This window comes from Pseudomonas sp. SK3(2021) (assembly GCF_016772375.1).
Lineage (GTDB): Bacteria > Pseudomonadota > Gammaproteobacteria > Pseudomonadales > Pseudomonadaceae > Aquipseudomonas > Aquipseudomonas chlororaphis_I.
In genome coordinates this window covers 2,768,206-3,229,578 of the sequence record NZ_CP061943.1, presented here as the reverse complement: position 1 = coordinate 3,229,578, position 461,373 = coordinate 2,768,206, and the positions used below count along the sequence as shown (strand labels likewise).

Sequence of the window (461,373 nt, the reverse complement as noted above, 5' to 3'; positions counted from 1 at the left end):
TGATATCAGGCACTTTAAATCTTGACCCTAAAGCCACTTCAGGCTTGAGCATTCCCCCACCCAAAGGGTTGAAGCTATTTACCAGCGGCGACTTCCTGGGTTTTATGGCTGGTCCAACAACAACTTCATATCCAGCGCCATTGAAATCGTTTTAATGATCAAGAGGTCACTTTTCCATGCGCATTCTGGTTGTCGAAGATGAGCGTAAAACTGCCGATTACTTGCATCAGGGGTTGACCGAAAGCGGTTATGTGGTCGACCGCGCCGCCACCGGTGTCGACGGGCTTTACCTGATCGAACAGCAAAGCTACGAACTGGTGATTCTGGACGTCAATCTGCCGGAAAAGGACGGCTGGCAGGTGCTGGAAGACATGCGCAAGGACAGCAGCACCCGGGTGATGATGCTCTCGGCACGCGGGCGCCTGGCCGACAAGGTCAGGGGGCTGGACCTGGGCGCCGACGATTACCTGGTCAAGCCATTCGAGTTCCCCGAGCTGCTGGCGCGGGTGCGCACCCTACTGCGGCGCAGCGAGAACCTGCCGGCGACCGACACCCTGCGGGTCGCCGACCTCGAGCTCGACCCGCGCCGGCACCGGGCCTATCGCGGTACGCGGCGCATCGACCTGACCACCAAGGAATTCACCCTGTTGCACGTGCTGATGCGCCAGTCGGGCGAGGTGTTGACCCGGACCCAGATCATTTCCCTGGTCTGGGACATGAACTTCGACTGCGACACCAACGTGGTGGAGGTCTCCATCAGTCGCCTGCGGGCGAAGATCGACGATGCCAGCGAGATCAAGCTGATCCACACCATCCGTGGCGTCGGCTATGTCCTGGAAGTGCGCCAATGAAAGCCTCGCCACAACGCACCGCCAGCAGCCTGTCCATGCGCCTGGGCCTGACCGTCAGCCTGATGGGCGCCGGCCTGGTGCTGCTGCTCGCCACCCTGGCCTACCTGGCCCTCAGCCATGAACTGGGTGGCCTGGCGAGAAAGAGCCTGGACAGCAAGCTCGAACAGATCCGCCACACCCTGACCAGCGACCTGAAGACCGGCGACATCGCCGCCCGTCCGCATTCGCTGCTGGACCTGGTGATGGGCCACGACAACCTGCACCTGAGCATTTTTGGCGCCGATCCCAAGGCCGAAGCGCTGTTGAACATCGGCAACCGCAACCTGGGGCCGCTGCCCGAAACCTTGACCCAGCCGGAAAGCCCGGTATTGCTCGACTGGCTCGACAGCACCGGCAACCGGCTGCTCAGCACCTCCAGCCTGATCGGCCTGCGCAATGGCGAACAGGTGCGGGTGGTGCTGTCCCTGGACCGGGCCAACGACCAGGCGTTGCTCAGTGCCTACCTGCGTTCCACGGTGATCGCCCTGCCCTTGCTGCTGATGCTGATCGGCATCGGCGCCTGGTGGGTGGTGCAGCGTGGCCTGGCGCCCTTACAGCAGTTCAGCCGGGTGGCCGCCAAGGTCACGACCCAGGACCTGACCCATCGCCTGTCGCCGGACAACCTGCCGCGGGAACTGGCCGAGCTGGCCCACAGCATCAATTTCATGCTGCACCGGCTCGACGGCGGCGTGCAGCAGCTCTCGCAATTCTCCGACGACCTGGCCCACGAGCTGCGCTCGCCCATCACCAACCTGATGGGCAAGGCCCAGGTCACCCTGTCCCGGGAACGCCCGCCCCACGAATACAAGGCGGTGCTGGAGTCGAGCACCGAAGAGCTGGAGCGCCTGACCCGGATCGTCAGCGACATGCTGTTCCTCGCCCAGGTCAGCCATCCGGCCTCCCAGGTGGCGTTCGAAACCGTCTCGCTGGGCGAGGAAGCGCGGCGGGTCATGGAACTGTTCGCCCTGAGCGCCGAGGAAAAGCACCTGGGCATCAGCCTGTCCGGCGATGGCCTGGTGTACGGCGACCGCCTGATGATCCAGCGGGCGATCTCCAACCTGCTGTCCAACGCCATTCGCCACAGCCCCCGGGCGTCGAGCATTTCGATCCTGGTGGAGGACCACGATTCGAGCGTGTCGCTGTCGGTGGGCAACCCCGGCGCCGGTATCCCGGAGCAGCACCTGGAGCACCTGTTCGAGCGCTTCTACCGGGTCGACAGCAGCCGCTCGCGCGCCGAAGGCGGTACGGGGCTGGGTTTGGCGATCGTGCGCTCGATCATGAACCTGCACCAGGGACGGACCGAGGTCAGCAGCGTACCGGGCAGCTTCACCCTGTTCCGCCTGGTGTTTGCCCGGCTCAATCATCCGCCGCGGGCGTAAGGCCCCTGGACGAACCTGGTACGCCATGCATCCAGGGGCGTGGATTAATCGGCTGGCGGCTCCAGGGGCTTACAGCGCTTTGTTCCAGAACAGCATCCGGCCATGGCTCGGGTCGAGCCTGGCGTCGTCGAAGCCGAACTTGCGGTAGGACGCCTGGGCCACCGCGTTGCCCTCCAGCACTTCCAGGGTGATCTTGCAGCAACCGCGCTGGCGGGCGATTTCCTCGACCTTCTGCAGCATCTTCTGGCTCAGGCCCAGGCCGCGGAATTTATCGATCACCGACACGTCGTGCACATTGACCAGCGGCCGCCCGGCAAAGGTGGAAAAGCCCTCGAAGCAATTCACCAGCCCGGCCGGTTCGCCGCCGACAAAAGCCAGCACGCTGAAGGCATGGGGGCGCTTGGCCAGTTCCCCGGGCAATTGCCGCAACAGATCGGCGTCCAGCGGCTGGCCGCCGCCCATCGGGTCCTGGGCATAGTGGTTGAGCACCAGGGCGATCGCCTCGGCGTGTACCGGGTTGGTGTAGCTGGCCTGGAGTACCAATACGTCTGCAACGTCCATGTCTGTCCTCAACGGTTCGATTGATCCGGGCGGGTCCCCGGGAGAGCGATTGTAAACACCGGCACATGACCAAACGAGCGGCTAGCGCGTCAAGCGCTACCGTTCTTTTCCCCGACCGCCTCGGCGCCCCAGATCTGCGCCTCGCTCCAGCCCAGCTCGGCAAAGTCCTCGGCGCGCAGGGCCGCCTCGCCCGCGCAGAAGAACTCGTCCAGCTGCGGCGGCGCCACCCGGGTGCCGCTGAGCATGGCGTGCACCTGGCCACGGTGGTGCAGCTGGTGCTCGAACAGGTGCGAAAGCATGCGCAACCGGGTATCGCGCTGGGGTTTTTCCCGGGCGATGGTGACGATGCGTGCAAGGTCCGCATCCCGCTGCTGCTCGCAGTAGGCGATCAGCCGGCGGTCCACCAGGGCCTGCTCGCGCCGCAGGTCGGCGGCCTGGTCGAAGGGCTCCTCGTTGTCGAAAAACACATAGCAGTCGGCCCGTGGCGGCTCGCCGCGCAGCTCCCGCTCCAGCGCGTCGACGTAGAACCAGTCGCAGGTGAGGATGTGGTTGAGGGTGGCTTTCAGGCTGGGAAAGAAACTCACTCGTGGCGCCGCCAGCTCGCTCGGGGTGAGTATTGCCCAGGCCTTGCCCAGGCGGTGGTTGGCCCAGGCGTTCTGGTAAGCCATGGTCAGCAGATGATGGGACAGGGGCTGGTTCACGGTCAGGTCTCCCTTGTGATGGTCAGGCGTGTTCAGCCGAAACGCTGCAGCTGCATCTCCTGCAGACGACTGAGGGTACGGCGGAATGGAAACTCCAGGTAGCCCTCGGTGTACAGCGCCTCCATCGGCACCCGCGCTTCGAGGTACAGCGGCACCTTGCGGTCGTAGCACTCGTCCACCAGGGCGATGAACCGCCGCACGCTGTCATCGTGCACCGACAATTGCGGCAACTCGCGATCGCCGGCCACGACTCGCTCGGCGCCGTCCTCGGTGCCCCGGGCAATCCGTCCCGGGCGCTGTTGCGCGCTGAGCTCGGGCACTTCGCCGAGCAGGATCGCACTGAAGCGGTCGCACAGGGCCATGAAGTCCATGGCGGCGAACGGCTGCTCGCACAGGTCGGCGAAACGGCACCAGAGCACCCGCTCGCTGGCCTTGATCACCTGGACCTCGCGATAGCCCACCGGCAACACCGCGCTGGACGCCGCCTGCCCCGCCGCCAACTGTTCGAATGCCGGGCCCAGGGCGCTCGGTTGGCCGTCCGCGGTCAGCCAATAACGCTGGGTGGCAGCCCCCGGGTGCAGACGATGGTCCTGGGCCCCGTCCACCGCCACCACCTGCATGTGCGCCTCGATCGCGGCAATCGCCGGCAGGAAACGCCCGCGGTTGAAACCGTCGGCATACAGCTGTTGCGGCGGCTGGTTGGAGGTGCAGACCATCACCACGCCCTGTTCGAACATCACCTGGAACAGGCGCCCGAGAATGATCGCGTCGCCGATGTCGTTGACGAACAGTTCGTCGAAACACAGCACCCGCACCTCTTCGCTCAGCTCGCGGGCCAGGGCCTGCAGCGGGTCGGCGGTGCCGGTCAGCTGGAACGAGCGCTGGTGGACCCAGCCCATGAAGTGGTGGAAGTGCTGACGCCGCGCCGGCACCTCGAGGCTTTGATAGAACTGGTCCATCAGCCAGGTCTTGCCCCGGCCCACGGGGCCCCACAGATAGACCCCGGTGCTCGGCTTGCGCCCTTCATGCAGGGCGACATGGCACTGCTGCAAGGCCAGCATCCCCCGCTCCTGGGCCGCGTCGGCGACAAAACCGCGCTCCTGGAGAGCGTACTGATAGGCGCTGAGGGGAGAATCGAAAGGCATGGGATCCACGCATCCGCAAATGGGCCGCGCAGTATGCCATGCCTCACCCGGCGACCGCTGCGTCGGGATGCCGCCCAAGTCGATCGCAGCCTCGCTGTCGCTCCGCAGCGGCTACAAGGAACACGACGCCTGTGTAGCCGCTGCCGAGCAGCGCAAGGCTGCGATCGGCAACGCAGTTGCCGCAAACCTGGGCACGCGGTGTGTCAGGCAGAACGCGCACGGCAACTGCGTTGCCGATCGCAGGCTTCGCCAGCGGCTACAGCGAGCGCGGGCGCGACGGCTACAGCGAGATATCCAGCCGGGCGATCTTGCCCTGCTCGTCGAGCCGGAACACGTAGCGCAACGCCAGCGGGCTGCCGGGGAAGCTGCCGGAAATCAGGTTGTCCACCAGCACCTTGCCGGTGCGCTGCTGGACCTTGAGCACCTCGAGCCGGGGCTGGTAACGGCGGGCGGTGTCTTCCATCCATTGGGCGATGGCGCGGGTGCCGGTCTGATGCTGGCCCTCATCGAACACCTGGGCGTCTTCGGCGAAGAAACTGGCGACCGCCGAACTGTCCCGACCATTGGTGGCTGCGAGGTAGGCGGCGATGGCCGGTGCGAGAGAAGTGGCTGTGCTGGACATGGTACTGCGGCTCCTTGTTTATCGTGGCTGGAGCCATGCTAAAACGCCGTCGCGTCAGTTCTTGTCAGGAGTGAAACGCCCGGCATCATCCAGTTGCATGCGCTGGCGCCAGGTGCGCAACAGGTCGCTGCGGCGCCCCGGATAGCGCTGGCCCTGCTCGCTCGCGGCAGCGATTCGGTCGGTGCGAAAGGTGCGGAAATCGTCGCGCAGCTCACACCAGGCGACTATCACCCGCGCCTCGTTCATGAAGCCCAGGGCCAGCGGCCAGATCAGGCGCTGGCTGGGGGTCTTGTTCACATCGGCGTAATCGATGTGCAGCTTGGCCTGCTCGCGGATCGCCTGGCGAAATACGTTCAGCGGCACCACGTTTTCCGGGTAGCAGTAAGCCGGCGGACCGGGCAGCACCGTCGGGTTGTGCAAGGCTTCCTGGGCTGCCGGGGCCAGCACCGCGGCGATCTTCGCCAGGGCATCGGCGGCGGCCTTGCCCAGCACCTCGTCGCCACGCTGGTCGACATAACGCAGGCCGAGGACGATGGCTTCGGTCTCGTCGGCGTTGAGCATCAGCGGCGGCAGGAACAGGCCGCTGCGCAGCACATAGCCGATCCCGGCCTCGCCGTGGATCGGCGCGCCCAGCGCCGTCAGCTCGGCGATGTCGCGGTACAGGGTGCGCTCGGACACCTCCAGCTCGGCCGCCAGCGCCGCGGCGGTCACCGGGCAGCGCTTGCCGCGCAGTACTTGCAACAGGGTCAACAAACGAGTGGTGCGCGACACGTCATCGGACTCGGCAGGGAAAGATCGGCGCAGCTTAGCAGAGCCCCCTGTCAGGATCTGTCAGTAGCGAACTCTGGCCCTCGCTGGAGAAACCCGGTGCCTGGTTTGGCGAGCGCTTTGTCGGAATCTCGCCCAGCTCGATCGCAGCCTCGCTGACGCTCGGCAGCGGCTACGGACGCAGTGCCTTTGTAGCCGCTGCCGAGCCCGCGAGGCTGCGATCGGCAACGCAGTTGCCGCAAAACCTGAGTCCGCGGTGGATCAGGAGGAACGCGCGGCCTGTCGTGCGTTGTGGCGCGGCGTTAAATCAACCCTTCTGGCCCCGACGCCTTTCTGGCATCCTGCGCCTCCATTTTTCTGACCGGGTTCGCAGATTTTGCCTAACGTCCTCCGACAGCCCGCGTCGTGCCCCTTTTCTTCACGTGTTTCATGCCCTATCGACACGTCATTGGCAGGCTTTTCCCATGACCGCACCTGATCGCTCCACGCCGCGCTACAAGTCCGACCTGATCTATGGCCTGGAGGACCGCCCGCATTTCAGCGCGGCGATCTTCGCCGCGCTGCAACATGTGCTGGCGAGCTTTGTCGGCATCATCTCCCCGACCCTGATCTTCGGCGGCGTACTGGGCCTGCAGAACGAAACGCCCTACCTGATCAGCATGGCGCTGTTCGTCTCGGGCCTGGGCACCTTCGTCCAGGCCCGGCGCCTGGGGCCGATCGGTTCCGGGCTGCTGTGCGTGCAGGGCACCAGCTTTTCCTTTATCAGCGTGCTGCTCAGCGCCGGGTTGATGGTCAAGGGCCGTGGCGGCAGCAACGAGGAAATCCTCTCGACCATCTTCGGCATCTGCTTCTGCGCGGCCTTTATCGAGATGTTCCTCAGCCAGTTCATCGGCAAGCTGCGCAAGCTGATCACCCCGGTGGTCACCGGCACCATCATCACCCTGATGGGCCTGTCGCTGATCAAGGTGGCGGTCACCGACATGGCCGGCGGCTTCGGCGCCCCGGACCTGGGCGCCGCCAGCAACCTCGGCCTGGCCGCCCTGGTGCTGCTGAGCATCGTGATACTCAACCGCTTCAGCCACCCGATGCTGCGCCTGGGCTCGATCGTCATCGGCCTGACCCTGGGCTTCGTGGTCGCCTGGCTGCTGGGCCGGGTCGATTTGGCGACGATGCCGCAAGTGCCGATGGTCAGCGTGCCGGTGCCGTTCAAGTACGGCTTCTCCTTCGACTTGATCGCCTTCATCCCGCTGGCGGTGATTTTCCTGATCTCGCCCCTGGAAGCGGCCGGCGACCTGACCGCCAACTCGATGATTTCCCAACAGCCGGTCAAGGGCCCGCTGTACATCAAGCGCATCAAGTCCGGCCTGCTGGCCGACGGTTTCAACTCGATGGTGGCGGCGGTGTTCAACAGCCTGCCGATGGTCACCTTCGCCCAGAACAACGGGGTGATTCAGCTGACCGGCGTGGCCAGCCGCTACGTGGCGTATTTCATTGCCGGCCTGCTGGTGCTGCTGGGGCTGTTCCCGGTGATCGGCGCGGTGCTGCAACTGATGCCCAAGCCGGTGCTGGGCGGCGCGACCCTGATCATGTTCGGCACCGTGGCCGTGGCCGGGATCAAGATCCTCGCCGAAGCCGGGCTGCATCGACGCAACGTGCTGATCGTCGCCATTTCCCTGGGGATGGGCCTGGGCGTGGCGGCGGTGCCGGAAGTCCTGCGCGAACTGCCCAAGGCGCTGCACAACATCTTCGAATCGCCGATCACCGTGGGCGCGATGTGCGCGATCCTGCTGAACATCTTCCTGCCGGAAGAATTCATCGAACTGGAAGAAGACGAGTTCGACCCGGAAGCGGCGACCCTCAAGGTCATGCAGGACCCGGATGTCAGCGCCAAAGCCAGCGCCTGACTTCCCTTGCAGGAGCGAGCTTGCTCGCGATGGACTTCAGAGCGCTGTGTTTATCCGGACGATACGCAGAATCGTTAACGTCCATCGCGAGCAAGCTCGCTCCTACGGGTATCCATGAGGGGCATTTGCGGCCTACGGTTTGTAGCAGCGGCCGGCTCGCGCTAGATTCGCTACTGCCTCCTTTCCCGCAGAGAGCTTCCAATGCGCAGATTCCTCGGTCTCACCCTTTCCTTGCTGTTACTCAGCCTGAGCGCCTGCGCCCTGTTTCCCCAGCACGATCCGCTGAATATCAATGTGGTCGGTATCGAGCCCCTGCCCAGCCAGGACCTGGAAGTGCGCTTCGCGATCAAGCTGCGCCTGCAGAACCCCAACGAAACCGCGATCCACTACAACGGCGTGGCCCTGGACCTGGAGGTCAACGGCCGGCCGCTGGCCTCCGGGGTCAGCGACCAGAGCGGCAGCATCGGGCGTTTCTCCGAGGGTGTACTGGTGGTGCCGGTCAGCGTCTCGGCCTTCGCCGTGCTGCGCCAGACCCTGGGCCTGAGCCAGACGCAAAGCCTCGACAACCTGCCCTATGTGCTGCGCGGCAAGCTCGCCGGTGGCCCGTTCGGCACCCTGCGGTTCGTCGACAAAGGCCAGCTGAGCCTGCCGAAGACCGCCAACTTCACCTGGTAATCGGGCGCTTCCCTGTAGTCGCTGGCGCAGCCTGCGATCGGCGGCGCAGCCGTCGCCAAGCCTGCCAACGGGTTATCCAGGCAGACCGCGGACTCAGGCTTTGCGGTCGCTACGTCGGAATGCCGCCCAAACCGAGCGCAGCCTCGCAGGCTCGGCAGCGGCTACACAAGCACCGCGTTCCTGTAGCCGCTGGCGCAGCCTGCGATCGGCGGCGCAGCCGTCGCCAAGCCTGCCAACGGGTTATCCAGGCAGATCGCGGACTCAGGCTTTGCGGTTGCTACGTCGGAATGCCGCCCAAACCGAGCGCAGCCTCGCAGGCTCGGCAGCGGCTACACAAGCACCGCATTCCTGTAGCCGCTGGCGCAGCCTGCGATCGGGTGCGCAGCACCCGCAACCGGCCGCAATGCTCCCGCCGCCCTTAGAACACCGACCAGCCGATGCGCTGGCTCAGCAACTCCAGCGCCGCCATGCCCACCAGGGAATTGCCCGCCGCGTTCAACTCCGGCGACCACACGCACACCGTGAACTGCCCCGGCACCACCGCGACGATGCCGCCGCCCACGCCGCTCTTGCCCGGCAGGCCGACGCGGTAGGCGAAATTGCCGGCTTCGTCGTACAGGCCGCTGGTGGCCATGATCGAGTTGACCTGCTGGGTCTGGCGCGCCGTGAGGATCTGCTCGCCGCTGTGCTTGCAGAAACCATCGTTGGCCAGGAAGCAGAAGGCCCGCGCCAGGTCGACGCAACTCATGCGCAGCGCACAGTGGCTGAAGTAGCTGCGCAGCACCGCCTCGACGTCGTTGTGGAAGTTGCCGAAGGACTGCATCAGGTAGGCCATGGCCGCATTGCGCGCGCGGTGCTGGTATTCCGAATCGGCGACGCGGCCGTCCACCAGCACCTGCATATTGCCGGACAGGCGCCGCACGAAATCGCGCATGGACAGCGCCGGCGCGGCGAAGCGCGACTGGTTGATGTCGCAGATCACCAGCGCCCCGGCGTTGATGAACGGGTTGCGCGGACGGCCACGCTCGAACTCCAGCTGCACCAGGGAATTGAAGGGTTGCCCGGAAGGCTCATGCCCCAGGCGCTGCCAGATCGCCTCGCCGGAATGCCCGATGGCCTGCACCAGGCTGAACACCTTGGAAATACTCTGCACCGAGAACGGCGTATCGGCATCGCCGGCGCTGAATACCTGGCCATCGTTGCCATACACGGCAATCCCCAGCTGGTTGGCCGGCACGTCGGCCAGCGCCGGAATGTAGCTGGCCACTTTGCCCTGGCCAATCAAGGGACGGACCTCGTCGAGGATCTCGTTCAACAATGCTTGCATGTTCAGACTCGCACTTCGTGCCTCGCACCGCCGCGAAGCTACCGCTGCTAGACGCACCCCGCCGCGTCGAGAACACAGTTGTCGTGGCGATCCCTCGCACGGCTCCTTGCACGGCCCCCGCGCGCGAACAACCGGCGCTGCTTTTTTGATCGGGCAGAGCCGCAACTGATAGGCTTTCCCCTACATTCGACAGGGAGCGCTCATGGATCTCAACGCCGCCAGGATGTTTGTCAGCGTGGTCCAATGCGGCAGCATTTCGTCCGCCGCCAACCTGCTGCAACTACCGCTGGCCACCATCCGCCGAGGCATTCGTGAACTGGAACGCAGCCTCGACGTGCAACTGCTGGAACGCTCCGCCCGCGGCACCCGGTTGACCGCCGCCGGCAGCCAGCTCTACGAGCACGCCAGCCGCGGTATCGAGGCCCTGGCCGAGGGCGAACAGGCTGTCAGAAATGATCGAGTGCGCTTGCAAGGCCGCCTGAGTGTGTCGGTGCCTGCGGCATTCGAGAGCTGGTGGAAGCTGCTGGCGGAGTTCCAGCGGCGCCATCCCGGAGTCCAGGTCGCGGTCTACACCAGTGAGCGGGAAAGCGACCAGGCAGAGGACGGGGTCGATGTCGCCCTGCGCGCCGGGCCGCTGTTCGACGAGGATCGCCCGGCGCGCCTGCTCGGCAGCTACCGCCACCTGCTGGTCGCCAGCCCGCTGCTGCTGGAGCGCCTCGGCACCCCGCAAACCCCTGCCGACCTTCGCGGCTTTCCCTGTGCCGTCTGGTCGCGCCATGCCGATGCCCGGGAACGGTGGCAACTGGGCGACCAATGCTACAGCCCCGATCCGCTGTTCGCCGCCAACGATTACCTGCACCTGCGCCAACTGGCGCTGACCGCCAAGGTGGTCACCGAGCTGCCGGCCTTTCTTGCCGCCGAAGCGCTGCGCGACGGTCGTCTGCAAGCCCTGCTGCCCCGCCTGCCGATGCCGGAACAACAGCTGCACCTGCTTTATCGGAACCCGCGCCCGCCCTCGAACATCGTCCGCGCCTACCTGGATTTCGCCCAGGCCTGGCTGGTGGAAAACCCCTTGCCCGACCCACACTGAGCAGGCGCTGATGCAAATCAGCCCGGGCTCGACGCTCTGCCGGTAAAATGCGCCCTCACCCTGGCTGCCCTCACCGGCCCGCAGCCCGCGCCCCACCCTATGCGCCGACACTGGCGCCCTCTTTCTGGAGGTGTCCCCCTTGAAAACCTGGTACTCGGTGGTCGGCGTCCTGCTGATCACCACCCTCACCGTGCTGCTGGAAATCCCCAGCGATACCTGGCTGACCTCCGCCACCCTGAGCCTGGTCCTCGGCGCCACCGCGCTGGCCTATATGGCCCTGTCCTGCCTGCTGGCCAGCCGCTGGCGCTGGGTCGAGCGGCTGTTCGGCGGCCTCGACCGGGTCTATGAAACCCACAAGTGGCTGGGCATCTGGGCGCTGGTCTTCGCCAGCTATCACCTGGTGTTCAAGGCCAACCTGGATCTCTGGCAAAGCGTGCCGATCATCGAGCTGTCCAAGTACTGGACCCGCATGGTGCGCCAGCTGAGCTACGTCGCCCTCGGCCTGATCGTGCTGCTGGCGCTGAACCGCAACATTCCCTACGGCCAGTGGCGCTGGTGGCACAAGCTGTCCGGGCCGCTGTTCGCGATCGTCATCCTGCACTGGCTGAGCTTCAAGTCGCCGATTGCCCTGGATAACCCCTCGGGCATCTGGCTCACCGCACTCTGCGGCCTGGGCCTGCTCGGCGCCCTGTACAAGCTGCTGCTCTATCCGTTGCTGGCCAAGGCCGGCGAATACCGGGTCAGCGCCGTGACCCTGGAGAAAAACTCCCTGTACCTGGAACTGACCCCGTTGCACCGCGGTTTTGCGTTCAAGGCCGGGCAGTTCGCCTTTCTCGCCATGCGCGAAAAAGGCCTGCGCGAGCCGCACCCCTTCACTATCGCCAGCGCCCACGCCAGCGACGGCCGTATCGAGTTCGTGATCCGCGCCCTGGGCGACTACACCCAGAAGCTGCGCCAGCAGGTCAAGGTCGGCATGCTCGCCGACCTCTACGCGCCCTATGGCCGCTTCAAGCGCCGGCTCGATGCCGGCCGGGAAATCTGGATCGGCGGTGGTGTCGGTATCTCGCCCTTTATCTCGTGGCTGCAGGATGCCACCGCCGGGCGCTTCGACCAGGCGACCCTGGTCTACTGCTGCAACCCGTCACGGGCTTTCCCCAGCATCGAAACCCTGCAGGGCCTGGCCGAGGAACGCGGGGTGGATTTCATCGGCCACACCGACGGCGCCGACCGCCTGGGGGAAACCCTGAAACGGCTGGCCAGCGAAACCGATCCACAGCAGATCCAGATCAGTTTCTGCGGGCCCAAGGGCTTGCTCGCGCGGGTCAAGACGTTGATGCGCGAATACGCGATTCCCGAGTGCAACCTGCACTACGAGTTCTTCGAGTTTCGTTGAACGCCCTCAAGTCCGGCGCGGCTCATGCAGCATCAGCCGCACCACCAGCGCCGCGACCAGGGTGATGGCGATCAGCGCATGCAACAGCCAGCCGAAGGCCTTGGCGTAGAGCCCGAGCAACAGGTCCCGGCCCAGCTCGGGCAACAAGGCCGCGCTGGCCTGCAGGTTGCCGTTGGCCAACTGCTGGGCCGCCAGCGGCAGCTGCGGATGCTCCGGCAGCGCCGCGGCCATGGACAGTTGCAGCAAACCGGCCAGCAGGGCCGCCACCAGGGCCAGGGCAATGCCCTCGCCCGCCACCCGGGTAGTGCTGAAGATGCCGGTGGCCATCCCCGCCCGTTCCTTGGGCACCACACTGACCGACAGCCCGTCCATCAGGCCCCAGGGCAAACCGGCACCGAGGCCGATCAGCAGCATGGGCAAGACATTGGCCGCCGGCGCCTGCCCGGGGGCGATCCGGCTGAGCAGATAGAGCCCGCCCGCGGCAATCGCCAGGCCGACGCTGGACAAGCTCCCGGCGCCGAACCAGCGGGTCAGCCACGCCGCCAGCAACGGCACCACCACCATCGGCGCGGACAGGGCGATCATCATCAGCCCGGCATCGATCTCGCTGTAGCCTTCCACGCCGATAAAGCGGATCGGCAACAGGATCAGCAACACCACGAAGCAATAGCAGGTGGCGATCGGCAGCAGCTGCACGCCGACAAAGCGCGGGTAACGAAACAGCGACAGGTCGAGCATCGGCCGCTTGACCCGCAGTTCCACGACAATGAACAGCAACAACGCCAGCAGCGCCACCAACAGCAGGCCCCAGACCAACGGGCTGCCCCAGCCGCTTTGCGGCGCCTGCAAGATGCCCCAGGTCAGCGCCACCAGCGCCGCGGTGAAACTCAAGGTGCCGGGCCAGTCGACACCCGCCGCGTCCGGGTCGCGGGACTCCTGCATGCGCGGCACACCGAACAACAGCGACAGGCCGCCGATCAAGGTCCCGGAGACGAAGATCGAACGCCAGCCGTAGGCTTCGATCAGCACCCCGGCGAGGATCGGCCCGAATGCCAGGCCGACGCCGAAGGTGGTGCCCAGCAGGCTGAAGGCGCGGGTCCGCGCCGGGCCCTCGAACGCCTGGGCCAGGGCCGCCGAGCCGCCCGCCAACGCCGCCGCGCCGGCCAGCCCCTGCACCGCCCGCAACAGGTCGAGCCAGAGCAGCGAAGGCGCGAAGGCCAGGGCCAGCGAGGTCAGGGCGAACAGGCCGACGCCGAGGCTGAACACGCGCTTGCGCCCGTACTCGTCGGCCAGGGTGCCGGCGGCCATCAGCACGCTGCCGAAACTCAGCATGAAGGCATTGGTGATCCAGCTCAGGGCCAGGGGGCCGCCGCCCAGCTCGCGGCCGATGGCCGGGGTCGCCACCGCCACGCCGACAAAGGTCAGCGGCAGGATCAACGCCGCCAGGCACACCGCGGCCAGTACCGCGTAGGAAGGACCGCCCGCGACAGCGTCATCGAACGCGGCAGGCACATCGGTTGGCGAATTCATCGGCACCTCAGGGGGGAACGTTAGCGTGCGATCAATGGTAGATTCGCGGCAATCATCCACAAACAGGGCTCAAGTCCGTTCTTTACGGACATAAACGCTCCAATCGAGATTCCCATGGACAACCTCAGTGGCATGCTGGCCTTTGTGCGCACGGTGCAGGCCGGCAGTTTTGTCGGCGCGGCGCAACGCCTGGGCATCTCCGCCTCGGCGGTGGGTAAAAGCCTGGCCCGCCTGGAAGAACGGCTCGGCGTGCGCTTGCTCAATCGCAGTACCCGGCGCATCGGCCTGACCGAGGAAGGCACGCTGTTCTTCGAGCGCTGCCAGCGCATCGTCGGCGAGGTGGAAGACGCCGAGGCCGAGCTCGCGCGCATCAGCGACAAGCCCCGCGGCAAGCTGCGGGTCAGCCTGCCCGCCATCGGCTATCGCATGCTGTTGCCGATCCTCCCGGAGTTCGCCGAACGCTACCCGGACATCGAGTTGGACCTGGACTTCAACGACCGGCTGATCGACGTGATCGCCGAAGGCGTCGACGCAGTGATCCGCAGCGGCGAGCTGGCGGACTCCCAGCTCAAATCCCGCACCCTGGGGCCATTCCGCTTCGTGCTGGTCAGCGCCCCTCACTACTTCGCTCGCCAGGGTGTGCCCGAGAGTCCCCGGGACCTGGAGCGGCATGCCTGCCTGCGCTACAAGTTTCCCGGCACCGTGCAATTGCAGGAGTGGAAACTGCGCTTGCCCGCCGATGCGCCGCCGCTGGTGCTGCGCAGCGCCTTGACCAGCAATAATCTGGAGTCACTGATCTTCGCCGCCACCCAGGGCCTGGGCCTCGCCTTCGTGCCGGATTTCGTGGTGCGCACGGCGCTGGCCGACGGCTCGCTGGTGTCGGTGCTGGACGACTACCAGATCGACAGTGGCAAGTTCTCGGTGCTCTGGCCCGGCAGTCGACATCTGCTGCCGAAACTGCGAGTGTTCGTCGACTTTCTCAGCGAGCGCCTGGTGCTGGGCGCACGCTGAAAAACCACACCGGATCCACACAAGGAATGTGCGCGGGCATGACACCGATCCTCACCCTGTACACCGAACGCCTGATCCTGCGGCCACTGGAACTGGCCGATGCCGAGGCCATCCAGCAGCAGTTTGCGCACTGGGAAGTGGTGCGTTATCTCAATGCGCAGGTGCCCTGGCCCTATCCCGCCGATGGCGCCCTGAGTTATCTGCGCGACCTGGCGCTGCCGGCCATCGAACGCGGTGAGCAATGGCACTGGTCGATCCGCCTGAAAAGCGCGCCGGAGCAACTGATCGGCAATGTCAGCCTGATGGACCAGACCGACAACAACCGCGGCTTCTGGCTGGCGCCGGCGTGGCAGGGCCAGGGTTATATGAGCGAGGCCAGCGCGGCGGTCACCGAATACTGGTTCGAGGTGCTGGGGCACGAGGCGATGCGGGTGCCCAAGGCCGCGCCGAACCTGGCCTCGCGGCGGATTTCCGAACGCGCCGGCATGCGCTTGATCCGCAGTGACGAAGACGACTTCGTCTGCGGCCGATTGCCCCGCGATATCTGGGAAATCACCCGCGAACAATGGCGTCGCCTCAGATGAAACGCACGCCGGTCTTGGCCCGTTCGTCCACCGTCAGCTCGAACACATCCGGGCGCGCATAGTGGCCGACCACATCGTAGTCGTAGCGCGCCCGCACCAGTTCGGCGGTGTCGATCTGCGCCGTCAGCAGCCCGGCACGGCCCACCAGCGGCCCGGCCAGTACTTCGCCCATGGGCCCGACAATCACGCTGCCGCCGGCAATCAGCGGACGCTCGGCCGGCCAGTTGGCGATCTCCAGCCCCAACTCCTGGGGTGACGCCTGGACCTGACAGGCGCTGACCACAAAGCAGCGGCCTTCCTGGGCGATGTGGCGCATGCTGACCTGCCACATCTCGCGCTCGTCCACGGTCGGTGCGCACCAGACTTCCACGCCCTTGGCGTACATCGCGGTGCGCAGCAACGGCATCATGTTTTCCCAGCAGATCACCGCGCCGACCCGGCCGACCTGGGTGTCCAGCACCGGCAGGGTCGAACCGTCGCCCTTGCCCCAGATCAGCCGCTCGGTGCCGGTGGGCATCAGCTTGCGATGCTTACCCACCAGGCCATGTTGCGGGTCGAAATACAGCGCCGTGCAATACAGGGTGCTGCCGGCGCGCTCGATCACCCCCAGCACCAGGTTGGCCCCGGTGCGCGCCGCCAGGCCGGCCAGGGCCTCGGTCTCCGCGCCCGGCACCTCGACGGCGTTGGCGAAATAGCGGGCAAAGGCCTCGCGGCCTTCCGGCAGGCGATAGCCGAGCTGGGTGCCGAAGCCCTCGCCCTTGGGGTAGCCACCGAGCAAGGCTTCAGGCATCACCACCAACTGCGCGCCGGCCTCGATGATGGCGGCTTCAAAGGACAGGATCTGCTCCAGGGTATCGGCCTTGCCCCCTGGCAGGGAGCCGATCTGCAATGCGGCGACAACGGACTTGGACATCGGGAAAACTCCTATGGCGATGAAGTGTTGCCCATTGTCCGGCCCTCGCCGATCATGCGCAAAGCCCCTCCTGATACTGAATGATATGAACCAGATGAATATCGCCCAGGTCGATCTCAACCTGCTCAAGGCCTTCGAAGCCCTGCACGACGAATCCAGCGCCAGTCGCGCCGCCCTGCGCCTGGGCGTCACCCAGTCGGCCATGAGCGCGGCGCTGCGGCGCCTGCGCGAGCTGTACGGCGATCAGTTGTTCGTGCGCACCGGGCGCGGCCTGGCGCCGACCCTGCGGGCCAACCAGCTCAAGCCGGTGGTCAGCGAGGCGCTGAACAAATGCCGGCAGAGCCTGGCCATGGTCGATCCCCATGCCAGCCATTACCAGGGCCGCTCGGTGGCGATCGGGCTGTCGGACGATTTCGAGATTGCCTACGGCCGGCGCCTGATCGAGGAAGTCGCCCGGCGGGCGCCGAAGCTGCGCCTGATCTTTCGCCAGAGCCACAGCCAGATCGTCGGCGAAGCGCTGTTGCAGCGCAGCATCGACCTGGCCATCAGCGCCGGCGGTTTCGCCGAACGCCTGCTCAGCCGCCAGGTATTGGGGGAAGGTGGTTATCTGTGCCTGGCGGACCCGGCGAGCCTGAGGCCCGGACAGCAGGCCATCGACCTCGACGAGTTCGTCGCCCGCGAGCATCTGCTGGTGTCGTCGCAAGGGTTTATCGGGATTACCGACGAGGGTCTGGCGGCCCTGGGGCTGAGTCGCCAGGTCTGCGCCTCGACCACGCATTTTGCCGCGCTGCCCCATCTGCTCAAGGGCAGCCAGGCGGTGGCGACCATTCCGGCCCATGCCGCGCGAAGCATCGCCGAACTGACCGGGCTGGCGTTGCTGCCCTGCCCGCTGGACCTGCCGCGTTACCCGATCGAACTGGGCTGGCGCACCAGCGCGCAGATCGATCCGCTGGTGCTGAAAGTGCGCGAGGCGATAGTCGCCAGCTTCGCAGCTACTTGTTCGCCGCCATCAGGCGATTGACTTCACTGCGCACCATGTTGGCGTATTCCGGCGGCGACATGCCGTCAAGCTCGGCACGCACCCATTCGGCCCATTTGCCCTTGCGCTTGCCGCGCTCGCCGAACAACCGCGCGGCTTCGCCCTTGGCCTTGCCCAGGTTGCTCTGCCACAGCTCGAACAGGCGGGACTTTTCATCTTCGATCTCTGCGCGCTCGGCGAGAGTCTTGTTGGCCAGATTGAAGCTCATGGGAATTTCCTGCTGCGTAAAATAGCCGACATCTTACACTGTGACGGCTGGGGTTTTCCCGCTGGCATGGAGCGGGTGGAGAAAATATCTGCAACTTTTCGCCAGCCCCGCGACTCCATTGTTCATTGCATCACTGACCCGCAAGGAGTAACTCAATGGCTCGTAAAACTGCCACGCAAGCGGCTGACGAACAAATCAAGGACCAGGAATTCAGCGAGCTTCAGGCGTTGATCGAAGAATCGGAAAAGCTTCTGAAAAGCAGCGCGTCCTTGGTCGGTGAGGAAGGCGAGAACCTGCGCCAGCAGGTCGGGTTGAAACTCAAGCAGGCGCTGGACTCGGTGTCCAGCGTGCGCGAGCGCAGCAAGCCGGTGGTGGACGCTACCGAGCACTATATCGGCGGCCATCCGTGGCAGGCCGTGGCCATCTCCGCCGGCGTCGGCCTGGTGGTGGGCCTGTTGCTGGGGCGTCGTTCGTAACAGGCTTGTTGTAACGACCAGCGCTACCCGCAACCGCTGAAAAAAGGACCAGGCCAGCAGCATGCTCGCCTGGTCCTTGCGTTTTGAAAGCGTGCTTTAAAGCCCGGCCAGCTCCCGCAGCTGCTTGAGTTCCGCGGCGTCCAGGGCAATCCCCTGTTGCCGGGACTTTTCCCGCTGACGATGCCGCCGATCCCCCGGCAGGCGCTTGAGCCCTACGCCATGCATCTGCCGGATCAACTCCTGGCTGCGTTCGGCGAAATTCTGCCCGGCGCCCTTGCTCGGATCGATGACGATCAGCAACTGGCCGGTCCAGGGCGTTTTCGCGCCGGGATGGTTGGACCAGTCGAACTCGAACGAGAAATGGCCACCGGTCAGCGCCGCCGCCAGCAGCTCGACCATCATCGACAGCGCCGACCCCTTGTGCCCGCCGAACGGCAGCAGCGCGCCGCCTTCGAGAATGGCTTTCGGGTCGTCGGTGGGCTGGCCGAGGCCGTCCACGCCCATGCCCGGCGGCAGGCGTTCGCCCTTGCGCGCGGCGATCTGCACGTCGCCATGGGCAATGGCGCTGGTGGCCAGGTCGAAGACGATCGGATCGCCAGCGGCCTGGGGCGCGGCAAAGGCAATCGGGTTGGTGCCGAACAACGGCCGATCGGCGCCGTGGGGCACCACGCAGGTCATGCTGTTGACCACGCTCAGGGCCACCAGCCCCTCCTCGGCGAATGGCTCGACGTCCGGCCACAACGCGGCGAAGTGATGGGAGTTGCGAATGGCCAGAATGGCGATCCCGGCGTGGCGCGCTTTCTCCACCAGCAACGCGCGCGCCGCCGCCAGCGCCGGTTGGGCGAAACCGTTAGCCGCATCGACCCGGACAAAGGCCGGGGCCACGTCTTCGACCACCGGCACGGCCTTGCCGTTGACCCAGCCGCTGTTGAGGGTCGACACGTAACCGGGAATGCGGAACACGCCGTGACTGTGGGCACCGTCGCGCTCGGCAGCGGCACAGTTCCGCGCCAGGCTGCGCGCCACTTCGGCGCTGGTGCCATGGCGCAGGAAGATCGTTTCCAGCAACGTCGCCAGTGCCTCGAACGACAGGTGTTCCTGCGGTGTTTCAACAGCCGGGGGCGATACAGACATCTGGAGCTCCGGATTAGTTATTGGAATGGGCTACAGCGCATGAGGAGGCACCCAGGTGAGTGCGCCCGACGATTAAACAACGCTTTGCGCGCGCCCTGTCAACCTCGGCCATGGCCTAGTGGCCTGTGTGGCTAATTCGTGCACTCGACTTCGGCGCCAGTACTCGCCAGGCTGCGTTGCCATTCCTCGCCGTAGCGGGCTACGACTGGTCATGGCGCCTTGCCTGGCAAGCCCTGGCACTCGAATTTGAGTCGCCGAATTAACCGTACAGGCCACTAGCACAGGCAATGCCAGGAAGGGACAGAGTAGCCGCGAACGGGCCGTCAACCGAGGATGGCGAGCAAAGGTGGCAGTAGCGATGACAGCGGCCCGGGTGTTTTTTGATCATTTTTTCACTCCCGCCGTGGATACTGCTGGCGAAAGCCCTGTGTTGCAGGGGCTTCGAGGCAAAAATAAGTTCCACTTTTGATAGGCATCAGCCATGACGGCGGTTCTCCAAGCCTGGCTGCGAAGGGTAGAATGCGCGAAACCAGGAAGAGCCAATGAGCGAACAGCACCTCACAGAAGCCGAATACGACGCCATCACCGATGCCGCCGCGCAGTGGTGCATGCGTCTGCATGCCGCGGACTGTACGGCCGCCGAACGCCAGGCCTTCGAGCAATGGCGCGACGCCCACCCGCTGCATGCCTTCGAATACCAAGCGATGCAGGACATCTGGGAAGTCGCCGACCATCTGCCACGTCCGCCAGCCACCACCGTCCTGCCCCTGGCGCCACGCAAACCCTGGCGCGCCTACGGCATGGCCGCGGCGATCAGCGCCCTGGCCCTGCCCCTGGCCGCCTACAGCGGCTGGAGCCTGGGCTGGCTGCCCTCCTCCTACGAGCATTTCCAGGCCGACGGCGGCATGCGCCAGGTGACCCTGGCCGACGGCAGCCAGGTCGAACTCAACCTGGGCACCGAGCTGACCTACAGCAACTACAAGGACCAGCGCCGGGTCACCCTGAAAAAAGGCGAAGCCTTCTTCAAGGTCAGCCACGACAGCAGCCACCCGTTCGTGGTCAAGGCCGCCAGCGGCGAGGTCCGGGTCACTGGCACCCAGTTCAACGTCTGGATGTACGAGGATCAGGTGCGGGTCACCCTGCTCGAAGGTTCGGTGCTGGTGAACAGCGACAACAGCCACCCCGGTGGCGGCTTGCGTCTCGATCCGGGCATGCAGGCGCGTTATCGCCAGGGCGATCACCAGCCGCAGCTCAACCAGGCCGATGCCAACGACAGCTCGCTGGCCTGGCGCCAGGGCAAGCTGGTGCTGGACAACCTGGCGCTCGGCGAGGCCCTGCCGCTGATCAACCGCTACCTCAGCACACCGGTGATGCTGGCCGACAGCGCCACGGGCAACATTCGGGTCGGCGGCATCTACGACGTCACCGCGGTCAAGAGCCTGGTGACCACGCTGCCCAAGGTGTTGCCGGTGTACCTGACCCGCAACCAGGACGGCAACCCGGTCATCAATTCGCTGCCAGGCGCCGCGCCAAAAAGCTGAAGGCCGCTACCCTCGCGGGTGCGGCCTGCGCTTGACGCCAGGTTGAGCGCGCTTACTGGGTCGCGACTTTGCGCAGCCGATCGTCCACTTCGTGAATCACCTGCAAGCGATATTGCGGGTCCGCCTGGATCTGCTGCTCGGTGAACGGCAACACACTCCACTGCTTCTTCGAGAACGCCTCGGTCTGGTCCCGCGAGTGCGGCGACGCCGGGTCGCTGGACAGGGAGAACGCCAGCAGGCCCTGGGCATGCGGGCCCTGGTCATCGAAGGTCACCACTTGCAGGTAACTGGTGCCGCTGACCACCTCACGCTTGCCGTCGGCCGCCGGGACGCTCTGGATCGCGTTGTACACGCCCAGGCTGGCCGGGCCGCCGTGAATCGGCGTCTGCCGGCCGCCGCTGCTGACCACCTGGATATCGCCCCAACGGCTGTCGGCCTTCAGGCCCGACTCGGCCACCTGTTGCACCGAGGCCAGCATCGCCTCGCGCAGCGCCTTGGCCACGGGCGGTCGGTCGATCGCCAGGCCACGTGGTGTGTGCTGCGGGTCCCGGGCATCGAAGGCCACGCGCCAGCGCTCGTCGACCGCCTCCAGCTGCTCCATGACGTTCTGGAAGTGCACCAGGCCCAACCCGCTGTGCAGGTTGGCGCTGCGGTCCCAGGCCTTGAGGCTGGCACACAACGGCGCCAGGGCCCGGGCATCGCTGCCCAGGTCGCCGGCACAGAACTGCAACAGGTCCGGCATCACCTGTCCGGCCTGGTACACCTGGTCGTCCATCACCATGTGCTTGAGGTCGGCGGCGCTCAGCGGCTCGGCCTTGCCCGTGCCGATCAGGCGATTCAGGGCAAAACGCGCGCGCTGCCCCAGCGGCAGGTCCTGCTGGCTGACCAGCGGCGAGAAGCCTTGCAGCGGCGCGGCCGGGTTGACCATCCACGCCGAGTCGTTGGAGTTCTGCAGGTAATCGTTGCGCAGCAGTTGCGGCAGTTGGCTGGCCGGGTAGATGCCCTGTTGCGCGGCGGTCGGGTCGATGTCCCAGGCACAGGCCGCGCGCGAACCGTCGAGAATGATCAGCTGGGTGCCGATCCGCGGGTCGCTGCAGCGCGCGAGTTTTTCCGCGCTGACGTTGGGCACCACCGACTGGTTCATGTACAGGGCCTGGCCCTGGTCATCCACGGCCAGGGTATTGACCCAGGGAATGCCCTGCAGCTGGTGCACCGACGCTTGCAGTTCCTTGAGGCTGCGGGCCTGGTTCATCGCGTACCACTGTTGCAGCACCCGGTCGTTTTCCAGGTTGGCGTCGCGCAGGCTATAGGCGAAGCGGTTGTCCCAATCCAGCTTGCCGGGCCACTGCACCAGCGGGCCGAACTGTGAGCTGTAGACACTGTGGCTGACGGTCGTGAGCAGGCCGTCCTCGCCCTTCACCTTGACGCTGAGCGTCTGTTTGTCCAGCGGCAGGGACTTGCCGTCGAGCAGGTAGCGGGTCGGATCCTTGGGGTCCAGTTGCAGGCGGTACAGGGTGAAGTGCTTGGAGGTGTCCACCGTGTGGGTCCAGGCCAGGTGCCGGCTGAAGCCGATATTGATCATCGGCAGGCCGGGCAAGGCAGCGCCCATGACATCCAGCTTGCCGGGAATGGTCAGGTGCATCTGGTAGAAGCGCATGCCCCCCACCCACGGAAAATGCGGATTGGCCAGCAGCATGCCGCGGCCATTGAACGAGCGCTCGCGCCCCACGGCCACCGCGTTGCTGCCCCGGTCCAGGGCGAAACGCTGGCCGCGGGCATCCGCCTGGGCGAAGACCCGGGCCGATGGCTTCAACTGCGCCGTGGCGGATGGCGGTGTCGCGCCCACCAGGGCTTCGGCGAACTGGCCGACACCGCCTTCCACCAACAGCCGGCGGGTCAGCTTGACCAGGTCCAGGGCGGTCAACGACCGTACCCAGTCCCCCTGGCACTGCTCGGGCAGGCCCTGGGCCCGGCGCTCGGCCAGGGAACGGTTATAGCCGGCGACATACCCTTCGATCAGTTGCCGCACCTGCGGCGTCTGCGCCTGCCAGAAGCCGAACACCGCCTGGGGCGTGTTCAGCCAGTTGAAGAACAGGTCGCTGGTGAGATTTTCCCGTTGCTCGACGGTCTGTTGCTGCGGGCCGAAATACTTCGAACGCTCGCCATTGACCGTCAGCACTTCGTTGGCCAGCAGGCACAGGTTGTCCTGGGCGTAGGCATAGCCGATGCCGTAACCCAGCCCGCGTTCGTCGGCGGCGCGAATATGCGGGACGCCAAAACCGGTACGGCGAATATCGGCACTCGCCTCGCCGCTCCGCACCTCGTGCCCCTGAGCCGCCAGGCTCAACCCGAGAAACACACCCGCAAGGCAAAACCTGGGCAACTGGCTGGAAATAATCACGCCGACTCCTGATCGAAAAAAGATGCACAACCCAGGCTGGCGCGGCATGCGATGAGCGCACGGGGGACACGGATTCCAGCCTGGAAAGAACGGCCCGACCCGAGAGCAACCAAGGCCCGCCTGCCCTTACAGACGAAACCGCCACGGAAAATTTAGCGGCTCGGCGCCAGGCCCGGATCGCCCGCCCACCTGGTAACGACCAAGGCCTGACAAATTTTCTACATCCGATTCCTCATGATTTGCGCGGCTCGTTCGTCTAGTTAGGTGAGAGCACCCGTCATCTTCCTGATCAGGCTCTGAAAAGGAGTTTTTGCATGTACGACCCGCAACTGCCAACGGATGGCCACACCGCACAACCGGCGTCCTCCCTGAACGCCGGCGCCGGTGTCTTCGGCAAGCAAGCCGAGCGCAACCGCAACGAACGCATCAGGCACCTGCTCAAGAGCTTCGGCCTGCGTACCAGCCTGATTCGCCTGAAAGTCATCGATGCCTTGCTGCAGGCAGCCGAAAGCCAGCGCGCCCTGGGGGTGCGTGGCATTCACAGTCATTTGCTGGAGCTGGATATCCCGCTGTCGTTCCTCAGCGTGCGCGAGGTGTTGAAGCGGCTGTGCAGCGAAGGCGTGATCACCCTCAATGCAGACAAGAGCTTCAGCCTGCATCAACAGGCTGAAGCCATACTCGACGGCCGCGACTGAGGCCGTCGGGGGTGTCTCTCAAGGCTTGACCTTGCGCCGCATCACGCCATTGATCACGACCACGGTCACCGCCACGCCAATGGCGATGTACTGGAACATTTTCTCGGTGATCATTCCGGCGTTCTGCAGGTAAGAAAGGCCAAGCATGATTCCCAGTACCACCAGGGAAATCACAATCGAATAGATCAAGCGTTGCTTCTGGGTCATTGCGGGTTCCTGAACCTGTAAAGGTGCGGCCTGAAAATGCCGCCTGTAAATGTATCGATTCGGTATCGAAACAGATGCCAAACGCCTACCGAGAATCGGGGATGGGCGCGGGCAAACGGGGTCTCATGTTACAGCCGCCGAAGAGTTTTCGCTGCATCGCGGCGGTTTTAACCCCGAGAGCCCTTTGAGGACTGCGCAATGTTCCATCGAATCACCCGGCTGATTCCCCTGCTGGCGATGCTGGCCCTGTCCGGCTGCATCATCTTCCCTCACGACGGCGGGCATCGCCGCCATTACGACGGCGGCCCCGGCTACTACCATCGCTGAGTCAGCCCGCCCACGGGTACTTCCCTTTGCGTAATCCCTGCGCGAAATTGCCCGACGCCCGCCTCGCCGCGGGCGTCTGTCTTTACTCTCGAGCTATGCCAGCCGGGTGTTGTGAGTCCCCGGCTGGGCGAATAGCGCCACCAGCCAGTCGACGAACACCCTGACCCGCGTCGACAGGTGCCGATGCGGCGGATACAGCGCGCTCAACGGCAGCCGGGGCGGCGGGATGTGCCTGAGCACCTCGATCAGCCGGCCTTCGGCCAACTGCTGGGCGACATGGTAATAAGGCGTCTGCACCAGCCCGTAGCCGGCCTCGCAGGCGGCCAGGTAGCCATCGGCGCTGTTGACCGAGACCTGCTTGGGCAGCTCCGGCAACAGCACCTGGCCCTGCACCTCGAACTCCAGGCCATAACGCTTGCCGCTGACGCTGGAGAAATACTCGATCATCTGATGCCCGGCCAGCTCGTCCAGGCTCTGCGGCACACCGCGCTGGCGCAGATAAGCCGGGCTGGCGCAGGTCACCTGCTCCATCAGCAGCAACGGCCGGGCCACCAGCGAGTCGTCGAGGCACAGGCCGCCGCGCAACACGCAGTCCACCCCTTCGCGGATCAGGTCCACCGGCCGGTCGTTGAGGCCGATTTCCAGGTCGATCGACGGGTAGCGCTCGGAGAATGCCGGCAACGCCGGGATCACCAGCAGCCGCCCGATCCCCGCCGGCATGTCGATGCGCAAGGTGCCGCGCGGGTTGTGGCGCGTGGCGGAAAACACCGCTTCGGTTTCCTCGAGGTCGGCCAGCAGCCGCACGCAACGCTGGTAATAAGCTGCGCCGTCCAGGGTCGGCGTGACCTGGCGGGTGGTGCGCAACAGCAGCTGCACGCCCAGATGCGCCTCCAGCTGCTTGATCAACACCGTCACCGAGGCCCGCGGCATCTGCAGGCTGTCGGCGGCCTTGGCGAAACCGCCGAGGTCGACAATGCGAGTGAACACACGCATGGCATTAAAACGGTCCATTGGCTTGGCCTGAGGCTGATTATTTAGAAATAACGAATAGTGATAGCGTTTTTAGCCGGTTTATCTTGTTTTTGTCGAGGGGAACAATGGCCGCCACGCCATCCACCGGAGCTTCTCCTATGCAAACCCGTCAACTGGGCAAGAACGGCCCGCAGGTATCCGCCATCGGCCTTGGCTGCATGGGCATGACCGATTTCTACACCACCGGCACCGATACCAGGGAGGCGACCGCCACCTTGCATCGCGCCCTGGAACTGGGGATCAACCTGCTGGACACCGCCGACATGTACGGGCCCCACAGCAACGAAATCCTGATCGGCCAGGCAATCCGCGGCAAACGCGAGCAGGTGTTCCTGGCCAGCAAGTTCGGTATCGTCCGCAACCCCGACGACCCGGCGGCACGCGGGGTGAACGGCCGCCCCGACTACATTCGCCAGGCGATCGAAGGCACCTTGCAGCGCCTGGGCGTGGAAACCCTGGACCTGTATTACCAGCACCGCATCGACCCGGACGTGGCCATCGAGGAAACCGTCGGCGCCATGGCCGAGCTGGTACAGGCCGGCAAGGTCCGCTACCTGGGGCTCAGCGAAGCCTCGGCGGCGACGCTGGAGCGGGCCCACAAGGTGCACCCGATCAGCGCCCTGCAAAGCGAATATTCGTTGTGGAGCCGCGACCAGGAAGACAACGGCTGCCTCGCGGCCTGCCAACGCCTGGGCATCGCCTTTGTGCCCTACAGCCCGCTGGGGCGTGGTTTTCTCACCGGTGCCCTGAAGAGCCCGGAGGATTTCGCCGCCGACGACTACCGGCGTTTCAGCCCACGCTTCCAGGGCGAGAATTTCACCAAGAACCTGCTGCTGGTGGAACAGGTCAAGCAACTCGCGGCCGCCAAGGGCATCACCACCGGGCAACTGGCCCTGGCCTGGGTGCTGGCGCAGGGCGATTACCTGATCCCGATTCCGGGCACCAAGCAACGCAAGTACCTGGAGGAAAACGTCGCCGCGCTGCAGGTCCGTCTCGACGCTGACGAACTGCAGGCCCTGGAACGGATCTTCAGCCCCGACGCCACCGCCGGCGAGCGTTACCCGCAAGCGGTGATGGCCTTGCTCGACCGGTAAACGGCCGGCCACAAAAATCTATGGTCACCCCCGTTTTTGCAATACTGATTAATGGGTGAAGTGGTTGGCTTGCTTAAATCTATCCGGCGTCTGTTTGGGGACATGCCCCGCGCCACGATGAGAGTCGCGCCTGACGATCCTGAAAAATGCCGCGGCTTCTGAAGCCGATTTTTGTGCCAGGTTCTTCGTCAGGCCGGTGGGCCGTTCACGTCATCCGTTGTTCAGCTATCGCAAAACCTGAAGGGTGCTTCGTGGTGCTGCAACAACCGCAGGGTCAGGCGCTCAGCGCGCCTGGCCCTGCTTCATACTGCGTATGGTGGGCCGCTAGCGCCCACGCGATCCGCGCCAGCTTGTTAGCCAAAGCACAGGCCACCACGTTCGAGTGGCGTCGCGTCAGCATTGAGCGTACCCAGTCGGCCAAACGGCCGCGCTGGTAGTCCAGCCTTTGCAGGTAGACCCGCGCACACTGCACCAGTAATTGCCGCAGGTGCTTGTCACCGCGCTTGCTGATGCCGAGCAAATTCGCCTTGCCACCGGTGCTGTACTGTCTGGGCACCAGACCCACAGATGCTGCGAAGTCGCGACTGCACTTGTACTGCTGGCCGTCGCCCATTTCCACCGCCAGCAGGCTGGCGGTGATCGGCCCGACACACGGCAGGCTCAGCAGGCGACTGCCCAGATCATCGGCGGCCAGCTGGCCTGCCAGCTCTTTATCCAGTTCCTTGACCTGCTCATCCAGGTAAGCGAAGTGATCGTGCAGGCGTTGCAACTGCCCGGTGAGCCGAACCGGCAACTCATGCTCGGCCAAGATACTCGCCAAACGTTTCATGATCGCCAGACCTTTGGGCAGGCTGATACCAAACTCCAGCAGGAAACCGTGCATCTGATTGGCGGCTTTGGTGCGGTCGTGCACCAGCGATTCGCGCAGGCGGTGCAGAACGGAAAGGGTCTGCTGCGCCTCGGTTTTAGGCGTAACAAAGCGCATCGATGGGCGCGAGGCCGCTTCGCAAATGGCCTCGGCGTCGACGAAGTCGTTTTTGTTGCCCTTGACGAAGGGCCGGACGAACTGCGGAGAAATCAGTTTGGCCTGATGCCCCATGGCGATCAGCTGACGAGCGACAAAATGCGCGCCGGCACATGCCTCCATCACCACGGTGCAAGCCGGCAGATTGCCGAAGAACTGCATCATCTGTGGACGCGAGAGCTTCTTGTGAAACACCTCTCGGCCCGCAGTGTCCTGGCCGTGCAGGTGGAAACTGTGCTTGCCGAGATCGATTCCGATCAGCGCTGACTCGCTCATGAGGATGGCCTCCGAAAACAAAACACCCTGCGAAAGCGTAGCCCTCGCAGGGTGTGGGGGTGACCATCTCATTAAGGCCCTCGACCGGTTTATCGGTCGAGGGCCCTTGGGGTTGCGTCACACCTTGGTGGAACGATTCTTGTCGGTCACCGTGGTGCCGTTGCCCTTGCCGTAGCTTTGCAGGTTCTGCAGCACGTAGATGGCTTTCTTGTACTCGGGGATCAGGTAGCTGGCGTACTTGTTGCCCTTGAGGTTGTTGGTCTGGATGTTGTCCAGCTGGATCGCGAAGTACTCCAGAGCGTTGAACTTGGCATCCGGGTCGGCCTGCACGCCGAAGCGGTCGAACTTGTCGCCGGCGTTGAGCAGGGTCATCGCCGTCACGTCGCTGATCAGGCCCTTCTGCTTGAGGAAGGTGCTCATATTGCCCAGCTGCTTGGCGCTGACGTTCTCCGGATCGAACCCCTTGATCTGCTTGTGCAGCTTCATTTCGTCCATCTTGAACACGTTCAGCGCCAGCGGGTTCTGGCCGACCAGGGCGAGCATCTGCTTGACCTTGACGCTCTGGCTGACCGGCTTGCCCCGGGTACCAGTGTCCTGCACCAGCAGACCGGCTTTGCTGGTCCAGCCGCCGACATATCCAATTGTCATAAAAGACTCCTGTGTACGGGCTTTTCCATAGCCTTATATCCACTTGCACAGCCAACTAGAGAGTTGCGCAAGTTCAACTAATAAGCGTCTGAAAAGCCTGATTGAGGGAAACGATGCCCGTGAGTATCGGCGCGCCAGAGCACCTCTCCAATAAATATTTCGGCTTTTTACAATTTTTGTACATTTCCGATACAAATGCCTGGAAGCCACGGTTTTGCTAGCTGAAACAATTGCTTAACAATCGAATCCGCGATAACTAAGCGATAACTTATGACCATTAATGTACCGAATGGTTAGTTGCGACCAGGTGTTCTTAAGAGCATTCATGACGCCATCTTGCGGGGATCTTCCACGACATGGCTGCGCGGCGACCCGACTGTGCATGTCGTCCTTTATTTTGCAACGGGAAAAGGCTTGCACACGCTCTTGACGAGGTGCCTCGAAGTCCGCCGAACGGCCGATTTGCACTCCTCCATGGCACGCGCGCGGGCAACTATATTTGATCCTCCTACTGCAAGGAGGTGCATCATGGAACAACGTCAGCAGCACCTTTTGGACGAGCTCATCTTTCATGAGCTCTACATCGACGCGCCGATCGATACCGTCTACTACTACGTGACTCAGCCGGATCGCTGGCACGAGTGGCATCCCGCTTCCCTGCGCGCCGACACCGGCCTGGCTGGCTCGTTGCCGGCGGGGCACCGCTTCAGCAAAACCATCGACCTGCTCGGCCTGCAGATCCACATGAGCTGCCGGGTGCTGGTCGCAGTGTTTCCCAAGGAGTTCAAGATCGTCTTCAGTTCTCCACCGGCAGACGGCTCGATCCACTATCAGTTGTGCAAATATGGGGACGGAACCCTGTTCAAGCGCACCCTTCACTACTGCTCCGACCTCAATCTGGTCAGTCTGCGCCCGCGCATCGAGCACTTGTCCCAACTGGCCATGGCCAACCTCAAGCGCAACCTGGAAGAGATCGCCCACTGATCCGACAACGGGCGGCGTCGCGCTGGCTGACAAATCTGTAATCTTGACCTCAGTTTTCTGACAGGCCGGGGCGTTTAAGGTCGCCTCATACCTGACACAGCAGGATCGAGGGAGCCTTTGGGCATGCACGTAAAACCCACACGACGCAGTTTTATCAAGGGCCTGGCCGCCGGTGGCGTACTGGCCGGCACCGGGCTGTGGCAACAGCCGCTCTGGGCACGCAGCGAGGACGGCCAGCTGCCTGCCCTCAGCGGCCAGCAGTTCGACCTGTTCATCGGTGAATCCCAGGTCAACTACAGCGGCACGCCACGTACCGCGATGACCATCAACGGTGGCCTGCCCGGCCCGCTGCTGCGCTGGCGCGAGGGCGACACCGTGACCATCCGGGTGCGCAACCGCCTCGAGGAGGACACCTCGATCCACTGGCACGGCCTGATCCTGCCGGCCAACATGGACGGCGTGCCAGGCCTGAGCTTCCACGGCATCGCCCCCGGCGGCCTCTACGAATACCGCTTCAAGGTCCAGCAGAACGGCACCTACTGGTATCACAGCCACTCGGGGCTGCAGGAGCAGGCCGGGGTCTACGGGCCACTGGTGATCGAGGCCCGCGAACCGGAACCCTTCCAGTACGACCGCGACTATGTGGTGATGCTCAGCGACTGGAGCGACGAGGCGCCCGAACGGCTGATGCACATCCTGAAAAAGCAGCCCGGCTACTACAACTTCCACAAGCGCACCGTCGGTGACTTTATCGAGGACGTCAGCCGCGACGGCTGGGCGGCCACCCTCGCCGATCGCAAGATGTGGGCGCAGATGAAAATGACCCCCACCGACCTGGCGGACGTCAGCGGCTATACCTACACCTACCTGATCAACGGCCAGAGCCCGGGCGGCAACTGGACCGGGCTGTTCAAACCCGGCGAGAAGCTGCGCCTGCGCCTGATCAACGGCTCGGCCATGAGCTACTTCGACCTGCGCATTCCCGGCCTGAAGATGACCGTGGTCGCCGCCGACGGCCAGTATGTGCAGCCGGTCAGCGTCGATGAACTGCGCATCGCCGTGGCGGAAACCTACGACGTGCTGGTCGAGCCCGGCTCGCAGGAGGCCTACACCTTGTTCGCCCAGGCCATGGACCGCAGCGGCTACGCCCGCGGCACCCTGAGCCAGCGGCCGGGGCTGAGCGCGACCGTCCCGCCACTCGACCCGCGGCCGCTGATCGGCATGGCCGACATGGGCATGGATCACGGCAGCATGGCTGGCATGGGCGACATGCCCGGCATGGATCATGGCCAGATGCAGGGCATGGACCACAGCCAGATGCAGGGGATGGACCAGGGCAACATGGCCGGCATGGATCACAGCGGCATGGCCGGCATGGACCACGGCAACATGGGCGGCGCCATGCAAAGCCACCCGGCCTCGGAAGACGGCAACCCGCTGGTGGACATGCAGACCATGAGCCCGACGCCGAAGCTCGCCGACCCGGGCATCGGCCTGCGCAACAACGGGCGCCGGGTGCTGACCTACGCCGACCTGCGCAGCACCTTCGAAGACCCCGACGGGCGCGAACCGAGCCGCACCATCGAACTGCACCTGACCGGGCACATGGAGAAATTCTCCTGGTCGTTCGATGGCATCAAGTTCAGCGACGCCGAGCCCCTGCGCCTGACCTACGGCGAACGGGTGCGCATCACCCTGGTCAACGACACCATGATGACCCACCCCATCCACCTGCACGGCATGTGGAGCGACCTGGAAGACGAACAGGGGCGCTTCCTGGTACGCAAGCACACGATCGACATGCCGCCGGGCAGCAAGCGCAGTTACCGGGTGACCGCCGATGCCCTGGGGCGCTGGGCCTATCACTGCCACCTGCTGTTCCACATGGAGATGGGCATGTTTCGCGAAGTACGAGTGGATGAAGCCGGGAGCGCCGCATGATGCAAAAAAACGCCTTGACCCTGTGCGCCACCCTGCTCGGCCTCAGCGCCGGCACCCTGCAGGCCGCCGAAAGCATGGATCACTCCAGCATGGATCATTCGTCCATGCCGGCCTCCTCCATGCAAGGCAACCCGATGCCGGGCATGGACCACAGCCAGATGACCGGCATGGATGGCGAACCCTTGCAGACCATGGAGCCCGCGGCGCCCACCCGCAGCCGCACGCCGATCCCGGTGCTCACCGACGCCGACCGCCGCGCCGCCTTCCCGCCGGTGTCCGGCCATGGCGTGCACGACAAGGCAATCAACTCGCTGTGGCTGGTCGATCGCCTGGAATACCAGGACGCCGATGACGGCAGTGCCCTGGCCTGGGAAATGAACGGCTGGGTCGGTGGCGACATCGACCGGCTGTGGCTGCGCAGCGAAGGCGAGCGCACCAACGGCCGGACCGAAAACGCCCAGGTCGAAGCGCTCTGGGGCCATGCCATCGGCCCCTGGTGGGATGTGGTCGGCGGCGTGCGCCAGGACTTCAAGCCCGGCGCGCCACAGACCTGGGCCGCCCTCGGGCTGCAAGGCATGGCCCTGTACAATTTCGAAAGCCAGGCCACCGCCTACCTGGGCGAAGGCGGCCAGAGTGCCCTGGGGCTCCAGGCCGAATACGACATCCTGCTGACCAACCGCCTGATCCTGCAGCCCAACGCGGAGGTCAGCCTGTACGGCAAGAACGACCCGCAACGGGGCATCGGCTCGGGGCTCTCCTCGCTGGAAGCCGGCCTGCGCCTGCGCTACGAGCTGCACCGCCAGTTCGCGCCCTACATCGGCGTGACCTGGAACCGCAGCTACGGCAAGACCGCGGACTACGCCCGTGAAGAAGGCGAAGACAGCAGCGAAGCCCGCCTGGTGCTCGGTGTACGCCTGTGGTTCTGACTTCCATTCAATAGACAACTAAAACATCACGCGGCCAATGCCGCCCGGAGCCTTGCATGTCCTACCTCAAGCATTTCGCCATCGCCGTCACTTTCGGTGCCGGCCTGACCCTCGCCGGCGTCGTCCAGGCGCACCCCAAACTGCTGGCCTCGACCCCGGCCGAAGGTGCCAAGGGCGCGGCACCGGCGAAGATCGAGCTGCAATTCTCGGAACCCCTCACCACCAAGTTTTCCGGGGCCCGCTTGCTGATGACCGGCATGCCCGGGATGAGCCACGCGCCGATGCCGGTCAAGGCCAGCGTGGCCGGCGGCAGCGATCCGAAAAGCATGATCATCAGCCCCGCCGCCCCGCTACCCAAGGGCAGCTACAAAGTCGAGTGGCGGGCGGTGTCCGCCGACACCCATCCGATCACAGGCAACCTGACCTTCGAAGTCAACTGAGCCATGGGCGAACTCATCAACGTCGCCCTGCGTTTTGCCCTGTACCTCGACCTGATGCTGCTGTTCGGCCTGGCACTGTTCAGCCTTTACGGGCTGCGTGGCGCGCAGAGCCGCTGGCGCTTTCGCCAGCCTCTGGCGGCCACCCTGGCGCTGGGCGTGCTGCTGTCGGGCGCCGCGCTGCTGCAGCTGGCGCTGTCGATGAGTGGCGCAACCAGCCTGGCCGAACTGGACCCGGCACTGGTGCCCGTGCTGGTGCTGGAAACCGATGTCGGCCAAAGCTGGTTGCTGCGCCTGGCGGCATTACTGCTGGCGGGCGTGCTGCTTCTGCTCAGCAGTGGCTGGCCAAGGTTCACGCTCTACGGCCTGATTCTGTGCACGGCGGCAGCCCTGGCCAGCCTGGCCTGGAGCGGCCACGGGGCGATGAGCGAAGGTGGCCGGCGTTACCTGCACCTGGGCAGCGACATCCTGCATTTGCTGGGCGCTGGCGCCTGGCTGGGGGCGCTGGCGGCTTTCGCCCTGCTGCTGCGCCGTGGCGCCTGCGAAGGCGAACAGCAGGCAGGCCACCTGCTCGATGCCCTGAAGGGTTTTGCCAGCCTGGGCACGCTGATCGTGGTCAGCCTGAGCCTCAGCGGGGTCCTCAATTACCTGCTGATCGTCGGCCCGGACCTGGCAACGTTGAGCGCCAGCACCTACGGCCTCCTCCTCAGCCTGAAGGTGGCGGTGTTCGCCAGCATGCTGGTGTTCGCCGCGTTGAACCGCTTCCATCTGATTCCGCAGCTGGAACAGGTGCTGCACCGGGACACGCCCGGGGTAGCCCTGGCCGCCTTGCGCCGCAGCATGTTCCTCGAGCTGGCGGCGGCCCTGCTGATTCTCGGCCTGGTGGCCACCCTCGGCATCCTGAGCCCGGCTCCCGAATGAACACGGAAATGATGCGACCGCTATCGCGGGCAAGCCTCGCTCCTACGAAGCATGCACATGCTTGTGTAGGAGCGCAGCTTGCTCGCGATGAACGATAACGCGGTATGGCAGGCCCACCGCGCTGCTTGGATCGCGAGCAAGCTCGCTCCTACAGGATGGGGTTGCACCTGGGTCTTTTCGATAAACCGGAGGCCTGCAAGGAGGCTTGGTATAACGTTGAAACACAAGCGCCGCGCCGCGCTCGAGAAAAGTAGCAAAATACGCCACCCTGACAGCCCAAGACCGCGCCCCCGAGGCGCACTGATGATCAAGAGAGGCCCTATGAACAACACGCTGCGCCTGGCAGCCCTGTCTGCCCTGCTCGTCGGCTCCCTGGCCCAGGCCGCCGACCTGGTCCCGATCGATGTGCACCGCGACGCCAACTGCGGCTGCTGCAAGAAATGGATCGAGCATTTGCAAGCCAACGGCTTCAAGGTCAACGACCATGTCGAAAGCAACATGAGCGAGGTCAAGCAGCGCCTGGGCGTGGCCCCGCGCCTGGCGTCCTGCCACACCGCGGTGATCAACGGCAAATTCGTCGAAGGCCATGTGCCGGCGGACCAGGTGCTGGCCCTGGGCAAACGCGACGACCTGCTCGGCGTCGCCGCCCCCGGCATGCCCATGGGCTCGCCCGGCATGGAAATGGACGGCATGCCCGCCGACGCCTACCAGGTCATAGGCCTGACCAGGGACGGCAAGGACGTAGTGGTCGCGGACTACCCGGCCCATTGATCCTCACCGCCTGCCTCGGCCTGTTCCTGGCGGCCTTCGGCGCCGCCACCCTGCTGCCGCTGCAATCCGAAGCCGTGCTGGTGGGCCTGCTGTTCAACGGCCAGTTCAACCTGTGGTTGCTGCTGGCCGTGGCCACCCTCGGCAATGTCCTCGGCTCCCTGGTGAACTGGTGGCTGGGCCAGCGCCTGGAACACTACAAGGACCGCCGCTGGTTCCCCGTCGGCCCACGCCACCTGCAAACCGCCCGTAACCATTACCAGCGCTACGGCCATTGGTCCCTGCTGCTGAGCTGGCTGCCGATCATCGGCGACCCGCTGACCCTGGTGGCCGGGATCATGGGCGAACCGCTCAAACGCTTCCTGCTGGTCGTCACCCTGGCCAAGGGCGCGCGCTATGGCGTGCTGGCCTGGATGACCCTCGGCTGGGTCGGTTGAGCTGACGGGGCGCGCCTCCGGCCTCACAAGCATGACCACGCAGGGAACGTTTCGCCCTGGCGATGGCCTCTGCTTATTAATGTCGCGCTAATCGCGCCGCTCCAGGATCGACCCATTTCTCTCGGAGGTCATGTATGCCCCCTAGCCTCGCCCGCTGGAACCTCACCCGCTGGTTGCCCGGCCTGCTGCTGACCGCCACCCTGCCCGCCCTCGCCGCCGAAGGCCCGGCCTACGGTCCCGAGCTGCAAGGCTTCGACTATCCCTACCCGCTGCAGCACTTCGCCTTCGAGTCCCAGGGCCAGGCCTTGCAGATGGGCTATATGGATGTGCCGGCCAAGGGCACGCCCAATGGCCGCAGCGTGTTGCTGATGCACGGCAAGAATTTCTGCGGCGCGACCTGGGACAGCTCGATCAAGGCCTTGAGCGACGCCGGCTACCGGGTCATAGCCGCGGACCAGGTCGGTTTCTGCACCTCCAGCAAGCCCGAGCACTATCAATACAGCTTCCAGCAACTGGCGCAGAACACCCGGCAGTTGCTGGACCGGCTGGGCGTCCAGCAGGTCAGCCTGCTGGGCCATTCCACCGGCGGCATGCTGGCTACCCGCTATGCCCTGCAGTACCCCGGGCAGGTGCAGCAACTGGCGCTGGTCAACCCGATCGGCCTGGAAGACTGGAAGGCCCTCGGCGTGCCCTACCGCAGCGTCGACCAGTGGTACGCCCGCGAACTCAAGCTGTCGGCCGAGGGCATCCGCAACTATGAGCGCAACACCTATTACGGCGGCCGCTGGAAGCCGGAATTCGAGCGCTGGGTGGACATGCTCGCCGGCCTCAACCAGGGGCCCGGGCACACGCGGGTGGCGTGGAACTCAGCGCTGATTTACGACATGATCTTCACCCAGCCGGTGTACTACGAGTTCAAGGACCTGAAGATGCCGACCCTGCTGCTGATCGGCACCGCCGACACCACGGCGATCGGCAGCGACATCGCGCCGCCGGCGGTCAAGGCGCGGATCGGCAACTACCAGGTGTTGGGCAAGCAGGTGGCCGGGCTCATCCCGCACTCGACCCTGATCGAGTTCCCGGGCCAGGGCCACGCCCCGCAGATGGAAGAACCGGCACAATTCCACCAGGCCCTGCTGGGCTGGCTGGCGTCACATTGATGCATTTTTCCTGGAGCCTTCATGAGTGTGCAGATCGCGGTAATCGACGACTGGCAGGACGTTGCCCGTAACGTCGTGGACTGGTCGGTGCTGTCGGGCATCGGCCAGGTCAGCTTTATCCATGACTACCCCAGCGACACCGCCACCATGAGCGAGCGCCTGGCGCCGTTCGAGGTGATCTGCGTGATGCGCGAGCGCAGCCGTTTCGACGCGGCCCTGCTGCGCAGCCTGCCGCGGCTCAAGCTGTTGCTCACCGGCGGCATGCGCAACGCCGCCATCGATCTTGCCGCCGCGGCCAGCCTGGGCATCCAGGTGTGCGGTACCGACAGTTACAAGCACGCGGCGCCGGAGTTGACCTGGGCACTGATCATGGCCCAGACCCGCAACCTGCTCAGCGAAGCCAGCGCCCTGCGCGCCGGCCTCTGGCAACAGGGGCTGGGCGGCGACCTGCACGGCAAGACCCTGGGCATTCTCGGCCTGGGCAGCATCGGCCAGCGGGTGGCGCAGTTCGGCCAGGTGTTCGGCATGCGGGTGATCGCCTGGAGCGAGAACCTCACCGCCGAGCGGGCCGCGGCGACCGGCGTGACCTACGTGAACAAACAGCAGCTGTTCGAACAGGCCGACGTGCTCTCGGTGCACCTGGTGCTCAGCGAACGCAGCCGCGGCCTGGTGGACGCCCAGGCACTGGCCTGGATGAAACCCTCGGCGCTGCTGGTCAATACCGCCCGCGGGCCGATCGTCGATGAAGCGGCGCTGATCAGCGCCCTCGAACGCGGGCGCCTGGCCGGTGCGGCACTGGATGTGTTCGAACAGGAACCGCTGCCCCTCGATCATCCGTTGCGCCGCCTGCCCAATGTGCTGGCCACGCCCCATGTCGGTTATGTCAGCCAGCAGAACTATCGGCAGTTCTTCACCCAGATGATCGAGGACATCCAGGCCTGGGCCGCCGGCCAGCCGCTCCGTCCACTGGGCTGAAGCCACCTCGGGGCATTGCGCCAGCACCGCCCTGCACCATCATCGGGCGCGGGCGGTTTTTCCCCGCACCGCCTTCTCGCACCCCCTCACCGTTTTCGCGCCAGTGCCAGGAAACCTCGCCCCCGGCCGGTGCGCGAAACTGCCTTTCGTCGGCTTTATTCCGGGGCAGCGCAACCTTCGCCCCGAGAAAACCTAATCGTCACGCCCGCGCTCTAACTTCTGTCCTAGACTGGAATTCGAAAAGTGACCGGACAGTCACCCCCGAGGAAATAAAGTCGAAACTTTTGGCTCTCGCCTTGGGTCAGGTTAAAGGTAGGGCCTTCGCGACTGGTGCAATCCTTGCAATGGCCCCTTCACCCTCTTTGCGTCGACGCATGAGGCTGCGTTCGGCTTTTGCATGCGCAACGCTTTTGTGCCCGGCCACAGGATTGGCCTTTTGACACCGCCGGCAGATGCCGGGAACAGATCAATAAAACGGGAGAAACAGATGACCAGTGCCGTATTGCAAACCCAGGGAAAGCACCCTCTGCCGCTGGCCGGTGAAACGGCCTCCCCATCGGTTCTCGCCCCAGGTGGCAAGACGTCACTGCCCTTGATCCGCCACAACCCCAATCGCAAGAAAGTCCTGTTCGTCACTTCGGAAATCGCCGACCTGGTCAAGACCGGCGGCCTGGGCGACGTGTCGGCCGCCTTGCCCCGCGCCATGGCGCAACTGCACGATGTACGCCTGCTGATCCCCGGCTACCGGCAGGTGATGCACAGCGAAAACCCGATTCATATCATTGGCGAGCTGGGCGGCCACGCGGCCCTGCCGGCCTGCAAGATCGGGCGCATGGACATGCCCGACGGCCTGGTGATCTATGTGCTGATCTGCCCTGAACTCTACGAGCGCGAAGGCACGCCCTACGGCGCCAACAACGGCCGCGACTGGCCGGACAACCATATCCGCTTCGCCCGCCTGGGCCTGGCCGCCGCCGACATCGCCGCCAACCTGGCGCAGATCCACTGGTGCCCGGACCTGGTGCACGCCCATGACTGGCCCGCCGGGCTGGCGCCGGCCTATATGCACTGGCGTGGGCAGCGCACGCCGACCCTGTTCACCATCCACAACCTGGCGTACCAGGGCGTGGTCAGCCTGGCCTGCTGTCCGGAGCTGGGCATCCCCGAACACGCCCTGCAACAGGAAGGCATGGAGTTCTACGGCAAGCTGTCGTTCCTCAAGGCGGGCATGGCCTACTCCAGCCACATCACCACCGTCAGCGCCACCTATGCCCAGGAAATCACCACCCCGGCCTTCGGTTGCGGGCTCGACGGTTTCCTCGCCAGCAAGACCCAGCAAGGCCTGCTCAGCGGCATCCCCAACGGCATCGACGAAAGCTGGGACGCCGCCACCGACCCGCACCTGCCCACCCCCTTCGCCATCGGCGACTGGCAAGGCAAGGCCGCCAATGCCACCCATGTACGGCAGATGTTCGGCCTCGAGCCCAGCGACGGCCCGCTGTTCGCCGTGGTCTCGCGCCTGGTCTACCAGAAAGGCCTGGACCTCACCGAAGGCGTGGCCGAGTACATCGTCAAGTCTGGCGGCCAGATCGCCATCATCGGTCGCGGCGAGCCAGAGGAAGAACAGGCCATGCGCGCCCTGGCCGCGCGTTTCCCCGGACGCATCGGGGTGAATATCGGCTTCAACGAAACCGACGCCCGCCGCATGTTCGCCGGCAGCGACTTCCTGCTGATGCCTTCGCGCTACGAGCCCTGCGGCCTGAGCCAGATGTACGCCCAGCGCTTCGGTTCGTTGCCGGTGGCGCGCAATACCGGCGGCCTGGCCGACACCATCGAGAACGGCGTCACCGGGTTTCTGTTCGACGAGTCCACCGTGGCCAGCTACGAAGAGGCCCTGAGCCGCGCCTTCAAGGTGTTCGCCTATCCGCCGCTGCTCAATGCCATGCGCTGCCGGGCCATGGCCGCGCCCTTCAACTGGTGCAAGGCGGTGGAACCCTACGCCGAACTCTATGAACAGCTGGTGGCCAAGGCCTTGGGAAAATCGGCGAAACCCTGAGAGGGCCCCCCAAGATGCCGTCAAGGACACTGGAAACCTGGCCCCACGGCACAATGGCGCTCGATACCGAGCGCACCCGCTTCACCCTCTGGGCGCCGGATGCACAGCACGTCAGCGTCGAACTCGAACACGGCGTGTCGCTGCCCATGCAGCCCCAGGCCAACGGCTGGTTCATGGTCGTCGGCCATTGTCCGCCCGGCACCCGCTACCGCTTCAACATCGATGACCGGATCCGCGTCCCCGACCCGGCGTCCCGGGCCCAGGATGGCGATATCGACGGCCCCAGCCTGGTGGTCGATCCCCGGGCCTATCGCTGGCAGCACCCGCATTGGCAAGGCCGGCCGTGGCACCAGGCGGTGATCTATGAGCTGCATGTGGGCGTGCTCGGCGGTTACCGCGAAGTGGAAAAACACCTGCCGCGCCTGGCCCAGCTGGGCATCACCGCCATCGAGCTGATGCCCCTGGCGGAGTTTCCCGGCGATCGCAACTGGGGCTACGACGGCGTCCTGCCTTATGCGCCGGAAGCCTCCTACGGCTCGCCCGACGACCTCAGGCACCTGATCGACTGCGCCCACGGCCTGAATCTCGCGGTGATGCTCGACGTGGTCTACAACCACTTCGGCCCCGACGGCAACTACCTGCACCACTACGCCAAGGCCTTCTTCAGGGAAGACCGGCACACCCCCTGGGGCGCGGCCATCGATTTTCGCCGCCAGCCCGTGCGCGACTTCTTTATCGACAATGCCCTGATGTGGCTGCTGGAGTACCGCTTCGACGGCCTGCGCCTGGACGCCGTGCATGCCATCGACGACCCGGGCTTCCTGCGTGAACTGGCGCAGCGGGTGCGCCAACGGATCGACCCGGCGCGGCATATCTGGCTGACCCTGGAAAACGAGCACAACCAGGCCAGCCTGCTGGGGCAGCACTTCGACGCGCAGTGGAACGACGACGGCCATAATGCCCTGCATGTGTTGCTCACCGGGGAAACCGAGGCCTATTACGCCGACTTCGCCGAACGCCCCACCGAGAAGCTGGCCCGCTGCCTGAGCCAGGGCTTCGCCTACCAGGGCCATGTCACTCGCCACGGCACCGCTCGCGGCGAACCCAGCGGCCATCTGCCGCCCAGTGCCTTCGTGCTGTTTTTGCAGAACCACGACCAGATCGGCAACCGGGCCTTCGGCGAGCGCCTGGTGCGCCTGGCCGAGCCGCAGGCGTTGCGGGCGGCCACGGTGCTGTTGCTGCTGTCGCCGATGATCCCGCTGCTGTTCATGGGCGACGAACTGGCGGCGCCGCAGCCCTTCCTGTTTTTCACCAGCCACCGCGGCGAACTGGCGGACGCGGTGCGCGAAGGCCGACGCGACGAATTCGCCGCCTTCAGCGCCTTCGCCGACCCGCACAAACGCGAGCGGATTCCCGATCCGAACGCGCCGGCCACCTTCCTCGCGTCGAGGCCGCAGGCGGACCCGGCCCAGGGCGAACAGACCCTGGCCCTGTATCGCCAACTGTTGCAACTGCGCCGCGAACACATCGTGCCCTACCTGCCCGGCGCCGAAGCCCTGGGCGCCGAGGTGCTGGCCGAGGGTGCGCTGTGTGCCCGCTGGCGCCTGGGCAATGGCCAGGAACTGCGGATCGACCTCAACCTGAGCCCGCACAACGTCGAGCAGCGGCCATCGAACGCCGCGCAGCGCCTGTTCGAATACCCGGCCGAGGCGTTCTGGCGGTTGCAGCAAGGCCATCTTGCCCCCTATAGCGCACTGGTCAGCCTCGGTGCGGGCGCCCCATTGCCAGACCTTGACGGAGAACGCCCATGAGCGACGCGCAACTGGAAATCCTCGCCAGCCGGGCTGGCCTGGCCGTCGACTGGATCGACGCCAACGGCCGCCCGCAACGGGTCGAGCCGCGGGTACTGCGAGCCGTGCTGGCCAGCCTCGGCCATCCGGCCGACAACGACCAGCAGATCGAAGCCAGCCTGCGCCAGCTGCTACAGGTGCAACAGAGCCGGCAACTGCCACCGCTGCTGACCGCCGATGCCGGCCAGGGCCTGGACCTGGGGCATTACTTCGCCCCGGACACGCCCTGTGAAATCCGCCTGGAGGACGGCAGCGTGCTCAACCTCAAGCTGGACGCCAACGCCATGCTGCCGGGCCTGGTCCCGGTGGGTTACCAGGAGGTGAACATCGCCGGCCAGCACTTCACCCTGGCCGTGGCGCCCGAGCGTTGCTACAGCGTCGCCGACGCCGTGGACCAGGCCACGCCCCGCGCCTGGGGCCTGAGCGTGCAGCTGTATTCGCTGCGGCGCAGCGGCGACGGCGGTTTTGGCGATACCCAGGCCCTGGAAGACCTGGTCCGCGTGGCCGGCGAACGGGGCGCCGAGGCCATGGCCATCAGTCCGTTGCATGCCATGTTCAGCAGCGACACCGGGCGCTACAGCCCCTACTCGCCGTCCAGCCGGTTGTTTCTCAACAGCCTGTACGCCGCGCCCGGGACCATTCTCGGCGAGCGCGCCTGGCGCAGCGCCATCGATGCCAGCGGCCTGGGGTCGCAACTGCAACAGCTGGAACAACAGCCGATGGTCGACTGGCCGGTGGCGGCCCAGGCCCGGCAGACAGTCCTGCGCGCGCTTTATGAAGGCTTCTGCCAGGGCGAGCATCCGTTGCATCAGGATTTCGCCAGTTTCCGCCACGCCAGCGGCGAAGCCCTGGAAAACCACTGCCGCTTCGAAGCCATCCAGGCCCAGCGCGCGGCCCGCGGCGAAAGCCTCGACTGGCGCGAATGGCCCGATGCCTGGCGTACCCCACGCAGCCCGGCGCTGGCACAGTTCGCCGAGGAGCACGCTGGCGACATCGGCTTCTATGCCTTCTGCCAATGGCTGATCGCCCGTTGCCTGGAGCGGGCGCAGACCACCGCCCGCAGCAGCGGCATGGGCATTGGCCTGATCGCCGACCTGGCGGTGGGCGCCGACGGCGGCGGCAGCCAGGCCTGGAGCCGCCAGGACGAATTGCTGGCGGCGCTGACCGTCGGCGCGCCGCCGGACATTCTCAATCGCCAGGGCCAGGGCTGGGGCATTTCCGCCTTCTCTCCGGAAGGTTTGGTGCGCAATGGCTTCCACGCCTTTATCGAAATGCTCCGGGCCAACTTCGCCCATGCCGGCGGCCTGCGCATCGACCATGTGATGGGCCTGCAGCGGTTGTGGGTGATCCCCCTCGGCGCCCCGCCCTGCGACGGCGCCTACCTGTATTACCCGGTGGACGACCTGCTGCGCCTGCTGACCCTTGAGTCGCACCGGCACCAGGCGATCGTCCTCGGCGAAGACCTCGGCACGGTGCCCGACGGCCTGCGGGAGAAACTCAGTGCGCGGGCCATGCTCGGCATGCGCGTGCTGCTGTTCGAGCAGGAGCATGGTACGCATTTCCGGCCGATCCTCGACTGGCCGGACAATGCCCTGGCGACTACCAGCACCCACGACCTGCCGACCCTCAACGGCTGGTGGCAGGGCCGCGACATCGACTGGAGCGCGCGCCTGGGCCTGGTGGACAAAAACGGCGAAACCCATTGGCGCGAACATCGCCAGCGTGAGCGCGAAGGCCTGCGCCACGCCCTGAGCCGCGACCCGCAGAATTTTCGCGAGGACACCCACGAAGCCGACCAGGTGGTGGACGCCAGCGTGCGCTTCCTCGGCCATACCCGCGCGCCGCTGGTACTGCTGCCCCTGGAGGACGCCCTGGGTATCGACGAACAGGCCAACCTGCCCGGCACCCTCGACAGCCATCCCAACTGGCGCCGACGCCTGGCCGGCAACAGCGCGACCTTGCTCGACGACCCGGACGCCGCACGCCGCCTGGAGCTGCTGGCCTGCGCCCGGTTGCAGGCCCACGAGCGCGACCGATGAGCAACGCCACGGTCCACAGCCAGCCCGTGCGGGCCACCCTGCGCCTGCAGTTTCATCGCGGCTTCGCCCTCGACGACGCGGTGCCGCTGGTGCCCTATTTCGCCCGCCTGGGCATCAGCCACCTGTATGCGTCGCCGCTGCTGTGCGCCCGTGCCGGCTCGATGCACGGCTACGACGTGGTCGACCCGACCCGGGTCAACCCCGAGCTGGGTGGCGAGGCCGCCCTGGAGCGCCTGGTCCGCAGCCTGCGCCAGCACGACATGGGCCTGCTGCTGGATATCGTCTCCAACCACATGGCGGTCGGCGGTGCGGACAATCCCTGGTGGCAGGACCTGCTGCGCTGGGGTCGCCTGAGCCCCTACGGCGAGTTCTTCGATATCCAGTGGCACTCCCCCGACCCCTTGATGGAAGGCCAGTTGCTGCTGCCGTTCCTCGGCAGCGACTACGGCGTGGCCCTGCAGGAAGGCGCGCTGCGGCTGTGCTTCGATGCCGAACGGGGCGAGTTCCATGTCGAGCACTACCAGCATCACTTCCCGATCTGCCCCAGCGACTACGGCGAGCTGCTGCGGGTCCAGGGCGAGTTCGACGCCGAGTCGGCCGAGCGCCTCAAGCCTCTGGCCGATACCTTCAGCACCCTGCGCTACCAGCCCGACGCCCACACCCAGGCCGCCCCCTTGCAACGGCAATTGCAGGACGCCGCCCATGACCCACGGGTCCGCGCGGCCATCGAGCAGCAGTTGGCGTTGTATGACGCGCGCCAGCCGCAGGGCTTCGCCCGCCTGCACGCCCTGCTGGAGCAACAGAGTTATCGCCTGGCCAGCTGGCGCACTGCGGCGGACGACATCAACTGGCGGCGCTTCTTCGACATCAACGAACTGGGCGGGCTGCGGGTCGAGCGCCCGGCGGTGTTCGAGGCCACCCACGGGAAAATCTTCCAGTTGATCGCCGCCGGCCTGGTGGACGGGCTGCGCATCGACCATATCGACGGCCTGGCCGATCCGCGCGGCTACTGCCGCAAACTGCGGCGCCGGATCGACGCCCTGCGCCCCGGCCAGCACCTGCCGATCTACGTGGAAAAGATCCTCGGCGCCGGCGAAACCCTGCGCCGCGACTGGTGCGTGGACGGCAGCACCGGCTATGAATTCATGAACCAGCTGTCGCTGCTGCAACACGACCCGCAAGGCGCCGAGCCGCTGGCCGAACTCTGGAGCCGGCACAGCGAACGCCCGGCGGCCTTTCTCGAAGAAGCCCGGCTGGCGCGCCAGCAGTTGCTCAACGGCTCGCTGGCCAGCGATTTCGAAAGCGTGGCCCAGGCCCTGCTGCAAGTGGCGCGCAACGACGTGATGAGCCGCGACCTGACCCTGGGCGCCATTCGCCGTGCCTTGCAGGAACTGATCGTGCATTTCCCGGTGTACCGCACCTACATCGGCGCCTGCGGGCGTTCGGCGGCGGACGAGGTGTTTTTCCAGCAGGCCCTGCAAGGCGCCCGCGACACCCTGGGCGAAGCCGACTGGCCGGTGCTGGCCTACCTGCAACAGTGGCTCGGCGGTCGCGGCTGGCGCCAGCTGCCACCGGGGCACCAGCGCAAGGTGCTCAAGCATGCCTGCGTGCGCTTCCAGCAACTGACCTCGCCGACGGCGGCCAAGGCAGTGGAAGACACCGCGCTCTATCGCTCGGCGGTGCTGCTGTCGCGCAACGACGTGGGGTTTTCCACCGAGCAGTTCTGCGCCCCGGTGCAAGCATTCCATGCCGCCTGCCGCGAGCGCCTGGCGACGTTCCCCGACAACCTGCTGGCCAGCGCCACCCACGACCACAAGCGCGGCGAAGATGCCCGCGCGCGCCTGGCGGTGCTCAGCGAACTCAGCCCCTGGTACGTCGAGCAGGTCGAACACTGGCGCAGCCTGGCCCAGGCCCTGCGCAGCGATCCCCAGGCGCCCGGCGCCGGCGATGAGCTGATTCTCTATCAGGCCCTGCTCGGCAGCTGGCCGCTGGAGCTGCACAGCGACGACAGCCCGGGCCTGCGGCACTACGCCCAGCGCCTCTGGCAATGGCAGGAAAAAGCCCTGCGCGAAGCCAAGCTGCACAGCAGTTGGGCGGCGGCCAACGAGGCCTATGAAAGTGCCGTGCACGCGTTCATCGAGCGGCTGTTGCTCAGCCCCGAGGGCCTGCCGTTGCGCAGCGCCATAGGCACGGCCGTCCAGCGCATCGCACCCGCCGGCGCCCTCAACGGCCTGGCTCAATCCTTGCTGCGCATGACCGTGCCCGGCGTGCCGGACCTGTATCAGGGCAACGAGTTCTGGGACTTCAGCCTGGTGGACCCGGACAACCGCCGCCCGGTGGACTTCGCCAGCCGACAGCAGGCTCTGGACCCCTGCGGCGAAACCATGGAACTGTTGGCCCACTGGCGCGACGGGCGCATCAAGCAGGCCCTGATCGCCACCGCGCTGGCCCGCCGTGGCGAGTACCCGGAGCTGTTTCGCCGGGGCACTTACCAGCCACTGCCGGTACAGGGCCGACACGCCGACAAGGTGCTGGCCTTCATGCGCGAACACCAGGGCCAGCGCGCCGTGGTGATAGTGCCCAGGCTGGTCGCCGGGCTGCTGGAAAGCGGCGCGCAACCCCGGGTCGACGCGCCGGATTGGGGCGATACGCGAGTGCATCTGCCATTCGCCGCGCCAGGACAAAACCTGAAGGGACTTTTTTCCACGGGGGCAGTCACACCCCACAAGGATCTGATGATCAGCAGCGCATTGCGGGATTTCCCGGTCAACCTCTTCATCCAAACTTGAGTTCAGTTCAGGAGCATTGCGATGAGTACCGACGACAAACGCATTCGTGAGTTCGCCTATCAAATCTGGGAATCGGAAGGCCGGCCCGACGGGCAGGAACACCGGCATTGGGAAATGGCTTGCAAGCTGGCCGAAGCCGAGGCCCTGGCCCCGAGCAAACCACCCAGGGCGACCCGCGCCGCCAGCGCCAAGCCTGGCAAGCCCGCGACAAGGCCCAAGGCTGTCGCCAAACCCGCGGCTGTGGCCCCCGTGGTATCTCCTGGAGAAAAGGTGCCTGCCGCAGAGAAAGGATTGCCGCCCGGGGGCAAAAGCAGCGCGGCGAAAAAGCCGCGAGCACCGCGCAAGCCCGCGGCCAGCTGACGACCTTTCGCCAAGGCGCTCGCGCTACCCTCCACTGCCGACCTTGCCCATGTGCGTGGCGCGCCCGTGCGCCACAGGGAGCCTGTTCGCCCATCTGATTTGCAGGAGCACCCATGACCCCGTCCAGATCCAAGACAGCCGCCACGCCGAAAACCCCGCAAGCCACCGAGCCCTCGCGCATCCGCGAAGGCCTGCCCTTCCCGCTCGGCGCGACCTGGGACGGCCTGGGAGTCAACTTCGCCCTGTTCTCGGCCAATGCCACCAAGGTCGAGCTGTGCCTGTTCGATGCCACGGGCGAAATCGAACTGGAACGCATCGAACTGCCGGAATACACCGACGAGATCTTCCACGGCTACCTGCCCGACGCCCATCCCGGGCTGATCTACGGCTACCGGGTGCACGGCCCCTACGACCCGGCCAACGGTCATCGCTTCAACCCCAACAAACTCTTGATCGACCCCTATGCCAAGCAACTGGTGGGCGAGCTGAAATGGTCCGAGGCGCTGTTCGGCTACACCATCGGGCACCCCGACGCCGACCTCAGTTTCGACGAGCGCGACAGTGCGCCCTTTGTGCCGAAGAGCAAAGTGATCGACCCGGCCCACACCTGGGGCCACGATCACCGGGTCAGCGTACCCTGGGACAAAACGATCATTTATGAGACTCACGTGCGCGGCTTCACCATGCGCCACCCCTCGGTGCCGGAGGCGGTACGCGGCACCTTCGCCGGGCTGATGATCGACGATGTGCTGGAGCACATCCGCAAGCTCGGGGTGTCCTCGGTGGAGCTGTTGCCGATCCATGCCTTCGTCAACGACCAGCACCTGCTGCACAAGGGCATGACCAATTACTGGGGCTACAACAGCATCGCCTTCTTCGCCCCCGACCCACGCTACCTGGCCAATGGCAAGATCGCCGAATTCAAGGAAATGGTCGCGCACCTGCACGAAGCCGGGCTCGAACTGATACTCGACGTGGTCTACAACCACACTGCCGAAGGCAACGAGCAAGGTCCGACCCTGTCCATGCGCGGCATCGACAATGCCTCCTACTACCGCCTGATGCCCGACGACAAACGCTTCTATATCAATGACTCCGGGACTGGCAACACCCTCGACCTGAGCCACCCCTGCGTGCTGCAGATGGTCACCGATTCGCTGCGCTACTGGGCCACGGAAATGCACGTGGACGGTTTCCGCTTCGACCTGGCGACCATTCTCGGGCGGTATCACGATGGCTTCGACGAACGCCACAGCTTCCTCGTGGCCTGCCGCCAGGACCCGGTGCTGCGCCAGGTGAAGCTGATCGCCGAGCCGTGGGACATCGGCCCCGGTGGTTATCAGGTGGGCGGGTTCCCACCGGGCTGGGTGGAATGGAACGACAAGTTCCGCGACACCGTGCGCGCCTTCTGGAAAGGCGACGACGGCCAGCTCGCCGACTTCGCCGCCCGCATGACCGCCTCCGGCGAGATGTTCAACCAGCGCGGCCGGCGGCCTTATACCTCTGTCAATTTCGTGACCGCCCACGACGGCTTTACCCTGCATGACCTGGTGTCGTACAACAACAAGCACAACGAAGCCAACGACGAGGACAACCAGGACGGCAGCAACCACAACCTGTCGTGGAACCACGGCGTCGAAGGCCCCACCGACGACCCGCAGATCAATGCGCTGCGCCTGCGCCAGATGCGCAATTTCTTCGCCACCCTGCTGCTGGCCCAAGGCACGCCGATGCTCGTCGCCGGCGACGAGTTCGCCCGCACCCAGCACGGCAACAACAATGCCTATTGCCAGGACAGCGAAATCGGCTGGGTCAACTGGGACCTGGACGAAGACGGCAAGTCGCTGCTGAAGTTCGTCAAGCGCCTGGTCAAGCTGCGCATGACCTATCCGATCCTGCGCCGCGGACGCTTCCTGGTGGGCAACTACAACGAGGACATCGGGGTCAAGGACGTCACCTGGCTCGCCCCGGACGCCAGCGAGATGACCATCGAGCAATGGCAGGACAGCCACGGCCGCTGCCTGGGCATGCTGCTCGACGGCCGCGCCCAGGAAACCGGGATACGCCGCCCCGGCGCCGACGCGACCCTGCTGCTGGTGGTCAACGCCCATCACGACATCGTCAACTTCTGCCTGCCGGAAGTGCCCGACGGCGGCTTCTGGACCTGCATGGTCGACACCAACCAACCCTCGGTGAAAGGCCAGGAGCGCTTCGAGTTCGGCCATCCGTACTCGGTGACCGGCCGTTCGTTGCTGCTGTTCGAGTTGCAGCGCGAGGGCGAGGACTGACTACGAAACGGATCCTGCAAGATTTGCAAATAACCTCGATTTGCTCCTTCTGAAGCCGGCCCCTTATAGTCCCCGCTCGCCCATATGGCGACCGGGTTTGGCGACCTGGAAAAGAAATTTTGGAAAAGCACCTCAGTGCCTTTAGCCTTCTGCGAAGCTATGCCTTCGCAAAAGCTCAATGGTGGCTGTGCGTGGGAGACCTTCGGGTCTGCCGGTTCTTTCCTTGAGTTTCACCGGTTCGCCAACCCGCGCACAGCTGCCACCCACATTTGTTTGGCGACGGATACCGGGCGGCTTCTTGAAAACAAGGAGAGTGACCCATGAACAAGCAATACATCCCCCTCACCGGCATCGACTGCACTATCCCCTGCCTGCTGATCGACAGAAACACCCCGCTCGACGTCCTCCACGCCAACAGCAGCACCCGCCTGCTCGCCGTCACCCAGTTGATGGAAAGCCTCGCACGGGTAGAACTGAAGGATGCCGACGGCGTGGACCTGCAGCACCTGGCCAACGCCAGCGCCATCCTGCTTCGCGACAGTTGCGACCTGATGGACGTGATGGGCTGGAAGGTTAGAGCTTAATCACAACCTCTGGGGAGAACTCGAAGTGCCCCTGTTTGCGGGGCACTTTCATTCAAGACGCGGGCGACATGAGATGTTGTTTAAGCGCGGTATTCAGTCTGGAATCAGGTCAGGCATCTGTCCGAAGAGGCTTCTCAACGCATACGTAATGCCTTTTTACTTCTCACCTGACCAATACCAAAGCGTATCGCCCCAGTTGGAGCCACTAAAGCTCGGCATGAGCTCACCCTGGTTGAAATAGCGTCGAGAGTTGGCTTTAGCGGGAGTGAACCAGTATCCCGCTACGCTGCAGGGCTGGCCGGCTTCAGGGCGTTTGGGCGTTTGGGCGTTTGGGCGTTTGGGCGTTTGGGCGTTTGGGTTGAGTCTCTTCCTGATCAAACCGCGCATACCAGAAAGCGGTACTGGCTTCATCGAAACCATCGCCATACGGCGAATAGGGATGTAATTGATCGGGGTTCGGAATGCGGATCCGTCTAATAACGTTGTTTACTGCCACATAAGCTGAGGGTGGACCATCGAGCTGTTGTCCGAGGCACGGATAGTCACCGGCCCGGACAATCAGACCGTTGCTGTAGTTAAGGACTCCAACATCGCCACGACCACTGAAGGCGTGACGGAGCGATGACTCGCCGCCTAGACGATCCACAAGATCCATATCTAAAACAGTGAACCAATTGACACCTTTAATGACATCAAGCAGCTCGATGGATGAAGCATGTGGCATGGAGTCGACTTCCAACCCCAGATATTGCTGAGCCAGTTGATACTCGGCAGGAAGGTAGCTGTGATAGTCATAGGGCAAAATGCTCGATAAACCACCGTATCCGTGCTGAGCGTTAACCTGATCACACAAATAAATTGCCCATGCCTCGAACCTGGAACGCCCGTCCGGTTCTTTCAGAATGCTCCATGGCATAACCAGCTTTATATAAGAACGCAGTTTGTCGCCGTGTATCTCAAAAGAATTCATAACAGAGAGAGAATATTCGCCAGCTTCAGCCTCATTACTTGCACTGCCCAGAAACAAACTGAATTCGTCATTGCCAGCACTTTTGGATATCGCTTGCTGAGCTTTTTTAAAATTGTCCGCCGTCAGTTTTTGATGGCGCCCGTAGACCAAGAGTTTGAGTCGGGACTTATGTTCCTCATAAAAACGACGGAAACACTCCAGGGTCTTTGCTTTGGTCTCGCTTGTGTAGCCTTGCTTGAAGTAAAGCGTGAGGATCAACCCCAAGCGTACGACAGGCTTACCGTCCGGTAGCTCGAAGGTCAAATCGGGGGCTTGTTGTTCTAGCTTTTCCAATGCGTTCATATGTTCTCGCATTTATCCAGCAATGGTTGTGGCGGTCACTGCTGTACCCCCATTGGCTTGTAGAACTCCCAACTCTACTTCTCACCTGACCAATACCAAAGCGTATCGCCCCAGTTGGAGCCACTAAAGCTCGGCATGATCTCACCCTGATTGAAATAGCGCCGAGAATTGGATTGAGCAGGGGTAAACCAATAACCTGATTTGCTGCAGGGCTTGCCTGATTCAATACGACTAACTTGAGGCGAGCTCAGCGCCTTAAAGCTTCTAGCATACTCAGTCAAGTCTTTTGGATAAACCATGTGATCAACTTGACTATCGTCAATATCATACAAAAAGGCTACCGCCGCGGCTTCAAAAGCCCAGTAGCCGACATAGCTGCCTTCGTCACCCTGTAAGTGAGAGTCATGCCAAGGCGCCTGCTCAAATCCAGAATACCAATCCTTACAATAATTCCTTAATAGTTCAGATGCTTCACTTCGGCTACTTGCATAAATTGCACGAATCAAAAGAGTGTATGAGTCATGGTACCACTGGTCCACATCCACTCTTTCTGGAAGGACTTTTCTAAGTAGATCCTCGTATAACGTATCGTCGCCTGCATAACCTGCTTGATCGATCAAGATTACAAAACGCTTCAATAAGTCCTTGCGGCGCAGCAAGATACAAAGAGAAATGACCTGAACGCATTCTTCATATTGGTAAGGCCAGTCATCAATTGCAAGAGGTGAAATATTGGTAACCCCCTCGTGCAAGGCCAGTGCCTGCTGCCACGTCTCATACCCTTCAATTACTTCTTCCAATAGCGGCAAAAGAGCATCTATTGGCTGGCCTGCGGTATAGGTAATAAATAATCTATCAAGAACCAAGCGTTGAAAATGCCTTGCTCTGAGGGACTTTTCTTCTTCGTCGGTTTCAGACTTGAAACGATTGGATTCGAAGAACCTGATTACCTCATCGGACTCCTTCAGAAAAATTTCATACTGACTATCACTTAGAAATTTTTGTCTTTTGGTCATTTGCTTTAAGTCTCAATTTTTAAGCATTTTCAATGCTCCATATTTTTTATTAGCGATTTCGTGAACTTATTGACAAATGACTTTCATTTCACTTTTGCCATCGTGAAGTGTTTCATGTTTGCGCGAGCACTTTAACTAGGGTTTTCGTCTAGTTTTATTTTTCGCCTGACCAATACCAAAGCGTATCGCCCCAGTTGGAGCCACTAAAGCTCGGCATGAGTTCACCCTGGTTGAAATAGCGTCGGGAATTGGATTGAGCTGGGGTAAACCAATAACCTGATTTACTGCAGGGCTTGCCTGATTCAATACGCCCCACGAGCCCCCCAGGTTGTGCCTTGTAGTTTCTAGCGTATTCAACCAAATCCCTTGGATAGACCATATGCTCGACTTCGCGATCATCGATCCCATATAGAAAAGCAACAGCAGCAGCTTCAAATGCCCAATAGCCAAAGTAGCTACCTTCTTCTCCATCTAGATGGCTGTCGTGCCACGGGGCCTGCTCGAACGCGGGGTACCACTCATTGCAGTACTGTTTCAAAAGTTGTGAAGCTTCGCTTTTATTTTCGCTATAAATCGCTCGAATCAGAGGGGTATAGACCGCGTGATACCACTCATCGACGTCATGACGGTCAGGCAGGCAGGGACGGAGCAGGTCTTCGTAAAGAGTATCTTCGCCCGCATAGCCAGCCTGATCAAAAAGCCTGACAAAGCGGGGGAGCAAGTCATTTCTGTGCAGCAATATGCATAAGCTGACAATTTGGGCGAATTCTTCGAATTGATAGGGATAGTCTTCGATGTTCAGAGGCGAAATGTTTGCGATGTTTTCGTAGGTTGCCAGGGTCGATTGATAATACTCATAACTGCTGATCACCTTCTCCAGTTGCGGCCTGAGGGAGTCGATGGCTTCGCCGGCGGTGTACTGAATAATCAGGGCGGCCAGTGTTGAACGCTGAATACGCCGTGCCTTGAGTACATTCTCCTGCTCAGGCGAGTCAGCTTCCATGGCATGGTTCTGCCAGTAACTTTCTTCTTCCGTAAAGTAGGCCAAGGTATCTTTATACTGATTTTCAGTAATGAAACGTTGTCTTCTTTCCATATTTAAGCCTCTGCCCTCAGCGACCGCTGTGCGCCATATTTGTTCGTCAGGCTCTTTTTGCGCTTATTGACGGCTTTTTTAACTTCACTCTCACCATAATGGAAGGCCGCATGCTTTTCATGCTTTCCATCCTGCCCCTTCAGTTGGGCCTCAGCATGTTCTTTAGGGCTCAAACTTGGGTGATAAAGTGGGGAGTAGAATAAGTGCCGACTATATGAACTCAAGACCGCCCTTGTATAGGCCTTGGAAACAGCTTTATCGATGTTTTCCTCGATCCACTCGGCGCTCATCTGTACCAGAATCGGTTTGGGAGGTCGTGCCTTCTGCTTCGAAGCTGATGGCTGCGCGGGAGCACCGCCGGCCTTTCCACTCTGCTTGGCCCGACCAGATTGTTTACCTCCCGTAGCCTGAGTCATCGGTTCTTCGATAGGCTCCAGAAGCTCGCTGGCATCCGTCAATCCCGATACGCCTAGGGTCGAAGTCACTGAAGGCTTGCGGGCATTGTTCGGCTTACGCAAAAATTTTGGAGCGTCCTCGTTTTTACTAGCCTTTGCTTCCACAACTGCAAATTTCTTACCTTCATTTGTAGCCGGATCAGCACGCCAAACCGAATCAATGCCTGTCCCGTTGGCCGGGTCGGTCAGTTTGTACAATACGTGAGCCGCTTTTGGGGTTCCACCCTTGGACAACTTGCCCAATTTGCTGGCGTTGGGCGTTCCTTCCAGCCATTTCCCGTCCACTCCTTTGTCATGCCCATCCCAGTCTTTTCCCCAACGAAATTCTTTGGCGCAGATGTAATCAGCAATATGTTCACCACTTACCCCGAGGCCTTCATTCGTAATACTGGCAAGAGCCTGCTGGCCCAAGCTTGACGCTTCGACTCTGTTTGAATGGGTGCTGCTTGCCCCATCTTTACCAGTACTGGCCACTGCGGAGTCTCTGTTTGCCGGCTTCTTCTTTTCAGCAGGACGACCGGTGCCTGAAGAGCTCGCTGAACTGTTGCGCTGCATGCCTTTCCATTTTTTCAATCGTTTCTCGACGACTCCAATCATGACAGGCATGTTGTCGCGCGATGCTGCAAGTACCGTGACTACCGTAGTTTTAGTCCAGTTGGGCAGACTCTTGAACGCGCTGGAATCTTTGACACCAGTGATGATTGAGTCAATTTGTGCTGTTAGTTTCCCTGCATTGAACATTTGTTCAAGCAATGCTTCAGGACTGGTTTTGACACCGCACTCTTCAAGCACAAAACGCAATAGATCGAATAACACCGGGGCAAATCGTTGTGGGTTGCGATTCACAATGCGCAAACTCTTTTTCAGTCCATCTCCAGCACCTGGTACCCATCCGACAATCGCCAGCAGCAAGTCAAACTGAGCATCTTCTTTCGCAGATTCGCTATCGGAGTTGTACAACATTACGCAGGATTCTACGGTGTCGTAGGTGTCAATGGCCTGTCCTAAAAAAGGCACCGCTCCCAACGCGATGCCCTTGGCCAGTTCGACAGCTGCCTCCTTGTATGCCTGACTATGATCGCCACTCCTTGAAACACTTGTGACTTTGCTCATACGAATCTCCCTGAAGCCTGCTCAATCAATGTCTGCAAATCCACTTGGCCAGGATCAAGTCCTAATTTGCGCAAGTCCTCGTTGATTTTGTCATCGGTGCTTTCAACGATTTTCACTGCTTGGGGATCATAAGGTCGTGGATCCTCCCCGTAGTAAACTTTGGCGGGACCTTTGGGAACATCTTCCAGACGTGCAAAACCATCTGCATCCAAAACACCTTCACGAGTAGAACCATCGGCAAACTCGACGCGATAGGACGCACCAGGAACAGGCTCGAGGTTTTTATAGTGCAGGTTCAGTTCGAGCCAGGTCGGATTGGCCTTGGCGCTTTCCATCAAGTTACCGGCACTGTCTACAGCGACTGCGCCGGGAATGAGCGGTAAGAGAGAAGCAATACCTGTCCCCACCCCCGGCGCCCCACCGGAATTGATCTTCACATCGGCCCCGCTGATGGTCACGCCGCCGCCATCGAGCTTCACAAAGCTGCCGCCAGCCTTGGCGGTCAGCTCCGAGCCGGCTTCGACCACGACCTTGGTCCCGGCCTTGTAGTGGATCTCCTGGCCGGCCTCGACGAATTGCGCGGTGCCGAGCTTGGCGTGCTGGGTGACGGCCACGGTGAGGTGGTCGTTGGCGCGGATTTCGCTCTTGCGGTCGAGGTGGGTGGTGCGGTGTTCTTCGGCCTTGAGTTCGGTGAGGCTGTTGGCTTCGACCGTGTCGTGGCGTTCGTTGCCGACGCGGATGCGCTGGTCGTGCTCGACGTTCTCGTCCCAGTCGCGCTGGGCGTGCAGGTAGATCTGTTCGGCGCCTTTCTTGTCTTCGATGCGCAGTTCGTTGTAGCCCTTGCCGCCCGGCGAGCTGAGGGTCTTGAAGGTGCTGCGGGTCTTGTGCGCCGGCAGGTCGTAGGGGACCACGTTTTCCTTGTGGTACAGGCAGCCGGTGACCAGGGGCTGGTCGGGATCGCCTTCGAGGAAGGTCACCAGCACTTCCATGCCGATCCGCGGGATGGCGATGCCGCCGTAGGCCTTGCCGGCCCAGCCGCTGGCGACGCGGACCCAGCAGGAGGTGTCGTCGTCGGCCTGGCCATCGCGGTCCCAGTGGAACTGCACCTTGATCCGCCCGTACTCATCGCAATGGATTTCTTCGCCCTTGGGCCCGGTGACCACGGCGGTCTGGCTGCCCAGGGACTTGGGCTTAGGGTGTTCCAGCGGCGGGCGGTAGTGGGCGTCCCAGGGCGTGGCGAGGAAGCGGTTGCGGTAGCCCTGGTGGAAGTCGTCCTTGTTACTGGTGACGTCGCTGGTGATGTTCTCGCCCAGCACCTGCGGTTGCTTGCCCTCGTGGATCACTTCCAGCAGCAGCCACAAGTCATTCCACTCGCTGCGCGGGTGGGCGGCCAGGGTCAGGAAGTGGCCGCTGGCCAGGCTCGGCTCGTCGCCATTGCCTTCGGCCAGCCGGTAGTCGCTGCGGTGGCGTTCCAGGGCGCGGGTCGCCCGTTGCTTGCCGCGGGCCTGCTGGGTGAACCGGCCGGGGTAGTCGTAGTCTTCCAGGTCCGGCATGGCCCCGGACTTGGCCGCGCCCTCGGGCAGCAGGCGCGGTTTCTCGAAGTCGTAGTCGCGGCGGCTGACGCGGCTGGTGCGGGTTTCCAGGCGCAGGTTGAAGCGCTTGATCACTGGCTGTTCGGCGGCCATGCCCGAATCCTGCTGGTAGTTCACCGCCGGCAGCTTGCGGAACACCGTCTGGTCGTCGCCGAACACCAGCGTGTGGCCGCTGGCCGAATGCTGGAAGTGGAAATGGATGCCTTCTTCTTCGCACAGGCGCTGGATGAAGTGCAGGTCGGATTCGTCGTACTGGGTGCAGTAGACGCGCTCCGGGTAGGTGGCGCCGAGCTGGAAACGGTAGGCGTCGGCGAGGATGCCGCGGGCCTCGAGGACCTGGGCGATGATCTTCGGCACGCTGAGGTGCTGGTAGATCTTCTGGTTGAAGCTGTGGCGCAGGTAGTTGAGCTGCGGGGTCAGGCTGATGCTGTAGCGGGTCAGCTTGCGCCCGGAATCGCCCTGGGCGATGCGGTACACCAGGCCATGGATCAGGCCTTTTCCAGTACTGCCAAAGGTCAGGCAGGCGGGTTTGTGCAGCAGTTCCTCGAGCTTGAGGTCGGGCCGTGCGCTGACCAGTTCGATATCGAAGCAGAAGGGTTGATTGAGGGCTTCGCGGCCAACGAAACCGAGGACCTGAAGGTCGACCGAGGCGCCTTCGATCGTCAGGGAAATATGGGTAGCGTTAGCATCCAGCATGCCGTGAAATCCATCCATTGAATAAGCAGGGGCGGATGGTGGCAGATGCCTTTCCCCAAACTCAATACTGGCCAACTCCGATCACGCTTAAAGAACAGAAAATCAGACGGTTCCTACATCTCCCAGACTCCTCCGCTGACAAAATCGCGGTGGTTATGTCTTTCACCTCCGAGCACAAGCCCGCCCTTGCCTGAAGCGATATCTCGTTAATAGCCAGCCCATCAGACAAATGTACGATGGTGCCAAACGTCCATTCCCCGCTATCTTGAACACTTGAGCGTCGCCATCAGAAAAAAACCGCTGGCCCCTGCGACGTCGGCCAACGGCTGTGTATGATTGAACGCTCCAGCAGGACGGCAATCCAAGGTATGGAGCGCCGGCGCCCGGACCGACACCGGGTGCGAACCCAAGCGGCCCGGTTCACCGTGCGTCGACTGCCCCGGAACAAGGATGTGACCCCCATGAAACCCATACCCCTGAGCGACAACTGGCCGGAGCAGGTCTGGAACGGCGCCCGCCAACGGCTCGACATCCCCCCCATCAACCTTGCCAACCTGGTGCCGCCCGGATTTCGCGCGGTGGTCATCGCCCCGCACCCCGGCGACGAAGTGCTGACCTGCGGCGGCCTGCTGCAGGTACTGGCCCACCACGGCCATCCGTTGCAACTGATTTCCGTCACCGACGGCAGCGCCAGCCACCCCGGCTCCGAGCTGTGGTCCGAGCGGCGCCTGAGCGTGTTCCGCCCCCAGGAAAGTGTCGAGGCCCTGCGCCGCCTGGGGTTGCCCCTGCACAGCCTGCAGTGGATTCGCGGCGGTTTTGCCGACAATGCGCTGCAGGAACACGAGCACCATCTGAGCCAGTTCATCGGCCGCTACCTGCGCCCCGATGACGTGGTGTTCAGCACCTGGCGCGAAGACGGCAACGACGACCACGACGCCGTCGGCCGCGCCAGCGCCAAGGCCGCGGCCCAGGCCGGCGTGGCATTCCACGAAGTGCCGGTGTGGGCCTGGCACTGGCCGGCGCGCGATGAACACCTGCTGCCCTGGCACCGCGCCCGCAAGCTGCGCCTCGACACCTGGACCGTGGCCCGCAAGCGCCATGCGGCGCATGCCTATGCCAGCCAGTTGCAGGGCGATCCGGGCATCGGCCTGGCCCCGACGCTGACACCGGTGGTGCTGGAGCGGCTGCGCCAGTCCTACGAAATCATTTTCATGTAGGGCTGCCCGCTGCAAGCAGGCCGGGAAAAACCCTGAACTGACCGACAAAGTGTCAGTCGCATGAGTAACCGCCCTGATTACGAGGAGTGAGCGTGAGCACCGATTCAACCAGGCGTCCGGTCACCTCGGCAGCGCCAGACAAAACCCCGGCGATCCATCGCCTGCGCATCCTGACCGTCAACACCCACAAGGGCTTCACCGCCCTGAATCGCCGTTTCATTCTCCCGGAGCTGCGTGACGCGGTCCGCAGCACCCAGGCCGACCTGGTGTTTCTCCAGGAAGTGCTGGGCGAGCACGACCGCCACGCCAGCCGCTACGGCAACTGGCCCCAGCAGTCGCAATACGAGTTTCTCGCCGACAGCATGTGGAGCGACTTCGCCTACGGGCGCAACGCGGTCTATCCCGATGGTCATCACGGCAACGCCCTGTTGTCGAAATACCCGATCCGCCAGTACCGCAACCTCGATGTCTCGATCACCGGCCCGGAACGCCGCGGGCTGTTGCATTGCGTGCTGGATGTACCGGGACATGCCGAAGTGCACGCGATCTGCGTGCACCTGAGCCTGCTGGAAAGCCATCGCCAGCTGCAACTGGCGCTGTTGTGCCAGTTGCTCGAGTCGCTGCCGGACGATGCGCCGGTGATCATCGCCGGCGACTTCAACGACTGGCAGTTGCATGGCAACGCCACCCTCGCCCGTCGCGACGACCTGCACGAAGCCTTCGAACGCCACCATGGCAGCCCGGCCAAGACCTACCCGGCACGCTGGCCGCTGCTGCGCCTGGACCGCATCTACCTGCGCAATGCCAGCAGCCACGCGCCGAAGATCCTCGGGCACAAGCCCTGGACTCACCTGTCGGATCACCTGCCGCTGGCGGTAGAAGTGCACCTCTGAATATCCGCCCGAAGAGTCGCCGTACACGGCCGGCGATTGCCATCCATACTCGACCACTCTCATTCCGACGCCGCCCGCAGCGTCGGGGCATCGCCGCCCTCGCCTTCCGGCCAGCGAGCTGGCCGAGGATTGATGCGGTACCTGTAGCAGGAAAATGACCGACTCGTCCGCCAAGGGCGAGTCGGTAGTTGGCTACCGGAAATCGCTTTTCCTCGCCTTCCTTGACGTTTTTCCGCACAAACAAGAACTTAGAGAAGCGCTTTTTTTCAGTCGGTTACAACACCTAAATCTCCTACGCCACTGGTCGGTCATTTTCTTGACGGCAGCCCTGTCGTCTCCTTAGCTACAGCTTACTACCCCCGGAAATACAACCAGGGGCACGCCTCGGATACCTGCTCTAGAGCGGGTCGCCGAGCCTTGCCTCAACGAACTCGGTCGCCCCTCATTCGGGGTAGGAGAGACGCCACAGCGAGACACGGCATGCGATTGCAAGGTAGCCCTCCATGAAAACTTCACTCACCCCACAAGAGATCAAGATCATTCTGTGCGCAGTTTCCGCTTCGGTATTGCTGTGCTCTTCCATGGAGGTACAAGCGTCCCCTGCCGAGGACGAGGCGCAGCTCTGGTATCGCCAGGACCTGCCCCTGAACCGTCTGTTGACACCCGCGCCATCCGCAACACCCATGCCAGCCAGCCAGCCCCCGGGCAACAGCCTGGGCATCGTGCAAGGCAGCCCGCAAGCCTGGGACCCGCTGTACGGGCCCGCGGCGCGGAAGACCGAAATCGGCTACCTCGGTTCGCGTTTTGCCAGCAGCATCAACGGCACGCCCGACGGCCCGGTGCTCTACACCCTGGAAAGCAGCAACGGGCATACCCAGCGCATCGGCCTGTTGGGCGGCCAGAGTCAGTTCCAGGCCAACGGCCAGGGCGTGCCCGGCGGTTTCAGCGACCCGCGTAACGACAGTTTCAATGTCCAGGGTCAAAGTCTTGGCGCGTTCTGGAGCCTGACCGGTCCGCAGGGCTGGCACGTCGATCTGTCGGCCAGCGGCGCCCGGGTCAGCGGCTTCAGCCGCACCGAGCAAGGCCAGCGGCAAGCCGCCGAAGGCAGCGCGGTGACCCTGTCGGTGCAAGGCGGGATTCCCATCGGCATCAGCGACAACTGGGTGGTCGAACCCCAGGCGCAATTGATCAACCAGCGTGTCAGCCTGGACAACCCGAATGCCGACAGCAGCACCCGCTCCGCCGGCAACCTGAACGCCTGGAGCGGCCGCGTCGGTGCCCACTTGCAAGGGCGTTATGACATCGCCGGGCACTCGGTGGAACCCTATGTGCGCACCAGCTTGTGGCACACGGTGTACAGCGGCGACGTGCTGACCCTGGACAAGGTCGACAAGATCAGCAGCAGCCGCAAGTCCTCCACGGTCGAGGTCGGCCTGGGCCTGGTGGCCAGGCTTACCCCCGTCGTCAGCCTGTATGTGAGTGCCGACTACAGCAGCGATGTGGACGATAACGACCTCAACGGGCTGATCGGCAGCCTGGGTGTGCGGATGCGCTGGTAAAAAACCTGCGTAGCCGCTGCCACAGGCTGCGATCGACGGCGCAGCCGACACAAAGGAGGCATCGGCAATACGCGTCGTCCGGTCGCGGGCTCGGCGAGCCCGATCGCAGCCTGCGGCAGCGGCTACGAGGATTGGATGTTCAGGGACAACCTGATGGTGTCTGGGCGGATGTCATCGCGAGCAAGCTCGCTACAGGATATATACCGCCCTTGTAGGAGCGAGCTTGCTCGCGATCCGCTGCGCGCAGCGGTCAGCCCTCGGGTTGCAGGATCAGCACCGCCAGCGGCGGCAGGTTCAACACCAGCGACAACGCCTGGCCGTGGCTCGGCTCATCCTCGGTGAAGGCCCCGCCACCGTTGCCATAGTTGGAACCGGCGTAGGTGCCGGAGTCGCTGTTGAGCAACTCGCCCCAACGCCCGGCGAACGGCACGCCGACCCGATAGGCCTGGCGCGGCACCGGGGTGAAGTTGGCCACCACCAGCAGCGGCTTGCCCTCCTTGCTCCAGCGCAGCCAGGCGTAGACGCTGTTGATCGCGTCGTCGCCGATCAGCCACTGGAAGCCCTGGGGCGCGTCGTCCTGGTCGTGCAGCGCCGGATGCTCGCGGTACAGCCGGTTGAGGTCGCCCACCAGTTTCTGCACGCCGCGGTGCTCGGGGTATTGCAGCAGGTACCAGTCCAGTTGCTGATCGTGATTCCATTCGCGCCACTGGCCGAACTCGCAGCCCATGAACAGCAGCTTCTTGCCCGGGTGGGTCCACATGAAACTCAGGTAGGCCCGCAGGTTGGCGAACTTCTGCCAGCGATCGCCGGGCATCTTGTCGATCAGCGAGCGTTTGCCGTGCACCACCTCGTCATGGGAGATCGGCAGGATGAAGCGCTCGGACCAGGCGTACACCAGGCCGAAACTCAGTTCGTTGTGATGATGGGCGCGGTACACCGGGTCCTGCTGGATGTAATGCAGCGAGTCGTGCATCCAGCCCATGTTCCATTTATAGGCGAACCCCAGGCCGCCCTGCTGGGTGCTCTGGCTGACGCCCGGCCAGGCCGTGGACTCCTCGGCGATCACCAGGGCGCCCGGCGCCTCGAGGGCCACCACGTCATTGAGGTGGCGTAAAAAGTCGATGGCTTCGAGGTTCTCGCGCCCACCATGGCGATTGGGCACCCACTCCCCGGCGTTGCGCGAATAGTCGCGATAGAGCATCGAGGCCACGGCATCCACCCGCAGGCCGTCGACATGGAAATGCTTGAGCCAGTGCAGCGCCGACGCCAGCATGAAACCGTGGACCTCGGTGCGCCCCAGGTTGTAGATCAGGGTGTCCCAGTCCTGGTGGAAACCTTCCAGCGGGTTGCCGTATTCGTACAGTGCGGTGCCGTCGAACTGCGCCAGGCCGTGGGCGTCGGTGGGAAAGTGCGCCGGCACCCAGTCGAGGATCACGCCGATGCCCGCCAGGTGGCAGGCGTTGACGAACGCCGCGAAATCGTCGGCGCTGCCGTAGCGGGCGCTCGGGGCGAACTGCGACAGCGGCTGATAGCCCCAGGAGCCGCCGAAGGGATGCTCCATGATCGGCATCAGCTCGATATGGGTGAACCCCAGGTTCTGCACATAGGGGATCAGGCGCTCGGCCAGTTCATGCCAGTCGTACTGGCGCGCCACCTCGCCCAGGTCGTCCACCTCGCATTGCCAGGAACCGGCATGCAGCTCGTAGATCGACAAGGGCGCATCCGCGCGCTGGCGTTCGCCACGGGCCTGCATCCAGTCGAGGTCCTGCCAGTCGATGCTCAGCGGGCTGGCGACTTTCGAGGCGGTATCCGGCGGCAGCTGGGTGGCCAGCGCCACCGGGTCGGACTTCAGCGGCAGGATGCCGTGGGCGCCGAGGATTTCATATTTGTAGGCTTCGCCCGGGCCCAGGCGCGGAACGAACAGTTCCCAGACCCCGGACGGATGACGCAGGCGCATCGGGTGCCGCCGCCCGTCCCAGACGTTGAAGTCGCCGACCACCGAGACCCGCCGGGCATTCGGCGCCCAGACCGCGAAGCGCACGCCATCGACGCCATCCACGGTTTGCAGCTGCGCGCCGAGGCAGCTACCGAGGTCGCGGTGGTTGCCCTCGGCGAACAGGTACAGGTCCATCTCCCCGAGCAACGGGCCAAAGCTGTAAGGGTCTTCGCCGATGTGCTCGCCACCGGCCCATTGCGTGCGCAGCAGATAGGGCTGGGCCTGGGCAAAATGCCCGACGAACAGCCCCGGCACCTCGGTGCCCTCCAGGTTGCCCAGCAGCGTCACGCCATCGCGGGCCAGCACCTGCACACTCAGGGCGCCCGGCAGGAAGGCCCGAATGAATTGGCCACCGGCGTCGTCGCCATGGGGGCCGAGTACGGCAAAGGGATCCTGGTGCTCGGCGCGCACCAGCGCCTCGACATCCCGGGCGTCGGGCATTGCCTGTTTGACCTCACCCTGTTCCTTGTTCGAGAAACTCATGACTGCTCTCCAGCACTTTTTGTATCGGAAAAGGGTTTCACATCACTCGACCTTCATATCGCTTAGCAGCGCATCCAGCCCCCGCAGCGGCACCGCGAGCCAGGCCGGACGGTTTTCCGCTTCATACGCCACTTCGTAGGCTGCTTTCTCCAGGCTGAACAAGGCCAGCGCGGCGTCCTCGCCGTTTTTTTCCTGCCAGGCATGAGCAAGACTAGCTGCCGCCAGCCGGTACGCCTGGACAAACGACTCGCGGGCTTCGTGCAGATAGCGCTCGGCGACCCGCTGCCGGGCCGCCAGGGTGTGGGCCGAGGCGTCGAGGCTCTGGCCGCTGAGGGCCAGCGCCGCGGCATAGTCGAAGGAGCGCAGCACGCCGCTGACGTCCTTGTACGGGCTGTGCTTGCCTCGGCGCTCGTCCAGCGGCCGCGCCGGTTCGCCCTCGAAATCGATCAGGTAGGCATCGCCCTTGATCACCAGCACCTGGCCCAGGTGCAGGTCGCCGTGGACCCGCATGCGCAGACCGCCGACCGCCTGTTTCGCCAGGCCCTGGATATGCGCCAGGATCGCCTTCTTGTGCCGGGTCCATGACGCCACGCGCTGTTGATCCTCGGCCGCCAGCCCGGACTGATGCTGCTTGAGCACGTGCAAGGCCCGTTCCAGCTGGGCGCCGATCTGCTTTGCCCAAGCCTGGGCATCCTTGTCCGTGCTCGGCCGCGCGCGGAAATCCGGGTTGGCGGTCGGCGCCGCGAGGACCTGGTGCATTTCCCCCAGGCGCTGGCCGAGCATGCCGGCAAAGTCGCGCAGCTCGCCCAGGGCGTTGTAATGCTGGTCCTGCTCGGACATGGCGTCGGCCAGTTCGTCGCGGATCGCCCGCTCCAGGTTGTTCTGGGTCCACTCCCAGGCGTCGCCCTGGTTGCTCAGGTAACCCTGGGCGATCATCAGCAGGCTGTCCTCGCCCCGCCCGTCCCGGCGAATCACCGAACCGAGCAAGGGTGAAATGTGCTGGAAGCCGGCGGCGGTCAGGTAAGCGCCCATCTCCAGTTCCGGATGCACGCCGCTGGCCACCTTGCGGATCAGCTTGAGCACCAGGCTGGCGCCGATCACCACCGAGCTGTTGGACTGCTCGGCGGACAGGTAGCGCACCTCGGATTCCGCGCCCAGGCCGAGCGCGGCCAGTTGCTCCGTGGCCTCGAAGCGGATCTCGCCCTCGCCACAGGGCAGCACGGTGTGCGCCTGGATTGCCTGCAGGACATTGAGCACAAAACTTTCCAGGGCGAAGGCGTCGGTGATCAGCCCCACCTGGCGACCACGGCGGACCCGGGCCAGGGCCAGTTGCTGCGGCAGCGCGGCGCCGATCTGCTCTTCGGCGAGCAGGCCGAACGGCAGTTGGTAGCGCCCGCTCTGGCCGCCGCCGCTGACCTCCAGCTCACTGAGCAACACCGGATGCTGCGGATCGCCGAAGCGCACGCCGTAGGCGATATGCACCTGTTCGATGGTGCTGTCCTTGCCGGCGAACCAGCGGCGCTTGGGCAGCCAGGTCGGCAGCGAGCTCTGCTCCAGGATGGTGCGCGATGGCGCTTCGAGCAATTCCTCGAGGCGTTTTTTCAATACCAGGGTGGTGAAGTCCGGCATGCTCTGGGCCGGCTCCACATGCCAGCTCGGCATCTGGTTTTCCGCCGCCAGGACGAACCAGTAGAAACCGTAGGGCGCCAGGGTCAGGAGGAAATTCAACTGGCCGATCGGTGGGAAGGCGTTCCCGCCGAGCATCTCCACCGGCACCATGCCGGCGAACACCGACAGGTCCAGCTCCGCCGCCTGGGCGCTGCGCGACACGTTGGCCACGCAGAGGATGATTTCGTGCTTGCCGTCGGGCCCGGTGTATTCACGGGTGTAGGCCAGGATCCGGCGGTTGCTCGGCGACAGCATCTTCAGGCTGCCGCGGCCGAAGGCCTTGGACTGTTTGCGGATCGCCAGCATGCGTCGGGTCCAGTTGAGCAGCGAATGGGGGTCGCCGGCCTGGGTCTCGACATTCACCGACTGGTAGCCGTACAGCGGGTCCATGATCGGCGGCAACACCAGGCTCGCCGGGTCGGCCCGGGAGAAGCCGCCGTTGCGGTCGATGGACCATTGCATCGGCGTGCGCACGCCATCGCGGTCGCCCAGGTAGATGTTGTCGCCCATGCCGATCTCGTCGCCGTAATACAGGGTCGGCGTGCCGGGCATCGACAGCAGCAGGCTGTTGAGCAGTTCCACGCGGCGCCGGTCGCGCTCCATCAGCGGCGCCAGGCGCCGGCGAATCCCCAGGTTGATCCGCGCGCGACGGTCGGCGGCGTAGTAGTTCCACAGGTAGTCGCGCTCGCGGTCGGTGACCATCTCCAGGGTCAGCTCATCGTGGTTGCGCAGGAAGATCGCCCACTGGCAGTTGGCGGGAATCTCCGGGGTCTGGCGCAGGATGTCGGTGATCGGGAAGCGGTCTTCCTGGGCCAGCGCCATGTACATGCGCGGCATCAGCGGAAAGTGGAAGGCCATGTGGCACTCGTCGCCGTCATTGCCCTTCACATCACCAAAGTACAGCTGAGTGTCTTCCGGCCACTGGTTGGCCTCGGCCAGCAGCATGCGGTCCGGGTAGTTGGCATCGATCTCGGCGCGGATCCGCTTGAGCACAGCGTGGGTCTCGGGCAGGTTCTCGTTGTGGGTGCCGTCGCGCTCGATCAGGTAGGGAATGGCGTCCAGGCGCAGGCCGTCGATGCCCATGTCCAGCCAATAGCGCATCACCGACAGCACCGCCTTCATCACCTGCGGGTTGTCGAAGTTGAGGTCCGGCTGGTGGGAATAGAAGCGGTGCCAGAAGTACTGGCCGGCCACCGGGTCCCAGGTCCAGTTGGATTTCTCGGTATCGAGAAAGATGATCCGCGTGCCGCCGTACTTCTGATCGTCATCGGACCACACATAAAAATCCCGCGCCTTGGAGCCGGCCTTGGCCTTGCGCGCCCGCTGGAACCAGGGGTGCTGGTCCGAGGTGTGGTTGATGACCAGTTCGGTGATCACCCGCAGCCCACGCTTGTGGGCCTCGGCGATAAACCACCGGGCATCGGCCAGGGTCCCGTAGTCCGGACTGACGCCGCGGTATTCGGCGATGTCGTAGCCGTCGTCGCGGCGCGGCGAGGGATAGAACGGCAGCAGCCAGATGGTGTTCACACCCAGGTCGGCGATGTAGTCGAGCTTGGCGATCAACCCGGGAAAATCGCCGATCCCGTCGTTGTTGGAGTCGAAATAGGATTTGACGTGAACCTGATAGATCACCGCGTCCTTGTACCAGAGCGGGTCCTTGATGAAGGTGGCTGACCTGGTTTTCTTCGCCATGGGTAACTCCTGAAAATTCATTGGTCCGTGGCTGTGTCACTGCCCTGTAGCCGCTGCCGAGCCTGCGAGGCTGCGCCAAGGCCCGCAGGGTCTTCGACGGCCCCAAGAGCGCGTCCCGTTCCGGGCCGATCGCAGCCTGCGGCAGCGGCTACACCGATCGCACCTGTAGCCGCTGCCGAGCCCGCGAGGCTGCGCCAAGGCCCGCAGGGCCTTCAACGGCCCCAAGAGCGCGTCCCGTTCCGGGCCGATCGCAGCCTGCGGCAGCGGCTACACCGATCGCACTTGTAGCCGCTGCCGGGCCTGCGAGGCTGCGCCAAGGCCCGCTGGGTCTTACGGCCCCAAGAGCGCGTCCCGTTCCGGGCCGATCGCAGCCTGCGGCAGCGGCTACACCGATCGCACCTGTAGCCGCTGCCGAGCCTGCGAGGCTGCGCCAAGGCCCGCAGGGTCTTCAACGGCCCCAAGAGCGCGTCCCGTTCCGGGCCGATCGCAGCCTGCGGCAGCGGCTACACCGATCGCACTTGTAGCCGCTGCCGGGCCCGCGAGGCTGCGATAAGGCCCGCAGGGCCTTCGAGGCCGCCCGGAACACGTCCCGTTGCGGGCCGTCCGCAAAATCAGGCAACGCTGATGCGCCAGATGCCGAACGGTTGCTGCCAGGGTTCGATCCGCATGAACTGGGTCTTGCCGTACCAGGTCCAGCGGTGGCCGTTCATCAGGTCCTCGCCCTGGGTCTGCGCATCGTCGGGCAGGCCCAGTTCCCACAGCGGCAATTCGAAATGCGCCTCCTGGGCATTGAACGGGTCGAGGCTGACCGCCACCAGGATGAAGTTGCTGAGGTCGGCGGTGCGCTTGCCGAAATACAGGATGTTGTCGTTCCAGGCGTTGTAGACCTGCAGGCCCAGGTGGGTATGCAGCGCCGGGTTCTGCCGGCGGATGCGGTTGAGCTGGGCGATCTCGGCAATGATGTTGCCGGGGGCGCTGAAGTCCCGGGGGCGGATCTCGTACTTCTCCGAATCGAGGTATTCCTCCCGCCCCGGGACCGGCGCCGCCTCGCACAGTTCGAACCCCGAATACATGCCCCACAGGCCCGAGCCCATGGCGGCCAGCGCGGCGCGGATGAGAAACCCCGGGCGCCCCGAGTCATGGAGAAAGAACGGGTTGATGTCCGGCGTGTTGACGAAAAAGTTCGGCCGGTAGCACTCGCGCCACGGCGACTGGTTGAGTTCGGTGAAGTAAGTCGCCAGTTCGCGCTTGGTGTTGCGCCAGGTGAAGTAGGTGTAGCTCTGGGAATAACCGACCTTGCCCAGGCGCGCCATCATCGCCGGCGTGGTGAAGGCCTCGGCGAGGAAGATCACCTCCGGGTACCGCGCCCGCACATCGGCGATCAGCCACTGCCAGAACGGCAGTGGCTTGGTATGGGGGTTGTCCACGCGAAAGATCTTCACCCCCTCCTCGACCCAGCCGACCACGATGTCGCGCAGCTCCAGCCACAGGCTGGGGATGGCCTCGATGGCATAGAAGTCGACGTTGACGATGTCCTGGTATTTCTTCGGCGGGTTCTCGGCGTATTTGATGCTGCCGTCCGGGCGCCAGTTGAACCAGCCCGGATGCTGCTTGAGCCAGGGATGGTCCTGGGAACACTGGATGGCGAAATCCAGGGCGATCTCCAGGCCGTGCTCGGCGGCAGCCGCCACCAGGCGGCGGAAATCCTCGCGGCTGCCGAGCTGCGGGTGGATCGCCTCGTGGCCGCCCTCTTCGCTGCCGATCGCATAGGGGCTGCCCGGCTCGTCGGGGCCGGCGGTCAGTGAGTTGTTGCGGCCCTTGCGGAAGCTGCGGCCGATGGGATGGATCGGCGGGAAGTACAGCACGTCGAAGCCCATGTCATGGATCATCGCCAGGCGCGAATGCACATCGTCGAAAGTGCCGTGCCGGGCTGGATCGTCGGTGATCGAGCGGGGAAACAGCTCGTACCAGCTGGCGAACTGCGCGCGTTCGCGTTCCACGTCCAGCGGGTATTCCGGGCTCAGGCTCAGGTAGGGACGGTGGTCGGCCTCGGCCATCAGCCGTGCACTGCGTTCGTGCAGGAACAGCGCCACCTGCTCGGCTTCGAGCAGCGTCGCCAGCTCATGGTGCAGCGCCAGCAACTGTTCGCGCAGCGGCCCTTCGCTGCGCTCGGCGGCTTGCAGCACATGGCTGCGGCCCTCCTGCAATTCGAGGCTGACCGCGATGCCGGCCTGGTGTTTCTTCTGCAGGTCGTAGCAGAAGCTGGCGAACTGATCGATCCAGGCTTCGATGCAATACAGGTAGCGCCCCTGGCTGGGCACGCTGAACCGGCCTTCCCAGCCGTTGTTGCCGACATCCTCCATGGTTTCGCTGTGCCAGTAGCCGTCGGCTTCGGCGCACCAGCGGACGCGCACGGCCAGCTTGTCGTGGCCATCGACGAACACCTTGCTGCTGACGTTCACCACCTGCCCCACCACCGCCTTGACCGCGAACTGGCCACCGTCGATCAGCGGCCGGGTGTCCTCGATGACGATACGGGGCAGCAGCAAGGCCTGCGACAGGGGCAGGTTCGGGTTGTATTGCAGTTCGGTCGGTCTTTTTTCGGCAGTCATCGAGCATCACCCCTCACGCCCCATGGACGCTCTGTTGCTGGTCTATTCCGGCGCGGCGCCCACCCTTGGGAGCGGCCCCCCTGGGCCGGCAACGGCCCGCGCGGATCAGCGAAGCACTTAGGTTCCGAGACACCAGGGCCGGGAAAGTTCACCCGGATGTGCCTCCCTTCGCGCCGGGAATCAAATCGCAGGATCGCGGGTCCACCTTGGGAGACGGCGTAAAACCAAGCACAAAGGAGGCCATGCCGATGGGTATCCCGATCCCTGCGCAAACACCCGATCCGAACATCGATCGCCCGATCTTGCCACCGGTCTTGCCACCAACAGGGCCGCAACCGGTGCCCGAAGAAGAGCCACCAGAAACAACCCCGCCGCCCAAGGAGGACCCGCCGAGCGATCCGGCGCCGGTCATCGCTTCGAGTCACAGCATTACGCCCAAACCATGACAAGCGTAGACAATCGATTGTCCGTCGACGCCGTCGCCACCCCGCGGCGGGCATTCCGTCGTTGCTGGCGGCGGGCGTGCCCGTGACGCCTTCAGGGCGCTCCTCCGGGCGGATCCTCGTCGCCTTCCAGCTTGCGCACTATCCAGGGCATCACGCTGAAGACCGCCAGCGCCAGCAAGGTGCTGAGCACCGCCGTGGCTTCGCGGCCAACGCCCACCGAAACGCCGATTGCCGCGGTCATCCAGAGTCCCGCTGCGGTGGTCAGGCCCTTGACGTGCCCCTCCTCGTCCTGCTTGCCCTTGAGGATGGTGCCCGCGCCGAGAAAACCGATACCGGCGATCACCCCCTGCACCACCCGGCTCATGGCATCGGCCTGGGAACCGGACATCTGCGGCACCAGCACGAACAGCGCCGCCCCCAGCGCCACCAGCATATGGGTGCGCACCCCGGCGGCCTTGCCCTTGTGCTCACGCTCGAAACCGAGAATGCCGCCCAGCAGCGCGGCGATCAGCAGGCGCACGGTGATCTGGGTGAGTTGCCGGGCATCGCCGATGTCGGCGAACTCCGCTTGCAGGGTGACCCAGACTTCATTCCACCAGGCGTTCATGCGCAGATCCTTTTCCGTTCGGCTTCTTGTTGACGGGCGGGCGACGAGCTTGGCGAGGCGGCCCTCGTTAATGAGAGGACAGCGGCGCCAGGCAAAAGGTGCGATCTGCCGGCGGACGACCATTGATCGGTCGGGCAGAACCCCGGGCGGCAGCCGGGCCCTAAAGACCCTACCCACCGCATAACAGGATTCGACCATGAGCCTGCGCATCGAAAACCAGACCTGCCACTTCGACACCGAAACCCTTCACGCCCGCCTGCCGGCCAGCGCCGTGACCGTGGTCACCGACGCGGCCAAGTCGATGTCGGCGGTCGACCTCGAAGGACAACGCATCTACCTCACCGAAGCAGAAGCCGACGCATTGACCGTAGCAGGCGCCATCGACGGCCGGCGCCATCTGCACGCCACCGACAGTGATTCGGTGATTTGACTGATCTGCATCACAGCGCCCGGCGCAGGCCTGTGCCAAGCGCCGCTGGCGCCGGAGACCGGGCGCTTTACCGGGTATGGCAAGTTGTCGCAGGGCGGCCCTGCGCGGCCATCTGATCTGCTTTTTATTGCGATACCTGAGCCTGTTATGCAAACAGATCGCTGGGCATAGTTCACCGGCCTGATGGAGGCTGATGAGCGAACGACCATGAGCGAAAGAATCCCCGTCCGATTAGTAGAAACATTCGAGCCTGCGCGCCCTGCGACGAAGGCCAAGTCCAGCGACAACCTGATCCACACCCGTAGCTTCACCGGCTTGTTCCGCACCCTGCGCATGAGCGGCGCGGGGTTCCTGTTCCTGCTGTTCTTCGGCACCGTGTGGCTGAACTGGGGCGGCCGCCAGGCGGTGCTCTGGGACCTGGCGCAGAGCAAGTTCCATATCTTCGGCGCCACCTTCTGGCCGCAGGATTTCATCCTGCTCTCGGCCCTGCTGATCATCTGCGCCTTCGGCCTGTTCGCCATCACCGTGTTCGCCGGCCGCGTCTGGTGCGGCTACACCTGCCCGCAGAGCTCCTGGACCTGGCTGTTCATGTGGTGCGAGAAAATCACCGAGGGCGAACGCAACCAGCGTATCAAGCTGCAAGCCGCGCCCTGGAACCTGAACAAGCTGATCCGCCGTTCGGCCAAGCACACCCTGTGGCTGGCCATCAGCCTGCTCACCGGGCTGACCTTCGTCGGTTACTTCACCCCGATCCGGCCGCTGGCCGAGGAGCTGCTGACCCTGCAGATCGGCGGCGTCAGCCTGTTCTGGGTGCTGTTCTTCACTGGCGCCACCTACCTCAACGCCGGCTGGCTGCGCGAGGCGGTGTGCATGCACATGTGCCCTTATGCGCGGTTCCAGAGCGTGATGTTCGACAAGGACACCCTGACCATCTCCTACGATCCGGCCCGCGGCGAAATCCGCGGCCCGCGCAAACGCGGCGTGAAACCGGCCGATATCGGCCTCGGCGACTGCATCGACTGCCAGCTGTGCGTGCAGGTCTGCCCGACCGGCATCGACATCCGCGACGGCCTGCAGATGGAATGCATTGGCTGCGCCGCCTGCATCGACGCCTGCGATTCGATCATGGACAAGATGGGTTATGCCCGGGGCCTGATCAGCTACACCTCGGAGCACCAGTTGCAGGGTGGCAAGACCCACCTGCTGCGCCCGCGCCTGATCGGCTACAGCACGGTGCTGCTGGTGATGATCGGCGCCCTGGCCCTGGCGCTGGTGGAGCGGCCGATGGTGTCGCTGGACGTCAGCAAGGACCGTGGCCTGTTCCGCGAAAACAGCCTGGGCCAGATCGAGAACATCTACAGCCTGAAGATCATCAACAAGACCCAGCAACGCCAGGATTACCGCCTGCAACTGGTGGACGGCGACGGCTTCGAGCTGCAGGGCAAGCGTGAAATCAGCCTGGCCGCAGGCGAGATCGTCGACCTGCCGGTGTCAGTGGCGATGATCGCCGACCAGCCGCAGAGCAGTTCCCAGGAGCTGAGTTTCAAGGTGGTCGACGCCGACCAGCCACAGATCTACAGCGTGGCCAAAAGCCGGTTTGTTGCACCCTTGAACCGTTGATCCCTTAGACTGGGCGCCGCTTTGCGGCTATCGCGAGCACGCTCGCGCCTACAGGCGCGCATGGGTCCTTGTAGGAGCGAGCGTGCTCGCGATGCATCGCTCAGCCACCGCAGCCTCCAACCCGAGCCGCCCCATGAAACGCTACGAAAAATTCGCCGACGACATCGCAGAACTGATCCGCTCCGGGGTACTCGGCCCCGGCCAGCGCGTACCTTCGGTACGTTATGCCAGCCAGACCTATGGGGTCAGCCCGTCCACGGTATTCCAGGCCTATTACCTGCTGGAACGGCGCGGCCTGATCCGCGCCCGGCCGCGCTCCGGCTACTTCGTCAACACCCATGCGCCCAGCCCGTTCTCGGAGCCGGTGATCAGCAGCCAGGTCAACGAGTCCACCGAGGTCGATGTCAGCGAACTGGTGTTCTCGGTGCTGGACTCGATCAAGGACCCGACCACCGTGCCGTTCGGCTCGGCCTTTCCCAGCCCGACCCTGTTCCCGCTGCAACGCCTGTCGCGCTCCCTGGCCAGCGCCAGCCGCGAGATGGACCCGCGCGTGGTGGTCACCGACATGTCGCCGGGCAACCCGCAACTGCGCCGGCAGATCGCCCTGCGCTACATGGTCGGCGGGCTGATGCTGCCCATGGAGGAACTGCTGATCACCAACGGCGCCCTGGAAGCCCTGAACCTGTGCCTGCAGGCGGTGACCGAACCGGGCGACCTGGTGGCCATCGAGGCCCCGGCCTTCTACGCCAGCCTGCAAGTGCTGGAGCGCCTGAAACTCAAGGCGGTGGAAATCCCCGTGCACCCGCGGGACGGCATCGACCTGGGGGTGCTGGCGCAGACCCTGGAACGGCACCCGATCAAGGCCTGCTGGTGCATGACCAGCTTCCAGAACCCCATGGGCGCGACCATGCCCGAGGCGAAGAAGCAGGAACTGGTGGAATTGTTGCGCAGCCATCAGGTGCCGCTGATCGAGGACGACGTCTACGCCGAGCTGTATTACGGCCAGCAGGCGCCGAAACCGGCCAAGGCCTTCGACACCGAGGGCCTGGTGATGCATTGCGGTTCGTTCGCCAAGAGCCTGGCCCCGGGTTATCGCATTGGCTGGGTCGCCGCCGGGCGTTACGCGCAGAAGATCGAACGGCTGAAACTGATGACCTCGCTGTGCGCCTCGATGCCGGCCCAGGCGGCCATCGCCGACTACCTGCAACACGGCGGCTACGACCGCCACCTGCGCAAACTGCGCTACGCCCTGGAAGAACAGCAAAGCGCCATGCTCGCCGCCATCGCCCGCTATTTCCCGGCGCAGACCCGGGTCAGCCAGCCGGCCGGCGGCTACTTCCTGTGGCTGGAACTGCCGGCGCAGATGGACTCGTTGAAGCTGTTCCAGATGGCCCTGGCTCAGGGCATCAGCATCGCCCCGGGACCGATCTTCTCGCCGACCCAGCGCTTTCGAAACTGCATCCGCCTCAACTACGGCAGCCCGTGGAACGAAGCGGCGGAAAAGGCCATGGAAACCCTGGGCAGGATCGTGCGGTCGTTCTGAAGCCGGGCCGGTGTGGAACCTGTAGCCGCTGCCGAGCGCAGCGAGGCTGCGATCGGCAGCGCAGCGGCCGTAAACCCTGAGTCCGCGATCTGCCTGGATAAACGCGCCAGCTGCCTTTGCGACTGCTACGCAGTCGATCGCAGCCTCGCAGGCTCGGCAGCGGCTACAGGGCTACAGGATCAGCGGCCACCGCCCAGGTCGATAAAGGTCCCGGTGGAATACGAGGCCTTGTCCGACAGCAACCAGATGATCGCTTCCGCCACTTCGTCCGGGCGGCCGCCGCGGCCCATGGGGATGGCGGATTCCAGCTTGCTGACGCGGTCGGCGTCGCCGCTCAGGGCGTGGAAGTCGGTGTAGATATAGCCCGGGCGCACCCCGTTGACGCGGATGCCTTCGCCGGCGACTTCCTTGGACAGGCCGATGGTGAAGGTGTCCAGCGCCCCTTTGGAGGCGGCGTAGTCGATGTACTCGCCGGGTGCGCCCAGGCGGGCAGCGACCGAGGACACGTTGACGATGCTGCCGCCCTGCCCGCCATGCCTTGGCGACATGCGCAGCACCGCATGCTTGGCGCAGAGGATCGGCCCGAGCACGTTGGTCTTGATGATTTTCAGAATGCGGAATTCGGACATTTCGTCGAGTCGCGACTTCGGCCCGACAGTCCCGGCGTTGTTCACCAGCGCGGTGACCCGCCCCAGTTCGGCGTCGACCCGGTGGTACAGGGCGATCACTTCGTCCTCGATGCTGACATCGGCCCGCACGGCAATCGCCTGGGCACCCAGGCCCCGCACCTGCTCCAGCACCTGGAAGGCCGCCTGCTCGTCGGCCTGGTAGTTGATGCAGATGCGATAACCCTGTTGCGCGGCCAGCAGCGCGGTGGCCGCGCCAATACCGCGACCGCCACCGGTGATGAGGATGACTTTGTCCATGCTGCCAACTCCCTCGCTGATCGTTGAACGCCAGCAATTAAACACCCTCGGGCCAGCGTTGCAAACCTTCTCGGGGCCGTCATTCGTCCCGTGGCGGATCGCCGGTCGGCGTGTCTATCCAGGCAGGTCGCAGGCTTGGAGTTTGCGGTCGCTGCGTCGGAATGCCGCCCAAACCGATCGCAGCCTCGCGGGCTCGGCAGCGGCTACAGGGCCAGTTGTTCGGCCTGATGGATGTTCTGCATGAAGCGCGCGGCCGGCAGCGGATGGCCGAGGAAATAACCTTGCAGCGAATCGCAGCCCAGCTGGGTCAGGAAGCTTTGCTGCACATCGGTTTCCACGCCCTCGGCGACGATGCGCAGGCCCAGGGCCTGGCCCAGGGCGACGATGGCCGAGACAATCGCCGCGTCGTCGCTGTCGTGCTCCAGGTCGCGGACAAAACCGCGGTCGATCTTCAATTCGTTGGCCGGCAGGCGCTTGAGGTACATCAGGCTCGAATAGCCGGTACCGAAGTCGTCGATGGACAGGTCCACGCCCATTTCCGCCAGTTGCTTGAGCACGGTCATACTGGCATCGGCATCGCTCATGGCCGTGGTCTCGGTAATCTCCAGGGTCAGGTTGTTGGCCGGCAACTGGTGGCGGCTCAATGCCCTGGCCACGCTGTCGACCAGCCCGGCATGGCAGAACTGCAGCGCGGAGATGTTCACCGCGATCCGCCAGCCTTCATAACCTTCGCTGTACCACTCGCGCATCTGCCGGCAGGCCTCGTTGAGCACCCACTCGCCGATGGGGATGATCAGCCCGGTCTTTTCCGCCAGGTCGATGAACTTGTCCGGCAGCAGCAAGCCCAGTTGCGGGTGATCCCAGCGCAGCAACGCTTCGGCGCCCACTGGCAGGCCGTTGGCAGCGTCGAACTTGGGCTGGTAATACAGCCTGAACTGGCCGTGCTCGACGGCATGGCGCAGGTCCTGCAGCAGTTGCAGCTGCCGGCGCGCATCGCTGTTCATCGAGGCGTCGAAGAAGCTGTAGCCGTTCTTGCCGGTGCCCTTGGCGTGATACATCGCCGCATCGGCATTCATCAGCAGTTCCTGGGGCGTCAGGCCGTTACCCGGGTACACCGCGATGCCGACGCTGGCGGAGATCTGCAACTCATGCTCGGCCACCCGGAACGCCTGGCCGATCAGGCCCACCTGGCGCGCGGCCAGGCGCAAGGCATCGTCCGCCTCGTTCAGTTGTACCAGCAGCACGAACTCGTCGCCGCCGATCCGCGCCAGGGTGTCCTGGCTGCGCAGGTCTTCGCGCAGGCGCACCGCCACCTCGCGCAACAACTGGTCGCCCATGTGATGGCCAAAGGCGTCGTTGACCGGCTTGAAGCCGTCCAGGTCGATGAACATCAGGGCAAAACAACCGCCCTGCTCTGTCACCCGCTGCATCGCCTGGTCGATACGGTCGGCCAGCAGCGTGCGGTTCGGCAGGCCGGTCAGGGTGTCGTGCAGCGCCAGCTGGGTCAGCTCGCGGTTGGCCACGGTCAGCGACTCGGCGAGCACCGCGGTGCGGGCTTCCAGGCGGGCGTCGAGTACCGAGGTCAGCAAGGCAATGACCAGCACCGCCAGGGTGGTGATCAGTACCAGGTTGTCCAGGCCCTTGCCGCTCAGGCCATCCGCCGCCGCGCCACAGAAACTGCCGTCGGCGAAACGCGCCGCGGCCATGCCGGTGTAGTGCATGCCGACAATGGCGATGCCCATCACCATCGCGGCCCCGCAACGGGCCAGGCGCACATAAGGGGTGTTGCGGCGCAGGCGGAAGGCGATCCACAGCGCCGCGGCCGAGGCGCCGACGGCAATCAGCAGCGAGGCGCCGAACAGGCTCGGGTCATAGTCGATGCCCGGCTGCATGCGCAGCGCCGCCATGCCGGTGTAATGCATGGCGCTGATCCCGGCGCCCATGACCAGCGCGCCGCAGGCCAGTTGCCAGAGCGGCAGGCTCTGCTGGCTCACCAGCCACAGGGCGAAACCGCAGGACAGCACGGAGATCAGCAGTGACAGCGCGGTGATGCCGGTGTCGTAGCCCAGGTCGATGGGCAGGCTGAAGGCGAGCATGCCGATAAAGTGCATCGACCACACCCCGATGCCCATGGCCAGGGCGCCGCCGGCCATCCACAGCAACGCCGCTCGACCACGCGTGGTGGCGATGCGACCGGTCAGGTCGAGCGCGGTGTAAGAGGCGAGAATCGCCACAAACAGGGAAATCAGAACCAGGGCGGGAGAGTAGGTACCGGTGAGCATGAACGTCTCGTGGCGTTAGCCGGAAGCGTCCATGCCCGGCGGTAAAAGGCGCAATTGTACTGATTGCGTGTGGAAACACACTCACAAAGTAAGCAAAAAGCCATCATACAGATGAAAATAGCCGCCTGATAAAACAAATCGGTTACAGCGACTCGACGCCTGACAACGGCTACATAACGCCAGGCACGCCGCCATCTGGGTCGCCGCAGGCAAAGCGGCACTCCGACGCAGCGCTCGTAACGCCAGGCAGCGCATTGATGGCAGGCCGCGGGGTCAGGACTGCGCTCGGGTCAGGCAGCGGTCGTAAACCCGGCGACGCGATTGTCCGGGCGGATCGCGGATTCAGCCTGTTACTCCTTGCTGGCCTGAAGCTGGCCGTCCCAGCCCCCGCCGAGGGCGGCGATCAGTTGCACGCTGGTGACCAGCCGGCTTTGCAGCAGGCTCAACACGCTGCGTTCGTTGCTCAACGCCGTGGCCTGCACCGCCACCACGTCCAGGTAGGCGATCACCCCGGCCCGGTACTGGTTCTCGGTCAGGCGCAGGGACTCGCGCGCCGCGTCCAGGGCCTGCTGGCGCACCGCGGCTTCGTCTTCCAGGACCTTGAGCTGCACCAGGTAGTTCTCCACCTCGCGGAAGCCGTCGAGCACGGTCTGGCGGTACTTGGCCACGGTCTGGTCGTAGGCCGCCTCGGTGCGGTCGACTTCCGCCGAGCGCTGGCCGCCGTCGAACAGGGTCATAGCCAGTTTCGGTCCCACCGACCAGAAGCGGTTCGGCAGGCTGATCCAGTCGGCATAGGTACTGCTGCTGTAGCCGCCGGCCAGGCTCAGGGTCAGGTCCGGGTAATAGGCGGCCTTGGCCACGCCGATATTGGCGTTGGCGGCGATCACCGAACGCTCGGCCGAGGCGATGTCCGGGCGCCGTTCCAGCAATTGCGACGGCAGGCTCAAGGGCACCTGGGGCAAGGCCGGGATGTCCTGGGTCTCGGCCAGGCTGAACTCGGCCGGCGGCAAGCCGATCAGCACCGCGATAGCGTTTTCCAGCTGGGCGCGCTGCCAGATCAGGTCGATCAGGTCGGCCTGGGTAGTTTTCAGCTGGGTTTGTGCCTGGGCCACCGCGTCCTTGCCGGAGACGCCGGCGCGGTACTGGTTCTCGGTCATGGTCAGCGAGCGCTGGTAGGCCGCCACCGTGGCTTCGAGCAGGCGCTTCTGCTGGTCCATGACCCGCAGTTGCAGGTAGTTCTGCACCAGCTCCGACTGCTGGCTCAGGCGCATCGCCGCGAGGTCGGCGAAGCTCGCCTCGGCGCTGGCTTCGTTGGCTTCCAGGCCACGGCGCAGCTTGCCCCAGACATCCGCCTCCCAGCTCACCCCGAGCTGGGTGTTGTAGGTGTCGCGAATGCCGCTGGAGGAACTGCTCAGGGCCGAACTGCTGCTGCCGGTGCCCTGGCTGGCGCGGGTTTTCCCGGCGCTCAGGTCGACCGTGGGGAACAGCGAGCCACGGGCGCTGCGCACCAGCGCCTGGGCCTGGCGGTACTGGGCCTCGGACTGTGCCACGGTCTGGTTGGCGCTGTTGAGCTTGTCGATCAGGTCGTTGAGCTGGCGGTCGCTGTACAGCTCCCACCAGGCGCCACGGGCCAGGGAATCGCTGGGGCTGGCCTGGCGCCAGCCCGCCGCCTCCTTGTATTGCGCAGGCTCGGCGACGGTCGGGCGCTGATAGTCCGGGCCGATGGCGCAGGCGCTGAGCAGCGCCAGGCTCAAGCCCAGGCTCGACAACCGCGAGCCACGGGCCAGGGCCAGGCACTGAGGAAGGTTGCGGGGCGAACAGTCAGTCATAGCGGCGTTTCCAGAGCGGCATCGGTACGAACCCCACGCCAGTGGTTGAACTTATGGCGCAGGCGATCGAGATAGAGGTAGACCACCGGGGTGGTGTAGAGGGTCAGGATCTGGCTGAAGACCAGGCCGCCGATGATGGTCAGGCCCAGGGGCTGGCGCATTTCCGCGCCTTCGGCGTTGCCGAGCAGCAACGGCAAGGCGCCGAGGATCGCCGCCAGGGTGGTCATCAGGATCGGCCGCAGGCGCAGCAGGCAGGCACTGCGGATCGAGTCCAGCGGGCCCAGGCCCTGGTGGCGCTCCAGCTGCAACGCCAGGTCGATCATCAGGATGGCGTTTTTCTTCACCACGCCGATCAGCAGGAACAGCCCCAGCAGCGAGATCAGGCTGAACTCGCCGCCCAGCACATAGATCGACAGCAAGGCGCCGACCCCGGCCGACGGCAGCGTGGAGAGAATGGTCAACGGGTGAATGTAGCTTTCATAGAGCACACCCAGCACCAGGTACACCGCCAGCAGCGCGCCAAGGATCATGAACGGCTGGCTCTTCTGGGTCGCGGCGAAGGCGTCGGCGGTGCCGGCCATCTTGGCGATCACGTCTTCGGGCATGCCGACCTTGGCGATCGCCCGCTCGATGGCCGCCGTGCCCTGCTCCACCGTCACCCCTTCGGCCATGTCGAAGGCAATGCTGTCCGAGGCGAACTGGCCTTCGTGGCTGACCCGGTCGTCTTCCAGGCTGTTCTCGTAATGGGCGATGGTCGACAGCGGCACCCGCGCGCCGTCGGCGGTGATCACCTGCACCTGGTTGAGGGTGACCGGGTCCTGGGCGTACTTCGGGTTGACCTCCATCACCACCTGATACTGGTTGAGGCTGTCGTAGATGGTGGAAATCTGCCGCTGGCTGTAGGCGTTGTTGAGCACCGCGGTGACCATGTTCATGTCGATCCCCAGGCGCTTGGCCTGGTCGCGGTCGACCACCAGGGTCACCTGCTGGGCGCCCCGCCCTTCGCGGGCGTCGATGGCGGTGAGCTCCGGCAAGGCACGCAGCGCGGTCACCACTTTCGGGTACCACTCGCGCAACGCCCCCAGGTCGCCGCTCTGAATGATGTAGGAATACTGCGAGGTGGTCTGTTCGCGGCCGCCACCGAATTGCAGGTCCTGGTCGGCCATCAGCATCAGTTGGGCGCCGGGCACCTTGGGCATTTCCTTGCGCAGGCGCTCGATGACCTTCTGCGCGGAAATGTTGCGCTCCTTGATCGGCTTGAGGCGCACCAGCATGAAGGCATTGTTGGTGCCGTTGCTGCCACCGATGAAGCCGGCCACGCTCTCCACCGCCGGGTCCTTGAGCACTTCGCGGCGGAAGATTTCCATCTTCGGCTGCATCACGGTGAACGACAGGCCGTCGTCGCCCCGCACGAAACCGATCAACTGGCCGGTGTCCTGCTGCGGCATGAAGGTCTTGGGCACCACCACGTACAGCGCGATGTTGACACCGATGGTCACGAACAGGCTGAGCAGGGTCAGGCGCTTGTGGCGCAGCACCCAGTCCAGGCTGCTGGCGTATTTCGCCACCATCCAGTCGTTGCCGCGCTGGCTCCAGCGCTGCAGGCCGTTCTCCTGGCCCGGCACGTGGGGCTTGAGCCAGCGGGCGCAGAGCATCGGGGTCAGGGTCAGGGACACCACCAGGGACACGACAATGGCCGCCGCCAGGGTGATGGAAAACTCACGGAACAGGCTTTCGATGATCCCGCCCATGAACAGGATCGACAGGAACACCGCCACCAGCGAGACGTTCATCGACAACAGGGTGAAACCGACCTCCTTGGCCCCCAGGTAAGCCGCCTTCAGCGGCGCGATGCCTTCGTCGATGTGCCGGGAAATGTTCTCCAGCACCACGATGGCGTCGTCCACCACCAGCCCGGTGGCGAGAATCAGCGCCATCAGCGACAGGTTGTTCAGGGAAAAACCGTACAGGTACATCACCGCGAAGGTGCCCACCAGCGACACCGGCACCGCCAGGGTCGGGATCAGCGAGGCGCGCAGATTGCCGAGGAACAGGTAGACCACCAGGATCACCAGGGCCACGGCGATCAGCAGGGTCATCTCGGCTTCATGCAGGGTGGCCTTGATCACCGGCGAGCGGTCCATCGCCAGGTTGAGCTTGACGCTGGCCGGCAATACCGCCTGCAACGCCGGCAACTGCGCCTTGATCTCGTTGACCGTCTCGATGATGTTGGCCCCGGCCTGGCGGTTGATCACCAGCAGCACCGCCGCGTCGTCGTTGAAGAAGCCGCTGTTGTAGCGGTCCTCGACGCCGTCGCTGACCCTGGCCACGTCTTTCAGGCGCAGGGCCGCGCCGTCCTTGTAATGGATGATCAGCGGCTCGTAGTCACGGGCCTTCTCCAACTGGTCGTTGGCCTGCACCTGCCACATCTGCTCGCTGTTCTCCACCGAGCCCTTGGGTCGGCGCACGTTGGCTTCGGCGATGGTCTTGCGCACATCGTCGAGGGCCACGCCGTACTGGTTGAGCAACTGCGGCTCGAGCTCGATGCGCACCGCCGGCAGCGAACTGCCGCCGATCTGCACCTCGCCCACCCCGGGCACCTGGGACAGGCTCTGGGACAGGATGGTCGAGGCCAGGTCGTACAGCTGGCCCTTCTCCAGCACATCGGAGGTCAGCGACAGCACCATGATCGGCGCCTGGGACGGGTTGACCTTCTTGTAGGTGGGCATGCTGCGCATGCCGCTGGGCAGCAGGTTGCGCGAGGCGTTGATCGCCGCCTGCACTTCCCGCGCCGCGCCGTTGATGTCGCGGTCCAGGTCGAATTGCAGGATGACCCGGGTCGACCCCTGGCTGGAACGGCTGCTCATGGTGTTGACCCCGGCGATCGCGCCGAAGGAACGCTCCAGGGGCGTGGCCACGGTCGACGCCATCACCTCGGGGCTGGCCCCCGGCAGGCTGGCCTGGACCACGATCACCGGGAAGTCCATCTGCGGCAGCGGCGACACCGGCAGCAGGCCGAAGCTGACGCCGCCCAGCAGCATGATCGCCAGGCTCAGCAGCATGGTGGCCACCGGCCGGCGGATAAAGGGTCCGGACAGGTTCATGGCTGCTCTACCGGCTCCGCGGGCTCAGGCGCCGAACGCCAGCGCCGGCCCAGGCGGTCGAAGTACAGGTAGATCACCGGCGTGGTGAACAGCGTCAGGATCTGGCTCAGCAACAGGCCGCCGACCATCACCAGGCCCAAGGGCTGGCGCAGTTCGGCGCCGGAGCCGGTAGCGAGCATCAGCGGCACGGCGCCGAACAGCGCGGCCAGGGTGGTCATCAGGATGGGCCGGAAACGCAGGAGCGCCGCCTGGTAGATCGCCTGCTCCGGGGCCATGCCCTGGTTGCGTTCGGCGTCGAGGGCGAAGTCGATCATCATGATCGCGTTCTTCTTGACGATGCCGATCAGCAGGATGATGCCGATGATCGCGATCATGCCCAGGTCGTTGCCGCTGAGGATCAGCGCCAGCAAGGCGCCCACCGCCGCCGACGGCAGCGTGGACAGGATGGTGATCGGGTGGATGTAGCTCTCGTAGAGCACCCCCAGCACGATGTACATGGTCACCACCGCCGCCAGGATCAGCAGCAAGGTGCTCGACAGCGAAGCCTGGAACGCCTGGGCCGCGCCCTGGAACCGGGTCTGCACGCCCACCGGCATGCCGATGTCCCGCTGCACCTGCTCGATGATGTCCACCGCCTGCCCCAGGGCCACGCCGGGCGCCAGGTTGAACGACATCATCACCGCCGGGAACTGGCCGATATGGGCGATGGCCAGTTGCGCCTGGCGCTCCTCGACCCGGGCCAGGCTCGACAGCCGCACCTGGCCGCCGTCGGCGGCCTTCACATGGATCTGTTCCAGCGCCTGCGGGCCGATGTTTTCCCCGGCCTGGGCCTGCAACACCACGCGGTATTGGCTGGCCTGGGTGTAGATGGTGGAAATCTGCCGCTGGCCGAAGGCGTCGTACAGCGCGTCGGTGATGTTCGACACCGAGACACCGATGCGCGAAGCGGCGTCGCGGTCGATCACCAGGTACACCTGCAACCCCTTGTCCTGCAGGTCGCTGGCGACGTCGGTGAGTTCTGGCCGGTGAGCCAAGGCATCCACCAGGCGCCCGGTCCACAGGGCCAGCAGGTCGGCATCCGGCGACGACAGGCTGAACTGGTACTGGGTGCGGCTGACCCGGTCCTCGATGGTCAGGTCCTGCACCGGCTGCATGAACAGGCGGATGCCCACCAACTGGTCGACCTGCGGCTGGATGCGTGCAATCACTTCGGCGGCGCTGAGGTCGCGCTCGCGGTGCGGCTTGAGGTTGATCAGCAACCGGCCGCTGTTGAGGGTGGCGTTGTCGCCATCGACCCCGATATAGGACGACAGGCTTTCCACCGCCGGGTCGGCCAGGATGATTTTCGCCAGGTCCTGCTGGCGCTGGCTCATGGCAGCGAAGGACACCGACTGCGGCGCTTCGGAAATGCCCTGGATCACCCCGGTGTCCTGCACCGGGAAGAAGCCCTTGGGCACCACCATATAAAGGAACACGGTCAACGCCAGGGTGCCGACGGCCACCAGCAGGGTCAGCGGCTGATGCTTGAGCACCCACTGCAGCCAGCGACCGTAGCTGGCGATCAGCCAGTCGATCCAGGCACCGCTGGCACGGTAGAAGCGGCCCTGTGCTTCTGCCTTGGGCTCACGCTTGAGCAGGCGCGCGCACATCATCGGCGTCAGGGTCAGGGACACCACCAGGGAAATCAGGATCGCCACTGCCAGGGTGATGGCGAACTCGCGGAACAGCCGCCCGACCACATCGGCCATGAACAGCAGCGGAATCAGGACGGCGATCAGCGACAGGGTCAGCGACACCAGGGTGAAGCCGATCTGCCTGGCGCCCTTGAGCGCGGCCTGCATCGGGCTGTCGCCCTCCTCGATGAAGCGCGAGATGTTCTCCAGCATCACGATGGCGTCGTCGACCACGAAGCCGGTGGCGATGGTCAGGGCCATCAGGGTCAGGTTGTTGACCGAGAAACCCGCCAGGTACATCACGCCGAAGGTACCGATCAGCGACAGCGGCACGGCTATCGACGGGATCACCGTGGCGCTGGCCCGGCGCAGGAACAGGAAGGTCACCATCACCACCAGGGCGATGGCGATCAGCAGTTCGTGCTGCACGTCGGTGACCGAGGCACGGATGGTCTGGGTGCGGTCGGTGAGCACGGTGACGTCAAGGCCGGCCGGCAGGTTGTCGGTGATGCTCGGCAGCAGCGCCTTGATCCGGTCCACCACCTCGATCACGTTGGCCCCGGGCTGACGCTGGATATTGAGCAGCACCGCCTGGTTTTCATTGGCCCAGGCCGCCAGGCGTTCGTTCTCGGCGCCGCCGGCGATCTGCGCGACGTCCTTCAGGCGCAGCGGCGCGCCATTCTTGTAGGCCAGGATCAGCTCGGCGTAATCCTTGGGCGAGGTCAGCTGGTCGTTGGCGTCGAGCATCGACACCCGGGTCGGGCCGTCGAAGTTGCCCTTGGGCTGGTTGACGTTGGAGGCGCCGATCAGGGTACGCACGTCCGCCAGGTTGAGGCCGTTGGCCGCCAGGGCCTGCGGGTTGACCTTGATCCGCACCGCCTGGCGCTGGCCGCCGGCGATGCTGACCATGCCGACGCCGCTGATCTGCGCGATCTTCTGCGCCATGCGGGTATCGACCAGGTCGTTGAGCTTGGGCAGCAGCATGGTCTTGGAGGTGATGGCCAGGGTCAGCACCGGGGTGTCCGCCGGGTTGACCTTGTTGTACACCGGCGGCGCCGGCAGATCCGTGGGCAGCAGGTTGGTCGCGGCATTGATCGCCGCCTGCACCTGCTGCTCGGCGACATCCATATTGATGTCGAGGTTGAAGCGCAGGGTCAGCACCGAGGCGCCGCCGGAGCTGGTGGAGGCCATCTGGGTCAGGCCGGGCATCTGCCCGAACTGGCGCTCCAGGGGCGCGGTGACCGCGCTGGTCATCACGTCGGGGCTGGCGCCGGGGTACAGGGTCATCACCCGGATGGTCGGGTAATCGACCTGGGGCAACGCCGAGACCGGCAGCAGGCGATAGGCGATCAGGCCGGCCAGGACAATGGCCAGCATGCTCAGGGTGGTGGCTACCGGACGGAGGATGAACAGCCGCGAGAGGTTCATGCGCCGACCTTGCTCGCCGGGGCGTCAGCGGCCGGGGCCGGCGTGGTCGCCGAGCTGGCCGGCTTGCCCTGCAGGTGCTGGGTCGGGGTGGCCGGGACTTCCTCGGCGGTGTTGACCACCTCCACTTCGCTGCCGTCCTTCAGGCGGTCGGTGCCTTCCAGCACCACGCGATCGCCGGCTTCCAGGCCGGCCTTGACCACGGTGGAATCGCCGTTGCTGTCGCCAACCTGCAACGGGCGGATCTTGACCTTGTTGTCGCCGTCCAGGGCGTAGACGAAGGTGCCGTTGGTGCCGAACTGGATCGCCGCCGACGGCGCCAGCACCACGTTCTTCAGGGTATCGGCGAGCACGCGCACGTTGACGAACTGGTTGGGAAACAGCACCTGGTCGCGGTTCTCGTAACGCGCCTTGAACTTCAGGGTGCCGGTGGTGGTGTCGATCTGGTTGTCGAGGCTTTGCAGCACGCCGCTGGCCTGCAGCGCCTGGTCGCCGCGGTCCCAGGCTTCCACCGGCAGCCTGGCGCCGCTGCGATAACGCTCCAGCACCGTGCTCAGGTTATTCTCCGGCAGGGTGAAGGCGACGCTGATCGGCTGGGTCTGGGTGATGACCGCCAGCGCGGTGGTGTCGTTGGCCGCCACCAGGTTGCCGACGTCCAGTTGGCGCAGGCCGACGCGGCCGGTGATCGGCGCGCGGATCTTGGTGAATTCGAGATTGAGCTTGGCGTCGTTGACCGCCGCCTGGTTGGTCTTGACCGTGCCCTGGTACTGGCCGACCAGCGCCGCGGCGGTGTCCAGGGTCTGCTTGGCGATGCTGTCCTGGGCATACAGGCCGCGATAACGCTCGTAGTCGACCTGGGCGTTCTTCAACTGGGCCTGGTTCTGCAACAGCGTGCCTTCGGCCTGGAGCAAGGCGTTCTGGTAAGGCCGTGGGTCGATTTCCGCGAGCAGGTCGCCGGCCTTGACCATCTGCCCTTCCTCGAAGGCCACCTTGACCAGCTCACCGGCCACCCGGCTGCGCACATTGATGGTGTTCAGCGCGGTGACGGTGCCCAGCGCCTTGTAATACAGCGGGAAGTCCCCGCGCGTGGCCGGCGCCACCCGCACCGGGATCGGCCCGGTCGCGCCACCGAATCCCGGCCGCATCGACCCGCTACGCCCGGTGTGTCCGGCAGCGGCCTTTTGCCCGGCGGCATCCTTGTGGGTGGTCGAGGCCGGCCAGAACTTCCAGCACAGGCCGACGATGGCCAACAGGACAAGCAGGCCGAACAGCCAGCGACGGGAGTTGCGGGAAACGGAGGATTGCATGGAATGATCAACCATTGGGCGCGAGGGGATCTTTTTCAGAAGGCTGAAAGATAAGCACTGGCCGGTGTTTAGCAAAGCGCCTTTACCGGCAATTTACCTTGGGCCTACGTTTGCAAGTGTCTGCTAAGCCACTGAAGCACAAATAAAAACGGCCTGGACAGGGCCAGGCCGTGAATAATTGTAAAACCTGTTACTTCAGAACGGCCAAGGCCGCGTCGTAGTTGGGTTCTTCAGCGATTTCCTTGACCAGCTCGCTGTGCAGCACGGTGTCGTTCTCGTCCAGCACCACCACTGCACGGGCGGTCAGGCCGGCCAGCGGGCCGTCGGCAATGGCCACGCCGTAGTTCTCGATGAACTCGCGGCCACGCAGGGTCGACAGGTTCTGCACGTTATCCAGGCCTTCGGCGCCGCAGAAACGGGCCTGGGCGAACGGCAGGTCAGCCGAGATGCACAGCACTACGGTGTTGTTCAGGCCGCTGGCCTGGGCGTTGAACTTGCGCACGGAGGTGGCGCAGGTCGGGGTGTCGACGCTCGGGAAAATGTTCAGCACTTTGCGCTTGCCGGCAAAGCTGCTCAGGGTGATGTCGGCCAGGCCGGCGCCCACCAGGGAAAACGCTGGCGCCTTGGAGCCGGTTTGTGGCAGTTGGCCGTTGACTTGAACCGGGTTGCCTTTAAGGGTGACTTGAGCCATGAACGGAGTCCTTATAAACGATTGTCATTGAACAGCTGTAAAGAACATCGAGAGGCCGGAAGTTAAACATGAAACGCCCCGGGCCACCTATGCCCGGGATACAAATTGTCGCCCTTTTGCGCCCTTGACTGGATACAGGGAGCGAGGCCGCACGACGACCATCAGTTCAGCAAGCGCAGCATATTGCGATGCCGGGCCTCGAAAATGCGCGCCATGTAGGCATTGACCATCAGCCATTCCAAAAGTGCGCCACCCAGAGCCCGATAAGTCACCCGGTCGGTATACAGGGTACCCCCGTCGCAGGCCTCGACCCGGTGTTCATGACGGAAGGCGCGCAGCGGTCCCTTGAGCATCTCGTCGACGAAATGGCGATCGCCGACTTCACGTATAACCACCGTCCATGTCGCCGGTATGACACCCCACATCCAGTGCCGAAAGCTGAACTGGCGCCCGGCGCTGATCCGCAGGTCATGGATATCCACGCCCTGCAAGGGGGTGATGCGCTCGGGAAAGATCTTCGGGAAGTTGGCGCCTTCAAGACAGAAATCCAGCACCTGGGCCGGGCTGCGACCGGCAATGAAAGTCGTGCGTTCAACCACCGGCATGCCAGGGAAAACTCCTTGAGTTCGTCAATAAAACATAATGTAAAACATCATATATACTTTGTATCTATATGTTTTTATTGAATTTATTAACATTGATAAATCACATTAACTTAACCACTATAAAAACATGGAAATAATCACAATTCACATGAAGGATAAAGCAGGCCTTGAAGCTCCGCCACCGCTCGATCCTGGAGCAGGCAGCCAGGGTGCGGACGCTGTAATCCTGTCCCGGGCGATGCCGCCGTGGGCCTTGCTCCCTCGCCTCGCCAGCGAAACCTGTGCTCTTCATTGGCTGCCGGACCTGCTCGATGAAGGGGTCAGGCACCCGTCCTGACCCCGACGCAGTTGGCAAAAAGACGCTCGGAAGATGCGCCAGGCGTTACTGTTTTTTCAGCTTGTTAAAGGACTGATGCAGGTCGGAGGCCCAGCCGTCGATGACGTTTTTCACGTCCGCAGGCTGCATGACCTGGGTCTCGTTCTGCAGCGGCTTGCCACTGCCCTTGCGCACCACCTGGGCGATCACCTTGTTGTTGCCGCCGTCGATGAACTGCGCCTCGGTACCCAGGGTGGTTTCCTGGTCGCGGATCCCGCTGGCCGTGCTCACCGCCGCCGCCACCAGGGCGATGGGAATGATTTCGTAAGGCTTCAGGCCTTCGGTCTTGCTGCTCACGGCGGTGATCGCCGCGCGCACCACAATCACGCCCGGCCCCGGTGCGGTGGCTAGCGGCAAGTCCTTGCCGATCTCGCGCTTGAGCGCCTCGTCGTAATAGCGGTTGATGCCGTACAAGGTGTTCTGCGGGATCTTCACCGTCGGTTGCGGCTTGGGATAGAACTGGGTGGGCTCGATATAGACGCTGCTGTACTGCTTCAGGTCCAGCTTGGGATCGACCCAACGCATCACTTCGACGCCCGATGGCGACTTGGCCTCCTTGAGCTGGCTGTAGTCGCCAAGGAAACCGGAATATTCGTCTGGCTGGGTGATGTTGCTGGAACAGCCCACCAACCCTAGGGTGGCCAGGCACAGCGTGCTCATCATCGATGCGAGCTTCATGGGGTAACTCCTGTCAGAAATCCGGAAGCGCTACTGGTTTGAGGAAGTGTAGGTATAGCCAATAGCGAGCAAATCAGCACAACAAAAGCGGATTAATCGGCAAAGCAGGCCAGAGATTTCTTAGCGAATCGGACAGATACGGGCGCAGCGTCAACGCTGCACCCCACCCCCTTACCAGGTGGTTCCGCGCCTTGCCGCCGCCTCGCGCCGAGCGTCGATGCGCATGGCCTTGAGCAGGGAGAAGGTCCCGGCCAGGACGATCACGGCGCCAAACACGAAGTCGATGCCGTACAGCTGGTAGTCCTGCAGCGGCCCGACCAGGAATACCCGGACCGCCGCCACGCCCAGCAGCGTGGCGAGAAAGTCGAGGGTCGGCTCGTCGCGGTACAGCACCATCAGCAGCGGCAGGCACAGCACCAGCGACAACAGCAGCACGATGATCTTGAACGAGCCTTTGCGCTCGATGCTGAAGGCGCACTCGCTGGCGCCATAGGCCGGATAGTCGCCGGGCTGGACCAGGCTGTTCTGCTCGGCGATGTAGTCCGCCGGGTTGTACAGCCGGGTCGGGGTGAAGGTATTGGACAGGTTCATCTGCGTGGTGATGCGCTTGAACGGCAGGTCGACCTGCTCGTTGCCCTTGAGGATGTACAGCACCGGCTTGTAGCCGTAACGGTAGACCTCGAAGGGAAACCGGCTGGACTCGCCATTGACCCGGATCGGCCGGCTTTCCAGGTCCGCGTAGGCATTCTTGTACGGCGAGTTGAAATTGCGGTTCAAGGGCTTGACCTTGACCTCTTCAAAGAACAACGGCGGCAGGCTGTAGCTGGACTGCAAGGGTTCCAGGCGCAATTTCAGCGGGTAGCGGCCCAGTTCATAGCGGTTGTAGGTGCGCTCGGAAACGTTGACCTCCCCCGAGACCCTGAACTCGCCCTGGGTGCCGTTGCTGACCCTGAGCAGCAGATAGTCGCGCTTGAAGGAATGCGGCGCATCCGTGGCCGGGCCACACCAGCCGTAGCTGTCGAGGGGGTCGCCGAGGCGACCGCTGCGGGCATCCTGGTACACATAGAAATAGCCGACCCACAGGGTCAGGATCAGCAACAACGAAAACAACCCGAGTATCTTTTTAGCAACGCTCACAGCCGCGACTCTCTTCCATGGATGGCCCATGCCAGGCACGCCTGCGACTGATCGCCGGACGCCGATCCCTGGCTCCTTCATAAAGGCTGGGACTCTACCAAAGTGCCATCAGCGACCCAAGGACAAATGCCCCTGTCAGCCAGACAATGGCCGTTGCCCGCCCTGTTCATGGGCGACTGTGAGCATTGACCGGCGTGCCGACCTGTGCCGGCGCCCCTCTTCAGCGCCTCCGGAACAGCGGCCGTGGCTCGATCGCCGAGCGCCCGTAAAGCACGCTCATGCCCGCCAGCCCCTTGAGGGCGTCGTCGGCGCATTTGTCTTCGCGGATGGCAAAGCTGTCGAAACCGCATTGGCGCATATGGCTGAGCTGGTCGCGCAGCACATCGCCCACCGCCCGCAGTTCGCCCATCCAGCCCAGGCGGGTGCGCAGCAGGTAGGCCTGGCTGTAGGCGCGGCCGTCACGCAAGCTGGGGAAGTCCAGGGCGATCAGCGGGATCAGCTTGAGCCAGGGCCTGAGGCCTTCCACCTCGTCGTCCGGGCCGAGCCAGACCCCGTCCCGCGCCGGCACATGCTCGATGCGGCGGATCAGCCAGCGGGCCAGGGGCAAGATCAGCGGCCCCGCGGGCAGCGGGCCGTCCACCTCACGCACCAGGTTCCAGGGATCGTCCTCGACCCGCCCGGCCTGGCCATCCTGCAAGCGCAACAGATTGTTCATGGTTTTAGTCTCTCGCTCACGGCTGTAATTTCTCGCTCACGGCTGTGCTTTCTGTTGCACGGTCGCATTGCTGGCTCATGGCTGCGCCTCCAGCACTTTCGGATAGACCCGCTCCTTGAACGGCTCCAGGCCGATGCGTTGCACGGTATCGACGAACGGCTCCTCGCTTTCCCGGTAACGCACGAAGGTGGCGATGATGCGCTCGATCACCCCGGGCACTTCCTCGGCGCTGAACGACGGGCCTATGACCTTGCCCAGCGCGCTGTGCTTGCCCTGGGCGCCGCCGAGGGTGACCTGGTACCACTCGCTGCCGTTCTTATCGACGCCGAGGATGCCGATATTGCCGATGTGGTGATGGCCGCAGGCGTTCATGCAGCCGGAGATGTTCAGGCTGATGTCACCCAGGTCATGCAGGTAATCCAGATCATCGAAACGCGCCTGGATCGCCTGGGCGATGGGGATCGACTTGGCGTTGGCCAGGGCGCAGAAGTCGCCGCCGGGACAGGCGATGATGTCGGTCAGCAGGCCGACGTTGGCGCTGCCCAGGCCCTGTTCGCCCGCCAGCCGCCACAGCTCATGCAGCGCGGCCTTGGGCACGTCCGGCAGGACGATGTTCTGTTCGTGGGCGATGCGGATCTCGCCGAAACCGAAGGCCTCGGACCACTCGGCCACCGCCTCCATCTGCGCCGCCGTCACGTCTCCGGGCGGCGAGGCGCTGCCGGGCTTGGTCGACAGCACCACGCTGGCGTAGCCCGGCACCTTGTGCGGCTGGACGTTGTGCGCCACCCAGCGCTCGAAGGCCGGTTCCTCGGCCAGGCGGCTGCCGTAATCGAGATCGGTGGCTGGCTGGTGCTCGTAGAGCGGCGGGATAAAGGCACTGGCGACCCGCTGGTATTCGGCCTCGGTCAGCTGCGCCGGGCCGTCCTTGAGGTGCTGCCACTCCTCCTCCACTTCCTTGGCGAAGGCCTCGATGCCCAGGGCCTTGACCAGGATCTTGATCCGCGCCTTGTACTTGTTGTCGCGCCGGCCGTGGCGGTTATAGACCCGCAGCACCGCCTCGACATAGGACAGCAGGTGCTGCCACGGCAGGCCGTCGCGGATCTGCTGGCTGAGGATCGGCGTGCGCCCCAGGCCGCCGCCGACCATCACCCGCAGCAGCATCTGCCCGCGCCAGTCGCGGTACAGGTACAGGCCGATGTCATGCATCATGATCGCCGCCCGGTCCTCGCGGGCCGAGCAGATGGCGATCTTGAACTTGCGCGGCAGGAACAGGAATTCCGGGTTGATGGTCGACCACTGGCGCAGGATCTCCGCCAGGGGCCGCGGGTCCATCAGCTCGTCGGCGGCCACCCCGGCGAAGGCTTCGGTGGTGATGTTGCGCACGCAGTTGCCGGAGGTCTGGATCGCGTGCATCTCGACGCCGGCCAGGCGTTCGAGGATGTCCGGCACCTGGGCCAGTTCGATCCAGTTGAACTGCATGTTCTGCCGGGTGGTGAAGTGACCGTAGCCGCGATCGTAGTCGCGGGCGATGCTGGCCAGGGTGCGCATCTGCCGCGCACTGAGGGTGCCGTAGGGAATGGCCACCCGCAGCATGTAGGCGTGTTTCTGCATGTACAGGCCGTTCTGCAGGCGCAGCGGCAGGAACTCTTCTTCGCTCAGCTCGCCAGCCATGAAGCGTTCGACCTGATCGCGAAACTGCGCCACCCGTTCAAAGACCAGGGCCCGGTCGTACTCGTCATAGTGATACATGTCACGGCCTCATCAGTGCTGACCCGCTTCCGCCCCTGGCGCTGAAGCCGCTGTAATCCTGTAGCCGCTGCCGAGCAACGCGGGGCTGCGATCGAGTTGGGCGGCATCCCGGCGTAGCGCTCGCAATCCAGGCTATGCGGTCTGGCGGACAGAACGCATGTGCCGGTCCTGCGGCTGCTTTGCAGCCGATCGCAGCCTCGCTGCGCTCGGCAGCGGCTACAGGGCCACAGTGGCCACGGGGTTATGGCATTCCAGGGGGGATCCGGGGGTTTTGGTGTGGCGGTGACTATGCCCTTGCGGCTCAGGACGTTACAGATTCAGGTAAAAACTAAAAAACCGTATCAGCCGCCACCCGGCCTGCACAGGCAGGCGGGCAAATCTGATCCGTATTAATGGTTTTTTTCTGAGACTGTTTTGTTTCGCCGCTGCTTTCTACAGTGCGTCGCATGCCAGGCCGGGTGGCCTGGCAAGCCTTTGCAACCGTGGAAGCATTGACCATGAGCACAGCAACAATGGAACCGGCCTACAACTACAAGGTGGTGCGCCAATTCGTCATCGCCACCGTGGCCTGGGGCGTGATCGGCATGGCCATGGGGGTATGGATCGCCTCCCAGCTGGTCTGGCCGCAAATGAACCTCGACCTGCCCTGGACCAGCTTCGGCCGCCTGCGCCCGCTGCACACCAGCCTGGTGATCTTCGGCTTCGCCGGCAGCGCCCAGTTCGCCGCCAGTTACTACGCGGTACAGCGTACCTGCCAGGTGCGGCTGTACTCCGACAAGCTCGCCGCCTTCACCTTCTGGGGCTGGCAGTCGGTGATCCTGATCATGCTGGTCACCCTGCCGCTGGGCTACACCACCACCAAGGAATACGCGGAAATCGAATTCTCCGGCGCGGTGTGGATGGCCGTGGTCTGGGTGGTCTACGGCATTGTGTTCTTCACCACCGTGGTGCAGCGCAAGACCAGGCACATCTACGTCGGCAACTGGTTCTTCGGCGCCTTTATCCTGGTGATCGCCATGCTGCACGTGGTCAATCACCTGTCGATCCCGGTGGACTGGTTCAAGTCCTACCCGGTGTACTCCGGCGCCACCGACGCCATGGTCCAGTGGTGGTACGGCCACAACGCCGTGGGCTTCTTCCTGACCACCGGTTTCCTGGGGATGATGTACTACTTCGTGCCCAAGCAGGTCGGGCGCCCGGTGTATTCCTATCGCCTGTCCATCGTGCACTTCTGGGCACTGATCACCCTGTACATCTGGGCCGGCCCGCACCACCTGCACTACACCGCCCTGCCGGACTGGGCGCAATCGCTGGGCATGGCCATGTCGATCATCCTGCTGGCGCCAAGCTGGGGCGGCATGATCAACGGCATGATGACCCTCTCGGGCGCCTGGCATAAGTTGCGCAGCGACCCGATCCTGCGCTTCCTGGTGCTGTCCCTGGCGTTCTACGGCATGTCGACCTTCGAGGGGCCGATGATGGCGATCAAGACGGTCAACGCCCTCTCCCACTACACCGACTGGACCATCGGCCACGTCCACGCCGGCGCCCTGGGCTGGGTGGCGATGATCACCTTCGGCGCCATCTACCACATGGTGCCCAAGGTCTTCGGCCGTGAGCAGATGCACAGCGTGCCGCTGATCAACCTGCACTTCTGGCTGGCGACCATCGGCACCGTGCTCTACATCGCCTCGATGTGGGTCAACGGCATCACCCAGGGCCTGATGTGGCGCGCGGTCAACGACGACGGCACCCTCACCTACTCCTTCGTCGAGGCCCTGCAGGCCAGCCACCCGGGCTTTGTCGTGCGCTTCGCCGGGGGCGTGTTCTTCCTCAGCGGCATGCTGCTGATGGCCTACAACACCTGGCGCACCGTGCGCGTGGCCGACCCGCGCCTGGCCCTCGGCGACGCCCAGATCGCCTGATCGCCCAAGAACACGACGCGGGCCACACCCGGCCCGCGTCGCTCATTCCCTCCTGCAGCCCAGCGAGCCCCCGATGATCGAATTCGCCCTTGACCTGCTCGGCGTGACCTTCCTTTACCTCAGCATCGGCTACTGCCTGCGCCAGCAATCGGCCAAGAGCCTCGACGATGCCAGCCTGATCCCCTTCGCCGACGACCCGGACGTGGCGCGCCGGGTGGAACGGGCCACCGGCAAGAAAATCGACGCCGTGGCGCCGGAACCGACCGAAGCCAGGCCCGGCTGGGGCAACCTGGAGGTATGAAACCCGCCGTGGTGAAGTATCGCGGTGTTCTGAAGTACGCTGCGCCCGTTCCGGGCGATCGCAGCCTGCGGCAGCGGCTACAGGGACCGAGCCGCGCCTTGATCGGTTGGCAGAGGCAAAACCCGTAGCCGCTGCCGAGCGATAGCGAGGCTGCGATCGCCCGAACGGGCGCAGCGATTTCAAGATCGCTGAGATCGCGGCTACAGGCGCGCGCGGTACTGGCTGGGGGTCAGGCCGAGGATCTTGCGAAAGGCGCTGCCCATATGGGACTGGTGGGCGAAGCCGGTTTCCAGGGCGATGGCGGCGAGCGACAGGTCGCTGCGCTCGATCAGCCGCCGCGCCGCCTGGACCCGCACTTCGACCAGCCAGGCATGGGGCGTCAGGCCGATGGCGCGGGTGAAGTCGCGCAGGAAACGCAGTTCGTTGCGCCCGGTGCAGGCCGCCAGTTCACTGAGCGACAGGGGCTCGGCGAACTGCTGGTCGATCAGCGTCAGCACCCGGCTGAACTCGGCGCGCCTGGCGGTCTTGGCGGGTGGTGGGTCGAAGGCCGCCAGGCCGGCGAACTGCAAGGCGCATTGCTCCAGGGCCAACTGATCGCCGATGGGCTCCAGCAACAGCCGCCGCGCCTGCCGTCCCAGCGCCAGGGCCCTCGCCTGTCCTGGCAGTTGCAGGCGCCGCGAACCGCTGGCGATATCCAGCCCCTGTGGTTCGGCCAGCCAGCGCAGCAGCAGGTATTCACCGCCGTGGGGCGACTCGGAAAACACCTCGACCCCGGCCGGGGTCAAGGCCAGGGTCCCCGGCCAGTTGTCGAAATCCTCGCGCCGGTCGCTGCCGATGGCATGCACGCCCCGCTGGCGTTCCAGGCTCACGCCGAGGCTTTGCCACTGCAGCGGATCGCGCGCACTGTAGGCCGCGCGCGGCAGCAATTGCAGGTCGAGCGCGCCGCCCAGCAGCTCGCGGTTCAGCATCTTGCGGCTCGGCATGGCGGGCCTATGAAATTTCTTGATAGATCGCGGGGCTGTGCCACGGGACACTCTCGACACTCAGGTTTATCAGCAACAGGAGCTGTGTATGCGCACCATCGGCCTTATCGGCGGCATGAGCTGGGAGTCCAGCGCCGAGTATTACCGCCTGATCAACCAGCAGGTACGGGACCGTCTCGGCCCGCTGCGCTCGGCGCGGTTGCTAATGTACAGCGTCGACTTCGGGCCTGTCGAACAGGCCCAGCACGCCGGGCGCTGGGACCTCGCGGCAGAGATCCTGGTGGATGCGGCGCGCCGCCTGGAAGCCGGTGGCGCCGAGTGCGTGGTGCTCTGTACCAACACCATGCACAAGGTCGCCGAGCAGATCCGGGCCGTGCTGTCGGTGCCCTTCCTGCACATCGCCGACCCGACCGCCGAAGCCGCCCTCGAGGCTGGCACCCTCAGCGTGGGCCTGCTGGGCACGGCCTTCACCATGGAACAGGATTTTCTCAAGCAGCGCCTGGTCGATCGCGGCCTCAAGGTGCTGGTGCCGGACGCCGTGGACCGCCAGGCCGTGCACCGGATCATCTACGACGAGCTGTGCGTGGGCGTCATCAGCGAGACCTCGCGCCAGCGCTACCAGCAGGTGATCCAGGCCCTGATGGAGCGCGGCGCCCAGGCCATCATCCTCGGCTGCACCGAGATCGGCCTGCTGCTCAAACCGGAACACAGCCCCCTGCCGCTGCTGGACACCACCGGGTTGCATGCGCGGGCGGCAGTGGCGTTTGCCCTGGACAGAGAGACGGCCTGACCTCATCGCCCCCCACAAAACCTGTAGCCGCTGCCGAGCGCCAGCGAGGCTGCGATCGCCCGGAACGGGCGCGGCGTACTTCAGATCGCTGAGGTCCTTCGGATCTCCTATTGAGGTCCTTCGGACCTATCGCAGCCTCGCTGGTGCTCGGCAGCGGCTACAGGGGCGAGTCAGGCCTGGGGCGTGCGGCGCAGGCGCGCCATGCTCAGGACGTCGACGTACTGGCCGTCGCGCACGGCGTAATCACGCAGCAGACCTTCGTGCTCGAAGCCGAATTTGCGGTACAGGCCCAGGGCGGCTTCGTTGTCGGCGAATACGCTCAGCTCTACCCGATGCAGGTTCATCCAGTTGTCCGCCACGTCCAGCACCGCCGCCAACAAGCGGCTGCCGACGCCCTGGCCCTGCCATTCCACCGCCACGCCCATGCCGACGCCGCCGCAATGGGCGCGGCGGATGCGCGAGTACTGCTCGATGCTGCAACTGCCGATCACCGCGCCCTGGTGCAGCGCCACCAGCGATACCAGCCGTTCGTTGTTCGGCGCCAGGCGATTGCGCCAGACCTCCGAAGGTTGAAACGGCATTTGCAGGGTCTGACAGGCGACCGCAGGGTCGTTGTACAGCGCGGTGATGCCCTGCACATGGGCTTCGCTGAAACGTTCGATGACGATGGCTGGGTTCGCGGCGGGCATAAGTCTTCCTTGGTTATGCGATACGGCCGTCGAGTGTAGATCGCCGGCGATGCCGGTGGCGATAGGCAGAGCGGCCGCGTTGCGGCCTGTCGCGAGCAAGCTTCGCTCCTGCAGAAAAAAGGCAGCTACTGGAAAAACCACTCGCCGCGCTCGTCGAAGGTGTTGAGGATCAGCTCCACCAGCATCCGCACCGCGGCGTCGTGCTCCGCTTCGGCGTTCACCGCCATCCACACCTGGCGCGGCATGGCCTCGTCGAACAGGCCGGGCAGTGCCATCAGGCCGCGGTCGAAGCGGCTCATGTAATGGGGCAACAGGCCGATGCAGGCGCTGCAGCGGATCATCTCCAGCATCAGCGCGTAGGAATGCACCTGCACCACCCCCGCCAGGCGCTGCTCCAGCAACTGGTTCCACGGCCGCAACGGTTCGACCTGACGGTCCTGCTGCCATTGCACCAGCATGTAGTCGGCCAGGTCGTCGAGGCTGTCGGGGCGCGCGGCGACCCGCGAGTAACGCTTGGCGATATGCGGCAGGTAGTCCAGGCGCACCAGCGGCTGCGGCGGGCTGGTAATGAAGCTCGGGCCCGGTGCCGGCGAATCCACCCCGCCCAGCCACACCACCACGTCGGCGCTCAGGGCCCGCAGCGACAGCTCGCTGTCGATGGAGATGATCTCCAGGCGCACGCTGGCGTTGCGCCGCAACAGGGCAATCAGGTCGCGGCCGAGGATGTCGTGCAGGATCGATTCGGCCACCGCCAGGCGCAGCAGCGGCTGTTCGAGCACCGGCAGCGTGCGTTCGTGGGCCAGGGCGATCAGTTGCGCCTTGAGTTGCTGGCCCTCGCGGCTGAGGCTCAGGACGCTGCCCTGGAAGCTGAACAAGGACCGGCGCAATTGCTCCTCCAGGTGCGCCAGCTGTTTGCGCAGCAGCGTCGACTTGATGTTCAGGCTGCGCGCCGCCTGCATGAAGCAGCCGCAACGGGCGGTGACCAGGAAATACTGGGCCAGCTCCGGCTCGATCCCGGCGGCCAGGGCCAGCCAGGCCTCCCGAGGTTCGGCCGGAGCGATGTAGGGTGTGATGCCCGAGATCGGGGCGGGTTCCAGAAAGGACATGGGTGACTCCCTGTCGTGTGGCTGATGGCATCCATTGCACGTTGTTCATAGCGGGGCGGACGGCTACGCCGTCCATCGCGAGCAAGCTTCGCTCCTACGCAGGAGCGTGCTGCCTGTGCAGGAGCAGCCGGGCGACGCTCGATTGCTCGCGATAGCGATCTACGCCACACCGCCCCTCTAAAACTTCTCTTCCAGCACCCTGCTCAACTGCGCGCCGTCGATACTCAGGGTCGCGGTGTCGAGCATGCCTTCCAGGTAGGCCTTGGCGATCTGCTCCTGGCGCTGGGCCCGCAGGGCCTGGGTCAGGCGCTCGCGCAACTCGTCCAGGGTCGCGCTGCGGGCGGGTTGCTGCTCGGTCAGCTTGAGCACGTGAAAACCCGCCGCGCTCTGCAGCGCATCCGACACCGCGCCGACCTTCAGGCGCGCCACCGCGCCGCGGACCTCGGGCAGCAGTTGCTGCAACGGCTGCAAACCCGAGTCGCCGCCGCGCCGGGCGCTGTCGGGGTCCTGGGAGTACTGGCTGGCCAGGGCGGCGAATTCGCCAGGGGCGGCCTGGGCCTTCTTGCTCAGTTCCTGGGCTTGCTTGCGTGTTGCTTCCAGCGCTTGCGGGTCACTCACCGCGAGGAAGATCTGGCTGACCCGGTACAAGGCCGGGGTCTGCCACTGCGCCTTGCCCGCGTCGTAGGCCTGCTGCAACTCGGCCTCGCTGGGGTAGCCGGCCGGCACCTGGCTGACCGAGCGCAAGTAATCGCGAAAGACGATCTGCTCGGTAGCCACCCGGGTCTGCAAGGCCACGTCCGGACGCTGGCGCCAGCCCTGGGCATCGGCCTGTTCGAGCACGGCCTTTTCCGCCAGGCGGGTGCGAATCCAGTTTTCCAGGGCCGGGCGATTACCCCGCAGTTGCTCGCGGGACGGCTCGGGCAACGCCGCGAACAGTGCCTTGAGCTCCTCCGGCGCCACCCGCTGGTGGCCCAGGCGCGCCACCGCCGGGCCGTCGTCGAGCGGGCTGGCGGCCATCGGCCTGGGCTGTTGCGCCGCCACCGGGTCGCTGCCCGGGCGCACGCCCAGCCACACCGCCAGCGCCACCAGGGCCAGGGCTCCGACACCGACCATCAGGCTTGGCTGCTTCACTGCGCAGGCACCTCGGCGGCCTCGGGCGTTGTTTCAGGCGTTGCTTCAGGTGCATCGGCCTGGGCCTGCAGGCGCGCGGCGTGCTGGCTGTAGTCGCGCAGGTAGACGATGAACTCCTGCAACAGCCGATCCCAGAGTTCCAGCTGGCTGCGCAGGTGATCGTGGCCGACCCCGGCCACCACCACGTCCATCTCCATCACCAGGAACTCACCCTGCACCGACAGCCGGGCAAAGCGTCGCGAAGCGTTCCACAGCTCGGCCAGGCCCGCCGGCAGCTCGCCCTGGACCCGCAGCGCGCAGCTGAAGGTGAAGTCCACATAGCTGCGCTGTCCGGCACCGGCCACATTGCCGAAGCGCACGGCGTAGCCGATGCCCTGGCTGGCGCTGAGCAGTTGCACGATGCCGTTCTGCTCGGTCTGGTTGACCCGGTAGCCGGCGCCTTGCAGCAGCTCGGTGAGGCTCTGCGGGGTGACGCTGGCGATCAGTTGTGTGGGTTCGGTCATGCTCGATTCTTCCCTGATATTCAGTGGGCGCTCGCTGCCTGGGGGGCATCGAACTGGGTTTTGTACAGATCGTCGCCAAAGCCCTGGGCCAGTTCCTCGAACTTGACCCGGGCGCCGCCGGCGAAGGGCTGGCGGATCTTCATCACTTCGGCCACATCGATCTTCTCGTAGGCCGCGAGGATCTGTTTGGCCACGCCATACATCTGCTGATTCTTGACCGAACATTGCTGCACTTGTGTGTCACGTTCGCTCAATTGCGCCTGCAGCCTGGCCCGCTCGGCCTCTTTGGCCCGGGCCATGACCAGCAATTCGTCATAGGCCTTCTTGAACTTGCCGATCTGCTCGCTGCTGGCGGCCATCTGCGCCTGGGCCTGGCTGTGCAGGTTCTGCTGCTGGCCGGCCAGTTGCTCGGCGACGCCGCGGGCCTTGGCCAGCTCGGCGGTCAGTTGCTTGATCTGCGCCTGCGCCTGCCTGGCCTGGTTCTCGGCGGCGACACGGGCGGCGCTGGCCTGGGCCTGTTCGCTCTGCAGGGCCTGCAACTGCTGGGTGGTGCTGCGCAACTGGGTGCGCAGGCGCTCCTCCATGCCTTCGGCGCTGGCCCCGCTGGCCAGCAGCACGCCTAGCGTCAACAACAGGCAGCGCCCTGCCCTGGCTCGTGTGTTCATCGCCGTGCTGTTCATAGCAAGACTGCTCATGACAATGCCCCTTGCGCTCTAGAAGCGCGTGTTGATTTCAAGCTGCAAGACATCGATGTCGAACGGCGCGCCGTACACCGCCTCCGAGCTCAGCCAACGCCCGGTGGCGAAGACGTTCTTGGCCAAGCCGTAGTTGCCGCCGAGGAAATACCCCTTGGCGTTGGTGCCGCCGAGGTGGAACGAGGAATCGTTGAAGCCGTCAGGCAGCGCATCGGGCTGGATGTACTTGTAGCCGGCGAACAGGTTCCAGTCGCCCTGCCTGGCCAGCTCCAGGCTGTTGCCCAGGGTGAACTGCACCATCCAGGCGTTGGCGCCGCTTTCCAGCTCGCCGTTGCTGTCCAGGTTGTTGACGATCTGGCCGGCGGAGCGCTTGCGCATCTCACCTTCGTCGTAGCCCAGGTTGTGGACGTAGTTGGCCTGGCTGCGCAGCTTGAAGTTCTCCGGCAGGTCGGCGTCCCACACCAGGTTCAGGTCCAGCAGGTTGAACTCCGAGGCCAGGCCGACGAACTGCGGCTGCGGAGTGGCGGCCGGGTTGAGCGGATTGGGCGTGATGTCGCGCAGCAGGAACACGCTGTTGCCCTTCTGCATGAAGGCCACGCGGCTGCCGTCGCTGTCGCAGCCCGGCGCCCCGGCCCAGGGTTCGCAGGCACCGGAGCGCTGGCCTTCGATGTCGTCGAAGCGGTAGTAGGCCAATGCGCCCTTGAGCCGGTGGTTGCTGTTGATCGCCCAGTTGGCGCCGATCTGCGCGCCGTACAGCCATTTGTTGTCGCTTTCTTCCTTGTCGAAGCCGTTGCTGGTGGAAGTATCGTTGGTGTACTCCACCGGGAACGCGCCGACCGTACCGAACAGGCCCCAGTCACGATTGAGCCTGTGGTTGAAGATCGCCGCCACGCCGTCGAAATTCAGGTCGTTGGAATACAGCAGGTCGGTGGAGAAGAACGGGTTGGCGATCCGTCCGCCGGTCAGGGTCAGCTCGTCGGTGGCCTTCCAGGTCAGGTAGCCCTGGTCGAGCCAGATGTCCTTCTTGCCGAACCCGCCGCCCAGGGTCTGGGTGGTGGACACCGGGTTGTTGTCCGAGCCGGTGCCGATGCGGATGCCGGCGGTCCAGTCCTCGGCGACCTGCGCCTTCATGCCCAGCCGGGCGCGCAGGCGGAACAGGTTCTCGCGGTCCTCGCGGGTATTGAGCAAGGGCGGCAGGTTGGAGCTGCTGTTGGGGTTGACGTCGTACGGGCCCTTGTCGTTGAGCTTGGCGAAGTCGACGATCTCGTTGCTGTTGCTGCCCGAGTAATAGCGCGACTCGTCGCGCAGGCGAATGTCGCCATCGAAGCTGATGCGCGACACCCAGTCCGGGAAGGTGTTGGGCTGGGCCCAGTTTTCCTGCTTGGCAGTGGCCATGACCTCGGCCTTGACCTGGTCGCGGATCTGGTCGCGGACAATGGCCGGCACGTATTGCACCCGCACATCCCCCGAGGTCGCCGCCGGCCCTGCCGCCACCGCGGTGTTGGCCTGGCGCGCCTGCACGGCTTCTTTCTCGGCCTGGGCGATCAGGCCGTCGGCCTGCTCCTGTTTCAGCACGCCCTGCTGCACCAGCAAACGGATCAGATTGATCGTGGCGTTTTCCGAGGGCGCAGCGGGCGCGGCCGCTACCGGTCCCACCAGGGTCGCGATGACCATGCCGATCGCCAGGGACAATCGATTCACGTTGGAAATCATTTGCACACAGCTCCTTTTGGCAAAACTTGCATCAGTCGTTCGGTTAACCCGGACGCCGCCCCAGCAGGGACAGGCGTACAGGCAGGGTCAGGGAGGCCGGCGGCCGCTCCGTCAAATGCGCCGCGCCGCGCAAGGCGGCCAGCACCAGGGTGTCGATCTGCGGGTTGCCGCTGGACTTGACCAGCTCGACCCGGGTGATCTCGCCGACGGCGCTCAGCCAGACGTCGGTTTGCAGCGAAAAGGCCTGGTTGCGCAGGTCCGGGTTTTCCCGCAGCACGCGCTGGAAGGTGAAGGCCAGGAACTGGCTGTAGGTGCCGTTGCCCAGGCGCCCACCGCCGGAGCCGGCCATGCCGCCACCCTTGCCGGCGCCGATGTTGAAGGCGTCGCTGCCGGCCTGGGCATCGCCATCCATCTGCATCGGGTTGGCCAGGTCGTCCACCGGCGACGGCGGCGCCTCTTCCTCGGGCTTGACCTGTTCCGGCTCCGGGGTCGGCTCCGGTTCGGGCACCTTCTCCTCGACCGGCGGCTCCGGCTCCTTGGGTTTTTCCGGCGGCGGTGGCGGTGGTGGCGGCAACGGGATGATGGTCGGCACCTTGGGCGCCTCCCGGCGCACCCCGCTCATGTCGTTGGCCCACTGCCAGAGCAGCCAGGCGGCGCCGGCCCCCAGCAGCAGGCCCACGCCCCACTTGAGCAGGCGCGGCGCCGTGCGGTTCTTCACGGGCGGCAGGTGGATCGGTGGTGGTGTGATCGATGGTTGCGCGGTCATGGCTCAGCCCTGGCTCGGTTTGCCGGTGACCAGCCCGACCTGGGACAGCTCCAGCCGGCGCAGCAGGTCCAGGACCTCGATGACCTTCTGGTACTGCACCGTGGCGTCGCCGCGCACGATCACCGGAAAGTCCGGGTTCAGGGCCTTTTCCATGCGCAGGCGTTCCTCCAGCTCGGGCAAGGTCACCGGGTAGGCGTCGAGGAACACCTGGCCGCCATCGTTGACCGAGATCGCCTTGGTCTTGGCCTCGGACAGCGACACCGAGGCGCTGGCCTTGGGCAGGTTGATCTGGATCCCGGAGACCTGGGCGGTGGCGGTGAGGATGAACATCACCAGCACCACCATCAGCACGTCCACCAGGGGCGTGATGTTGATGCTGTCCACGGCCGCGTCGTCATCGTCGTCGTGGGAGGCGTTCACAGAAGCCATGGCGTTTCTCCTCAGGCCGGCACGCTGGCGTTGGCGTTATGAGCGCGCGCAGGCGCGGCTTCACTGGACTGGCTGGCGCCATGCAACTCGGCCAGGCGGGTGATGAACTCGTCGACGAACACCCGCATGTCGGCGCTGACTTCCTTGTTGCGGGTAATCAGCCGGTTGTAGCCGAACAGCGCCGGGATCGCGACGAACAGGCCCATGGCGGTGGCCAGCAGGGCCGCGGCCATGCCCGGGGCGATGGCGTTGATGTTCACGTCACCGGCCATGGCCGTGCCGAGGAACACCACCATGATCCCCAGCACCGTGCCCAGCAGGCCGATGTAGGGCCCACCGGCGATGGCGTTGGACAGGGTCGAGAGTTTGGAGCTGAGCTGCTGGTTCTCGCGGGTGCGCACGCCGTCCATGGAGCAGCGGATGGCCTCGATGGTCGCCGCCGAGACCGACGAAGTGTCGGCGCCCTGCTCGCGGCGGGTGCGGATCTCCTGGACCGCCACCTGGTACAGGCGCCACAGCGAGGAGTGCTCCAGGCGCTGGGCCAGCTCGCGGTCGTCGGCGAACATCTCCAGGCGGGTGCCAACCCGGGCGAACTGCTCGCGGAACAGCTGGTTGGCGCTGCTGACGCGGCCGACCATGCGGTTCTTGCGGATCATGATGATCCACGACTGGAACATCATCAGCACCAGCACCGCGATGATCACCCAGGCGTCCACCGGCACCGCCTTGAGCAAGAAACCCAGGCTGCCGAAACCGAAGCCCGACTGTTCTTCATCGACGCCGTACACCACCAGCTTCGACTCGGCGCCCTGGGCCACGGCATCGGCCAGCAGCAGGCCGGCGGGACGGGCCACCTTGGACAGGCGCAGCTCGTCGATGGCGCCGTTGAACGGCAGGAACGCACTGGCCTCGGCCCCCGCTACCGGTGGCAGGTCGGCACCGATGGCCAGCGGCGAATTGAACGCCGGCAGCGCCACCGCCAGGCGGGCACTTTCGCGACCATTGAGCCACAGCGCCAGCTGGCTGCCCTGGGCGGTCAGCGCCAGGTGCTGCCACTGCCCGGGGTTGAGCGGCTGGGTCGACACCGCGCGCTGGCCGTCGACCTCGACAAAAGGCACACCCTGGTTGACCCCGATCAGCAGGCTGCTGGCCCCTTCACGCCGGGCCAGCAGCAGTTGCTCGCCGCTGGCCTGGTCCAGGCGCAGCCAGGCGCTGACGGTAAAGGCACCCTCGGCGCTGTGTTGCAGCGACGGGCTGGCCGGCAACAGCAGCGGCTGGCCGTTGAACTGCAAGGCCCGGCCGATCACCCCGTCGATGCTCGCCCCGGTGGCATTCTGCGCGTGGTTGCCGTAGGCCGTGGTGTCCTTGGCCGGGGTGCCGTTGGCGCCGTCGAAGTGATAGAGGGCGATGTAGTTCGGGTCGAAGGTCAGCTGGCCGTTGGCGCTGGCCGGAGCCTTCTGGTTGCCGTAGTACATCCAGATGTCCTGGCGCTGGCCGCCCTCCACGTTCGGCACATCGACCCAGACCAGGGCCATGCCCATCAGCGGGTCGAAGCTTTCGATCTGGTGGTTGAACACGGTCTTGTCATCGGCGCTGACGAAGCGCAGGTCGGAGCCGTCTTCCTTGACCCCGTCGAAGCTGAAGTTGCCGGTGTGCAGGCGCACCAGCAACGCGGTGCGGCCCAGGGCCTGGTTGATGGCCGCGCCTTGCGGCGTGGTGTCGATGGCGATCTGCTTGCGGTAGTGCCAGTCGTCCTGCCACCACGCCTGGGCCGTCGCCGGGAGCACGAAGCCCAGGCAGATCAACAGGGAAATCAGTAAGCGCTGCATGAAAGTTACTCCGTGAAAGATCAAAACGTCGCCTGCACACTGAAGTGCACGCGCGAGTCCTGTTTCTGGGTGTTCGGTCCATCAAGCAGCGGGTAACCCCAGTCCAGGCTGCCGGAAAGCCATTTGCTCAAGCTGGCGCGGGTGCCCAGGCCGACGCTGGCCAGGCTGTAGTCGGCCTCCTGGTCGGGAAGCTCGTCGCGCAGGTACATCCGGGCCCCTTCGGCGAAGGCGTAAAAACGCCATTCGTTGACATAACCGCCCAGGTACTTGGCCAGGGACGGCGTGCGCAGCTCCTGGGAAAACAGGTAGCCGTCGTCGCTGGTGCGCTCGGCCGCCAGGTAACCGCGCACCGAGGTGGCGCCGCCGGCGGAGAACTGCTCGTTGGACACCAGCGGCCCCGAGGCCAACTGGAATGCGGCCTTGGATGCGCTCTGCCAGTCGTTGGCGAAGGTGTAGGTGTAATTCAGGTCGCCCTTGAGCACGGCGAAGCTGGGGTTGGCGCGGTAGCGCTTGTAGTCGAAGTCCTCGTCCGAGCTGCCATAGCCGAACAGGCTGCGGGTGCCGGCCACCAGGCTCAGGCCCAGGCCCAGCTGGGAAGTCTCGGTGTAGCGCAAGCCGTTGTAGGCGAAGGTGAACGGCGCGTACTTGAGCGGCACCTTGTCGCTGTCGCCGCCCAGGCTCAGCTCTTCCTCGAAGTCCTTGAAATCCACCCCGACCGAGAACGAGTTGGCCCAGGCGCCGCTGGCCGGCAGGCTGTAGATCAGCGACAGGCCGTAGGAATGGCCCTTGCCCAGCACGTTGCTGCCGCCGATGGTGGCGACGTTGCTGTCGGACTGGTAGCCGGCGAACTGCAGGCTCCAGCGCTCGTTGAGCGGCGCGGTGTAGGAACCGGACCAGACCTTGGCGTTGTCCTGGTCCTCGGGCGCGGTGAAATAGGTCAGGGAAATGCTGTGGCCCAACTGCCAGAGGTTGTTGTAGCCCAGGCTGGTGACCGCCCGCAGGTGCTGGGTGTCGGCGCTGTAGTCGTTGTTCAGGCCGATGCTGGCCTGCCACGGGTTCTGGTCTTCCACCTGCAAGTCGACGTCCATGGTGCCGGGGCGCTGGCCTTCTCGGACCAGCGGCATGACCTGGCGCCCGGGAGTCTTGTTCAGGCTCGCCAACTGGCCCTGGACCTTGGCGAAGTCCGGTACCTGGCCTTCCTTGAGAGCCGGCACCTCGTCGCGGATTTCCACCGGCGAATAATGCTTGGCCCCCACCACCCGTACCCGCCCGACCTTGGTCTCGCTGACCTGCAGGTAGACGATGCCGTCCTCGACCTTCTGCTCCGGCAACTCGACGAACACCGACTGGTAACCGCGGGCCTGGTAGACCTTCTGCAAGGCGTCGCGGGCGCCCTCGATATCGCTCAGGGCTTTCTGCGGGCCGAGGAAGGGATACACCGCCTCTTCGATGGCCCGGGCATCGAGCACGGTGTTGCCGCGCACGAAGTACTCATTCACATCCACCCGCCGCGCGGGCGCGGCCTCGCCTGGCGCCGTGCTGCCTGGCGCCGGTTCGCCTTGCACCGGGCCGCCCTCCTCGGCCAACAACGGCTGGCTCAGCGCGACCAGCGCCAGCCAGCCGCACACCCGCAGCCAGCGCCTGGTCGGCCCCGGCCGCCCCCTATCGAACAGATGCTCCACACCGCCCCCTAGATTTCCAAGAATGTCGAACCGCGTCGAAACCGCCGTCGCCGTCTGTACGGCGTTTAGCCGGTTCAATTGCTCAAGGTCGATGTCGTGGCGTGCTTGGCCAGCCAGCTGTGCAGCAGCGCGAAGTTCAACGAGAACTCGGGCATGTGCAGCAAGGCGCCACAGAACACTTCACCGATGATTTTCTGGATCAGCAGCACCGCCCGTGCGTCGTTCAACAACGTGGCGATGTCGCGGCTCAGCACGCCGAGGCTCCAGACCTTCTGGTTCAGGTCCAGGCCGACGAACCAGCGAAACAGCAGGTTGTAATTGAGCTGCTCGTACAACTGCTGCTCGCCGGGCACCGAATACAGCAGTTGCAACAGCAGGATGTGCATCACCGTGCGCGGGGCGATGAGCATGCCGGGCTCACTGTCCAGGCCCTGGAGAATGTCGCGGTGCTGGTCGAGCAAGGCGTCGATCTGTGGACGCAGCAACACCAGCGAATGGCCCGGTGGGATGTAGCTCGACACCTCTTTCAAGGCGCCCTGCCAGTCATCCTGGGAAACGATCCAGACCCACGGCGCACCGTAGCGATAGACCGATACCGGCTTCTTGCGCGCGGCTTCGACGATCTTCGACAGCCGCTGGTCCAGCTCCTGCATGCCCACTTTCGCGTAGCGTTCCATAGTCCCCATCACCTCACTCCCGGCGTCCCGCCTCGGCTCAGAACAGTGGCCAGAAGGCCCCCTCAAGCGCGTCACATATCCATGACGGGACTGGCGAAGTGCTACCGAACTTTTGTCACAAAAGCTTCATTCACTCGAGGATGGGGGTTGTTCGCACGACAACGCTGAGAGCACCAGGTACTCGAATCGGATAGGGGATATCCAAGAAAGAAGGGGGCCCCGTGAGACCGGCCCAGATAGCACCGACCCGCCAGCAGACGAGCCGAAAAAAGCTGGAGCCTCGCGTTCATCGGGGCTCAGAGAACCTGTAGGAGCGGCCGGTCGACGCTCGATTGCCCGCGATGGCGTCGGCACTGTCGCTGATACGCTGGATGGAGTACACAAGACGCCCAGCCCACCGCCATCGCCGCTATAAAAACTGCCCGTCTGGCAGGCCGAGATCGATGACCCCACTGGCCAAGCTCGACGCCGCCGCCCTGGCTTTCGCGGAAAACAGCCGCAACAGCACGACTTTACCCAGCGTGTCGCTGCGCAACGCCCCGTCGCGCCGGTTGCCGATCAGGACCACATCCGGCGCAATCGTCCAACCGCCGGCCCGGGCATAAAAAGCAACCAGCGGCGGATCGCAGGTAAAGACGCCAATATCCAGATGGCTGTGCTCCATGCAGCGGGTGGCCGCGGCGACTGTCCTCAGCCCCAGGCCTTGCCCCTGATAGTCGGGATCGGTCATGACACAGCTGAGCCCGCCAAGCTCGAAGGTATCGCCGCCATGCTCGATGGTCTTCATGGCGACAGCGGCATAGCTGACCACCCTGTCAGGCGCGCAGATATAAAACGAGAATGCGTCGAACACAGGATCGTGCAGCGCTGCGACCTGCGCTTCTTCAGGCGCGTCCGGCTCGGGATAGACCCGCTGCTGCAACAAGGCAAAGGCTCGCTGCAAGGCCGAAGAAGCCCGGTTGTAGGCAATAGCGTCGACAGCCCCCGGTCGCGAGGGCTTGAGGTCTGTCATGGGTTTGTCCTTGTCTGAAATGACCTGGTGGATAGAGCGATATTCTTGCATGGTGGTTTACTGAAGTTGATCAGTGAATACGAATAGCGCCTCTCCAGTGGTCTCTTTCCTTACAGTTGCACTTGCCATCTAAGAACTTTTACTGCAATAGCTTCCATAAAGAGACTCACCAACAAAGCCCACGAAATATATTGGGACATTAACAGTCTACTTTTAAGAGGCTCTGGAAAATTATCGATATCATCTCCATTCAACTCTCCATGTTTAATGAGATACCTCGAGAACAGCAAGCAGCTTGCCACGCCCCCTACCATTACCATTTTCCCCCAAGGCCCCATAAGCAAATAAAACCGATACCTATTGATGAGTGAGCAGTTCTTAACCGCATCCAAAATGCGATCCATGCGGGTATACGCTAAATAAATGTAGTATCCCATAACAATAATCATGCCGAAAAAAGTTACTCCTCCTAGAGAGGCAAGCACGATATCTGCGGTGCTAACGTTGCTCATTGCCCCACCTCGTAGATAACCTTTCCAATAAACTCCCCAATAAACTCTCCCACCTCTCCGGCGTAATAAGATCCCCCACCAGCCACCACCAAACCACATACCACTGAGCCCACACCACCCGTAGGGACGCCGATGGCAACACAAACAGGCCCAACCGCCCCTACAGAAATTGCTATCGATGCCGTTCCCCCACCGACGACCCCGCCTAAAAAGCTCCCCGCCTCCGTAAACTTCACCTTCTCACACGCCTTCTTGCTTCCCGCCAAACAAACATCCTGCACCTTCACATAAGAGGCCCCACCGCCTAAAGCAACCCCAATCCAACCGCCCCACTGAAGCACCTTGGATGCTCTGGAGACACCCTCAATATGTGTAGCGTACCCCGGTATTTGCCCCACTGCGCCCGCTTGGGTCCAGCGATGCACCAAGCGTTGGCTGGAAATCCCCAAGGCGCTTTTAAGGCTGGGATGGTCGGGGAAGGCAATGCTCATTTTCGTGATGGACGTCAGCTTGGTATCCAGTTGTGCAAACAGCTTTCTCCTTTCACTGAAGAACTCAACGCTGCGCAAATGCCCATCCCGCAGAAAGAACTTCTGATGGAGTTCTTCGATATCCAGCAAGGTTCTTTTCAAGCTGTCCATATGGTTGCCCACGGCCGCCGTGCTGACACCTAAAACAGTCGAACCATCGGACAGTATCGATTCAACCTGTGCCCGGTGCTTGAGCATAAAGGCCGCTTCCTCATCGCTCATGGACACCAAGGCCGCACTGACCTTCTCCGCCGCGTCCATCAGCAAGGCTTCTTCACGGGTGCATTGATAGTTGTCGGGATGACTGAGCACAACAAGCTGACCAGGTTTGGCAGGGCTCGATAGCTGGGGATTGAGCCGGCGGAATTTCTCCAGCACAGCCTCGTCGGCCTGGCTGAACAGCACCGTCTCCAGCGCGGCGCGGGTCATCGGTGTTTGCACAATATGAAAACCCGGTTCTACGAGGTGTTGCGTGTCCTGCACGGACAGCGGCGGGGAAACAATATCGCCGTGAGCAACGCTCAGGCCGCGTACCCGATCCCGCGGCACCGCATCGGCAAATTCGTTTTGCGGGTAGCCCTTATGAATGGCGTCGGCCCAGCGCTGGGTATTGATCACCGCGGGCCCGATGTAATCGCTGTCGAGCGGGATAGTCGGTTGATTCCCGGAGCAGACCGTCCGCTGAGTAGCGATCAGGCGGTTGGCCCCGGTCGGACAGCCACATTGCACAAGGCCACCCTCCACCGCCGTGGCTTGGTGGTTATCCGCCCAGGTGTGATGGCCTTCGGCGATATAGCCCACCGTCTGGCACACCGGGCACCACACAGGGTCGGCAATGCGGGCGACCCGTCGATCCACGACAAAGGTGGTGGCCGATCCGGCAATGACCTTGCCGCCGGTGGTGGTGGGGTCGCCTTCCCTGATGACAAAGGCCATGGCTACGTTCTCCATGAGGAATATGCCTCGAACGTAACGACCAATATCAGGCGGCTGAATCAGGCGATCCTGAAATGCTTGCCCCTCTGAAACCCGCGCAAAACAAGAGGCGACGGTCAGCGATTGGCCCTACACAACTTGCAGAAAGTGCTGACTTGTTTGCTGCGGAAACCACGCCCTATAGTCCTTGCTCGCCCATCAGGCGACCGGGTTTGGCGACCTGGCCATTCATCTACAAGCAGTCACGCTTGCAATCTTTGCCGTCGAGCCTTTATGTTCGCGGCGATCTTTTATGGCGGCTGCGCGCGGGAGATCTTCGGATCTGCCGATTTGTGGATGATCGGTTCGCCAACCTGCGTGCAGCTGCCACCCTTTCGTTTGGCGACGACGGCAGCTCCTCTCATCCGCGAAGGAGTACCCCATGAACAAGCAATACATCCCCCTCACGGGCATCGACAGCCTCATCCCCTGCCTGCTGGTCGACAAGAACACCCCACTCGACGTCCTCCACGCCAACAGCACGGCCCGCCTGCTGGCCGTCACCCAAGTGCTGGAAAGCCTCGCCCGCCTCGACCTGAAAGACGCCGACGGCACCGACCTGCAACACCTGGCCAACGCCGGCGCCATCCTGTTGCGCGACAGCTGCGACCTGCTCGACGTCATGGGCTGGCGCCTGCAGGCTTGATGCATCATTGAAACCACAGGCACCTGTAGCCGCTGCCGCAGGCTGCGATCGACCCCGAAGGGGGCGCAGGATTTTGAGATCGCCGAAGGCCTTCGGCCTTATCGCAGCCTTCGGCAGCGGCTACAGGAGAGGCGTCGTCCAGCCCCCAGCCACACGCCGCCTTGGCCTTTCCACCCAGGCAAAAAAAGGGGCGATCGATGATCGCCCCCCAAGCGTGTTGCCACGAGAGAACCTATAGGGTCAGTTGCCGCTGCTCCTCCTCGGTCAACTGCTGCCGCGCCTGATCGCTCAGCGGCCCGGCGCCCAGCACCTGCACCGGGCTGTCCGGGTTGTAACCGGGGTTGGCCCGGCTGGCGCCATCCTGGGTCGGCGCCAGGCGTTCCTGGCCGAAACTCAGCACCTGCACACTAAACACCGACGGCATATTCTGCCGCGCCGCCGCCTGCTGCTGGCGCGCCACATCCTCGGCGGCCTGGCTCGCCGACGACGCCGCCGAACTGGCCGACGTCAGGGCCGCGGTATTGACCGACGCCACCACCGGTATCCCCGAGGACTCGCCCTGGGTCTGGATGTTTGCCGCGTTGACCACCTGCAAGGCGAAGATGTTGACGTTGCCCGAGACCCTGATCCCGGCCTCGCCGGCATCGATGGTGCCCAATGGCGCCAGCAGGTCGATATCCCCGGCAGGCACCTCAGCAATCGGTGCCAGGGTGGCGATCCCCGCCCCCGAACTTGGCACGTTCGACGACAGCGTGACGTTGCCCCAGTTGTCGTAGACCCGCTTGGGCGGCGTATAGATCACCGTGGTCTTGGAACCACGCCCGGCGTTGATGTCGCCAGCGTTCGACCAGCCGAGGATCGATCCGCCAAAGGTGGTCATGACCCGGCTCTGCCCCAACAAAATGCTGCCCTGGGAGTACAGCTGGATATCGCCCGCGCCCTGGGTGATGACCCCGGCACTGGCCGGCGGCGCCTCGCCTTCGATGCCGAATACCTGTTGCCCGCCCGGGGTCAGCATCTGGATATCGCCACCAAACAAGGTGTGTACGCCCGCGCCGCCGTACAGGGTGATGTCGCCGTCGTAAACGATCGGGTTGCCCACCACATCGGTGGTGGGCAGCAAGGAGGCGATTGCATTGCGACTGCGCAGGAAGCTGCCGAAACGCGGGCCGTTGGCATCGTTGTACTCACGGCCGCCCTCGCGCAGTTCCTCGAAGTAGACCCGACGGGCGAAGACCCGCTGCTGCTCCGCCGGCAAGCTGGCAAAGTAGCCCCGCGCCTCGTCGCCGGAACCCTCGAAGGCAAAGCGCTCCTTGAGCCACTTCAACAGTTCGGCTTCATAGGTCTTGGCGACTTTGTCCCGTTGCTCGGCCAGCGGCACGCCGACCTGAGCCTGATTGAGCGGGTCCAGGTACGGCGTGACGAACTTCAGGTAATCCAGGCCCGCGGCCCCGACACCGGCCTGCATCACGATGCTGGCGCCAGGCCGCGAGTCGCCGGCCACCACCGGACCGAGACTGTTCACCGAGGCCTTGTCCTGCATCAGGATATTGCGTCCGGCGCTGATCTCCAGCGTGCCGGGGCCGGCGACGTTGAAGGAGCTGAACAGCAGGTCGCGTCCGGCGGAAACAATGGAGATATCGCTGGGGTTGTTATGGACAAACAGGTTGCCGCTGCTGGTACCGCCACCGGGTATCGTATTCCCCAGGGAACTGGCGATGATTTCGGGTACCCCTGTCAGCATGCCCAACGCCGTTCCCGAGTTGACGATATCGCGACCCGCCTTCATCCACACCGGGCCTGCCGCTTCGTACCAGGTTTGCCCAAGCCGAGGGCCAGAGGTGAAGTTCAATATTTCACCGCTGCGCAACCCGACTATGTCCCCGCCAACCGCGTAAAAGCGCGCCGCATCAGTGCTGGCGAACTGACCGTTGTTGCTGTTGGCACCAAAGGCGAACAACGAAAACTCGGTCTTGATGTTCGGAATCGTAATGCCGTCACTGCTCAGATTGGTCACTATGGGGGCGGCGCCCGTCCCCCAGCCCGCAAATGCCGGGGTAAAAGGTGTGGGCATCGCGCTCAGAGAGGCTCCAGACTGGTTGATGGCATACCCGCCGGCATAAATCGAGTCCCCGGCCAGTACTTCCAGGCGCCCCTGGGTAGACGGCGCCAACAGCAACGAGTACTGCGAGTTGTTACTCGCCCCCCCCAACGCCGAGCCACCGATGAATACATCGCCACTGGCGGCAATTGCGCTCAATTGCGAAGGGAAGATGAATCGGCCATCGGTTGGCGAGCTGTTGCGGTTGCCAATAGGTTGACCGTTATTGTTTATATCAATATCACCGACCTGCACACTTGGGGTCAGGCTACCTCCCGCCGAAAACAGATCAATGGCAGTGCGCTCGGTCCACAACGAAAACCAGCCATAGCCCCCCGTTCCATAAGAAGTACCGTCATAGGTGAACGCCGAGGCGTTTTCAGTAGAGGTCCGCCCAGGGTCGCCCGTACCGGCCAGCACCAGGTCGCCCCGGGTGGCCAGGCTGGCCGTGGCGTCGCCGAGCATCAACACCATGCCCCCTGTCGCGGTGCCCAGGGACGCATTGAACGGATCGTAGGCGCGGCTCTCCTTGCTGTCGTTAAACAGCGCGAGACTGCCATAGTTCAAGGCAATCCCCCCCAGGCTCGAGGCTTGCAGGCCGAGCGCACCACGCAGGTTGCTCAAGACCCCGTTCAAACGCAGATCCTGCCGGGTGTAGTCGGTGGAGACCGGATTGGCAGTCGATGCAGTGGCGGCGGCCCGAGCCGATAATCCGGGGTTCAGGTCACCACCGACGTGCACATCCAGATCGCCACCGCCGGTCAGCAGCAGTTCACCTGTAGGGGTCACCCGACCGCTGCTGCCCACCGCCAGCACCAAGCCCTGACTGCGTGGCGAGGAAACCGCGTCCGAAGCGCCACGACGGCTGAGCAAACCGGCATCACGGCCCACATCCAGGGTCAGATTGCCACCGCCCAAGGTGCCGATACCGGTAAAACCCACCAGTATCGGAAGCTGCGCAATCAGACTGCTATCGGGATTACCGGTATTCACTACTCCGCGACCACTCACATAGGTGCCGAAGTTGATCCACCAACTGGCCGGAATCGGCGTAACCCCGGCCGTATCGCCGGTCCCCTGGCGCCAGAGCCAATTGCCCAGGTTGGAGCTGGCCAATTGAGCGCGGGCGTTTTCCTTACGGGGTTCGGTGTAGTTGCTGAACACATCACCCGTCAGACTGCCACCACTGCGCAATAACAGGTTGCCGCCCTGATCCGGGTACCAGGCCGCATACAGACTGCCCGGCCCCTCGTTGACCAGACTCTCGTAAGCGGTCGCCGCACTGCCCAGAACACTGCCATCGCCGCCACGACTGCGCGCCTGATCGAAGGCGCCCTGCAGATCACCGGCTCGTGCTGCGGTCGAAGCACCGGCGGTATAGACCCCATACGACGACTGCATGGCCACATTACCCGCCGCCAGCAGGTCCAGATCCCCGGTACCGGTGCGCAGTACGCTGAAGTTCTGGGTGACCGGCGTTACTTTATTCACCGGACCGACGATGACTTGCTCCGGCGTGCCGGGGATGGCCTCGCCCAGTGAGGTACACAGGCCTTCGGCACACCAGGATTCATACTCCGCCAGAACCGGTGCCCCCTCGACAAAACTAGGGTCGATCAATACCCCGAGGTCGTTCCACACATAGTTGAAGCGATTGCACATACCTTCGGCGCACCAGGACTCATCCGCCGGCGCGACACGCGTACCTTCAACGAAACTCGGGTCGATCAACACCCCCAACTCGTTCCAGAACCAGGCACCTGCCGGACGCTCCGGAGTCCCCGGAATAATGATGGTCTCGTGCCCCTCGAAGACCGCGTAATGAGTGTCGGCCAGGGTCAGGTCGCCAGCCATCACCGGTTTGATCGCCCGGGTGTCGGCGGCCTGGGTATCGGCCCCCGAAACCAGGCGCATCGACCAGGACAGCGAGCCCTCCGGCAACAACGAAGCGACGGCCCAGTTGCGACCCTGGCGCCCGCCGGTGACCGTGCGCAGCGGCAGCGAAATCACCCCGGACGGCAACTTGATATCGGTTTCCGACGGGATCAGCGCGCCCACCTTGAGCGCCAGCGCGCCGGCCAGCTGCACGCCGTTCGGGTTGTTCAAGTCAAAGCTGTCGCGGCTTGGCAGCGGCACCCCGGCCGGCCAGGTCATGGCCCCCAGCGACGCCGCGGCAGGTAGCCGCGTGCCGGCGTCCAGGGTCATGCCGCTGGCCAGGGTCACGGCCTCGCGAATCAGGGTGCCGGCGGCATACACCGGGTTGCCGGCACTGTCGCGCACGGCCGCTTGCAGCACGGTGCCGGCCGGCAGTTCCAGCGGCGCCTGCAGGGTCGCCGCGACCGGCAGCAAGGTGCCCTGCGCCAGGCGCACCGGCTTGATCGGCAACGCGTAGTTGAGGGTCTTGCCGGTCGGGAACAGGCTGCCGTCGGCCAGCGTCACGCCCGGCCCCGGCACCACCACGTCGCCGCCAAAGGCCTGGCGGCCGGGGGTCAACACCCAGCCGGCATCGTCCGGGGTCGGCGGTGGCGGCGCGAAACCGTCGTTGAGGCTGCCGTAGATATCCAGGTTGCCACCGGCGCGAATCACCAGGTTGCCCGGCTCGCCGGAGCCATACACCGAGGTTTTCTGCGCATGGGGGTTGACGCTGGCATAGCGGTAGCCGGAAAGATCCAGGTCGCCGCTGATGACCAGGTCGCCCTGGGTGACGATCTCCAGCCCCGGACGCAGGTGGAAGGCGTCGGCATAGGTGGCGTTGTTCAAACCGGCCAGCTTGCCGTTCATCAAGCCGGTATTGCTCAAGGCATTGTCGATAAAGCGCTGGCTGTCCTGATGCTTGGCGTCCAGGTAGGCCTGGTCGATCACCTGGTACGGCCGACCGCTGGCGGCCGGCGCCGTGCCCTCGGGGGCATCGGTGTAGCGGGCGGTGCCGTTTACTGCGATGGAGCGAGCACCCAGGATGTTCAGCCGGCCACTGGCATCGATGGCGATATCGCCCAGGGTCGGGTCGCTGGCATCCAGGCGCGGGGCATTGAGTTCCAGCGTCCCGCGGGCCTGGCCGTCGTACTGGCCGGGCGCCGTACCGGCGGCGACCGAGGTGCCGTGGCGCAGGTCGATGCGCGCGCCGTCGGCCAGGGTCAGTTGGCCCAGGCCGGAGTTGAGTTCGACCACCGCGCGGTTCGGCGAATCGATGATCTTGCCGTAGCTGTCGACCCGCAGGGCCGTGCCATGGGCATCGAGTACGGCACTACCGGCCAGGGTCAGGCCCTGGCGGGCGGCCAGGCGGATGCTGCCGACCCGCTCGCCACTGGCGTCGATGGTGCCCAGCACCGTCAACTGGCCGTTATCCACGGAGACGTTGACTTCGCCGGCCTTGAGTTCGCTGCCGATCGTCAGGTCGCCGCGCTTGATCTGGAAACTGCGGGCGCCGAACACCTGGCCCTGGTTGAGGCGCTGGTTGAGCGCGGCGAAATCCCCCAGGGTCTGCGCGCGGATATCGACGCTGCCAGCCTTGTAAGGCACCAGGGTGCCGCCGGCGTCGTAATGCCCCGAGCTGGCACCGAGCAGTTGGCCTTGCAGGTCCACCTGACCGCCACCCTCGCCCACGGCTACCACCTTCAGGCTCCCGCCATGGTTGTTCTGCGCCGACAGGTCGATCAGCGAACCAGCCGCCTGGCGGATATCGCCCTCGCGGCTTTGCAGGATCACATCGCCGCCCCAGCTGTATTGGCTGACTTCGTTGAAGGTGATCCGGCGCCCGGCCAGGTCCAGATGGGCGCGGTCGGTCAGGTTCAACCCATGCTCGGCATGCACCGTCAGCTTGCCGCTGGGCAGGACCACGGCGCTGTCCAGTTCGACGTTGTTGCCGGCCAGCAACACTTCAGCGCCAAGGCTGTCGATGGCCGGCAAGGCCGCCTGCTGGCCCGGTGCGCGACTCAAGCGCAGGTCGCCTCCCGCGGTAATGCGGTTGACCGAACCCGCCTCGCCGGTCAGCAACGGCGTGCTGATATTCAGGTTGCCGCCGCTGTAGGCGAAGCCCTTGCCGGTTTCATAGGCGCCCTGGGACTGATAGACCGCCAGGCTGCCCTTATGGTTGGCGGTCAGGCGCTCGCTGGCGCTGAGGTTGACGTTGGCAAAACCCAGGGCCAGGCGGGCGTAGTCGGCCAAAGGATCGGGCTGGGTGTTGGGGCCATAGCCGAATTCGATGCGCCGGGCCTGGATCTCCAGGGTGCCGCTGCCGGTGCCGGCGCCGTTGGCAATCACCGCTGCGGGCGTAGCGGCTACCCCGTTCCAGATCAGGTTACCGGTCTGGATCAGCGCCACATCGCCGGCCGCGCCGTCGCCGTAGATCGCCGGGGTGCTGAGCATCAGGTTGTCGAGCATCGACCGGCCGTTGCCGTCCAGGGTGCTCAGGGTGGTGCTGCCGTAGAAATTCAATGACCGGCCGGCGGTCAACGACAAGGTCTCCAGGGCCGGCGCGCCACTGCCGATGTCGCCGCGCAGCAAGCGATTCATGACGTCCTGGTTGAGGGTCAACCCCGACGGCAGGGCATTGCGCGCCTGGGCAGCGGCCAGGGCCTCTGGGCTGCCGACATTGACCCCGCCGACCGCCAGGGCCAGATGACGGGTGCCGTAGCGCACCCCATCGCCCAGCCGGAAGGTGTTGGTGGTGGCGAAGGCAATGGTGCCCTGGGAGTAGAGCGTGGTTTCCCCCTGGCAGGCCGCCTGGGCACAGTCGCCAATCAAGATACTGCCGGGCCCCCGGAGCACATCGCCCTCGGTCGGCGCGAGCATTTGCAGCACGCCGTTGGAGACGGCCAGCACGCTGCGAAGTCCCGGTTGGTAGATAAAACCGTCGGTGGAGTCATAGGCCGCGTCGCCACGCCCCAGGGTATTGATCGATGCGCCCTGCTCGACTTGGATCGCCCCATCGGGTCGACCGGAAACGAGGAACACTTCAGGGGCCGACAAGATCGCGCCCTGGCGCAAAGTCACCGACTCGGCGGCACTGTTCGCGTCGAACTGGACAAAATTGCCACCCTGGCCATACACCACGTTCGGTGCTCCGCCAATGCTCATGCGAGCGGTGCCAATGGCATTCAGATCATCGGCGTGGAACGACACCCCATTGCCGTTGGCAGTGGCCCCGGCAGGCAGAATCTCGATCGCGCTGCCGCTGCCGCTCGACCCGGACATGACCTCCAGGCTCGCGCCAAAACCGCCTTCGGCCGCCGCCGAACGTGCCGCTCCGGCGAACTCGAAACCGTTGGAGGCATTGCCCTGGCCCGCGATCAGGCTGACCCGCAAGGTTTTGCCATCGGCCTCCAGCGCGGCGCGAGGCACGCCCCGGCGCGCGGCATCGCTGCGAACAAAATCGGCATAGGGGGTTTCGTTGTATTGCGAGTAACTGCGCAGCACCGCGGCCGGGGTCAGGATCACCTGACGGGTCAAGGCATCCTGAATCCCGGTGTGGGCGATGGACAACCGGCCCGCGCTGGACCAGGAGCCGTTGCGCATGGCCGTGCTGCCGGTGACCGCGGTAGCCCCGAACGGCGCGACCCGGCCATTGATCTCGACCCGGAACGCCCCCGGCATCAGGGCATAGGTCGACGGCAGCAAGGTGTAGGTGCCCGCCGGCAGGCCGGGTACGCCTGCGTCGATGCTGATCTGCTGGCCCACCAGCGGTGTGCTCGCCCCCGCTTCGCCGCCGCTTGGCGCAACACCCGCCTGGACCCCGGGCACGATGGCGTACACCGGGTTGGTGTCCAGCCCCGGCAAGGTGAAGCGGCCATCGGCGCCGAACTGCACCAGGGGGTTATAGCGCGCATCGGTCGAGCCGCCGCGCCCGGACACGAACGCCGCGCCCAGCAACTGGCCGCCTCCGGACAGGTCCAGGACCGCGCCCTGCTGCACGTCGATCGACTGGCCCAGCAACTGCGTCCCCACCACCAGGTTGGCGTTGGAACTGGTGCCGCCCACGCCCAGCAAGTCCACTTGCTTGCCGTCGAAGCGCCAGGTCACGCCGTCCACCGTGCCGCCATAGGGCAAGGTCAGGCCCGCGGCGCTGACCGACGTCAGGCTGCCCGGCAACAGGCTGAGTTGTTTGGTGTAGCGCAATATCCCCTCCTGGGTGCCCAGGGAAATATTGCCCAGGGGCGCCCGCAGCACGCCGCCCTGCTCGATGACCGCCGCGCCCAGGGTCAGTTTGCCGAACACCGAATAGGGTTGCGCCGGGTCGGCGCTGCCGGTGCGCCCGATGCTCAGGGTGCGGTCCGGGTCGTAGTCCAGGTCATTGCCCCGATAACCTGCGAGGACCTGCGCCACCGCGCCGGTGGCCGGGTAGATCTGCGCAGCGGCCAGCCGCAGGTCGGCCTGGGTGCTCAGGTTGGTGTTGCGCAAATCGACGGTACTGGCCAGGAAGCGCATATCGCCCTGGCTGATCAGTTGCGTGTCGTCGAAGGCACGGCGGTCGATGGCCTGGCTCAGGCTGCTGGCAGTGGTGCCATGGGCACCGATACTCACGCCATCGCGGACATCCAGTACGTTACCCGCCGTGACCGACAAGGTACCTGTCGAGGCCTGCGTCGAAACCCCACCCTGCACCGTAGGGCGCATCCATTGGTCAGGTGCAACCACCGCACCGACACCCGCCAAGCGCACATAAGGCGCGGCCAGTTGCACCCGCGAACCGGCCACAGCGTCATCGCTCAACGCCAGGGCACCGGCATACAACTGCAGGCTCTGCCCCAGGGACAGCGACAGCGCGCCGTCGAAACTGATCAGGCCATTGCTGAGCAGCGACAGGTTATCGAAGCCCCCCGCCTGAACTTTATCCAGCCCCAGCCGGGCATGGCCATAGGCAAGGGTGTCTTGCACGGTTTCGGGACCGACGCCGCTGGACAGCAGGCTGTCGGTGCTGGCCTGGCCAACCACCATTTCCCGCGCCTGGCGTACCCGCTGCGACGCACTGGGGCGGTAGAGCGGTGCCTCCAGCGCCACATCCAGCGAGCCGCCGGCCGCACCGCTGCCACCGGCGCGGGCGTTAAAACTGCCGTCCAGGTACAAGCCGTTGTTCGACGCCAGGGAAATACTGCCGCCACTGCTGGCAATCGCCACAGGCCCTTGACCCGCCACATCGACCATGGCCTGGGCGCCGGAAGCCTCCAGGCGAGCGCCTTCACGCACCACCACAAATTGATTGGCCGCGCTGGCGATACCGGTCTGCGGGTCGATTTGCCCACCGATCACGATGCTGCCACCTGCGTCCACCTTGCCGTAGCGACGCCGCAGGACATCGGTCGCGGTGGCCGCCCGCGCGGCGACATCGAGCACCGCCTGTTCCCCCACCCAGATCGAACGGCCATGACCGGCACCCTCGACGGCTTCGGCCACATCCGGCGCAACCTGGATACCACTCAAGGTGATGGCGCCGCCCCAGGCATTCAATGCACCGTCCAGGGTCAACTGGCCAATGCTGCCCAGGGCGATCGACTGGCCGGGGTCGACGCTGATGGCCGCGCCCTTGCCCACCACCAGCTGGGTACTGGCCATGTCCGCCGCGCTCGAGCGCGCGGTGCCGGCCCGCAGGCTGATACTCGCGCCCTGGCGCTGGCTGAGTACAGCCTTGATCGGGTCTTCCTGGTAAAGCCCGGGCAACCAGCGTTCCAACGCAGAGGTCGGGTCCGCTCCGGTCGCTGTGCTCCTGGCCTGATCGCCCAACAGATAGACCGGTTGGGTCACTTCGACCTGCGCACCCTCGGCCACCCGCAGGCCCTGGTTACCGGTGATGTCATACGCAGCGAAGCCTTTGTCGAAGGACTGCGGGGCCAGCACCAGGGTGTCGGCGGCAGTGTCGGCGGCGCGCTCACCGATCAGCACCTTGCCACTCTGCAGGCTCAAGGTGCCGCCACCGTTCACGCCATGGCCGCGCAGCTCGCCGTCCAGGGTGAGCGTGCCGATGGCCGCCGCGCTGTTGGCATTGGCCGCCAGGGTGAGATGACCGCCCTTGCCGGCACGGGTCTTGCCGTCGCTCATAAGCGCCGCGCCCGATGACACGTCGATCAGGCTGCCGCTCTGCAGTGCGACATCGGCGCTGCTGCGCAGCGAGACGCTGCCGCCATTGAGGTAAGGCAAGCGACTGCCATCGGCGGGGTCCAGCAACAGGTTGCTCCACAGGCCGCTGGCGTCCAGCCGGACGCCACTGCCAACCGTCAGCGTCGCGCGCTTGCCTCCCGTCGCCGCCAGGGTGGTGTCGAGCTTGCCGTTGCTGGTGATCTGTTGCAGCACATTGCCCAGGGCCAGATTGCCGCCCTGCGCCGTCAGGTCGGCATTGACCTGCACCTGGGGACCGTACAGGGTGATATCGCCACCGGGACTGACCTCCAGCGCACCCTCAACCAGGATGCTGCCAGTGGCGGCGACCTTGATGCTGCCGAGTTGGAAACCGTTGAGCTGCTCGGTGTCGAGCCACAAGGCGCCCTTGCGCTCGTCGGGCAGGACAGTGTCCAGGTCCAGCCCACTGGCTATCGCCGCGGCCTGCCCCAGCACCACTTGCTTGACGGTATTGGCATCGGCACTCAGGGCGTACTGCAAGCTGGCGCTGTCCTTGACGTAGTAAGGCACATAAGCCCCGACCACCAACTGCCCGCCCCGGGCCACGGCGTTCTGTCCCTGCTGGTAGCCGTCGAGCCCCGGACGTGGGGCCTGAGTCTGGCGATCGCCGTGGAAGGTATCGCCGACGATCTGCCCTTCGAGTACCGCATTGCGGGTGCTGACTTCCAGGCGACCAGCGTCTCGACCCACGCTGTAGCCTTGTTCGAAACGCTCGCGGGGAGCGATCAACGGGTTGTAGTGATACTCGGTCCGGTCCCAGCGCACGCTGTGCTCTTCGAAACCCTTGTAGAGCCCGCTGTAGAGAATGTCCCCCGGGGCTTTGGACAACTCGAACAGCCGGCCATCGGCGGCCCGCAGCCAGGTCTGCTGGATCATCCCGTCCTGCACGTCCAGGGTGCCGCCGGAGAGGTTGATCTGCGACCCCTGCTGAGTCACTACCTCATTGCCGCTCAGACGTACGCTGCCGCCCTGGGCCATCCATTCGCCGACGTTGTGCGGCTGGGTGCCCAGATAACCACCCACCTCCAGCAAGCCGCCAGCGGTGTACCAGCGATCCGTGGCGTAGCCGTTGGTCCCTGCCGGGACCAGCACCAGCTCGCGGGCATCGACCCAGACATCGTTGCTGTTGAGGTTCTTGCTGTCGCGGTTGACCGAGGCGTCACGCTGCTCGTTGCCCTGGATATTGACCTTGACGCTGTTGGATTCCATCGCCACCTTGACGCCCACCGCCCCCGACACATCGATCACCGCACCGTCGCGCACCAGGCTGCGCTGCCCGGCATTCACCGCGACCTGGCCACCGGTGGCCAGGGTGATCGAACCGTTCTGGAAGTCCACGGTGCCGCCGCTGGCGATCTCCACCAGTGACTGGTCGCGACGATAGGCATCGGCCGGCGTGGCGTTTCCAGCCTGGTTCAAGGCTGGCGTCAACAGCCCGTCGCGCTGGCTGTCCAGGGCCGTGCTGCTGTCGATCAGGATGGCGCTGGTACTGCCCTCGCCCAGGGTCACCTTGGCGTCGTTGCCCCGGGCATTCAGGTGCAGGGTGCCGCGGGCGTCCACCGAAGTGCTGCTCAGGGCCAGGCCTTTTTGCAGCACCTCCTGGGCGCTCAGGGTGATGTCGCCGGTAGCCGCCTGGATCGCGCCATGGTTGCTGACCTTGCCGATGCCCGAAGCGACGACCTCGTTGCCGCGGGTGGTCGAGGTCGGGTTACCGTCGGTGCTGTAGCCTTTCTTGATCACAAAACTGTCGCCGGCGACCAGCGCGGTCTGGCCCCGCGGGGTGTTGATGCTGCCGGCGTTATCCACTTCCTTGCCGAGCAACAGCACATACCCGCCGCTGGAGGTGGAAGAACCCGGCACATGGGTCTGCAGTTGCGCGCCCTGCTCCACCAGCACCTTGCCGGCGGCGTCGCTGAACGTCGGCGCGCTGTCGCTGGCGCTGAACAGCCCACGATTGTTGAACTGTTCGTCGCTGAGGGTGGTGGCTGCCGCTACCAGGTTGCGCACATTGATCTGGCTGCTGCCGCTGAATACCACGCCGTTACGGTTGAGGATCATCACCGTGCCGTCGGCCTTGAGCGCGCCCTGGATCTGGCTCGGCGAGGTGCTGTTGTTGACGCGGTTGAGCGCGGCCCAATCGGCGTTTTGCTTGAACTCGACGGTGGTGTCACGGCCGATGTTGAAGGTTTCCCAGTTGAGAATTGCCTTGTCGGCGGTCTGTTTGATCGACACCAGCGCCTTGCCGTCGGCATCGGTCTGCACCGGCCCCTCGGCATTGACGAACAGCGGCTTGCCGTCGGCCCCGACCAGTACATTCAGGCCATTGCCCCCCAGGCCGTTGTGCAGGGTCTGCGGGGCGGTCAGCGCCGCCGCGCGCCCGGCCGCTTGCGCGGCCTGCTGGGCAGCGATGGCCGCTACTGTGTTGTTGAGGTTGCTCATCGAACGTTGCAGCTGACTGTTGACCCGCTGCTGTTGCGCCAGGGGCGGTGGCGTACCGGCCGGCTGCGCCACCGATGGACGCGCAGCGCCGGCGCCCTGGTTCGCGCCCATGGCCCCGAACCAACCCGAACTGAAGGCCTGGGGCTGCGCGGCCTGGGCCGTGCCGGCGAGCATCAACAGGGCAATGGCCTGCGCCAGCGGCTTGAGTCGCAGCACCGGCTGTCCCTGGGCAGCAGAGGCGTTGATGAGTCGGGAAACAGGCAGATTCGGCTCAGAGCGCATCACTTGCGGATCCTTTTTACTGTTCGGGCGAATGGCGGGTACGACGGTTGCCGCCAAAACATTCGCGGGATTACTGCTAAGGCGGTTATGGGCAGGCGCGACCGAACTCTTGTCATGCAAAGTTCATCTACGCGACAACAGCCGGAAACGAGAAAGCCGGCAATGGCTTGAGCCATTGCCGGCTGTTACACGAACCCTGCCGATGGCGGGGTATCAGGCCGGACGACCAATGCCGTTGCAGACGTTGGTGTTGCCCACGCGCAGGGCGCTGGTGGTTTTGTAGAAGGTGTCGTGAACAGCGGTCTGCCAGGCAGCCGACAGTGGGATAAAGGAGTGGCTCGACACCGCACCGTTATTGACACCGGTGTAGTGGGCATTGAGGAAGTTACGGATGCGCAGGTTGTCACCGGCGTCCTTGTAGCACTGACTGAAGATCAGGTTGGTGTAGCCAACGATTGGGTAGCCGGTGCTTGGGTTGGCGAAGGTCGGTACCCAATCCAGAGGGTTGGCTGGGTTCTTGCCGCTGGCTGGGTTGGTGGGTGGCAGAGCGGTATCCAGGGTGATCTGCACGTTGACTTCGGTCGGCAGGAAACCATTGACCGTTGCCACCTTGGCGGCATTGTTGAACTCGGCGAAGTCAGGGCTGACATAACCGATCGCGCCATTGGTGTTGGCCACGGTGGAAGCGATCGCGCCGCTACCGGAAACACCGACGTAGGTGGAGCCGGCTGGAGCGTTGGTGGCCGGGTTGAAGCCTACGGCGGTGGCGAAGCTGTTGCTGGCGGCAGGTACCGAAGCAGGTTTCACAGCCTTCAGGTGAGTGGTGAAGATTTCGGTAGTGCCGCTGCCGTCGGTGCGATAGACGACCGTGATAGGCAGGTTTGGACCGGCAACGCCGGAGAAGACGATTTGATTCCAGTTTGTAATCTTGCCCGAGAAGATATCGGCCAGTTGAGCGCTGGTGAGATTCAGCGAAGTCTTGCCAGCAACGTTGTAAGGCACCGTCACCGAAGTGGCCTCGGCCGGGATCTGGATCAAAGGACCGAAAGTGGCACGGCCCTTGTCAGCGCTGTTGTTGTAAGCGCTAAGTTCAGTCGAGCTGACGATCGAGTCGCTACCGGCGTAGTCGACGTTGATGCCAGCAGCCAGGTTGAACTTGGTGGAGTCATTGTTGAAGAACGCCTGCTTGCCTGCGCCGCTGCCCACGCCGATGTAAGGGTTGAAGCCAGGAGTCGAGGAAGCCAGGATGCCGGTACCGGCGGTGGTGCCGTACAGGTTCTGTGGCAGAGTGGCGCCGCCACCCACCACAGCGGCCATCGATTGGGCCGAAGCCAGAGCCGCTACGGCCAGGGAAGCTGCGATCATAGTGCGCTTAAACATGAAGAATCTCCTTTCGTCGTGTGTATACGGAGGTCAATGGTTCTTGCATGACGCCATGGCGCTCAGATCCTCTGCCCTGCTCTGAGAGCGTTGTGCGGGGTGAGGCCATGGGTAAGAAGTTCGCAGTTTCCGGTGACAGATAAAGGAAAAAACCTCGGGAGAAAGCGCTTGATTTTCAAAAACTTTCTCGGGTGTTCGGGGGCCCTGGCGCGGGCTTTTCAGCGCAGGTGGCGGCGAGGTTTCGCCGGGCCTTTTGCCAGATCGCGACCCGACGCGGCGTGGGTCCCGGGCTGGGGGCAATGGGGATGGTGGCGCATGACAGAACGAGGAACCCGAGTTCGCTGGGTTTGCCGCTCGGGTGGCCGAGAAAAAAGTTGCGGCAAGCCATGCCGTTGATCCTGGCGAAGCGCGTGCTCAGGTTTGGCGGCCGCTGCGTCGGAAGGCCACCCAACCCGATCGCTGCCTCGCTGCGCTCGGCAGCGGCTACGGAGCGTTCGCATCCGCCCGTCGAGGAAACTCACGATCTGTAGGCGCCAGGCTTGCCCGCGATCCAGGCGACGCGAGTCGTCTGGACGTACGCCATCGCGAGCAAGCTCGCTCCTACAGAAGCTCGCCAGCGTAGGCGATCGATAGGCCTTTTATTGCACCAACTGGTTGATCTCGATGATCGGCAGCAGCACCGCCATGACGATCACCAGCACCATCCCGCCCATGACCACGATCATCAGCGGCTCTAACAAGGCGGTCATGCCCATGGCGCGGCGTTCGATGTCGCGGGACAGGGTTTGTGCGGCGCGTTCGAGCATGGGTGGCAGGGCGCCGGTTTTTTCGCCGCTGGCGATCAGGTGGATCAGCACCGGCGGGAAGACTTTTTCCACCCGCAGCGCGGCGGCCAGGTTGACGCCTTCGCGGACCTTGGCGGTGGCGTCGCTGACGCTCTGGCTCAGGCGGTCGTTGGACAGGGTCTGGCGCGCCGCTTCGAGGGCGCGCAGCAGCGGCACCCCGGCTCCGCCGAGGATCGCCAGGGTCGAGGCGAAGCGCGCGGTGTTCAGGCCCAGCACGAAGCGCCCGATCAGCGGCAGGCGCAGCACCCGGCTGTGCCAGTTCAAGCGGGCCTGGGGGTTGCGCAGGTACAGGCGCCAGCTCCAGAAGCCGCCGGCCAGCACGCCGAAACACAACCAGCCCCAGGCGCGAATGAAGTCGCTGGCGTTGAGCATCGCCAGGGTCAGCCCCGGCAGGTCCTGGCGCGCCTGGGAAAAGGCGCTGACCACCTGGGGCACCACGTAGCTGAGCAGGAAGATCACGATGCCCACCGACACCAGCCCGACCACGCCGGGGTAGATAAAGGCGGTGAGGATCTTGCCGCGCAGGGTGTTGCGTTCCTCGATGTAGTCGGCCAGGCGTTCCATGACCTGGGCCAGGTCGCCCGACTCTTCGCCGGCGGCGATCAGCGCCCGGTAGATGTCCGGGAAATCCCGCGGCCGCGCCGCCAGGGCTTCGGCCAGGCGCATGCCGCTGCGCACATCGGCGCGCACCGCGCTGAGGGTGTGGGCGATGTGCTTGCGCTCGGCCTGCTCCACCGTGGCGCTGAGCGCCGCTTCCAGCGGCAGGCTGGCGCCCAGCAGGCTGGCCAGCTGGCGGGTGGCCCAGGCCAGGTCGTTGTCCGACAGCTTGGCGCTGAACAGGCCAGCGCCACCGGCCTTGGGCGTGTTGCTCTCGACCTGCACCATCAGGGCCGTCAGACCACGGCTGCGCAGCACGCCGAAAGCGGCGCTCTGGCTGTCGGCTTCCAGGTGCCCGGACTCGATCTTGCCGAGGGCGTCGGCGGCTTCGTAGCGATAACGGTTCATCAGGCGTCCCGGGTTACGCGAAGGATTTCTTCAGGGGCGGTGGCGCCGCTGCGCACCCAGCGCTCGCCGTCCTCGCGCATGCTGAACATCCCGGCGCGGCGCGCGGCGGCGCGCAGCGCCTGTTCGTCGGCGCCCTGGTGGATCAGGCTGCGAATATCGTCGTCGATGCAGAACAGCTCGTGAATACCGGTGCGCCCGCTGTAGCCGACCTGGTTGCAGGCCGGGCAGCCCACCGGGCGCCAGGTGCCGGGGGCGGTCGGGTCTTCTTCCTTGCAGTGCGGGCACAACCGGCGCACCAGGCGCTGGGCCAGCACCCCGAGCATCGACGAGGCCAGCAGGAAGGGCTCGACGCCCATGTCGATCAGGCGGTTGACCGCCGATACCGCGTCGTTGGTGTGCAGGGTCGCCAGCACCAGGTGGCCGGTGAGCGAAGCCTGCACGGCGATCTGCGCGGTTTCCAGGTCGCGGATCTCACCGATCATGATGATGTCCGGGTCCTGGCGCAGGATCGCGCGCAGGGCCAGGGCGAAGGTCATGTCGATCTTGGCGTTGACCTGGATCTGGCTGATGCCCGGCAGGTCGTACTCCACCGGGTCCTCGACGGTAAGGATATTGCTGGTGCTGGCGTCCAGGCGCGCCAGGGCGGCGTAGAGGCTGGTGGTCTTGCCGCTGCCGGTGGGGCCGGTGACCAGCACGATGCCGTGGGGCTGGCGGATCAGGTGGTCGAGCTTGCCCAGCACCTGCGGGTCCATGCCTAAGGTTTCCAGTTGCAGGCGCCCGGCTTGTTTATCCAGCAGGCGCATCACCACCCGTTCGCCGTGCCCGGTGGGCACCGTGGACACGCGGATATCGATGGGCCGCCCGGCCACGCGCAAGGCGATGCGGCCGTCCTGGGGCAGGCGTTTTTCGGCGATGTCGAGCTGGGCCATGATCTTGATCCGCGACACCAGCGCGCCATGCAGGGCCTTGCGCGGCGAGACCACGTCGCGCAGCGTGCCGTCGACCCGGTAGCGCACCACCGAATGGCTTTCATAGGGTTCGATATGGATATCGCTGGCCTCATCCCGCGCGGCCTGGGTCAGCAAGGCGTTGATCATGCGGATCACCGGCGCGCCGTCCTGGGTGTCCAGCAGGTCGGTGATTTCCGGGATGTCCTGCATCAAGCGGTCGAGGTCGACCTCATTCTCGGCGGCGCCAACCACCGCGGCGGCGCTGCCGGTGTCGGAATAGGCGCTGGCCAGCAGGCCGTCGAGCTCCTCGTCGCGCACCCGCTCCAGGCGCGCCGGGCCGAACTGGCGGCGTGCTTCGCTGATCGACCAGCCGGGGGTCGAGGGGCAGACCAGGAGTACGGCGCCCTCCTCGCTGTGACGCAGGAGGATGCGTTGGGATTTGGCCCAGGCATAAGGGAGCTGTGGGTTCATGGGAGTGCCTCCGGGCCTTGGCCTGGGCCGTGTACATATCCGTTGCTGCGGTCATGGCCTTTGACGGTTTTGTTCGTACGGCGAAGTGGGTGTACATATCCGTTGCTGCGGTAACGGCCTTTGACGGTTTTGTTCGTACGGCGAAGTGGGTGTACATATCCGTTGCTGCGGTAACGGCCGCTGGCGGTTTCGCCCTTACGGCGAGTCACTTTGAAGAGCCCAAAGTAACCAAAGGCTCTTGCCCCCAACGTCCGGTCCTCGCCAAGGCTCGGATTCCCTCGCTCCGGTCCTGCTCCGTGGGCCGCCGCCACAGGCCATCCATGGCCTGGGGCGGCTAACTCGGCATCCCTGCCGAGTTGCCCACTGCGCAGAACCTCCACTCGGCCTCCCGACGGGGCAAGAAAATCAAAAACAATGCGAGGCGACCTGCCGGTCGGCCTGTCTGAGAACACGTTCCCTGTAGCCGCTGCAGGCCATCCACGGCCGGGGGTGGCTAACTCGGCATCCTTGTCGAGTTGCCCACTGCGCAGAACCTCCACTCGGCCTCCCGACGGGGCAAGAAAATCAAAAACAACGCGAGGCGGCCTACCGGCCGGCCTGGATTTGGCGGTGATCCCTGTAACTGCTGCAGGCCATCCACGGCCTGGGGTGGCTAACTCGGCATCCTTGTCGAGTTGCCCACTGCGCAGAACCTCTACTCCACCTCCCGACGGGGCAAGAAAACCAAAAACAATGCGAGGCGGCCTACCGGCCGGCCTGGATTTGGCGGTGATCCCTGTAGCCGCTGCCGCAGGCTGCGATCGGGCGCGTAGCGCACGCCAAACCAGACGGCGCGGTGTATCAGGCAGATCGAGGCGGATGGTTTTGCGTCTGCTTCGCAGCCGATCGCAGCCTTCGGCAGCGGCTACAAAAGGCGCGTAAAACGCGCTTGGCTTTGGCCTTGGCTTTTGATCTTGCCCTTGATCCACCTGCCCCTTTCCCAGAGGCCGAACGCAGGCGTTGCACAGGGGGTAGCGCGGCAGGGATGCCGCGCTAGCCGCCCCAGGCCATGGATGGCCTGTGGCGGCGGGCCCCCGGAGCAATGCCTTCGTTCCGGCACCCCGAGCCTTAGCGAGGGGCCGAATGGAGGGGCGAGACCTTTTGGTTACTTTGGGCTGGGCCGGCATTCCGGCGTTTGCCAAAAGTGACCCGCCGTAAGGGCGGAACCCTAAGCCGCCGTTACCGCAGCAACGGATATGTACACCAATCATTGAACCGGCACCGCCCTGATCCTCGCCCTCGGCACCTGCCCCGAGCCCGCCCCCGGCACTGGCGACGACACCGGCACAACACCCGGCCCACCCGGCACCCCCTGCTCCGCCGTCGGCAACTGCGGCGCCTGCATGTCCGGCATGGCCCAACTGCGGTCCGGCTGCAGGCCGCCCTGGGCACGGCGCATGAAGTCGTAGCGGTTGAGGGTGATGCTGCGCCCCGCGGCGCTGTCGCGAATGATGTAGGGCCGCAGGAACACCATCAGGTTGGTCTTGTTGGTCGAGCGGCTTTCGTTGCGAAACAGCGCGCCGATCCCGGGAATCGTCGACAGCCACGGCACCGCGTTGTTGCTCTGGCTGTAGCCGTCCTGCAGCAGGCCGCCGAGGACCATGATCTGGCCGTCGTCGAGCAGGATGCTGGTGTCGATCGCGCGCTTGTTGGTCACCGTGCCGGCCTGCACCGAGGCACGCTGGTCGACGCTGCTGACCTCCTGATAGATGTCGAGCTTGACCGTGCCGCCCTCGGAAATCTGTGGCCGTACATTCAGCTTCAGGCCGACTTCTTCGCGCTGCACGGTCTGGAACGGGTTGTTGCTGGTGCCGCCCCCGCCGGTGACGTAGCTGCCGGTGACGAAGGGAATGGTCTGGCCGACGAAGATGCTTGCCGCCTCGTTGTCCAGGGTCAGCAGGTTCGGGGTCGACAGCACGTTGTTCCCGCCCTTGCTCTTCAGGGCCCGGGCCAGCACCTTGAGGTCGAGGATCTTGCCGATCCCGGGGATGTCCACGGTGCCATTGACCAGGCCGACGTTGAGGCCCTGGGGCAGCACGTCGACGCTGGTCTTGCCGTTGAGGTTGAGGCCGCTGCCGCCCAGGTTGGCGCCGCCGATGATGCCGCTGCCACCGAGATTGCCGGTCTGCCACTGCACGCCGAATTCGGCGGCGTCGTCTTCGTTGACCTCGACGATCAGGCTTTCGATCACCACCTGGGCGCGGCGCTGGTCGAGCATGTCGATGACTTCCCGCAGGTTGCGGTACAAAGGTTCCGGCGCGGAAATCAGCAAGGTGTTGGTGGTGGCGTCGGCCTGGATGGTCACGCCGCCGGCACTGAAGGCGGTGTTCTGGTCGGACGCCTGGGTGCCGCCCTGGCTGCTGGAACTGCTGCCCTGGGCATAACCGCTGCCGGAGCTGCCGCCGCCGAGGCTGGAGCCGCCACTGGTGGAGCTGCTGCCGCTCTGGCCGCTGCTGGAACTGCCGCCCTGGCTCATGCCGCCCATGCTGCCGAGCATGGCCCGCGCGTTGTCGCCGGTGCCGCTGTCGCTCTCGCCGGTGAGCAGGCCGCGCAGGGCCTGGGCCAGCTTGCCGGCCTGGGCGTTGCGCAGGTACACCACGTGCAGGTTGCTCGGGTTGCTCTGGGCATTGTCCAGCTTGTAGATCAGGTTGCGCGCCAGCTCGGTGCGCTCGGGGCTGCCGGTGCGGATGATGATCGAGTTGGAGCGCGGGTCGCCGACCACACTGACCTTCTGGGTCGGGTCGGCGCCCTGGGTTTCCAGCAGTTCGGAGACCATGCCGGCGATGTCCACGGCGATGCCGTTCTGCACCGGCACCACGTCGGTGTCCAGGGCGCTGGGGATGTCGATGCCTTCGATGATCTGCGCCACCCGGGTGAGGTTCTCGGCGTAGTCGGTGATGACGATGCTGTTGTTGCCCGGGTAGGCGTTGATCGGGTTGTTCGGCGACACGATCGGGCGCAGCACCGGGATCAGGTTCACCGCGTTTTCGTACTGCAGGCGGAAGGTACGGGTCAGCATGCCGTTGGCCGACGGCTTGCCGGCGTTGTAGATCGGCCCGCCGAGCAGCTTGGCGTCGGCTTCCGGCACCACCTGGGCCACGCCGCCGACGTCCACCACGCTGAAGCCCTGCATGCGCAGGGCCGCCAGCAGCATGTCGTAGGCCTGGTGGGCCGGCACTTCGCCTTCGCTGACCAGGGTCAGGTTGCCCTTGACCCGCGGGTCCACCAGGAACTGCTGGCCGGTGGAACGCGCCAGGGCCCGGACCACGGCCTGGATATCGACGTCGACGAAATTCAGGCGCACCGGCTGGTCGCCCAGGGGATTGCGCACCACCGTGCCGCTGGCGGCGGGAGCAGCGGGGGCGCGTCCCGCACGGCTGATCGGATGCTGGTATCTGGGCCGCTGGCTCTGTTGCGCCTGGGCCCTCTCCCGCTCGGCCACCACGTCGCCGCCACTGCGATTGGTCTCGCCCAGGGGCCGCCCCAGTTCGCTGTCCACCAGCAACGGTGGCTGTGGCTCCTTGTTGTGACTGCACGCCGCCAGCGCCAGGGCCAGCGACCCCAGCAGGAGCAAGGGCAGCGCCTTGCGCGATTGGCGGGGGTAAAAAGAACCTGACCACTTCATGAAGCTTCCTTAGCGCCAAGCGCCTGATCCATGCGAACGGTTCCGGACAGTCTGCCTGCCGTGCCATCGACGTCGGCCGGGCCCGCGCGTTGCAGCCGGGCCTCCAGCACTTCCAGGGAAAACTGCCGGGGACTGCCCAGCAGCCAACCGACCACGGCATCCGCCGGGGCCTCGTGAAAACTCAAGTGCCAGGCCCGGGACTCGCCCTCGCCCACCACCTGCAACTGGTACAGCCCCTGCAGGCCGGCGGCATCCAGGGTCTGGCGCAAGGACTGCTCCAGGCTCTGCCCCGGCTCGCCGCCACGGGGCCCGCCGGCCTGGTGCAGCACCAGTTCCAGGGCTTCGGACTGGGAGCGCAGCTTGGGGATCTCGGCCTGCCAGTAATCGATCTTTTTCAACGCCGGCTCGATCAGCACCAGCCACACCAGCAGACCGCCCAGCACCGCCGCCGCGCCAGCCAGCAGGCGTTTCTCGCGCAAAGCCAGGCCGTTCCAGTACAGCCGTGCCTGGGCGGCCTGACGCTGCCAGCGCTGGCGGTAATGGCTGAGGCTCGGCTTATTCATCCTCGTCTTCCTCGCTGTCGTCGGCTTCCATCGGCACCGCGCCGCTTGCCATGCCGGTGGCCGCGCGCAGGGTCCAACCCTGGTCGCCGGGGCTGGCTTCGAGCCCGGCCTGGGTCAGCAGGCCCTGCCAGCCGCTGTCGGGTGCGGGGACGCGGGTGTCGCTGAGCAGGCTCAGCTGCAACTCGCCGTTCTGGTAATTCAGTTGCTCGACCCCGCCAATCATGAAAGGCATGGCGTTGCTGGCCTGCTGCACCAGGCTGTTGAAGCTTTGCGGGGCGTCGCCGCTGGCCCCGCTCTGGCGCGCCGCCAGTTGCTGGCGCGCCTGTTGCAGGGGGTTGAGGATCACCGGCAGTTCCGGGAACACCTGCTGCACCCGTTGGCTCATCTGCGCCTTGAGCTGCTGGCCCTGGGCCGCCTGGCGCGCGGCGTACAGGTTCAAGCCCAGGGTCCAGACCACCAGCGCCACCGCACACAGCGCCGCGGCACGGCCCCAACCCTGTTGGCGAGCGCTGTTGTTCTGCACCCCGCCGTGCAGGCCCCAGGCGGGTGCCTGGCCGGTCCAGCGGCAGCTGTCCGGCAGTTGCTCCAGCGCCCCTTGCGGAGCCGCCTCGCCCACCCATTGCAGCCCGACGCCATTGGCCAGCAACGCCTGCAAGGCGTCTTCCGGCAGCGGCTGCACACTGCCCTGCTGCGGGCTGTGGCGCAGCAGCAGGTGCTGGTCCTGCAGGCTGGCGGTCAACTGGCCCGCCGCCGGCACCGGCAAGGCATAGGGCGCCGGGTACAGGCCGCGCAGTTTCAGCCCGGCCTGCTCCAGCACCTGGCCAAGCCGCGCCAGCGCTTCGCGCGGCAACCAGCTGATGTGCACCTGGCCGTCGCTGTCGCGCGGGCTGTGGGCCACGTACAGGCTGTCGCTGTGGCCGAGTATCAGCGCCTGGGCGGCACAGGCCACCGCCGCGCTGACCTTGGCCGGGGCCAGGGCCGGCAGTTCGATGCTCGCCAGCAGGCTGTCCTCGGGGTGCAGGAAACACTCCACGGCCAGCGCCTTGGGCACCTGCCCCAGCTGCATCAGGCTGGCTTCGCCGGTTTCCTTGACCTGGCCTTCTTTAGCCGAGAGCCGGGCAAAGCTCACCCGGCTCTCGGCCGTCAGTCCATGCAAGGGCGGCAGGCTGACGCGCAAGCGGTTCATACGCCCACCCGCGACCAGATCACCCGCGGCATGTTGTCTTCGCTGCGGTGCAGCAAGGCCAGCAGCCTGACCCGGCGCCGCTCGCCGCGGGCCTGGCCTTGCAGGCGGAACCACTCGCTGGTGATGCCGACCCGCACCGCGTCCGCCGGTACCTGCGGCATGCGCAGGCGGTTGATGAAGTCCCCCTGGTTGATGAACCACTGGCCACTGTCGCGCTCGGCGATCAGCGCCTTGGCCCGTGGCAGCGCCAGCCCCGGCACGGTCGCGGCGAGCACTTCGGCGCTGGCGGTATTGCCGTTGACCCAGGTATTGGCCGGCAGGATGGTGACAAAGGGTTCCAGGCGTGCCAGCAGCTTTTCATCGACGCCGTTCACCCCCAGCAGGTCGTCGAGGCTGCGCAGCATCGGCTGCTTGGCCAGCAGCGGTTTGCGCGCGGCCTCGGGCGAAGTGTCGCGACCGCTGTGGAAACCGCTATTGACCGGCGGCGCCGCGCCTTCCGGGCTCAACAGCCGTGGGTAGGACGCGATCACCCGCTGGCTGATGCGCTGGCCCAGGGTCGCGTTGACCCCGAGCAGCTCGCACAGGCGCTGGAAACTCTCTATCTGCGAGGGGTCGAGGCGGTCGTTGGCCAGCAGGTTGCGCAGGTTGAACTTGCTCTGCTCGTCCTCCAGCCGGCCTTCGAACGGCCCGGTGCCCGGGCCCAGGGCCGCGAGCTGGATCGGCCGCGCCCAGTTCTGGTCGAGGCGGGTCAGCACGTCGCGCTGGCGGTCTTCCCACAGGCGCTGGCGGCCGACTTCCATGCCGCCCTGCAGCTGCCAGCTGCCCTGCACCCGCAGTTGCTCGCTTTCCAGCCCGCGGGTGAACAGGGTCTGGCGGGTCAGCATGCCGCCGGCGATCACCGCCACCACGGCGGCGATCAACAAGGCGCTGATAATGGCCATGCCACGCTGTTTCGCCGCTGTCGGCGAACGGGCTGTCATGGTGGCGCTTACAACTGCCAGGAGCCGATATCGGCATTCACGCCGTCACCGTCTGGCTGGCCGTCGGCCCCCAGGGAGAACACATCCACTTCGCCGTTGGCCCCCGGGTTCAGGTAATGGTAAGGACGGCCCCAGGGGTCGTTGGGCAGGCGTTCCAGGTAGGAGCGCCAGTTGCTGTCCTTGGCGTCCGCCGGGCGCTCCACCAGCACTTTCAGGCCCTGGTTCATGCTCGGGTAGGTGCCGTGGTCGAGGCGATAGAGCTTGAGGGCCTGCATCAGCCCGCCGATGTCCTGCCTGGCCGCGGTAGCCCGGGCCTGGTCCGGACGGTCGAGCACCTTGGGCACCACCATCGCGGCCAGGATCCCGAGAATGACCACCACCACCATGATCTCGATCAGGGTGAAACCGCCCTGGCCGCGCGGGCGGCGGGGCTGTAGGCGGGGCTGAAGATGAGGCTGGGGGTGTGACGTGAAGCGCACGGCATCCATCTCGACGTTCCTTGGCTTGATTTCGATTCGTCGCGCAGTGTTGCAAGAAAATATGTCAGTGATATTGACGTTGCTCGGGAGCGTCCGTAGCCAATCGGTCAAATTTGCCGGTTAGGCTGCAAGCCTTCCTTTGCGCCACGAGACGTCCATGCCGCGGCCACGCCAGCCACTCCCCAAACGACCCGCCAGACGGCCAGCCACCCGACAACGGGGGTTCACCCTGATCGAGGTGCTGGTGGCGCTGGCGATCATCGCCGTGGCCATGTCGGCGGCGATCCGCGTGGCCGGCTTGATGACCCAGAGCAACGGTTTGCTGCGGGATAGGTCCATCGCCCTGCTGGCGGCCCAGTCGCGCCTGGCGGAACTGCGCCTGGAGGGCCGCCTGCCGCCCGGGACCAAGAACATCGAGTGCGACCAGGGCCGGCTCAAGCTGCGCTGCGAGCAGAACATCGCCCCCAGCCCCGATCCGCGGCTGTCCAGGGTCAGCGTGCGGGTCCTCGACCGCAGCCGCGAGGCCCCGCCCCTGGCGCGCCTGGACACCCTGGTCGCGCGGGTGCCGAAGAACCCCAATCGTTAAGGATTAACCCTGTAGCAGCCGGTCGACGCTCGATTGCTCGCGATGGACCTGAGAGCGCCGCGTTCATCCAAGCCACACGCGTTATCGTTAACGTCTATCGCGAGCAAGCCCGCTCCTGCAAGGGCCCCGCTACTATCAGGAATCTGTTTAACCGGGCACTTTTCGACAGGGTCGTCACTGGCGGATCAGCACCGGCAGCGCCGGGCTCTCCGGCAACTTGCCGACCTCCAGCCGCGAGCGCTCGCCGCCGCGTTCGATCACCACCCCGTCGCCCTCGATGGCCACCAGTTGCACGCCCTGGGCCAGGCGCTCGCCCACCAGGAAGCTGCGCGGCGGCGCGTCGTTGAGGCTGAGAATCGCCACCGCGCCGCGGGGGCTGGCCATCAGCCCGGTGACCTTGATGTCCAGCGCCAGCGGCTGGTTGGAAAACCACTGCTGCGCCGGGCTCTGGGCCTGGGCGGCCAGGGCTTGCGGCGGCGCCTGCGGGGTGCGCGACTCGGCGGGGGTCAGCAGCAGCGACGACCAGGTCGCCACCCCGGCCACGATCGCCAGCAGGGCCACGGACTGCACCAGCTGCGGCGGGGAAAATCGATGGACGAATGCCATGGCAAGGACCTCCTGTTTGTCCGTCTTCGCAGCCTAGCGCGCAATGGTCACGTTTTTATTTCACATTCACCCGGCAGGATGAAAAGCGACGCACAGGAGGCGCGCCCCATGACCCCATCCCGACAACAGGGCTTCACCCTGATCGAGCTGATGGTGGTGCTGGTGATCATCGGGATCGCCAGCGCCGCCATCAGCCTGAGCATCCGCCCCGACCCGTTGCAGGGCCTGCGCAAGGACGCCGAGCGCCTGGCGCAGTTGCTCCAGGTGGCCCAGGCCGAGGCACGGGTGGATGGCCGGCCCATCAGCTGGCGGGCGGACGCCAAGGGCTTCGCCTTCAGCCGGCCCAGCGACGATGGGCGCGGCCTCGACCCGTTCAAGGACGACCCGCAACTGCACCCGCGGTCCTGGGAAAGTTCGCCGGTCAACGTGCGCATCGAGCCCGGCCCGCGGCTGGTGCTCAACGCCGAATGGATCGACGCGCCGCTGCAGGTGCAATTGTCCGATGGCCGTAACAGCCTGACGGTGCAACGCACCGCCACCGGCGTGGTACGGGTGGTGGCACAGCCATGAGGGCGCGGCCCCACCAGCGGCAAGGCGGCTTTACCCTGATCGAGGTGATGGTGGCGATCCTGCTGATGGCCGTGGTCAGCGTGATTGCCTGGCGCGGGCTGGACAGCGTCAGCCGGGCCGACAGCCATTTGCAGGCCAGCAGCGAGCAGACCGAGGAGCTGCTGCGCACCCTGCACCAGCTGGAACGGGACGTGGCGCTGCGGGCCAGCGTGGAATTGATGGAGCCGGTACCGGCCGGGGCCGATGCCGAAACCGTCGATGTACCGGCGGCCCTGACCGTGCGCAGCGCCGACAGCGGCACCTTCCGCCTGGATGTGATCCGCACCGCGGCGACGCCCGGCGAGGGCCTGCAACGGGTGCGCTGGTGGCTCAAGGGCGACACCCTGTACCGCGCGGCGGCGCCGGCCCGCGATCGCTACCCGCTGCCCGCGCCGAAAAACGCCGTGGCGGTGCTGGAGCACGTCAGCGACTTGCAGTTGCGGGTCTGGGATCGGGACAAGGGCTGGCGCCAGCTCAGCGGCAACCGCAAGGAGAACCCGCCGGGCCTGGAGATCCGCCTGGTGCGCCAGACGCCCCAGGGCGAGGAACGTTATCGGCAGGTGCTGGGGCCGTTGGAGTGATTGCCGCGTCGGGCTGGATGCGCACCTGTAGCCGCTGCCGAGCGCAGCGAGGCTGCGATCGGCCGCGCAGCGGCCGTAAACCGGGCAACCTGTTCTTCCTGGAAAATCGCGTGTTCAGGTTTTGCGAGGACTTCGTCCTCGAGCGCAGCCTCGCTACGCTCCGCAGCGGCAACAGCGGCAACAGCGGCAACGCAGTTAATGCAGCGGCTACGGGTGGACGGTGATTCTGGAGCGAGGCTTGCCCGCGATCCAGGCAACGCGGTTGGCCGGAGCGGACGCTATCGCGAGCCAGCGTCGCGCCTACCGGTCTTGTGCTTCAACTCAACAACACCACACCGCCCGGCAACTCGGTGCATTTGGCGCCGTAGGCGTCGCGGATCAGCAGGGCCACGCCGGCCAGCTGGTTGAGGTTGAAACGCGCCTGCACCTTGCGCTTGCCCAGCTCGGCGTTGAGCAGCACCAGCATGCCCGGGCGGTAGCGGTTGATCTCGTCGATCACGGTGTCGAGGGTGGCGTTGTCGAACACCAGCACCTGCTCGCGCCAGGCGATCACCGCCGTCGGGTCCACCGCCTTCGGCTCGCCGACCTGGCGACTGTCGTAGGTCAGCTGGCGACCGCTGTCCAGGCGGATCAGCCGGCCCGCGACCTCGACCTGCAATGCGCCGTCGATGCAGGTTACGCAGACGCTGTGGTGGGTATTGCGCACATTGAAGCGCGCCTGGGAGGCGCTCAGCCAGCCGTTGCCGGCCTGGACCCGCACCGGCAACGCGCTCGGGCTCGAGATCTCGACCTCGCCTTCGAGCAGTTCGATGCCCTGCCCGCCTTGCGCCAGCTCGCGCCGGCTGATGCGGGTCTGGGTGTTGAGCTCCAGGCGCAGTCCGTCCTCCAGCTCGACCCGGCGCTGCTCGCCGACCTCGGTGCGGTAGTCGGCGCTCAGCCCGGCAAGACCGCCGGGCACCGAGACCCGCACCGCCAGCAGCGCCACCGAGGCTGCCAGCGCCCCGCCGAGAAAGGCCCGGCGCCCGAAGCGCCGCGGCGGGGTCTGTTGCTGGCATTGTTCGGCGGCCGGCTTCAGGCTGTGCCACAGCAACTTGGCCTGCTCGAAGGCCTCGGCATGCTGCGGGCTCTGTGCGCACCACTGCTGCAAGGCCCGCGCATCGGCCGCGGTGGCCCGCCCCGAGGTCAGCAGGAGCAGCCAGTCCTGGGCCTCGTTGCGCAGCCGGTGGTCCGGTGTCGCCCGAGAAGTGGAGATGCTAAAGATATTCAAGCGTGCGGGTACTCACGGATTAATCGGGGCCTTTAGTGACTAGGACGGTTTTCCGGCGCCGGGACCGAACCGCTGAATCACTTTTCTTTCAAGGCGCGAGGCGCAGTGGCCCAGGGCAGCCTTGATTTCCTTCTCGACCATCCGTGTCGAAATGCCGAAGCGCTGGGAGATTTCCAGGTGCGGAGCCTCCTCCAGGCGCGCGGCGATAAAGATCTTGCGCCGGCGCGCCGGCAGTTCGTAGAGCGCCTTGAGCAGCGACTGGATTTCCTTCTGCCCGCCCACCACCCGCGACGGGTCCAGGGCCTCGTCGCTGATCTGCAGCAACTCCTCGACCTCGCCGCCGGTCAGCAGCCGGGCATCGGCCTGGCGGCGGTCGGCGGCGATGTTCAGGGCCATGCGATAGAGGTAGGCATTGGGCTGGGCCAGGTTCGGCGGCTCTTCCATGCGGTCGACCCGCAGGTAGGTTTCGTGCAGCACGTCGTTGGCCAGGTCTTCCGAGCCCAGGCGCCGGCGCAGACGCACCTTGAAGTCCTCGTAGGAGGTCAGGAACAGCCTGACCATCGCGCTGTGCCCGGTATTCTTCATGCCCCCAAGGCTCCCTGGCGTTGTCTGCAATCCATGCGTTTTCCTGCGCTGTCGGGTATCAGAAGCAAGGTCACTGGCTGGCGCAGCGAACTCGGTGCGGGCCGTTCGACCCAGGTTTCGCTCAGGCTCTGCACCAGCGCCTCGTCGCGCCGCAGATCGCCGGTGGTGGTGACCAGGCGGCTGTGCTCGATATGCCCGCCACGGTCGATCCACAGTTGCAGCACCGCGCGATAGCGCCCCGGCCGGGTCAGTTCCGAACGGCACAGGCCGGCCTCCACCGCGCGTTGCAGGGCACTGGCGAAACTGTCGCTGGCCCAGGCCCCGGCGTTGCCGCCCGCACCCTTGGGGGCAGGCGCATCGCTGAGTTGGGCGACTTGCAGGGTAAAGGCATCGGAACGGGCGTAACGGGCCATCAAACCACTTCCTGTCAGCAGGCGACTCAGGGCATCCCGGGCGCTGTAGCGCCCCTGGACCCGTACCGAGCGGCGCCCTCGGGTCAGCTCGCGATCCACCAGCACCGCCATCCCGGTCGAGCGGCTGAACAGTTCAAGCGCTTCGGCCAGGTCTTGCGCGGCGATGTCCAGGTCCAGCAGCCGCTGCGAATCCACCGGCGGCGGTGCAGATGGCGCCGCCCACAACCCGCCGCAGGCAGCCAGCGCCAACAACAGCGCAAGCCCCCAGCGCGCGAACCCCGCGTGAAAGAAAGACCGATACCCGACCTTTGCTCGGCGTCGCTGCACGGCTTACCTGTCCCTGAAAACCGTCATCCTGAGGCCAGTTTATGAATCTGGTGTTACGGCACCGGCAAAAAAACCATCACTTTTTCACCCTCCGCCTTGCTCTACACTCAAGGACCGCAACGGCCCCTCCCGGGCCCGCCAGGAGGCCCCCGATGAAACAGCTTTACCGCCTTGTCGCCAGCCTGATGCTCACCACCCTGCCACTGGCCGGCCACGCCGCCGCGCCTGGCGAAACGCCCGCTGCTGCTTCTGGCGCAAAGCCCGGCGAGGGCTGTGTCGACGTCAGCGTGGCTGGCTACAAGGCCCCGGACTACGGTTGCCTGAGCCAGCAGATGGGCAACAATCCCGACGGCGCCAAGGCCGAACAGATGAACCGGGAAGCCATGCAGGTGCCAATCCACAAGCGCCCGCCAAACCAGATGGGCCTGTCCACCCCGGCCGCCACCCGCACGCGGATGGGCAATACCTTCGGCACTTCGGTGAAGCCGCAGCGGCCTTAGGTTTTTGCGTTGGTCGTTCGGGCGCTATCGCGAGCAAGCTCGCGCCTACGGGGATCGCGTGAGCGTCTGTAGCGGCCGGTCGACGCTCGATTGCCCGCGATAGACGCCGCAGCTGTCTAGGCCGCCCACTGCCGCGCCACCACCTCCAGCTCCGCCCGGGCCCGCTGCAGGGCTTGCTCGCGGGCTTCGGGGTTGGCGAATTGCAGCGGCTGGGCATCGACGAACACCGGGTTCTCCACGCCGATAAAGGCAAAGGCGGCTTTCAGCGCCGGGGTCAGCGCGTCCATCCAGGCCATGGGATTGCCCGGGCGCAGGTCGGCGCCACGGCTGGTGAGGAACAGCACCTTCTGCCGGGTCAGCTGGCCGACGATGCCGTCCGGGGTATTGAGGTAGGTCAGCTCGGTGCGGGTGATGCTGTCGATAAAAGCCTTGAAGGTCGAGGGCATCGACCAGTTGTACATCGGCATGGCGAACAGGCAGGCATCGGCGTCCATCACCCGCTGGCACAAGGCGTCCGAGGCCGCCAGGGTCTGGCGCATCTGCGGCGTGCGGGCATCGGCAGCGGTGTAGGTGGCGATGGCGAAGGCCTCGCTGACGTGGGGCGGCGTATCCACCGCCAGGTCCAGGTAGTCGATCTCCAGGTCGACGCCCTGGCCTTGCAGCCGTTCGATGAAGTAGCGGCCCAGGGCCCGGGAGTTGGAACGTTCGCCTTTGGAGCTGGCATCGACGTGCAGCAGTTTCATTGAGCATTACCTTGCTGGGTTGAAAAGAGATCCGGGTTAAATGCTGGGCTGTTGGCGGAACGCCACGGCGAGGCGGTTCCAGCAGTTGATGGCGGCCACCGCGACGGTCAGGTCGACCAGCTCGCGCTCGCTGAACTCGCCGCGTACCGCCTGGAACAATTCATCCGGCACCGCGGCGGCGGACAACTGGGTCACCGACTCGCTCCAGGCCAGGGCCGAGCGTTCCCGCGGGCTGAACAACCCCGAGTCGCGCCACACGCTCAGGGCGTACAGGCGCCGTTCGTTCTCGCCGTTCTGGCGCGCCTGCACCGCGTGCAGGTCGATGCAGAACGCGCAGTGATTGAGTTGCGAGACGCGGATCTTGATCAGTTCCAGCAGGGGCTTCTCGATGGACAGGCCGAAGGTTTGCGCCTCGAGCATCAGCAGGCCCTTGAGGGCCTCCGGCGAGGCGCTGTAGTAATCCAGGCGGGGTTCCATCGGGGTCACCGTCAGCGTTGCATTCGTATTCCCCTAGCCTAAGGGCCGTGCGGGGCTGCCCCTATAGCCAATCCGCGGGTTTATCGGCAGTCCACCGGGACCTGTGTCGGACGTGATCCCGCCGAAGCCCTGCGGGCTTGTCGCAGCCTGCGGCAGCGGCTACACCGCCCGGTCCGAAGGCAGCGTCGCACCCTGTAGCCGCTGCCGAAGGCTGCGATCGCGTACGCAGTACGCGCCAGGATCTCAGGCCAATCCCGATACCAGGCCCGCTACACCAAACCCGGCCAGGCGGGTAATCTGGCGGGCACTGACCGTTTTGGAATCTCATCGATGGAACTGCATGTCGTCATCAACGGGCGCAAGGACCTGGCCGACCAGCTGTATCGGCAACTGCGCGACGCCATCGAGTGCGGGCGGCTGGCGGCGGGCGCCCAGTTGCCGCCGAGCCGCCTGCTGGCCGAGCAACTGGGAATCTCGCGCAAGACGGTGTCGGACACCTACAGCCTGCTGACCTACGAGAATTTCCTGATCGGCAGGATCGGCCGCGGCACCTTCGTCAATGCCCGCCCGGTGAAGGCCGAGCGCAAGCAGAGCGCCGCCGACCTGGCCTGCGCGCAAAGCCTGGAAAAATGGCAGGAGCTGCCCACGCCCCTGCGCCATCCGACCCTGGAAGGCACCTCGCGCTACGAGTTCATCGGCGGCGCCACCAGCCGCAACCAGTTCCCCCAGGAAGAGTGGCGGCGCTGCACCCAGGACGCCCTGCGGCGGATCGCCCAGAGCGGCGGTTTCTACAGCCAGCCGGAAGGCCTGCCGGCGCTGCGCCATGCGATTGCCGGGCATGTGTCGTTTTCCCGCGGCGTGGTCTGCAGCGACGCCGACATCGTGGTCTGCAACGGCGCGCAACAGGCCCTGGACCTGATTGCCCGGGTGGTGCTGGAACCCGGTAGCCGGGTGGCCATGGAAGACCCCGGCTACACCCCGGCGCGCCTGTTGTTCAGCGCCCAGGGCGCGACAGTGATCGGGGTGCCGGTGGACGACCAGGGCATCCAGGTCGAGCGGATTCCCGACGGTGTGCGGCTGATCTATGTCACCCCGTCCCACCAGTTCCCCCTGGGCATACCCATGAGCCAGGCCCGCCGCGAGGCCCTGCTGGAGCGGGCACGGGAGCTGGGAGCGATCGTCATCGAGGACGATTACGACAGCGAGTTCCGCTACGAGGGACGGCCCACCGACTCGCTGCAGAGCCTGGACAAACATGGCGTGGTGGCCTATGTCGGGACCTTCTCGAAGACCATGCTGCCGCAGCTGCGCCTGGGCTACGCGGTGCTGCCGCCGGCGATTCTCGGCGCGGTGATCAAGGCCAAGCGCCTCACCGACTGTCACACCTCGACCCTGCCGCAATGGGCGCTGGCCAAGTTCATCGCCGAGGGTTACCTGCTCAAGCACATCCGCCGCTGCCACACGGTGTACGCCGGGCGCCGCGAGCGCATCCTGCGGCGCCTGAACGGCGACCTCTCGCCCTGGCTGCAGGCGGTGCCGTCCACCGCCGGCTTCCACATGGCGGCGCTGTGCAAGGTGCCGGTGAACATCCCGCTGTTGCTGGAGCTGGCGAAGAAGGTCGAGGTCGGGCTCTACCCGCTGCACGGCTTCTATTACCAGGAGCCGGCCAGGGACGGGCTGTTCATCGGCTTTGGCGCCATCGAGACCCTGGACATCGACCCGGCGCTGGACAAGGTCCGTGACATCCTGCAACAGATTGCCTGATTGGCCCCGGGCTTTTCCCGGGGATTGGTTATTGGCGTTGTCACCTTGGCGCCCTACCCTGAGCGTCCACCCAGCTGTTCGCGCCGCGCCCGTCACCGCTCGGCGCAACGGCTAGAGCATTTCCGGAGGCTTGGACATGTCCAGTACCGCGACCAACAGCGTCCAGATCCGCGCCGTCCAGGGCCGCTCGGACGAGCTTGGCGAACACCTTGACCAGCTGCTGGCCGCCCTGCGCGAGGCGCCTGGCTGCCTGGGTTATGAACTGCGCCGCGACAGCATCGACACCCACCGCTGGACCGTGCGCGGCCAATGGCGCTCGGCGGCCGAGATGCAGGCGCATTTCCAGCTGCCGGCGGCCCAGGGTTTCATCGACCTGCTGGCCAGCCGCCTGGCCTGCGCCCTCGACTTCGAACACTGAGGCATTGGTCTGCGCTTCTTTGCCGGGATTGGTTATAGGCCGGTCGCGCCGGCGGGCTTACCTTGAGTCGGCCCCTTTCGCACCGGAGAAACCGACCATGAAGAAGACCCTCGCTGCCCTGACCTGCGCCCTCGCCGGCCTGACCCTGCTCACCTCCCTGGGCGCCGCCGCCCATGAGCCGGAGTACGGCCAGGAGAAACTCAAGATCCTCCAGGAACATGCCCTGGGCAACCTGCCGGGCAAGACCGCGCTGATGCTCACCGTCGACTACGCGCCAGGCCAGGCCACGGTGCCGCACATGCACAAGGGCGCGGCCCTGGCCTATGTGCTTGAAGGCGAGATCACCTCGCGGGTCAACGACGAGCCGGCCATCACCTACAAGGCGGGCGAGTCCTGGTACGAGCCGGCCGGCTCGCAGCACCCGGTGTCGGCCAACGCCAGCGCCAGCAAACCGGCCCGGCTGCTGGTGTTCGTGCTCAAGGACGCCAAGGATGAGGTGCTGACGCCGTTGAAGCAGTAAGCGCCTGGCCGCTGCGGATCGCGAGCGAGCGAGTGTCGACCCGCCGCTCCGAGAGAAGCAGCCGATCTTCTTCTGAGCGAGGCTTGCCCGCGATCCGCGCAGCGGCCTGACATCTGTTTTTTATCGGCATGGCTTTGGGCGTTGTGCTGTCGGCTCTGGCGTCATCGCGAGCAAGCCTCGCTACAGGGGATAGGCGTTCCCTTGTAGGAGCGAGCTTGCTCGCGATAGCGGTACGTCAGACACAGCGCAAATCGCGTAAGAAACACAGTTGCTACAGAAGCCGCGTTTTTTTGTAGCCGCTGCCGCAGGCTGCGATCGAGCGGAACGCCCGCAGGGATCTTGCAGGCGCCTGAGGCCCTGCGACCAGCATGGCCGGACCATCGCAACCTGCAGCGGCTACAACATTCCTTGAGACCATAAAAAAGCCCCGTATCTCGCGATACGGGGCTTTTCGTTTACCGCTCGATCAGGCCGCCGCTACAAGGCCCGATTGACCGCTCATGGCCAGGTCCAGCAATTCGCGGTTGGCCACCGCGTACATGGCGTAGTCGGTGCCGCTGGCGGCACGGATTTCCACCAGCATCGCGCGCCAGCGCTCGACCATGCTCTGGTTCTGCTCGAGCCACAGGGCCACGCGGGCTTCCATGTCTTCCGGCGCGTCGGCCATTTGCAGGACCGAGATGGTGATCGCCCGCTGCTGCCAGTCCACGTCGTCGCGGAAGGCTTCGCGTGCCTGGGCCTGCCAGTTGTTGGCCACCGGCAGATCGCTGATCTGCTGCAGGTACCACGGCAGGTCCAGGGCGCTGCCCACGGCGAAGTAGGCCTTGGCCACATCGGCGGCGTCGTGCCCGGTGACATCCGCGGCCTCGATGATCGGCAACAGGGTGTACAGGTGGGTGGTACCTGCCACCATGCGCGCCAACAACTCAGGCACGCCGGCTTCGACGTAGGCGGTGTAGCGGGTCTGCCAGCCGACCCGGGTCGGGCCTTCCAGCAGTTCGTCGAGCTTGAGGCCCAACGCCGCCAGGTGCGGACCGAAGTGCGCGACATCACGCGCGGCATCCTGCTCGTTGCGGCGGCTGCGCAGGAACCAGCGGGTGGCGCGACGGCCAAGGCGCATCAGCTCGTCCATCAGCTCCAGCTGCACCTGGGCCGAGACCTGGTGGTCCAGGGCTTCGATCTGGCGGAACCAGTGCGGGAGATGGAAGATGTCACGCACGATCACGTAGGCGCCGGCCACGTTGGCCGGGCTCATGCCAGTGGACTCCTTCAGGCGCTGCACGAAGGTGATGCCCATGTGGTTGACCAGGTCGTTGGCGATCTGGGTGCTGACGATCTCGCGCTTGAGGCGGTGACGGCGCATGGCTTCGGCGAACTTGCTGACCAGGGTCGGCGGGAACGCGGTTTCCATGTCGCGGGTCAGGTAGTCGTCGTCCGGTACCAGGGAGTTGAGCAGCTGCTCCTTGAGGTCGATCTTGCTGTAGGAGATCAGCACCGACAGTTCCGGACGGGTCAGCCCGTGGCCGGCGGCGACGCGCTCGTTGAGTTGCTCCTCCGACGGCAGGAACTCGATGGCGCGGTCCAGCTTGCCACGGCTTTCCAGGTCGCTCATCAGGCGCTTGTACTCGGCGATCCGGGCAAAGGCGCGACGGGCCGCCAGGGACAGGGCCTGGGTCTGCTTGTAGTTGTTGCCCAGCACCAGGCCGCCGACTTCGTCGGTCATGCTCGCCAGCAACTGGTTGCGTTGCTTGTCGGTCATGTCGCCGGCCTGCACCACTTCGTTGAGCAGGATCTTGATGTTCACTTCGTGGTCGGAGCAGTCCACGCCACCGGCGTTGTCGATGAAGTCGGTGTTGGAACCGCCGCCATTGAGGCCGAATTCCACACGACCCAGCTGGGTCATGCCGAGGTTGCCGCCCTCGCCCACCACCTTGCAGCGCAGCTCGTTGCCGTTGACCCGCAGCGCATCGTTGGCCTTGTCGCCGACATCGGCGTGGCTTTCGCTGCTGGCTTTCACATAAGTACCGATACCGCCGTTCCACAACAGGTCCACCGGCGCCTTGAGCAAGGCGTTGAGCAGTTCGGTCGGGGTCAGCTTGTCGGCCTGGATGTCGAAGCGCTCTTTCATCTGCGGCGAGATGGCGATGCTCTTCGCGCTGCGCGAGAAGATGCCGCCGCCTTCGGACATGATGCTGGTGTCGTAGTCGCTCCAGGCCGAACGCGGCAGGTCGAACAGGCGCTGGCGTTCAGCGAAGCTGGTGGCCGGATCCGGATTCGGGTCGATGAAGATATGCAGGTGGTTGAAGGCCGCGACCAGTTGCAGCTTGTCGGACATCAGCAAGCCGTTGCCGAACACGTCGCCAGCCATGTCGCCGATGCCGACTACCGTGATGCTGTCTTGCTGGACGTTGATGCCGCGCTCGCGGAAGTGGCGCTGCACGCCGACCCACGCGCCCTTGGCGGTGATGCCCATCTTCTTGTGGTCGTAGCCGGCGGAACCGCCGGAGGCGAACGCGTCGCCCAGCCAGAAGCCGTAGTCGATGGCGATGCCGTTGGCGATGTCGGAGAAGGTCGCGGTGCCCTTGTCCGCCGCCACTACCAGGTACGGGTCATCGTCGTCGTGACGCACCACGTTGGCCGGCGGCACCAGGGCGCCGTCCTTCAGGTTGTCGGTGATGTCCAGCAGGCCGGAGATGAAGATGCGGTAGCAGGCGATGCCTTCGGCCGCGATCTCGTCCCGGCTGCCGCCCAGCGGCAGGCGACGCGGCAGGAAGCCGCCCTTGGCGCCCACCGGCACGATCACCGAGTTCTTCACTTGCTGGGCTTTTACCAGGCCGAGGACTTCGGTACGGAAGTCTTCTTCACGGTCGGACCAGCGCAGGCCGCCGCGAGCGACGTTGCCGAAACGCAGGTGCACGCCTTCGACGCGCGGCGAGTAGACGAAGATTTCGAACTTCGGCACCGGCTTGGGCAGCTCGGGAATCAGGTGCGGGTTGAACTTGAAGCTGAAGTACGACTTGTTATGGCCGTTGGCGTCGGTCTGGTAGAAGTTGGTCCGCAGCGTGGCCTTGATCAGGTCCAGGTAGCGACGCAGGATGCGGTCTTCGTTGAGCACCTGGACATCGTCCAGGGCGGTGAGGATCGCGTGTTCCAGGCGTTGCTGCTTGTCTTCCAGGTCATCGCCGGTGAGCTTGCGCGCCAGGTAGAAGCGGGTCTTGAACAACCGGGTCAGCTCGCGGGCGATATCGGTGTGGTTGTTCAGGGTGCTGGCGATGTAGCCCAGGTCGAAGCCCAGGCGGATCTGCTTCAGGTAACGGGCGTAGGCACGCAGCAGCGCGACGTCGCGCCACGGCAGGCCGGCGGTCAGCACCAGGCGGTTGAACGCATCGTTCTCGGCATCGCCGCGCACGATGTGGACGAAGGCGTCCTGCAGGGTGTCGTTGAGCTGCTGGATATCCAGGTTCAGGCCTTCGGCCGCGGTGAAGGCGAAGTCGTGGATCCAGAACTCACGGCCGCTGGCGTGACGCAGGCGATACGGGAACTCGCCGAGCACGCGCAGGCCGAGGTTTTCCAGGATCGGCAGCACGTCGGACAGCGCCAGCGGGGTATCGGCGTGATACAGCTTGCAGTGCAGCAGCGGCTGGCTGGTGGACTGGGTCAGCGGCTGGTAGAAGCTCATCACCAGCGGGTTGGCCTCGGACAGGCTCAACAGGTGCTGCATGTCGACCACCGCCGAATGCGCGGCGAAGCGCTCGCGGTAGCCGGCCGGGAAGCCTTTCGGGAAGTCGGCCAGGACGTTGGTGCCGTGGGCTTCGCCGAAGCTCTCGACCACCAGGCTGGCATAGTCGTCCTGCCAGCTGCGGCAGGCCTGCACCACTTCTTTTTCCAGCAGCAGCGGGTCGATGTCGATGCGGTTCTTCGGGTCGACCCGCAGGATCAGTTGCACGCGCGCCAGCACGGACTCGGAGAAGAAGGTCCAGAACTCGCAGTCGGTGGCCTTCAGGCGATCCATCAGGACCTGCTGGATCTTCTGCCGCACTTCGGTGGAATAGATGTCGCGCGGCACATAGGCCAGGCAGTAGCAGAAACGACCGTACGGGTCCTTGCGCAGGAACACGCGGATCTTGTTGCGTTCCTGGATCTGCACGATCGACATCACGGTGCTGAACAGCTCGTCGACCGGGGTCTGGAACAGGTCGTCGCGGGGCAGCACTTCGAGGACCTGGGCCAGTTCCTTGCCCAGGTGCGCCTTGGCCTGGAAGCCGGAGCGCTGTTCGATGATGTCCACCTTGCGGCGGATATAAGGAATCACCCGCACGCTTTCGCCATACACCGACGAGGTGTACAGGCCCATGAAGCGGCATTCCTTGATCACATTGCCGTCGGCATCGATCTGGCGGATCGACACGTAGTCCGGGTAGGCCGGACGGTGCACGCGGCTCGGGTGAGCGGCCTTGGCGAACGACAGCGGCGTCGGTTCGCGCAGGTAGTTCACGGCGTAGTCTTCGATGCGCAGGTCGTCGACGGTGAGGCCGGCGCGCAGCAGCTTGGTCAGGCCGAGGAAGGAGTGCTGGTCGTACTCGATATGGCCGCCGTGCTGGTCCTCGCGCACCACGAACTCTTCATAGCCGAGGAAGGTGAAGTGGTTGCCCACCAGCCATTCCAGGAAGCTCTTGATCTCGCCCTTTTCATCGGCGTCGATCTCGAACTGGCTGTTGCCGATGCCATCGATCAGTTCCTGGACCTTGGCTTTCATCGGCTCGAAATCGGCGACGGCGACGCGCACTTCGCCAAGCACCTGCTCCAGCTCCTTGCTCAGCACATTGAGCTCGGCGGTGTTGGCGCAGCGGTCGATCTCCAGGTACATCAGCGATTCTTGCAGGATGCCTTCGCCCTGGGTGCCTTTGGGCAGGATTTCCAGCAGCTCGTTCTTGCTCCCGCGACGCACGCTCAACACGGTGGTCTGCAGGGTGTGGATGCTGTAGCCGCGACGGTTCAGCTCGGTGCGGACCGAGTCCACCAGGAACGGCAGGTCATGGTGCAGCACTTCGACCGCGGTGTGGGTCGACTGCCAGCCATGACGTTCGTAATCGGGGTTGTAGACGCGCACTTGCGATTGCGCGTGGTCGAAGCGCTCAAGCAGGCGCCAGGCAGAAAGGGTGCAGCCCGCCAGGTCGGACAGCCGACGCTGGGTGAGTTCGTCCAGAGAAATGATGCCGAAGAATTGTTCAGCGAACAGCGCCACTTGTGGCAGTGCCTGTTCACTGATGTGCTGCGCCAGTGCCGCTTGCAGTTGGTGCTGGAAGTCGGCCTTGCTGGCTGCGGTGAAGAACGCCATCTGTGGTACTCCGCTTGGGCTTGTTATTGAGTAAAGCGTCGCATGCGATCCCCTTGCGGGGGGTCGGTCATCCTGCTCCTGGATCTCGGGCAGAGGTCGCAGGATGACAGGGTGGTGAAGCTGGAAAAGACGCTCAGGTCACATTCACCGTTCCCGGATGGGCATCTGCAAAAACGACGGCCCAGGTACCGCCGGGCAATGCCTTTACAGGTGCTCATCCGTTGCGCAGCTTAACGAGTGCGGCAAGCCCGCTGCTTGCGGTGCTGCGACATATTCGGTCATTGGCAGGCAACTGGCGGGCCAAGCCTTGAACAACACTAGCAGTCGCCGGACAAAACAGCGGCCGCGTCGAGGTTCTACGGGACTGTCGTGCCAGAAACGGGCCATTGCAGCAACGCCTGCGTGACCTGTTCTCTGACACACAAAGCAGCAGAAATTCCCTCGGGCTGGCAGAATTGCACTTTGTTCGCCCGCTCCCCCGTCGGAGCCAGACCCAGGACTCGCCCCATGCAAATGACCACCGCCCACCTGATCGCCAACCCGTGCGACGACGAAGAAGACAACATGGCCATGCTCTGCTGCCACAGCAACCAGGGCGAGATGTTCCTGATGACCCGCTACCCGGACGAGGACGAACTGGAGATCACCCTGGACGGCGAACCCTCGACCCTCGACGGAGTGAAAGTCACCCTGGGCCCGACCCGCCTGCTGATCGAAATCGCCGCGGCCGACGCCGACGCGCTCAATGGCAGCGATCACCTGGAGATCAAGCACAACACCGCGGCGGCCGACCTGGCGGAAGTCGAGCAAACCCTGCGCAACATCCTCAAGGGCACCGGCACCTATATCAGCGAGCTTTGATTCAACGGGCGTTAATCCACGAGCCGTGAGCAACCGACTGGTTTCTTGACAAGAAACCAGCGCCCCGGCATTGTCTGACAACCTGACTTACGAGCCACCGCCTCCATGCTTCAGCTCCAGCGCCCCGACACCCTGGTCGAACGAGTGGTCAACGCCATCCGCAAGGAAATCGACGCCGGTCGCCTGACCGCCGAATCGCGCCTGCCGACCGAACAGCAATTGACCGAGCAATTGAACGTCAGCCGCTCGGTGGTGCGCGAGGCCGTGGCGCAACTCAAGGCCGATGGCATCCTGGTCAGCCGCCGCGGGCTGGGCTCGTTCATTTCGCAGAACCCCAGCGGCAGCGTGTTCCGTTTTCCTAGCCAGAAGGGCCGCAAGCCCGACCTGGTGCAGATGTTCGAAATGCGCCTGTGGATCGAGACCCAGGCCGCGTCCATCGCCGCCCAGCGCCGCGACGACGCCGACCTGAAGCGTATGCGCACCGCCCTGGAGGAAATGCATGAGCGGCGCAGCGACCTGGCCGCGGCCGCCCTGGCCGACGTGGAGTTCCACCGGGCCATCGCCGAAGCCAGCAAGAACCACTACTTCGTCGCCTTCCATGATTTTCTCCGTGGCCAACTGGCCGAAGCGCGACGCACCGCCTGGGAAAACTCGGCGGCTCATTCGGTCGGCGGCTGCGCCGATGCCGGTCGCGAACACCAGGCGCTGTACGAAGCCATCGCCGCCGGTGACCGGCAGCAGGCCGCCGCCTGCGCCGAAGCGCACCTGCGGGCCGCGGCCAAACGCTTGAAAATCGACTTGCCGAGTATCGATTGAATCCCTGAAACCCACTGTCTGGCGGACGCTGGCGTGCGGCGTCTTTTGTTGGCCTGTATTTGTCTGACAACCTGATGATCAGACTCAAACACCCAAGGTGACATCTGCATGATCTACGACTACTGCATCATCGGCGGCGGCATCGTTGGCCTCGCCACCGCCATGGCGCTGCTCGAACGCCAGCCCGGTGCCTCGCTGCTGATCCTGGAAAAGGAAAACGTCCTGGCCCGGCACCAGACCGGCCACAACAGCGGCGTGATCCATGCCGGCATCTACTATGCCCCGGGCAGCCTCAAGGCCGACCTGTGCAAGCGCGGCGCCCAGGCGACCAAGGATTTCTGTACCCGGCACCAGATCAAGTTCGAGGTCTGCGGCAAGCTGCTGGTGGCCTCCACACCGCTGGAAGTCGAGCGCATGCACGCCTTGTACGAGCGCTCACAGCAGAACGGCCTGAAGGTCGAGCAGCTGGACGCGAAAGAGCTGCAACGGCGCGAACCGAACATCGTCGGCCTCGGCGGGCTGTTCCTCGATGCCACCGGCATCGTCGACTACAAGCAGGTGTGCGAAGCCATGGCCCGGGTCATCCAGAAGGCCGGCGGCGAAGTGCAGTTGCAAACCACGGTGCGCGCCATCGTCGAAACCGCCGACCAGGTCACCATCAGCAGCGACGACCAGGTCTGGAGCGCCCGCCAGCTGGTGGCCTGCGCCGGCCTGCAATCGGATCGCCTGGCGACCCTGGCCGGGGTCAGGATCGACCACCAGATCATCCCGTTCCGTGGCGAGTACTTCCGCCTGCCGGCGGCGAAGAACGCTATCGTCAATCACCTGATCTACCCGATCCCGGATCCGGAGCTGCCGTTCCTCGGCGTGCACCTGACCCGGATGATCGACGGCAGCGTCACCGTCGGGCCGAACGCCGTGCTCGGCCTGGGCCGGGAGAACTATCGCAAGTTCTCCATCAACTGGCGCGACGTGGCCGAGTACGCAGCCTTCCCCGGCTTCTGGAAAACCCTTTGGAACAACCTCGGTTCCGGCACCACGGAAATGAAGAACTCGCTGTTCAAGCGCGGCTACCTGGAACAGTGCCGCAAATACTGCCCGTCCCTGGAAGTCGACGACCTGCTGCCTTATGAGGCCGGGATTCGCGCCCAGGCGGTGATGCGCGACGGCACCCTGGTGCACGACTTCCTGTTCGCCGAAACCCCGCGCATGGTCCACGTCTGCAATGCCCCCTCGCCGGCCGCGACCTCGGCCATCCCGATCGGCCAGATGATTGCCGAGAGAATCCTCAAGGCCCGTTGACCCCCGCTGCACGGGTGCCTGGCGCCCGCTTGAAAATAACTACAAACAACAAGGAATCCTCAGATGTCAGTACATGAGGCGGCCCCGGCCGCATGCGAAACGCCGCGACAAAAACAACAGCGCCTGCGCAAGGTGGCGGCGGCGACCATCTTCGGTTCGATGCTGGAGTGGTACGACTTCTACCTGTACGCCACCATGGCGGCCATCGTCTTCTCGAAAATCTTCTTCGACCCCGGCAACCCGAAAGTCGCCTCGCTGCTGGCGTTCTCCACCTTTGCCATCGGTTTTATCGCCCGGCCCTTCGGCGGCATCCTGTTCGGCTACCTGGGCGACAGGTTCGGGCGCAAGCAGGTGCTGGTGATCACCTTCTGCATGATGGGCGTGTGCACCACGCTGATCGGCCTGATTCCCAGCTATGCCTCGATCGGCCTCTGGGCGCCGATCATCCTGGTGCTGGTGCGGATCATCCAGGGCCTCGGTGCCGGTGCCGAACTGTCCGGGGCGGCGGTGACTTCCTATGAGCACGCCAGCGAAGGCAAGCGCGGCAGCCAGGGTGCCTGGCCGGCGCTGGGCCTGAACCTGGGCCTGCTGCTGTCGTCGCTGACCGTCTACCTGCTGACCATGAACGGCAACGAATTCCTGCTCGCCGGCGGCTGGCGCATTCCGTTCGTCTGCAGCATCGCCCTGGTCGGCGTCGGCCTGTGGGTGCGGCGCAGCATTCCGGAAACCCCGCAGTTCGAGAAGCTCGATAAAGCGCTCGACAAGGACGGCGCCAAGTCCCCGGCCTCGCCCCTCAGGCTGCTGTTCAAGAACGATCTCAAGGGCCTGGCCGTGGTGCTGTTCGTGGCCATCGGCTACAACGCCCTGAGCTACATCTTCAAGACCTTTTCCCTGGCCTACCTGACCCAGTACAAAGGCGTCGAAGCCCATGTCACTTCGCTGTCGGTGACCATCGCCAGCCTGGTGGCGATCGTTGCCGTGCCCTGCTTCGGCTGGCTCTGCGACAGGTGGAGCAGCAAGAAGGTGCTGATGCTCGGCGGCCTGTGCTCGGTGCTGTTCGCCTATCCGTTCCTGAGCCTGCTCAATACCGGCGAGCCGCTGATGATCTACCTGGCCATCGCCATCGGCACCGGGGTATTGGCACCGATGATGTTCGCCCCCCAGGGCTCGTTCCTCAGCCGTCAGTTCCCGACCCAGACCCGCTCCTCCGGCTTCGGTACCGGCCGGGAAATCGGCACCGCCATCGCCGGCGGCCTGGCGCCCCTCGGCGGGCTGGCCCTGGTGGCCAGCTCGGCCACTCACTCGACCGACGGCGTGGCGCTGATCCTGGCGGTCTCGGCGGTCATGGTGGTGGTCTTCGCCCTGTGCGACCAGGGCCGCAAGCACTCCAGCTTCAAGAACTGAGCCCCCGCCACTGACGCGCCGTGATCGCGGCGCGTCAGGCACTTGCTGCCATCCCCTCCCGCCGATCCTCACAATACGACCCAGAGTTGCCCACGCTTAGCGGTTATTTACAGAAATTTGCCAGGTGCCGTTAGTCGCCAGGGGCCCGGATGGATTAAAGTAACGCCCCCAGCCCTGGCGTTATTCGAACGCCCTCGGTCACCCTCTGCAGGAACAGTCATCGATGGAACATCGTGAAGCGCTGCTCGCGCTGCGAACCTTTCTTTCAACGCAGATTCTCGGCCAGGAAAAACTCATCGAGCGCTTGCTCATCGCCCTGCTCGCCGACGGCCACATGCTGGTCGAGGGCGCCCCGGGCCTGGCCAAGACCAAGGCCATCAAAGAGTTGGCCGAAGGCATCGAAGCGCAGTTCCATCGCATCCAGTTCACCCCCGACCTGTTGCCGGCCGACATCACCGGTACCGAAATCTATCGCCCGGAAACCGGCAGCTTCGTGTTCCAGCAAGGGCCGATCTTCCACAACCTGGTGCTGGCCGACGAAATCAACCGCGCGCCGGCCAAGGTCCAGTCGGCCTTGCTCGAAGCCATGGGCGAGCGTCAGGTCAGCGTCGGTCGCAGCACTTATGAGTTGTCGCCGCTGTTCCTGGTGATGGCCACGCAGAACCCGATCGAGCAGGAAGGCACCTACCCGCTGCCCGAAGCCCAGCTCGACCGTTTCCTGATGCACGTCAAGATCGGCTTCCCCGACGCCACCGTCGAACGCCGCATCCTGCAACAGGCCCGTGGCGAGGCGCTGAACGGCGAAACCAAGCCCGAGCGCCGCATCAGCCAGCAGGCGATCTTCGCCGCGCGCAAGGAAATCCTCGGCCTGTACATGGCCGACGCCGTGGAGGAATACCTGGTGCAGCTGGTGATGGCCACCCGCACCCCGGCCAAGTTCGACCCGGAGATGGCCGAATGGATCGCCTATGGCGCCAGCCCGCGGGGCTCCATCGCCCTCGACCGCTGCGCCCGGGCCCACGCCTGGCTGGCCGGGCGCGACTTCGTCAGCCCCGAGGACATCCAGGCGGTGCTGTTCGACGTCTTGCGCCACCGCATCATTCTGTCCTTCGAAGCAGAAGCCGCCGGCATCGATCAGGACCGGGTGGTCCAGCGGATTCTCGACGTCGTAGCCGTCGCTTGACCCCGATGAACGCCAGCCCAGTCGATGCCCCGGGCATCCGCGTCAGCCTCGCCGAGCTGATCGAGATGCGCCATCGCGTGCGCGAAGTGCAGCTGTTTTCCACGCCGAGCCAGCGCAGCCCGCTGGTCGGCCTGCACCACTCCAAGCTGCGCGGCCGCGGCGTCGACTTCGATCAGGTGCGGGTCTACCAGGCCGGCGACGACGTGCGCACCATCGACTGGCGCGTCACCGCGCGTACCCAGGAACCCCATACCAAGCTGTTCCACGAAGAACGCGAACGGCCGATCTTCATCATGGTCGAGCAGAGCCGGCGGCTGTTCTTCGGCTCCGGGCTGATGTTCAAGTCGGTGCTCGCCGCCCAGGCCGCGAGCCTGATCGGCTGGGCCGCCCTGGGCCACAACGACCGGGTCGGCGGCCTGGTGTTCGGCGACGACGACCACTACGAAATCAAGCCGCGGCGCAGCAAACAGAGCCTGCTGCAACTGCTCAACCGCCTGGTGCGGGTCAACCAGTCGCTGCACAGCGAAACCGAACCGGAGCGCGACGCCCTCGGCACCGCCCTGCGCCGTGGCCGCGAAGTGCTGCGCCCGGGCAGCCTGGTGATCGTGATCTGCGACGAACGCGCCCTGAGCGACGCCGCCGAGCAGCAGCTGAGCCTGCTGTCGCGGCATTGCGACCTGCTGCTGATGCCGCTGTCCGACCCGCTGGACCACGCCCTGCCCGCCGCCGGCCTGCTGCGCTTCGCCGAGCGGGGTGCGCAGCTGGAGCTGGACACCCTCAACTACGAACTGCGCCAGGCCTATCGGGCGCAGGGCGAAGCGCGTATCGCCCGCTGGGAACTGCTGGCGCAGAAGCTGCGGGTGTTGCTGATGCCCCTGAGCACCCAGAGCGAAATGGTCGAGCAACTGCGCGAATACCTGAACCCGCAACGCCCGGGGAAAACCCGATGAGCAGCCTCGACCAACTGCAACCCTTGATCGCCCCGCCCGCCATCGGCCTGTGGCCGCCGGCGCCGGGCTGGTGGCTGTTGCTGGTGTTGCTGCCATTGCTCGGTTTCGGCCTGTGGCGGCTCAAGCGCTTCTGGCCGCGCCAACGCGCCCTGCCCCGCGCCGAACAACCGCTGGACCCGGTGCGCCTGGCCGCCCTCGCCGAACTGGCGCTGCTGCCCAAGCCCTACGACGGCGCGCCCGCCGGGGCCTGGCTGCAACAGCTCAACGGCTTGCTCAAGCGCCTGTGCCGCAACCATTACCCCTACAGCCAGAGCCACACCCTCAACGGCCGCAAGTGGCTGGCGTTCCTCGACAACCGCTGCCCGGCGGCCGGCCTCACGCGCTGGATGGTCCTGGTCGAAGGCGCCTACAAGCCCGAGTGCAAGCTCGACGACAAGGCCATCGCCGGCCTGACCCAGGCGGTGGAAATCTGGATTCGCAAACATGTTTGAGTTCGCCTGGCCGTGGATCTTCGCCCTGCTGCCGCTGCCCTGGCTGCTGCGGGTGCTGCTGCCGGTGGCCGACAGCGGCGAACCGGCGCTCAAGGTCAGCTTCCTCGGCGACCTGGAAGGCCTGGCCAAGCGCCGCGCCCGGGCCAATCTGCCGGCCTGGCGCCAGCAGGCCCCGTTCATCCTGCTGTGGCTGTTGTTGCTGGTGGCCGCCGCCCGCCCGCAGTGGCTGGGCGAACCACTACCGGTAGCCGCCAGTGGCCGCGACCTATTGGTGGCGGTGGATGTCTCCGGCTCCATGGACTTCCCCGACATGCAGTGGCAGGACGAAGACGTCAGCCGCCTGGACCTGGTCCAGCACCTGCTCGGCGACTTCCTGGAAAGCCGCGAAGGCGACCGCGTCGGGCTGATCCTGTTCGGCAGCAAGGCCTACCTGCAAGCGCCGCTGACCTTCGACCGGCACACCGTGCGGGTGTGGCTGGATGAAGCGAAGATCGGCATCGCCGGCAAGAACACCGCCATCGGCGACGCCATCGGCCTGGCGCTCAAGCGCCTGCGCCAGCGTCCGGCGCAGAGCCGGGTGCTGATCCTGGTCACCGACGGCGCCAACAACGGCGGCGAAATCGACCCACTGACCGCCGCCCGCCTGGCCGCCGAAGAAGGCGTGAAGATCTACCCGATCGGCATCGGCGCCGACCCGGAGCAAAGCGGCACCCTGGGCTTGCTCGGCCTCAACCCGAGCCTGGACCTGGACGAACCGGCCCTCAAGGCCATTGCCCAAGCCACCGGCGGGCGCTACTTCCGCGCCCGCGACGGCCAGGAGCTGCAAGCGATCAAGGACACCCTCGACCAACTGGAACCGGTGACCCAGCAACCGACCCAGGCCCGTTCGGCGCAGGCGCTGTACAGCTGGCCACTGGCCGGGGCGCTGCTGCTGAGCATCCTGTTGGTGGTGCGCGAGCGCTGGCCGGACCATCCGCTGCAACGCGTCTTCACCCGCGAGCGTTTTCTGCAACCGTTGCCAGACTGGCGCGAACGGCTGAAACGCCTGCGCCTGCGGAGGCGTCGATGAGCGCGCCGTTCTGGGCCGAACTCTGGCCCCACTGGTTCCGCCCCTGGTGGCTGCTGCTGTTGCCGCTGCTCAGCGGGTTGCTGTGGCAGTTGTGGCACCGACAGAAACGCGCCGGCCGTTGGCAGATGATCCTGCCGCCGGCCTTTCACGCCGCCCTGCTCAGCGGCGGCAACGGCCGCGAAAGCAAGCTGCCGTGGGTCGCCCTCGGCCTGGCCTGGATCCTCGCCGTGCTGGCCCTGCTCGGCCCCGGCTGGCAGCGGGTCGAACAAACCAGCCAGAAACCGGCCGACCCGCTGGTGGTGCTGCTGGAATTGACCCCAGAAATGCTCGCCGGCGACGTCCCGCCCAATCGCCTGGAGCAGGCCCGGCGCAAGCTGCTGGACCTGTTGCAGGTACGCAGCGATGCACAGACGGCAATCGTGGTCTACGCCGGCAGCGCCCATACCCTGGTGCCGCTGTCGGATGACCTGGCCACCAGCCGCAACCTGCTGGAAGCCCTCAAGCCGTCGATCATGCCCCAGCCCGGGCACCGCGCCGACCTGGCGCTGCACAAGGCCTTGAAGCTGCTGGACCAGGGCGCGCTGGGCCAGGGCCGGGTCCTGCTGATCGGCTCGTCCCTCAGCGAGCAGGAACGCCAGGGCATTCGCCAGGCCCTCGGCGGCCAGGCGCCGCAACTGTTGATGCTGGGGGTCGGCAGCCGCCAGGGCTCACCGGTGGCCCAGGAAGACGGCAGTTTTCTCAAGGACGACCAGGGGGCGATTCTCATGTCGCGCCTCGACAGCCCGAGCCTGAAGCGTTTCATCGGCGAGGTCGGCGGCCGCTATCGCCCGGCGCGCCTGGACGATAACGACCTGCGCGGCCTGGGCCTGCTCAGCGGCCCGCAGAACCTGCGCAGCGACGGCCAGACCCTGCGCCTGGACACCTGGGCCGACCAGGGTTACTGGCTGCTGCTGCCGCTGTTGCTGCTGGCCGCCTGCGCCGGGCGTCGCGGCTGGCTGTTCTGCCTGCCGCTGCTGCTGTTCGCCGTACCGCAGCCCAGCTACGCCTTCGAGTTCAACGACCTGTGGCTGCGCCCCGACCAGCAGGGCCAGCGCTTGCTGGAGCAGAAGCGGCCCGGCGAGGCGGCGCAGCATTTCGAAGACCCGCAGTGGCAAGGGGTGGCGCTGTACGAGGCCGGCAACTACGCCGCTGCCGCTCAGCGCTTTGCCGAAGGCAACGACGCCCGCGCCCACTACAATCGTGGCAACGCCCTGGCCAGGAGCGGCGAGCTGGAAGCCGCGCTGGATGCCTACGAGCAGGCCCTGGAGCTGCAACCGGAGCTTTCGGCCGCACAAAAGAACAAAGCCCTGGTCGAACGCCTGTTACAGGAAAGCGAGCCTGCGCCAGCGGAAGATCCGGCCAAGGGCGAAAGCCAGGACAACGACGAAACCCGTCAGCCGCCACAAGCCGGCGCGGCAACCCAGGCGCCGGTCACCCCGGGCCAGCAGCCCCCGGAGAACAGCCACCCGACCACCGCCGACGAGTCGACGGACGACGAGGTCGCCACCCCGGGCAACGATGCGGTTCCCGGCAGCGAGCTGGGCGACGAACAGACCACCACGCCGCCGCTGCGCAATGCCCAGGACAATTTCGACGGCGAACACCGTCAGGCATTGGAACAATGGCTGCGGCAGATTCCGGACGATCCGGGCGAACTGCTGCGCCGCAAGTTCTGGTACGAACAGCAACAACATCAGGATCAGGGAAAAATTCGATGACCCGCTTCACCGCCCTCCTACTCACGCTGGTGTTGACGCTCGGCGCCTTTGCTGCCCGGGCCGAGGGGCTGGTCGCCAGTGTCGACCGCAGCCGCGTGAACTCCGGGGAAACCGTCGAGCTGACCCTGGAATCCAGCGACGTCACGCTGTTCGGCAAACCCGACCTGACGCCGCTGCAGGCGCAGTTCGAGGTCCAGGGCACGCGCCAGGTCAACCAGTTGACCAGCCTCAATGGCGACAACCGCGCCATCACCCGCTGGATCATCACCCTGCTGCCCAAGACCACCGGCAGCGTGGTCATCCCGCCCCTGCAACTGGGCGAGGTACAGAGCCAGCCGATCACCCTGCAGGTGCTGCAAAGCGCAAGCCGCAACGACAGCGCGCCATTGGAGCCGGTGTTCATCGACGCCAGCCTCGACCGGGACAGCGTCTACGTGCAGGCCCAGGCGGTGCTGACCCTGCACATCTATCACTCGGTGTCGCTGTACGACGACAGCAGCCTGACGCCGCTGCAGATCGACGACGCCCGGGTCGAACAGCTCGGCGAGTCGCGTACCTATGAGAAGGTCATCAACGGCGTGCGCCACGGCGTGATCGAGATCCGCTACGCGATCTTCCCCCAGCACAGCGGCGTGCTGAATATTCCGGAGCTGGTCTTCAGCGCCACCCTGGCCGATGCCGCCGGCAGCCAGGACTCGGCGCCCCAAGGCCTGAAGCCGGGCAAGCTGATGCACGTGAGTTCCGCGCAGATGCCATTGACGGTCAAGGCCAAGCCGGTCGAATACCCGGCCGACGCGCCCTGGCTGCCGGCCCGCAGCCTGAGCCTGAGCGAAAGCTGGAACCCCGAGCCGGATCACAGCCAGGTCGGCGACTCGCTGACCCGCAGCCTGACCCTCAAGGCCGAAGGCCTGTCCAGCTCGCAACTGCCACCCTTGCCGGTGACCGAGGCCAACGGCCTGCGCAGCTACCCGGACCAGCCGCAGCTGAGCAATCAGCTCAGCGACCGCGGGCTGATCGGCAGCCGCGAAGACAGCCAGGCCCTGGTGCCGAACCGCAGCGGCAGCATCGACCTGCCGGCGCTGGAAGTGGTCTGGTGGAACACCCATGAGGATCACCTGGAACGCAGCAGCCTGCCGGCGCGCACCTTGCAGGTGGCGAACAACCCAAGCCTGGTGGTGGACACCCCGGCTGGCGCGGCAACGGCTGGCGCCGGTGGCGACAGCGGCACGCTGTGGGCCTGGAAACTCAGCACCCTGCTCCTCGCCTGCACCACCCTGCTGGGCTTCGGCCTCTGGTGGCGCGCGCGCTGGCAACCGGCGATCCTGCGCGCCGCGCAAACCGGCCCCAGCCCGCGCACCTTGCTCGACGACCTCAAGCGCGCCTGCCTGGCCAACGACCCGCAGGCCACCCGCCAGGCCCTGGACGCCTGGGCCCGCCAACAACCGGAAACCCTGGCCGACATGGCCGCTCGCTTCGTGCCCCTGTCCGACGCCCTGGACGGCCTCAACGGCGCGCTCTACAGCGAAACCGGCCACTACTGGCAAGGCGAAGAACTGTGGCGCGCGATCCGCGCCATCCCGATCGCCGAACAGGTACAGACCCCACTGGCCGACACCAGCAGCCTGCCGCCGCTGTATCCCAAGTAACCCAGCCGCCCTGTAGCCGGCCCGGGCCAATCAGCTCGGCCCTGGCCCACGTTCAGAACTTGCCCATTCGGTCGCCGGTGGCGTGGTTGCAGACTGGTTGGATGAGGAACTGGAAGAGTTTTCGCAGTGCGACACTTTCTGACCGAACCACAGCCGACAGACGTCAGAACCGCACTGCCCAAGCCATTCAACTATTTTCCGACCTCAAGAAAGCGACAGCGAAGGCCCGGGTGTACAGCATCCCGGCCTTTTGCCATGTGCCGGCCGGCACACAGCCCCATCGAGTTCCAAGGCGAGCTTGGCTACCATGGGGGCCGGTTCGTCAGGAGCGATTCAATGGAGTTGAAATTCAGTCACGTCGATGTACTGGTGCAGGATCTGGAAGCCGCCTGTGCCTACTACGCGCAGATACTCAAGGCCCGGATCTCCAGGACACTCGTCTGGGAACGGGGCGGCCTGCACGTGCGCTACGCCGTGGCGCTGATCGGCCAGGAGCGTTTCATGCTGGTCCAGCCCTTGGCCGGCAACCTGAAGCAGCTGCTGGACTCCGTCGGCGAAGGCATGATCTACCGCCACTGCTACTCGACCCCGGACATCGAGCAGGCCTACGACGAACTGCTCGCCTCCGGGGTCCAGCCGGAAGACGAAAACGGCCGCCCACTGACCCGCGCCAACCTGCAATCCCCTTCCGGGACACGCATCCTCTGGCTGCCCAAGCGTTTCGGGCACTTCTCCATCGAGATTCTGGAAGAGCGGGCGCTGGAGGCATTTATCGAAGGTGCGTTTGCTTGAGAGGCGCAGCGCGCTCGTCCTGAATCGGCCTTAACTGGCTGACGTGAGCCGTCAGCACCGGCGTTGTTTGCCAGTATTGACCAGGAAGGCGTTGAGCACCGTCTGCACGCCCGCTGTTTCAATCACCACGACGGGCAAGCAGCGCGCGGATCCGACTCTGGCTCATGCCCTGCAGCAGCTTCGGTGAAAGGTCGTTGTAACCGTCGAGCAGCGCTGATTTGGCGCAGTGGCATGACACTGCATATGAATGGACTTAATGACACATTCAAATGGCTAGGATCATCGGATCCGTCGAAAGTCCGCAACGGTTCGCTAGCATGTAACGGTGTGCTGTCCAACGCCTGGCATGAGGCTCATTTCATAACTCTTAAGGTTTGCTTAAGGACTTTAAATGTCGCTGGCGGACAGACTTTCCTGAACGATCAGGAGAGCCACCATGAACCCGCAATCGGTGAATTCAAACCAGCCATGCCCTGCTGTACGGCCGCTGGGCGCCCTGTCCAGCTGGCAGGAGCGCCGTGCCAAGGAGCTGATGCTGCGTGACTTAGGCCGCTGCGTTCGCATCAGCGAGATTGCCGAACACTGCAACCTGTCCCGTAGCCATTTTTCCCGAGCGTTCAAAAAGATAACCGGCCACTCGCCGCAAGGCTGGCTAGTGATGATGAAAATCGAAAAAGCCAAAAGCCTGCTAATCACCTCGATGCCGATCACAGATGTCGTCTATGAATGCGGTTTCGCGGACCATTCGCATTTCACCCGCACCTTCAGCCGTCTGGAAGGGATAACACCCACGGCATGGCGCCGGGCCTTTGATCATGCAACGAGCCACCCTGTCCAGCCACCAGTGATCGATCGGGACCTGCCCGACTGGAGAATTCGCAATAACCTGATCGGCGGGATGGGACAGTCGCGCTCGCAGGAGCTGCGCGTCGTCAACTGATCGAGCTCGACAAAACCAACTCCTCCCCTTTGGCCGCTTATGCGGCCTTTTTTTATCCAGTACTGGCCGGTGCCAGTGGCAGGCTGAAACAAATCCGCGCGCCCTGCTCGCTGTCCTGGACCACCAGCATCCCACCGTGCGCGCCGATCACCGACCTGCAGATGGCCAGGCCCATTCCCATGCCGCTGCCTTTGGTGGTGTAGAACGCATCGAAGATCTGCTCGCGCTGTTGTGCGTCAATTCCGGGGCCGTTGTCCTGGAAGCAGACCTGAACATGAGCGTCCTTCACCGCTGAGCTGATGATGATGCGTCCATGGGACCCCCCTGCTCCGGCGATGGCTTCCAGCGCATTGGTGATCAGGTTGAACACCACCTGCTGGATCTGCACCTCGTCGACCGACACCGGGCATTGCGCATCGAGCCGGGTTTCCAGGCGCACGTTGCGGTTAACCAAGTCGGTAGCGGTCAGGCGTACGACCTCTGCGATCAAGTCATCGATTTGTACCGGCGACCGTTGCAACGGCGCCTGCTTGGCGAGTACGCGAAGCGCCTGGACAATGTCCGCGGCACGGGCACTGTCCGAGCGAATGTCTTCCAGCCCCTGAATCGCCTCCTCCAGATCGGGTTGATCACGCTTGAGCCAGCGCAGGCTGGCCGAGGCATTGGACACGATGCCCAGCAACGGCTGGCTGATTTCATGGGCAATCGAAGCAGAAAGCTCGCCCATGACCTTGAGATGCGAGCTACGCGCCAGTTCCGCACGGGAACTGCGCAAGTCCGCCTCCATTTGCGCGCGTAGCTGGTTATCCTCGACTAACTGTTCGTACAGCTTGGCGGTTTGCAGTGACACCGCGGCCTGAGAGGCGAGAATTTCCAGCATGGTCAGGCGCTGGGCGCTGAACAGCTTGGGGACCAGGCTATTTTCCAGATAAACCAGGCCGATCAACGTGCCTTGTTTGAGCAACGGCAGACATAACACCGACCGCACTTGCCGCTGTTGCAGGTCTCTGCTGTAGGCCTCGGGACAATCGGCCAGGGCATCGTCGAGCACCAGGATTGTGCGGGTGCGCATCGTGGCGTTGAGCAGCGAGTCCGGCGCTATTTGCTCGAGCGGTTGCGCGGAGTCCAGAGCGACCCGTACATTGCCGGCTTCGACCGAAGCCGTCGCAGCCAGTTGCAGTTCGCTGCCGCTGACGATCATCAGCGCGCCATTGTCGGCACCGCCTTGTATCATCAAGTGATTCATCAGGGTTTCGACCAGTCGTTCGAGCAGAACCTCCTGCGACAATGCACGCGCCGCTTCGATCCCCACCTCAAGATCGAGGCGGACCTGGGTCACGGGCCGGGCCGGTTCGAACGATGGTTCCGCACTCAGAAACGGGTGCAAGGTTTCCAATTGACGTGCCTTGCTGTCGGCACCCCACAAGTTGTAGCAGTCGCGCGCGACACGCAGGTGGTGGCTGGCACCCGACACCAGCCCGTTAGGCAGGCAGATATCGGCCAGCTGTTCATGGGCCAGCGCCTGTTCATGGATGAAACCGGCCGCCGCAGCAGCGATCTGCGACTGATCGAAACAACGGATAGCTACCAGTTCCTGACCGCGCAAACGGGCGATAACCCCCTCGATCAGCAGCAGTTTGTTGCGGAAGGTTATCGGGTTGAGTTCGACCCACGGCAAGAACCGCAGGCGTTGCCGCTCGAGTTTTTCCAGTTTTTCCGCCACCTCGCCCGGCGCTTGCGCACTGCCCAGCGCCAGGCAGTAGAACAGGTAGTAGTCGGCCAGATTGATATGCGCCGGAATGGACCAGGCCAGCGCGGCTGCTTCTTCGAAACGTCGCAATGCGTAAGGGATATCGCCGAAAAAAAACGCCGACATGCCTGAATACAGCCACGACCAGAACAGCGTCGGCTGCGACACACGGGTACGGTCGATGGGGCCGAAACTGTCATGTTCGATGCCATCCAGTTCGGCCAGCGGCCGATGCTCGCGCCCGTTGCGCAGATCGGTGGCGAATGCCTGTTGCGCCAGCAGGATGCGCTCGATATCGATGTAATGAAATTGCCGCACCCACGCCAACCCATGCTCCAGTTCGTTCAACACCCCTTGCAAGGGTTCGCCCATGAACAGCAGGTCGGAAGCGATGTGGTTGCAGGCGTAACAGGACATGCCCAGGTCGCCACCGGCCTGGCCGCACTCGAACGCGGCGAAGGCCTTCTGTCGAGCGTACGCCATCGGCCGGGTCCAAGGACTGACCTGGTCGAGCGCCACCAGCGTGCCTGTGCGCCCTGCTTCGTAGCCGTGCTTTTCGGTGAGTTCAAGAGCCGCTTCGGCGAAGGCCTGGCCGTCCACATACTCGCCATAGCGTTCGGCAATCATCACGCCAAACCAGGCTAAACCGTAACCGCTGCCTGGCGTGGTGCCATGCAGCAGCGTGAGTTCGACCATTTTCGCCAAATGCAGAAAACGAATTTCGTCATTGACGAAGAACGAAGAAATCAACGTACTGAGCAACTCCATGGCCGCTTCCACAGAAGGGTCATCGGCCTGGGGCAAATGCACCAGATCGGCGATGCGGCGTGCGCCGACAAGTTCACGAACCCGAGTAAATGCCAGGGTCAAATCGTTCTGTGAGGGCCTGCGCTGAAGGGGAATATCCAGCAGGGCCAGACCGCTCAACGCCTCGGTGATCGCCCCCTCGTAATCGGAGTGCAGCGTGCGCAAGGTGGCTAATAACCGATAGGATTTCGCGCGATCAAGCGCTGTAGTGGCGTGTATCAGGCAGTCGTCGAGGCGGCGTTGGGCACTGCTCAGATCGGCCAGGAGCATGTCGCACTCGGCCGCCAACCATTGGGTGGCGAACGCCTGTGTGTAGAGGCTCGACCACCCCGTCTGGCCGAGCAGACTTTCGGCCGTGCGAAGATAGCCCACGGCCTGCTCGACAGCGGCGGTGTCCCGGGCGCGTTCGGCGGCTTCGACCAACAGCTCGACGAACGCGGCGCGGCGATGCGCCTCCAGTTCATCGGCGTCAATGCGTTGGACCTGACTGGCGACTTCGAACACGTGCTCCTGGATCTGCTCGCGCCAATGATCAAGCATGGCGCCGGCGATACGCGCATGCTCGGCGGCGCGCCCCGCTGGCGCCGCAAGCTGACAGGCCGCCTCGAGCACACGGTCATGGGGAAACACCAGTTGCTCGTGCTCACGCAGCAGAAAACCTGCATCGACCAGGTTTTGCACATGATGGGTGATCTGTTGCAGCTCGCACGGCAACAGCCGGTGCAGCAGTGATTCATCACAGCGCCCGCCGACATAGCCGGCCGTGCGCAGCACGTCGCGCTCTATCGGTGACAGGCGTTCGAGTCGCAGTACCATCAAGTCCGCGACATTGTCGGCGTAGCGATAACCGTCCACCTCCTGTTGACTCCAGACCCAGCGGCGCTCCAGCACGTCGAAGCGTACTAGACGTTCATCGATCAATGCGCGCAACACCTGGCAGACGAACAGAGGGTTGCCGGCCGTCTTGTAATGCACAACTTGCGCGAGCGCTTCAATCTCCCTGGGGTCGGTGTCCAGCTCAGCGGCGATCAGCTCCGCGACCGCGGGCACCGACAATGGCCCCAGCATGACGCTTGCACAGGGCAACGATTGCTCGCGGCTCAGCACCTCCAGCACTCCCCCGTCGCGCTTGAGAGCCTGCGACTCCGCCTCGCGATACGCCAGGATCAGCACCAGATGCCGGGGCCGCCGGGCGACGAAGGCCTGCAAAAACGACAGCGTCGAATCGTCCGCCCATTGCACGTCATCCACAAACAGCACCAGGGGGCGCCCCGGTTGAGCGAAGACTTCCAAGACATCGAGCAGGGCCCGGTTGGCGCGATCGAGCGCATGTCGGGCTGGCATGTTCGGCATCTCAGGCGTGACCCCGATGACCAGTTCGGCCTCGGGCGCCAGCTCCACCAGGAGCCTGCCCCGCCCCCTAAGCCGTTCGACCAGTTGATCGCCCAGCGTCTGCAGCTCCAGAGCCGGCTTGCCCAGCAACTGGGTCATCAGCGACTTGAAGATTTCTGCCAAGGGGGCAAATGGAATTTCCTGCTGCAACAGATTGCTCTTGCCGCTGGCCCAGTAGCCGGGCGCCAGAGGCCGGACACCTTGATGGATCAGCATCGACTTACCGGCACCTGGCGCGCCACCGACCAGCAGGACCCGGGCAATGCCATCGTTGCCCACCTGGTGCATCAGCTCGACCAGCTGCGTACGTTCGGCCTCTCGACCGAACAGCACATCGCTGCGGGCCAAGGAAGGCAACGCATCGAAAGCGCCCAGGCGGAACGCGTCTATACGCTCATGTTCCAGCCATTGCCGTTGGCACCAGGCCAGATCCACCGCCATTGATTCGGCACTCTGGTAGCGGGCGCCCGGTTCTTTCGCCAGGCCTTTGAGCAGAACTCGGCAGATGCCTTCTGGTAGATCGGTGACATGAATCGCCGGTGATTCCGGTTGGACAGCGGCGTGCACGTGCAGCCATTGGGACGGGTCGCGGGCGGTGAGCGGCAGTCGGCCGGTCAGCGCTTGATAAAGAATCGCGGTCAGCGCGTAGACATCGCTGCGCGCATCAAAACTGACGGCATCGCGTCGCACCTGCTCGGGGGCCAGATAGGGCCATTGCTCCAGGCCGGGCAGTTCAACGGCGGGCGCCTCTGCCGCATGGCTGTGGAAACTCAGTAGTTTGACCGAGTCGGCGGCGTCCACAATCAAGTGGTGGGGTAGCAGACTGGCATGTCGCATGCCCATCTTCTGGGCACTCGCGAGTGCGTGGGCCGCGGTTACGGCAATGACCAGCACGCGCGCCAGTGGCATCCCTGTGTCACCCATTAAATCAGTCAGCGGCGTCCCATGCTCGGGATAGATCAACAAAGGCCCCTCGGCCGAGCGGATGAACGCGACAGGGGCAACCGCCCAAGCCGGATCCCGGCGCAGGTGAAAATCGCGCTCCAGCCGCTGGCATACGGCGGGCCGCTGAATCGACGCCCGGGCGGCGAGCCAGCGTGTGCCCGATTGCCGGTCCTGGAGCGTGAACCAGGTCAGGTCGTTTTCCCGGCGCAGTATCGAGAAGGTGCAACGCTCAAGCCAGGCTTCATCGTGTGAGACATCAAGACTGTGGGAACCGGATGCTGAGAGAGAGCTGCTGGGCATGAACAATCACCGCTGAAGATTCGTTTCGGGCTGAGCCGATGAGTATACGCACGCTCTGGCCAGATGGCCGCGCTCGAGCAATCCTGTCCGTTATCGGCATCAGAATGGCAGTTGAGGCCCCCTCGGCCTTTGGTTTTTGCGCACTGGAATCGATGCGTGTTATCCCTCGGGATAATTGCATTATGCGAAGCCGTCCCCTAGCGTGTAGCCCTGATGAAACGACGTTTCGGCGTCACTCCCCGTCAACGCAGCGCAGAGGAACCTATGATCCGGCTCGGCCAAGCCACTATTTCCCTGGAACGGCGTGAAGCCTTTCTTGATGGACGGCCGCTGCGTGTCGGAGGCCGGGCGTTCGAAATCCTCTCGGTGCTGTGGCAGGCCGATGGCCGAATCGTCAGCAAAGATGAATTAATCACACAGGTCTGGCCTGACACCGTCGTCGAGGAAAACAACCTGCAGGTGCAGATTTCCTCGCTGCGCAAGTTACTTGGAGAAAAAGAGCTCATCCAGACGGTCCCGCGCCGAGGTTACCGATTATTGAAAGAACGTGAATCGCCCCTGCCCCTGTTCCATCCGGTCTCGCCAGGCACCCATGCATCCGAGGATCAGGCGACGATCGATCCTGACAGCGTGCCGGTGTACATCGTGGATGATGAAGCGTCCGTACGCACCGCACTCAGTCGTTTGCTGCGGGCCGAAGGCATCGCGCACCGGATATTCACCTCGGCCGAAGAATTGCTCAACGCAGACCTCGACATTGGCCCCGCTTGCCTGTTGCTGGACATCAACCTGCCCGAGGCGACAGGAATGGAGCTGCAATCGGCACTCGGACAACGCGGACATCCGTGGCCGGTGATTTTCATGACAGGGTTCGGCACCATCCCGATGTCGGTGCAGGCCATGAAAGCGGGAGCGCTCGAGTTCATGACCAAACCTTTCAACGACGAGCAGTTGCTCGGCACACTGCGCACCACCCGTCAGCGTGCAGCGATGGCATTCGAGCAATGGCGGCGCATTCAGGCCGCCCGTAAAAAGGCCGCCCTGTTGACCCCCCGGGAGTGCGAAGTGCTGCCACTGATCGTGGAGGGCCTGTCCAACAAACACATCGCCAACCGGCTGGGTACCAGCGAAATCACCGCCAAGGTCCACCGCAAGCACATCATGGAGAAGATGCAGACGCGCTCGCTGGTGAGCCTGGTCAACCTGTATCGCTTGATCAGCTCGGAGCCGACGTTTGGCGTGCAGAGTCCTACATGACTACCAACAATGACTGCGCCGCGTCCGGGTCATCCGTCAGCGCCATGATCATCGTCTGTATCGTGGACGACGACGCGTCCGTGCGCAAAAGCCTGGCCAATCTGCTCCGGTCGGCGGGATACCGCTCCCGGGTATTCACCTCGGGGGAGGAGTTCCTCGCCTTCGAAAACTTAGATGACATCGCGTGCCTGCTGTTGGATTTGAAGATGAACGGACTGTCAGGGATAGAGGTCATGCACGCGCTGAAGCTCCAAGACAGAAAGTTTCCAGTGATTTGCATGTCGGCACACTGGGATGAAGCGACACTGGCCGAAACCAGCCGCTATGAGCCCATCGAATGTTTGCGTAAACCCTTCAGCGGTGAAGCTTTGCTGAGCGCTGTCGAGTCTGCCCTTCAATGCGAGACTTGAAAGCCTTCTGATTTTGCCGCAAGACAAACGGCCAAGGCAGATGCGGTCGGCATGTCCCAGGACAGCAAGTTGGGTGATGGCAGTTTTTACGTAAAAGAATGCAAGCCAAAAACTGCTCTAAAACAGGCTCGCACTCATGACTGTCTGAAGGAGTATTTCGCAACAGGCGGTCCCCTGCCAATGGCAGCCATCCGCGAATGGGGCCAATAGTTGCCGGTCAGCACGGGCGGAAAGCGGCCAGAAGCAAATACTCAAATTTGGCGCCCAAAGGCAGTTGATGCAGCGCACCTCAAGCAAGAAGCTTTCGGCCTGTGAAGGCTAGTCATTAAGGGCACGCATTACTTCCAGGACCAGCGGCTTCGTGTATGTCTCACCGGAGTCAGTTTCCGGCGGGTCGTTACTTCGGATCCACTCACCCTGATCGAACGCTTGGTACAGCGCGAAAGCAGGCTGCGGAAGAACTCCGGTCATACCCAGTTCAACAATTGCATCTATGATCCCGTTCATGACACTGTCGCAAGAGTCGTAGATTAAAGATCCCACTAGATACCCTTCGGCAATCGCGACGGACAGCTCGTTCAGCACATCTTGCGGTGCGACGCCAAATTTCTCGCAAGTGCCAACAAGATCATTCAGGGTCAAACCCTTGGCTTCGGCTTCCACCGAGAGCGCCTTGAGTTCGCTCTTGGGCAACACCCTCTTCATGGCTCTCATCCGGTTAGGTACGAAGGTTACGCTCGCCCCACTCTACAGCATCATGGATGGTCAACTTCAGCCACGGGCAACGACGACTCTGGATCAAAAGTAGCCTCCTGCGCAGACGCCATCCACGTATCAGCAACCCGGCCAATGAACAGAATCGCCATCGACCATCAGACCAAGCCCCACAACCGATTTGCCAGTAAACTCTTCCCCCTCACGCCGCTCTTCTCTTCCCTGCGGCCCACCTGATTGTTTGCGGAGTTTGCCTTGCGTCTGTTTCACACCTCCGACTGGCACCTGGGGCAGAACCTCCATGGCCAGGAACGCGATTTCGAGCATGCCTGCTTCCTTGAGTGGCTGTTGCGCCAGTTGGCGCTGCACAGCCCCGATGTGCTGCTGATCGCCGGCGATATCTTCGACACGGTCAACCCGCCGGTCAAAGCCCAGGAGCGGCTGTACGATTTTATTGTCAGCGCCCATGAACAGCAGCCCGGCCTGACCATTGTGATGATCGCCGGCAACCATGACTCCGGTTCGCGCATCGAGTTGCCGGCGCCCTTGATGCGGCGTCTGCGCACCCACGCCCTGGGCCGGGTGCTGTGGCTGGACGACGGGCAGCTGGACAGCGAGCGTCTGTTGCTGCCGTTGCCCGATGCCAGCGGCGCGATTGCCGGTTGGTGCCTGGCGCTGCCGTTCCTGCGGCCGGCGGAAGTCACCGGCCCGCAGCTGGGCGACGACTACCTCAAGGGCATCGCCCAGGTCCACGAATGGCTGATCGCCGCAGCCAACGCCAAGCGCCAGCCGGGCCAGGCGCTGGTCGCCATCAGCCACGCGCACATGGCCGGCGGTTCGGTCTCGGAAGACTCCGAGCGCAGCCTGATCATCGGTAACGCCGAGGCCCTGCCCGCCAGCCTGTTCGGCCCGAGCATCAGCTACGTGGCCCTGGGGCATCTGCACAAGCCGCAGAAGGTCAACGGCGAGGAGCGCATCCGCTACAGCGGTTCGCCAATCCCGCTGTCGTTCTCGGAGATCGGCTACCAGCACCAGATCCTCGATGTCCAGCTCGACGGCGAAACCCTGGTCAGCGTCGAGCCACGGTTGATCCCGCGGGCGGTCAACCTGCAACGCCTGGGCCCGGCGCCGCTGGCGCAGATCCTCCTGCAACTGGCCGAGTTGCCGGACATCGACCTGCTGGCCGAAGAGCAGCGCCAGCCCTGGCTGGAAGTGCGGGTGCGCCTGGACGAGCCGCAGCCGGACCTGCGCCAGCAAGTGGAAAGCGCCCTGGACGGCAAGGCCGTGCGCCTGGTGCGGATTGCCGCCGAATACGCCGGCAATGGCGGCCGCGAGGGCGACGACGGCGCCGCGCAACTGGTGGAGCTGGACCAGCTCAGCCCACAGGACCTGTTCAGCCGCGCCTGGCAGGACAGCTACGGCAGCGAGGTGGATGAACAGACCCTCAAGGACTTCGCGCAACTGCTCCAGGAAGTACAGCACGAGGAGGAGCAGTCATGAAGATTCTGGCCATCCGCCTGAAGAACCTGGCCTCCCTGGCCGGCCCCTTCGAGATCGACTTCAGCGCCGAGCCCCTGGCCAGCGCCGGGCTGTTCGCCATTACCGGGCCCACCGGCGCCGGCAAGAGCACCCTGCTCGACGCCTTGTGCCTGGCGCTGTTCGGCGCGGTACCGCGGCTGAACAATATCGGCCGCGAAACCAAGGTGCCGGAGGTGGACAGCGAGATGCTCACCAGCGACCCGCGCACCCTGCTGCGCCGTGGCACCGGCAGCGGTTACGCCGAGGTCGACTTCGTCGGCATCGACGGCCATCGCTACCGCGCCCGCTGGGAAACCAACCGCGCCCGGGACAAGGCCAACGGCAAGCTGCAAGCCAGCAAGCAGAGCCTGCACGACCTGGACGGCAATCAACTGCTGGCCAGTGGGAAACGCGACTACGAGCAGTTGATCGAAGCCAAGCTGGGGCTCAACTTCGAGCAATTCACCCGCGCGGTGATGCTGGCCCAGAGCGAGTTCAGCGCCTTCCTCAAGGCCGACGACAAGGAACGCAGCGAACTGCTGGAAAAGCTCACCAATACCTCGATCTACAGCCAGCTCGGGCGGCGCACCTACAGCAAGAGCAAGGAAGCCGAGGAACAGCACAAGACCCTCAAGGCCCAGGCCAGCGGCATCACCCCGCTGGAGCCCGAGGCGCGCGCCGAGCTGGACCAGCGTTTCGACGCGGCCCAGCAGCAGCTCAAGGCCCAGCAGGCGCAGCTCAAGCAGCTGGAGCTGCAACACGCCTGGCTCAAGGAACTGCAGCAGTTGCAGGACCAGCAGCGCAGCGCCGCCGAGCAACTGCAACAGGCGCAAACGACCTGGGAAGGCCTGGCCAGCGAGCGAACCAGGCTGACCCGCCTGGAGCAACTGGCGCCGCAACGCCATCAGTTCGCCCGGCAGGTGGAACTGAACCAGCAACTGACGCCGCTGCGCGAGCAGATCCGGCAACAGCGCCAGCAACAAGGCGCAGAACAACAACGCCAGGGCGAACTGGAGCAGCAACGGGCCACGGCCCAGGCCGCGCTGCTCGCCGCGCAGGAACAGCAAAGCGCCAGCGCCCCGCTGCTGCGCGAGGCCTTTACCGAGCAAAGCACCCTCGCCCACCTGGGCAAGACCTGCGGCGAAGCCGGCGAGCTCAAGGACAAACTGCAACAGGCCAGCGAGCAAGGCCAGCAGGCGATCCAGGCCATGCTCGAACAGCAGCGCCTGGTGGGCGAACGCCTGCAGCGGATTGCCGAACAGCTGGAACACAGCACCCATCTGGCGCCGCTGAGCGATGCCTGGAACGCCTATCGCGATCGCCTGCAACAGCTGATGCTGGCCGGCAACCGGCTGAACAAAGGCCAGGAAGAACTGCCCGGCCTGCAACAACGGGCCGCCAGCGCGGCGCAGCAACTGGCCGCGCAACGCGATGAACTGCAGGTGCTGTACAGCGAAGCCGGCGCCGAGCCCCACGCGGTGGCCGAACAGCTACAAATCCTCAGCGACCTGCTGCAGGACAACCGCAAGCAACAGCGCGCCTTCGAAGAACTGGCGCGGCTGTGGGCCAGCCAGCAGGAGCTGGACAAGCGCGGCGCGGAGCTGGCGGACAAGTTGCAGGCCACGGCGCGCCAACGCGAAGAACTGAACCGGATCGGCCTGCAGAGCAAGGCCGAACTGACGGTCGCCGAACAGACCCTGACGGTGACCCAGCAACTGCTGGAGCGCCAGCGCCTGGCGCGCAGTGCCAGTGTCGAGGAACTGCGCGAGCAGTTGCAGGACGACCAGCCCTGCCCGGTCTGCGGCAGCCACGAGCATCCCTACCATCAGCCCGAGGCGCTGTTGCAGAGCCTGGGTCGCCACGACGAAAGCGAAGAAGCCAACGCACGCAAGGCGGTGGATGAACTCAAGGAAAAACTCGCCGAACTGCGCAGCCAGGTCGGCGGCCTGATCGCCCAGCAGAAGGAATTCCTCCAGCAACAGGAACAACTGGCAAGCCAGCAGCAGGCCCTGGCGCCGAGTATCGAAGCCCATCCGCTGGCGGCGGCGCTGCTCGGCCAGGACGCCGGCAAGCGCGACGCCTGGCTACACCAGCAACTGAGCCAACTGAACCAGAGCATCCAACAGGACGAACAGCGCCAAGGCGCCCTGCTGCAACTGCAAAAGGACGCCGCGCGCCTGCAACAGCAACTGCAGGCGGCGGTCGAGGCCAGCCAGGAAGCCACGCAACAGCTGACCCAGCAGCAACAGCAGCTGGGCGCGGATCGCCAGCGCCTGGAGGAAGAGCTGTCGGCCTTCGCCACCCTGCTGCCGGCCGACACCCTCCAAGCCCTGCGCAGCGACCCGGCCGCGACCTTCATGCAGATCGACCAGCAGGTCATGCAGCGCCTGGAGCAACTCGACCAGCAGAAGGAAGAACAGCAGGAACAGCAACAGCGCCAACTGGCCCTGGACAAGGAACAGGACCGCCAGCAGACCCGCGTGCAGCAACTGCAAGCCGCCCAGGAGCAGTTCAATACCCTGGCCGAGCAACAGCAGGCCGCCCGCAACAAGCTCGCGCAACTGCTGGGCGAACACACCAGCGCCGAGCAGTGGCAGCAGCATCTGGAACTGACGGTCGAACAGGCACGCGCCGCCGATGTGCGGGCCAACCAGCAGTTGCAGGAAGTCCGCAGCCTGCTGGTACAGCTGGGTGCGGAACTGCAAGGCAAGGAGGAACGCCTGCTGGCCCTGGAAGCCGAACAGCAGGAACTGGGCAGCAGGATCGCCGACTGGCGCCAGCAGCACCCCGAGCTGGACGACGGCGGCCTGGAACAGTTGCTCAGCCTCGACGACCAACAGGTCGCCGCATTGCGCCAACAGCTGCAAGAACGCGAAAAGGCGGTGGAACAGGCCAAGGTCCTGGTCACCGAACGCGAGCAACGCCTGCACAGCCATCAGGCCCAGCACGACGGCCAGCTCGACGCCGAACAACTGGCCGGCGCCCTGGGCGAGCTGCACAACCAGCTGGCCGCCAGCGAACAGCTGAGCGCCGAACTGCGCGCCCAGCAGACCGAGGACCAGCGCCGGCGAGACGCCAACCAGGCGCTGGGCGAACAGATCGCCCAGGCCTACGCCGAATGGCAACGCTGGGCGCGGCTCAATGCCTTGATCGGTTCGGCCAGCGGCGACACCTTCCGCAAGATCGCCCAGGCCTACAACCTCGATCTGCTGGTGCATCACGCCAACGCGCAACTGCGCCAGCTGGTGCGGCGCTATCGCCTCAAGCGCGGCGGCAGCATGCTCGGCCTGCTGGTGATGGACACGGAAATGGGCGACGAACTGCGTTCGGTGCATTCCCTGTCCGGCGGCGAGACCTTCCTGGTGTCCCTGGCGCTGGCCCTGGGCCTGGCGTCCATGGCCTCCAGCACGCTGAAGATCGAGTCGCTGTTTATCGACGAAGGCTTCGGCAGCCTCGATCCGGAATCCCTGCAACTGGCGATGGACGCCCTCGACGGCTTGCAGGCCCAGGGCCGCAAGGTGGCGGTGATTTCCCACGTGCAGGAAATGCACGAGCGGATTCCGGTGCAGATCCAGGTGCGGCGCCAGGGCAACGGCCTGAGCACCCTGGAGGTGAAATGAATACCTTGTATTCGTTCCGCCGCTGCCCCTACGCCATGCGCGCCCGCCTCGCGCTGCGCTACAGCGGGGTGCCGCTGGAGATAGTCGAGGTCAGCCTCAAGGCCAAGCCGGCGGCGATGCTGGCGCTGTCGCCCAAGGGCACGGTGCCGGTGCTCAGCGTTGACGGGCGGGTGATCGACGAAAGCCTGGACATCATGCGCTGGGCCCTGGCCCGGCACGATCCGCAGGATTGGTTGCTCAAGGACGATGGGCCGGCGCAGCAACGGATCGACGCACTGGTCGCGGAAAACGACCAGGTGTTCAAGCTGCACCTCAATCGCTACAAATACGCCGAACGGTATCCCGAGCAGCCGATGGAGCATTACCGCGACCAGGGAGAAGTATTTCTACGCCAGCTGGATGAACTGTTGAGCCAGCGCGATTACCTGCTGGCGGAGCATCCGAGCTTGGCGGACATGGCCCTGGCGCCTTTCGTGCGGCAGTTCGCCCATGTCGATCGCCAGTGGTTTGCGCAGACGCCTTACCGGAATCTGCAGCGCTGGTTGCAGCGGTTCCTGGAGTCGGAGCTGTTCACCCAGGTGATGGCCAAACCGCCCCTGTAGCCGCTGCCGCAGGCTGCGATCAAGCGCGCAGCGCTTGTAAAACGCCCTACCGCGTATTGGCAGAAAGACCGGGGTGCCCAGCAGGCGGCCGCTGCGCGACCGATCGCAGCCTGCGGCAGCGGCTACAGGGTTCGCGTTATTCCGATTCTCGGGTCAAGCCAGCACTCTGCACATCAGCAACGCCGAGCAGTCGATGCTGAACGGACCGAAGAACGCGGCCTTGGGCTTGGCTGGCGGGTTGCCGGCCAGCAGGCCCAGGGCCTTGGCGGTTTCAATATTGTGGGCGATGTTGTGATTGCACTCGATGGCGCGGGCCAGCGAGCCCGCCGAGCCCTGCCCTATCCCCAGCAAGGAAGCGCCATTGGTCATGAACGCCAGGAAGGCAATGACCCAGAACCCGCGTCCTTTCATAGCAGCGCCACTCCCGCATCAGGAGCCTGTCCGGCGGCTTGCGCGCGGTGTTCGAACTGGATGGCCGGGTAAGCGACCTGGATCGGCGGTTGCACCGACGACGGGGTCTGGGCCGAGAGGCTGACCAGGAGGACCATGGCCAGGTACAGGCCAATGGCGACATAGGCGCCGCGCTTGGCAGAGGTGAGGATCGAGCGGGCCATGATGGTCTCCGTGGGCATGTTTCAGTGCCCACAGAATCCGTTAAAAACGCCCGCAGCAGAAACCACCTCGGTGCATAGTCACCATCAGTTGGATTGATCGTTAGTCCGCGGCCAATCAATCCTGGAGCAGGATCTGCATTCGCTCGCGCGAGGTTTCCGGCTCGCCTTCAACAGGCTGGGCAGCCGAGAGAATCGGGGTGGAATAAAGGAACAGAAGAACCACTGCCAGACGCATCGCCATGCTGTCGATCCTTGGAATGGAGGAGTCAATAAATTAGCGTCAAATTTAAACACATGGCGATATGACATTACCAAGCTAATTTGCCTGGTATGAGGGAAAACGTCGCAGACAGGTAATGCAGGAGCGACATCACTGCCGGTCCGCTGGATGAACGAGTCCATTCAGGCAGGCCAGTGACTTCGCTCCTGCATACCAGGGTGGTGCGGGGAATCTCAGTGTTGGATCTTGTGATCCAGTGCGGCGTAGAAGTTGGCGCTCTGTTGCAGGTATTTCTGGGTGTAGGTGTTGGTCGCGGATTTTTTCTCGCTGATTTCCACGTTGGCGCTGGCTGGCAGGGCCACGGTAGCGGAGATGGCGGAAGCGGCGATCACGGAGAAGAGATTGAAGTTCATTCGGGTAACCCTCGTATGCAGTCGGCTTGTTTGCCCGGAAGCCTTGATGCGCCGGGCCGTGAAGCAAAACTACGCCCGAGGGTTGGCGGGTTGAAATTTTTTCCAGCAGTAGCAGATATCAGCGTCATTAATAGAAAGGCTCAGGCCCCGTCGACCGGGGCCTGTGGCTTATTGACGCACCAGGAACTTGATATCGCTGGGTGAATCGAACGGCAGTTTTTGCACGGTCTTGCCGAGGAAACCGGTCTTGGCGTCGCGCTCGATCACCACGATTTCGTTGCTCTTCTGGTTGCCGATCAGCACGTATTTGTTGCTCGGATCGAGGCTGAACTCACGCGGGTGATCGCCCTCCACCGAACGCCGCTGGATCTCCTTGAGCTGGCCGGTGGCTTCGTCGATGGCGAACACCAGCAACTGATTGGCCGTGCCGCGGTTGCTCACGTACAGGTACTTGCCATCCTTGGAGGCATGCAGCGCGCCTGCCGATTTCTTGTCCTTGCCGCCGCTGGTCAAGTCGAGGATCTGCTTCTGGGTCAGCTTGCCGTCCTGGTAATCGAACATCGCCACCTGGGCGCTCATTTCCAGGGTCAGGTAGGCGTGCTTGCCATCGGCGCTGAACAGCAGGTGGCGTGGGCCGCTGCCCGGTGGCAGTTCGACGAATGCCGGCTCGGCCGCGGTCAGTGGGCGTTCGGCGTTGGCCTTGGGGTCGTAGCGGTAGACGAAGACCTTGTCCGCGCCCAGGTCGCTGGCGAACACGAACTGGCCATCCGGCGACGACACCACCGAATGCACATGGGCCGCCACCTGGCGCTCGGGGTTGACCCGGCTGCCCGGGTGGCTGCTGAGCTGGACCACCGGCGACAGCTTGCCATCGGTACCGACCGGCAACACCGCGAGGCTGCCGCCCGGATCCGCGACCACCGAGTAGTTGCTGACGAACAGGTAACGGCCATCACCGCTCAGGCTGGAGTGCGTCGGCTCGTTGCCCAGGCTTTGCACCTGGTTGATCGGGTTCAGCTTGCGGCTCTTGGCTTCGATGCTGAAGCTGCTGACCCGGCCAATCGGGTCGGTCTGTCCTGGCCCGTTCTCATTGACCACGAACAGCTGCTTCTGGTCCTTGGACAGGGTCAGCCAGGACGGGTTGGCACTCTTGACCACCTGCAGCGGCTTGGCCTCGATCTTGCCGGTGCGACCGTCGAACTTGAGGCGGTAGATGCCTTCGCTCTGGCCCTGGGTGTAGGAACCGACCAGCAGTTCCTGGGTCTCGACCGGCGCGGCCTGCACGGCCATGGCGCCGACACTGCCAGCCATCAGCAGTGGCCAGAAGTTACGCATCCTCATGTTCATCCTCCTCATCGTTACGGGCACTGAAAGCACTCATGCACACCAGGCGGTGCTCACCGGAATCGCCGACGATGGTCCAGCTCTGCAGGGTGTCGTCGAAGGTCGCGGCGTTGACCTGGGCCAGGCTGAAACTCCAGCGCTTGGCCGCGCGGCCGTCCATGCATTCGATCAGCAGCTGTTGGTCGTCGAGGGTGAAGTCGAAGGCATGCAGCCCGTCGATTTCCAGCATGTCGCAGGCTTGGAGGGCAGTCAGCAAAGTGTCTGTAGCGGCAGTCATGGTAGTCAGTCAGCAATGGAAAGCGGCCATGATAGCGGGTCCGGCGCGGCGCGGCTGTAGTGGCACTGCAAAGTTCGCTGGCGAGCCATTCCATCCCTGCTCCCTGTGCCCTGTAGCCGCTGCCAAGCGCCAGCGAGGCTGCGTAAGGGCCGCAGGCCCTCCTGCGCCCGGAAGAGCGCTGCGACCGTACCGGTCGATCGCAGCCTCGCGGGCGCTCGGCAGCGGCTACAGGATCGGTGGTGGGTGGGCATAAAAAAACCGCGACCTGGGTCGCGGTTTTGGTTGACGCCTCGAAGCTTAGTGGGCGAGCAGCGAGTGGCCCTTCTGCCCCGCCAGTTTCTCCGGCTTGATCAGGAACCGCGCCAGTGCCGGCAGCAGCCACAGTGCGCCGAACATGTTCCACAGGAGCATGAAGGTCAGCATCAGGCCCATGTCGGCCTGGAACTTGATGGCCGAGAAGATCCAGGTGGCGACACCGATGGCCAGGCACAGGCCGGTGAACAGCACCGCCTTGCCGGTGGATTTCAGGGTCTGGTAGTAGGCTTCCTGCAACGGCAGGCCGGCGCGCAGGAAACTTTCCAGGCGGCTGTAGATGTAGATCCCGTAGTCCACGCCGATCCCCACCCCGAGCGCCACCACCGGCAAGGTCGCGACCTTGACGCCGATGCCCATGAACGCCATCAGCGCGTTGCCCAGTACCGAGGTCAGCACCAGCGGCAGGACGATACACAGGGTCGCCGCCCAGGAGCGGAAGGTGATCATGCACATTACCGCCACGCAGATGTACACCAGCACCAGGATGGTCAGTTCCGAGCGTTTGATCACCTCGTTGGTGGCCGCCTCGATCCCGGCGTTACCCGCGGCCAGCAGGAATTCCAGGCCATCCTTGTTGTGCTCCTTGGCGAACTCCTGCACCGCATGCACCGCGCGGTCGAGGGTCTCGGCCTTGTGGTCGTTGAGGAAAATCAGCACCGGCGCCAGCGAGCAATTGTTGTTGTACAGGCCGTCGGCGCGGGCAATGGAGTTGTTCAGCACATCCGGGTTGCGCGACAGGGTTTCCCATTTCAGGTTGCCCTCGTTCATGCCCTTGATCATCTGCTTGGACACGGTCACCAGGGAAATCGCCGACTGCACGCCCTCGGTGTTCTGCATCTTCCACATCAGCTCGTCGATCGGCGCCATGGCTTCGTAGCGCGAGCAGCCTTCGGAGGCGGTCTTGACCATCACCACCAGCACGTCGGAGCTGGTGGAGTAGTTGTTGATGATGAAGTTGTTGTCCTTGTTGTAGCGCGAGTCCGGACGCAGTTCCGGCGCGCCCTGGTCGAGGTCGCCGATCTTCAGGTTCTGGCTGTACCAGAGGCCGCCACCGAAGGCTAGCAGGGCCAGGAAGATCGACACCGGGGCAACTTTCGGGCTGGCGAAGTTCGACAGCAGGCGCCAGAACGGATGCTCGCGAGTGGCGTCCCGCTTGCTGCGCTCGATTGCGCGCTTGCTGATGCCGACATAGGAAATCGCCACCGGCAGCAGGATCAGGTTGGTGAACACGATCACCGCCACGCCGATCGACGCGCCGATGGCCAGCTCGCGAATCACCCCGATGTCGATGATCAGCAGGGTGATGAAGCCCACGGCGTCGGCGAGGATCGCGATCATCCCCGGCAGGAACAACTGGCGAAAGGTGCGCCGGGCCGCGGTCAGGGCATTGTCGGCACCGCTGGATTGCAGGGCGATACCGTTGATTTTCTGCACGCCGTGGGAAATGCCGATGGCGAAGATCAGGAACGGCACCAGCATCGAATAGGGGTCGAGGCCGAAGCCCACGGCGTGCATCAGGCCCAGTTGCCAGACCACCGCCACCAGGGTGGTGATGAGCACCGCGATGGTGCTGCGGATGCACCAGGTGAACCAGTAGAGCAGCACCAGGGTGATCAGGAAGGCGACGCCGAAGAACATCACCACCATGATCAGGCCGTCGATCAGGTCGCCGACCTTCTTGGCGAAACCGACGATGTGGATCTTCACATTGGGGTTTTGCGCCTCGAACTTGTCGCGGATCTTTTCTTCAAGCTCGTGGGAGAACTTCTGGTAGTCCAGGGCCAGCAGCTTGCCCTGGTCCTGCGGGTCCGGGTAGGACTCCAGCAGCGGAATGTCGACGATGCTCGACTTGAAGTCGTTGGCCACCAGGCGCCCGACCTGGCCCGACTTGAGCACGTTGTTGCGCAGCAGGTCGAGGCTGTCGGCCGAGCCGTTGTAGCTCTGCGGGATCACTTCGCCGCCGGCGAAGCCCTCTTCCGTCACCTCGGTCCAGCGCACGCTGGGGCTCCACAGCGACTTCAGGCCCGAGCGGTCGACGCCGGAGATGTAGAACACCTCGTCGTGGATCTGCCGCAGCGTCTCCATGTAGTCCTTGGTGAAGATGTCACCGTCCTTGGCTTCCACCGAGATGCGCACGGTGTTGCCCAGGTTCGCCAGGTCGTTGCGATGCTCCATCATCTTCTCGATGAAGGGATGCTCGAGCGGAATCATTTTTTCGAAGCTGGTGGACGGCTTGATCAGCGTGGCCTGCCAGAACAGGAAAACACTGACCAACAGGCAGATGACGATCACTGCCGGGCGGTTGTTGAAAATCAGACGCTCGAGAAACGTCGCCTTGTCGGTTTGATGACTGCTCATGGAAGTGTTCCCGCCTTCTAATTATTGGCCCGGCTTGCTTGCCCTGATTATTTTCCGAGATCGGCGCCATTCGACGAGGTCGAGCGCACACCGCCCTGCCCCGCCAGAATCAGGTTGCCATTGCCGGCTGCCGTCACCGCTGCCAGGGAGATCCGGTCCGGGCGGTTATAGACACTGAAGGTCAAGCCGTTGTCGGTGCTGCGCACCACGCTGCCGCCGTTGCCGACGATCACCAGCGAGCCGTCGTCCAGCAGCGTGGCGCCGGACAGGCCGAACTCCAGGTTGCCGCGGGCGGCCTTGAGTTCGACCTGTTCCCAGGTGCTGCCGAAATCGCTGGAGCGGTAGAGGTTGCCGCGCAGACCGTAAGCCAGCAGCGTGGCGGGTTGGGCGGTGCCGATCACGCCGAAGAACGAACCTTCATAAGGGCCTTCGAGGCGTTCCCAGGTCTGCCCCCAGTCGGCGGAGCGGAACATGCTGCCCTGCTCGCCGACGATGAACAGTCCGGAATCCTTCACCGCGGCGATGGCGTTGAGGTGGTACTGGTCTTCGTTGTCCAGGCGGTCGCTGGCGTCTTCCCAGTTTTTACCGCCGTCGGTGGTGGCCAGCAGCGCGCCGTAGGCACCCACGGCAAAACCGTTGCTGGTGTCCTGGAACCACACATCCAGCAGCGGCGCTTCGCGCTTGAGGTCTTCGAATTGCTTGGTCCAGGTCAGGCCACCGTCTTCGCTGGCGAGCACCTGGGCATCGTGGCCGACGGCCCAGCCGTGCTTGGCGTCGACGAAATACACCGCGGTCAGCAGCTGCCGGGTCGGCACCTTGGCCTGGGTCCAGGTCTGGCCCTGGTCGTCGGAATAGAGAATGTGCCCGCGATCGCCGACAGCGACCAGGCGCGGACCGGCATGCACGACATCGAGCATCAGGCCCTTGCTGGCCTTGGCCGATTCGGTGGAATAGACAGTGTCCGCCGCGGGCGCAGCGGCCAAAACCTGGGCCGGCAACAGGGCGGCCCCCAACAGCGAGAGCGCTGTAGCCAGCAACGCAAATCTGCGCAAGGCCGGCGGGCGGCAAGAACTCACACCCATGACAGGCTCACTCATAGACCTTTCCCCCATTTATTATTGTTAGGTCGTTCAACCTTTACAGGGCACCGTTCGGGGCGGTAGGACAATGTCCTGAAACCTGCAATCTAGAGCCCCTTTGGAAGCTGACCTATCCTATCGGGCTTTCGAAACGTCTGACAATCGACGCCACGTTATCTTTTGTTAACCACCGCCCCGACCTGGAACCTGAAGACCCGCATGCGCTGGTGTGGTCGAGACAGGTTCGATGCAAGAAGCGTAGCTGAGGCAGGAACGCAAACGCCACGGATGGCGCACCACCCTCCCCAAGCCTCTGCTGCAGATAGTCGCGCAAAGACCGATTCAGGCCATGGGCCTCGCCTCCCGGCTTTGGCTATGATGAGCAGCGTGGTCTGCGAGTCGGACGTCGGGAGTGAGCCATGATTGCCATACGCGAGGCGTGGAAAGCCGGATTGCTGGGACGCGCGCACTGGGCCCGCAACCTGGTGTCCGGGGTGATTGTCGGCGTGGTGGCGCTGCCCCTGGCCATGGCCTTCGCCATCGCCTCCGGGGTCAAGCCTGAACAGGGGATCTACACCGCCATCGTCGGCGGCCTGCTGGTGTCGTTGTTCGGCGGCAGCCGCTTGCAGATCGCCGGGCCCACCGGGGCCTTTATCGTGATACTGGCCGGGGTCACCGCCAAGTACGGGGTCGACGGCCTGCAACTGGCGACCATGATGGCCGGGATCATCCTGTTCCTGCTGGGCATCAGTCGCCTCGGGGCCCTGATCAAGTTCATCCCGGACCCGGTGATACTCGGCTTTACCGCCGGGATCGGGGTGATCATCTGGGTCAGCCAGTGGAAGGACTTCTTCGGCCTGCCCGCCGTCGACGGCGAGTACTTCCACCAGAAGCTCTGGCACCTGCTGCAGGCCTTGCCCGACCTGCACCTGGCCACCACCCTGCTGGCCCTGTTCAGCCTGGCGCTGCTGTGGGGCGTGCCGAGGATCGCGCAGCTCAAGCGCCTGCCGGCGCCCCTGGTTGCCATGACCCTGGCCACGGCCTTGCAGTCACTGTTCCAGTTCGACGGCGTGGCCACCATCGGCAGCGCCTTCGGCGGCATTCCCCAGGGATTGCCGGCGTTGCACCTGCCTGAAATCAGCCTGCCCCGGGTGCTGGACCTGATCGGCCCGGCCTTCGCCATCGCCATGCTCGGCGCCATCGAGTCGCTGTTGTCGGCGGTGGTGGCCGACGGCATGGCCGGCACCCGCCACGATTCCAACCAGGAACTGATCGGCCAGGGCATCGCCAACCTGGCCACGCCACTGTTTGGCGGATTCGCCGCCACCGGCGCCATTGCCCGCACCGCGACCAATATCCGCAACGGCGGCAGCAGCCCGCTGGCAGGCATCACCCACGCGCTGGTCCTGGTGTTGATCATCCTGTTTCTCGCGCCACTGGCGGCCAATATCCCGCTGTGCACCCTGGCCGCGATCCTGTTCGTGGTGGCCTACAACATGAGCGAACTGCATCACTTCAAGCGCATGGTGCAACGGGCGCCTCGGGCGGACGTGGCGATTCTGCTGGCCACCTTTACCCTTACGGTGTTCAGCGACCTGGTGATCGCGGTGAATATCGGGGTGATTCTGGCGATGCTGCATTTCCTGCGGCGCATGGCCTCCTCGGTGGAGGTACAACAGGTGGTGGAACAGGACCTGCAACACGAGTTGCACGGCAACGGCCAGTTGCATCTGCCGCCGGGAGTGCTGATCTACACCATCGAGGGGCCGCTGTTCTTTGGCGCCGCGGAGACTTTCGAGCGCGCGCTGGCGCAGACACACAGCGACCCGCAGGTGCTGATCATTCGCCTGAGACACGTGCCCTTCATGGACATCACCGGCTTGCAGATGCTGGAGGAAGTGATAGGCCAACTGCACAAGCGCGGGATCGTGGTGAAGCTGTGCGAAGCCAACCTCAAGGTCCACACCAAGCTTGAACGGGTCGGCATCCTGCACGCCATCGGCGCGCAGAACTATCACCGGGATCTGCCTGGCGCCTTGCAGAGCGAGCCGGACAGCCCCACCGTGTAGGAGCGAGCTTGCTCGCGACAAGACGTGAACGATAACGCGCGGCATCCGGGCCGCGCGTTGGCTTGAGGCTTTTTGCGAGTAATCGAGTGTCGACCGGCCGCTCCTACAAAGAGGGGTCAGGCAAGGCTTTTGCTCACGACCTCAAAGACATCGCTGGACAGCTCGCCGGAGGCGCGGATGCGTTCCAGCTCGCCCTTCATCAGCGCCTGGCGGGCGCTGTCGTATTTGCGCCAGCGGGTCAGCGGCGCCAGTTGCCGCGAGGCGATCTGCGGGTTGAAGCCGTTGAGCTGGATCACCAGGTCGGCCAGGAAGCGGTAGCCGGAGCCATCCGCGGCATGGAAGTTGATCAGGTTCTGGCCGGCGAAGGTGCCGATCAGGGCGCGCACCTTGTTCGGGTTCTTGATGTTGAACGCCGGGTGCTGCATCAGCGCCTTGACCCGCTCCAGCCCGCCGGGCAGCGTGCTGCCGGCCTGGACGCTGAACCACTGGTCCATGACCAGGGCGTTGTCCTTGAAGTGCTCGGCGAACACCGCCAGGGCCTTGGCCTTCTCGGCCTCGAACGGCGAGTTGACCAGCACCGCCAGTGCCGTCAGGCGCTCGGTCATGTTGTCGGCGGCATCGAACTGTTCGATGGCGGCCGCCAGCACTTGCGGTTTCTCGGTGAGCATCAGGTACGACAGCGCGATGTTTTGCAGGGCGCGGCGGGCGAAGTGCGCGGACTCGGCGACATAGTCGATGCTCCGGGAAACCTCGCGATTGGCCTGGTAACGCTTCCACAGCGCGTCGAACAGGCTGTCGGCCAGTTGCTTGCGGGCGAACTCGCGCGCCGCGTGAATAGCCTCGACATCCGCCACTTCGCTGATCTCGGTCAGGTAGGCCTCGCCCGGCAGCGAGAGCATTTCCGCGACCATGGCCTGGTCCAGGCTGTCGTCGGCCAACAGCGTAGCCAGCGCCGTGACCAGGCGCTGGTCCAGCGCCAGTGCCTGACCCTGCTGATGCTGGGCAATCAGGTCCTGCAGCACCTGCACCGCCAGTTGCTGGCCGGCGTCCCAACGGTTGAAGCCGTCGCTGTCGTGCTGCATGAGGAACATCAGCTGGTCGCGGTTGTACGGGAAGCTCAGCTTCACCGGCGCCGAGAAGCCGCGCAGCAAGGACGGCAGCGGCTGTTCGGCGATGTCGACGAAGGTGAAGGTCTGCTCGGCTTCGGTCACCGAGATCACCCGCGAAGTGCCTTGTGCGGCGGCTTCGCCAGCCAGGCGCAGGGCAATGGCCGCGCCTTTGGCGTCCAAGAGGCCCAGCTCGACCGGAATCACGAACGGCAGCTTTTCCACCTTGTCCGGGGTTTGCGGGCAGCTCTGGCGGAAGGTCAGGCTGTAGGTCTTCGCCGCCGCGTCATAAGCCTCGCTGACCGCCAGGCGTGGGGTGCCGGCCTGGCTGTACCAGCGCTTGAACTGGCTGAGATCGATGCCGTTGGCGTCTTCCATGGCCTTGACGAAATCGTCGCAGGTCACCGCCTGGCCGTCGTGGCGCTGGAAATACAGGTCGCTGCCCTTGCGGAAGCCTTCGGCGCCGACCAGGGTGCGGATCATGCCGACCACTTCCGAGCCCTTCTCATACACGGTCAGGGTGTAGAAGTTGGAGATCTCGATAAAGCTTTCCGGGCGCACGGCGTGGGCCATGGGGCCGGCGTCTTCGGCGAACTGGTGGGTACGCAGGTAGGCCACGTCCTGGATGCGCTTGACCGTGCGCGAGTTCATGTCCGAGGAGAAACCGGCATCGCGGAATACCGTGAAGCCTTCCTTGAGCGACAGCTGGAACCAGTCGCGGCAGGTCACGCGGTTGCCCGACCAGTTGTGGAAGTATTCGTGGGCGACGATCGCCTCGACCCGCTGGTGCGCGGCGTCGGTGGCGGTTTCGGCGCGGGCCAGCACGGCACTGGAGTTGAAGATGTTGAGGCCCTTGTTCTCCATGGCGCCCATGTTGAAGTCGTTGACCGCGACGATCATGAAGATGTCCAGGTCGTACTCGCGGCCGTAGGTCTGTTCATCCCAGCGCATGGACTTCTTCAGGCTGGTCATGGCGTGCTGGCACTTGTCGATGTTTTCCGGTTCGACATAGATGCGCAGCGCGACCTCGCGCTGGTTCATGGTGGTGAAGCTGTCCTCGACGCACCACAAATCGCCCGCCACCAGGGCGAACAGGTAGGCCGGCTTCATGAACGGGTCTTCCCAGGTCGCCCAGTGCCGGCCGTCTTCGCCTGGCCCGCTGGCGATCGGGTTGCCGTTGGACAGCAGCACCGGATAGCTGTGCTGCTCGGCCACCACGGTGGTGGTGAACTTGCTCATCACGTCCGGGCGGTCGAGGTAGTAAGTGATCTTGCGAAAGCCCTCGGCCTCGCACTGGGTGCAGAACATGCCGCTGGACTTGTACAGCCCCTCCAGGGCGGTGTTGCTTTCCGGGTGGATCTTGACGCTGGTGTCGACCGTGAAGGATTCGCGGGTCGGCTGCAGGGTCAGGTGGTTGGCGCTCAGTTGATAATCCGCGGCCGTCAGCTCGCGGTCGCCCAGGGACACCGACAGCAGCTCCAGTTGCTGGCCATCGAGCACCAGCGGCGGCAGGCCTGCGCCGCTCTCAGGAATGCGGGCCGGATTACGGCGCATCACCAGTTGCGCATGGACCAGGCTGTGGTCCTCGAACAACTCGAAGGTCAGGTGTGTTTCGTCGATCAGGTACTCGGGCGCCTGATAGTCCTTCAGGTAAATCATCTTCGGTTGTTCGGTGCGCATGCGTCGAATCCTTCTACTGATGCACGGCGAGCTGGTAGGCCGTGTATTTACGAATATTGATCACGCCGGTATCGAAGATCAGGTATTGGCCCTTGATCCCCAGCAGCGTGCCTTCGGCAATCGGGTTCTTGTCCAGGTTGAAGCTGACGATCTTGGCCGGGTAGCGCTCGACCGGATAGCGGATCTCGATCGGCTCGACATCGCTGACCGGTTGGATCGCCTGCAGGCCGAAGCGTTCCTGCAAGGCGCGCAGGCCCTCGGCGCAGGAAGCGAACAGCTGGTCGCGTACCTGCACCAGGTCCACCGACTCGGCGTCGCCCTTGAGTAACGCGCGCCAGTTGGTCTTGTCGGCCACCTGGGTGCGGAACAGGTCCTCGACGAAACCGGACTGCTGGCGGGTCGCCACGCGCAGGATCGGCAGCGCCTGGCTGGCGCCCTGGTCGAGCCAGCGGGTGGGCAGCTGGGTGGCGCGGGTAATGCCGACCTTGATCCCCGACGAGTTGGCCAGGTACACCACATGGTCGGTCATGCAGAACTGCTCGCCCCAGGCCGGCTCGCGGCAGGTGCCGGCGTCGTAGTGGCAGCGTTCCGGACTCATGATGCAGATATCGCACTGGGCCAGCTTGGTCATGCACGGGTAGCAGTAACCCTGGCTGAAGCTGGTCTTGGTCTTGCGCCCGCAATGGGTGCAGTGGATCGCCCCCAGGTATTCCAGGCGCACGATACTGCCGATCAACGGATTGACCGGCACCTCGGTGTCGCCAAGACGAAAGGCATACTGGACATCCGGCCCGTCCAGGCGCGCCGACATTTTACTGATGGAACCACGGCCAATCTCGATCAATGGATGGCGTCCGACTTGAACAGGATGTTCGGCACTTCGATCGACTTCGACGCACACTCCTGCGGGCCCATGTAGCCGGTGCGCTGCTCTTCGGGCAGGTTCTGCATTTCCCAGGCGATCATCGCCTGCAAGGACAGCTCGCGCTGCTCGGCGGTGAGCTTGCGGCCATCGGACCACTTGCCGATCTCTACCGCCTGTTTCAGGCTCTGGTAGATGTCCGGGGTGATGTTTTCAATCATTTCAACAAACGACGACATAAGCGGTCTCCAGCATTAGAGGGCCAGTTTACGGCGACTGTACAAGCCGCCCAACAAACCTGTGAGGCATCCGACGAGCAACCCGCCGACGTGGGCGGCGTTGGCGATTTCACCGAAGCCGATCACCGAGATCAGCCCCGACATACAGATCAGCAACCACACCAGCATCATCGCCAGGACCCCGCGAGGCAGGCGATAGGCCGGGTTGGGCGAGAGCAACTGATAGATCCAGCAATGCCCGAGCAGGCCGTAGAGCACGCCGGACAGGCCGCCGAACAGGCTCGGCCCGCTGAACAGGTATTGCGCGTAGTTCGACACCAGGCTGAACAGCAGCGTCAGGCCCAGCAGGTTGATGCTGCCCTGGCGCTGTTCGATGCGCCGCCCCAGCTCCCAGTACCACATGCCGTTCATGGCGATGTGCAGGAAGCCGAAGTGGATCAGCATCGGCGTGACCAGGCGCCACCACTGCCCCGCCGCCAGGCTGTCGGCCAGGGGCGTGAACTGGAGGTAGTCGCCGACCACGCGGAATTCGAGGAAGGTCAGCCAGCGCAGGGTGCCGAGGTTTTCGCCGAGCAGGGTCAGGGCGGCGACGATCAGGCTCAGCAGCAGGATCAGCGCGGTGGCCGGGCTACGCCGCAGTTGCTCGACGAACCCCGGACGACGCAGGGCCGCGCCGGCCTCGGGGATGTCCAGTTGTTGCTCGGGGTCGCCCGCCGGAAAACGCTCGTACAACGAACGCACGTCCTCGCTGATGGCGTCCGGCACCCAGAGCACCTGCTCCCCCGCCTCCTCGCTGACCCGGTGCGGCACCTGCATGCGCTGCAACAGCTTGACGAAGCCACTCAGGTCCACATTCAACGGCAGACGCAATACCGCAACCGCACTCATGGCAGGGACTCCTCCGGCCGCTCGACATAGACCCAGACGAATTTATCCGGGTCCAGGCGGGTTTCCTGGTCCAGGCGATAAGCCACCAGCTTGCCGTAGAGCACTGCGCTGTAATCCAGGCAAGCCAGGTTCGAGCGAATCGGCGCCGGTTTGCCGCTGCGCCAGTAATGGCCGACGAACAGCAACGGCTCATCGACGCCATAGCGCAGCAGGTTGTTTTTCTCCGCCGAGGACAGCGGCGTGCGGGCCACCGGCTCGGGCAGCGCATCGGGCTGGAACACGATGTCGCCGTAGGTCTGCGGGTCGTCTTCCCAGAACTTGGTGCGGAAGAACGAACGAGTCAGACCATCGCCACTGGTCATGGTCAGGCCATGGGGCAGGCGCATGTCGGTGCCGCGCAGCAGGCGGTCGAACACGTTATTGGCGAAGCTGCCGGGGACCGCCGAGGCCTGTAGGAAGTGTTCGTCGATGCAGCCATCGGGGTATTGCGCCCGCAGCGGCTCGATCAGGCCGGCGTCCCAGCAGGCATGCACCACGCGAAAACGCCCGGCGTCGATGAACAGCGGCATCTGGTAGAACCAGGCGAGGAAATCGTGCCAGTCCTGGGGGTGCTGCTCGAATTGCGCCAGGGTCTCGTTGATCAGGCGGGCATGGCGCGGCGTGTGTTCGCGCACGAACTGCCTGCCGCCGCCGGGCGGTGCCGGAGTGACCCAGCCCAGGGCATTGAACTCATGGTTGCCCATGACGCACAGCGCCTGGCCGGCCTCGACCATGTCGTGGACGATGTGCAAGGCTTCGCGGATCCGTGGGCCGCGGTCGATGATGTCGCCGAGGAACACCGCCATGCGCGACGGATGCCGCCAGACGCCGCCCTGCTTGCGATAACCGAGCTTGTCCAGCAGGTGTTCGAGGGTCAGGGCGCAACCGTGCACATCACCGATCAGGTCGTAACTTCGCGCGGGATCGAGCATCAGTCGCCTCCACCGCCCAGTCGGCTGCCCCAGCCGAGCTTGGTCCGGCAGACCTCGTAGTAGTTGTGGTCCAGCGGATGGATCAGGCGCAGTTTCTGTGCCTTCTTGCTGACGGTGATGGTGTCACCGGGGGCACAGGTGAAATGGTTCTGCCCGTCGCAGGAAACCTGCGGGTAGATCTGCATATCCTTGGACACGACGATTTTCAGCTCGCTGTTGCCATCGACCACGATCGGCCTTCCCGACAAGGTATGGGGGTACATCGGCACAATCACAATGGCGTCGAGCTTGGGATGCATGATCGGCCCGCCGGCGGACAAGGCGTAGGCGGTGGAGCCGGTCGGCGTGGCGACGATCAGGCCGTCGGCCTTCTGGCTGCAGACGAACTGGCCGTCGATGTAGATCTCGAACTCGATCATCCGCGTCGACTTGCCCGGGTGCAGCACCACATCGTTGAGCGCGTCGCCCTGGCCGATGGCTTCGGCGTGGCGCCGTACTTCGGCCTGCAGCAGGAAACGGTTTTCCACCAGGTAGTGGCCGTCGAGGACTTCGGCGACCTTGACCTCCAGCTCGTCCGGACGAATGTCGGTGAGGAAGCCCAGGCTGCCGCGGTTGATCCCCAGCACCGGAATGTTGTGGCGCGCCAAGGCACGGGCCGCGCCCAGCAGGCTGCCGTCGCCGCCGACCACGATCACCATGTCGCAGACTTCGCCGAGCAGCTTGCGCGAGGAAGTCTGCAGGCCGTGGCCGGGCAGGACTTCGGCGATGGTGTCTTCGAGGATCACATGCAGGTGGCGGGCGAGCAGAAACTTTTTCAGTCGGCGAACTGTGTCCAGCACCTGGGAACTGCCCAGGCGACCGATAATGCCGATATTGCGAAATTGCTCCATGGGGCTCCTGCAGGGGTTCTGGGACGGGCAAAGCAGAGATTATGGGCGAAAGCCGACCATAGACAAAATCCTTTCAGCCTCGACGTTAGGCGCTATGCTCGCAGAATGATCCTGTTTCCCGGCTTGCTCGACCTCCCCCGCCAGTTGCGCCACCCCGAAGTGCGCGACCTGGCCTGGGTCATCCTCGCGCCGCCGATGCTCGACGAAACACCCTGGCCGCAGCGCCACCCACTGGCCGGCAGCGACTGGGTGCAGGCGCCGCAACTGCTGGCGCACTGGCTGCATCAGCTGGACCGGGACGGCCGCGCCCTGCGCCGCTGGCTGGCCCTCGGGCCGACCAAACGCCTGGGCCTCTACTACGAACGCCTGTGGCAATTTGCCGTACAGCACGCGCCCGGCGTCGAGCTGCTGGCGGCCAACCTGCCGATCCGCCGCGCCGGCCACACCCTGGGCGAACTGGACATGCTGCTGCGCGATCGCGACGGCATTCACCATCTGGAACTGGCGATCAAGCTCTACCTCGGCCCGCAACATGGCAACGGCACGAACACGGCGTTGTGGCTGGGCCCCGGCTGCCACGACCGCCTGGACCGCAAGCTGGCGCACCTCAACGAACACCAGTTGCCGATCTCCGCCCGGGCCGACAGCCTGGAGGTGCTGGCGGCCATGGATATCCAGGACTTCAGCGCCCACCTGTGGCTCGGCGGCTACCTGCTCTACCCCTGGCCCGGCACCACCCAACCGCCCCGCGGCGCCCACCCGCAGCACCTGCGCGGGCGTTGGCTGCACCAGCGCGACTGGCCGGCCTTTATCGCGCAAAGCCCGCCCGGGCGCTGGCAACCCTTGCCGCGCCAGGCCTGGCTGGCGCCCGCGTCCTACCCGGCGGAACAAACCTGGAGCGCCCCACAGCTGCAAGCCTGGCTGGAGGAGCTCGACCCGCACGCCCCGGCGCAACTGTTGGTGCGCTTGACGGAAAACCGCGCCGGCGACTGGGAAGAAGCCGAACGCCTGTTCCTGGTGGCGGACCTCTGGCCGAATGTGCCGGGGGCGGGTTGAGCTTTCGCGCTGCCCTGTAGAACGCTATCGCGAGCAAGCTCGCTCCTGCCGGGACAGGTATTCCCAGGTAGGAGCGAGCTTGCTCGCGAAGCGTCGTACCAGGCACCCCGCGTTCCGCCTATCGCCAGCAATCGAACGGCGACCGGCGACGCCTACAGGTTACGGGGTGGATGTGGGGCTTTCGGCGACCTGGCGCTTCACATCACCGACAAGCGCAGGGCCAGCGCCGCCAGGGTCACTAGCAGCACCGGCAGGGTCAACACGATGCCGACCTTGAAGTAGCGACCCCAACCGATATGGATGTCCTTGCGATCCAGCACATGCAGCCAGAGCAAGGTGGCCAGGCTGCCGATCGGGGTGATCTTCGGCCCCAGGTCGCTGCCGATCACGTTGGCGTAGATCATCGCGTCCTTGACCAGGCCGCTGGCCTGGCTGGCGTCGATGGACAGCGCGCCAATCAATACCGTCGGCAGGTTGTTCATGATCGATGACAGGACGGCGGTCAGCAGCCCGGTGCCCATGGCCGCGCCCCAGATACCGTAGTCGGCGAAGCGGTCGAGCCAGCCGGCCAGGTAGGTGGTCAGCCCGGCATTGCGCAGGCCATACACCACCAGGTACATGCCAAGGGAGAAAATCACGATCTGCCACGGCGCTTCCTTGAGCACCTTGCGCGTGGAGATCTTGTGGCCCTTGGCTGCGATGCCCAGCAGCAAGGCCGCGCACACCGCCGAAATCGCACTGATGGGAATGCCCAGCGGCTCCAGGGCAAAACACCCCAGCAGCAGGATGATCAGTACCCACCAGCCGGCGACGAAGGTGGCCTTGTCGTGGATCGCGCTGACGGGCGGTTCCAGCTCATCGGGGTTGTAGGACCGCGGAATGTCGCGGCGGAAGAACCACAGCAGCACCGCCAGGGTCGCGGCCACGCTGACCAGGTTCACCGGCAGCATCACCGCGGCGTACTGGTTGAAACCGATATTGAAGAAGTCCGCGGAAACGATGTTCACCAGGTTCGACACCACCAGCGGCAGGCTCGCGGTGTCGGCGATGAACCCGGCGCCCATGACGAACGCCAGGGTCGCGGCCCGCGAGAAGCGCAACGCCAGCAGCATGGAAATCACGATCGGCGTGAGAATCAGCGCCGCCCCGTCGTTGGCGAACAGTGCCGACACCAGCGCCCCCAGCAACACCATGAAGGCAAACAGCTTGCGCCCGCTACCCTGCCCCCAGCGCGCCACATGCAAGGCGGCCCAGGCGAAAAAGCCGGCCTCGTCGAGCAGCAGGCTGATGATGATCAAGGCCACGAAGGTGCCGGTGGCGTTCCAGATGATCTGCCAGACCACCGGGATATCCGTCAGTTGCACCACCCCGAACAGCAACGCCAGCACCGCGCCGAACACCGCGCTCCAGCCTACGCCGAGGCCCTTGGGCTGCCAGATCACCAGGGTAATGGTCAACAGGAAAATCAATGAAGCAGTCAGCATGCCGGGCAGCCTTGAACAGGAAAATGAGGTGGATGGGATTCAGCAGCAGCGCACGGGGCGATCGGCCATGGTCTGCAGGCGATGCAGGTCAGCCTGCAGCCAGGGGCTGTTGGCCTCCAGCGTGTCCTGCAGCAGTGTGGTCACCCAGGGTGACAATTGCGGGTGCAGCCGGTAGTAGATCCATTGCCCCTGGCGGCGATCGGCCAGCAGGCCATAACTGCGCAACAGCGCCAGGTGCCGGGAGATCTTCGGCTGGCTCTGGCCCAGGGCGGCGGTCAGCTCACAGACACACAACTCGCCTTCGCGGGTCACGAGCAAGGCGATGCGGCTGCGGGTTTCGTCGGCAAGCGCCTTGAACAGCTCGGCGGGGTTGAGAGAGTCGGACACCAGGGCCACTCCAGGCAGTTGGAGCGGCGAATATATGAATTTTCAGATATGCGGTAAAGCGTTTTTCTCACGGCGACAGGAATATCCCATCACCCGCAGGAGCCGGCCAGGCCGACTCCCGCGGTGCCAGGATCAGAGCTTTTTGTGCTGCTCGACCCACTGGGCGTAGGCGTTGATGAAGTTCTGCAGGAACGGTTTGACCGACTCGGACAGCTTGCCCGCCTCGTCGAAGGCCGAACCGGCGCCGCCCAGGTAGGCTTCCGGCTGTTGCATGCACGGCACATTGAGGAACACCAGGGACTGGCGCAGGTGGTGGTTGGCGCCAAAACCGCCGATAGCGCCCGGGGATGCGCTGATCACGGCTCCCGGCTTGCCGTTCCAGGCGCTCTTGCCGTAGGGGCGCGACCCCACGTCGATAGCGTTTTTCATCGGCGCGGGAACCGAGCGGTTGTATTCCGGGGTCACGAACAGCACGGCGTCGGCCGCGCTCACCTGCTCGCGGAACGCCTTGTAGGCGGCCGGCGGATCTGCATCGATGTCTTCGTTGTAGAGCGGCAGGTCGCCAATCTCGACAATCTTCAACCGCAGGTTGGCCGGCGCCAGTTCCGCCAGGGCCAGCGCCACTTTCCGGTTGATCGAGGCCTTTCTCAGGCTGCCGACCAGCACTGCAATCGTGTAGACGTTGCTCATAGTGAATTCCCGACTTCTGGTTGAGGAGGCTGGTAGTTATAGATGATCCACCCCAACCACAGCCACCCTGCCGCTGGAAATTCCACGGGGTTTTCCAGGCCCTCGCGCCGCTGTACGCCAGTTGCGATCAGGGCCGCGGACTATTTTTTTTCCATCGCTAAACTTACTTCGTCCAGGCACGGTCTACAGGACCGCAAATTGAGTGTTTTATCTCCAGAGGCTCTAAAGATGGCAGCAGTACTCGTCGGACAATTTCATGCAAGGGACGCGGAAGGCCGCGTCTATTCGGTGCATGAGTTCCAGGAATCCACTCCCTCGCCAGAGGGCGTCGCCGGCTCGGAGCCCGTCACCACCTATCGCCTGGCCATTGGCGACCGCATCAACAAACTGGACGACAACCAGTTCCTCCTCGTGCAATCGGGCATCACCCTCATTCGCGAACCCGAGACCCTCCTTCCTTCATAACGTACCGTTATGAGCAGAAGTCATAGGCGCGGACATGAGTTAGGATTCAGTGAGAATCCCTCACCGGCTGGACATGGACTTCAAGCATGCGTTTACGTCATATCGAAGTGATTCAGGCGCTCCTGCAAACCGGACACCTGGGCACGGCCGCCGAGCTGCTGCAACTGCCGGTGGCCGAGGTGGAAACGATCCTGCGCGACGCCGAAAGCCAATCGGGCTTCATGCTCTTCGCCAGTGTTCGCGGACGCCTGCAAGCCACCCGGGAAGCCCGCGAGCTACAGCCGGCGATCGCCACCCTGTATGACGCCTTCGAACCCCTGCAACGCCTGGCCGACAGCCTGAAGCAATACCAGGCGCCGCCCCTGCGCATCATTGGCACCCCGCCCCTGGCCCAGCAGCTGTTGCCACAGAGCATCGCCGCCCTGCGCCGGCGCTTTCCCGACACCCCGTGCAACCTTGCCAGCCAAAGCACCCGCGACATGGTCAAGAGCCTGTTGCTGCGCGAAGGTGACCTGGGCCTGAGCCTGCACAATCCCGACCACCCCGATATCCAGTGCGCCGCCCTGGCCCAGGGCAAGCTGCAACTGCTGGCTCCCCACGGCTGGCTGCAACCGAAACAGAAATATGTTTCCCTGCAGGACCTGGCGGGCCAGGCGATGGTTGGCCTTGAAGGCCAGGACCCGCTGAGCGTGACCCTGGATAGCAAGCTGCAGAACCTGCGCCCCAGCCCGACCATCCACACCCGGGTACAGACCCACCAGATGATGCGCAGCATGGTCGAGGCCGGCGAAGGCCTGGCGATTGTCGACCCCTTCACCGCCCTGGGCGCGCGCGAGGGCGGCCTGGACGTCTGCCCGCTGTCGCCACCGATCCCGGTCACCCTCTATGCGCTGACCCGCGGCGGCAACCCGTCCTCGCCGACCCTGGAGGCGCTGCTGGAAACCCTCACGGAAAAGGCCGAAAGCATGCTGGCCGGCTAGCCCCCGGCTTCCCGTGCCAGCTCGTCGTTGAACAGCCTGTACCAGAAAATCGCCACCTCGGCCGTGGTCGGATCGATCCCGCGGTAACGCAGGTGATCGATGCCGCCGACCACATAACCGCAGCGCTCGTACAAGCGGCAGGCCCCCAGGTTGTTGTTCTGGGTCTCGAGCATGATGCCCGGCAGTTTTTTCTTGCGGCTCCAGAACTGCGCCACATCCAGCAGGGCCTTGGCCACCCCGTGGCGCCGTGCCGGCGCGTGCACCGCCAGCTCGTCGATATGGGCGTAACCGTTCCAGTTGGTGCTGACCACCAGATGGCCGACCGGCTCGTCGTCCAGGTAGGCCATGAACACCGCGCTGTCGGCGGCATCGCGATAGCTGCTGAACTCTTCGGGGTCGATGCCATAGCACTTGCGGTACGGGGTGATGTGATGCAGCGGCCACTGGGCCACCGACTGCTCGCTCTGTGCCTGGGCATAGGCGCTGACTTCGAAGCTGAAGTCGCTGCCCCAGACATACGCGGCGAAACCGTCGTCGGCGACGCGTACCGACAGGCCGGGGTACTTGGGGTTGATCATTGGCTGCATAGCGGGGAACGTCCTCAAACCTTGATGCAATCGACGGTGTACTGCCGCCCATTGCCTTCGTCTTCATGCTGCAATCCATGCACATCCGCGACAAAGCCGGGAAAGCTGCTATCGAACGTACGGGCGAAAGCCAGGTAATCGATGATCGAGCGGGTCGACTCGGTGAAGCGCTCGCCCGGCATGATCAGGGGAATGCCCGGCGGGTATGGCACCAGCATCACCGCCGCCACCCGCCCGGCGAGGGCATCGATGGACACCGCCTCGACCTCGCCCCGCACCAACTGATCGTAGGCGTCGGCGGGCTTCATCGCCACCTCCGGCAGCACGGTGTACATGCGCTTGAGGTGCTTGGCCGTGGCATTGCTGCGGTAGCAGGCATGCAACTGATCGCAGAGGTCGCGCAGGCCCATGCCCTGGTAGCGCGCCAGGTCCTGCCGGGCGATGCTCGGCAGGCAGGCGGCGAGGCTGACATTGGCGTCGTAGTTGCGCTTGAACTCCAGCAACTCGGTCAGCAGGGTGCTCCACTTGCCTTTGGTGATGCCCATGGAAAACAGCACCAGGAACGAATACAGGCCGGTCTTTTCCACCACCAGGCCGCGCTCCCAGAGAAACTTGCTGACCACCGCCGCCGGTATCCCGCGTTCGCTCAGGGCGCCACCCGCGGTGAGCCCGGGCATCACCAGGGTGACCTTGATCGGGTCCAGCAGCACATAGTCGTCGGTCACCCCGGCGAACCCGTGCCACTCGCCTTCCGGCTCCAGCAGCCAGTCCGCGGTGCTGACCTGGTCGATGCCTTCCACCCGCTCCGGCTGCCAGATGGAAAACCACCAGTCGTCCGCGGCGATGTGCTGGCGCAGGTTGGCCAGGGCGCGGCGGAAGCTCAGGGCCTCGTCGAACATTTCCTGCAGCAGCGAACGCCCCGCCGGCCCTTCCATCATCGCCGAGGCCACGTCCAGCGAGGCGATGATGCTGTACTGCGGCGAGGTGGAGATGTGCATCATGAAAGCTTCGTTGAAGCGGTCGCGGTCCAGCTGCCGTGCGCCGCCGTCCTGCACATGGATCATCGAGGCCTGGCTGAAGGCCGCCAGCAGCTTGTGGGTGGAATGGGTGGTGAACACCAGCGGGCTGTCGGCGCTGCGCGAGGTGCCCATACCGTAACGCCCCTCGAAGAACTCATGGAAGGCCGCGTAGGCGTACCAGGCTTCGTCGAAATGCAGCACCTCGACGCTGTTGCCCAGGCTCTGCTTGATCAGCTCGGCGTTGTAGCAGAGGCCGTCATAGGTCGAGTTGGTGACCACCGCCAGCTTGACCTTGGCCGGCCGGCCCTGGGTCAGCGGGTTGGCGTCGATCTTGGCCTGGATCGACTCGCGGCTGAATTCGCTCAAGGGGATCGGGCCGATGATCCCCAGCTCGTTGCGCTCCGGGCAGAGGAACAGCGGGATCGCGCCGGTCATGATGATCGAGTGCAGCACCGACTTGTGGCAGTTGCGATCCACCAGCACCAGGTCATCGCGACCGACCATGGAGTGCCAGACGATCTTGTTGGCGGTCGAGGTGCCGTTGATCACGAAAAAGGTGTAGTCGGCGCCGAAATTGCGCGCCGCCCGCGCCTCGGCTTCCGCCAGGGGCCCGGTGTGATCGAGCAGCGAGCCCAGCTCCGGGACCGACACCGACAGGTCCGAGCGCAGGGTGTTCTCGCCGAAGAACTGATGGAACGCCTGGCCCACCGGGCTCTTGCGATAGGCCACGCCACCGCCGTGCCCCGGCGTGTGCCAGGAATAGTTGGAATCCGCCGTATGTTGCACCAGCGCCTTGAAGAACGGCGGCAACAGGCCATCGAGGTAATTGCGCGCCGCCCGCGCCACCTGGCGCGCCAGGAATGGCACGGTGTCTTCGAACAGGTAAAGAATGCCGCGCAGCTGATTGAGCTCGCTCATGGCGTCGGCCGGGGCGTTTTCCAGGGTCACCTGCTCGCCCAGGGCGAAGATCGGCAGGTTCGGTGCGCGCACCCGGGCCAGGCGGATCAGTTCCACCATGTTCTGCAGCAGGTGGGTGTTTTCCCCGGCGCCTTCGGCGGCGATCAGCATGCAAGCCAGGCCGTGATGGGTCGAAGCCACCAGGCGCCCTTCGGCGTAGTCCACCGCGGAAAAGATACTGAAGCCTTCCTGCTCCAGTTCCCTGGCGATCCCCCGCACCCGGTCGCCGGCGACGGTGTCGGCCTTGATGTCGCGATGCACGATAAGGACGGGGAATTTCAGGTCTTTGTACATGGCACCAGGCATCCTGAGGCGGCGGACAAGGGTCCGCCAATCACCTCAGGGTAGAAGCTCGGGGGCCGGTGCGGAACCCCGTCAACGACCTCCTGTAACAAAAGGTCGCCCACGAACAACTACTGTTGCTGGGCCTTGGCCTCGGCCAGCTGGGTCCAGAGCGCCGGCGCACCGGCGGATTTGGCAATGATTTCGAGACGCACCTGGTGCTCGGCCAGTTCGGCCTCGCTGGCGCGAATGACCCGCCCACGCGGGCGGTCCGCCGACAGACGACGGATTTCGCTGGCGCTGTTGCCCGAACCTTCGCTGCCGTTGCCGTCCGAGGCGTTGCCGGCCAGGGACAGGCTGGTCTGGCCACCGGTCATGGTCAAGTAGACGTCGGCGAGAATCTCCGAGTCGAGCAAGGCGCCGTGCAGCTCACGGCCGGAGTTGTCGACGTCATAGCGCTTGCACAAGGCATCGAGGCTGTTGCGCTGGCCGGGGTGGCGTTCCCGGGCCATCAACAGGGTGTCGAGGATGGTGCAGTGCTGGGTGATGTCGGCGCGGTCGTGCTGGCCCATCAGGGCGAATTCGTTGTTGATGAAACCAACGTCGAACGCCGCGTTGTGGATGATCAGTTGCGCGCCCTGGATGAATTCGAAGAACTCGTCGGCGACTTCGGCGAAGCGCGGCTTGCCCACCAGGAACTCGTTGGTGATGCCGTGGACGCCGATCGCGCCCTCGTCGCTCTCGCGATCCGGTTGCAGGTAGACGTGGAAATGCCGACCGGTCAGGCGCCGTCCGATCAACTCGACGCAACCGATTTCAATGATCCGGTGGCCGTCGGTCACCGGCATGCCGGTGGTTTCGGTATCGAGTACAACAGATCTGTTGGCCATCAGGGGTCAGTTCTCAACGGTGGAAGTCTTTCAAGGCGCGGGATTTTAGCACGCTCTCGCGGCATGGCATGCATGGCGGATTCGCCGCCCCCGGCGTGCGCAGTTTTTAACAATCATTCGCAAAGCTCATGCAGTTTGCCGCACAGGGGCTTGTTAGGGTGCGCGACGATATTTCCAACGGACTCCAGCCTGCCATGACCACCTGTAAAACCCGCCTGACCTTTCTGATTTGCGCCTGCCTGTTCGCCGACATCGGCCAGGCCACCAGCCTGGTGATCAGCACCGACATCACCATGAGCCTGGCCTTGAGCACGACCGAAGGCAGCTCGAAAGCCACCAGTTCGTTCAAGGACGACAAACTCGTGCTCGCCGCCAAGACCGACGCCGCGGCCTTTGTCGCCAGCGCCGGCGAGATCCGCGGCGCCCAGCTGGAGGCGGCCATGCGGCACATTCGCCAGACGCTCGGCAACCCACAGTACTCCGACCTGCAACTGGCCAGCGCCATCCTCACCCTTTGATCGCCCCGGAACAGGGCCACTCATTCACCCCGCGCACCACGCGTTTCTTCAAATGAGCCAGGTCATTGCGCTACCGTACGGCCCACTCAGGCGGACGGGGGCTGGCACCCGGCCTTGCACTCATTTCCAGGAAACCGCCCTCGCATGCCCGAAACTCGACAGATGCTCCCACTGCCGTGGGCCGCGGCCTTCATCGGTGGCAGCTCTTGCCTGCCAGCAACCGGCCCCGACACCGGGCCGCTGCGCTGCGACTGACTACCCGTTCGGCGGCATCAGGCCTGCTTGAAACCGCGCACCTCGTCGACGCCGCGGTTGGCCAGTTGGTCGGCCCGTTCGTTGCCGTGGTGGCCGGTATGGCCGCGCACCCATTTCCAGGTGACCTGGTGGCGGTTGACCTGCTCATCGAGCTGCTGCCACAGGTCGGCATTTTTCACCGGCTCCTTGGCCGCGGTTTTCCAGCCGCGCTTTTTCCAGTTGGCCATCCACTCGTTGATGCCCTTCATCACATACTGCGAATCGGTGACCAGGATCACCTGGCACTCGCGCTTGAGCTCTTCCAGGCCGCGGATCGCCGCCATCAGTTCCATGCGGTTGTTGGTGGTGTTGGCTTCGCCGCCCCAGAGTTCCTTCTCCACCCCCTTGAACACCAGCAGTGCGCCCCAGCCCCCCGGGCCAGGATTGCCCTTGCAGGCGCCGTCGGTGAAGATTTCTACGCTATCGCTCATGCCAGACTTCCAATCGAAAATACCTGTGGCTTGCCGATCGTCGATCGACAACGCCCAAGCCGGGCAGGTTCGGCCCGGCTGAATTAAAGAGGGGGTTCGCTGTGCCGGCGGTTGACCTTGGCCATCGGCAGCGGCACCAGCTTGCCCATCGGCTCGCGGCGTACCTGGCGCACCGGGCGCAGGCCGACCACTATCTTGCGGGCCACCAGCAGGTAGAAGCCGCCGCCGGACAGTTGCCAGTCGCCGGCCTTGCGCTCCCAACTGGCCAACCGAGACTGCCAGGCCGCCGAGGCAAGCGGCGGACGATAGCACCCGAAGCGGCGTTTCTCCAGCGCGAAGCCCAGCAGGTTCAACCAGTCGGCGACCCGCGACGGGGAAATGCAGCGCGCCTTGCGCAAGGCGTCATGGGCGAACACATGCCGCAGGCCCCAACTGCTCCAGGGATTGATACCGACGATCAACAGATGCCCGCCCGGGCGCACGGCGCTGGCGGCTTCGCGCAGCAGGCCGTGGGGCGACAGGCAGAAATCCAGGCCGTGCTGCAGCACCACCACATCGGCGGCGTGCTCGCTGAGCGGCCAGGCCTGCTCCTCGCAGACGATCTCGACACCGGGCAACGGTGCGCCCAGGCGTACATTGCGCTGCACCTGGGGTGCCGCCGGCGGGGTTTGCGCCGACGGGCCGTAATGCACCAGGTAGCCGCCGAAGAAGCGCCCCAGCTCGTCGTCGAGCATGCGCCGTTCTTCATCCAGCAGAAACTGCCCCAGCGGCCCGGACAGCCACTCACGGGCGGCACTGATCAGGGCCAGCCAGTCAGGATCGGCCTGAGCGAACGCTTTATCGGTCATTGCATTCTCCAACCCGCCAAGAAGTTCTAAGATGCGCCAATGTTCTCCGCTTGGCGACTCCAACGATGATACAGATCAGTGCCCTGCCCGCGTTCACCGATAACTACATCTGGTTGTTACAGGACCATCGCCATCAGCGTTGCGCGGTGGTCGACCCGGGTGACGCCGCCCCGGTACAGGCCTGGCTTGCCGAGCATCCGGGCTGGGTGCTGAGCGATATCCTGGTGACCCATCACCACCATGACCATGTCGGTGGTGTCGAACAGCTGAAAAAAGCCAGCGGCGCCAAGGTCTGGGGCCCGGCCAAGGAAAACATCCCGGGGCGCGACGTGGCCCTGAACGACAACGACCAGGCCCACATCCTTGGCTGGGACTTCGACATCTATGCGGTGCCCGGGCACACCCTGGGGCATATTGCCTATTACCATCACGGCCTGCTGTTTTGCGGCGACACCCTGTTCGCCGCCGGGTGCGGGCGCCTGTTCGAGGGCACGCCAGAGCAGATGCACCACTCCCTGAGCCGCCTGGCCGCCTTGCCCGAAGACACCCTGGTGTACTGCACCCACGAATACACGCTGAGCAACCTGCGTTTTGCCCAGGCGGTGGAACCGGACAACCCGGACATCGCCGAGCGCCTGCGCAAAGTCGGCGAGCTGCGGGAAAACGGCCGCATGACCCTGCCCTCCACCCTGGCCCTGGAAAAGCTCACCAACCCCTTCCTGCGTACCGGTGAAACATCCGTTAAACAAAAAGCGGACGAACGGAGTGGCCTCGATAACCGGGCCCAGAGTGCGGTTTTTGCTGCCTTGCGGGCTTGGAAAGATAAGTTCTAAGCGGGTTGCCTGTTGGTACGAAAATTCTGAATGGTTGACCGCACCGGGTGCGCTTTCTAGAATCGCCCGACATTTTTGCCCGGAACTTACTTCCAGCCAATGTCGTCATCTATTCGTAAATCCATCAATTCAGACGCATTGACGCGGTTGGCTCAAGCCATCGCGGTGGCTGTGTCCGCCACCCTGGCGGGCTGCCAAAGCACGAGCCAGGTCCCGCAAACCGACGCTTCGCACACCCAGAATTTCAACGCCCGCATCAAGCAGAAACCCATCTGGCTGAATGAAAAACCCAGCCCGCAATTGCCCCAGGACGTCTGGGAGCGCATGCGCGAAGGTTTCCAGTTGCAGGAAGGCATCGGCGTCAACCCGCGCATCGAACAGCAGCGCCTGTGGTTCGCCAGCAATCCATCGTTTCTCGAGAATGCCAGCGAACGCGGCAGCCTCTATATCCATTACATCGTCGAGCGCCTTGAAGAACGCAACATGCCGCTGGAGTTGGCCCTGCTGCCAGTGATCGAGAGCGCCTACAACCCGATGGCCTATTCCCGGGCCGACGCGGTGGGCCTGTGGCAGTTCATCCCGTCCACCGGTCGTTCCTTCAACCTGCGCCAGACCCGCTTCTACGATGGCCGTCGCGATATCACCGCCTCGACCACCGCGGCCATGGATTACCTGACCCGCCTGCACGACATGTTCAACGGCGACTGGCTGCTGGCCCTGGCGGCCTACAACGCCGGCGAAGGCACCGTCAGCCGGGCCATCGAGCGCAACGAGAAGCTCGGCCTGCCCACCGACTACTGGAACCTGCCGCTGCCGGCGGAAACCCAGGCCTACGTGCCCAAGCTGCTGGCCCTGTCCCAGGTGGTCATGGCGCCCGAGGCCTATGGCGTGAACCTCAACCCGATCGCCAACGAACCCTACTTCCAGGTCGTCGAGATCAACCAGCGCATGGACCTGTCCAAGGTCGCCGCGGTGGCCAATATCGACGAAGACGAGTTGTTCCAGCTCAACCCGGCCTTCAAGCAGCGCACCACCATCGACGGTCCCCAGCATCTGCTGGTGCCGACGTCCAAGGCGCAACTGCTGAGCGCCAGCCTGTCGACCATGAAACCCGAAGAGCTGATCAGCCAGCGCTCGCTCAAGCCGGTGTTCGAGGGTGCCGACAGTCGCGAAATGGCCCAGGCCAAACGCAATTACCGCGTCAAGCGTGGCGATAACCTGTCGCAGATCGCCAAGGCCAACAAGGTCGACGTCAAGGACCTGCAACGCTGGAACAAGCTCAGCGGCAAGCACCTCAAGGTCGGCCAGACCCTGGTCATGCAAGACACCAGGGCCAAGGCCAGTACCAAGACTCGCTCCAAGGCCTCCGGCAAGAAGACCCTGGTCGCCAGCGCGGACAAGAAGTCGACCCGGTACAAGGTCAAGCAAGGCGATTCGCTGTACATGGTGGCCAAGCGCTTCAACGTCGAGATGCAACACCTCAAGCGCTGGAATCCCCGCGCCGGCCAGGCCCTCAAGCCAGGCCAGATGCTGACCGTCTACCTGCCTCACTGATCCTGTAGCCGCTGCCGCAGGCTGCGATAGGGCCGCAGGCCCTCCTGCGCCCTGAAGATCCCCGCGACCGTTCCGGTCGATCGCAGCCTTCGGCAGCGGCTACAGGGTTGTGCCAAGCCTTTAGAGAGGGATATATCCCACCGACGTTGTAGCCGCTGCCGCAGGCTGCGATAGGGCCGCAGGCCCTCCTGCGCCCTGAAGATACCCACGACCGTACCGGTCGATCGCAGCCTGCGGCAGCGGCTACGGATTGCGCCGTATCCAGCGTCGGCAAGCAAATGTCGTGACCCGCCCGGGGCGGCCTTTTTCCTGTCGATACAAGCTGTTACTGTACGGAGCACAAAGCCCAAGCCGCCTGGATCGGATCTCTGACTTGATGCGTCCCCTCCTCCTGTCCCTAATCAGTCTGGCCTTGAGCTTTCCCGCAAGCGCAACGATCACTGAAAGTCATGGTTACGCGCAGTTCGGCACGCTCAAGTACCCCGCCAAATTCACCCATTACGACTGGGTCAACCCCGCCGCGCCCAAAGGCGGGACCTTGCGGGTCATGGCGTTTGGCACCTTCGACACCCTCAACCCCTACACCTTCAAGGGCAGCAGCCCGGTTTCCACGCCCAACTTCCTGCAATACGGGGTCAACGAGCTGAACGAGCCGCTGATGGTCGGCACCGGCCAGTACGCGCCGTCCGGCGACGAACCGACGTCCAGCTACGGCCTGATCGCCCGCTCCGTCGAATACAGCGAAGACCGCAGCTGGGTGGTGTTCAACCTGCGTCCCGAAGCGCGCTTTCACGACGGCAAGCCGATCACCGCCTACGATGTGGCGTTTTCCTATCGACTGCTGCTCAAGGAAGGCCATCCGCAATACCGCACCAACCTGCAGGAAGTGCAGCGGGTGGACATTCTCGGCCCGCAGCGCATCCGTTTTGTCTTCAAGCGCTCCGGCAACCCGCTGCTGATCCTGCGCCTGGGCGAGTTGCCGGTGCTGGCGCAGCACTACTGGAAAGACCGCGACTTCAAGGCCACCACTTTCGAGCCGCCGCTGGGCAGCGGCCCCTACCGCATCACCCGGGTGCAACCGGGGCGCTCGCTGCTGTTCGAGCGGGTCAAGGACTACTGGGGCAAGGACCTGCCGGTCAATCGCGGCTTCAACAATTTCAACAAGGTCGCGGTGGAGTTCTACCGCGACAGCGACGTCGCCTTCGAAGCCTTCAAGGCCGGCGAGTTCGATATCTATATCGAGCACCAGGCAAAGAACTGGGCCAATGGCTACAACTTCCCCGCGGTCAATCGCGGCGACATCATCAAGGCCCAGGTGGCGCACCAGATCCCGACCCAGACCCAGGGCCTGTTCATGAACGGCCGCCGGGCGATCTTCGCCGACCGCAAGGTACGCGAAGCCCTGGGCCTGATGTTCGACTTCGAGTGGACCAACCGCACCCTGTTCAGCGGCGCCTACAAGCGCGCGACCAGCTACTACCCCAACAGCGAGTTCTCCGCCACGGGCCTGCCGGTCGGCCATGAATGGCTGCTGCTCTCGCCCTACCGCGAGCAGTTGCCCGCCAGCCTGTTCACCCAGCCTTTCAGCCTGCCGCAGACCGACGGCCGCGGCATCCCGCGGGCGACCTTGCGCCGGGCCCTGGGCCTGCTCGCCGAAGCCGGCTGGAAGCTCAACGGCCAGCGCCTGCTCGACGCCAACGGGCAACCGCTGCGCTTCGAGCTGCTGCTGGTCAACCCGAACCTGGAACGGATCCTCCAGCCCTACGTCGAGAACCTGGCCAGCATCGGCATCGACGCGCGCCTGCGCACCGTGGACCGGGCGCAGTACAAGCAGCGCCTGGACCAGTTCGATTTCGACATGATCCTCATGACCCTGAGCCAGACCCTGAGCCCGGGCCTGGAGCAATGGCAGTACTTCCACTCCAGCCAGGTCGGGGTCAAGGGCAGCAAGAACTATGCGGGCATCGACAATCCCATCGTCGATCACCTGCTGGAACAGCTGCTCGCCGCCCAGAGCCGCGACGAACAACTGGCCGCCGGTCGGGCCCTGGATCGGGTGCTGCTGTGGCAGCACTACATCATTCCCAACTGGTACCTCAACTATCATCGCCTGGCGTACCGCAACCGGTTCGCCTTCGTCACCACGCCGCCCTACCAGCTGGGCCTGAGCGCCTGGTGGCTGAAGTCCCTGGAGAAAGCCCAATGATGCCCCTGCGTGCCCTGCTCCCGTGGGTCGGCGGCGTGTTGCTGACGGGAATCGCCTGCCTCGCCCAGGCCGCCCCGCAACATGCCCTGACCCTGTACAACGAACCGCCGAAGTACCCGGCGACCTTCAAGCACTTCGACTACGTCAACCCGGATGCCCCCAAGGGCGGCACCTTCCGCGAGTCCGGTTTCGGCGGCTTCGACAGCCTCAACCCGTTCATCAACAAAGGCGTGCCGGCAGACAATATCGGCCTGATCTACGACACCCTGATGCGCCAGAGCCTGGACGAACCCTTCACCGAGTACGGCCTGATTGCCGGGCAGATCGAGAAGGCCCCGGACAACAGCTGGGTGCGTTTCTATCTGCGCCCCGAGGCGCGTTTCCACGACGGCCACCCGATCCGCGCCGAAGACGTGGTGTTCAGCTTCCAGACCCTGATGAAGGCCGGCGCGCCGATGTACCGCGGCTACTACGCCGATGTCGACGACGTGGTCGCCGAAGCCCCGCTCAAGGTGCTGTTCAAGTTCAAGCACAAGAACAACCGCGAGTTGCCGCTGATTCTCGGGCAGTTGTCGATACTGCCCAAGCACTGGTGGGAGCACCGCGACTTTTCCAAGGGCAACCTGGAAATCCCCCTCGGCAGCGGCCCGTACAAGGTGGCCGAGGTCAAGGCCGGGCGCTCGGTGCGCTATGAGCGGGTCAAGGACTACTGGGGCAAGGACCTGCCGATCAACCGCGGCCAGTTCAACTTCGACGTCATGGCCACCGACTATTTCCGCGACAACACCGTGGCCCTGGAAGCCCTCAAGGCCGGCCAGTTCGACTACTGGCTGGAGACCAGCGCGAAGAACTGGGCCAACGCCTACAACATCCCGGCCGTGAGCGAAGGCCGGCTGATCAAGGAACAGATCCCCAACGGCAACCCCACCGGCATGCAGGGTTTCGTCTACAACATCCGCCGTCCGCTGTTCCAGGACGTGCGGGTACGCAAGGCCCTGAGCCTGCTGCTGGACTTCGAGTGGACCAACAAGCAACTGTTCAACGGTGCCTACACCCGCACCCGCAGCTACTTCGAGAACTCGGAAATGGCCGCCACCGGCCTGCCCGACGCCGACGAACTGCAGATCCTCGAACCGCTGCGCGGGAAGATTCCCGACCAGGTCTTCAGCGAAGCCTTCCAGCCCTCGGTGTGCGATGGCAGCGGCATGATCCGCGCCCAGCAGCGCCAGGCCTACCAGCTGTTGCAGGAAGCCGGCTGGCGCATCGTCGACGACAAGATGGTCGACGCCCAGGGCAAGCCGGTGGTGATCGAGTTCCTGCTGGCCCAGACCGAGTTCGAGCGCATATTGCTGCCGTTCAAGCGCAACCTCGCGGACCTCGGGATCGACCTGGTGATCCGCCGGGTCGACGTTTCCCAGTACATCAACCGCCTGCGCTCGCGGGACTTCGACATGGTGGTCGGCGGCTTCCCGCAATCGAGTTCGCCCGGCAACGAGCAGCGCGAATACTGGAAGTCCTCCAGCGCCGACAACCCCGGCAGCCGCAACTTCATCGGCCTCAAGGACCCGACCATCGATGCGCTGGTGGAAGACCTGATCAACGCCGACTCGCGCAAGAGCCTGGTGGCCCATGCCCGCGCCCTCGACCGGGTGCTGCAATGGGGCTACTACGTGATTCCCAACTGGCACATCAAGACCTGGCGCGTGGCCTACTGGGACCATATCGGCCACCCCAAGGTCTCGCCCAAATATGACATCGGCACCCAGACCTGGTGGATCAAGCCCGACGCCAGGCCGGCCGTGACCCCGGACACCCACTCGCAGGCCGCCCCCGCCGGCGTGGAGCAATAAGATGCTGGCCTACATTCTGCGGCGACTGCTGCTGATCATCCCTACCCTGTTCGGCATCCTGCTGATCAACTTCGTGATCATCCAGGCCGCGCCCGGCGGCCCGGTGGAACAGATGATCGCCAAGCTCGAGGGTTTCGAGGGCGCCACCAGCCGCATCGCCGGCGGCGGCGCCGAGGTCTCGGTGGCAGGTTCTAGCTACCGTGGCGCCCAGGGCCTGGACCCGGCCCTGGTCAAGGAAATCGAGAAGATGTACGGCTTCGACAAGTCGGCGCCGGAACGCCTGTGGATCATGATCAAGAACTACGCCACCCTGGATTTCGGCGACAGCTTCTTCCGCGACGCCAAGGTGGTCGACCTGATCCGCGAGAAACTCCCGGTGTCCATCTCCCTGGGGCTGTGGAGCACCCTGATCATGTACCTGGTGTCGATCCCCCTGGGGATCGCCAAGGCCACCCGCCACGGCAGCCACTTCGATGTCTGGACCAGCTCGGCGATCATCGTCGGCTATGCGATCCCGGCGTTCCTGTTCGCCATCCTGCTGATCGTGATGTTCGCCGGCGGCAGTTATTTCGACTGGTTCCCGCTGCGCGGCCTGACCTCGAACAACTTCGACCAGTTGAGCTGGGGCGGCAAGGTCCTCGACTACTTCTGGCACCTGGCCCTGCCGGTGACCGCCCTGGTGATCGGCAACTTCGCCACCATGACCCTGCTGACCAAGAACAGCTTCCTCGACGAGATCAACAAGCAGTACGTGATCACCGCCAGGGCCAAGGGCCTGACCAAGCGCCGCGTGCTCTACGGCCATGTGTTCCGCAATGCCATGCTGCTGGTGATCGCCGGCTTCCCCTCGGCCTTCATCGGCATCTTCTTTACCGGCTCCTTGCTGGTGGAGGTGATCTTCTCCCTCGACGGCCTGGGCCTGATGAGCTTTGAGGCGGCGATCAACCGCGATTACCCGGTGGTGTTCGGCACCCTGTTCATCTTCACCCTGCTGGGGCTGGTGGTGAAACTGATCGGCGATTTGACCTACACCCTGGTCGACCCACGCATCGACTTCGAAAGCCGGGAGCATTGAGATGAACCTGTCCCCCCTCAATCGCCGGCGCTTCGAACTGTTCAAGGCCAACAAGCGCGGCTGGTGGTCGCTGTGGCTGTTCCTGATCCTGTTTGGCGCAAGCCTGGGCGCCGAGCTGATCGCCAACGACAAGCCGCTGGTGGTGCACTACGACGACGGCTGGTACTTCCCGGCGCTCAAGCGCTACCCGGAAACCACCTTCGGCGGCGAGTTCCCCCTGGAGGCCAACTACAAGAGCCCGTACATCCGCGAGCTGCTGGCGGCCAAGGACGCCTGGGTGCTGTGGGCGCCGATCCCGTTCAGCTACCAGAGCATCAACTACGACCTGAAAGTCCCGGCCCCCGCGCCGCCCTCGGCGGACAACCTGCTGGGCACCGACGACCAGGGCCGCGACGTGCTGGCGCGGGTGATCTACGGCTTCCGGGTCTCGGTGCTGTTCGCCCTGACCCTGACCCTCCTCAGTTCGATCATCGGCGTCATCGCCGGGGCGTTGCAGGGCTTCTATGGCGGCTGGGTCGACCTGGCCGGGCAGCGGTTCCTGGAGATCTGGTCGGGGCTGCCGGTGCTGTACCTGCTGATCATCCTCGCCAGCTTCGTGCAGCCGAACTTCTGGTGGCTGCTGGGGATCATGCTGCTGTTCTCCTGGATGAGCCTGGTGGACGTGGTGCGCGCCGAGTTCCTGCGCGGGCGCAACCTGGAATACGTGCGCGCCGCCCGCGCCCTGGGCATGCAGAACGGCGCGATCATGTTCCGCCACATCCTGCCCAACGCCATGGTCTCGACCATGACCTTCATGCCCTTCATCCTCACCGGCGCCATCGGCACCCTGACCGCCCTCGACTTCCTCGGTTTCGGCCTGCCACCCGGCGCGCCGTCCCTGGGCGAACTGGTGGCCCAGGGCAAATCCAACCTGCAGGCGCCGTGGCTGGGCATCAGCGCCTTTGCCGTGCTGGCGATCATGTTGAGCCTGCTGGTATTCATCGGCGAGTCCGCTCGCGATGCCTTCGACCCGAGGAAATGAGATGAATCAGGACAATCTGATCGAAGTCCGCGACCTCGCCGTCGAATTTGTCGTCGGCGAGCACAAGCAACGGGTGGTCGAGGGCATCAGCTTCGACATCAAGCGCGGCGAAACCCTGGCCCTGGTGGGCGAAAGCGGCTCCGGCAAGTCGGTGACCGCGCACTCGATCCTGCGCCTGCTGCCCTACCCGCTGGCCCGCCATCCGTCCGGCACTATCCAGTACGCCGGCCAGGATTTGCTGACCCAGAAAGAGAAGACCATCCGCCATATCCGCGGTAACCGCATCGCGATGATCTTCCAGGAGCCCATGACCTCGCTCAACCCGCTGCACAGCATCGAGAAGCAAATCAACGAGGTCCTGGGCCTGCACAAGGGCCTGACCGGCAAGGTCGCCACCCGGCGCACCCTGGAGCTGCTGGATCTGGTGGGCATCCCCGAGCCGCACAAGCGCCTCAAGGCCCTGCCCCACGAGCTGTCCGGCGGCCAGCGGCAACGGGTGATGATCGCCATGGCCCTAGCCAACGAGCCTGAGCTGCTGATCGCCGACGAGCCGACCACCGCCCTTGACGTCACCGTGCAACTGAAGATCCTCGAACTGCTCAAGGAACTGCAGGCGCGCCTGGGAATGGCCTTGCTGCTGATCAGCCACGATCTCAACCTGGTCCGGCGCATCGCCCACCGCGTCTGCGTGATGCAGCGCGGCTGCATCGTCGAGCAGGCGCCTTGCGAAGAGCTGTTCCGCGCGCCACAGCATCCCTACACCCGCGAACTGCTGGCGGCCGAGCCCAGCGGCAAGCCGGCGACCAATGTGGTCGGCCCGCCGCTGTTGCAGGTCGAGGACTTGAAGGTCTGGTTCCCGATCAAGAAAGGCCTGCTGCGCCACACCGTCGACCATGTGAAGGCGGTGGACGGCATCAACTTCAGCCTGCCCCAGGGCCAGACCCTGGGCATCGTCGGCGAAAGCGGCTCGGGCAAGTCCACCCTGGGCCTGGCGATCCTGCGCCTGATCGCCAGCCAGGGTGCCATCCGCTTCGAAGGCCAGCAGCTCGACTGCCTGTCGCAGCAGCAGGTGCGGCCGTTGCGCCGGGAAATGCAGGTGGTGTTCCAGGACCCCTTCGGCAGCCTCAGCCCGCGCATGTGCGTGAGCCAGATCGTCGGCGAAGGCCTGCGCATCCACAAGATCGGCACGGCCGCCGAGCAGGAACAGGCCATCATCGAGGCGCTCAAGGAAGTCGGCCTGGACCCGGAAACCCGCCACCGCTACCCCCACGAGTTCTCCGGCGGCCAGCGCCAGCGCATCGCCATCGCCCGCGCCCTGGTGCTCAAGCCGGCGCTGATCCTGCTGGACGAGCCGACCTCGGCCCTCGACCGCACCGTGCAGCGCCAGGTGGTGGAGCTGCTGCGCAAGCTGCAGGCCAAGTACAACCTGACCTACCTGTTCATCAGTCACGACCTGGCGGTGGTCAAGGCCCTGAGCCATCAGTTGATGGTGGTCAAGCATGGCCAGGTGGTGGAACAGGGCGACGCGCAAGATATCTTCGCCGCGCCGCAGCATCCCTACACCCGGCAGTTGCTCGAAGCCGCGTTCCTGGTGCCGGCCGCCGAGTGACAGCGGCACCGCCCAAGGGCCAATGCCGATCAGTCAAGGCTGTCTGTAGGAGCGGCCGGTCGACGCTCGATTGCTCGCGAAGAACGCCAGCACAGCGCGTTAAACCAGGCGGTACGCGTTATCGTTGACGTTTTTCGCGAGCACGCTCGCTCCTACAGTGGAGCCAATCGCTTGACTGATCGGCATTCGCCCAGGGACGTTTTTTATCGGCTGGACCTTCTCCCCGTCCGGCTGGCTGGATCAGCGGCTAGTCCTTTATCTGCGGGCCGATGCCCGGCCTGCTCATGGACTTGTCGGCATCCGCCAGCAAGGTTTCCACATCGGCCGGCCGGGCCGGATCGAACTCGATCTGGCCGATGCTGAAGCAAATGTCGTAAATGCACTGCTGGGTGGCGGTGCGCTCGTCGAGGATGTCCTGCAGGCGGGCGATGATCGCCAGTTTTTCCACCCGTTCCGAGCCAGTCAGCAGCACCGCGAAACGCTGGTACTCCAGATGCCCGACCACGTCGCTTTCGCGAAAGGCGATGCGCAGGCCGTCGGCGAAGGTCTTGAGCGCCGCCTCGCCTTCTTCCGCCCCGTAAGCGCGGGCGATGCGGTAGATATCGTCGAGATCGAACAACAGCAAGGTCGCCGGGCAGTTGAGGTCCTGGCAGGCCTGCAACGCATCGCTGGCCAGCACCGCAAAGCCGTACGGGTTGGGCAGCAGGGTCAGTTTATCGAGGTTGGCTACCTGCACCGCGGCCAGCTCCTGCTCGGCCCGACGGTTCTGATCGCGCAACAGTTGCCGGGACGGGTCGTCCGCCTCCGGGGGCGGCACCTGGTTCGGTGCCTGGACAGGCTTGTCTGGGGGCAACATCGCACACTCCATTGGCGGGTAACTCCTATAAAGCTTAGCTGCCGGGGCCTGCGACTGCCCTGCAACCAGCCCTCCCTGGGGGCCCCTGGCGTCAACTTCCGACCGCCGGGCAGGGTCCGCCCGCCTCGGCCCAGAGCTTGAACTGGCTGACGAACACTTCGTGGGGCACCGGTACCGGCGCGCGGTTGCCGCCGGGGCTCCAGCCCCAGAGCACCAGCTTGTCTTCGCTGACATGCTTGATCAGCGCGGCAAAGTCGCGGTTGCCGTTGCTGGCCTTGTCCTTGATCACCTGGCACAGGCGGTCGGCCGGCAGGCCGATCCAGGCCATCTTGTGCGCCGCCGGCGGCAGGCTCCAGTGCGGCGCCCCCGGTGGCAGGTGCGGGCCGTAGCTGGCCGGCGGGTTGTTTTCGCCATGGCAGGTGGCGCACGGCATCCCCGCCGCGCCCTTGCCGTCCAGGCCACGGACCACGGCCATGGCGTGGGGCGTGCCGGTGTCGAACTGCAAGGGCGCATCCCCGGGAATGTGGCAGTTCTGGCAGCGCGGGCTCTGGAACACCTTCTGCACCGTCGCGAACGCCGCCAGCGCCGGTTCATCGGCGGCGAACAGGTCCAAGGCATAACCGCCCAGGCCGACCAGGGTCAGCGAACCGAGGAACAGGTGGCGTTTCATCTCATACCCCCGCCAGTTGCAGCGGCAGCTCGCGCAGACGCTGGCCGGTCAGGGCGAATACCGCGTTGGCCACCGCCGGCGCCGTGGGCGGCACGCCTGCTTCGCCGATACCGCCGGGCTTGTCGGTGCTGGCGACTATGTGCACCTCGACCTGGGGCATCTCGTTCAGGCGCAACACCTGGAAGTCGTGATAGTTGGACTGCACCACCCGGCCGTCCTTGAAGGAAATGCGGCTGTGCAGGGCCATGCCCAGGCCGAAGGTGATGCCCGACTCCATCTGCGCGGCGATGCTCTGCGGGTTCACCGCGATGCCGCAATCCACCGCGCAGACCACCCGGTGCACACGAATCCGCTCGGCCTCCTGGGACACCTCGACCACCTGCGCCACATAGCTGCCGAAGGACTCGTGCACCGCCACGCCCAAGGCATGGCCGTTGGGCACGGGCTTGCCCCAGCCGGCCTTCTCCACCGCCAGGTTGAGCACGCCCAGGTGCCGTGGGTGATCCTTGAGCAGGATGCGGCGGTATTCCACCGGGTCCTTGCCCACCGCGTCGGCCATCTCGTCGATCAACGACTCGACGACGAAGGCGGTATGGGTGTGGCCCACGGAGCGCATCCACAACACGGTGATGCCGGTCGTCGGCGAATGCAGGTCGACCCGGTGGTTCGGCGTGCCCTTCAGGTAAGGCCCGTCCGCCAGGCCCTCGACCGAAGTGTTGTCGATACCGTTCTTGACGAAGCTGGCCTCGAACGAGGTGCCGGCCATGATCGACTGCCCCACCAGCACATGCTGCCAGGCCAGCGGCAGGCCCTTGGCATCCAGGCCGACCTGCGCCTGGTGCAGGAACGCCGAGCGGAAATAGCCGCCGCGCACATCGTCTTCCCGCGACCAGACGGTTTTCACCGGGGCGGCGGCGGCCTTGGCCACCTCCACCGCTTCGCTGACGAAGTCCGAGGTGGGGTTGGCCCGGCGGCCGAAACCGCCACCCAAGAATTGCGTGTGGATCTGCACCTGTTCCGGCTTGAGCCCGGTGATCTTCGCCGCGACCCTCTGGTCCAGGGTCTGGAACTGGGTGCCGGTCCAGATCTCGCACTGGTCGGCGCCGATGCGCACCGTGCAATTGAGCGGTTCCATCGGCGCATGGGCCAGGTAAGGCACGCTGTATTCAGCCTTGATCACCTGCATCGCCTTGGCCATGGTCCCGGCCGCATCGCCGGCCTCGGCGGCCTTGGTCCCGGGGGTCAGCGCCAGTTTGCGAAAGCGCTGCATCAGGCTTTCGCTGCTCATGTTGGCGTTCGGCCCCAGGTCCCATTCGGCCTTGAGCGCATCGCGCCCCTGCTTGGCCGCCCAGTAATGCTCGGCGACCACCGCCACGCCCGTGGGCACCTGGAGCACCTTGAGCACCCCGGGCACCGCCAGCGCCGCCTGGGGATCGAAGGACTTGAGCGTGCCGCCGAACACCGGCGAACGCAGGACCACGGCGGTCAGCAAGCCGTCGAAATACATGTCCATGCCGAATTGCGCGCGGCCGGTGATTTTCTCCGGGGTGTCCAGGCGCTGGGTCGGCTTGCCGATCAGCCGCCAGTCCTTGGCGTCCTTCAAGCGCAGCGAGGCCGGGTCCGGCACCGGCAACTGCCCGGCGTCGTTGGCCAGGTCGCCGTAGCTCAGGCGCTGCTTCCCGGCCACCACCCAGCCCTGCTCGGTGTGCAGGGTCGAGGGCGCCACCTGCAGGCGCTTGGCCGCGGCTTCGATCAGCATCTGGCGGGCCGCGGCGCCGGCCTGGCGATAACGGTCGAACTCCATCCAGGTCGAGGTCGAGCCGCCGGTGATCTGCATCCCGCCGAATGCCGGCAAGCCATACACCGCGGCGGCCGGCGCATGCTCGACACGAATCTTCGACCAGTCGGCATCCAGCTCCTCGGCGATCAGCATCGACAGCCCGGTCCAGATGCCCTGGCCCATTTCCGAATGGCCGAGCACCACGGTGACCATGCCGTCCGGAGCGATGCGCAAGAACGCATTGGGCACGAACGCTTCGCTCGCCGCCCGGGCAAAACGATTGGCCCCCGGGATGACGAACGCCACCACCAGGCCGCCGCCGAGCAGCGCACCCCCTTTGAGAAATCCACGACGCGACGCAGTGATCATGCCTTGCCCCCTTAATGCCGACTCAGCCGATTTCGGCGGCGCGTTTGACCGCCGCGCGGATCCTTGGGTAGGTGCCGCAGCGGCAGATATTGCCGGACAGCGCCTGGTCGATGTCGCTGTCGGTGGGCGACGGGATCTTCGCCAGCAAGGCCGCGGCCGACATGATCTGCCCGGACTGGCAGTAACCGCACTGCACCACGTCCAGCTCGGCCCAGGCGCGCTGCACCGGGTGCGAGCCGTCCGTCGACAGGCCTTCGATGGTGAGGATCTTCTGCCCGTTGGCCACCGCCGCGGCCGGGGTCACGCAGGAACGCAGCGGCGCGCCGTCGACATGCACGGTGCAGGCGCCGCATTGCGCCATGCCGCAGCCGAACTTGGTGCCGGTCAGGTGCACCACGTCGCGCAGCACCCAGAGCAGCGGCATGTCCGCGGGCACCTCGAGTGGTTGGTCGTTGCCATTGATATTGAGTGTCAGCATGCGGCGCTCCTCAGGCCGAGGGGGGGACAGGATTCCCGGGATCCTGGAACGGCGTCGCCGTGGCCGAAGGCCGGCGCGCGCCGCGAGGTTGTCCATACAGCTAAGCGCAGTTTGCCGAACAGGCCGGACTCTGCGACCGCCGGTCACGCCCAGGCCGCCCCGAACGGGACGGCCGGGCGATGAGTTCAGTATCAGAAATCGGTGGAGGCCGACAGCGCCCGCCAGGTCGCGGTTTCCTGCTCGACGTAGGCGTTCTTCGCGGCGATGGCGCCCAGGGTGTCGGTGCCCAGGGGCAGGCGCAGCGGCGGCTGTTCGGCGTCGACCAGGGCGATCAGCGCCTGCGCCAGTTTGTCCGGGTCGCCCGGCTGCTGCTGGTTATAGGCCTTGGCCTGCTGGCGTACCTGGCCAACGGTGGCGGTGTAGTCGGCGATCGAGGGCGGCGACTCCAGCAACGAGTTGCCGTCGAGGAAGTCGGTGCGGAAGTAACCCGGCTCGACCACCGTGACCTTCACCCCCAAAGGCGCCAGTTCGCCGTGCAGGGCTTCGCTCAGGCCTTCGACGGCGAACTTGGTCGAGCAGTAGACGCCGTAGCCCGGCCCCGACTGATAGCCGCCGATCGACGAGATATTGATCACATGGCCGCTACGGGCGGCACGCATATGCGGCAGCACTCCGCGAGTGACATTCAGCAGGCCGAACACGTTGGTTTCATAGACCCGGCGGATCTCGTCGCCGCTGGCCTCCTCCACCGCGCCAAGCAGGCCGAACCCAGCGTTGTTGACCAGCACATCGATGCGGCCGAAACGCTCGACGGCCAACTGCGCCACGTCGCGGGCCTGGGCCTCATTGGTGACATCCAATTGCGCCGCCAGCAAGCCCGGCTGCGCGCCGAAACGCTCGCCGATCGACTGGGCGTTGCGCGCCGTGGCCACCACCGCATCGCCGTGGGCCAGGGCCGCGGCGGTGATTTTCGCGCCAATGCCACGGGAAGCCCCGGTGATCAGCCAGACACGTTTGAAAGGAGTTTGAGCAGTCATGGTCAGTACCTTGTAAGGAGTGGGTGAGCACAAGGTACGCAGGAATATTGGTGAGAAAAATGACCTCGTGCTACAAGCACTATGAACTTCTATTTCATAATGGCCTTGCAATGAACCAGGACCCTTTCGACGGCCTGACCGAGTTTCTCGCCGTCGCCGAACACAAGAGCTTCACCCTCGCCGCCACCCGGCTGGGGGTCACCCCGACCGCCGTGAGCCATGCGGTAAAGACCCTGGAGCGGCGTACCGGGGTGCTGTTGTTCCAGCGCACCACCCGCCGCGTGGCCCTGACGGAAGCCGGCAGCAGCCTGTTCATCCGCCTGCGCCCGGCCGCCAGTGAAATCGGCGATGCCCTGGCGGTGCTGGGCAGCTATCGCGACCGGCCGATGGGCACCTTGCGCCTCACCGCGCCCCGGCTGTCCGGCAAGCGGCTGATCGAACCCTTGGTCTCGCGCTTTCGCGCGGCCTATCCCGACGTCCGGCTGGAGATTTCCCTGGACGATGCCACGGTCGACCTGGTCAGCGAGGGCTTCGATGCCGGCATTCGCCTGGGCGAGTCGATCGAAAAGGACATGGTCGCCGTGCGCCTGACCCCGGACCTGCAATGGTCGGTGGTGGGCTCCCCGGACTATTTCGCCCGGGCCGGCAGGCCGCAGGCCCCGGAAGAACTGACCCGGCACCAGGGCATCGGCTTTCGCTTCCTCACCTCGGGCACGACCCATCGCTGGGAGTTCCGGCGCAATGGGCGGGATTTCACCGTCGGCGTCGAGGGTGCGCTGGTGGTCAACGATCGGCACTTGCTGGTCGCCATGGCGCGGAGTGGACAGGGGCTGGCCTACGCCTGCGACTTCGAGGTGGCCGACGACCTGGCCAGCGGGCGCCTGGAGTCTGTGCTGCAACCATTCGTCCCGCTGAGTTCGGGCCTGTACCTGTACTTTCCCAGCCGCACCCAGAGCCAGCCGAAACTGCGCGCCTTCATCGACATGGCCAATGCCTGGGTGGCCGAGCAAGGGCGGCGATCCTGAGCCGGATGCGCTGGCCCGATACCGCTCCTCGCCCGGCTGCGCTTTGTCGATCTACGGCAGCCCCGGCCGCCCCCGGGCTGGCTACGCTTGCTCAAGCGTGGACCATCCGCCGAGGAGCACCGTCATGTCGCACATTCATCGCATCACCCCCTGCCTGTGGTTCGACCACCAGGCCGAAGCCGCCGCCCAGTTCTACTGTTCGGTCTTCGAACACTCGCGCATCACCGCCCTCACCCACTACGGCAAGGCCGGCTTCGAATTCCACGGTCGCCCCGAAGGCTCGGTGATGACCGTGTCCTTCGAGCTTGATGGCCAGACCTTCACCGGCCTCAACGGCGGCCCGGTGTTCCACTTCAACGAAGCGGTTTCGCTGCAGGTCAACTGCCAGAACCAGGGGGAAATCGATCATTTCTGGAGCGCCCTGTCCTACGGCGGCGATCCCCAGGCCCAGCAGTGCGGCTGGCTCAAGGACAAGTTCGGGCTGTCCTGGCAGATCGTGCCCTGCGCGCTCAACCACTGGATGACCGACCCCGACACGGCCAAGTCGCAGCGGGTGATGCAGGCCCTGCTGCAGATGAAAAAACTCGATATCGCCGTGCTGGAACGAGCCTTCGCCGGCGAGACCTAATACACTCGCAGGCCGACGCTTGCCGATGGGATACCTTTGATGAAGCCGAGCTTGAGCCACCGCCTCGATACCGCCCCGCAGTTCTGGCGCGATGCGGCGCTGCCCTTTATCGAGGCCCGCTCGATCGCCGATGGGCGCAAAGTCTGTTACACCCGGCATGCCCACGAGCATTTTTCCATCGGCGCCATCACCGCCGGGCACAGCACCTACCTGCACGAGCAGGCACGGTTTCGCATCAGTGCCGGCACCGTGGTGCTGATGAACCCCGGCGAAGTGCACGCCTGCAACCCCATCGACGACCAGCCCTGGTCGTATCGCATGCTCTATGTCGACACCCCCTGGCTGACCGATCTGCAGCACCAGCTGGGGTTCAGCCAGGACCTGGGCTTCCGTGCCTTTTCCACGCCCTACAGCGACGACCCCGGACTCTATGCCGGGCTCAACCGCCTGTATGAGGTGCTGGTGGACGAACAGGCCGAGGTCCGGCAAAAACACGGCGCCGCGGTGGCGTTTTTCAGCGACCTGCAACAGCGCCTGAACCCGGCCAGCCGACCAGTGCGCGAGAGCAACCAGAAGCTGCAACGGGCCGCCGACTACATTCGCCAACACTGCACCCGCTCGCTGAAACTGGAGGAAATCTGCCAGGCCGCCGAGCTGTCGCCGTCCTACCTGATCCGCGCCTTCAAGCAGCATTACGGCATGACGCCCCACGCCTTCGTGGTCAACCAGCGGGTGCAGTTCGCCCAAGGCCGGCTGCGTGACGGCGAGCCCATCGCCGACGTGGCCCTGGAAGCCGGCTTCGCCGACCAGGCGCATTTCCAGCGGGCGTTCAAGCTGCACCTGGCGGCGACGCCGGGGCAATATCGCGGGTGATGCGTCGCCCCTGACAACCCTCATCCCGAGCAAGCTCGCTCCTACAAGGTCTTGCAGCCTCCTTGTAGGAGCGAGCTTGCTCGCGATAGGCCAGACCGTCTGGTACCGCCCTCAAGGCAACAACAGATACACCGCGCTCGCCACCAGCAGCGCCGCCATGCTGCGATTGAACAGGCGCATGCCCTTCGGGTTGCTCAGGTACTGGCGCAGGAAAGTCCCGGCGTAGGCCCAGCAGGCAATCGACAGGTAGCAGATCACGAAGTACACCAGCGCGAACTGCCACACCAGCAGCGCCTCGCCATTGGCGGCGAACGCGCCCATGCCGGCGACGCAGGCCAGCCAGGCCTTGGGGTTGAGCCATTGCATGATCGCGCCGTACCAGGCCGACGGCGCCTTGGCCTGGCCATCGCCGCTCAGCCGGCCGTCGTCCACCGCCAGCTTCCAGGCCATGAACAGCAGGAAGGCCACCCCGAACAGCTGGATGCCGCGGGTCAGGAACGGCCACAGCCGCAACAGCTCGTGCAGGCCCAGGCCGATCAGCACCAGCAACAGGACAAAGCCCAGGGTCGCGCCACCGACATGCCGCAGGCTGGCGCGAAAACCGAACTGCGCGCCGGAACTCAGGGCCACGATATTGACCGGGCCGGGAGTAATCGAAGAGGCTAGCGCGAAGGCCGCCATGGAAAACACTACGCTCATCACACACCTTCAAAGGATCAATCGGAGAGTCCGGTGACCACGGTAAGTGCGCAGGCCGCCCAGTGTATTGAAGAAAAATGCCCCCCTCGCGTACGGACGAATCCCATGCACGATGCCCTCTTCACGATTCCCCTCGCCGAGGCAACATCATCTTCCCGGAGCCTGGACCCATGAGCCGGATCGAACTGCACCCGACCCAGCGCGACGAGCTGGAATGCATCGAGAACCTGATGCAGTTCTACCTGTACGAACTCAGCGAGTGGCTGCCGCTCAAGCTCGGTCGCCACGGCCTGTTCCAGATCCAGCCGAAGACCGAATACTGGCGCCAGCCCGGCACCCGCCCCTGGCTGCTGCGGGTCGACGACGAACTGGCGGGCTTTGCCATAGTCGACGACCAGGTGCACGTTGCCGAGGTGCGGTACAACCTCGCCTACTTCTTCGTGGTCCGACGCTTTCGCGGTCGCGGCATCGGCCGGCAGGTGGTGACGCAACTGCTGGAACAGCTGCCCGGGCACTGGCAGATCTTCCACATCGACGCCAACCGGCCGGCCCGGGATTTCTGGGCCCGGGTCATTCCCACGCTCGCCGGCGACACCTACAGTCGCCGCCCGATCACGGCGGACGGCTACCCCTGCACCCTGTATGAATTCCACACCCCGACATCGCCCGGACGATGATCGAGGCGCGCTCGTCAACAGCCTCGCCGACCTTGCCCACGGGCGCTGGCCGCCCTGGGCCAGGTCCTGGCCCTCAGCGAACGCCTGCGGCGCCTGCCTGGCCGTGTTTCCGTCGCGCCTGCTGTCGCACCTGATCCTCGCCTGATATATCCGCTGGCGCGCGATCTATTACTCAACGGTTGCAGCACAATAACTATCGCCGGCATTGTCATGGCCATTATTCAGGACTGTCTTATATAACTTTCCCGATTAGTTATCTGAGTTCCGATACAGACCTTACTTGAAGCTGAACGAACATAGGATTCGTGGCAATTTAATCTTGACTTGACAGGTTGGCCTGAGTAAATTGCGCGGGCCGGCCAAACCGGCCTTTTTTCAACTCACTAAAGAAGCCAATGGACACAGTATCTAGACGCTGTCTGGTCGATGCGCTTGCGCAGGGCTGGGCACTTAACCCAGAAAATGACGGGGCTCGACTTTTCGGTCGGGTGAGCTGCGCTAGAGCTTGACGCTCCTTCGTAACTTGCCTGCACCGGGGCCAGTCCGGTCGCGAGGCAACTGTTATGAACTTCAAATCCACTGTAATGCCCGGCGTACGCGCCTTTGCATCGACCATGCGGGTCAAGCCCTGCGCTGAGCGCGCGGGCGTTTCCCGGGTCGCCCCGCTGTATTCCACCCCCTCCTCGCACACCCGGCCGCGGGCCAACTGGCGCGTCTGCCCGGTCACCTGCCGGCTCCAGCAACGCTGGAGTTTCGACGACAGCCAGGACCCTCAGAGTCGGAGCCTGGCCGGCCTCCTGATACGGGCCGGCCTGCTACCGAGCCTGTCCCGGGACTCGCACTTCTAGTTCAACCGAAGGCACTTTCAAGTCCTTCAAAAACGTTTTCCTTAATAAGGAATTCGGCAACTTCCTATTGCCTGTTTAAAACTAAAAGTTGGTGGTCATTGTTATGGACGAAGCCAGTAGTAGGTTCGTCGTCTATTCATGTTCAGTGAATAGGCGGCGAACGTTAAAACCAATAAAACGCAACGACCTGAATCGATCGCTTACTTGCGGCTCGACATACGTTCGCTCGTCTTTGAATAGGTGAGTGGCCTGTGTGTCGTGCCGCAAGCCTGCGGCAGGAGCACACGTAATGACTACGCTAAAAACCCGCACCGCCTCCTCGCAAAACCCCACCCGCGACGACACCCGGCTGTCGATGCGCGCCGCCCGCGAAGCGCAGAACAGCCTTGGCGTGACCCTGGACAACGTCAAGTCGAACGCCAACGGCCTGACCGAACTCGACGCCGAAGGCCGCCTGCAGCGCGACGGCTGCAACGAGGTGGCCCACGACCGGCCGCCCCACGCCCTGGTGCAATTGCTGCAAGCCTTCAACAACCCGTTCATCTATGTGCTGATGACCCTGACCGGCATCAGCTTCTTCACCGACTTCTGGCTGCCCCTGCAGTCCGGCGAGGAAACCGACCTGACCGGGGTGATCATCGTCCTGGTCATGGTCCTGGTCAGCGGCCTGATGCGTTTCTGGCAGGAATACCGCTCGGCCAAGGCCGCCGAGGCGCTCAAGGCCATGGTGCGGACCACCGCCACCGTGCTGCGGCGCGAGCAGATGGGCATGAAAGCCGCGCTGCGCGAAGTGCCGATGCGCGACCTGGTGGTCGGCGACATCGTGCAGCTGTCGGCCGGCGACATGATCCCCGCCGATATCCGCCTGATCGAATCCCGTGACCTGTTCATCAGCCAGGCGGTGCTGACCGGCGAGGCGCTGCCGGTGGAGAAGTACGACACCCTGGGCGCGGTGCAGGAGAAATCCGCCCACCGCACCGCCGCCGACCAGCAGGACCTGCTCGACCTGCCGAACATCTGCTTCATGGGCACCAACGTGGTCAGCGGCACCGCCACCGCGGTGGTGGTGGCCACCGGGTCGCGCACCTACTTCGGTTCCCTGGCGCGCTCCATCGTCGGCTCGCGCACCCAGACCGCCTTCGACCGCGGGGTGAACAGCGTCAGCTGGCTGCTGATCCGCTTCATGCTGGTGATGGTGCCGGTGGTGCTGCTGATCAACGGCTTCACCAAGGGTGACTGGGCCGAGGCCTTCATGTTCGCCCTGGCGGTGGCCGTCGGCCTGACCCCGGAAATGCTGCCGATGATCGTCAGCGCCAACCTGGCCAAGGGCGCCGCGGCCATGGCCAAGCGCAAAGTGGTGGTCAAGCGCCTCAACGCGATCCAGAACTTCGGCGCCATGGACGTGCTGTGCACCGACAAGACCGGCACCCTGACCCAGGACCGGATCATCCTCGAACACCATGTCGATATCAGCGGCAGCCGCTGCGACCAGGTGCTGCAACTGGCCTGGCTGAACAGCTACCACCAGAGCGGCATGAAGAACCTGATGGACCGCGCGGTGGTGAGCTACGCCGAAAACAACCCGACGTTCAGCGCGCCCGATACCTGGCGCAAGGTCGATGAACTGCCGTTCGATTTCGTCCGCCGGCGCCTCTCGGTGATCCTCGCCGATGCCGGCGGCCGTCACCTGCTGGTGTGCAAGGGCGCGGTCGAGGAAATGCTCGACACCGCCACCCGGGTACGCCAGGACGGCATCACAGTGGCCCTCGACGCCGGGCGCCGGGCGGCGCTGCTGGAACTGGCCGAAGAGTACAACCGCGACGGTTTCCGCGTGCTGCTGGTGGGCACCCGCGACCTGGCGCCGGGGCAGACCCGCCAGCAGTACAGCGCCAGCGACGAGCGCGAGCTGATCATCGAAGGCTTCCTGACCTTCCTCGATCCGCCCAAGGAAACCGCCGGCCCGGCCATCGCCGCGCTGCGCGAGAACGGCGTGACGGTGAAGGTGCTGACCGGCGACAACCCGATCGTCACCGCGAAGATCTGCCGCGAGGTCGGCCTGGAAGTCGGCCAGCCGCTGCTCGGGCGCGATATCGAACGCATGGACGACGCGCTGCTCGCGCGCCTGGTGGAAGAACGCACGGTGTTCGCCAAGCTCACCCCGCTGCAGAAATCCCAGGTGCTCAAGGCCCTGCAGGCCAACGGCCACACCGTGGGCTTCCTCGGCGACGGCATCAACGACGCCCCGGCGCTGCGCGACGCCGACGTCGGCATCTCGGTGGACAGCGGCACCGACATCGCCAAGGAATCGGCGGACATCATCCTCCTGGAAAAGAGCCTGATGGTCCTGGAAGAAGGCGTGATCAAGGGCCGCGAGACCTTCGGCAACATCATGAAGTACCTGAACATGACCGCCAGCTCCAACTTCGGCAACGTGTTCTCGGTGCTGGTGGCCAGCGCGTTCATCCCGTTCCTGCCGATGCTGGCGATCCACCTGCTGCTGCAGAACCTGATGTACGACATCTCCCAGCTGTCGCTGCCGTGGGACAAGATGGACAAGGAGTTCCTGCGCAAGCCACGCAAGTGGGACGCCAAGAACATCGGGCGCTTCATGCTGTGGATCGGGCCGACCTCGTCGATCTTCGACATCACCACCTACGCCCTGATGTGGTTCGTGTTCGCCGCCAACAGCGTGGAAATGGCCGCCCTGTTCCAGTCCGGCTGGTTCATCGAGGGCCTGCTCTCGCAGACCCTGGTGGTGCACATGCTGCGCACCCAGAAGATCCCGTTCATCCAGAGCACCGCGGCGTTGCCGGTGATGCTGATGACCGGCCTGGTGATGGCCCTGGGCATCTACGTGCCGTTCTCGCCGCTGGGCGAGATGGTCGGCCTGGTACCGCTGCCGTGGGAATACTTCCCTTGGCTGGTCGGCACCCTGCTGTGCTACTGCGTCGTCGCCCAGACCATGAAGACCCTCTATATCCGCCGCTTCAAGCAGTGGTTCTGAGGGCTGACGGTTAGCGGGAAGCCATCGCGAGCAAGCAGCCCCCTGTAGGAGCGAGCTTGCTCGCGATAGCCGCAACGCGGCGCCAGCCCAGCCGGCACCACGCCGCTGCCTGGCCCGGCCAAATGGAGCATCCACCATGAAAGCCATTGACGACCTGCGGTCGCTGACCGAACGCACCTTGCGCGCCCTGCTGGTCAGCACCCTGCAAGGTATCGCCGCGCTGATCACCCTGGTCGGCGTCCGGCTGTATGCCCGGAGCCTGCTGAGCAGGGTGGCGATCCGCACGCTGCTGGGCCTTGCCAGCGCCATCCATCGCCGCTGCATCCGCCTGCTGCGATCCGCCAAGCCATGAAACACACAAGGGAGAGTCCTCATGTCGGGAACTACTCTGCTGATCAACCTCGCCGGCTCCATCGCCCTGCTGCTGTGGGGCACCCAGATGATTTCCTCGGCGCTGCTGCGCGGCTTCGGCACCCCGTTGCGCCAGTGGTTGGGGCAGCACCTGAACAACCGCTGGATGGCCCTGCTGTCCGGCATCGCCATCACCGGGGTCCTGCAAAGCAGCACCGCGGTGAGCCTGATGGCCAGCTCCTTTACCGCCACCGGCACCCTGGGGCTGGCCCCCGCCCTGGCGGTGATGCTCGGGGCCAACATCGGCTCGACCCTGGTGGTGCAACTGCTCAGCGTCGATATCTCGATCCTTGCGCCGCTGGTGCTGCTGGCGGGTTTTATCCTGTTCCGCCTGCGCGACGACTCGCGTTTCGAAAGCCTCGGCTGCGCGCTGATCGGCCTGGGGCTGATGCTGCTGGCCCTGCGCATGCTCGGCGCTACCTTGGGCGAAGTGGAAGGTACGCCGGTGTTCGCCGCGCTGATGCGTGGCCTCGACGGCGACCTGCTGATCGCCCTGCTGGCGGCGGCGCTGTTGACCTGGCTGTGCCATTCCAGCGTCGCCGTGGTGCTGCTGGTGGCGTCCCTGGCCGCCACCGGGCTGCTGTCCTCGGTGACCGCCATGGCCCTGGTCCTGGGGGTCAATATCGGCGGCGCCCTGCCGTCGCTGCTGGGCGCCGACTCCAGCATCGCCCGGCGCCTGCCCCTGGGTAATCTGCTGGTGCGCCTCAGCGGTGCCGCCGTACTGCTGCCGTGCCTGCCCTGGATCGCCCAGAGCGCGCCGGTCGCCACCCTCGATGCCAGCCTGCAGGTGGTGTACCTGCACAGCCTGTTCAACCTGGTACTGGCCCTACTGTTCATCGGCCTGACCGGGCCCATGGCAACCTTGCTCAACCGCCTGCTGCCGGAGCCGCCGCGCGACGTCGACCCGGGCATGCCCTGCTACCTGGACGAGGCCGGCCTGGCGGTGGCCAATATCGGCCTGTCCAACGCCGCCCGCGAGGCCCTGCGCCTGGCCGACATGCTGTCGCTGATGCTCGAGCGGGTGCTGCGCCTGTTCCAGGCCTCGACCCCGGCCGGTGCCGATGAAGTGCGGCGCATCGACCAGTCGCTGGACCTGCTCAGCGCGGCGATCCGCGCCTACCTGGCGGACATCGGCCAGGACGGCATCAGCGACCGGGACGCCGACCGCGCCCAGGAGAGCCTGCTGTTCGTGATCAACCTGGAACACGCCGGCGACATCCTCTCCAGCAGCCTGACCCAGCTGGCGGCGCGCCGGCTGCGGCGTGGCGAGCCGTTCACGGTGTTCGAGCTGGACTGCATCGAGCCCTTGCACCAGGCCGTGGTGGACAGCCTGAGCCTGGCGATCACGGTGTTCCTGCGCGAAGACCTGGGCAACGCCCACCAACTGCTGAACCGCAAGGAACGGGTCAGGCGGCTGGAAGCCGACGCCAGCCGCGAACACTTTCGCAGCCTGCGCGAAGACCGTACGGCCTGGGCCGAGTCCGGCGACATTTTCCAGCGGGTACTGCGCGACTACCGGCGCGTGCACCACCACATCGCGGCCCTGGCCTATCCGGCGCTGGAGCGGGCCGGCGAGCGCGACCTGGATAACACCGAGCCGGGTGACGTGCTGCTGGACAACCCGTTGAGCCTCCAGCCGACGGCGCAGGAGCGCGCACGATGCGTGTCCTGATCTGCGCGGGGCGCCATTACGCCGATGTCCGCCTGTGCCGGCGGGTACTCGACGCCTTTCAGCGCCTGCATGAAGTGCAGGTGCTGATCCACGGCGGTAGCCAGTTCCTCGGCGCAGAGATAGAGGACTGGGGCCGGGAAATCGGCGCCGACATCGTGCGTTACCCGGCCAACTGGCAGCTGCACGGCAAGCTCGCCGAGCGCCTGCGCAACGCCTTCATGCTGCGCGACAGCCGACCCGACCTGGTCATCGCCCTGCCCGGCGGCGACGACACCGAAGAGCTGCTGGCCCTGGCCAGGGCCGCGGGCATCCGGACCCTGTCGGTGAGCGACTGGCAATGACCCTTTTTCCCACTCGAGCACGGAGCGGCCCGCGCAGCGCGGCCGCTTCCCATGCCTTAACGAGAACCGCCATGTCCAAGTACAACCCTTCGCGCCACAATCGTTTCGCCAGCCTCACCCGCGACCTGCCCCCGGCGAAACGGCGCATGCTGCGACGCAACCTGATGTTCGTCACCCTCACCCTGAGCCTGATCGGCCTGCTGGCCCTGATGGCCAAGGCCAACGCCGCCGGCGGCGCCTATGTAGTGGATGACGGCGCGATCAACACCCCGGGGGAATGCAACCTGGATCTCTGGTACCAGAGCCTGCGCCACCACGGCGCAAATCATGGCGCGGTATTCTCCCCGGCCTGCACCTTCGCCGGCCTGCCCAGGCTGCAACTGGGCGCCGCCCTCGAGCGCAACCGTGAGGACGGCCACGGCGAAACCCAGCTGAGCCCGCAACTCAAGGCACAACTGTGGAACCGCGAAGACCTGGGCCTGCAACTGGCGCTGGCGACGTCCGCGCATTTCGCCCTCGACCGCGGCCATGCGTTCGACGGCGGCGACATCAGCCTGCCGCTGAGCTATCGCCCCCTGCAAAGCCTGCGCCTGAACCTCAATGCCGGCTGGGCCCACGCCTATGACGACGGCCAGCAGAACCATCGCTGGACCTGGGGCAGCGGCCTGGAATACGACCTGGGCGAACGCCTGACCCTGGTCGCCGAGCGTTACGGCCAGCGCGGCGGCGAACAGGCCTGGCAGGCCGGGCCACGGCTGCACCTGGGGGCCAACCTGGACCTCGACCTGGTGCTGGGCGGCCAGTTGAACGAAGGCCGCGAGCGCTGGCTGACCAGCGGCGCGACCTTGAGGTTCTGAGGCCAATCCGGGCAGCGCAAAACCTGTAGGAGCGAGCCTGCTCGCGATGCCCCCAAGAACAACGCGCTCATCCAGGCGATACGCATCATCGTTGACGTCCATCGCGAGCCCGCTCGCTCCTACAGGGAGAGTGGCGTGGCAACGCGCCGGCAGGCCGGGTGAGCCTCAGCTCAGCGTATATCGCTGCGCCGATACAGGCTCAGGCCCACCGCCAGGACCGCGAGCATGCCGGCGCAGCTGCGGTTGATCCACAGCATCACCCGCGCTGAGAAGGTGCGCATGGCATGCCGCCCGCCAAAGGCATAGACCGCCATCATCACGCAATCGATCGCCGCGCTGACCAGCGCCAGGATCAGGTACTGCTGCGCCACCGGCTCGTCGGGACGGACGAACTGCGGCAGGAAGGCGGAGAAAAACAGCAAGCCCTTGGGGTTCGACAGCCCTACCAGCAACGAGCGGGTAAACGCACCGCGCCCACTGGCGCTACTGCCGGCGCTCTGTGCGGCCAACGCCGTTGTCGGCGCCTTCCACAGCACCCAGGCCAGGTACAGCAGGTACGCCGCGCCGCCCCACTTGACCATGGAAAACAGCTGCTCGGAAGCTTGCAGCAACGCCCCCAGGCCGCAGCCCACCGCAGCGATCAGCAGCAGGTCGGACAAGGCCGCGCCGGCCATGCCGCAACCGGCGACGCGCAGGCCGTGGGCGGCACCGTTATTCAGCGCCAGCAGCATCGACGGCCCGGGGGTCATCATCACCGCGCTGACGGTGACGACGTACAGAAACAAGGTGCTGGCGTCCATCCGAACCCTCCGTAAAACCACAGACACGACAGGTCGGCCAGCATACACCAGCCACTTCAGCCCGGCAGCGATGCGCCCCAGGCCGCCACCTGGCGGGCGCTGATGCTGACGCCGCCGCATACCACGATCACCACGTCCCGCGCCGCGGCGATGGCCGGGTGATCGAGGTAGGCCACCGCCAGCGAGACGCCGCAGGCCGGCTCCACCAACTGGCGCAGGTCGTCGGCATAACGCACCACGCCGAGGATCGCCTCGGCATCCGACAACACCAGCGACTGGTGGGCAAAACCCTGGATCTGCTGCAACGGCCAGGCCGCCCCCCGGGCCGCGCCGAGGGAGCTGGCGACGGTGTCGATCCTGGCCAATTTGACCGGGTGCCCGGCCGCCAGCCCGGCGGCAAAGGAAGCGCTGCCGGTGGTTTCGCAGGCAATGATCCGGCAGTCCTGGCGCTGGTGGCGCAACAGGCCGGTGAGGATGCCGGCCAGCAAGCCTCCGCCGCCCACCGACACGACTAGGGTGTCGACCTGCGGGCAGTCTTCGAGGATTTCATCGACCATGCTGCTGTGCCCTTGCCACAACACCGGGTGGTCGAAAGCCGGCACGTATTCGCTGTCGGCATCGCTGCTCAGTTGCAGCGCGCGCTCGTTGGCCTGGTCCCAGACCTTGCCGTGCACCAGCACCTCGGCGCCGGTCCGGGCGATACGTTCGCGGGTGGTTTGTGGGGTGGTCTGCGGCACCACGATGCAGGCTTGCAGGCCGAGGCTGGCCGCCGCCAGCGCCGTGGCCAGCCCGGCATTGCCGCCGGAGGGGCAGACCACCCGGCGCTTGCCCTGCTGCGCGGCCTGGGTACAGAGCAGGCCCAGGCCGCGCATTTTGAACGAACCAGCGGGTTGCAGGTTTTCCAGCTTGAGCCAGATGCGCCGGGCGGCCGTGGACAACCCGGGATGCAGGATCAGGGGGGTGCGGATATGCAGCATCATGGGCTCCTTGGAGGAAGACGGGCATCTTGCAACCCTAGCTGCTCAGGCCTGCCTATGCCGTCTCCCCCCTGGCCGCTCGCCGCTCAGCGAATCGGCGGTACGCGGATATCGCCTTTGCGGCACTGGGTGCGCACACCCTTGCCACAGGCGCCGAAACCCAGGTTCTTGTCCAGGCAGACCCGCACTTCGGAGAGCTCCGGGCCGCTGCACAACACCGCTACGCCCTTTTCGGGAATGCCCGGGTTGGCCTGGCGAAACAACTGCTCGATCTCCCGGGCCTCGAAGTAATGCACGGTGAGCGAAGGTTCCAGTACCTCGGGAATCTTCACCTTGCCCAAGGCCTGGTCGGAGGTCTCCAGGTACCCCATGGCGCCCAGGCCGCTGCAGGTGCCGTGCTTGCTCCATTCGTGCTCCATCAGCTTGGCCGTCGGGAACAGGGTCAGGCCCTTGGCCCGCTCTTCGGCGGTCAGCGGGGTCAAGGGCGGGCAGGATTCCGGCCAGCCGCCCTTGGCGTATTGCGGCCACAGGCCATGCAGGACAAAACCGTAGCCCTTGCCGGAGCACTGCTCGTTTTCCGGATGGGTCAGGCAAAAGGTCGGCGACCAGGACAGCGACAGCAGGTAGTAGTCGAACACCCCGGCGACCGAGTCGCGCTGCTGCCGCGCCTCCCGTGCCTGGCCGACACCGACGGTGCAGATCATCAGCGCGGCCAGTGCCGCGGTAGCGAAAAGTTTTCTCATAGACCCTCTCCTTGGGATGGGGCGGTAGGTGAACGGCCCCGTAGCGACCTGGCCGGTATCGGCCAGACACCTTTCTTGGCACGGGGCTGTTGCAGGAAGATGACAGGCCGCCTCCGCCGTGGGGAAGCTGGCCGATGCCAGCGAAGCGTTTTAGCAGACAGATCGGGTTGGCGCCATGGCCGACAGATTACGAACCGGTCATGGACTCGCGGTGAATACTAGCCTCTGTAGGAGCGAAGCTTGCTCGCGAGGCGTCATGCCAGGCACACCGCGTTGCCCCAATCGCCGGCAATCGAGCGTCGACCGACCGCTCCTACAGAAGCGGCTGCGGGTGAACGATAAATAACGACCATCGGCACCAAGTGCGCAAGATCGTTCAAGCCATTCCCGTCGCGGGCTGGCACAGTCGGTTTCCGTTCCTTGATTGCAGGCCGTCATGTCCAGCGTTCTTCTTCCCCGCGCCGCCTTCCTGCGCGGTGCCGTTGCCATCATGCCGCTGTCCCTGGCCACCGCGCCCTGGGGGCTGCTGGCGGGTTCCATGGCCATCGAGGCCAATCTCACGCCCCTGCAAGGCCAGGGCTTGTCGAGCATCGTCTTCGCCGGCGCCGCGCAGCTGGTGGCGATCGGCATGCTCAAGGGCGGCGCGGGGATCTTCTCGATCCTGCTCACCACCCTGCTGCTGACCTCCCAGCACCTGCTCTACGGCATGAGCCTGCGCTCGGTGATTTCACCGCTGCCGGGGCGCTGGCGGATCGGCCTGGGCTTCCTGCTCACCGACGAGCTGTTCGCCCTGACCAGCCAGCACGACAAGCAGCAGTTCGACCGCTGGTACGCCCTCGGCGTGGGCCTGACGTTCTATATCGCCTGGAACCTGTTCACCCTCGCCGGCATCGTCCTCGGGCGCGCCATTCCCGGGCTCGAACACCTGGGCCTGGACTTCTCCATCGCCGCGACCTTTATCGCCCTGATCACGCCGCTGGTGCGCAACGTGCCGACCCTGGTCTGCGTGGCCGTCTCGCTGTTCTGCTCGGTGCTGCTGAGCTACTGGCAATGGGGCTCGGCCCTGGTGCTGTCGGGCCTGCTGGGCATGACCGCGGGCTTTCTCTGCAACAAGTTCTACCGGGAGCGCACATGATGGTCTGGGCAGTGATTGTCGGCATGGGCTTGCTGGTGTTTCTCAACCGCTATGTGTTTCTCGAACCGCGCCTGCCGGTGCGCCTGAGCAGTAACGCCCGGCAGTTTCTCGGGTTTGCCGTACCGGGCATGCTCACGGCGATCTGCGGGCCGATCGTGTTCATGCCCGAGCACCAGCTGAACCTGGCCTACGACAACCCGTACCTGATCAGCTCGCTGGTGGCCATCGTCCTGGTGATCTACACCCGCAACACCCTGGTCAGCATGCTGCTGAGCATGGCGTTCTTTTTCCTGTTGCGGTGGTGGTTGTAGGAGCTGGCTTGCCGGCAATCAGGGCTGCGCGGGGTGTCAGGCAGGACGCCTCGCGAGCAATCGAGCGTCGACCGGCCGCTCCTGCAGGTTCGGGGTTTGCCGCGAATCCGGCATGCGCCGCAAACCTGTAGGGGCCAGGCTTGCCGGCGATTGGGGGCAACGCGGTGTCACTGACTCACCGCCCCGCAAATCCCCGACCGGCAACCCTGCCCCTCACGACGCCTTGGCCTCCCGCAACAACTGCTGTATCACCTGCTCCTGCGCTTCGTAACTGCCCTCGCCAAAGTGGCTGTAGCGCACCTGGCCGCGGGCGTCGATAAAGTAGTGGGCCGGCCAGTACTGGTTATCGAAGGCGCGCCAGATCGCGTAGTCGTTGTCGATGGCCACCGGGTAGCCGATATCCAGCTTGCGCACCTGGGCCTTGACGTTGTCGATGACCTTTTCGAAGGCGTACTCCGGGGTGTGCACGCCGATCACCACCAGTCCGTCCTTGGCGTACTTTTTCGCCCAGGCGTTCACATAGGGCAGGCTGTGCTGGCAGTTGATGCAGTCGTAGGTCCAGAAGTCCACCAGCACCACCTTGCCACGCAAGGCCTCGGCGTCCAGCGGCGGCGAGTTCAGCCATTGCACCGCGCCATTCAACGAAGGCATCGCGCCTTTGCTCGGCAGCGCCTCGGCGGATGCCGCGCCGGCCTTGTCGATCAGGTAGTCCAGGGCCTTGGGCACGTTCTTCAGCAGGCCCTGTTCAAGGGCCGCCCCGCCTTGCGACGAGGTGCTGGCCAGCAGGCGGTCGTCCACCCCGCTGCCGATCGCCACGGCCGCCAGTAACACCAGGCAACCGGCGGCGCGGCGCAACCCGGCAGTGACCGGCAGCGACGGCTTGAGCCGGTTGACCAGCCCTCTTCCGGCGAAGACCAGCAGCCCCAGGGACAAGGCACTGCCCAGGCCGTAGGCCAGCAGCAACAGGCTGGTCTGGGCGCTGGCCCCTTGCAGCATGGCGCCGGTCAGGATCACCCCGAGAATCGGCCCGGCACAGGGCGCCCAGAGCAAGCCGGTGGCCACCCCGAGCAACAGCGCCGCCAACGGCCCGGAAAGCTGGCGCGCCCGGTCGAGGCGCAGGCCATCCAGGCGATTGCCCAGGCTGACCCAGGGCCGGGCCAGCCAGTTGCCGAAGCGGGCAAAGATCAGCGACAGCGCGAACACCCCCAGCACGACCAGCGCCAGCTGGCGCCCGATGCCGTTGGCACGGACGATCCAGTCGCTGCTGGCCACCGCCAGGCTCGACACCAGGGCAAAGGTCAGCGCCATGCCACCGAGGGTCAACAGCACCGAGCCACGCGAGCGGTCGGCCCGGGCGAACAGGAACGGCACCACCGGAAGAATGCAGGGGCTGAGGATGGTCAGGACCCCGCCGAGAAACGCTATGAGCAACATGGCATCACCTGTGATCGGTCAATGTCCCGCCCGCCATCCGCGGCGGGCGTATTCAGGGTTGGCAGGCCGGGTTCAGGCCTGGTGGTCGGCGCGCATCCCTTGCGGGGTGCGCTCGTAGCCGCCTTCGGCCAGCCAGTTGTGCGGATGCAAGGTGCTGGCTTTCGAGGTGGCAGATTTCAAGGGGCCGGCACTTGAGAGCGGGCTGAGCTGGAAGCAGGTCGAACAGGATGCATCGGCGGCGCTGGCATCCACGGCCACGCCGGCCAGGGTCAAGGTCAGGGCAAGCAGGGAGCTTTTCAGGGCGTTCATGGGCGAATCCTCATGGCGAACAGGGTGATAGGACAGGGAGTGAACTCAGTTGCCGTCATTACAGTTGTTGGCGAGCTTGCGGTAATCCAGGGCCTGGGTGCGGCCCTGGGAATCGAGGTAGGTCATGCGCGCATTGACCACGCCGCAGGCCGGCTCGGCGTCTTCGGTCATCGACAGGACTTTCTGGATATCCAGCTGGGTGCCGTAGCTGTAGGTCTGGGCCTGCACCGTGCTTTCCGCGCGGGCCGACAGGGTGCAGATGTTCAGCGCGGCGAACAGGCCGGCGGCGTAGAGGGCGGTGCGTTTCATGATGCGTTCCTCGGGCGACAATGGGTTTGGGTGGCGAGGCAGTAGCCGTGCCTCGATGGAGCCCATTGAATGCGCGGGAGGTATCGCGCATGTGTCGGCAAAGCGTCCTTGCGGTCTCCTTGCGTATCCACATCGCCAGGAGATACAGAGCGATACAAAAGCCTCGGAAAAACCTTGTTTTGCATCGCCGTGTGTTCAGCCAGGCGCCAGATACACTGCAATACAAAAGCCCGCAGGCAGGCGCGCCCGGGCCCTATAAACTAGGCAGCACGACCCTATGCAGAGGCAGCCCCATGGATCATGTCGATCACGTATTGATAGTCGATGACGACCGCGAAATCAGAGAGCTGGTAGGCAACTACCTGAAAAAGAACGGCCTGCGCACCACGGTAGTGGCTGACGGGCGGCAGATGCGCAGCTTCCTGGAAACCACCCCGGTGGACCTGATCGTGCTCGACATCATGCTGCCCGGCGACGATGGCCTGCTGCTGTGCCGCGAGCTGCGCGCCGGCAAGCACAAGGCCACGCCGGTGCTGATGCTCACCGCGCGCAACGACGAGACCGACCGCATCATCGGCCTGGAGATGGGCGCCGACGATTACCTGGTCAAGCCCTTCGCCGCCCGCGAGCTGCTGGCGCGGATCAATGCCGTGCTGCGCCGCACGCGCATGCTGCCGCCGAACCTGGTGGTCACCGAGAGCGGCCGCCTGCTGGGCTTCGGCCGCTGGCGCCTGGACACCACCGCGCGCCACCTGCTGGACCAGGACGGCACCCTGGTCGCCCTGAGCGGTGCCGAGTACCGGCTGCTGCGGGTGTTCCTCGACCACCCGCAACGGGTGCTCAACCGCGACCAGTTGCTCAACCTGACCCAAGGCCGCGACGCCGACCTGTTCGACCGTTCCATCGACCTGCTGGTCAGCCGCCTGCGCCAGCGCCTGCTGGACGACGCCCGCGAACCGGCCTACATCAAGACCGTGCGCAGCGAGGGCTATGTGTTCTCGCTGCCGGTGGAGATCCTCGAGGCCGCATCATGAAGCTGGCGCTGCACTGGCCGCGCACCCTCGCCTCGCGGCTGTCGCTGATTTTCCTGATCGGCCTGGCGCTGGCCCAGGGCCTGTCGTTCGCCGCGCAGTCCTACGAGCGTTACCAGAGCGCCAAGATGACCATGCTCGGCAACCTGGAGAGCGACGTCTCGACCTCCATCGCCATCCTCGACCGCCTGCCCGCCGCCGAGCGCCCCGCCTGGCTGCAACGCCTGCAACGGCGCAACTATGGCTACCTGCTCAGCGCCGGCGAACCCGGCCAGCCCCTGGACGGCGACGATGTGCCGGTCTCGGTGCACTCGATCAAGAACGCCCTCGGCCGCGACTACGACCTGGCGTTCAACAGCATTCCCGGGCCGCGCCAGCACTACCAGGCCCACCTGCGGCTGGCCGACGGCAGCCCGCTGACCATCGACGTGCGCCCGGCACTGGTGCCGATGTCGCCCTGGCTACCGGCAGTGCTGCTCGGGCAATTGCTGGTGTTGATCCTCTGCGCCTGGCTGGCGGTGCGCATCGCCGTGCGCCCGCTGACCCGGCTGGCCCAGGCGGTGGACAGCCTCGACCCCAACACCCACGGCGTGCACCTGGACGAAAAGGGCCCGATCGAAGTGGTGCACGCGGCCAAGGCCTTCAATGCCCTGCAGGCGCGGATCGGCGCCTACCTCAAGGAGCGCATGCAACTGCTGGCGGCGATCTCCCACGACCTGCAGACGCCGATCACCCGCATGAAGCTGCGCGCCGAGTTCATGGACGACTCCGCCGAGAAGGACAAACTGTGGAACGACCTGAGTGAAATGGAGCACCTGGTGCGCGAAGGCGTGGCCTATGCCCGCAGCATCCATGGCGCCACCGAGGTCAGTTGCCGGATCGACCTGGACGCCTTCCTCGACAGCTTGGTGTTCGACTACCAGGACACCGGCCAGGACGTCGAGCTGGCGGGCAAGAACGGCGCGCTGATCGACACCCGCCCCCACGCCTTGCGCCGGGTCCTGGTGAACCTGGTGGACAACGCGCTGAAGTTCTCCGGCGCGGCGCGGATCGAGGTCCAGGCGCAGGCGGGCGATCGCCTGTCGGTCAAGGTCCTGGACCGTGGCCCGGGGATCAGCGAAGAACAGCTGGCCGAAGTGCTCAAGCCGTTCTATCGAGTGGAAAGCTCGCGCAACCGCGACACCGGCGGCACCGGCCTGGGCCTGGCCATTGCCCAGCAACTGGCGGTGGCCCTCGGCGGCTCGCTGCGCTTGAGCAATCGCGAAGGGGGTGGCCTGTGCGCCGAGCTGATCCTGGTCAGCAGCACGGCCAGTCTCTGAACGCCTGGCTACACAGGCATACATAACCGCCCTTTGCCGACACAGCCGATATACACGGCCTTGCAAGACTCCTGGGACGCGCCGCGACAGCGGCGCCCAACCTCAAGGAGCCTCTCATGCCCACTCAAACCCTCCCCTCGCGTTTCCATGGCTGGCGGCTGTTCAGCCTGCTGGCCGCCGCCGTGCTGCTGATGACCGCGCTGATCCTGCTGCTCGAACCGGACCTGGTCGAGGCCACCCGCAGCGCCATCCGCGCCACCGCGCGTTCGTCCTTCGTGCTGTTTCTGCTGGCCTTCACCGCCTCGGCGTTCGCCGTGCTGCTGCCCTCGCCGCTGAGCCAGGCACTGGTGCGCGAGCGCCGCTTCATCGGCCTGGCGTTCGCCTTCTCGCACCTGGTGCACGCCCTGCTGATCTACAGCTACGGGCAACTGAACCCGGAGTTCTGGCCCGGCCGCAGCACCCTGGGCAACCTGCCCGGGTCCGTGGGTTACCTGTTTATCCTGCTGCTGACCCTGACCTCGTTCAAAGGCCCGGCCGCGCTGCTCAGCCGTACCGCCTGGAAACGCCTGCACACCACCGGCATGTGGGTGATCGCGACGATCTTCGCCTACTCCAATTTCAAGCGCATTCCGCTGAGCGCCTGGTACCTGCTGCCCTTCGCCGTCACCTGCTCGGCCATGACGATCAACCTGCTGGGCAAGCTGGCCCAGGCCCACAAACGCCGGCAACGCCAGGCCCTGAGCCCACGCTGAACAACACCGCGCCCCTGTAGCCGCTGCCGCAGGCGGCGCCGCTTTTGCACTCCCCACTTAACACCGGAGAACCACCCCATGATCCTCACGCTTTCGTCCGCCCTCGACGGGCTGCAACGCCAGCTCAACCGCCTGTCCCCCTGGGTCGCGCTCCTCAGCCTGCGCCTGTTGCTGGCCTGGGAGTTCTTCGAATCGGGCCTGGAAAAATGGCAGGGTGAAAACTGGTTCCAGGAGATCCAGTCGGCCTTTCCGTTTCCTTTCGACCAACTGCCGGCGAGCCTGAACTGGCAGTTGTCGATGTGGGCCGAGCTGTTGTGCGCCCTGGCGCTGCTGCTGGGCCTGGGCACCCGCTGCGCCGCGCTGGTGCTGATCGTGGTCACGCTGGTCGCCACCGCCGCCGTGCACTGGCCGGCGGACTGGTCGACCCTGAGCGAGCTGGCCCAGGGTTACGCCATCAGCAACAAGGGCCACGGCAACTTCAAGCTGCCGGCGATCTACCTGGCGGCACTGCTGCCGCTGCTGTTCCAGGGCCCGGGCAAGCTCAGCCTGGATGCATTGATCGGGCGCCTGCGCCACGGGCGCTGATACCCCGGGGCAAAAAAAGCCGCAGCGTGAGCTGCGGCTTTGGTCTTTCTGCGGGAAAAGTTTGATAACAGACACATCTCCCTGTAGCCGCTGGCGCAGCCTGCGCTCGGCGGCGCAGCCGTCGTAAAACCGGTGATCGCGTTCGATCTGATACCCCGCGTTGCCTGGGTTTGCGGCCGCTGCGCAGCCGGGCGCAGGCTGCGCCAGCGGCTACACAGGGCCGATAACGCCTTGGTTGTGCAGCTGTCGCAGCAGACTCTGGCCAGTTGATCGGGCGCCTGCGCCACGGGCGCTGATATCTCGGGGCAAAAAAAGCCGCAGCGTGAGCTGCGGCTTTGGTCTTTCTGCGGGAAAAGTTTGATAACAGACACATCTCCCTGTAGCCGCTGGCGCAGCCTGCGCTCGGCGGCGCAGCCGTCGTAAAACCGGTGATCGCGTTCGATCTGATACCCCGCGTTGCCTGGGTTTGCGGCCGCTGCGCAGCCGGGCGCAGGCTACGCCAGCGGCTACACAGGGCCAATAACGCCATGGTTATGCAGCTGTTGCAGCAAGCTCTGGCCAGTTGATCGGGCGTCTGCGCCACGGGCGCTGATATCTCGGGGCCAAAAAAGCCGCAGCGTGAGCTGCGGCTTTGGTCTTTCTACAGGGAAAATTCGATAACAGGCGCATCGCCCTGTAGCCGCTGGCGCAGCCTGCGCTCGGCGGCGCAGCCGTCGTAAAACCGGCTATCGCATTCGATCTGATACCCCGCGTTGCCTGGATTTGCGGCCGCTGCGCGGCCGGGCGCAGGCTGCGCCAGCGGCTACACAGGGCCAATAACGCCTTGGTTATGCAGCTGTTGCAGCAAGCTCTGGCCAGTTGATCGGGCGCCTGCGCCACGGGCGCTGATACCCCGGGGCAAAAAAAGCCGCAGCGTGAGCTGCGGCTTTGGTCTTTCTACGGGGGAAACTCGACAACAGGCGCATCGCCCTGTAGCCGCTGGCGCAGCCTGCGCTCGGCGGCGCAGCCGTCGTAAAACCGGTGATCGCGTTCGATCTGATACCCCGCGTTGCCTGGGTTTGCGGCCGCTGCGCAGCCGGGCGCAGGCTACGCCAGCGGCTACACAGGGCCAATAACGCCATGGTTATGCAGCTGTTGCAGCAAGCTCTGGCCAGTTGATCGGGCGTCTGCGCCACGGGCGCTGATATCTCGGGGCCAAAAAAGCCGCAGCGTGAGCTGCGGCTTTGGTCTTTCTACAGGGAAAATTCGATAACAGGCGCATCGCCCTGTAGCCGCTGGCGCAGCCTGCGCTCGGCGGCGCAGCCGTCGTAAAACCGGCTATCGCATTCGATCTGATACCCCGCGTTGCCTGGATTTGCGGCCGCTGCGCGGCCGGGCGCAGGCTGCGCCAGCGGCTACACAGGGCCAATAACGCCTTGGTTATGCAGCTGTTGCAGCAAGCTCTGGCCAGTTGATCGGGCGCCTGCGCCACGGGCGCTGATACCCCGGGGCAAAAAAAGCCGCAGCGTGAGCTGCGGCTTTGGTCTTTCTACGGGGGAAACTCGACAACAGGCGCATCGCCCTGTAGCCGCTGGCGCAGCCTGCGCTCGGCGGCGCAGCCGTCGTAAAACCGGTGATCGCGTTCGATCTGATACCCCGCGTTGCCTGGGTTTGCGGCCGCTGCGCAGCCGGGCGCAGGCTGCGCCAGCGGCTACACAGGGCCAATAACGCCTTGGTTGTGCAGCTGTCGCAGCAGACTCCGGCCATTGCCGAGAAAGGTCTCGAGGTCGTCGATGCCCGCTTCCAGGGCCAGGCCTTGCAACTGGTCGCGACCGTGGAGTTGGGGAAACGCCTCGATACGCTCCAGCAGGCGCCAGGCCAGCGGGCTGAGCTCGGAGAAGTGCACCCGATAGTCGGCATCGCGGCGGATCAGCAGCAAGGTCGGCACATCCCCGGGCTCGCTGGGACGCCAGGCCGGGCCCAGGCGCTGCACCGGCCAGGCGTAGGCCAGCGGCCAGGCCAGGGGCGACAGGCGCAAGGGCTGGGTCAGCAGCCACTCCGGGTCGCTGGCCGGCAGCGGTTCGGCCTCGGCCTGCTGCAGGGCCATTTCGATCCACTCGTAATGGCTCAGCTCCAGCATGAAGGCCGGCCAGCTACCGTCCTGCAAAGCGGTGGGCATGGAAGCCATCCAGGCCACGAACTCGCCGGCGATCTCGCCGAACTTCGGCGTGGCGCAACGGTGCTCGCGCAGGAAAACCCGCAGCAGCCGGCGCCAGTCCGCCTCGCCCAGTATCGAGCGCAACACCGGGAAGGTATTGCCGAGCAACGACAGCAGGTTGTCGAACACCAGCTCGCGGTAAATCTCCACCCGCGCGCGGTCCATCCCGGCCGGCGGCGCGCGGTGCTCGGGGTCGCGCAGGTAGGCGGTCAGGGCCTGTTGCTGGGCGTCGAGGGCGATCAGCGGCTTATCCATGGGCCGGCCTCCCCCGCATCTGGCAGGCACTGGCCTGCAACTGGCGGATGCTGTCCAGTTCGCCCAGCAGCTCGGCGAATGGCGGGAAGTTGAAGTCCCGTTCCAGCAGGGTCGGCTGCACGCCAAACAGCTGGTAGGCGCGCGCCAGCAAGTCCCGGACCACCGGTTTGACCGGCGCGCCATGGGTGTCGATCTTCAGGCTGTCGGACTGGTCGTAGTGCCCGGCCACATGCATCGCCACCACCCGTTCCGGCGGCAGGCCGGCGAGAAAGGCCTGGGGGTCGAACCCGTGGTTCACCGAGTTGACGTAGAGGTTGTTGACGTCCAGCAACAGGTCGCAATCGGCTTCGGCCAGCACCGCGTTGGTGAAGGCCAGCTCATCCATGTCCTGGCGCGGCGCGGCGTAGTACGAGACGTTCTCCACCGCCAGGCGCCGGCCCAGCACATCCTGGGCCTGGCGGATGCGCGCCGCGACATGGCGTACCGCCTCGTCGGTGAACGGCAGCGGCAGCAAGTCGTAGAGGTGCCCGTCGTCGCCGCAGTAGCTCAGGTGCTCGCTGTACAGCGGCACCTTAAAGCGCTCGAGGAACTGGCGCACTTCCCGCAGGAACCCCAGGTCCAGCGGCGCCGGGCCGCCGAGGGACAACGACAGCCCGTGGCAGCTCAACGGGTAACGCTCGGCCAGGGCCCGCAGCGCGGCGCCATGGGCACCACCGATGCCGATCCAGTTTTCCGGCGCCAGCTCCAGAAAATCAAAAGCGCCCGCAGGCGCCGTATTCAATGCGTCGAGCAAGGCTCGACGCAAGCCAAGCCCCACGGCTGCCGAAACAGGCGGCCGCGGGGCCTGGGCGGATGATGGGACGTTGCAGGGTCGTATTGAGGGAGGCATGGGTCCATCTCCTGGTTGCCCCGGAAAAAATCGGGGGGCACTTGAGTGCCCCCCGCCACCAGCAATCAGGACTCGATCGCCGCACCGCACTTGCCTTCGCCACATTTGCCTTCGGCCGAACCGGCCTTGGCCGCCAGGTACTGCTTGGCTTCGCTCAGGCTGATGGCGCCATCGTGGTTGACGTCGATCTTGTCGAACTCGGCGGCGCGCTCGGGGGCGGCGGCGATGAACTCCTCGCGGGAGACCTTGCCGTCGTGGTTAGTGTCGGTCTTGGCGAACTTGTCTTCGCCACACTTGCCTTCGGTGGAGGTCTTGACCCCGTCGGCCGCGGCCAGGGTGTAGCCCTGGGACAGCTCGGTCATGCTCAGCGCCGAAGCGGCGGTGGACAACCCCAGGCCGCCGACCAGTGCCAGGCCGAGCGCGACGTTGGAAACATTGGAGAGTTTGAACATGCTGATACCCCTTCGATGGATTGATTAACGGTTCCCGCCACCGTCACCGAGAAGCTCGATGCTGGCGGGTGGACGTAGTTAATCCTCGGGGTGTATCCAGGTTGTGTGCGCAACCGTCGCCAGGATAAGCAGATGTATCAGCGCCGGTCCGATACACACTTCGATACAAGGTTGTCGGCCTGTGCCCCGGCCTCTCACGAAGGATCGGTCTTGCGCCGGATCAGTTGCGCGATGGCCTGGGCATCCATGGGTTCGCTCAGGTAGAAGCCCTGGGCCTCGTCGCACTGCACGTCGTTCAAGGCGCTGAGTTGATCGGGGGTCTCCACCCCCTCGGCGGTCACGGTCAGGGACAGCGCGCGTCCCAGCCCGACGATGGCCTGGATGATCGAGCGATCGCCGCCACCGGCAGTCAGCCCGCCCACGAAGCTGCGGTCGATCTTCAGCCCGTCGAACGGGAACGAACGCAGGTAGCTCAGGGACGAGTAACCCGTGCCGAAGTCGTCCATCAGCAAGCGCACGCCCAGGGCCTTGAGCCCCTGCATGATGTTCAGCGCGCCCTGGGCGTCGTCGAGCATCACGCTTTCGGTCAACTCCAGTTCCAGCCGCGCCGGGGCCAGCCCGCTCTCGGCCAGTGCCGCCTTGACCCGCGCCACCAGGTGCCCGCGCTGGAACTCGGTGGGCGACAGGTTGACCGACACCACCACGTCGTCCGGCCAGCTGGCCGCCGCCCGACAGGCCGTGTGCAACACCCAGTTGCTCAGCGGCAGGATCAGCCCGGTTTCTTCGGCGATCGGAATGAACAGCTCGGGCCCCAGCAACCCGCGCTGCGGGTGCTGCCAGCGCACCAGGGCCTCGGCGCCCGCCAGCTGCTTGCCCTGGAGCCGGTAACGCGGCTGAAAGTGCAGGCGCAACTGGTCCTGCTTGATGGCCAGGCGCAGGTCGCTTTCCAGCTGGCGGCGCTCGACGATGCGCGCGTTCATGTCGCCGGCGTAGAAGCGCCAGGTATTGCGCCCCGCTTCCTTGGCTTCGTACAGCGCGATATCGGCATAGCGCAGCAGCTCCTCGGCCAGGGTCGCGTCGACCGGGGCCATGGCGATGCCGATACTGGCGCTGATGAACACTTCGTGCTCGGCGATGGAGAACGGCAACTCGATGCAATCGATCAGGCGTCGACAGAGGCTTTCTACCTCCTGATAAGAGGCCATGCCCACCACAACCAACACGAACTCGTCCCCCCCAATACGCGCCACCAGGTCATCGCCGCGCAGGCAGCCCGCCAGACGCTGGGAGACCTCGTTCAACACCTGGTCGCCCGCCGCGTGCCCGAGCAGATCGTTGACTGGCTTGAAGCGGTCGAGGTCGATACTGAGCATCGCCAGCGGCGTCTCCAGGGTCGGCATGGACTTGAGCTTACCCTCAAGAAACTCCTGCATTCGCGTACGGTTGGCCAGGCCGGTCAGGGCATCGTGCTGCGACAGGTATTCGATGCGCCGGCGGGCCTCGACTTCTTCGGTGATATCGGTGGCGGTACCACGATAACCACGCCCTTCTATCTCCCGTACCGACAAGCGGCAGATGCGCGCCCGGCCATCGCCGGACTGGTAATTGCACTGCAGCACCGCATTGGCGCGGCGGGCATGGTCCTTGAACCAGGTGGACAAGGCCCCCTGGTCGGACCTCAGGATCTCGTCCACCGGCCGGCCCAGGCAGCTGTCCCGCGACAGCCCGGTGACCACTTGGAAGCGCTCCGACAGATAGGTGAAATGCAACTGCCCGTCGACCTCCCAGATCCAGTCCGAGGAGGCTTCGGCGACATCGCGAAAACGCTCCTCGCTGGCCGCCAGCGCCCAGCGGCTGGCCACCAGCGACGCATGCTCGGTATCCATGATCCGCGCCGCCGCGGTGGTCCGGCGCAGGATGAACCAGGCCATCAGGCCGAACACCAGCCCGGCGCTGGCCAGCAGCGGCAATACCAACACCAGCAATTGGTCGCCTGGACGCTCCGGTGTCCATTGCACCGCCGCGCCGCCATCGGCCAGTGCCAGGGTGGGCAAAGACGTGTCGCCGCTGCTGGCCGCGCGCAGCTGCTCGACGCCGAAGTCCCGCCCCAGCGCTTCGAGCCGGGCCGGATCGAGCCGGGCAACGAACAGCAAGACCGACGGTGGCCGGTTGTCCGGGTGCACACTCGGATCGGTGCCGGGGGACAAGGCCGCCGCGGTAACCAGGGCCGGTACGCCGTCCATGTCGACGAAGGTGCTGACCGCGGTGGCGTTCTTGGTGTCCTGGCGTGCCTGGGCAATCAGCGCGGCCATGGAATGGTTCAGCCAGCCTTGCAGGGTCACGGACTGCAATTGGCCATAGACCAGCGCATAGACCGTGCGGTCGTCCGGGCCGACCACGAATACCCCTTGATAGCCCAGGTCGCTGAACAGCGTGGAACCCAGGTTCTGCCGCACGAACGCCCACTCCGGATCGACCTGCAGGTGCAGGTGTCGGTAGGCATCCCCCCAGAAGGCGTAGTCCTTGACGATTGAGCGGGTGAGTTTTTCAAAGCCCTGCAAGGCATTTTCGCTGTCGAAGTGACTGTGCGCTTCAGCCTCGTGGTTCTGGTCATGGGCGATGTACACCAGCAAGGCCGTGACCAGCAGGAAGATCGCCAGCAGCAGCGCCGAACAGCCCAGTAGCGAAGCGCGGGCCAGGGATAGATTGGAAGAATGGGTCTGCGTGGCAGATGAGGGGGCGACGCCGAGATTTTCCATAAGGCTCCAACGGCTGGAACAACCTACACAGCGGGATGATGGAAGGACAGGCTCTTGGGCAACGCTCGGACTTGCCCATTGACGATAGACGGTTTTTGCCACGTGCTAAGGGTTGATACGCAGAAAACCGGGGCGGTGACCGGGCAGGTACCCAGGCACCAGACAGCTACCGCTCAGCGGCGGGCCGATTAGGCCTCGGCAGCAGGAATGTCCTCCAGCGTGTGGTAGATCGCCAGGCCCAGTTGCCTGCCCAGGGCCACCAGCCGGTCGGCCTCCGCGCAGGCCCCGGCGACCCGCAACACCGCGTCGCAGCGTTGCAACGGATGCCGCGAACCGTGGTCGTCCTGCGCCAGCCATTGCGCTGGCAGCGGGACATGCCCGGCCGCGAACACCTGTGCGGCGCAACGCTCCAGCGCCAGGCTTTCACGGCCGGGGCCCGCCACCAGGATCGTCAGGCGGCGCGGCGGCATCAGGCGCAGTTCCAGGTATTGCAGGAGCATGATGGTCTTGCCGTCGACGATCTCGCCGCTGCGCACCCTATCCAGCGCCTGCTGGTAACCCAGCTCCAGCACCTCGATGTCCTCGCCCTCTTCCTCCAGGCCGCCGCCGTCGCCGACGCGGTCGTCGGGGGAATACTCGCCGATGAAAAAGTGCAGGCGCTCGGTGACCGAGCCGGGGCTCATGAAGGCCTCATAGACCTTCTCCACCGCGCCGACGCGGTAGCCGGTTTCCTCTTCGGCTTCCAGGCGGATGCGTTCTTCCGGGCTGGCATTGTCCAGCAGGCCGGCGGCGGTCTCGATCAGGTAGCCGCTGTGGTCGTTGACGTAGGTCGGCATGCGGAACTGACGGATCAGCAGCACCGTGCGCCGCTCGCGGTTGTACAGCAGGATGGTCGCGCCATTGCCGCGGTCGTAGACCTCGCGGGTCTGCGCCTGCCAGCGGCCGTCGCGGCGTTGCAGGTCGAAGCTGTATTTCTTCAGCAAATACCAGTTGTCGGAGAGCATCTCCTCGGCGGTGATGCGCACGGGTGCGGCTTGCATGGTCTTCCCTCTTGGCAATGGGGCGACATTCAACACGAGTGACGCGCCAGATGTCGATCCCGGCCCTGGCAGGCCTTTGCCAGGCAGCGGCCCGACCCTGGGCACGATCCGGGCAGAAACGACAACGCCCCTCACAGGAGGGGCGTTGGCGATGACGCAGTAAGCTCGCTTACACCTGGATCAGGTTGGCGATCTTCACGTCCGGATCGACATCGGCCTCGTAGTCGACGCCGTCGATCTCGAAGCCGAACAGGCGCAGGAATTCCTGCTTGTAGCCGGCGAAGTCGGTCATCTGGTAGAGGTTTTCGCTGGTGACTTCATCCCACAGCTGCTTCACGCGGTCCTGGACGGCAGGTTCCAGTTCCTTGTAGTCGGCACGCAGGCGGCCTTCCTGGTCGATGATCGGGTTCGGGTTGTACAGGCTGTCCTTGTACAGACCGTAGACCTGCTCGATGCAACCTTCGTGACTGCCCTGCTCCTTCATGACTTTGAACAGCAGCGACAGGTACAGCGGCATGATCGGGATCGCCGAGCTGGCCTGGGTCACCACGGCCTTGAGCACCGATACCCGCGCGTCGCCGCCCAGGTCCGACAGTTCCTTGCGGATGCCGATGACTTTCTGGTCCAGGTCCTTCTTGGCTTCGCCGATGGAACCGTTCCAGTAGATGTCGTGGGTCAGCTTCTCGCCCAGGTAGGTGAAGGCGGTGGTCTTCGCGCCTTCGGCCAGTACCCCGGCTTCGTGCAGCGCGTCGATCCACATCTGCCAGTCTTCGCCGCCCATCACGGCGACGGTGCCGTCGATTTCTTCCTGGGTGGCTGGCTGCAGGGTGGTTTCTTTAACGATTTCCTTGTCGGTGTCGACACCGCGCAGGGTCACCGACTTGCCCAGCGGCTTGAGGGTCGAGCTCAGGACTTCGCCGGTTTTCGGGTGGGTACGACGCGGCGCGGCCAGGCTGTAGACCACCAGGTCGATCTTGCCCAGGTCGCGCTTGATGGTTTCGATGGTCTGGCGCTTCACTTCGTCGGAGAAGGCGTCGCCGTTGATGCTCTTGGCGTACAGGCCTTTTTCTTCGGCGAACGTGTGGAAGGCCGCGGTGTTGTACCAGCCGGCGGTGCCGAGCTTGCCGTCAACGCTGCCACGCTCGAAGAACACACCCAGGGTGTTGGCGCCACAACCGAAGGCGGCGGTGATACGTGCGGCCAGGCCATAGCCGGTGGAAGCGCCGAGCACCAGTACGTTCTTTGGCCCAGCGTCGATGGTGCCTTGTTCGGTGACGTAGTCGATCTGTTGCTTGACGTTGGCTTCGCAACCGACCGGGTGGGTCGTCACACAGATAAAGCCGCGAACGCGGGGTTTGATGACCATACACAATCTCCCAATTTCAATATGCCAAGAGCCAATACGGGCTGCAGCAGCGTCACTTGTTCAAGTCGTAGACGCTCGGAACGTCCTCGCGTCACGCCTTGGGTTTCCAATGAGTGCAGATTTGCCCGCCAGCATAAGTTCATTCCAGGGTTTGGGCCAGAAAACGCTGAGATTGCGCCATGGCCTGTACGGCGTGGGAAAAGCTACGGTCATTTGTTCAAACGGTGGGCATCGTAGGCGTCCAGGGCCTGATAAGCGGTGTAGGTCGCCTGCGCCGCGACCAGGCCGGCCAGGCCGAAGGTGGGCACCAGGCCGAACTGGCCGAATCCCTGGGGAATGGGAATGGCCTTGGCGATGGCATCCGCCAGCACCTCCCCCGCCACCGTGGTCGGGGCCATGCCGTGCCCGCCGAACCCCACGGCGTGCCACACGCCGTTGGCGTCCCGGCCAATCTGCGCCATCTGCTGGCGGCCGTAGCTCATCAGCCCGCCCCAGGCATACTCGATCTCCACATCGGCCAGTTGCGGATAGACCGTCACCAGGTCGGCTTTGAGCAAGCCGGCAATCGCCTGCGGGCCACGGTTGAGGATGGAAATGCGCCCGCCCCAGAGGATCCGGCTGTCCGCCAGCGGGCGGTAATAGTCGAAGGCAAAGCGGGTGTCGTAAATCGCCGACTCGCAGTTGATCGAATCCTTCAGGGCCTCGCCCAGGGGCTCGGTCGCCACCACGTAGGTGGCAATCGGCAGCGTCGCCCGCTCCACCGGGCGGTACAGCCCGCGGGCATACCCGCCCGCGGCGAACACCACCTGCTCGGCCAGCACCTCGCCGCCCGCGGTCTTGACCAGGTACTTGCCGCCCTGCCGCTCGATCGCCAGGGCCGCGGAGTGTTCGTGGATATCGATGCCGTAGCCGGCGACAGCCGCGGCCACGCCATACACATACTTGAGCGGGTGGAAGTGAAAGGCGTTGCTCTCGAACAAGGCGCCAAAGTAGCGCTCGGTCTTGAGCTTTTCCCGCAACTCACCCGGCGGCACGTACTGCCAGTCGACGCCGTAGACCGCCTTCATCAACTGCCGAGGTTGTTCCAGGCGCGTCGGGTCGTTGAACCAGTTGGCCAGCAACACGCCCTTGTCGATCAGGTCGCACTGGATGCCGTATTGCCGGACACGCTGGCGAATCAGCTCGACCGCATCGATGGTCAGCCGATAGAGCCGCCGCGCTTCCTCGCGGCCCAGGGTCTTGAGCAGCTCGGCATTGCCCAGGCAGTAGCCGCCGAACACAAAACCGCCGTTGCGCCCCGAAGCGCCATGCCCCACGGTGTGCGATTCGAGGACCACCACGTCGGTCACCCCGCGTTCGGCCAAGCCCAGCGCCGTGGAAAGCCCGGCCAGCCCGCCGCCGAGAATGCACACCCGGGTCTCCACCCGGCCGCCAAGCGCCGGATAGGCGCTCTTCTCGACCGTGGCTTGGTAATAACTTTCGAGAAAATCCTGACTCATCACTTGGCTCCGACCTGGGTCATTCGCACAGCAAGACCCACATTCTCATTCATCGCCGATTCCGCTGGCAGATCACATTCGGACGTGCTGCGAATCATTGAAAAGCTCATGTCATCGAACCGGACGAACCTGGAGCCACTGATGACCTTGTGCGCCAGCCAGATCGCCAGGAACAGCACCAGGCCAATGTAGGTGGCGGTCAGCCCGGCCCAATCGATCGAGTCGCCGAGCAGGGCTTGATAGTTCTGCCCCAGGGTGACAAACAGGCACAGGACAAAGGCGAAAATCGGCCCGAACGGAAAGAACCGCGACACATAGGGCAGATTGCCCAGGTCGTTGCCCTGGCGCACATAGCCGCGACGAAACCGGTAGTGGCTGACCGCGATGCCCAGCCAGGCGATAAAACCGAGCATGCCCGAGGTGTTGAGCAGCCAGTTGTAGATCTGCCCCGGGCTGAAGATGAAGGTCAAGAAGCACAGGGCCGCCACCGTGGCGGTAGCCAGCAGCGCCCACCGCGGGGTGCCGGATGCACTCAAACGGGCGAAGATCGCCGGCGCCTTGCCTTCCAGGGCCAGGCTGTAGAGCATCCGCGAGGAGGCATACATGCCAGAGTTCCCGGCGGACAGCACCGAGGTCAGGATCACTGCGTTCATCACCGCGGCCGCGCCGAGCATATCGGCCCGCTCGAAGATCAGGGTAAAGGGGCTGACCCGGATATCGGACACCCCATTTCTCAACAGGCTGGGGTCGTTGTAGGGAATCAACAGGCCGATGATCAGGATGGTCAGCACGTAGAACAGCAGGATCCGCCAGAAGATCTGCCGCACCGCGCGCGGCACGTTTTTCCCGGGGTCCCGGGTTTCACCGGCGGCGATGCCGACGAACTCGGTGCCCTGGAACGAAAACCCCACGATCATCGCCACCCCGACCAGGGCCCCCAGGCCGCCGACAACAGGTGCATCGCCAATCGACCAGAGCCGGGGGCCGGCATTTTCGCCGCCACTGAGAATACCGAACAGCATCAAGACGCCCACCGTGATAAACAGCAGGATAGTGATGACTTTAATCAGCGCGAACCAATATTCGGACTCACCGAACAAGCGCACCGAAGCCATATTGAGTGCGGTGATGATCACTAGAAAACCCGCACTCCAGATATACCCCGGCACATCGGGAAACCAATAAGCCATGATGATCTGCGCGGCCACCAGATCCACAGCAATGGTCACCGCCCAGGCATACCAGTAGTTCCAGCCCAGGGCGAAGCCGAAACTTTCATCGACATACTTCGAGGCATAAGTTGAAAACGAACCGGTGACCGGCATGCAGGACGCCAGTTCACCGAGGCTGGTCATCAGAAAGAACACCATGGCGCCAATGACCACAAAGGCCAGCAGCGCGCCACCGGGGCCGGACTGGGCAATGGTCGAGCCCGAGGCGACGAACAGCCCGGTGCCGATGCTGCCGCCAATGGCGATCATGCTCAGGTGACGGGGCGTCAGGGTTCTTTTCAATCCGCCGGCGGTTTTCTCGCTGTGAAAATCGCCGGTCATGTCGCACGCACCCGGCACTTTTGTGGAGTCTGTCATGGATCACCCTTTTTATTATATTTAAGCCACCGATGAGTTGACTCACGCGGTATGGCAGTGTCCCTGGATTGTTTTCCGTCCCCACTAAAGCCCACAAAAATACCGCTGACAAATGATTTTCCCGCATCACATCAGTCGCATAAGGAATACGCTGGCGGTTACAAAGCTTAAAAAGCCGACAAACTAGCAAAGTGCTATCTGCCTACAAACCATAACTAAAACCCTGTCAGGATTAGTTGGTTTTCACGGAGAAAAATAGAAGTTTCCTACACGCTAATAACTTGAACTAAAGAAAATATTCTTCAAGTAGCCAAGCCCGTTCCTGACACCCGGCAGGCCTTGATCTTTGGCGGAGGTGCAGGCCCGGGTCGCCCCGCTTGCTAACCGTGCCAGCCGACAAACCACTGTCCGAACACCCGGGCCGGCATGGGTGAGGAAAACAGTTGGCCCTGCCCCACGTCATAGCCCCACGCCTGCAAGAGATCACGTTGCGCGGCGTGTTCGATGCCCTCGGCGATCATCCGCAGGGACAGGCCCTTGCCGATGCCGATGACCGCCTCGCTCAAGGCGCGGCAGGAGGCATCGTGCTCCAGCTCCTCGACGAAGCTCTGGTCCAGCTTCAGCTCGTCGATCGGCAAGCGCCGCAGATAGCCCAGGCTGGAATATCCCGCGCCAAAGTCATCGATGGCCAGGCGCACGCCCAGGGTATGCAGGTCCTGGAGGGTCTGCTCGGTAGTCGGGTTGCGGCACAGGAACACCCCCTCCGTCACCTCCACGCACAGGTCCGCCGGCTGCAGGCCGCAGCGCTGCAATTGGCGGGCGATCAGGGCCGCCAGGTTGAGGTTGTGGAAGTTGATCGGCGACAGGTTGACCGAGATCGACGGCACCCGGATTCCCGCTCGACGCCAGCGCGCCAGTTGCTCGCAGGCCTCGCACAGCACCCACTGGCTGAGGTAGTTGATCAACCCGCACTCCTCGGCCAGCGCGATGAATTGCGCAGGCGCGATAGTGCCCAGGCTCGGATGCTCCCAGCGCGCCAGCGCCTCGACCCCGACCAGGCCGTTGGTGCGCAAGTCGATCTGCGGTTGATAGACCAGGTACAGGTCGTCGCCGGTCAGGGCCTGGCGCAGGGCCGTCTCCAGTTGCAAGCGCTGCTGGGCGAGCTGGCCCATCTCCTCAAGGAAGAACCTGAAGCCGCCGCGCTCGGTACGCTTGGCCTGGTACATGGCGATATCGGCGCAATGCAGCAGGCTTTCCATATCCTGGCCGTCGCTGGGGTACAGGCTGACGCCGACGCTGGCCGAAGGAACCATGGCGGTCCCGGCAATATCGGCCGGCGCGCCCAGGATCGGCAGCAGGCGTTCGAGAAAGGTCGTGACCCGGGCGGCGTTCATCCGTGGCAGCACCAGCACGAACTCATCGCCCGACAGCCGCCCGACGAGGTCCGACTCGCGCAGCACGCTGCGCAGCCGGTGCGCCATGACCTGCAACAGCTCATCGCCCGAGGCATGCCCCAGGGCCTCGTTGACCTGCTTGAAGCGGTCCAGGTCGACATACAGCACCGCCAGCTCGCCCTGCTCCAGGGCGACCTCGGCGAGGCTGCGGTTGGCCTCGGCCAGCAGGGAACTGCGATCGGGCAAGCCGGTCAGCGCGTCGGACAAGGCCATGCGGCGGCTCGACTGGCGCGCCGTCTCGCGCTCCGGGGGCGGCTCCTGCAACAGGGCGCCGACGACCTTGTGCTGTAGCCCTTCGGGCAGCCTGGAACGGCTGATATCGGTGAACACAATGACGATATTGCCAATCCGCCCCTTGGCGTCGAACACCGGCGCCGAGCGGACATGCACCCACAGCCGCTGGCCGTTGCGCTTGCCGACCAGGCCGCGGGCTTCATGGGGCTGGCCACTGAGGATGCTCTCCAGTCGCAGCTCGCCGGCCTGGGCCGCCCCCGGGGTATCGGCGACGAAGAACATCTGCGGCGAGCGCTCGAGCAATTCCTCGCGGGAATACCCCAGCAAGCGCACCAGCCCGTCGTTGATGTAGATCAGCCGGCCGTCGGCGTCGACGATGCAGATGGCCGAGCGGCTGGCGTTGACCGACATCGACAGCAGGCACTGCTCGATATCCTTGAGCCGCGCCTGGGTCACGTCCTTGAAAAAGGCGGCATAGAGAATGCGCCCCTGCAGAGTGATTTTCGAGATCGCCATTGCGCCCCAGCGCTCTTCGCCATCGTTACGGGTGATGCAGACATCGCGGCTGGTGCCGATGATCTTGTTGATACCGGTCTCGCCGTCGTTCCGCGAGCGGATGGGGATCGGCACCAGCGTGCCGACCTCGCGGCCCAGCACCTCGTGCCGTTGACAGCCCCAGAAGCGCTCGGCCGCCGCGTTGAAGAACACCACCTGGTTGCGATCGTCGATGATCACCACGGCATCGTTGGCCTGTTCCAGGGTCCGCGCGAAAAAATCCGCCGCTTCTTCTCCGGCCGTTGACCCAACGCTCATATCCATTGCCGCCACTGCATGCATGCCATCACGGTCATCGTCCCTGATCACCCGTGAAGCGCCCTTGAGAGCCCTCGAACTGGAGGGGGCCGGTCCTGGAAGCAACACCCGACACGGCTCAGCGAGGCTGAGAAAAGCGTTTTTACCCGGGCGAGCAGGACATCAGGCCATAGGCGTGGACATGGATCTTTTAGGCCATCGACCTGAAATTAGAGAATAGCCGCGAAGTGACAGGGCCATGGAAAACCGTGCGAACGGCGCCAAATTTCGGCAACACCAGGCAATCCGGGCGCCTTCTCATCGGCAGCGGGCGCCCCGCCTGTCGCCCCAGGTGGCGATTTCGTCTCTGGCCGTTTCGCCACTTGCGTTGTCCGATGCGCTTGGCTTTTCATGGCGCCCCTGAGCACCACACAAACCTGCGTGGTTCATTTCAGGTTCTTCAACCCGGGGCAACAGGAGTGGCGGTGAATAAATTCTCAGACATGAGCACCTTCGTCGCCGTCGTCGAGGCGGCCAGTTTTTCCGAAGCCGGGCGGCGCCTGGGGACCACCAAGTCGCTGGTCAGCCAACGCATGCAACAGCTGGAAAAACGCCTGGGCGTGGTGTTGCTGACCCGTGGCCGGCCGCTGAAGCTGACCGAGGCCGGCCAGCTGTTCTACGCCGATTGCACGCGCATCCTGCTGGACCTGGCGCACGCCGAAGAGGCGGTGCAGGACCGCCAGGCCAGCCTCGGCGGCACCCTGCGCCTGGCGGCGCCGATGGCCTTCACCCCGCGCTACCTGGCGCCGCTGCTGGCACGCTTCGCCCTGCGCTACCCGCAGCTGTGCGTCGACATGGAAGCCCATGACCGGGTCGCCAACCTGCAGGATGGCCATTTCGACGTAGCCATCCGCCTGGGCCCCCTCCACGATTCCTGCCTGGTGGCACGGCCGCTGACCGAGAACCGTCACCTGATCTGCGCCAGCCCCGACTACCTGGCGCGCCAGGGCACTCCCGAACACCCCGGCGACCTGCAGCAGCACGACGGGCTGATCTACTACAACCGCGAGCCGAACGGCATGTGGAGCCTGCCACTGGACGGCGCGCAACACTCGTTCCGGGTCCGGGTACGGATGCGCACCGACTCCGGGCACCAGTTGCTCGAAGGCGCGCTGGCCGGCCTGGGGCTGGCGATCCTGCCGACCTTCCTGGCAGCCGACGCCCTGCTCGACGGCCGGCTGGTGTCGGTGCTGGACGACTATGCGCCGTCCGGCGGGCACATCTCGGCGGTGTACCTCAAGACCCTGAAAACCCCGCCCAAGGTCCAGGCGCTGATTCAATTTCTCGGCGAGGAAATCGGTCGCCCGGCGCCCTGGGACGCAGCCTTGATCGCTCGCGGATTGTTGCCGAGCGGCTCCAGCGCCTGACTGCGCGGGGCCCGCCGCCTGGTCCAGTAATACTGAACCGGCGGTTCACTTTAGAGTGGCTGTCGCTCAACCCGAGCGCACCTTAGCCTCAGCTTCCATCTGACAGGCATTCGCCTGCTATGGGAGATGAGCGATGAGTCACCACCAACCAGAAAACCCTTCGCGCCGCAAACTGCTGGCCCAGACAGTCGCCGGCTCGGCGACCCTGGCGATAGGCTCCATGCTGGGTGCCGGCCCCGCTTTCGCGGCCGCCCCGCAAGGCGCCAACGGCAAGCGCGACGGCAGCGCCGGCAACCCGGTCGACGTCCTGATCATCGGCGGCGGTTCGGCCGGCGCGGTCATGGCCCGGCGCCTGAGCGAACGCAGCGAGCGCACCGTGCTGCTGCTCGAAGCCGGCCACGTCTACGGCACCCGCGACTACCCGAAAGTGATCGCCAGCAGCGACAGCGTCGGCGGCGATGCCAGCAGCGACTGGGGCTACCAGACCCTGCCCGGCTACATCGGCCATCCGATCCACGCGATTCGCGGCAAGGTGCTGGGCGGCAGTTCGGCGGTCAACGGCGCGGTGGCGATCCGCGCCCGCAAGCAGGACCTGGTCAATTGGAACCTGCCCGGCTGGTCCTATGAAGAACTGCTGCCGTCATTCAAGAAGCTGGAAAAGCGCAACACCGGCAGCGCCGAACTGCATGGTCACGACGGCCCCCTGCCGGTGCACCAGCTGACCCGCAATGACATCAGCCCCATGCAGCGGGCCTTCGTCGAAGCAACCATCGCCAACGGCTACCGCGCGGTCGACGACTTCGACGGCGCCGACGCCAACGGTGTCGGCCCCTACCCGATGAACATCGTCGACGGCGTGCGGGTCAACACCGGCATCGCCTACCTCGACAACACCGTGCGGGCCCGCGGCAACCTGCAGATCCGCGGCGACGTGCTGGTGGACCAGGTGCTGTTCGACGGCCGCCGCGCCACCGGCGTGCGCCTGGCCAGCGGCGAAGTCATCCATGCGAACGAAGTCATACTGTCCGCCGGCACCTACGGCAGCGCGGCCATTCTGCTGCGCTCTGGCATCGGCCCGCGCGAGCACCTGGCGTCGCTGTCGATCCCCCTGGTCGCCGCCCTGCCCGTCGGCCAGCGGCTCAAGGACCACCCCTTCTACTACAACGCCTATGCCGCGCGCCCCGAGCTGATCGGCAAGCAGTCCCCGGCGATCGGCGCCAAGCTCTGGACCCACAGCTCCACGGCGAAAAATGGCGACCTCGACCTGCACATCACCGCCACCCACCTGTTCCCCCACGACCAGAGCCCGACCAAGGTCGGTTTTGTCCTCGCCGTGGCCCTGACCCGGCCGCTGTCGGTGGGCAGCCTGAAACTGGCCAGCCGCGACCCGGCCCAGGCGCCGCTGATCGACCTCGACTTCCTGGCCCAGGCCGAAGACCGCGCCCGCTTGCTGGAAGGGGTGAAGCTGGCGCGCAAGATCGGCCAGACCGCGCCGTTGAAGGACCTGATCCACTCGGAGCTGAACCCGGGCGCCCAGGCCAGCAGCGACCAGCAGATCGAGCAGTCGATGCTGGCCACCCTCGACACCTACCACCACCCCACCTCCACCGCCCCGATGGGCCATGCCGGCGACCCCGGCGCCGTGGTCGACCTGGAAGGCCGGGTACACGGCGTGCAGGGCCTGCGAGTGGTCGACGCGTCGATCTTCCCGGACACCATTTCGGTCGCCACCAACGTCACCACCATTGCCACCGCCGAATACATCGCGCGCCGCTACAGCTGAGCCGGAGAACACTGCCATGACCATTCACAACACCCTTGCCAAACACTGGATCGACGGCGCCTGGGTCGATTCGACCGAGCACCGCGAATCCATCGACCCGGCCACCTCCAGGGTCATCGGCCACTATGCCGATGGCGGCGGCGCCGAGGCCGATGCGGCCATCGCCGCGGCCGTGCGTGCCTTCAACAGTGACTGGACCGACGACAGCGCGTTGCGCGCCCGGGTCCTCGACGAGCTGGCCGTCGCCTTCGAGCGCAACAGCGAGGCGCTGATCGAGCAACTGGCGCTGGAGAACGGCAAGATCAAGCCCGAAGCCCGGTTCGAAGTCAGCATGGTGCCGTCCAAGCTGCGTTACTACGCGGCCCTGGCCCGCACCGAGCGCGGCCACAGCGGCACCCCGCGCCCCGACGTGCTGTCCATCGTGCTGCGCGAGCCCATGGGCGTGGCCGGCATCATCGTGCCGTGGAACTCGCCGGTGGTGCTGATGGTGCGTTCGCTGGCGCCGGCCCTGGCCGCCGGCACCACGGTGGTGATCAAGATGCCGGCGCAGACCGCGCAGACCAACGCCCTGATCGCCAAGGTCATGTCCGAGGCGCCTTCCCTGCCGCGCGGGGTGATCAACCTGTTCACCGAGTCCGGCGGCGAAGGCTCGCGCCGCCTGATCGCCTCGCCCCAGGTGCCGGTCATCAGCTTCACCGGCTCTTCCGCCACCGGTCGCGCGATTTCCGCGGTGGGCGCGCAGTCGCTCAAGCGCTTCGGCCTGGAACTGGGCGGCAAGACCCCGCACCTGGTGTTCGACGACGCCGACCTCGACGCCGCGCTGCCGGTCCTGGAAAAAGCCCTGACCGTGTTCGCCGGGCAATTCTGCATGACCGGCTCGCGACTGCTGGTGCAACGCGGCATCGCCGACCAACTGCGCGAGCGCCTGGCGGCGCGCCTGCAAGCGGTGCGGGTCGGCCCGGCTGCCGACCCGCGCAGCGACATGGGCCCGTTGATCGACAAGGCCAACGTGCAGCGGGTCGACCAGGCCGTCGAGGCGGCAATTGCCGCAGGCGCCAAGGTCATCGTCCGCGGTGGCCCGGCCACGGACGGCGAGCTGGCCAACGGCGCGTTCTACCGCCCAACCCTGCTGGAAGTCAGCGACTCGAAGCTGGACATCGTGCAGAAGGAAACCTTCGGCCCGGTGCTGACCCTGCAAGTCTTCGACAGCGAAGCCGAGGGCCTGGCCCTGGCCAACGACAGCGAATACGGCCTGGCCGCCGCCATCTGGACCCGCGACACCCAGCGCTCGCTGCGCGTCGCCCGCAAGGTGCAGGCCGGCACCGTGTGGATCAACGACTGGGCCAAGGTCTACGACGAGTTCGAGGAAGGCGGTTACCGCCAGTCCGGCCTGGGCCGCCTGAATGGCGCCGCGGCCATCGACGATTTCATCGAATACAAACACATCAGCCTGTCGACCGCCGAGGCCTAGGCCCAGACCGAGTTTGACGCGCTACGTACCTGTTTATCCTTAAAGAGGTCACACCCGCATGAAAGGCAAAATCGTACTCGAGGAACACGTCAGCACCGAGCTGAACAACAGCCTGTGGGATGCGTCCGGCGAAGCCACGCGCAATGGCCGGGCCTATATGGCGGATGTGGAACGACGACTGCTGGACAGCGACCAGCGCATCGCCGACATGGACCGTCATGACATCGACCTCGCCATCCTCTCCCTCACCTCCCCCGGCGCCCAGTCGCTGCTCGATCCGCGCCAGGCCATCGCCTTCGCGCAACGCACCAACGAGCAGGTCACCGAGCAGTTCGTCGCCCGCCACCCGCAGCGCTTCAAGGCCTTCGCCACGGTGGCCCTGCAATCGCCCAAGGCGGCGGCCGATGAACTGGAACGTGCGGTAAAGGATTACGGCATGGTCGGGGCACTGATCAACGGCTACACCAACATCGGCAACGCCGATACCGCGCAGTACCTGGACGAACCGCCGGTGTGGGAATTCTGGGAGCGGGTCGCGGCGCTCAACGTGCCGGTCTACCTGCACCCACGCGAACCGCTGCCGAGCCAGCGGCGGATCTACGAGGGCTATCCATCGCTGGTCGGCTCGGCCTGGGGCTTCGCCCACGAAACCGCCACCCACGCGATCCGCCTGATGCTCAGTGGCCTGTTCGACCGTTACCCCAACCTCACCATCATTCTCGGCCACCTGGCCGAAGGCCTGCCGCTGATGCTGCCGCGCCTGGAACACCGCCTGCACATGCAACGCGAAGGCGAAGGCCTGGGCAACGCCAAAAAACCGGTCAGCCACTACTTCAGCCACAACTTCTACCTGACCACCGCCGGGCATTTCCACACTAAGGGTTTGCTGGATTCCATCAGCGAAATTGGGGTCGACCGTGTGCTGTTTTCGGCGGATTACCCGTATGAAAGCATGGCGACGGCGAGTAACTGGTTTGATCAGGCGCTGATTAGTGAGAACGATAGGGAGAAGATTGGACGGGGGAATGCGTTGAGGTTGTTTGGGTTGAAGTGACAGAAAATGGGGTGCGGGTATTCGGGTGGGGTGGTTGGGGCCTGGGTATCCGTGCTTTGAATCCCTTCGTTTTTATCTGTCAGTGCGCTGCTGTGCACTGATGGATGCGTACATCAAAGCCCGTCTGAACATTAAGCCGTTGGCCATTTCAGCTAACGGTCGAGTGAACGTTCACGAATGGTTGTGCTATCGGCCAGAAGCAGGCGTTAGATGAGAGACTGCTTCCGGCCACCTGCAGGAATAATCTGACTAATCCGGCTTAAGCCGGATTAGCAGTCAAGGCTCATTGGTAAGCATACGCTTTCCGATAGTAACACTGACCAACTGACGCTCCACACCGTGGAGCTGTGAACTAATTAGGTATTCCAAATCGCTTCTGCAAATTCAATCAAAGTCGGATCTGCAATACCCCTTGTTACCCTACAGAGGTCGATATTTTGGCCAATCTGAACTTGGAGTTTACCTCTGAGAGAGCGTTCTACGATTTTTCCATGCATGAAACCGCGCATGTTACCGTCAAAGTTTTGTGTGCATTCCCGAGCAATGGCACCAGCGTTGGGCTTGCCTCCGCCCCTATATGAGTCCTGAAGCCGTCTGTTATGTATTGTGTTTATGTACTTCTCAAGTATTGCGTCTCGTCGTTCAATGAGGCACTCATCAATTAGCGCGGAAACTTGTTGGCGTGTTAATTGTGGGTAAAGTTCAGTGATGTGAACTTCGTTCACGAAGTGACTTTCAGCATCATTCCCAACAGAAACAAAGACCTTAATACCTACAGCCTCCAAGCCTTCTTTATACTCTACGACTTCTTGCTCCGTCATATAATCCCGATCACGATGGACTACTACGGACGTGCCAGGAGCATGATCAATTATAAATGAATTCAAAGCTTGGGCAATCTGTATATTAGAGCAACCATTATATGACCAAACCTGATACTCCTCTGGTAAAAATCCAGAGGACTCAGCTATGAGACTTATATATGCTACATCCGTATCTTCAGTCAACAATATGCAGGGAATTTCACCATTTCTCAGTTGATCACCCTTATCAAGTGCACCGATTTCTAACAGAATACTCCGCTCAAGGTCTTCCGAGTTCTCAACCAAAGAACTATTATTTATCCAGTGAATATTGGCATCATCCTTCAGCGCATCAAAAAAATGCCGAGAATGCGTCGAAATAATAAGTTGACAATCAGTTTCTTGATGGAGCTCTTTCAGCAAAATCGCTAGTATTCTTTGGTTGTTAGGGTGCAGGTGTGAGTCTGGCTCATCCAATATCAACAACTTTGGTTTATACAGATAATAATAAGCCAATATTTGAATAGCTTGTAAGATCCCCGTCCCGCATGAGTCAATCGGTAGAGAAACCTCATTACTCGTTACCGTCGCATTAATATGCTCGTCAATATTTGAGTCAAATCTAACACTTATCTCATAGTCCGGAAATACAGTTTTGAACTTACTCTTAAAGGACCTCCATGATCCCTCCTCCTTTGATAGCAGCAACAAAATATTTCTGAATACGCTGTTGGAGTCCCCTTTTGCGGCAGCTTTACGCACCACTGATGGCGGTCGGTACTCTTCAAAGGAAGGTATGCCTGCGAGGCCAGGAACAATCATTGAGTAAGGGTTTTCAATATTCTGAAGATGTTCTCCCAGCACTTTCCCCTCTAGGGATGTTGTGATGTTTCTATTCCTTCCTTTCCGAATTGTAACAGTTGAGTTTGTAAGCTCGTTAAAGGTGACTTTGATCGCATGTTCCAACGAAGTCTGGAGCCTTCCGTATGGTGCCAGTGCTTCGACATCTCTCAATGGCGAGTAAATCAGTGATTCGCTCGAGAGCGATGAAGGGCATCTATCTTGAGACCATCGTGCACCTTGTTGAGCAGTCGTTTGAGCGATAGAGACAGAGAACTGGATTGCTTGTTGAATACTGCTCTTGCCTGCATTATTCGATCCAATTAAAAGATTGATACCTCCCAAAGGAATTTCAATATCCGTAATATTCTTGAAGCGCTCAATTCTTATACTATTAAGCAAGTCCATCTCCCTATTAACCTTAAGCAATTAAATGTTGCGCGAACAGGAAAGCCCTTATTGACAATTAACCTATTCTTTTATTTTGGCGATACAATCCCCCCATGTAACTGCGGTGACACTTGGATCACCGAATGACCGATATTAACTCGAAAGTTTACGTCACCTACGAAGCCACGGCAGTTCAACATACCTCCTGCACGGTAACAGGAGATATATTTTCGTAAGGACATGTAGTTTCAAGGATGCTATGGCTGATTAGCATGCAAGCTAGCAAGCATAAGGACGGCAGCGGCAGCCATATGGAGTCCGTATGCAACAATATCAGCATCGACTTCCCTTACTTCTGGGCCTTGACCGTGTGCGCTTTCGTTATTCCTGATAGAGACAACACCCTCCATCAAGCTTGCAAGAGCAGCGAGGTGGCTTTGGTAGTAAGATGGAAATAAATTGTTCTCTTGGCAAACTACTATCAAGCGCTTTGCACTGTCTGACGTCTTGAATCGCCAATTACGAGCAGTGCAAATTGCTCGCATTGTACTTTCCACGGATTTAACCGCTTCGTTAATCGCTTCTTTGTGATGTGCATGACGATAATGCTCATAAGCACGAATAAATTCCTGCTGGGCACCTTCAAAGCCAGGTTGATTCAGGAACTGTATAGATGGCTTCACCACCTGGGAGTGCATAAATCTGGAGTCAACCCGAATAACTTCACCATTTACAATTTCGTATCCAACGGCATGCTCACGAAATCTAATATTCAAATCACCTACAAACTCGACAAGGGACTCATCGTAACCGCTATACTCACTAACATTTGCGACAATCAACTCTATCGCATCCAGAAGCCGATCAACATTTTCCTCGTTCTTAATAAATGAAACAAGCTCATGATACTCATCATTTTCTTCAGCGTTTGATATCCGACGCTTACCGTATTCAAGGCGAAGTGTTTTGACCACAGCTTTGAATATCTGATTGCAAATACTAAAAGGCTTGTAGTATTCCAGCACCGACCCCAAAAGTTCATCCACCATGTAAAGGAGTTGGATGCGTAAAGGCATTGGGATCTTGTCGTACACGTAAACATCAGAAACTTCGCCGCGAAGCCTTTGTTGTCTCTTCGAAAAAAGATCTGTGACTGCCATGCTCTGCTCCCTGCCTGATCAATGACCTCATGCTATCAGAAGGTCGCATTTATCAGCACATCACTATGCCCTTAGCCACATATCAACCTTGTCAAACCGACCAAGCTTCTGGAGCTTCTAACCTACACTGCTCCATGGAGCCAAGAACAGTTGCCTGTTTGAATCGCCCCCAGTTTAGTAGACGTTTTGAGTATCTGCTTTTAGCTGTGGATCCAACCGATCGACGCTCCAAAGGCGACTATCAGCCCTAGGTGCATGGTTCTAGTCGTTACGTGTTGCAATCCGATTTAGAGAACCCGTACTGATTTCATTCAATGTGAGAGATGGATGAGTCCGCTAGGTAGCAAGGCACGACTATTCACTCAAGTACACATCTGCTCAAGTCAACGTCGTCACGGGTTTCCCTACTCTTCAAACGCTCCTGTATGCACTTCACCACTGCGAACGTATCGAGTGATCAACACCCCGCCAGGAGTACTCGTCGAGTTCACCAACGTGAAGGCCGACGCTTGTGCATGATCATCGAACAGGCGCTTGCCGCGTCCCAATACGATGGGATGGATCATCAGCCGAAGCTCGTCCACCAACCCGACGGCAAGCAGTTGCCGCACCAGATCGCCGCTGCCCTGCGTTAACAGATGGGCGCCATCCTGCATCTTGAGGGCCTGTATGGCGTCGGCAAGGTTTCCTTGCAGCGCATGGCTGTTGTGCCAATCAAGCGTGTTGGGACTATGGGTCGCCACGTGCTTGGGCACACGATTGAATAGGTCGGCGATGGCGCTGTTGCTTGAGCCGGCCTGTATATGCGGCCAATACCCGGCGAATATGTCGTAGGTGCGCCGCCCCAGCAGTAAGTCGAACGGCTGCGAGAACAGCTCCTGTATGGCCCGGCCGAAGGCTTCGTCGGCGTAGGGCACTATCCAGCCACCGAAGCGGAATTCGCCGCTGGTGTCTTCGTCAGGCCCGCCGGGCGCTTGAATGACGTTATCCAGACTCATGAAAGCGGCAACGATAAGCTTGCGCATGGTCTTCTCCTGGTTCGTCTGCATAAAAGTGCTCAGGCAGGGAGCACCGACGATCATTGCGACCCATCGGCTTCATTCCCTGAAAGATAGTCGAACGAGACTCCGGGAAATCGACAGGGCGGTGCCGGGGTGACCACCCTAAAAAACGCCGCTTCCCTGCCACCCAGAAACGGCGCCCTACCCAACATCCCCTTACCTGCTAAACCTGCAACACCTCCTCTTCCCTCAGCCCCAATCCCACATCATCAATCACCGCCTTGCCCATCTCCGCCAGAAAGTGCGCGGCCCAGGCGTAACGTTCGCCCTGCTCTTCCATGGCCGCATCCAGGGCGAGTTTCTTGGCGTAGTACAGCAGGGTCGAAGCGTGTTCCAGGGCTTGGTGCAGAGGCACGTCGGCGTTGACACGAAACAGGGTTTGATCGCCATCGCCGCAAGGGCCGAAGGTGACGAAGCCGAGGGTTTTGACTGGGGTCGAGGTGCTCATAGCGCACCTCCTTTTACCCCGTTGAAGCGACCACGATTTGCGGAGGATTTGATAGCGCACATGATTGAAACTCCCATATCAAAGTGAGAGCTGCCACGTTCGTTACCAAGCGAATGGGTGGCAGCTGCGCGCAGGTTGGTAAACCGGAGATACAGGAACCCGGCAGGGACAAGCCCTCCCACGCACAGCCGCCATTGCACGAGTGTGCAGGCACAGAAAAAGCGCCTGCAATTGTATGAAATGGGGCGCTGTTGCGCCTGTATCAAAACGGGTTACCAAGCCCGATCGCTGAGTTGGCAGCGACGATCAAAGGCTAGTCCCGGGCTCGATACGGAGCAATGACAAAGGCGTGGCAGTTTATGTCCAACCCATCGTCTTGGAAATATCTGGAGTGCAGTAAGTCAGGCCAAGCCGCACTCTGCGCGGGGTATCGAGGTGCCGGCCTATCCGGCCATGGTCGCAGCTGGAAACACAGTCCGAACCTCGGGGTCTTAAAGGCCACCTTGTTTTACATAGCTCCAACACACAGCCATTGCTCCGCCGCCCAGCACCCCAGCCACAACCAACGCAATATTCACGATATGCAACAGGATCAGCTTGCGCTTCAGGGTCGATGGAAAAGCGTCCAAGTCCGCCTGACTGACGCCGCCGTGACGAAGATAAACTCCGGGAAACGTCATGATTCCCGCAATCGACGCCGTGAGCATGACTGTCCCCCACGGCCCGACGTGCATAAGAAACCTTCTTTGCTGTATTGCTTGGCAATTCTCAAGATGGCCCAGCATTTCCTCCATACGTGAATACCCGACATACAGAAAAACGCCCATCAGGATAAAAGCGGCGGCAAGTATCCCGGCAAACAAAAAGGCCAAAACCGTTGCCATCGTAGTCAGCAAACTCACTTGTCAGCCTCGTAGATGATCTCACCCATGATTTCGCCCGCTTTCTCTCCTACCTTCCCCGCAACAAACATAAGAGGCCACGCCGGCAATGCATCCTGAGCAAAACTAAAGGCGCTCTACCAGGGTGTTCGCGGCGTCCAGGCTGGGTTCGTCAGCAAGCAGCCTGGCACGCCAGCCAGCTATCTCACTCTCATCCACATCCAGGCGTTTGAGCCACTGATCGGCCGACCAGCCGACCAGGCGCAGTTCGCCGTCGTGAGAGCCACCGTGCAACGAGCCCACGGTCTCGTAGCGGATGCCCTTGAGGGCATAGTTCAGCAGTACGTAGGGGGCTGGTCGCGGGTCTTCGGCATCACCGCAGAGGTACGGGTAGGCTCCGGCCTGGATCACCACGCCGGCACCGTAGTCGTAGAAAGCAAAATGGCTGGAGGGCAGTTGGGCGCGCAAAGCGTCCAGCCCCCCGACCAGGTCCAGGCGTTCCTGATCGAGTACGGTTAGCCAACTGACGGTCTTGATCCTGGTGGGTTTGAACTGCGGACGATTAGCCAGTAATCCCGCAGTGCCGACATCCAGGCCAGGCATGCGCGCAGCCATGAAAGCCTCAGTCGGCTGATTATCGTCCCGGTGGGTGATTGAGAGGTTGTAGGCATGGCCAGCATAGCCCTGCCCTGGGTTCAGTCGCTGTGCAAAGCCTAGGAACAGTTGCAAGAATCTCAGTGGCTGCTGTTCCTGGTAGAGCAGTGGTACGGAGAATTCCAGAACGCTAAGGTCATCCCCTATCTTTGCTTCCCAAGCGGCTTGGCCAAAAATATCGAAGTACCAAGCGCTCGCATCGTTAGATTGCTTGCCGCTGGTGTAGTAAAAGCTCAGCGGGTAATCCTCATCCATATTGGCCAGCATCTCGCGCAATGGCTTTGCATCACCGTACGCCGTCAGCGGCTTGCCCTCTGGCGGCTCCTCACGCCAAAGCCAGGTGAGATAAGGCTCGGCCAGTCGCTTGAACTCGTCGAAGCATTGGCACAGTGCCTCGCGCACCAGAGGGGTATGGGCCTCCTTGAAGTAGAGCGTACCCCGTAGGCAGAGCACGGCGCCGGTATAGTCCTCGGGGCCGCCCTTCATTAGCAGGTTGCCGGGCACTTCCAGCAGATGAGGCTGTTTGGCCAGCTCCTCAGCCAAATTGAACTCCTGTTCCATAAGACTTCCTCCGAATCAATAGGCCGGGATCATTGGTCGAGGGGAGCGACCGCGCGTCAGGATAAACATCACGCCACCAGCGATATTGACTGGTGTTCTGCCAGGTATCGACCCAACAGCGGCGCTACGCAATGACACCAATAAACAAATCGAGGTGATCGGGTAAGGACTCTTTGATGGCAGATGCTATCTGTCTGACCTGCTCCTTGGTTAGCGGTAGCTCGCCATCGGCTTCGGCTGCCAAGCTCTGCCAACCCAATATTTCCATTACGGCCTGTTCACATTCAGATGGGACTTTCAGCTTGTACTGCAATGAGTCGTCGCTAGCTTCGTCAGGTAGAAAGCCCGTGATGCGCAAGTACACAAAAACTCCTTTTTATTTAGGTGCTGCTCTGTTTGGGCGGCGCTACGCCTCAACACCAATAAACATATCGAGGTTGTCGGGTAAGGGTTCTTTGATAGCTACCGCTATCTGGCTGACCTGCTCACTTGTCAGCGGCAGCTCTCCATCAGACTCAGCGGCGAGGCTTTCCCAGCCTAAGATGTCCATTACCGCCTGTTCAAATTCAGGAGCAACGTCCAGTTCAAACTTCAACGAGGTGTCGTCGAAGCCATCAGGTAAAAAACCAGTGATGCACAGATACATGAAAACTCCTATTTCTCCACTTTCCGACCCGGTTTGGCGGGCTTGGTCTGCTCACCCGTTTCAGGGTCGAATTCGCCAAGATGCTTCCCTTGTTTATCGTATATTTCGACCGCGCCATGCTGGCTGTCCCATTCGTAGATACGACCTTTAGAGTCCTTCCAGCGTTTACGTTTCTTGCCCCCGCCTTGGACATTGCCTTTTGCTTTATCTTTCACCGCATCAGGAAAGGCCGTCAGTCCTTTAGGTGCCTGGTGGTAGCTATGGTCACCCAGGAGACTCAACGATATATAGATTGGCTGAATACCGGTATCCGGAAACCAGATGATTGCGTCTTGGTAGTCGGGTGGGTGCACTGGGTTGACCAGTATCTTATCGGCCTGCTCAGTGGGCGGAAAAACCCAGGTCCCGGGCTTCAACGAGGCGCCTTCCAAAGCAGGGATTCCTAGCACAGCGTTTGGATCAGTTGCCGGGGTCCATATGACCTCTATCCCATTTCCAATGTCCGCTACTAACTGATCGCCACGGCTCTTCGCTTCGATGACAGGCACCTTCTGCCACTCTGCCTTGGTCCCGATATAGAACCCATACACGCTCACCGAGCCATCCGACAGGTGTTTTACGTTGACTCGTACGCGGGTGTTCCCTTGGCTCAACTGCGCGTATTGCTCGGAGGTATAGAACGCACTGTCAGCCGACGTATCGTCAGGCAGCAGTAATGCCGCGAATCCCACAGCCGTAGAACCCGCCAAGGCCAAGGTGCCGCCAAGACGGGCTAGCAGTCCCGAAGCACTACCCGAACCTCCCATCCATTGCAGTGGAGTACCGCCTGCGGCTATCACTGGGCCGGTGCCCAGCACCGCATAGGTACCGTACTGCTTCAGTGACTCAACAGGTATGAAGCCGCCAGGGTTACTGTGGTTTATCACCCCATTGGGCAGGGTGCAGGACTTGGCAAAGACACAGCCAACAGGACCGGGTTTTGCCTCTGGCTTGGCAGGCAGGTCTTTGTATTCGGCCCAGCGCTGTTCACCGAGATCGACAGGTTCTACGCCTGTATTGCGATAGCCCTTCGGGGCGTTGGGTACATAGCCGCTCATCCGTGTCCGCTTCCGCATTGCCCATAAAAAAGCCTCCGGGAGGAGGCGAATAGTTGCAGTTGGCGGCTGGACGTTACCCTGAAGGACGGCAGTTAGTAGTTAGGACAATTCTGAACTGAAGACCTCAAAGGTCTCTTTGTAATGTGCGTTGTTTCTCTCTCACCGCTCCGGCGGACTCAACCGCCCATCCAGCGCAAAGCGCTCCTGCAGCACCAGCTCGTACAACCCCGTGGCCAGCAAGGGGTTGATCAGCAGGTTCCAGCTATGGCGCGACACGCTGGAGGGGATCAGCACGAAGGGGTGCTGTTCCAGCAGGCGGGCGCCGAAGGCTTGTTGGCTGTGGCTGGGGGTGCCGGGGATCAGCCAGTTGGGGTTGGGGATGTCTGCGGGGCGGACGGTGTGGACCTTTGAGGGGTCCAGCACCCGGGCGGCGGTCAGGGTGTGGGGCAGGCAGTCGAGGGCCTTGAAGCCCTTGTGCACCGCCACTTCCAGGATCGCGGTCGAGGCGTCCAGGCTGGCGTACACCACTTGCAGCCCCTTGGGGTTCCAGCGACCGCCGCTGCCTTCGGCGCCGATGCCGCTGTTCCAGGTCGAGGCATGCCGGGCCTGGTCGAGGCGCCAGAAATGCAGGGCCGGGGCCAGGGGGTCGGTGAGCATCAGTAGACCCCGAATTCGAGCCGGTGCAGAAAGTCCGTCACCAGTTCATAACCCACCGGGTTGGCCAGCAGGTCGATGGGAACTTCGCCATCCAGGCCCAGGGCCGGCTGGGTCATCCACTCCTCGGCCAGTGCCCGGGAGCCCAGCACCGCCTCGGCCTTTTCCAGCACTTGCGCGTAGTGCAAGGCGCGGGCGCTCTGTTCGGGGGTCAGGGCCTGGTCCTGGTTCTTCAGGCGCCGCGCCAGGGTACGCTCGGAGAAACCGACGATCTTCGACAGCACGTTGTAGCGCTTGAAGGCCTCGACCGACTCCACCAGCTCGATCACCGCGCCGAGGGAGAACCCCAGCTGGGTGGCCCTGAAGACCGCCATGGGGTCATCGGCGTCGGTGCCGGGCAGCAGCCCGCGCACCATGGGCGAAGGCAGCGCATAGACAGCCGCCTCTTCGCGCAGCAGGTTCGCCTCGGCCTTGGGGATGCGGCTGGCGGAGGGCTTGCGCGGTTCGACCTTGGCGATGGCCTTGGGCGCAACGCCCTTGACCTTCTCGGCCTTGGTCGAAGGTTTCACGGTGGCGGTATTCTTGGCGGCGGCGGTCATGCTCATCTCCCTGCCTGATGACAGATGGCATTAATCCTAATGCCACTTGGCAAAAGAAAGAACCGCCAGCTTACCAACGGTCGTCAGGCCCCGGTGAGGCTTCGCCGGCATGAGCCACGGCGCGGCTCAGCGCTGCGTCTGCTCCAGCGCCCGTTCGATATCCTCGGTGGCAACCGCAGTGCCCTCCAGCCACAGGCTGTTGTCGGCCAGGCGAATGCTCAGGCAGAGCGCCTCGCGATCTCCGGGATACTTGCGCAACAGCAGCTCCACGGCCACCGTCGATGGCGAGCTGGACACCAGGTCCCACGGCCCGCCGCTCAAGTCCAGCAGCACCCGGCCATCGCGCCCATCCACCACCTTCGGTGCATACACCCAATGGCTCATGCGCATTTCATGGGGCTCGACACTGATCGTCAGGTGTTCATAACGTTTGGGGTCCATGGCCGCTCCTGGGTAGTTACTCGCACAGGCGATTCTGTAGGAACGGCCGGTCGACGCTCGATTGCTCGCGATAGCTGTCATGCGCAATGCCTGGGTACCGCGTCAGCGTTCATCGCGAGCAAGCTGCGCGCCTACAGAAACCGCGTAATTCTGTGGGAGCGAGGCCTGTCCGCGATAGCCGTCATGCGCAATACCGGGGTACCGCGTCAGCGTTCATCGCGAGCAAGCTGCGCGCCTACAGAAACCGCGTAATTCTGTGGGAGCGAGGCCTGTCCGCGATAGCCGTCATGCGCAATACCGGGGTACCGCGTCAGCGTTCATCGCGAGCAAGCTGCGCGCCTACAGAAACCGCGTAATTCTGTGGGAGCGAGGCCTGTCCGCGATAGCCGTCATGCGCAATGCCTGGGTAGCGCGTCAGCGTTCATCGCGAGCAAGCTGCGCTCCTGCAGAAGCAGAGCCATACGGGTTCTCGTCCATACCTCGCGGATTCGCTACTATGTCTGCCAGTTTCCCGCCTTCTGCCCAGCCACTGCGGAGCCTCAATGCCCAACCCCAAGGACATCGCCAGCGATAGCGGCGCCCCGATGATTCCCGAGCAGCGTCGCGAGCTGATCCTGCGCCAGTTGCGCAAGCATCAGGTGTTGAGCGTGCATCAGTTGATGGAGATGTTCGACTGCTCGCACATGACCGTGCGCCGCGACATTGCCCTGCTGGAGCAGGAAGGCCGGGCCTATTCGGTGACCGGTGGGGTGCGTATCGCCAGCCAGTTGCACAGCGAGCCGAGCCACCAGAGCAAGGCGGTGGTCGAGCTGCCGCAGAAGCAGGCCATGGCCCGGCTGGCGGCGCGCCTGCTGCACGCGGACATGACGGTGTACCTCGACGCCGGCACCAGCACCCTGGAGATCGTGCCGTACATCAAGGCGCTGTCGGGCATGACGGTGGTGACCAACGACTTCGGCATCGTCCAGGCGCTGATGGAGGCGCCACAGGTCACGGTGATTCACACCGGCGGCCAGCTCGACCATGACAACCATTCCTGCGTCGGCGGGCTGGCGGTGGCGACCCTGCGCCAGGTGGTGACCGATATCGCCTTCATGTCCACCAGCTCCTGGGACCTGCGCCGCGGCATCACTACGCCGTCGGCGTTGAAGGTCGAGGTCAAGCAGGTGGCGATGCAGTCGGCGTCCCAGGTGGTGCTGGTGGCCAGCAGCTCGAAGTACGGCACCTTCAGCATGTACCGCATCGCCGGGCTGGAGCAGTTCGACGTGATCATCAGCGACGACGACCTGGCCCAGGCCGCGGCGGACGGGATTCGCAAGCAAGGGGTGGAATTGCTGCTGCCGTCCGACCCGGAGGCCAAGGCCGCGAAGGACTGACAGCCGGCCGAGCGCGTCTCAGCGGTGCTGTTTCCTGAACCACAACACACAGGCGATATCCCGCAGGTCCTCGCCCAGCCCGTCGAGGGTGACCCGGGTGCTGCGACGGATGCACCGCAGCCACTCCACCACCGCGCACAGGCTGGCGAAAAAGAACAGCAGCACGCACAACTGCCACAGGCCGAAGCCCTGGTCCAGCCCCTGGGCGCGGAAGTGGTTCCACAGCCAGAGGCCGCAGGCGGCGCTCAGCACCACCAGCAGCACGCTGGCGATATTGATCCACTGGCCGAGGATGGTGGTGCGCCGGGCACGGCGGTATTCGCGCTCGATGCGCTCCAGGGTCACGGTGGGGATCTGTTCCCAATGCAGATCGCGCGGGCGACCAGGCGCGTCGTCCAGGCTCGACTGATCGACGAATATCGACTTTTCCATGTTCCCGCTCCCATTGGTGGCACCAGTGATGGCCCTGGCGACAGGGAGCCAATGTACCCGCAGGCGGGAAACGAAGGCCGACACCTTCAGAAATGTTCAGATTCGCGCAGAATCACGCTTCGCGGGCGGCAAGCACCGACCAGTGCCGCCGCCCTGCCCGCCCCTCAGAAGGCTTTCCAGTCCCGCAGCCATTGCAGGCCAGCCGAGGTATCGCCCCGTGGCCGGTACTCGCAACCGACCCAGCCGTCGTAGCCCAACTGGTCCATCAGCGCGAACAGGTACGGGTAGTGCAGCTCGCCCAGGTCCGGCTCGTGGCGGTCCGGCACGCCGGCGATCTGGATATGGCCGATGCCGGCGAAGTCGCGGCGCAGCTTGGTCGCCAGGTCGCCCTCGACAATCTGGCAGTGGTAGCAGTCGAACTGCACCTTGAGGTTGCTCGCGCCGACTTCCTTGCAGATCGCCTGGGCCTGGTCCTGGCGGTTGAGGAAGAAGCCCGGCATGTCGCGGGTGTTGATCGGCTCCAGCAGCACGGTGACGCCGACCTTGGCCGCCTCGGCGGTGGCATGGGCCAGGTTCTCCAGGTACACCGCGTGATGGCGTTCGCGCAGGTCTTCCGAGGGCAGCAGGCCGGCCATCACATGGATCCGCGAGTTGCCCAGCACCGCGGCGTATTCCAGGGCGCGGTCGAAGCCGGCGCGGAATTCCGCCTCGCGCCCCGGCAGGGTCGCGGTGCCCCGCTCGCCCGCCGCCCAGTCGCCGGGCGGCGCGTTGAACAGGGCCTGGACCAGGCCGTTGTCGCTCAGGCGCTGCTTGAGCGCCTGGGGGCTGTAGTCGTAGGGGAACAGGTATTCCACCGCTTCGAAACCGTCGGCCGCGGCGGCGGCGAAACGCTCGAGAAACCCGTGTTGCGGATAGAGCATGCTTAGGTTGGCAGCAAAACGAGGCATGTTGGCTCCTAAAAACGGCTCAGACAAAAGGCCAGATCAGCAAGGTAATACAGAAACCCAGGGTACCGAGCAAGGTGGTGATGACGGTCCAGGTGCGCAGGCCGTCGGCCACGTTGAGCCCGGCGAGCTTGGTGAAGATCCAGTAGCCGGCGTCGTTGATATGCGACATGGCGAGCCCGCCACCGCCCATGGCCAGGCACAGCAGCGCCATGTGGTTGGGGGTCAGGTCGAGGGTGGCGATCAGCGGGCTGATGATCCCGGCGGTGGTCACCAGGGCCACGGTGGTCGAGCCCTGCACCGCGCGCAGCAGCATGGTCAGCAAAAAGCCCAGGGCCAGCACCGGCAGGCCGGTGGTGCGCAACAGGTCGGAGACCACCGCGCCGATCCCGGTGTCCACCAGCACCTTGCCGAACACCCCGCCGGCCCCGGCGATCAGGATCACCATGGCCACGCCCGGCAAGGCCGAGCCGATCACGTCCGACACCTGGCTGCGGCTCCAGCCACGGCGCGAGCCCAGCAGCCAGGCGCACAGCAAGGTATCGATCAGCAGCGCCACCAGCGGCGCGCCGAGCACGGTCATGACGCCACGCAAGCTTGACTCGACCGGCAGCAGCGAAGTGGCCAGGGTGCCCAGCAGGATCAGCACGATCGGCAGCAGGATCAGGCTGACGATCAGGCCGAAACCGGGCGCGGGCGCCGGCGGCAGCTTGGCGACGATGGCGCTGGTGGACTCCTCCAGGCCCATGTGGGACACGGCCACCGCGGCCTGTCGCGGGTCCTTGGCATTGCCATTGGTCCAGGCCAGCAAGTCCTCGTTGGTCACGTGGGGGCCATAGACTTCGGCGCGGATGTCGTCGGTCATCGGGTAGAAACGCCGAGTCATGCGCCCGGCCACGCGGTAGCCGACGTAACACAGCAAGGCGGTGATCGGCAGGCCGAACATCAGCACCCGGCCCAGGTCGGCACCCAGCTGGCTGGCCGCGGCCACGGCGCCCGGATGGGGCGGCAGGAACGCATGCACGGTGAGCAGCGCCGCACACATCGGCAAGGCGAATACCAAGAGCGGCTTGTGCGCCCGCCGGGCCACGCCATAGGCCAGCGGCATGAGGATGATCACCCCCACTTCGAAGAACACCGGCACGCCGATGATGAACCCGGCGATGGTCAGCGCCAGCGGCGTGCGGCGGTTGCCGAAACGCTCGATCAGCGACTTGGCCAGGGCCTCGGCGCCGCCGGACAGCTCGATGATCCGCCCGATCATCGCGCCCAGGGCAATGATGATCGCGATATGGCCGAGGGTCTTGCCCATGCCGCCTTCGATGGTCGCCACCAGGTCGGCCGGTTTCACCCCGGCCACCAGCGCCACCAGGATGCTCACCAGCATCAACGCGACAAAGGGCTGGAACTTGTACTTGAGCACCAGGAACAGCAGCAGCGCGATGCCCGCGCCGGCCGTCAACATCAGGATCAGCGGGCTCATTGCGCGGCCCCTCCCTCATAAGAGAAAGAAGCGCGGGTGAAGCCAAAACAGCTGCAGTCGGGGAACGTCATGCGGGATGTCCTGTTGTTATTGTTTTTTAAAGGCAAGCCGGGGCCGTCGAGAGCCTGGCGACTCCCGGGCGGTGCTTGCAGTGTCGGTTTACAGTGTCGAGGTGCTGCGACGCGCTACCAGTGCGCGCCGAAGGCCTCGCGCAGCTCATCCAGGGCTGCCTGATCCAGCGGCTCGGGCTTGGGATTGCTCATCAGCCAGAGTCGCGCGGTTTCTTCCAGTTCTTCCAGGGCGTAGCTGGCCTTGGCCACCGAGCTTTCCCAGACCACCGGCCCCAGGCGCTCGAGCATCACCCCGCGCACGCTGTTGGCCAGTTGCGCCACCTGCTCGGCGACCTTGGGCGAACCCGGGCGCTGGTAGCCGATCAGCGGAATGTGCCCGACCTTCATCACCTGGTACGGCGTCAGCGGCGGCAGGATGTCATCCGGCTGCCATACGCCGGCCAGGGTCAGCGCCACCAGGTGGGTGGAATGGGTGTGCACCACGCCACCGACGCTCGGGTTGCGGTCATAGACCTGGCGATGCAGGGCCAGGGTCTTGGATGGCTTGTTGCCGGACACCCACTCCCCCGCCAGGTTGACCTTGGCGATGGCGGCCGGATCGAGGCGGCCGAGGCAGACGTCGGTCGGGGTGATCAGCCAGCCGTCGTCGAGGCGCGCGCTGATATTGCCCGCGCTGCCCACGGTGTAGCCACGCTGGTAGAGGCTGCGGCCGACGTCGCAGATCTCTTCGCGCAGGGCCTGTTCCTGGCTCGTCGCGGCGCTCATTGGCCACCTCCGGCCAGTTGCCTGAGGGCCTTGGCGAAGAAGTCGCGGCTGCCGAAGTTGCCGGATTTCAAGGCCAGCGCCAGCGGCTCGGCGGCGTTGCTGAGGGTGGCCGGCACGCCCGGGTCGATCTGCGCGCCGATCTGCAACAGGTTGACCCCAAGCGCCTTGACCACCGCGCCGGAGGTTTCGCCACCGGCGATCACGAAGCGCCGCACGCCGTTCTGGCGCAGGCCCGCGGCAATCTCGCCCAGGGCGTTCTCCACCAGCGTGCCGGCGCGCTCGACGCCAAGCTGCTGTTGCACCGCCTTGACCTCGGCCGGGGTGCTGGTGGCGTAGATCAGTACGGTTTCGCCGCTGTCGCGGGCAAAGGCCAGGGCCTGCTCCACCACCGGTTCCCCGGCGGCCAGGGCCATGGGGTCGATGCGCAGGGCCGGGCGGTCGGCCTCCAGCCAGGCCGCGACCTGGCCGATGGTGGCCACCGAGGCGCTGCCAGCCAGCACCACTTCGCCGCCTTCGACGGTCGGCAGCGACGCCGCATCGAAGTCGCGCAGCTTGCCGGCGCGGCGGAAGTTGCCCGGCAGGCCCAGGGCCAGGCCCGAGCCGCCGGTGAGCAACGGCAGGTCGGCGCAGGCGCTGCCGAGGGTGTAGAGGTCCTGGTCGGACAGCGCATCGGCGATGGCCATGCCGATCCCCTGCTGGCGCAGTTCGGCGATCTTCGCCCGCACCGCCTCGACGCCCCCGGCGATGCTGTCGTAGCGCAGCAGGCCGACTTTCAGCCGGGTCTGGGCTTGCAGCACACGCACCAGGTTGGCGTCGCTCATCGGCGTCAGCGGGTGATGCTGCATGCCCGATTCGCTGAGCAACTGGTCCTGGACGAACAGGTGCCCACGGAAGACAGTCCGGCCGTTTTCCGGGAACGCCGGGCAGGCCAGGGTGAAATCGCTGTCCAGGGCCTTGAGCAAGGCCTCGCTGACCTGGCCGATATTGCCGGCGGCGGTGGAGTCGAAGGTCGAGCAGTACTTGAAGAAGATCTGCTCGCAGCCTTGTTCGCGCAGCCAGTCCAGGGCGGCGAGAGATTCCTCGACCGCTTCGGCAACCGGCGTGGTGCGCGACTTGAGGGCGATGACGATGGCGTCGGCATCCAGCCCGGCCGCCACTTCGCGGCTCGGGATGCCGATGCTTTGCACCGTGCGCATGCCGCCGCGCACCAGCATGTTGGCCAGGTCGGTGGCGCCGGTGAAATCGTCGGCGATGCAGCCCAGCAGCGGGCGTGCGGTGGAATCGCTCATGAAAGGTTCCTCAGACAGGCTCGGGCTTGGCGGTGGGCAGGTCGATGCCCGGGAAAATCTTGATCACCGCCGAGTCGTCCTCGCGGCCGAAACCGGCACTGGAGGCCTGCATGAACATCTGGTGCGCGGTGGCCGACAGCGGCAGGGGGAATTTGCTGGCGCGGGCGGTATCCAGCACCAGGCCCAGGTCCTTGACGAAGATGTCCACCGCCGACAGCGGCGTGTAGTCGGCCTTGAGGATGTGCGGCACGCGGTTCTCGAACATCCAGGAGTTGCCGGCGCTGTGGGTGATCACTTCGTACAGGGCGTCGGCGTCCACCCCTTCGCGCAGGCCCAGGGCCATGGCTTCGGCGGACGCGGCGATGTGCACCCCGGCCAGCAGCTGGTTGATGATCTTGACCTTCGAACCCAGGCCATGGGCGTCGCCCAGGCGATAGACCTTGCCCGCCATGCCGGCGAGTATCGCTTCGGCCTTGGCGTAGGCGGCAGCCGGGCCGGAGGTCATCATGGTCATCTCGCCGGCGGCGGCCTTGGCCGCGCCGCCGGAGATCGGCGCGTCGAGGTACAGCAGGCCCTGTTCGGCCAGGCGCTCGCCCAGCTCCATGGCATAGGTCGGCGCCACGGTGGCGCAACCGATCACCAGGCTGCCGGCACGCAAGGCCGCCACGGCGCCATCGCCACCGAACAGCACGGTTTCGGTCTGCTCGGCGTTGACCACCACGGTGACGATCACATCGCAGGCCTCGGCCATCCGCGCCGGCGACGCACAGGCCACCCCGCCTTCGCTGGCGAACTGTTGGGTGACCGCTTCACGCACGTCACAGGCATGCACATTGAAACCCGCGCGCAGCAGCGAGCGGGCAATGCCCAGGCCCATCGCGCCCAGGCCGACAACACCGACATTCTTGTTATTCATGGGGTACTCCAGGGAAGACAGCGGCTTGCTCCACGCCGGCAAGGCGCGGGCGGCGGGCCACGGGGAAAATGGCAGCACGGGCGGCGGGGGCGACAGGGTCGCCTGGCAGGTGAATCGAGACCTTGTCGGACATCGAGGGGCCGTCCTGTGATTTGTTGTTATCAGGTTGTGGCCGATCATCCACCAATGAACAGATTATGTGAAGTATTTTTTCAATCTAACATTTATTAACATTGCCGAACACGGACACCAGACATCCCGCGACAGCCTTGCAGCCCGCGCAGAATCAAACAGACGAGCGGTAACCCATTGCGACCAGCGAACTGACCTGCATCAACCAGGCGTCTACACTCGAGACCGATGCTGTTAGGCGCAACATCAACGATCAGCGGTACCGCCCTTCATCGTCCACCGATTGACGGTGGGCGCCGGACAGCGCTGTATGGTCAATTCCGCAATGCTTGAACAAGGATATTCAACATGGCAAAGATCAACGTATTGGCTGGTGACTTTCTACAAGGGAATGGTGAGTACCGTCAGGGAGTCTTCAGGTTGGCCACCGCGACCAATCCCTCGCCGGGTATCGAGGTGAAAGTCTCCGCATTCAAACATCTGGAAATCGCGACACAGGACAGCATCACCAACAGGGACGCCATTGGCTACGGCATCGCCGGGGCCATGCTGCTGGGGCCGGTGGGTGCCCTGGCGGGCTACCTGATAGCTGGCAAGGAAACCGAGGTGACCTTCATCGCCACCTTCAAGGATGGCCGCAAACTGTTGGCGGCCACAGACAGCGAAACCTACCGGGATATCGAAAAACGACTGACAGCCTGATGCCCGTCGTTTGCCCATGCCCGCAACCTCGGGCATGGGCTCCCCCCTGCCCTACGCCGATTCCGCTTCGCCCGGCCCAGCCCGGCGCTTCTGCCGTTCGCCTTCGAGCCAGACCACCAGCCCCAGCAGGCTGCCGCCGACAATCAGCAGGCTGACGAACCAGCCCAGGGTTTCTGCCAACTGGGTGAAGAACAGCGTGTACAACTGGATGATGAAGAAGGTTGCGCCATAGCCCACCAGCATGGAAAAACGCAGGCGAATGCCCAGGGCCAGCAAGCCCAGGCTGAACACCGCCCACAGCCCGTTGAACAACACCAGCTCGCCGGGCTCGGCCAGGTGCCAGGGGCCGTCGATCAGGTCGTAGCTGCCGAACAGCGACAGCAGCCACAACGACATCTGCGCCATGAACAGCCCGGCACAAATCCACACCTTGGCAAAGCCGCGATAGCGGGCAAGCATTGACGCCTCGCCCCACAGATGAACAAAGCCGAACAGGACCATGACCAGGGCCGCGCCGAGGAAACGCAGCGGATAGTTCATGCCGAACCAGTAGGCGCCCCAGCCCGACTCGTAACCGCTGCGCCCGCCGAACCAGACGAAGAACAGCACGCTGCACAGGGTCAGCAGCAAGGCGTTGTTCAGCCCATAGCTGAGCGCCAGCAACAGCAGCAGGTCCACCAGCAACAGCGCCGGCCAGTTGCCCGAGCCGTCGGAATAAATCATGCCCAGCACCAGGCTCAGGCCGATCAGGGCAAAGCCGCCGAGCAACTCCAGGGTCGCGCCGAGCAGCTTCAGCTGCTTGCCCAGCAGCCAGCGCCCGGCGGCGAACAGCCCGACCATCAACAGGCCCAGGCCGCCGGCCAGTTTCGGCAAGGTGAACGTCAGGTGTTCATGCAGCAGGATCAGCAGCCCAGCCGCCAGGCTGATGGCGCCGAAGGTCAGGAACCAGCGCCCCAGGGAGCGCCAGTCCCAGCGGGTCAGCGGGTACAGCTCGGCGATCCGCGCGTGGGCCTGGGTGTCGATCAGGCCGTCGCGCAGCCATTGGTCCAGGGCGTTGTGCACCTGGCGATTACGGCGATCCGGGTTCATTGGCCAGCCTCCCCGGCGCGCAGCGCAATGCGTTCGAACAACCAGCCCAGGAGCATGCCCACCGCGCCGGCCACGGCAAAAAACACCGCGGCGCTCAGCTGTTCCCAGGCGTACTCATAAAAGCGCGTGTACAGGTCGATGCCGAGGAACACCACGCCGAAACCGGTGAAGCTGGGGTGCTTGAAGCGCGCGCCGAGCACCAGTTGGGCGATGGCACCGAGGGTGAACAGCAGGGTCCAGGTCAGGGTCTGGCGGTGAGGATCTTCCAGGCTGAGGAACCACAGCGAGCAGTTGAAGTACAGCAGCCCGAAGATCACATACAGCCGCCCGAAGCCGCTGAACCGGCGCAAGGCGTGATCCTCGGCGTGCTGGTGCCACAGCCCCAGGAGCGCGGTCAGCGCGGCGATCACGGCCATGGAGCGCGGGTCCTGGATGCCGAAATAGTAAGTGCCGGAACCGCCGTACCACTCCCACGAACCCAGGCCGTGGAAAACACAGAGCAGGCCCAGCAGCAGCGGCCAGCGCAGGCGATAGCCATAGGCGGTGGCGATGCTCAGGGCGGCGGTGACCAGCAGTGCCAGCGGCAGGTTGCCGAACTCGCCGGTCTCGCTGTCGGAGCTGCCCAGCAACAGGCTGGCGCCCATCAGGATCAGGCCGATGGTCAGGATCGCCACCCCAGTGACCGGCATGCGCCGCGCCGGGTCGCGGGCCAGGCGCGCGCCGATCAGCCACAGCCCGACACCGGCGGCGAAAAACAGCAGCGCCCCCACCAGCACCGACTCGGCCAGCAGGCCAATGCCGCCCAGCACCGCCATGCCGATCAGCAGCACCGCGCCGATGCCCAGCCATTGCAGCACCACGGACAAGCGGTGTTCGGGACGTTCATACAAGGCGCCGAGCCGCTGCTGCGCCTCGGCATCGATCAGGCCACGGTGGCGCCAGTCGGCGATTTCGTGGAGCAACATCTGCTGGGTGGTTTTTCTCATGGCGCTCTTGGTTCAAGGGGTGGACATCGGCCGCAAGCCGGCCGTCGACTATGCAGCATAGCCGAGCCTGTACCAGGCAAGACGCCCCGCGACGCTAACGCGGCACGCCGCGCCCATGAACAAGGCCGCCCCGAGGGCGGCCTTGCGTGCCTGCCACCGGCATCGCCTCGCCCTGGGGCAAGGGGACGCCGGGCCAGGCGTGCGCCTGTCAGCGCCAGGCACTACTCCGCTGTCGTCGGATCGATGATCGAGGTCACCCGCGATACCCGGTCCGCCGGAAAGCCGCCTTGCCGGGCATGCTCCCGGATGAGCTCCTCGTTTGGCGCGATATAGACACAGTAGATTTTGTCGCCCGTGACGTAGCTGTGCAGCCACTGCACCTGCGGCCCCAGTTCATCGAGCACCTTGCAGGACTTTTGCGCGATCCCTTGTAGATCCTGCGCCGACAGCGCTCCAGCGCCCGGAAAATCGCGTTCAATGACAAATTTAGGCATGACAACCTCCAGTTCTGTCCCGCTCTTGCTGAAGCAACAGCTTCAGGCCGGGCCGATCGCCAACGGTTATGGCTTGCCGATCACCGCCGCCAGCAACGGCGCAGCCTGTTCATCGGTCAACGCCGGGTGCACGTCCATCCTGAGCAGGTCGCTCCACTCCAGCACCCATTTCTGCATCAGCGTGAGATCGTCGGTCTGTGCGATACCAAAACCCGTCATGCCGCCGACGGCATGCCAGCGCCCCAGCATGCTCACCCCAGCCGGTGGAGCCCCGCCGGTCTTGAGAAACCGCTCGATTGCACTGTTACGACGTTCGGGGCTGATTGACCAACTGACAATGAATAACATGTGCCACCTCCTGCGAAACGGGCGCCCGTTGTTCGTTGCGTGCGCCAGGCAGGCACCGTGACCACGGCCACGCATCGGTATCGCCCCGCCTCTCGGCCGGCCCGAAACCATTGCCCCCAAGGGAAGGCATAGCAGCCTTGCGCGGCCCACGCATGACCGCCGATCCTGTTTCCCCGGCGCTCCCGGCCCAAGCGCGAACGCGCGAAGCCGCGGCCAATGAATGGCTATGCTTGATCTGTTGCTGGAAACAATCCCGCCGCCGCCAAAGGGCCGTGACGGGCGCCCCCTTTGCGTCCCCCCTGGCGCCGCGCGACATCGGCAAGGAGCGGTTCGAGATGCAACTGATCAGCGTGAACATCGACAAGCCGGAAGCCACCAACTTCATTTTCGGCCAGACCCATTTCATCAAGTCCGTCGAGGACATCCACGAAGCCCTGGTCGCCAGCGTGCCGAACATCGCCTTTGGCCTGGCCTTTTGCGAAGCCTCCGGCCAATGCCTGGTGCGCTGGTCCGGCAGCGATCCGACGATGATCGCGCTGGCGCAAAAAAACGCCCAGGCCATCGCCGCCGGCCATAGCTTCATCGTGTTTCTCGGGGACGGTTTTTATCCGTTGAACGTGCTCAACACCCTGAAGATGGTGCCTGAGGTGTGCCGCATTTTCTGTGCGACCGCCAACCCGACCCAGGTGATTCTCGCCGAAACGGCACAGGGCCGGGCGGTGCTGGGGGTGGTGGATGGCTTCAGTCCCAAGGGCCTGGAAGGCGACGACGATATCTTGTGGCGCAAGAACCTGCTGCGACAGATCGGCTACAAGCAGTGAGGGTCGCGCAGGCATGCCATCCGCGTTGATGGACTACTCGGACGGCGTGGTCCGGCAACTCTTGCGGTGACGGATCTCCTGCTCCGAAGGACGCTCCTTGACGAACTCGAAGCGCGGTTCGCCCTCGCTGTAGGTGACCAGCCAGCCCCACTCCAGCTCGGACTCATCCTGGCCCGGTTTCGGTGGCGCCGCCCACCAGGGCTCTTTGCTGACGATCTGGCGCATGCTCCCTCCCGTTGATTCGGCCCTCTCAACTATAGCGTGCGGGCCTTGAGGCCTCCGGATTTCGGCCGGTCGGCGAATCCGCCGAGATAGCGCCCCGCAATCACCGCGCCAGCGCCCACTCGGCCAGCGGCCGATAACGGCCTTTATGCGACTCGAACAGCGCGAAGTGCCGGGCACTCAGGTGAAAATCCGCAGGGGTCTGGGACTCGGGCACCGGCGCCCGATAGTCGCGCATCAAGGTCAAGTGCGGACGAAACTCCCGCGGCGAATCGACCAGCCCCAGTGGCAGCAGCGCTTCCTGCAAGGCATACACCAGCTGACGCAGAGCCAGCGGCGCCTGTGTCGGCGCCAGCAACAAGACCCCAGCCCGGCGCCAGACCTCCAGGCGGTCGAGCGGGACGTCCAGCGGCTCACCGGGGGTGCGCACGCTCGCCGTCGCGGCGCAGATCCGCGGAAGCTGCGCCACCGCGACCGAGCCCAGGAACATCAGGGTCAAGTGAAAGTTTTCCGCCGGCACCGGCCGGCCGTTCCGCAGGCCCAGCGCGCCGCGCCACTGGGCGATGGCCCGGCGTTGGGCGGCGGTGCAGGGCAAGGCGAAGAACAGCCGCTTGAACGGCTCGCCCTGCTCGCGGGACTCATCATTCATGCCCAGTCCTCCGGTTCGGTCCCGGTGAAGTGCTGTCTGTCAGGTTACTCCAGGCCCCTGGGTTCTCGGCAGCGCGAACCGACGGTCAGGCACAGCGCCTGTCGACATAACGCCCAAGGTTGCAGGGTTCGTCTTAAGACGCACCCTTTACCCTTGGGCGTCAAACCCGTCATGGAAACGGACTTCGCCCCGAGGGCTGCTTCCGTCGAAGGACAACGCCTGGAAATACTCGGCCGGCACACCCGGCAGCAGCAACCCGTCCCGCGCCCTGAAACCGAAGCGGCCGTAGTAGCCGGGGTCGCCCAGCACCACGCACCCCGCGGCGCCCAGGGCCTGGAGTTGCTCCAACAGTTGGCGGATCAGTAACGAGCCGATGCCCTGCCGCTGATACGCCGGCAGCACCGAGACCGGTGCCAGGCCGTACCAGGCGCTTTCGCCCTGGCTCAGGGTCACCGGCGACATGGCGGCATGGCCGATCACCACGCCATCGCGCTCGGCGACCAGCGACAGGCTGAGCACACCCGCTTCGCGCAGGGCGTTGACGATGTGATGCTCGGTGTGGCTCGAGTGCTCCTCGGTGAGGAAGGCTTCGCGGGTCACGGCTGCGATGGCCGGGATGTCGGCGGGACGTTCGGTTCTGATCTGGATAGTCATTGGGCCTCGTTGAAATTTGCAGAGATTCGACACTCCGCGAGAGCGGCTAGAGCGCCAAGTCTGGCAGCTGTCCGGCGTCTCCGGCAAACCCCGGCGACAAACCCGGGCTCGCCAAGGCGCCGCCGGGCCTGTCGGCATTCGGTCATTTTTATCGGTTGTAATGCTCTTTGACGTCCGCCCCACTCACAGGAAGAGCACGATGAGACTCGCGTCCTACAACGTTGAAAACCTGTTCAACCGCGCCAAGGCCATGAACCTGGAAGGCTGGGCCGAGGGCCGGCCGGTGCTGGAGCGTTTCGCCCGGCTCAACCAGCTGCTGGGCGAGCCCCTCTACACGGACCAGGACAAGGCGCAGATGATCGAGCTGCTGACCGAGCTGGGGCTGAGCAAATCGGACCAGGGCCCCTTCGTGATCCTGCGGCAGAACCGCGGCAGCCTGGTCAAGCGGCCCAAGGCCGGCGGCCTGGAGATTGTCGCCAACGGCCGTACCGAGTGGGTCGGCTCGCTGGCGCTGATCGAGGCCCCGGTGGACCTGGAAGCCATGCGCAATACCGCGCGGGTGATGATCGACCTGAAGGCCGATGTGCTGGCGGTGGTCGAGGCGGAAAGCCGCCCGGCCCTGCGTGACTTCAACACGGAAATCATCGGCGCCCTGGGCGGCCCGCTGTACCGGCATGTGATGCTGATCGACGGCAACGATACGCGGGGCATCGATGTCGGCCTGATGACCGCCGAGGGCTACCCCATCGGCTCGATGCGCAGCCATGTCGACGACACCGCGGCCAACGGCGAGCCGATCTTTTCCCGCGATTGCGCGCAGTTCCATATCCCAATGCCTAACGGCAAGCAGTTGATCGTGCTGGTCAACCACCTCAAGAGCAAAGGCTTCGGCGGCCTTGCGGCTTCGGCGAAGAAACGCCTGGCCCAGGCCGAGCGGATCAAGCTCATCTACCAGGCGCTGGTGGCCCAGGGCGAGGCCTATATCGCGGTGGTCGGCGACTTCAACGACACCCCGGACAGTGCGCCGCTGGAACCCTTGCTCAAGGGCACCGACCTCAAGGATGCCTTTGTCCATCCGGCCTTCGACGACGGCGGTTACCCCGGCACCTTCGACACCTGCAAGGCGGCGAACAAGATCGACTACCTGCTGCTGTCGCCCGCGCTGTTCGCCACCGTCACCGCCGGTGGCGTATGGCGCAAGGGCATGTGGCCGGGCAGCCAGCCCAAGCGCTGGGAGGTCTACCCGCAGCTGGACAAGAAGGAAAACGCCGGCTCGGACCACGCGGCGGTGTGGGTCGACCTGGACCTGTGAGCCGAACAGGCCCCGCTCCCGAGCGGGGCCTGAAGCACGGCCTTGTCAGCCCTGGACGCTGGCGCTGGCGGCCTCGTGGATAACGGCCACGACCTCCGCCGCCCGCGAGGCCCCGAGCGACCTGATCGGCTCCCGTGAATGGCTGTCGCTGACGGCGGCGTTGGGTCATGCATCGGAAGCCGCCTTCGGCCGGGCCTTTCGCCGCGAGTTCGGGGGCGCTCCCAGCGAACACCGTTCACAGGGTTGAGCGGATTTGCGGCCATCTGCCCGATCCGGGCTTCAGCCCCGCCCTTTCAACGCCGCGAACAACGCCGCCGAGGCGTTGTACAGCGGCACCCGGCCCTTGAGCAGGATCTGCGCGCTGCGCCGGTAGGCGGCCGCGTCGATGCGCATCGAACCGCCCTCCTCGCGCGCGGTGATCAAGGTGTCCAGCACCCCCGCCGGGTTTTCGATCGACACCGGGTATTCCGCCGTGGTGGCGCCCAGCGGCTTGGGCGCCTTGAGCAGTTCATGGGCCACGGTGCCTGGCGCCAGGCAGGCGGCGGCCAGGCAGCAGCCACCGGAAACGGCCAGCGAGGGATGGGCATTTTGCGGGGTGAAGTAACGGGTGTTGATATCGCCCGTGCCCTGGGCCGGGCTGACGATGCAGATCTTCGGCAGGGTCTCGCTGCGTTGCAGTTCCTCGGTGCTCATCAAGGCGCCGCTGCGGTTGCGCAATTGCATGCGCAGGCCGCCCTGCACCATCAGGCTGATCAGCCGCGCCTTGAACTCGGCATCGGCGTCCAGCTGCGCCGGGGTTTCCAGGCCGGTCTTGCCCAGGTCCGCGGCCTGGACAATGACCATCGGCACCGCCACATCGAGGCAGGTGGCGCGCACGCCGTCGAGCAGATCGATGCGCTGCCCGGTGGGAAACAGCTGGCCGGTCTTGGCCCCCACCGGGTCGCTGAGAAACAGGTCGACCCCGGGGAACACCCCGTTGACCCCGGGAATGCGCGTATCGCTCAGCAGCCGACCGTCGCGGAACGCCAGGCGCGCGAGCATGGTGGTCTGGGTATTGCTGTTGAAGATCTCGATCTGCGCGCTGTCCTCGTCCGGGCTCAGCCAGCCACGCTCCAGGGCGTACAGGGGCAAGGCCGCGGACATGTTGCCGCAGTTGACGCTCCAGTCGATCGCGCTTTTACCCGCCGCCAGCTGCGCCAGGGTGCTGACCAGGCGCGACTCGCCGGGCCGCCGCTCGGCGATGAACACCTTGTTGCTGGTGGGCCCGCCACGGCCCAGCCCGGTGATCTGGTTATTGCCCGGCAGGTCGCCGCTCAGCGGCACACCCATCAGGTGGCGCAGCAGCTCCTCGACCAGCGCCGGGTCCTCGGGCAGGGTTTCGCGAGCCAGGATCAGCCCGGTGGACGTACCACCGCGCGCATGCCAGACCGGGAACTCAAGGATACCGGCACGGATTTCAGGAAGGTCCAGTTCAAAAGGCATGATCGGACTCGCAGTGATGGACGACAGGCAGGGATCATAAACCGCTGCCCGCGCGAGCGCAGCTTTCCAGGTTCAGGGCCGCGCACTCTTGGAAAGGCAGCCAGGCAGGTGATCGAACTTGAACTAGTATGGATTGCGTAAGGCCCGTGCCACCGGACTGTCGGCTGGCAATGGCTGATCAAGGGGCTGCATAAGCGGTTGCGTGCGAGCTGAAGGCTTCCGGGAGGCGAATCATGCTCGATCAGATTGCGCTGGGCATGCTTATCTTCGCCGGGATAGTCCTGTTCTACGGAATCATTGTCCTGCACGACATTCCCTACGAAATTGCCGTCCATCGGAACCACCCCCACCAGGACGCGATTCACGCGGCAGGCTGGGTCAGCCTGTTCACGCTCCATGCCCTGTGGCCGTTCCTGTGGATCTGGGCCATGTTGTACCGCGAGGATCGGGGCTGGGGGTTTGCCACCGACAAGGCGCGGATGCAGGGCGAAAAGGCTCTGGCGCAAGAGCTGGCCGAGCTGCGGCAGCGGGTCGAGCGGCTGGAAGGACAGCACCAGGCCGGGTCTCGCCCGGAAGGGAAGATGTGACCCATGGACCTGTTACTGATCCTGACCTACACCGCCATCTGCGTGGCCATCTTCAAGATCTTCCGGATCCCGCTGAACAAATGGACGGTGCCCACCGCCGTGCTGGGCGGCGTGGTGTTGATCGGCGCGCTGATTTTCCTGATGAACTACAACCACCCCTACTCGGAAGTGGCGCGCTCCTACTTCGTCTCGGTGCCCGTGATCCCGGTCGTCACCGGCCGGGTGGTCGAGGTGCCGGTCCAGGGCAACACGCCGCTGGAGCCAGGCGACGTGCTGTTTCGCATCGACCCCGAGCCTTTCGAGAACCGGCTCAAGTCGCTCAAGGCCCAGCAGCTGGCGGCGCGGGGCGACCTGTACCGGATCAACGAGTTGATCCGGCGCAACTTCGGCACTCGCCGTGAGCAGGAAGCCGCGATTGCCCGGGTCGACGACCTGCAGGCTCAGATCGACAACGCCCAGTTCGAGCTGGACAGCACCGTGGTCCGTGCCCCGAGCAGAGGCTTCGTCACCCATGTGTCGCTGCGCCCGGGGATGATGGCGAGCAAGCTGCCGCTGCGTCCGTCGATGGTGTTCATTCCCGACGAGGGCCAGTATTTTTCCGCCTGGATGCGCCAGAACAGCCTGCTGCGCCTGGTCCCGGGAGACGAGGCGGAAGTGGCGTTCGACGGGATCCCCGGCAGGGTATTCAAGGGCCGGGTCAAGAATGTGATCACGGTGATCGGCGAAGGACAGGTACAACCGTCCGGCACCCTGCTGAGCTACACCGGCTCACCGCCACCGGGGCGGGTGCCGGTGGTCATCGAAATCACCGACCCGGACTACCTGCCCTACGCCAAACTCATGCCCGGTGGCGCCTATGGCCAGGCGGCGCTCTACAGCCAGCACTTTCACCATGTGGCGATCATGCGCAAGATCCTCCTGCGCATGGCGGCCTGGATGAACTACATCTTTCCGTTCCATTGATGGGATGGGGTCAGGCTTGATGCTCGGTGCGTTGCAAGCCTGGCTTGATTTCCCCAGCGGCCGAATCCACACCCCCTTGCAGCCGCTCAGACCTCACGTGGAAAGTGCTGAACCAACATCCGGTTCGTTGCAGGTGGATTAATCTCGTGGCGCCGCCTAGCGACGATAGTAGCGGTGATTGTCTTCGTAGCGGTGCCGCATGGCGCGATCGTGGTGGCGCTCCCAATCGCGATGGCGTTCCGCTTCTCGGCGGGCTTGCTCCCTGCGCCACTGTTCCCTGCGCCACTCTTCTCGACGCCAGTCGTGTCGGCGCCAATCGTCTCTACGATCGTGCCAGCGGCCGTCATGCCAGTATCGGTCGTCATGGGCAAGCAACGGCCCGGGCTGCCTGCCAGCCATGCTGGCCAAGGTCGGCCAAGGGTTGCCGGCGGCCTGGACCGGAGCCTGAACGGCTGTGACTTCAGGTGCTAAGACAGGGGTTGAGGTCTTCATCTGTGTTGCTGATGCCGAGCCCAATGCCGCGAACGCGAACAGGCCGAAGAGCACCATCCGTGGGTCATGGAATTTCATGAGCGAAGACAACCTCTGCTTGACAATCGGACGTATGGCCACCTGGCTGCGGGAAGTCTGCGAGGTCGCGCTTACCGAGCAAATGAGCCTGTCCACATAGACCGGTAAATAGAAAAAAGTTCTAGGGAGCCGCTGCTTAAATATCTGCGTTGAGCCGCAAACAGCCCTGGCACTTGATTTCAACGAGTTGTCAGACGCTTGTTGGCTATCGATAGCCGAAGGACGCGCAATGTCGGCACCACGCACATGAACTCGTTGCGCCGCGAGGCGCTGGAAGGCCGCTTTCCGGGGGCTGGCCAATGCTTTGGCCCACGCCTGATCACCGACGGTTGCGAGGCGCATCGTTGCAGGCTCAAACAATGAGCGCGGTAGTTTCCGTGGCCCGGTTTTTGTAGACGTGCAGATCGAGCCCGACTGAAGCCCACCCACGGCTCAGATACCCGCCCGACAAATACGTGGTGGCGTCTTCAATACGGCCATTGGGGTCCATCAGCTGGTTGCCGCCGATGTGCACGACGAAGTGGCCGTTGTAAAAATCGAAACTGAAGAAGGGTACAGTCCACGATTTGCTGATCAGGCTGATAATCAGATAGTCGTCACCCAGGACGCCGCCTGGCATCGCGCAACTGCAGCCACACGACCAGTTGACGCTGCCACACGTCTGCAATCCCATGCGCAGCCCGGCGTACCATGGGCGCATGGACCAATTGGTAATGATCTCGGTCGGCGCATAAATTCCAACGGTTGGCTCATGTTTTTTCAGGTAGGTGGCGATGTTGGCGGGGGTGCTGCCCAAGTAATCAGTGCAACTGACGGTACGCGTCTGGTCCATCGCGTGCCTTATTTCCGCATCCACATCGGTGCTTGTCCCGTCGACCGTCCCGTCCGTCAAGCCAACATTCTTCAGCCAATGCAGCACATACACGGCACAGGCAGCCCCGCAATATGGGCCGTAACCTTGGTCGATTGCTTCGGTTTTAATAAACGCCATGACTCGAATCTCTCCCTGAAAGGGCTGATAGGCCCTACCAGCGCCCCGAGCCTCTTCTCCCTGCGGCACGCGCGGCGATGCCCGGCGTCCCAGACACTCTAGTGCAAGAGTTTGTGGCTCTTTTCGCCCTTTTTAGACCAAGTCCAAATGAGCGGAGCGGCGGTTATAGCTATTGCGATGACACGTGTTCACCGCCTGGTCAGCCGATCAATCCCCGCACTTTCGATGATCGCCGTCCCGTTGGCCGACCGGCTTATTTGTTGTGGTTCGTGTCATTCCAGGCTTGTGGCGGCGGCCGTTGCGAATCGCTTCGACCGCTCAACCCCAGTGTCCGAATGGTGAGACTGATTTTCGTCGTCCGATGGGGTTGGCTCATGATGCGGACAACAGCACCAGGTCGACTTAGAGCAGTTCAACTCTCCCTGCCTGAATGAAATTTTTATTCTTTGTTTGTTATTTTGTTTGCAAGGCTGAGGGCAGGTCTAACGGCTGGTCGGCGACATCGACTGTCATTGAAAATGCGATGTTCAAGCATTCGGGAGCGCTTGGCGCCCTCCTACGTCTGCTTGCTCATGTATCCGTTTACCTTCAGGTGTACATGGTGCAATCGCTGACGCCGTAAATCGCGTCCGCGAAGCTAAACGTAGAACCGAGACCATGAATGCTTGGATTCTTGAGGCCGTCGTCTGGCGGCTGAATATCAGACCTGCGTCCATGCAGCGACGCAGCACTTCATTGAACAACCAGCGAAACAGATCACTGTCCCGAAATCGGCCGTGTCGGTTCTTGGAAAGGGTCGAGTGATTGGGGACGTCATCTTCAAGGTTGAACAAGTAAAACCGCCGATCCTGCCCGCTCGATGACGGTCCCATCATGCTGTGTGCTTCCCTGCCGGCCAATGAACGGCGGCGACCTATTTGCGTGGCAGGGCTCGCTTTATGGAAAGGTTCGCTATCAGCTTTAATGTGTGCGGAATGTGTTCCATACATCTGTGTCTAGCTTCATGGCCGCAAGTACTTCAAAGACGTACAACTCAAGGTCATTGTTGACTTCGATAAAGGCCACCGTTGTTTGTCGGAGGCGCCCCTGAGCTGAAAGAAAGACTTCCTTGAATTGTTCGTCTTTCATCGCTTGATCACGCTTCATTTCGTGCGGATAGTCTTCTGCGGCCATTTTGTAGACAAGGCTTGCGGTGTTGTGCGACTCGAAATTCAAATGCTGGACGAGCCTCTTTACTACCCCTCTCGAGATACCTACATAGACCGGCTTACCTTGATCGCTGAAGACGTAGCACCCAGGGAAGTCTGTGGTTCTACCCACCTTGGACAGAGCTTCTTTTGATGCGCTCTTGAAGCCAACAAAGGTTGCAGCAGGCATTGGAGTCTCCAGGGCAACCTTTAGCCTTGCAAAATGGCTAGGCAACACCGTTGAGGCAAGCTCTTCAAATGTATGAAGACAATTGTCGATAGGCATGAGTTTTCCTTTGTGATCCCTCACGAAGCCTGGGTTCTAACCTCTATTGTTCGTTTCGGCTAGGGGCGGCTCCCGCCTCGTGGGAGACATTCAAACCAGAGATGACAGATCCGTCTGCGCCGGATGATTGTCCTTGAATCTAAGCATCAGATTGTTTTTTTGCCAGCCTGATGGCGGTAGTCATATGCGGTACAGCGTAGGCCTTGTCCCAATGATTCATTCCTGCAATAGCTTTCTGAGCGGGTGCCGTGTCGGCTGCTCCGGCCAATTCCGCACAAGCCTGCGCCATTGAGACAAGAATGCGGGCAGCTTCGGGAACGTAGGGAAGATCATTTCCAGCTTCATGACGCTCGCGAACAATCTGGTAGCGAATCTTCTCCGGGAGTGTCCAGGCACTGATTGAAAACTCCTGAACGGAGTAATCGACCCCTTTTATTTCTGCCGTCGCGGAACGATGCTCCTTATTGAATCCTGCCGTTTCGATCTGCTCACGGCTATCGATAACAGTGTTCATCATTTCTCAAATTTGTTGCCAATCAGTTCTCATTCGAACTCCTTTTCAATGTTGTCTTTCAACAGGGAATGTTGAGTGTGTTTCTGTCGACAGCGTGAAAGGCAGCTTCTGGCTGTGGATTCAACCGAGCGTCCGTAGTCCCAGCAATGCTTACCAACCGACTCACGCCCGCCGCGCCAACAACAGCACCGAAGCAGCCCCCGACAACAGCACCGCGCAGCCGCGGTTGAAGAGCTTCTTGCCCCGTGGCTCGGCGAACCAGCGGCGCATGTGCAGGCCCATGTAGGCGTAGGCGCTGATGGCGATCCATTCCAGGATCAGGAACAGCGCGCCGAGCACCAGGAACTGGGCGGAAACCGGTGCTTGAGGGTCGACGAACTGCGGCAGGAAGGCGGTGAAGATGAGGATGGCCTTGGGGTTGCCGATGGCCACCAGGAATTCCTGCCGGGCCAAGGCCAGCAGGCCCAGTGGCGCGGTCTTGTTCTCGGACTCGACCTGGGTATCCGCGGTCCACAGCTGGTACGCCAGGTACAGCAGGTAGCCAGCACCGAGAATCTTGATCCCGTGGAACAGCAGTTCCGAGGCTTGCAGCACCACCGCCAGCCCGGCCGCCGCCAGGGCGATCATCACCGCGAAGGCGGCCAGCCGCCCTACTCCCGCCAGGCAGGAGGCGCGAAAGCCATAGGCGGTGGCATTGCGGATCGACAACAGGTTGTTCGGCCCTGGCGCCATGTTCAGGGCGAAACAGGCCGGGAGGAAGAGCATCAGGGTGGCAAGGTTCATGGAGGCGTCCGTTGGCTGATGGCTTGAGTTCCACAGCAGCCGACCGGGCTGCCGCAGCCCCACAAGCCTGCCCAATCCAGCGCAGGCCGTCGAGATTTTTGTCGAGGCAGGCCGCGCCTAGCCCTCCATGGCCGCCAGCCCGGGCAGCAGCTTGTCCAGGGTCAGCGGGAACTCGCGCACGCGGATGCCGGTGGCGTTGTAGACGGCATTGGCCAGGGCCGCCCCGGCGCCGCACACGCCCAACTCGCCCAGGCCCTTGACGCCCAGGGCGTTGGCCTTGGTGTCGGGCTCTTCGAGGAACAGCACGTCCATCGCCGCGATATCGGCATTGACCGGCACCAGGTACTCGGCCAGGTCATGGTTGACGAAATGCCCGTGGCGGGTGTCGAGCAGGGTCTGCTCCATCAGCGCCGCGCCGACGCCCCAGGCCATGCCGCCGAGGATCTGCGAGCGCGCGGTCTTGGGGTTGAGGATGCGTCCGGCGCCGATCACCGCGAGCATGCGCCGCAGGCGGACTTCGCCGGTGTCGATGTCCACCGCGACTTCGACGAAGTGCGCGCCGTTGGAATGCTGGGAGAACTGCTTGTAGTCCTCGCCCATCGGCCCGACGCTGCCTTCGGCCTGCAACCCCGCGGGGGCCACTCGCAGCAGCAGGTCGCTGAGGCGCTCCGAGCGCTCGCCGGTGCTGATACGGCCATCGGCGAAGCGCACCGGCGCCTGGTTGTAAGGCGCGCCGGCGGCCTGGATGATCCGCTGCTTCAAGGCCTGGCAGGCGGCCTCCACCGCCGAGCCGGAACTGGCCGCCCCCCAGGAACCGCCAGAGCCCGAGGTCTGCGCAAAGCGGCTGTCGCCCAGCTGCACCTGCACCGCCGACATCGGCACGCCCAGGCTGTGGGCGGCGACCTGGGTCAGGATGGTGTAGGTGCCGGTGCCGATATCGGTCATGTCCAGGCGCACCAGCACCCGCCCGGTCGGGCCCAGGCTCACCTGGGCCCTGGACAATCCCAGGTAGTTGGGCCTGATCGCCGCGGCCATGCCCATGCCGATCAGCTTGCGGCCCTCGCGCACGCTGCCGGGCTTGGGCTGGCGGCGGTTCCAGCCGAAGCGCTCGGCGCCGGCCTGCATGCAGGCCAGCAGATTGCGCGAGGCGAAGGGCACACCCAACTCGGGGTCCAGCTCCGGTTCATTGCGCACCCGCAGCTCGATGGGGTCCAGGCCCAGGCGTTCGGCCAGCTCGTCCATGGCGCTCTCGAAGGCGAGCATGCCCGGCGCCTCGCCCGGCGAACGCATCCACTCGCCGCGATTGAGGTCGACCGGTACCAGCCGATGGCGGGTCAGGCGGTTCGGCGCGGCATACAGCGAGCGGGCAAACACTGCAGTCTGCTCGCAGAACTCTTCGAAGCGCGAGGTCGTCGACCAGACGTCATGCCCCAGGGCCGTGAGCTTGCCGCTGCGCTCCGCCGCCAGCCGCACCCGATGCTGCATGGCCGGGCGATAACCGGCGTTGGCGAACATCTGCTGGCGGGTCAGGGCCACCTTCACCGGGCGCTTGAGCACCCGGGCGGCCAGCGCCGCCAGCACCGCGTCGGGATGGATGATCAGCTTGGCGCCGAAGCCGCCGCCGATGTAAGGGCTGACGATGCGCACCCGCGCCGGCTCGATGCCCAGGGTATTGGCCAGGCCACCGCGGAAGTTCGCCAGGGTTTGCGCCGAGGTATAGAGGGTCAGGTCGTCCCCGGACCAGACCGCGATGGAGGCATGGGGCTCCATCGGCACGTGGCTTTGGTACGGGGTGCTGTAGCTGCTGTCGAGCTTGACCGGTGCATTGGCGAACCCCGCTTCGAAGTCACCGATGGCACTGTCGGTCTTGAAGCCGGCGTTGGTGCGCGGCGGGATATAGGCCTGGGCCAGGCGGGAAGTGAGTTCGAAGTCGCCTTGCCCGGGGGTGTAGCTCACGCGAATCAGGCGCGCCGCCGCTCGCGCGGCCTCGAAGGATGCCGCCACCACCAGCGCCACCGGTTCGTCGTAATAACGCACAGCGTCAGTCGCCAATACCGGCCGGGCGCGGGTAAACACCTCGCCCGTGGTCGGCGTCACCGCGGGGCCGAATGCCGCCTGGGCCGGCGCGTTGTGATGGGTCATGACATAGAGCACGCCCGGCGTCCGTTCGGCCTCGCGGGTGTCGATCGCGCTGATGCGGCCCCGGGCGATGGTCGCCCCGAGGATGTAGCCATAGGCGGTGTCGCCCATTTCCCGCTGCTCGTAGGCGTAGGTCGCGCGGCCGGTGACTTTCAGCCGGCCATCGACCCGGTCCAGCGGTTGGCCGATCGGGCCGTTGGTGGCGGCTTGGGTTGGCCTTGATGTGCTCATGCCGATGCTCGCTCCTGGGTGGCGCTGGCCAGCATCTGGCGCAGGGTGCGTTTGGCCAGGGGGATCTTGAAATCGTTGCCGCCCTGCCCGCGTGCGCCGGCCAGGGCGGCCTCGGCGGCGCGCTGGTAAACCGTCATGGCGGACGGCTGGCCGAGCAGCGCCTGCTCCGCCGCCGTGGCCCGCCAGGGTTTGGCAGCGACGCCGCCCAGGGCGATGCGGGCCGTGCGGACCTGCCCCGCGCGAACCTCCAGCACCAGCGCCACGGCGACCAGGGCGAAGGCATAGGAAGAACGGTCGCGCACCTTGCGATACAGCTGCCGCCCCGGGGGCGGGGGCGGCAGCGTGATGGCCACGATCATCTCGCCATGGGCCAGCTGGGTTTCGACCTCGGGCGTCGCCCCGGGCAGGCGGTACAGCTGATCCAGGGCCAGGGAGCGGCGCTGGCCGTCGGGCAAGACCGTTTCCACCCGCGCCTCCAGGGCGACCATGGCCACCGCCATGTCCGAGGGGTGCACCGCGATGCAGGCTGCGCTGACGCCGAGAATCCCATGCATGCGGTTGTGCCCCTGCAGGGCCGAACAACCACTGCCGGGTTCGCGCTTGTTGCAGGCCATGCCCGGGTCGTAGAAGTACGGACAGCGCGTGCGTTGCAGCAGGTTGCCCGCGGTCGAGGCCTTGTTGCGGATCTGCCCCGAGGCACCGGCCAGCAAGGCCTGGGACAGCAATGGGTAGCGCTGGCGAACCCGGCTGTCGGCGGCCAGGTCGCTGTTGCGCACCTGGGCGCCGATGCGCAGGCCGCCGTCGGCGCTGTCCTCGATCGCAGCCAGGGGCAAGCGGCTGATATCGATCAGGTGCGTGGGCCGCTCGATGCCCAGCTTCATCAAGTCGACCAGGTTGGTGCCGCCGGCGATAAAGCGTGCCCGTGGCTGCGCGGCCATCAGGCTGACGGCCTGCTGTACGTCGCTCGCGCGCGCATAGCTGAAAGGCATCATGGGTTCAGGCCTCCTCGGCGGCGTCGCGGATGGCGGCGACGATGTTCGGATAGGCGGCGCAGCGGCACAGGTTGCCGCTCATGCGTTCACGGATCTCCACGTCGCTCAGGGCGACGGGCTGGCTCGTCAGGTCGTCGCTGACATGGCTGGGCCAGCCGGCGCGCACCTCCTGCAGCATGCCGACCGCCGAGCAGATCTGCCCCGGCGTGCAGTAGCCGCACTGGAAGGCGTCGCGGGCGATAAAGGCCGCCTGCAGGGGATGCAGCAGGTCGCCATTGGCCAGCCCCTCGATGGTGGTGATCTCGTCGCCGTCATGCATGACCGCCAGGCTCAGGCAGGCGTTGATCCGGCGGCCATTCACCAGCACCGTGCAGGCGCCGCACTGGCCGTGGTCGCAGCCCTTTTTCGAGCCGGTCATGCCCAGCTGGTGGCGCAGTGCGTCGAGCAACGTGGTGCGTGGATCGAGCTCCAGCACCTGGTCGCTGGCGTTGATGCGCAAGGTGATCGCCTGGGACGGCAACGGGCGAACGGGTTCAGATAGCCCCGGGGCGGACTGGGGCTGGGCCCTGCCAACGCCTACCCATAACAGGCTGGCGGCGGCCCCGGCTTGCAGCAGCGCGCGGCGCGACGGACACGGTGAGTCCAGGTCTGGCATGGTGCTCTCCTGAAATGAACGGCTGGACACCAGTATCGCCAAGGGCGTGGCACCGTTCTTTCAGGTATCAGGAGGACTTTGTCAGGATTCGGGAAGCCTGCTGGCGGTAGCTGTTCGGGGTGGTCCCGGTGATGCGCCTGAAGGTCGAGGTGAAGTGGCTCTGGCTGGAGAACCCCAGCTCCAGCGCCATGGCGCTGATCGGCATACTGCCGGCCCGCAGCAGGCTTTCGGCGCGGCGCACCCGGCGCTCGATCACGTAGGCATAGGGCGCCATGCCGGTTTCGGCCTTGAAGTGACGGGCGAAGGTGTCCACGGGCATGCCGGCGATCCGCGCCAGTTCGGTCAGCGAGAGGCTGCCTTCGATGCGCGCATCGACGTAGTCGCGCAAGCGCTTGAGCAACTGCGGCCCCAGGCGCCCGCGGCCAGCGCTGGCGCTATCGACCCGCCCCAGGCGCAGCCCCACCAGCGCCACCAGGTGCTCTATGTAGCTGGCTTCAGGGATATGCCCGCTGACCATCTCGGCACTGAGGGCGGCGAGCAGCGAGTGGATCACCCCATCGCCGCTGTTGATGCGCATGGGCAGCTCGGCCAGCCGCGGGCAGCCGGGAAAATCCAGGGTCGTGTCGATCCACAGGGCGGTGTAGATCAGGTCGGCCTCGCGAAAATAGCCCTGGCGCTCGACCCCGGCCGGCACGAAGCTGATCGACCCGGGGCGGTCGCAGCCCTCGTAGGTAAGCGTCGAACTGCTGTGGATATGGGTCCGGGTGGTGGCCCCGCGCTCCGTGAGAATCACCACGTGCTGCGGCGCCGTCCAGCTGAGCTCGGCCTCGCGGCAGGCCCAGCGGCGGTGATCGATGCTCACCAGGCCATCGAACAGCGATGCCGACTGCAATACCGCGCCCTCGGCGCCCCGTGCCCGGATGCAGCCCGCGCCGACCCGGGGCTCCAGCGACAGGTTTGCGGACTCCCTTGATGCGCTCATCGGCCAGGCACCTCCCCATGGGATACAGCGAGTGGCCAGCGTACTCCAGGATCACTGGCAACTTCCAAGCAAAAAAGAACCTGCCGGGGGCAATCCCCGGCCAAACCGAACTGATTTACAATGCCGTTCCTTTGCCTGAGGCCGGCGTTTCGTGGATGCTCTGTCACTTGTCTATAAGCACCTGATCGACTGGGTGATCGCCCCTGTTACCCAACAGTTTCTCGGCATTTTCAATCTGAACGGCCGGCTCGGGGTCTTGTTCCTGTGCGTGTCCTACGGCGTCGCCTATGGCCTGTTCCGTTTCAGGCAGCGCCGCGGCCTGAGCGACGCCCGGTCGTTCTGGCACTTCATCGGCGGCGGCCGGGTGCACCTGCACCGCTCGGCGCTGCTGGATTACCGCTACTACTTCGTGCGCGCCATCCTCAAGGTCGCGCTGGTGCTGCCCATCGTCCACCTGGTCGACCCTTACATCCTGCGCTCCGGGGATTACCTGGCCTTTTTCAGCAACCTCTGGGGCCAGCGCCCGCGCCTGGGGCAGGACCTGGGGCTGTCGCTGCTCTACGGGCTGGGGGTGTTCCTGCTCAAGGACTTCATCCATTACTGGGCGCACCGGGCCTTTCACTCGCGCTGGCTGTGGGCCTTCCACAAGGTCCATCACTCGGCGCCGGTGCTGGTACCGGCGACGGCGAGCCGGGTGCACTTCGTGGAAAAGATCGTCGAGAAACTGAGCATCGGCCTGGGCCTGGGCCTCTACGCCGGCGGCTTCTGGTACGCCTGCGGCGGCGAGATCGGCCGCTACACCCTGTTCGGCGTGACCTACCTGGTGTTCATCTTCAACAGCCTGGCGGCCAACCTGCGGCACAGCCATGTCTGGCTGTCGTTCGGCCCGCTGCTCGAGCATGTGCTGAACAGCCCGGCCCAGCACCAGATCCATCACAGTGACGCGCCCCGCCACTTCAACCGCAACTTCGGCACCAACCTGTCCCTGTGGGACTGGATGTTCGGCACGCTCTACGTCACCCGCTCGACACCCGAGCCGCTGCGCTTCGGCACCGGGGAGCAGGACGCGCAGCGTTACCTGACGGTCTACAGCCTGATCGTCACGCCCTTCGTCGACACCGCGCGCAAGCTGTTGGCGAAGCGTCCGCGCGGGGTGGCGCCGCAGACGCCCTATTCGTAGCCGGGACGCCCGCTATTCCTCGAAGCGACTGCTGGCATCACGATCGCGCGCGTAGCGCCTGGCGAGTGGAAACGCCGGCAACCAGGACTCGCGACGAACAGTCCAGCTTTCGTAAGTGGGCGTGAGTTGGTCGGGGGCATCCAGGGCGCCCAGGTTCACTTCGATTTCATCGGCCGTGCGGGCAAACACCGACGAGCCGCAGTGCGGGCAGAAAAACCGCCCGGCGTAATCGCGGGTTTCGCCCTCGATGGTCACCGCGTCCTCGGGGAATATCGCCGAGGCATGGAACAGCGCGCCATGGTGCTTGCGGCAATCGAGGCAGTGGCACAGGCCGACCCGATACGGGCGCCCCGCCGCCACGATCCGCACCTTGCCGCACAGGCAGCCGCCAGTGAATCGTTGCATGCTGTACCTCCTCTTGGGTAAAGCGTTGCTGGTGGCTGGCCAAGGCCGCGTTCAGTCATGAGACGGCTTGGCCACCCGTTATGCGGTGCCGGCCCGCTGCTCATCTTTCAGCGCCTCACGCTGCAACTGATTGCGCCAGACCCGATAAGCGCGAATGCCAGCGCGTACCGAGGCGAACAACAATCCCTGCTCCAGCTCGCGCGCCAGGCCCGAACGCACCAGCATCCGCAGGAATGTCCCGTGCGGCCGGGCAATGGCCAGGACGATGCCCCGGGCCAGCAGGGTGTCGCGCACCTCCCTCAGGGCCACGATGCCGCTGACGTCGATCGAGCTCACCGCCTCGGCGACGAACAGCACGGCACGGGGTTCGGGCTCGCGCTCGACCGCTTCCAGCAGGCGCGCCTTGAAGTAGTCGGCGTTGAAAAACAGGATCGCGTCATCGAAGCGATACACCACCAGCCCCGCCAGCGTGCGCGCCTGCGGGTATTGGCTGATATCGACCTGGCCTTCGATCCCGCGCACCCAGCCCAGCACCGCATCGGTGGGCTGGTAGATGCTTTTGAGCAGCCGCAGGATCGCCAGCAGCACCGCGACGATGATGCCCGGCAGCACCCCCACGCCAATCACCCCCAGGGTGGTCAGTACACACAGCCAGAACTCGAAACGGCTGAGCTTGCGGATGACCCGCATCGCCTGGATGTCGATCAGCCCCCAGCCCGCCATCAACAACACCGCGCCCAGCGCCGCCTGGGGGATCCAGGCCATGGGCGCGGTGAAGAACAGCAGGATCAGGGCAATCACCAGGGCGGCGATAATCCCCACCAACTGGCTCTTGCCCCCCACCATGCTGTTGACCGCCGTGCGCGAATCGGCGCCGCTGATGGCGAAGCCGCTGGAGACCCCGGCGGCGATATTGGACACGCCCAGCGCCAGGAACTCATGGTTGGCGTTGACCGTATAACCGTTCCTGGCGGCGAAGCTGCGGGCCGTCAACATCGCGCTGCAAAAACTCACCGTGGCGATACCTAGCGCATCGCGCAGCAGGCTTTTCAGTTCGGCCTGGCTGGTCCGGGGCCAGCTCAACTGCGGCATGCCCGAAGGGATCGGGCCCAGTACGGAGACCCCATGGCTGTCCAGGCCCAGCACCCCAACGCACAAGGTAGCGATGGCCACCGTCACCAGCGCCGCCGGCAGCTTGGCGAAGCGCCGCGGCAGCCAGATCAGCAGCGCCAGGGCGCCCGCGCCGATGGCCAGGGTCGGCCAATGGGTTTCGCCAAGCCGCTGCAGCATGTTCAGCAGGCTGAGAATGAAACCCTCGCCTTCGATTTTGTAACCCAGCACCTTGCCCAGTTGCCCGGCCAGCAGGCTCAAGCCGATGCCGTTCAGATAGCCGATCAGGATGGGCCGCGAGAAAAAACTGGCAATGAACCCCGCCCGGGCGATGCCGGCGCCGATCAGCATCAGGCCGACCAGCACCGTGACGATCACGGCCAACTGTGCCAGGCGTTCGGGATCACCCAGCGCCAGGGGGGCGATCGCGCCGGCGACCATGGCGCAGGTGGCCGCATCCGGCCCGACCATCAATTGCCGCGAACTGCCCACCAGGGCATAGACCATCATCGGCAAGACGCAGGCATACAAGCCGTACTGGGGCGGTAGCCCGATGATCTGCGCATAGGCGATAGCTATCGGGATCTGCACGGCCGCCACCGACAACCCGGCCTGCAGGTCGTACCTGAACCATTCGCGGCGGTATTGCAGGAGATTGGCCAAGCCTGGCAGCCAGCGGGCGAGCAGCATGGGGGCACCTTCGAAGAGCTTTGACGGCGGGCGCGAAACGTCGGGCCCTGCATGAGAGGTAAGCAGAGTCGCTTTTCTTTTCAACAAAACAGCGGCGTATCGAGCCTCCCCCTGGTTTAGCCAGCACCGCGGTTGCCTCCTGGCGAACCGCTTGCGAGGGCGGGCACCCTGCCATCTGCGCTATCCGATGATCGGGCCTGGCAGCCGGCAGGCTCCTTTACTAGTGTCTACCCAACAGCAGCCGAACCGGTTTTAACTGGCCTGAGTTCACTGTCCATGCCGTACTCCTTCTCGAACAGTAGCGCAGTCACCTACTCGTTCTTCCCGGTACTCAAGGAGAGCACCATCCAGGAAGTGCACATGGCACTTCTTGCCTGCCAAGGGACATTCTGAAACGTATCAGGCTTTCAGCTAGAGGGTTTACACCCGAGCGCCGAGGTGAAGAGAGGCGCACTCATCGAAAGGAGATCGAAGATGGCTAGCATAATGAAAGTGTTGGACATCCACCTGTCACTGCTCAAGTCCAACCCACCGCAGCTGCATATATTGGCCCATGGCCTGGTGGGTTCCACCGGCTGGACCAACCCGCGATTGCAACCGCGGTTTTACATTGTCTTCCCGAAAGACGGGATTCAAGACTTTGACTTCGTTGCGGACCCGCCCCAGGGAATCTCCATATTCCCCATCTGCCCCATCACCGCATCGGAATACTGGGAAAACCCGCCACTGGACATACTCAAAGGCGTAAGGGTTCACTCTGCCAACAACTCGGTCGAAGAGTATATCGGGGAGGCCAAATCCGTAGCCTGTTAGTCATTAAGAGGGATATGTGTCAGGCCCTGCCTGACACATATCAGATCCAATCCTGCCTTCAACCATTGCCTATTCTTTGCGGTTCCTCGGGTCGTCCGCCGGGTTGAGGTAGGTGATCCCCCAGGGCCCCGTGCCGTGGAGCTGGAGCACGGTCTCCTGTTTTTGAGTGGCGGCGTACATCGGCGTGCCGACGGGAATGATCAGGGTGTCACCCGGGTGATAGGCCTTGGCCTTGGCCGCGTCGAAGGTGTCGCCGGTGGCGAAGTAGAAGGTGCCCGAGATCACGGTGACACGTTCGGTCACAGGGTGGGTATGCACCCCGACTTTCGTGTTGGCCGGCAACATCAGGCGCATGGTGAAGGGCTCTGGTTTTTTCAGGTCGCCTTCGATCACCGAAATCATCACCCCGGGCCCTACCGAGGGCGCGGGTGTCCATTTCAGTTCGGCTGGGGTGGCGGCAATCAACCCTGTGCCCTCGGCCAGAGCGGCAGATGCCAGGCAGGCCGCGCCAAGCAAGGCCAGTGAAACAGCGACAGCTTTGTGGGCGCTCATCGGGATGTCCTCGCGTTTGAGAGCGGTGGCTGAATCGCAGCGGCCAATAGAGCGTCAACGCCCAAGCTCAACGGCTGCGCGATCAGGTCATTTATCGTGACGATAGCCGAACGCCGATGCGCGGATATATCCATTGTGAACAGCCTTGATAGCGCACGGGTATTGCCGCACAAGCGCCCAGCGGCCAATCGACCGATGCCGGGTTTTCTCTGGGGGCGACGCATTCGTTGCAGGCCAGCAAGGCCGAGTGCCGAGTGCCGAGTGCCGCGGAAATGAAACCCGACGCCCGTCGATCTGGCAAAGAAGCCAAATGGCCACTGTAGGAGTGAGCTTGCTCGCGAAAAACGTCAACGATAACGCGTACTGCCTGGCTTAACGCACTGTGCTGGGGTTCTTCGCGAGCAATCGAGCGTCGACCGGCTGCTCCTACAAAAAGCCTTAGCTGACTGGCATTCCCCGAATTGCCATGTGTTTCCTTCGTTCTTTCATACGTCGCAGTTCTCACTGCCCGTTCCCCATGCCTGGAGTTCCCCCCCGATGCCCTCGCCCCATCCCCTGCCCTCTGCCTTGCTGGGCCTGGCCCTTGTCTGTCCGCCCCTGGCCGAAGCCCAGGGCCTGGAGCTGGGACAAGTGCTGATCGGCGCCGAGGAACGCAGCAGCGAGGACGCCTCGATCGAGGAGGCCAAGGCGCGGCTGGCCCAGGTGCCCGGCGGCAGCAATGTGGTGGACCTGCGCCGCCCGCTGCAGGGCCGCGTGGCCAGCAACCAGGATGTGCTGGCGTACCAGCCGGGGGTCTATGCCCAATCCGCGGGCAACGAAGGGGTGAAGATCTCGATCCGTGGTTCGGGCATCAACCGCGCGCCGGGCGCCCATGCCTCGGGGCTGTACACGATGCTCGACGGCCTGCCGCTGACCGGCCCCGGCGGTACGCCCTATGAGTTGCTGGAGCCGCTGTGGCTGGACCGCGTGGAAGTGTTGCGCGGCGCCAACGGCTTCGAGCGCGGCGCCCTGGCCCTGGGCGGCGCCATCGACTACATCGGCCACACCGGCTACGACGCCCCGAAGTTGCAGGTGCGCTACGCCACCGGCAGCCACGGTTATCAGCAGCGCCAGGTCAGCTCCGGGCAGGTGCTGGGCGACTTCGACTACTACCTGGCCATGACCGACGCCCGCTCCGACGGCTACCAGGACCACAGCGCCAGCGAGAGCCAGGGGGTCATCGCCAACTTCGGTTATCGCTTCAACCCGAACCTGGAAACGCGCTTCTACCTTCGCCATCGCCAGACCGACAACGACCTCGCCGGACGGGTCACCCAGCGCTCCATCGAGCACGACCCACGGGCGGCCAACCCAGCCTACGTGACGCGCAACGACAGCCGCGACCAGCCGGGCAGTACTTTTATCGGCAACAAGACCACCTGGTACATCGATGACGATTCGAGCCTCCAGACCGGCCTGGTCTACCACGACTACCCCATGGACCTGCGCGAAGGCCCCAACCGCCTCAAGGTGGCCTACACCGATGTCAGCGGCACCTTCGACTACAAGCGCCGCGACACCCTCTGGGGCCTGGAAAGCCACAGCACCCTGGGCCTGCGCGTGACCAAGCACCTGCCCAACTCAGGGGCCAGCGAACGGGTGCGCATTCCCAGTGGCAACACCGCCGGCTATGCGCCGGGCACCCACATGCGCAACTTCACCTACCAGGGCTCGGACAGCGTCCTGCATGTCGGCAATGACCTGGAGATCGCCGACGACCTGTGGCTGACCACCGGCCTGGCCGCCATCTACACCCGCCGCGAGAGCGCCGTGACCTACCCCGAAGGCGGCGGCAAGACCAGCCTCGGCGACTGGGACTACGCGCCGCGCCTGGGCCTGCGCTACCAGCTGAGCCCCGACCTGCAGCTGTTCGGCAACCTCAGCCGCTCGGTCGAGGCGCCGCATCCCTGGTCGCTGATCTACAGCTCCAACCTGCGCTTCCCGGCCGGCAGCGGCGCGGCCACCGGCACCCAGCGCGACCCGGTCAAGCTGCAAAACCAGACCGCCACCACCCTGGAGCTCGGTGGCCGTGGCGACAGCGCCATCGGCCAATGGAGCCTGGCCTGGTACTACGCCCAGGTGCGCCACGAACTGCTCTCGGTGTTGCCGGACGCCAACGCCACCACGCCCTACGAGCTCAACGCCAGCCCCACCGTGCACCAGGGCGTGGAAGCCAGCCTGCAGAGCACCCTGTGGTCGCGGGACGACGGCGGCCAGCTGAGCCTGCGCCAGAGCTACACCTTCAGCGACTTCCACTACCGCGACGATCAGCGCTTCGGCGACAACCGCCTGCCGGGCCTGCCGATGCACTACTACCAGGGCGAGTTGCGCTACGACTGGCCCCAGGGCTTCTTCGCCGCGCTCAACACGTAACTGGTGTCCAAGGTGGCGGTGGACTACGCCAACAGCTATTACGCCGATCCCTATGCGCTGTTCGGCGCCACCCTGGGCTACAACGCGCCCAAGGGCGACTGGCAGACCTGGCTCGACCTGCGCAACCTGACCGACCAGCACTACGCCGCCACCGTCACCCCGGGCTACGACGACAAAGGGCTGGACGCGGCGCGATCGACGCCGGGCGAAGGCCTAGCGATGTATGTCGGGGTGTCGTGGAGCCTGCGTTAAGGGCAGGCGTGGGCAGGCGATCCGGTTGGACAGGCAGCATGAAGCCACCCGGAAAAACCGCGATATCAGCGCTCGGAGGAAACCACAGGCTCGGCGCTGGACTCGGCATCCAGCTTCAAGCGGTCGGCCTTGCTGATGTACTTGGGCTTTCGCGGTGCCAGCTTGGCACTGGCCTTTTTCGCGTGAGCCTTCAATAGCTGGTTGATTTTCTTGCGACGGTTCATGGTTTTCTACTCGGCCGGTAAGGTTTCGGATGATACCAGCTCACGATATCAGGCCGGATTCCTGCGCCGCACACTGAATGCATAACCTTGGAGCCACGGGTTTCCCAGAGGCCTGCGAATGAGCGCTTCTGCACCGCTAGCGGTTGCAGGGGAAAGGCTGGTGTCGGCCGATTCTGTTGAAAAAGTCGGATCTTCCAGACCGCCTGCATACTGACCGCTGAAAATGCCTTTTTTGCGCGCCGCTACGCGAAATCTGAGCCTGGAATCCTCAGCTCAAATGCAAAGATTTTAATCTCAAGCGCGTACTTTTCTAGCGTGGAAACCATGGCCGACTTTTTCAACAGAATCGGCCAAAAACGGACGTTCCGGTCTCGACCCTACGCCCTTCTGCAAGCTCACGTCGTGTGGATTCTATGAAGATATATTGATTATCGCTGTATCACTAGGGGCACAACGGCAACATGATGCATCAGCGCTACGGGACGAGGTTCAGCGAGGACAACCCGGACGTTGTTGTTATGCTGCAGGACGCCTAAGACCTGTAGTCAGATGGGGAGCCCTGTGAAATGATCGAAGCTATCGACTGACACTCCAAGCGAAGGGACTGCTTATGCCTGTGATGCATATGTTCATAGATACGAATATCTTCTTGAACTTCTATACCTACCCCGACGACGACGACGGAGTCATAGATGAATTATTAGAGAATATCGGTCCAAACAAGATAGTTTTGCATCTTCCAAAACAAGTAGAAAATGAATTTGAGCGAAACCGAGAGTCAAAGCTTCATGGTGCTGTTACAGAATTCCAGAGTAGCAAGTTCCCTAATGCGGTTCCAAACCACATGCGAGGAACGGAGGCCGCGCGAAATTATCAGGAAGCTATAAAAATTGCAGAGTCGGCAAAGAAAACCTTAATAGCGAACGCTACAGGTTTAGCGCTGCAGAATGACTTACCTGTCGACAAAAAAATAGCCGAAATTTTCAATAAGTCACAAAAATACGACGAGGATGATGCTGCCTTTAAACTTGCGATTGAGCGCTCCCAGCGAGGCAATCCTCCGGGCAAAGGAGAAAGCGTTGGCGACAGATATAATTGGGAAGTTTTACTTAAGCATGTGCCAGCGGGAGATCTACATATCGTCTCCAAGGACGGTGACTATGCATCACCTCTCGCAAATCTAGACAAAAGAACAGTCAAAGCCAAGCGCTACCTCTCTGAGGAGTGGTCAAAGAAAAAAGAAGATGGATCTCTCCATATCTATACAAATATCAAGTCCGTAATTGCACATTATAAGAAACTAGTTCAGCAGCCTGAGCTCCCAGAGCCGCCGCCAATGGAACTTGACGCACCGCCGCCTGCAATCCCCATCCCTGTTCCACCACCAACACCAGCACCAGCACCAGCACCACCGCCTCCAGTTCATGGAGTGGCAGCGATCGGTGAACCACAGAGAGCGCCGGACCAATTACAAAGCCCAGAATATTTAGCTGTTATTAATCAGAAAAATGAAGCGATTGAATACCTAAAAGAAAGTGGCAGCTTTTCTACAACCCATATGGCCATCTCTAAACTTGCCCGATATTTGGGATATTTTGATGCGGCCGACGCAACTAAGCTTTTCAATGCGGCCTTAGACAACGCTCAAGTGGGGTGGATAATTTCCGATGATGATGTTTATGACTTTTATGTGAAGCTAGCGAACGAGTTTCTAACCGCTGTTGAGCCTGATCTCGCAAGTCAAATTGTTGATCTGATGGGACTTGTGCCGGCCCCTCCGCCTCCGCCACCACCCTTGCAATCGTAGACACGTCGCATAATCCTAAAATCCAGCCTGGCCCACGCTCAATACAGAGCCGGGCCAGGCTAAGCAGCACTGCACCTAGGCCGGCGAATTGCTAGCCGAGGTGCGTGGTCTGTATCGATCGGATTCGATTTAAAAGGCCTGACAAAAATCTGAATAGCCAAGTCGCTCGAAGCGCCAAGGATAGAGACCACTCGTAAACCAGGACCGCACTTAGCGGTATGTATACTTCATTGAGCGCTTACGTCTATTCTTGGCTAGTTCAACGTGTGGCAATGCGGATAAAAATCGCTCACTGGACGTCCAAAAGCTGCGCTTTTTTCTGCCGGTTAGCTCGAAGTTTGCGGTCAGCCTGGGTCGAGTTTTTAAGGAAGTCATATGAGAAAGCCAAGAATATTTATAGCTTCAGCGGTAGAGAGCTTGGATGTGGCTGACGCATTCAACGTAAACCTAGATCATCAAGCGGAGGTTACGGTTTGGAAGCATGGTTTCAACCTCTCTCAGAACACTATTGACTCGCTGGTAAAAATGGCGGAATCCGTTGATTTCGCAATTTTCATTTTTACACCAGATGATATTGCAGAAATCAGAGACCAAAAAAAGCACATCGTCCGAGATAATGTGCTTTTTGAACTCGGCCTATTTGTCGGTACTTTAGGTAAAGAACGATGCTTCATCGTTAAACCTAGAGACACTGAGTTGCATTTTCCGACTGATCTTTTGGGTCTTACACCCGCGGATTACAATGGTGAAAGGTCCGATGGAAACTTGGAGGCCGCTGTAAATCACCCGTGCGTGCTAATAAAGAAGGAAGTTGCGAATTTAAGCTTGCTTTCACAAGATCTTAACATTCAGAAAAATCCGCGCAGAAAGGCCGGATACAATTATAAACTTGGTGACGTGGAGCATCGCCTTTTGGCAAAGATTCTTGAAAGTTACACTAGCTCACCAAATGGGGTATCTGTATGGAGCACATTTAACGATCTGAAAGGTGTTGAGCAAGGGATACTGAGTTTAGCTGCGATTAAGCTAGAAAGAGTAGGCTTTCTAGATAAGAGTATTGCTATCGATGAAGAATATAACGGCTCTGAATATTATGCATTCTCAATAACTGCTGACGGGATAGATTATCTTCTTGAAAATGAGGACCTACTTCACAAGGCGAATAAAAAAGTAGATGCAGGTGATTTCGATACAGATATTCCATTCTGACTTTATTTGCTAGCTTTTAGCTTTCGCGGATTGCTTTTACGGTAACGTAAAAGCAATCCATAGCGAGATGTATGTGAAGAAAATGTTTACGCGCTAACTTGTGCGAGCTAAGGCGCGTCTCTCAGCTTAAAGATTATGCAACAAAGAAGGACCGCGCTGTAGTGAAGTTCTGACTAACGCAAAGAGACATTCGGGCCTAAGGTAATAGTCTTGCGATGACACGAGATTCTGTCGCAGGTGCTCGATTATGTGATATGCCATGCGAGAAAATTTGGCGTTGAGATGGAGGAATTTTATTCCACTGTCATGACTCACCGGTGATGACTGCTAGCGAGCGACCGCTCATGGCCGAAAGAAGCCTGCTATGCTGGACGGGCAGCAAATATCATGATTCGAGGGGGCAATTTGAGTGGCCGATTAAGTACCTGCCGTCCCCAGCAGTCCTAGTCGCTTTGCTTCCAGATGTGACATGTATTCTACGGGCTGAAATTCAACTGAGAAGTTAGACTTGCTACGAGAACCTTGCCAGAGCTGGACGTGTTCATTTTGCCCTGCGAGAACTAACGCGATGATCTCAATCGCAGTTAGGGGCATGTCGGGGCCGAAGTAGATGCCGGTGAGTGCTTCGGAAGGATACCGATACGCCGTGCCGGCTTGGCTATGAATAGCACGCCACTCGTGCTCATAAGCCCAATCAATCGCTTTGGTACAATAGAGATCGGAGACAGGGTCGGAGTCTTCACCGCACAGGATCGGAACGATGTCGAGAATGGGCATGTCTTGTGTGTAGCGGACCTTCTTAATCTTGTGAAATGGATCGGCCAAGGTTGAAAATTCCAAGCAGAAACCTTTGCAATGATCCCCGTAGTGAGACCACATCAACAAGTTGTCCTTCTTCTCTGAAAAGCAGCTGACTCCACGTTGTGACAGAAACTTTTTGATCATGTCATCTACAGTTTTTTGTCCTATGCGAAGAAGCATATCCCGAAGCACTGTAGGAGATGCCTTCTCGAACTCTCGCCGGATCCCATTTTCGATTTTGGGCTTCGCTAAGTAATGGCTTCGCAGTTTTTCAACATCGTCGTCAGTTGGCTCCTTGATACGCGGTGAAAGGGCGCAGTCGTAAGGATCATTGAAAGCGAGCGGGGAACCGAAATAGATTAATTGGTCCTTAAGGTTCTGAAGCGACTGAGCGGTAAAGCGCTCGTACTTGTAGAGGTGCGGCGGCGATGACATAGTTTTAATTTCCTAAATAAAAGCCTGACGCTACTGTTTCGCCATCAGTCTGTCCACTGTCCGCTGCTGTCCGATAGTGCCCGCTTGCGAATGTCCGCTTCTGGCCGATTCTGTTGAAAAAGTCGGCCATGGTTTGCGCATCAAAAAAAGTACGCGTCCGAGATTGAAATCTTTACTTTGGGCAGAGGCTTCCGGACTCGGATTTCACGTAGCAGCGTGCAAAAGAGGTGCTTTCACCCATCAATATTCGAGCGTTTTGAGCAAACCGACTTTTTCAACAGAATCGGCCAGCAGCGGTCAGTCACTCAAAACATCTAAAAACCACTGATTGCCAAAGTAATCAGACTCCGAAAATGGCTCACTCGGTCGAAGGGACGGATGTTTTGCTGCCCACGCGGATGAGTTCATTGGAGAAGCACAGGCCGACGATGATCAGTGCCGCGCCCGCGTACAGGCTTTCGCGCGGTACTTCATTGAGCGCCACAAACGCCAGCAGCGCGGCGAACAGCGGCTCGGTCAGCTCCAGCGCCTGCACTTGGGATGGCTTGAGATACTCGATGGCCTTGGTGGTGCAGAAGAAGCCCAGGATTGTCGGCAGCGTAGCCAACGCCAGCAGCGCGGCGATCGCCAGCGGCGACAGCTCGCCCATCGCGAAACCGTCGGCCGCCGCCGGCATCAGCAGGTACAGGCTGCCAAAGAACAACAATTGTCGGGTGAAGTGCAGCCCTCCCGATACCCCCATACGCTTCATGGCAACCGAAAAGGCCCCATAGCCGCAGCCGGCCACGGAGGCGAGCGCAGCACCTTGCAGGGTAAAGCCCTGCTGCAGGTCGCCGCCGAAGATCACCGAGATCCCGGCGATAGCCAGTGCGGCGCCAACGGTAGCGTTCGCGGTGATGGCATCCTTGAGGAAAATGCGCCCCAGAATGATCGAGGAAATCGAGGCACTGGCCATCAGCACCACCACCACACCTGCCGCAGCGTAGTGTTGATAGGCAGACGTTTCGAAATAGAACAGCACAAAGATGCCAAGGAATGCGCAGATAGCCGCCTGAGTCCATGTGGTCGACGCCGCCGGGCGCTTGAGGAAAAACAGTAGGATCGAAAGAAGCACGCAACCCAGCAGGGTCTTGATGACAGCGACACTGCTGGCGGTGAAACCATCATTCATGACTACTTTGCTGAGTACACCGATCGTTGCGTTCAGTGCCGCAGCGGAGAGTGCAAATATGACGCCTTTGCTGAAAGCAGATTGCATTGAGGACGATCCCTGTCGCTGAATGGTCGTTCGATAGAATGCCGCCCTACATCGACGGCGCAAAGTTTGAGGATAGGAAGATCCCACCAACACTTACCTCAGGAAAGTCCATTTAATCGGGACTAACGACTTTGTCGCCCCCAAGGGAAAAATCAAAGGGCCTGGCCTTGGCTAGGCAATATGAGTTGACGAACCTTGCCGTGTGCTGCAAGGACTGGCGTATATCCGGTTTGGCTATTCCATGCCTGTTGGCAAATTGCTCGACCGCCGCTGTATCAAAACGAGTGGTCTGGATAAAGTCCAAGGCCTCGGGTTTTGTATTCAAAAACCGCGCGACGGGGGGAATACTCAGTAGCCACTTCAGCAAGCGGAGCGGAATGTAATGCTTGGGGGACTTTAAGCCCAAAGGTTGTGCCACCTGTACCAGGAGTTCTCGCAAGTTGGGAGTCTGGTCATCAAGCGCCAGCAGTTCCTGGCCCGCCATGGCAGGATCAAAAGCACAAACCGCCACCAGCTCGACCAGGTAATCCACGGTGACCAGTGGCAGCCAGTGCTCGGCGGTACCGGGCACTGCAGCCAGCTTGCCCTGCACAAGGTTGCGGATCAGCTCCACCAGCGGCTGACCGTCAGGGATATGCCCCGTGCGGCTGTGGCCACAGACCGTCGCGGGGTGGACAACGGTAATCTCCCCGCCCTTGGCGGACATGACCTCCAGGGTCGCAAAATGCGCCTCCAGCTTGCTCCCCTCGTAGCCTCCGACCTGTCGGTAGACGGCAGGCCAGTTCGTCAGCTCCGGATGACGCGGATCAATTCCGATGCGTTGCAGATGTTCATGATTTTTCAGCATGTAGCCGCCGATCATCACTAACCGGCTTTTTTGCTCAGCCGCCAACAGCGCCACGCGCTTTGCCCCTTCCACATTCACCGCACGAGAATGCTCCACTGAAAGCCCCCATGCGAAGTGGGCGCCCAGGTGGAATACAACTCTGGCGTGCCTTAGCACTTCCCGGTCAGCAAGACTCAGCCCGAGGTTGTCCCGCTCCAGATCGCCAGCTACGGCAAATACCCGGGTTGCGCACCCGCCCAAATTGTCGACTTGCTCCCGCAGTGCAGCGAGTCGCTCCGGGCGACGCATCAACACCCGAATGGTGTGACCTTTTGCACTCAGGTACGCCACCAGATGTTGACCGATGAAGCCGGTACCCCCCGTGACAAAGCACTCCACGCTCATTTCCCTGTTCCTTGTTTAAGGTGAGAAATCAAGCGTAAACTATCGACCCAACTCTATAGTCAAGCGGTGTTTTCATGAAAATCGGCGAACTCGAGGCCCGCAGCGGCGCCAGCCGCCATACGCTGCGTTACTACGAGCAAATCGGCCTGATCTCACCGCTGCGGCAAACTAACAACTATCGCGTTTACACAGAGCAAACTCTGCAGGATCTGGACTTTATCCAGCGCGCGCAAAGCATGGGGTTTTCCCTGGGGGAAATAGGCGAGATTCTGGATGCGCAGCGCAACCAACTGATCGATTGTGCTGACGGCGCCAAGCTGATTGAAAAGAAGATGGCAGAAATCAAACAGAAAATTGCCAACCTCCAAAGCATTTATCGCTATCTGGGTGAAGAGCGTGCAAACCTCGAAGCCAGTGCTGCCAGGCAACTTGAGCTTCAGCAACTGAACAACTCTTGCAACTGAACTTCCAGTTTCAAGCATCCGCTGTCTCTTCGAATTTCAGGTTGACTCAAAGGCCCCTCGACTCACTCCAACCCTGGACCGCGCTCAAGCCAGCAACTCGCTGATCCAGCGGGCCTGCCGGGCGATGTCCTGGACTTTCTCCTCGGGCACGGCCTGCCGTGCCCGGGCGAAGTGGGCCAGGGTCTTCTGTTTCAGGCGCAGCATGCGCTGCCACTTGGCCAGGAACGCCGGGCTGCGGGCCTGCAGCTGCAACGGGCCGAAGTACAGTTCCTCGGCGGTGTAGCTCACCGGCCCGGTGCGCTCGGCGACGATGATTTCGTAGTCGAAGCGGTTTTCCCGCAGCACTTCCTCAGAGAGGATGCGGTAGCCATGGTCCATCAGCCATTGGCGCAGGGGTTGCTCGCCGCCGTTGGGTTGCAGGATCAGGCGTTCCTCACCCTTGAGCCGCGCCTTGCCGCTGTCGAGGATGTCGCGGATCGTCTCGCCGCCCATGCCGCAAATGCTGATCGCCGTGATCCCGTCTTCCGGCTCGATCGCCGCCAGGCCATTGGCCAGGCGCACGCTGATGGCCGGGGCCAGGGTGTTTTCGCGCACAGTGCGCTGGGCCGCGTGGAACGGCGTCAACGCCACCTCGCCGGCCACCGCCGCGGCGATAAGGCCACGGCGCAGCAATGCCACCGGCAGGTAACCGTGATCCGAGCCGATATCGGCCAGGCGCGCACCCGCCGGCACATGCGCCGCCACGCGCTCCAGGCGCATGGACAATGTCTGTTGGTTCAACTGCCGCCCCTTTTCACCACGAATATCCGGCGCCTTTGGCCGGATCGGGGCGCGATTCTGTCGGGCAATGCCGTGCATTTCAAATTTATGCGACCAGGCCCCTGGCCCGCCCCGTCCCGCCGCTCGCGTCTCGGCGCCAAAAGCAGGCCGGGACATGTAGGCGCAAGCTTGCTCGCGAAGAACTCCAGCACAGCGCGTTCAACCAGGTAGTACGCGTTATCGTTGACGTTTTTCGCGAGCAAGCTCGCTCCTGCAATCGAGCCATGGGGCCTCGCAGTCCTGCTGCCCACCCTCTGTGTATCGCCATGTATCTGCATGACCTCCCGCTACATAAGCTTGCATCCGGCCCGGGATTCGGACACAGGCCAGATACGTCGCGGCCGTCAAATGCAACCCAGGTTGAAGGGGACCGGCCAGGTCCCCCGCCCCACGGCTTGCAATCAATGGAGAGACCCGCATGAAGATGACACTGTGCACCCCCACCACCGGCAAACTCGGTTCGTCGATTCTCGCCCTCGCCCTGTTCGGCGCCCTCGGCGTGGCCCAGGCGCAAACGCCCGCTACTGCGCCGTCAGAGGCGAGCAGCGCCGGCAGCACTTATGCGGCCCCCTCGCCGTTCGGCCCGCTGAAGCATGTCAACGCCGGGCTGCTGGACGTGGCGTATGCCGAAACCGGCCCCGCCGATGGCCCGGTGGTGATTCTGCTGCACGGCTGGCCGTACGACATTCACAGCTTTGATGAGGTCGCGCCCTTACTGGCCGCCCAGGGTTACCGAGTGCTGATGCCCTATGCCCGCGGCTACGGCGATACCCGTTTCCTGTCGGCGAACACCCTGCGCAATGGCCAGCCGGCCGCGCTGGCCAGCGACGTCATCGATTTCATGGATGCACTGAAGATCAAGCAAGCGGTGCTTGGCGGTTATGACTGGGGCGCGCGTTCGGCGGACATCGTCTCGGCGCTGTGGCCGGAGCGGGTCAAGGCGCTGGTGTCGGTCAGCGGCTACCTGATCGGCAACCAGGTGGCCGGCCAGAACCCGCTGCCGCCCAAGGCGGAATTGCAGTGGTGGTACCAGTTCTATTTCGCCACCGATCGCGGTCGCGCCGGCTACGAGAAAAATACCCACGACTTCGCCAGGCTGATCTGGCAACTGGCCTCGCCGCAATGGAAGTTCGACGACGCCACCTTCGAGCGCAGCGCCAAGGCCCTGGACAACCCCGACCATGTCGACATCACGGTGTTCAACTACCGCTGGCGCCTGGGCCTGGTTCAAGGCGAAAGCCGCTACGCCGCCCTGGAGCAGAAACTGGCCACGGCCCCGGCCATCGGCGTGCCGACCATCACCCTGGAAGGCGATGCCAACGGCGCGCCGCACCCGGACCCCGCAGACTACGCCAAGCGCTTCACCGGCAAATACCAGTTCCGCCTGATCAGCGGCGGCATCGGCCACAACCTGCCGCAGGAAGACCCGCAAGCGTTCGCCCAGGCGGTGATCGATGCGGATCGACTTTGAGGCGGGCCTGACCGTCCTCGGCGTCAGGGCATGCCCTGGAAAAACACAACCGGCGACAGCAGGACCCTGGGTCCTCCTGTCGCCGGCGAGCGGTCAAACCGTGACGATCATGCAACCGATCGCGCCGGACTCATGGTAGATGGCATGGCCGTTGTTCTGCGCGGTGAACCCGCGCAATGAGTGTTTGGCCACGTCGCTGTAGGCCAGGGAAACCACCCAGCGGGCATCGACCGGCCCGGTGTATTTGGCAATCTTCTCGATGTCCTTGCGGGTTTCCGCCAACAGCTTGTTGCCGGCATTGGTAGCGCTTTCGACTTTTACTTCGATGGCATAACTCTCGACGTTATGCCGGGCCAGCACGTCGAGGTGCAAGGCCTGGTTCGGCGGTGGGTAAGGCACTTCGCGAGCGACCCCCAGGTGCGCTGCGCGCAGCAGCATCAGAAACTCGACCTGGAACCAGACTTCCCAGGCTGCGCCGGTACTGATGGCGGCCTCGATGCGCGAGTGGTCACTGAGGATGAGGTGGCTGAGTTCGGTGTTGTTCATCGTGCGTTCCCTCTAATGGATGGTAGAGAGAGGAACGAATCGACGGCGCCGCTGTGAATGATGAACGCGTGGCCGGCATGCCTGCGCATGCCGGCCTCGCGGTTTTATTTGCCGATGGAAACGATAGTGGCCGCGCCACCTTCCAGGCGGAATGCGAAGGTCACCCGGTCGCCGATCGCCAGCCCTTGCAACTGCTCCGCGGTCGCGGCAAAGGCCATGGTCATCGGCGGCCATTGCACGGCGGGGACGGCGCCGTGGGCGATGGTCACCCGCTGCTTGGTGGTATCGATGGCCTTGATCGTGCCCTCGGCGGTGGCCTGCTGAACCTGCCGGGCCTCCTGCTTCATCGGCATGCCGTTCATGTCGTCCATTTTCATGCCGGGCATGTCCTCTGCGTGGGCGGCAAGGGACAGCACGGCCAGGGTGCCAGCAACAACGATCCGCATCGGTTTCATGGTTTTTTTCCTTGAGTGATGGAGGCAACGGGAAGGTGCCGGCGGCGCATCAGGCGATAGGCCGCCGGGATAACGAACAGGGACAACAGGGGCGCGGTGAGCATGCCGCCGACCATGGGCGCGGCGATGCGGCTCATCACTTCGCTGCCGGTGCCGCTGTCCAGCAGGATCGGCAACAGGCCGGCGATGATCACCGCCACGGTCATGGCCTTGGGGCGCACGCGCTGCACCGCGCCTTCGCGAATCGCCGCGAGCAACCCACGCTCGCTGCCCTCGCCGGACTCCTGGCGTTCGGCCCAGGCGTTCTTCAGGTACAGCAGCATGATCACGCCGAACTCGGCGGACACCCCGGCCAGGGCGATAAAACCGACGCCGGTGGCCACCGACAGGTTGAACCCCAGCCAGTAGAGAAACCACGCCCCGCCCGTCAGGGCGAACGGCAGCGTGGCCATGATCAGCAAGGCCTCGTCGAAGCGGGCGAAGGTCAGGTACAGCAGCACGAAGATGATCAGCAAGGTGGCCGGCACCAGCCACGTGAGCCGGGCATTGGCCCGTTCGAGAAACTCGAACTGCCCGGAGTAGCCCAGGCTCATGCCCGGCTGCAAGCGCACCTGCTCGCTGACCGCCCGGCGCAGGTCGGCGACCACCGAGGCGAGATCCCGCCCCCGCACATCGACATACACCCAGCCCGAAGGCCGGGCGTTTTCGCTCTTGAGCATCGGCGGGCCATCGCTGACCCTGACCCTGGCCACCGTGCCGAGGGTGATCTGGCTGCCCAGCGGGGTGTAGATCGGCAACTGCTCCAGGGCCCCCAGCGAGTCCCGCCAGTCCCGGGGGTAACGCAGGCTGATCGGGAAGCGGGCCAGCCCTTCGACGGTCTCGCCGATGTTTTCACCGCCGATGGCGCCGCTGACGATCGACTGCACGTCGGCGATGTTCAGGCCGTAGCGCGCGGCCGCCTGGCGGTCGATATCCACGTCGATGTAACGCCCGCCCGTCAGGCGCTCGGCCAGCGCCGAACTGACCCCGGGCACGCCCCGGGCCACCCGCTCGACGGCCTGGGTCACGGCATCGATCTGCCGCAGGTCGCTGCCGGCCACCTTGACCCCGATCGGGCTCTTGATGCCGGTGGCGAGCATGTCCACGCGGTTGCGGATCGGCGGAATCCAGATATTGGTCAGCCCCGGGACCCGTACCACCCGGTCCAGCTCGGCCACCAGTTTTTCCGCGGTCATGCCCGGGCGCCACTGTTCATGGGGCTTGAACCGGATGATGGTTTCGAACATCTCCAGGGGCGCCGGGTCGGTGGCGGTTTCCGCACGGCCGGCCTTGCCGAACACATGCTCGACCTCAGGCACGCGCTTGATCAGCCGGTCGGTCTGTTGCAGCAGTTGCGCGGCCTTCTGCGCCGACAGCCCCGGCAGCGCCGAAGGCATGTACAGCAGGTCGCCTTCGTCCAGCGGCGGCAGGAACTCGCCCCCCAGGCGCGAGAGCGGCCATAGCGCGCTGAGGAACACCAGCAAGGCCAGCAGCAAGGTCGCCCGGGGCCGGCGCAATACCGCGTCCAGCGCTGGTTCATAGAGGCGGATCAGCCAGCGGTTCAGCGGGTTCTGCTGCTCGTTGGGAATCCGCCCGCGAATCCAGTAGCCCATCAACACCGGCACCAGGGTCACCGCCAGCCCCGCCGCCGCGGCCATGGCATAGGTCTTGGTGAACGCCAGCGGACCGAACAGCCGCCCTTCCTGGGCCTCCAGGGTAAACACCGGGATGAACGACAGGGTGATGATCAACAGGCAGAAGAACAGCGCCGGCCCGACCTCGGTCGCCGCCGCGGTGATCACCTGCCAGCGCTGTTCGCCTTGCAGCGGTTGCCCGGGATGGGCCTGGTGCCAGGCCTCGAGTTTCTTGTGGGCGTTCTCGATCATCACCACCGCCGCATCGACCATCGCCCCCACCGCGATGGCGATGCCGCCCAGGGACATGATGTTGGCGTTGAGCCCCTGCTGGCGCATCACCACAAAGGCGATCAACACCCCGATCGGCAAGGAGATGATCGCCACCAGGGAGGAACGCAGGTGCCAGAGGAAGATCCCGCACACCAGCGCCACGACGATGAACTCCTCCAGCAGCTTGTGGCTGAGGTTGCTCACCGCGCGGTCGATCAGCTGGCTGCGGTCGTAAGTAACGACGATTTCCACCCCCGCCGGCAGGCTGTGCTTCAGTTCTTCGAGGCGGGTCTTCACCGCGGCGATGGTTTCCCGGGCGTTCTTGCCGCTGCGCAGGATCACCACGCCGCCCACCGCTTCGCCCTCGCCGTCGAGCTCGCCGATGCCACGGCGCATTTCCGGGCCGAGCTGGACCGTCGCGACCTCGCCCAGGGTCACCGGCACCCCGCCCGCCCCGAGCTTGAGCGGGATCGCGCGAAAGTCAGCGAGGTTCTTCAGGTAGCCGGAAGCCCGCACCATGAACTCCGTCTCCGCCATCTCCAGCACTGCGCCACCGGTTTCCTGGTTGGCCTTGCCGATCGCCGCGCCGACCTCGGCCTGGGTGATGCCCAGGCTGGCCAGCTTCAGCGGGTCGAGCAGCACCTGGTACTGCTTGACCATGCCGCCCACCGTGGCGACTTCCGCGACGTTCGGCAGGGTCTTGAGCTCGAACTTGAGGAACCAGTCCTGCAGGGCGCGCAATTGCGCCAGGTCATGCCCACCGCTGCGGTCCACCAGGGCGTACTGGAAAATCCAGCCGACCCCGGTGGCGTCCGGCCCCAGCGCCGGCTTGGCGCTGGCCGGCAGGCGGCTCTGGACCTGGCTCAGGTACTCCAGCACCCGCGAGCGGGCCCAATACAGGTCGGTGCCGTCCTCGAACAGCACGTAGACAAAGCTGTCGCCGAAGAACGAATAGCCACGCACGGTCTTGGCCCCGGGCACCGAGAGCATGGTGGTGGCCAGCGGATAGGTCACCTGGTTCTCGACGATCTGCGGCGCCTGCCCCGCATAGGGCGTGCGGATGATCACCTGCACATCCGACAGGTCCGGCAGCGCGTCGACCGGCGTGCCCTGCACCGACCAGACACCCCAGGCGCTGACGAACAGGGTCGCCAGCAACACCAGAAAACGGTTGGACACCGACCAACGAATCACGGCCGCGATCATGGCTGGCTCCCCGCTTTCTCCAGACGCTCGACCCGCAGGCCGGTATCGCTCTGGCTCACTGCGAACCGCACGGTGTCGCCCACCTTGAGGCCCTGCATCAGGCCGGGATTGGCGAGGGGAAAGGTCATGGTCATGGCCGGCATGCCCAGGGTCTTGAAGGGACCATGGGCCAGCGTGACTTCCTGGTGGTCGATGGCCAGGATCTGCCCTTCGGCTTCATGCAGGACCGCTGCGGGCTCTGCCAGCGAAGCGGCGACAATGCCCTTGAGGCTGGCTTCCGAGTCCAGCAAAAACTGCCCGGAAGCCACCACCTGCTGCCCCTCCTCCAGGCCGCTCAAGATCGCCGTCTGGCCCGCGTTGTCCGGCCCTGGCTGCACCTCCACCGGGCGGTAGCGCCCCGCGTCTTCGGCGAGCATCACCAGGGCCCGGCGGCCGGTGCGAATCACCGCCTCGCTGGGCACCCACAGCAGAGCTTGCCGGGTCGAACGCTGGAGGCTGACCTGGGCACTCATGCCCGGCCGCAGCCGGGCCTGCGGGTTGGCCAACTCGACCCGCACCCGCAGCGTGCGGCTATCGGCATTGGCTTCGGGAAGGATCGCGTCGACCTTGCCCGCGAACACCTCCCCCGGAAAAGCCGGCAAACGAGCCTCGGCTACCTGCCCTGCGACCAGCGAGCCGGCCTGCGACTCCGGAACCGCCACGGCCAGCCAGACGCTGTCCAAGCCGTTGACCCGGGCCAGGGTCTCGCCGGCGGCCAGGGTCATGCCCTGGCGGACATTCAACTCTTGCAGCACGCCGCCGATGGGGCTGGCCAGGGTCAGGTTCGGCTGGACCTTGCCACTGCGCTCGACCTGGGCGATCAAGGCCGTCGGCATCCCGCTGAGGCGCAGGCGCTGGCGGGCGGCCGCCAGCAGGCCGGCATCGCCACTGGCCCTGAGGGCGAGGAACTCCTCCTGGGCCGCCGCCCATTCCGGCACCAGGATATCCGCCAGGGCCGCGTTGGCCTTGAGCAGGTCCCCGGGAGCGCGGGCATACACCCGTTCGACAAAACCCGCGGTGCGCGGCTGAACGACCGCCACCTCGCGCTCGTTGAACGCCAGCACCCCGACGGCCTCGACGCTGCTGGCCAACACTGCGCGCGTGACGCTGGCCAGGCGCAGGCCGAGGTTCTGGGCCAGGCTTGGATCGATGCGTACCGCCGCGCTGTCCCCCTGGGCTCCCTGGCCCTCGGCGTAGCGCGGAACCAGTTGCATGTCCATGAAGGGCGACTTGCCCGGCTTGTCGAACTTCTGCTGCGGGTACATCGGGTCGTACCAGTACAGCGCCTTGGGTTCGGCCGATGCCTGCTGCCCGACCGTCACCGCCGGCACTTCGCCGGTGCGCGGCTGGGCCAGCCAGTAACCGCCCGCCACTCCCAGGGCCAGCGAGACGCCGACCGCCGAAGCGACTTTCCAGATCGGCGAATTCATTGCGCGGCCTCCCCGTAGGCGAAATACAGGCGCGCATTGGTCAGGGCGCGCTGCTCCTCGACGTCGATCTGCTTGAGGCGAGCCTCGATCAGCTCGCGGCGGGCGGCGACCACCGCCGCCAGGTCGCCCTTGCCGGCGCGGTAGCTGGCCAGGCTCAGGTCGACCTTTTCCCGGGCCAGCGGCACCAGGCTTTGCTGGTTGCGGCGCACCGCACGATCCAGGCGCTCGTAGTCGGCCAACTGCGCCTCCAGCTGCTGGGCGTGCTCCCGGGACAGAGCTTCGCGCTCGGCCTCCAGCTGGCTCAACTCGGCCTGCCGGGCGGCGATCCTGGGGTTCTGGCGCGAGCCGGGAAACAACGGCAGGTCCCAGGAGAATTGCACACTGACCATGTCGCCGAACTCACGACCACGGCGCTGGTAATCCAGCTCCCAGCTCCAGTCCGAGCGCTTGTCGGCCTCGGCCTCATGCACCCTGGCCTCTGCCTCGCGGGTCATGGGCGCGAACGCCGCCAGTTCAGGGTGGTGTTGCAGCTTGTGCACGTAGCCGGCGCTGTCCACCGGCCACTCGGGCAAGCGCCCCTCGGGCCGGTCGTTGGCGGCGGCGCCGATCCAGCGCTTGAGCGCGGCCCGGGCCTGGGCCCGCTGGCTGATCAGCTCGTCCTCGCGCTCGGCCAGTTGCGCGGCTTCCTGGCGGGGTGTCACCGCATCCGCCGGTAACCCGCGGCCACCGGCAATCTGCGCGCGGACGGTGGCGTCCAGCAGGCGGTTTTCCTCGTGGAAGTCCTGGAACAGCGCCACCTTGCGTTCCACCGAATAGCTGCCAATCCAGGCCAGGGCCGTGGCCTGGCGCACGTTCAGCAACTCTACCCGACGCTCGGCGGCGGCTCGCTCGAGCGCTCCGGCGGCGACTTCGACGCGGGCCTTGCGCTTGTCGCCGTTGGGCATTTCCTGGCGGATCCCGACCATCTGCATGGTCATGAAATCCTGGTCGAGACGCCAGCGATCCGGGCCGCCAATGGGGTAGTTCTGTACCCCCAGCAACAGCTTGGGGTCGGGCAGTTCGCCGGCGGGGATGGCCGCGCTGCTGGCGGCCTGGATCTTCGCGTCCTGGGCGCTCAGCGACGGCGCGTTGTTCTCGGCCAGGCGCAACGCCTCGTCGAGGGTCAAGGCGCCGGCGAGGCTCGGCCAGACCAGCACGCCTGCCGCCAAGCCGGCCACGACGGACCGACCGGTGCAATAGCACTTGGTACACATGTTGACGATTCCTGTGGTGAATCCCTGCGCGGCTCTTCAGACATGCGCGCAGATATGCCATCGCCTCAATAGGCGATGGGACTCAGTGTGGTACAGGAATCAGGCCCGGGGCGGTCGCCACACCCCGGAAGGGCTTTGCGCGGGCAGGAAATAGCTGGAGAAAGACAGGACAACGGGGTGGCTCAGGGTCACGGCAGGCTTGACGATCGAGACTTGCAGCATGCCGCCGGTCTTGCATTCCTGGCCCGGCTTGCAGGGTTTGCCGTGCTCGGTCGGGCTCTTCATGTCGTTGCAGCAGTCCATGCCCATGTCGTCCATCATCGCCATGCCGATGGCCTTCATCGGGCAGGGTTCGGTCGGCGCCTGGACGCCCGCCATCCCGCTGAGGGGAAGCGCCAGGCTGATCAGGAAGACAAGACAAAACCGCAGGTAGCGTTTCATGGGAGTGGAGTCTAGTGGTGGAGAACGACTCTTACAATTCGGGCCGGAGCATCGACAGGCAGCAACTCGCGGCTCGGCGCGATATCAGCGTAGGCGGATTAAGCCAGGATTATCGAGCAGGAAAAACAACCTGCCCGGCCCATGCAGGATCCCGCGGAGCCCGAATCCCAGCGGCAGCGAACGGTCCTGAATCACCCGCGCCATCACCAGGGTCGAGGTCAGGCGCCGGACACTGGGCAGTTTGGACAGGCGGTCATGGTAAAGCGGCTGGAAGGCCGGCAGGCCGCGGGTGATCACGAGCAGCCGATAATCCGGCGCGCCATGCTTTCCCGCGACTACAACCCGGTGCATTTCGATGCAGTTCGCCGCGGCCAGGCGCTTAAGGGCCAAGGTTTCCCAAGGCCTGCCGACCGCCAGCCGGCTCACCGAAATCGGTGGGCAGATCGGCTGGCGGGCCTCGGCCATGACCTTCCAGTTCAAGAAACCGGTGTATGCCGGCGATACCGTCACCTGCCACTGGGGCCGCCAATGGCGGCGGGCGCGGGGCATCACCAGCCTTGAGTGAACCGCGCCTCGAACCCGCCCCTCTCGATGTTCGGCCCGGGCTTACTCCTGCCAGACAATATCGACCGAGATCTCCCGCGCCGGAATCGTTCCTCTGTTCTCGAGCCAGTGCGTGGTGTCCCGGTCCTCGGGCCAGCCCAGCCCCGGGCCATAGTCCGTGTCGATGCCATTGCGATGGTCAGTGATGATTCCTTCCAGTATGTAGACGACGCCTGGCCGGTCTTTATGGTTGTGAATCGGTCCGAATACACCTCCAGGCTCGATGGTCACCAGGCGCATTCTGAGTTGGCGCCCGGCCATCCCCTCGATCTCGGGACCCAGGTCAACGGTTGCCAGTACCTGCACTGCAACGCCTTTGGTTTCAGGTGCCACCTGTTCATTGCTCATGGCGCTCTCCTCTCTGTACCTACAGAGCCTCACTAGCAGTAGACACCCCTGAAAGGCGAGCGCTGCCGACAGGCGACAAAGGGTCGAAACCGGCTTTTCATGGCAGGCAGGAATCGGCCAGGAGCATACCCTCCAACCAATGCTCACCCTGCCCTCTTCCGGACAGATTCCGGAGCAGGAATAATGCGTCCTTCCAGTCAATCGGGTGAATTAATCGCCCTGCACAAGTAGCCGTCCGTATTCGGCTAGCACAACTCCAGGAAGGAGCTTTTACATGTCATACCGGCTTGTCATTTTCGACTTTGATGGCACGCTCGCTGATTCCTTTGCGTTCTTTGTTGCGGTGTTCAACCAAGTCGCTGACAAACACGCATTCCGGCGGATTCACCCGCAAGAGCTGGACCACCTGCGCAAGCAGGGAGCCCGGGAGATCATGGCTCACATAGGAATGCCCCGCTGGAAGTTGCCTCTGGTGGCGCGAACCTTCATGGGCCTGATGAAGAAACATCGAAGTTCGATCCCGCTCTTTGAGGATATCGCCGAAACCCTGATCCATCTTGAAGAGAGAGGAGTGATTCTGGCGGTGGTGTCGTCCAATTCCCGAGAGAATGTCACACAGGTTTTGGGCTCCAGCTGTCGGCATATCCGGTCCTTCGAGTGCGGTGTCTCCATATTCGGCAAGGCGTCTCGCTTGCGCCGTGTCATGAGGAAATTCGGCGTGGCGCGAGAGGAGGTTATCTACATCGGCGACCAACCTACCGATGGTGAAGCGGCAGCGGCTGCCGGTATCGCCTTTGGCGCGGTTACCTGGGGATATGGAACATATGAAGCGTTCCATAATCTTCAATCCCATGAGTGGTTCGCCGATGTAAGCGAATTGCGGCGATTGGCAGGAAGTGAGGCGCAGGCTTGACCGCTATGGGCCGATTTCAGTCGATGCCAACAGTCGCCCCTTGACCGCGGGCAGCCGTTCGACATCCCCGATACCGACTGCTTAAATGGGCGCCCTTTCGTTTCAAGGGGTGCCCTTAAATGCCTGACACCTTCCAGGGCAGCTGCCTGTGCGGCGCCGTCAAATACCAGCTCGCGTCCCGCCCCAAGGCGCTTTCCCATTGCCATTGCAGCCAGTGCCGGAAAAGCCATGGGGCGGCGTTCGCCAGTTACGGCAGTGTGTTGCGCAAGGATCTGTGCATCGTCCAGGGTGCCGAGAGCCTCCAGTCCTATCGATCCTCCGAGTCGGTACTGCGCCAGTTTTGCGGCCAGTGCGGTTCGTCGCTGTTCTGGTCCAGGGACCGGGGCGAACACGCCGACTGGATCTCGATCGCCCTGGGCACCCTGGACACGCCCTTCACTGCGGATAAACAGAAACACATTCAGGTGGCGTTCAAGGCTTCATGGTACGAAATCCAGGATCATTGGCCGCAAGAACCATGACTGCAATCAGGTGAAAACCGATGGCAACCGACGCAAGGCAGGGCCAAACGCACCCACTCCGCCAGACGGCTCCAAGGCCAGGCGCGATACCCTCTAAGCTGAATACAGCAGCACTGCAAACACGTTGCTACCGTCTTGATACAGGGGAACCGGAATGACCAGAACAGCAGTACCCCCATACTCGTCATGGATCCTGTTTTCCCTGCTCGCCATCAACCTGGCGCTGATAGCGGGATGTTCAAGCAAAGCCGCCAAGTATCGTTATTCGACCGCCAGCATCGGCTCAAACTGTTACGCCAAAGCGCTCCCCACTTCCGGCGAGGGCGGCCTGGCCTGGGGCGCCACCCTGAGCATGGCGCGCCAGAAATCCCTGAATAACTGCATCCGTTATGCCGGCCGCTCCGGCGGCACGCCCGGCACCTGCAAGGTGGTGTTGGCGGAGTGCAAGAAATAGCCGTGCGCAGGAAATAACAGGGAGGTAGCGAAGCGGGCCGTTCGGTTCTCAAGGCATCAGTTCATCCGGATGCCCTGCCCTCACCAGGTCGACAACACGGAGGTTGATATGGACAACGCGGTAGACAAGCGAGTCGTGGTCATTGGCGCGGGCATAGTGGGCGCGTCCCTGGCGTATCACCTGGCGGGCAAAGGCGCACAGGTCATCCTGGTGGAGGCTGAAGACATCGCGTCTGGAGTGACGGGACGCTCATTCGCCTGGATCAACACCTCCCACAGCGGGCCCGATCCCATCGCGTCATTGCGCGGTGCGGCGATCCAGGAGTACCGCCGGCTCGAAACCGAGCTGCCTGGCCTGAAGGTGCGCTGGAGCGGCGCCCTGTCCTACGGCGCAAGCCCAAGTGAAGAGCCGCAAGCCTCAGGTAACCCGCCTTCGGCCACCCGGGTGTCGCGCTCACAGATCCTCGACCTCGAGCCCAACCTCAAGCATCCCCCGCAGCAAGCCTGGTACGCCGCCGAAGAAGGTGCGCTGGACGCCGTGCAAGCCACCCATGCCCTGATCGCCGGTGCCCAGGCGCATGGCGCCCAGCTGCTCACCCAGACTCGGGTGCTCGGCTTTACTGCCCAAGGCGCACGGGTGACGGGCGTCGAAACCACAAGGGGCAGCCTCGAGGCCGAGATTGTCGTGCTGGCTGCCGGGACGGGCATCAACCCGCTGACCGAGCGGCTGAACCTGCCCCTTCCAATAGCGGCCTCCCCAGCCCTATTCATCCGCTACGCCTCACCCCCCGACCTCGTGCGCACGATCATCTCCAGCCCGGAAATGGAAGTGCGGCAAGGCACGGACGGTAGCTTGCTGGCGGCGGAAGATTACCTGGACGACGCGGTGCAAAACCAGCCAGCCGCGATAGCGCTACGAACCGCCCAGGCCATCCGGAACCAACTCCACGGCGTTACTTCCATTGAACTGGAATCGGCCTGTGTCGGCCTCAGGCCCATGCCGGTCGATGGCACGCCCATCGTCGGCTATCTGCCCGATATCGGCGGCGTGTATGTGTGCGCGATGCACCCTGGCGTCACGCTGGCGGCGATAGTCGGCCGCCTGGCCAGCGAGGAGATTATCGACGACACGGCATCCCCTGCCCTTGCCCCCTGCCGTCCCGGGCGATTCTTCCCGACGTAGGGAACAGGGGTCTGGGTCGAGCACGGTGACAACCTCTCCAACAAAGCCTGTTCGCCCCGCTCACTGGACTCGCTAAAGCTACGCTTGATCGCTGTCCGACGACTTAGCCCCGGGCCGTTCTGCAAGACGCATCGAGCCATCCCGGCCGAATGGCTGGATGGCCTGCGTGCCACGTTCGATGCGGGCGTGCTGCCGTCGAGCCGATGGCCCGTGCCGCGTGGCATGGACTGGCGCCATTCGCTGCTGGACTCCGATTCGAAGGTCCAGGCGGTGTGTCGCCTTGGCGCGAGAGCGCCGCTCAGCGAACGGTCGAGCTAACGATGAAAGTCATGCCCTTAGACAACCTGTAACAACTCCGGCTGGCCCCGGCACCGCTTAAATGGGATGGTCCCCCGTTGATTGTTTTGGAGGCATGGCATGACTACATTTCAATTCATCGCAGGCATGGTCTTTTGTCTGGCGGGACTGGGCGTGAGGGCCTACCTGGCCGTGCAGCATCCCGGGGAAGAAAAGGCCTGGCGCTCGTCCAGCGCGCAAAAGTCCGCCAAGTAAGCCTTGCCCCCTTCCCCGAATATCGCTGATGGCCTCCCGGCCAGCCCCGCCCGGACCAGGTGGAGGCCCATAGACAATGCCCGTATCGCGCGATACGGGCATTTTTTCAGCCCGGGAAATCAGTCATCCCGCCTGATGCTGGCCGGCAACAATGGCAAAATAGCCGCCGTCCATGCCCGAGATCGTCCCTATGCAAAGCCCCCCCACCCTCACCGCCCGGGAAATCTGCCAGGTGCTCAGAGAGCTGGCGCTCGGCACCCGCACCCTGGGTCCATCGAGCCGCCGCGTTTTGCTGGCGGACGATAGCTGGCAGGTACGGCTCGACATCGACGGCTGGACCCTGACCCTGGTCAACCATGGCCAGACCCTGAGCCATTGCGAGCAATGCCTTTCGCCGGATGGCCGGGGCGAGACGCTCGACGCCTGGCAGCGCTACGGCACCGACCCGGTCAAGCTGCTGAGCATCTGGGAACACCAGCAGTTGCAGCGCCTGCTGCAGGCGTTGTGAACCCCTTTCTTACCCCCAGCCCGCCGTCCGTCCGTACAAGCAATCGGAACCCGTGTCGTTCATCGGGATAGCCGCAATCGACCATGGCGTTTTTCCCGGGCTTCTATACTCATTTTCGAAGAGGCGCGCACCAGCACAGCGGGCCTCATGAGCGCAGTTCCGCCGTGAACATGAAGTCGCCAGCGGCAAAGGATTGCGAGGGGTGTGGTGCCACGCGCGCCACCTGGCCTGATGCTGCAAGGAAGGTGCATTCATGAACACGACTCGACAGGATGTGGCAACACTCGGCTCCGGATGGGACAACAAGGTCTTGCTCAACTACGCGCTGGCCATGCGCGAACTGGACAAACTACCGATCACCCACCGCAACAGCTGGAAGTTCCTCGGCGCCATCCACGGCTTCGATCGGCAGTTGTGGGTCGAGGTCAATGTCCTGGGCGATTCCGATCCGGTTCCCAAGGACCTGACCAACTTTACCTACGGCAGCCAGTGCCAGCACGGCAGCTGGTACTTCCTGTCCTGGCACCGCGGTTACCTGGCGGCCTTCGAGGCGATCGTCGCGGCCAAGGTCAAGGAACTGACGGGCGACGACTGGGCGCTTCCGTACTGGAACTACCTCAATGGCAAGAACCCGGATGCGCGGCGGGCCCCTGGGGCGTTCCTGGCGGACACCCTGCCGGACGGCAGCCCCAACCCGCTGAAGAAATACCCTCGCCGGCAGGGCTTTACCACGCTGCGGCCGAACTCCCTCGATGCCTTCAGCCTGGCGGCGATGCAGGAGAACGATTTCCTGGTCGGCAATGACGGCAGCATCGGCTTCGGTGGCGGGGTCACCGGCAATTTCGCCCAGTTCGCCCGCTGGACCGGCGACCTGGAGAACAACCCGCACAACACCGTGCATCGCCTGATCGGCGGTGGCGAAGGCTTCATGGCCGATCCCTACCTCGCCGCCCTGGACCCGATCTTCTGGTTGCACCATTGCAACGTCGACCGGCTCTGGGAAGCCTGGATGAACACCCCAGGCAAAACCATGGTCCGCGATCCACGCTGGCTCGACGGTCCGGCCGACCGCCGCTTCATCATGCCGGAGGTCGGTGGCAATGGCCCGGGAATGAAATTCACCGGCCGTGACACCTTGAAAGGGGGCAAATTGCACCCGCGCTATGCCGACTTGAGCATCGGCACGGGTGTGAAACCAGGAGCAGAGGCCGTGACACGGGTCAACATGGGTGCGCCGGAACAACAGAACATCGAGCCGATCGGCGCCAACCGATCGGTGGTCACGGTCGGCGGCGCACCGGTGCGCACCCAGGTCGACCTCGACCGCCAGGCCACCAGCACCGGCATCGCCGCGATGGGCGCGACGGACCTGGGCCAGCCGGTGACCCGGCTCTACCTGGCGCTGGAATCGGTGCGCGGCTCCGCGCCCTCGCCGCAGCTTGCGGTCTACATCAACCTGCCCAAAGACAGCGATCCGCAGCAGCATCCCGAGTGCCATGCCGGCAGCCTGACGCTGTTCGGGCTGAACGTCGCCTCGCGCCCGGACGGTGGCCACGGCGGCCATGGACTCGGCTATACGATCGACATCACCGACCTGGCCCAGCGGCTGACCGATGCCGGCGACTTCAACCCGGACTATCTGCGGGTGACCCTGGTCCCGGGCGAGCAGGTCTCGGCGGATAAACCGGTGACCGTGGAGCGGATCAGCGTTCTCAAGCGCAGTGGCATCGTCAGCTGAGCCACGCCTCATGCAACCCGGACCGGTCTTGCTCAGCTTCACCCGGGCGCCCTGGCCGTTGCTGTTCGCGACGGCCGGGCTGGGCCTGGCCCTGTGCATCTACACCGCCGGGCAGCGCAGCCTTCCCGCCTTCTGCAGTTCCGTGGCGGGGTTGGCCAGCGTCACCAACTGGCCCATCGCGCTGAAAGCGGAGCTGGCGCTGAACCCGGCGCAGCAGAGACTGGCGGACTGGGCCCTGATGCTGCTGGCGATGATGCCGCCGCTGCTGGCGATGCCGCTCATGCATGTCTGGCGCTCCAGCCTGCCGCGCCGGCGCATCCGCGCGGCGCTCGGCTTCCTGCTCGGCTACACCGCCTTATGGCTGGCCGCCGGGCCGCTGCTGATGGGGCTCGCCTTGCTGCTGCAATTGAGCGTCGCCGACGCGGCGCTGGCCACGGCCCTGCTGGTTGCCCTGCCGTGGAGTGCCAGCCCGTGGCAACGCACGGCGCTCAACCGTGGCCACCGCATGCGCCGGATCGGTCTGTTCGGCTGGACCGCCGACCGCGATTGCCTGGTCTTCGGCGCAACTCATGGGGCCTGGTGCATTGCTTCGTGCTGGGCCTGGATGCTGGTGCCGCTGCTGGGCGGGGCCTGGCACATTGCGCTGATGCCGGTGGCCGGGGCCATCATGCTGGTCGAGCGCCTGGCACCGGGCGATCGGCCGCGCTGGCATTGGCCGGTGATTCTCCCTCGACTCGATCTCTGGCTCCTTATGACGCGCAAGGTGGCGCACGCCCATGACTAGACGGACCTGCCTGGCGATCGGCGTGAGCACGCTGACGCCGCTGCCCAACCAGGCACTGCGTTTCGCCTACCTGGACGGCGCCGTGCTCGCCGCCCGTTCGATCGGCGACTGGGCGTTGCGCTCGGGCTTCGGCGCCGACAACGTCAGGATCGTCGACGACGGCCCCATAGACGGCCAGGACAACCCGGTCACCCGCGAACGGGTGCAGCAAGCGGTGGATGAGCTGTTCCCCTCCGGCGCCGAAGTGGTCGAGCAATTGATCCTGGCGTTTTGCGGCCATGGCCTGACCGACGCGAATATCGGCTCGATCTCCTGGTTGTTCAGCGACTCGCTGCGCCAGAAATACCGCGTCCTGGCCGACTCGTTCTACACCGAACTGCTGCACGGCGTGCAGCGCATCACCCTGATCACCGATGCCTGCCGCGAAGCGCCGAAGAATCTCGACCTGACGCGACTGGATGCGGTGCGCGGGATCGTCGTGCAAGGCACGCAAGTGGAAAACCCCAGGTTCGATCGCCTGGCCGCCTGCCAGGACGGGCAGCTGGGCTACATGGTGTCCGAGCCGATGTCCGGCGCTCCGGGCAAATGCGTGTTCTCCGGGGTGATCGCCGATGCGCTGTGGGGCATCGAGCCGACCGCCATCAGCAATGGCCTGATCACCACCGCGACCCTCGGCATGTGCGTGCGCTCGCGCACCACCGAGCGGGCCAAAGAGTATCGTCTCAAGCTCAATCCGCAGTGCCTGGTCGATCCGGAACCGGCCGTGCTCTACAACACCGCCCAGCCGTTGCCCGGCCCCCCCGGGTTGCAGCCCTGGCCGGCCGCGGGCAACGCCGCCACCATGGGCCTGTCCCCGGCGGCCGGCCCGGTGGATTCCGCCGAGCATAACCTTGAGCGGGTCCACAGCGACGCGGCCTTTCGCGAGCGCATGCTCGGCAGCGATTTCGGGCTCAAGCAGCACGACCTGGCGGTTCCCGCCGACCAGATGATCAGCATTCCCGACTCCAGCAAGGAGCTGCTGCAGGATCTGGTGGTGCTGCGCCAGCAGAGCCCGCGTTTTCCCGAGAAAAAACAAAAGGTCAAGGCGCTGGTCCAGCGCCTGGAGGCGGATGCCGCCGCCGAGATGCGCCAGTCCGCGGCCACCGAGGTTCGCCGCAGGATGAAACAGATCGGCGACCCCGGCGAGGCCAACCTGATCGTCTACGGCGAGGGCGCGAAGCTCCTGTCCCGGGCCCTGATCGAGCGACTGGGCGGCACCTCGCGGTTCGAGACGTTCCACACCGCCAGCGATCCCCGGGGAATGCCGGTCCTGGTGGAGCTGGCCGATGGCACCTCCACGCCGGTGGTGCCTTATGCGGGTCAGTACGCCGTGGTGATGCCCAGCCCCCTCGGCGATATTTTCCAGGCCTATGGCATGCCCAAGGCCCCTGACAGATACCTGGCGATGCTCGGCGCAATCGACGATTTCGCCGCTGGCCGGCTACAGGCCGAAGACATCGACCAGTTCGCCGCCGGTGTGTGCCATGAAAAGCATGCCGACCCCATGCTGGGGGTGATCTGCGCCTACCTGTACCGTGCCGTTGCCGACTACGACAGCATCCGGCGCCTGGCGTATTTTTATGCCGCCCAGGGCCAACCGGTGCCTTTTGACATTGCCTTGCTCGGGGCCATGCGGGTGACCCTGGAGGCAGACCGCACCCCACGCTTGCAGGTACCGGCCGTCAAGGCGCGTACGCTCCGGCCCAAGGCGGCCAAGGCCCCTGACTATATCCGGCGCGCGACCCCCGCGGTGCAGGCCTGGATCGGTGGACGCTGCCCCTGGCTGGGACTGGGCTGGGACTATGTCAACGACCCGCGGCCGGAGTGGGCCGCGCTGGTCGACGGGCTTGCCGAGCATGCCAGGACGGTGCGGCGCAGCGGATCCACGGTGCTGCCTGGCACGGTGGCGCGCAAACTGGCAAAAGCCTGGCGCCTGCGGCCATCGACCCGCGACGCCCCGGCGCGACCCACGGTAGCCCGCCAGGCGCCCGCCAAGGAAACGAACCGGCCCTCGCGGCGGTCTGAACAGTGATGGCATTGAGAATCGGGCCGTGCCACAACGCCCTGTAACTCACAATGGAGGTCTGGTCATGAGCGCCCTGACAATCGAAGGCTGGTGCAAGGCCGGCAATGGGCAAAAATCCACGCCGCTGGGAGAGATCCATTTCTACGTCGATGGCCCCCTGCACCTGCGCCTGGAAGAAGCCGAGGAGCATCTGCAGAAAACCCATGAACAGGAGGCCATGGTCGACGTCGACATGGACACCATGGACCTGATCATGCCCGAGGGGTACGCGCCCTTGTCCGACTGCCGGATGCGCGTCTACCTGCAGCACGGCCGCGGCCAGTTCCACCTGGTGGGGCATCGAGCCAGCGATGGCAGCCTGATCTATAGCAATGCGGTGTTGATCGACCAACTGCTGTAGATGCCCTCCCCGCCAATGGCTTTACCTCGCAGGCGCCTTGCCCTGGCGCCTCCCGGCCGTTACCAGAGGCCGGGGAGCAAGCGCCAGCGTACCCGTTGGCAATAGTCGGCATAACCGGGCAGCTCGGCCTGCAACAGCTGGTCCTCCCATGACGTGCGCAGGACCAGCAGCGCCGCTGCCAGCGCGGCGGGAAGCAGCGCCCAGAACGAACCCAGTGCCAAGGCCATGCCGAAGAACAGGCACAGCGCGGCGAGATACCCGGGATGCCGCACGAAACGGTAAGGCCCGCTATCGATGACCCGCTGGTGCCGCTCGGACTGGATCCGCACGCCCGGCTCGAAGAACGGGTTCACCGCCTGCGCCCAGCCTGTCACCACGATACCCGCCAGCACCGCGAGATAACCCGCCAGCATCACCCAGGCCGGAACAACCGAGCCGTGCAGCCGCCCGGCATCGAGCGCGGCGACCGGCAGCACGGCCGCCATCGCCGGCAGGATGATCGCCAGCAGTTTTTTGTCCCAGCTCTTGGTGCCCGCCTGGAAGCGGCTGCGCGCGCGGTAGATCACCGGGTTGACCCGGGCGAGCACCAGGGCCGAAACGCCAAAGCCCAGGGTCATGACGGCGAGGAATATCCAGCCGGGCCACCAGGCGATCGTGCCGGCGGGCAGGAAGATCAATCCCAGCAGCGCCAGCGGCAGGCCGATCGCATAGGCGATGGCCGTGCTGCGCGACATCGGGTCCGGATCCCGAGGCGTGGAAGGGGTTTGCATAGCATTCACCCATGGGGGGAGAGATGAAGCCTGGCCTGGTGGGCCTCATGGACAGGCCGGGCATCTTCGGCCTGCGCCGAGCCTGAAGCATAGAACACAGGGTCACCCCCCTGCCCGATCCGGGCCGAGACGCGCGGCTTGCGTTCGGTCGCTCAACCGTATCGACCGCTTGGCAACTGTCCTTCGCATCCGTATATTCGGATAACCATATATTCAAGCCAATGACGCCTGTTTAACCCCATGCCCAATCCTTCTGCCCGGAAGCCTCGATGAAAATTCTCTTCATGTGTACCGCCAACAGTTGCCGTAGCGTTCTTTCCGAAGCCCTGTTCAATCACCTGGCTCCGGCCGCTCATCAGGCGGTGAGCTCGGGCAGCTTCCCCAGCGGCACGCTCAACGCCCGCGCCCTGGCCACCCTGGAACAGGCCGGCGTCAGTACCGCCGGCCTGTACAGCAAAGGTTCGGAAGTCTTCGCCGACAGCCCGCCCGATATCGTCATCACCGTCTGCGACAAGGCCGGTGGCGAGCCCTGCCCGGTGTATTTCGGCCCGGCGCTGAAAAGCCACTGGGGCCTGGAGGACCCTTCCGAGGTCCAGGGCGACGAACAGGCAATCCAGGCCGCCTTCGAGCAGACCGTGCAGAAAATCCGCCAGCGCTTCGCCGCCTTCTTCGCCCTGGACCTCGAGCACCTCTCGCCCACCGAGCTGAAAAATGCCCTCGACCGCATCGGAGCGCTGTGATGAGCGACGACCTGAAACACCGTGAAGAACAGCTGTCCGCCCTTGACCTTGAGCTGCTGCAAGCCTTGGCGCCGGAGCATCTGGAGACCCCGGCAACCGCCGCGCACAAACCGCGCATCCTGCTGCTCTACGGCTCCACCCGCGAGCGCTCGTTCAGCCGCCTGCTGACCCGGGAAGCGGCGCGCATTCTCGAATTCCTCGGCGCCGAAACCTACATCTTCGACCCCAGCGGCCTGCCCCTGCCGGACGATGCACCGGTGGATCACCCCAAGGTCCAGGAACTGCGCGAACGGGTGCTGTGGTCCGAGGGCCAGGTCTGGTGCTCTCCGGAACGCCATGGCGCGATGTCGGCGGTGTTCAAGGCGCAGATCGACTGGATCCCCCTGGCCCTCGGCGCGGTACGCCCGACCCAGGGCAAGACCCTGGCGGTGATGCAGGTCTGTGGCGGCTCGCAATCGTTCAACACGGTCAACCAGCTGCGTGTGCTGGGCCGCTGGATGCGCATGTTCACCATCCCCAACCAGTCCTCGGTGCCCAAGGCCTTTCTCGAATTCGATGACCACGACCGTATGAAGGCCTCGCCCTACTACGACCGGGTGGTGGATGTGATGGAGGAACTGATGAAGTTCACCCTGCTCCTGCGCGGCCGCGCCGACCTGCTGGTGGACCGCTACTCGGAACGCAAGGAAAGCGCCGCGGCGCTGTCCAGCCGGGTCAATCAGCGTTCGATTTGATGTTGAAACCCCGGCACAGGATTTCATTCACTGAGGAACATACTGATCCTGTGTTCTGACAAACGCGTCGAATGCCTGGGAGTTGTAAACGTCCAGGCATCCATAAAACACCATCTTCTGATCAGAATGCTTACTCAAGGCCAAGGTCTTCTGGTAGGCATCCAGAAAGAATTTTTCTGTTGCCGCATAAGGGTCATACAGCACCTCCTGCGTGTCTTCATCCTGCACGATCATGTGCATGCCCTTTCCCATGAAAGAGTAGGCACCAATGGCCAGCGAAATATCCTCTTTGATTGCGGACGGTTCCTTGAACTGACTGTCGATGCAATTCGCCAGCCCGTAGTTCTTGAGCATTTCACGAGCCTTGGGCAGATCAGCAGCATTAACAACAAAAGAGCACAGCAGACATAGGCAAAACGCCGCGAACCAACGCGTCATCCTTTCAACTCCCAAAAATTTATAACCTCAAGCTTTACACGGGGATCGTCATAAGTGTGGCTATCTAATCAATGATAGTCGCTACCATCACCTGTGTTTTTTCCATCCCATAACGTCGCGTGCCCCGTAGCATCACTCCACCCGGATATCACCATAACCAGCACACCTTGTTTACCGTTAATAAAGCTCAGGTTATTGGGTTTAACCTCATGATCGGGTGCCTTCCAGTTATTTTTCAAGAATGCAAAAAAACCCTCGACCTTCATGATATAGGGAAGGTCATCTCCTCCGCGCAGCCTGTAAATGGGGGTTTCTTTGATAATGGTACCTTTGGGTATCTTATAACCCCCATAATTGAATGCCCTGCTCAACCTCAATGCACAGGCATTCGCATAAGCAGCAGGCTTTGCGGCCCTGTGCGCTTCCACTTCACCACCGACTAATTGATATACGCTCACAGAATCTGTGTGGCCGACTTCCGTATAGGCCTTCCATAACGTACTGAAACGAGGACGTCTTACATCCACGGTCGACGAAACTCCCCCTGCAGCGATAGCTATCCTGGTCATCACCACTCTCCTTCCATGTCAAACGCTACACCATCAAATGCGCTCATGATATTTGCTACGCCATCTGCAGCGACAACACCAGATAACGTCTGCTCAACAGGCTCGCTTACAGTGACCGAGACTCTTTCGCCAGGAAGATACCCTGTGGTTTTCACATGAATATTCAGATCCACATAAAATCGAGCAAGAGAATCAATCGGAGTTTTTTCCGGGCCATACGACAGGAAAATACTTTGTATGACTTTAGGTGTCGCCAACAGAGGCGCAACAGAAGAAATACTTACACCAGCATGCTCGGCGCCGCCGTAGACTGAAGACTGGGTAGCAATCAAGGTATTAGCGCCGGGCGGGCAACCACAGGCTACATAATCTCCCTCAAGAGCAATCGGCCTGCTGGTAAAGTCACAGTTCTAGGCCCAACAGCAACTATAGGTCCTTGACCTTTGCTACATACCGGACAACTTGCAATGTGCCCTACAGAGGAGGTGTCAACCGCACTGTCGATACTGATACCTGTAGTGCCCTCAAGTACCTGTCCACCAGTCGAAGTCAGTGATCCTATCCCGATCATCTTTCGTCCCATATGAGTCTCCATCTCAGGGCTGTGAATCGGCTCAATCTAAAACAGATACCTCCCCATGAAACCAATAACCCCGTAGAAAGTTGTGTGTTTCTGTTACCCGGCTGCAGTCGCAAAAGCCACTACTGTCAAAAAATCAACTCTATTTACTTCTCCCCACACCACACCAGAAATAGTTATCGAACTCTTCAAATCCAAATCCCGCACCACAAATTCCAGCGCAAGAGACCGGGTGCAGCGCCGGGCATTGCTGGTTAATCTCTGGCGACGCCCTTGGTCCAGGAATCTCCATGCCCGATCCGTTTCTTCAGGCCCGCGCCTTTCTGGCCGGGCTCGACCCTGACTGGGCTCGTCATGTCGAAGCGGTCGGCCCCTGCCTGCACCAGGCCAAGCCGACCCGCGAGCCCTATGAAGCGCTGGTGCGGGCGATTGCCTATCAGCAGCTGCACGCCCGCGCTGGCGATGCGATTCTCGGGCGTTTCCTTGGCTTGTATGGCCCGGCGTCCTTCCCCTCCCCCGAACAGATCCTCGCCACCGATGTCGAGCGGTTGCGCGCCTGCGGTTTTTCCGCCGGCAAGATCGCCACCATCCACGGCATCGCCGAGGCGACCCTGAGCGGTGTGGTGCCGGATTACCCAGCGGCACGGGCCATGGACGACGAGGCACTGATCGAGCGCCTGACCAGCCTGCGCGGGATCGGCCGCTGGACCGTGGAGATGCTGCTGATCTACAGCCTGGAACGCCTGGATATCCTGCCCGCCGACGACTTCGGCGTGCGCGAGGGCTACCGGCGCCTGAAGGGCCTGGAGCGGCAGCCGACGCGCAAGCAGATGATCGAGATCGGCCGGTCCTTGCGCCCGCACCGCACGGTGGCGGCCTGGTATCTGTGGCGGGTGCCGGCGCGTTGAACGAGCAGGCCCACCGCCTGTAGCCGCTGGCTGCGATCGGGCGCGGCCCGGTAAACCTGACGACGGGGTTGGCGCTGGCCTGGCTCGGCAGCCGCTACAGGAACTGCGGATGAGCGGTGACAAGCGCTGGCTGCTGGATGCCCCGGGCCTACGCCGTCTGGCGCGCGCAGCCCCTCGGAGCCCATCTTGGCAGCTATAAGACCCTCGGATATTCTGGCTCGGCCGTGTATCAACATTGCAACAAACGCAGTCGGCCAAAAATGGAACACCAAAAAACAAGTCAAGGAGTACACCGTCATGAAAAAAGCTCTAATTGCGTGCGCCGCAACCTTCTTGCTGGCGGGCTGCGAACACCTGGACTCGGCGATGTCGACCACCAGCAGCGTGCTCGACCAGACCGGGGATATCCTCAGCGGCGACCTGCGTGGCCTGGGCGAAAGCAAGCATGCGACCCTCACGCAGATCTGGAATGACTGGCAACAGAACGAAGTGACCGCCAAGGACAAATGGGACCGACAGACCCTGATCATCCCCGGCATCGTTACCCGCATCACCAAGACCAACGATATCATCTATCAGAACCAGATCGCGGTGATCTTCAGCGATCCCACCAACCCCAAATGCAAGGGCCAGGGCCTCACCCGGGACGATCTGCTGGTCAACGAGAAGAAGATCAGCAACCTGAAGAAAGGCGACCGCATCAACGTCACCGGCGTGCTGGGCACCTCGGCCTCGAAATGGGCCGACGGCGAAGAATGCTGGTTCTCCTTCGACAAGGCGCAGATCGCCCTGGCCAACAAGTAGCAAGGCTCCCCTGCCGGAGCGAATGGCTCGCGAAAAAAGACCCGCCGCTTCTTGCGAAGCCGGCGGGTCGTTCGTTTCAGGCAGGCGACTCAGTTCATCCCCAGCCAGTTCGGCAGCGCCAGGCCGATCTCCATGTTGACCACCCTGACGCTCCCCAGGTGGATCGGGTCGATGCCCAGCTTCATGGCGGTCGGGAAGAAGATCGGCGCGAGGATCAGCACGATGGCCGAGAGTTCCATGAAGCTGGCCGCCACCGCCACCCGTTGACCTGAATCAAGGGCCCGGCGCCCGACAGGTGTGAATGTTCGGGCAATCCTCTGCACCTTCACGGAGACTTGCCCATGACCAGTACCGCCATCCACACGCCTGCCCTCGCCGCCTTCGCCCAGCAGAAGGGCGAACACTGGATAGACGCCCTCAACGACGGCAGCCCGGTGCTGATCCGCCCGTTGCGCGCCGCAGACCGCGACCGCGAAAAGGCCTTTATCGAGAACCTCTCGCCGACCACCCGGCACCACCGGTTCCTCGGTGAAGTCAAGGAAGTCGGCGAGGCCTTGCTCAGCCAGCTGATGGACGTCGACGGCAGCGAGCGCGTGGCTTACGTGGCGCTGGTCCACGACAACGGCTCGCTGCGGGAAATCGGCATCAGCCGCTACGCCACGATCGGCGCAGACACGGACACCTGCGAATTCGCCGTCACCGTGGCCGACGAGTGGCAGCACCAGGGCCTGGACGCCTTGCTCATGCGCCACCTGATCGCCCGGGCCAAGGACCAGGGCTTCAAGCAGATGTACTCCCTGGATTGCCCGGCCAATCACCGCATGCGCGAACTGGCGGCGACCCTGGGCTTCAGTCGCGCCATCGACCCGGACGATGCGACCCAGGTCCGCTACCACCTGGCGCTGTAACCGGGCTTCAGCCCGCCGCCCCGCCACACTGCGGGCAAAACCGCGCACCGGCGACCAGCGTGCTGCCGCACTGGCGGCACGTCGCGGGCTGCAGCGAAGTCCCGCATTGCTGGCAAAAACGCGCCCTGGCCGCGTTGTTCGCCCCGCAATCCGGGCACAGCGGGCCGCCCGGCGGCGCTGCGCCACCTGCGCGCTGGCCATGCCCGCTACCGTGCCCATTACCGCCATGCCCATTACCGTGGCGCCCGCCCTGACAACCCCCATGCCCACGGCCCCGATGACCGCCCAGCAACGATTCCCAAAAGCTCATGTCGATCACTCCTGATAAAGAGAGTCGACAGTAAAAAGCCTGAAGTAGCTACAGGGTCAACTCGCCGCCGACCAGCGCCCATGGCGAACGCTCCAACCGACAGCAGCTAGGCTGACGCTCATAACCCATGGATCGCCGGAGGTCATCATGCAACTCGAAGGTTCCTGTCATTGCGGCGCTGTCCACTTCAGCCTGAACAGCACCCATCCCTACCCTTATCAACGCTGCTACTGCTCGATCTGCCGCAAGACCCAGGGCGGCGGCGGATATGCGATCAACCTCGGCGGCGATGCCGCCAGCCTGAAAGTCCGCGGCCGCCAGCACATCACGATCTACCACGCGCTGCTCAGGGAACCCGGCAAACGCGCCCGGCGCAGCAGCGCCGAACGGCATTTCTGCGCCCGCTGCGGCTCCGGGTTGTGGCTGTTCAGCCCGCAATGGCCGGAGCTGATCCACCCCTTCGCCTCGGCCATCGACACGCCATTGCCGATACCGCCGGAACACACCCACCTGATGCTCGACTCCAGGGCGCCCTGGGTGGAGATCGACTGGCATCCCCACGACCTGCAATTCGCCCACTACCCCGAGGAATCCATCGCTCAGTGGCATGCGCGCCTGGACCTGGAACGCTAAGCGCCGGGCATTCACAGTCTTTGACAGTTTTGCGACAAAGCTGCCAAAGATTGCCTGCGCCCGCGTCCCTAGCATGAGCGCATCCATTTCCCCACGGGTGCATCATGTACGCTCGATTTGCCACGCTCTTCATGAGCGCTCTGCTCGGCGGCCTCAGCTGCCAGGGCACGCCGCCCACGGCTCCGACACCCAGTGTCGAACCGCCGCCTGAAATCGCCACGCCACCCGAGACCGCCCACCGCGCCGAACCGGCCCCCGCACCGGCGCGCAAGGTCGCCCAGCGACCGCGCGATGGCCTGGGCAGCTCCTATTCCACTCGCAACGACCACTCCCACACCCTGCTGAGTTTCTAACCGCCGATGAAGACCTCGATCCGTCCGAAAACCTTGTGCCTGTCCCTTGCTGCACTGCCTCTGGCTTCGCTGTGCCTGCTGTCGCCCTGCAGCCCGCTCTACGCCGCGGACTGGCAATACCACCTGCAAGCCGGCGCCGCCAGCGTGCCGCGCTACAGCGGCAGCGACGAACGCAGCGTCGCGCCGATCCTGGGCGGTGAAATCGCCAGCCCCTACGGGGTATTTCTCAATACCGAACAGGGCCTCGGCTGGCGCGACGAATGGGGCGACCTGGCGTTCAGTACCTGGGTCGGCCCCAGCGAGGCACGCAAGGACCGCAAGAGCGGCTACAAAGGCTCGGACCATCTCGACGGCATGGGCTCGATCAAGTCCCGCGCGCAGTTTGGTGCCCGCCTGGGCTACACCCTGGGCGCCGTGGAACTCGGGGCCACGTTGCAGCACGCGCTGAAGAAGAACGACGATCGCGACACCGGCTCGGCCTACAACCACCTGCAACTGAGCATTGGCGGCACCCTGTATGAAGGCCGCTACGGTCGCCTCGACGGCAGCCTCAACAGCCAGTTCGGCGACGGCGACTACCTGCGCACCTGGTATGGCGTCAGCGCGGCCCAGGCTGGCAGGACCCGTTTCGCGGCCTATCGCCCCAAGGGCGGCTTTCTCAGCCGGGGCGGCGACCTGACCTGGACAGTGCCGGTCAGCGAACGGATGAGCGTGTCGACGGTGCTGGCGCTGCAGTACCTGGGCCGGGAAGCGGCGGACAGCCCGATTGTCGAGCGGCGGCTGCAGACGTCGTTGGCAAGCACGCTGGAGTACAGCTTTTAAGCGGCGCTGGCCGTTCTGACGCTATCGCGGGCCATCAGGCACACCGCGTTATTCGAGCGGCGCCCAGGTCATGCGAAACGACGCCCCGCCCCACTGCGAATCCGTCACCTCGACCTGGCCGCCGTGGGACTGCGAAACCCGCCGCACCAGCGCCAGGCCGAGGCCGAAGCCGCCGGTGCGGCGGTCGCGGCTGGCGTCGAGCCGGGAGAACGGCTCGAAGATCTTCTTGCGCCCTTCCACCGGCACGCCCGGGCCGTCGTCGTTGACCTGGACTTCATAGCCCTGCCCGAGCCGCACCAGGGACACCTCGACGCGCCGCTCGGCGTAGCGAATGGCATTGCGCAGCAGGTTGATCAGCGCCCGCGCCATGAATCGCGGCTCGATGCTGATGCACTCGACCTCGCAGGCGCGGATCAGGATCTGCACCCCCGCCGCTTCCGCCTCCAGGGCGACACTGCCAACCACGCTGTCGAGCCAGCTGTGGGCCTGGATAGTCTCGCGGTTGATCACCGTGGCGCCGTGTTCCAGGCTGGCATAGGTCAGCAGTTCGGAGACCATTTCTTCCAGTTCGCCGAGGTCGGCGTACATGTCGGCGATCAGCTCGCGGTTGTGTTGCGGATCGGACTGCTTGAGCTGGTCGAGTTCGAACGACAGGCGAGCGATGGGCGTGCGCAACTCATGGGACACCGCGTTGGTCAGCTCGCGCTGATTGGCGATCAGGCCTTCGATGCGGCTGGCCATCTGGTTGAAGTGTTCGGCCAGCTCGCGAATGTTCGAGCGCCGCGACAGGTGCAGGCGCGCACTCAGGTCGTTGTCACCGAAACGTTCGGCCGCCAGCCGCAGCTGTTCCAGGTCGCGCCAGTGCGGGCGCACCCAGAAATACAGGACGATGCCCACCAGCGCGCCGAGAAAGACATAGGCGGCGATGGTATAGGCGCGGGTCAGCGAGGGCTCTTCCGGCAACTTGATGCTGAGCAATTGCGGGCCCTGGTCGATGCTGGCGATAAACTCGGTGAACGCTTGCCGCACCACCAACTGGTTGGATGCCAGCAAGGCTTGTTCACGGGCGCTCAGGGCCAGCGCGTCGGCGTTCACCAGGCGCAACTGCAAGCCGTAATGCGGCTGCAGCGCCTGCAATTGGCGTTCACGTTCGACGCTGTCGAACGGCCGCAACTGTTCCACCAGGCTGTAGGCCGGCCCGCGCACCGCATCGCGGTTGTAGGCTTCCAGCGGGTCTTCGAGGATGGCCGTGAAAATGTGATCGACCGCGGTGATCGCCCCGGCAAAACCTATGGCCAGGACAATGTACAAACGCAGAAACAGCCGCAGCATCTAGAGCTCCCAGGCGAACGGATTGAACAGGTAGCCCTTGCCCCAGATGGTCTTGATGCACACCGGCTCGCGGGGGTTGTCATGCAGCTTGCCGCGCAGCTTGCTGATGTAGACATCGACGCTGCGGTTGAGGCCGTCGAAGGCGATGCCGCGCATGCGGTTGAGGATGTCGTCGCGGGAGAGGATCTTGCCCGCCGAACTGGCCAGCAGCCACAGCAGCTCGAACTCCATGGTGGTCAGCTCGATCAGCTCGCCGGCCAGGCGCACTTCGCGGCAACTGCGGTCGAGGGTCAGGCTGCCGAACTCCAGGGCGCCGCGCACCGTCGGCTCCGGCAGCTGGCGCCGTTGCAGGGCGCGCAGGCGGGCCAGCAGCACCGGAGGCTTGATCGGCTTGATCACGTAGTCGTCGGCGCCGGACTCAAGACCCAGGATATGGTCCAGGTCGTCTTCCTTGGCGGTGAGAATGACGATGGGCGTGTCCGCCACGTTGCGGATCTCCCGGCACAGGTGCAGGCCGCTCTGGCCCGGCAGCATCAGGTCGAGGACGACGATTTTCGGCTTGAACTCGAGAAAGGCCGCCAGCGCCACATCACCCCGATGCACCGCCAGCACTTCGAAACCGTGTTGCGACAGGAAGTGCGCGATCAGCCCCGCGAGCTTCTCGTCGTCTTCCACCAGCAATACTTTGCCAAGACCCGGGTTATCCATAAGTACCAGTCTGCGAACGCACAATTTGAGTGCGCGCATTATAGGCGGCATCGGATAAATCTGAGACCAGGGCAGACAGCAAAAACCGGCCCAGATGGCCGGTTTTCAGTGATGTTTCATGCTTTTAAGAGTTTTTTACAAATTGCTCGTAGTTTCCAACAGCCAGGGTTTGCAACGGACATGACGTTCGGCAGACCTGGAGCGCTCTACAGAGCAGGCACGCCGCTGTGGAAACGGAACTCGACGTCCGGCGACTCGATCAGTTCGCGCTCGGCGGCGCGCACCTTCTCGATCACCTGGGCGATGTCCTTGGCGTCGCCGTACTGATAGGCCAGCTTCAGGTAACCCTGGAAGTGCCGGGCCTCGCTTTTCAGCAGGCCGAAGTAGAACGTGCCCAGTTCTTCGTCCAGGTGCGGCACCAGCGCCTCGAAACGTTCGCAACTGCGGGCCTCGATAAAGGCGCCGACCACCAGGGTGTCCACCAGCTTCACCGGCTCGTGGCTGCGCACCACCTTGCGCAGGCCCGAGGCATAACGCCCGGCCGACAGCTGGCGCAGTTCGACCTTGCGCCGCTTCATCAGGCGCATGACCTGTTCGTGGTGCACCAGCTCTTCCCGGGCCAGGCGCGACATCATGTTGATCAGGTCGACATGGGAGTGGTACTTGGCGATCAGGCTCAGGGCCGTGCTGGCCGCCTTGAACTCGCAGTTCTTGTGGTCGATCAGCAGGGTTTCCTGATCCGCCAGGGCCGCCTGGACCCAGGCATCCGGCGTGCGGCAGCCGAGGAACTCATGGATTTCTGGCAGGTTCATGGCCGTTCGTCCTTCTGGGCAGCCTTGAAGACAAGGTGCTCGCAAGGCAGGACGGTGGCGACTTCAGGGATAGATAACATGGGGCTCACGGCATAAGGGTTCACGGCGAAGGGCGCCGATTATACCGGCCACGCCACAGACCACCAGCCGCGGCGCTTGATGTGCATCAACAGCCACGGCGACGCGCAGCAACTATAGTTGTGCAACGTAGCCTTCATCCCTCTCTGGAGATCCCGACCATGCAAGCCATCCGCAGCATCCTGGTGGTCATCGAGCCCGAGCATTCCGAAAGCCTCGCGCTCAAGCGCGCCAAGCTGATTGCCGGGGTGACCCAGGCCCATCTGCACCTGCTGGTGTGCGACAAGAAGCACGAGCATTCGGCGCTGTTGAGCGTGCTCAAGAGCAGCCTGCTGAGCGAGGGCTACAGCGTGACCACCGAACAGGCCTGGAACGACAGCCTGCACGGCACCATCATCGACGTGCAGCAGGCCGAAGGCTGTGGCCTGGTGATCAAGCAGCATTTTGCCGACAACCCGCTGAAAAAGGCCCTGCTCACCCCCGCCGACTGGAAACTGCTGCGCTACTGCCCAAGCCCGGTGCTACTGGTGAAAACCGCCAAGCCCTGGACCGGCGGCGTGATCCTGGCGGCCATCGACGTCGGCAATACCGACGGCGAGCACCGCACCCTGCATGCCACTATTGTCGACCATGGTTTCGACATCGCCAGCCTGGCCAAGGCGCAGCTGCATGTGATCAGCGCCCATCCGTCGCCGATGCTGTCGGCGTCCGACCCGGTGTTCCAGCTCAAGGAAACCATCGAGGCGCGCTACCGCGAGCAGTGCAAGGCGTTCCAGGCCGAATTCGACATCGACGATACCCACCTGCATATAGAGGAAGGCCCGGCGGACGTGCTGATCCCGCACACCGCCCATGAACTGCAGGCGGCGCTGACCATCATCGGCACCGTGGCGCGCACCGGGATTTCCGGGGCACTGATCGGCAACACCGCGGAGGTGGTGCTCGATGCCCTGGAAAGCGACGTGCTGGTGCTCAAGCCGGAGGTCATCATGGACCACCTGGAAGAGGTGGCCAGCAAGCATTGAGGGATGGGTTGACCGATAGAACGCCATCGCGAGCAATCGAGCGTCGACCGGCTGCTCCTACAGGTTGCCCCTGGGAACGAGCTTGCTCGCGATGCTTTTAAGGCTTAGGCGCCAAAGGCGTCCTTGAGAAACCCCGGGGCGATATAACGCTGGTAATGGGCTTCGGACAGGAGGAAAAACTCCCGATCGATGGCATCGCGCAATTCCGGCAGCTCCCAGTCGCGAAACTCCGGCAGCAACACCATCCCATAGGCTTCCAGCTGGTTGATCACCCGCGCCCCGCGGGCGATCAGCTGATAGGCCCAGCAATATTCCGACTGGTGCGGTACGAAGCGGATCTTGCGTTGCTCCAGTTGTTCGCGCAGCCGCTGGGGATCGAAGACTTCCAGCTTGGCCGCCATCACCTGCACCAGCAATTGCTCGAGACGCAGCCACACCGCGTGCTTTTCTTCCTCGTTGTAGCCGTTCCAGTGGATCACTTCATGATGGAAACGCTTGCAGCCACGGCACACCAGGTCACCGTAGACAGTGGAGCAGAGGCCGACGCAGGGGGTCTTGATCGTCTGATTGGGCATAAGTAGGCAATTGGCGGAAAAAGCGAAACAGGTCCGCATGTTAGCCCTTTGTCTAACATTGATCACCCCTCAAACTTCGGGAGCCTCAGGGTCTATTGGACTTTGGTGGCGAGCCGCGTTGCTGGGCCAACGTGTGCGAGGCTGCGTTGCTCGGAACTTACCTGGAACAACCAAACTGCGTTCCTCGCGCCTTGCCCTGCAGCAAGCGGGCATCCGTCGCGACCGCCACCAAAGTCCAATAGACCCTGTCTTACCTTTAATTTTTTTTTGCCGTAGAATCAGCCAGCCTTTTTAGGCGCCAATGTCCGTTAGAAGCTGTTTTCAAAGCGTCACGAGCACAGTCGTTCCTTCAGAGCGGTGTTGGCGATGGGTCTTTCCAGCGGGGAAAGCCCAGCGCCAACCCTCATCAGCTCCCGTTCTGCAGGCGTAAAACTTTGAAAGCAGCTTCTGTAAGGAATTGTCGGTAATTCTGGCTAAGCGACCCACAACGTCACGCAGCGCATGAGTACGGCAATTTCGGGATGAGCGTCCCGGACACCCATTTGGGACCACTGATGAGGGTAATACTGTGCTTGAAGCCTACCGCAAACATATCGAAGAGCGCGCAGCCCTGGGTATCGTTCCCCAGCCGCTAAACGCCGAACAAACTGCAGGCCTGGTCGAGCTGCTGAAGAATCCCCCCGCTGGCGAAGAAGCCTTCCTCGTTGACCTGATCACCCATCGCGTTCCGCCAGGAGTCGACGAAGCCGCCTATGTAAAGGCCGGTTTCCTCTCCGCGCTGGCCAAAGGCGAAGCCAAATCCCCTCTGCTGGACAAGAAGCGCGCCGTTGAACTGCTGGGCACCATGCAGGGCGGCTACAACATCGTGACCCTGGTCGAGCTGCTGGACGACGCCGAGCTGGCCCCGGTCGCGGCCGCACAGCTCAAGCACACCCTGCTGATGTTCGATGCCTTCCACGACGTCGCGGAAAAAGCCAAGAACGGCAACGTTCACGCCCAAGGCGTACTGCAATCCTGGGCCGACGGCGAGTGGTTCAAGAACCGCCCGGTACTGGCCGACAAGATCAGCCTGCGCGTGTTCAAGGTGACTGGCGAAACCAACACCGACGACCTGTCCCCTGCCCCGGATGCCTGGTCCCGTCCTGACATCCCGCTGCACGCCCTGGCCATGCTGAAAATGGCCCGTGACGGCATCGTTCCGGACCAGCAAGGCGCCATCGGCCCGATGAAACAGATCGAGCAGATGCGCAACGACGGCTTCCCGATCGCCTACGTCGGCGACGTGGTCGGTACCGGTTCGTCCCGCAAGTCGGCGACCAACTCCGTACTGTGGTTCTTCGGCGACGACGTTCCCTACGTGCCGAACAAGCGCGCGGGCGGCTTCTGCTTCGGCAGCAAGATCGCACCGATCTTCTACAACACCATGGAAGACGCCGGCGCCCTGCCGATCGAATTCGATGTGTCGAAGATGAACATGGGCGACGTGATCGACCTGTACCCGCACGCCGGCAAAGTCACCAAGCACAACAGCGACGAAGTCCTGGCCACCTTCGAGATGAAGACCCCGGTCCTGCTCGACGAAGTCCGCGCCGGCGGCCGTATCCCGCTGATCATCGGCCGCGGCCTGACCGAGAAGGCACGCAGCGAACTGGGCCTGCCACCTTCGGACCTGTTCAAGAAGCCGGAAGCTCCGGCCGCCAGCACCAAGGGCTTCACCCTGGCGCAGAAAATGGTCGGCAAGGCGTGCGGCGTCAAAGGCGTGCGTCCAGGCACCTACTGCGAACCGAAGATGACCACCGTCGGCTCCCAGGACACCACTGGCCCGATGACCCGCGACGAACTGAAGGACCTGGCTTGCCTGGGATTCTCCACCGACCTGGTGATGCAGTCGTTCTGCCACACCGCGGCCTATCCGAAGCCGATCGACGTCACCACCCACCACACCCTGCCTGACTTCATCATGACCCGTGGCGGCGTGTCCCTGCGTCCGGGCGACGGCATCATCCACAGCTGGCTGAACCGCATGCTGCTGCCGGACACCGTCGGCACCGGTGGCGACTCCCACACCCGCTTCCCGATCGGCATCTCGTTCCCGGCCGGTTCCGGCCTGGTGGCCTTCGCCGCCGCCACCGGCGTCATGCCGCTGGACATGCCGGAATCGATCCTGGTCCGTTTCAAGGGCAAGCTGCAGCCTGGCGTCACCCTGCGTGACCTGGTCCACGCCATCCCTTACTACGCGATCCAGAAAGGCCTGCTGACTGTCGAGAAGAAAGGCAAGAAGAACGCCTTCTCCGGCCGCATCCTGGAGATCGAAGGCCTGGAAACCCTGACCGTCGAGCAAGCCTTCGAACTGTCCGACGCCTCGGCCGAACGTTCGGCTGCCGGTTGCACCATCAAGCTGTCCAAAGAGTCGATCGCCGAGTACCTGCAGTCGAACATCACCCTGCTGCGCTGGATGATCGGCGAAGGCTACGGCGATGCCCGTACCCTGGAGCGCCGTGCCCAGGCGATGGAAGCCTGGCTGGCCAACCCCGAGCTGCTGGAAGCCGACAAGGACGCCGAATACGCCGAAGTCATCGAGATCGACCTGGCCGACGTCAAGGAGCCTGTGCTCTGCGCGCCGAACGACCCGGACGACGCTCGCCTGCTCTCCAGCGTTGCTGGCGAGAAGATCGACGAAGTGTTCATCGGTTCCTGCATGACCAACATCGGTCACTTCCGCGCTGCCGGCAAGCTGCTGGATCAGGTCAAGGGCCAGCTGCCAACCCGCCTGTGGCTGTCGCCGCCGACCAAGATGGACGCTCACCAGCTGACCGAGGAAGGCTACTACGGCATCTACGGCAAGGCTGGCGCGCGCATGGAAATGCCGGGCTGCTCGCTGTGCATGGGTAACCAGGCCCGCGTCGAGCCGAACTCCACCGTGGTTTCGACTTCGACCCGTAACTTCCCGAACCGTCTGGGTGACGGCGCGAACGTCTACCTGGCTTCGGCCGAGCTGGCGTCCGTTGCGTCCATCCTGGGTCGCCTGCCGACCGTCGAGGAGTACATGGAATACGCCGGCAAGATCGACAGCATGGCAGCGGACGTGTACCGCTACCTGAGCTTCGACCAGATCGCCGAGTTCCGTGAGGCTGCTGCGAACGCCAAGATTCCGGTGGTTCAAGCCTAAGGCTGCAAGGCAATGAAGAACGCCGCGTATCCCACGACGATACGCGGCGTTTTTTTATCCCGGCGATCCGCTCGCTAGTCGCTCTGGCAGGAGAACGCCAGGCGTCTTTACCTACCAGATCTGGTAGTTGTTAGTCCTCCCCGCCCTTGCTAAAAATCACGCCACTGCCAACGGCGCCCGACGCTCGCCCGAACGTCAAACGCTGCCTGCTTGCCACGGCCTTGGGATGACGGCTGTCAACCCGCGCCGATCGTTCGAAGCGCTCACACGACTATAAAAACATCCCGCGCACGACAGCTGGATCTCAGCTGCCGCGGATTCTTTCGCCCTGACAAAAGCAACAAATGGAGGTGTGCTATGTGGCGTAACCATTGTGTGATCGAGAAAGCGTTCAACGACTACTGTGTGCATGTCGAACAATTGGGCAACGACCCGCAGCGCAAGACGGTGTTGCTGGTCAACGGCGCCATGGCCACCACCACCGCCTTCGCCCGCACCAGCCGCTGCCTGGCCGAACACTTCAATGTGGTGATGTTCGACCTGCCATTCTCCGGCAACTCGCGGCCGCACAACCCGGACCAGCGCCTGGTGACCAAGGACGATGAAGTGGCGATCCTGCTGGCCCTGATCGAGCGTTTCAAGGTCAACCACGTGGTGTCCACCTCCTGGGGCGGCCTGTCGACCCTGCTGGCCCTGACCCACAACCCGGGCACCGTGGAAAGCTCGGTGGTGATGTCCTTCACCCCGACCCTCAACCCGCCGATGCTCGATTACATAAGCGGTGCCCAGGCCTTGCTGGAGCAGCAGGACAGCGGCGGGATCGGCCACCTGCTCAACGACACCCTGGGCAAGCACCTGCCACCGCGCCTGAAGGCCGCCAACCAGCTGCACATGGCCACCCTGGTGGACGCCGAGCAGCACCAGGTGCGCTTTCATATCGAACAGGCGCTCAGGCTCAACCAGGGCACCTTCGTCCAGCGCCTGGCGGCGATCGACAGCCACGTGCATTTCATCAATGGCGCGTGGGACGAATACACCTCGGCGCAGGACGCCCGGCAGTTCCGTCGTTATGTGCGCCATTGCAGCTTCGCGGTGGTCGAGGGCAGCGGGCATTTTCTCGACCTGGAGTCGAGAGCCGCCGCCGACGGCGTGCATCGCGCCCTGCTCGCCCAGCTGCTGCCGAGCACCCGTGAGCCGGCCACCGCTGTGGAGCCCATGACCCGCCTGCGCTTTGCCTGAAGCGATCCCATCCCCTGCCAGAACACTCAAGGAAAAGAGTTATGCGCATGATCGCCAGCGGTTTTGCCGGGGACGTCTTTTCCCCTTATCGGCCTGGCCAGTGCCTGTGCGGCCGTGGCCATGAGCCGCCTCCCAGGGTGCCACCAGCCGAATTGCCGACCCCGCCCCCGGGTGGCCTGGTGAAAGCCCCCGGATCAGGGCGGTTGTGGGGTTTTCCATGAACTTCATGAATATTGACAGCGTATTGCCGTGGACTAGATTCCCTGACGTGCAAGGAATCAAGGCAAACGCCATGGAGAAACGACAGGATTTCATGCACTGGTGGAACGACCTGCGCATGGAGATGCTCAAGCAACAGGAAAGCGCACAGGTATTTGCGCTGCTGGAACGGGAAGTCCGCTCCCTGGGGTTTGGTTTCTACGCTTACGGAGTCAGGCATTCGATACCTTTTACCCGCCCGAAAATCGATATCTATGGCTCTTATCCGCAAGCCTGGATAGAGCGTTACCAGCAACAGAACTACGCCGCGATCGACCCGACGATCCTCAACGGCCTGCGCTCCACGGAAATGGTGGTCTGGAGCGACGCCTTGTTCGGCAAAGGCTCGGTGTTGTGGGGCGAGGCCCGGGAATGGGGCTTGCGGGTGGGCGCCACCTTGCCCATCCACACACCCGACAGCGCCCTGAGCGTGTTGTCGGTAGCCCGTGAATGCACGGCGATCAGCACCGTGGAACTGGGAGAAATCCGCCTGCGCCTGCGCTGCATCATCGAACTGGTGACCACGCGCCTCGGCGAACTCGGGCACCCCAGCAGCCAGGTCGAACAGCTGGAGCTGAGCGCGCGCGAGCGGGAAATCCTGCAATGGACGGCCGACGGCAAGAGTTCCGGGGAGATTGCCCTGATCCTGGGCATCTCGGTGAATACCGTGAACTTCCACCTCAAGGTCATCCAGAAGAAATTCGGCGCGGTCAACAAGACCCTGGCCGCCGCTTATGCCGCCGTCCTGGGGCTGATCTGACGTTCTACCCGACGATAAGGATATCGACCATGATCACTGTGATTTCACGGCATGAAAGCCAGCTTTCACCGACACTGCGCGACGACCTCGGCCGCTATCGCCATGCGGTCTTCATCAAGCAACTGGGTTGGCGACTGCCCGCCGACACCCACCAGCCCGGGCACGAGGCCGATCAGTTCGACCATGCCGACACCCGTTACACCCTGGCGCTGGACAGCGAGGAAAAGGTCCACGGCTGCGCCCGCTTGTTGCCGACCACCCAGCCCTATCTGCTGGCGGACGTGTTCGGTTTTCTCTGCGACCGGCCCCTGCCACGACAACACGACACCTGGGAAATCTCGCGTTTCGCCGCCTCGGCCCTGGAAAACGGCAAGCTGCCGATGCGGGTGTTCTGGCACACCCTGCACACCGCCTGGACCCTGGGCGCGAACTCGGTGGTGGCGGTGACCACGCCGGCGCTGGAGCGTTACTTCCTGCGCCATGGCGTGGCGCTGAGCCGACTCGGCCAGCCGCAACGGGTCAACCGCGACCACTTGCTGGCCCTGGACTTTCCGGCCTACCAGAAAAACGGCCGCGCCGCGCTTTACACGCAGTCAGCGGCCGTGGCTTCGCTGAATCAGGCATTTCTGCGCGGCAACCCACCGCCAACGCGCCGTGGGTTGCCAGCGGCGGGTCAGGCGCTCAGGGAGTAGACCAGCGCGGTGATCGCCACCAGGCCGACCAGGGTGACGAACAGGTTGGAGGCTTGGCCGCGGTAGCGGGCCATGGCCGGCACCTTGCGGATGGCGTACATCGGCATCAGGAACAGGATGGCCGCGATGATCGGGCCGCCCAGGGTTTCGATCATCCCGAGGATGCTCGGGTTGAGCGTGGCGACTATCCAGCACACCACCAGCATGAAGGCCGCGGTCATGCGGTCCAGGGCCTTGGCGCCCGGGCGGCGACCGCTCTTCACGATCAACCCCTTGAGGCCTTCGCTGGCACCGATGTAGTGGCCCAGGAACGACTTGGCGATGGCCACGAACGCGATCAGCGGTGCGGCGAAGGCGATGGTCGGGTTGCTGAAGTGGTTGGCCAGGTACGACAGGATCGACAGGTTCTGCGCCTTGGCTTCGGCCAGCTGGGCCGGCGACAGGGTCAGCACGCAGCTGAAGACGAAGAACAGCACCATCGCCACCATCAGCAGGTGGGCGCGGGAGAGGATCTGCGAGCTGCGCTCTTCGGCGTGCACGCCATAACGACGCTTCTGGTCCACGGCAAAGGCCGAGATGATCGGCGAGTGGTTGAACGAGAACACCATGACCGGGATCGCCAGCCACAGGATATGCAGGAACGCCGAAGGCTCAGGCAGGGTACTGGCGGTGCTGAGGATGCCGCCGTTCCAGTGCGGAACCAGGAACACTGCGAGGAACAGCAAGGCGACGATGAACGGGTAGACCATCAGGCTCATGGCCTTGACGATCACCTGCTCGCCGCAGCGCACCACGGCCAGCAGGCCGAGGATCAGCACCAGCGACAGCACGGCGCGTGGCGGCGGCATGATGTGCAGCTGGTGCTCCATGAAGCTGCCCACGGTATTGGTCAGGGCCACGCTGTAGATCAGCAGGATCGGGAAGATGGCGAAGAAGTACAGCAAGGTGATCAGGGCGCCGGCCTTGATCCCGAAATGCTCTTCCACCACCTCGGTGATGTCCGCGCCGTCACGCCCGGAGAGCACGAAGCGGGTCAGGCCACGGTGGGCGAAGAAGGTCATCGGGAACGCCAGCAGCGCGAGGATCAGCAGCGGCCAGAAACCGCCCAGGCCGGCGTTGATCGGCAAGAACAGGGTCCCTGCGCCGATGGCGGTGCCGAACAGGCCCAGCATCCAGGTAGTGTCATGGCGATTCCAGCTGGCGAGGGTCGCTGGGGCTGCCGCTTCAAAGCGTTGATCAACGCTGTTGGCCTGATCATTCATCCGGTGGGATCTCCACATTCCGGTCATTTGCCACTCGGCCAGGACGCGTCGGAATACCCGACAGACAGAGCCCTCGCCGAAACAGGGGCGCGATTGTCCGGGATTACTCGGCAGAAGCAAAGACTTAGCTGAGGAACGGTTTGCCGGTGCAGATGTCTGGGGCGCGGTTTTGCGGGGTCAGGCGCAGCCTTTCATTGATCTGCGGCAAGGCCTTGGCCGGAGGTGCTGCCGAAAAGCAGAAGCCAGGGCAAGGCCCTGGCTTCTGGCTGGCTACGACAAGGAGGCTCGGCGGTTAATGCCGATCAGTATGTAGGAGCGAGCTTGCTCGCGATGAACTCAAGAGCACCGCGTTTACCCAAGTAAAGACGCGGTATCGTTCACCACCATCGCGAGCAAGCTACGGCATTAGGCTTGGCGGTGCGGTTCGAGGCTTGCCCAGCGAACGCACCCGCCCGCTAATAGCAAACGCTAGGTCGTGCGTTCCTCCTCCTTCAACGCCGCCTGCACCAGGGGATGCAGCGCCGTACCGGGGTGTGTCGCCTCCCAGGCCGCCAGTTCTCTGCGCATGGCCGGCGTCCAGAAGCTTTGCAGGTGCTGGCGCACGCTGCGCACCGCCTGGGCCTTGTCCGGTTCGCTGGCGAAGAACTGGGCAATCTGGTTGGCCATCTTGATCAGGCTTTCGCTGCTCATCGGCGCACCTCGGCTTTCTCGGCGTGACGACGCTCCCGCAGCAGGCGCCCCTGTTCATCGCTGAACGCCTGATAACGTTTCTGCCATTCGGAAGGCTGGCTGACCCGCACCACCTCCACCGCCGTCACCTTGTATTCCGGGCAGTTGGTGGCCCAGTCGGAGTTGTCGGTGGTGATCACGTTGGCGCCCGATTCCGGGAAGTGGAAGGTGGTGTAGACCACTCCCGGCGCCACCCGCTCGCTGACCTTGGCCCGCAGCACCGTCTGCCCGGCGCGGCTGCCGATGCCGACCCAGTCGCCATCGACGATGCCACGGTTCTCGGCGTCGGTCGGGTGGATTTCCAGGCGGTCCTCCTCGTGCCAGGCCACGTTGTCGGTGCGCCGGGTCTGGGCGCCGACGTTGTACTGGCTGAGGATACGCCCGGTAGTCAGCAGCAACGGGTAGCGGCTGTTGACCTTCTCCTCGGTGGGCACATAGCCGGTAAGCATGAAGCGGCCCTTGCCGCGCACGAACTCATCGATGTGCATGGTCGGCGTGCCGTCCGGCGCGGCATCGTTGCACGGCCATTGCAGGCTGCCGTGCCGGTCCAGCTCGGCGTAGCTGACGCGGTGGAAGGTCGGGGTCAGGCGCGCGATCTCATCCATGATCTCCGATGGATGGCGGTACTGCATCTTGTAGCCCAGGGCGTCGGCCAGGGCGATGGTGGCCTCCCAGTCGGCCTTGCCGGCCAAAGGCTCCATCACCTTGCGCACCCGCGAGATGCGGCGCTCGGCGTTGGTGAAGGTGCCGTCCTTCTCGAGGAAGGAGCTGCCCGGCAGGAACACATGGGCGAACTTGGCCGTCTCGTTGAGGAAGATGTCCTGCACCACCACGCACTCCATGGCCGTCAGGGCGGCGGTCACGTGCTGGGTGTTGGGGTCGCTCTGGGCGATGTCCTCGCCCTGGCAGTAGAGCGCCTTGAAGGTGCCGTCCAGGGCCGCCTCGAACATGTTGGGGATGCGCAGCCCCGGGTCGGGTTGCAGGGTCACGTTCCAGGCCTGTTCGAACTGGGCGCGCACCGCCTCGTTGGAAATATGCCGATAACCAGGCAGCTCGTGGGGGAAGGAGCCCATGTCGCAGGAGCCCTGGACGTTGTTCTGCCCGCGCAGCGGGTTGACCCCGACACCCTCGCGGCCGATGTTGCCGGTGACCATCGCCAGGTTGGCGATGCCCATCACCGAGGTGCTGCCCTGGCTGTGCTCGGTGACGCCCAGGCCATAGTAGATGGCCGCGTTGCCACCGGTGGCATAAAGCCGCGCGGCGTCGCGGATCTGTTTGGCCGGCACCCCGCAAATCGGCCCCAGGACCTCGGGGGAGTTCTCCGCCAGGCTGACGAAATCACGCCAGCGGGCGAAGTCCGCCGCTTCGCAGCGCTGATCGACGAAAGGCTGGTCGACCAGGCCCTCGGTGACGATCACATGGGCCAATGCATTGAGCATGGCCACGTTGGTGCCCGGACGCAGCTGCAAATGCAGGTCGGCACGGGCATGGGGCGAATCCACCAGGTCGATGCGCCGCGGGTCGATGACGATCAGCCGCGCGCCCTGGCGCAGGCGGCGCTTGAGCTGGGAGCCGAATACCGGGTGCGCGTCGGTGGGGTTGGCGCCCATCACCAGGATGACGTCGGCCTGCATCACCGAGTCGAAACTCTGGGTACCGGCGGACTCGCCCAGCGTCTGCTTGAGGCCGTAGCCGGTGGGCGAATGGCAGACCCGGGCGCAGGTGTCGACGTTGTTGTTGCCGAAGGCAGTGCGCACCAGCTTCTGCACCAGGTACGTCTCTTCGTTGGTGCAACGGCTGGAGGTGATGCCGCCGATGGAGTCGCGTCCGTACTTCAGCTGGATGCGGCGCAACTCGCTGGCCGCGTAGGTGACCGCCTCCTCCCAGCTGACCTCTTGCCACGGATCGCTGATGTGCTTGCGGATCATCGGCTTGGTGATGCGGTCCGGGTGGGTGGCGTAGCCCCAGGCGAAGCGGCCCTTGACGCAGGAGTGGCCGTGGTTGGCCTGGCCGTTCTTGTCCGGGACCATGCGCACCAGTTGCTCGCCTTTCATTTCGGCGCGGAAGGAGCAGCCCACGCCACAGTAGGCGCAGGTGGTGATGACGCTGCGCTCGGGCTGGCCGATTTCCACCACGCTCTTTTCCATCAGGGTCGCGGTCGGGCAGGCCTGCACGCAGGCGCCGCAGGACACGCACTCGGAGTCGAGGAAATTGTCGCCGCCGGCCGCCGCCACTCGCGAATCGAAGCCGCGCCCGCTGATCGTCAGGGCGAAGGTGCCCTGGGTTTCCTCGCAGGCGCGCACGCAACGGTTGCAGACGATGCACTTGCTCGGGTCGTAGTCGAAATAGGGGTTGGAGACGTCCTTCTGTTCGCCCAGGTGGTTGGCGCCCTCGTAGCCGTAGCGCACTTCCCGCAGGCCCACCTGCCCCGCCACTGTCTGCAACTCGCAGTTGCCGTTGGCCGAGCAGGTCAGGCAGTCCAGCGGGTGGTCGGAGATGTACAGCTCCATCACGTTGCGCCGCAGGCTGGCGAGTTTGGAGGTCTGGGTGTGGACGACCATGCCCTCGGTCACCGGCGTGGTGCAGGAGGCCGGATAGCCGCGCATGCCCTCGATTTCCACCAGGCACATGCGGCAGGAGCCGAAGGCTTCCAGGCTGTCGGTGGCGCAGAGTTTGGGGATGCTGGTGCCGAGCAACGCCGCGGCGCGCATCACCGAAGTGCCGGCGGCCACGCTGATCTCGCGGCCGTCGATGGTCAGGCTGACCTGCACCGCGCTGTCGCGGGCCGGGGTGCCGAGGTCGATATCGCTGGTTGGGTCGAAGATATTGATCATTGGTCGGCCTCCGTGGTCGCCAGACCGAAGTCGGCGGGAAAGTGCTTGAGGGCGCTGGCGACGGGGTAGGAAGTCATCCCGCCCAGGGCACAGAGCGAGCCGTATTGCAGGGTGTCGCAGAGGTCTTGCAGCAGCAGCGCCTGTTCCTCACGGGCCGCGGCGTCGCTGCTGGCGATCAAGCGGTCCACCACCTCCACCCCGCGGGTCGAGCCGATCCGGCACGGCGTGCACTTGCCGCAGGATTCCTCGGCGCAGAACTGCAAGGCGAAACGGGCCATCCGGGCCATGTCCAGGCTGTCGTCGGCGACCACCACGCCACCGTGGCCAAGCATCGCGCCCATGGCGGCGAACGCCTCGTAGTCCAGCGGCGTATCGAACTGCGAAGGGGGCACCCAGGCCCCCAGCGGCCCCCCCACCTGCGCCGCCTTCAATGGCCGGCCGCTGGCGGTACCGCCGCCATAACCTTCCACCAGCTCGCGCAGGCTCAGGCCGAAGGCGCGTTCGACCAGGCCCGCCTGGCGGACGTTGCCAGCCAGCTGGAACGGCATGGTGCCCAGGGAACGTCCCATGCCGAAGTCGCGATAGAACGGCGCGCCCTTCTCCAGGATGATCGGTACCGAGGCCAGGGTCAGCACGTTGTGCACCAGCGTTGGCAAGCCGAACAGGCCCTGCAGCGCCGGCAGCGGCGGCTTGGCGCGAACCGTGCCGCGCTTGCCCTCGAGGGACTCCAGCAGCGCCGTTTCCTCGCCGCAGATGTAGGCGCCGGCCCCCACCCGCACGTCCAGCTCGAAGGGACGGCCGCTGCCGCCCACGTTCGCCCCCAGGTAACCGGCCTCGCGAGCGATGCGCAGGGCCTCGTTCAGGGTGCCGATGGCGTCCGGGTATTCCGAGCGCACGTAGATATAGCCCTGGCTGGCCCCCACGGCGATGCCGGCGATGATCATGCCTTCGATCAGCAGGAAGGGGTCGCCCTCCATCAGCATGCGGTCGGCGAAGGTGCCGGAGTCGCCTTCATCGGCGTTGCAGACCACGTACTTCCGGGCGCCCGCGGCTTCGCGCACGGTGCGCCACTTGATACCCGCCGGAAAGGCCGCGCCCCCCCGGCCGCGCAGGCCGGAGTCGAGCACGCTGGCGACCACCTCCGCCCCCTCCATCTGGATGGCCCGGGCCAGGCCCCGGAAACCGCCCTGGGCGCGGTAGTCGTCCAGGGACAGCGGCTGGGTGATGCCGGCCCGGGCGAACAGCAGGCGCTGCTGGCTCTTCAGATAGGGGATCTGCTCCACCGGGCCCAGGGCCAACGGATGGCTGCCGGGATCTGTCGCCAGGGCGTCGAGCAGGCTCGGTACGTCCTCCGGGGCCAGGGGGCCGAAACCCAGGCGGCCGTCGGCGCTGTCCAGCTCCAGCAGCGGCTCCAGCCAATAGAGGCCACGGGAGCTGGTGCGGCGCAGCTCCAACGGCAGTTGTCGACGTTCGGCCTCGCGCACCAGCGCAACCGCCACCTTGTCCGCGCCCACGGCTCGGGCCACCGAATCGCGGGGAATACAGAGCTTCAGCATGCGCCATCCTCCAGGCAACCACTGACCAGCTGGCGCAGGCGCTCGGGGGTGATCCGGGCGTGCAGCTCGCCGTCCAGTTCCAGGGCTGGCGAACAGGCGCAGGCCCCCAGGCAATAGACCGGCCGCAGGTTGATACTGCCGTCGGCGGTGGTGCCATGGTCGTCCAGCAACAGTTGTTCGCGCAGCTGCGCAGCCAGGCCTTCGGCGCCCCGGCTCTGGCAGGACTCGGCCCGGCACAGGCGCAGGGTATGGCGCGCGGGCGGCGTGGTGCGGAAATCGTGGTAGAAGCTGATCACGCCGTGCACTTCAGCCAGGCTGAGGTTGAGGGCATGGGCGATCTCGGGGATGGCGGTGTCGGGGATGTACCCATAACCGTCCTGAATGGCGTGGAGAATCGGCAGCAAGGCACCGGGGGTGTCCTTTTCGCGCTCCAACACGCTGTGAATCAGAGGCAGGTGAAGCGTGTCATCAGACATAAACGTACCTCGGCATCTCGAACGCCACCGCCGCATAGCGGCAGCCGCCCGGAGTCTTCGGCTGCAGCGCCCGAGCACGTCACGGTGGCGTGGATCCTCGGTCGCCATTCTTGCTCTCCGGCCAAGTGTCTTGGCGCACCGGGTCCGGGGCATCCTGGAAGCTTGCCCATCACCATAGCCCGGCGATTGCACCCAGGCGACCCATCGTGTCCTGAAAGCGACCTGATGGTCAGGAGCACTGGTCCGCACCCGCTCAAGACACTCAAGCAAGCTCAGCGTAGTCCATGGGCCCCATCGATTACCCACCGTTCGGCTCGCTGATCCAGCGCTGCAAAAAGCGGCAACAGGCCTTCGGCGGCTGAAAACCGCCCATGCCCGGACACTCAAACCCGCATTGCTCTCGGATTGACAGCCCTCGCCCCCGGCTCCATGATCGGCGCCATGAATCCTTTCCCGCGCCGCCTCACCCGCACTACCACCACGACCGCTTCCGGCGGGTCGTGTGGTTGCTGCATGAGCTGACAACAGCGCAGTCGAACCCAAGGCCCCGCCAGCAATGGACGGGGCCTTTTGTTTCTCCGTCCCGCTGGCTCACAAGGAGAAACACCATGCCGTCACCCCAGGCCCAACGCCCCGCCCTGCTGATCGTCGACATGCAGGTCGGCCTGTTTCACGGGCCAGAGCAGCCCTTCGAGGGGCAACGCGTGCTCGACAACATCAACCAGTTGATCCACCGCGCCCGGCAGGCCGGCGCGCCGGTGATCGCCGTGCGCCATACCGGCCCGCAAGGCTCGCCCAGCGCCGCCGGCAGCGCGCCGTGGCAACTGCTGCCGCAATTGCAGCTCGAGGCCAGCGACCAGCGGCTGGACAAAACCCGCCCCAGTTGTTTTGCCGGCACCGGGCTGGCCGAGCACCTGCGGGCCGAGCAGATCGATGAACTGGTGATCGTCGGCATGAAAACCCAGTACTGCATCGACGCCACCTGCCGCGCCGCCCTGGACCTGGGGTTCGCCGCCGTGCTGGTGGAGGATGCCCATACCTGCATGGACACCCCGGCGCTGCCGGCCCGGACGATCATCGACCACCACAACGCGACCCTGGACGGCGCCTTTGTCCGGCGAGTGAAAACCGCCGATATGCGCTTCTGAATGCCCTCTCTGCAGGAGCGGCGTCAGACACAAGACCGTGATCGCCGTGGCTTCTGCAGGAGCCCAGCGTACGGGCGATCAGGCCCTTGAGGGCGGCGACGCTTTCCAGGCCGCAGTCGCGGGAAAACCCCGCGAATGCGCCTTGCCAAAGTACCCTGCAATCCGCAATCTTGAGCGCTTGAGTGGTTTATCAGGGTACAGCAGCGCCATGCGCTGTACGCCGATTGCCGTCGATGTGCCGTACGCCGTCCCTCCCTCTTCAGTCCTTCAGGAGACACGCATGCCCGCCACCGTCCTGGTCCTCGTCGAAACCATCAACGACTACCTGTGGATCCTGGAAAACCAGGGCTTCCACCTGATCCTCGCGCCGACGCCCAGCGAACGGGCGGCCGCCATCAAGGCCCATGCCGGGCAGATCAACGCGGTGCTCACCCGCGGCCCGCTGGGCCTGACCGCCGAAGAAATCGCCGCCCTGCCGCACCTGGAAATCATCTGTGTGATCGGCGCCGGCTACGAGCAGGTCGACCTGCAGGCCGCGAGCAACCGCGGGATCGCGGTGAGCAATGGCGCCGGGGTCAACGCCTCGTCGGTGGCCGACCACGCCATGGCCCTGTTGCTGTCCCTGGTGCGCGACATTCCCCGCGCCGATGCCGCCGTGCGGCGTGGCGAATGGCCGAAAGTCATGCGCCCCTCCCTGGCCGGCAAGCGCCTGGGTGTCCTCGGCCTCGGCGCCGTCGGCCTGGCCATCGCCAAGCGCTGCGCCAATGGCTTCGACATGAGCGTCAGCTACCACAACCGGCAGATCCGCAGCGACGTGCCCTATAGCTTCTGCCCGACCCCGACCGAGCTGGCGCGGCATTCGGACTTCCTGATGGTCGCCACGCCCGGTGGCATAGGCACTCGCCAGCTGATCGACAAGGCCGTGCTGCAGGCCCTGGGCCCCGAGGGTTTCCTGGTGAACATCGCCCGCGCCAGCGTGGTCAATACCGCCGACCTGCTGCAGGCCCTGGAGCAACGCAGCATCGCCGGCGCGGCCCTCGACGTGTTCGACGACGAGCCGCGGGTGCCGGACGCCTTGAAGACCCTGAACAATGTGGTACTGACACCGCACGTCGCCGGGCTGTCGCCGGAAGCGACCCAGGCCACGGTGGAGTTGGTGGGCAAGAACCTCGTCGCCCATTTCAGCGGCCAGCCGCTGTTGACCCCGCTGACGCTGCCAGAGCCCAACAACTAAAGCACGCCCAGCAAGGCCCAGACCCGACGGGCTTCGGCATCGGCGGACAGCAGCTCTCCCAGCAGTTCGTTGAGCGGTTTGTTGCCCCACTCCACGGCGCGCCGGATCAGGTAAGGGACCGGGCTATGGGGCTCGGTCCGAGCCAGGTACTCGGCGATCAGCAGCAACTGGCGGTAGGCCTCTTCGCGATCGACCGGCTCGCCCGTCGCCCCTGGCACCACGTCGGGTGGCGCTGCGGCGGGCTCCTGCGGTGCCACATCGACCGCTGTCTGGACCGCCACCTGGAGCGGTGGCGGCGTGGGCTGACGAGGATGCATGGCAATAAATTCCTCGATGAGTAGCAAAAAACCCTGGATAACCTGCTGCAGGGCGGTAAAACCCGGGGCCTGGTCGCCCAGCCAGGTATCGCTCCAGGCTTCCAGGCGCTGCAGGTGCTGATGGCTCAACAGCAGGTTGCCCTGATGGCGCAGCCAGAATGACAACGGCGTGGCCCGTACCTGTTCGTTGAGTTTGTTCTGTTCCTGGCGCGCCGCCTCCGCCGAGGTCTTGGCCTCCTTGGAGTCGTTGGCCTGTACTTGCCGCACCTGCAATTGCTGCCAGGCATGCAGGCAATAATCGCCAACCTCGCCGCCCGGCGCGTCGAACAGCGCCACCCGGGTCAGCAGCACCTCGGCGTAACGCCGCACCAGCCATTCCAGCGGTATCGCCCGCCAGGATTGGTCGCCCTCCTCAGCCAGGGGATACAGGGTTTCGGGAAAGCGTTCGCACAACCCCGCCACCAGCGCCAAGGCAGAAGGCAAGCCCTCCAGGCCGCTCCGGTGCAGCCAGGCTTCACCCAGCCAGGAAGCCAGCGTCAAGTCCTTGCTGCGCTCGAGCAGCAGGCGGGTCGCCAGCGTTTCCACTTCCGCCCACTGCGCGCGCTTGATCGCCGACGACCAGACTCCCGTGGGCAGGCTGGTATCGTCCTCGCGGCGCAGTTCGCGCAGCTGGTCGTACTCGGGCGCGTAACGCAGATCCTGGCCACAGGGCGAGTCCGCCGACAGCGGCGCCAACAGGTGCTCGATCAGTTCCGGCAACGGTGTCCAAGGCAGGCTCACAATCCCCCCTCGCTGCTGGCCACCGAGCCACCCGACAGGAACGGCGAGCGCGGCGCCCGGGTCGGCAAAGGCTGGATCGACAGCGGCAACTTGGAACCCTGGGTCATCAGCGACAGGCGCACGAACATCAGGGTCTGCTCCTCGGTATTGGTCTGGGCCGTCACTGGCAGGCGCAGGGCCAGCGGGAAGTCGGTGTAGTCCAGGTTCGGCTGCCGCTGGATCGAACTGTGACTGCGCATCAGACGCAGCAACGACCAGGGACCGCCGTACTCCCAGCCAGCTTCCAGATCGCGCACCGCCAGGCTGGGCTGGGCCGGATCGCTGACCGGCCGCTGCCAGCCGTTCTTCGCCCAGCGCAGGCTCAGGCGCACCGGCTGCCCGACCATCCAGCGCAGGTTCTGCTGGGCCTCGCCGGGATAGCCGATCTGCTGATGACCCGCATTCAGGCCCCAGGCAATGACCTGGTCGGCGCCCCGCTCTTCTTCGCGGTCGGTGCGCCAGCGCACGTCTATCTCCAGCCCCAGCACACCGCTCTTGTCCCGCAGGAACAACGGCCCCAGCCAGGTCCGCGCCTGTTGCAGGCGCTTGAGGAAATCCTCGGCCGCCAGGCGTTCCGGCGACTGGCTGAGCAACAGCCCGGCCTGGGCCGCGGGCAGGCGACTGTCGATCAGCTCCAGCAGATGCTGGACCCGCGCCGGATCGGCATCGGTACTCTGCAGACCCTGGGCAAAGGGGAAACGCTCGGCGAGGTATTGGTTGAAGTAACTGGCCAGCTCGTTCCAGGCCGCGGCGGCCTGTTGCTGCTGCAGGAACAGGCAACGTTGCAGCGCGCTTTGCTGCAACGCCAGGGCCCGTTGGGCCAGGGTGCCGCGGCCGCCGGACAGATTGGCCGTCTGCAGGATCTGTGCGCAGTTGCCCGCATCCATTTCGATGAAGTCGCGGCTGACCAACTGCTCGATCTGCGCCGGGGGACTGGCGAGGTTCTGCTCCTTGTACTGGTGCAGTTCCTCGTTCAGCGCATTGAATTGCGCGACCTGTTCGTAATCCATCGCCGACAGGTTCGACTGCTGGACCTTCAACCATTCCAGCGCCGGGGTGCGCTGTTCGATGATAGCGAGCATGGTGTTGAACTGCTGCTTGAGGCTGAGTTTCAAGTCCTGCACATCAACCGCGCCATACAACTGCAAGCCGAGATTTTTCGAGCCGTCCCAGGCGCCGATACTGGCTCGCTCGCTGAACAGCGGCTGTGCCTCGATCTCGCCCATGCCGCTGGACACCTCGGCCAGCGCCCGCCGATTGAGCGCGCCCTGCAAGCGGGTCGCCAGATCGCTGCGCTTGATCTCGACAAAAGCCTTCTGCACCGACACAGCCAACGGCGTCTGCACGTTGAAGGCAGCGCCCCCGTAGGCAGACTGGTCGCGGTCCTCCAGGCTCAGCCACATCGCCTTGGCCGCCGCGTCCTCGGCCGCCTGCAGCACCGCGCTGCGATAGGCCGGCGGGATACGCGGTAATTCCTCACTGGCGTAGCTCTTGTAGCTGGAGAAATAGTTCAGCGCGCTGTTGAGCCCGTCGGTATCCACCGCCTGGTCCTGCATGTCGCTGTCACCGGCCTGGTCCTCACGCAGGGCGATGGCGACAAAATCGCGCTTGAACAACGACTCGATGGCGTTGTTCAACTGGCTGACATGCTCCTGCAACAGCAACTGCCCGCTGCCTTGCTGGACCAGCAGGTTGCCCCGGGAGCCGGCCTGGACTATCCATTGATCGCGAAAACTCTGCTGCAGTTTCGCCGCCTGCAGTTCCAGCCCCTGCTCCACCTGGGGCCCGAGCAGGCTGCTCTGGCGGACCTTGCCCATCAACTCGGTGTAACCGGGCACCAGGTCCTGGCCCTTGCCCCGGCCCCAGGCGGAATTGGTCAGGCCGATCAGGGCCTGCAGATCGTCGATCAGCGCCCGCAGGTCTTCCAGTTCGGTCAGCGAATTACCGCCACCGGCTTCCAGGCGCTCCAGGTGCAGCTTCAGGTAACCTGCCTGGCGCACGAAGTTGTCGGCGAGGAAATACTGGTCCAGCCAACGCTCCATCAAGCCTTCGAAGTTGTTGCTGATGGTGGGTCGCTCGCTGGCCAGGTCCAGCGCCTGCAGATCGCCGGCCTCGGGATCGAGCAAGACCCGGTTGTAAAATGCCGCCCGGCGCAGGGTGCCGGCATTGAGATTGAGCGCCAGGGCACCGTTGCTCAGTTGCACCAGGTCGTCGAGCGGGGTTTTCGAATGGCTCAATGCCTGGGCGAACAACTGGTTCTGCTGCTCCAGGCGCACGGCCCGCTCCACCAGGTCCTTGGCCTTGGCGTAGTTCTGCCATTGCGCCGGGTCCTCGCTCTCGACGTTGTTGCGCCGCTCGGTGTTGCGTAGCGCCTTGAGCTGCTCCAGGTCCGCGCCCAGCATCTGCTGCAGCGGATGCAACAGGTGGCTGTGGGCGGTGCGTTGCAGTTCGAGGGTCAGGCGCGTGTCCAGCGAAGAAAACCACGAAGTGGGAAACGCCAGCGAGGTAAAGCTCCAGCGTGGCGCTTTCTCCAGTACCCGCCAGAAGTGCTGCACGTTGCGCCGGGTCGGCTCCAGCCGATGGGCTTCGTCGCTGACGGCCTGGTAATTCTTTTGCGCGCCCAGCAACAGGCGCGACAGCTCGCGGGCATCCTTGACCGAGTCCTGCCAGACCCAGACCATCGCCGCGCCCCACAGCACCGCCACCACCAGCGCCACCCCGGCGGTGATCCGCTGCCAGCGCTGGCGCAGGCGCAGCAAGCGTGGCACCACCTGGGCCAGGCCGCGCTCGGCGACTATCCGGCGCTGCCACAATTGCCGGGCGAAGGCACTGTGCCGTGGCGCGCTGGCATAGATCGCCTCGCTGCGCTCGGTCAGTGCCTCGGCCGCTTGATTGGCGGTGAAATACACCCCGCGAAACCGCGGCGCCTCGCCCTGGGCATTGCCCTGGAACACCGGTTCCAGCAAGGCTTGCAGATTGCGCCGCAACGCCTCGATCCGCTCCGGCAAGCGATACAGGTCTTCGCCCAGGTGCCCGGACAAGGCACCGATCTCGATGAGCGACTCTGCCAGCACCCGATGCAGTTGATCCAGCGCCTGATCGCTCCATTGCGACTGCCAGACCGCTTCCGGCGCGTAAGGCGACGACCAGCCCAGCGCCCGCTCCCGGGCCTCGGCGGGCAGCGCCGAAATCAGTTCCTGAAAACCCGGCAGCTCTTCCATGCCGGTGATCACCACATACACCGGCAAGCTCATGCCAAAACGCTGCAGCACATCGATGAACCGCCGCCGCGCCGCCAGCCCGAGGCTGGCCGCCTGTTCCAGATCGACCAGGCGACTGGCCGACACGGGCCAGATCACCCCGTCCAGCGGCCGTTTGCTGCGCAGCCGCAGAATCAACCCGAGCAGGCGCCACCAGCTGCCACGCTGCAGGTTCAGGCCCTCATCGGGCAGGAACAGTGCCTGGGGCACCACCAGCACCGCGCCTTCCGGGTCCGACCACCACCGACCGAACCAGGCAGGCTGGTCGGTGGGCTGCAGGCGCCACTGGCTACATAGCTGTGCGCCCTGGTTCTCATCGCCGAGCATCAGCAGCCAGGGCAACTGATAACGATCGTGAGAACCCTGTTCCTGCTCCACATGGCGCACGGCCAGGTAGAAACTGCGAATCGCCGCCCCGCTCTGGGTCCGCAGCCACCAGATCGCGACCAGCAGCACGGTCAGCAGCAACAGCACGCCCACGACCGAAGCGATGATCCCCAGGGTGCTCATGAGTCACCCTCCACGTCCGTCAGTTGCATCACCGGCTCCAGTTGCTGACCGATATCGCGCCAGAACAGGTGTCCCACGACGCTCATCACCAGCAGCATGCCGACAATCGCCAGGCCCAGGCGAAAGCCGTCGGGCAACGACAGGCGTACCGGCAGACGCACCGGTTCCACCGCCGCGGGCCGCTCCAGGCGCTGAGCGACATCGGCATAATCGGCCTCGTGCTGCCAGGCGAACTCGAACAGCGCCAGGCGCCATTTCTCATGCAGGTTCTGGTTCTGCTCGCCACGCAGGCGGCCCTGGAAGCCCAGGATCAGGCATTGCAGATAGACATTGGCCAGGTCGCGACTGGTGGGCGACTGCTCATCCAGCACGGCCTGGATCGCCATGGGCAGGCGCTCGCCGGCCTGGCGGCTGGCGTACATGCGCGACTCGAGGGGTTTTTCCTGCCAGGCCAACTGGCCGGGCCAGGCGCTGTACAGCAGGGTTTCGTCCACCAACGCGACAAAGGCATAGACCACCGCCTTGACCTGCTCGGTGGCGGCATCGCCGACCTTGGCAAAAGCCGATCGCCACAGGCGCTGGGCAATCTGCGTGGACAGCTCGGCCACGACCTCGACCCGTTGCTCGTCGTCGTTGTCCTTGGGCAATTCGTTCCAGGCGTCGAGCCATTCGTGCCAGGCCTGGCGAAACGCACTGCTCAGCGGCGCTTCATGCAAGCGCCGCGACACCCTCCCGCCATTTCCTTCCGGCATCTGACACCCCTTCCCTGATCAACCCTTCTCGCTGGCTTGCGCAACGAACAGCACCACCTGCCACGGGCTACTGGTCATTGCCGCAGCCGGTGCGACAATCTGCAACGGCAACCGGGCATCGAACCATTGCCCCTGGGCATGCACCACGAACAACTGGGTATCGTCGCCGACGCTGTAGGCCACTTGCTCGTTGCGCTGCATGGCCTCACGCACCAGGCCGCCCATGCGCTGGCGGCTGAGCACGGCGATATGCGCCCCCGAGGCGATGATGGCGCCGCCCAGCCACTCGGCGGCGGCCTGGGCGCTGGCGCCGGGAGGCATGCGCAGGCCGATCACCAGGCGCTGGTTGGGCTGGTCGTCCGGCAGCAGGATGGAGAACAACTGCTCGCTGCGCTCGAACGGCAGGCTGCGATAACCGGCACGAATCAACTCCAGGGTCAGCTCCAGCCAGTTCAGCAGCTCGTCGTAGCCGCGCTGCAGTTCCTGAAAATCCAGCGCAGCGAAGGCCGGCACCCCTGCCAGCGGGTCGAGTGCCGCCCAGGCACCCGCCAGGCCCAGCAACAGGCCATGCAACGCCAGAGGGTGGGCCTGGCGACTGTTCAAGGCCCCTTCGACTTCCGGCAGGCGCGCCCACAGTGCCGTCAACTGGCGCCGCACTTCGGCAGCATCGTCCTGGTTACCGGCCTGCTGGGCCTGGCGCAAGCGTCCGGCGAGAAACATGCATTTTTCCCGGGCCCGAGCACACAGCCCCGCCACCCGGCGTCCCAATGGCGACTCCGGCAACAGCCGCGGGGTGGGCGGGGTATAGGGCAACGGCACGAAACCGCCGCCTTCCTTGCGAATGCGCAGCAACGGCAGGCACACCGAATCAGCCTTGCTCAGTTGGGTGCACAGCCGCGGATTGGGACGCCAGACCGTGATCGATTCGGGAAACTCGCCACTGGTGAGGTCCGGCAAGGCGTCGCCGACCATCGATTGCAAGCGCCCCTTGAGCGGCAATAGCTGGCCGGCGCGCCACAGCGGGCTGATGGCCAGGTACACCGTCACCGTGGCATCGGGCGTGGCGTCGACCGCTTCATTGATGTCCAGCTCCAGGGTGGGCCCGATACCCGCCTGGAGGCTCACCGGCAGGCCATCGGGCAAGGTGGCCTGCAAGGCCAGCAACCTGACCTGCCCGGCCGCCAGGGCCGAGGGATCGATATCGAGTTGGCTGACGCCCCAGAACCAGGGGTTGCACGCCTGGGCGAGATGCGCCGCCAGCGCTTCGGCACGCAGCCCCTGCAATTGAAAATGCTGGGGCAGCAATTGCATGCCCTCGTGCCAGCAAACCGCGTCAGGTAACAGACTCATACGCTTCCCTTCGACATCCGGCATCGCCACTCAAGCAGTTCTGCCCTGTGGACTGGCGGTTTTGATCAGTGTGTATCGGCGCTGAGCAGGGTCATCTCGCGGCTGTTGAACTTCAGCCAGGCGCTGCTCTGATCGTCCAGCCGCAGTCGGTGCGCTCCGGGTGTGTTATAGCTGGCGAAGACCAAAAGTCCAGCGGCTCGCTCGCCCCCCAGGGGGAACCGCTGGTCGCCGATGAACTGCCCCGGCACCAGCTCCAGCCCCCACACCGACATCATCTGCCGATAGTCGCGCTGGAACTGCTCGCGCTCGGCGAACCACTGCCTGGCGCTCATGCCAGAGAGTTGCTTGAGCAGGTCCGCATCCTTCACGGCGACGAAATCCACGGCGATCGGGGTGTCGTCGTTGGCCCGGGGCGCGACATCCAGGGTCAACGTGTCGAGCCCTACCCTCGGGCCGAAAAGCGAGCACCCGCAGAGCAGCAGCGCGCAGATAAAAAACATATTTCTGGCTCGCAAAATGAATTTTCCCTTTCCCAGTGCAGTCAAAAAAAGTTTTTGTTTGCATTTTTATAGACGTGTTCTAGCGTCTTGGATAGTTCGCTCCACAGGACGAATGCGGGAAGGTTTGTCAAAGGAATGACAGGTTCATCTGCCGCCCTTTCTAACCTACGGTTCAGCAAGGGAAAGCGATGAACGGAAGCCCCGGTGCATTGCTCCCACCAATGCACAGGAGTCCGCCACCATGGCCGAAAGTACTCAGCACAGGCTCGACAGAGTCCGTCCCCCCCGAGTCCAGATCACCTACGACGTCGAGATCGGCGATGCCATCGAGAAGAAGGAATTGCCGCTGGTGGTGGGCATCCTCGCCGACCTTTCCGGCAAGCCCCTCAATCCCCTGCCGAAACTGAGCGAGCGGCGCTTCATCGAGATCGATCGGGACAACTTCAACGAAGTGCTCGCCTCGTTGGCGCCGCGCGCCACGCTGCAGGTCGACAACACCCTCGGCGGCGACGGCAGCAAGCTCAATATCGAACTCAACTTCAGCCATATCGAGGATTTCGACCCGATCAAGGTGGTCGGGCAAGTCACCCCGCTGCGCCGCCTGTTCGAAGCCCGCCAGCGCCTGCGCGACCTGCTGACCAAGCTCGACGGCAACGACGACCTGGACAAGCTGCTGCGCGACGTGATCGCCAACACCGAAGGCTTGCAGGAGATCAAGTCGGCCCGTCCGCAGGACCAGGCCGCCACCGACGGCGACGCCCCGGCGCCCGCCGAACCACAAGCCTGATCGCCCACTCACTCAGGGAGCATGTGCCATGCCTGCCTCATCCAGCACTGAGAGCCAAGCCAGCGAAAGTACGACCCAGACCCTGTCCCTGCTCGATCGGATCATCGCCGAAGGGCGCATGGCCCACGACGACAGCCAGCAGGACTACGCCCGCGACATGCTGGCGGAGTTCGCCACCCAGGTCCTCGACGAAGGCATGGCGATCGACAAAGACACCGTGGCGATGATCAACGACCGCATCGGCCAGATCGACGAGTTGATCAGCGCCCAGCTCAACGAAGTCCTGCACCACCCCGACCTGCAGAAGCTCGAAGCCTCCTGGCGCGGCCTGCACATGCTGGTGCAGAACACCGAGACCAGTTCCCGGCTGAAGCTGCGCTTGCTCAACGTCAGCCAGAAAGAGCTGCAGAACGACCTGGAGAAAGCCGTCGAATTCGACCAGAGCGCACTGTTCAAGAAGATCTACGAAGACGAATACGGCACCTTCGGCGGGCACCCCTACAGCCTGCTGGTGGGCGACTACACCTTCGGCCGCCATCCGCAGGACATCGGCCTGCTGGAGAAACTGTCGAACGTTGCCGCCGCGGCCCATGCGCCCTTCATCGCCGCCGCCAGTCCCAAGCTGTTCGACATGACCAGCTTCACCGAACTGGCCGTGCCCCGCGATCTGTCGAAAATCTTCGAGAGCCAGGAGCTGATCAAGTGGCGCTCGTTCCGCGAAAGCGAAGATTCGCGCTACGTCTCCCTGGTCCTGCCCCATACCCTGTTGCGCCTGCCCTATGGGCCGGACACCAAGCCGGTGGAAGGCATCAACTACGTCGAGGACGTCAATGGCAGCGACCACAGCAAGTACCTGTGGGGCAACGCCGCCTGGGCCCTGTCGCAACGCATCACCGAAGCCTTCGCCAAGTACGGCTGGTGCGCGGCGATCCGTGGCGCCGAGGGCGGTGGCGCGGTGGAAGGCCTGCCGGCCCACACCTTCCGCACCAGTTCCGGCGACCTGTCGCTCAAGTGCCCGACCGAGGTGGCGATCACCGACCGCCGCGAGAAGGAACTCAACGACCTGGGTTTCATCGCCCTGTGCCACAAGAAAAACAGCGACGTCGCGGTGTTCTTCGGTGGCCAGACCACCAACAAGTCCAAGCTCTATAACACCAACGAAGCCAATGCCAACGCCCGCATCTCGGCGATGCTGCCGTACGTGCTGGCGGCGTCGCGTTTCGCCCACTACCTGAAAGTGATCATGCGCGACAAGGTCGGTAGCTTCATGACCCGTGACAATGTGCAGGCCTACCTCAACAACTGGATCGCCGACTACGTGCTGATCAACGACAACGCCCCGCAGGAGATCAAGGCACAGTACCCGCTGCGTGAAGCGCGGGTGGATGTCAGCGAGATCGCCGGCAAGCCGGGCGCCTACCGCGCCACGGTGTTCCTGCGTCCGCACTTCCAGCTCGAAGAGCTGACGGCATCGATCCGCCTGGTCGCCACGCTGCCGCCACCGGTGGCCGCTTGACCTTCGGCCCGCCGGCCCGGCCGGCGGGCTTCCTGCCCTTTTCCTAGGGTGACGACCTTCAGGAGTTCCATGCGATGGATGCAATCATTCTCGACCTCGGCGGCGACATCAAAGGCGACAGCCTGCTCGAGGGCTACAAGGACAAGATCGAAGTCATGTCCTACAGCCACAACGTGGCGATGCAGGTGACCAACGATGTGAGCAACTCGGAGCGGACTTCCGGCAAGCCGCATATCGGCGAGTTCACCCTGACCAAGTTCGTCGACTCCTCGACGCCCTCGCTCAACGAGTACTGCTGCGCCGGCAAGCCGATCCCGGAAGCCAAGATCATCATCGGCCGTAACGCCGCCGAAGGCAGCGGCCAACTGATGCCCTTCATCATCTACACCCTGACCAACGTGGTGCTGTCCAACGTCAGCGTCAGCGGCGGCACGGGCGGCAAGCCGGTGGAAACCCTGTCGCTGAACTTCACCAAGATCAAATGGGAGTTGACCGCGCAGAAAGACGACGGCACCAAGGAAGGCACGGCCGCCTCGACCTGGGACCTGGCCGCCAACAAGCTGATCAAGGCCAAGTAGCGGAACCCCCTCGCCATGACCGGCACCGGTGGGCAGCCTGCGCTGTTCGAACGCCTGGCCTCCAGCCAGGACGATGCCGGTCAGGTGTTCGATCGACAGGCGTTGCTGGACTCGGTGCACACCGAGCTGTCACGCCTGTTCAACACTCGCCGGGCCACGCGCCGGACGACGTCGCCACCGAGCATCATCGACTATGGCATCGCCGACTGGACCGCCCTGCAACAGCAGCGCAGCGACGACCGGCGCCAGCTGGCGCGGGAAATCCGTAGCGCGATCGCGCATTTCGAACCACGCCTGCAACTGGACGACGTCGAGGTCGAATCGGTGCCCGACCATCCGCAGCAGTTGAGCATCCGTCTGCGCGGCAACTTGCGCGGCCTAGCGCAACGCTGGCCGGTAGCCTTTGTCATCGAACAGGCCAGCGACGGCCTCGAGGTCCGCCATGAGCGACTCGATTGATGCCCAACTGCTCGACTACTACCAGCGCGAACTGACCTGGCTACGCCACGCCGGCAGCCTCTTCGCGGAAAAATACCCCAAGGTCGCGCGACGCCTGGAGCTGTCCCCCGGCGAATGCCCGGACCCCCATGTCGAGCGCCTGCTGGAAGGTTTCGCCCTGCTCGCCGCGCGCCTGCAACGGCGCCTCGACGATGACTACGCCGAGTTCAGCGACGCCTTGCTCGAACAGCTCTACCCACTGGCCATGCGCCCGTTGCCGTCCTGCGCCATCGTGCAGTTCCAGCCGGACCCGAGCAAAGGCAGCCTGGCCGCAGGCTATGCCCTGCCCCGCGACACGCCGCTGTTCGTCACCACAACCCGGGGCGAGAGCATTCACTTTCGCACCTGCGCCGCCGTGCAACTGTGGCCGGTGGCGATCGACGAGGCCCTGCTCCTCGGCGGCGACGAGGCCCAGGCCCTGACCGGCGTGCCCCAGGCCCGCTCGGCCTTGCGCCTGCACCTGCGCTGCCTGGGCAAGACCTCCTGGGCCGAACTGAATATCGAGCGACTGCGCCTGCACCTGGCCGCCTCGCCGGTGGTCAACGCAGCCCTGTACGACCTGCTTGGCGCCCACCCGGCGCGGGTCCTCGCCGGCCCGCCCGGCAGCACTCCGCTGCCTCTCGTCGGCTTGCCGCAGATCGTCGGGTTCAGCCGCGATGAAGTGTTGCTGCCCGATGAGGACGGCGTGCATCCCGGCATGCGCCTGCTGGCGGAATACTTCGCCTTCCCGGACAAATTCAACTTCTTCGACATCCCGCTGGGCGGCGCATGCAGCGACCAGGACAGCCTGTACCTGTACATCATTTTCGACCGCGCCCCCGCCAGCCGCCTGCACCTGCAAGCCAGTGACATCGTGCTGGGCTGTACCCCGGCGATCAATCTGTTCCCGCGCACCTCGGAACCGCTGCGTCCGGACGGCACCCGCAGCGAATACCGCCTGGTCGCCGACAGCCACCGGGAAAACAGCGTGGAAATCCACAGCATCCGCTCATTGCGCGCCAGCTCAAGCCAGGGCGTGCGCCAGGTGCCCGCCTACTACGGCAGCCAACATGGTTCGGCTGACAGTGGCCTGTACTGGCATGGGCGCCGGATTGTCGGGCTGACCCCCAATCGCCTGGGCAGCGACCTGATGCTGAGCCTGGTGGACACCCGCTTCGACCCGCTGCTCGACACGCCCGACTACAGCCTCACGGCCGAGCTGCTGTGCACCAACCGCCATCTGGCCCAGAGCCTGCCGGCGGGCACGGCCCTGGGTTTCGAGCGTCCGGGACCGGTGGCCTGGGCGCGCCTGCGCAACCCGCCCAGCCCGCAAAGCCTGCCGCGCCTGGGCGGCGAATCGCGCTGGCGCCTGGTGTCGCAACTGACCCTCAACCACCTGTCGCTGGTGGAGGGACCGCAGGCCCTCGAAGCCCTCAAGGAGATCCTGCAACTGCACAACCTGCGGGACGAAGCCAGCGCCCTGCGGCAGATCGATGGCTTGCTCGGCCTGGGCTGCGAACGGGTGATCGCCCATGTCGGCGAGGACGCCTGGCGCGGCTGGCGCAACGGCCTGGAAGTACGCCTGCAACTCGATCCGCAGCACTTCGTCGGCAACAGCGCGGTGCTGTTCTCGGCGGTGCTGGCGCAGTTCTTTTCCCTTTATGCCACCGCCAACCGCTTTGTGCGCACAACGCTGGTCCAGTCGGACAAGGAGATCAAGACATGGCAACCGCAAGCCGGCCAGCCCCTGGTCCTCTGAACCGGCCCCGGCGTCCGGCGCTGAGCCAGCGCCTGCGCGACGACCCGCAGGCGTTCGAGCTGTTGCAGGCGCTGTTGCTGCTGGAGCGCGAACAGCCGCAAGCCGATGCCCTGGGTTCGGGTACCGCGCCGCAGGCCGAAGCCCTGCGCCTGCGCGGGCCGCTGATCCCGCTGTTCGCCGCCAGCCAGGTGCACAGCCTGGAGCAGACCGCCAGCGGCCCGGTGCTGAGCACTCCGGTATTCGGCCTCGGCGGCCCGGACGGCCCGTTGCCCTACGCCTATCAGGAATGGCTGCAACAACGGGCACGGGCCAAGGACCACGCGCCCGGCGAATTCCTCGACCTGTTCCAGCACCGCCTGCTCAGCCTGCTCTACAAAGTGCTGCGCAAACACCGCCTGGCCCTGGGCTTTGGCGTGGCCGCGAGCAGCCCGGTGCAGATGCAACTGCGGGCCCTGGCCGGATTACTGCCCAAGGCGTTGCAGGAGCGCCAGGCGCTGGCCGATGCCTCGGTGCTGGCCTGCGGCGCGCTGTTCGCCGACGGGCGCCGCTCCCTGGCCGGTTTTGCCGCGATCGTGCGCGAACACTTCGGGCTGCCGGTGGCCATGAGCGCCTACGAAGGCGCCTGGCGGCAGATCCCCGTGGCCAGCCGCAGCCGCCTGCAACCCGCCGGGCGCAACCTGCAACTGGGACGCAGCGCCGTGGCCGGCACCCGGGTCTGGGACGAACATGCCGGCATCCGCCTGGAGCTCGGCCCCTTGACCAGTACCCAGGCCCACAACCTGCTGCCCGACGGCGAGGCTCATGTCGCCCTGGCCAGCCTCGCCGCGCTGTATTTCGGCCCGGACCTGAACTGCACCCTGGTGCTGCTGGTGCGCGGCGCCAGTCCCTTGCAACTGAGTCGTCAGGCAGCGCCGCTGCTGAGCTGGAACGGTGGCCTGCAACGCCAGGCCAGCCTGGGCATCCAGCGCATCGAAACCCGCCTGCGTCAGCCGGAGATCGCCTGAACATGGAACTGGCCAGCCTGATCGGACGCCTCAACCCCGACAGCCGTCGCGCCCTGGAGCGGGCGGCCCAGCGCTGCCTGCAACGCGGCCACCACTACGTGGAAATCGAGCACCTGTTGCTGGAACTGCTGGACATCGAAGGCGGCGACTTTGCCTGGCTGCTGCCCCGCTTCGGCCTGGAGCGCGATGCCCTGGCCGCGGAAATCAACAAGGCCCTGGACCTGTTCAAGTCCGGCAGCACCCGCACCCCGGCGCTATCCAGCCACACCCTGGGCCTGCTCGAAGACGCGGTGGTGCACGCCAGCGTGCTCGGCCTGGAGAGCATTCGCTCGGGCCTGTTGCTGCTGGCCCTGCTCGATCGCGAGGAGCGCCGCAGCCTGTTGCTCAATAGCGCCTCGTCCCTGCTGCGCATTCCCCACGACGCCCTGCGCGGCAACCTGCTGGAGTGGACCGAAAAGTCCCGCGAGCACAGCGGCAAACGCCCGTCGGCCGACAAGAACACCCCCGCCGCGGCCGTGGACTCGCTGCTCGACCAGTACACCCAGGACCTGACCGCCGATGCCCACGCCGGACGCATCGACCCCATAGTCGGGCGCGACGGCGAGATCCGCCAATGCATCGATATCCTCCTGCGCCGGCGGCAGAACAACCCGATCCTGGTGGGCGCTCCCGGCGTGGGCAAGACCGCGGTGGTCGAAGGCCTGGCCCTGCGCATCGCCGCCGGCGACGTGCCGCCGTCCCTGCAGGACGTGGTATTGCGGGTGCTGGACCTGGGCCTGCTGCAGGCCGGGGCCGGGGTCAAGGGCGAGTTCGAACAGCGCCTCAAGGGGGTGATCGACGCGGTGCGCAACGCGCCAAAGCCGATCATCCTGTTTATCGACGAGGCCCATACGCTGATCGGCGCCGGCGCCTCCGAAGGCGGCAGCGACGCGGCCAACCTGCTCAAGCCAGCCTTGGCCCGGGGCGAGTTGCGCACCCTGGCCGCCACCACCTGGCTGGAGTACAAGAAATACTTCGAGAAAGACCCGGCCCTGGCCCGGCGTTTCCAGTTGGTGCAAGTGGAAGAGCCGGATGAAATCACCGCCGTGGAAATGCTCCGCGGGGTCGCCGCCAAGCTCGAACAGCACCATGGCGTACAGGTGCTGGACGCGGCCATCCATGAAGCGGTGAAACTCTCCCACCGCTACATCTCCGGACGCCAGTTGCCGGACAAGGCCATCAGTGTGCTCGACACCGCCTGCGCCCGGGTCGCCCTCGGCCAGCACGACGTACCGCCGCCGCTGGAAAGCCTGCGCCACCGCCAGCACAGCCTGCAGGAAGAAACCGAACGCCTGCGCCGGGAACAGGCCACCGGCCTGGATCACCGCGAACGCATCACCCTGCTGGAGGGCGAATCAGCCACGAATGTGCAGGCCATCCGCGAACTGGAAACCCGTTGGGGCGAAGAGCGGGTCGCCGTGCGTGAACTGCTGGAGACCCGCGCCGAGCTGCTGGCCCTGAGCGAACGCGCCGACAGCGACAAACCCGACGAAGCCATCGACAGCCGCATCGACCACCTGGCCGCCGAACTGCTGCGCCTGGAAGCCGGCCTCGACGCCATCCGCCAGGACGACCCGCTGGTGCCGGAACAGGTCGACGCCAAGACGGTGGCCGCGGTGATCGCTGGCTGGACCGGCATCCCGGTGGGCAAGATGCTCGCCGACGAAGCCCACGCCGTGCGCACCCTCGGCCAGCGCATGGGCCAGCGGGTGATGGGCCAGAGCAGCGCGCTGAGCACCATCGCCCAACGCCTGCAAGCCTACCGCGCCGGCCTCACCGACCCGCAGAAGCCAGTGGGGGTATTCCTGCTGGTCGGTCCCACCGGCGTCGGCAAGACCGAAACCGCCTACGCCCTGGCCGATGCCTTGTATGGCGGCGAACGCAACCTGATCAGCATCAACCTCTCCGAATACCAGGAAGCCCACACCGTCAGCCAGCTCAAGGGCGCCCCACCCGGCTACGTCGGCTACGGCAGCGGTGGCGTGCTCACCGAAGCGGTACGGCGCAAACCCTACTCGGTGGTGCTGCTGGACGAGATCGAAAAGGCCCACCCGGATGTGCTCGAAGCCTTCTACAACGTCTTCGACAAGGGCGTGATGGAAGACGGTACCGGCCTGGTGGTGGACTTCAAGAACACCGTGATGCTCGCCACCAGCAATGTCGGCGCCGAGCTGATCCTCGATACCCCGACCGCGCAGCTCGGCACCGATGCCTTCAACGAAGTGCTGCGCAAGGTCCTGCTGCAAGCCTTCCGCCCGGCCTTTCTCGCCCGCATGACAGTCGTGCCCTACCGCCCGTTGGACGAGTCGACGCTGGAAGGGATCGTGCTGGCGAAGCTGGAGAAGTTGCGCGGACGCTACAAAGCGGCGACCGGCAAGCCATTCGAATTTGATGCGGGAATCGTCAAGGCGGTGCTCGCCAAATGCAGCGCGGCGGGAGCCAGGGATGTCGAGAATGTACTGATGACCCAGGTGACAGGGAAACTGGCGGAGTGGGTGTTGGAATAAGGAAAAACAGGGCGGCAGAAGGTGAGCGGTCTGCCCATGTTTTTCAATCAAAGGAGCCATTATGAGCGGCAAATACACACTCGATCTTCTATTCGGCTCGTCAATTCGCACGCGGCCACACTTCGATACTTTTCTTTACCTCGGTGTCGACGCATTGCGTACCCGCACGAAATACTTTCAATACCTACAAAGAATCGAGTACGACATACAACGCAAGATTAAACATCATTTCAAAGACGTCACTTTGAGTACGCACGAACAAATTCAGCTTTATCAAGATCCGCCCGAGGGGTTCGAAAAGCCGAGAAAAGTCCTCGAAAGTGTCTTCCTGGAAAGAGAAAAACCGGAACTTTTCACTGACACAAGAACGATCATCAGCGTTCTGAGCCCGAAGCAGTTCGCTAAACTTATTGCTTTGGGCGCGCCCGTCAAAGACCCCACTATCAACCCGGAACATGGCGAATATTCGCACCGGCTTCAGCTCCAGGTTTTGCTGTTGATGAAGCGCGAACTGGGAATACCTGACGATCTACCGATGGTGGAGCTTTACAAACCGCTGGCCGATTCTCCCCTTGAAGTGCCAGAGTCTGACGAATGGTTCGGGAAAGTGACTGCCTGGGACTATCTGTTTGATCGCAACGAATTTGCCAAACCCAATTTGAACTCGCCCTTCAATACTGTCGATGTCTTCGATGCCTCTAGCCCCGAAAATCTGCAAAAGCTAATCAAGGTCCAGTACAAAAACGATTTACCGCTGCTCTCCATGTTTTTTGACGCTCGCGAAGAAAAGCGCAAAAGAGAAGACTTCACCACCCCCTGGAAGAAAAATATCGCAGTGTCCGAATATGTCGCCCAAAAGATATACCGCACCCCTTTCAAAGATCTGCGGCCCGAACAAAAACAACAGGTTCTCGATTTGCTGGCGAACGGCGGTTACTTTCTGCCACCAAAATCACCTGGCATTTTTCATTTATGAACGGACTCGAGAAACCGCCTCGCGATATTTTTCCATCACGGTTACGGAGAACATGCATGCCTGTTTACATTGGTGAATATAACGCTGGAGATTTTTTTCGCTTCCCCAGTACCGGAGACAAGAAAACGGCGGTGGACATGTGCGACAGGATCGCCGAGTGCGGCAACTTCGTTGCAGGCACGCAGGGGCTGCGCTTTTCCGGTGCAGGTCCTCAGCAGTCCTACGCCAATTGGGAAGGAAGAATTTACGATGAGTCCGCCAAAGAAGAGAAAAGCTTTCGCTTGGACCTGCAAGCGAAGGCCGTCAACTTCAATGCTCAATCGGTGATCTGGAGCGGCACGCCCCCCGGAGCTGAAGTCATCGCCAGTATTGATCACCTATGCCAATGGCAACTGCAATTCGGTTTCAAAGGCGATCGCCTGACTAAAAAAAACAATGCTGCGATCGGCAACTACCGAGTCAATCACAAGGGTGCGGTGGCCGGTGTCATGTTAGCCATGGATCACTGGATTACGATCGATGATTTCAAGAACGCGCTGCAATTCAGCTTCGACAGAAATGCTGGCGAAACCGGCACGGGTTCGTGCTTTGCCGTACTCGCCTCAAGTGATCGCTATGTAGCGCCCGTACCGGTCGCGGCCGCTTCGTCCAGTCCCAAAGCTTCTTACACTTGCGGCAATACTTATTGTGAGTTCAAGGATCAAATCCAGATTGCCGTCTTCCAGACGTTTCCTTTGAAAACCAAATACATTGCGAGTGGCGGAATCAGTCTGATGTCACCCAAGTGTGAAGGGTGCTATGGCAACCTCACATTGAAGGGCGACCTTGATAACGCCTACCTGGTGACGCCAACAGACAGGGTTTTTCAGATCACCAAGTAACCGTTTCTTCGAGTTCTGGCCATGCCGCGATCGACCGACAGCAACACCAGCCTCTCCCTCACCGCCTCCTCTCTGTCGGAGCTCTACCCAGAGTCGCTGGCAGGCGACGAGGCGCTCAATACGCTTGGGGCACAAACCCTCAGTGGCCTCAACGACGGCCCCTCCCTCACTCTGCCCGACGCCATCGCCACCCACCTCACCATCACCCTGCACAACGACGCCCTCACCCGCCCCCTCGATGCCCTGGTCGCGGAAATCCGCCAGCTCCCCGCCGACGCCACCGCCGAGCGTTATCAGGTGGTACTGCGGCCCTGGCTCTGGTGGCTGACCCTGGCCAGCAACAACCGGGTGTTCCAGAACCTCAGTACCTCGGACATCGTCACGACAATTTTCAAGGCCCACGGTTTCAGCGACTTCAAGCTCTCGCTGAGCGGCAGCTACAGCCCGCGCGAGTATTGCGTGCAGTACGCCGAGAGCGATTTCGCCTTTGTCTCGCGGCTCCTGGAGGAGGAAGGGATTTTCTGGTTCTTCACCCATGAGGAAGGCAAGCACACCCTGGTGCTGGGGGATAGCAACGATGCGTTCGTGGCGATTCCCAACGGGCCGAAGGTCAATTATCTCGGCCAGCGGCTGGGCGAGCGCGAACTGCATGGCATTCGCTCCGGACAGTTGTGCGTGCAGGCGGTGGCCGGCGGGTACCGGGCAACCGATTATGAGTTCACCACGCCCGCCATGTCGCTGTACGGCCAGGCCGAAGCCGTGGCCGGGCCGCGTTCGATGTACGAACATCCGGGTGGCTATAACGCCAAGGCGCGGGGCGATGCGCTGACCAAGCAGCGAGTGGATGGCCTGCGCAGCGAGGAGCAGCGTTTTGTCGGCGAAAGCGACTGCCGCTGGCTGGTGCCGGGGCACTGGTTCACCCTCGACGGGCACGACGACGCGAGCCTGAACATCGACTGGGTAGTGACCCGAGTCACCCATGACGTCAGCCATGACAGTTACCGCAATCGCTTCGAAGCGATCCCCAAGGCCACACCGTTTCGTCCGCAACGCAGCACCCCCAAACCGCGCATGCACCCGCAAACCGCCATCGTGGTCGGCAAATCCGGCGAAGAAATCTGGACCGACGAGTATGGCCGGATCAAGTTGCAGTTCCCCTGGGACCGTGACGGCAAGAACGATGAAACCAGTTCCTGCTGGGTGCGCGTGGTACTGCCCTGGAGCGGCAAGGGCTTCGGCATGCAGTTCATCCCACGGATCGGCCAGGAAGTCATCGTGACCTTCATCGACGGCGACCCGGACCGGCCGCTGGTCACCGGTTGCGTGTACAACGGCGACAACGCCCTGCCCTATGCGCTTCCGGCGAACCAGACCCAGTCGGGGATCAAGACCCAGTCGTCCAAGGGTGGCGGCGGTTTCAACGAACTGCGCTTCGAGGACAAGAAAGACGCCGAGGAGGTGTTCCTGCAGGCACAGAAGGACTTGAAGATCAACGTGCTCAACGACACCAGCGCCACGGTCGGCCACGACGAAACCCTCACGGTACAGAACGCCCGCACCCGCACGGTCAAGGAAGGCGACGAGACCGTGACCCTGGAGAAAGGCAAGCGCAGCGTGACCATCCAGACCGGCAGCGACAGCCTGGACGTGAAGGACACACGCACGGTGAAGGTCGGCAGCGACCAGAACCACAGCACCGGCGGCAACTACGAGCATCAGGTCACTGGCAACTACAACCTGACGGTGGACGGCAACCTGACCATCAAGGTCAACGGCACCCTGACCCTTCAGAGCGGGGGCAGCTTTACCCTCAAGAGCGGCGCCGACCTGGCGGCCCAGGCCAGTACCTCCATCAGCCACAAGGCCGGTACATCCCTGAGCAGCCAGGCGGGCACCTCACTGGAAAACAAGGCCGGTACCACCCTGACCAACGACGCCGGGATCAGCCTGACCAACAAGGGCGGTGCCGAGCAAACGGTGGATGGCGGCGGGATGCTGACCATCAAGGGCGGCCTGGTGAAGGTCAACTGAGGAAATCGCGATGGCGCAGTCCGACAAGCTGGAGTTGCAAAGGGGTGACAGTCGACTCGACGGGCGCCTGCTCGACGGCCAACTGGAGGGAACCCTGCGCATCAAGGAAGCCGGCCGCCCCCAGGCCGAACTGAACTACCGCCAGGGCGAGCTGCAAGGCATCAGCACGCTGTATCACCCCAATGGCCGGATCTCGGCGCGGCTGTCTTACATCGATGGCAAGTTGCAGGGCCTCGCGCGGTTCTATTCCACCGAAGGCACGCTGCAACGCAAGGCCAGCTACCACCAGGGACTGTTGCATGGCGAGGCGAATAATTTTTTTGCCGACGGCCGGCTGGCCGAACGCGAGCATTATCGCGACGGGGTTCGCGAAGGCACCTACCAGCGTTTTCATCCCAACGGCAAGCAGGCCCTCAATGCCCGCTATCTCAACGGCCAACTGCTGGAGCCGGGCCAGGCCTTCGCCAGCGATGGTCGGCCGCTGGATGCCGACGGCAAGCCGATCTCGCGGCTGCGCTGGTGGTTCAGGCAGCGGATGGACCCCGTCGAAGGCTGAGCGCCCTGTTGCGGCAGCGGGTGCGGGCCTGCTCAGGGAATCAGCATCTGCATCTGCCCGGGCACGACGATCTTGATCACGCCGGCCCAACTGCACATCAGGGTGCTGTTGGCGTCCAGCGCGGGCATGCTGCCCAGCAGCAGGGTCGGGGGGCCGCCGGGAATCCACGGAGCGGCGGTGGCCGGGATGCAGGGCATCGGTGTCAGCACCCCGAGCGCCGCCGCGGTGGCCGCCGCGACCATGGGATTGGCCAGGCTCTGGCACATGCCGAACGGCAAAATGTTTACCAACGGAATGTGATCCATGATGTTCGCCGCCGGCATGCCGCCGGTCAGCACCCGATTGGCCGGCAGCACCATGAGCGCCGAAGGCGCCACGCCAAAGCTGCACTGCAGGGTGGCGCTGGCACAAACCTGTGGGCAGCCCATCCGAACCTCCTGTCACCAAGGCAATCGACCTGATCAACCTTAGCCGCAAGGCACGGCCTCTGCCGCAGGATCTGCCGCAGCGCATCAGGCCCGCTGATTATCCGGCAACACGCTAACCTATAAGTCCCTGCATCACTTGTGAGCCCAGGGACGCGCGCATTAGATTAGCCAATAATCTCTGGCCTCCAGAATAAGCAGAAGGGATAAGCATGGCGCTTACTGACCAGTCCACCCGTACTCGCTCCGGCGAGGAACTCGATGCCAACCTGATCGATCCGTACCTCAAGGCCCATATTCCGGGCCTGACCGGCACCCCGCAGATCAGCCAGTTTCCGGGCGGTGCTTCGAACCTGACCTACCTGCTGGAATACCCGGAGCAGGAATTCGTCCTGCGCCGCCCGCCCTTTGGCCACAAGGCCAAGTCGGCCCATGACATGGGCCGCGAATACCGCATCCTCAACCAACTCAAGGACGGCTTTGCGTATTGCCCGAAAGCCTATGTGCACTGCACCGACGAATCGGTGATCGGCGCCGAGTTCTATGTGATGGAGCGGGTCAAGGGCATCATCCTGCGCTCCGACCTGCCGCCGGAGCTGGGTTTCGACGCGGCCACGACCGAAGCCCTGTGCAAGGGCTTCATCGACAAGTTCGTCGAGCTGCACCGCGTCGACTACAAGGCCTGCGGCCTGAGTGACCTGGGCAAGCCCGAAGGTTATGTGCAACGCCAGATCAAGGGCTGGAGCGACCGCTACGAGAAAGCCCTGACCCCCGACGCGCCCAAGTGGGAAGCGGTCAAGGCCTGGCTCAACGACAAGATGCCGGCCGATCACCCGACCTCCAGCATCGTGCACAACGACTACCGCTTCGACAACGTGATCCTCGACCCGGCCAACCCGATGCAGATCATCGGTGTGCTGGACTGGGAGCTGACGACCCTGGGCGATCCGCTGATGGACCTGGGCAACACCCTGGCCTACTGGATCGAGGCCAGCGACCCGGCGCCGGTGCAACTGATGCGCCGCCAGCCGAGCAACGCCCCGGGCATGCTGAGCCGCCAGCAGTTCGTCGACTACTACGCCGAACGCGCCGGCATCCGGATCGGCAATTTCGACTTCTACTACACCTACGGCCTGTTCCGCCTGGCCGGCATCGTGCAGCAGATCTACTACCGCTTCTTCCATGGCCAGACCCAGGACCAACGCTTCGCGCCGTTCATTCACATGAACAAGCTGCTGGAGCAGATGAGCCTGCAAGTCATCGACAAATCCAGCCTCTGATCGTCCCGGCGCCAGGCGCACCATAAGGAAAAACCATGTCCAAGACTCAGTTGTTCGACCTCGACGGCAAGATCGCTTTCGTCTCCGGCGCCAGCCGCGGCATCGGTGAAGCCATCGCCAAGCTGCTGGCCCAGCAAGGCGCCCATGTGATCGTCTCGAGCCGCAAGCTCGAAGGCTGCCAGCATGTGGCCGACGCCATCGTCGCCGCTGGCGGCAAGGCCACCGCTATCGCCTGCCATATCGGCGAGATGGAGCAGATCGGCCAGGTGTTCGCCGGCATCCGCGAACAGTTCGGGCGCCTGGACATCCTGGTCAACAACGCCGCCACCAACCCGCAGTTCTGCAATGTGCTGGACACCGACCTGGGCGCCTTCCAGAAAACCGTCGACGTGAATATCCGCGGCTACTTCTTCATGTCGGTGGAAGCCGGCAAGCTGATGCGCGACAACGGCGGCGGCAGCATCATCAACGTGGCCTCGATCAATGGCGTATCCCCCGGCATCTTCCAGGGCGTCTACTCGGTGAGCAAGGCGGCGGTGATCAACATGACCAAGGTCTTCGCCAAGGAGTGCGCGCAGTTCGGCATCCGCTGCAACGCCCTGCTGCCGGGCCTGACCGACACCAAGTTCGCCTCGGCGCTGGTGAAGAACGACACCATCCTCAAGACCGCCCTGGCGCAGATCCCCCTCAAGCGCGTGGCCGACCCGAGCGAAATGGCCGGCGCCGTGCTCTACCTGGCCAGCGATGCCTCGAGCTACACCACGGGCGTGTCGCTGAACGTGGATGGCGGCTTCCTGTCCTGAGCGATCCGCGCCGTTCGACAAAGGCAGCCTGCGGGCTTAATGCCGATCAGTTAAGGCTTTTTGTAGGAGCGGCCGGTCGACGCTCGATTGCTCGCGAAGAACTCCAGCACAGCGCGTTAAACCAGGCAGTACGCGTTATCGTTGACGTTTTTCGCGAGCAAGCTCGCTCCTACAGTCGAGCCAATCGCTTAACTGATCGGCATTAGCCTGCGGGCTGCCTTTTTCATTGCCGACACGGACTTCTTGTAGGAGCGAAGCTTGCTCGCGATGGTCGTTAACGATGACGCGTATTGCCTGAATGAACGCGTTGCCCTTGCGTTTATCGCGAGCAAGCTTCGCTACAGGGGATCTGCGGCGACAAAAAATGAATATTTTTTCCACCAATTGCAATTAGAGAATATTTATTCCATAAATAGCCTGCCTTACAACAACAATTCTGCAAGGGGTCGGCTATGGGTGAACTGGGAATAGGTCTGATCGGCACCGGCTTCATGGGCCGGGCCCATGCGTTGGCGTTCCGTAATGTCAGCGCGGTGTTCGAGTTGCCGGTGCGCCTGCACCTGGCGGCACTGGCCGATGCCGACAGCCAGCGCGCCGGGCACTGCGCGGCGGCCTGGGGTTTTGCCCGGGCCCACAGCGACTGGCAACGGCTGATCGACGACCCCAGGGTCGACCTGGTGGCGATCACCACGCCCAATCACCTGCACTTCCCGATGGCCATGGCCGCCCTGAAGGCCGGCAAGGCGGTGTATTGCGAGAAGCCCCTGGCGGTCAGCGTCGAACAGGCGCAGCAGATGCAACAAGCGGCCCAAGCCGCCGGGGTGGTCACCCGGGTCGGCTACAACTATCAGCACAACCCGATGATCATGCAGGCCAAGGCGCTGATCGACAGCGGCGAACTGGGGCAGATCGTCAGCTTCCAGGGCGAGTTCAGCGAAGACTTCATGGCCGACCCGGCCTCGCCTTTCTCCTGGCGCTGCGACCCGCGGCATGCCGGTGGCGCCCTGGCCGACCTGGGCAGCCACCTGCTGGCCATGGCGCGTTATCTGCTGGGCGAGGTCGAGGCGGTCTGCGCCGACAGCCAGACTGTGCACCAGCAGCGCCCGGCCAGCGCTGGCAGCCAGGAACAGCGCCCGATCGCCGTGGACGACCAGGCCCACGCCCTGCTGCGCTTCGCCAGCGGCGCCCGCGGGACCTTCAGCAGCAGCTGGCTCAAGCACGGCTACAAGAACCACCTGAGCTTCGAGATCAGCGGCACCCGCGGCACCCTGGCCTTCGACCAGGAGCGCCTCAACGAGCTGCGCCTGTACCGTGCCGGCGATAGCGGCTTCCAGCGCCTGCTGGCCGGGCCCGCCCTGCCCGGCTACGCCGCCTTCAGCCCGGCCCCGGGGCATCAGCTGGGCTACAACGAGCTGAAGACCCTGGAGGTGCATGAACTGATCATGGCCCTCGGCGGCCAGGGGCAAGGCGGGACGGATTTCGCCGAGGCCTGGCAGGTGGAGCGGCTGGCGGCGGCGATCCGGATCGCGGCGCGGGAGCGGCGTTGGGTGGATGTCGAGCCCCTTTAAAACCACCGCCATGCCTGTAGCAAGCTTGCTCGCGATAGAAACAACGCGGTGTGTCTGACACAACGCTTCGCGAGCAAGCTCGCTCCTACAGGGGATTGGCGTTGTTATGCCAATGCAACCAACCGCGCCGCCAACGCCTTGGCCTGGCTGGCCACATCGCTCACCGCGGTGCTTTCCCACCACATGCCGCGCAAGGGCGGGCCCATGGCGAACAGTCGGCTGGCGACCTGTCCCTGGGCATCCACCACCGCGCCACCGGCGTCGGCCCGGATCCCCAGGGCCAGCGGTCCCGGCTGGATCAGGCCACGGGCCAGCAGTTGCTGCGGCAACGGCCGGGCGACCCGGCGCCAGTCGTATTCGATGCCGCTGGAGTTGATCAATGCATCCCCCACGACCCAGGTGGCTTGCGTCTCGCCGCGACGACGGATGCAAATCGCCAGGCGCCCATCCGCCGAAGGCTCCAGGCCCTTGAACGAGGCGGCATGGATGCGCAGCCGCCCCTCCCCGTGCAAACGCGCCACCAGCCCGGCGCTCAGCGGCGGCGAACGGTGGTGATGGCTTTCCCACCACGGCCGTACATGGCGCACGAACTGCCGGCGCTGCACATCCGTGGCCTGGCTCCACAAACGCCCGATATGGGCGCGCACGGTGTCCAGCGGCGCCTGCCAGTCCACGCCGTCCGCCAGCGCCTGGCGGCACTGGCGACGCAGCGCGTGCAACAACTGGCGCGGGCTGCGGAGGCTGGGATCCTCGGCCAGGAAATCGACCCAGGCCGGTGGCTGGCGCCGCACATGGGGCAACAGGCCGTGGCGCGAGAACACCTCGATCGGCCCGCGATGCCCGGCCTGCTCCAGGGACACCACGGCGTCGACCATGGTCAGCCCGGAACCGATGATCAGCACAGTCGCCTGCGGGTCGAGCCGGCGCATGGCCGAGACATCCCAGGGGTCGAGGGCGGCGGCGTTGAGGCCGCTGGATTCGGTCTGCGGCGTACGCGCCGCCGGGAACATGCCGGTGGCCAGCACGGCAAAGGCGCCGCGTAGTTGCTGGCCGTCGTCGAGGGTCAGCCAGGCACCCTCGGCGTCGGCCTGCAAATCCACCGCCTCGGCGCGCACATGCGCCACCGTCGAGCCCTGCAAGGCGCCGATCGCCTGGGCTTCGGCCAGCCGTTGCTGGACATACAGGCCAAAGATCCCGCGAGGTGGAAACAGCTCGCTGACCGGCACCGGCTGCTGCCCCGACTCGGGCCAGCCGCCAGCGGCGATGTAGTCGCCCAGCCACTGGGTCAGGTCGTCGGCGTTGTCCGGGTCGACGCTCATGCGCGCGGCGTTGCCGTTCAAGGTGTGGCCCAGCTCGACGGCGCTGTAGGCCTCGCCGCGCCCCAGCTCGCTGCGCGGCTCGATCACCCGCACCTGGCGCCGGCCCGGCAGGCGCAGCAGTTGGGCCGCGAGCAAGGCGCCGCTGAGGCCGCCGCCGACGATCAGGACATCGGCATCACGGGTGGCGCCGCTCGCCTGTCCGTTGGGTGTTTGGCTCATGAGGTTCTCGCGGCTATATAACGGTGATGCACAGCGGTTTTCACCCTGTGCCCGGGCAGCACATTAATAGGTCGAGCGCTGCAGCGAAAGCCCTGGCGCGCCGTGACAGGCAGCCGTCACAACCTCCGTTCAGGGGACGTTGCGCGTGAGCCCGGCCAGCCACGACAAGGCCAATTGTTGCAACAGCACCTTCAGACCCTCCGGCCATTCAGTGCCCTCCTCGCTCCACAGCTGCGGACCCGCCGGACGCCTGCGGAGCGTCCAACGCCGGGGTGGTCCGCTGGCTGGAGGTTGATGGAGGCTTGTTCCTTTTAGCCGTGGCCAGGCGTTCGGGGTCAGCCTGATACAGCCAGTTACCTGCCCTGGCATCTGCTGCGTAGCCGATCGCAACCTGCAGCAGCCCTACAGCAAACGCCTGGAGGCAGCAGGGGTCATGCCTGAAAATTAAAAGCCTTACAAACCAATACTTTAAAAAACTACCGATCAATGACTTCAACTGGAAACAGACAAAGTGTGCAAACGCTGTTGCCCAGGCAACAGTGTTCAGATCACCACGTTGCGCACGAAACGCACCGCCACCGCCCCATCGTTGCGATAGGCATGCGCCAGGTTGCTGGCGAACATGAAGAACTCGCCGCTGTCCAGGCGCCGCTCCTGCGCCCCCAGGACCAGGGTCAGGCAACCCTCGCAGACATACAGCTGCTCGCTCCAGCCTTCGGCGTCCGGCTCAGACAGGTATTGCTCGCCCGGCTCCAGGCGCCACTCCCACAGCTCTACTTCGCGGCAGGCGTTGGCCTTGGCCAGCAGCACTGCCTTGCTCCCGGGAATCAGCCCGGCCCAGGCCAGCTCGTTGATGCGGCTCGGGTCGCGCGCGTCGGGGGCCTGGATCAGGTCGCTGAAGGCCACGTCCAGGGCTTCGGCCACCCGGTCCAGGGTGCTGAGGCTGACATTCTTCTCACCGGCCTCGATGGCCACCAGCATCCGGCGGCTGACCCCGGACTTTTCCGCCAGGGCGCTCTGGCTCAGCTCGGCGGCATGGCGCAGGCGGCGGACGTTATGACTGACATGCTGCAGCACGGAAGCGCGCTGCCCAGGATCTTTGTGCACTATATTGCTCACTGTATGGATTTGCGCAGTATACTGCCCAACTTCGCGGCGCATTGTGCGGCCGCCCCTGGTAACGCGCAAGGGCATGACGTCGGTGAACTCCTGCAAACCTTCCTCCTTCTTCCTCAAACTGAGCAAAGCCGAGTGCGTGCTGGTACTGATCACCATGGTCTGGGGCGGCACCTTCCTCACCGTGCAGCACGCCATGACCGTCAGCGGCCCGATGTTCTTCGTCGGCCTGCGGTTCGCCGCGGCGGCCTGCATCGTCGGGTTGTTCTCCCTGCGCAGCCTGCGCGGCCTGACCTTGTTCGAACTCAAGGCCGGGGTCTTCATCGGCACCGCCATCATGCTCGGCTACGGCCTGCAGACCGTGGGCCTGCAAAGCATTCCCAGCAGCCAGTCGGCCTTTATCACCGCGCTGTACGTGCCCTTCGTGCCGCTGCTGCAATGGCTGTTCATGGGCAAGCGCCCGGGGCTGATGCCGAGCATCGGCATCATGCTGGCCTTCACCGGCCTGATGCTGCTCTCCGGGCCGGGCGGCGCCGCGCTGGACTTCAGCCCGGGGGAAATCGCCACCCTGATCAGCACCGTGGCCATCGCCGCGGAAATCATCCTGATCAGCACCTACGCCGGCCAGGTCGATGTGCGCCGGGTCACCGTGGTGCAACTGGCGGCGACCTCGGTGCTGTCGTTCCTGATGGTGGTGCCGACCCAGGAAGCCATCCCGGACTTTTCCTGGCTGCTGCTGGCCAGCGCCCTGGGCCTGGGCGCCGCCAGCGCGGCGATCCAGGTGGCAATGAACTGGGCGCAGAAAAGCGTCTCGCCGACCCGCGCCACCCTGATCTACGCCGGCGAACCGGTGTGGGCCGGGCTGGTCGGGCGCATCGCCGGCGAACGCCTGCCGGCCCTGGCCCTGCTGGGCGGCGCGCTGATCGTCGCGGCGGTGATCGTCAGCGAGTTGAAGACCAAGGGTAAGAGTAGCGAGGTGGTCGAGGCGGAGGTTGAGCGGGAGGCCGTGGACTCGGGGAAATGAGCTAGACAACTGCTTCGCGGTTGATCGCGAGCAAGCTCGCTCCTACAGGAGATCGCGCCCCTCTGTAGTGAGCTTGCTCGCGATCCGCTGGCACAAACATCACAAACCACATAGATACTGCGCTTTCTCCTCACTCCATAAGGCAAACAGCCAATCCCCTAATACCGATCAGTTAAGCGATTGGCTCCACTGTAGGAGCGAGCTTGCTCGCGAAAAACGTCAACGATAACGCGAACTGCCTGGTTTAACGCGCGGTGCTGGAGTTCTTCGTGAGCAATCGAGCGTCAACCGGCTGCTCCTACAAAAAGCCTTAACTGATCGGCATTAGCCAATCCCCCTACTTTTAAAGATCATGCGCCCGTCTTTGTAGGATCCTGCCACAGCTTCAAGGTTGGTGATCACAGAGTCGGCACGTATGATGCATCACAATTTCCCGCAGATTAGAAGCCTATGTCCCTGATAGTTCTACTGCTTCTGCCTTTTATCGGCAGCTGTCTGGCGGCCTTGCTGCCGCACAACGCGCGTAACACCGAGTCGCTGCTGGCGGGCCTGGTCGCCCTGGCCGGCAGCGTGGCAGTGGCTTCGATGTACCCGCAGGTCGCCCATGGCGGCGTGATCCGTGAAGAGTTCAACTGGCTGCCCAGCCTCGGCCTGAACTTCGTCCTGCGCATGGACGGCTTCGCCTGGCTGTTCTCCATGCTGGTGCTGGCCATCGGCACCCTGGTGTCGCTGTACGCGCGTTACTACATGTCGCCGGAAGACCCGGTGCCACGCTTCTTCGCGTTTTTCCTGGCCTTCATGGGTGCCATGCTCGGCCTGGTGATTTCCGGCAACCTGATCCAGATCGTGTTCTTCTGGGAACTGACCAGCCTGTTCTCCTTCCTGTTGATCGGCTACTGGCACCACCGCTCCGATGCCCGGCGCGGCGCCTACATGGCGCTGATGGTCACCGGCGCGGGGGGCTTGTGCCTGCTGGCGGGGGTCATGCTGCTCGGCCATGTGGTCGGCAGCTACGACCTGGACCAGGTCCTGGCTGCCGGAGATCTCATCCGAGCCCATGCCCTCTACCCCATTCTCCTGCCCCTGATCCTGATCGGCGCCCTCAGCAAAAGCGCGCAGTTCCCCTTCCACTTCTGGCTGCCCCACGCCATGGCCGCGCCGACACCGGTCTCGGCCTACCTGCACTCGGCGACCATGGTCAAGGCCGGGGTCTTCCTCCTGGCCCGCCTCTGGCCGTCGCTGTCCGGCAGCGAAGAATGGTTCTGGATCGTCGGCGGCGCCGGGGCCGCGACCCTGGTGCTGGGCGCCTACTGCGCGATGTTCCAGAACGACCTCAAGGGCCTGCTGGCCTACTCGACCATCAGCCACCTGGGCCTGATCACCCTGCTGCTGGGCCTGAACAGCCCGCTGGCCGCGGTGGCCGCGGTGTTCCATATCCTCAACCACGCCACCTTCAAGGCCTCGCTGTTCATGGCCGCCGGCATCATCGACCACGAAAGCGGCACCCGCGACATCCGCAAGCTCAACGGCCTGATCAAGCTGATGCCGTTCACCGCGACCCTGGCCATGGTCGCCAGCGCCTCCATGGCCGGCGTGCCGCTGCTCAACGGTTTCCTGTCGAAAGAGATGTTCTTCGCCGAGACGGTGTTCATCAATTCCACCGCCTGGGTCGAGGCCGCCCTGCCGGTGATCGCCACCATCGCCGGGACCTTCAGCGTCGCCTACTCCCTGCGCTTCACCGTGGATGTGTTCTTCGGCAAGCCGGCCGAAGACCTGCCGCACACGCCCCACGAGCCACCCCGCTGGATGCGCGCGCCGGTGGAGCTGCTGGTGTTCACCTGCCTGCTGGTGGGGATCTTCCCGGCGCAGATGGTCGGCCCGCTGCTGGCCACGGCCGCCCTGCCGGTGGTCGGCGGCACCCTGCCGGAGTACAGCCTGGCGATCTGGCACGGCCTGAATGCGCCGATCATCATGAGCCTGATCGCCATGTCCGCCGGCATCGTGCTCTACCTGCTGCTGCGTGCCCCACTGGTGCGCGGCCACTTCGCCTACCCGCCGCTCATTGGCCGCTTCAATGGCAAGCGCCTGTTCGAGCGCAGCCTGGTGAGCATGATGCGCCTGGCCCGGCGCCTGGAGCGGCGGATCAGCACCCAGCGCCTGCAGACCCAGCTGTTGCTGCTGGTGCTGGTGGCGGTGCTGGCCGGCCTGATCCCGATGCTCTACAGCAGCCTGAGCTGGGGCGACCGGCCGAAGATCCCGGGCTCCATCGTCTTTGTCACCCTCTGGCTGCTGGCCATCGCCTGCGCCCTGGGCGCCGCCTGGCAAGCCAAGTACCACCGCCTGGCAGCCCTGACCATGGTCAGCGTCTGCGGCCTGATGACCTGCGTGACCTTCGTCTGGTTCTCCGCGCCGGACCTGGCCCTGACCCAACTGGTGGTGGAAGTGGTGACCACGGTGCTGATCCTGCTCGGCCTGCGCTGGCTGCCACGGCGGATCGAGGACGTTTCGCCGCTGCCGAGCAGCGTGCCCAAGGCCCGTGCCCGCCGCCTGCGCGACCTGCTGTTGTCGATCGCCGTCGGCCTGGGCATGGCCGTGCTGTCCTACGCCATGCTGACCCGCCAGACCCCCAACGACATTTCCTCGTTCTACCTCAGCCGCGCCCTGCCGGAAGGCGGCGGCAGCAATGTGGTGAACGTGATGCTGGTGGACTTCCGCGGCTTCGACACCCTGGGCGAGATCACCGTGCTGGCGGCCGTGGCCCTGACCGTGTTCGCCCTGCTGCGCCGCTTCCGCCCACCGAAGGAAAGCATGCAACTGCCGGCCCAGCAGCGCCTGCTGGCGCCCGACGTGGTCACCGACCTGGTCAACCCGCGCCACGCCAGCGACACCGCCCTGGGCTTCATGATGGTGCCGGCGGCGCTGGTGCGCCTGCTGCTGCCGATCGCCCTGGTGGTGTCGTTCTACCTGTTCATGCGCGGCCACAACCAGCCGGGCGGCGGTTTCGTCGCCGGCCTGGTGATGTCGGTGGCGTTCATCCTGCAATACATGGTCGCCGGCACCCAGTGGGTGGAGGCCCAGATGAGCCTGCGACCGCTGCGCTGGATGGGCACTGGCCTGCTGTTCGCCACCCTGACCGGGCTCGGCGCCCTGGCGTTCGGCTACCCGTTCCTGACCACCCATACCCTGCACCTGGACCTGCCGCTGCTCGGTGATGTCCATATCGCCAGCGCGCTGTTCTTCGACATCGGCGTGTATGCCGTGGTAGTCGGCTCGACCCTGCTGATCCTCACCGCGCTGGCGCACCAGTCGGTGCGGGCGCACAAGCCGAGCCCGTCCAAATCCCTTGCCAAGACAGGAGCCACCGCCTGATGGAAGAAGTCATTGCAATTGCCATTGGTGTGCTGGCGGCCTCCGGCGTCTGGCTGCTGCTGCGGCCACGGACCTTCCAGGTGGTGATGGGCCTGTGCCTGCTGTCCTACGGGGTCAACCTGTTCATCTTCAGCATGGGCAGCCTGTTCATCGGCAAGGAGCCGATCATCAAGGACGGCGTGCCCCAGGACCTGCTGCACTACACCGACCCGCTGCCCCAGGCGCTGGTGCTCACGGCGATCGTCATCAGCTTCGCCATGACCGCGCTGTTCCTGGTGGTGCTGCTGGCGTCCAGGGGCCTGACCGGCACCGACCATGTGGATGGCCGGGAGCCCAAGGAATGAACCTGATGCCGCACCTGATCGTCGCGCCCATCCTGCTGCCGCTGCTGACCGCCGCGGTGATGCTGATGCTCGGCGAGAAACATCGCCCGCTCAAAGCCAGGATCAACCTGTTCTCCAGCATGCTCGGCCTGGGCATCTCCGTGCTGTTGCTGGGCTGGACCCAGCAGACCGGCGTGCCCGGCTCCGTCGGCGTGTACCTGCCGGGCAACTGGCAGGTGCCGTTCGGCATCGTGCTGGTGGTCGATCGCCTGTCGGCGCTGATGCTGGTGCTCACCGGGATCATCGGCGTCAGCGCCCTGCTGTTCGCCATGGCCCGCTGGGACCGCGCCGGAGCCAGCTTCCACGCGCTGTTCCAGATCCAGTTGATGGGCCTGTACGGCGCCTTCCTGACCGCCGACCTGTTCAACCTGTTCGTGTTCTTCGAAGTACTGCTGGCCGCCTCCTACGGCCTGATGCTCCACGGCTCGGGCCGCGCGCGGGTGTCCGCCGGCCTGCACTACGTGGCGATCAACCTGCTGGCCTCGTCGCTGTTCCTGATCGGCGCGGCGCTGATCTACGGCGTCACCGGCACCCTGAACATGGCCGACCTGGCGCTGAAGATACCGCTGGTGCCGGAAGCCGACCGCGGCCTGCTGCACGCCGGCGCGGCGATCCTCGCCACCGCGTTCCTGGCCAAGGCCGGCATCTGGCCGCTGAACTTCTGGCTGGTGCCGGCCTACTCCGCGGCCAGCGCGCCGGTGGCGGCGATGTTCGCGATCATGACCAAGGTCGGCGTCTACACCCTGCTGCGCCTGTGGACCCTGCTGTTCTCCGGGCAGGCCGGGGCCTCGGCCTACTTCGGCGGCGACTGGCTGATCTACGGTGGCATGGCGACCATCGTCTGCGCGGCCCTGGCGATCCTCGCCGCGCAGCGCCTGGAACGCATGGCCAGCCTGAGCATCCTGGTCTCGGCCGGGATCCTGCTGGCGGCGATCGGCTTCGCCCAGCCCAGGCTGATCGCCGGCGCGCTGTTCTACCTGGTCAGCTCGACCCTGGCCCTGAGCGCGCTGTTCCTCCTGGCGGAACTGATCGAACGCTCGCGCTCGGCCAACGAAATCCCCCTGGACGACGAGGTCGAAGCCCTGCCCCGGCCCCTGGAATCGCTGCAACCGCCACCGGGCACCAACCTCGACGACGAGCAGAAAGCCGTGGTCGGCCAGGTGATTCCCTGGACCATGGCCTTCCTCGGCCTGAGTTTCATCGCCTGCGCGCTGCTGATCATCGGCATGCCGCCGCTGTCGGGGTTCATCGGCAAGCTGAGCCTGATCGGCGCCCTGCTCAACCCTGCCGGGCTGGGCCAGGCCAGCGCTGCGCCGCTGTCCGGCGCCGCCTGGGGCCTGCTGGCCCTGCTGATCCTTTCCGGCCTGGCATCGCTGATCGCCTTTTCGCGCCTGGGCATCCAGCGCTTCTGGACCCCGGAAGAACGACCGTCGCCATTGTTGCGGCGCTTCGAGTGCGTGCCGATCATCGCCCTGCTCGGGCTGTGCATGCTGTTGACCGTCAAGGCCGAGCCGCTGCTGCGCTTTACCCAGGCCGCCGCCGACAGCCTCAACGACCCGCAGCACTATGTGATGGCCGTGCTCGGCACCCGGGCGATCCCCAGCCCCGAGGCCCAGGCGGCGTTACAGGAGGTGCAGCCATGAAGCGCCTGTTCCCCGCGCCCTGGCTGTCGCTGGCGCTGTGGCTGCTGTGGCTGGTGCTGAACCTGTCCGTCAGCCCCGGCAACCTGCTGCTCGGCGCGCTCCTGGGGTTCTGCGCGCCGTTGATGATGCGGCCGTTGCGCCCGCTGCCGATCCGCATCCGCCGCCCCGCGACCATCCTGCGCCTGTTCCTGCTGGTCGGCCGCGACGTGCTGCTGTCGAACCTGGCCGTGGCCTGGGGCGTGCTCAACGCCGGGCGCCGCCCGCCGCGCTCGCGCTTCGTCAAGGTTCCCCTGGACCTGCGCGACGCCAACGGCCTGGCCGCGCTCTCGACCATCACCACGGTGGTGCCGGGCACCGTGTGGTCCGAGCTGTCCCTGGACCGCAGCATACTGCTGCTGCATGTGTTCGACCTGGACGACGAAGCGGCGTTCATCCAGCACTTCAAGACAACCTACGAGCGTCCGTTGATGGAGATCTTCGAATGAGTGCCCTGCTCACGAACGCGATCCTGCTCAGCCTGTTCCTGTTTTCCGTGGCCATGGTCCTGACCCTGGTCCGGCTGTTCAAGGGCCCCTCGGCCCAGGACCGGGTCCTGGCGCTGGACTACCTGTACATCCTGGCGATGCTGATGATGCTGGTGCTGGGCATCCGTTATGCCAGCGACACCTACTTCGAGGCGGCGCTGCTGATCGCCCTGTTCGGCTTCGTCGGCTCCTTCGCCCTGGCCAAATTCCTCCTGCGTGGCGAGGTGATCGAATGAATGCCGTCAGTGAACTGTCGTGGTGGATCGAGATACCGGTGGCGATCCTGCTGGTGCTCGGCAGCGCCTTCGCGCTGATCGGCGCCCTGGGCATGCTGCGCATGAAGGACTACTTCCAGCGCATGCACCCGCCGGCCCTGGCCTCGACCCTGGGCGCCTGGTGCGTGGCGCTGGCGTCGATCCTGTATTTCTCGGGGATGAAAGCCGCGCCGGTGCTGCATGCCTGGCTGATTCCGATCCTGCTGTCGATCACCGTGCCGGTGACCACCCTGCTGCTGGCGCGGGCGGCGCTGTTCCGCAAGCGCATGGCCGGCGACGATGTGCCGGCGGAAGTCAGCAGCCGGCGTAGCGAAAGCGGTAGTTGAGGGATGCCCACCACACGCACCCTTTGTAGGAGCGAGCTTGAACGCGATGAGCGTCAACGATAACGCGGACCATCTGCGGGAATCCGTTGAACCGGCTTTTTTCGCGAGCAAGCTCGCTCCTACAAGAGAGAGACACTCAGCTCCAGGCCACCACCAGCAGCCCCGCCCCCAGCACCACGCACAGCGGTGAATAGAACAAGGTGTCCAGCCGGGCGAACCTGGACTCGCTGACTTCCTTGAAGAACCCCACCAGGTTCGAATCGCCGATGGCCCGGGCGAACATCAGCAAGGCCATCGCGCTGATCACCCATTGCAGCGCCGGGTGGCTCACCGTCGGCAGGTAGAGGCCCACCCGCAGGCACACCAGCATCGCGATCAGCAGCAAGCCCACCGCCACCAGCAGGGTGGCGAACCCCGAGGGCTTGAACGCCGGCTCCAGCTCGCCCGGCTTCCTGCCCGGCACCTGGGGAATCGCCGCGTCGCTGCCGCGCTTGCCGCCGGCGGCCCAGTACAGGTGGATCAGGCTGATCAGCAGGAAGGCTCCCGCCATCCATTGCGCGATCAAAACATTCATATGCAAACATCCATGGCAAAAAATGTTGCTGAAGAATGGACCCGCTCGCGCGTTTTTGTAAGTACGTTCGTCGCCTGCGATGGTAAAGTCCCGCCCCATGAAATTCGCTCGAACCGATCGCTCGCTCGTTGCCTGGATGCTCTATTGCTGCGTCCTGTTCAACGTGTTCGCCTGCAGCATCGGCCACGGGCAAATGGTCGGCCAGCAGCTCAACGGGATCGGCGGCCAGTTCTGTACGGTGGACCCGCGCACCCAGGCGCCGGCCTCCTCCAACCCGGTCGACGAATCGCTGCCGACCCTGTCCAAGGCCTTCGGTTGCCCGCTGTGCTCCAGCGGCGGCATGGGCCCGGCGCTCAACTCCAGCCTGACCCTGGCGATCCTGCCGCAGCAGCACAGCCCGCCGCTGGCACCCTGCTCCACCGCCGACACTCCCACCCGCTTCACCTGGCCCGCGGCCCACCCGCGCGCGCCGCCCGCCTTCGCCTGAGTCTTCTGCCCCTATCATCAGCCCGCCCCGTGCCAACGCACGGCGTCAGGGTCTGTACGAAAAGTCGGCGAGCGAAGGTCAGGCAAAGCGCAACGACCAACGGGACTAACAGCCGAAGGCTGGCCCGGAGGGTGAGCGCAGCGAAGCAGGCGAGGAACGGCCGGGGTCGCGCCCGACTGCGGGGGCCTGCATGAGCATGCCGATCGGACTCGCGCACGAGCCTGTTTTGGCGTAGCGCCGAAGGCGCCCAGCGCGTAGCCACTTTTCGTACTGCCCCTGGTTCGTGGGCTGCTTCCTAGCCAAGCATTCAGGACGTACCGATGAAACACATTCCCCTGCTGGCCAGCCTGTGCGGCTGCCTGTCCGTCAGCGCCTGGGCGCAATCGAGCGTCGACCTGGCACCGATCACCATCGACGGCGAGCAGCCCGTCGAACCCGGCCTGGCCCTCGACCAGTCCAGCGGCATGGCCTCGCGCCTGGGCCTGAGCGTCCGTGAAACCCCGGCCTCGGTGGCGGTGGCCAAGCGTAACGACATCGAGCGGCGCGGCGCGCAGAACTTCCAGGACGCCGCCAACAGCCTGCCCGGGGTCAACGCCAGCGCCCCGCCGGGGTTCGGCGGCTTCGTCTCCTACCGTGGTTTCAGCAACAGCCAGATCACCCAGATGTTCAATGGCATCAACGTGTCCAGCGGCCTGGCGCGACCGGTGGATTCGTGGATCTATGACCGGGTCGAACTGCTCGGCGGCCCTTCCTCGCTGGTCAACGGCGCCGGCTCCGTGGGCGGTTCGCTGAACTACGTGACCAGGCTGGCCGACCGCCAGGAGCGGGCCATCGAGGGCCGGGTCAGCTACGGCAGCTACGACACCACGGAAACCGCCTTCGGCCTCGACCACGCCCTCAGCCAGGTCGGCGACGAGGTGCAGCACTACGCCCGGCTCGACGTCAGCCACAACACCAGCAACGGCTACATCGACCGCCAGGAACGCGATGCCTGGAGCCTGGCGTTTTCCCTGCTCAGCGACCTGACGCCGGACCTGTCCCACACCCTGGCCGTGGAATACCAGGACGAACACGAGGACAGCCCGTACTGGGGCACCCCGGTGCTCAACCCCAAGGCCGGCGAGCTGAAGATCGACAGGCACAACCGCTTCAACAACTACAACGTCGAGGACGGCCGCTACGAGCAGCGCACGATCTGGGTGCGCTCGATCGTCGACTACCGGATCAACGACAGCACCCGCCTGCGCAACACCCTCTATCACCTGGACAGCCAGCGCGACTACCGCAACCTGGAGACCTACCAGTACAACGCCGACAACAGCGCGGTGAATCGCTCCACGGCCTATCAGGTAAGGCATCAGGGCGAGCAGAACGGCAACCAGTTCGAGCTGCGCCACGACACCCGGGTCTTTGGCCTGGACAGCACCTGGTCCGGCGGTTTCGAGTACAAGGTCAGCCGCACCACCAACTCGCCGCTGAACGTCAAGGCGGCCAACAGCGTCGACCCGAACGACTACCAGCCGGGGCATTTCTACGACCTGCCGGGCACCCGCCAGGGTTTTGTCGCCGACAAGACCAACGCGGTCACCACCCAGGCGCTGTTCGTCGAGAATCGCCTGGCCATGACCGACCAGCTGGCGCTGCTCGCCGGCCTGCGCTACGACGACATCGACCTGGACGTGACCAACCACCGCCAGGTGACGGCGAGCAACCCACGGCACCTCAAGCGCCGTTGGGAACCGGTCACCGGCCGGGTCGGCCTGAGCTATCAGTTTCTCCCGAGTGCGAATGTCTATGTGCAGTACAGCACCGCCGCCGAGCAGCCCAACAACAGCACCCAGGACTTCGATGTCTCCACGGGCAAGCAATGGGAAGTGGGCAGCAAGTTCGATTACCTGGACGGCCGCGGCTCGGCGACCCTGGCGGCCTACCGCATCGAGCGCAAGGACTTCGCGGTGACCGACCCGCTGGACCCGACCCTGAGCATCCCGGTAGGCCAGCAGACCTCCAGGGGCATCGAGGTGGCCAGCTCGCTGCGGGTCACCCCGAAGCTGCTGCTCGAGGGCAACTTCGCCTGGGTCGATGCCCAGTACGACGAGTTCACCGAGAAGAACGCCGCGGGCGTGGTGGTGTCACGCAAGGGCAATACCCCGACCAACGTGCCGGACCGGGTCGGCAACCTGTGGCTGACCTATGACCTGGCGCCGCAGTGGCAGACCGGGGTCGATGCGCGTCATGTGGCCTCGGTGTACGCCGACACGGCCAACACCCTGACCGTGCCCTCCTACACCCTGTTCGGCACCTTCCTCACCTACAAGCTCGACAGCCACACCTCAATCACCGGGCGGGTGCGCAACCTGACCAACGAGGTCTACGCCGAGTTCGCCCATGTCTCGCCGGCTTACTACCTGGGTACGCCACGGACCTTCGAACTGGCGGTGCAGAGCCGCTTCTAAAAGCATCGCGAGCAAGCTCGCTACAGGGCCTGTATGTTTCTGCAGGAGCGAGCTTGCTCGCGATTGCGATCTCACTCTCACCGCAATCCCTCAGTCCAGACGGGCACTGACCTTGTCCGCCACATCCTCGGGCAGCCACGCCCGCCATACCTGCGGATGCGCCTTGAGAAAGGCCTGCGCCGCTTCCCGGGGTGGCGTGTGCTTCTCGCTCATCTCGGCCAACGCCTTGTTCAGCGCCTCGATCGGCAAATCGACCTTGCTGAAGAACTCGGCGATCTGCGGGTACTGCTTCTGGAACGGTGTGGACACGCCAATCGACAGCTTCGAGGCCAGCGAACGCGTGGGACGTGGGTTGGGATGCTCGGGATCGGTCAGGGTTTTCCAGGCCTCGGCGTCGAACGGCGGCTCTTGCAGCTGGATCAGCTTGAAGCGGCCGAGCAACGGGGTCGGCGACCAGTAGTAGAACAGGACCGGCTGGCCGCGACGGATCGATGAAGTGATCTCGGCGTCCAGCGCCGCGCCGGAACCGCTGCGGAAATTCACATAGCTGTCGGTCAGGCCATAGGCCTTGAGCTTCTGCTTGTTCACCACTTCCGAGGTCCAGCCGATGGGGCTGTTGAGAAAACGCCCCTTGCCCGGGCTTTCCGGGTCCCTGAACACGTCCTTGTAACGCGCGAGGTCCGTGACGCTGCGCAGGCCCGGCGCCAGCGGCTTGATGCCCTTGGCCGGGTCGCCCTTGACCACGTATTCAGGCACCCACCAGCCTTCGGTCGCGCCCTTCACCGTGTCGCCCAGGGCCACCACCTTGCCCTCGGCCTCGGCCTTGACCCACACCGGACTGCGTCCGGCCCATTCTTCGCCGATGACCTGGATGTCGTTATTGGCCAGCGCGGTTTCCAGGGTGATGGTGGTGCCGGGCAAGGTGTCGGTCGGCAGGTCGTAGCCCGTCTCGACGATGGTGCGCAGGATATCGGTGATCAGGCTGCCGCTTTCCCAGTTCAGGTCGGCGAAGTGGATCGGCGCCGGTGCCGCCCAAGCGCCGGCGGGCGCCAGCAAAATACCGAAGCCGAGCAGCGCGCCGCCCAGCAGTGTCCGCAGTCCTTTCATGCCTGGTACCCCTTGGCTGTTCACAGCGTTGCAGGATGGTCTCGCGATCGGGGACCGCGAGCCTCTGACAGGATCTGTACGAAAAGTCGGCGAGCGAAGGTCAGGCAAGGCGCAACGACCAACGGGAGTAACAGCCGAAGGCTGGCCCGGAGGATGAGCGCAGCGAATCAAAACAGGCGAGGAACGGCCGGGGTCGCGTTCGACTTTAGGGGCCTACATGAGCATTCCGAGCCTGTTTTTAACGCAGCATAGCCTGCGTAGCGCCGAAGGCGCCCAGCGCGCAGCCACTTTTCGTACAGAGCCTAGTTAAGTCATCTGACTGTAGTAGAGGTTCCTGCTTTCGAGGGGGACTTCAGTTTTCGCCCTGTTCCTGCAGGCGCTGCAACTCGCGGCGCACCATGCTGGCGTATTCCGCCGGCTTCAAGACATACAGCTGCGAGGCCACCCAGGCCAGCCAGGCGCCTTGCAGCACGGCCTTGCGTTCGAACAGGCGCTGGGCCTCGGCGCGGGCGCGCACAAGATGCTGCTGGTGGAATTCGGCGCGGCTCACTCGCTGGCCTTGAAGCTCACCAGTTCACCCTTGCGCCATTTGGCGGCCTTGCCGGTCACGGCTTTCAGGGTCTTGGTCAGGCCTTCCTGCAACTGCTGGTTGGCGGCGAACACCGTCACCACGCTGTGGCCCTCCTTGAACAGGATGGCGTGGCCGTCGGCGGTGCTGACAAAGGCGTATTCGCCGAGGCCGTAGACGGTCAGCTTGATCTCGCGAAAACGGATTTCGAACTTGCCGCCTTCACGGCTGGGCAGGACCGCCGCGCGGAAATGATCGCCGACCTTGAGTTCCAGGCGTGGCTTGTCGTCCACGACCAGGGCCGTCTCGGTATCGATCTCGGCGACGTAAATGCCTTCCGGCGTCTGTTCGGTGATGTAGACGAAACGTGACTGGAACTGTTTGACCAACTTTGCGCGCAAGTCGCCCAGGACGAACAATGCGTGCATATCAAGATTACTGACTGCCAAGGAAAGATCCCCGAAACTGAAAATGACTCTGCCCGCATAAACGACGGACAACAGAAATAGGCGGCCGAACCGGCGCCGTGACTCCACATGAAAACAATCCGAAAAAGCACCACCCGCCAACGCGTAGGCGCAAACACCGGAGCGCCCCTCCCCAGGACAAATTGGAAGGACTTACCGGACCGTTTGGCCCGCATCAACGCAGAAGAAGTGGTTCCGACCCGCCGAGAAAGCTGCGCACTCACTGTCGATCGGAAAACCTCACGATCCTTTCGTCACCCTTCATGGGACGGGAGTGCTGCAGGTAAACATCAAATCTCTGACTGCCGGGGCAATTCTAGAGCAACTTTATGTATTCAGAGCAACCCATGCGTTAGTAAATCGCTGAAAAAATCTCTTTCAGCGTGCCGGTCAGCCACTTGCGTGACTTAACTCAGCCATCGACGGGCAACAACTGCCATACTGCCGCGACCTCGAAGCCAGCCACCGGCAGGCTTCAGCCGCATAATTTCCAGGGGAAAGCCGGACGTGACGGAATTCGATATAGGCGAGTTTTTCATTCATGGCGAGGCCCGGGATGTCGAGGGTGAGTTCCAGGCCGTGATCGTGATGCGCGCCAAGCCCCCGCTGCGCACTGTGCGCAGCCACCAGGTGGAGAAGGACCGCTGGTTCAAGACCGCGGAACTGGCCGAAGCCGCCGCCAAGGAAGCCGCCCGCGCCCTCAAGCAGGCCGTCGACCAGGGCGCCCTGAACGTCTGAGCCTGCGGTAAAGGATTGCCGCGCCCGACCGACATATTGGCGAGCCTTCCGATAAAGAGCGCCATGATGATCGACCTCAACCCACCTGCCCGCCTCCCGTCCCTGGCCGAGTTCGCCCTGCCAGGCGCGGCGGGCAGCGAAAGCCCGGCAAGCGATCCGTTCGACCTGCGCACCGCGCTCACCCGGGCGAGCAACGCCGTTCCCGACGGTGTACTCGAAGCGAAAAAGAAACGCATCAAGCTGCTGCGCAAACAGATCGAGCAATTGCAGCAACGGCTGCGCAAGGCCAACGAGCGCCTGGCGATGGTACAAAGCGCCGCCCGGCACCGCGCAACCGATGCGCACATGCAGGCATTGTCCGCCGCCCGGGCCCAGGCCCAGGCCGCCAGCAGCGCCTTGTCGATGGCCCAGGTGGCGCTGTTCCAGGCCGAAAGCGCAGTGATCGGCAGCGAGGTCTGAGCGCCCGTCAAGCCGATCGAACGCCTGGTTGCCCGGCGCCTCAGATACAAGACAACGCCCGGATTGCCAATCGAAGGAGATCAACATGGACTCGCCGCCCCACGACCTCAAAGGGCTGTTCGACCCACTCGGCCTGGACTCCAACCCGGGCGCCATCGACGCGTTCATCGAACAACATTCGCCACTGCCCGAGGACGTGCGGATGATCGATGCCGACTTCTGGACGCCCCGGCAGGCGGCCTTTCTCAAGGAACAATTGCAGGAAGACGCCGATTGGGCGCGGGTGGTCGACGAGCTCAACCTGCGCCTGCATCAGCGCCATTAGGCCGAGCGGCTGAACACCGGGTGTCCGGCCCTGTCCCGTGCCAGCTGGGCCAGCCAGGACGCCTGGCATTCCACGGCTTCGTCCCGGCTGGCGAACGGCGCGCCGCGGCGCTCGCCATTGACCAGCACGACCCAGCACACATTCAGCCCGACCGCGCGAAAGGTGGCCGGTACACCGCTACCAATCATCACTGCGACATCGACTTTGCTTTGCATGAGGACCTCTCCTGGAACTAGTTAGCCAGCTAACAATGTCGCTCATACTAATGAGTTCCAATACTGGGAAAAAGCCACCCCTTGCACAGCTTCGTTGCAGGGCCGGTAACAATGACCGGCCTGCCCGGGCTCAGCCGCGCGCAGCCTCGACGGCCTGCTCCGGTTTGTAGCCCAGGCGCAGGCCGCCCCAATGCCGGCCCTTGACCCTGATCGGCACTGACAGGTCGTGCATCAGCTCGCCGGTATCGCGGGTGTAGGTCTGCAGCAACAGCGGCTGCTGGTGGCTGCCGCAGCGAATGCCAGTGCGATCCTCGAACTTGCGCTTGGTGCGGTTGTGCAGGGTATCCAGCTGCGGGTCGCCGGTCAGCGGCTGCGAGAACACCTTGTTGTGGGTCGGCACGTAACCCTGGGGCGTGCAGGCGATGGCGAACACCAGGCCTTCGTGCCGCGCCAGCAACGGTTCCTGGATCGCCGGCAGCACCTGATCGGCATAGCGGTCGAAGCGGGTCTGGTATTTCACCGGTTGGGTATTGGCGATCGGCTGGTAGCTGCGGTCGAACAGCTCGTCAAAGCTGATGCGGCTGGCGTCCAGGTCCGCCTCGAACTGCTCGGCGATGCGCCGCGCACCTTCCTGGGCCAAGTCGTAGATGCGCTGGTGATAGTCGTCCAGGCCGACCGCCGCCAGGCGCTCGCTGATGATCTCCGCCTGCCCTTCCATCTGCACCGCTGCCTCGGCCAGGCTGCGGGTCTGCTGGTCGCTCACCGCCAGGTCGCCGCGCACCTGCTCCACGGCATGGAACAGGCTGTCCAGTTGCTGGCGGTTGGTCTCGGCGCCTCTGGCGATCTCGCCGACCTGGCTTTCCACCTCCGCCGCCAGCCGGGCGATGTTCTGCAAATGCTGGCCGGTGGACTCGACCTGCTCCAACCCGGTGTTCAGGTCGCTGGACAGCTGGCGGATCTGCTCCACCACCTGGGCCGTGCGCTGCTGGATATCGCCGACCATCACCCCGACCTCGTCGGTGGCGGTGGCCGTGCGCCCGGCCAAGCCACGCACCTCATCGGCCACCACGGCGAACCCGCGCCCATGCTCCCCGGCCCGCGCCGCCTCGATGGCGGCATTCAGCGCCAGCAGGTTGGTCTGGCTGGCGATCGACTGGATCACCAGCGCCACCCGCTGGATGTCTTCGCTGCGCTGGCTCAAGGCTTCGATCAGTTCACGGCTGTCATTGGCGCTTTGGCTGAGGCGGTGCATGCGGGTGATGGACTCGTCCAGCACCGCGCTGCCTTCGGCGCTGCTGCGATGGGCTTCGCTGGCGGCGCCCAGGGCCTGCTGGCTGAGCTGCGCGGCCAGTTGCTCGGTGTGGATCATCGCCTCGGCGCTGCTGACGATGCGCGCCGCCGAGTCCAGTTGCGACTGCACCCGCCCGGCCAGTTGCCGGACCGAATAGGCCACGCCGGCGGCCGACAGTGCGTTATGGCTGGTGCTGTAGGACAGGTCGCGGGTCAGCGCGGCGATCTCGCCGTTGTCGACATGGCTCGCCGGCGCTGCGGCCCTGGGCCTGGCCAGGCGCGGCAGCCAGACAATCAGCAACATCAGCGGCACGGCAAGGTAGAAGGCCAGCAGCCCCTGGGACAGCCCATACAAGACCAGCAGCAAGGCGCTGCTTTGCAGGGCTGGAACCTGCCAGCGCCGGGTGGCTTGGGCTGTTGGCAGCGGTTGCGCAATGGCAGCCGACAAAGATCCGTCTTGCGTCATCTGGATTACCCCACGCTGTTCTAATTATTTGCTCTGCATTGAACGCCACTAAAAAGCCATTATCCATGGTCCATTAGTCGCAGGTTTGCAGCAGATCAATAGAAATGCGCGGGGCTTTCAGGGCGCCCACAAACGACTCGCGGGCAAGCCCGCCATCCCAGGCGCAGGGGCGACCTTGGGGTGGGGCTTGCCCGCGAGGGGAGAAGTCTTGGCGATCAGGCCTGACGCTGGTGCTTGTCGATCTGCTCGTGACGTTCCTGGGCTTCGATGCAGTACTTGGTGGTCGGGCTGATCAGCAGGCGTTTCAGGCCGATCGGCTCGCCGCTGTCGTCGCACCAGCCGAAGCTGTCGTCGCCGATACGGCCCAGGGCCTGCTCCAGTTGCGGCAGCATGCGCTGGTCGCGGTCGATAGCGTTGACCAGCCAGGTCCGCTCTTCCTCTACGGAGGCCGCGTCGGCAGGGTCGGCCGGGGTGTCCAGGCTCTCAATGGCGATTCGGTTCTGTTCGATGCGCTCGTGGGTTTCGACCTTCATGGCCTGCAACAGCTCAGTGAAAAAAGCCAGCTGCTCGGCGTTCATGTAGTCATCCGCCGGCATGGCCAGCAACTTTTCCTTTGTCATTGATTTCTCTATAAAAAATACGTGCATTAAGGCGAATTAAAGCTGATTTCCGTGCCCCCTTTCGGGGCATCGGAAAGGCGCCGTACATTCCAAGCGCCACCCGGCACTCAATTTACGAGGGGCGGCAGTCTAAGGCCCGTTTAAGGCGTCAGCAACTGAAATGACATCGAATGTGTCCGACAAGCCCTGAAAGCCCGCCAGGGCTGGCTTTGGCGGCGGTTATCGGAGTGCGTTTATAACAAGAAATTCCATCGACCGGGGTCTTTTAGAAGACAAACGGCAGCGGCAGGCCCGAAAAAGGCCTGCCGCTGCCGGGATTGCGCATACCCGATCTCCCCTGTAGGAGATTCTATGTCTACCCAACCGTATCAACCGCCGGTCGATACGGTTGTTGGGTCTTCATCAGGGCGAAAGCGATACGGGCCAACTTGCGGGCGAGGATGACCAGCGCTTCTGTTCGTTTCAGGCCGCGTTGCAGGTATTGCTGGTAACGCTGTTGCCAGGCGGTGGTCCTGCTTGCCGCCATGGCGGCGTTGTGGAGCAGGCGACGGATCTCCGAGTCGCCTTGCTTGCTCAGTTTGCGCCGACCGCTGTGGCGCCCGGATTCCTTGACCCGCACATCCAGGCCCAGGAAGGCGATGAACGCATCGCTGTTGCGGAAAGATCCTCGCAGGAACGCCAGGTTGAGGGCCGCGGCGGTGAGCGGGCCGATGCCTTCGATCGCCTGGCAACGCTTGGCCTGCTCAGCCAGGCCCGCCTCCTGCAACGCCTTGTGCACTTGCTCGTTAAGCCGCCGTTCCAGGCGTTTGATGCGCTCCAGTACCGGTTTCAGCTCCCGGGCCATCTGCCGGTCTTGAGCAAAACTCAGGCGCAAGGCGGTGGCGCTGCGGACCAGCGTGGCGCGCCGGCGCAGCAGCAGTTGCAGGCGCCGATAAGCCTTGCAGGCGGGGTTCCAGGGATGCAACTGGTTCTGCTCATGGGCCAGGTAACGCGCCAGCAAACGGGCATCGCTCTGGTCGGTTTTGGCGCGGCCACCGATCCCCTTGCGGTAATTGCTCAGGCGGTAGCCATCGATGACATAGATCCTGTGCCCACATTGGTAAGCCAGATCCGCCAGCAGGACGTGGTAAGTGCTGGTGGCCTCGATGGCCACGGCACAGTCTGCGGGCAATGTTTTCAACCAGGCCACGATCGCGCGTCGATCGTTGGCCAACGTAGCGCTTTGCTGCGTATCGAGGCGATACAGGCTCAGGTTTTCCTTGGCGACATCGATGCCGATGATGGGGGTTTGTATTGTCATGAGACGCTCCTGCAGACAAGATAAAACGACCTGTCGGGGACTCACGTTTGGCGCAGGCTTGTAGATATGGTCGGTCTTGAGGTGGTGCTCAAGCCGATGGATTCCTTTATCGGCGCTTGTGGTGAACGCGAGAGTGGGGAAATCTCCTACCGTCTGGCTTGCAGAAGCGAGTTAAGTCCCTCCACCCCGACAGGCCTACCTTAGGACATACAAGCGAGCTTGCTCGCGATGATGGTCAATGATAACGCGTCATGTCTGATTGACCGCGGTGTCATGACAGTCCATCGCGAGCAAGCTTCGCTCCTACAGAAGAAGCACAGGGCTCAGCGCTTGAGCTTGCGCTTGTTGCGGTACTGGTCGATGACCACCGCCACCACGATGATCAGGCCCTTGATGATGTCCTGGATGTAGGCATCGACGCCGACGAAGGTGAAACCGCTGGCCATCACCCCGAGGATCAGCGCGCCGATCACGGTGCCGGTGATGCGCCCCACGCCACCGGCCAGGCTGGTGCCGCCGATCACCGCCGCGGCGATCGCATCCAGTTCATAGGACATGCCCATGCCCGCCTGCCCGGTCGCCGCCCGCGCCGAGGCCACCACCCCGGCCAGCCCCGCCAGCAGCCCGGCGATGCTGTAGACGATCACCAGATGGCGCTTGACGTTGATCCCCGAGGTCCGCGCCGCCTGCATGTTGCCGCCGATGGCGTAGGTGTACTTGCCGTACTTGGTGTAGCGCAGGGCGATATGGAAGATCACCGCCACCACCAGGAAGATGATCACCGGCATCGCGCCATGGCCGATGGCCGTGTAGGAATCCGAGAGCATGCTGATCGGCTGGCCTTCGGTGTAATACCGCGCCAGGCCGCGCGCCGAGACCATCATGCCGAGGGTGGCGATAAAGGGCGGGATGCCGGTCATGGCGATGATGCTGCCGTTGATCGCCCCCGCCAGCAGCCCAACCCCCAACCCGGCCACCACCGGTATCCACACCGGCAGGTCGGTCAGCGACGGGAACACCGCGCGGGTGAAGTCCGAGGTCTGCGCCAGGCTGGCGGCGATCATCGCCGACAACGCCAGCACCGAGCCGGACGACAGGTCGATGCCGGTGGTGATGATCACCTGGGTCACGCCGATGGCCAGCAGGCCGATGATCGACACCTGCAGGATCATCAGCACCAGGCGCTGGGAGTTCATCAGGAAGCTCTGGTCGCGCACGATCCAGCCGAACACTTCGAACACCAGGCCGATGCCGATCAGCACCAGGAAGATGCTCAGTTCGGTGGGCAGGCGCCGGCGCGTTCTGGCTGGCGCCGCCGCGGGTTTGTTTTCCAGTATCGCGTTCATAAGCCTTCACCTTCTTCTTGTATGGCCGGCGGCGAAGACAGCTCGCTGGCGGCCTTGATACGTTTGCCGGCTAGTGGACCAGGGACATCCCGGAAGCCAGTTGCATGACCTTCTCCTGGGTCGCTTCGCCACGGTCGAGGGTGCCCATCAGCTCGCCCTCGTGCATGACCATCACCCGGTCGCTCATGCCCAGCACTTCCGGCAGCTCCGAAGAAATCATGATCACCGCCATGCCTTCGCCGGCGAGGCAGGCAATCAACCGGTAGATCTCGGCCTTGGCGCCGACGTCGATGCCGCGGGTCGGTTCGTCGAGGATCAGTACCCGCGGGTTGGTCATCAGCCAGCGCGCCAGCAAGGCCTTCTGCTGGTTGCCGCCGGACAGGGTGTCGATGCACTGCTCCAGGGAGGGGGTCTTGACCCGCAGCTTCTTGCACATGTCCTCGCACAGGGCGCGCAAGGCCTTCTGCTGGATGAAGCCGTTGCCGGCATAGTGCGGCAGCACTGCCATCTCCATGTTTTCCAGGACCGACAGGCAGGGGAACAGGCCGCTGAGCTTGCGGTCCTCGGTCAGCAGGGCAAAGCCCTTGTCGATGGCCATGTGCGGATCGCTGATGCGCACCGGCTGGCCGTCGAGGCGGATCTCGCCGCCGTCGCTGGGGGTGATGCCGAAAATCGTCTCGGCCACGTTGGTGCGGCCCGACCCCATCAGCCCGGCGATGCCGAGAATCTCCCCGGCGTGCAGGTCGAAGGACACCCCCTCGAACACCCCGTCCAGGCGCAGGTCGCGCACCGACATCAACAGATTGCCTATGGGCTTCTCGCGCACCGGGAACAGCTGGCTCAACTCGCGGCCGACCATCATCGAGATCAGGCTGTCGCCGTCCAGGCTGTCGGCCCGTTGCAGGCCGATGTAGGCGCCGTCGCGGAACACCGCCACCTCATCGGCGATGGCGAACACTTCGTTCATCTTGTGGGTGATATAGATGATGCCCTTACCCTGGGCCTTGAGGTCGGCAATGATCGAGAACAGGTGCGCCACCTCTTTCTCGGTAATGGCCGAGGTCGGTTCGTCCATGATCAGGATGTCGGAGTCGTAGGACACCGCCTTGGCGATCTCCACCATCTGCCGCTCGGCGATGCTCAGGTTGCCCACCTGTTCCTCGGGGTCGAGGTTGATGCGCAGGCGTTCCAGCAACAGCGCGGTGCAGCGGTGCATCTCGCGGTGGTCGATCATGTGCAGGCCGTTGAGCTGTTCGCGGCCGATCCAGATGTTCTCGGCGATGCTCATGTGCGGCATCAGGTTGAGTTCCTGGTGGATCATCGCGATCCCCGCCTGCAAGGCCGCCAGCGGCGTCTCGAAATTCACCCGCCGGCCCTTGAGCCGCAGCTCGCCGGCGTCCGGCTGGTAGATCCCGGCGATGATTTTCATCAGGGTCGACTTGCCCGCGCCGTTCTCCCCCATCAGCGCCAGCACCGTGCCGGGACGCACCCGCAGCTGCACATCGGACAGGGCGACAACCCCGGGAAAGCCCTTGCTGACGTTGATGACTTCCAGCAGGTAGGGCTGCTGTTCGGACCCAGACTGGGCAGACGGGACGGCGGGCTGCACAGCCGCCGCCGGGATGCTCGAAGCAGTCGCTGAAGCGAACATGGTCAGGTACTCCATCCGCGGGGCAGCCGGGCCACCCCGTCGGCTTATTGTTGTTATGGAACGGACGCGCTTATTTGAACTGGGTGACGTTTTCCGGGGTGATCAGGCGATAAGGCACCCACACCGCCTGTTCCACCGGCTCGTGCCTGGCCATCTTCACCGCGGTGTCGATCGAGCCGTCGGCCTGGCCCTTGGCATCCTGGAACACCGAGACCGCCAGGTCGCCCTTCTGCACCGCGCGCAGACCATCGGGGGTACCGTCGACCCCGGCGATCAGCACACTGCCCTGCTCCACCCCGGCCTGCTTCAGCGCCATGGCGGCGCCGATGGCCATCTCATCGTTGTTGGCCACCACCGCGTCGAACTTGCGGCCCTGGGTCAGCCAGTCGTTGACCAGGGTCATGGCCTTGTCCCGCAGCCAGATCCCAGTCTGTTCCTGCTCGACCTTGATCCCCGGGTACTTGGCCAGCACTTCCTTGACGCCCTTGGTGCGGTTGGTGGTGGAATTGTTCGCCAGGTCGCCCAGCAGGATCACCACCTCGCCCTTGCCGCCCATCTTGTCGGCCAGGTACTGCATCTGCATCTGCCCGGCCTCCAGGTCGTTGGAGGCCACGGTGACCACGCCCTTGGGCAGGTCCAGGTCGTCCGGCCGGCGGTTGACGTAGACCAGCGGAATCCCGGCCTTGACCGCCGCCTCGGTGATCTTGCGGGTCGCCGCGGTGTCCACCGGGTTGACCACGATGGCATCGACCTTCTGGCTGATAAAGCTCTCCACCTGGCTCAGCTGCTTGACCACGTCGGCCCGGGCGTCCTCGAACTGCAGCGTGACGCCGTCCGGCAGGGACTTGGCTTTCTGGTCCATGGACTCGCGCAGGTAGGTCAGCCAGGTGTCGTCGAACTGCGACATGCTCACGCCGATCTTCAGGTCGGCGAACGCCGTGCCGCTGCCCAGCAGCAGGGACAGGGCGAGCGTGGCAAAACGGGTCTTGGTCTTCATGAAAGGTCTTTCTCCACGTTCTTGTAGGTTTTATGGATAAGGCGCAGAAACCACTCAGTGAGGCAGACGCACGATCGGCGCGCCGGGCATGCAGCCCACCCGCGCGCCCTTGCGTTCGACGCAAAGCAGGCGGACCAGGGGCTGGGAGACAGGGACAGGCAGGGGTGCTTGGCGGGACAGCCCGCGGCGGCGCAACGGCGCGCGACACAGCAGGTGCACAACGGAACTGAAGGTTTTCATCGACGGTACCTGTTTTGTTTTTGTTGGCGGTTTTCACTCGGCTCAAGACGGCTTGAGGTCAGTCGGTGAAATCCTGCTAGTCGGCAACCTGGAAACGACTTTATTGGAAAATAATTTCTATATCAACTCATTTTAGAATTTTATTCCAAATTCATTCTGCAACCGGAAATCGGCCATTTCCACCACCTGGCGCTGGCGCCAGCTCAGGCGCGCGGCGTCCAGCACGCGGGTGGTGGCCAGGGCCTCGGCCGGTGCCACCGGCAGCGGTCCCTGCCCTTGCAGCGCCGCCTGCCACTGTCTATAGAACTGCAACCAGTCGCCCCGCTCGGAGGCCACCCGTTCGCGGATCTCGCCCTGTTCGAACCAGCCCCAGCGCCGGTGCTCCTCGACGCCCCAGTGCTCGCCCTCGGTCTGTGGCGACAGGCCGGCGACCAGCGCCTGCTCCTGGCCGTCCAGGCCCTCGACCGTATAACAGCCGGCCGAACCGCTGACCCGAAAGCGCGGCCCCGGGCCGTTCTGCAGGCAGCTGCCGGACAAATGGGAAACCACGCCGCCCGCATGGCTCAGGGCGAGGAAAAACCCGTAGTCGCAGGTCGGCGCCTGGGGCGCGTACTGCAGCTCGGCGTAGACCCGGGTCACCGGGCCGAACAGCAGCAAGGCCTGGTCCACCAGATGGCTGCCCAGATCACGCAAGAAGCCACCGCCGCTGGTATTGCCCACGGCTTGCGGCACATAGCGCTCGACCCGCGACTCGAAGCGGCTGACGCTGCCCAGGGCGCCGGCATCGATCAGCTTGCGCAAGGTGAGGAAGTCCGAGTCCCAGCGCCGGTTCATGTACACACTCAGTGGCACCTGGCGGGTTGCGGCGGCCTCGATCAGCGCCCTCGCCTGTTCCACGTCGCTGGCGAAAGGCTTGTCGCTGACCACCGGGATACCACGCTCGATGGCTTCCAGCAGCAACGCCGCGCGGCCCTCCAGCGGCGTGGAAATCACCAGCCCGTCGACCCCGGCCGCCACCAGTTGCGAGAGGCTGTCGAAAGCCCGTACCCCGGGATGCTCCGCCGCCAGCAACTGCCGGCGCTCGGCCGACAGGGTAACCACCCCGACCAAGGTCGCGCCGGGCAGGCTGGCAATCAGCGGCGCGTGAAAATGTCGGCCGCCATGGCCGTACCCCACCAATCCAATCCGCATCAGAACGCCTCCTTATATAGAACCCACCGTACATCTGTAGCCGCTGTAGCCGCTGCCGAGCCCCGGCGAGGCTGCGATCGGTGGCGCAGCCACCGCAAGCGGTGTACCTGGCACGACGCGTTATCAGGTTTTGCGAGGACGTTGTCCTCGATCGCAGGCTACGCCAGCGGCTACAGGGCTGCTGTGTAACCTGTAGGAGCGAAGCTTGCTCGCGATGGAGGTTAACGATGACGCGGCCTGCCTGGAACAACGCGGCGCATCCGAGTTCATCGCGGGCACGCTTCGCTCCTACAAAAAATGCAGAAGAGGGTCAGCGGTAAAAGGCCGGGCGCGGCGGCTGCGCGACCTTGACGATCTGCCCGCTGCCTTGCGCCTCGATGCAGGCATCGGCGGCCACCGCCGCGGCATAGCCGTCCCAGGCCGAAGGGCCACCGACCTGCCCGGCTTGCACGCCGTCGATAAAGGCCTGCAACTCGACGTCATAGGCGGCGATGAAGCGGTCCTTCCAGTCCATCAGGATTGCGTTGGACAGCTTGGCCGCGCTGCGCAACTGCACCTGGGACGGCTCCGGCAACCTGGCGATGCCGGTCTCGCCCACCACTTCGCACTGGATGTCGTAGCCGTACTGGCAGTTGACGAAGACCTCGACGTCGATGCGCGTGCCCTTGGCGGTTTCCAGCAGCACCACCTGTGGGTCTTTCAGATGGGCCAGGGCCTTGCTCGACTTGCGCGGAAACACCACCTGCACCGACACGTAGTCGTCGGCCAGCAGCCAGCGCAGCACGTCCAGTTCATGGATCAGGGTGTCGGTGATCGCCATGTCGGTCTTGTAGTTCTCGCCGACCCGCGGGTTGCGGTGGGCGCAATGCAGCATCAGCGGCTCGCCGATCTGGCCGCTGTCGATCACCGCCTTCAGGGCGCGGTAGCCGGCATCGTAGGGGCGCATGAACCCGACCTGGACCAGGCGCTTGCCGTGGGCCATCTCGGCCTCGACTATCGTGCGGCAGCCGGCGGCGGTCACCGCCAGCGGCTTCTCGCAGAACACCGGCTTGCCGGCGGCGATGGCGGCCAGCACGAACGCCTCATGGCTCGGCCCCCAGGAGGTGACCAGCACCGCCTCGACCTCCGGCGCCTTGATCAGCGCGTGGCCATCGGGATAGACCTCGGCGGCGATCTTCAGCTCGGCCACCACCTTCGCCACCTGCTCCAGGTTGATATCGGTGACCGCCACCACCTGGCTGCCCAGCAGGGTCTGGCTGCAACGACGGATATGGTCCTGGCCGATGGCCCCGGTACCGATGACGCCTAGCTTCAAAGACATAGATGCACTCCTATTTTTTTCGAGCCGTTTATTGTTCGAGCGATCAGTACTGCCGGGCCTTGGCCAGGCGTTCGTTGAGTTGTCTGGCCAGCGCGTCGGTGCGGGCGCTGGTGGACACCTGCGCCACCCCGACCCGCCACCAGGACAGGTAGTTGTGGATCATGGTCTTGGGCAGGACCTTGATATCGATCAGGGTCGACACGCTCTGGGTCCGCGCATCGGCCAGGGCCGCCCGCAGTTCGTCGACGGTCTTGACCTTGTAGGTCTTGCAGCCATAGGCCGCCGCGCTCATGGCGAAATCCACCGGCACGAAGGCGCCGTCGAGCTTGCCGGTCTCGGGGTTGCGGAAGCGGAACTCGGTGCCGAAGCTGTCCATGCCGTGCCCCATCTGCAGGTTGTTGATGCAGCCGAAGGTCATGTTGTCCAGCAGCACCACGTTGATCTTGCGCCGCTCCTGGATCGAGGTGGCCAGCTCCGAATGCAGCATCAGGTAGGAGCCGTCGCCCACCAGGGCATAGACCTCGCGCTGGGGCTCGGCGAGCTTGACCCCCAGGGCCGCGTTGACCTCGTAGCCCATGCAGGAATAGCCGTACTCGACGTGGTAGGTGTTGACCCCCTTGCTGCGCCAGCTGCGTTGCAAGTCGCCGGGCAGGCTGCCAGCGGCGGCGACGATCACCGCGTCGTCGGCCAGGGTCTGGTTGAGCACCCCCAGCACCCGGCTCTGGGTCAGGCAGGAACCGGTCAGCTCGATGAACTCGCGCAGCACCGCCGGGTCCAGGTGGTCGTCGATCTCCGGGACAAAACCGTCGGCGTGGTATTCGACCTGGTAGAGCCGGTCCACCTCCGCGTCCAGCTGCGCCCGGGCCTGGCTGACCTGCTCGCCCCAGGCGGCCTGGTAGCCGCTGCGCGCCAGGGCCTCGGCCAGTGCATCCAGGCCTTCCCGGGCGTCCGCCAGCAGCTGCACGCCGTCGAGCTTCAGGGCATCGCAGGGGCTGATATTGAGGTTGAGAAACTGCGCATCGGCGCGGAACAGCGACTTCGAGGCGGTGGTGAAATCGCTGTAGCGGGTGCCGATACCGATGATCAGGTCCGCCTCTTTCGCCAGCAGGTTGGCTGCCAGGCAACCGGTCTCGCCGATGCCGCCAAGGTTCAGCGGATGGCTGGAGACCACCGCGCTCTTGCCGGCCTGGGTTTCGGCGAAGGGAATGCCGAAGCGCTCGGCAAAGGCTTGCAGCGCCTCATTGGCCCCGGAGTACTTGACCCCGCCACCACAGATGATCAGCGGCTTGCACTTGCCGACAAAGGCCGCCACCGCATCCGCCAGCATGGCCGCGCTGGCCGGCCGGCGCTCGATGCGGTGCACGCGTTTTTGCAGGAAGTAATCCGGGTAGTCGTAGGCCTCGGCCTGCACATCCTGGGGCAAGGCCAGGGTCACCGCGCCGGTTTGTGCCGGGTCGGTGAGCACACGCATGGCGTGGATCGCCGCGGTCATCAGTTGCTCGGGACGGTTGATGCGGTCCCAGTATTGGCTCACCGCCTTGAAGGCATCGTTGGTGCTGATGCTCAGGTCGTGGAACTGCTCGATCTGTTGCAGCACCGGGTCGGGCTGGCGGCTGGCATAGACATCGCCGGGCAACAGCAACAAGGGAATGCGGTTGGCGGTGGCGGTCGCCGCGGCGGTCAGCATGTTCGCCGCGCCCGGGCCCACCGACGAGGTGCAGGCGTAGATCTTGCGCCGCAGGTGCTGCTTGGCGAAGCCGATGGCGGCATGGGCCATGCCCTGCTCGTTGCGGCCCTGATGCACCAGCAGCTCGCCGCTGTCCTGCTCCAGGGCCTGGCCCAGGCCAAGTACGTTGCCGTGGCCGAAGATGGTGAAGATCCCGGCGACGAACTTGCTCTGTACCCCATCGACCTCGACGTACTGGTTGTCGAGGAATTTCACCAGGGCCTGGGCCATGGTCAGTCGTGTCGTAGTCATGTCTGCACCTTGTTGAAGACGGTGAAGGTTGCTGCCTGTAGCCGCTGCCGCAGGCTGCGATCGCGACCGAAGGGCGCGCAAGGCCTCGAGATCGCTGAAGGCCTTCGGCCTTATCGCAGCCTGCGGCAGCGGCTACAGGGAACGGTGTTATGCCAGGGCCTGCTTGAGGTGGTCGATGCTCGCGCCGATCGCCCGCTGGATATCCGCCAGCCCATGCACGCTGTCGGCGAAGGGTTCGAACGACAGGTGGCCGTTGTAGCCATTGGCGAGCAAGGTCTCGATCTGCGCCGCGTTGCCGAGGATGTCGCCCTCGCCCACCAGCACCCGGTGGCCGTCGCGAATGCTCGCCAGCGGCGCCTCGCGGTCCTCGACCCCGGAAAGATGCACCAGCCCGGTCAGCTCGGGGAAGAACGCCTGCTCCCCGGCCAGGTAATGGTGAAAGGTGTCGTGCACCAGGCGGAACACATCCAGCCCGCCGATGGCGCGGATCGCCTCCACCGCGGTGCGCTTGCGGCGCAGGGAGCATGTCTCGAAGCCCAGGGGCTCGATAAAACCGAGAATCCCCTGTTCGCGCAGGATCGGCGCCAGCTCAGTCAAGGCGGTGCGCAGGCCGGCGCTGCGCTCGGCTTCGCTGCGGGCATCCGCGCGGTCGTTCAGCGGGCACAGCACCAGGCCGCGGGCGCCGCAGTCGCGGGCATAGGCGGCGAGCTTCAGGGCCTGGGCGCGACGCTCGTCGTTCCAGGCATCGAAGGGGTACAGCGCATTGATCGACAGCACCTGGATGCCATGGGCCGCGCACAGCTGGCGCACCTGTTGCGGCGGCGTGCCGTCTTCGATCTCCACGCCCGCAAGGTCATTGCGGATCTCGATGGCATCGGCTTTCAGGGCCACCGCCAGCTCAATGAACGCCGGCAGGCTCAAATGGGGGGCAACCATACGATTCAGGGCGAAACGCAGCGGCTGGCTCATTATTCTTGTTCTCCAGGACAACGGGGTGAAGGGGCTTACTTGGCGGTCGGCATGCTGAACTCGGGGCCCTTGGCGATGCTGTCCGGCCAGCGCTGCATCACGCTCTTGTAGCGGCTGTAGAAACGCAGGCCTTCCTCGCCGTAGGCGTGGTGGTCGCCGAACAGCGAGCGCTTCCAGCCGCCGAAGGAATGCCAGGCCATGGGCACCGGGATCGGCACGTTGATGCCGACCATGCCGACCTTGATGCTCCGGGCGAAGGCTCGGGCCACGCCGCCGTCGCTGGTGAAGCAGGACACGCCGTTGCCGAACTCATGGGCGTTGACCAGCGCCACCGCGCTGGCGAAATCCGCCACCCGGACGATGCCCAGCACCGGGCCGAAGATTTCTTCCTGGTAGATGCTCATCTCGGTCGTCACGCCGTCGAACAGGGTGGCGCCGACAAAAAAGCCCTGCTCGGCGCCCGGCACCTTGAAGCCCCGGCCGTCCACCAGCAGTTGCGCGCCCTGGGCCACGCCCTGGTCGATGAAACCTTCGACCTTGGCCTTGTGCTCGGCGGTCACCAGCGGCCCCATGTCGCTGTCGCCCTGCATGCCGTTGCCGATCTTCAACTGGTCGATGCGCGGCCGCAGTTTCTCGATCAGCCGGTCGCCGACATCGCCCACCGCCACGGCGATGGAGATCGCCATGCAACGCTCGCCGGCCGAGCCGTAGGCCGCGCCGATCAGGGCATCGGCGGCCTGGTCGAGGTCGGCATCGGGCATCACGATCATATGGTTCTTCGCCCCGCCCAGGGCCTGCACGCGTTTGCCGCGGGACGTCGCCTGTTGGTGGATGTACTCGGCGATCGGCGTCGAGCCGACAAAGGAAATCGCTTCGATGTCCGGGTGCTGCAACAGGCCGTCCACCGCCGCCTTGTCGCCCTGGACCACGTTGAACACGCCATCGGGCAGCCCGGCTTGCGTCAGCAGGCGGGCCATCAGCAGGCTGGCGGACGGGTCGCGCTCGGACGGCTTGAGGATGAAGCAGTTACCGCTGACCAGGGCCAGCGGGATCATCCACAGCGGCACCATCACCGGGAAGTTGAACGGGGTGACCCCGGCGCACACGCCCAGGGGCTGGCGCAGGTTCCAGTTGTCGATGCCGCCGCCGATGTTGTCGCTGAAAGCGGTTTTCAGCAGGCTCGGCGCGCCACAGGCGAACTCGACGATCTCGATGCCGCGGGTCACCTCGCCGCGGGCGTCGGACAGCACCTTGCCGTGCTCGCGGGTGATGAGTTCCGCCAGTTCGTTATGGTGTTGGTCCAGCAGTTCCTTGAACCTGAACATCACCCGCGCACGGCGCAGCGCCGACTGCTCGGACCAGGCCGGGAAGGCCTTCATGGCCGAGGCCACGGCATCGTCCACCGTCTTCTGGCTGGCCAGGGCGACCCGGGCCTGCACGCGGCCGGTGGCCGGGTTGAACACCTTGGCGAAGCGCTCGCCACTGTCCTGCAGCTGACCGTCGATGTAATGGCCGATTACCGGGGCGTCACTCATTGTTCTTGTTCTCCATTGCAATGTTGGAATTCAGAGATCCAGCAGCCAGCTGTGCCGCGGATCGTTATGGAACTGCCAGACCCGCTTGGGCCCGGCCATGACGTTCAGGTAATAGGACTCGTAGCCATAGGGCACGCTGACCGGGTGGTAGCCCTTGGGCACCACCACCAGGTCGCCGTGCTCCACGGCCATGGCTTCGTCTAGGCTGCGGTCGTCGGTGTAGACCCGCTGGAACACGAAGCCCTGGGGCGGGTTGACCTGGTGGTAATAGGTCTCTTCGAGAAAGCTCTGGTGCGGCAGGTCGTCGGTGTCGTGCTTGTGCGGCGGGTAGCTGGAGGAGTGCCCGGACGGCGTGCGCACTTCCACCACCAGCAGCGAATGGGCCGGCTCGCTGTCCGGCAGGATGTCGCACACATAGCGGGTGTTGGCGCCCTTGCCGCGCACGCTGCGCTTCATGCTCGCGGGAAGGATCAGCCGCGGGCCGAGGCCGTTGGCGGTCGCGCCGGGCGCGGCGCAGACGGCGACCTGCACATCGCTCAGGGCGGTGACCTGGGCCTGGCTGCCGGGCGGCAGGTAGACCGCGAAGGGCGACTTGTCCTCGAACACCGATTGCCGGTCGCCGAGGTTGTCCCAGCCGAACGCGCCCTGCCCCGGCGCCTCGCCCTGGATGCCGATGCGCCCGCCGAGCAGCACCAGGCACAGCTCTTTATCACCGGCACTGAGGGGCAGGCTTTCGCCGAGGCTCAGGCGGTAGGCGGCGAAACCGACGTACTGCAATCGGCCCTCAGCCAACTGCACCATGGTCCGGCCCTTGGCCGCGCTTTTGACCAGCAGGCTCATTGTCCGCTCCTCTTATTGAGCAGGGCCTCGTCGAGCAGCGCGCGCAGGGTGTCGTAGCCCTTCTTGGCGTAGACGTAACTCGGTGCCACCGCCGGGTCCTGCTCGGCCTCCACCACCAGCCAGCCCTGGTAATCGGCGGCCAGCAGCTCGTCCAGCAGCGCGGCGAAATCGATGTCGCCATCGCCCGGCACGGTGAAGGTGCCGTTGATGATGCAGTCGGGGAAACTCCACAGGTTGTTGCGCGCCAGCTGCACCACCGGCTTGCGCACATCCTTGAAGTGCACGTGGCAGACACGGCGGATATGTTTGCGCAGCACGTCCAGCGGTTCGCCACCGCCCATGTAGCAGTGGCCCGAATCGAACAGCAGGCCGACTTCGCTGCCGGTCAGGCTCATCAACTTGTCGATGTCCGCCGGCGATTCGACGTAGGCGCCCATGTGGTGGTGGTACGCCAGGCGCACGCCCTGGGACAGGGTGAAACGTGCCAGCTCGGTGAGCTTGTCGGCGTACTCCTGCCAGGCCTGTTCGCTGTGAAAACGCGGACGCTCCACCAGGGCAATGCGCTGGCCCTGGATCGAGTCGGCGACCTCGCCGTAGACCAGCACCCTGGCGCCGTTCTGCGCCAGCAGCTGGACATGGCTGGCGATGGCGTCGATCTCCTCGGCCACCGAGCGCCGGGCCAGGCGGCTGGAATACCAGCCCGAGACCAGCGCCAGGTCATACGGGCGCAGCACATCGCCGACGCCCTTGGCATCCTTGGGGAACTTGCCGTTGAGCTCGAAACCTTCGTAGCCGATCGCCTTGCCCTCGCTCAGCGCCGTGCTCAAAGGCGTTTCGCCGCCGAGGGACGGCAGGTCGTCGTTGCTCCAGGAAATCGGGTTGATGCCAATTCGGATTGCGGGCATGGCTGCACCTTTTATTGTTTTCTAAAGCGTTCTGAAAAATTCCCGGCCTCGTACCCACTGCCGTAGCCCCTGTAGCCCTGTAGCCGCTGCCGAGCTTTAGCGAGGCTGCGATCGGTGGCGCAGCCACCGCAAGCGTTGTACCTGACACTGCGCGTTGTCAGGTTTTGCGAGCGCTTCGCACTCGATCGCAGCCTCGCTACGCTCGGCAGCGGCTACAGGTATTGCGTCAAGGCTCTTGCGGTCAGGCTCTAATGTTCAGGCGCGAGCCGCGCGCCAGGCGTCGATCAGCTCGACAAAGGTCGCCTGCACCCGGCGGATCAGGGTTTCGTCGTCGATCTCGTTGGCCAGCCAGGCCCGGCTCGGCTCGTGGAAAATCGTGCGGCCCACGGCGAACCCACGGCAGGCGCGGCTGTCGGCGGCCTGGCGGAAGCCCTCGGCCAGGGCCGCCGCCGGGGCATTGAGGCCCAGCAGCACCACGCCACGGCAATAGGGGTCGCGCGCCTCGATCAACTCATCGAGCTGCTGCCACTGCTCGGCGCTCTGCGCCTCGATCTTCCACCAGGCCGGGAAGATGCCCAGGTTGTACAGGCGCTTGAGGGCGCGGTAGAGCACGTCCGGATGGGTCGAGGGATGGTCCTTGGGCGGAATGATTTCCAGCAGCAGCTCATGGCCGCTGACCTGGGACGCCTGGTACAGGCCCTTGATCTGCGCTTCCTGCTCCAGGCGCAGCAGCGGCTCGTCGTCCGGGTGGTACTGCACCAGGCACTTGATGATCTGCTCCTGGGGCCAGGCGATCAGGTTGCTGCCGACCGAACGCCCGTGTTCGAAAGCCAGCGGCCGCGAGCCCTGGACTTCCACCGGCCGCGCCACCCACCAGCCACGACCGGTGGCGGCGTTCAGCGAATCCTGGCCGAAACGCTGGTCGGCCAGCAGGCCGACATCGGCCTCGACGCCCTGCTCGCGCAAGTCGGCCTCGACCCGCTCCACGGCCTGGATAAACAGCTGCTTGAGTTGGCTGATGGCCTTGAGTTCGCGTCCGCCCTTCTGTGCCAGTTCCACCAACTGCCCGCGGTGGTCGAAGGCAAAGATGAACAGCTGCTTCCAGGCCTTGCGCGGCACGCTGACCTGATGCAGGCGCTGCAGGGTGCTGTCCTGGTCCGGCCGGGTGATGGGCTGCGGGCTGTTGAACAGGTAATCCAGCTCGGCGCGGGTCGGCATCGCCGGCGCGCAGGCGTGGCGCGACACCACCAGGCCGCCGCAGGCATTGGCCAGCTGGCAGCAGCGCTCGTCGCTGGCGTCCTCCAGCCAGCCGCTGAGGAAGCCGGACATGAAGGCATCGCCCGCCCCCAGCACGTTGAGCACTTCGACCCGCACCCCGGGGTAAATGGCGCCGTCTTCCAGGCGCGCCGGGATCGCCCCGTGGATCACCGTGCAGCCCTGGGGACCGAGCTTGACCACCAGGGTCGCGGCGGTCAGCGAGCGCACCGTGCGCAAGGCGCCGAGCAAGTCGTCGCTGCCGCCGGCGATGAGGAATTCTTCTTCGGTGCCGACGATCAGGTCGAAGCGCGGCAGGATCTTCTGCACATGGGCGCTGACGTTCTGGTCGGCGACAAAGCGGGTCTCGCCGTCGGCCTTGCCCGCCAGGCCCCAGAGCACCGGGCGGTAGTCGATGTCGAGCACGCGCTGGACCTTGTGCCGCTCGGCGTAAGCCAGGGCCTGGAGGCTGGCCTGGTACACGCCGTCGGTGGAGAAATGGGTGCCGGTGATCAGCAAGGCCTTGCTGGAGGCGATAAAGGCTTCGTCGATGTCTTCGGCGCGCAGGGCCATGTCGGCGCAGTTCTCGCGGTAGAACACCAGGGGGAAGGTCTCGCGGTCCTTGAGACCGAGCAGGACCAGGGCAGTCAGGCGCTGCGGATCGACCTTGATCGCACTGACGTCGCAGCCTTCGCGGGCCAGGGACTCCACCAGGAACCGCCCCATGTGATCGTCGCCGACCCGGCTCAGCATCGCCGAGCGCAAGCCCAGGCGCGCAGTGCCGAAGGCGATGTTGGCGGACGAGCCGCCAAGGTATTTGGCGAAGCTCAAGACATCTTCCAGGCGGGCCCCGACCTGCTGCGCATAGAGGTCGACGCCCAGGCGTCCGAGGCAAATCAGATCCAATTGACGCCCATTGGCAAAACGAGTCTGGCCCATGCTGGCTCCTGTTATTTTTATCAGCCTGCGCGTGGCACCGAGGGAGGCGCCGAACGCTCTTGGTGGATGCAGACTAAAACGTTCACCGACGCCAATCAATATTTTTTCTATAAATTTTTTACGTGGAATATTTTTTCCAATAAACTTTTTCAAGGCCGGTCCAGGCAGCGTGCATCGTTTCAGCAGGCTGCCTGTGGGTGCGCGCCTCAAGATTTTCCCCGCGCCGACCCTGTAGACTGCGCACAGCCCACCTATTGTCAGGGGATGGATCAACCCGCCCGTTCCCATTCAGTACAAGCACAGAAGGATTGCCTATGTCCCGCACCGATCAGCCGGCCACGACCGAGAGCCCGCAAGACAGCGACCTCGCCAGTCCCCCGATCAATGCCGAGCGCCTGCTGCAGCTGATCACCCAGGAATACGAAAGCCTGCCGCGCCAGCTCAAGCGCATCGCCAGCTACATGAGCCAGCAGAGCGACCGGATCATGGTCGACCGCATCAGCGACATCGCCCGCGAATGCGAGGTGCACCCTTCGGCCATCGTGCGCTTCTCCCAGCGCTTCGGCTTCAGCGGCTTCAGCGAAATGCAGGCGCTGTTTCGCGAGGCCTACACCCACAAGGCCACCCCGGTACAGAACTACCAGCAACGCATCCGCAGCATGATCGCCAACAAGTCGCAGAAGGCCAGCGGTGGCGACCTGGCGCGCGAGTGCATCAACGCCACCCTGTCGGGCATCGAGCGCCTGGGCCTGGAACTGGATGACGCGGCCTTCGACAAGGCCGTGGACCTGGTGGTCAACGCCGACAACATCTACGTGGTCGGGGTGCGCCGCTCCTTCGCCGTGGCCGATTACCTGGTGTACAACCTGCAGCACACCAACAAGCGCATCCACCTGGTGTCGGGCCTGGGCGGCAGCTACCGCGAACAGATGCGCAGCATCCGCCCCAACGACCTGGTGATCGCCATCAGCTTCACCCCCTATGCCAAGGAAACCCAGCACTGCCTGCGCATCGCCCAGCACCACCAGGCCAAGACCCTGATCATCACCGACAGCAACCTGTCGCCCCTGGCCAAGCGCGCCAACAGCGTGCTGCTGGTCAACGAAGGCAGCTCGTTCGCCTTCCGCTCCCTGAGCGCCACCTTGTGCCTGTGCCAGGCGCTGTTCATCGCCGTGGCCTACCGCCTGGAACTGAAGGTCGACGAGATTCACGAGCAGGCGGGGTTCGAGGACTGAGCCCCAGCTCTGCCAGCATTTTTCGATTCCCCCCTGTTTGATCACCGCAAGGAGTCGCTCAATGAAACTGATCGGTATGCTCGATTCGCCCTATGTCCGCCGTGTCGCCATTACCCTCAAGCGCCTGGATATCCCGTTCGAGCATGAGGCGTTGTCGGTGTTTCGCACCTTCGAGCAGTTCCAGCGCATCAACCCGGTGGTCAAGGCGCCGACCCTGATCTGCGACGACGGCACGGTGCTGATGGACTCGTGCCTGATCATCGACTACCTGGAAACCCTGGCCGGCCGCAGCCTGTTGCCGGCGGCGCCCCAGGCGCGGGCCCACGACCTGCGGCTGATCGGCCTGGCCCTGGCGGCCTGCGAGAAGTCGGTGCAGATCTACTATGAGTACCAACTGCGCCCCGCACATAAGCAGCACCAACCGTGGCTGGAGCGGGTTCGCGGGCAACTGGCGGCGGCCTATGGCGAGCTGGAAAACGAACTGGAAAAACGCCCGCTGGCCACCGACGGCAACATCGACCAGGCCGGTATCAGCCTGGCCGTGGCCTGGAGCTTTACCCAACTGGTGGTGGCCGAGCATCTGGATGCCGCGCGGTTCCCCAGGGTCAAGGCGTTTGCGGAGTATGCCGAAGGGTTGGCGTTATTTGTCGGCACGCCACTGATCTGACCTCGGGGTTGCGCATCCCCGACGATGCGCAACTCCCCCCTGGTCTTCCCCCCCCTCACCGCGCACCGCCAACCCAAAACGCCTCACCCAACCGATGACCACAGTGGTGAAGTCAGCAGTCGGCATGAGCAGCCTGCCGCCATTCGACTACACAGGCGTGGCCATTGTGGTGGGCGTGATAGGGCTGATCCGTTGCATGCCAGTAGTGCCGTCTGGGGCTTGTCACAATCTTTCGACACATTACCTGCGGCCATGGTGTCCAGGGCATCTCCCGTCGAGTGGGGAGCACTGTCCTGCTCATAAATACGACTTACACGTACCCGTCCACGCCTCTCCGAAAAGGCTCGGAATTTTCCTACAGACTCTATTCCTTGGGCAGGAGCAGCCTGCAACCAAGTCGTGGGGGATAGCCTTCCTGTTGGATAAAAGCACGGACCGCCTATCCCTCCTGCCCGCCCCTGTGAGGCTCAAGGGACTGTCGATACCACTGGTATAGCGGCTCACGCCTGCACCGAACCTGCCGGCCTCATACACCCTGCGTTTTAAAAGACACCACATGCCTTGTGGGGGGAACGCTGTGTGCCTGGCGGGCAGGAGAACTCATGACGGAAGGCCCGGTCGCTGACGCCCTCGCTCAAGCGACCGCCAAATGAGTGTCTGATCAAGGGAGAAAGGAAAATGAATCGCCTCGATTTTTCCAGACGCCTTGCGAGCTCATTGCATAACGCTTTTCAAACTCTATCGGCGACAGCTGATTATTGAAACCATGAAGGAGCGGTGTAATGTCAAAAAAAAACAGAAAGCATTATCCTGATAGTTCATTCAGAGTTATAGCCACCATTGTATTGGTGACGGGCGCCTGTCTACCTGAAGCTTTTGCGGAAGAAGAAATTCAGAAAAACTTCTCGATAAAAGTCATGGCCTTCAATATATGGAACCTGGGGGATGGCTCCAAAATCTGGGACTCGAAAAAAAAGCAAAAAAATATACTAACCTATTCAAAAGAAATGAAAAATCTTCTCTTGGAGGTATCACCAGACATTCTTGTCCTACCAGAGCTCGACAACAATGCGAGATATACATTTGCGAAAGAAAATCTTGTAGATGCATTTTCGAGAAATACAATTGATGTTTTGAACAGTCGCCCTCGGAAGCAAAGCAGCTTTATTGACGTACAAAAAAACCAGGATTACAGTTCTGGAGGGAAAGGAAGTGGAAGTATTTTCTCTTCTATAAAATTTGATGATTCAGGCAAAGACTCTATCAAAATCCATCCCGGCAATGGATTTCCCGAAGCCGTTGTGACTGGCATACATCTAGATCATGGGGACAATTCGAACAGTCGGATTACGCAGGCCAAAAAACTTAATACAGATGCAGCAGCAGCCCGTATTCCAATGCTCATCCTGGGTGATTTCAATGCCGGTGATATTTCAGAACGAGGGTTGCACGATGTAACTCAACAATTATTGGTGATGAGTAAATCTGACCCAGACAAAAATGACACAACAAAACAAAAATACATAATGTATGAAAAACTTAGTTACAACTATCTTAACAACGCAGCAGACGCAGCAAAATATCATAAAATAATCCAAGACAAATTTCCCAACGATAATATTTTCAAATTATCCTGGGCTAATTGGGCAAAAACGCTGAAGGAGAGCCTGGATAATGATGAAAAAAAAGACATTGGACTCCGGGATGAAACCTATCCGGTTTCTGGCAACCTGCCGGTTACAATGAACACTTTGAAGAAGCAGTTTCAACTCCTCCAACTGGAGCAAAACAGGGAACTGTTTCAGCCAAGCGTAGTAGGCGATGGGCGAGCCACCTGGACAAGTGATGGCGAGGACAAGGAAAACAAATGGCCGGGCTGGGACCGGGCGACGATCGATCATGTGATGATGTCGCGCCCCTTCGCCAAATGGGTGGAAATTGCTCCCGATGAGAGCTCTGGCAATCTCAGCAAGCTAGCCAGGCTGGCTGACGGCGTCGGCTCTCTGTCAGACCATGAACCTGTGGCACAGAATCTACGCTGGGTCGGGCCGCAACTTGAAACTTACAAGGACGGCGCAGGTGCACAAGAAAAAACACGCCTTGTATGGGGCGCCAATGCCTACAACTTTGCGCAAAGAAACAAAGAATTCCATCTTGTGCGCAACAATCACCGTAACGATGTCTATCTTGGCCAGGTCGCTGACGACCAAGGCAACCCCACAGAGAACTACCTGACTGTTGCCGAGAAAAAAACCCTTCTCAACTGCGCGGGCAATGACAGCCGTCTCCAACAGGCGGTCAAGAATTATTGCCTCGACGATCATTCTTTTATCGGTGAAACCCTCGTGACGGACGAAGGCCTCCTCATTGTCGAGGAGGATAACGCCCTGGGGGGGCCCCAGGCCAAGCTGCGGCTGGCGAATGGCGGCCTGAGGGTGGAAGGCCGGTCCATGTTTCAGCTCGGTCGTGAAGTTGTTCTCGAGCAACGCGGATGGATCGATGTCGTGGAATCCGGCCACACGGTGTCTGCTCAAGGAGCCCTGACGGGCGCAGGCAGCCTTGCGAAACTGGGGGCCGGGACTTTGCTGCTTTCGGCGCCCAACAGCTATACAGGCGGAACGTTTGTCGAGGAAGGCACCCTCAGGGCCGGCGTGGCGGGCGCTTTCGTGAACAATACCGCCTACTCCCTGAACGGCGGAACGCTCGATCTCAACGGATTCGACCTGGCCGTTTCGAAGCTTGAGGGCAAGGGCGGCACTATTCAGCTGGGAAATGGCTCGCTCACCGTGGATCAAGGCGTCAATACACACTACGACGGTGCGATAGAAGGGCTCGGCGGGCTGACCAAATCTGGGAGTGGCGAGCTCACCCTTAATGGCCAGAATAGCTATACCGGTGCAACCCTGGTCCAGGAAGGCATCCTCAAAGCCGGAGTGGCGGGTGCTTTCGTGAACAATACCGCCTACGCCATTAATGGCGGAACGCTTGATCTCAACGGGTTCGACCTGACCGTTTCGAAGCTTGAGGGCAAGGGCGGCACTATTCAGCTGGGAAATGGCTCGCTCACCGTGGATCAAGGCGTCAATACACACTACGACGGTGCGATAGAAGGGCTCGGCGGGCTGACCAAATCTGGGAGTGGCGAGCTCACCCTTAATGGCCAGAATAGCTATACCGGTGCAACCCTGGTCCAGGAAGGCATCCTCAAAGCCGGAGTGGCGGGTGCTTTCGTGAACAATACCGCCTACGCCATTAATGGCGGAACGCTTGATCTCAACGGGTTCGACCTGACCGTTTCGAAGCTCGAAGGCAAGAACGGCACTATCCAGCTTGGAAATGGCTCGCTCACCGTGGATCAAGGCGTCAATACACACTACGACGGTGCGATAGAAGGGCTCGGCGGGCTGACCAAATCTGGGAGTGGCGGGCTCATCCTCAATGGCCAGAATAGCTATACCGGTGCAACCCTGGTTCGGGAAGGACATCTGGTCGTCGGTGACCGCGATCATCCTAACGCCCGCCTGGCAGGCGAAGTCACTGTCGGCCAGGACGCCATGCTGAGTGGTAGTGGCACGCTTGACCGTTTGATTATCGACTCTGGCGGTACGGTAGCGCCGGGTAACTCCATCGGGACGCTGCGCACCGGTGATGTGACATTCAATGCGGGTTCGGTGTATTCCGCCGAAGTCGGCCCCAATGGACGGAGCGATCTGATCGATAGCAGCGGTATTGCAACCCTTAATGGCGGTGAGATCAGAGTATCCCTGGAAAACCGCACCAACCTCTTGACGGAGGAGGAAGCAAAGACGCTGGTCGGACAAACCTTCAATATTCTTACAGCGCAAAAAGGTATCGTGGGCCAGTTTTCCTCAGTCACGCCTGACTATCTGTTCCTAAATAGCCAGATAAGCGTCCCACCGACACTACAATTGCTTTCCCCTGTTGTACCTGCAACACCCGAACAACCTGTTCAGCCCGTGCCGGCAGTGGCGATTGCTCCAACGCCAGAACCGTCACCGTCTATAACCACAACTCCCGCACAACCCGTTCAGCCCGTGCCGGAAGTAGCCGCCATGAGCATCGCCGTTCAGCGTAATCAAACCAGCTTTGCCAGCGTGGCCCAGACCAGAAATGAGCGGGCGGTTGCAACTGCGGCTGACACCCTTGCCCCAGGAAACCCTGTCTATGAGAGTCTCTTGACCTTCATCTCTGCCGAGCAAGCCCGTCAGGCCTTCAAGCAACTTGATGGTCAGGTCCATTCCGATGCCGCCGCTGCGCAGATCACCGACAGCCGCTACGTTCGCGAGGCGGTAAATGCTCGCCTGCAGCAAACTCAAGCATTGAATCCAGATGCACCGATTCAAGCCGATAACAGCAACGGCGGCTGGGTACAGTTGCTTGGAGGTCACACCCAACTCAACTCCGATCACAACGCTACCGGCTACAGCTCCTCTACCAGCGGTGTTCTACTCGGTCTAGACACTGACATTGGGGATGGATGGCGACTCGGCGGGGCAACTGGCTACACCAAGACTGAAGTGAAGGGTTCCTCCAAAAACTCGGTAGACAGCGACAACTTCCATCTGTCGGCTTATGGCGGCAAACGCTTCGATACCCTCGCCCTGCGTTTCGGCGCAGCGACCACCTGGCACCACTTCGACACGTCCCGTAACCTGGAGTACGGCAACCAATCGGCTCATCAAAAAGCCACCTACCACGCACGAACGGATCAAGTATTCGGCGAGGTCGGCTATACCGCCTGGTCGGCCTTCGAGCCCTTTGCCAACCTGACCTACATCAACTTCCAGAACGACTCGTTCAAAGAGCGTGGCAAAGCAGCAGCGCTACATGCCAGCAAGCAAAGCCAGGATAGTATTGTCTCGACAGTTGGCCTGCGTGGGCAGATGCAGTTACCGGTGAGTTCCACTCGCTCGGTTAAACTGCGCGGTGAGCTGGGCTGGGAGCATCAGTACGGGGAACTGGACCGTGAAAGCTCCTTGAAATTTGTCGGCAGCGAGGCTGCGTTTGCGGTGAACAGCGTACCTGCGTCCCGAGATGGCGCGATGGTTAAAGCCTCGGCAGAAATGGCCATGACCAAGGACACACAGGTATCTCTGAACTACACCGGGCTGCTTTCCCGTCAGGGTGGTGGCAATGCAGTTAACCTGGGATTCTCTTTCCAGTTTTGACTTCAGACAAGTCGTAGGTGCAATGAGGTTTTCATTGCACCACTCGAACATCTTACGAGGACCAAGGGCCAGGCTTTATCGCCTGGCCCTTGGCGTATGTGGGTTTAAAACAGCTCGACTGAAGATGGCTAAGGGCTACGCCTTTCCTGCAAGCCCAGAATCTGTGCGACAACTCGTGGCTTTATTCGCTATGAACTGGGCAAGAGCTCCAGCCTGGCTCGACAATCACCAGGCCAGCGCTCATGGCGCAACCCACCTCCTCCGGGTTTGCCTACCCTCCAGGCAGCACCATGCATCACGTCACTTCCTGGCCTGCTCACGCATTTACCGCTCACGCAACGCCTCTTGCGCCTTGTTGAACGGCTTGATCAGATAATCGAGAACCGTCTTCGATCCAGTCTTGATGTCCACCGTGGCGATCATCCCCGGGGCGATGGGGAACTGCTTGCCGGCCTTGTTCTGCAGAAAACTCGAGTGCGTACGGATAAAAACCCGGTAGTAATAGTTTTCCGGCTTGACCTTGTCCTGAATGGTATCTGGAGAAATTGTCACCACCTGGCCGTCCAGCCCGCCATAGATCGAATAGTCATAGGCAGTGATTTTTACCTTGGCCGCCTGGTCCGGGTGGATGAAAGCAATGTCCCGCGGCGAAATGCGCGTCTCGATCAGCAGTTGGTCATCCACCGGCACAATTTGCATCAAACGGCCATTGGGAGAAATGACCCCACCGATGGTTGTCACCTCGATGCCGTTCACGATGCCGCGTACTGGCGACAGCACAGTCATGCGTTTCAGCGAGTCTTCCCGCCCGCGGATGACCGGGCTCAGGGCGCTGAGCTCGGCCCGGGCCTTGGACAGCTCTTCGCCCGCCTGTACCTGGAAGGCTGACCGCAGCTCGGTCATCTTGAGTTGAAGCTCGCTGCGCTGGCGCTGCAGGCGGAAGACTTCCACATCGCTGGCAACGCCATTCTTGGCCAGGCTCTGGGTAATGCGCAGTTCACGGTCAACCAGCTGGAGCGATTCGTTGACCCCCGCCACGGACTCCTTGAGCCGGTTGGTTCGCTCACGGTGCAACCGGGTCTCATGAGCAATCAACTGCGGATACATCGACAGCTCCTCGGGAAAGCTCAGCGCCGTACCGTCCACCTCGGCTTGCAAACGGGTCGCGCTGGCCAGTACCGCGCGATAACGCGCTGTGCTTTCCTCGACATTCGACTCGGTCTTGGTCGGGTCCAGCTGGGCCAGCACCTGCCCCGCTTCCACCAGGTCGCCCTCGGCCACCTTGAGTTCCGCCAGGATCCCTCCTTCCAGCGACTGGATGACCTGTTCATGGGAGCTGGGAATCACCTTGCCATCCCCCTTGGAGACTTCATCGAGCGGCGAAAAGTAGGCCCAGGCACCAAACACCAGAAACAGTAGAAGCACACTGTTGATCACGTTGGTGGCGTGGCTCAACGCGGCATCGTCCGCCGGGTCCATAGACTCGACCGGCGCACGCTTGCCCATGAAGCTCCACAAGCGGGCCCCTACGTTGGCTAAATCAATCATTCAGGTAGCTCCAGAAGTAGAGTCAGTGTTCGAACGGCTGAGCAGACTGATCGCCAGGTCCCTGGGCTCATCCAGGACGATGCGCCCGTCATCCACCACGATGATCCGCTCGACCAGTTTCAGCAGGGCCGGCCGATGCGTCGCAATCAACAGGGTCTTGCCCTGGGCCCAGGTATCCAGATGTTCCAGGAACAGCTGTTCGGTGCCTTCATCAAGCGATGAAGTAGGCTCGTCCAGCAGCAGCACGTTAGGCTGGCGCAACAGCAGGCGGGCCAGCAACAGGGCCTGTTTCTGGCCGCCCGACAAGCCAAGCCCGCCCTCCATGATCAAGTGGTCAAGTCCGGTGGGCAGCTTCTCGACAAAGGCGTTGGCACCGGTCAACTCCAGCGCCGACAGCATCTCCTGGTCCGCAGCCAGGGGCGCGCCCAGTTGCAGGTTTTCCCGGATCGTGCCATGGAACAGCCGGGCGTCCTGGGTCAGCAACGCTACATCCCGTCGCAGGTCCGCCGGGTCCAGGTGATTGAGACGCACACCGTCCAGACTGATGGCGCCACCGAGCACATCGACCCCGCCCACCAGCGCTTGGAGCAAGGTCGATTTACCCGCGCCATTACGCCCCAACACGGCAATGCGCTCGCCAGCACTGATACTCAATTGCTCGACCCGCAAGACCGGGCTGCCTTCACCGTAGGCAAACTTCGCTTGGCTCAATTCATAGTCGCCATACAGGTGCGCCCGATGCACTTTGTGCGCGTGCTCTGGATGATCGGTGGGCAACTGCATCAGCTGATTCAGACCGGACAACGCGGTTTTGGCCTGCTGCCAGCGAATGATCACCTGGGTCAGCATGGCCATCGGCGCCATCATGCGCGAGCCCAGAATGGATGCAGCAACCAGTGAGCCGGTGGTCAGATCTCCGGCCATCACCATCGGTGCGCCAAAGAAAATCACCAGGGCAAAGACCAGGGTCTGCACCGATTGCGACCAGTACTGCAAACGATGGGTCAGTGCCTTGAGCCGCAGGTTTGCGCTGGCGGTTGTCGAGTTGTAGTGGTTCCAGCTTGACTGGAACTTCTGCTCGGCCTGCAACGCTTTGACGTCATCGAGCCCCTGGATGGTTTCCACCAGCAAGGCATTGCGCAAGCTGGACTCTCTCAGAGCCTCGTTGGCCAGACGCCCCAGCTTGCGCTGGCACAACAGACCCGGGCCGATCATCAACACCAGGGCGAACAACGGGATCAATCCCAGCGGTCCCACCAACATCCAGAACACTGCCAGAAACAGCAGGAAAAATGGCAGGTCCGCCAGCGCGCTCATCGTACTGGAGGTAATCAGCTCGCGAATCTGCTCCAGCTCGCGCACTTGGGCAATGAAGGTCCCGGTGGAACGAGGCCTGGCAGAATTGCGCAGGCGGATGGCATGCCCGAAGACCTTGTCCGACAGCCGAGTATCGGCACGCTTGCCCAACAGGTCGGTCACATGGGAGCGGGCATTGCGCATCATGAAATCGAAGGCGGCGGCAATCAACACGCCGATAAACAACACATACAGGGTGGGCATCGAAGCCGCCGGCACTACCCGGTCATAGGTCTGCATTGAAAACATGATCCCGGCCAGTCCCATCAGGTTGGCCACCAGCGACGCGAACATCACGTAACGGTAGGACTTCAAGTCCAGCAGGATGATGTCTTTGAACCAGTTCCTGTTGTAGGGCTTGATGTAGGCATCGACCCGCATATCCACCCGATTGCCGATCGGGCGCAGGAGAATCACCCGGCGACACTTGGCAATCAATTCCTCACGAGACAGCACGGTGGGCAGACCGTGCTCTCCACTGAGCCTGACCTGCAGCTTGTCGTCCGCCCCCACCTCTTCGATCAGCGCCAGCTGACCGTGGGTCAATTGCACCAACAGTGGCATGCGCCATTGGGTCAGGTCGCCGTCCTGCAACTCGTCGTCGACCTTGACCGACAGCCCCAGATGCTTGGCGATGGCATACAGCTGGTCATCGCCATGGGCCGTGTTCTGCCAGGCCGCCGCCAACCGCGCATCCTCGGGCGAGAAGTTCAGGTTGTAATGCTGGGCCACCAACAACAGCATTTCCAGCCAGGGCAAGGGAGCTGCCTGTCCGGAGCCCTGCAGCACAGCATCCGCTAGCGGCTTCATGACAGCCACCCGGGATGTTGATCATCCCTCTCCAGCATTGTCGAATGACCGACATACAGCGTCTGCCCGACTTCCCCCACAGTGGCGCTGCTTCGCGTTGGAGAGCAAGTAGCGCCAACATGAGTGCGTGATGTTATGAGCCCTATTGCCAACGGCAACATAACTTTCGCGCAGGCAAAACCATCGCGCGAACTAAAATTCCGAAACATGACTGATACCTTAAAGAGAAGTCCCGGGCCTTGAAGCCCGGGACTTTGTTATAACAACTTAAACAACCGTAATACTGCTCTGAACCCAAACATCCTGTTTAGTCAAACCATCAACATAGTGCACATAACTAACACCGTTATCTACGACTTTTTGGCCATCGGCTTTCCAAGAATCGGCGAGATCCAATGTACTGCCTTCAGTCAATTTGAGGCTACCCGTCTTCATCAAATCCTCCCACTTCACGGTAAGAGGTTTCTCCTGCGGATCGGTCTTGGGTTGCAGGCTGACCATCTTCTTCGGATCCAATTTCTGTTCCGAAGCAAAGTTGAACAACGGCAAATCATTTACCTTGTCTGGTGCAGCCTGGTTTTCGTCAAGCGCTGTATCCGCCGTAGGTTCAGGTATCACCAACGGAGTGACAGTCACCTCGTTCAGCGCAGTCACTGTCTTGTAATTGGCAATGTGCACATTAAGTGTCGAAGTTACCGTTTCGCCGTTGTCATGCTTGAGGACATACGTGAAGACATCTTTTTCGTTCAACACATCAAGCTTGAGATCAGGGGTGTAGATAAACTTACCCTCCTTGGACATGTGCAACGTCCCAAACTTACCCTTGATCTCCCGGGTATAACTGCTGCCCATGTTCGTATCATTGACCTTGATCACCTTGACCGCGTCGATACTTTGGCCATTGTCATCACGCAACAGATCACCGGCCACGGAATAGGCCAGGAGCTTGACCTCAAAGCGCGATTCCACGGTTTTGCCTGATTCGGTCCTGGCTTCATAGCTGAAAACCTCCCGTGCAGTATCAAAGTTTGGGTTTTTTTCCTGCAGGTATTTGTACTCACCGTTAGACTTGATCACCAACTGCCCAAACTCGCCCTTCAGCACGATATCGACCAGATCATTGGTGCTCTCGTCATTGACACTCAGCAGTTTTACGAGTTTTTCGCCATCTTCCAGAACGACCTTGTCATAGATGGTGTTATCCGGATAACCACCCACCAGGGACTCTTTCTGGATGAACACTCCGGTTTGCTTAACCCCTAACCCGAGCGCATCGACATTACTAACATACGCGCGGTATTCCCCTGGCGTTTCAAATGCAATACCGACCCCGGCATTCCAACCAAGGTTCAGTGCGGAAATATTGAAAAAACCGCCCGTACTGTCACTTCTTACATCGCGCCATGCACCATCCACCCATTTTTCTACTCCAAGATTATTCCAGTTACCTACGCCAATAAGGCTCAACGCCGTTGATGTTTCAAACCCGACGGTGGCTTTCTCGTCCTTACCAACAACGAAACCAAATGTTTTCTTAGTAATACCACCACCAACCGCCTTATCGATAAGCCAATTGATCCCGCCAGATCCAATTGTGAGAAAGCTCGCCTTTTCATTGATTTTTTCACCCTTTTTATCAGGATCAATGAACTGCCCGACATTCACATCCGTCACTTGCGACACCAGCTGGAATGGTGCAATCACCGATACCGGCGTCGATAACGACTTGCCATCGCTGGATGCCGAATAGACATCCAGCTTTATGCCTCCCGACACCGTCGGGCTGATCGTCACCTTGTAGTCGCCATTGGTATTGGCAATCGCGGTCTTGCCCAACTGTTTACCCGTGGCATCCTTGATCACGATATTGCTGCCCGGCACCGCTTTACCCGAGACCTCCTTGCCATCAGCACTGATTGACGCATCCAGCACCGGGGCAGGCTGGCCGTTCGCCAGCGGCACGACCAGGACCTTGGGCAGCGACTGTGCCTCACCCAGCTGCGCCACGACCGAGATCAAACTGCCAGGCGCCTGCTTGGCAACATCCACGCTGAACCTGCCGGTGTTATCGGCGTCGACGGTGCCCAGGGCCTTACCGTCCGGGCCCTTGATGGTGACGCTGGCCTTGGCTTTGGTGGTGCCGGTGATTTTGGTCCCCGTGGCGTCTATCTGAGCCTGGAGGTTAAGTGGCGCGGACGTGAATTCCGGTACTTGCACAAAGGCCGGTACGGACTCGATCCCCTTGCCCTGGGCGGTAACCGCCAGGGTCGTCTCGGCGTCCTGTTTGGGAATCGTGACTGCAAAGGTCCCGTCTGGCCGGACCACACCCGAGCCGATGTCTTCATTCTCAGCGTTCTTGACCCGAATAATCTCTCCTGGCTGCCCCTTGCCTGTAACCGTCGACTTGGACCCGGCTGCATTGACGATCGCCACTTCGGTCGGTGTATTGGAGGCGACATAAGGGGTCATCACCGTTTCCGAGTCAGACTCCTTGCCACCGTGCTGCAAGGCAACATTCAGCAGTTGCCCGCCTTGCTGAGGAGCGATGCTCGCCTCAAAGCTGCCATCGGGCTTGACGATACCCTTGCCGATAATGCTCGTGCCATCCGCGGCCTTGACCAGCACCACCGCACCCGGCGCGCCCTTGCCCAGCACCTTGGTACCGGTTGCATCGACACTCAAGTCGAACGGCTTGGGCGGCTTGCTGTCGGCGACCATCGGTGTCGCCAGTTGCGTCGGCAACGAGGTTTTCTTCCCGTCTGTCGCCGTCAGCTCAAGCAGCGAGCCACCGGGTTGCGCGACGATATTGGCCGAGAAATAACCACTCACATCAACCTTGAAAGTACCCAGGTCCTGGCCCGTCTCCTTGTTAATGATCTTGACGTCAAGGCCGGGCTTGGCCTTGCCCAGGATACGAGTGCCACTCGGGCTGATGCTCTCCACGATAGGTGCCAGTGGGCGATCCTTGTCGACCGCCGGCGCGGTGACCTTCACCTCGGGTGAAACCTTGCCTTCGTGAGAGGCGCTCAGGCGCAGGGACGCACCGCTTTGCGGCGGGGTCTTCAAGGCAATCACGGCCACGCCGTCCTTGCCTACGACACCACTGTTCAACAGCGCCCCACTGGCATCCTTGACCAGAATGATATCCCCCGGCTTGCCCTTGGCGGTGATTCTGCCGTCGTTGCCGAAGGCCGCGTCTCGCGGTGCCAGTACCGGGACAGTGAGCGGGGCCGGGGCCGAGCTTTCCTTGCCCACCCGGAGCACGCCAACCAGCGCCTCGCTGCTGGCAATGGAAGGCAAGGTGATGTTGCCCTTGCCCTGCGCATTGAGCTGTACGCTGGCGGTGCTGCCGTCCGGCAACTTGATGTCGATCTTCGCCAGGGGGGTGCCCTCAACGGCAACCTTGCCGGTGAGCGCATCCACCGCCCCAAAGATGGGTGGCAACAGAGGGACGCTGACCGCGACCGACGCCGCCGAGGTCTCCTGGCCCTGGGTCTGCACGGCAGACACATTCTGCCCGCCCGCAACGGTCGGAACCTGAAGCACGCCCTTGCCCTGATTGTCCAGTATCACAGGCAGGCCTATGGCCTTGCCTGTACTGTCTTTCAATTGCACTCTCGCACCCGGCTTGCCGATGGCCTCGACCTTGCCGGTCTGCGGATCGACGTCACCCAGCACTGGCGCCAACAGTGGCAACTTGGTCGTGGCCGAAGGCAGTGACGCCTCGCCGTTGACCTTCTGCACCGCGCTGATGGCCTGCCCGCTCATCGTCTGTGGAATCTGTACCTGGGCCTTGCCCTGGTCATCCAGAACTACTGGCGCGCCAATCGGCTTGCCCGCGCTGTCCTGCAACTGCACGCTGGCGCCAGGCTTGCCGCTGATGTCGAGTTTGCCGGTTTGTGGGTCGACAGGCCCCAGGGTTGGCTTCAGTGGCGCGATGGCGACCAATGTGCTGGCCGCCGACGTGACTCCGTTGAACGTCTGGCTCGCCTTGACGCTCTCGCCGCCCATACTGGCGGGCACGCTGATGGCGCCCTTGCCTTGCGCATCCAGGACCACGGCTACGCCGACGGGCTTGCCATCCTTGTCCTGCAACTGCGCGGTCGCCCCCGGTTTGCCAACGACCGAGAGTTTCTCGGTCTGGCGGTCAAACGCTCCCACTTCTATCGTGAACAACGGAATATCCACACGCTCGGCAGGCGACACCTTGCCTTCATGCTTGACCACCGCGCTAAGCGTCTCGCCGCTCAGGGCCTGGGAAAGCACAAGCGAGCCCACCCCATCCCCATCGAGCGTGACCTGCGCCACCGCGACACCGGCCGGGTTGCGGAACTCGACCGTGGCGTTCTCCATGCCCAGGACATCCAGAGTGCCGTTGCCGGCCAGGGTCAGGTCCGGACCGAACAATGGCACCTCATACTCCATATAGGCTTGCGGGTCCAAGACTTTGACATCGGCCATTTTCTTGAGGGCCAGCGGGGTCTCGTCAGTAAAAGTCGCGCGCGCGGCCACCAAGGGCACCGCTATATCCGTGTGGTAGACGTTAATTTTCTGCATGGAGGCGTTCGCCGGCAGCCTGACCGTTGCATTGCCGTCGCTGTCAAAAGTCCCCTTGGCATAAATCGGTTTACCACTCGACTTCGTAATCTCGAAAGTAGCCCCCGGCTTACCGATCAGAGTGGCCATCTTCGTAGTAGCATCGATAGGCCCCATAATCGGAGTCAGAAGAGGAATCTTTATGGTTGCCGGAGCAGACTCCAGATTGTTGGCCGCCTGGGTCAGGGTAAAATCTTGATCGCTCCATTTCGGCGAGAGGACAATCGTCGCCTTGCCTTGTGCATCCAGGGCCACAGCCCCCCCCATCGGCTTGCCGCTCGGGTCTTTCAACTGCACGGTCGCGCCTGGCTTGCCCTGCACCTCCAACAGGTTATTTTTTTTATCGACCGTACCTACTGGCTTGAGCAGCGGTACATCGGTCGAGGCAACTGGCGACTGCTTGTCGCCGACCTTGACCACCACGCCGACCGGTTCGCCACCCACACTTTGCGGCAGCTGGAGCACGCCCTGGCCTTTCTCGTCCAGGACCACGGCATCGCCAACCGGCTTGCCGTCCTTGTCCTGCAACTGCACGGAGGCACCCGGCTTGCCCGTGACAGGCAACTCGCCTTTGTCGGCATCGACCGCGCCCAGAATCGGCTTGAGCAATGGAATTTCAACCGTCGAGACCGGTGACGTCTGGCCATTGGCCTTGGCCACCAAGCCAACTTCCTGCCCGACAACCCCTTGCGGCAGCTGGATCACGCCCTGGCCTTTTTCGTCCAGGGTCACCGGCGCGCCCAGCGGCTTGCCGTCCTTGTCCTGCAACTGCACGATGGCACCCGGTTTACCCGTGACAGGCAGTTGTTCTTTGTCGGAATCAACCACCCCCGGCAGCGGCTTGAGCAACGGCACATCGACCGTCGCGGCTGGCGACGTCTTGTCACCCTCCTGGACCACCAGGCTGACCGGCTCGCCGCCCACGCTTTGTGGCAGCTGGATCACACCCTGGCCGTTATCATCCAGGGTCACGGCGTCGCCAACCGGCTTGCCGTCCTTGTCTTGCAGTTGCACTTTCGCGCCGGGCTTGCCGCTGACCGGCAGTTCACCCTTATCGGCATCGACCACGCCCAGGACCGGCTTGAGCAGCGGAACGGTAACCGCGGCGGATGGCAGCGATTCGGCGCCATTGACCGTCTGCACAGCCGAAACGGCCTGACCGCTGGCGGTCGTTGGAACCTGGACCTCGCCTTTGCCTTGCGCATCCAAGGTCACAGGCTCACCCACCGGTTTGCCCGTGCTGTCCTGCAACTGCACGGTCGCGTCCGGCTTACCGACAACCTCAACCTTGCCAGTCTGTGGATCGACCGCGCCCAGGGTTGGTTTCAGTGGTGGCACGGCAATGGTCGCGGCTGGTGAGGTCTTGTCACCGTCCTTGACCACCACACCCACCGATTCTCCACCCACACCCTGCGGCAGTTGGATAACACCCTGGCCCTTATCGTCCAGGGTCACGGCATCGCCAACCGGCTTGCCGTCCTTGTCTTGCAGTTGCACTTTCGCGCCGGGCTTGCCGCTGACCGGCAGTTCACCCTTATCGGCATCGACCACGCCCAAGACCGGCTTGAGCAGCGGAACGGTAACCGCGGCGGACGGCAGCGACTCGACGCCTTCGACCGTCTGCACGGCAGAAACGGCCTGACCGCTGGCGGTCGGCGGAACCTGGACTTGAGCTTTGCCCTCACCGTCCAGCTTCACAGGTTCGCCCACCGGCTTGCCTGCCGCATCTTTGAGCTGCACGGTCGCGTCCGGCTTACCGACAACCTCAACCTTGCCAGTCTGTGGATCGACCGCGCCCAGGGTTGGTTTCAGTGGTGGCACGGCAACGGTCGCGGCTGGCGAGGTCTTGTCACCGTCCTTGACCACCACACCCACCGATTCTCCACCCACACTCTGCGGCAGTTGGATAACACCCTGGCCCTTATCGTCCAGGGTCACGGCATCGCCAACCGGCTTGCCGTCCTTGTCTTGCAGTTGCACTTTCGCGCCGGGCTTGCCGCTGACCGGCAGTTCACCCTTATCGGCATCGACCGCGCCCAGAACCGGCTTGAGCAGCGGAACGGTAACCGCGGCGGACGGCAACGATTCGGCGCCATTGACTGTCTGCACAGCGGAAACGGCCTGGCCACTGACGGTCGTCGGAATCTGCACCTCGCCTTTTCCTTGCGCATCCAAGGTCACAGGCTCACCCACCGGTTTGCCCGTGCTGTCTTTCAATTGCACGGTGGCACCCGGCTTACCGCTGACTTCGACCTTGCCAGTCTGTGGATCCACCGCACCCAGAGTCGGTTTCAATGGCGGTACGGTCGCGGTCGCGGCTGGCGACTGCTCGTTACCAGACTTGGCCACCACGCTGACCGACTCGCCGCCCACGCTTTGTGGCAGCTGGATCACGCCCTGGCCCTTCTCATCCAGGACCACGGCTTCGCCAACCGGCTTGCCGTCCTTGTCCTGCAATTGCACGGTCGCACCGGGCTTGCCGCTGACCGGCAACTCGTTCTTGTCGGCATCGACCGCGCCCAGAACCGGCTTGAGCAGCGGAACGGTAACCGCGGCGGACGGCAACGATTCGGCGCCATTGACTGTCTGCACAGCGGAAACGGCCTGGCCACTGACGGTCGTCGGAATCTGCACCTCGCCTTTTCCTTGCGCATCCAACGTCACAGGCTCACCCACCGGTTTGCCCGTGCTGTCCTGCAACTGCACGGTCGCGTCCGGCTTACCGCTGACTTCGACCTTGCCAGTCTGTGGATCGACCGCGCCCAGGGTCGGTTTCAGTGGTGGCACGGCAATGGTCGCGGCTGGCGAGGTCTTGTCACCGTCCTTGACCACCACACCCACCGATTCTCCACCCACACCTTGCGGCAGTTGGATAACACCCTGGCCCTTATCGTCCAGGGTCACGGCATCGCCAACCGGCTTGCCGTCCTTGTCCTGCAATTGCACGGTCGCACCGGGCTTGCCGCTGACCGGCAACTCGTTCTTGTCGGCATCGACCGCGCCCAGAACCGGCTTAAGCAGCGGAACGGTAACTGCGGCGGACGGCAGCGACTCGGTGCCATTGACCGTCTGCACGGCCGAAACGGCCTGACCGCTGGCGGTCGTTGGAACCTGGACCTCGCCTTTGCCTTGCGCGTTCAACGTCACAGGCTCACCCACCGGTTTGCCCGTGCTGTCTTTCAATTGCACGGTGGCACCCGGCTTACCGCTGACTTCGACCTTGCCAGTCTGTGGATCCACCGCACCCAGAGTCGGTTTCAATGGCGGTACGGTCGCGGTCGCGGCTGGCGACTGCTCGTTACCAGACTTGGCCACCACGCTGACCGACTCGCCGCCCACGCTTTGTGGCAGCTGGATCACGCCCTGGCCCTTCTCATCCAGGACCACGGCTTCGCCAACCGGCTTGCCGTCCTTGTCCTGCAATTGCACGGTCGCACCGGGCTTGCCGCTGACCGGCAACTCGTTCTTGTCGGCATCGACCGCGCCCAGAACCGGCTTGAGCAGCGGAACGGTAACCGCGGCGGATGGCAACGAATCAGCGCCATTGACTGTCTGTACCGCAGAAACGGCCTGACCGCTGGCGGTCGTTGGAACCTGGATCTCGCCTTTGCCTTGTTCGTTCAAGGTCACAGGCTCGCCCACCGGCTTGCCCGTGCTGTCCTGCAACTGCACGGTCGCGTCCGGCTTACCGACAACCTCAACCTTGCCAGTCTGTGGATCAACCGCGCCCAGGGTTGGTTTCAGTGGTGGCACGGCAATGGTCGCGGCTGGCGAGGTCTTGTCACCGTCCTTGACCACCACACCCACCGATTCTCCACCCACACCCTGCGGCAGTTGGATAACACCCTGGCCCTTATCGTCCAGGGTCACGGCATCGCCAACCGGCTTGCCGTCCTTGTCCTGCAATTGCACGGTCGCACCGGGCTTGCCGCTGACCGGCAATTCGTTCTTGTCGGCATCGACCGCGCCCAATACGGGCTTGAGCAATGGCACCTCGACCATCGCGGCTGGCGATTGTTGACCATCGTCCTTGGCCACCACCCCCACCGACTCACCGCCGACACCTTGTGGCAGCTTGATAACACCTTGCCCCTTCTCGTCCAGGACCACGGCTTCGCCAACCGGCTTGCCATCCTTGTCCTGCAGTTGCACGGTGGAACCCGGTTTACCGGTGACCGGCAGTTCACCCTTGTCGGCATCGACAGTACCCAATACGGGCTTGAGCAGCGGCACCTCGACCGTCGCGACCGGCGACTCCTTGCCATCCGCTTCGGCCACGATACCGATCGACTCGCCACCCACGTCCTGCGGCAGCTTGATAACACCTTGCCCCTTTTCATCCAGGACCACGGCTTCGCCGACCGGCTTGCCGTCCTTGTCCTGCAACTGCACGGTCGCACCGGGCTTACCAGTCACCGGCAGCTCGCCTTTGTCGGCATCGACAGCTCCCAAGACCGGCTTGAGTAGCGGAACGGTAACCGCAGCGGACGGCAGCGATTCGGTGCCATTGTCGCTCTGCACTGCAGAAACGCTCTGGCTGCTGGCCGTTGGCGGGACCTGAATCTGACCTTTACCCTGCTCGTTCAAGATCACAGGCTCCCCTACCGGTTTGCCCGTACTGTCTTTGAGCTGCACGCTCGCACCGGGCTTACCACTGACCTCAACCTTGCCGGTCTGCTCATTGACCGCGCCCAAGGTCGGCTTGAGCAGTGGAACATTGGCCGCCACAGATGGCAGCGACTCGGTGTCCCCTACTTTCTGTACAGCAGTCACCGCCTGGCCGCTGGCCGTCGTCGGGATCTGGATCTCGCCTTTGCCTTGCGCGCTCAAAGTCACGGGCTCGCCGACTGGTTTGCCTGTAGCGTCTTTGAGCTGTACGGAGGCACCCGGCTTGCCGCTGACTTCGACCTTACCAGTTTGCAAATCGACCGTGCTCAGGGTTGGTTTCAGCAAGGGAACCTCAGCGGCCGCCGATGGCAACGACTCCACGCCATTGACCGTCTGCACAGCAGAAACTGACTGACCACTGGCGATCGTCGGAATCTGCACCTCGCCTTTTCCTTGCGCATCCAACGTCACAGGCTCACCCACCGGTTTGCCCGTGCTGTCTTTCAATTGCACGGTGGCACCCGGCTTACCGCTGACTTCGACCTTGCCAGTCTGTGGATCCACCGCACCCAGAGTCGGTTTCAATGGCGGTACGGTCGCGGTCGCGGCTGGCGACTGCTCGTTACCAGACTTGGCCACCACGCTGACCGACTCGCCGCCCACGCTTTGTGGCAGCTGGATCACGCCCTGGCCCTTCTCATCCAGGACCACGGCTTCGCCAACCGGCTTGCCGTCCTTGTCCTGCAATTGCACGGTCGCACCGGGCTTGCCGCTGACCGGCAGCTCGTTCTTGTCGGCATCGACCGCGCCCAGGACCGGCTTGAGCAGCGGAACGGTAACCGCGGCGGATGGCAACGAATCAGCGCCGTTCACTGTCTGTACCGCAGAAATGGCCTGGCCACTGGTGGTCGTTGGAACCTGGATCTCGCCTTTACCTTGTTCGTTCAAGGTCACAGGCTCGCCCACCGGCTTGCCTGCCGCATCTTTTAACTGCACGGTCGCGCCCGGCTTGCCGCTGACTTCGACCTTGCCAGTCTGTGGATCCACTGCACCCAGAGTCGGTTTCAATGGCGGTACGACAACGGTCGCAGCTGGCGACTGCTCGTCGCCGGCCTTGGCCACCACGCTGGTCGACTCGCCACTCGCCCCTTGCGGCAGCTTGATCACGCCCTGGCCTTTCTCGTCCAGGACCACGGCTTCGCCAACCGGCTTGCCATCCTTGTCCTGCAGTTGCACGGTGGAACCCGGTTTACCGGTGACCGGCAGTTCGCCTTTTTCGGCGTCGACCACACCCGGCAACGGCTTGAGCAGCGGCAGCTCGACCTCCGCGGCCGGCGATTGTTTATCATCGTCCTTGGCCACGATGCTGACCGATTCGCCACCCACGTCCTGCGGCAGCTTGATCACGCCCTGGCCTTTCTCATCCAGGACCACGGCTTCGCCAACCGGCTTGCCATCCTTGTCCTGCAGTTGCACGGTGGAACCCGGCTTACCGGTGACCGGCAGTTCGCCTTTTTCGGCATCGACCACACCCGGCAACGGCTTGAGCAGCGGCAGCTCGACCTCCGCGGCCGGCGACTGTTGACCGTCGTCCTTGGCCACGATGCTGACCGATTCGCCACCCACGTCCTGCGGCAGCTTGATCACGCCCTGGCCTTTCTCATCCAGGACCACGGCTTCGCCAACCGGCTTGCCATCCTTGTCCTGCAGTTGCACGGTGGAACCCGGCTTACCGGTGACCGGCAGTTCGCCTTTTTCGGCGTCGACCACACCCGGCAACGGCTTGAGCAGTGGCACCTCGACCTCCGCGGCCGGCGACTGTTGACCGTCGTCCTTGGCCACGATGCTGACCGATTCGCCACCCACGTCCTGCGGCAGCTTGATCACGCCCTGGCCTTTCTCGTCCAGGACCACGGCTTCGCCAACCGGCTTGCCATCCTTGTCCTGCAGTTGCACGGTGGAACCCGGCTTACCGCTGACCGACAGTTCGCCTTTTTCGGCATCGACCACACCCGGCGAAGGTTTGAGCAACGGGACCTCAACCGCAGCAGACGGCAGCGACTCAACGCCATCCACCTTCTGCACCGCGGAAATGGCTTGGCCACTGACCGTTGACGGGACCTGGATCTCGCCCTTGCCTTGTTCGTTCAAGGTCACAGGCTCGCCCACCGGCTTGCCTGCCGCATCTTTCAGTTGCACGATAGCGCCCGGCTTGCCGGTGACTTCAACCTTGCCAGTTTGTGGATCGACCGCACCCAGAGTCGGTTTCAATGGCGGTACGGCAACGGTCGTGGCCGGCGACTGCTGATCGCCAGCCTTGGCTACCACGCTGACCGACTCCCCCCCGACGCTTTGCGGCAGCTTGATAACACCTTGCCCCTTCTCGTCCAGGACTACGGCTTCGCCGACCGGCTTGCCGTTCTTGTCCTGCAATTGCACGGTCGCACCGGGCTTGCCGCTGACCGGCAGTTCGTTCTTGTCGGCATCGACCGCGCCCAGAACCGGCTTGAGCAGCGGAACGGTAACTGCGGCGGACGGCAGCGACTCGGTGCCATTGACCGTCTGCACGGCCGAAACGGCCTGACCGCTGGCGGTCGTTGGAACCTGGACCTCACCTTTGCCTTGCGCGTTCAACGTCACAGGCTCACCCACCGGTTTGCCTGCCGCATCTTTCAGTTGCACGATCGCGCCCGGCTTGCCGGTGACTTCAACCTTGCCAGTCTGTGGATCCACCGCACCCAGAGTCGGTTTCAATGGCGGTACGGTCGCGGTCGCGGCTGGCGACTGCTCGTTACCAGACTTGGCCACTACGCTGACCGACTCGCCGCCCACGCTTTGCGGCAGCTTGATCACGCCCTGGCCTTTATCGTCCAGAACCACGGCTTCGCCAACCGGCTTGCCATCCTTGTCCTGCAATTGCACGGTCGCACCGGGCTTGCCGCTGACCGGCAGCTCATTCTTGTCGGCATCGACCGCGCCCAGGACTGGCTTGAGCAGCGGAACGGTAACCGCGGCGGACGGCAACGAATCAGCGCCATTGACTGTCTGTGCCGCAGAAACGGCCTGACCGCTGGCGGTCGTTGGAACCTGGATCTCGCCTTTACCTTGTTCGTTCAAGGTCACAGGCTCGCCCACCGGCTTGCCTGCCGCATCTTTTAACTGCACGGTCGCGCCCGGCTTGCCGCTGACTTCGACCTTGCCAGTCTGTGGATCCACTGCACCCAGAGTCGGTTTCAATGGCGGTACGACAACGGTCGCAGCTGGCGACTGCTCGTCGCCGGCCTTGGCCACCACGCTGGTCGACTCGCCACTCGCCCCTTGCGGCAGCTTGATCACGCCCTGGCCTTTCTCGTCCAGGACCACGGCTTCGCCAACCGGCTTGCCATCCTTGTCCTGCAGTTGCACGGTGGAACCCGGCTTACCGGTGACCGGCAGTTCGCCTTTTTCGGCATCGACCACACCCGGCAACGGCTTGAGCAGTGGCACTTCGACCTTCGCGGCCGGCGACTGTTGACCGTCGTCCTTGGCCACGATGCTGACCGATTCGCCACCCACCTCCTGCGGCAGCTTGATCACGCCCTGGCCTTTCTCGTCCAGGACCACGGCTTCGCCAACCGGCTTGCCATCCTTGTCCTGCAGTTGCACGGTGGAACCCGGCTTACCGGTGACCGGCAGTTCGCCTTTTTCGGCATCGACCACACCCGGCAACGGCTTGAGCAGTGGCACTTCGACCTTCGCGGCCGGCGACTGTTGACCGTCGTCCTTGGCCACGATGCTGACCGATTCGCCACCCACATCCTGCGGCAGCTTGATCACGCCCTGGCCTTTCTCATCCAGAACCACGGCTTCGCCAACCGGCTTGCCATCCTTGTCCTGCAGTTGCACGGTGGAACCCGGCTTACCGGTGACCGGCAGTTCGCCTTTTTCGGCATCGACCACACCCGGCAACGGCTTGAGCAGTGGCACTTCGACCTTCGCGGCCGGCGACTGTTGACCGTCGTCCTTGGCCACGATGCTGACCGATTCGCCACCCACCTCCTGCGGCAGCTTGATCACGCCCTGGCCTTTCTCGTCCAGGACCACGGCTTCGCCAACCGGCTTGCCATCCTTGTCCTGCAGTTGCACGGTGGAACCCGGCTTACCGGTGACCGGCAGTTCGCCTTTTTCGGCATCGACCACACCCGGCAACGGCTTGAGCAGTGGCACTTCGACCTTCGCGGCCGGCGACTGTTGACCGTCGTCCTTGGCCACGATGCTGACCGATTCGCCACCCACATCCTGCGGCAGCTTGATCACGCCCTGGCCTTTCTCATCCAGAACCACGGCTTCGCCAACCGGCTTGCCATCCTTGTCCTGCAGTTGCACGGTGGAACCCGGCTTACCGGTGACCGGCAGTTCGCCTTTTTCGGCGTCGACCACACCCGGCAACGGCTTGAGCAGCGGCAGCTCGACCTCCGCGGCCGGCGATTGTTTATCATCGTCCTTGGCCACGATGCTGACCGATTCGCCACCCACATCCTGCGGCAGCTTGATCACGCCCTGGCCTTTCTCGTCCAGGACCACGGCTTCGCCAACCGGCTTGCCATCCTTGTCCTGCAGTTGCACGGTGGAACCCGGCTTACCGGTGACCGGCAGTTCGCCTTTTTCGGCATCGACCACACCCGGCAACGGCTTGAGCAGTGGCACTTCGACCTTCGCGGCCGGCGACTGTTGACCGTCGTCCTTGGCCACGATGCTGACCGATTCGCCACCCACATCCTGCGGCAGCTTGATCACGCCCTGGCCTTTCTCATCCAGAACCACGGCTTCGCCAACCGGCTTGCCATCCTTGTCCTGCAGTTGCACGGTGGAACCCGGCTTACCGGTGACCGGCAGTTCGCCTTTTTCGGCGTCGACCACACCCGGCAACGGCTTGAGCAGCGGCAGCTCGACCTCCGCGGCCGGCGATTGTTTATCATCGTCCTTGGCCACGATGCTGACCGATTCGCCACCCACATCCTGCGGCAGCTTGATCACGCCCTGGCCTTTATCGTCCAGGACCACGGCTTCGCCAACCGGCTTGCCATCCTTGTCCTGCAGTTGCACGGTGGAGCCCGGCTTACCGGTGACCGGCAGTTCGCCTTTTTCGGCGTCGACCACACCCGGCAACGGCTTGAGCAGCGGCAGCTCGACCTCCGCGGCCGGCGATTGTTTATCATCGTCCTTGGCCACGATGCTGACCGATTCGCCACCCACGTCCTGCGGCAGCTTGATCACGCCCTGGCCTTTATCGTCCAGGACCACGGCTTCGCCAACCGGCTTGCCATCCTTGTCCTGCAGTTGCACGGTGGAGCCCGGCTTACCGGTGACCGGCAGTTCGCCTTTTTCGGCGTCGACCACACCCGGCAACGGCTTGAGCAGCGGCAGCTCGACCTCCGCGGCCGGCGATTGTTTATCATCGTCCTTGGCCACGATGCTGACCGATTCGCCACCCACATCCTGCGGCAGCTTGATCACGCCCTGGCCTTTCTCATCCAGAACCACGGCTTCGCCAACCGGCTTGCCATCCTTGTCCTGCAGTTGCACGGTGGAACCCGGCTTACCGGTGACCGGCAGTTCGCCTTTTTCGGCGTCGACCACACCCGGCAACGGCTTGAGCAGTGGCACCTCGACCTCCGCGGCCGGCGACTGTTGACCGTCGTCCTTGGCCACGATGCTGACCGATTCGCCACCCACCTCCTGCGGCAGCTTGATCACGCCCTGGCCTTTATCGTCCAGAACCACGGCTTCGCCAACCGGCTTGCCATCCTTGTCCTGCAGTTGCACGGTGGAGCCCGGCTTACCGGTGACCGGCAGTTCGCCTTTTTCGGCGTCGACCACACCCGGCAACGGCTTGAGCAGCGGCAGCTCGACCTCCGCGGCCGGCGATTGTTTATCATCGTCCTTGGCCACGATGCTGACCGATTCGCCACCCATGTCCTGCGGCAGCTTGATCACGCCCTGGCCTTTCTCATCCAGAACCACGGCTTCGCCAACCGGCTTGCCATCCTTGTCCTGCAGTTGCACGGTGGAACCCGGTTTACCGGTGACCGGCAGTTCGCCTTTTTCGGCGTCGACCACACCCGGCAACGGCTTGAGCAGCGGCAGCTCGACCTCCGCGGCCGGCGATTGTTTATCATCGTCCTTGGCCACGATGCTGACCGATTCGCCACCCACATCCTGCGGCAGCTTGATCACGCCCTGGCCTTTATCGTCCAGGACCACGGCTTCGCCAACCGGCTTGCCATCCTTGTCCTGCAGTTGCACGGTGGAGCCCGGCTTACCGGTGACCGGCAGTTCGCCTTTTTCGGCGTCGACCACACCCGGCAACGGCTTGAGCAGCGGCAGCTCGACCTCCGCGGCCGGCGATTGTTTATCATCGTCCTTGGCCACGATGCTGACCGATTCGCCACCCACATCCTGCGGCAGCTTGATCACGCCCTGGCCTTTATCGTCCAGGACCACGGCTTCGCCAACCGGCTTGCCATCCTTGTCCTGCAGTTGCACGGTGGAGCCCGGCTTACCGGTGACCGGCAGTTCGCCTTTTTCGGCGTCGACCACACCCGGCAACGGCTTGAGCAGCGGCAGCTCGACCTCCGCGGCCGGCGATTGTTTATCATCGTCCTTGGCCACGATGCTGACCGATTCGCCACCCATGTCCTGCGGCAGCTTGATCACGCCCTGGCCTTTCTCATCCAGAACCACGGCTTCGCCAACCGGCTTGCCATCCTTGTCCTGCAGTTGCACGGTGGAACCCGGTTTACCGGTGACCGGCAGTTCGCCTTTTTCGGCGTCGACCACACCCGGCAACGGCTTGAGCAGCGGCAGCTCGACCTCCGCGGCCGGCGATTGTTTATCATCGTCCTTGGCCACGATGCTGACCGATTCGCCACCCACATCCTGCGGCAGCTTGATCACGCCCTGGCCTTTATCGTCCAGGACCACGGCTTCGCCAACCGGCTTGCCATCCTTGTCCTGCAGTTGCACGGTGGAGCCCGGCTTACCGGTGACCGGCAGTTCGCCTTTTTCGGCGTCGACCACACCCGGCAACGGCTTGAGCAGCGGCAGCTCGACCTCCGCGGCCGGCGATTGTTTATCATCGTCCTTGGCCACGATGCTGACCGATTCGCCACCCATGTCCTGCGGCAGCTTGATCACGCCCTGGCCTTTCTCATCCAGAACCACGGCTTCGCCAACCGGCTTGCCATCCTTGTCCTGCAGTTGCACGGTGGAACCCGGCTTACCGCTGACCGACAGTTCGCCTTTTTCGGCATCGACCACACCCGGCGAAGGTTTGAGCAACGGGACCTCAACCGCAGCAGACGGCAGCGACTCAACGCCATCCACCTTCTGCACCGCGGAAATGGCTTGGCCACTGACCGTTGACGGGACCTGGATCTCGCCCTTGCCTTGTTCGTTCAAGGTCACAGGCTCGCCCACCGGCTTGCCTGCCGCATCTTTCAGTTGCACGATAGCGCCCGGCTTGCCGGTGACTTCAACCTTGCCAGTTTGTGGATCGACCGCACCCAGAGTCGGTTTCAATGGCGGTACGGCAACGGTCGTGGCCGGCGACTGCTGATCGCCAGCCTTGGCTACCACGCTGACCGACTCCCCCCCGACGCTTTGCGGCAGCTTGATAACACCTTGCCCCTTCTCGTCCAGGACTACGGCTTCGCCGACCGGCTTGCCGTTCTTGTCCTGCAATTGCACGGTCGCACCGGGCTTGCCGCTGACCGGCAGTTCGTTCTTGTCGGCATCGACCGCGCCCAGAACCGGCTTGAGCAGCGGAACGGTAACTGCGGCGGACGGCAGCGACTCGGTGCCATTGACCGTCTGCACGGCCGAAACGGCCTGACCGCTGGCGGTCGTTGGAACCTGGACCTCACCTTTGCCTTGCGCGTTCAACGTCACAGGCTCACCCACCGGTTTGCCTGCCGCATCTTTCAGTTGCACGATCGCGCCCGGCTTGCCGGTGACTTCAACCTTGCCAGTCTGTGGATCCACCGCACCCAGAGTCGGTTTCAATGGCGGTACGGTCGCGGTCGCGGCTGGCGACTGCTCGTTACCAGACTTGGCCACTACGCTGACCGACTCGCCGCCCACGCTTTGCGGCAGCTTGATCACGCCCTGGCCTTTATCGTCCAGAACCACGGCTTCGCCAACCGGCTTGCCATCCTTGTCCTGCAATTGCACGGTCGCACCGGGCTTGCCGCTGACCGGCAGCTCATTCTTGTCGGCATCGACCGCGCCCAGGACTGGCTTGAGCAGCGGAACGGTAACCGCGGCGGACGGCAACGAATCAGCGCCATTGACCGTTTGCACGGCAGAAACGGCCTGACCGCTGACGGTCGTTGGAACCTGGACCTCACCTTTGCCTTGCGCGTTCAACGTCACAGGCTCACCCACCGGTTTGCCCGTGCTGTCCTGCAACTGCACGGTCGCGTTCGGCTTGCCACTGACCTGGATCTTGCCTGTCTGCGGATCGACCTCACCCAATGCCGGCTTCAGCGTCGGCACAACAACGCTGTCATAAGCCGGAGACTGGTCGCCCTTGGCGGATTGTGTGGCTTGAAGCGTCTCGCCGCTCGATGCCGAAGGTACCTGAATCGAGCCCTGGCCCTTGGCATCCAAAGTGACGGCTTCACCAACCGGCTGGCCGTCCTTGCCCTGCAGTTGCACGCTCGCACCGGGCTTGCCGGTCACAACGATAGTGCCGGTCTGCGGATCAATCGGGCCCAATCCGACGCTGAGCAGAGGAACATCGACATAGGACAAGGGAGACTCCACCCCCTTGTCCTTGACCAGCCCGTTGAGTGTCTCTCCACCCATGGACTGGGACAGAGGTAGTGTCCCCACACCGTCGGCGTCGAGCAGGATACGGCCGACCACCACACCTGCCGGGTCCCGCAGTTCGACCAGGGCGTCAGGCATGCCTAGCACATTCAGCGTGTCGCCGCTGTCATTGACCACCAGGTCCGGAGCCAGCAGCGGCACCTCAACCGCAGGGGAGAATTCCGAGACTCTTACCTCAGGTAACTTGCCGGTGCGGGCCGTGGGCTCGTCCTCGGATAGGCTGCGCTTAAAACGCGAAGTAACCAGGACCGGCTCGGACTGCGCGGCAACAATCTTCTGGCCACTGGCATTGCCCGGCAACTTGACCTTGGCCGTACCCAAGGCGTCAAAAGTACCCGACAGGTAGGGTTTGCCGGTCTGCTCGTTGAATATCTGGAAGCTCGCGGCGGGCTTGCCCTCGACCACGACCTCCCGCGTCTGCTGGTCGACTTCACCCAGGGTGGGAGTCAACAGAGGAATAGTCATCTGCGTCGCCACGGACTCAAGCCCTTTGGCGGACTGGGTCATCGAAATGTTTTTATCGCTCAGGCCGGGCGCAAGGTCGACATAGGATTCGCCTTGATCATCCAGGAGGACTGGTGCCCCCATGGCTCTACCCTGCTCATCCTTCAACTGAACAAGCGCATCGGGCTTGCCCAGAATCTGCAGGAAATTGTCCTTGGCATTGACAATGCCAAACACTGGCGCGAGCAACGGCAGATCAATCACCGAAACCGGTGACTGCTGGTCACCGACCTTGGCCACCACCCCAACCGACTCACCGCTCACCTCCTGAGGCAGCTTGATCACGCCCTGACCCTGCTCATCCAGGGTCACGGCCTCGCCCAGCGGCTTGCCGGTGCTGTCTTGCAATTGCACCGTGGAACCGGGCTTACCACTGACCGGCAATTCGCCACTCTGGCTATCGGCAACCCCAAGGCTCGGCTTGAGCAGCGGAACATCGCCGACCGAGGCTGGCGATTCCTGACCTGCCGACTGGACCACCACACCAACCGATTCTCCACCCACGCCTTGCGGCAGCTTGATCACACCCTGGCCTTCGCCATCCAGGGTCACGGCGTCGCCGACCGGCTTGCCGTTCTTGTCCTGCAACTGCACGGTGGCACCCGGCTTGCCAGTGACCGGCAGCTCATTGTTGTCGACATCGACTGCGCCCAAGAGCGGCTTTAGCAACGGAACGTTGACCGCGGCAGATGGCAGCGACTCGGCGCCATTGATCGTCTGCACGGCAGAAACACTTTGCCCACTAGCGGTCGACGGGATCTGAATCTCACCTTTGCCCTGCCCGTTCAAGGTCACAGGCTCACCCACCGGTTTGCCTGCCGCATCTTTGAGTTGCACGGTCGCGCCCGGCTTGCCGCTGACCTCGACCTTGCCGGTCTGTGGATCGACCGCGCCCAGGTTCGGTTTCAGTGGTGGCACGGCAATGGTCGCAGCTGGCGACTGCTGGCCGCCAGACTGGGCCACCACCCCCACGGACTCACCACCCACTCCCTGCGGCAGCTGGATCACGCCCTGCCCGTTACCATCCAGGGTCACGGCGTCGCCAATCGGCTTGCCATCCTTGTCCTGCAGTTGCACGGTTGCACCCGGCTTGCCGGTCACCGGCAGCTCGCCCTTGCCGGCATCGACGGTGCCCAGACCAGGCTTGAGCAATGGGATGTCGACCGTCGTGGCCGCAGACTCCTTGCCATCGGCCTTAGCCACGACAGTGACCGATTCACCGCCCACGCTCTGTGGCAGCTTGATCACGCCCTGCCCGTTGCCATCCAGGGTCACGGCGTCGCCAATCGGCTTGCCGTCCTTGTCCAGCACCTGCACGCTGGAACCCGGTTTGCCGCTGACCGACAGTTCACCTTTGTCCAAATCGATCGAGCCGATATTCGGCTTCGAGAGCGGCAGGAACACGGCAGACGATGGAGCGGACTCCACGCCATCGAGTTTCTGTGTCGCGGTAATACTCTGGTTACTAGCGGTGGCCGGTATCTGCACCTGCGCGTGACCATCACTGCCAATGACCTGCATGGCAACCGGCTGACCATTCTGGCCTTTGACTTCAACCACTGCGCCGGGCCGTCCTTCGACCGTCAGCTTGCCTGTCTGGGCATCGAACTTCAGTACCGGGGCAGCCAGGGTTTTCACCTCGGCGCTGGGAGAGCCATGGGAATGACCACCGCCATCACTCTTCGTCACCGCCGCTACACCGGCAACGCCCAACGCCCCCAGCAACCACAGCATGAGGCTGTGATCATCGGCTCCTTCCTTGAGCAACAACTCATCGACAGTGCCAATTTCAGTGAATGTAAATACTGGAGAGCCTTCAACAGGGCTGGCGTGCCAGTATTTGCCATTGTCTTCCAGCACCAGCTCATTAGGCGGGCCATCGACCGATACAGCAAAGAAGTTTTTCAGAACAATCTTTTCTCCGGACTTTAGCTCGACAATCAGGTCTTTCCCCGATTGCTTGCAAGAGCGCACAGCCTCAGGAGCCAAACCGACCTTAACAATACTGGGCACTTTTATATCAACCAGTGCACCGTCTGCCTGCTCTACCAAGCCACCAGTTTTAATGTCCAGCAAACTAATCTTAGCCATATACAATCACACCCCACCATAAAGCTTATCTTTATGATCTATTAATAATCTGCGGAACCCCAATAAAAACATCTATTAAAAGTTCCCCGAAAAATCCCAGGTACAGCCAGCTAATCCATTAACTATTTTTTAGTTTGGCAAGAGGTTTCTAATAAGTATGTAGGAAAATTCCGAGCAACACCGAAGGCCATAGGACCGCCAGAAACGTTCGATCCAAATGTCTATGAATTGATATTTTTTTATATTAAATTCAATTACTTACGTAAGAAATTTAAACTATTCACCAAGGGTGCAATCAAGCAGACGGGGATCAACCCGATGATGGCCGGGCGCCAGTAAACCATGCGCTTACTGCATATTCCCCAGTCACACGTCTACCGGGGCCAGTACCAGCAACAGTGACGGTGACCTAAGTCGAGAAGGGCAACCAACCGGTGATGATCTATGTCCGCAGCTGCAAGAACATGCGTCTGGTGTCTGCCAGCCCGCTACGCAAGGGTTGCCGGGCAAGCTCTTCAACAGTTAGAGATATTCTGGGTCGCTGGGGGCACCGCAGAGTACGGTCGACAGCAGTATCAACCTTTTCAGGCTTGTGCCTTACTACTGAGAGTTAATTATTACTACAAGTGACAGGCAGCTGATTACTCAACAATAAAAGCCCATGCCACTTATTAATCAATGCGCAATGAACGTACCTCTATAGTCTGAAACGTTCTCGGCCAATTTCTTTGCGGCACGCTATTGGCCATTCATGAGCAAGCTCGCTACAGAGGTTATACAGATACCTGGAGGAGCGACCGGTCGATACTTGATACCCACGAAGACACTTCAGGGCAACGCGGTGCTCAAGCAGCACCGCGCCAATGCCACCTCAGGCCAGCGCCACCTGCAACGGCGCCACCGCCTGCAAGCCGAAACGCTCGGCGAGGAACGGCGTGATATCCAGCGGCAACGGCTCCTCATTCACCAGCCGGTCCAGCAGCACCCCGGTGATCGCCGAGGTCAGGATGCCGGTGCGGAAGTGCCCGCAGGCATTGAGGTAACCCTCCACCCCGCACATCGGCCCGAGGATCGGCAGCTCGTCCGGCGAGCCCGGGCGCAAGCCGGCCCAGCAGCGCTTGAGGTTGACCTGCTCGAGTTGCGGCACGCAGCGCACCGCGCCCTGCACCAGGCCCTGGATTTCCCGGTAGGTGGTGCTGATGTCGAAGCCCTTGTCCTCGGTGGTGCTGCCGATCAGGATCTCGCCGTTGTCCTTCTGCGCCATGTAGCAATCGCTGGTGGTCAGGCAACCGTCGAGCAGTTTCGGCATGCGCTCGGTGAGCAGGATCTGGCCCTTGACCGGTTTCACCGGAATGCTCGCGCCGGTGGCTTGCAGGCTCAGTTCGGCGGCCCAGGCGCCGGCGGCGTTGATCAGGGTGTCGCAGTGGAACAGCCCCGCCTCCGCCGTCTGCACCCCGCTGATCCGGCTGCCCTGGTGCAGCACGCCGGTGACGTTGGTGTTGAAGTACATGTCCACGCCGTTCTGCCGCGCACCTTCGGTGTAGGCGTCGGCCAGGCGGAACGGGTTGACCTGGTGGTCGCAGAGAAATTCCAGGGCCCCCTGGGCGTGATGGCTGACGTTCGGCTCCGCCTCGCGCAGCGCCGCCTGGTCGAGCCAGCGCACCTGATGGGCCAGGTGCGGGATGCAGGCCACGATGTGCTCGGCGTAGAGCCGGTCCTCGTCGTCGTAGATCACGAATTTCAGCCCGGTGCGCTCGAACTTGAAGTCCATGCCATGGCGCTCGCGCAGCTCCTGGTGCAGCTGCGGGTACAAGCCGTTGGATTGCAGGGCAAAGTCGAAGAACGACTGCGGCAGGATATGCGGCGTGCTGGAGTCCACCAGCACCGCCGCCCCCTGGGCCTGGCGCTTGTTGCGGGCCGACATCATGCGAAAGAAGATCACCCCGCAACCCAGCCCCACCGACTCGCCGATGGCCCACAGGCCGCCGGCCGAGGCACGGGTGGCATTGCCCGGACGCTTGGCGTCGATCAACGCCACCCGCAGGTTCTTGCGCTTGGACAACTGGTACGCGCAGGAAGCGCCGATCACACCGCCGCCGGCGATGACCACGTCGTAGAACTTACTCATGATTCAAAGCATCCTTGCTCGGTTGAGGGAAAGCGGAAAAGGGAATCGGGTCCAGGGGGAAACGCGGGCGCAACCAGCCCACATCCTGGCGCCCGGTGGCCTGGCGCAGGCGGTCGCTGCAATAGCCCACGCACATGCGGCCCTGGCAGTCGCCCATGCTCACCCGGGTGCGCATCTTCAGGCTGGCCATGTCCTGCACGCCCTGCTCCAGGGCGCGGTCGATATCGCCACGGGTGGCGTGTTCGCAGCGGCAGATCAGGGTGTCGGCGGCCGGCAGTTCGATCTGCCCGGTGCCGCGTTCGGTGTAGCGGTCCACCGCCGCGCGGAAACGGCTGATGGAGGCCAGTTTGTTCTGGTACTTCTGGCGCCGCTCCAGGGCCGCCTCGTTGCTCAGCACATCGCGCTGCATCAGGATCGACAGCGCGGCGATACGCCCGGTGAGCATCGCCGCCTCGCCGCCGCGGATCCCGCCCATGTCGCCCGCCAGGTGAATGTGCGGTTCGCTGCTTTGCTGCCAGACGTTGGCCGTGGCCCGTAGATAGCCGTCATGGCTGAAGCCATGGTTGAGGCCCATCTGCTGGCTGAGCTGGGTACGCGGGATAAAGCCGTAGCCCACCGCCAGGGTCTGGGCGGCGACCTGTTGCCGGCGGCTCAGGTCCGGTTCCCAGCGCGCCGAGTACGGCGCCACGCTGACGCTTTCCAGGCCGTCGCTGCCCTGGGCCTCGACCACGCCCCAGCCGTAATGCACGGGGATGCGGTGCAGCTTGAGGTAGGCGAGCATGCTCAGGCCGTCGAGGAACAGTTGCGGCTTGTTCAGCAACGCCAGGCTTTCCTTGGCGATCCGGCCAAAGGTGCAGGCCTCGTAGACCGCCGCCACGTTGGCGCCGCTGGCGTGCAGCTGGCAGGCCACCAGCGGCAGCAGCGGCCCGGTGCCGGCGATCACCACAGGCCCGCGCGGCTTGACCACGCCGCTCTTGATCTGCAACTGCAAGCCGCCCAGCAGCATCACCCCGGGCAAGGTCCAGCCGGGAAACGGCACGCTGCGTTCATGGCAACCGGCGGCCAGCAGCAACTGCGGATAGGCCACCTCCTGCAGCTGTTCGTCGGCATCCAGCAGGACCAGGTTGCCCTTGCCTTCGGCCCCCACCACCCGGTGGTTGAGGCGCACGTCGATCATCTGTTCGCAGTCGGAAAAGGCCCCGTGCAATTTCGCCAGGGCTTCGCAATAACGCGGCCCCAGGTAGTCCAGCTGCACGCCGTCGCGCAATGGCCCGCGATAGACCACGCCGCCCAGGCGCGAGGCCTCGTCGATCAAGGTACTGCGCACCCCGTGCTCGGCCAGTTCGATGGCCGCGGCCATGCCGGCGGGGCCACCGCCGACGATCAGTGGATTCAGGCTCATAGCACCTCCTGCGCGGCGACGATGCGGTTGACTTCGGTCTGCACCTGCATGCCCGGCCGCACTTGGGTCTGGCAGGCCCGGCGCTTGTGCCGGCCGTCGATCTGCACCAGGCAGCAATGGCACACGCCCATGCCGCAATAGGCGCCGGCCAGTTGGCCGTGATCGTTGCGCGCCACCTGGCGCAGCCCGAGGGACTGGATGACGCTGAGTACGGTTTCGCCAATCGCCGCCGTCACCGGCTGGCCATTGAGGCTGATGGTCATGTCCGCCTGTTGCAGCGGCTGGATATCAAAAGTTCGTTCGGTATGGCGCATCAGGAAATTCGTCCTTGAACGGAGTGAAGAGGAATGCCAGCGTCCTGCTGTGCATCGCCGTGAGCTCAGGTCTCGACCCGATTCACGGTTGCGCGGCGCCAGCTCCTCGGGGCTGAACACCGCGCCAATCTAGTAGGTTTGTCGAACAAGAATATTGATCTGGGCCAAGCAAAGCACAAGGCCCAGGAATAAGCCTTGTACCGCCCGCCCCTAACTGGAGAACACGTAGCGGCCCTTGACCTTGCGCGGCCCGATAAAGGCGAAATCCGGAAAGATCAGGCTGCGCACGTACATGGCGAAAAACACCACAGCCAAGGTAAGGGCCGCGCCAATCGAAGTGCCCAGCGGGTCCTCGGCATAACCTTCGAACAGTCGCGGGAATTGCGACAGGGTCAGAAGGGCATAGAGGCTGTAGGCGTTCGCCGAAGGTTTATGGAAGCCCCAGGCGAACAGCAGCGGCACCACGCCGCCCAACAGCGCGAACAGCCAGGCGGCCTTCGGGCCTATGGCCGAACCGAGGAAGAACCCGGCCACCGCGCCGACGACCGCCTGCAGCAGCATCACCGCCAGCAGGATGTGGATCTTGCGCCGGTGCCGCGCATAGAGCGCCGGGTCGGAATAGGCGGCGATCCAGAACGCCAGCAGCCGCTCCTTGATCCCGCTGCCGGCAAAGGCGGCAAAGGTTTCGCCCTTGGAGCGCCCAGCCTCGAGGCTGGCGATGACCTGGCGCTTGGCTTGCTGTTTGTCCATCCGTGTTGTCCCCGATAGTGGCTCCCGGCGGCGCCGTGCCGGCAACGCTAGTAGAGGCGCCCTGGCCTGTCCAATCAGCGCCGCCGGACTGTCGCGCACCTGTCTTTTATTTACGCTTGTAGCTCTTGTTGCCGCTCGGGGTCAGGCAATAGACCCCGCCTCGCGGGCCGGTGCAGAAGCTGCCACCGCCACAGGGGCAACCGTCGCCGCCGCGCAACAGGGTTTGTGGTCGCGCGACCTGGCCCGAGTCGCCGTAGCGCGCGGAACAGTTCTTCCTGGAGCTGCTGATGGAGCCGTCGTTGCACAAAAACAGCTCGCCGTCGCAACCGGCGATCCCGCCCTTTTTGCCGGAGCACGGCTGATTGGCGGCGAACGCCGGGGCCGCCGCCAGCAGCAACAGGCCGATGCCCAGGGCTTTGAAGTCGAGGTAATGAGGTAGGTGCATTGCGCAGCGTCCATGCCAGCCGGTAGTAGCCGGATGATATCAGCGATTGCCGCACCCGGCCCGCCTGCTACCCTGCGTTCGCCAGGGCACTGGCGCGAAGATGAAAGATTTTTTAGAAAGCCCGCGGCGATTTCTTGGCAAAATGCTCGCCTGTGTCATGAAATCCCCAACCAGGTAAGCCCTTATGACCCGCATTCTGACCATCGAAGACGATGCCGTAACAGCCCGCGAAATCGTGGCCGAACTGAGCAGCCACGGGCTGGATGTGGATTGGGTCGACAACGGTCGCGAAGGCCTGGTGCGCGCCGTCAGCGGCGACTACGACCTGATCACCCTCGACCGCATGCTGCCCGAGCTGGACGGCCTGGCGATCGTCACCACCCTGCGCACCATCGGCGTGTCGACACCGATCCTGATGATCAGCGCCCTGTCCGACGTCGACGAGCGCGTGCGCGGCCTGCGCGCCGGCGGCGACGACTACCTGACCAAACCCTTCGCTTCCGATGAAATGGCGGCCCGGGTCGAGGTGCTGCTGCGGCGCAAGAGCACGGTGCAGGAGTTCGAAACCAGCCTGCGGGTGGCCGACCTGGAGCTGAACCTGATCAGCCGCGAAGCGACCCGCGCCGACCAGTTGCTGAGCCTGTTGCCCACCGAATACAAGCTGCTGGAATTTTTGATGCGCAACACCGGCCAGATCCTCTCGCGGATGATGATTTTCGAGGAGGTCTGGGGTTATCACTTCGACCCGGGCACCAACCTGATCGACGTGCATATCGGCCGCCTGCGCAAGAAGATCGATCCACCCGGCATGGCCCCGCTGATCCGCACCGTGCGAGGCTCGGGTTATGTCATTGCTGAACCCCTCTAAGGGCTGGCGCTCCTCCAGCAGCCGCCTGCTGGCGCTCTACAGTTCGCTGTTCGTGGCCTGGAGCTGCATCCTCATGGGCGTCATGTACTACGAGGTGTCCGGCTACCTGGAAAGCCTCGCCAAGCACTCGCTGATGCAGCGCCAGCACCTGTTCGCGCGCTTCCAGGGCGAGCAGTTGGAAGAAGCCCTGACCACCAGCATGACCTTCGACATGCGCGCCATCGACGCCTATGGCCTGTTCGACGAGCGACGTCACTACCTCAGCGGGCCGATCCGCGAGATCCCCGACGACCTGCCGCTGGACGGGCAGATCCACGAGCTCAAGAGCTGCATCGACTCCGACGACCCCAGCCTGCCCCGCGACAGTTGCGACGCGGTGGCCACCTATACCCGCGATGGCCGCTGGCTGATCCTGGTGCGCGACAACGGCTCGCTGTTCGCGGTGACGCGGATCATTCTCCATGCGCTGCTGTGGGGCGTGTCGCTGACCATCATCCCCGGCGCCGCCGGCTGGCACCTGCTCCGGCGTCGGCCGCTGCGGCGCATTCGCGGCATCCAGGCCAGCGCCGAGGCGATAGTCGCCGGCGACATGACCCACCGCCTGCCGCTGTCCAACCGCCGCGACGAGCTGGACATGCTGGCGGCCATCGTCAATGCCATGCTCGACCGCATCGAACGGCTGATGAACGAGGTCAAGGGCGTGTGCGACAACATCGCCCACGACCTGCGCACCCCGCTGACCCGCCTGCGCGCCCAGCTGTACCGCATGCAGCAACAGGCGGTCGAGGGTACGCCGGAAGCCTTGCAGCTGGACCAGGTGCTGGCCGAGGCCGACCGATTGATGGCGCGCTTTCGCGGCCTGCTGCGGATTTCCGAGATCGAGGATCACCAGCGCCGCTCGGGCTTCGTCGAGCTCGACCCGCTGCCGCTGCTGCAAGAGCTGCATGACTTTTACCTGCCACTGGCCGAGGAAGGCCAGTTGACCCTGACCCTGGATGCGCCCGGCACGCTGCCACGCCTGACCGGCGACCGCGCCCTGCTGTTCGAGGCCCTGGCCAACCTGTTGAGCAACTCGATCAAGTTCACCCCGCCGGGTGGCGAGGTGATTCTGCGTGGTGTGGAGGATGGCGGCTGCACGCGCCTGGAAGTGCTCGACTCCGGCCCCGGCATTCCCGAGGCGGAGCGCAAGGCAGTGTTCCAGCGCTTCTACCGGATCGACGACAGCAACTCCCACGGCGGCTTCGGCCTGGGCCTGTCCATCGTCGCCGCCATCGTCAGCCTGCACGGCTTCAAGCTCGACGTCGGCAGCAGCGACAACGGCGGCGCTCGCCTGAGCCTCGATTGCCGGCCGAATCTGATCGCCAAGAGCTGAACGCGCGCGCCCTGTAGGAGCGAGCTTGCTCGCGATGGAGGCCAACGATAACGCGGCTTGTCTGAAGCACCGCAGTGTCTTGAGGTCTTTCGCGAGCAAGCTCGCTCCTACAGGGGGTCAGGCGAACTTCAGGACAGATGCACCAGGCTGATGGAATTGCTGCGCAGCTCGTACAGCAGCTCGTCGATCATCGCCAGCACGTCCGCTTCTGTCGCGAGCGTGCGCGGGTCGATGCCGGTGACCACCAGGTCGACCCGTCCGCTTTCAGGCTCGAAGACCCGCAGGGTCAGTGTGGAATCGGAGCCGGTGCTGAAGGCGCAGGCCAGGGGCGCGAAGCGCTGTTCGATGTAGCGGCGCAGCTGCGCCTGGGAAATCACCCCGGCCTCCTTCAGCGGCGGCGCCACAACAGGCCGGCCAGCAGGCCGATTCCGGCGAGGATGGCGACGCTGGCCAAGGGTTTGTCACGGACGAAGCGGGAGATGCCGTCCAGCGCATCGCCATAGGTTTCCTGCAACTGCCCGGCCGCCTGGCGAGCGGCGCCTTCCAGGCGCATCGGCCGGTCGTCCAGCAACTCGCCTACTGCGCCCTGGACCTTGCCGGCCGCCGTGCCCATCGCACCTTTGATCTGTTCGCTACGCATCGTGCATTCCTTCAGCGGATGATATTCGGTGCACGGCCCGTGTCCGCCACGGCACCGCGCATCACCCAGCCTAAGCAACCCCATGATGTCGCAGAAGCACCATTTGTACTGGTGGCACTGGTGCATTTGCACCGGTCAGCGCTGCGCCTTGCCGCGGCGATCGCCAGCAAACAGCCCGCGCTCGCGAGCCCAGACAATGGCCTCGGCGCGGCTGTGCAGCGCCAGCTTGGAATACACCGTGGCCAGATGGTTACGCACCGTGCTGGGCGCCAGCTGCAGGCGCGCGGCGATCTCCTTGTCGGCCAGGCCCTCGCAGATCAGCCCCAGCACATCGCGCTCGCGGGCGGTCAGGTCGGTAAAGGACGCACTGGGCTGCTCGGCCTGGTTGGCGCTGCGCACATTGGCCAGTTTTTCGATCAGGGTCTGGCTGAACCACGAGGCATCGCGCATCACCTCTTCGATCGCCGACACCAGCTCCAGCTCGGAGCGCTTGCGCTCGGTGATGTCCATCAGCACCAGCAGGTAGCTGGGCTTGTCCTGGATGTTCACGGTGTCGGCCGAGACCACGCAGTCGAGCAGTTCGCCGCCCTTCTTCAACACCCTGAGGTCGAGGCTGCGCACATCGGCGCTTTTTTCCAGGGCAGCGAACAGGCTGGCGCAGGCCTGCGGGCTGGCGATAAAACCGACTTCTTCCACGGTCTTGCCCAGCAGCTCTTCGGCGGCATAACCGGTGCTGTCGAGAAAGGCTTCGTTGACGTCGACGATCTGCTGGCTGTCGGCACCACACACCAGGGTCGGCACCGGCGTCAGGCGGAACGCCTTGGCAAAACGCTCCTCGCTCTGGCGCAGGGCGGTCTCCGCCTTGCGCCGTGGTTCCAGGTCCATGAAGGTAAACAGCATGCAGTCTTCTTCGTGGAGATCCAGCGGCTGGCCAGCGACTATCACCAGCTTGCTGCCCCCTTCGGGCAGGCGCAGCTCGGCCTGCATCTGCGGAATGGTCGCGCCCAGGCCCAGGCGCTCGATGGCCAGGTCCTTGCGCTCGGCGCCCTCCAGCACATCCACCTCGTACACCGAACGGCCGATCACCTGGTCGCGGGCATAACCGGTCATTTCCAGGAAGCCCTGGTTGACCTTGATGTAGCGCAGGTCGCTGAGGCGGCAGATCACCGCCGGCGCCGGGTTGGAATTGAAGGTCTTCTCGAAGCGCTGTTCGGCGCTGGCCCATTCGGTGGCGTCGCTGAGGATCAGCACCAGGGACTCCACCTCGCCGGCACGGTCGGTGAGGATCAGGCTGCGCACCCGATGCACCCAGGTCCGCTCTTCCTCGCCCTCGCCGCTGCGCACCTCCACCACCACATCGCTGAAGGTCTCCCCGGCGGCGACCCTATTGATCGGGTAGCTCTCCAGCGCCAGGGGGTGATTGTTGCGATAACGCAAGGCGAAACGCTCGGCGTACTGGCGGTCGTCGGCGCCCAGCTCACTGATGTTCTCGACCCCGTGCATGGCCAGCGCCGCCTCGTTGGCCCAGACGATGCGCCGGTCCGCCTCGAGCAGGATGACCCCGTCGGACAGCCCGGAAATGATCTGCTGCAACTGGCGGCGATTGGTTTCGGTGGCGAGTAGATCCTGGCTCATGGCGGCTCCTGAAAGGCCCGGCGCTACGGGCAAGGCGGCGGATAAAGGGGGCAGAAGCTACGACCACGGCGCATCGCCATCGTGCCCCAGGCCGATGCGTTTCCTGTAGCCGCTGGCGCAGCCTGCGATAGACCCGAAGGGTCTC

At 64.0% G+C, this 461,373-nt stretch carries 378 protein-coding genes and 9 pseudogenes; 169 read left to right on the top strand and 218 right to left on the bottom strand.

Features of this window, described 5'->3' with window-relative positions; genetic code table 11:
• The first annotated feature begins 176 nt into the window (after window positions 1–176).
• The gene (locus tag IF690_RS14490; RefSeq protein ID WP_202701202.1) at window positions 177–851 is read left to right on the top strand and encodes a heavy metal response regulator transcription factor; all 675 of its coding nucleotides are present in this window, start codon (window positions 177–179) and stop codon (window positions 849–851) included.
• Entirely contained in the window at window positions 848–2,269 is a 1,422-nt protein-coding gene (locus IF690_RS14485) for a heavy metal sensor histidine kinase (RefSeq protein ID WP_202701200.1), read from the top strand. Before IF690_RS14490 ends, IF690_RS14485 begins: the two co-directional genes overlap by 4 nt.
• A 69-nt stretch (window positions 2,270–2,338) precedes the next feature.
• On the opposite strand, the gene IF690_RS14480 is transcribed toward IF690_RS14485, so the two are convergent.
• The 5 genes from IF690_RS14480 to IF690_RS14460 form a co-directional block, all read right to left on the bottom strand.
• On the bottom strand, window positions 2,339–2,830 hold the full coding sequence (locus tag IF690_RS14480) for a GNAT family N-acetyltransferase (protein ID WP_202701198.1): 492 nt from the start codon (window positions 2,828–2,830) through the stop codon (window positions 2,339–2,341).
• Between the two features lie 89 nt (window positions 2,831–2,919).
• On the bottom strand, window positions 2,920–3,531 hold the full coding sequence (locus IF690_RS14475; RefSeq protein ID WP_202701197.1) for a DinB family protein: 612 nt from the start codon (window positions 3,529–3,531) through the stop codon (window positions 2,920–2,922).
• A gap of 32 nt (window positions 3,532–3,563) precedes the next feature.
• The gene (zapE, locus tag IF690_RS14470) at window positions 3,564–4,676 is read right to left on the bottom strand and encodes a cell division protein ZapE (protein WP_202701196.1); all 1,113 of its coding nucleotides are present in this window, start codon (window positions 4,674–4,676) and stop codon (window positions 3,564–3,566) included.
• 280 nt (window positions 4,677–4,956) lie between these two features.
• Complete coding sequence (locus tag IF690_RS14465; protein ID WP_202701195.1) at window positions 4,957–5,298, bottom strand: nuclear transport factor 2 family protein; 342 nt, start codon at window positions 5,296–5,298, stop codon at window positions 4,957–4,959.
• A 54-nt stretch (window positions 5,299–5,352) separates the two neighbouring features.
• Window positions 5,353–6,069, bottom strand: coding sequence for a helix-turn-helix transcriptional regulator (locus IF690_RS14460; protein WP_009048852.1), 717 nt, complete (start codon window positions 6,067–6,069; stop codon window positions 5,353–5,355).
• Window positions 6,070–6,530: 461 nt separating this feature from the next.
• On the opposite strand from IF690_RS14460, the gene IF690_RS14455 reads away from it, so the two are divergent.
• Both IF690_RS14455 and IF690_RS14450 read left to right on the top strand, forming a co-directional pair.
• On the top strand, window positions 6,531–7,970 hold the full coding sequence (locus IF690_RS14455) for a nucleobase:cation symporter-2 family protein (protein ID WP_202701194.1): 1,440 nt from the start codon (window positions 6,531–6,533) through the stop codon (window positions 7,968–7,970).
• Between the two features lie 201 nt (window positions 7,971–8,171).
• Window positions 8,172–8,645 carry an LEA/WHy family protein gene (locus IF690_RS14450; RefSeq protein WP_202701193.1) on the top strand — a complete coding sequence of 158 codons (474 nt, stop codon included), beginning with the start codon at window positions 8,172–8,174 and terminating at the stop codon, window positions 8,643–8,645.
• Window positions 8,646–9,063: 418 nt separating this feature from the next.
• On the opposite strand, the gene glsB is transcribed toward IF690_RS14450, so the two are convergent.
• Complete coding sequence (gene glsB, locus IF690_RS14445) at window positions 9,064–9,972, bottom strand: glutaminase B (RefSeq protein ID WP_007928538.1); 909 nt, start codon at window positions 9,970–9,972, stop codon at window positions 9,064–9,066.
• Window positions 9,973–10,174: 202 nt separating this feature from the next.
• On the opposite strand from glsB, the gene IF690_RS14440 reads away from it, so the two are divergent.
• Together IF690_RS14440 and IF690_RS14435 are read left to right on the top strand one after the other, a co-directional pair.
• Complete coding sequence (locus tag IF690_RS14440; RefSeq protein ID WP_202701192.1) at window positions 10,175–11,062, top strand: LysR family transcriptional regulator; 888 nt, start codon at window positions 10,175–10,177, stop codon at window positions 11,060–11,062.
• 139 nt (window positions 11,063–11,201) lie between these two features.
• The gene (locus tag IF690_RS14435; RefSeq protein WP_202701190.1) at window positions 11,202–12,455 is read left to right on the top strand and encodes a ferredoxin reductase family protein; all 1,254 of its coding nucleotides are present in this window, start codon (window positions 11,202–11,204) and stop codon (window positions 12,453–12,455) included.
• A gap of 6 nt (window positions 12,456–12,461) precedes the next feature.
• Here IF690_RS14435 and IF690_RS14430 read toward each other — a convergent pair whose 3' ends face one another.
• Entirely contained in the window at window positions 12,462–13,985 is a 1,524-nt protein-coding gene (locus IF690_RS14430) for an MFS transporter (protein WP_202701188.1), read from the bottom strand.
• A 114-nt stretch (window positions 13,986–14,099) separates the two neighbouring features.
• Here IF690_RS14430 and IF690_RS14425 point away from each other — a divergent pair, with 114 nt between their 5' ends.
• A complete protein-coding gene (locus tag IF690_RS14425; protein WP_202701186.1) occupies window positions 14,100–14,996 on the top strand; it encodes a LysR family transcriptional regulator in 897 nt (298 codons plus the stop codon).
• Window positions 14,997–15,034: 38 nt separating this feature from the next.
• Complete coding sequence (locus IF690_RS14420) at window positions 15,035–15,580, top strand: GNAT family N-acetyltransferase (RefSeq protein WP_202701184.1); 546 nt, start codon at window positions 15,035–15,037, stop codon at window positions 15,578–15,580.
• Here IF690_RS14420 and IF690_RS14415 read toward each other — a convergent pair.
• The gene (locus IF690_RS14415) at window positions 15,573–16,493 is read right to left on the bottom strand and encodes a carbon-nitrogen hydrolase family protein (RefSeq protein WP_202701182.1); all 921 of its coding nucleotides are present in this window, start codon (window positions 16,491–16,493) and stop codon (window positions 15,573–15,575) included. The genes IF690_RS14420 and IF690_RS14415 overlap by 8 nt on opposite strands.
• An 85-nt stretch (window positions 16,494–16,578) precedes the next feature.
• On the opposite strand from IF690_RS14415, the gene IF690_RS14410 reads away from it, so the two are divergent.
• Window positions 16,579–17,514, top strand: coding sequence for a LysR family transcriptional regulator (locus IF690_RS14410; RefSeq protein WP_202701180.1), 936 nt, complete (start codon window positions 16,579–16,581; stop codon window positions 17,512–17,514).
• Here IF690_RS14410 and IF690_RS14405 read toward each other — a convergent pair.
• Window positions 17,486–17,740 carry a hypothetical protein gene (locus IF690_RS14405; protein ID WP_007928582.1) on the bottom strand — a complete coding sequence of 85 codons (255 nt, stop codon included), beginning with the start codon at window positions 17,738–17,740 and terminating at the stop codon, window positions 17,486–17,488. The two genes, IF690_RS14410 and IF690_RS14405, sit on opposite strands and share 29 nt — an antisense overlap.
• A gap of 155 nt (window positions 17,741–17,895) precedes the next feature.
• On the opposite strand from IF690_RS14405, the gene IF690_RS14400 reads away from it, so the two are divergent.
• Window positions 17,896–18,216 carry an ElaB/YgaM/YqjD family protein gene (locus IF690_RS14400; protein WP_202701179.1) on the top strand — a complete coding sequence of 107 codons (321 nt, stop codon included), beginning with the start codon at window positions 17,896–17,898 and terminating at the stop codon, window positions 18,214–18,216.
• A 96-nt stretch (window positions 18,217–18,312) separates the two neighbouring features.
• Here IF690_RS14400 and IF690_RS14395 read toward each other — a convergent pair whose 3' ends face one another.
• Window positions 18,313–19,350, bottom strand: a complete 1,038-nt coding sequence (locus IF690_RS14395; RefSeq protein ID WP_202701178.1) for an Ldh family oxidoreductase — start codon at window positions 19,348–19,350, stop codon at window positions 18,313–18,315.
• 542 nt (window positions 19,351–19,892) lie between these two features.
• Here IF690_RS14395 and IF690_RS14390 point away from each other — a divergent pair.
• A complete protein-coding gene (locus IF690_RS14390) occupies window positions 19,893–20,891 on the top strand; it encodes a FecR family protein (RefSeq protein ID WP_202701177.1) in 999 nt (332 codons plus the stop codon).
• Between the two features lie 52 nt (window positions 20,892–20,943).
• On the opposite strand, the gene pvdQ is transcribed toward IF690_RS14390, so the two are convergent.
• The gene (gene pvdQ, locus IF690_RS14385) at window positions 20,944–23,292 is read right to left on the bottom strand and encodes a bifunctional acylase PvdQ (RefSeq protein WP_202701176.1); all 2,349 of its coding nucleotides are present in this window, start codon (window positions 23,290–23,292) and stop codon (window positions 20,944–20,946) included.
• A gap of 314 nt (window positions 23,293–23,606) precedes the next feature.
• On the opposite strand from pvdQ, the gene IF690_RS14380 reads away from it, so the two are divergent.
• Window positions 23,607–23,987, top strand: a complete 381-nt coding sequence (locus IF690_RS14380; RefSeq protein WP_007928587.1) for a hypothetical protein — start codon at window positions 23,607–23,609, stop codon at window positions 23,985–23,987.
• Between the two features lie 18 nt (window positions 23,988–24,005).
• On the opposite strand, the gene IF690_RS14375 is transcribed toward IF690_RS14380, so the two are convergent.
• Window positions 24,006–24,194, bottom strand: coding sequence for a hypothetical protein (locus IF690_RS14375; protein WP_007928588.1), 189 nt, complete (start codon window positions 24,192–24,194; stop codon window positions 24,006–24,008).
• 198 nt (window positions 24,195–24,392) lie between these two features.
• Between IF690_RS14375 and IF690_RS29145 the strand changes: the two genes are divergently transcribed.
• The gene (locus IF690_RS29145; protein ID WP_286673844.1) at window positions 24,393–24,521 is read left to right on the top strand and encodes a hypothetical protein; all 129 of its coding nucleotides are present in this window, start codon (window positions 24,393–24,395) and stop codon (window positions 24,519–24,521) included.
• A gap of 93 nt (window positions 24,522–24,614) precedes the next feature.
• Here the strand turns inward: IF690_RS29145 and IF690_RS14370 are convergent, their stop codons facing one another.
• Window positions 24,615–25,532, bottom strand: a complete 918-nt coding sequence (locus tag IF690_RS14370) for a LysR family transcriptional regulator (protein ID WP_202701175.1) — start codon at window positions 25,530–25,532, stop codon at window positions 24,615–24,617.
• A 119-nt stretch (window positions 25,533–25,651) separates the two neighbouring features.
• Between IF690_RS14370 and IF690_RS14365 the strand changes: the two genes are divergently transcribed.
• Window positions 25,652–26,647: an aldo/keto reductase gene (locus IF690_RS14365; protein WP_202701174.1), complete on the top strand. Its 996-nt coding sequence runs from the start codon at window positions 25,652–25,654 to the stop codon at window positions 26,645–26,647.
• Between the two features lie 274 nt (window positions 26,648–26,921).
• Here IF690_RS14365 and IF690_RS14360 read toward each other — a convergent pair whose 3' ends face one another.
• Window positions 26,922–27,947, bottom strand: a complete 1,026-nt coding sequence (locus IF690_RS14360; RefSeq protein ID WP_202696683.1) for an IS110 family RNA-guided transposase — start codon at window positions 27,945–27,947, stop codon at window positions 26,922–26,924.
• Between the two features lie 117 nt (window positions 27,948–28,064).
• Entirely contained in the window at window positions 28,065–28,595 is a 531-nt protein-coding gene (locus tag IF690_RS14355; protein ID WP_202701173.1) for a hypothetical protein, read from the bottom strand.
• Between the two features lie 528 nt (window positions 28,596–29,123).
• On the opposite strand from IF690_RS14355, the gene IF690_RS14350 reads away from it, so the two are divergent.
• The 16 genes from IF690_RS14350 (at window position 29,124) to IF690_RS14275 (ending at window position 49,110) form a co-directional block, all read left to right on the top strand.
• Entirely contained in the window at window positions 29,124–29,579 is a 456-nt protein-coding gene (locus IF690_RS14350) for an SRPBCC family protein (RefSeq protein WP_202701172.1), read from the top strand.
• Window positions 29,580–29,702: 123 nt separating this feature from the next.
• Window positions 29,703–31,520, top strand: a complete 1,818-nt coding sequence (locus tag IF690_RS14345; RefSeq protein ID WP_202701170.1) for a copper resistance system multicopper oxidase — start codon at window positions 29,703–29,705, stop codon at window positions 31,518–31,520.
• Window positions 31,517–32,446, top strand: coding sequence for a copper resistance protein B (locus IF690_RS14340; protein ID WP_202701168.1), 930 nt, complete (start codon window positions 31,517–31,519; stop codon window positions 32,444–32,446). Before IF690_RS14345 ends, IF690_RS14340 begins: the two co-directional genes overlap by 4 nt.
• A 56-nt stretch (window positions 32,447–32,502) precedes the next feature.
• Window positions 32,503–32,886 carry a copper homeostasis periplasmic binding protein CopC gene (gene copC, locus IF690_RS14335; RefSeq protein ID WP_202701166.1) on the top strand — a complete coding sequence of 128 codons (384 nt, stop codon included), beginning with the start codon at window positions 32,503–32,505 and terminating at the stop codon, window positions 32,884–32,886.
• Between the two features lie 3 nt (window positions 32,887–32,889).
• Window positions 32,890–33,804, top strand: a complete 915-nt coding sequence (copD, locus tag IF690_RS14330; protein ID WP_202701164.1) for a copper homeostasis membrane protein CopD — start codon at window positions 32,890–32,892, stop codon at window positions 33,802–33,804.
• 321 nt (window positions 33,805–34,125) lie between these two features.
• Window positions 34,126–34,575, top strand: a complete 450-nt coding sequence (locus tag IF690_RS14325; protein ID WP_202701162.1) for a DUF411 domain-containing protein — start codon at window positions 34,126–34,128, stop codon at window positions 34,573–34,575.
• A complete protein-coding gene (locus tag IF690_RS14320; protein ID WP_202701161.1) occupies window positions 34,572–35,009 on the top strand; it encodes a YqaA family protein in 438 nt (145 codons plus the stop codon). The genes IF690_RS14325 and IF690_RS14320 overlap by 4 nt, the downstream gene beginning before the upstream one ends.
• Window positions 35,010–35,143: 134 nt before the next feature.
• Window positions 35,144–36,169: an alpha/beta fold hydrolase gene (locus IF690_RS14315; RefSeq protein ID WP_202701160.1), complete on the top strand. Its 1,026-nt coding sequence runs from the start codon at window positions 35,144–35,146 to the stop codon at window positions 36,167–36,169.
• Window positions 36,170–36,190: 21 nt separating this feature from the next.
• A complete protein-coding gene (locus IF690_RS14310) occupies window positions 36,191–37,144 on the top strand; it encodes a D-2-hydroxyacid dehydrogenase family protein (RefSeq protein ID WP_124355632.1) in 954 nt (317 codons plus the stop codon).
• Window positions 37,145–37,631: 487 nt separating this feature from the next.
• Window positions 37,632–39,200, top strand: coding sequence for a glycogen synthase GlgA (gene glgA / locus IF690_RS14305; protein ID WP_202701159.1), 1,569 nt, complete (start codon window positions 37,632–37,634; stop codon window positions 39,198–39,200).
• Window positions 39,201–39,214: 14 nt separating this feature from the next.
• Window positions 39,215–41,011 carry a malto-oligosyltrehalose trehalohydrolase gene (treZ, locus tag IF690_RS14300; protein ID WP_202701157.1) on the top strand — a complete coding sequence of 599 codons (1,797 nt, stop codon included), beginning with the start codon at window positions 39,215–39,217 and terminating at the stop codon, window positions 41,009–41,011.
• Window positions 41,008–43,089: a 4-alpha-glucanotransferase gene (gene malQ / locus IF690_RS14295; protein WP_202701155.1), complete on the top strand. Its 2,082-nt coding sequence runs from the start codon at window positions 41,008–41,010 to the stop codon at window positions 43,087–43,089. Before treZ ends, malQ begins: the two co-directional genes overlap by 4 nt.
• Window positions 43,086–45,878 carry a malto-oligosyltrehalose synthase gene (locus IF690_RS14290; protein ID WP_202701153.1) on the top strand — a complete coding sequence of 931 codons (2,793 nt, stop codon included), beginning with the start codon at window positions 43,086–43,088 and terminating at the stop codon, window positions 45,876–45,878. The genes malQ and IF690_RS14290 overlap by 4 nt, the downstream gene beginning before the upstream one ends.
• A gap of 21 nt (window positions 45,879–45,899) precedes the next feature.
• On the top strand, window positions 45,900–46,238 hold the full coding sequence (locus IF690_RS14285) for a DUF2934 domain-containing protein (protein WP_202701151.1): 339 nt from the start codon (window positions 45,900–45,902) through the stop codon (window positions 46,236–46,238).
• A gap of 113 nt (window positions 46,239–46,351) precedes the next feature.
• On the top strand, window positions 46,352–48,526 hold the full coding sequence (gene glgX / locus IF690_RS14280) for a glycogen debranching protein GlgX (RefSeq protein WP_202701149.1): 2,175 nt from the start codon (window positions 46,352–46,354) through the stop codon (window positions 48,524–48,526).
• 320 nt (window positions 48,527–48,846) lie between these two features.
• A complete protein-coding gene (locus IF690_RS14275) occupies window positions 48,847–49,110 on the top strand; it encodes a short-chain dehydrogenase (RefSeq protein WP_202701147.1) in 264 nt (87 codons plus the stop codon).
• A 156-nt stretch (window positions 49,111–49,266) separates the two neighbouring features.
• Here IF690_RS14275 and IF690_RS14270 read toward each other — a convergent pair.
• The 5 genes and pseudogenes from IF690_RS14270 to IF690_RS14250 form a co-directional block, all read right to left on the bottom strand.
• Window positions 49,267–50,422, bottom strand: a pseudogene (locus IF690_RS14270) (type VI immunity family protein).
• 74 nt (window positions 50,423–50,496) lie between these two features.
• Entirely contained in the window at window positions 50,497–51,438 is a 942-nt protein-coding gene (locus tag IF690_RS14265) for a PoNe immunity protein domain-containing protein (protein WP_202701145.1), read from the bottom strand.
• A 154-nt stretch (window positions 51,439–51,592) separates the two neighbouring features.
• Entirely contained in the window at window positions 51,593–52,534 is a 942-nt protein-coding gene (locus IF690_RS14260) for a PoNe immunity protein domain-containing protein (protein ID WP_202701143.1), read from the bottom strand.
• Window positions 52,535–52,536: 2 nt separating this feature from the next.
• The gene (locus tag IF690_RS14255) at window positions 52,537–54,102 is read right to left on the bottom strand and encodes a hypothetical protein (protein ID WP_202701141.1); all 1,566 of its coding nucleotides are present in this window, start codon (window positions 54,100–54,102) and stop codon (window positions 52,537–52,539) included.
• Window positions 54,099–56,390 (bottom strand): type VI secretion system Vgr family protein, encoded by a 2,292-nt coding sequence (locus tag IF690_RS14250; protein WP_202701139.1) that lies wholly within the window; start codon window positions 56,388–56,390, stop codon window positions 54,099–54,101. Before IF690_RS14250 ends, IF690_RS14255 begins: the two co-directional genes overlap by 4 nt.
• A 461-nt stretch (window positions 56,391–56,851) precedes the next feature.
• On the opposite strand from IF690_RS14250, the gene IF690_RS14245 reads away from it, so the two are divergent.
• The 3 genes from IF690_RS14245 (at window position 56,852) to IF690_RS14235 (ending at window position 60,059) form a co-directional block, all read left to right on the top strand.
• Window positions 56,852–57,607, top strand: a complete 756-nt coding sequence (locus IF690_RS14245) for a PIG-L deacetylase family protein (protein WP_202701137.1) — start codon at window positions 56,852–56,854, stop codon at window positions 57,605–57,607.
• Window positions 57,608–57,699: 92 nt separating this feature from the next.
• Window positions 57,700–58,500 (top strand): endonuclease/exonuclease/phosphatase family protein, encoded by an 801-nt coding sequence (locus tag IF690_RS14240; RefSeq protein ID WP_202701135.1) that lies wholly within the window; start codon window positions 57,700–57,702, stop codon window positions 58,498–58,500.
• Between the two features lie 503 nt (window positions 58,501–59,003).
• Entirely contained in the window at window positions 59,004–60,059 is a 1,056-nt protein-coding gene (locus IF690_RS14235) for an autotransporter domain-containing protein (RefSeq protein WP_202701133.1), read from the top strand.
• A 250-nt stretch (window positions 60,060–60,309) separates the two neighbouring features.
• Here the strand turns inward: IF690_RS14235 and glgB are convergent, their stop codons facing one another.
• The 3 genes from glgB to IF690_RS14220 form a co-directional block, all read right to left on the bottom strand.
• The gene (glgB, locus tag IF690_RS14230; RefSeq protein ID WP_202701131.1) at window positions 60,310–62,538 is read right to left on the bottom strand and encodes a 1,4-alpha-glucan branching protein GlgB; all 2,229 of its coding nucleotides are present in this window, start codon (window positions 62,536–62,538) and stop codon (window positions 60,310–60,312) included.
• Between the two features lie 42 nt (window positions 62,539–62,580).
• Window positions 62,581–65,898: a maltose alpha-D-glucosyltransferase gene (gene treS, locus IF690_RS14225; protein WP_202701129.1), complete on the bottom strand. Its 3,318-nt coding sequence runs from the start codon at window positions 65,896–65,898 to the stop codon at window positions 62,581–62,583.
• A 611-nt stretch (window positions 65,899–66,509) separates the two neighbouring features.
• Window positions 66,510–68,510 (bottom strand): alpha-1,4-glucan--maltose-1-phosphate maltosyltransferase, encoded by a 2,001-nt coding sequence (locus tag IF690_RS14220; protein WP_202701127.1) that lies wholly within the window; start codon window positions 68,508–68,510, stop codon window positions 66,510–66,512.
• 248 nt (window positions 68,511–68,758) lie between these two features.
• Here IF690_RS14220 and IF690_RS28945 point away from each other — a divergent pair, with 248 nt between their 5' ends.
• On the top strand, window positions 68,759–68,956 hold the full coding sequence (locus tag IF690_RS28945; RefSeq protein ID WP_215729801.1) for a hypothetical protein: 198 nt from the start codon (window positions 68,759–68,761) through the stop codon (window positions 68,954–68,956).
• A 91-nt stretch (window positions 68,957–69,047) separates the two neighbouring features.
• On the opposite strand, the gene IF690_RS14215 is transcribed toward IF690_RS28945, so the two are convergent.
• Window positions 69,048–69,563 (bottom strand): MgtC/SapB family protein, encoded by a 516-nt coding sequence (locus tag IF690_RS14215; RefSeq protein ID WP_202701126.1) that lies wholly within the window; start codon window positions 69,561–69,563, stop codon window positions 69,048–69,050.
• Window positions 69,564–69,759: 196 nt separating this feature from the next.
• Between IF690_RS14215 and IF690_RS14210 the strand changes: the two genes are divergently transcribed.
• The 3 genes from IF690_RS14210 (at window position 69,760) to mapR (ending at window position 73,156) form a co-directional block, all read left to right on the top strand.
• The gene (locus IF690_RS14210; protein WP_202701125.1) at window positions 69,760–69,993 is read left to right on the top strand and encodes a DUF3203 family protein; all 234 of its coding nucleotides are present in this window, start codon (window positions 69,760–69,762) and stop codon (window positions 69,991–69,993) included.
• 207 nt (window positions 69,994–70,200) lie between these two features.
• Window positions 70,201–71,613: a cytochrome c oxidase accessory protein CcoG gene (gene ccoG / locus IF690_RS14205; protein WP_202701123.1), complete on the top strand. Its 1,413-nt coding sequence runs from the start codon at window positions 70,201–70,203 to the stop codon at window positions 71,611–71,613.
• A gap of 133 nt (window positions 71,614–71,746) precedes the next feature.
• Window positions 71,747–73,156 (top strand): GntR family transcriptional regulator MpaR, encoded by a 1,410-nt coding sequence (gene mapR, locus IF690_RS14200; protein ID WP_009048808.1) that lies wholly within the window; start codon window positions 71,747–71,749, stop codon window positions 73,154–73,156.
• 179 nt (window positions 73,157–73,335) lie between these two features.
• Here the strand turns inward: mapR and IF690_RS14195 are convergent, their stop codons facing one another.
• From IF690_RS14195 to nirA, 12 genes are all read right to left on the bottom strand, one after another.
• Complete coding sequence (locus IF690_RS14195; protein ID WP_202701121.1) at window positions 73,336–74,082, bottom strand: SDR family oxidoreductase; 747 nt, start codon at window positions 74,080–74,082, stop codon at window positions 73,336–73,338.
• Between the two features lie 203 nt (window positions 74,083–74,285).
• The gene (locus tag IF690_RS14190; RefSeq protein WP_202701119.1) at window positions 74,286–76,364 is read right to left on the bottom strand and encodes a putative bifunctional diguanylate cyclase/phosphodiesterase; all 2,079 of its coding nucleotides are present in this window, start codon (window positions 76,362–76,364) and stop codon (window positions 74,286–74,288) included.
• Window positions 76,365–76,714: 350 nt separating this feature from the next.
• Window positions 76,715–78,193: an efflux transporter outer membrane subunit gene (locus tag IF690_RS14185; RefSeq protein WP_202701117.1), complete on the bottom strand. Its 1,479-nt coding sequence runs from the start codon at window positions 78,191–78,193 to the stop codon at window positions 76,715–76,717.
• Window positions 78,190–81,297 (bottom strand): efflux RND transporter permease subunit, encoded by a 3,108-nt coding sequence (locus tag IF690_RS14180; protein ID WP_202701115.1) that lies wholly within the window; start codon window positions 81,295–81,297, stop codon window positions 78,190–78,192. The genes IF690_RS14185 and IF690_RS14180 overlap by 4 nt, the downstream gene beginning before the upstream one ends.
• Window positions 81,294–84,398: an MdtB/MuxB family multidrug efflux RND transporter permease subunit gene (locus IF690_RS14175; RefSeq protein WP_202701113.1), complete on the bottom strand. Its 3,105-nt coding sequence runs from the start codon at window positions 84,396–84,398 to the stop codon at window positions 81,294–81,296. The genes IF690_RS14180 and IF690_RS14175 overlap by 4 nt, the downstream gene beginning before the upstream one ends.
• The gene (locus tag IF690_RS14170; protein WP_202701111.1) at window positions 84,395–85,717 is read right to left on the bottom strand and encodes an MdtA/MuxA family multidrug efflux RND transporter periplasmic adaptor subunit; all 1,323 of its coding nucleotides are present in this window, start codon (window positions 85,715–85,717) and stop codon (window positions 84,395–84,397) included. The genes IF690_RS14175 and IF690_RS14170 overlap by 4 nt, the downstream gene beginning before the upstream one ends.
• A 175-nt stretch (window positions 85,718–85,892) precedes the next feature.
• A complete protein-coding gene (tpx, locus tag IF690_RS14165; RefSeq protein WP_202701109.1) occupies window positions 85,893–86,393 on the bottom strand; it encodes a thiol peroxidase in 501 nt (166 codons plus the stop codon).
• Between the two features lie 161 nt (window positions 86,394–86,554).
• Entirely contained in the window at window positions 86,555–86,998 is a 444-nt protein-coding gene (locus IF690_RS14160) for an SRPBCC family protein (RefSeq protein ID WP_202701107.1), read from the bottom strand.
• A 382-nt stretch (window positions 86,999–87,380) separates the two neighbouring features.
• A complete protein-coding gene (locus IF690_RS14155) occupies window positions 87,381–88,052 on the bottom strand; it encodes a DUF3313 domain-containing protein (RefSeq protein ID WP_202701105.1) in 672 nt (223 codons plus the stop codon).
• 171 nt (window positions 88,053–88,223) lie between these two features.
• On the bottom strand, window positions 88,224–89,189 hold the full coding sequence (locus IF690_RS14150; RefSeq protein WP_202701103.1) for a hypothetical protein: 966 nt from the start codon (window positions 89,187–89,189) through the stop codon (window positions 88,224–88,226).
• 220 nt (window positions 89,190–89,409) lie between these two features.
• Window positions 89,410–89,904 carry a DUF934 domain-containing protein gene (locus tag IF690_RS14145; protein ID WP_202701101.1) on the bottom strand — a complete coding sequence of 165 codons (495 nt, stop codon included), beginning with the start codon at window positions 89,902–89,904 and terminating at the stop codon, window positions 89,410–89,412.
• A 75-nt stretch (window positions 89,905–89,979) separates the two neighbouring features.
• Window positions 89,980–91,653 (bottom strand): nitrite reductase NirA, encoded by a 1,674-nt coding sequence (nirA, locus tag IF690_RS14140; protein ID WP_202701099.1) that lies wholly within the window; start codon window positions 91,651–91,653, stop codon window positions 89,980–89,982.
• Between the two features lie 497 nt (window positions 91,654–92,150).
• Here nirA and ccoN point away from each other — a divergent pair, with 497 nt between their 5' ends.
• Window positions 92,151–93,578, top strand: a complete 1,428-nt coding sequence (gene ccoN / locus IF690_RS14135) for a cytochrome-c oxidase, cbb3-type subunit I (protein ID WP_202701097.1) — start codon at window positions 92,151–92,153, stop codon at window positions 93,576–93,578.
• 73 nt (window positions 93,579–93,651) lie between these two features.
• Window positions 93,652–93,879, top strand: coding sequence for a cbb3-type cytochrome c oxidase subunit 3 (locus tag IF690_RS14130; protein ID WP_202701095.1), 228 nt, complete (start codon window positions 93,652–93,654; stop codon window positions 93,877–93,879).
• 200 nt (window positions 93,880–94,079) lie between these two features.
• Here the strand turns inward: IF690_RS14130 and IF690_RS14125 are convergent, their stop codons facing one another.
• Window positions 94,080–94,847: a helix-turn-helix domain-containing protein gene (locus IF690_RS14125; protein WP_502710172.1), complete on the bottom strand. Its 768-nt coding sequence runs from the start codon at window positions 94,845–94,847 to the stop codon at window positions 94,080–94,082.
• Between the two features lie 103 nt (window positions 94,848–94,950).
• Here IF690_RS14125 and IF690_RS14120 point away from each other — a divergent pair, with 103 nt between their 5' ends.
• Window positions 94,951–95,652 carry an aspartate/glutamate racemase family protein gene (locus IF690_RS14120; RefSeq protein ID WP_202701073.1) on the top strand — a complete coding sequence of 234 codons (702 nt, stop codon included), beginning with the start codon at window positions 94,951–94,953 and terminating at the stop codon, window positions 95,650–95,652.
• Between the two features lie 170 nt (window positions 95,653–95,822).
• Here IF690_RS14120 and IF690_RS14115 read toward each other — a convergent pair whose 3' ends face one another.
• From IF690_RS14115 to IF690_RS14050, 14 genes are all read right to left on the bottom strand, one after another.
• Window positions 95,823–96,341: a GNAT family N-acetyltransferase gene (locus IF690_RS14115; RefSeq protein WP_202701072.1), complete on the bottom strand. Its 519-nt coding sequence runs from the start codon at window positions 96,339–96,341 to the stop codon at window positions 95,823–95,825.
• A gap of 125 nt (window positions 96,342–96,466) precedes the next feature.
• Entirely contained in the window at window positions 96,467–97,447 is a 981-nt protein-coding gene (locus IF690_RS14110; RefSeq protein ID WP_202701070.1) for a LysR substrate-binding domain-containing protein, read from the bottom strand.
• Window positions 97,448–97,624: 177 nt separating this feature from the next.
• The gene (locus IF690_RS14105; RefSeq protein ID WP_202701067.1) at window positions 97,625–98,578 is read right to left on the bottom strand and encodes a peptidylprolyl isomerase; all 954 of its coding nucleotides are present in this window, start codon (window positions 98,576–98,578) and stop codon (window positions 97,625–97,627) included.
• A complete protein-coding gene (locus IF690_RS14100) occupies window positions 98,575–99,081 on the bottom strand; it encodes a YbjN domain-containing protein (RefSeq protein ID WP_202701066.1) in 507 nt (168 codons plus the stop codon). The genes IF690_RS14105 and IF690_RS14100 overlap by 4 nt, the downstream gene beginning before the upstream one ends.
• A 20-nt stretch (window positions 99,082–99,101) precedes the next feature.
• On the bottom strand, window positions 99,102–99,746 hold the full coding sequence (locus tag IF690_RS14095; protein WP_202701440.1) for a DNA repair protein: 645 nt from the start codon (window positions 99,744–99,746) through the stop codon (window positions 99,102–99,104).
• 48 nt (window positions 99,747–99,794) lie between these two features.
• Window positions 99,795–101,489: a putative porin gene (locus IF690_RS14090; RefSeq protein ID WP_202701065.1), complete on the bottom strand. Its 1,695-nt coding sequence runs from the start codon at window positions 101,487–101,489 to the stop codon at window positions 99,795–99,797.
• 43 nt (window positions 101,490–101,532) lie between these two features.
• On the bottom strand, window positions 101,533–102,255 hold the full coding sequence (locus IF690_RS14085; protein WP_202701063.1) for a TonB C-terminal domain-containing protein: 723 nt from the start codon (window positions 102,253–102,255) through the stop codon (window positions 101,533–101,535).
• A 3-nt stretch (window positions 102,256–102,258) separates the two neighbouring features.
• Complete coding sequence (locus tag IF690_RS14080; RefSeq protein WP_009048781.1) at window positions 102,259–102,684, bottom strand: ExbD/TolR family protein; 426 nt, start codon at window positions 102,682–102,684, stop codon at window positions 102,259–102,261.
• Window positions 102,685–102,695: 11 nt separating this feature from the next.
• Complete coding sequence (locus IF690_RS14075; protein ID WP_202701061.1) at window positions 102,696–104,513, bottom strand: DUF2341 domain-containing protein; 1,818 nt, start codon at window positions 104,511–104,513, stop codon at window positions 102,696–102,698.
• 20 nt (window positions 104,514–104,533) lie between these two features.
• On the bottom strand, window positions 104,534–106,195 hold the full coding sequence (locus IF690_RS14070; protein WP_252189562.1) for a ShlB/FhaC/HecB family hemolysin secretion/activation protein: 1,662 nt from the start codon (window positions 106,193–106,195) through the stop codon (window positions 104,534–104,536).
• A gap of 74 nt (window positions 106,196–106,269) precedes the next feature.
• Window positions 106,270–106,881: a transposase gene (locus tag IF690_RS14065; protein WP_202701057.1), complete on the bottom strand. Its 612-nt coding sequence runs from the start codon at window positions 106,879–106,881 to the stop codon at window positions 106,270–106,272.
• 400 nt (window positions 106,882–107,281) lie between these two features.
• Window positions 107,282–107,884: a GNAT family N-acetyltransferase gene (locus IF690_RS14060; protein WP_202701055.1), complete on the bottom strand. Its 603-nt coding sequence runs from the start codon at window positions 107,882–107,884 to the stop codon at window positions 107,282–107,284.
• A gap of 110 nt (window positions 107,885–107,994) precedes the next feature.
• On the bottom strand, window positions 107,995–108,396 hold the full coding sequence (locus tag IF690_RS14055) for a hypothetical protein (protein WP_202701054.1): 402 nt from the start codon (window positions 108,394–108,396) through the stop codon (window positions 107,995–107,997).
• Entirely contained in the window at window positions 108,393–109,862 is a 1,470-nt protein-coding gene (locus tag IF690_RS14050; RefSeq protein WP_202701049.1) for a PAAR domain-containing protein, read from the bottom strand. The genes IF690_RS14055 and IF690_RS14050 overlap by 4 nt, the downstream gene beginning before the upstream one ends.
• A gap of 421 nt (window positions 109,863–110,283) precedes the next feature.
• Between IF690_RS14050 and IF690_RS14045 the strand changes: the two genes are divergently transcribed.
• Entirely contained in the window at window positions 110,284–110,547 is a 264-nt protein-coding gene (locus IF690_RS14045) for a short-chain dehydrogenase (protein ID WP_202701047.1), read from the top strand.
• A gap of 232 nt (window positions 110,548–110,779) precedes the next feature.
• Here the strand turns inward: IF690_RS14045 and IF690_RS14040 are convergent, their stop codons facing one another.
• From IF690_RS14040 to gspG, 9 genes are all read right to left on the bottom strand, one after another.
• Window positions 110,780–123,478: a filamentous hemagglutinin family protein gene (locus IF690_RS14040; protein WP_202701045.1), complete on the bottom strand. Its 12,699-nt coding sequence runs from the start codon at window positions 123,476–123,478 to the stop codon at window positions 110,780–110,782.
• Between the two features lie 213 nt (window positions 123,479–123,691).
• Complete coding sequence (locus IF690_RS14035; protein WP_202701041.1) at window positions 123,692–124,858, bottom strand: phosphate ABC transporter substrate-binding protein PstS; 1,167 nt, start codon at window positions 124,856–124,858, stop codon at window positions 123,692–123,694.
• Between the two features lie 638 nt (window positions 124,859–125,496).
• Window positions 125,497–126,708 carry a type II secretion system inner membrane protein GspF gene (gene gspF, locus IF690_RS14030; protein ID WP_202701039.1) on the bottom strand — a complete coding sequence of 404 codons (1,212 nt, stop codon included), beginning with the start codon at window positions 126,706–126,708 and terminating at the stop codon, window positions 125,497–125,499.
• Window positions 126,708–128,129: a type II secretion system ATPase GspE gene (gene gspE / locus IF690_RS14025; RefSeq protein WP_023970362.1), complete on the bottom strand. Its 1,422-nt coding sequence runs from the start codon at window positions 128,127–128,129 to the stop codon at window positions 126,708–126,710. Before gspE ends, gspF begins: the two co-directional genes overlap by 1 nt.
• A 1,246-nt stretch (window positions 128,130–129,375) precedes the next feature.
• The gene (gene gspD, locus IF690_RS14020) at window positions 129,376–131,793 is read right to left on the bottom strand and encodes a type II secretion system secretin GspD (RefSeq protein WP_202701037.1); all 2,418 of its coding nucleotides are present in this window, start codon (window positions 131,791–131,793) and stop codon (window positions 129,376–129,378) included.
• Complete coding sequence (locus IF690_RS14015) at window positions 131,790–132,356, bottom strand: type II secretion system protein M (protein ID WP_202701035.1); 567 nt, start codon at window positions 132,354–132,356, stop codon at window positions 131,790–131,792. Before IF690_RS14015 ends, gspD begins: the two co-directional genes overlap by 4 nt.
• On the bottom strand, window positions 132,349–133,542 hold the full coding sequence (gene gspL, locus IF690_RS14010; RefSeq protein WP_202701032.1) for a type II secretion system protein GspL: 1,194 nt from the start codon (window positions 133,540–133,542) through the stop codon (window positions 132,349–132,351). Before gspL ends, IF690_RS14015 begins: the two co-directional genes overlap by 8 nt.
• Window positions 133,539–134,522: a type II secretion system minor pseudopilin GspK gene (gspK, locus tag IF690_RS14005; protein ID WP_202701030.1), complete on the bottom strand. Its 984-nt coding sequence runs from the start codon at window positions 134,520–134,522 to the stop codon at window positions 133,539–133,541. Before gspK ends, gspL begins: the two co-directional genes overlap by 4 nt.
• A gap of 8 nt (window positions 134,523–134,530) precedes the next feature.
• A complete protein-coding gene (gene gspG / locus IF690_RS14000; RefSeq protein WP_202701028.1) occupies window positions 134,531–135,010 on the bottom strand; it encodes a type II secretion system major pseudopilin GspG in 480 nt (159 codons plus the stop codon).
• A gap of 148 nt (window positions 135,011–135,158) precedes the next feature.
• Here gspG and gspI point away from each other — a divergent pair, with 148 nt between their 5' ends.
• Window positions 135,159–135,587, top strand: a complete 429-nt coding sequence (gene gspI / locus IF690_RS13995; RefSeq protein WP_202701026.1) for a type II secretion system minor pseudopilin GspI — start codon at window positions 135,159–135,161, stop codon at window positions 135,585–135,587.
• A gap of 174 nt (window positions 135,588–135,761) precedes the next feature.
• Here the strand turns inward: gspI and IF690_RS13990 are convergent, their stop codons facing one another.
• On the bottom strand, window positions 135,762–136,193 hold the full coding sequence (locus IF690_RS13990; protein ID WP_202701025.1) for a type II secretion system protein N: 432 nt from the start codon (window positions 136,191–136,193) through the stop codon (window positions 135,762–135,764).
• A gap of 108 nt (window positions 136,194–136,301) precedes the next feature.
• On the opposite strand from IF690_RS13990, the gene gspH reads away from it, so the two are divergent.
• Both gspH and IF690_RS13980 read left to right on the top strand, forming a co-directional pair.
• On the top strand, window positions 136,302–136,763 hold the full coding sequence (gene gspH, locus IF690_RS13985; protein ID WP_202701022.1) for a type II secretion system minor pseudopilin GspH: 462 nt from the start codon (window positions 136,302–136,304) through the stop codon (window positions 136,761–136,763).
• A complete protein-coding gene (locus IF690_RS13980; protein ID WP_202701020.1) occupies window positions 136,760–137,383 on the top strand; it encodes a PulJ/GspJ family protein in 624 nt (207 codons plus the stop codon). Before gspH ends, IF690_RS13980 begins: the two co-directional genes overlap by 4 nt.
• 316 nt (window positions 137,384–137,699) lie before the next feature.
• Here IF690_RS13980 and IF690_RS13975 read toward each other — a convergent pair whose 3' ends face one another.
• From IF690_RS13975 to IF690_RS13965, 3 genes are read right to left on the bottom strand one after another with little or no spacing between them, the layout of a single operon-like run.
• Window positions 137,700–138,650, bottom strand: coding sequence for a FecR family protein (locus IF690_RS13975; protein WP_202701018.1), 951 nt, complete (start codon window positions 138,648–138,650; stop codon window positions 137,700–137,702).
• Window positions 138,651–138,689: 39 nt separating this feature from the next.
• A complete protein-coding gene (locus IF690_RS13970) occupies window positions 138,690–139,235 on the bottom strand; it encodes an RNA polymerase sigma factor (RefSeq protein ID WP_202701016.1) in 546 nt (181 codons plus the stop codon).
• Window positions 139,232–139,903, bottom strand: a complete 672-nt coding sequence (locus tag IF690_RS13965) for an STN domain-containing protein (RefSeq protein WP_502710181.1) — start codon at window positions 139,901–139,903, stop codon at window positions 139,232–139,234. The genes IF690_RS13970 and IF690_RS13965 overlap by 4 nt, the downstream gene beginning before the upstream one ends.
• A 224-nt stretch (window positions 139,904–140,127) precedes the next feature.
• Here IF690_RS13965 and IF690_RS13960 point away from each other — a divergent pair, with 224 nt between their 5' ends.
• The gene (locus IF690_RS13960; protein ID WP_202701014.1) at window positions 140,128–140,475 is read left to right on the top strand and encodes a hypothetical protein; all 348 of its coding nucleotides are present in this window, start codon (window positions 140,128–140,130) and stop codon (window positions 140,473–140,475) included.
• A 116-nt stretch (window positions 140,476–140,591) separates the two neighbouring features.
• Here IF690_RS13960 and IF690_RS13955 read toward each other — a convergent pair whose 3' ends face one another.
• Together IF690_RS13955 and IF690_RS13950 are read right to left on the bottom strand one after the other, a co-directional pair.
• On the bottom strand, window positions 140,592–141,218 hold the full coding sequence (locus IF690_RS13955) for an FMN-dependent NADH-azoreductase (RefSeq protein ID WP_202701012.1): 627 nt from the start codon (window positions 141,216–141,218) through the stop codon (window positions 140,592–140,594).
• A 36-nt stretch (window positions 141,219–141,254) separates the two neighbouring features.
• A complete protein-coding gene (locus IF690_RS13950; RefSeq protein WP_202701009.1) occupies window positions 141,255–141,695 on the bottom strand; it encodes a carboxymuconolactone decarboxylase family protein in 441 nt (146 codons plus the stop codon).
• A 330-nt stretch (window positions 141,696–142,025) separates the two neighbouring features.
• On the opposite strand from IF690_RS13950, the gene pdxR reads away from it, so the two are divergent.
• The 3 genes from pdxR to IF690_RS13935 all read left to right on the top strand — a co-directional run bounded on the left by pdxR (window position 142,026) and on the right by IF690_RS13935 (window position 144,397).
• Window positions 142,026–143,459 (top strand): MocR-like pyridoxine biosynthesis transcription factor PdxR, encoded by a 1,434-nt coding sequence (gene pdxR, locus IF690_RS13945; protein ID WP_202701008.1) that lies wholly within the window; start codon window positions 142,026–142,028, stop codon window positions 143,457–143,459.
• Between the two features lie 136 nt (window positions 143,460–143,595).
• Window positions 143,596–143,877 carry a putative quinol monooxygenase gene (locus tag IF690_RS13940; protein ID WP_202701007.1) on the top strand — a complete coding sequence of 94 codons (282 nt, stop codon included), beginning with the start codon at window positions 143,596–143,598 and terminating at the stop codon, window positions 143,875–143,877.
• A 97-nt stretch (window positions 143,878–143,974) separates the two neighbouring features.
• The gene (locus IF690_RS13935; protein ID WP_202701006.1) at window positions 143,975–144,397 is read left to right on the top strand and encodes a cupin domain-containing protein; all 423 of its coding nucleotides are present in this window, start codon (window positions 143,975–143,977) and stop codon (window positions 144,395–144,397) included.
• A gap of 466 nt (window positions 144,398–144,863) precedes the next feature.
• Here the strand turns inward: IF690_RS13935 and IF690_RS13930 are convergent, their stop codons facing one another.
• On the bottom strand, window positions 144,864–149,735 hold the full coding sequence (locus IF690_RS13930) for an NAD-glutamate dehydrogenase (protein WP_202701004.1): 4,872 nt from the start codon (window positions 149,733–149,735) through the stop codon (window positions 144,864–144,866).
• A 507-nt stretch (window positions 149,736–150,242) separates the two neighbouring features.
• Between IF690_RS13930 and IF690_RS13925 the strand changes: the two genes are divergently transcribed.
• From IF690_RS13925 to IF690_RS13875, 11 genes are all read left to right on the top strand, one after another.
• Entirely contained in the window at window positions 150,243–150,596 is a 354-nt protein-coding gene (locus IF690_RS13925) for a hypothetical protein (protein ID WP_202701002.1), read from the top strand.
• A gap of 105 nt (window positions 150,597–150,701) precedes the next feature.
• Window positions 150,702–151,412 carry a FadR/GntR family transcriptional regulator gene (locus IF690_RS13920; RefSeq protein ID WP_202701000.1) on the top strand — a complete coding sequence of 237 codons (711 nt, stop codon included), beginning with the start codon at window positions 150,702–150,704 and terminating at the stop codon, window positions 151,410–151,412.
• Between the two features lie 108 nt (window positions 151,413–151,520).
• Window positions 151,521–152,714, top strand: coding sequence for an L-2-hydroxyglutarate dehydrogenase (gene lhgD / locus IF690_RS13915; protein ID WP_202700999.1), 1,194 nt, complete (start codon window positions 151,521–151,523; stop codon window positions 152,712–152,714).
• 63 nt (window positions 152,715–152,777) lie between these two features.
• On the top strand, window positions 152,778–154,118 hold the full coding sequence (locus IF690_RS13910) for an MFS transporter (protein ID WP_202700998.1): 1,341 nt from the start codon (window positions 152,778–152,780) through the stop codon (window positions 154,116–154,118).
• A 223-nt stretch (window positions 154,119–154,341) separates the two neighbouring features.
• The gene (locus IF690_RS13905) at window positions 154,342–155,301 is read left to right on the top strand and encodes an AAA family ATPase (protein WP_009048745.1); all 960 of its coding nucleotides are present in this window, start codon (window positions 154,342–154,344) and stop codon (window positions 155,299–155,301) included.
• 5 nt (window positions 155,302–155,306) lie between these two features.
• On the top strand, window positions 155,307–156,251 hold the full coding sequence (locus IF690_RS13900) for a DUF58 domain-containing protein (protein ID WP_202700997.1): 945 nt from the start codon (window positions 155,307–155,309) through the stop codon (window positions 156,249–156,251).
• Complete coding sequence (locus tag IF690_RS13895; RefSeq protein WP_023970389.1) at window positions 156,248–156,742, top strand: DUF4381 domain-containing protein; 495 nt, start codon at window positions 156,248–156,250, stop codon at window positions 156,740–156,742. The genes IF690_RS13900 and IF690_RS13895 overlap by 4 nt, the downstream gene beginning before the upstream one ends.
• The gene (locus IF690_RS13890; protein WP_202700996.1) at window positions 156,735–157,811 is read left to right on the top strand and encodes a vWA domain-containing protein; all 1,077 of its coding nucleotides are present in this window, start codon (window positions 156,735–156,737) and stop codon (window positions 157,809–157,811) included. The genes IF690_RS13895 and IF690_RS13890 overlap by 8 nt, the downstream gene beginning before the upstream one ends.
• The gene (locus IF690_RS13885; RefSeq protein WP_202700995.1) at window positions 157,808–159,568 is read left to right on the top strand and encodes a vWA domain-containing protein; all 1,761 of its coding nucleotides are present in this window, start codon (window positions 157,808–157,810) and stop codon (window positions 159,566–159,568) included. Before IF690_RS13890 ends, IF690_RS13885 begins: the two co-directional genes overlap by 4 nt.
• A complete protein-coding gene (locus tag IF690_RS13880; protein WP_202700993.1) occupies window positions 159,565–161,214 on the top strand; it encodes a BatD family protein in 1,650 nt (549 codons plus the stop codon). The genes IF690_RS13885 and IF690_RS13880 overlap by 4 nt, the downstream gene beginning before the upstream one ends.
• A gap of 336 nt (window positions 161,215–161,550) precedes the next feature.
• Window positions 161,551–162,006: a VOC family protein gene (locus IF690_RS13875; protein ID WP_202700992.1), complete on the top strand. Its 456-nt coding sequence runs from the start codon at window positions 161,551–161,553 to the stop codon at window positions 162,004–162,006.
• 63 nt (window positions 162,007–162,069) lie between these two features.
• Here the strand turns inward: IF690_RS13875 and IF690_RS29010 are convergent.
• Window positions 162,070–162,223, bottom strand: a pseudogene (locus IF690_RS29010) (MBL fold metallo-hydrolase); the annotation flags it as partial.
• 219 nt (window positions 162,224–162,442) lie between these two features.
• On the opposite strand from IF690_RS29010, the gene IF690_RS13870 reads away from it, so the two are divergent.
• Window positions 162,443–162,946 (top strand): helix-turn-helix domain-containing protein, encoded by a 504-nt coding sequence (locus IF690_RS13870; RefSeq protein WP_202700991.1) that lies wholly within the window; start codon window positions 162,443–162,445, stop codon window positions 162,944–162,946.
• A gap of 52 nt (window positions 162,947–162,998) precedes the next feature.
• Here the strand turns inward: IF690_RS13870 and IF690_RS13865 are convergent, their stop codons facing one another.
• On the bottom strand, window positions 162,999–168,053 hold the full coding sequence (locus IF690_RS13865; RefSeq protein WP_202701436.1) for a trifunctional serine/threonine-protein kinase/ATP-binding protein/sensor histidine kinase: 5,055 nt from the start codon (window positions 168,051–168,053) through the stop codon (window positions 162,999–163,001).
• Between the two features lie 351 nt (window positions 168,054–168,404).
• Here IF690_RS13865 and IF690_RS13860 point away from each other — a divergent pair, with 351 nt between their 5' ends.
• Window positions 168,405–169,397, top strand: coding sequence for a response regulator (locus tag IF690_RS13860; RefSeq protein WP_202701434.1), 993 nt, complete (start codon window positions 168,405–168,407; stop codon window positions 169,395–169,397).
• Window positions 169,398–169,441: 44 nt separating this feature from the next.
• Window positions 169,442–169,807, top strand: a complete 366-nt coding sequence (locus IF690_RS13855) for a response regulator (RefSeq protein ID WP_202701432.1) — start codon at window positions 169,442–169,444, stop codon at window positions 169,805–169,807.
• A 318-nt stretch (window positions 169,808–170,125) separates the two neighbouring features.
• On the opposite strand, the gene IF690_RS13850 is transcribed toward IF690_RS13855, so the two are convergent.
• Window positions 170,126–170,512: a hypothetical protein gene (locus tag IF690_RS13850; RefSeq protein ID WP_202700990.1), complete on the bottom strand. Its 387-nt coding sequence runs from the start codon at window positions 170,510–170,512 to the stop codon at window positions 170,126–170,128.
• A 264-nt stretch (window positions 170,513–170,776) separates the two neighbouring features.
• Between IF690_RS13850 and IF690_RS13845 the strand changes: the two genes are divergently transcribed.
• From IF690_RS13845 to IF690_RS13835, 3 genes are read left to right on the top strand one after another with little or no spacing between them, the layout of a single operon-like run.
• Window positions 170,777–172,021 (top strand): exonuclease SbcCD subunit D C-terminal domain-containing protein, encoded by a 1,245-nt coding sequence (locus IF690_RS13845; protein WP_202700989.1) that lies wholly within the window; start codon window positions 170,777–170,779, stop codon window positions 172,019–172,021.
• The gene (locus IF690_RS13840) at window positions 172,018–175,659 is read left to right on the top strand and encodes an AAA family ATPase (RefSeq protein ID WP_202700988.1); all 3,642 of its coding nucleotides are present in this window, start codon (window positions 172,018–172,020) and stop codon (window positions 175,657–175,659) included. The genes IF690_RS13845 and IF690_RS13840 overlap by 4 nt, the downstream gene beginning before the upstream one ends.
• Complete coding sequence (locus IF690_RS13835) at window positions 175,656–176,261, top strand: glutathione S-transferase (RefSeq protein ID WP_202700987.1); 606 nt, start codon at window positions 175,656–175,658, stop codon at window positions 176,259–176,261. Before IF690_RS13840 ends, IF690_RS13835 begins: the two co-directional genes overlap by 4 nt.
• 153 nt (window positions 176,262–176,414) lie before the next feature.
• On the opposite strand, the gene IF690_RS13830 is transcribed toward IF690_RS13835, so the two are convergent.
• The 8 genes from IF690_RS13830 to IF690_RS13800 form a co-directional block, all read right to left on the bottom strand.
• Entirely contained in the window at window positions 176,415–176,672 is a 258-nt protein-coding gene (locus tag IF690_RS13830; RefSeq protein ID WP_202700986.1) for a hypothetical protein, read from the bottom strand.
• Window positions 176,669–176,875: a hypothetical protein gene (locus tag IF690_RS13825; protein WP_202700984.1), complete on the bottom strand. Its 207-nt coding sequence runs from the start codon at window positions 176,873–176,875 to the stop codon at window positions 176,669–176,671. The genes IF690_RS13830 and IF690_RS13825 overlap by 4 nt, the downstream gene beginning before the upstream one ends.
• 115 nt (window positions 176,876–176,990) lie before the next feature.
• Complete coding sequence (locus tag IF690_RS29140) at window positions 176,991–177,116, bottom strand: hypothetical protein (protein WP_286673843.1); 126 nt, start codon at window positions 177,114–177,116, stop codon at window positions 176,991–176,993.
• Window positions 177,117–177,328: 212 nt separating this feature from the next.
• A complete protein-coding gene (locus IF690_RS13820) occupies window positions 177,329–177,508 on the bottom strand; it encodes a hypothetical protein (RefSeq protein ID WP_007923220.1) in 180 nt (59 codons plus the stop codon).
• Between the two features lie 168 nt (window positions 177,509–177,676).
• Entirely contained in the window at window positions 177,677–178,849 is a 1,173-nt protein-coding gene (locus tag IF690_RS13815) for a lactonase family protein (protein WP_202700982.1), read from the bottom strand.
• Window positions 178,836–179,129, bottom strand: coding sequence for a DUF5629 family protein (locus IF690_RS13810; RefSeq protein ID WP_016704661.1), 294 nt, complete (start codon window positions 179,127–179,129; stop codon window positions 178,836–178,838). The genes IF690_RS13815 and IF690_RS13810 overlap by 14 nt, the downstream gene beginning before the upstream one ends.
• 297 nt (window positions 179,130–179,426) lie before the next feature.
• Window positions 179,427–181,802, bottom strand: coding sequence for an efflux RND transporter permease subunit (locus tag IF690_RS13805; protein ID WP_202700981.1), 2,376 nt, complete (start codon window positions 181,800–181,802; stop codon window positions 179,427–179,429).
• Between the two features lie 47 nt (window positions 181,803–181,849).
• A complete protein-coding gene (locus tag IF690_RS13800) occupies window positions 181,850–182,899 on the bottom strand; it encodes a YCF48-related protein (protein ID WP_202700980.1) in 1,050 nt (349 codons plus the stop codon).
• Window positions 182,900–183,300: 401 nt separating this feature from the next.
• Here IF690_RS13800 and IF690_RS13795 point away from each other — a divergent pair, with 401 nt between their 5' ends.
• On the top strand, window positions 183,301–184,950 hold the full coding sequence (locus IF690_RS13795) for a SulP family inorganic anion transporter (RefSeq protein WP_202700979.1): 1,650 nt from the start codon (window positions 183,301–183,303) through the stop codon (window positions 184,948–184,950).
• 116 nt (window positions 184,951–185,066) lie between these two features.
• Here the strand turns inward: IF690_RS13795 and pepN are convergent, their stop codons facing one another.
• From pepN to IF690_RS13765, 6 genes are read right to left on the bottom strand one after another with little or no spacing between them, the layout of a single operon-like run.
• Window positions 185,067–187,736: an aminopeptidase N gene (gene pepN, locus IF690_RS13790; protein ID WP_202700977.1), complete on the bottom strand. Its 2,670-nt coding sequence runs from the start codon at window positions 187,734–187,736 to the stop codon at window positions 185,067–185,069.
• Between the two features lie 13 nt (window positions 187,737–187,749).
• Complete coding sequence (locus tag IF690_RS13785) at window positions 187,750–188,580, bottom strand: DUF2797 domain-containing protein (RefSeq protein WP_202700975.1); 831 nt, start codon at window positions 188,578–188,580, stop codon at window positions 187,750–187,752.
• Window positions 188,577–188,837: a YeaC family protein gene (locus tag IF690_RS13780; RefSeq protein ID WP_202700973.1), complete on the bottom strand. Its 261-nt coding sequence runs from the start codon at window positions 188,835–188,837 to the stop codon at window positions 188,577–188,579. The genes IF690_RS13785 and IF690_RS13780 overlap by 4 nt, the downstream gene beginning before the upstream one ends.
• Window positions 188,838–188,852: 15 nt before the next feature.
• Window positions 188,853–189,725, bottom strand: a complete 873-nt coding sequence (locus IF690_RS13775; protein WP_202700971.1) for a rhomboid family intramembrane serine protease — start codon at window positions 189,723–189,725, stop codon at window positions 188,853–188,855.
• On the bottom strand, window positions 189,722–190,699 hold the full coding sequence (locus IF690_RS13770) for a metallophosphoesterase (RefSeq protein ID WP_202701430.1): 978 nt from the start codon (window positions 190,697–190,699) through the stop codon (window positions 189,722–189,724). Before IF690_RS13770 ends, IF690_RS13775 begins: the two co-directional genes overlap by 4 nt.
• The gene (locus tag IF690_RS13765) at window positions 190,696–191,586 is read right to left on the bottom strand and encodes an NAD(+) kinase (RefSeq protein ID WP_007920913.1); all 891 of its coding nucleotides are present in this window, start codon (window positions 191,584–191,586) and stop codon (window positions 190,696–190,698) included. Before IF690_RS13765 ends, IF690_RS13770 begins: the two co-directional genes overlap by 4 nt.
• Before the next feature lie 105 nt (window positions 191,587–191,691).
• Between IF690_RS13765 and IF690_RS13760 the strand changes: the two genes are divergently transcribed.
• Window positions 191,692–192,642, top strand: a complete 951-nt coding sequence (locus tag IF690_RS13760) for a DUF1853 family protein (RefSeq protein WP_202700937.1) — start codon at window positions 191,692–191,694, stop codon at window positions 192,640–192,642.
• A 197-nt stretch (window positions 192,643–192,839) separates the two neighbouring features.
• On the opposite strand, the gene IF690_RS13755 is transcribed toward IF690_RS13760, so the two are convergent.
• From IF690_RS13755 to IF690_RS13745, 3 genes are all read right to left on the bottom strand, one after another.
• On the bottom strand, window positions 192,840–194,126 hold the full coding sequence (locus IF690_RS13755) for an arsenic transporter (RefSeq protein WP_202700935.1): 1,287 nt from the start codon (window positions 194,124–194,126) through the stop codon (window positions 192,840–192,842).
• 39 nt (window positions 194,127–194,165) lie between these two features.
• Window positions 194,166–194,513 (bottom strand): metalloregulator ArsR/SmtB family transcription factor, encoded by a 348-nt coding sequence (locus tag IF690_RS13750; protein WP_202700934.1) that lies wholly within the window; start codon window positions 194,511–194,513, stop codon window positions 194,166–194,168.
• A 132-nt stretch (window positions 194,514–194,645) separates the two neighbouring features.
• Window positions 194,646–195,203, bottom strand: coding sequence for an NADPH-dependent FMN reductase (locus tag IF690_RS13745; protein ID WP_202700933.1), 558 nt, complete (start codon window positions 195,201–195,203; stop codon window positions 194,646–194,648).
• 228 nt (window positions 195,204–195,431) lie between these two features.
• Between IF690_RS13745 and IF690_RS13740 the strand changes: the two genes are divergently transcribed.
• Both IF690_RS13740 and IF690_RS13735 read left to right on the top strand, forming a co-directional pair.
• Entirely contained in the window at window positions 195,432–195,668 is a 237-nt protein-coding gene (locus IF690_RS13740) for a hypothetical protein (RefSeq protein ID WP_202700932.1), read from the top strand.
• Window positions 195,669–195,754: 86 nt separating this feature from the next.
• Entirely contained in the window at window positions 195,755–196,648 is an 894-nt protein-coding gene (locus IF690_RS13735; protein WP_202700931.1) for a LysR family transcriptional regulator, read from the top strand.
• On the opposite strand, the gene IF690_RS13730 is transcribed toward IF690_RS13735, so the two are convergent.
• The 3 genes from IF690_RS13730 to dnaQ form a co-directional block, all read right to left on the bottom strand.
• Window positions 196,645–197,235 carry a GNAT family N-acetyltransferase gene (locus IF690_RS13730; protein ID WP_202700930.1) on the bottom strand — a complete coding sequence of 197 codons (591 nt, stop codon included), beginning with the start codon at window positions 197,233–197,235 and terminating at the stop codon, window positions 196,645–196,647. The two genes, IF690_RS13735 and IF690_RS13730, sit on opposite strands and share 4 nt — an antisense overlap.
• Window positions 197,236–197,249: 14 nt before the next feature.
• On the bottom strand, window positions 197,250–199,505 hold the full coding sequence (locus IF690_RS13725; protein WP_202700929.1) for an Orn/Lys/Arg family decarboxylase: 2,256 nt from the start codon (window positions 199,503–199,505) through the stop codon (window positions 197,250–197,252).
• A 119-nt stretch (window positions 199,506–199,624) separates the two neighbouring features.
• The gene (dnaQ, locus tag IF690_RS13720; protein WP_124334697.1) at window positions 199,625–200,383 is read right to left on the bottom strand and encodes a DNA polymerase III subunit epsilon; all 759 of its coding nucleotides are present in this window, start codon (window positions 200,381–200,383) and stop codon (window positions 199,625–199,627) included.
• Between the two features lie 194 nt (window positions 200,384–200,577).
• Here dnaQ and IF690_RS13715 point away from each other — a divergent pair, with 194 nt between their 5' ends.
• Complete coding sequence (locus IF690_RS13715) at window positions 200,578–200,901, top strand: DUF2388 domain-containing protein (RefSeq protein ID WP_202700928.1); 324 nt, start codon at window positions 200,578–200,580, stop codon at window positions 200,899–200,901.
• A 272-nt stretch (window positions 200,902–201,173) separates the two neighbouring features.
• Here the strand turns inward: IF690_RS13715 and rnhA are convergent, their stop codons facing one another.
• Both rnhA and IF690_RS13705 read right to left on the bottom strand, forming a co-directional pair.
• A complete protein-coding gene (gene rnhA, locus IF690_RS13710) occupies window positions 201,174–201,626 on the bottom strand; it encodes a ribonuclease HI (RefSeq protein WP_023970426.1) in 453 nt (150 codons plus the stop codon).
• An 83-nt stretch (window positions 201,627–201,709) separates the two neighbouring features.
• On the bottom strand, window positions 201,710–202,474 hold the full coding sequence (locus tag IF690_RS13705; protein WP_202700927.1) for a class I SAM-dependent methyltransferase: 765 nt from the start codon (window positions 202,472–202,474) through the stop codon (window positions 201,710–201,712).
• Between the two features lie 65 nt (window positions 202,475–202,539).
• Here IF690_RS13705 and gloB point away from each other — a divergent pair, with 65 nt between their 5' ends.
• The 7 genes from gloB (at window position 202,540) to IF690_RS13670 (ending at window position 212,622) form a co-directional block, all read left to right on the top strand.
• A complete protein-coding gene (gene gloB, locus IF690_RS13700) occupies window positions 202,540–203,307 on the top strand; it encodes a hydroxyacylglutathione hydrolase (protein ID WP_202700926.1) in 768 nt (255 codons plus the stop codon).
• 99 nt (window positions 203,308–203,406) lie between these two features.
• Window positions 203,407–204,861 (top strand): transglycosylase SLT domain-containing protein, encoded by a 1,455-nt coding sequence (locus IF690_RS13695; protein WP_202700925.1) that lies wholly within the window; start codon window positions 203,407–203,409, stop codon window positions 204,859–204,861.
• A gap of 376 nt (window positions 204,862–205,237) precedes the next feature.
• Window positions 205,238–207,067, top strand: coding sequence for an extracellular solute-binding protein (locus tag IF690_RS13690; RefSeq protein WP_202700923.1), 1,830 nt, complete (start codon window positions 205,238–205,240; stop codon window positions 207,065–207,067).
• Window positions 207,064–208,917 (top strand): extracellular solute-binding protein, encoded by a 1,854-nt coding sequence (locus tag IF690_RS13685; RefSeq protein WP_202700921.1) that lies wholly within the window; start codon window positions 207,064–207,066, stop codon window positions 208,915–208,917. The genes IF690_RS13690 and IF690_RS13685 overlap by 4 nt, the downstream gene beginning before the upstream one ends.
• Before the next feature lies 1 nt (window position 208,918).
• Window positions 208,919–209,992, top strand: a complete 1,074-nt coding sequence (locus tag IF690_RS13680) for a microcin C ABC transporter permease YejB (RefSeq protein ID WP_202700919.1) — start codon at window positions 208,919–208,921, stop codon at window positions 209,990–209,992.
• Window position 209,993: 1 nt separating this feature from the next.
• Window positions 209,994–211,013, top strand: coding sequence for an ABC transporter permease (locus IF690_RS13675; RefSeq protein WP_202700913.1), 1,020 nt, complete (start codon window positions 209,994–209,996; stop codon window positions 211,011–211,013).
• Between the two features lies 1 nt (window position 211,014).
• Window positions 211,015–212,622: an ABC transporter ATP-binding protein gene (locus tag IF690_RS13670; protein ID WP_202700911.1), complete on the top strand. Its 1,608-nt coding sequence runs from the start codon at window positions 211,015–211,017 to the stop codon at window positions 212,620–212,622.
• A gap of 247 nt (window positions 212,623–212,869) precedes the next feature.
• Here IF690_RS13670 and IF690_RS13665 read toward each other — a convergent pair whose 3' ends face one another.
• From IF690_RS13665 to IF690_RS13645, 5 genes are all read right to left on the bottom strand, one after another.
• Window positions 212,870–213,478, bottom strand: coding sequence for a GGDEF domain-containing protein (locus IF690_RS13665; RefSeq protein ID WP_202700909.1), 609 nt, complete (start codon window positions 213,476–213,478; stop codon window positions 212,870–212,872).
• 91 nt (window positions 213,479–213,569) lie between these two features.
• Window positions 213,570–214,148 carry a hypothetical protein gene (locus IF690_RS13660; protein ID WP_202700907.1) on the bottom strand — a complete coding sequence of 193 codons (579 nt, stop codon included), beginning with the start codon at window positions 214,146–214,148 and terminating at the stop codon, window positions 213,570–213,572.
• A 1-nt stretch (window position 214,149) separates the two neighbouring features.
• The gene (locus IF690_RS13655) at window positions 214,150–216,297 is read right to left on the bottom strand and encodes a xanthine dehydrogenase family protein molybdopterin-binding subunit (RefSeq protein WP_202700905.1); all 2,148 of its coding nucleotides are present in this window, start codon (window positions 216,295–216,297) and stop codon (window positions 214,150–214,152) included.
• Window positions 216,298–216,319: 22 nt separating this feature from the next.
• Window positions 216,320–216,775, bottom strand: a complete 456-nt coding sequence (locus IF690_RS13650; protein ID WP_202700903.1) for a (2Fe-2S)-binding protein — start codon at window positions 216,773–216,775, stop codon at window positions 216,320–216,322.
• 191 nt (window positions 216,776–216,966) lie between these two features.
• Window positions 216,967–217,812 carry an oxidoreductase gene (locus tag IF690_RS13645; RefSeq protein WP_202700901.1) on the bottom strand — a complete coding sequence of 282 codons (846 nt, stop codon included), beginning with the start codon at window positions 217,810–217,812 and terminating at the stop codon, window positions 216,967–216,969.
• Window positions 217,813–217,922: 110 nt separating this feature from the next.
• Between IF690_RS13645 and IF690_RS13640 the strand changes: the two genes are divergently transcribed.
• The 3 genes from IF690_RS13640 to IF690_RS13630 all read left to right on the top strand — a co-directional run bounded on the left by IF690_RS13640 (window position 217,923) and on the right by IF690_RS13630 (window position 220,338).
• Window positions 217,923–218,837, top strand: coding sequence for a LysR family transcriptional regulator (locus IF690_RS13640; protein ID WP_202700568.1), 915 nt, complete (start codon window positions 217,923–217,925; stop codon window positions 218,835–218,837).
• 124 nt (window positions 218,838–218,961) lie between these two features.
• On the top strand, window positions 218,962–219,465 hold the full coding sequence (locus tag IF690_RS13635) for a VOC family protein (RefSeq protein ID WP_202700536.1): 504 nt from the start codon (window positions 218,962–218,964) through the stop codon (window positions 219,463–219,465).
• A gap of 39 nt (window positions 219,466–219,504) precedes the next feature.
• Entirely contained in the window at window positions 219,505–220,338 is an 834-nt protein-coding gene (locus IF690_RS13630) for an AraC family transcriptional regulator (RefSeq protein ID WP_202700534.1), read from the top strand.
• Window positions 220,339–220,449: 111 nt separating this feature from the next.
• Here the strand turns inward: IF690_RS13630 and IF690_RS13625 are convergent, their stop codons facing one another.
• The gene (locus IF690_RS13625; RefSeq protein ID WP_202700532.1) at window positions 220,450–221,037 is read right to left on the bottom strand and encodes a LysE family translocator; all 588 of its coding nucleotides are present in this window, start codon (window positions 221,035–221,037) and stop codon (window positions 220,450–220,452) included.
• Between the two features lie 170 nt (window positions 221,038–221,207).
• On the opposite strand from IF690_RS13625, the gene IF690_RS13620 reads away from it, so the two are divergent.
• The 7 genes from IF690_RS13620 to IF690_RS13590 all read left to right on the top strand — a co-directional run bounded on the left by IF690_RS13620 (window position 221,208) and on the right by IF690_RS13590 (window position 228,847).
• A complete protein-coding gene (locus tag IF690_RS13620) occupies window positions 221,208–221,714 on the top strand; it encodes a GNAT family N-acetyltransferase (protein ID WP_202700531.1) in 507 nt (168 codons plus the stop codon).
• Window positions 221,715–222,277: 563 nt separating this feature from the next.
• Window positions 222,278–222,562 (top strand): hypothetical protein, encoded by a 285-nt coding sequence (locus IF690_RS13615; RefSeq protein ID WP_202700530.1) that lies wholly within the window; start codon window positions 222,278–222,280, stop codon window positions 222,560–222,562.
• Window positions 222,563–222,851: 289 nt separating this feature from the next.
• Window positions 222,852–225,566, top strand: coding sequence for a magnesium-translocating P-type ATPase (gene mgtA / locus IF690_RS13610; RefSeq protein WP_202700528.1), 2,715 nt, complete (start codon window positions 222,852–222,854; stop codon window positions 225,564–225,566).
• 136 nt (window positions 225,567–225,702) lie between these two features.
• Window positions 225,703–225,918 (top strand): hypothetical protein, encoded by a 216-nt coding sequence (locus IF690_RS13605; protein ID WP_202700526.1) that lies wholly within the window; start codon window positions 225,703–225,705, stop codon window positions 225,916–225,918.
• A 21-nt stretch (window positions 225,919–225,939) separates the two neighbouring features.
• Window positions 225,940–227,649 (top strand): Na/Pi cotransporter family protein, encoded by a 1,710-nt coding sequence (locus IF690_RS13600; RefSeq protein WP_202700524.1) that lies wholly within the window; start codon window positions 225,940–225,942, stop codon window positions 227,647–227,649.
• Window positions 227,637–227,990, top strand: coding sequence for a DUF2493 domain-containing protein (locus IF690_RS13595; RefSeq protein WP_202700522.1), 354 nt, complete (start codon window positions 227,637–227,639; stop codon window positions 227,988–227,990). Before IF690_RS13600 ends, IF690_RS13595 begins: the two co-directional genes overlap by 13 nt.
• Window positions 227,991–228,061: 71 nt before the next feature.
• Window positions 228,062–228,847, top strand: coding sequence for a PA4824 family protein (locus IF690_RS13590; protein ID WP_202700520.1), 786 nt, complete (start codon window positions 228,062–228,064; stop codon window positions 228,845–228,847).
• A gap of 170 nt (window positions 228,848–229,017) precedes the next feature.
• On the opposite strand, the gene IF690_RS13585 is transcribed toward IF690_RS13590, so the two are convergent.
• The 3 genes from IF690_RS13585 to IF690_RS13575 all read right to left on the bottom strand — a co-directional run bounded on the left by IF690_RS13585 (window position 229,018) and on the right by IF690_RS13575 (window position 231,367).
• On the bottom strand, window positions 229,018–229,647 hold the full coding sequence (locus IF690_RS13585; protein WP_202700518.1) for a LysE family translocator: 630 nt from the start codon (window positions 229,645–229,647) through the stop codon (window positions 229,018–229,020).
• Window positions 229,648–229,703: 56 nt separating this feature from the next.
• Window positions 229,704–230,624 (bottom strand): pyridoxal-phosphate dependent enzyme, encoded by a 921-nt coding sequence (locus tag IF690_RS13580; RefSeq protein ID WP_202700506.1) that lies wholly within the window; start codon window positions 230,622–230,624, stop codon window positions 229,704–229,706.
• 86 nt (window positions 230,625–230,710) lie between these two features.
• Window positions 230,711–231,367, bottom strand: a complete 657-nt coding sequence (locus tag IF690_RS13575) for a ribonuclease T2 family protein (protein WP_202700505.1) — start codon at window positions 231,365–231,367, stop codon at window positions 230,711–230,713.
• A 436-nt stretch (window positions 231,368–231,803) separates the two neighbouring features.
• On the opposite strand from IF690_RS13575, the gene IF690_RS13570 reads away from it, so the two are divergent.
• The gene (locus IF690_RS13570; RefSeq protein WP_202700504.1) at window positions 231,804–232,502 is read left to right on the top strand and encodes an AzlC family ABC transporter permease; all 699 of its coding nucleotides are present in this window, start codon (window positions 231,804–231,806) and stop codon (window positions 232,500–232,502) included.
• Window positions 232,502–232,813: an AzlD domain-containing protein gene (locus IF690_RS13565; protein ID WP_148558714.1), complete on the top strand. Its 312-nt coding sequence runs from the start codon at window positions 232,502–232,504 to the stop codon at window positions 232,811–232,813. The genes IF690_RS13570 and IF690_RS13565 overlap by 1 nt, the downstream gene beginning before the upstream one ends.
• 213 nt (window positions 232,814–233,026) lie before the next feature.
• On the opposite strand, the gene IF690_RS13560 is transcribed toward IF690_RS13565, so the two are convergent.
• The 3 genes from IF690_RS13560 to IF690_RS13550 form a co-directional block, all read right to left on the bottom strand.
• Entirely contained in the window at window positions 233,027–234,247 is a 1,221-nt protein-coding gene (locus tag IF690_RS13560) for a cytochrome c biogenesis protein DipZ (protein ID WP_202700503.1), read from the bottom strand.
• 72 nt (window positions 234,248–234,319) lie between these two features.
• Window positions 234,320–234,556, bottom strand: coding sequence for a hypothetical protein (locus IF690_RS13555; RefSeq protein ID WP_202700501.1), 237 nt, complete (start codon window positions 234,554–234,556; stop codon window positions 234,320–234,322).
• 45 nt (window positions 234,557–234,601) lie between these two features.
• Window positions 234,602–234,865 (bottom strand): DUF2790 domain-containing protein, encoded by a 264-nt coding sequence (locus tag IF690_RS13550; RefSeq protein ID WP_202700499.1) that lies wholly within the window; start codon window positions 234,863–234,865, stop codon window positions 234,602–234,604.
• A 293-nt stretch (window positions 234,866–235,158) separates the two neighbouring features.
• Between IF690_RS13550 and IF690_RS13545 the strand changes: the two genes are divergently transcribed.
• From IF690_RS13545 to IF690_RS13530, 4 genes are all read left to right on the top strand, one after another.
• A complete protein-coding gene (locus IF690_RS13545; protein ID WP_023968023.1) occupies window positions 235,159–235,899 on the top strand; it encodes a response regulator in 741 nt (246 codons plus the stop codon).
• Complete coding sequence (locus IF690_RS13540; RefSeq protein WP_202700497.1) at window positions 235,896–237,215, top strand: ATP-binding protein; 1,320 nt, start codon at window positions 235,896–235,898, stop codon at window positions 237,213–237,215. The genes IF690_RS13545 and IF690_RS13540 overlap by 4 nt, the downstream gene beginning before the upstream one ends.
• 116 nt (window positions 237,216–237,331) lie before the next feature.
• Window positions 237,332–237,967 carry a hypothetical protein gene (locus IF690_RS13535; RefSeq protein ID WP_202700495.1) on the top strand — a complete coding sequence of 212 codons (636 nt, stop codon included), beginning with the start codon at window positions 237,332–237,334 and terminating at the stop codon, window positions 237,965–237,967.
• Between the two features lie 78 nt (window positions 237,968–238,045).
• Window positions 238,046–238,552 carry an HvfX family Cu-binding RiPP maturation protein gene (locus tag IF690_RS13530; protein WP_202700493.1) on the top strand — a complete coding sequence of 169 codons (507 nt, stop codon included), beginning with the start codon at window positions 238,046–238,048 and terminating at the stop codon, window positions 238,550–238,552.
• A gap of 1,690 nt (window positions 238,553–240,242) precedes the next feature.
• On the opposite strand, the gene IF690_RS13525 is transcribed toward IF690_RS13530, so the two are convergent.
• From IF690_RS13525 to IF690_RS13485, 9 genes are all read right to left on the bottom strand, one after another.
• Complete coding sequence (locus tag IF690_RS13525) at window positions 240,243–241,004, bottom strand: HvfC family RiPP maturation protein (RefSeq protein WP_202700492.1); 762 nt, start codon at window positions 241,002–241,004, stop codon at window positions 240,243–240,245.
• The gene (locus tag IF690_RS13520; RefSeq protein WP_252189560.1) at window positions 240,997–241,893 is read right to left on the bottom strand and encodes an HvfB family MNIO-type RiPP peptide maturase; all 897 of its coding nucleotides are present in this window, start codon (window positions 241,891–241,893) and stop codon (window positions 240,997–240,999) included. The genes IF690_RS13525 and IF690_RS13520 overlap by 8 nt, the downstream gene beginning before the upstream one ends.
• A gap of 65 nt (window positions 241,894–241,958) precedes the next feature.
• Window positions 241,959–242,345, bottom strand: coding sequence for an EF-hand domain-containing protein (locus IF690_RS13515; protein ID WP_124340048.1), 387 nt, complete (start codon window positions 242,343–242,345; stop codon window positions 241,959–241,961).
• 194 nt (window positions 242,346–242,539) lie between these two features.
• Window positions 242,540–245,104, bottom strand: a complete 2,565-nt coding sequence (locus tag IF690_RS13510; RefSeq protein WP_202700488.1) for a bifunctional diguanylate cyclase/phosphodiesterase — start codon at window positions 245,102–245,104, stop codon at window positions 242,540–242,542.
• A 188-nt stretch (window positions 245,105–245,292) separates the two neighbouring features.
• Window positions 245,293–246,144: an NUDIX domain-containing protein gene (locus tag IF690_RS13505; RefSeq protein ID WP_202700487.1), complete on the bottom strand. Its 852-nt coding sequence runs from the start codon at window positions 246,142–246,144 to the stop codon at window positions 245,293–245,295.
• 169 nt (window positions 246,145–246,313) lie between these two features.
• Window positions 246,314–247,510: an enoyl-ACP reductase FabV gene (gene fabV, locus IF690_RS13500; RefSeq protein WP_202700486.1), complete on the bottom strand. Its 1,197-nt coding sequence runs from the start codon at window positions 247,508–247,510 to the stop codon at window positions 246,314–246,316.
• A gap of 209 nt (window positions 247,511–247,719) precedes the next feature.
• A complete protein-coding gene (locus IF690_RS13495) occupies window positions 247,720–249,009 on the bottom strand; it encodes an NAD(P)/FAD-dependent oxidoreductase (protein ID WP_202700485.1) in 1,290 nt (429 codons plus the stop codon).
• The gene (locus IF690_RS13490; RefSeq protein ID WP_202701425.1) at window positions 249,009–250,562 is read right to left on the bottom strand and encodes an amino acid permease; all 1,554 of its coding nucleotides are present in this window, start codon (window positions 250,560–250,562) and stop codon (window positions 249,009–249,011) included. The genes IF690_RS13495 and IF690_RS13490 overlap by 1 nt, the downstream gene beginning before the upstream one ends.
• Before the next feature lie 416 nt (window positions 250,563–250,978).
• On the bottom strand, window positions 250,979–253,099 hold the full coding sequence (locus IF690_RS13485; protein ID WP_252189559.1) for a putative bifunctional diguanylate cyclase/phosphodiesterase: 2,121 nt from the start codon (window positions 253,097–253,099) through the stop codon (window positions 250,979–250,981).
• 464 nt (window positions 253,100–253,563) lie between these two features.
• On the opposite strand from IF690_RS13485, the gene IF690_RS13480 reads away from it, so the two are divergent.
• The 4 genes from IF690_RS13480 to IF690_RS13465 all read left to right on the top strand — a co-directional run bounded on the left by IF690_RS13480 (window position 253,564) and on the right by IF690_RS13465 (window position 258,813).
• On the top strand, window positions 253,564–254,505 hold the full coding sequence (locus IF690_RS13480; protein WP_202700484.1) for a LysR family transcriptional regulator: 942 nt from the start codon (window positions 253,564–253,566) through the stop codon (window positions 254,503–254,505).
• A gap of 133 nt (window positions 254,506–254,638) precedes the next feature.
• Window positions 254,639–256,288, top strand: coding sequence for a GMC family oxidoreductase (locus IF690_RS13475; protein WP_202700483.1), 1,650 nt, complete (start codon window positions 254,639–254,641; stop codon window positions 256,286–256,288).
• Window positions 256,289–256,304: 16 nt separating this feature from the next.
• Entirely contained in the window at window positions 256,305–257,759 is a 1,455-nt protein-coding gene (locus tag IF690_RS13470) for an aldehyde dehydrogenase family protein (protein ID WP_202700482.1), read from the top strand.
• 58 nt (window positions 257,760–257,817) lie between these two features.
• Entirely contained in the window at window positions 257,818–258,813 is a 996-nt protein-coding gene (locus tag IF690_RS13465) for an amidohydrolase family protein (RefSeq protein ID WP_202700481.1), read from the top strand.
• A gap of 356 nt (window positions 258,814–259,169) precedes the next feature.
• On the opposite strand, the gene IF690_RS13460 is transcribed toward IF690_RS13465, so the two are convergent.
• From IF690_RS13460 to IF690_RS13405, 12 genes are all read right to left on the bottom strand, one after another.
• Window positions 259,170–260,864, bottom strand: a complete 1,695-nt coding sequence (locus tag IF690_RS13460) for an ATP-dependent nuclease (RefSeq protein WP_202700480.1) — start codon at window positions 260,862–260,864, stop codon at window positions 259,170–259,172.
• A gap of 239 nt (window positions 260,865–261,103) precedes the next feature.
• Window positions 261,104–262,006, bottom strand: coding sequence for an abortive infection family protein (locus tag IF690_RS13455; protein ID WP_202700479.1), 903 nt, complete (start codon window positions 262,004–262,006; stop codon window positions 261,104–261,106).
• A 404-nt stretch (window positions 262,007–262,410) separates the two neighbouring features.
• On the bottom strand, window positions 262,411–263,031 hold the full coding sequence (locus IF690_RS13450) for a dihydrofolate reductase family protein (RefSeq protein ID WP_202700478.1): 621 nt from the start codon (window positions 263,029–263,031) through the stop codon (window positions 262,411–262,413).
• Window positions 263,032–263,230: 199 nt separating this feature from the next.
• Entirely contained in the window at window positions 263,231–263,515 is a 285-nt protein-coding gene (locus tag IF690_RS13445) for a DUF3077 domain-containing protein (RefSeq protein ID WP_023968040.1), read from the bottom strand.
• Between the two features lie 491 nt (window positions 263,516–264,006).
• Entirely contained in the window at window positions 264,007–264,417 is a 411-nt protein-coding gene (locus tag IF690_RS13440; RefSeq protein ID WP_202700477.1) for a hypothetical protein, read from the bottom strand.
• Window positions 264,418–264,522: 105 nt separating this feature from the next.
• Window positions 264,523–265,611 (bottom strand): DUF3396 domain-containing protein, encoded by a 1,089-nt coding sequence (locus IF690_RS13435; RefSeq protein ID WP_202700476.1) that lies wholly within the window; start codon window positions 265,609–265,611, stop codon window positions 264,523–264,525.
• 124 nt (window positions 265,612–265,735) lie between these two features.
• Window positions 265,736–265,975: a pyocin S6 family toxin immunity protein gene (locus IF690_RS13430; RefSeq protein WP_202700475.1), complete on the bottom strand. Its 240-nt coding sequence runs from the start codon at window positions 265,973–265,975 to the stop codon at window positions 265,736–265,738.
• Window positions 265,976–266,017: 42 nt separating this feature from the next.
• Entirely contained in the window at window positions 266,018–266,257 is a 240-nt protein-coding gene (locus IF690_RS13425) for a pyocin S6 family toxin immunity protein (protein WP_097303181.1), read from the bottom strand.
• 8 nt (window positions 266,258–266,265) lie between these two features.
• Complete coding sequence (locus IF690_RS13420; RefSeq protein ID WP_202700474.1) at window positions 266,266–267,354, bottom strand: colicin E3/pyocin S6 family cytotoxin; 1,089 nt, start codon at window positions 267,352–267,354, stop codon at window positions 266,266–266,268.
• 159 nt (window positions 267,355–267,513) lie between these two features.
• Window positions 267,514–268,011, bottom strand: coding sequence for an RES family NAD+ phosphorylase (locus tag IF690_RS13415; protein ID WP_202700473.1), 498 nt, complete (start codon window positions 268,009–268,011; stop codon window positions 267,514–267,516).
• Complete coding sequence (locus IF690_RS13410; protein WP_202700472.1) at window positions 268,011–268,607, bottom strand: Xre family toxin-antitoxin system antitoxin; 597 nt, start codon at window positions 268,605–268,607, stop codon at window positions 268,011–268,013. The genes IF690_RS13415 and IF690_RS13410 overlap by 1 nt, the downstream gene beginning before the upstream one ends.
• Before the next feature lie 126 nt (window positions 268,608–268,733).
• Window positions 268,734–269,048 carry a hypothetical protein gene (locus tag IF690_RS13405; protein WP_202700471.1) on the bottom strand — a complete coding sequence of 105 codons (315 nt, stop codon included), beginning with the start codon at window positions 269,046–269,048 and terminating at the stop codon, window positions 268,734–268,736.
• 542 nt (window positions 269,049–269,590) lie between these two features.
• Between IF690_RS13405 and IF690_RS13400 the strand changes: the two genes are divergently transcribed.
• Window positions 269,591–270,424, top strand: coding sequence for a DeoR/GlpR family DNA-binding transcription regulator (locus tag IF690_RS13400; protein WP_016704587.1), 834 nt, complete (start codon window positions 269,591–269,593; stop codon window positions 270,422–270,424).
• Window positions 270,425–270,442: 18 nt separating this feature from the next.
• Here IF690_RS13400 and IF690_RS13395 read toward each other — a convergent pair whose 3' ends face one another.
• The 6 genes from IF690_RS13395 to ltnD all read right to left on the bottom strand — a co-directional run bounded on the left by IF690_RS13395 (window position 270,443) and on the right by ltnD (window position 276,504).
• Window positions 270,443–270,856, bottom strand: coding sequence for a hypothetical protein (locus IF690_RS13395; protein ID WP_202700470.1), 414 nt, complete (start codon window positions 270,854–270,856; stop codon window positions 270,443–270,445).
• A gap of 164 nt (window positions 270,857–271,020) precedes the next feature.
• Window positions 271,021–271,803, bottom strand: a complete 783-nt coding sequence (gene otnI / locus IF690_RS13390) for a 2-oxo-tetronate isomerase (RefSeq protein WP_202700469.1) — start codon at window positions 271,801–271,803, stop codon at window positions 271,021–271,023.
• A gap of 19 nt (window positions 271,804–271,822) precedes the next feature.
• Window positions 271,823–273,283: a GntT/GntP/DsdX family permease gene (locus IF690_RS13385; protein WP_202700444.1), complete on the bottom strand. Its 1,461-nt coding sequence runs from the start codon at window positions 273,281–273,283 to the stop codon at window positions 271,823–271,825.
• 185 nt (window positions 273,284–273,468) lie between these two features.
• Complete coding sequence (otnC, locus tag IF690_RS13380) at window positions 273,469–274,119, bottom strand: 3-oxo-tetronate 4-phosphate decarboxylase (RefSeq protein ID WP_202700443.1); 651 nt, start codon at window positions 274,117–274,119, stop codon at window positions 273,469–273,471.
• Window positions 274,116–275,408: a 3-oxo-tetronate kinase gene (otnK, locus tag IF690_RS13375; protein ID WP_202700442.1), complete on the bottom strand. Its 1,293-nt coding sequence runs from the start codon at window positions 275,406–275,408 to the stop codon at window positions 274,116–274,118. Before otnK ends, otnC begins: the two co-directional genes overlap by 4 nt.
• Window positions 275,409–275,418: 10 nt before the next feature.
• Window positions 275,419–276,504 carry an L-threonate dehydrogenase gene (ltnD, locus tag IF690_RS13370; protein ID WP_286673842.1) on the bottom strand — a complete coding sequence of 362 codons (1,086 nt, stop codon included), beginning with the start codon at window positions 276,502–276,504 and terminating at the stop codon, window positions 275,419–275,421.
• Between the two features lie 300 nt (window positions 276,505–276,804).
• On the opposite strand from ltnD, the gene IF690_RS13365 reads away from it, so the two are divergent.
• Entirely contained in the window at window positions 276,805–277,158 is a 354-nt protein-coding gene (locus IF690_RS13365; RefSeq protein WP_202700440.1) for a hypothetical protein, read from the top strand.
• A gap of 51 nt (window positions 277,159–277,209) precedes the next feature.
• On the opposite strand, the gene IF690_RS13360 is transcribed toward IF690_RS13365, so the two are convergent.
• The 4 genes from IF690_RS13360 to IF690_RS13345 all read right to left on the bottom strand — a co-directional run bounded on the left by IF690_RS13360 (window position 277,210) and on the right by IF690_RS13345 (window position 280,075).
• A complete protein-coding gene (locus IF690_RS13360; protein ID WP_202700439.1) occupies window positions 277,210–278,247 on the bottom strand; it encodes a hypothetical protein in 1,038 nt (345 codons plus the stop codon).
• Entirely contained in the window at window positions 278,244–279,233 is a 990-nt protein-coding gene (locus tag IF690_RS13355; protein ID WP_202700438.1) for a DUF2157 domain-containing protein, read from the bottom strand. The genes IF690_RS13360 and IF690_RS13355 overlap by 4 nt, the downstream gene beginning before the upstream one ends.
• Window positions 279,234–279,454: 221 nt before the next feature.
• Entirely contained in the window at window positions 279,455–279,727 is a 273-nt protein-coding gene (locus IF690_RS13350; RefSeq protein ID WP_124313377.1) for a DUF4242 domain-containing protein, read from the bottom strand.
• Between the two features lie 66 nt (window positions 279,728–279,793).
• Entirely contained in the window at window positions 279,794–280,075 is a 282-nt protein-coding gene (locus IF690_RS13345) for a DUF3303 domain-containing protein (RefSeq protein ID WP_202700437.1), read from the bottom strand.
• Between the two features lie 335 nt (window positions 280,076–280,410).
• On the opposite strand from IF690_RS13345, the gene IF690_RS13340 reads away from it, so the two are divergent.
• Window positions 280,411–280,896 (top strand): adenosine-specific kinase, encoded by a 486-nt coding sequence (locus IF690_RS13340; protein ID WP_202700436.1) that lies wholly within the window; start codon window positions 280,411–280,413, stop codon window positions 280,894–280,896.
• 33 nt (window positions 280,897–280,929) lie between these two features.
• On the opposite strand, the gene IF690_RS13335 is transcribed toward IF690_RS13340, so the two are convergent.
• From IF690_RS13335 to IF690_RS13325, 3 genes are all read right to left on the bottom strand, one after another.
• Window positions 280,930–281,121 carry a hypothetical protein gene (locus IF690_RS13335; RefSeq protein WP_202700435.1) on the bottom strand — a complete coding sequence of 64 codons (192 nt, stop codon included), beginning with the start codon at window positions 281,119–281,121 and terminating at the stop codon, window positions 280,930–280,932.
• A 100-nt stretch (window positions 281,122–281,221) separates the two neighbouring features.
• Window positions 281,222–281,767 (bottom strand): RNA 2',3'-cyclic phosphodiesterase, encoded by a 546-nt coding sequence (thpR, locus tag IF690_RS13330; RefSeq protein ID WP_202700434.1) that lies wholly within the window; start codon window positions 281,765–281,767, stop codon window positions 281,222–281,224.
• Window positions 281,768–281,914: 147 nt separating this feature from the next.
• Window positions 281,915–282,421: a GNAT family N-acetyltransferase gene (locus IF690_RS13325; protein ID WP_202700433.1), complete on the bottom strand. Its 507-nt coding sequence runs from the start codon at window positions 282,419–282,421 to the stop codon at window positions 281,915–281,917.
• 199 nt (window positions 282,422–282,620) lie between these two features.
• Between IF690_RS13325 and IF690_RS13320 the strand changes: the two genes are divergently transcribed.
• Window positions 282,621–283,733, top strand: coding sequence for an endonuclease/exonuclease/phosphatase family protein (locus tag IF690_RS13320; protein WP_202700432.1), 1,113 nt, complete (start codon window positions 282,621–282,623; stop codon window positions 283,731–283,733).
• A 279-nt stretch (window positions 283,734–284,012) separates the two neighbouring features.
• Here the strand turns inward: IF690_RS13320 and IF690_RS13315 are convergent, their stop codons facing one another.
• A complete protein-coding gene (locus IF690_RS13315; RefSeq protein ID WP_202700431.1) occupies window positions 284,013–285,215 on the bottom strand; it encodes a PrpF domain-containing protein in 1,203 nt (400 codons plus the stop codon).
• A gap of 233 nt (window positions 285,216–285,448) precedes the next feature.
• Between IF690_RS13315 and IF690_RS13310 the strand changes: the two genes are divergently transcribed.
• A complete protein-coding gene (locus tag IF690_RS13310; protein ID WP_202700430.1) occupies window positions 285,449–285,802 on the top strand; it encodes a DUF3302 domain-containing protein in 354 nt (117 codons plus the stop codon).
• Between the two features lie 3 nt (window positions 285,803–285,805).
• Window positions 285,806–286,765, top strand: coding sequence for an HlyD family secretion protein (locus tag IF690_RS13305; protein ID WP_023969084.1), 960 nt, complete (start codon window positions 285,806–285,808; stop codon window positions 286,763–286,765).
• A gap of 156 nt (window positions 286,766–286,921) precedes the next feature.
• Here the strand turns inward: IF690_RS13305 and IF690_RS13300 are convergent, their stop codons facing one another.
• The 9 genes from IF690_RS13300 to IF690_RS13260 all read right to left on the bottom strand — a co-directional run bounded on the left by IF690_RS13300 (window position 286,922) and on the right by IF690_RS13260 (window position 296,095).
• A complete protein-coding gene (locus tag IF690_RS13300; RefSeq protein ID WP_202701422.1) occupies window positions 286,922–287,335 on the bottom strand; it encodes a hypothetical protein in 414 nt (137 codons plus the stop codon).
• A gap of 352 nt (window positions 287,336–287,687) precedes the next feature.
• A complete protein-coding gene (locus IF690_RS13295) occupies window positions 287,688–288,326 on the bottom strand; it encodes a hypothetical protein (protein WP_202700429.1) in 639 nt (212 codons plus the stop codon).
• 960 nt (window positions 288,327–289,286) lie between these two features.
• Window positions 289,287–289,799 (bottom strand): GIY-YIG nuclease family protein, encoded by a 513-nt coding sequence (locus tag IF690_RS13290; RefSeq protein WP_252189558.1) that lies wholly within the window; start codon window positions 289,797–289,799, stop codon window positions 289,287–289,289.
• Window positions 289,800–289,938: 139 nt separating this feature from the next.
• Complete coding sequence (locus IF690_RS13285) at window positions 289,939–290,313, bottom strand: hypothetical protein (RefSeq protein ID WP_252189557.1); 375 nt, start codon at window positions 290,311–290,313, stop codon at window positions 289,939–289,941.
• A gap of 162 nt (window positions 290,314–290,475) precedes the next feature.
• Window positions 290,476–291,096, bottom strand: coding sequence for a LysE family translocator (locus IF690_RS13280; RefSeq protein WP_202700428.1), 621 nt, complete (start codon window positions 291,094–291,096; stop codon window positions 290,476–290,478).
• Window positions 291,097–291,213: 117 nt separating this feature from the next.
• A complete protein-coding gene (locus IF690_RS13275; protein ID WP_202700427.1) occupies window positions 291,214–293,466 on the bottom strand; it encodes a xanthine dehydrogenase family protein molybdopterin-binding subunit in 2,253 nt (750 codons plus the stop codon).
• Window positions 293,463–294,458 (bottom strand): FAD binding domain-containing protein, encoded by a 996-nt coding sequence (locus tag IF690_RS13270; protein ID WP_202700426.1) that lies wholly within the window; start codon window positions 294,456–294,458, stop codon window positions 293,463–293,465. The genes IF690_RS13275 and IF690_RS13270 overlap by 4 nt, the downstream gene beginning before the upstream one ends.
• A 4-nt stretch (window positions 294,459–294,462) precedes the next feature.
• Complete coding sequence (locus IF690_RS13265) at window positions 294,463–295,113, bottom strand: 2Fe-2S iron-sulfur cluster-binding protein (RefSeq protein ID WP_202700425.1); 651 nt, start codon at window positions 295,111–295,113, stop codon at window positions 294,463–294,465.
• A 67-nt stretch (window positions 295,114–295,180) separates the two neighbouring features.
• Complete coding sequence (locus IF690_RS13260) at window positions 295,181–296,095, bottom strand: AraC family transcriptional regulator (protein WP_202700424.1); 915 nt, start codon at window positions 296,093–296,095, stop codon at window positions 295,181–295,183.
• A gap of 151 nt (window positions 296,096–296,246) precedes the next feature.
• Between IF690_RS13260 and IF690_RS13255 the strand changes: the two genes are divergently transcribed.
• The gene (locus tag IF690_RS13255) at window positions 296,247–297,275 is read left to right on the top strand and encodes a sterol desaturase family protein (protein ID WP_202700423.1); all 1,029 of its coding nucleotides are present in this window, start codon (window positions 296,247–296,249) and stop codon (window positions 297,273–297,275) included.
• 12 nt (window positions 297,276–297,287) lie between these two features.
• Here the strand turns inward: IF690_RS13255 and IF690_RS13250 are convergent, their stop codons facing one another.
• A complete protein-coding gene (locus IF690_RS13250) occupies window positions 297,288–297,680 on the bottom strand; it encodes a GFA family protein (protein WP_202700422.1) in 393 nt (130 codons plus the stop codon).
• 78 nt (window positions 297,681–297,758) lie between these two features.
• Window positions 297,759–299,480, bottom strand: a complete 1,722-nt coding sequence (locus IF690_RS13245) for a SulP family inorganic anion transporter (RefSeq protein ID WP_202700421.1) — start codon at window positions 299,478–299,480, stop codon at window positions 297,759–297,761.
• 474 nt (window positions 299,481–299,954) lie between these two features.
• On the opposite strand from IF690_RS13245, the gene IF690_RS13240 reads away from it, so the two are divergent.
• The gene (locus tag IF690_RS13240) at window positions 299,955–300,293 is read left to right on the top strand and encodes a hypothetical protein (RefSeq protein ID WP_023969068.1); all 339 of its coding nucleotides are present in this window, start codon (window positions 299,955–299,957) and stop codon (window positions 300,291–300,293) included.
• A gap of 69 nt (window positions 300,294–300,362) precedes the next feature.
• Here IF690_RS13240 and IF690_RS13235 read toward each other — a convergent pair whose 3' ends face one another.
• Complete coding sequence (locus tag IF690_RS13235; protein WP_202700420.1) at window positions 300,363–300,845, bottom strand: cupin domain-containing protein; 483 nt, start codon at window positions 300,843–300,845, stop codon at window positions 300,363–300,365.
• A gap of 537 nt (window positions 300,846–301,382) precedes the next feature.
• Between IF690_RS13235 and IF690_RS13230 the strand changes: the two are divergent.
• Window positions 301,383–303,509, top strand: a pseudogene (locus IF690_RS13230) (TonB-dependent receptor family protein).
• A gap of 65 nt (window positions 303,510–303,574) precedes the next feature.
• On the opposite strand, the gene IF690_RS13225 reads toward IF690_RS13230, so the two are convergent.
• Window positions 303,575–303,733 carry a DUF2986 domain-containing protein gene (locus IF690_RS13225; RefSeq protein ID WP_202700419.1) on the bottom strand — a complete coding sequence of 53 codons (159 nt, stop codon included), beginning with the start codon at window positions 303,731–303,733 and terminating at the stop codon, window positions 303,575–303,577.
• A 610-nt stretch (window positions 303,734–304,343) separates the two neighbouring features.
• Here IF690_RS13225 and IF690_RS13220 point away from each other — a divergent pair.
• Window positions 304,344–305,540, top strand: a complete 1,197-nt coding sequence (locus tag IF690_RS13220) for a PIN domain-containing protein (RefSeq protein ID WP_252189556.1) — start codon at window positions 304,344–304,346, stop codon at window positions 305,538–305,540.
• A 375-nt stretch (window positions 305,541–305,915) separates the two neighbouring features.
• Window positions 305,916–306,749 carry a TIR domain-containing protein gene (locus IF690_RS13215; RefSeq protein ID WP_202700418.1) on the top strand — a complete coding sequence of 278 codons (834 nt, stop codon included), beginning with the start codon at window positions 305,916–305,918 and terminating at the stop codon, window positions 306,747–306,749.
• Window positions 306,750–307,166: 417 nt separating this feature from the next.
• Here the strand turns inward: IF690_RS13215 and IF690_RS13210 are convergent, their stop codons facing one another.
• The 3 genes from IF690_RS13210 to IF690_RS13200 form a co-directional block, all read right to left on the bottom strand.
• On the bottom strand, window positions 307,167–307,985 hold the full coding sequence (locus tag IF690_RS13210; protein ID WP_202700417.1) for a DUF2971 domain-containing protein: 819 nt from the start codon (window positions 307,983–307,985) through the stop codon (window positions 307,167–307,169).
• Between the two features lie 358 nt (window positions 307,986–308,343).
• On the bottom strand, window positions 308,344–309,243 hold the full coding sequence (locus IF690_RS13205; RefSeq protein ID WP_202700416.1) for a DMT family transporter: 900 nt from the start codon (window positions 309,241–309,243) through the stop codon (window positions 308,344–308,346).
• Window positions 309,244–309,355: 112 nt separating this feature from the next.
• Entirely contained in the window at window positions 309,356–310,474 is a 1,119-nt protein-coding gene (locus IF690_RS13200) for an SDR family oxidoreductase (protein ID WP_202700415.1), read from the bottom strand.
• Window positions 310,475–310,548: 74 nt separating this feature from the next.
• On the opposite strand from IF690_RS13200, the gene IF690_RS13195 reads away from it, so the two are divergent.
• Window positions 310,549–310,938: a MerR family transcriptional regulator gene (locus tag IF690_RS13195; protein WP_202700414.1), complete on the top strand. Its 390-nt coding sequence runs from the start codon at window positions 310,549–310,551 to the stop codon at window positions 310,936–310,938.
• Window positions 310,939–311,022: 84 nt separating this feature from the next.
• On the opposite strand, the gene IF690_RS13190 is transcribed toward IF690_RS13195, so the two are convergent.
• Window positions 311,023–311,718, bottom strand: a complete 696-nt coding sequence (locus IF690_RS13190; protein ID WP_286673841.1) for a tRNA (adenine(22)-N(1))-methyltransferase — start codon at window positions 311,716–311,718, stop codon at window positions 311,023–311,025.
• Between the two features lie 457 nt (window positions 311,719–312,175).
• Here IF690_RS13190 and IF690_RS13185 point away from each other — a divergent pair, with 457 nt between their 5' ends.
• Entirely contained in the window at window positions 312,176–313,228 is a 1,053-nt protein-coding gene (locus IF690_RS13185) for an alpha/beta fold hydrolase (protein WP_202700412.1), read from the top strand.
• A 93-nt stretch (window positions 313,229–313,321) separates the two neighbouring features.
• On the opposite strand, the gene IF690_RS13180 is transcribed toward IF690_RS13185, so the two are convergent.
• The 7 genes and pseudogenes from IF690_RS13180 to IF690_RS13150 form a co-directional block, all read right to left on the bottom strand.
• Complete coding sequence (locus tag IF690_RS13180) at window positions 313,322–313,774, bottom strand: hypothetical protein (RefSeq protein WP_023969055.1); 453 nt, start codon at window positions 313,772–313,774, stop codon at window positions 313,322–313,324.
• 104 nt (window positions 313,775–313,878) lie between these two features.
• Entirely contained in the window at window positions 313,879–314,229 is a 351-nt protein-coding gene (locus IF690_RS13175; protein ID WP_202700411.1) for a copper-binding protein, read from the bottom strand.
• On the bottom strand, window positions 314,226–317,381 hold the full coding sequence (locus tag IF690_RS13170) for an efflux RND transporter permease subunit (protein ID WP_202700410.1): 3,156 nt from the start codon (window positions 317,379–317,381) through the stop codon (window positions 314,226–314,228). Before IF690_RS13170 ends, IF690_RS13175 begins: the two co-directional genes overlap by 4 nt.
• Window positions 317,378–318,850, bottom strand: coding sequence for an efflux RND transporter periplasmic adaptor subunit (locus IF690_RS13165; protein ID WP_202700409.1), 1,473 nt, complete (start codon window positions 318,848–318,850; stop codon window positions 317,378–317,380). The genes IF690_RS13170 and IF690_RS13165 overlap by 4 nt, the downstream gene beginning before the upstream one ends.
• Window positions 318,847–320,103, bottom strand: coding sequence for a TolC family protein (locus IF690_RS13160; protein ID WP_202700408.1), 1,257 nt, complete (start codon window positions 320,101–320,103; stop codon window positions 318,847–318,849). Before IF690_RS13160 ends, IF690_RS13165 begins: the two co-directional genes overlap by 4 nt.
• Window positions 320,104–320,202: 99 nt before the next feature.
• Complete coding sequence (locus IF690_RS13155; protein ID WP_202700407.1) at window positions 320,203–320,544, bottom strand: hypothetical protein; 342 nt, start codon at window positions 320,542–320,544, stop codon at window positions 320,203–320,205.
• A gap of 168 nt (window positions 320,545–320,712) precedes the next feature.
• A pseudogene (locus IF690_RS13150) lies at window positions 320,713–320,865 on the bottom strand (Lrp/AsnC ligand binding domain-containing protein); the annotation flags it as partial.
• On the opposite strand from IF690_RS13150, the pseudogene IF690_RS13145 reads away from it, so the two are divergent.
• Window positions 320,851–321,064 (top strand): annotated as a pseudogene (locus IF690_RS13145) (MaoC/PaaZ C-terminal domain-containing protein); the annotation flags it as partial. The pseudogenes IF690_RS13150 and IF690_RS13145 overlap by 15 nt on opposite strands.
• An 86-nt stretch (window positions 321,065–321,150) precedes the next feature.
• Here IF690_RS13145 and IF690_RS13140 read toward each other — a convergent pair.
• Window positions 321,151–321,495, bottom strand: coding sequence for a cupin domain-containing protein (locus IF690_RS13140; RefSeq protein WP_202700406.1), 345 nt, complete (start codon window positions 321,493–321,495; stop codon window positions 321,151–321,153).
• A gap of 274 nt (window positions 321,496–321,769) precedes the next feature.
• Here IF690_RS13140 and IF690_RS13135 point away from each other — a divergent pair, with 274 nt between their 5' ends.
• The 11 genes and pseudogenes from IF690_RS13135 to IF690_RS13095 all read left to right on the top strand — a co-directional run bounded on the left by IF690_RS13135 (window position 321,770) and on the right by IF690_RS13095 (window position 330,612).
• Window positions 321,770–322,408, top strand: a complete 639-nt coding sequence (locus tag IF690_RS13135) for an HAD hydrolase-like protein (protein ID WP_202700405.1) — start codon at window positions 321,770–321,772, stop codon at window positions 322,406–322,408.
• A 119-nt stretch (window positions 322,409–322,527) separates the two neighbouring features.
• Complete coding sequence (locus IF690_RS13130; RefSeq protein WP_202700404.1) at window positions 322,528–322,929, top strand: GFA family protein; 402 nt, start codon at window positions 322,528–322,530, stop codon at window positions 322,927–322,929.
• Between the two features lie 154 nt (window positions 322,930–323,083).
• Window positions 323,084–323,383: a DUF4189 domain-containing protein gene (locus tag IF690_RS13125; protein WP_202700403.1), complete on the top strand. Its 300-nt coding sequence runs from the start codon at window positions 323,084–323,086 to the stop codon at window positions 323,381–323,383.
• 108 nt (window positions 323,384–323,491) lie between these two features.
• Window positions 323,492–324,565 (top strand): NAD(P)/FAD-dependent oxidoreductase, encoded by a 1,074-nt coding sequence (locus tag IF690_RS13120; protein ID WP_202700402.1) that lies wholly within the window; start codon window positions 323,492–323,494, stop codon window positions 324,563–324,565.
• An 84-nt stretch (window positions 324,566–324,649) separates the two neighbouring features.
• Window positions 324,650–324,847 (top strand): annotated as a pseudogene (locus IF690_RS29000) (phytanoyl-CoA dioxygenase family protein); the annotation flags it as partial.
• A 135-nt stretch (window positions 324,848–324,982) separates the two neighbouring features.
• Entirely contained in the window at window positions 324,983–325,117 is a 135-nt protein-coding gene (locus tag IF690_RS29135; RefSeq protein WP_286673840.1) for a hypothetical protein, read from the top strand.
• Between the two features lie 190 nt (window positions 325,118–325,307).
• Window positions 325,308–325,625, top strand: a complete 318-nt coding sequence (locus IF690_RS13115) for a DUF7693 family protein (protein ID WP_202700401.1) — start codon at window positions 325,308–325,310, stop codon at window positions 325,623–325,625.
• 253 nt (window positions 325,626–325,878) lie between these two features.
• Window positions 325,879–327,363: a tyrosinase family protein gene (locus IF690_RS13110; protein WP_202700400.1), complete on the top strand. Its 1,485-nt coding sequence runs from the start codon at window positions 325,879–325,881 to the stop codon at window positions 327,361–327,363.
• 10 nt (window positions 327,364–327,373) lie between these two features.
• Complete coding sequence (locus IF690_RS13105; protein WP_202700399.1) at window positions 327,374–328,147, top strand: copper chaperone; 774 nt, start codon at window positions 327,374–327,376, stop codon at window positions 328,145–328,147.
• The gene (locus IF690_RS13100; protein WP_202700398.1) at window positions 328,140–330,218 is read left to right on the top strand and encodes a hypothetical protein; all 2,079 of its coding nucleotides are present in this window, start codon (window positions 328,140–328,142) and stop codon (window positions 330,216–330,218) included. The genes IF690_RS13105 and IF690_RS13100 overlap by 8 nt, the downstream gene beginning before the upstream one ends.
• Before the next feature lie 58 nt (window positions 330,219–330,276).
• Window positions 330,277–330,612: a hypothetical protein gene (locus IF690_RS13095; protein ID WP_202700397.1), complete on the top strand. Its 336-nt coding sequence runs from the start codon at window positions 330,277–330,279 to the stop codon at window positions 330,610–330,612.
• 59 nt (window positions 330,613–330,671) lie between these two features.
• On the opposite strand, the gene IF690_RS13090 is transcribed toward IF690_RS13095, so the two are convergent.
• Entirely contained in the window at window positions 330,672–331,382 is a 711-nt protein-coding gene (locus tag IF690_RS13090; RefSeq protein ID WP_252189555.1) for an isoprenylcysteine carboxylmethyltransferase family protein, read from the bottom strand.
• A 269-nt stretch (window positions 331,383–331,651) separates the two neighbouring features.
• On the opposite strand from IF690_RS13090, the gene IF690_RS13085 reads away from it, so the two are divergent.
• A complete protein-coding gene (locus IF690_RS13085) occupies window positions 331,652–332,122 on the top strand; it encodes an arsenate reductase ArsC (RefSeq protein ID WP_202700396.1) in 471 nt (156 codons plus the stop codon).
• Window positions 332,122–332,856, top strand: a complete 735-nt coding sequence (gene arsH / locus IF690_RS13080) for an arsenical resistance protein ArsH (RefSeq protein ID WP_202700395.1) — start codon at window positions 332,122–332,124, stop codon at window positions 332,854–332,856. Before IF690_RS13085 ends, arsH begins: the two co-directional genes overlap by 1 nt.
• 27 nt (window positions 332,857–332,883) lie before the next feature.
• Here the strand turns inward: arsH and IF690_RS13075 are convergent, their stop codons facing one another.
• The 3 genes from IF690_RS13075 to IF690_RS28995 form a co-directional block, all read right to left on the bottom strand.
• On the bottom strand, window positions 332,884–333,294 hold the full coding sequence (locus IF690_RS13075) for a T6SS amidase immunity protein Tai4 family protein (RefSeq protein WP_202700394.1): 411 nt from the start codon (window positions 333,292–333,294) through the stop codon (window positions 332,884–332,886).
• 68 nt (window positions 333,295–333,362) lie between these two features.
• On the bottom strand, window positions 333,363–333,863 hold the full coding sequence (locus IF690_RS13070; RefSeq protein WP_252189554.1) for a T6SS effector amidase Tae4 family protein: 501 nt from the start codon (window positions 333,861–333,863) through the stop codon (window positions 333,363–333,365).
• Window positions 333,863–334,195, bottom strand: a complete 333-nt coding sequence (locus tag IF690_RS28995) for a hypothetical protein (protein WP_252189553.1) — start codon at window positions 334,193–334,195, stop codon at window positions 333,863–333,865. The genes IF690_RS13070 and IF690_RS28995 overlap by 1 nt, the downstream gene beginning before the upstream one ends.
• Window positions 334,196–334,733: 538 nt before the next feature.
• Here IF690_RS28995 and IF690_RS13060 point away from each other — a divergent pair.
• Together IF690_RS13060 and IF690_RS13055 are read left to right on the top strand one after the other, a co-directional pair.
• The gene (locus IF690_RS13060) at window positions 334,734–335,351 is read left to right on the top strand and encodes a DNA-3-methyladenine glycosylase family protein (RefSeq protein WP_202700393.1); all 618 of its coding nucleotides are present in this window, start codon (window positions 334,734–334,736) and stop codon (window positions 335,349–335,351) included.
• A gap of 297 nt (window positions 335,352–335,648) precedes the next feature.
• On the top strand, window positions 335,649–336,155 hold the full coding sequence (locus IF690_RS13055) for a hypothetical protein (protein ID WP_202700392.1): 507 nt from the start codon (window positions 335,649–335,651) through the stop codon (window positions 336,153–336,155).
• Window positions 336,156–336,247: 92 nt separating this feature from the next.
• Here the strand turns inward: IF690_RS13055 and IF690_RS13050 are convergent.
• Window positions 336,248–336,409 (bottom strand): annotated as a pseudogene (locus IF690_RS13050) (TRAP transporter large permease subunit); the annotation flags it as partial.
• Between the two features lie 87 nt (window positions 336,410–336,496).
• Between IF690_RS13050 and IF690_RS13045 the strand changes: the two are divergent.
• Window positions 336,497–337,063 (top strand): GNAT family N-acetyltransferase, encoded by a 567-nt coding sequence (locus tag IF690_RS13045; protein ID WP_202700390.1) that lies wholly within the window; start codon window positions 336,497–336,499, stop codon window positions 337,061–337,063.
• Between the two features lie 7 nt (window positions 337,064–337,070).
• Here the strand turns inward: IF690_RS13045 and IF690_RS13040 are convergent, their stop codons facing one another.
• Entirely contained in the window at window positions 337,071–337,373 is a 303-nt protein-coding gene (locus tag IF690_RS13040) for a double zinc ribbon domain-containing protein (protein ID WP_202700389.1), read from the bottom strand.
• Window positions 337,374–337,520: 147 nt separating this feature from the next.
• Between IF690_RS13040 and IF690_RS13035 the strand changes: the two genes are divergently transcribed.
• From IF690_RS13035 to IF690_RS13025, 3 genes are all read left to right on the top strand, one after another.
• Window positions 337,521–338,006, top strand: a complete 486-nt coding sequence (locus IF690_RS13035; RefSeq protein ID WP_202700388.1) for a GFA family protein — start codon at window positions 337,521–337,523, stop codon at window positions 338,004–338,006.
• Between the two features lie 104 nt (window positions 338,007–338,110).
• Complete coding sequence (locus tag IF690_RS13030) at window positions 338,111–338,359, top strand: hypothetical protein (RefSeq protein ID WP_202700387.1); 249 nt, start codon at window positions 338,111–338,113, stop codon at window positions 338,357–338,359.
• Window positions 338,360–338,365: 6 nt separating this feature from the next.
• A complete protein-coding gene (locus IF690_RS13025; RefSeq protein ID WP_202700386.1) occupies window positions 338,366–339,181 on the top strand; it encodes a MipA/OmpV family protein in 816 nt (271 codons plus the stop codon).
• 48 nt (window positions 339,182–339,229) lie between these two features.
• Here IF690_RS13025 and IF690_RS13020 read toward each other — a convergent pair whose 3' ends face one another.
• The 3 genes from IF690_RS13020 to IF690_RS13010 form a co-directional block, all read right to left on the bottom strand.
• A complete protein-coding gene (locus IF690_RS13020) occupies window positions 339,230–340,513 on the bottom strand; it encodes an ATP-binding protein (protein ID WP_202700385.1) in 1,284 nt (427 codons plus the stop codon).
• A complete protein-coding gene (locus tag IF690_RS13015; RefSeq protein WP_202700384.1) occupies window positions 340,514–341,221 on the bottom strand; it encodes a winged helix-turn-helix domain-containing protein in 708 nt (235 codons plus the stop codon).
• Between the two features lie 206 nt (window positions 341,222–341,427).
• A complete protein-coding gene (locus IF690_RS13010; protein WP_202700383.1) occupies window positions 341,428–342,033 on the bottom strand; it encodes a MiaE family protein in 606 nt (201 codons plus the stop codon).
• Window positions 342,034–342,272: 239 nt separating this feature from the next.
• Here IF690_RS13010 and uspL point away from each other — a divergent pair, with 239 nt between their 5' ends.
• Complete coding sequence (gene uspL / locus IF690_RS13005; RefSeq protein ID WP_202700382.1) at window positions 342,273–343,136, top strand: universal stress protein UspL; 864 nt, start codon at window positions 342,273–342,275, stop codon at window positions 343,134–343,136.
• A gap of 104 nt (window positions 343,137–343,240) precedes the next feature.
• Here uspL and IF690_RS13000 read toward each other — a convergent pair whose 3' ends face one another.
• Window positions 343,241–343,711, bottom strand: a complete 471-nt coding sequence (locus tag IF690_RS13000; protein ID WP_009043436.1) for a DUF1289 domain-containing protein — start codon at window positions 343,709–343,711, stop codon at window positions 343,241–343,243.
• 568 nt (window positions 343,712–344,279) lie between these two features.
• Between IF690_RS13000 and acnB the strand changes: the two genes are divergently transcribed.
• The 4 genes from acnB (at window position 344,280) to IF690_RS12980 (ending at window position 349,829) form a co-directional block, all read left to right on the top strand.
• A complete protein-coding gene (acnB, locus tag IF690_RS12995) occupies window positions 344,280–346,880 on the top strand; it encodes a bifunctional aconitate hydratase 2/2-methylisocitrate dehydratase (protein WP_202700381.1) in 2,601 nt (866 codons plus the stop codon).
• Between the two features lie 357 nt (window positions 346,881–347,237).
• A complete protein-coding gene (locus tag IF690_RS12990; protein ID WP_202700380.1) occupies window positions 347,238–348,119 on the top strand; it encodes an alpha/beta fold hydrolase in 882 nt (293 codons plus the stop codon).
• Window positions 348,120–348,411: 292 nt separating this feature from the next.
• Window positions 348,412–349,137: an autoinducer binding domain-containing protein gene (locus tag IF690_RS12985; protein ID WP_202700379.1), complete on the top strand. Its 726-nt coding sequence runs from the start codon at window positions 348,412–348,414 to the stop codon at window positions 349,135–349,137.
• A gap of 29 nt (window positions 349,138–349,166) precedes the next feature.
• Window positions 349,167–349,829, top strand: coding sequence for an acyl-homoserine-lactone synthase (locus tag IF690_RS12980; RefSeq protein WP_202700378.1), 663 nt, complete (start codon window positions 349,167–349,169; stop codon window positions 349,827–349,829).
• On the opposite strand, the gene IF690_RS12975 is transcribed toward IF690_RS12980, so the two are convergent.
• The 5 genes from IF690_RS12975 to IF690_RS12955 form a co-directional block, all read right to left on the bottom strand.
• A complete protein-coding gene (locus IF690_RS12975; protein ID WP_202700377.1) occupies window positions 349,811–351,091 on the bottom strand; it encodes a serine/threonine transporter in 1,281 nt (426 codons plus the stop codon). The two genes, IF690_RS12980 and IF690_RS12975, sit on opposite strands and share 19 nt — an antisense overlap.
• Before the next feature lie 468 nt (window positions 351,092–351,559).
• Complete coding sequence (locus IF690_RS12970; RefSeq protein ID WP_202700376.1) at window positions 351,560–351,781, bottom strand: formate dehydrogenase subunit delta; 222 nt, start codon at window positions 351,779–351,781, stop codon at window positions 351,560–351,562.
• Window positions 351,778–354,654: a formate dehydrogenase subunit alpha gene (gene fdhF / locus IF690_RS12965; RefSeq protein WP_202700375.1), complete on the bottom strand. Its 2,877-nt coding sequence runs from the start codon at window positions 354,652–354,654 to the stop codon at window positions 351,778–351,780. Before fdhF ends, IF690_RS12970 begins: the two co-directional genes overlap by 4 nt.
• Entirely contained in the window at window positions 354,651–356,210 is a 1,560-nt protein-coding gene (locus IF690_RS12960; RefSeq protein WP_202700374.1) for a formate dehydrogenase beta subunit, read from the bottom strand. The genes fdhF and IF690_RS12960 overlap by 4 nt, the downstream gene beginning before the upstream one ends.
• The gene (locus IF690_RS12955) at window positions 356,204–356,686 is read right to left on the bottom strand and encodes a formate dehydrogenase subunit gamma (protein WP_202700373.1); all 483 of its coding nucleotides are present in this window, start codon (window positions 356,684–356,686) and stop codon (window positions 356,204–356,206) included. The genes IF690_RS12960 and IF690_RS12955 overlap by 7 nt, the downstream gene beginning before the upstream one ends.
• Window positions 356,687–357,294: 608 nt before the next feature.
• On the opposite strand from IF690_RS12955, the gene IF690_RS12950 reads away from it, so the two are divergent.
• Together IF690_RS12950 and IF690_RS12945 are read left to right on the top strand one after the other, a co-directional pair.
• On the top strand, window positions 357,295–357,834 hold the full coding sequence (locus IF690_RS12950) for a cysteine hydrolase family protein (RefSeq protein WP_202700372.1): 540 nt from the start codon (window positions 357,295–357,297) through the stop codon (window positions 357,832–357,834).
• A gap of 280 nt (window positions 357,835–358,114) precedes the next feature.
• Window positions 358,115–359,068 carry a 2-hydroxyacid dehydrogenase gene (locus IF690_RS12945; RefSeq protein ID WP_202700371.1) on the top strand — a complete coding sequence of 318 codons (954 nt, stop codon included), beginning with the start codon at window positions 358,115–358,117 and terminating at the stop codon, window positions 359,066–359,068.
• On the opposite strand, the gene tssA is transcribed toward IF690_RS12945, so the two are convergent.
• The 5 genes from tssA to IF690_RS12920 form a co-directional block, all read right to left on the bottom strand.
• Window positions 359,065–360,165 carry a type VI secretion system protein TssA gene (gene tssA, locus IF690_RS12940; protein ID WP_202700370.1) on the bottom strand — a complete coding sequence of 367 codons (1,101 nt, stop codon included), beginning with the start codon at window positions 360,163–360,165 and terminating at the stop codon, window positions 359,065–359,067. The two genes, IF690_RS12945 and tssA, sit on opposite strands and share 4 nt — an antisense overlap.
• Entirely contained in the window at window positions 360,162–363,974 is a 3,813-nt protein-coding gene (locus IF690_RS12935; RefSeq protein WP_202700369.1) for a type VI secretion protein IcmF/TssM N-terminal domain-containing protein, read from the bottom strand. The genes tssA and IF690_RS12935 overlap by 4 nt, the downstream gene beginning before the upstream one ends.
• Window positions 363,971–364,726 (bottom strand): DotU family type IV/VI secretion system protein, encoded by a 756-nt coding sequence (locus IF690_RS12930; protein ID WP_202700368.1) that lies wholly within the window; start codon window positions 364,724–364,726, stop codon window positions 363,971–363,973. Before IF690_RS12930 ends, IF690_RS12935 begins: the two co-directional genes overlap by 4 nt.
• Window positions 364,727–364,744: 18 nt before the next feature.
• Entirely contained in the window at window positions 364,745–366,076 is a 1,332-nt protein-coding gene (gene tssK / locus IF690_RS12925; RefSeq protein ID WP_202700367.1) for a type VI secretion system baseplate subunit TssK, read from the bottom strand.
• A gap of 65 nt (window positions 366,077–366,141) precedes the next feature.
• Entirely contained in the window at window positions 366,142–366,576 is a 435-nt protein-coding gene (locus tag IF690_RS12920; protein WP_031286385.1) for a hypothetical protein, read from the bottom strand.
• Window positions 366,577–366,817: 241 nt separating this feature from the next.
• Here IF690_RS12920 and tssB point away from each other — a divergent pair, with 241 nt between their 5' ends.
• The 11 genes from tssB (at window position 366,818) to IF690_RS12865 (ending at window position 379,687) form a co-directional block, all read left to right on the top strand.
• Complete coding sequence (gene tssB, locus IF690_RS12915) at window positions 366,818–367,363, top strand: type VI secretion system contractile sheath small subunit (RefSeq protein WP_202700366.1); 546 nt, start codon at window positions 366,818–366,820, stop codon at window positions 367,361–367,363.
• A gap of 28 nt (window positions 367,364–367,391) precedes the next feature.
• Entirely contained in the window at window positions 367,392–368,879 is a 1,488-nt protein-coding gene (gene tssC / locus IF690_RS12910) for a type VI secretion system contractile sheath large subunit (RefSeq protein ID WP_202700365.1), read from the top strand.
• 74 nt (window positions 368,880–368,953) lie between these two features.
• Window positions 368,954–369,457, top strand: a complete 504-nt coding sequence (locus tag IF690_RS12905; RefSeq protein WP_023968987.1) for an Hcp family type VI secretion system effector — start codon at window positions 368,954–368,956, stop codon at window positions 369,455–369,457.
• Window positions 369,458–369,472: 15 nt separating this feature from the next.
• Window positions 369,473–369,916, top strand: a complete 444-nt coding sequence (tssE, locus tag IF690_RS12900; protein ID WP_202700364.1) for a type VI secretion system baseplate subunit TssE — start codon at window positions 369,473–369,475, stop codon at window positions 369,914–369,916.
• Window positions 369,900–371,693 carry a type VI secretion system baseplate subunit TssF gene (gene tssF / locus IF690_RS12895; protein WP_202700363.1) on the top strand — a complete coding sequence of 598 codons (1,794 nt, stop codon included), beginning with the start codon at window positions 369,900–369,902 and terminating at the stop codon, window positions 371,691–371,693. Before tssE ends, tssF begins: the two co-directional genes overlap by 17 nt.
• Complete coding sequence (gene tssG / locus IF690_RS12890; protein ID WP_202700362.1) at window positions 371,657–372,697, top strand: type VI secretion system baseplate subunit TssG; 1,041 nt, start codon at window positions 371,657–371,659, stop codon at window positions 372,695–372,697. The genes tssF and tssG overlap by 37 nt, the downstream gene beginning before the upstream one ends.
• 2 nt (window positions 372,698–372,699) lie before the next feature.
• A complete protein-coding gene (gene tssH / locus IF690_RS12885; RefSeq protein WP_023968983.1) occupies window positions 372,700–375,243 on the top strand; it encodes a type VI secretion system ATPase TssH in 2,544 nt (847 codons plus the stop codon).
• A gap of 61 nt (window positions 375,244–375,304) precedes the next feature.
• Window positions 375,305–376,219: a LirA/MavJ family T4SS effector gene (locus IF690_RS12880; RefSeq protein WP_202700361.1), complete on the top strand. Its 915-nt coding sequence runs from the start codon at window positions 375,305–375,307 to the stop codon at window positions 376,217–376,219.
• Window positions 376,220–376,275: 56 nt separating this feature from the next.
• Window positions 376,276–377,100 (top strand): hypothetical protein, encoded by an 825-nt coding sequence (locus IF690_RS12875; protein ID WP_202700360.1) that lies wholly within the window; start codon window positions 376,276–376,278, stop codon window positions 377,098–377,100.
• A 21-nt stretch (window positions 377,101–377,121) separates the two neighbouring features.
• Window positions 377,122–379,131, top strand: a complete 2,010-nt coding sequence (locus tag IF690_RS12870; protein ID WP_202700359.1) for a type VI secretion system Vgr family protein — start codon at window positions 377,122–377,124, stop codon at window positions 379,129–379,131.
• A gap of 10 nt (window positions 379,132–379,141) precedes the next feature.
• Window positions 379,142–379,687 (top strand): toxin-antitoxin system YwqK family antitoxin, encoded by a 546-nt coding sequence (locus IF690_RS12865; RefSeq protein ID WP_202700358.1) that lies wholly within the window; start codon window positions 379,142–379,144, stop codon window positions 379,685–379,687.
• Between the two features lie 32 nt (window positions 379,688–379,719).
• Here IF690_RS12865 and IF690_RS12860 read toward each other — a convergent pair whose 3' ends face one another.
• A complete protein-coding gene (locus IF690_RS12860; RefSeq protein ID WP_202700357.1) occupies window positions 379,720–380,115 on the bottom strand; it encodes a DUF4280 domain-containing protein in 396 nt (131 codons plus the stop codon).
• 209 nt (window positions 380,116–380,324) lie between these two features.
• On the opposite strand from IF690_RS12860, the gene IF690_RS12855 reads away from it, so the two are divergent.
• The 3 genes from IF690_RS12855 (at window position 380,325) to IF690_RS12845 (ending at window position 383,763) form a co-directional block, all read left to right on the top strand.
• The gene (locus IF690_RS12855; protein WP_202700356.1) at window positions 380,325–381,392 is read left to right on the top strand and encodes a phosphotransferase family protein; all 1,068 of its coding nucleotides are present in this window, start codon (window positions 380,325–380,327) and stop codon (window positions 381,390–381,392) included.
• A gap of 35 nt (window positions 381,393–381,427) precedes the next feature.
• Window positions 381,428–382,195 carry an SDR family oxidoreductase gene (locus IF690_RS12850; RefSeq protein ID WP_202700355.1) on the top strand — a complete coding sequence of 256 codons (768 nt, stop codon included), beginning with the start codon at window positions 381,428–381,430 and terminating at the stop codon, window positions 382,193–382,195.
• A gap of 452 nt (window positions 382,196–382,647) precedes the next feature.
• Window positions 382,648–383,763, top strand: a complete 1,116-nt coding sequence (locus IF690_RS12845; RefSeq protein ID WP_202700354.1) for a Gfo/Idh/MocA family protein — start codon at window positions 382,648–382,650, stop codon at window positions 383,761–383,763.
• Window positions 383,764–383,867: 104 nt separating this feature from the next.
• Here the strand turns inward: IF690_RS12845 and IF690_RS12840 are convergent, their stop codons facing one another.
• Window positions 383,868–385,301, bottom strand: a complete 1,434-nt coding sequence (locus tag IF690_RS12840) for an FAD/NAD(P)-binding protein (RefSeq protein WP_202700353.1) — start codon at window positions 385,299–385,301, stop codon at window positions 383,868–383,870.
• Window positions 385,302–385,844: 543 nt separating this feature from the next.
• The gene (locus tag IF690_RS12835; protein WP_202700352.1) at window positions 385,845–386,408 is read right to left on the bottom strand and encodes a helix-turn-helix domain-containing protein; all 564 of its coding nucleotides are present in this window, start codon (window positions 386,406–386,408) and stop codon (window positions 385,845–385,847) included.
• A 15-nt stretch (window positions 386,409–386,423) separates the two neighbouring features.
• On the opposite strand from IF690_RS12835, the pseudogene IF690_RS12830 reads away from it, so the two are divergent.
• From IF690_RS12830 to IF690_RS12800, 7 genes and pseudogenes are all read left to right on the top strand, one after another.
• Window positions 386,424–387,441 (top strand): annotated as a pseudogene (locus tag IF690_RS12830) (DMT family transporter).
• Between the two features lie 450 nt (window positions 387,442–387,891).
• On the top strand, window positions 387,892–390,810 hold the full coding sequence (locus tag IF690_RS12825) for a monovalent cation/H+ antiporter subunit A (RefSeq protein ID WP_202700351.1): 2,919 nt from the start codon (window positions 387,892–387,894) through the stop codon (window positions 390,808–390,810).
• On the top strand, window positions 390,810–391,154 hold the full coding sequence (locus IF690_RS12820; RefSeq protein WP_023968969.1) for a Na+/H+ antiporter subunit C: 345 nt from the start codon (window positions 390,810–390,812) through the stop codon (window positions 391,152–391,154). Before IF690_RS12825 ends, IF690_RS12820 begins: the two co-directional genes overlap by 1 nt.
• The gene (locus tag IF690_RS12815; protein WP_202700350.1) at window positions 391,151–392,836 is read left to right on the top strand and encodes a monovalent cation/H+ antiporter subunit D; all 1,686 of its coding nucleotides are present in this window, start codon (window positions 391,151–391,153) and stop codon (window positions 392,834–392,836) included. Before IF690_RS12820 ends, IF690_RS12815 begins: the two co-directional genes overlap by 4 nt.
• Complete coding sequence (locus IF690_RS12810; protein WP_202700349.1) at window positions 392,833–393,321, top strand: Na+/H+ antiporter subunit E; 489 nt, start codon at window positions 392,833–392,835, stop codon at window positions 393,319–393,321. The genes IF690_RS12815 and IF690_RS12810 overlap by 4 nt, the downstream gene beginning before the upstream one ends.
• Window positions 393,318–393,596, top strand: a complete 279-nt coding sequence (locus tag IF690_RS12805; RefSeq protein ID WP_009048485.1) for a K+/H+ antiporter subunit F — start codon at window positions 393,318–393,320, stop codon at window positions 393,594–393,596. The genes IF690_RS12810 and IF690_RS12805 overlap by 4 nt, the downstream gene beginning before the upstream one ends.
• Window positions 393,593–393,961, top strand: coding sequence for a Na+/H+ antiporter subunit G (locus tag IF690_RS12800; RefSeq protein WP_202700348.1), 369 nt, complete (start codon window positions 393,593–393,595; stop codon window positions 393,959–393,961). The genes IF690_RS12805 and IF690_RS12800 overlap by 4 nt, the downstream gene beginning before the upstream one ends.
• A gap of 136 nt (window positions 393,962–394,097) precedes the next feature.
• Here IF690_RS12800 and IF690_RS12795 read toward each other — a convergent pair whose 3' ends face one another.
• Entirely contained in the window at window positions 394,098–394,535 is a 438-nt protein-coding gene (locus IF690_RS12795; protein ID WP_202700347.1) for a DUF3995 domain-containing protein, read from the bottom strand.
• A gap of 97 nt (window positions 394,536–394,632) precedes the next feature.
• Here IF690_RS12795 and IF690_RS12790 point away from each other — a divergent pair, with 97 nt between their 5' ends.
• Window positions 394,633–395,022, top strand: coding sequence for a DUF2946 domain-containing protein (locus IF690_RS12790; protein ID WP_202700346.1), 390 nt, complete (start codon window positions 394,633–394,635; stop codon window positions 395,020–395,022).
• 320 nt (window positions 395,023–395,342) lie between these two features.
• Window positions 395,343–397,478 (top strand): TonB-dependent receptor, encoded by a 2,136-nt coding sequence (locus IF690_RS12785; RefSeq protein ID WP_202700345.1) that lies wholly within the window; start codon window positions 395,343–395,345, stop codon window positions 397,476–397,478.
• A 90-nt stretch (window positions 397,479–397,568) separates the two neighbouring features.
• On the opposite strand, the gene IF690_RS12780 is transcribed toward IF690_RS12785, so the two are convergent.
• The 3 genes from IF690_RS12780 to IF690_RS12770 all read right to left on the bottom strand — a co-directional run bounded on the left by IF690_RS12780 (window position 397,569) and on the right by IF690_RS12770 (window position 399,581).
• Window positions 397,569–398,585, bottom strand: a complete 1,017-nt coding sequence (locus IF690_RS12780) for an ABC transporter substrate-binding protein (protein ID WP_202700344.1) — start codon at window positions 398,583–398,585, stop codon at window positions 397,569–397,571.
• 352 nt (window positions 398,586–398,937) lie between these two features.
• Window positions 398,938–399,135, bottom strand: coding sequence for a hypothetical protein (locus tag IF690_RS12775; RefSeq protein WP_202700343.1), 198 nt, complete (start codon window positions 399,133–399,135; stop codon window positions 398,938–398,940).
• Entirely contained in the window at window positions 399,132–399,581 is a 450-nt protein-coding gene (locus IF690_RS12770) for a hypothetical protein (RefSeq protein WP_031286381.1), read from the bottom strand. Before IF690_RS12770 ends, IF690_RS12775 begins: the two co-directional genes overlap by 4 nt.
• A 546-nt stretch (window positions 399,582–400,127) precedes the next feature.
• On the opposite strand from IF690_RS12770, the gene IF690_RS12765 reads away from it, so the two are divergent.
• The 3 genes from IF690_RS12765 to IF690_RS12755 all read left to right on the top strand — a co-directional run bounded on the left by IF690_RS12765 (window position 400,128) and on the right by IF690_RS12755 (window position 401,142).
• A complete protein-coding gene (locus tag IF690_RS12765) occupies window positions 400,128–400,358 on the top strand; it encodes a hypothetical protein (protein ID WP_202700342.1) in 231 nt (76 codons plus the stop codon).
• A gap of 66 nt (window positions 400,359–400,424) precedes the next feature.
• On the top strand, window positions 400,425–400,817 hold the full coding sequence (locus IF690_RS12760; RefSeq protein WP_202700341.1) for a hypothetical protein: 393 nt from the start codon (window positions 400,425–400,427) through the stop codon (window positions 400,815–400,817).
• An 85-nt stretch (window positions 400,818–400,902) separates the two neighbouring features.
• Window positions 400,903–401,142 (top strand): DUF2789 domain-containing protein, encoded by a 240-nt coding sequence (locus tag IF690_RS12755; protein WP_202700340.1) that lies wholly within the window; start codon window positions 400,903–400,905, stop codon window positions 401,140–401,142.
• Here IF690_RS12755 and IF690_RS12750 read toward each other — a convergent pair.
• The 15 genes from IF690_RS12750 to IF690_RS12680 form a co-directional block, all read right to left on the bottom strand.
• On the bottom strand, window positions 401,139–401,357 hold the full coding sequence (locus IF690_RS12750; protein WP_202700339.1) for a hypothetical protein: 219 nt from the start codon (window positions 401,355–401,357) through the stop codon (window positions 401,139–401,141). The two genes, IF690_RS12755 and IF690_RS12750, sit on opposite strands and share 4 nt — an antisense overlap.
• 130 nt (window positions 401,358–401,487) lie before the next feature.
• Window positions 401,488–402,726 (bottom strand): methyl-accepting chemotaxis protein, encoded by a 1,239-nt coding sequence (locus IF690_RS12745; RefSeq protein ID WP_502710180.1) that lies wholly within the window; start codon window positions 402,724–402,726, stop codon window positions 401,488–401,490.
• 602 nt (window positions 402,727–403,328) lie between these two features.
• Window positions 403,329–403,733 (bottom strand): TraR/DksA family transcriptional regulator, encoded by a 405-nt coding sequence (locus IF690_RS12740; RefSeq protein ID WP_007923643.1) that lies wholly within the window; start codon window positions 403,731–403,733, stop codon window positions 403,329–403,331.
• 355 nt (window positions 403,734–404,088) lie between these two features.
• Window positions 404,089–405,033, bottom strand: a complete 945-nt coding sequence (locus IF690_RS12735) for an IS110 family transposase (protein WP_202700337.1) — start codon at window positions 405,031–405,033, stop codon at window positions 404,089–404,091.
• Between the two features lie 323 nt (window positions 405,034–405,356).
• Complete coding sequence (locus IF690_RS12730; RefSeq protein WP_202700336.1) at window positions 405,357–406,379, bottom strand: ABC transporter permease; 1,023 nt, start codon at window positions 406,377–406,379, stop codon at window positions 405,357–405,359.
• 70 nt (window positions 406,380–406,449) lie between these two features.
• The gene (locus IF690_RS12725; protein WP_202700335.1) at window positions 406,450–408,030 is read right to left on the bottom strand and encodes a sugar ABC transporter ATP-binding protein; all 1,581 of its coding nucleotides are present in this window, start codon (window positions 408,028–408,030) and stop codon (window positions 406,450–406,452) included.
• A 70-nt stretch (window positions 408,031–408,100) separates the two neighbouring features.
• A complete protein-coding gene (locus IF690_RS12720) occupies window positions 408,101–409,027 on the bottom strand; it encodes a sugar ABC transporter substrate-binding protein (protein WP_202700334.1) in 927 nt (308 codons plus the stop codon).
• Window positions 409,028–409,399: 372 nt separating this feature from the next.
• Window positions 409,400–410,458, bottom strand: a complete 1,059-nt coding sequence (locus IF690_RS12715; RefSeq protein WP_202700333.1) for a Gfo/Idh/MocA family protein — start codon at window positions 410,456–410,458, stop codon at window positions 409,400–409,402.
• A gap of 310 nt (window positions 410,459–410,768) precedes the next feature.
• The gene (gene iolG / locus IF690_RS12710; RefSeq protein WP_202700332.1) at window positions 410,769–411,779 is read right to left on the bottom strand and encodes a bifunctional inositol 2-dehydrogenase/D-chiro-inositol 1-dehydrogenase; all 1,011 of its coding nucleotides are present in this window, start codon (window positions 411,777–411,779) and stop codon (window positions 410,769–410,771) included.
• A 43-nt stretch (window positions 411,780–411,822) separates the two neighbouring features.
• Window positions 411,823–413,757: a 3D-(3,5/4)-trihydroxycyclohexane-1,2-dione acylhydrolase (decyclizing) gene (iolD, locus tag IF690_RS12705; protein WP_202700331.1), complete on the bottom strand. Its 1,935-nt coding sequence runs from the start codon at window positions 413,755–413,757 to the stop codon at window positions 411,823–411,825.
• 147 nt (window positions 413,758–413,904) lie between these two features.
• Window positions 413,905–414,726, bottom strand: coding sequence for a TIM barrel protein (locus IF690_RS12700; protein ID WP_202700330.1), 822 nt, complete (start codon window positions 414,724–414,726; stop codon window positions 413,905–413,907).
• A 35-nt stretch (window positions 414,727–414,761) separates the two neighbouring features.
• The gene (locus tag IF690_RS12695; RefSeq protein ID WP_202700329.1) at window positions 414,762–416,261 is read right to left on the bottom strand and encodes a CoA-acylating methylmalonate-semialdehyde dehydrogenase; all 1,500 of its coding nucleotides are present in this window, start codon (window positions 416,259–416,261) and stop codon (window positions 414,762–414,764) included.
• A gap of 30 nt (window positions 416,262–416,291) precedes the next feature.
• On the bottom strand, window positions 416,292–417,101 hold the full coding sequence (gene iolB, locus IF690_RS12690; RefSeq protein WP_202700328.1) for a 5-deoxy-glucuronate isomerase: 810 nt from the start codon (window positions 417,099–417,101) through the stop codon (window positions 416,292–416,294).
• On the bottom strand, window positions 417,098–418,006 hold the full coding sequence (gene iolE, locus IF690_RS12685) for a myo-inosose-2 dehydratase (RefSeq protein WP_202700327.1): 909 nt from the start codon (window positions 418,004–418,006) through the stop codon (window positions 417,098–417,100). The genes iolB and iolE overlap by 4 nt, the downstream gene beginning before the upstream one ends.
• 255 nt (window positions 418,007–418,261) lie before the next feature.
• Window positions 418,262–420,199 carry a bifunctional 5-dehydro-2-deoxygluconokinase/5-dehydro-2-deoxyphosphogluconate aldolase gene (locus tag IF690_RS12680; RefSeq protein WP_202700326.1) on the bottom strand — a complete coding sequence of 646 codons (1,938 nt, stop codon included), beginning with the start codon at window positions 420,197–420,199 and terminating at the stop codon, window positions 418,262–418,264.
• Here IF690_RS12680 and IF690_RS12675 point away from each other — a divergent pair.
• The 4 genes from IF690_RS12675 to IF690_RS12660 all read left to right on the top strand — a co-directional run bounded on the left by IF690_RS12675 (window position 420,198) and on the right by IF690_RS12660 (window position 427,290).
• Window positions 420,198–420,434, top strand: coding sequence for a hypothetical protein (locus IF690_RS12675; protein WP_202700325.1), 237 nt, complete (start codon window positions 420,198–420,200; stop codon window positions 420,432–420,434). The genes IF690_RS12680 and IF690_RS12675 overlap by 2 nt on opposite strands.
• A 79-nt stretch (window positions 420,435–420,513) precedes the next feature.
• Entirely contained in the window at window positions 420,514–421,434 is a 921-nt protein-coding gene (locus IF690_RS12670) for a MurR/RpiR family transcriptional regulator (RefSeq protein ID WP_202700324.1), read from the top strand.
• A 61-nt stretch (window positions 421,435–421,495) separates the two neighbouring features.
• Window positions 421,496–422,101: a glutathione S-transferase gene (locus IF690_RS12665; RefSeq protein WP_202700323.1), complete on the top strand. Its 606-nt coding sequence runs from the start codon at window positions 421,496–421,498 to the stop codon at window positions 422,099–422,101.
• Between the two features lie 782 nt (window positions 422,102–422,883).
• Entirely contained in the window at window positions 422,884–427,290 is a 4,407-nt protein-coding gene (locus IF690_RS12660; protein ID WP_202700322.1) for an autotransporter outer membrane beta-barrel domain-containing protein, read from the top strand.
• 324 nt (window positions 427,291–427,614) lie between these two features.
• On the opposite strand, the gene IF690_RS12655 is transcribed toward IF690_RS12660, so the two are convergent.
• From IF690_RS12655 to IF690_RS12620, 9 genes and pseudogenes are all read right to left on the bottom strand, one after another.
• Entirely contained in the window at window positions 427,615–428,796 is a 1,182-nt protein-coding gene (locus tag IF690_RS12655) for an HlyD family type I secretion periplasmic adaptor subunit (RefSeq protein ID WP_202701413.1), read from the bottom strand.
• A gap of 42 nt (window positions 428,797–428,838) precedes the next feature.
• Window positions 428,839–431,004 carry a type I secretion system permease/ATPase gene (locus IF690_RS12650; RefSeq protein ID WP_202700321.1) on the bottom strand — a complete coding sequence of 722 codons (2,166 nt, stop codon included), beginning with the start codon at window positions 431,002–431,004 and terminating at the stop codon, window positions 428,839–428,841.
• 267 nt (window positions 431,005–431,271) lie between these two features.
• Window positions 431,272–451,272, bottom strand: coding sequence for an Ig-like domain-containing protein (locus tag IF690_RS12645; protein WP_252189551.1), 20,001 nt, complete (start codon window positions 451,270–451,272; stop codon window positions 431,272–431,274).
• Between the two features lie 96 nt (window positions 451,273–451,368).
• A pseudogene (locus IF690_RS29300) lies at window positions 451,369–451,674 on the bottom strand (BapA/Bap/LapF family prefix-like domain-containing protein); the annotation flags it as partial.
• 871 nt (window positions 451,675–452,545) lie between these two features.
• Window positions 452,546–453,802 carry a cyanide-forming glycine dehydrogenase subunit HcnC gene (gene hcnC, locus IF690_RS12640; RefSeq protein WP_202700319.1) on the bottom strand — a complete coding sequence of 419 codons (1,257 nt, stop codon included), beginning with the start codon at window positions 453,800–453,802 and terminating at the stop codon, window positions 452,546–452,548.
• Window positions 453,795–455,204: a cyanide-forming glycine dehydrogenase subunit HcnB gene (hcnB, locus tag IF690_RS12635; RefSeq protein ID WP_202700318.1), complete on the bottom strand. Its 1,410-nt coding sequence runs from the start codon at window positions 455,202–455,204 to the stop codon at window positions 453,795–453,797. Before hcnB ends, hcnC begins: the two co-directional genes overlap by 8 nt.
• Complete coding sequence (gene hcnA / locus IF690_RS12630) at window positions 455,201–455,518, bottom strand: cyanide-forming glycine dehydrogenase subunit HcnA (RefSeq protein ID WP_023968943.1); 318 nt, start codon at window positions 455,516–455,518, stop codon at window positions 455,201–455,203. The genes hcnB and hcnA overlap by 4 nt, the downstream gene beginning before the upstream one ends.
• Window positions 455,519–455,728: 210 nt before the next feature.
• Window positions 455,729–456,268: a hypothetical protein gene (locus IF690_RS12625; RefSeq protein WP_202700317.1), complete on the bottom strand. Its 540-nt coding sequence runs from the start codon at window positions 456,266–456,268 to the stop codon at window positions 455,729–455,731.
• A 106-nt stretch (window positions 456,269–456,374) separates the two neighbouring features.
• Window positions 456,375–456,713 carry a YdcA family protein gene (locus IF690_RS12620; RefSeq protein WP_202700316.1) on the bottom strand — a complete coding sequence of 113 codons (339 nt, stop codon included), beginning with the start codon at window positions 456,711–456,713 and terminating at the stop codon, window positions 456,375–456,377.
• 184 nt (window positions 456,714–456,897) lie between these two features.
• Here IF690_RS12620 and IF690_RS12615 point away from each other — a divergent pair, with 184 nt between their 5' ends.
• Together IF690_RS12615 and IF690_RS12610 are read left to right on the top strand one after the other, a co-directional pair.
• A complete protein-coding gene (locus IF690_RS12615) occupies window positions 456,898–457,581 on the top strand; it encodes a response regulator transcription factor (protein WP_202700315.1) in 684 nt (227 codons plus the stop codon).
• Window positions 457,559–458,953 carry a sensor histidine kinase gene (locus IF690_RS12610; protein ID WP_202700314.1) on the top strand — a complete coding sequence of 465 codons (1,395 nt, stop codon included), beginning with the start codon at window positions 457,559–457,561 and terminating at the stop codon, window positions 458,951–458,953. Before IF690_RS12615 ends, IF690_RS12610 begins: the two co-directional genes overlap by 23 nt.
• Before the next feature lie 128 nt (window positions 458,954–459,081).
• Here IF690_RS12610 and IF690_RS12605 read toward each other — a convergent pair whose 3' ends face one another.
• The 3 genes from IF690_RS12605 to IF690_RS12595 all read right to left on the bottom strand — a co-directional run bounded on the left by IF690_RS12605 (window position 459,082) and on the right by IF690_RS12595 (window position 461,228).
• Window positions 459,082–459,330 (bottom strand): DUF1652 domain-containing protein, encoded by a 249-nt coding sequence (locus tag IF690_RS12605; protein ID WP_202701411.1) that lies wholly within the window; start codon window positions 459,328–459,330, stop codon window positions 459,082–459,084.
• A gap of 11 nt (window positions 459,331–459,341) precedes the next feature.
• Window positions 459,342–459,593: a CsbD family protein gene (locus IF690_RS12600; protein WP_202700313.1), complete on the bottom strand. Its 252-nt coding sequence runs from the start codon at window positions 459,591–459,593 to the stop codon at window positions 459,342–459,344.
• Window positions 459,594–459,728: 135 nt separating this feature from the next.
• Window positions 459,729–461,228, bottom strand: coding sequence for a PAS domain S-box protein (locus tag IF690_RS12595; protein WP_202700312.1), 1,500 nt, complete (start codon window positions 461,226–461,228; stop codon window positions 459,729–459,731).
• Between the last annotated feature and the right edge of the window lie 145 nt (window positions 461,229–461,373).

What these genes read in the sequence shown, in the direction of transcription:
- IF690_RS14490 (WP_202701202.1), top strand. Translation starts at nt 177, where the DNA reads ATGCGCATTCTGGTTGTCGAAGATGAGCGTAAAACTGCCGATTACTTG.
- IF690_RS14485 (WP_202701200.1), top strand. Translation starts at nt 848, where the DNA reads ATGAAAGCCTCGCCACAACGCACCGCCAGCAGCCTGTCCATGCGCCTG.
- IF690_RS14480 (WP_202701198.1), bottom strand. Translation starts at nt 2,830, where the DNA reads ATGGACGTTGCAGACGTATTGGTACTCCAGGCCAGCTACACCAACCCG.
- zapE (WP_202701196.1), bottom strand. Translation starts at nt 4,676, where the DNA reads ATGCCTTTCGATTCTCCCCTCAGCGCCTATCAGTACGCTCTCCAGGAG.
- IF690_RS14465 (WP_202701195.1), bottom strand. Translation starts at nt 5,298, where the DNA reads ATGTCCAGCACAGCCACTTCTCTCGCACCGGCCATCGCCGCCTACCTC.
- IF690_RS14455 (WP_202701194.1), top strand. Translation starts at nt 6,531, where the DNA reads ATGACCGCACCTGATCGCTCCACGCCGCGCTACAAGTCCGACCTGATC.
- IF690_RS14450 (WP_202701193.1), top strand. Translation starts at nt 8,172, where the DNA reads ATGCGCAGATTCCTCGGTCTCACCCTTTCCTTGCTGTTACTCAGCCTG.
- glsB (WP_007928538.1), bottom strand. Translation starts at nt 9,972, where the DNA reads ATGCAAGCATTGTTGAACGAGATCCTCGACGAGGTCCGTCCCTTGATT.
- IF690_RS14440 (WP_202701192.1), top strand. Translation starts at nt 10,175, where the DNA reads ATGGATCTCAACGCCGCCAGGATGTTTGTCAGCGTGGTCCAATGCGGC.
- IF690_RS14430 (WP_202701188.1), bottom strand. Translation starts at nt 13,985, where the DNA reads ATGAATTCGCCAACCGATGTGCCTGCCGCGTTCGATGACGCTGTCGCG.
- IF690_RS14425 (WP_202701186.1), top strand. Translation starts at nt 14,100, where the DNA reads ATGGACAACCTCAGTGGCATGCTGGCCTTTGTGCGCACGGTGCAGGCC.
- IF690_RS14420 (WP_202701184.1), top strand. Translation starts at nt 15,035, where the DNA reads ATGACACCGATCCTCACCCTGTACACCGAACGCCTGATCCTGCGGCCA.
- IF690_RS14415 (WP_202701182.1), bottom strand. Translation starts at nt 16,493, where the DNA reads ATGTCCAAGTCCGTTGTCGCCGCATTGCAGATCGGCTCCCTGCCAGGG.
- IF690_RS14410 (WP_202701180.1), top strand. Translation starts at nt 16,579, where the DNA reads ATGAACCAGATGAATATCGCCCAGGTCGATCTCAACCTGCTCAAGGCC.
- IF690_RS14405 (WP_007928582.1), bottom strand. Translation starts at nt 17,740, where the DNA reads ATGAGCTTCAATCTGGCCAACAAGACTCTCGCCGAGCGCGCAGAGATC.
- IF690_RS14400 (WP_202701179.1), top strand. Translation starts at nt 17,896, where the DNA reads ATGGCTCGTAAAACTGCCACGCAAGCGGCTGACGAACAAATCAAGGAC.
- IF690_RS14395 (WP_202701178.1), bottom strand. Translation starts at nt 19,350, where the DNA reads ATGTCTGTATCGCCCCCGGCTGTTGAAACACCGCAGGAACACCTGTCG.
- IF690_RS14390 (WP_202701177.1), top strand. Translation starts at nt 19,893, where the DNA reads ATGAGCGAACAGCACCTCACAGAAGCCGAATACGACGCCATCACCGAT.
- IF690_RS14380 (WP_007928587.1), top strand. Translation starts at nt 23,607, where the DNA reads ATGTACGACCCGCAACTGCCAACGGATGGCCACACCGCACAACCGGCG.
- IF690_RS14375 (WP_007928588.1), bottom strand. Translation starts at nt 24,194, where the DNA reads ATGACCCAGAAGCAACGCTTGATCTATTCGATTGTGATTTCCCTGGTG.
- IF690_RS29145 (WP_286673844.1), top strand. Translation starts at nt 24,393, where the DNA reads ATGTTCCATCGAATCACCCGGCTGATTCCCCTGCTGGCGATGCTGGCC.
- IF690_RS14370 (WP_202701175.1), bottom strand. Translation starts at nt 25,532, where the DNA reads ATGGACCGTTTTAATGCCATGCGTGTGTTCACTCGCATTGTCGACCTC.
- IF690_RS14365 (WP_202701174.1), top strand. Translation starts at nt 25,652, where the DNA reads ATGCAAACCCGTCAACTGGGCAAGAACGGCCCGCAGGTATCCGCCATC.
- IF690_RS14360 (WP_202696683.1), bottom strand. Translation starts at nt 27,947, where the DNA reads ATGAGCGAGTCAGCGCTGATCGGAATCGATCTCGGCAAGCACAGTTTC.
- IF690_RS14355 (WP_202701173.1), bottom strand. Translation starts at nt 28,595, where the DNA reads ATGACAATTGGATATGTCGGCGGCTGGACCAGCAAAGCCGGTCTGCTG.
- IF690_RS14350 (WP_202701172.1), top strand. Translation starts at nt 29,124, where the DNA reads ATGGAACAACGTCAGCAGCACCTTTTGGACGAGCTCATCTTTCATGAG.
- IF690_RS14345 (WP_202701170.1), top strand. Translation starts at nt 29,703, where the DNA reads ATGCACGTAAAACCCACACGACGCAGTTTTATCAAGGGCCTGGCCGCC.
- IF690_RS14340 (WP_202701168.1), top strand. Translation starts at nt 31,517, where the DNA reads ATGATGCAAAAAAACGCCTTGACCCTGTGCGCCACCCTGCTCGGCCTC.
- copC (WP_202701166.1), top strand. Translation starts at nt 32,503, where the DNA reads ATGTCCTACCTCAAGCATTTCGCCATCGCCGTCACTTTCGGTGCCGGC.
- copD (WP_202701164.1), top strand. Translation starts at nt 32,890, where the DNA reads ATGGGCGAACTCATCAACGTCGCCCTGCGTTTTGCCCTGTACCTCGAC.
- IF690_RS14325 (WP_202701162.1), top strand. Translation starts at nt 34,126, where the DNA reads ATGAACAACACGCTGCGCCTGGCAGCCCTGTCTGCCCTGCTCGTCGGC.
- IF690_RS14315 (WP_202701160.1), top strand. Translation starts at nt 35,144, where the DNA reads ATGCCCCCTAGCCTCGCCCGCTGGAACCTCACCCGCTGGTTGCCCGGC.
- IF690_RS14310 (WP_124355632.1), top strand. Translation starts at nt 36,191, where the DNA reads ATGAGTGTGCAGATCGCGGTAATCGACGACTGGCAGGACGTTGCCCGT.
- glgA (WP_202701159.1), top strand. Translation starts at nt 37,632, where the DNA reads ATGACCAGTGCCGTATTGCAAACCCAGGGAAAGCACCCTCTGCCGCTG.
- treZ (WP_202701157.1), top strand. Translation starts at nt 39,215, where the DNA reads ATGCCGTCAAGGACACTGGAAACCTGGCCCCACGGCACAATGGCGCTC.
- malQ (WP_202701155.1), top strand. Translation starts at nt 41,008, where the DNA reads ATGAGCGACGCGCAACTGGAAATCCTCGCCAGCCGGGCTGGCCTGGCC.
- IF690_RS14290 (WP_202701153.1), top strand. Translation starts at nt 43,086, where the DNA reads ATGAGCAACGCCACGGTCCACAGCCAGCCCGTGCGGGCCACCCTGCGC.
- IF690_RS14285 (WP_202701151.1), top strand. Translation starts at nt 45,900, where the DNA reads ATGAGTACCGACGACAAACGCATTCGTGAGTTCGCCTATCAAATCTGG.
- glgX (WP_202701149.1), top strand. Translation starts at nt 46,352, where the DNA reads ATGACCCCGTCCAGATCCAAGACAGCCGCCACGCCGAAAACCCCGCAA.
- IF690_RS14275 (WP_202701147.1), top strand. Translation starts at nt 48,847, where the DNA reads ATGAACAAGCAATACATCCCCCTCACCGGCATCGACTGCACTATCCCC.
- IF690_RS14265 (WP_202701145.1), bottom strand. Translation starts at nt 51,438, where the DNA reads ATGACCAAAAGACAAAAATTTCTAAGTGATAGTCAGTATGAAATTTTT.
- IF690_RS14260 (WP_202701143.1), bottom strand. Translation starts at nt 52,534, where the DNA reads ATGGAAAGAAGACAACGTTTCATTACTGAAAATCAGTATAAAGATACC.
- IF690_RS14255 (WP_202701141.1), bottom strand. Translation starts at nt 54,102, where the DNA reads ATGAGCAAAGTCACAAGTGTTTCAAGGAGTGGCGATCATAGTCAGGCA.
- IF690_RS14250 (WP_202701139.1), bottom strand. Translation starts at nt 56,390, where the DNA reads ATGCTGGATGCTAACGCTACCCATATTTCCCTGACGATCGAAGGCGCC.
- IF690_RS14245 (WP_202701137.1), top strand. Translation starts at nt 56,852, where the DNA reads ATGAAACCCATACCCCTGAGCGACAACTGGCCGGAGCAGGTCTGGAAC.
- IF690_RS14235 (WP_202701133.1), top strand. Translation starts at nt 59,004, where the DNA reads ATGAAAACTTCACTCACCCCACAAGAGATCAAGATCATTCTGTGCGCA.
- glgB (WP_202701131.1), bottom strand. Translation starts at nt 62,538, where the DNA reads ATGAGTTTCTCGAACAAGGAACAGGGTGAGGTCAAACAGGCAATGCCC.
- treS (WP_202701129.1), bottom strand. Translation starts at nt 65,898, where the DNA reads ATGGCGAAGAAAACCAGGTCAGCCACCTTCATCAAGGACCCGCTCTGG.
- IF690_RS14220 (WP_202701127.1), bottom strand. Translation starts at nt 68,510, where the DNA reads ATGACTGCCGAAAAAAGACCGACCGAACTGCAATACAACCCGAACCTG.
- IF690_RS28945 (WP_215729801.1), top strand. Translation starts at nt 68,759, where the DNA reads ATGGGTATCCCGATCCCTGCGCAAACACCCGATCCGAACATCGATCGC.
- IF690_RS14215 (WP_202701126.1), bottom strand. Translation starts at nt 69,563, where the DNA reads ATGAACGCCTGGTGGAATGAAGTCTGGGTCACCCTGCAAGCGGAGTTC.
- IF690_RS14210 (WP_202701125.1), top strand. Translation starts at nt 69,760, where the DNA reads ATGAGCCTGCGCATCGAAAACCAGACCTGCCACTTCGACACCGAAACC.
- ccoG (WP_202701123.1), top strand. Translation starts at nt 70,201, where the DNA reads ATGAGCGAAAGAATCCCCGTCCGATTAGTAGAAACATTCGAGCCTGCG.
- mapR (WP_009048808.1), top strand. Translation starts at nt 71,747, where the DNA reads ATGAAACGCTACGAAAAATTCGCCGACGACATCGCAGAACTGATCCGC.
- IF690_RS14195 (WP_202701121.1), bottom strand. Translation starts at nt 74,082, where the DNA reads ATGGACAAAGTCATCCTCATCACCGGTGGCGGTCGCGGTATTGGCGCG.
- IF690_RS14190 (WP_202701119.1), bottom strand. Translation starts at nt 76,364, where the DNA reads ATGCTCACCGGTACCTACTCTCCCGCCCTGGTTCTGATTTCCCTGTTT.
- IF690_RS14185 (WP_202701117.1), bottom strand. Translation starts at nt 78,193, where the DNA reads ATGACTGACTGTTCGCCCCGCAACCTTCCTCAGTGCCTGGCCCTGGCC.
- IF690_RS14180 (WP_202701115.1), bottom strand. Translation starts at nt 81,297, where the DNA reads ATGAACCTGTCCGGACCCTTTATCCGCCGGCCGGTGGCCACCATGCTG.
- IF690_RS14175 (WP_202701113.1), bottom strand. Translation starts at nt 84,398, where the DNA reads ATGAACCTCTCGCGGCTGTTCATCCTCCGTCCGGTAGCCACCACCCTG.
- IF690_RS14170 (WP_202701111.1), bottom strand. Translation starts at nt 85,717, where the DNA reads ATGGTTGATCATTCCATGCAATCCTCCGTTTCCCGCAACTCCCGTCGC.
- tpx (WP_202701109.1), bottom strand. Translation starts at nt 86,393, where the DNA reads ATGGCTCAAGTCACCCTTAAAGGCAACCCGGTTCAAGTCAACGGCCAA.
- IF690_RS14160 (WP_202701107.1), bottom strand. Translation starts at nt 86,998, where the DNA reads ATGCCGGTGGTTGAACGCACGACTTTCATTGCCGGTCGCAGCCCGGCC.
- IF690_RS14155 (WP_202701105.1), bottom strand. Translation starts at nt 88,052, where the DNA reads ATGAAGCTCGCATCGATGATGAGCACGCTGTGCCTGGCCACCCTAGGG.
- IF690_RS14145 (WP_202701101.1), bottom strand. Translation starts at nt 89,904, where the DNA reads ATGAACAATCTGTTGCGCTTGCAGGATGGCCAGGCCGGGCGGGTCGAG.
- nirA (WP_202701099.1), bottom strand. Translation starts at nt 91,653, where the DNA reads ATGTATCACTATGACGAGTACGACCGGGCCCTGGTCTTTGAACGGGTG.
- ccoN (WP_202701097.1), top strand. Translation starts at nt 92,151, where the DNA reads ATGAGCACAGCAACAATGGAACCGGCCTACAACTACAAGGTGGTGCGC.
- IF690_RS14130 (WP_202701095.1), top strand. Translation starts at nt 93,652, where the DNA reads ATGATCGAATTCGCCCTTGACCTGCTCGGCGTGACCTTCCTTTACCTC.
- IF690_RS14125 (WP_502710172.1), bottom strand. Translation starts at nt 94,847, where the DNA reads ATGCTGAACCGCGAGCTGCTGGGCGGCGCGCTCGACCTGCAATTGCTG.
- IF690_RS14120 (WP_202701073.1), top strand. Translation starts at nt 94,951, where the DNA reads ATGCGCACCATCGGCCTTATCGGCGGCATGAGCTGGGAGTCCAGCGCC.
- IF690_RS14115 (WP_202701072.1), bottom strand. Translation starts at nt 96,341, where the DNA reads ATGCCCGCCGCGAACCCAGCCATCGTCATCGAACGTTTCAGCGAAGCC.
- IF690_RS14110 (WP_202701070.1), bottom strand. Translation starts at nt 97,447, where the DNA reads ATGTCCTTTCTGGAACCCGCCCCGATCTCGGGCATCACACCCTACATC.
- IF690_RS14100 (WP_202701066.1), bottom strand. Translation starts at nt 99,081, where the DNA reads ATGACCGAACCCACACAACTGATCGCCAGCGTCACCCCGCAGAGCCTC.
- IF690_RS14095 (WP_202701440.1), bottom strand. Translation starts at nt 99,746, where the DNA reads ATGAACACACGAGCCAGGGCAGGGCGCTGCCTGTTGTTGACGCTAGGC.
- IF690_RS14090 (WP_202701065.1), bottom strand. Translation starts at nt 101,489, where the DNA reads ATGATTTCCAACGTGAATCGATTGTCCCTGGCGATCGGCATGGTCATC.
- IF690_RS14085 (WP_202701063.1), bottom strand. Translation starts at nt 102,255, where the DNA reads ATGACCGCGCAACCATCGATCACACCACCACCGATCCACCTGCCGCCC.
- IF690_RS14080 (WP_009048781.1), bottom strand. Translation starts at nt 102,684, where the DNA reads ATGGCTTCTGTGAACGCCTCCCACGACGACGATGACGACGCGGCCGTG.
- IF690_RS14075 (WP_202701061.1), bottom strand. Translation starts at nt 104,513, where the DNA reads ATGCAGCGCTTACTGATTTCCCTGTTGATCTGCCTGGGCTTCGTGCTC.
- IF690_RS14065 (WP_202701057.1), bottom strand. Translation starts at nt 106,881, where the DNA reads ATGGGGACTATGGAACGCTACGCGAAAGTGGGCATGCAGGAGCTGGAC.
- IF690_RS14060 (WP_202701055.1), bottom strand. Translation starts at nt 107,884, where the DNA reads ATGACAGACCTCAAGCCCTCGCGACCGGGGGCTGTCGACGCTATTGCC.
- IF690_RS14055 (WP_202701054.1), bottom strand. Translation starts at nt 108,396, where the DNA reads ATGAGCAACGTTAGCACCGCAGATATCGTGCTTGCCTCTCTAGGAGGA.
- IF690_RS14050 (WP_202701049.1), bottom strand. Translation starts at nt 109,862, where the DNA reads ATGGCCTTTGTCATCAGGGAAGGCGACCCCACCACCACCGGCGGCAAG.
- IF690_RS14045 (WP_202701047.1), top strand. Translation starts at nt 110,284, where the DNA reads ATGAACAAGCAATACATCCCCCTCACGGGCATCGACAGCCTCATCCCC.
- IF690_RS14040 (WP_202701045.1), bottom strand. Translation starts at nt 123,478, where the DNA reads ATGCGCTCTGAGCCGAATCTGCCTGTTTCCCGACTCATCAACGCCTCT.
- IF690_RS14035 (WP_202701041.1), bottom strand. Translation starts at nt 124,858, where the DNA reads ATGTTTAAGCGCACTATGATCGCAGCTTCCCTGGCCGTAGCGGCTCTG.
- gspF (WP_202701039.1), bottom strand. Translation starts at nt 126,708, where the DNA reads ATGAACCGTTATCGCTACGAAGCCGCCGACGCCCTCGGCAAGATCGAG.
- gspE (WP_023970362.1), bottom strand. Translation starts at nt 128,129, where the DNA reads ATGAACCCACAGCTCCCTTATGCCTGGGCCAAATCCCAACGCATCCTC.
- gspD (WP_202701037.1), bottom strand. Translation starts at nt 131,793, where the DNA reads ATGAAGTGGTCAGGTTCTTTTTACCCCCGCCAATCGCGCAAGGCGCTG.
- IF690_RS14015 (WP_202701035.1), bottom strand. Translation starts at nt 132,356, where the DNA reads ATGAATAAGCCGAGCCTCAGCCATTACCGCCAGCGCTGGCAGCGTCAG.
- gspL (WP_202701032.1), bottom strand. Translation starts at nt 133,542, where the DNA reads ATGAACCGCTTGCGCGTCAGCCTGCCGCCCTTGCATGGACTGACGGCC.
- gspK (WP_202701030.1), bottom strand. Translation starts at nt 134,522, where the DNA reads ATGACAGCCCGTTCGCCGACAGCGGCGAAACAGCGTGGCATGGCCATT.
- gspG (WP_202701028.1), bottom strand. Translation starts at nt 135,010, where the DNA reads ATGGATGCCGTGCGCTTCACGTCACACCCCCAGCCTCATCTTCAGCCC.
- gspI (WP_202701026.1), top strand. Translation starts at nt 135,159, where the DNA reads ATGCCGCGGCCACGCCAGCCACTCCCCAAACGACCCGCCAGACGGCCA.
- IF690_RS13990 (WP_202701025.1), bottom strand. Translation starts at nt 136,193, where the DNA reads ATGGCATTCGTCCATCGATTTTCCCCGCCGCAGCTGGTGCAGTCCGTG.
- gspH (WP_202701022.1), top strand. Translation starts at nt 136,302, where the DNA reads ATGACCCCATCCCGACAACAGGGCTTCACCCTGATCGAGCTGATGGTG.
- IF690_RS13980 (WP_202701020.1), top strand. Translation starts at nt 136,760, where the DNA reads ATGAGGGCGCGGCCCCACCAGCGGCAAGGCGGCTTTACCCTGATCGAG.
- IF690_RS13970 (WP_202701016.1), bottom strand. Translation starts at nt 139,235, where the DNA reads ATGAAGAATACCGGGCACAGCGCGATGGTCAGGCTGTTCCTGACCTCC.
- IF690_RS13960 (WP_202701014.1), top strand. Translation starts at nt 140,128, where the DNA reads ATGAAACAGCTTTACCGCCTTGTCGCCAGCCTGATGCTCACCACCCTG.
- IF690_RS13955 (WP_202701012.1), bottom strand. Translation starts at nt 141,218, where the DNA reads ATGAAACTGCTGCACGTCGATGCCAGCTCCAAAGGCGAACGTTCCAAC.
- IF690_RS13950 (WP_202701009.1), bottom strand. Translation starts at nt 141,695, where the DNA reads ATGGAACCCCGCCTGGATTACTACAGCGCCTCGCCGGAGGCCCTCAAG.
- pdxR (WP_202701008.1), top strand. Translation starts at nt 142,026, where the DNA reads ATGGAACTGCATGTCGTCATCAACGGGCGCAAGGACCTGGCCGACCAG.
- IF690_RS13940 (WP_202701007.1), top strand. Translation starts at nt 143,596, where the DNA reads ATGTCCAGTACCGCGACCAACAGCGTCCAGATCCGCGCCGTCCAGGGC.
- IF690_RS13935 (WP_202701006.1), top strand. Translation starts at nt 143,975, where the DNA reads ATGAAGAAGACCCTCGCTGCCCTGACCTGCGCCCTCGCCGGCCTGACC.
- IF690_RS13930 (WP_202701004.1), bottom strand. Translation starts at nt 149,735, where the DNA reads ATGGCGTTCTTCACCGCAGCCAGCAAGGCCGACTTCCAGCACCAACTG.
- IF690_RS13925 (WP_202701002.1), top strand. Translation starts at nt 150,243, where the DNA reads ATGCAAATGACCACCGCCCACCTGATCGCCAACCCGTGCGACGACGAA.
- IF690_RS13920 (WP_202701000.1), top strand. Translation starts at nt 150,702, where the DNA reads ATGCTTCAGCTCCAGCGCCCCGACACCCTGGTCGAACGAGTGGTCAAC.
- lhgD (WP_202700999.1), top strand. Translation starts at nt 151,521, where the DNA reads ATGATCTACGACTACTGCATCATCGGCGGCGGCATCGTTGGCCTCGCC.
- IF690_RS13910 (WP_202700998.1), top strand. Translation starts at nt 152,778, where the DNA reads ATGTCAGTACATGAGGCGGCCCCGGCCGCATGCGAAACGCCGCGACAA.
- IF690_RS13905 (WP_009048745.1), top strand. Translation starts at nt 154,342, where the DNA reads ATGGAACATCGTGAAGCGCTGCTCGCGCTGCGAACCTTTCTTTCAACG.
- IF690_RS13900 (WP_202700997.1), top strand. Translation starts at nt 155,307, where the DNA reads ATGAACGCCAGCCCAGTCGATGCCCCGGGCATCCGCGTCAGCCTCGCC.
- IF690_RS13895 (WP_023970389.1), top strand. Translation starts at nt 156,248, where the DNA reads ATGAGCAGCCTCGACCAACTGCAACCCTTGATCGCCCCGCCCGCCATC.
- IF690_RS13890 (WP_202700996.1), top strand. Translation starts at nt 156,735, where the DNA reads ATGTTTGAGTTCGCCTGGCCGTGGATCTTCGCCCTGCTGCCGCTGCCC.
- IF690_RS13885 (WP_202700995.1), top strand. Translation starts at nt 157,808, where the DNA reads ATGAGCGCGCCGTTCTGGGCCGAACTCTGGCCCCACTGGTTCCGCCCC.
- IF690_RS13880 (WP_202700993.1), top strand. Translation starts at nt 159,565, where the DNA reads ATGACCCGCTTCACCGCCCTCCTACTCACGCTGGTGTTGACGCTCGGC.
- IF690_RS13875 (WP_202700992.1), top strand. Translation starts at nt 161,551, where the DNA reads ATGGAGTTGAAATTCAGTCACGTCGATGTACTGGTGCAGGATCTGGAA.
- IF690_RS13870 (WP_202700991.1), top strand. Translation starts at nt 162,443, where the DNA reads ATGAACCCGCAATCGGTGAATTCAAACCAGCCATGCCCTGCTGTACGG.
- IF690_RS13860 (WP_202701434.1), top strand. Translation starts at nt 168,405, where the DNA reads ATGATCCGGCTCGGCCAAGCCACTATTTCCCTGGAACGGCGTGAAGCC.
- IF690_RS13855 (WP_202701432.1), top strand. Translation starts at nt 169,442, where the DNA reads ATGATCATCGTCTGTATCGTGGACGACGACGCGTCCGTGCGCAAAAGC.
- IF690_RS13850 (WP_202700990.1), bottom strand. Translation starts at nt 170,512, where the DNA reads ATGAAGAGGGTGTTGCCCAAGAGCGAACTCAAGGCGCTCTCGGTGGAA.
- IF690_RS13840 (WP_202700988.1), top strand. Translation starts at nt 172,018, where the DNA reads ATGAAGATTCTGGCCATCCGCCTGAAGAACCTGGCCTCCCTGGCCGGC.
- IF690_RS13835 (WP_202700987.1), top strand. Translation starts at nt 175,656, where the DNA reads ATGAATACCTTGTATTCGTTCCGCCGCTGCCCCTACGCCATGCGCGCC.
- IF690_RS13830 (WP_202700986.1), bottom strand. Translation starts at nt 176,672, where the DNA reads ATGAAAGGACGCGGGTTCTGGGTCATTGCCTTCCTGGCGTTCATGACC.
- IF690_RS13825 (WP_202700984.1), bottom strand. Translation starts at nt 176,875, where the DNA reads ATGGCCCGCTCGATCCTCACCTCTGCCAAGCGCGGCGCCTATGTCGCC.
- IF690_RS29140 (WP_286673843.1), bottom strand. Translation starts at nt 177,116, where the DNA reads ATGGCGATGCGTCTGGCAGTGGTTCTTCTGTTCCTTTATTCCACCCCG.
- IF690_RS13820 (WP_007923220.1), bottom strand. Translation starts at nt 177,508, where the DNA reads ATGAACTTCAATCTCTTCTCCGTGATCGCCGCTTCCGCCATCTCCGCT.
- IF690_RS13815 (WP_202700982.1), bottom strand. Translation starts at nt 178,849, where the DNA reads ATGAGGATGCGTAACTTCTGGCCACTGCTGATGGCTGGCAGTGTCGGC.
- IF690_RS13810 (WP_016704661.1), bottom strand. Translation starts at nt 179,129, where the DNA reads ATGACTGCCGCTACAGACACTTTGCTGACTGCCCTCCAAGCCTGCGAC.
- IF690_RS13805 (WP_202700981.1), bottom strand. Translation starts at nt 181,802, where the DNA reads ATGAGCAGTCATCAAACCGACAAGGCGACGTTTCTCGAGCGTCTGATT.
- IF690_RS13800 (WP_202700980.1), bottom strand. Translation starts at nt 182,899, where the DNA reads ATGAGTGAGCCTGTCATGGGTGTGAGTTCTTGCCGCCCGCCGGCCTTG.
- IF690_RS13795 (WP_202700979.1), top strand. Translation starts at nt 183,301, where the DNA reads ATGATTGCCATACGCGAGGCGTGGAAAGCCGGATTGCTGGGACGCGCG.
- pepN (WP_202700977.1), bottom strand. Translation starts at nt 187,736, where the DNA reads ATGCGCACCGAACAACCGAAGATGATTTACCTGAAGGACTATCAGGCG.
- IF690_RS13780 (WP_202700973.1), bottom strand. Translation starts at nt 188,837, where the DNA reads ATGTCGTCGTTTGTTGAAATGATTGAAAACATCACCCCGGACATCTAC.
- IF690_RS13775 (WP_202700971.1), bottom strand. Translation starts at nt 189,725, where the DNA reads ATGAGTGCGGTTGCGGTATTGCGTCTGCCGTTGAATGTGGACCTGAGT.
- IF690_RS13765 (WP_007920913.1), bottom strand. Translation starts at nt 191,586, where the DNA reads ATGGAGCAATTTCGCAATATCGGCATTATCGGTCGCCTGGGCAGTTCC.
- IF690_RS13760 (WP_202700937.1), top strand. Translation starts at nt 191,692, where the DNA reads ATGATCCTGTTTCCCGGCTTGCTCGACCTCCCCCGCCAGTTGCGCCAC.
- IF690_RS13755 (WP_202700935.1), bottom strand. Translation starts at nt 194,126, where the DNA reads ATGCTGACTGCTTCATTGATTTTCCTGTTGACCATTACCCTGGTGATC.
- IF690_RS13745 (WP_202700933.1), bottom strand. Translation starts at nt 195,203, where the DNA reads ATGAGCAACGTCTACACGATTGCAGTGCTGGTCGGCAGCCTGAGAAAG.
- IF690_RS13740 (WP_202700932.1), top strand. Translation starts at nt 195,432, where the DNA reads ATGGCAGCAGTACTCGTCGGACAATTTCATGCAAGGGACGCGGAAGGC.
- IF690_RS13735 (WP_202700931.1), top strand. Translation starts at nt 195,755, where the DNA reads ATGCGTTTACGTCATATCGAAGTGATTCAGGCGCTCCTGCAAACCGGA.
- IF690_RS13730 (WP_202700930.1), bottom strand. Translation starts at nt 197,235, where the DNA reads ATGCAGCCAATGATCAACCCCAAGTACCCCGGCCTGTCGGTACGCGTC.
- IF690_RS13725 (WP_202700929.1), bottom strand. Translation starts at nt 199,505, where the DNA reads ATGTACAAAGACCTGAAATTCCCCGTCCTTATCGTGCATCGCGACATC.
- dnaQ (WP_124334697.1), bottom strand. Translation starts at nt 200,383, where the DNA reads ATGGCCAACAGATCTGTTGTACTCGATACCGAAACCACCGGCATGCCG.
- IF690_RS13715 (WP_202700928.1), top strand. Translation starts at nt 200,578, where the DNA reads ATGACCACCTGTAAAACCCGCCTGACCTTTCTGATTTGCGCCTGCCTG.
- rnhA (WP_023970426.1), bottom strand. Translation starts at nt 201,626, where the DNA reads ATGAGCGATAGCGTAGAAATCTTCACCGACGGCGCCTGCAAGGGCAAT.
- IF690_RS13705 (WP_202700927.1), bottom strand. Translation starts at nt 202,474, where the DNA reads ATGACCGATAAAGCGTTCGCTCAGGCCGATCCTGACTGGCTGGCCCTG.
- gloB (WP_202700926.1), top strand. Translation starts at nt 202,540, where the DNA reads ATGATACAGATCAGTGCCCTGCCCGCGTTCACCGATAACTACATCTGG.
- IF690_RS13695 (WP_202700925.1), top strand. Translation starts at nt 203,407, where the DNA reads ATGTCGTCATCTATTCGTAAATCCATCAATTCAGACGCATTGACGCGG.
- IF690_RS13690 (WP_202700923.1), top strand. Translation starts at nt 205,238, where the DNA reads ATGCGTCCCCTCCTCCTGTCCCTAATCAGTCTGGCCTTGAGCTTTCCC.
- IF690_RS13685 (WP_202700921.1), top strand. Translation starts at nt 207,064, where the DNA reads ATGATGCCCCTGCGTGCCCTGCTCCCGTGGGTCGGCGGCGTGTTGCTG.
- IF690_RS13680 (WP_202700919.1), top strand. Translation starts at nt 208,919, where the DNA reads ATGCTGGCCTACATTCTGCGGCGACTGCTGCTGATCATCCCTACCCTG.
- IF690_RS13675 (WP_202700913.1), top strand. Translation starts at nt 209,994, where the DNA reads ATGAACCTGTCCCCCCTCAATCGCCGGCGCTTCGAACTGTTCAAGGCC.
- IF690_RS13670 (WP_202700911.1), top strand. Translation starts at nt 211,015, where the DNA reads ATGAATCAGGACAATCTGATCGAAGTCCGCGACCTCGCCGTCGAATTT.
- IF690_RS13665 (WP_202700909.1), bottom strand. Translation starts at nt 213,478, where the DNA reads ATGTTGCCCCCAGACAAGCCTGTCCAGGCACCGAACCAGGTGCCGCCC.
- IF690_RS13660 (WP_202700907.1), bottom strand. Translation starts at nt 214,148, where the DNA reads ATGAAACGCCACCTGTTCCTCGGTTCGCTGACCCTGGTCGGCCTGGGC.
- IF690_RS13655 (WP_202700905.1), bottom strand. Translation starts at nt 216,297, where the DNA reads ATGATCACTGCGTCGCGTCGTGGATTTCTCAAAGGGGGTGCGCTGCTC.
- IF690_RS13650 (WP_202700903.1), bottom strand. Translation starts at nt 216,775, where the DNA reads ATGCTGACACTCAATATCAATGGCAACGACCAACCACTCGAGGTGCCC.
- IF690_RS13645 (WP_202700901.1), bottom strand. Translation starts at nt 217,812, where the DNA reads ATGACTGCTCAAACTCCTTTCAAACGTGTCTGGCTGATCACCGGGGCT.
- IF690_RS13640 (WP_202700568.1), top strand. Translation starts at nt 217,923, where the DNA reads ATGAACCAGGACCCTTTCGACGGCCTGACCGAGTTTCTCGCCGTCGCC.
- IF690_RS13635 (WP_202700536.1), top strand. Translation starts at nt 218,962, where the DNA reads ATGTCGCACATTCATCGCATCACCCCCTGCCTGTGGTTCGACCACCAG.
- IF690_RS13630 (WP_202700534.1), top strand. Translation starts at nt 219,505, where the DNA reads ATGAAGCCGAGCTTGAGCCACCGCCTCGATACCGCCCCGCAGTTCTGG.
- IF690_RS13625 (WP_202700532.1), bottom strand. Translation starts at nt 221,037, where the DNA reads ATGAGCGTAGTGTTTTCCATGGCGGCCTTCGCGCTAGCCTCTTCGATT.
- IF690_RS13620 (WP_202700531.1), top strand. Translation starts at nt 221,208, where the DNA reads ATGAGCCGGATCGAACTGCACCCGACCCAGCGCGACGAGCTGGAATGC.
- IF690_RS13615 (WP_202700530.1), top strand. Translation starts at nt 222,278, where the DNA reads ATGAACTTCAAATCCACTGTAATGCCCGGCGTACGCGCCTTTGCATCG.
- mgtA (WP_202700528.1), top strand. Translation starts at nt 222,852, where the DNA reads ATGACTACGCTAAAAACCCGCACCGCCTCCTCGCAAAACCCCACCCGC.
- IF690_RS13605 (WP_202700526.1), top strand. Translation starts at nt 225,703, where the DNA reads ATGAAAGCCATTGACGACCTGCGGTCGCTGACCGAACGCACCTTGCGC.
- IF690_RS13600 (WP_202700524.1), top strand. Translation starts at nt 225,940, where the DNA reads ATGTCGGGAACTACTCTGCTGATCAACCTCGCCGGCTCCATCGCCCTG.
- IF690_RS13595 (WP_202700522.1), top strand. Translation starts at nt 227,637, where the DNA reads ATGCGTGTCCTGATCTGCGCGGGGCGCCATTACGCCGATGTCCGCCTG.
- IF690_RS13590 (WP_202700520.1), top strand. Translation starts at nt 228,062, where the DNA reads ATGTCCAAGTACAACCCTTCGCGCCACAATCGTTTCGCCAGCCTCACC.
- IF690_RS13585 (WP_202700518.1), bottom strand. Translation starts at nt 229,647, where the DNA reads ATGGACGCCAGCACCTTGTTTCTGTACGTCGTCACCGTCAGCGCGGTG.
- IF690_RS13580 (WP_202700506.1), bottom strand. Translation starts at nt 230,624, where the DNA reads ATGCTGCATATCCGCACCCCCCTGATCCTGCATCCCGGGTTGTCCACG.
- IF690_RS13575 (WP_202700505.1), bottom strand. Translation starts at nt 231,367, where the DNA reads ATGAGAAAACTTTTCGCTACCGCGGCACTGGCCGCGCTGATGATCTGC.
- IF690_RS13570 (WP_202700504.1), top strand. Translation starts at nt 231,804, where the DNA reads ATGTCCAGCGTTCTTCTTCCCCGCGCCGCCTTCCTGCGCGGTGCCGTT.
- IF690_RS13565 (WP_148558714.1), top strand. Translation starts at nt 232,502, where the DNA reads ATGGTCTGGGCAGTGATTGTCGGCATGGGCTTGCTGGTGTTTCTCAAC.
- IF690_RS13560 (WP_202700503.1), bottom strand. Translation starts at nt 234,247, where the DNA reads ATGTTGCTCATAGCGTTTCTCGGCGGGGTCCTGACCATCCTCAGCCCC.
- IF690_RS13555 (WP_202700501.1), bottom strand. Translation starts at nt 234,556, where the DNA reads ATGAACGCCCTGAAAAGCTCCCTGCTTGCCCTGACCTTGACCCTGGCC.
- IF690_RS13550 (WP_202700499.1), bottom strand. Translation starts at nt 234,865, where the DNA reads ATGAAACGCACCGCCCTCTACGCCGCCGGCCTGTTCGCCGCGCTGAAC.
- IF690_RS13545 (WP_023968023.1), top strand. Translation starts at nt 235,159, where the DNA reads ATGGATCATGTCGATCACGTATTGATAGTCGATGACGACCGCGAAATC.
- IF690_RS13540 (WP_202700497.1), top strand. Translation starts at nt 235,896, where the DNA reads ATGAAGCTGGCGCTGCACTGGCCGCGCACCCTCGCCTCGCGGCTGTCG.
- IF690_RS13535 (WP_202700495.1), top strand. Translation starts at nt 237,332, where the DNA reads ATGCCCACTCAAACCCTCCCCTCGCGTTTCCATGGCTGGCGGCTGTTC.
- IF690_RS13530 (WP_202700493.1), top strand. Translation starts at nt 238,046, where the DNA reads ATGATCCTCACGCTTTCGTCCGCCCTCGACGGGCTGCAACGCCAGCTC.
- IF690_RS13525 (WP_202700492.1), bottom strand. Translation starts at nt 241,004, where the DNA reads ATGGATAAGCCGCTGATCGCCCTCGACGCCCAGCAACAGGCCCTGACC.
- IF690_RS13520 (WP_252189560.1), bottom strand. Translation starts at nt 241,893, where the DNA reads ATGCCTCCCTCAATACGACCCTGCAACGTCCCATCATCCGCCCAGGCC.
- IF690_RS13515 (WP_124340048.1), bottom strand. Translation starts at nt 242,345, where the DNA reads ATGTTCAAACTCTCCAATGTTTCCAACGTCGCGCTCGGCCTGGCACTG.
- IF690_RS13510 (WP_202700488.1), bottom strand. Translation starts at nt 245,104, where the DNA reads ATGGAAAATCTCGGCGTCGCCCCCTCATCTGCCACGCAGACCCATTCT.
- IF690_RS13505 (WP_202700487.1), bottom strand. Translation starts at nt 246,144, where the DNA reads ATGCAAGCCGCACCCGTGCGCATCACCGCCGAGGAGATGCTCTCCGAC.
- fabV (WP_202700486.1), bottom strand. Translation starts at nt 247,510, where the DNA reads ATGGTCATCAAACCCCGCGTTCGCGGCTTTATCTGTGTGACGACCCAC.
- IF690_RS13495 (WP_202700485.1), bottom strand. Translation starts at nt 249,009, where the DNA reads ATGAGTCAGGATTTTCTCGAAAGTTATTACCAAGCCACGGTCGAGAAG.
- IF690_RS13490 (WP_202701425.1), bottom strand. Translation starts at nt 250,562, where the DNA reads ATGACCGGCGATTTTCACAGCGAGAAAACCGCCGGCGGATTGAAAAGA.
- IF690_RS13485 (WP_252189559.1), bottom strand. Translation starts at nt 253,099, where the DNA reads ATGAGCGTTGGGTCAACGGCCGGAGAAGAAGCGGCGGATTTTTTCGCG.
- IF690_RS13475 (WP_202700483.1), top strand. Translation starts at nt 254,639, where the DNA reads ATGAGTCACCACCAACCAGAAAACCCTTCGCGCCGCAAACTGCTGGCC.
- IF690_RS13470 (WP_202700482.1), top strand. Translation starts at nt 256,305, where the DNA reads ATGACCATTCACAACACCCTTGCCAAACACTGGATCGACGGCGCCTGG.
- IF690_RS13465 (WP_202700481.1), top strand. Translation starts at nt 257,818, where the DNA reads ATGAAAGGCAAAATCGTACTCGAGGAACACGTCAGCACCGAGCTGAAC.
- IF690_RS13460 (WP_202700480.1), bottom strand. Translation starts at nt 260,864, where the DNA reads ATGGACTTGCTTAATAGTATAAGAATTGAGCGCTTCAAGAATATTACG.
- IF690_RS13455 (WP_202700479.1), bottom strand. Translation starts at nt 262,006, where the DNA reads ATGGCAGTCACAGATCTTTTTTCGAAGAGACAACAAAGGCTTCGCGGC.
- IF690_RS13450 (WP_202700478.1), bottom strand. Translation starts at nt 263,031, where the DNA reads ATGCGCAAGCTTATCGTTGCCGCTTTCATGAGTCTGGATAACGTCATT.
- IF690_RS13445 (WP_023968040.1), bottom strand. Translation starts at nt 263,515, where the DNA reads ATGAGCACCTCGACCCCAGTCAAAACCCTCGGCTTCGTCACCTTCGGC.
- IF690_RS13435 (WP_202700476.1), bottom strand. Translation starts at nt 265,611, where the DNA reads ATGGAACAGGAGTTCAATTTGGCTGAGGAGCTGGCCAAACAGCCTCAT.
- IF690_RS13425 (WP_097303181.1), bottom strand. Translation starts at nt 266,257, where the DNA reads ATGTATCTGTGCATCACTGGTTTTTTACCTGATGGCTTCGACGACACC.
- IF690_RS13420 (WP_202700474.1), bottom strand. Translation starts at nt 267,354, where the DNA reads ATGAGCGGCTATGTACCCAACGCCCCGAAGGGCTATCGCAATACAGGC.
- IF690_RS13415 (WP_202700473.1), bottom strand. Translation starts at nt 268,011, where the DNA reads ATGCTCACCGACCCCCTGGCCCCGGCCCTGCATTTCTGGCGCCTCGAC.
- IF690_RS13410 (WP_202700472.1), bottom strand. Translation starts at nt 268,607, where the DNA reads ATGACCGCCGCCGCCAAGAATACCGCCACCGTGAAACCTTCGACCAAG.
- IF690_RS13405 (WP_202700471.1), bottom strand. Translation starts at nt 269,048, where the DNA reads ATGGACCCCAAACGTTATGAACACCTGACGATCAGTGTCGAGCCCCAT.
- IF690_RS13400 (WP_016704587.1), top strand. Translation starts at nt 269,591, where the DNA reads ATGCCCAACCCCAAGGACATCGCCAGCGATAGCGGCGCCCCGATGATT.
- IF690_RS13395 (WP_202700470.1), bottom strand. Translation starts at nt 270,856, where the DNA reads ATGGAAAAGTCGATATTCGTCGATCAGTCGAGCCTGGACGACGCGCCT.
- otnI (WP_202700469.1), bottom strand. Translation starts at nt 271,803, where the DNA reads ATGCCTCGTTTTGCTGCCAACCTAAGCATGCTCTATCCGCAACACGGG.
- IF690_RS13385 (WP_202700444.1), bottom strand. Translation starts at nt 273,283, where the DNA reads ATGAGCCCGCTGATCCTGATGTTGACGGCCGGCGCGGGCATCGCGCTG.
- otnC (WP_202700443.1), bottom strand. Translation starts at nt 274,119, where the DNA reads ATGAGCGCCGCGACGAGCCAGGAACAGGCCCTGCGCGAAGAGATCTGC.
- otnK (WP_202700442.1), bottom strand. Translation starts at nt 275,408, where the DNA reads ATGAGCGATTCCACCGCACGCCCGCTGCTGGGCTGCATCGCCGACGAT.
- ltnD (WP_286673842.1), bottom strand. Translation starts at nt 276,504, where the DNA reads ATGATCGGCCACAACCTGATAACAACAAATCACAGGACGGCCCCTCGA.
- IF690_RS13365 (WP_202700440.1), top strand. Translation starts at nt 276,805, where the DNA reads ATGGCAAAGATCAACGTATTGGCTGGTGACTTTCTACAAGGGAATGGT.
- IF690_RS13360 (WP_202700439.1), bottom strand. Translation starts at nt 278,247, where the DNA reads ATGAACCCGGATCGCCGTAATCGCCAGGTGCACAACGCCCTGGACCAA.
- IF690_RS13355 (WP_202700438.1), bottom strand. Translation starts at nt 279,233, where the DNA reads ATGAGAAAAACCACCCAGCAGATGTTGCTCCACGAAATCGCCGACTGG.
- IF690_RS13350 (WP_124313377.1), bottom strand. Translation starts at nt 279,727, where the DNA reads ATGCCTAAATTTGTCATTGAACGCGATTTTCCGGGCGCTGGAGCGCTG.
- IF690_RS13345 (WP_202700437.1), bottom strand. Translation starts at nt 280,075, where the DNA reads ATGTTATTCATTGTCAGTTGGTCAATCAGCCCCGAACGTCGTAACAGT.
- IF690_RS13340 (WP_202700436.1), top strand. Translation starts at nt 280,411, where the DNA reads ATGCAACTGATCAGCGTGAACATCGACAAGCCGGAAGCCACCAACTTC.
- IF690_RS13335 (WP_202700435.1), bottom strand. Translation starts at nt 281,121, where the DNA reads ATGCGCCAGATCGTCAGCAAAGAGCCCTGGTGGGCGGCGCCACCGAAA.
- thpR (WP_202700434.1), bottom strand. Translation starts at nt 281,767, where the DNA reads ATGAATGATGAGTCCCGCGAGCAGGGCGAGCCGTTCAAGCGGCTGTTC.
- IF690_RS13325 (WP_202700433.1), bottom strand. Translation starts at nt 282,421, where the DNA reads ATGACTATCCAGATCAGAACCGAACGTCCCGCCGACATCCCGGCCATC.
- IF690_RS13320 (WP_202700432.1), top strand. Translation starts at nt 282,621, where the DNA reads ATGAGACTCGCGTCCTACAACGTTGAAAACCTGTTCAACCGCGCCAAG.
- IF690_RS13315 (WP_202700431.1), bottom strand. Translation starts at nt 285,215, where the DNA reads ATGCCTTTTGAACTGGACCTTCCTGAAATCCGTGCCGGTATCCTTGAG.
- IF690_RS13310 (WP_202700430.1), top strand. Translation starts at nt 285,449, where the DNA reads ATGCTCGATCAGATTGCGCTGGGCATGCTTATCTTCGCCGGGATAGTC.
- IF690_RS13305 (WP_023969084.1), top strand. Translation starts at nt 285,806, where the DNA reads ATGGACCTGTTACTGATCCTGACCTACACCGCCATCTGCGTGGCCATC.
- IF690_RS13300 (WP_202701422.1), bottom strand. Translation starts at nt 287,335, where the DNA reads ATGAAATTCCATGACCCACGGATGGTGCTCTTCGGCCTGTTCGCGTTC.
- IF690_RS13295 (WP_202700429.1), bottom strand. Translation starts at nt 288,326, where the DNA reads ATGGCGTTTATTAAAACCGAAGCAATCGACCAAGGTTACGGCCCATAT.
- IF690_RS13290 (WP_252189558.1), bottom strand. Translation starts at nt 289,799, where the DNA reads ATGCCTATCGACAATTGTCTTCATACATTTGAAGAGCTTGCCTCAACG.
- IF690_RS13285 (WP_252189557.1), bottom strand. Translation starts at nt 290,313, where the DNA reads ATGAACACTGTTATCGATAGCCGTGAGCAGATCGAAACGGCAGGATTC.
- IF690_RS13280 (WP_202700428.1), bottom strand. Translation starts at nt 291,096, where the DNA reads ATGAACCTTGCCACCCTGATGCTCTTCCTCCCGGCCTGTTTCGCCCTG.
- IF690_RS13275 (WP_202700427.1), bottom strand. Translation starts at nt 293,466, where the DNA reads ATGAGCACATCAAGGCCAACCCAAGCCGCCACCAACGGCCCGATCGGC.
- IF690_RS13270 (WP_202700426.1), bottom strand. Translation starts at nt 294,458, where the DNA reads ATGATGCCTTTCAGCTATGCGCGCGCGAGCGACGTACAGCAGGCCGTC.
- IF690_RS13265 (WP_202700425.1), bottom strand. Translation starts at nt 295,113, where the DNA reads ATGCCAGACCTGGACTCACCGTGTCCGTCGCGCCGCGCGCTGCTGCAA.
- IF690_RS13260 (WP_202700424.1), bottom strand. Translation starts at nt 296,095, where the DNA reads ATGAGCGCATCAAGGGAGTCCGCAAACCTGTCGCTGGAGCCCCGGGTC.
- IF690_RS13250 (WP_202700422.1), bottom strand. Translation starts at nt 297,680, where the DNA reads ATGCAACGATTCACTGGCGGCTGCCTGTGCGGCAAGGTGCGGATCGTG.
- IF690_RS13245 (WP_202700421.1), bottom strand. Translation starts at nt 299,480, where the DNA reads ATGCTGCTCGCCCGCTGGCTGCCAGGCTTGGCCAATCTCCTGCAATAC.
- IF690_RS13240 (WP_023969068.1), top strand. Translation starts at nt 299,955, where the DNA reads ATGGCTAGCATAATGAAAGTGTTGGACATCCACCTGTCACTGCTCAAG.
- IF690_RS13235 (WP_202700420.1), bottom strand. Translation starts at nt 300,845, where the DNA reads ATGAGCGCCCACAAAGCTGTCGCTGTTTCACTGGCCTTGCTTGGCGCG.
- IF690_RS13225 (WP_202700419.1), bottom strand. Translation starts at nt 303,733, where the DNA reads ATGAACCGTCGCAAGAAAATCAACCAGCTATTGAAGGCTCACGCGAAA.
- IF690_RS13220 (WP_252189556.1), top strand. Translation starts at nt 304,344, where the DNA reads ATGCCTGTGATGCATATGTTCATAGATACGAATATCTTCTTGAACTTC.
- IF690_RS13215 (WP_202700418.1), top strand. Translation starts at nt 305,916, where the DNA reads ATGAGAAAGCCAAGAATATTTATAGCTTCAGCGGTAGAGAGCTTGGAT.
- IF690_RS13210 (WP_202700417.1), bottom strand. Translation starts at nt 307,985, where the DNA reads ATGTCATCGCCGCCGCACCTCTACAAGTACGAGCGCTTTACCGCTCAG.
- IF690_RS13205 (WP_202700416.1), bottom strand. Translation starts at nt 309,243, where the DNA reads ATGCAATCTGCTTTCAGCAAAGGCGTCATATTTGCACTCTCCGCTGCG.
- IF690_RS13200 (WP_202700415.1), bottom strand. Translation starts at nt 310,474, where the DNA reads ATGAGCGTGGAGTGCTTTGTCACGGGGGGTACCGGCTTCATCGGTCAA.
- IF690_RS13195 (WP_202700414.1), top strand. Translation starts at nt 310,549, where the DNA reads ATGAAAATCGGCGAACTCGAGGCCCGCAGCGGCGCCAGCCGCCATACG.
- IF690_RS13185 (WP_202700412.1), top strand. Translation starts at nt 312,176, where the DNA reads ATGAAGATGACACTGTGCACCCCCACCACCGGCAAACTCGGTTCGTCG.
- IF690_RS13180 (WP_023969055.1), bottom strand. Translation starts at nt 313,774, where the DNA reads ATGAACAACACCGAACTCAGCCACCTCATCCTCAGTGACCACTCGCGC.
- IF690_RS13175 (WP_202700411.1), bottom strand. Translation starts at nt 314,229, where the DNA reads ATGAAACCGATGCGGATCGTTGTTGCTGGCACCCTGGCCGTGCTGTCC.
- IF690_RS13170 (WP_202700410.1), bottom strand. Translation starts at nt 317,381, where the DNA reads ATGATCGCGGCCGTGATTCGTTGGTCGGTGTCCAACCGTTTTCTGGTG.
- IF690_RS13165 (WP_202700409.1), bottom strand. Translation starts at nt 318,850, where the DNA reads ATGAATTCGCCGATCTGGAAAGTCGCTTCGGCGGTCGGCGTCTCGCTG.
- IF690_RS13160 (WP_202700408.1), bottom strand. Translation starts at nt 320,103, where the DNA reads ATGTGTACCAAGTGCTATTGCACCGGTCGGTCCGTCGTGGCCGGCTTG.
- IF690_RS13155 (WP_202700407.1), bottom strand. Translation starts at nt 320,544, where the DNA reads ATGAAACGCTACCTGCGGTTTTGTCTTGTCTTCCTGATCAGCCTGGCG.
- IF690_RS13140 (WP_202700406.1), bottom strand. Translation starts at nt 321,495, where the DNA reads ATGAGCAATGAACAGGTGGCACCTGAAACCAAAGGCGTTGCAGTGCAG.
- IF690_RS13135 (WP_202700405.1), top strand. Translation starts at nt 321,770, where the DNA reads ATGTCATACCGGCTTGTCATTTTCGACTTTGATGGCACGCTCGCTGAT.
- IF690_RS13130 (WP_202700404.1), top strand. Translation starts at nt 322,528, where the DNA reads ATGCCTGACACCTTCCAGGGCAGCTGCCTGTGCGGCGCCGTCAAATAC.
- IF690_RS13125 (WP_202700403.1), top strand. Translation starts at nt 323,084, where the DNA reads ATGACCAGAACAGCAGTACCCCCATACTCGTCATGGATCCTGTTTTCC.
- IF690_RS13120 (WP_202700402.1), top strand. Translation starts at nt 323,492, where the DNA reads ATGGACAACGCGGTAGACAAGCGAGTCGTGGTCATTGGCGCGGGCATA.
- IF690_RS29135 (WP_286673840.1), top strand. Translation starts at nt 324,983, where the DNA reads ATGACTACATTTCAATTCATCGCAGGCATGGTCTTTTGTCTGGCGGGA.
- IF690_RS13115 (WP_202700401.1), top strand. Translation starts at nt 325,308, where the DNA reads ATGCAAAGCCCCCCCACCCTCACCGCCCGGGAAATCTGCCAGGTGCTC.
- IF690_RS13110 (WP_202700400.1), top strand. Translation starts at nt 325,879, where the DNA reads ATGAACACGACTCGACAGGATGTGGCAACACTCGGCTCCGGATGGGAC.
- IF690_RS13105 (WP_202700399.1), top strand. Translation starts at nt 327,374, where the DNA reads ATGCAACCCGGACCGGTCTTGCTCAGCTTCACCCGGGCGCCCTGGCCG.
- IF690_RS13100 (WP_202700398.1), top strand. Translation starts at nt 328,140, where the DNA reads ATGACTAGACGGACCTGCCTGGCGATCGGCGTGAGCACGCTGACGCCG.
- IF690_RS13095 (WP_202700397.1), top strand. Translation starts at nt 330,277, where the DNA reads ATGAGCGCCCTGACAATCGAAGGCTGGTGCAAGGCCGGCAATGGGCAA.
- IF690_RS13090 (WP_252189555.1), bottom strand. Translation starts at nt 331,382, where the DNA reads ATGCAAACCCCTTCCACGCCTCGGGATCCGGACCCGATGTCGCGCAGC.
- IF690_RS13085 (WP_202700396.1), top strand. Translation starts at nt 331,652, where the DNA reads ATGAAAATTCTCTTCATGTGTACCGCCAACAGTTGCCGTAGCGTTCTT.
- arsH (WP_202700395.1), top strand. Translation starts at nt 332,122, where the DNA reads ATGAGCGACGACCTGAAACACCGTGAAGAACAGCTGTCCGCCCTTGAC.
- IF690_RS13075 (WP_202700394.1), bottom strand. Translation starts at nt 333,294, where the DNA reads ATGACGCGTTGGTTCGCGGCGTTTTGCCTATGTCTGCTGTGCTCTTTT.
- IF690_RS13070 (WP_252189554.1), bottom strand. Translation starts at nt 333,863, where the DNA reads ATGACCAGGATAGCTATCGCTGCAGGGGGAGTTTCGTCGACCGTGGAT.
- IF690_RS13060 (WP_202700393.1), top strand. Translation starts at nt 334,734, where the DNA reads ATGCCCGATCCGTTTCTTCAGGCCCGCGCCTTTCTGGCCGGGCTCGAC.
- IF690_RS13055 (WP_202700392.1), top strand. Translation starts at nt 335,649, where the DNA reads ATGAAAAAAGCTCTAATTGCGTGCGCCGCAACCTTCTTGCTGGCGGGC.
- IF690_RS13045 (WP_202700390.1), top strand. Translation starts at nt 336,497, where the DNA reads ATGACCAGTACCGCCATCCACACGCCTGCCCTCGCCGCCTTCGCCCAG.
- IF690_RS13040 (WP_202700389.1), bottom strand. Translation starts at nt 337,373, where the DNA reads ATGAGCTTTTGGGAATCGTTGCTGGGCGGTCATCGGGGCCGTGGGCAT.
- IF690_RS13035 (WP_202700388.1), top strand. Translation starts at nt 337,521, where the DNA reads ATGCAACTCGAAGGTTCCTGTCATTGCGGCGCTGTCCACTTCAGCCTG.
- IF690_RS13030 (WP_202700387.1), top strand. Translation starts at nt 338,111, where the DNA reads ATGTACGCTCGATTTGCCACGCTCTTCATGAGCGCTCTGCTCGGCGGC.
- IF690_RS13025 (WP_202700386.1), top strand. Translation starts at nt 338,366, where the DNA reads ATGAAGACCTCGATCCGTCCGAAAACCTTGTGCCTGTCCCTTGCTGCA.
- IF690_RS13020 (WP_202700385.1), bottom strand. Translation starts at nt 340,513, where the DNA reads ATGCTGCGGCTGTTTCTGCGTTTGTACATTGTCCTGGCCATAGGTTTT.
- IF690_RS13015 (WP_202700384.1), bottom strand. Translation starts at nt 341,221, where the DNA reads ATGGATAACCCGGGTCTTGGCAAAGTATTGCTGGTGGAAGACGACGAG.
- IF690_RS13010 (WP_202700383.1), bottom strand. Translation starts at nt 342,033, where the DNA reads ATGAACCTGCCAGAAATCCATGAGTTCCTCGGCTGCCGCACGCCGGAT.
- uspL (WP_202700382.1), top strand. Translation starts at nt 342,273, where the DNA reads ATGCAAGCCATCCGCAGCATCCTGGTGGTCATCGAGCCCGAGCATTCC.
- IF690_RS13000 (WP_009043436.1), bottom strand. Translation starts at nt 343,711, where the DNA reads ATGCCCAATCAGACGATCAAGACCCCCTGCGTCGGCCTCTGCTCCACT.
- IF690_RS12990 (WP_202700380.1), top strand. Translation starts at nt 347,238, where the DNA reads ATGTGGCGTAACCATTGTGTGATCGAGAAAGCGTTCAACGACTACTGT.
- IF690_RS12985 (WP_202700379.1), top strand. Translation starts at nt 348,412, where the DNA reads ATGGAGAAACGACAGGATTTCATGCACTGGTGGAACGACCTGCGCATG.
- IF690_RS12980 (WP_202700378.1), top strand. Translation starts at nt 349,167, where the DNA reads ATGATCACTGTGATTTCACGGCATGAAAGCCAGCTTTCACCGACACTG.
- IF690_RS12975 (WP_202700377.1), bottom strand. Translation starts at nt 351,091, where the DNA reads ATGAATGATCAGGCCAACAGCGTTGATCAACGCTTTGAAGCGGCAGCC.
- IF690_RS12970 (WP_202700376.1), bottom strand. Translation starts at nt 351,781, where the DNA reads ATGAGCAGCGAAAGCCTGATCAAGATGGCCAACCAGATTGCCCAGTTC.
- fdhF (WP_202700375.1), bottom strand. Translation starts at nt 354,654, where the DNA reads ATGATCAATATCTTCGACCCAACCAGCGATATCGACCTCGGCACCCCG.
- IF690_RS12960 (WP_202700374.1), bottom strand. Translation starts at nt 356,210, where the DNA reads ATGCTGAAGCTCTGTATTCCCCGCGATTCGGTGGCCCGAGCCGTGGGC.
- IF690_RS12955 (WP_202700373.1), bottom strand. Translation starts at nt 356,686, where the DNA reads ATGTCTGATGACACGCTTCACCTGCCTCTGATTCACAGCGTGTTGGAG.
- IF690_RS12950 (WP_202700372.1), top strand. Translation starts at nt 357,295, where the DNA reads ATGCCGTCACCCCAGGCCCAACGCCCCGCCCTGCTGATCGTCGACATG.
- IF690_RS12945 (WP_202700371.1), top strand. Translation starts at nt 358,115, where the DNA reads ATGCCCGCCACCGTCCTGGTCCTCGTCGAAACCATCAACGACTACCTG.
- IF690_RS12935 (WP_202700369.1), bottom strand. Translation starts at nt 363,974, where the DNA reads ATGAGCACCCTGGGGATCATCGCTTCGGTCGTGGGCGTGCTGTTGCTG.
- IF690_RS12930 (WP_202700368.1), bottom strand. Translation starts at nt 364,726, where the DNA reads ATGCCGGAAGGAAATGGCGGGAGGGTGTCGCGGCGCTTGCATGAAGCG.
- tssK (WP_202700367.1), bottom strand. Translation starts at nt 366,076, where the DNA reads ATGAGTCTGTTACCTGACGCGGTTTGCTGGCACGAGGGCATGCAATTG.
- IF690_RS12920 (WP_031286385.1), bottom strand. Translation starts at nt 366,576, where the DNA reads ATGTTTTTTATCTGCGCGCTGCTGCTCTGCGGGTGCTCGCTTTTCGGC.
- tssB (WP_202700366.1), top strand. Translation starts at nt 366,818, where the DNA reads ATGGCCGAAAGTACTCAGCACAGGCTCGACAGAGTCCGTCCCCCCCGA.
- tssC (WP_202700365.1), top strand. Translation starts at nt 367,392, where the DNA reads ATGCCTGCCTCATCCAGCACTGAGAGCCAAGCCAGCGAAAGTACGACC.
- IF690_RS12905 (WP_023968987.1), top strand. Translation starts at nt 368,954, where the DNA reads ATGGATGCAATCATTCTCGACCTCGGCGGCGACATCAAAGGCGACAGC.
- tssE (WP_202700364.1), top strand. Translation starts at nt 369,473, where the DNA reads ATGACCGGCACCGGTGGGCAGCCTGCGCTGTTCGAACGCCTGGCCTCC.
- tssF (WP_202700363.1), top strand. Translation starts at nt 369,900, where the DNA reads ATGAGCGACTCGATTGATGCCCAACTGCTCGACTACTACCAGCGCGAA.
- tssG (WP_202700362.1), top strand. Translation starts at nt 371,657, where the DNA reads ATGGCAACCGCAAGCCGGCCAGCCCCTGGTCCTCTGAACCGGCCCCGG.
- tssH (WP_023968983.1), top strand. Translation starts at nt 372,700, where the DNA reads ATGGAACTGGCCAGCCTGATCGGACGCCTCAACCCCGACAGCCGTCGC.
- IF690_RS12880 (WP_202700361.1), top strand. Translation starts at nt 375,305, where the DNA reads ATGAGCGGCAAATACACACTCGATCTTCTATTCGGCTCGTCAATTCGC.
- IF690_RS12875 (WP_202700360.1), top strand. Translation starts at nt 376,276, where the DNA reads ATGCCTGTTTACATTGGTGAATATAACGCTGGAGATTTTTTTCGCTTC.
- IF690_RS12870 (WP_202700359.1), top strand. Translation starts at nt 377,122, where the DNA reads ATGCCGCGATCGACCGACAGCAACACCAGCCTCTCCCTCACCGCCTCC.
- IF690_RS12865 (WP_202700358.1), top strand. Translation starts at nt 379,142, where the DNA reads ATGGCGCAGTCCGACAAGCTGGAGTTGCAAAGGGGTGACAGTCGACTC.
- IF690_RS12860 (WP_202700357.1), bottom strand. Translation starts at nt 380,115, where the DNA reads ATGGGCTGCCCACAGGTTTGTGCCAGCGCCACCCTGCAGTGCAGCTTT.
- IF690_RS12855 (WP_202700356.1), top strand. Translation starts at nt 380,325, where the DNA reads ATGGCGCTTACTGACCAGTCCACCCGTACTCGCTCCGGCGAGGAACTC.
- IF690_RS12850 (WP_202700355.1), top strand. Translation starts at nt 381,428, where the DNA reads ATGTCCAAGACTCAGTTGTTCGACCTCGACGGCAAGATCGCTTTCGTC.
- IF690_RS12845 (WP_202700354.1), top strand. Translation starts at nt 382,648, where the DNA reads ATGGGTGAACTGGGAATAGGTCTGATCGGCACCGGCTTCATGGGCCGG.
- IF690_RS12840 (WP_202700353.1), bottom strand. Translation starts at nt 385,301, where the DNA reads ATGAGCCAAACACCCAACGGACAGGCGAGCGGCGCCACCCGTGATGCC.
- IF690_RS12825 (WP_202700351.1), top strand. Translation starts at nt 387,892, where the DNA reads ATGTCCCTGATAGTTCTACTGCTTCTGCCTTTTATCGGCAGCTGTCTG.
- IF690_RS12820 (WP_023968969.1), top strand. Translation starts at nt 390,810, where the DNA reads ATGGAAGAAGTCATTGCAATTGCCATTGGTGTGCTGGCGGCCTCCGGC.
- IF690_RS12815 (WP_202700350.1), top strand. Translation starts at nt 391,151, where the DNA reads ATGAACCTGATGCCGCACCTGATCGTCGCGCCCATCCTGCTGCCGCTG.
- IF690_RS12810 (WP_202700349.1), top strand. Translation starts at nt 392,833, where the DNA reads ATGAAGCGCCTGTTCCCCGCGCCCTGGCTGTCGCTGGCGCTGTGGCTG.
- IF690_RS12805 (WP_009048485.1), top strand. Translation starts at nt 393,318, where the DNA reads ATGAGTGCCCTGCTCACGAACGCGATCCTGCTCAGCCTGTTCCTGTTT.
- IF690_RS12800 (WP_202700348.1), top strand. Translation starts at nt 393,593, where the DNA reads ATGAATGCCGTCAGTGAACTGTCGTGGTGGATCGAGATACCGGTGGCG.
- IF690_RS12795 (WP_202700347.1), bottom strand. Translation starts at nt 394,535, where the DNA reads ATGAATGTTTTGATCGCGCAATGGATGGCGGGAGCCTTCCTGCTGATC.
- IF690_RS12790 (WP_202700346.1), top strand. Translation starts at nt 394,633, where the DNA reads ATGAAATTCGCTCGAACCGATCGCTCGCTCGTTGCCTGGATGCTCTAT.
- IF690_RS12785 (WP_202700345.1), top strand. Translation starts at nt 395,343, where the DNA reads ATGAAACACATTCCCCTGCTGGCCAGCCTGTGCGGCTGCCTGTCCGTC.
- IF690_RS12780 (WP_202700344.1), bottom strand. Translation starts at nt 398,585, where the DNA reads ATGAAAGGACTGCGGACACTGCTGGGCGGCGCGCTGCTCGGCTTCGGT.
- IF690_RS12770 (WP_031286381.1), bottom strand. Translation starts at nt 399,581, where the DNA reads ATGCACGCATTGTTCGTCCTGGGCGACTTGCGCGCAAAGTTGGTCAAA.
- IF690_RS12760 (WP_202700341.1), top strand. Translation starts at nt 400,425, where the DNA reads ATGATCGACCTCAACCCACCTGCCCGCCTCCCGTCCCTGGCCGAGTTC.
- IF690_RS12755 (WP_202700340.1), top strand. Translation starts at nt 400,903, where the DNA reads ATGGACTCGCCGCCCCACGACCTCAAAGGGCTGTTCGACCCACTCGGC.
- IF690_RS12750 (WP_202700339.1), bottom strand. Translation starts at nt 401,357, where the DNA reads ATGCAAAGCAAAGTCGATGTCGCAGTGATGATTGGTAGCGGTGTACCG.
- IF690_RS12745 (WP_502710180.1), bottom strand. Translation starts at nt 402,726, where the DNA reads ATGATCCACACCGAGCAACTGGCCGCGCAGCTCAGCCAGCAGGCCCTG.
- IF690_RS12740 (WP_007923643.1), bottom strand. Translation starts at nt 403,733, where the DNA reads ATGACAAAGGAAAAGTTGCTGGCCATGCCGGCGGATGACTACATGAAC.
- IF690_RS12735 (WP_202700337.1), bottom strand. Translation starts at nt 405,033, where the DNA reads ATGACAATACAAACCCCCATCATCGGCATCGATGTCGCCAAGGAAAAC.
- IF690_RS12730 (WP_202700336.1), bottom strand. Translation starts at nt 406,379, where the DNA reads ATGAACGCGATACTGGAAAACAAACCCGCGGCGGCGCCAGCCAGAACG.
- IF690_RS12725 (WP_202700335.1), bottom strand. Translation starts at nt 408,030, where the DNA reads ATGTTCGCTTCAGCGACTGCTTCGAGCATCCCGGCGGCGGCTGTGCAG.
- IF690_RS12720 (WP_202700334.1), bottom strand. Translation starts at nt 409,027, where the DNA reads ATGAAGACCAAGACCCGTTTTGCCACGCTCGCCCTGTCCCTGCTGCTG.
- IF690_RS12715 (WP_202700333.1), bottom strand. Translation starts at nt 410,458, where the DNA reads ATGCGGATTGGATTGGTGGGGTACGGCCATGGCGGCCGACATTTTCAC.
- iolG (WP_202700332.1), bottom strand. Translation starts at nt 411,779, where the DNA reads ATGTCTTTGAAGCTAGGCGTCATCGGTACCGGGGCCATCGGCCAGGAC.
- iolD (WP_202700331.1), bottom strand. Translation starts at nt 413,757, where the DNA reads ATGACTACGACACGACTGACCATGGCCCAGGCCCTGGTGAAATTCCTC.
- IF690_RS12700 (WP_202700330.1), bottom strand. Translation starts at nt 414,726, where the DNA reads ATGAGCCAGCCGCTGCGTTTCGCCCTGAATCGTATGGTTGCCCCCCAT.
- IF690_RS12695 (WP_202700329.1), bottom strand. Translation starts at nt 416,261, where the DNA reads ATGAGTGACGCCCCGGTAATCGGCCATTACATCGACGGTCAGCTGCAG.
- iolB (WP_202700328.1), bottom strand. Translation starts at nt 417,101, where the DNA reads ATGAGCCTGCTGGTCAAAAGCGCGGCCAAGGGCCGGACCATGGTGCAG.
- iolE (WP_202700327.1), bottom strand. Translation starts at nt 418,006, where the DNA reads ATGCCCGCAATCCGAATTGGCATCAACCCGATTTCCTGGAGCAACGAC.
- IF690_RS12675 (WP_202700325.1), top strand. Translation starts at nt 420,198, where the DNA reads ATGCTGGCTCCTGTTATTTTTATCAGCCTGCGCGTGGCACCGAGGGAG.
- IF690_RS12680 (WP_202700326.1), bottom strand. Translation starts at nt 420,199, where the DNA reads ATGGGCCAGACTCGTTTTGCCAATGGGCGTCAATTGGATCTGATTTGC.
- IF690_RS12670 (WP_202700324.1), top strand. Translation starts at nt 420,514, where the DNA reads ATGTCCCGCACCGATCAGCCGGCCACGACCGAGAGCCCGCAAGACAGC.
- IF690_RS12665 (WP_202700323.1), top strand. Translation starts at nt 421,496, where the DNA reads ATGAAACTGATCGGTATGCTCGATTCGCCCTATGTCCGCCGTGTCGCC.
- IF690_RS12660 (WP_202700322.1), top strand. Translation starts at nt 422,884, where the DNA reads ATGTCAAAAAAAAACAGAAAGCATTATCCTGATAGTTCATTCAGAGTT.
- IF690_RS12655 (WP_202701413.1), bottom strand. Translation starts at nt 428,796, where the DNA reads ATGGGCAAGCGTGCGCCGGTCGAGTCTATGGACCCGGCGGACGATGCC.
- IF690_RS12650 (WP_202700321.1), bottom strand. Translation starts at nt 431,004, where the DNA reads ATGAAGCCGCTAGCGGATGCTGTGCTGCAGGGCTCCGGACAGGCAGCT.
- hcnC (WP_202700319.1), bottom strand. Translation starts at nt 453,802, where the DNA reads ATGAGTAAGTTCTACGACGTGGTCATCGCCGGCGGCGGTGTGATCGGC.
- hcnB (WP_202700318.1), bottom strand. Translation starts at nt 455,204, where the DNA reads ATGAGCCTGAATCCACTGATCGTCGGCGGTGGCCCCGCCGGCATGGCC.
- hcnA (WP_023968943.1), bottom strand. Translation starts at nt 455,518, where the DNA reads ATGCGCCATACCGAACGAACTTTTGATATCCAGCCGCTGCAACAGGCG.
- IF690_RS12625 (WP_202700317.1), bottom strand. Translation starts at nt 456,268, where the DNA reads ATGGACAAACAGCAAGCCAAGCGCCAGGTCATCGCCAGCCTCGAGGCT.
- IF690_RS12620 (WP_202700316.1), bottom strand. Translation starts at nt 456,713, where the DNA reads ATGCACCTACCTCATTACCTCGACTTCAAAGCCCTGGGCATCGGCCTG.
- IF690_RS12615 (WP_202700315.1), top strand. Translation starts at nt 456,898, where the DNA reads ATGACCCGCATTCTGACCATCGAAGACGATGCCGTAACAGCCCGCGAA.
- IF690_RS12610 (WP_202700314.1), top strand. Translation starts at nt 457,559, where the DNA reads ATGTCATTGCTGAACCCCTCTAAGGGCTGGCGCTCCTCCAGCAGCCGC.
- IF690_RS12600 (WP_202700313.1), bottom strand. Translation starts at nt 459,593, where the DNA reads ATGCGTAGCGAACAGATCAAAGGTGCGATGGGCACGGCGGCCGGCAAG.
- IF690_RS12595 (WP_202700312.1), bottom strand. Translation starts at nt 461,228, where the DNA reads ATGAGCCAGGATCTACTCGCCACCGAAACCAATCGCCGCCAGTTGCAG.